We start from the raw sequence: 461,373 nt of genomic DNA, 5'->3' as shown, positions 1-461,373 counted from the left end.
CGTTCTGAAAAAAATACTTACGGGCATGCCGTGGCGCATCGCTTCTTGGGGGATTGATGGATCTTTGGACTGCCTTTTCGGCATTGATTCTTGGGGTTGTAGAAGGGCTGACGGAGTTTTTGCCGATTTCCAGTACCGGCCACCAGATCATCGTGGCTGACCTGCTCGACTTCGGTGGCGAGCGGGCCATGGCCTTCAACATCATTATCCAGTTGGGCGCGATTCTGGCGGTGGTGTGGGAGTTTCGTCGCAAGATATTTGATGTGGTCATCGGTTTGCCGACGCAGCCGAGCGCTCGACGCTTTACCGCGAACCTGCTGATCGCCTTCCTGCCGGCCGTGGTATTGGGGGTGATTTTCGCTGATCTGATCCACGAGTATCTGTTCAACCCGATCACCGTGGCCACGGCGTTGGTCGTGGGCGGTATCGTCATGCTGTGGGCTGAGCAGCGTCAGCATGAAGTGCATGCCCACACCGTCGACGAAATCACCTGGAAAGACGCGCTGAAAGTTGGCTTTGCCCAGTGCCTGGCAATGATTCCCGGGACCTCGCGTTCCGGCTCGACGATCATTGGCGGTTTGCTGTTCGGCTTGTCGCGCAAGACCGCCACCGAGTTTTCTTTCTTCCTGGCGATGCCGACCATGGTCGGCGCGGCGGTGTACTCGGGCTACAAGTATCGCGACCTGTTCGTTCCGTCTGATTTTCCGGTGTTCGCGATCGGTTTCGTCACGGCGTTCATCTTCGCGATGATTGCCGTCAGAGCCTTGCTGGTGTTCATCGGCAGCCACAGCTATGCGGCGTTTGCCTGGTATCGCATCGCATTCGGCCTGGTCATCCTGGCCACCTGGCAGTTTGGCTGGGTTGACTGGGCCGCGGTCAAGCCATGAATGATGGCAGCTCGCGCAACAACCCCGGACGCAAACCCGCAGGAGAGATTCGCAATCTTCAGCTGAAATTGTTGGTGTTTGCGGTCCTGTGCGCGCTGCCGCTGTACGGCTCGATGTCGTTGTGGCTGCGCGGGGGTTCCGTGATTCCCTTGGCAGCGTACGGGGGCATCAGCCTGCTGGCGTTCTTGCTGTACTGGAGCGACAAGCGCAAGGCGCGCGCCGACCATTGGCGCACCCCGGAGAACGTGTTGCATGCGGTGGAACTCGCCGGGGGCTGGCCGGGCGCCTTACTGGCGCAGCAGCTGTTTCGGCACAAGACGCGCAAGCTCTCGTTTCAGTTGGTGTTCTGGATCATTGTGCTGCTGCACCAAGTGTTCTGGATCGACCAGCTGTTTCTCGGCGCCCATCTGTTCGCGTTGCTTTAAAGCAGCAGTCCGACCTGAGTGCGCTTGGGCAACTTGCTCACCACCAATTGATGGGAACGCTGCAACAAGCCTTGCAGCTCTTCAGGGCCCAACGGGTAGGGCGTTTCCATGATGATCCACTGAGCCCGCGCCAGATAAGGCGCCGGGCGGATTCCCGGGCGGTCGCAATGGCCAAGAAACAAGTCCTTGTCGACCTTGAAGGCCAGGGATTCGCCCCTCAGATTCTGCAAGGCAAACATCTTGTTCCCTGCAATCGAAAACACCCGTACGCCACCCCACTTGTAGTCTTCCCGCGCACCCGGCAGCGCGAGACAGAATTGCGCGACATCCTCTTCGCTCATACGTCCAGCCTTCATATCAGTCGGTCCCCACAGGCATTGAATGATTCGATCAAATGGTCGAGCCAGGCGCGCACGGCCGGCATCACCCCGCGCCGATGAGGGTAGACCGCTTGCAGCCAGCCGCCAGGCAACGACCAGTCGGGCAGCAACTGTATCAGCGAGCCGTTTTCCAGTTCCTGCTCGCAATACATCATCGGCAGCATCGTAAAACCCTGGCCAGCGAGGGTGCAGGCCTTGCGCACGATAAAGTCATCAATGCCCAATCGCGCTTCGAGGGTGAGATCGCAGCTTTTACCCTGCTGGTCGAGCATGCGGATATGCACCAGGCGGTCGGCTTCCAGGGCGCCGAGCACGGGCAGGTGTTTCAAGTCTTCGGGGTGGTTGATTTCAAGTCCGTGCAAAAAACCGGGGCTGGCGACCATCGCCATCTGCGCCTGGCGCAAACGTCGGGTGACCAACAGTGGGTCTTCGTCGCCCAACTCACGCACCCGCAGCGCGACATCGATGCCCTCAGTCACCAGGTCAACGCGGCGGTTGAGCAACATGACTTCCAGTTGTACCTGAGGAAACTTTTCAAGAAAGTCGCTAATCACTGTCGGCAGAATTTCGTGGGCCAGCCCGACGGGGCAGGACACCCGCAAACGTCCGCGAGGTTCGCTGGACATGCTGGCGACGGCTTCATCCGCCATCTCGGCTTCCAGCAGCATCGCCTGACAGTGCCGCAGATAACGTTCACCCACGGCAGTCAGCTTCAGTTGTCGGGTAGTGCGTTGCAGCAAGCGCGCGCCGAGGCGCTCTTCCAGCTCGGCGATGCGCCGCGACAACCGCGACTTGGGAATCCCGAGCAAACGCCCGGCCGCCGCGAAGCCACCGGCTTCAACCACCTTGGCGAAGTAGTAAAGATCATTGAGGTCTTGCATGGTTGGGCTCGATTGTTCTATCAGTGGGACGAACTATCGCATTGTTGCAGTCTAATCAGCTATTGGTTTCGCCTGTAGGATTCTCCCCATCAGATCGCCTCGTAGCGATCCTCACCTGGAGATCCCACATGAAACTGCTGCATATCGATTCGAGCATTCTTGGTGACAACTCGGCTTCCCGTCAGCTGAGCAGCGAAGTCGTTAAAGCCTGGCAAACCGCCGAGCCGACTGCGGTGGTGACCTACCGCGACCTGGCCGCCGATGCCATCAGCCATTTCTCTGCCACGACTCTGGTTGCCGCCGGCACCACCGCTGAACTGCGTAACGCCGCGCAGCAACACGAAGCCGATCTGAGTACCACCACCCTGGCCGAATTCCTCGCCGCCGATGCCGTGGTGATTGCAGCTCCGATGTACAACTTCACCATTCCGACCCAACTCAAGGCCTGGATCGATCGCATCGCCGTTGCCGGTCAGACCTTCCGTTACACCGAAGCCGGCCCTGAAGGCCTCTGCGGTGGCAAGAAAGTCGTGATCGTATCGACTTCCGGCGGTCTGCATGCCGGTCAGGCCACAGGTGTGGCTCACGAAGAGTACTTGAAGGTGCTGTTCGGCTTCATCGGTATCACCGACCTTGAGTTCGTCCGTGCCCATGGCCTTGCCTACGGTGACGACGTCCGTACCAAAGCCATGAGCGACGCTCACACGCAAATCAGCGAGCAGTTGTTCGCCGCCGCGTAAGGCGTGTGTAAAGAAAATCAAACAGCTCGAGCAACATCCCCAAAACTCTGTATTCTGATCACGCAAGTGCCAGATACGGAGTTTTTTGTTTCTGGATGTTTCGGAATTTCATTAAATAGTGGCCCGAGTTATGCCGTCGAGGGTTAACGTCCCCGGTCAATAGCCAAGTGGAGCCTCCCATGGTGCGTCTTTGTGCAACTTTACTGATTTGCCTGCTCAGCAGCCTGAACTCAGTGCACGCCGCGCCTGCGCCGCCTCCTCACTGGAGCGTCGGCTTCCATGAGATGAGCTTTCTTGACCCTCTGGACTTGCAGCCGATGCGCGCCATCGCCTTCTATCCCTCCAGCGACAAGGAACACTCCAGCATCCTCGAGGGCTACACGGTCGAAGCGGGCGAAGACACCCGAGTCGCCATCGGTAGTTTCCCGATGCTGATGCTGTCCCACGGCAACACCGGAACCCCCCTGGCCTTGCACGACCTCGCCACGTCGCTGGCACGCAAAGGGTTTGTGGTGGTGGCGGTGATCCACCCCGGTGACAACTCCAAAGACCACAGCCGCCTCGGTACGTTGAGTAACCTTTACGGTCGGCCCATCCAGATTTCCGAAGCCATTACCGCGACGCTTGGCGATCGAATGCTCGCGCCTTTCGTCAATGCCGATCAGGTGGGTGTGATCGGTTATTCGGCGGGCGGAGAGACGGCGCTGATTCTGTCCGGCGCGACACCAGACCTGGACCGTCTGCGCCGCTATTGTCAGGAACGCCCGGACGACCGCGATGCCTGCAACACCCAAGGCGAATTGATTGCTGACCGTGATGACTTGCAACCGGTGGCTGACCCTCGGGTTCGCGCCTTGTTGCTCATGGCGCCGCTGAGCCTGAAGTTTGGCCGCCATACCCTGGCCGACGTGCATGTGCCGGTGCTGCTCTACAGTGGCGACGGCGACAAACTGGTGGCATTCGACAAGAATGCCGCCGCCCTGGCGCGCAAACTGCCGATCGCACCGGACTTCAAGTTGCTGGCCGGGGCAGGGCACTTCGTGTTCATGGCGCCTTGCAACGAAGAGCAGATCATCGCCATGCCGGCGCTGTGCACCGATGCCGATGGCGTCGATCGCAAAGACATCCACCGCACCCTGGTGTCCGAAGCCGGGCATTTCTTCTCTCATGCGCTTGGCAAATCGACCCGGGCCGGGATGCAGACCGCCGATCAGTAATCAGGCGTTCATCGCACGACGTTTCAACAACAGCGTCAGGCCCAATCCTGTTATCGACAACAACGCCGCGCTGAAGAAAATCCACGTGTACCCCAGGTTCAACGCCACCGCGCCCATCAATGGCCCGGCAATCGCCAGCGCCAGATCGAAAAACACCGCGTAAGCACTCAATCCCGCCCCGCGGCTGGCGTTGGGCACTTGCTTGATCGCTTCGACCCCCAGCGCCGGATACACCAGCGACAAACCGAACCCGGTCAGGCCTGCGCCGATCAGCGCATAACCGGTCGAAGGTGCAAGCCATAGCAATGCAAGGCCCACCGTTTCAATGCTCATACAGGCAATGGCCGAGGTGAACCCACCGAAACGGCTGATGCTGGAGATGAACAACAGTCGCGCCAGAATGAAACACACCCCGAACACCGTCAGGCAGTAAGCCGCGCCGGCCCAGCCACGGCTGACGTAATACAGGGTAATAAAAGTGGTCAGGGTGCCGTAACCGATGGAGGCGAGGCTCAGGCTCACACCGAACGGCGCAATGCGCCCAAACACCGCCCAGAACGGCAGGCGCTCGCCGCGAATCACCGGCACCGAGGGTTTGCTTCGGATCAGCAACAACGCTGCCAGCGCAAGCACCGACAGCGCGATCCCAAGACTGGCGAACCCCAGCTCGCCGACCATCACCACGCCCAGCGGCGCACCAATGGCGATGGCGCCGTAGGAGGCGATGCCGTTCCAGGAGATCGATCGCGCGGTATGTTCAGCGCCCACCTGACCCATGCACCAACTGATCGTCCCAACCCCGATCAAGCCTTGGGCGATCCCCAGCAACAAGCGGCCGGCGATCAGGATCAACAGGCTCAGCAACGGAAAACTTTGCAGCAGCGTTGAAATCCACGTCAGCGCACCGCTCAACACAATCCCCGATAACCCGTAAACAATCGCCCGTTTGGTGCCGATGCTGTCCGACAGGCGTCCGGCCATCGGGCGGCTGAGCAGGGTGGCCAGGTACTGCGAGCCGATGGTCAGCCCCGCGATGATCGCGCTGAAACCCAGCTGTTCGTGGACGTAGCCCGGCAATACCGCAATCGGCAGGCCAATGCAGAGGAAGGCAATAAAGGTATAAAAGACGATGGAGACGATCTGCAGAGTGATCGCCATGGAGCTTTGCGGTGGCAGTTGCTGCACAGACATGAGGGCTCGTTCGCGGGCGGCGGTAGGAGAACTGCATCATGGCGCGGGCATGAAATAAAAGAAAGCAGGCTAACTATATTCGTAGAGTTTGAGGGCCTCTTCGCGAGCAGGCTCGCTCCCACAGTAGACCGCAATCTAATGTGGGAGCGAGCCTGCTCGCGAAGGTTTCAGCACCAACGCATTCCTTGGCCATGAAATGCAAAAAGCCCCGTCGCAAGGACAGGGCTTCTCAGTTTCAGCAGCTATTTAGAACACAACGCCCTGGCTACGCAGGTAGTCATCATAAGTACCGCTGAAGTCGATCACGCCGCTAGGGCTGAGTTCGATAATGCGGGTGGCCAACGACGATACGAACTCACGGTCGTGGCTGACGAAGATCAGCGTGCCCGGGTAGTTCTCCAGCGCCAGGTTCAGCGCCTCGATGGATTCCATGTCCAAGTGGTTGGTCGGTTCGTCCATGATCAGCACGTTCGGCTTTTGCAGGATCAGCTTGCCGAACAGCATGCGACCTTGCTCACCACCGGAGATGACCTTGACCGACTTGAGGATCTCGTCGTTGGAGAACAGCATACGGCCGAGGGTGCCGCGAACGATTTGCTCGCCGCCCTGGGTCCATTGGCCCATCCAGTCGAACAGGTTGCAGTCGTCTTCGAAGTCGTGCGCGTGGTCCTGGGCGTAGTAGCCCAGTTCTGCGGCGTCGGTCCACTTCACGGTGCCGGCATCTGGGGTCAGTTCATTGACCAGGGTGCGCAGCAGGGTGGTTTTGCCGATGCCGTTCGGGCCGATGATCGCCACGCGCTCGCCAGCTTCAACCTGGAAGCTGAAGTCCTTGAACAGTGTCTTGCCGTCGAAGCCTTTGGCCATGCGCTCGACGATGACCGCCTGACGGTGCAGCTTCTTGGTTTGTTCGAAACGGATGAACGGGCTCACACGGCTCGAAGGCTTGACCTCGGCCAGCTGGATCTTGTCGATCGCCTTGGCGCGGGAGGTCGCTTGCTTGGCTTTCGAGGCGTTGGCCGAGAAGCGGCTGACGAACGATTGCAGTTCTGAGATCTGCGCCTTCTTCTTGGCGTTGTCCGACAGCAGTTGCTCGCGGGACTGGGTCGCCACGGTCATGTACTCGTCGTAGTTGCCCGGGAACAGGCGCAACTCGCCGTAGTCCAGGTCAGCCATGTGGGTGCACACGCTGTTCAGGAAGTGACGGTCGTGGGAGATGATGATCATCAGGCTGGAGCGCTGGGTCAGAATGTTTTCCAGCCAGCGGATGGTGTTGATGTCCAGGTGGTTGGTCGGTTCGTCGAGCAACAACACTTCAGGATCGGAGAACAGCGCCTGAGCCAGCAATACGCGCAGTTTCCAGCCTGGGGAAACCTCGCTCATCGGGCCAAAGTGTTGCTCGATGCCGATACCCAGGCCCAGCAGCAGTTCGCCGGCGCGGGATTCGGCGGTGTAGCCGTCCATTTCGGCGAACTCGGTTTCCAGTTCCGCAACGGCCATGCCGTCTTCTTCGGTCATTTCCGGCAGCGAGTAGATGCGGTCGCGCTCGGCCTTGACCTTCCACAGTTCTTCGTGACCCATGATCACGGTATCGATCACGGTGAATTCTTCGTAAGCGAACTGGTCCTGGCGCAGTTTACCCAGACGCACGTTCGGCTCGAGCATGACCTGGCCGCCGGATGGCTCGAGGTCGTCGCCGAGGATTTTCATGAACGTCGACTTGCCGCAACCGTTGGCGCCGATCAGGCCGTAGCGGTTGCCCGCGGCGAATTTGACCGAAACGTTTTCGAATAGCGGCTTGGCGCCGAACTGCATCGTGATGTTAGCTGTAGAGATCAAAGGTTTTTCCTGCGAAGCATTCAGAGTAGCTAGGGTTGCGGCAGTACCGATTCAGTACCTGTTTCCGGTATTCGAACCACAGGAAATGCATCCCGGTCAGAAGCGGAAGGTCCATCTGGCAATAAGTGGACAGCAGCATATGGAGCGCTTGGCCCGAGTCGAAGTGCGCTGAGACGGGGTTCATTCCCGTCATCAACCAAGGGGGGCGCGTAATGTTTGGCGGCGATTGTACTGGTCTGGCTCTTTAAACGATAGGGCGTTAAGGCCGCACGGCCACTTTGGCAGCATCAGTGGACAGATTTTCACAGTTGAAGGTTAACTATTGGTTACAAACTGTGGCTAAAATGCCATCTGTCACCTGATGCCGACAGGCGGCATAGGCTCAAGGACGCGCTGTTTCGTCTTCAGACGCTGCACAAGACCCTCGGGCCGATCGATCGGCAAGGGACGCAGTTTGTTCACTTCTGACGTGTGACGATTTTTTGTGAAATTGATCATTGCCGCTATTTACGTTGTATCCATTGCGTACGTCCACTTGCGCGGACGCGTGCGCCACAAGCTGGGCCGCCAACTGAGCGACCACTCGACGTTTCTGGCGCCGATCAATTGCTTCCTTTATCTGTTCTCGAAAATCCCCAACAAGCCTTATCTCAACCCGGCCGACTTTCCTGATCTGAGTCCGTTGCAGGACCATTGGGAAGAAATTCGCGCCGAGGGCCAGAACCTGCTCAGGGCCGGGGAGATCAAACGCTCGAATCAATACGACGACGTCGGCTTCAACTCGTTCTTCAAGACGGGCTGGAAACGTTTCTACCTGAAGTGGTATGGCGACAGCCATCCTTCGGCCATGAAACTCTGCCCGCGCACCACCGAACTGGTGCAAAGCATCGGCTCGATCAAGGCAGCGATGTTCGCGGAGCTGCCACCGGGTTCGAAACTGGTCCGTCACCGCGATCCGTATGCCGGTTCCTACCGCTATCACCTGGGCCTGGAAACACCGAACGATGCCGGTTGCTACATCAACGTCGATGGCGAGAACTACCACTGGCGTGACGGTGAAGCGGTCATGTTCGACGAGACCTTCATTCATTACGCCGAAAACACCACCGAGCAGAACCGCATCATTTTGTTCTGCGACGTAGAGCGGCCGATGAAGTATCGCTGGGCGGCGGCGTTCAATGGCTGGTTCAGCCGTAATGTGATGTCGGCGGCGGGCGCACCGAACGATGCGGGTGACAAGACCGGCGGCATCAACCGCTTGTTCGCCAAAATCTACACGATTCGCCTTCGCGGCAAAGCGCTCAAGAAGCGCAACCGCAAGCTCTATTACCTGGAGAAGTGGGCGATTTTTGGTGGCTTGCTGGCGATTTTCGTTCTGATTTAAATGCAGTGTTTCGGCGTATAAAGCCTTCGCGAGCAGGCTCGCTCCCACAGTTAACCGCGATCCCCTGTGGGAGCGAGCCTGCTCGCGATGGGGCCAAAACATTCACCGCACAGCCCTCAATCAGCCACGAGACGTCTTCGTGGCTTTTTTGTTTGCGGCCGGTTTAGCCGCCGGTTTGGTTTTACCGGCACTCTTGCCCCCGAGGCTACGTTTAAGCAGCTCGGTCAGATCGATAACATCTGCGGTTTTACGCTCCTCTTCACCCGTCGCCGTTTCCACATCCTCGATCTTGCCTTCATTAGCCTTCTTCTCAACCAACGCCATGATCTTGTCTTCAAAACTGTCGCGATAATCCTCGGGTTTCCAGTCTGCGCTCATGTCCTGAACCAGTCGTTTGGCCATATCGAGTTCACCTTTGGCCAGTTCGGGCTTGGTGACTTCACTACCCAACTCGAGGGTATCCAGACTTCGCACTTCGGCGGGCCAGCGCAGCATCACCAATACCATCGCCGATTCCAGCGGCATCAGCGCAGCGAGGTGCTGGCGCGTGTGCAGCACAACAAGAGCCAGGGCGACTTTATTGGTCTTGCTTAACGTTTCGCGCAATAGCGCATACACCTTGCCGCCACGTTTATCCGGTGCGAGGTAGTAGGGCGTATCGATGTTTTGCAGGGGAATCTGCTCGCTGTCGACAAAGGAAAAGATGTCGATGGTCTGAGTGGACAGCGGGTGCGCCGACTTGATTTCCTCTTCGCTGAGGACCACATACCGACCCTTTTCATACTGCACACCTTTAACGATGTGTTCCTTGGTCACTTCCTTGCCGGTGACCTTGTTGACGCGCTTGTAGCCCACCGGGTCCATGCTGCGGCTGTCGAGCCAGTCGAAATCCACCCCTTGCGAGGACGTCGCCGAGACCAGCGCCACAGGGATATGCACCAGACCGAAACTGATCGCGCCTTTCCAGATTGCCCGTGCCATGGTCGTCTTCTCGCGAGTGATGTTCAGGTGACCTGTGACGCTGTGCAAAAGTTTCAGCGGGCGGCGACCCGGTCCTGCGGGCGTATCGGCGGTCGGGTCAACTCGTGTTACATCTTGTGAAGGAGGTTTTAGTTAACAAATCCGAACCCCGGGCGTAGCGTGATATCGAAGTTCCTATCCACGCTGATGTCGAGAGGCTCCCCATGAACAGATTTGTGCTCGGCTGCACCGCGTTGGCGTTGAGTGGCGTGCTGAGCAATCTGGCCCAGGCTGACACCGCATCGCCAACTTCTTCATTGCTGTTGGCCCAGAGCCCGACGGGCCACACCAGCAATCCTTACAACAGCCCGATTCGCCGGGCCAATCCCAACAGCATGCAAGGCACGCAACCCAGCGCGCCGGCCATTCGTGGGCCGAACACAGTGCCCGTGCCGCGCCCTCCGACGCTTGACAATGGTGGTGTCGGCAACCGCTATCCCCAGGATCGCTCGCCTCCCGCTACCCCACCGAAATTCATTCCCAATCCACCTCATCGAGACGCAGACACCAGCAACCGTTGAACGGCACGACAGCGTTCTTGCCAGCCATTCGAACGACAAAAGGAATCGTGCATGTTGCGTAAAACCCTTCTGGCCACACTGTGTGCCAGCGCACTGATCACCGTCACGGCGCCCGTTTTCGCAGCGCCAACCCAGAATTTTAAAAGCGAACAGGGCACCCTTGAGGTGACGACAATGACCAAGGGGCTCGAACATCCCTGGGCCTTGGCGTTTCTTCCCGATCGTCAAGGGATGCTGGTGACCGAACGGCCCGGCAACCTGCGAGTGGTCAGCGCCGACGGTAAACTTTCCGCTCCGCTCAGTGGCGTGCCAAAGGTCTGGTCCAAGGGACAGGGCGGCTTGCTGGATGTGGTGTTATCGCCCGACTTCAAGCAAGACCGCACGGTCTATCTGTCGTATGCCGAAGGCGGTGGTGAGGGCGGCAAGGCCGGGACCGCGGTCGGTCGTGGACGTCTGTCTGACGACCTGACGGCCCTCAAGGATTTCAAAGTGATCTTTCGCCAGGAGCCCAAGCTTTCGGTCGGTAACCACTTTGGTTCGCGCTTGGTGTTCGACCGCGACGGCTATCTGTTCATCACCCTTGGCGAGAACAACGACCGGCCGACCGCCCAAGACCTCGACAAACTGCAAGGCAAGGTCGTGCGGATTTACCCGGACGGCAAGGTGCCGGATGACAACCCTTTTGTCGGTCAGGCCGGCGTACGCCCGGAAATCTGGTCCTACGGCCAGCGCAATCCGCAAGGCGCGGCGCTCAACCCCTGGACCGGCACTCTCTGGGAAAACGAGCACGGTCCTCTGGGTGGCGATGAAATCAACATCATCGAGCGTGGCAAGAACTATGGCTGGCCGATGGCAACTCATGGCATCAACTATTCCGGCCAGCCGATTCCGGAAGCCAAGGGCAAGACCACCGAAGGCACCATCGCCCCGCGCCACGTCTGGGAAAAGTCCCCCGGCCTCAGCGGCATGGCGTTCTACGACGCTGACCGCTTCAAGGCCTGGCAGCACAACGTGTTTATCGGCGCGTTAGTGAGCCAGGAGTTGATCCGCTTGCAGTTCGAGGGCGACAAGGTCGTTCACGAAGAGCGATTGCTGGGCGAACTCAACAAGCGCATTCGCGATGTGCGGCAAGGCCCGGACGGGTACTTGTATGTGCTGACCGATGAGGACGATGGTGCCCTGTACAAGATTGGACTGAAGTAACCGGTACCTGTAGCAGCTGCCGAAGCCTGCGTTCGGCTGCGCAGCAGTCGTAAAATCATCCGCCGCGGCAGCTCAGTTAGACCGAGGGGCCTGGATTTACGACTGCTGCGCAGCCGAACGCAGCCTTCGGCAGCTGCTACAGGGATTGTGAAACTCACGTTCGGGCGTACAGGATCACTGCCGCCCGAAGCTTGCCTCGACCGAAACTGCACATCTTTTCAAATTCCCCATGACTGACCGGCAAATGCTGGCAGTCCATGGGTTGGCGATGCTGGCTGTGATCGACATCCGGGTCATGCAGGTAGACGAACTCTTCATCGCAATCGGTGACGATCACCCAATGCGGCGATTTGGAACGGGTCAGTCGATAGCAACTGATGAGCACCAGCGGTTGTCCGCCATCATCCAGTAACCGTGGAAGGTTCAGTGGTCCGCCGATCACTCGCTCCACATCAGTCTCTTGTAGCTGCGTGGTGAACTCTTCGTGTACTAACCGCATTACCTCTTTTTTATGCGCATCGCGTACGCCATCGAGAAACAGTGGCCCAGCCATGCTCAGTTGCAGTCGCACCCGAAACCCTCGTCGCCATGCCGCCAGCGCCAGGCCTTGAGGGCTGCAGCCACCATGGCCCGAGGTCATGAACACGGTGGTCGCCTCCCGCCAGATCTGCAGTTCTTCGCGACGCTCCAGCACGCGACCCGCTTGCAGCGCGCCCATGGCCATCAGCAGACAGGCCGGGCCGCAGGTGAAATCGGTGGTCTGCGGATACCAGGGCACCTTGATGTTGCGCGAGTCGCGGTGCTGGAGGATGCGCTTCTCTAGCCGCAGCGCATCGGCATGGTCCTGGTAATAGTCGTGAATCAGGGCAAAGCGTCGGTAACCGTTGCGCTCATACAGGGCAATCGCCGTCGGGTTGTCGATGCGAACTTCCAGCCGCAGGTAGGCGCAGTCGTGCTCAAGGGCGCAGGCCTCAATCCGTTCGAGCAACTGCCTGCCCAGTCCGCTGCCGCGTGCTTCGCTGGCGATCGCAATCGAGTAAAGGCGCGCCAGCGAAGTACCCCGGTGAAACAGCACCACGGCGTAACCAACGAGGTGCTCGCCACGCTGGGCCACCAGCAGTTGCCCGTGGGCCCGAGTGATCATCCATTGAAAGCTGCGACGGTTAAGCCGATCCGTGGTGAAACAGTGTTGTTCGAGTTCCAGCAGTGCCGGCAAGTCTTCAACCACCGCCAGGCGAAAAACCAGATTCATATGACCACCGTAAAAGTTGCGTAACGAAACGGGACTTTCTAAAAAGTTCGTGCTTAATAGGAAAGGTCTTGTTCTCCAACGGATCAATCACTATGTCAGCGGTACAGGGTCATTGGCGCGAAGTATCCGAGCAAACTTTGCCGGCAGCAACTTATTTAAATGACGGTGTTAAAACTTCTAGCCAGTTGATTATCATCGTCGAACGCAAGGAAGACTGGGCCTCCTACTTTCCCAGTGAAGACATCGTCAGCGCCCAGGAATACCTCGAGAAACCCCGGGCCAACGAGCAGGGCAAGCGGGTGCAGGTGATCAACCTGTGCCGCAGCTACAAGTATCTGGGGCACGGTTACTACTGCTCGCTGCTGGCCGAGGCCCGCGGGCACAAGGTGATTCCGTCGGTGCGGACCATCAGCGAACTGACTCGAAAATCCTTGTACGGCCTGGCCCTGGATGATCTGGATAAAACCCTGGAAAAAGCCCTCAGTCATCATCTTTACAGCGATACCGAAGGCTTTACCCTGACACTGTACTTTGGCAAGACTCATATCGAACCGTTGCAGGATCTGGCGCGACAGTTGTTTGAAGTTTTTCCGTGCCCGATATTGTTAGTTGAGTTTCGTCGAACTAACGGCTGGCACATTGAAGGGATAAAGTCCGGCGCCTTACATAAGTTGCGCGAAGACCAGGAAGACCAGTTCGCCCACTCACTCGACAGTTTCAGTCGCAAGATCTGGCGCGTACCACGTTCCCGGCGTTTGGCCCGGTATGACCTGGCCATCCTGCACGATCCCCAGGAAGCGTTGCCGCCGTCTAATGCCAAGGCGCTGGACAACTTCGTCAGGGTTGGCAAGACGTTGGGCATCGACGTCGAGCTGATCGAGCGCAAGGACTACGCACGTATTGCCGAATACGACGGGCTGCTGATCCGCGAGACGACCAGTGTCGATAACCACACCTACCGTTTTGCCAAGAAAGCCGAGAGCGAAGGGCTGGTGGTGATGGACGACCCGGCGTCGATTCTGCGTTGCACCAACAAGGTGTACCTGACCGATCTGCTCAAGAGCCATCAACTGGGCATGCCCGCCACCGAGATTCTCTACAAAGAGCGACCGGAAGACTTTGAACGGGTCGGCGAGCGCCTCGGTTTTCCGTTGGTGCTGAAGATCCCCGACGGCTGTTTCTCTCGGGGCGTGATCAAGGTCGAAAGCCAGCAAGCCTTGCTCGAAGCCACGGCCGAACTGTTCGAGCATTCGGTGCTGTTGCTGGCGCAGGAATTCTTCTACACCGAATACGACTGGCGTATCGGCGTGCTCAACCGCAAACCCATCTTTGCCTGCCAGTACTTCATGTCCAAGGGTCATTGGCAGATCTACAACCACAAGGCCAAGGGCCAGGACATCAACGGCGAATGCCGCACCCTGGCGGTTCACGAAGCACCGCGGGCGGTGGTGGAGTTGGCGGTGAAGACCGCGAACCTGATCGGCGATGGCCTCTACGGTGTCGACCTCAAGCAATCCGGCGACAAAGTGGTGGTGATCGAGGTCAACGACAACCCGAACATGGACGCCGGCATCGAAGACGCTTACTTGCAGGACGATCTGTATTCACTGGTGCTGGAAGAGTTCGTCCGTCGCCTGGAACTCAAGCGCCGCGGCCAGGCCTGGTGAACGGCGGATGATCAAGAGCTTTCAACTGAGCCAAGGTGCCCTGCAAGCGGTCGAACGGCTGGACGCCGACGTGATGTTGTTCAGCAACCCCGATGCGGCCGAACGGGATCTGCTGCACAGCCATTTCAAAGTTGATGAACACGCGCTGGCCTCGGCCCTGGATCCGGACGAGGTGTCACGCATCGAGTTTCACCCCGACAACCTGTTCCTGATCTGGAAACGCCCGGAAAACTATTCCGGTGCCGGCAGCCTGGCTTTTGAAGTGTCGTCGTGCGGTTTGCTGTTTTCCGAGCATCGTTTGCTGGTGATCGCCACCGATGACTCGCCACTCAGTGGCCTCGGCATGCGCCAACCTCTGAACACGCCGCTGGATGTGTTGCTCGACCTGTTGTTCAACAACATCCATCACTATTTGGGCCACCTGAAGGTGATCAAGCTGGTAGCCCGGGAGTTGCAGCAGAAATTCAACGCGTCGATGCAGAACCAGCACCTGATTCAGATGTTCAACCTCAGCGAAAGCCTGATCTATTACATCAATGCGATTCACAGCAACGGCGCAGTCCTGACCCGGTTGCGCAATCACGCCGCAAAGGAACATTTCAGCGCCGAAGCCATTGGCCTGATCGACGACCTGATCATCGAAAACAACCAGTGCTACAAACAGGCGGAAATCTACTCCACGGTGTTCTCCGGGCTGATCGACGCCCGGGGCAACCTGATGAACAACAGCATGAACAACCTGTTGCGCAAACTGACGTTGATCAATGTGGTGTTTCTGCCGCTGAACCTGATTGCAAGTATCGGCGGCATGTCCGAGTTCAGCATGATGACGGCGGGCGTGCCGTGGTGGGTTTCGTATCCGCTGTTTCTGACCGCGATGATAATGGGGGCTGGAGTGATGGTGCTCGGGCTCAGGCGGTTGGCGAAGTGACGGACTTTCTCCGATCTTGCAGGCCACGAACCACGAGGTACAACAGCGGCCCGATGGAGACGAAAATAGCGGTGATCAAAAGGTAGGGAACCACCGACCATCCCGACTGCCCACGCTTGCGCGCATCCGTGTACATCCAGATGCCCGCGAGCGTCGCCAGCAGGTACAAATCAATCACCACCTGCGCGGTGTCGGGGCGCGACATCAGGCTGATGCCGAAGTCGATCAATGACTGTTCGGCCTGAAGCATCACCGAAACGGTGTAGCCGGCGAACGTGATCAGGGCAATGAGGGGCAGGACGACAGACTTCATGGTTTCCTTCCTTGGGACGATGAGCAGAGTCGCCAGCCTACAGAGGCCGAGTAAAATTGGCCATTGACTTGCCATCAGCGCCCGGCTAATTTCCGGGCATGACTTCCACTGTATTGCGCTGCCAGCCAAGCATTATTACCGCCATTCCTTATTTGGCGGGCTAGCTCACGACTGCAGCACCCAACCCGCCCTAGAGGCGGGTTTTTACTTTCTGCCTCCTGGGTTCCGATCAACGTCAGGAGACGACCATGAGCAGCACCACCGCCCAGCAGACCTTGCTTGAGCACTACGTGAAAAAGATCCTCGCCGCGCCCGTGTATGAGCTCGCGGTGCGTACGCCGCTGCAACCGGCGCCAGCGTTGTCCGAGACGCTCGAGAATCAGATCCTGCTCAAGCGCGAAGACTTGCAACCGACCTTTTCCTTCAAGATCCGCGGCGCCTACAACAAATTGGTGCAGTTGAGCGATGAGCAAAAGGTTCGAGGCGTGATCACCGCTTCGGCGGGCAATCATGCCCAGGGCGTGGCGCTGGCGGCGCGTGAACTGGGGATCGCCGCGACCATTGTGATGCCGTGCACGACGCCGGAACTGAAGGTGCTGGGTGTGCGCAGTCGGGGCGCCGATGCCGTGCTGCATGGCGAGAGTTTTCCGTTTGCGCTGGAATATGCATTGAACCTGGCGCGGCAAACCGGTCGCACCTTTGTCTCGCCCTTTGACGATCCGGACGTGATCGCGGGGCAGGGCACCGTCGCCATGGAAATCCTGCGTCAGCATCAAGGTCCGCTAGACGCGATCTTCGTCCCGGTGGGTGGTGGCGGCCTGATCGCCGGCATCGCGGCGTACGTCAAGTACCTGCGACCTGAAGTCCGCATCATCGGCGTCGAGTCGGAGCATTCTGCCTGTTTATATGCTGCATTGCAGGCCGGCGAGCGAGTTGTCCTGCCGAACGTAGGCACTTTCGCCGACGGTGTCGCCGTCGCCCAGATCGGTGCTTATGGTTTCGAGGTCTGCCGGTTTTGCGTCGATGAGGTGTTGACGGTCAGCAACGACGAGCTCTGCGCCGCCATCAAGAATATCTACGACGATACCCGCTCGATCACCGAACCTTCCGGAGCCTTGGCCGTAGCCGGAATCAAGAAATACGTGGCGCAAACCGGTGCCCGGGGTCAGACACTGGTAGCGATCGACTCGGGCGCCAACATCAATTTCGACAGTTTGCGCCATGTGGCCGAGCGCGCCGCGTTGAGCGACGCCCCGGCGTGAGCGGTATCAGGCCAGCAGCGGGCGCAGGAAGGCCCGCTCGTAACTGACAATAAACTTCTTCTCGACCAGCGAAGCTACGAGCGCGGTGCTTTCGGCATCAGTCATCGCGATATGGCGGTAGCTTTCGTAGTCCGCCAGCGAAGGAAAGCTGAACAGGCAGTAGGCGATATTGCTCGCGCCCTCGGAAGGCAGGAAGTACCCGTGGTGCGTACCACCCAAACGCTCGACGATGCCGAGCCAGGCTTTGGCGTAGGCTTCGAATTCGCTCAGTTGATACGGATCGATCACATATTTGACGTGGCAGGTAATCAAAATGGCGCTCCTGTAGAGGGACAGAACGGTTATTCCTGGATGGCTTTCTCGACCTTGCTCGACGCCGACCAGATCCGGTAGCGGACTTCGACGTCTTTGGGCACGTAGAGCACGATCGGCAGTTTGCTGTTGTAGCGCAGCATGAAACCGTCACCGACCACCGGCACAAAGTCCTTTTTACTCTTGCCGTCCGGGCAGGCCATCAGCGTACTCATCGGCCCGATGACTTTTTCCAGTCGGTAGAACGGGTAGCCCCAGCCTTCGAGGTTCTTCTCCTCGAGAATGCCGCCCAGGCGTTGGCGATTGCAGTCGACGGTCAGGGTTTTGCCGGCGAGGATTTCGACCTGGAAACTGTCTTCCTGAGTCTGTGGGGCAAGGTGAATGACCTGGCGGGTGAAACCGCTCTCGGGCTTCGGGAACGGCGCAACGTCTTCGAGTTTCGCGGCGTGAGCGATGGTCGACAGCCCGGCAAGAATCAGCCCGACGGTAGTGATACAGGTCAAAGAACCCATGATGCCTCCTTGCGTGCGAGTGGGGTCAGCGGATACTGAATTGATTGGCCGCATTCTTACTGGCGTCGTCGGCCAATGCAAACCTGTCGCTGGATGTATGCAAATTGCAGGGGCGCCACAACGCCTTTCTTGCATATTGCATGGGCTATTTACGCGCGGTTTCGCTAAATCGTTGATTTACCGATGAGCTGCAGTGCGAAATCCAAGGCATGTTTTATGCTGTAGCTGGTCTTAAGCTGACCGGGGATTTCATTGCGTCAGTATCGATCGTTGATTGGCAGTCTCACATTAAGGAGAGGGTCGCCATGTTTCTTTCTGCCTTGGAACTTCGCAATATCATTGAAAGCAGTTTTTTGCCAAAACGTTGTCAATGCACGCTGTCGCCGGACCTGTCGATGACCGTCAAGGTGTATTCCGACCGTGAAACCGATCATCTCGATCTAATGAAGACAGGAATAAATGCCAAACAGCTAAATGGTTGTCGAGAAATCAATGACCTGATTGCCGGGCTGCGCTCTGACATGCATCAGCAAACCATTGCCCAGACTCTGCATCCAGACAGAAAAGCGCTTTAACCCACGGTTTCGAGTTCCATCGACACGCGCTTGGTCTGGAGAAACGCCAGGCCCAGCGCCAGTTCGACCACCACCGCAAGCAAAATGCCCGGACCGGCATGGCCATTGAGCCATTCGCCGAATCCCAGTGCTGCCAGCCCCCAGCAGCCGACCATGAAACCATTGCTCAGCGCATGGCGGGTGATCGAAGGCGACTCGTTTCGAACCAGATAAAACATCACGCCCAATGCCGCGAACAGCATTGCACTGCGCCGCGCGACAACGCCCACCGCCAACGAGTACTCGATACTCCAGATTGACAGCAACCTGTCCGGCATCAAACCCCAGACCAGGGCCAACAGAAAACACAGCGCTGCGGTAAAAGTCGACAAGGCACGAAACGATAACTGCATGGCGAATCCTTGCGGCAGTGGGGGGAGGCGCAGAGCATAGCGCCAGAACCCCTCACAGGAATACCGTAAAGTGTTGAATCAGACCTTTCAGTCAGTTCTGATAACTGCAGGCGTCGGAAAGTTTACGGTAGGAGATTTCCGCAGGCTTGCCCGAGGTGCTATCGATGTACTTCATGTTGGCTGTGACCACTTTGCAGTCCAGCGTCGACGGTTCGGTCAAGGCAATGACCTTGCCCACGTGCAGCGGCATACCATAGTGGTACGGCACCGCCTGAGAGCTCGAAGTGTCATTGGCCTGGGCCAGACCGGCAAACGCGGTGCAGGCGAGGGCGGTGGTGATCAGCAAGGTGCGCATGTTCATGAACGATCTCCGATGCAGGCTTAAAGTCAGCTCGACGTTTAGGCGTCGAACCTGCCGCACTGGGCGTCAGAGAGCTCTGAGGGCGTGCGGTCCAGTAAAGATTTGGACCGCGGGGTTAAGCAATGGTTAACCCGACTGAATGCCGCCTGTCGTGAGGAGGTTTCTGTCAGAGGTTTCATGCAGGTAAAAAAACAGAGGGAGGTTCGGCCCGTTCCTACACGGTCGGACTCTTTGTCGTCTTTCGCCGGCAGGCTACCAGCGTTTACTGTTTGACCTCGCTGCAAAATCAGCGAACAGGTTTGGTCACCTGATGCCATCACACTTATGTGTGCCATCATTCGCGCTGCGGACATCTATGTCCTCGTAGTGCGTTGCAATGGCGGCTGTGTGCTGGACGCCTCCGGGCGAGCCGATTTGATGGTATCGGTTGACCAAGCCTGTACACAGTCCGCCTCCCATCGTTTGGTCACGGTACTGGCGGTTATTTACTAATCATCGAGTAATTACTATGCCAACGCTAAATCCATTCCCCGATCGCTATCGCTCAATCAAAAGCAGCGTTACCGACACAAACCCAATGGTCATCGATACCGAGGCCAATCCCCAAGACATTCTCGAAGCCGCTTTACAGCGTGTCCGAGCCGCCAGCCAGTTACTTGAAACGCTCCATTGCCAATGCTTCAAGAACGGTGATGTTCAAGATATTCCGCACATTACCCACGCGCTTTATCTGCTGACGCAGGATGGGTCCGATTTGCTGCTGGTTGCGCAGCAGCAGATGATGGGGTGGAAGGCGCCGGTCTGACGAAGTTTTTATCGTAAGAAAGGGAGCAGCAAAATACGGGAACTCACTCTTCCGCTTGTGCTGCTCTCTGCTATGTGGGCGCGGTGATTTTAGCGGCCCCACTTCTCAGCAAAAAACGAGAGGGACGGATAAATAGCTTTTAACCTTTGTGCCACTTTCTTCGAGTGTTCGATCCGTTCAACCTTCATTTTTCGGCATTTCCGATCATGAAGAAGGCGACGAAAACAATACGCTCTCATAGTGTTAATAGTTCATAGCTTGTCAGGGAAGAAGGATAGTGGTGGGCGGGTTGCTTTCCATTCTCTAGAGAATACCATTGCTTTTTCTATTTGCTCCGGAGTCATCTTGGCGGCAATCTCAGGTAGCGCAAAATTCACATAGTCTGGCATTCCGCCTCCACCATCTAACTCAAGTAACAAGTGAAGTAAGGCATAGGATTTGACGGGGTCGTAAGTGAACCCAAACTCTGATGACTCTTCTCCGAGGTAAGATCCATATCCAAATACTGCAGTCGCGTATCCAGTTTCCGCCGCTTTCTCGTTCCAGAGTCTAAATCCTTGCAAGTCTTTTTTTTCCGCCAGGATAGCTCCATACGCCAACATGCCTTGAGGGTAGCCGCCTTCTGCGGAAGATTTCAGTAAACGCTCAACAACTTCCGCCCGATTCGATGGTAGTAGGAAAAAACCTCTCCCTTCACGATAGCTTACCCCTAAAAAGTATTGTGCATATGCGTACCCGTTTTCTGCGGACTTTTTCAGCCATTCATCATCGCCGGTAACGATAAACATAAGATACATCGCTTCTGCGTTTCCTTTCGCAGCTTCTACGCTAGCGGTATCTAACGCCAACTTCCCCCAAACGCCAGGTTCCTTTCGGCCTTTTGGGCAGTTACCCATAGCTACGCAGAGATCATTTTTCTCTCCTGCAAGCCTTATCATCGAGTATATATCGCCTTGGAGGGCCGATGCTTCATAGGCACTCATAGCTTCAGGAGTCATATATTTTTTGTTTTTACGAATTGCCTCGCCGAGATAATATTGGGCTTCATGATCGCCACTTTCAGCTGCTGCTTTCAGATAGGGTACTGCAGTAATGGCTTTGAATTGATTGTAAAGCGCCAAGCCTTGATTTTTTGCAAGCTGCGAATCTGCGGAAACATGCGCATGTGCCACCGCTGAGAATATCCAGATAATAGCGATTACTAATTTTTGTTTCATGGGTTGTTTAGCGGCTCAGCTTGAAAGGGAAAAACGAAAGAGCTGGATGGGTTTTTTTCCAGTTGAATGCAAACCTATCGGCCTCATCTAATTGAGCTTGGTTCATTTTCTCTTTGATTTTGGATATGACGTACTCTGCATCTTCCTTAGCACCGCCGCCGCCATCAAGTTCAAGGAGGAGCGAAAGCAGTGCGTACGATTTAACAAAATCTACTGGAAATTCAAAGTCGGTGTTTTTTCCAGATAAATAGTAGCCGTAGTTAAAAATTGCCTCCACATATCCTGTAGCAGCAGCCCGTTCGGTCCAGTTTCTAGCGCCTTCAGGGTCATTTTTTTCTAGCAAGGCTGCTGCCAGTCCACTCATTGCCCTAGGATAACCACCTTCCGCGGAGACTTTAAACCAGCGTTCAACTGCATCTGCTCGATTTGAAGGCAATAGAAAAAAACCTCCTCCTTCGCGATAATCAGTTGCTAATAAGTATTGTGATAGTGCGAAGCCGTTTTCCGCTGATTGCTCAAGCCATTTTTTATCGCCAGTAATCTCGTACATTAAATACATTGATTCGGCGTTGCCTTGCGCGGCTTCCTTAGCGGCCAATGATTTTGCGCTTGCCAGCCATTCCTTAGGGGTTTTTTGACTTTTTAGGCAGTTATTCATGGTTGCACAGAGATCACCCTCCATCTGGCCAAGTCGAATCATTGAATAAATATTGCCTTGCTTAGCAGAATCCTCGTAAGCATCTTTGGCCGCTGTGTCGATATATCGTTTGTTTTTTTGTATTGCTTCGCCTAGATAGTATTGAGCTTCGCTGTCACCGGCAGCGGCAGCGATTTGTAGGTAGGGGAGTGCAGAGATAGCCTTGAACTGGGTGTAAAGCTCAATACCTCGACTCTTGGCAGACTGCTGCTCGCTCGTAAGCTTTGCGCAAACTGGTGAGGATATTCCTGCCAAGAAAAAGGCTATAAAGCACAATGCTCGTGCTGATCGCTGCTTCATAATTTATCTGGGAAATATGATAGCGGCGGGTGTGTTGCTTTCCATTCTTTCGACATCTGCTTTGCTTGTTCGATTTGTTCAGGCGTTAGTTTTGCTGCAATTTCAGGGAGCATGTCGTTAGCGTAATCTTGCAAGCCGCCACCACCGTCAAGCTCAAGTAGCGTGTAAATTAAAGCGTATGATTTTACTGGGTCATAAGGGAATCCGAGTTCTGATGGGTTCTTAGATAAAAAAGAACCATATCCGAATACAGCACTTGCATATCCAGCTTTCGCAGCCTTTTCATTCCAGAATCTGAGCGTTTCAAAATCTTTTTTGTACGCAAGAACTTCTACATACCCCATCATACCTAAAGGGTAGCCACCTTCAGCAGATGCTTTCATTAAGCGTTCAACTACTTCTGCTCTCTTTGATGGAAGCAGGAAAAACCCTTTTCCATCACGGTACCCGGTTGCCAGGTAATACTGTGCGAAGGCATATCCACTCTCCGCTGATTGCTCAAGCCACTTGTCGTCTCCAGTTAGGCGAAACAACAGATACATGGCTTCTGCATCTCCTTTGGCCGCTTCTTTTTTAGCAGCATCTAATGCCATTTTTCGCCATTCAGCTGGTTCTTTTCGACCTTTTGGACAGTTCTTCATAACAATACACAGATCGTTCTTGTTTCCAGAGAGTCTAATCATTGAATATATATCGCCTTGAAGTGCAGATGCTTCATAAGCGCTCTGTGCCTCAGGTGTAATATACCGTTTGACTTTGCGCAGCGCTTCGCCCAGATAATACTGGGCTTCGTGATCTCCTGCTTCTGCGGCGATTTCTAGATGAGAGATCGCAGACAAAGTCTTAAACTGATTGTAAAGAATAATGCCTTTTTCTTTTTCTTCAAGTTGCTGTTGTGGAGGGGCAGCTAACGAATTAAAGCTAATAATGAAAGAAAATATTATAGTGCATAAGAATGACTTTGAATAAATCATGTTAATTTCTCGAGGTTTATTAGCCTGTGTATTTCATGGTGGTTCTTGGGATATAGCTGTTTTCATGAAAGTCTAGTTTGCATGAGCCATCTAGACGTTGACCCAGTTTTTTGCTCTCTCTCACATAAGCTGCTCGAATTTGGTCGCTATCTTGTCGAGAAAATCTCAATACGGGATTTTGCATGAAGTTGTCTAGTTTGTATTTGTTTTCACAGTATGCTTGCCCTGAGGTTTCGGCGATTTCGCCAAATTTATTCATGCTTTTGCATGCGTCTTCAAACTGCTGTTGAGCCTCGGTCAATGTCCCAGAAGCACTGGAGTTTTTACCTATCCAGTTTACTATCTTACTTATTGCTTGTTGTTGTAACAGATATGCCTCATCTCTGAGGTACTCGTGCTTCTCATCATTTGGATCACCTTCACCTTCCTTCGTCGAGGTTACGGCAAAGGCTTGTGGTACAGATGTCAGTGTCATAAATATAGGACCTAAAGCTGCTGGCGTCGCCTGAACGAACCATTTCTCCATTTCCTCTTGGTTGTGATATTCAACAATTGTATGAGCAATGGGCCCTCCTTTTCCACTACTGGTCATCGCGTCATATAGATTCATAATGACGTTGATGCCCATCATGTAGACCATTGCAACATCCAACCCAACCGCGCCGAGCATGTTCAGTGCAGAAGCTTGTTCAGCAGCCTCCGGCGTCATCCAACTAATAGAAGCGCCTTTAGCTTTATACAGCTCACGTCGATAAATATTGATGAGTTCTACAACAGCCTCGTAACCCACCTCAAACTTGAAACTACCAGTCGCACCCGGTCCAAGTACAACCGTTGCTTTAAGATTGAGGATGAATTTTCCCTTATCCAGAGAAATTCCAGCATTGCCCTGCAAGCCCGCGCCATAGGCAGCGCCTAAAGATCCGCTAAGGTTGGCAAGCGTTAGCCATTGGCCAGCGCTTGTAGCCTCCTTGCTGTTGTTGATTCCCGTGGCGGGACCTGCCCGCAATACAGCCAATGCTTTAGGCGGAGCCCAATTCAAAGCCCCTGTCAGTTGGATACCTGCTTGCACGCCGGCGAACAGATCGAATTTGGCCTTCATGCCATCTGCAATTTGTACTTTGGCGGCCCTGCCGGACAGGACTTGGCCACTGGATTTGGTATCGACAGCAGTCAGAGCCTTGGATTGGTATACAAGGTCTGGAGTAGGGCTGGTGTCACCGTTGGCGGCTTTGGTTTGGATCATTTCATCGTGGGTCTTACGTTCCGCTTTTGCTTCGGCATCTTCGCGCTGTGCCGGTTTGACAGGGCTTAGTGTGGCGCCATATTTGGCGTTGCCGTTTATAGGGGACAGTTCAATGCTACCGGCGAGCATCAGAGACGCACCGGCGTATCCCCAGGCACGGGCTCCGAAGTGGAAGGACATCCGGCCAAGGTTCAAGGTTTGAAGCTGAGGATTACCTTCAAGGTAGTAATCGACAGTCACATCCTTGGCCTTCTCACGCGTCGGCATATCGATTTTTAGCAGTTCCACTTCACCTCGTGCCAAGTCAAAGCTCAGCGACGCGCTTGCCGACGTCTTAAAGCCTTCAGCGGCGGAGTAGGAGGGGCCTTCCAGCTTCACTTCGCCATGCAGTTTTTTTTGCGGCGGTGCCAGGCAGCGGACGAATTGCGCTTGTGGACTCTTATCGAAGAGCCTCACCTCACCACGAACACTTTTTTTGAAGACTACTTGCTTGAGATGCTCGCCCCATTCTTTGCGCGCGCCGGCATCCTCGAGCTCGGTCACTTTATAGCCACTGCTTTGGAGGAAGCTGTAAAACTTGTCGATATTGAACCAGCCAGTGGTGTCAAACCAATCGCCGACCTGGTCTCCAATTCTTAGTGCACCCTGGCTTTCAAGCCACTGCCCGAATACCTTCTGCGCACTGTTTTTACTCGCGCCACCGCCGCCATTTGCGGGAATACCTTCAACCACTTTGCTGATGCTCTTACCTGCTTTTTTCAAGTCTTCCTCAAGCAGTTTTGGCGCACCCTTGAGGGTCAGTAAACTGAACCATTTCAATGGTGTCCCGCTTGCACCCAGCGTGCTGACTTCCCTCAGCGGGAAGCCATCCTTGACGAGCCGATCAATAGGCTGCGGCTCAAACTGCTCTGGTTCCCATAGCAAGTGACGTCGAATAGGGTCCGCGGTGACTTTTTGCTTGGCTTTTTCGTGCAAACCTTGTTTCACAACTTGCAACCGGTCCCATTCAGTACGTTCGACCTCGACAAGCCCGGCCGGTGCCTGCAATGCTGTTCACTTAAGGATTGTTGACTAATCCTCAGGCAGCCGGAAAATCCGGAATCTGATAAGGATTCCGGATTTTTTATGTCTGTTGCTCAGGATTTAAGCGCGGTTTTGGATTTTGCTAAGCAACCGCTCTCTCGCCTTGAGGTGTTCACCGATCATATTCCTCATGATTGGATCACCGCAGCGGCCGCTCTGGCGGATAAAGCCACGATCCGACGTCGGCGCTTGCCTTCGGACATAGTCCTTTGGCTGGTAGTCGGGATGGCACTTTTCAGAGGTGAGCCAATAGTCGAGGTCGCTCGCCGACTGAATATTTGTGCCGACGGTCTTGCTAATGAGGTGCTGTTAGCCAAAAGCGGGTTGTCGCAGGCGCGCCAGCGTCTGGGGAATCAGCCTGTCGCTTGGTTATTTCAACAGTGCGCCAATGTCTGGGGATACGAGCGCTACCCGCAAGATGACTGGCACGGTCTTCAAGTCTTTGCCGTCGACGGTGCCTTGTTTCGAACCCCGGAAACGTCGTCATTGCGGGACCATTTTGGCTCCGGCAATACCTCCTCCGATCGTCAAACCCCTTATCCGGTGCTGCGCCTTGTTGCGTTGATGAACGCCCGTTCTCATATCATCGCCAACGCGGCCATCAGCCCTTACCGCAAAGGGGAGATCCCGCTGGCCAAGGACTTCATCGAGAGCATACCCAACCACTCAGTGACCCTGCTGGACAAAGGGTTTTTCAGTGCGGACCTATTGTTGAGTATCCAAAGTACTGAAAAAAACCGGCATTGGATGATCCCGGAGCGTAAGGGTACTGTTCGCACGGAAATTGAACACTACGGCGATGGTGATTACCTAGTCCAGATGAAGGTCTCGCAGCAAGCGCGTAAAAAGAACCCACTGTTGCCTGAGTACTGGCAAGTACGGGCGGTCACCTACGAGGTCGCCGGGAAAGAAAAAACCGTCTTCACCTCCCTGCCAGCCTCGCACTTTAGCGCTGAGCAGGTCGCCACCCTTTATCACGAGCGATGGGAAATCGAACTGGGTTTCAGGGATATCAAAAGCTCAATGCAAGACAATGCCTTGACCCTTCGCAGCAAGACTGTAGACCTGGTGTATCAAGAATTATGGGGGCTGTTACTGGCTTATAACGTAGTGCGTCGAGAAGCCAGTCAGGCGGCTGTAGCTCATAAGCGGGCTCCCAGCGAGGTGAGTTTCAAGTTTGCCTGTCAGCACATCGCCAGCCATCTGGTGGTCATGGCCGGAGCGGTCTCGCCCTCACACACGCCAAGACGCCTGGACGAGCTTCGCGGCAGCATTGGTGTGCTCTTCATAGCAAAACGCCCCAGGCCTGCGAGGCCTAGGGCGGTGAAGATGTCAAAAACCCGGTATCCGGTTAACCGCAAGGCTGCTCCGCTTAAGTGAACAGCATTGCGGCCGGTGCCTGGGCATTTTGACCGGTCGCTTCGATCCAGTTTTTGTACTTTTTACGCAGACGGTCATTGATTTCCGACTGCTGTTTTTCTGTATCGAGGTACAACTTGAACTGCTCGATACCTGAAGTGATGTCATTGCCACTGATCAACGCATATTCAGGCAGGGCAATCCCATACTCCGCTACTTTGATAATCGCGTCGGTGTATTCGTGATAGGCAAACGACTTGGCTTCGCCGTGCTTCCACGCCAGATAGGCGTACGTATCACCTTCGCAGGTGTATAGGCACTTCTGCAGCTCATCTCGTTTTTTCTTGTCTGTTTCAAGGAGCTTGGCGATATCTTCCTGCGCCTTTGGCTGGATGCCGCCCTTGCTGATCAACGCTTTGCGTTGTTCCAGATAATTCTGGACGCGGGTGCGGGCTTCAATTGCCGCAGGAGCGAACAACGTGCCGTTCTCATAGGAATGCCCCGTCTTTACAGCAGCGGCGATAGCTATTTTTTTAAGCGCCAACCATTCGCTGCGTAACTTATGTAGTTCGCTGTAATCATTGCGAATGCGGTTCTGAGTATCGTTATCCGCCTGAAGTTGATCTATCCGCGAGCGTTGAGTATCGGTTTTTGGCGCTTCTGCCTTTGGTGCATCTTTTTCTTTGGCGCGTTTTACTTCTTGTCGACTGCGAAGGACCATTCCTGGGTCCATTTCGATATTCGGTTCCTGAGCTTCAATGGCCTCCATTCTCTGGCGCTGTTCGCCTTCGAGGAAATTACTCAGTTTTGGCTCAAGGAAGTAACTCAGCAATCCGCTATCGTCTAATCCTTTGAGGCGCTCCTCGCGGGATTTGCTAGGGGCAATCTGTTTATCCAGTGCATGCATCGCCTCTTTCATCGAGGAAGAGGCGCGTTCTGGCAGTAACCAGAATTCCTCCTCTTCCGTCGCGTAGATGGCGGTGCCAAATGTACTGGAACAAGGCTTTGGCTGATCCTTGAAGCTGGGCGCACACGTTTCTGTAAAGTCCTTTTTGGGTCCCAAGTCAATGGGTTCAGGGCCTGGCGCACCTGCGCTTTGGGCCTGTGGAGCTTGTTCGGAGGACGCTGGTGGAGCGGCCGCGGGCGTTGCAACCACTTCAGCCTGAGCACTCTTGGGAACACTAAGATTCCAGCCCGGCATAATCACATCCGGGTAGGCAATAAAGGGATTCAACTGGCGCAACTGCGCAACAGTAGTTTTGTAGCGAACAGCAATCTCGCTGAGGGTTTCACCAAGACTGACTGAATGATTGGTAATTTCCATGGTGCTTCCGTTCTGTTGTTGCGTCGGGTTCATTGGGGATTGCCGGATGCTGTTTGCATCAGCTGTTCAACCTTGATGAACGACTCTTCCCTGGATTGCAGGATGGCCATTGCTTCTGGCCGGGTTTCAAGCAGCGGTCCGTCGACGACAGAGGCGAGCTTGAGCAAATGGTCACCTTCGTAGATGTTGTTTTTGAGCAAAAGGTCCAGGTTCTCGGCAATTTCATTGATCCGATCATCAGCGGGCTCACCGAACGCGGCATATTGCTCATCGACCCAGTACAACCACCCCAGTTGCGCTTGAATCTTTGCTGCGTTGTCGGGGAGGTTGAACGCCGGGCCATCGCCACGCCACTTCAGTTCCGATTTCGCCGTCCACGACAGCCACGCGCCACGCTCTTTGCCGAAGTGGCTCGGGGCAGGGCTGTACACCGCTTGCCAAGGACCGAACAATTGAATGGACGCGTCACCTGCGGTGTAGGCCAACGCAGCCCAGAGGCTCGGTTTGTGATAGCTCAGTAGGCTTTGGCCGCCGGAACCGTCGTTGGCTCGTAGCAACCAGCGCGCGTGTGCGAGGGCCTGAGTGGCGTCTTCTGCGACCAGGGCAATGCCCGAGTGGTTTTCTTCGCACAATCGCGTGGCTTCGACTGCCAACCGGCTGCCCCAAGGTGCTGTGAGCCAGAGCGGACCTTCATTGGCGATTTCCGCAAAGTCAGTGCTGCTGAACAAGGCTTGAGCATTCATCGGTTCGCCGATGCGATACAGACGCGACATCGCCTCGGGTTGGCGTACGCGATCGATGATGAAACACAGGACCTGACTGGACTGCTCCCTGGGCAGCGACTCGAATCCATATCGAGGTGCGGCCAGCAGGGTGTTCATGGCGGTTACATGCATGTGCAATCCTTACGGCTGCAGGCGCCGTTGCTCTGTTTGCCGCACAACGGCGTAATGCCCGATTCGTTGAGGCGGCTGGGGAGAGGGGCCTTGCCCGCTACATCCGCATCCGCCACCTTCATCGGCCCCGGCAACAACGGCGCAGCAGGCGTCCCCGAACCCGGTCCACCCCCCGAGTTAACCTTCACCTGCGCGCCACTGATCGTCACGCCCCCGGCATCTATCTTCACAAAGCTCCCGCCAGCCTTGGCCGTCAGCTCCATGCCGCCCTCAACCACAACCTTTTCCCCAGCGTTGTAGTGAATCTCCTGACCCGCCTCAACAAACTGCGCGGTCCCCACCTTTACATGCTGAGTCACGGCAACCGTCAGGTGATCATTCGCCCGGGTCTCAGTCTTGCGATCCAGATGGGTAATCCGATGCTCTTCAACCTTGAACTCGCTGAAAACATTCGCTTCAACGGTGTCATGTCGCTCGTTGCCGATGCGAATCTTCTGGTCATGCTCAATGTTTTCATCCCAATCCCGCTGGGCATGCAGGTAGATCTGTTCCGCACCTTTCTTGTCTTCAATCCGAAACTCGTTGTAACCCTTGCCGCCCGGTGAACTCAGGGTCTTGAAGGTGCTGCGGGTTTTGTTCGCCGGCAGGTCGTACGGGACGACGTTTTCCTTGTGGTACAGGCAGCCGGTGATCAGTGGTTGGTCGGGGTCGCCTTCCATAAACGACACCAGCACTTCCATGCCGATGCGCGGGATGGCGATGCCGCCGTAGGCGTTGCCGGCCCAGCCGGTGGCGACGCGCAGCCAGCAACTGGTCTTGTCGTCGGCCTGGCCTTCGCGGTCCCAGTAGAACTGGACTTTGACGCGGCCGTACTCGTCGCAGTGGATTTCTTCACCTGCTGGGCCGGTGACGATGGCGGTCTGGCTGCCCAGGACTTTGGGTTTCGGGTGTTCGAGGGCAGGGCGGAAGTGCGCGTCCCACGGGGTGGCGAGGAAGCGGTTGCGGTAGCCCTGGTGGAAATCGTCTTTGTTCTGGGTGACGTCGCTGGTGACGTTTGCGCCGAGCACTTGCGGCTGTTTGCCTTCGTGCACCACTTCCAGCAGCAGCCAGAGGTCGTTCCACTCGGCGCGCGGGTGTTCGCTCAGGGCCATGAAGTGGCCGCTGACCAGGGTCGGCTCGTCGCCTTTGCCTTCGGCAAGTTTGTAGTCGCTGCGATGGCGTTCCAGGGCGCGGGTCGCCAGTTGCTTTCCGCGTTCGCGGTCGGTGAAGCGGCCGGGGTAGTCGTAGTCTTCCAGGTCCGGGGCGAATTCGCTTTTGGCGGCGCCTTCGGGAAGGATGCGCGGTTTCTCGAAGTCGTAATCGCGACGGCTGACGCGGGTGGTGCGGGTTTCCAGGCGCAGGTTGAAGCGCTTGATCACCGGTTTCTCGGCAGCCATGCCGGAGTCTTGCTGGTAGGCCACGGGCGCGAGTTTGCGGAACACCGTCTGGTCATCGCCAAACACCAGTTTGTGGCCGCTGGCACTGTGCTGGAAGTGGAAGTGGATGCCTTCTTCTTCGCACAGGCGCTGGATGAAATGCAGGTCGGATTCGTCGTACTGCACGCAGTAATCGCGCTCCGGGTAGATGGCGCCGAGCTGGAAGCTGTAGGCGTCGGCCAGAATGCCGCGCGCTTCGAGGACCTGAACGATGATCTTCGGCACACTTAAATGCTGGAAAACCTGCTGGTCATGGTTGTGGCGCAGGTAGGCGAGTTGCGGCACCAGGCTGATGCTGTAACGGGTCAGGCTTTTGCCGGAGTCGCCTTGCTCGATGCGGTACACCAGACCGTGGATGATGCCTTTGCCGGTGGCGCCGAAGGTCAGGCAGCCAGGCTTGTGCAGCAACTCTTCGAGTTTCAGGTCGGGGCGCGCGCTGACCAGTTCGATGTCGAAACAGAACGGCTGATTGAGGGTTTCGCGACCGACGAAGCTGAGTACCTGAAGGTCAACGGAAACGCCTTCCAGCGTCAGGGAAATATGGGTTGCGTTCGCGTCCAGCATGCCTTTAATTCCGTCCTTTGAATAAGCTGGGGCGGATGGTGCAGGATTAAAGCGCCTCGTTCAAGGAAACGAGCAGTCATTTACCGACTAAAGTCGTCTGTAGCCCGTAACAGCCTTCTACTCTTATTGCCGCTCACCCCCGTGTTCTAATCCCCGTTCTCCAGTCACACGACTCCAGCGTCGGAAGATTAGCGGTGTAAGTGACACCGCCTTCGCGAGCAGGCTCGCTCCCACATTGGATCGTTGCCGAACACAAAACCTGTGTCCACTGAAGATCTACTGTGGGAGCGAGCCTGCTCGCGAAGAGGCCTTCAGCCTCAGCGAAGATCCAACTGCTGGCGATACGGCAAGTCCGGCCCGGTCTTGCTGCACGTCAGCGCCGCAGCTTGCACCGCAAACTTCAACATCCCGTCGATCTGCTCGCGGTCGAGCGATTGCACGCCCTCAACCGAATCCAGCTGCTGCTCGGTCAGCGAGGTAATCAGCGCTGCCTGGAACGTATCGCCAGCGCCCACGGTGTCGGCGATTTTCACTGAGCTCGCCGGCACCGACCATGAACCATGGGCACGGCTGAACACAGTCGCCCCCTCGCCACCACGGGTCAGAAACACTAACTGACAGCGATGCTGCAGCCAGCCTTCGATCACCCGTTGCGGATCCTGCTCGGGGTACAGCAGGCTCAAATCCTCATCGCTGACTTTGATCAGGTCGGCCAGCTCAACCAAGGTGGCAATCCGCGAGCGCCACAGGTCGATATTCGGCTCAGGATTGAGCCGCACGTTGGGATCAAGGCTGATCAAGCGTTTGCCGCTTTCCCGCTGCACCAATGCCAACAGCGTGTCGGCAATCGGTTGCACCACCAGCGAAAACGAACCGATGTGCAAGCCGCGCACTTCAGGTCTCAGTTCCGGCAGATGCTCGGTTTTCAGCTGACGATCCGCGCAGCCTTCGCCCCGGAAGCTGTAATGCGGTGAACCATTGGCACCGACGGCCACCATCGCCAGGGTCGTAGGCGCAGCGAAATCCACCAGGTAATCCGAGCGCACGCCTTCATCCTGCAGCACCTGCTGCAAGCGCCGGCCGAGGTAGTCGGTCGACAACCCGGCAAACAGCGCCGCGTCCACGCCCAAACGGCGCAAACCCACCGCGACGTTGAACGGCGAGCCGCCGGCAATCGCCTTGAAATTCACTTTTGAAGCCAGGCCGCTGGCATCGTCTTCACTGAAGAAATCGAACAGCGCTTCGCCACACACCAGGTACATAGTTATTCACTCTTTAAAGGGTTGCGACATGCTGTTGATAGCGTTCGTAGGCCTGCTGACAGGCCGCCACATTGTCTGCGATCGGCAAGGTTTCGCTGGCCGAGTCTAGCTTCACGCAACGCTCGCAAAGGTCCGCGAGGCTGTCTTCATGCCCGTTTTCCCAGGACTTGCACCACGCCGCCTGAATAGCGGCGCCAAGGGCCGCGGCTTCGCTTTGTTCGGTGCAGATTACCGGCGTGTTCATGATGTCAGCGACGATCTGCCGCCACACCGGGCTTTTCGAGCCGCCGCCGATCAGGCAAATGCTGCGGCTTTGTAAGCCATTCTGGCGCAGCAGGTCCAGTCCATAACGCAAACCGAAGGTCGTGCCTTCGACCACCGCGCGGCACAGGTTGGCCTGGGTCAGGTTGCTCATCGTCAACCCCAGCAGACTGCCGGTGGCATGGGGCAGGGCGGGGACGCGCTCGCCGTTGAGGAACGGCAGCATGCACACACCTTCGGCACCGATGGGTGCTTGCGCGATGAGTTCGTTGAACTGTTCGATATCCAGCTCGAACAGCTCGCGAATCACCCCGGTCGCGTTGGTCAGGTTCATGGTGCAGATCAGCGGCAGCCAGCCACCACTGGAGGAGCAGAACGTTGCGACTGAAGAGTCCGGACTGACTTTCGGCTGGTCGGCATAGGCGCACACCGTCCCCGATGAACCGAGACTCATGGTGATAGCGCCGGGCTTAATATTGCCGGTGCCGATGGCGCCCATCATGTTGTCGCCACCGCCGCTGGAGACCAGCGCCTGCGGGCTGATGCCCAAGTGTTCGGCAATGCTCGGCAGGATTGTGCCGATCGCTTGATGAGCGTCGATCAGCTCCGGCAGCGCGGCTTGCAGTCGTCCGGTGGCATCGATGTCACGCAGCAGCTGCAAGTCCCATTGGCGGGTGCGCACGTTGAAATACCCGGTGCCCGAGGCGTCGCCGTACTCGCTGCAACTGCGGCCGGTGAGCCAATAATTGAGGTAGTCATGGGGCAGCAGGATGCGCGCGATGCGAGCGAAAATCTGCGGATAATGTTCTTTGGTCCAGAGCAGTTTGGAGACGGTGTAGCCCGGCGCGATCACGACACCGAGACGTTCCAGGGAGCCTTTTTCGCCGCCCAGATGGGCAAGCAGACTACCGTTTTCCGGGGTGGATTCGGTGTCACACCAGAGTTTGGCCGGACGCAGCACCTGGCCCTGATCGTCGAGCAGCACTAACCCATGTTGCTGGCCGGAAACGCCGATGCCGAGAATGTCCTGGCCGTCGACCTTCGCCGCGAGCAATGCGCGGCGGGTGGCCAGCGCGAAGGCGTCCAGCCATTGGGAGGTGTCTTGCTCGCGGCGGCCATTGGCCCCACTGATCAAGGTGTGGGCGGCGGCACCCTGGCCCAGCACCTGACCGCTGACGGCGTCGAGGATGATGGCTTTGGTGCCTTGGGTGCCGCAGTCGATGCCGAGGAATAGTTGTTGGTTTGCCATGGAAGATCCTTGGTGTGTCAGGTCGATCTCGGTGAAGCCATTCGCGAGCAGGCTCGCTCCCACAGGAGATTTTCAGAGGACACGGATTTTGTGTCCGACACCGATCCCATGTGGGAGCGACGGTGCGACGATTCGACCTGCTCGCGAAGACGGAGGCAGATTCACCGCCGTGCTTAAGCCAACACCCGCTCCAACGTCCGCGACACGCCGACGTCACGCAAACTGTTACAGCACCACTCAAACGCCGCCACGAACTCCGGCGAATGCGGAATCGCCGTACCAAAAATCTCCTCAACCTCCAGCAACCGCTGGGTGATCAACGCATCATCCGCCACCAGTGCCTGACAGAACGCCGCCCGCGGATCAGGAATGCTGTAGGTATCGCCATTCTCGTCCACGCCCTTCAAATACAACGCCCAAGCGGCCACCACCAATGCCGCACGCGTCATCTCTCGTCCATCAGCAATCAATCGATTGATCGTCGGCACAGTGAACTTCGGAAACTTCGACGAACCGTCCGAACACACACGCTCCAGCTGATCGGCAATCGCCTGGTTGGAGAAGCGCGCCTCCAGCGTGTTCTTGTACTCGGTCAGGTCAATCCCCGGCACGGGTGACAGTTGCGGGGTCACGTCCAGGTCCATGTAGGCACGCATGTAGCATACGAACAGCGGGTCGTTCATGGTTTCGTGAACGAAGCGGTAACCCTTCAAAAAACCCAGATATGTGAGTGCCAGGTGGCTGCCGTTGAGCAGTTTGATCTTCATCTCTTCATAAGGCGTGACGTCGTCGGTGAACTGCACGCCGACCTTTTCCCAGGCTGGACGACCGTTGACGAACTTGTCCTCCAGCACCCATTGCACAAAAGGTTCGCAGACCACCGGCCAGGCATCGTCGATAGCGTGTTTATCGTGCAGTTGCAGCTTGTGTTCGGTGCTGGTCATCGGCGTGATGCGGTCGACCATGGCATTGGGGAAACTCACGTGGGTGGCGATCCAGTCCCGCAGATCGGCATCGCGCAGGGCGGCGAAAGCCAGTAACGCTTTGCGAGTGACCGCGCCGTTGTGCGGCAGGTTATCGCAGGACATCAAGGTGAACGCGGGCGTGCCGGCTGCACGACGTTTGGCCAACGCGGCGCAGAGAAAACCGAACACGGTTTTCGGTGCGCTCGGGTGTGCCAGGTCGTGCTGGATTTGCGGCAGCTGGGCCATGAACTCGCCGTTGCTGTCATCGATGCAGTAACCACCCTCGGTAATGGTCAGCGAAACGATACGGATCTCGGGGCTGGCGAGTTTGTCGATCAGCGCTTGTGCGCCATCTTCGGCCAGCAGCATCTCGCGAATCGCGCCGATCACCCGAACTTCGGTGTCGTCGGTATCGCCCAACTCGAACAGGGTGAAGAGGTAATCCTGCTCTTTGAGATCGTCACGGGCGCGGCGGTCATCGGCGCGCAGGCCGACGCCGCAAATGGCCCAGTCCAGTGCTTCACCGGTATTCATCAACGCGTCGGTGTAATAGGCCTGGTGAGCGCGGTGGAAACCGCCGACGCCGATGTGCGCGATGCCTTGACGGGTGTCGCTCAGGGCGTAGGCGGGCAGGACCACCTCGGAGGCGAGGCGATTGAGGTTCTGTTTATTGAGTTTCATCACGTGCTCTCTAAAATCAGGCCGCAGCGCGCAACGGGCGGGTCAGCGCCACACCGTCGGCATCGAATAAATGGCAGTGCTCGGCGTCCAGATGCAGGCTCAGCGACTCGCCATAACGGCTGGCCAGGTCGCCGCGAACGCGCATGGTCAAGGCTTCGCCGGACGAGGTCACCACGTGGCAGAAGGTGTCGCTGCCCAGGCGTTCGCTGACGTCGGCCGTGACCTGCAAAGTGCAGTCACCGGTTTGCGCGAGATTCAGATGCTCCGGGCGAATGCCCAGGGTCACCGCACCACCGACGCTCAGGTTGGCGCCGCTCAGCGGCAACGTGATGCGGGTGCCGGCGTCCAGCAGCACTTCGCAGCTCTGGCTCTCGACGCGGGTAACTTTGCCCTTGAGGAAGCCCATTTTCGGCGTGCCCAGGAACCCGGCGACAAACAGATTGGCCGGCTGGTGATACAGATCCAGGGGCGAGCCGACTTGTTCGACTTTGCCGCCATTGAGTACGACCACCTTGTCGGCCATGGTCATGGCTTCGACCTGATCGTGGGTCACGTAGATCATCGTGGCTTTGAGTTCTTTGTGCAGGCGCAACAGTTCCAGGCGCATCTGCACCCGCAGGGCGGCGTCGAGGTTGGACAGCGGCTCGTCGAACAGAAAGATTTTCGGATTGCGCACGATAGCCCGGCCGATGGCCACGCGCTGACGCTGACCGCCGGACAACTGTTTCGGTTTACGTTCGAGCATCGGCCCGAGTTCAAGGATGCGCGCCGCTTCGCCGACTTTCTTCTCGACTTCGGCTTTCGGTACGCTAGCCAGATCGAGGGCAAACGACATGTTTTTGCGCACGCTCATGTGCGGGTACAAGGCGTAGGTCTGGAACACCATCGCCAGGTCGCGCTTGGCCGGGCTGACTTCGGTGATGTCGCGGCCATCCAGTTCGATGGTGCCGCCACTGACTTCTTCCAGGCCGGCAATCAGGCGCAGCAACGTGGATTTGCCGCAGCCCGACGGGCCGACGAACACCACGAACTCACGGTCGTTCACTTCCAGGTCGATGCCTTTGATGATGGAAAAGCCTTCGAAGCCTTTTTGCAGATTCTTGATTGTCAGGTTGGCCATAATGATGGGCCTCCACTTGTTGTTATTCAGTTGAGCCGTGCGGGCTTTTTTTTGGGAGTGAGCCTGCTCGCGATAAGGCCGTGTCAGTCAACATCACTGTTGAATGACACTCCGCCATCGCGAGCAGGCTCGCTCCCACAGTGGATCGCGTTGAGTCGGCGATCTTCATTTCACGGCGCCGAACGACAGGCCGCGGACCAATTGTTTCTGGCTGATCCAGCCGAAGATCAGGATCGGCGCGCAGGCCAGCGTCGACACCGCCGACAACTTGGCCCAGAACAGACCTTCGGGGCTGGAGTACGAGGCGATCAATGCGGTCAGCGGCGCGGCTTTCGACGAAGTCAGGTTCAAGGACCAGAACGCCTCGTTCCAGCACAGGATCAGCGACAACAGCACCGTGGACGCCAGGCCGCCCTTGGCGATTGGCAGCAGCACCCGGACCATTTCCTGCCACAGCGTGGCACCGTCGAGGCGCGCGGCTTCGAGGATGTCCTTGGGGATGTCTTTGAAGTAGGTGTAAATCATCCAGACCACGATCGGCAGGTTGATCAGCGTGTAGATCACGATCAGCGCGATGCGCGTATCGAGCAGGCCGAAACTTTTGGCCAGCAGGTAGATCGGCATCAGCACGCCCACCGGCGGCAGCATCTTGGTGGAGAGCATCCACAGCAGTGTGCCTTTGGTGCGTTGGGTTTCGTAGAACGCCATCGAGTACGCCGCCGGCACCGCGATCAGCAGGCTAAGGGCCGTGGCGCTGAAGGAAATCACCACCGAGTTCCAGGCGAAGCTGAAGTAATCGCTGCGCTCGTTGATGTGCAGGTAATTCTCCAGCGTCGGGGTGAAGATGAACTGCGGCGGCGTGGCGAAGGCATCGATTTCGGTTTTGAAACTGGTCATCACCATCCAGAAGATCGGGAAGAAGATCAGGATCGCGATGGCCCAGGCCAGGGTGCCGAGCAGCAGGCTTTGCAGACGGCGGGATTGTTGAAGGGTCATGGCGCAGGCCTCAGGCTTTGTCTGTCAGGTTTTTGCCGATCATGCGCACCAGCACGATGGCCGCGATGTTGGCGATCACCACCGCGATCAAACCACCGGCGGACGCCATGCCGACGTCGAACTGCACCAGCGCCTGGTTGTAGATCAGGTAGGCGAGGTTGGTCGAGGCGTAGCCGGGGCCGCCGTTGGTGGTGGTGAAGATTTCGGCGAACACCGAGAGCAGGAAGATGGTTTCGATCATCACCACGACGGCAATCGGCCGTGCCAGGTGCGGCAAGGTCAGGTTCCAGAAAATCGCGATCGGCCCGGCACCGTCGAGGCGCGCGGCTTCTTTCTGCTCCTGGTCGAGGGACTGCATGGCGGTCATCAGGATCAGGATCGCGAACGGCAGCCATTGCCAGGACACAATGATGATGATCGACAGCAGCGGGTAATGCGCCAGCCAGTCCACCGGCTGCGCGCCGAACAGCTTCCAGACGTAGGCGAGAATCCCCGACACCGGATGGAAAATCAGGTTCTTCCAGATCAGCGCACCGACGGTGGGCATGATGAAAAACGGCGAGATCAGCATCACCCGCACGATGCCGCGACCGAGAAACTCACTGGCCTCCAGCAGCGCACTGATCAGCACCCCGAACACCACGCTGATCAGCAGCACGCTGCCGACCAGCAACAAGGTGTTGGTGGCGCCGGGCAGGAAACCCGAGTCGCTGAGGAAGTAGCTGAAGTTCTCCAGCCCGACGAACTGGTTCTCGCCGGGGTAGAGCAGGTTGTAGCGGATCAGCGAGAAGTAAACGGTCATGCCCAACGGCACGATCATCCACAGTAGCAACAACGCCACTGAGGGGCTGACCAGGAACCAGCCGGGGTTGGCCAACCGACTTTTACGCACCAGCTGGGGAATGTCCATGTGAGCTTTGGCAGTTGAAATATTCATGGCGATAGAACCGATAAGGAACAGACATATGAAGATCAACTGTGGGAGCGAGCCTGCTCGCGAAAGCGGTGTTCCAGTCGCCAGAGATGCATCGGATGTACCGACCTCTTCGCGAGCAGGCTCGCTCCCACATTGAAATGGCGGGTTACTTGGGGTAACCGGCGCGCTTCATTTCACGTTCGGTGGTTGACTGGGCAGCGGTCAGGGCCTGGTCGACCGTTGTCTGGCCGATCAGTGCGGCTGAGAACAATTTGCCGACCTGGGTGCCCACGGCCTGGAATTCAGGAATGGTCACCAACTGGATGCCGATATACGGCACGGGCTTGAGGGTCGGATTGCTCGGGTCCGCGGCTTTCAGCGATTCAAGGGTCACCTTGGCGAACGGCGCAGCCTTCATGTACTCGTCGCTATACGTCGAAGCGCGGGTACCTGGTGGTACGTTGGCAATGCCGTCTTTCTCGGCAACCAAAGCGCCATACTCCTTGGAAGTGGCCCAGGCGCTGAAGGTTTTCGCGGCGTCCTTGGCCTTGGAACTGGTCGGAATCGCCAGCGCCCAGGAATACAACCAGGCCGAGCCCTTGTTGGTGGTTTCGTGCGGTGCGTAGGTGAAGCCGACGTGGTCGCTGACCTTGCTTTGGGTCTTGTCGGTGACGAAGGAGCCGGCGACGCTGGCATCGACCCAGATCGCGCATTTGCCGCTGTTGAACAGCGCCAGGTTTTCATTGAAACCATTGCTCGACGCTCCCGGCGGGCCGGATTTCTTCATGGTGTCGACGTAAAAGTTCAGCGCATTTTTCCACTCGGGGCCGGTGAATTCCGGTTGCCACTTCTCATCGAACCAGCGCGCACCATAGGCATTGGCAACGGTGGTGATCAGCGCCATGTTCTCGCCCCAGCCGGCCTTGCCGCGCAGGCAGATGCCGTACTGTTCTTTATCCTTATGGGTGAGTTTGCTGGCGAATTCGCTGATCTGGGTCCAGGTCGGGTGTTCGGGCATGGTCAGCCCGGCATCCTTGAACAGATCGGTGCGGTAATAGGTGATGGAGCTTTCGGCGTAGAACGGCAACGCATACAGCGAACCCTTGACCGACAGGCCTTCACGCACCGACGGGAACACGTCGTCGAGGGCGTAGCTGGCTGGCAAGTCCTTCATCGGCTCCAGCCAACCCTTGGCACCCCAGAGTGCGGCTTCGTACATGCCGATGGTCAGCACATCGAACTGTCCGCCCTGAGTGGCGATGTCAGTGGTCAGGCGTTGGCGCAAGACATTTTCTTCCAGCACCACCCAATTGAGCTTGATGTCCGGATGCTCGGTCTCGAAGATTTTCGAGAGTTTTTGCATGCGGATCATGTCGCTGTTGTTGACGGTGGCGATGGTCAGGGTCTGGGCGCCGAGGCTGACGCTGCTAAGGGTCATGCAGGTGAGGGCAAGCAGAGCTTTTACAGAAGGTTGCATCGTGCACTCCTTTTCTGCACCCGGCGGGTTACAGAAGGACAGTTATTGTTTTTGTGTCTTCCTGCGGAGGGAAGAATGTGCACTGATTACAGCCTTCTATTGATGACGTGACAAATCATCCATCGCACTTGAATCGATACTATTTTGCACTGGTGTTTGGAGGGAGATGTGCAGGGGACGGCTTTTCAGCGGTTAGGCTCTGTGGAATCCGTATAGGTTTTCAGGCGTTTAACCCAGGTTCTGCTCAGTCAGCCGCTGCACGGCCAATCGCCGGTAATGCGACGGCGTCATGCCCTTGAGCTGCTGAAAACGCCGATTGAAGTTGGAAATATTGTTGAAGCCCGACTCGAAACACACATCGGTTACCGGTTTGTTGCCATCGGCCAGCAGCTCGCAGGATTTGCTGATGCGCAGTCGATTGACGAATTCGATGAAACAGCGGCCAGTGGCTTGCTTGAACACTCGACTGAAATAAGTCGGCTTCATGCCAAGGTGCTCGGCGACTTCCTCCAGCGGCAGGTCCCGGGCGTAATGCGCGAAGATGTAATCCACCGCCCGATTGGTGCGATCGATGTTGTGCTCGTCGGCCAATTGCGGCGTCGTGGCCCCGGATAGCAGCTGATAGTCATCAGAGGCCGCCAGCAACTCCAGCAGAATGAAAAAGTGCCCGAGGCGTGTCACGCCTTTGCTGTCGGCGATGCGCTGCATCAAAGTCATGGCCTGGCGAATGGTGCGCTTGCAGCGAAACTCGATGCCGTACTGGGCGCGCTCCAACAGCGGCGCCAGCGTTTTGAGCTCGGCAAACACCAAGTGACCGCTGTCGAATAACTCATCCGTGAAGTTGACCAGCATGTCGCGCTTGGGCACCACTTCGTCTTCGGCCACCTGGCTGATCCAGTTGTGGGGCAGGTTGGGGCCGGTGAGGAATAGCGATTCTGGATAGAAGTTACCGATGTAGTCACCGATGAACACTTTGCCGGAGCTGGCGACGATCAGGTGCAGTTCGTATTCCTTGTGAAAATGCCAACGCACCAACGGGCAAGGAAAACCGTGCTGGCGGTAGATGATGGACAACCCGTTGTGGTCGTCCATCAGTTCGTAGGAGGGGTCTGTCACGCGGGCGGTTCGGGTCATGTCAGGGCGCTTTTCTTGTTATCGCTATCCGATCATGCCTCTTTTGGCGCCCGCTGTGCCAGCGTGCCACGACTTTCGCTTAGGCCGACTTGTGCAACCTGTCTCCGTAAACCGCTTTCATGCTGGTGGCGCTCCAGCAGTAGCGGACAATATCCGCCTCGTCAAAGAAATCGGTGCTGATGATGCTGCACCGGGTGACCCAGTCGCGGGTGGTGTGGAACCAGTCGTTGATTTGGTTTTTGATGTGCTGCGGGCCCCCCAGCAGCGAATAGCACGTCGCCGGCAAAGACCAGAGAAATCTATCGTAAGGCGCCCCCACAAGGGTGGTCTGGATATGCGATTGCAGATCGCTGGTGTCGGTGAATACCTTGCCGTTCCACTTGTGAGGTATCTGCGGCCAGAAATACTCACGGTCCAGCCCGGGCTTCGCCTGCGCTGCCATGACAATGCGGCGCTGTGAGCTGGCGCGCTTGAGTTGTTCCACGGTACTGAATGCATCCAAGGAGCGGATAAGGCGCGAACCCAGGCGGCGCATCAGAAAATCATTGAGTTGTTGGTAGTCGAAAGGCTTCGCTGCATCCCCTAACTGGTGGAAGTCGAGGACGATGAATTCGTCCGGGTTTCGGTCGAGGAATGACGTCACCGCATCGATCAGTTCATCAAGAATGCGGTGGGACTGATAGCCGCTGTGATGGAAGTAGAACACCGGTACTACCGGGCCGGCGGTACAGCCAAGCCGGATGTCGAACGCCCGTGCGCCGTTGGCCAGTTGCCAGGCAAATGAGTCGTTTTGGCACGTTGTCCAGTTGCCGACCACCACCTCATAGTTCGGCGCTTTTTTGTCCATGCCGGCGTTGTGCGTGCCGGGCCAGACAATATCGGTCAGCTTCAACTGGCCGATATCCAGTACGTTGCTCATCCATTTCTGTTTGTCGAGTGTGGTTGCTGTATTGCGGGTCATGACAGTTCCTTGTCGTTGATTCGCCCCATCCATGGGGAGAAGAAGTTCATGTGTCGGATGTGGCTGGGTGCCACATCCGTATCACTCGCCTGAAACAAAAGGCTTTCATGACCCAGCATAGAAGTGCGTGGCAGTATTGCCAGCGTCGGAAACACTTACACAAGAATAGCTATTTGATGGCGCGAAAATTGTTAATTTCGCTTGCTCGCTTTCGTCAGGTTTACAGTTCGGCAATAAGAGACAATGTTGGACTCTTCAATAAAATCGACATTGATGATGTTGCACTTTGACGCCCAGTCGCTGGCCTTCGGGTGGAACCAGAAATTAAGCTCATCATGAATATCCACGGGGCCGCCAAGAGCGCTGTAACTGGTGGCGGAAAGCGACCACGGTGCCTCTGTGCCTGGCGGGTTTCTCATCACATTCATAATGTGCACCGCCAAATCAGTGGCACTGGCGATACCGCTGCCAGACCATTTGTGCTCGATCTGCTCGTGAAATACGTTTCGATCAAGAGCACTGTGCCAAGGGGCGGCGACTAAAATTCTTTGTATAGAGCTGATTTGTTTGAGCTGATGCAGGCTCAGAGACAGGTTTTTGGTGGGGATTATGCGATTGCCAAGATACTGTTTCACCATGCTATTGAAGTTAGTGAAATCAAACCTATCACCCTGCAGTTGATGGAAGTCTAGAATAATGAATTCATTCGGGCTCTCCTTAAGAAATTGTTCCACGTCGGTCACAAGATTCTTCAAGGTGCGAGAGTTGCGGTGGCCGTTGTGATGAATGCCGAACTTGTCGAGTCCTTTTGCGCTATCGTCCTGCAATAAACGGATGTCGAGAGCCCGAGAGCCGTGACACAGCTGGCTGTAGAACGATTCATGCTGACATGCCACCCAATGGGCGGGAGGGCCGAAAAACGGCCAGGACGCTTTCCAGTCGCTGCCTGCGTTGTGTGTTCCCGGCAGTGTCAATTCACAGAGTGACAATGTATCAATTGCCGGCGTGGCTAGCATCCAGTTTTTATGCGTACTTTTGTTCTGAACAAAGTTATCCATTTAATGCATCCTTGCATTGTTTTTAAAAAGAGAAGTTGGTTGTGTCTAACTTAACTAGCGAAGCTTAAGCTCGGCAGATGTTTATAGGGTGTGGAGTTGGTGTGGTCAACAAGGGTGGTGATGCAAAATATTTATTATTAGTGTGAGCTCTATAGCGGATTTCGATTCTTCGCTTCAATCCATTGCGCCATGTATTGCGTACTTTTATGGTGGTGATGACGCAACATGCTTCCCGTAAAGTTATCGCTTCTAAGTTGTGCCAAGTGTTGTTGGCAATACAACAACTTTTCGATCAGCGCCGGGCCATGTTCGGACTGTCGATAACGACCGGCCAGCAAGGTCGTCCCTTGGGATTGGGCGTTCGTCCACAGAGCCTCGTCCTTGTACAGTTGAACCGCGCAATCGGCGAACGCCTGTGCTGTTCGGGTCACGGCACCCGGCCAAGGATGTTCGCCATGCATCGCTTCTGCGCCGATTGGCGTTGTGATCGTGGGCGTGCCACACAACATGGCGTCGACAATTTTGCCTTTGATTCCGGCACCGAAGCGTAAGGGGGCCAGGCAAATCCGTGCGCCAGACATGACTTTTAATGCATCTTCCGCCCAGTTCATTACATGAAAACCCTGGCCGGGGTTGTGCAACGCAGTCGCTTTGGGCGGTGTGTAAGCACCGTAAATGTGCAATTGAGCCGTTGGCAGTTGTTGGCGGATCAGCGGCCAGATAGTGGTTTTCATCCAGAGCACCGCATCCCAGTTAGGGGCATGACGGAAGTTGCCGATGCTGAGAAAGTGCGCGCGGTCTTCAAAAGAAGCCGGTGGCACGCTCGGTAGATCGACCATCAGCGGGCACCAGTGCAGCAGTTGGCGCGGCAGCTTGAATTGCTCGACCAGCAACTCGATCTCTACTTCTGAAATCATCAGATTCAAGTCGCAACGATAAATCGCTGCGATCTCCCGTTTGGCCAGATCGGTCTCGGCCATGAGCTCAAACTCTTCACGTAACGCCGGCGCGAACAGTTCATTGAAGTCATTGGCGTCGTCACTGGCCTTCAAACGCTCCTTGAGGCGTTGATGGCGGGCATCTCGCAGGCTTTGCAGGTCGGAGGTCTCAAGCACGCGCAAGGCATCGGGGCAGTGTTTTTCAACTCGCCAGCCGAACTGTTCTTCCATCATGAACCGATCGAACAGGACAATGTCCGGGGCCAGTTCGCTGATGAACGTGTCGAAACTGCTGTTGTTCAATTCGATCGGGACTTCGCGAATGCCCAAGACCGTCAGGTCTGCCCGGTGTTCACCGGTGCCGGCCGGGCTACTGAAAGTAATGTCCCAGCCTTGCTGCAAGAAGGTCTCGAGAATTTGCATCATGTGCCCGCCGGCCGCCGAAGAGCGGGGCTCGGGCCAGACGTAACCAATGACCAGGACTTTGGTTGCGCGGGGCTGGGTCATCGGTATTCCTTGAGACGGGTCATCGGGTAGGGCGCAATTAAACCACAGCAAGCGTGGCATTGAACTGAACGCTCCGGCGTCAGGCAAGAAAATGAATGACCGAGAACAGTCAAGGAAACACGACAACCCCACAGAGCAAAAGGGTTGAGATTGTCGTGTCGTGATTTACTGACCCGGGGTGGCGGGTAGCGTTCTGCAAAATGCCTGATCGGCGGGTGGCGGCTGATTCGGATATGTTTGCGGAAGCACCTTGACCATCGTCGTTTCGACAACGCCGTCCGCATACTCAGTTTCGATGAACTGGGCGCTCCAACCCTCCTCGGGAGCACGGAGAGTCGCCTGGACGTCCATTGCGACCGGCAATGGTTTTGCGGTGTAGCGCACGCCGCAGTTGTACCGAAAGTCCCGGGCCTTCGGGTTGAGCGCTGTCCACTGAGTCGTCCTGATCGGCATTTCGGACAAGGTCAGGTGCAACTTGGTCAATGTGGCGTCCAGGCGCTGTTCCTGTGCCTTTAACCTCGGTGCGGTATTGCCAGTCTGCCGCCGCTTGATATAAGGAATCAGGTTCGCTTCAACAAACGCCCGAACATCGTGGGCGGCATTGGGAATGACCCGAAGTGTATTGTCACCCGGCAGGTCCGGAAAATACTCGCGTGAAGCATCCGGGATGAAGAAGTCATCGCCACTGGCGTTGACGACATATTTCGGGATCTTCAAGCGGTCGGTGTAACCGGACAGATTCCTATAGGTCATCGGATCTTCGACCTGCATCAGCTTCTTGAACGGCTCGGTCTTGCGTTGGGCAATCACGCCTTGCAAGTAGTAGTCGATGTACGCCAGTGGCCAGTTACCGCCGTAGGCCAGAAACGTCTGGTCGAACACTTTGTCCGTGTTCAAGACGTCGATGACAAACGGCACGATGCTATCGACGCGTGAGTCCGCAAGGGCGGACAGCCATACCGCCCAACCGCGTTTCGACGCACCGGTGGCAAGAAAACTCACCACCTGGCCTCGCTGCGTTTCCTTTTGCGCCAGGTCCATGGCTTTGACCAGCGCTTCCATCATCGGCACATGCAGCGACATAAAGGGCTGTTGTTCCGGGGCCTGCATGAAGAGTTTCCAGCTGTGGGCAACGCTGCCATCTTCTGTGCGCGGCACGCCGTCATCGCTGTAGGTCAAATACTGGTTAGGGACATTGCTGACAGCCACTACGATCAAACCGGTTTGCCGGGCAATGTTGAGCAGCGTTTGCTGCGAAAAGTTGTTGGGTGCTCCCGGAGACTCACCGGGCAAAGGCTTGTTGACGCCGTCGTTGGCGACCAGCACGGCACGCGTACCCTTGACGTTATCGGGAATGTACAGGTCGACTCCATGGGTCCAGTCTGCCGGTGCGACTTGACCGCCCTGGCCCCAGGTCTGTGACGTCAGTTCGAAGCGCCGGATGTTGACGCCGGGCTGTTGCTCTTGTCCCTTACTGATGTAGCGCAGCGGTTGCGTCGCTTCGGCTTTGCGATAGCAGCTCAATACTTCGCTGAACGCCTGTCCGCTCTGTTCAAAGCAGTGCTGGGGATTGTCGGAAGAGGCTGACTGGCAACCATATCCGGCGATGAGCATCAGCAATGATCCGCTGATTTTCAAATGACGTGCGTAGCGTTCGGTTCGACTCGGCATGGACTCGGTTCCTTATGAGTGGGATCACCGGTCCAATCAAACGCCAGGCGGGCGGCCTTTTCTACTGTCAAGCTTGACAGGTCAGAGCCCAAAAACGCCGAAAAATGCAGCCTTACGTCGGTTTATGCAGAAAAGTGGTGGGGCCAAGATGCCCAGTCAACTGTCTCAGGTCAGCATGCCTTTGACCTTGTCGCGCAACTGATCAATGGAAAACGGTTTACCAATCACGTGCATACCTTCGGGCACATCAATACTTTCGGCATAACCGCTAGCAAACAGGATGGGCAGCTCGGGGCGCAGCATCCGGGCCTGGGTGGCCAGTTCACGGCCGTCCATCACCGGCAAACCAACGTCTGTCATCATCAAATCGATGTACTGATCTTCGTCGTTGAGAAACTCCAGCGCCTGTTCGCTGCCATCGGCCTCGAGCACCTTGAACTCGAGTTCCTCCAGCACATCGACAATCAGCATGCGCACGATGGCGTCGTCTTCGACTACAAGGATGATGGACGCGGTGGCGGACATAGTGGGTTCTCAGAGGTTGAATTCGCGGTTGTCGGTCGATCGAAATCGCCGGGTTCTTGCTTGAGTAAGTGAGGCAACCCGACAAGTTCCCGCGCGGTAGAAAAAAGAATAGCCGCACAAGTGCTGGCAAGGATAACCGCTCCTTTGCGCTAGAGCAGTGGAATGTAGGATTTTGCGCGAAAAGGTGTCAGAAAATTGGATCAAACCGGGGCTTTTGGGGCAAACTCCTTGGTTTTCAACAGTTCGACAAGGTTTCCCCCCCATGACATCCGCGTCTTCGGTTGATGAGCAACGATTCCGTAAACTCCTGAGCCGCAACGTCAGCCTGCCGTTGGGTGTCGGCGTGCTCAGTGCAGTGTTCTTTGTTTCGCTGATCACTTACCTGCTGTCGGTGACCCAGTGGGTCGAGCACACCGACCGGGTGATCAATAACGCCAATGAATCGGTCAAGCTGACCGTCGATCTGGAAACCGGTATGCGCGGCTTCCTGCTCACTGGCGACGAACACTTCCTTGAACCCTACGAAACGGCCAAGCCACGAATCGCTGTCGCCCTCAATACCTTGCTCGAACTGACCGCGGACAACCCGGTGCAGACCGACCGTCTGAACCGGCTCCAGGCCTTGCAGAATGAGTGGGCCACTTACGCGCAGGCACTCATTGAATTGCAGCGATCCAGCGGCGATTACCGCAGCGTGGTCAAGGCCGGGCGCGGCAAGCGGCTGACCGATGAGATCCGCAAGCAATTCGAAGACGTGATCGACATGGAGCAGCAGTTACGCACCACGCGCAACGAGGAAGTGCGCCGCACCACGATCTGGAGCATCAGCCTTTACCTGTTGTTCATCGCCGGGATCAGCGCATTGCTGGCCTACATTGGCCGTCGGGACTTGCTCAACCTTTCACAAAGTTACAGCGCCAACCTCGCCGCGCAACAGGCCAGCGCCCAGCGTCTGGAACAGCAGGCCTGGCTGCGCAATGGCCAGACCGAACTGGCCGAACAAGTGTTGGGGCAACTGTCGCTTAATCTGCTGGGCCGCAACATTCTGCAGTTCTGCGCGCAGTACCTGGGCACGGCCGTGGCGGCTATTTATGTTCGTGAAGAGCACGGTGGACTCAAGCGCATTGCCTCTTACGGTTTCTCCCGCGAGCAGGAAGCGCGCGAACAGCAGATTTACAGCGATGAAGGCATTGTCGGCCAGGTAGCGAACCAGGCTCGCTTGATTCGTCTCGATGACGTACCGAGCGATTACTTCAAGGTCAGCTCCGGCCTGGGCGAAGGTCTGCCGCACAGCGTGCTGGTCGTGCCGACCAATGACGACGATCGGGTCAACGGTGTGATCGAACTGGGCTTCCTGCGCCCGCTGACGGACCGTGACGTCGAATTGCTTGAACTGATTGCTGGCAACATCGGCACGTCCATCGAGGCCGCTCGCTATCGCCAGCGCTTGCAGGAAGTGCTGGCCGAAACCCAGCAGCTCAATGAAGAACTGCAAGTCCAGCAGGAAGAACTCAAGACCGCCAACGAAGAGCTGGAAGAGCAGTCGCGGATTCTCAAGGAGTCCCAGGCGCATCTGGAGACCCAGCAAGTCGAGCTTGAACAAACGAATGAGCAGCTCGCCGAGCAGGCGGGGATACTGGCGTCTCAGCGCGACGCCATGGACCTGAAGAACAGCGAGCTCAATCAGGCCCAGACCCAGCTCGAAGAACGCGCCGAAGAGTTGCAGCGCTCGAGCAAGTACAAGTCTGAATTCCTCGCCAACATGTCCCATGAGTTGCGCACACCGCTGAACAGCTCGTTGATCCTGGCCAAGTTGCTGGCGGAAAACCCCCAGGAAAACCTCAGCGCCGAGCAGGTCAAGTTCGCCGAGTCGATCTACTCCGCCGGCAATGATTTGCTCAACTTGATCAACGACATTCTCGACATTTCCAAGGTCGAGGCCGGCAAGCTTGAGATGCGACCGGAGAACACCAGTGTCGCGCGGCTGGTGGATGGCTTGCGCGGGATGTTCCAGCCCTTGGCGACCGACAAGAAACTGGATTTCCAGGTCGAGGTGCAGGCCGGTGCGCCGATGATGATCTTTACCGACCGCCAACGTCTGGAGCAGGTCATCAAGAACCTGCTGTCCAACGCGGTGAAATTCACCGAAAGAGGCACGGTCAGCCTGACGGTTGCCAGCCAGCCAGGCGACGGTATCGCCTTTATCATTCGCGATTCGGGGATTGGCATTGCCGCGGATCAGCAGGACAGCATTTTCGAAGCTTTCCGCCAGGCCGATGGCACCACCAATCGACGTTACGGCGGCACCGGCCTGGGCTTGTCGATTTCCCGTGACCTGGCCGCCTTGCTCGGTGGTTCCATCAGTGTCACCAGCGAGCCGGGGCAGGGCAGTGTGTTTACACTGGTTTTGCCGCAGCAATACGTTGAACCGGGCGAGGATCCTGTCGAGCCGATGAGAGCCACGCCGGTTGCCTTTACACCGAGAGTGACGCCCGCCGCGCTGGTGCCGTTGATTGCCGAAGTCGATATCCCGCGTTTCGACGACGATCGCACCAAGGCGCCATTCGCCACTCGTTGCATTCTGGTGGTGGAAGACGAGCCGAACTTCGCCAATATCCTTTACGACCTGGCGCATGAGCTGGGTTATCAGTGCCTGGTGGCGCACGGCGCGGACGAGGGTTACGACCTGGCGAGGGAATTCATCCCGGACGCCATTCTGCTGGACATGCGCTTGCCGGATCATTCCGGGTTGACCGTGCTGCAACGCCTGAAGGAACACGCTGAAACCCGGCACATTCCGGTGCATGTGATTTCCGTGGAAGACCGGGTCGAAGCCGCGATGCACATGGGCGCCATTGGTTACGCGGTCAAGCCGACCACCCGCGAGGAGCTCAAGGACGTGTTTGCCCGCCTTGAGGCCAAGCTGACCCAGAAAGTCAAACGCGTCCTGCTGGTCGAAGACGATGATCTGCAGCGCGATAGCATTGCCCGGCTGATCGGCGACGAAGACATCGAGATCACTGCTGTTGGCCTGGCACAGGATGCCCTGGACCATCTGCGCACGACGATTTTCGACTGCATGATCATCGACCTGAAGCTACCGGACATGCTCGGCAACGACTTGCTCAAGCGCATGTCCACGGAAGATATCTGCTCGTTCCCGCCGGTGATCGTCTACACCGGGCGCAACCTGACGCGGGACGAAGAGGCCGACCTGCGCAAGTATTCGCGCTCGATCATCATCAAGGGCGCGCGCTCGCCAGAGCGTTTGCTGGATGAGGTCACACTCTTTCTGCACAAAGTCGAATCCAGGTTGTCCCATGAACGCCAGAGGATGCTCAAGACCGCGCGCAGTCGCGACAAGGTTTTCGAGGGTCGCAAGGTGCTGCTGGTGGACGACGATGTACGCAATATCTTCGCCCTCACCAGTGCTCTGGAGCAAAAGGGTGCAGTCGTGGTCATTGGCCGTAACGGTCGTGAAGCGATTGAAAGACTGAATGAAGTCGAGGACATCGATCTGGTGCTGATGGACGTGATGATGCCAGAGATGGATGGCTACGAAGCCACCATCGAGATCCGCAAGGACCCGCGCTGGCGCAAGCTGCCGATCATTGCGGTGACGGCCAAGGCCATGAAGGACGATCAGGAGCGCTGCTTGCAAGCGGGCTCCAATGATTACCTGGCTAAGCCCATCGACCTGGATCGCCTGTTCTCGCTGATTCGCGTGTGGTTACCGAAGATGGAACGCATTTAGTGGAAAGCTTTTAGTGGAAAAGAATACCGAAATCGAATTGCGCTTGTTGATCGAGGCGATCTATCTCAAATACAGCTATGACTTTCGCGACTACTCCGGCGCTTCGATCAAGCGTCGGGTCAATCACGCGTTGAGCCAGTTCGAGTGCACGACCATTTCAGCGTTGCAGGAAAAGGTCCTGCACGACCCGACGGCGTTCATGCAGTTGTTGCAACTGCTGACGATCCCGGTCAGTGAAATGTTCCGTGACCCTTCGCATTTCCTGGCGATCCGCAAGGAAGTGGTGCCGTTGCTCAAGACTTACCCCTCGATCAAGATCTGGATCGCCGGTTGCAGCACGGGTGAAGAGGTCTATTCGATGGCCATTCTGCTGCGCGAAGAAGGCTTGCTCGATCGCACCATCATCTACGCCACCGACATCAATCCGCGCTCGCTGGATAAAGCCAAGCAAGGGATTTTCTCCATGGAGAATGTCCGCGCCTACACTCATAACTACCAGCAGGCAGGTGGCCAGCGTTCGTTCGCCGACTACTACACGGCGGCCTACGGTTACGCCATTTTCGACAAGACGCTGTGTGAGAACGTGACCTTCGCCGATCACAGCCTGGCGACTGACAGTGTCTTTTCAGAAACTCAATTAATTTCGTGTCGTAATGTTTTGATTTACTTCAATAAAAAGCTTCAGGATCGTGCGTTCGGTTTGTTCCATGAATCCCTTTGCCATCGAGGATTTTTGGTGCTGGGTAGTAAGGAAACCCTGGATTTTTCAGCCTACGGCAACCAGTTCGAACCGTTGGTCAAACAAGAACGGATTTACCGCAAATCATGAACAGTGCAGCGAATCTGCCTTCTATAGAGGCTGTCGTGATCGGCGCCTCGGCCGGCGGTGTAGAGGCACTGCTGAATATCCTCAGCCCCCTGCGAAAAGGCTTCACGCTGCCGATCATTGTGGTTCTTCACCTCCCTGACGAACGTCGCAGCCAGCTGGCCGAGGTGTTCGCCCGGCGAGTCTCCATGCCTGTACTGGAAGCCTGCGACAAGACGCTGGTGAAAGCTGGAACGCTCTATTTCGCGTCTCCGGGTTATCACTTGTCGGTGGAGCAGGACCGCAGTTTTTCCTTGAGTCTGGAAGCCCGTGTGCATTATTCGCGACCGGCCATCGATTACCTGTTCGAGTCGGCCGCCGATGCTTACGGCTCAGCCCTGGCCGCGGTGTTGTTGACTGGTGCCAACCGCGATGGCGCCAGCGGACTGGCCCAGGTCAAATACCGTGGCGGCATGACCATCGTCCAGGACCCGGACGAAGCTCAGGTTGCAACCATGCCCCAAGCTGCACTGGATATGCACCAGCCAGACCACATCCTCCCTATACGCGGCATCGGCCGTCTGCTTGTCGAGCTGGAACGAATCGCATGCTAAGTACTATCCAAGCCAAACTGCTGATCGTCGACGATCTGCCGGAGAACCTGTTGGCGCTCGAAGCGCTGATCAGACGCGAAGACCGTATCGTCTACAAAGCCTTGTCCGCCGATGAAGCCTTGTCGCTGTTGCTGCAACACGAATTCGCCATGGCCATTCTCGACGTGCAGATGCCCGGCATGAACGGCTTCGAGCTGGCCGAGCTGATGCGCGGCACGGAAAAGACCAAGAACATCCCGATCGTGTTCGTCAGTGCGGCCGGTCGTGAGCTGAACTACGCGTTCAAGGGCTACGAAAGCGGCGCCGTGGATTTCCTCTACAAGCCGCTGGATATCCACGCGGTCAAGAGCAAGGTCAACGTGTTCGTCGAACTGTTTCGCCAAAGCAAGGCGATGAAACAGCAGGTCGAGGAGCTGGAGCAAAGCCGCCGTGAGCAGGAAGCGCTGCTCAAGCAGTTACAGAGTACTCAGCTGGAACTGGAGCAAGCGGTGCGCATGCGCGATGACTTCATGTCCATCGTCGCCCATGAAGTCCGCACGCCGCTCAATGGCCTGATCCTCGAAACCCAGTTGCGCAAGATGCACCTTGCCCGGGATAACGCTGCGGCGTTTACCCTGGACAAGATGCACGCGATGGTCGATCGCGACGAGCGGCAGATCAAAAGCCTGATCCGCTTGATCGAAGACATGCTCGATGTGTCGCGCATTCGCACCGGCAAGTTGTCGATCCGACCGACGCGCTTCGATCTGTCGGCGCTGGTTCGCGGCTTGCTGCAGAACTTCGCACCGCAGATCGATGCTGCCGAGTCCTCGGTCACCCTGGAGGCCGAGCAACCGGTGGTGGGCAGCTGGGACGAATTTCGCATTGAACAGGTGATTTCCAACCTGCTGACCAATGCTTTGCGCTACGGCGCCAAGAGTCCGATCACCGTTAAGGTGTACAGTGAGGGCGGTCAGGCTCGGGTGGAAGTGCGCGATCTCGGGATCGGCATCGGCGAAGAGAATCAGAAGCGTATTTTCCAGCAATTCGAACGCGTCACGGCCAAACACGCTGTCGCGGGGTTGGGCCTGGGCTTATTTATTTCCGAGCAGATTGTGGCCGCCCATGGCGGTTCCATTACCGTCGAAAGCCGGATTGGCGAAGGCGCCTTGTTTCGCGTTTGTCTGCCGCAGTAGGAAAACAGCCAGATAAACGCAACCTCTGATCGACCCCACGGTCGTATCAGCAGCTATTGACCGAACAAAGGCTTCCCATGAGTGAAGATGCACAAGACGTCGTATTGATCGTCGAAGATGACCCCTCGATTTTGATGGTGCTGTCGGCCTATCTGTCGGGTGAGGGCTACCGGGTATTGCAGGCCGAAAACGGCGAGCAGGCCTTCGAGATTCTGTCGAGCAAACCACACCTGGACATGATGATCACCGACTTCCGCCTGCCGGGCGGAATCTCTGGCGTGCAGATTGCTGAACCTGCCGTGAAGCTGCGACCGGAACTCAAGGTGATTTTTATCAGCGGTTATCCGCAGGAGATCCGCGAGACGGACAGCCCGATCACCCGTAAAGCACCGATCCTGGCCAAGCCGTTCGATCTGGATGTACTGCAGGAGCTTATGCAGGAAATGCTCTCGTAAGCACCTTCAGACGCGGATCATCTCCCGCACCTTCGCCGTCAATAGGTCGAAGGTGAACGGCTTGGTGATCATCTGCATGCCAGGATCAAGGAAACCACCACGCACTGCCGCATGCTCGGCGTAGCCTGTGATGAACAAAACCTTCAGATCCGGCCGGTATTGCCGACCGATTTCCGCCAGTTGCCGTCCATTCATGCCGGGCAACCCAACGTCGCTGATCAACAAATCGATACGCTGCCTGGAGTCGAGAATCGGCACCGCGCTGTCGGCATTACCAGCCTCGACGAAGGCATAGCCCAGGTCACTCAACACCGTACTGATCAACACCCGTACCGCCGGATCGTCCTCGACGATCAGCACCGTTTCGCCATTCTGTGCGAACGGAGCGTGCTGGACGTCCACCGGGCTGTCCTGAGGCACGTCACCGCCGAATCGCGGGAGAAACAGGCTCACCGTGGTGCCTTCGCCCACTTCACTGTGAATGGCGACGTGGCCACGCGATTGTTTGCTGAAACCATAAATCATCGACAGCCCGAGGCCTGTGCCCTGACCGATGGGCTTGGTGGTAAAGAACGGATCAAAGGCTCGGTTGATGGTGCTTTGCGGCATGCCACACCCAGTGTCTGTGACGCTCAGCACCACGTAATCACCCGGTGGAAGGTTGCTTTGGGCTTCGGTGGAGCCAATGTCCAAATGCTGGTTACTGGTTTTCACCACCAGCTTGCCGCCGTCGGGCATTGCATCCCGAGCATTGAGCACCAGATTGAGCAGGGCGCTTTCCAACTGGTTGGGATCGGCTTCGGCCACCCAGAGTTGCTCGTTCAGCTGCATGTCCAGCTGAATGGTTTCGTTGATGCTGCGCTGAAGCAGCTCGCCCATGGACACCACCAGGGTGTTCATCTCCACGGGTTTGGAGTCCAGCGACTGACGCCGGGAGAATGCCAGCAGACGGTGGGTCAGGCCTGTCGCGCGGTTGGCTGACGTCACACCCAGGTCGATAAGACTGTCCAGATCGTCGGTGCGCCCACGGGCCACACGTCGGCGCAGCAGCTCCAGGCTGCCGATGATGCCGGTCAGCATGTTGTTAAAGTCGTGGGCAATGCCGCCGGTGAGCTGGCCGACCGCTTCCATCTTCTGCGATTGGCGCAGGGCTTCCTCATTGTGTCGCAGCTGGGCGGTGCGTTCCTCGACCTGCTGTTCGAGGGTTTCGAGGGTGTTTTGCAACCGCAGTTCGCTTTGACTCAGATCGATCAGCCGGTCCCTGGCGTCGTACTGTCGTCGACGGCCGCGCAACGCGGTGGTCACCAGACTGATTAACGTCACGGGATGAAAAGGACGCTCAAGAAAGGTCACGTTCCCCAGCTGTGGGCCGTAGCGCGACGCCGGGTTTTGCTCCGGGCCGCCATGGTGGGTCATCAATACAATCGGAAGGTCGGACCAGGCAGGCTGTTGTTCGATCAGACCGAACAGCGGTTCAAGATTACCGCCCAACAAGGCCTCGGAAGAGATCAACAGCAATCCTGCCCCTTGCACCAGCTCGCTGCATAACGCCACAAGGTCCCGAGTAATCACCCCGTCGTAACCCGCTTCATTGAGCATCATCAGCGCAATCTGGCTGTCGCGACCCAGCGGCGCGAGAATGATCGCGCGCTCGGACATCGCTTCCCGGGCAATCACGGGCTTTGTTCCTCAAGCAAAGGATTGCTGGCACCCAGATAGGTCGGGACACCCCGCAATACCCCCTGAAATGCATCCAGCGGTTCACCAATGGTCATGCCCTGAGCGCTGATTCGGTATTCCCGAATGGTTGACTCATGACTGCCCGTGCGTTTCTTGATGATCGAGATCGCCCGGCGAACCTTGCCTAATGCCTCGAAGTAGCGCAGCAGGATGACCGTGTCGGCCAGATAGGTGATGTCCACGGGGGCCTGCATGTCACCGACCAGTCCATGCTGGGCGACGGTCATGTAGGTCGCGGCACCCTGGCGATTGAGGTACAGCAGCAACTCGTGCATGTGCAGTACCAGCGCGTTTTCCTCGGGCATCGCCGCCTGATAGCCATTGATGCTGTCGATCACCACGGTCTTGATACTGCCCTCATCGACGCAGCGACGAACCCGGTAGGAAAACTCTCCTGGGGACAACTCAGCCGCGTCCACTTGCTCGATCAGCAGGTTGCCAGTGTCTTGTAGCGCCTTGAGGTCGATGCCGATGTTCTTCATGCGTTCGAACAGCAACCCGAGCTCTTCATCGAAAATAAACAGTGCGGCTTTTTCGCCTCGGGCCACGGCGGCGGCGGCGAAGATCATCGAGATCAGCGATTTGCCAGTACCGGCCGGACCAAGGATCAGCGTGCTGGAACCGGTCTCGATCCCGCCGCCGAGCAGGGCGTCCATGGCCTTGATGCCGCTGGACAATTGCTGGCGGACATAGCGACCGCGGTGCTCGGCGGCCACCAGGCGCGGAAAAACATGCACGCCATCGCCCATGATGGTGAAGTCGTGAAACCCGCCTCGGTACTTCTGGCCACGGTATTTCACCACACGGATCCGCCGACGCTCGGCGCCATAGTTGGGGGTCAGTTCCTCAAGGCGAATGACGCCGTGGGCCACACTGTGCACGGTTTTGTCGAGGGATTCGGTGGTCAGGTCGTCCAGCAACACCACCGTGGCGTCATAGCGCACGAAGTAATGTTTGATCGCGAGGATCTGGCGACGGTAGCGCAATGAGCTTTGGGCCAGCAGGCGGATCTCGGAAAGACTGTCGAGCACCACACGAGTCGGTTTGACCCGTTCGACCACTTCGAAAATCTGCTTGGTGGCTTCGCCCAGTTCAAGGTCCGAGGAATACAACAAGCTCTGCTGATGCTCGGCATTGAGCAGGCTTTCCGGGGGCGTCAGCTCGAAGATGTGTATGTTCTCATCCAATTCCCAGCCGTGGGACAACGCACCCTGTCGCAGCTCCCGCTCGGTTTCCGACAGCGTGATGTACAACGAGCGTTCGCCGGCACGAGCACCGGCCAACAGGAAATGCAAAGCGACGGTGGTTTTGCCGGTACCGGGTTCACCCTCCAGTAAAAACACATGCCCGCGGGACAAACCGCCGGCCAGGATGTCATCCAGACCTTCGATGCCGGTGGCGGCTTTTGCACTGATCAACTCGTTTGATGTAGACAAAAAATACCCTCTCATGACTAGGGGAAGCGAGGCAGCAGGCCGTAAGTGCCTGAATGGACTGCCTGTTCTCTTGACCCTTGGCCGAGACGACGAGTTCAACGAAATTTTTGCTGTTGTTAAAGCCCTTGCTGCAAGGCAGGGTCGTCGGGATTGAGTTGTTCAAGTTGCGCCAGCAGAATCTGCACGTTCTGTAGCTGGCCGCTTTCTTTCCAGTAGTTGATCAACAATACCCGGGCTCTCCGGTCGGCCGGGTGCCGCTGGACGATCTCCTGCAACTGTTTCTGCGCCGCTTCCAGCTCCTGTTCATCGTGAAGTGTGGTGGCCAGGTCGTAGCGGTAATCCTTGTTGTCCGGCTCCAGCTCCACGGCTTTGGAAAGGCCGAGCAGGGCGAATTCACTTTGCCCGTGATGCAACAGCCAGAGCCCCAGGGCATGTTGCAGGTAGGCTGAATCGGGCTGAGCCTTCAGCTGCTTGGCCAACAGTTGCCGGGCAGCATCGTTTTGGCCCAGGCGATCCAGCACGTCGATTTGCATCACCAGCGCGGGCAGGTTGCCGGGCGCAAGATGCAAGGTGTTCTCCAGCGCCCGCTGCGCCTCTTTCAATTCGGCATTGTGCAGATGCAGCCGAGCCAGTTGATATTGGTTGTCGGCGCTTTCCGGTTGACTCTTCAGGTCCTGTTCCCAGGCATCGATGGCTTGCTCCAACGGCCCGAAGTACAAACCGAGATCGTCCGGCGATAGCCCCAGCAAGGCGTTTACGGCGGCATAGCGGACGCGCTGTTCGCCGTCATCGAGTAACGGGGCCAGCAGCAGGCTGCGCTGACCGCTGGGCACCAGACCGCTGATGCTTTTGATCGCTGCAATGCGCACGTCTGGTGATTCATGCTGCAAGTCCGAATCCGCCAGTTTCAGGGCCACGGAGCTGGGGTAGTTGGGCAGTTCGGCATGCAACCAGACGCGGCGTTTGACCGATATATCAGGGCGGCCCAATTGCTGGTAGAGGACCCGCGCTGCGCCCGGTTGGCCTGCGCGCGCCTGATTCAGCGCCTCGCTGTAGCCACGCTTGATCGCCTCCGGCACAGCGGGGGTCGTGCTGCGCAGGGAAAACCAGGCAACGCCGATGGCAAACAGGACGCAGAGGCTGATGAGCAGGTAGCGGCGGGACTGGGGCATGCAGGAATCCGGGAGCTGGCAAGCTGTTGCAAAGGTGCCAGCTTCGGTCAGGCAAGGCTGTGAGTCAAACACAGACTCAGTTGAATACGTGGGTCAGTCGATTCAAGGCAGTCTGGCTTTTCAATGATTTTGCCTACAGGTTGCGTCGACATTGAAACCCTTCGAGGCGCCTTGGCAGTGACTACGCTTGCTGGAGATGACTCGATGAGCGCTCCCATGCAACCGCTGCTTCAGTACTTCAACGCGATATTCAACCCCGGACCCGGAGTGGCGTTGTTCGCCCTGCAACATAGAATCTCCCACAGGGATATGCGTTGAATTCGGGATCGGCAAAAAAAAGCCCCGCGACCGAATGAGGCGCAGGGCAAAGGAATTGGTTGGTTGCGGCCAACCAAAGGAGCTCGTTAAAACATTACTTGCTGGCGACCGTCTCTGGTTGCCAGCCACCGCCCAGGGCTTTGTAAATCGCGACAATGCCGCGATACAGATCGACTTCGGCCTGAGCCTGGGTGTCTTCAGCCGCCAGCCGCTCACGTTGAGCGTCGAGCAGGACGAGGAAGTCCGCCGTGCCTTCGCGGTAGCGAATTTCGGCCAGGTCAGCCGCGGCGCGGCTGGATTCGCTCTGACGGATCAGCGAGATCAAGCGTTGTTGACGTTTGCCGTAGTCGCTAAAGGCGTTTTCCGATTCTTCCAACGCCAACAGGACTTGCTGCTCGTAGGTCGCCAGGGCGCCTTCGGCATCAGCATCGGCACCACGTAAACGGGCGCGCACGCTGCCAAGGTCAAACGCAGCCCAGGTAATGCTTGGGCCCAGTGCCCAGGCGTTGGCCGCCGAGGAACCAATCTGCGAACCGCGCCCGGCGGTGAAACCGAGGAAACCGCTGAGGCTGACCCGTGGGAACAAATCAGCCTTGGCCACGCCGATACGGGCGGTGGCAGAGGCCAGTTTGCGCTCGGCGCTGAGAATGTCCGGGCGACGTTGCAGCAGTTCACCCGGATCACCGATCGGGAGGGCCTTGGCAATCGCCGGCAAGTCTTTTGGACTCAAGTCGACGGTCAGCTTGTCCGGCCGTTCACCCAACAGGGTAGCGATGCGGTTTTTCTGCCGAACCTGTTCAGCCTGCAATTGCGGCACGCTGGCTTCGACGGACGCCAGGCGTGCATCGGCGCGGACCACATCGAGCTGATCGCCGACGCCGGCATCACGCAGGCTGACGGTGATCTTGCTCGATTCCTGCTGGTTGTTCAGGTTGGCCAGGGCGATCTTTTCCCGCAGCTGCGCACCGCGCAGTTGACCGTAGGCGTCCACTAGTTCGGCAATCATCGAGACTTGCAGTTGGTACAGATCGGCTTCGAGCGCCTGCTGTTCGGCGTCGGCAGATTCCAGGTTGCGCTGGATACGGCCAAACAGGTCGATCTCCCACGCCATGTCCAGGCCCAGGTCGTAGCGTTCGCTATTGACCCGCTTAGTGGTCTGGCCCGGAATCTGACCCTTGCCCAGATCACTGCTGGCACGGCTGGTGATGGTCGGCATGGCGTCATTGCTGACGTCATCGCGAATCGCTCGCGCCGCTTTCCAGCGGGCAAAGGCCACGCGCAAATCACGGTTGCCTTGCAGCGATTGAGTCACCAACTGGTTGAGGGTCGGGTCTTCGAACTGCTGCCACCAGATGCCTTCGAAACGCGAGCGGTCGAAGTTCCTCTGACCGGCGCTGCCATCGGTGGCACTAGTGATGTTGGCCGGTTCAGTGGCTGGGGTCTTGTAGTCCGGGCCGACGGAACAGGCACTCAGGGCAAGTACCAGAAGGCTCGGCAGGAAGGCTTTCAGGCTCATTGTTGCGCCTCCAGTTTCAGGGCCTTGGCGGCTTTGCGCTTTTCACCGCGCTCCACAAAGTTACGAATCAATACGTAGAACACTGGTGTCAGCAACAGACCGAAGAAGGTCACCCCGAGCATCCCGGAGAACACCGCCACACCCATGGCGTGACGCATTTCGGCACCGGCACCGCTGGAGAAGACCAGAGGCACAACACCCATGATGAACGCGAAGGAAGTCATCAGGATCGGCCGCAGACGCAGACGGCAGGCTTCCAGTACCGCGGCGAGCGGGCTGAGGCCTTCGTCCTCCTGTTTGTCCTTGGCAAACTCGACGATCAGAATCGCGTTCTTACAGGCAAGTCCCACCAGTACGATCAAGCCGATCTGGGTGAAGATGTTGTTGTCGCCTCCCGAAGCAATCACACCGGTGATGGCCGACAGCAGGGTCATCGGTACGATCAGGATCACCGCCAGTGGCAGGCTCCAGCTTTCGTATTGAGCCGCGAGTACCAGGAACGCCAGCAGTACGCAGAGCGGGAACACGAACAGCGCGGTGTTACCGGACAGAATCTGCTGGTAGGTCAGGTCGGTCCATTCGTAGGTCATGCCGTTCGGAAGTTCTTCCTTGAGCAGTTTCTCGATGGCTTTTTCGGCCTGGCCGGAGCTGTAGCCGGGGGCTGCCGCACCGTTGATTTCAGCGGTGATGAAGCCGTTGTAGTGCATCACGCGGTCCGGGCCCGAGGTGTCGCTGACCTTGATGAAGGTCGCCAGCGGGATCATCTCGCCTTTGTTGTTACGCACTTTCAGCTGACCGATCTGGTCTGGTTCGAGACGGAACTGCTGTTCAGCCTGAACGTTGACCTGATAAGTACGACCAAAGCGGTTGAAGTCGTTGGCATACAGCGAACCCAGATAGATCTGCAGGGTGTCGAAGATGTCGCTGACGGCCACGCCGTGGGTCTTGGCTTTTTCGCGGTCGATAGCCGCATCGACCTGTGGCACGTTCACGGTGTAGCTGGTGAACAGGGCGGCCAGTTCCGGCACGTTGTGGCTTTTGTTGATGATGTTCATCGTTTCTTTGTACAGCTCGTCATAACCCAGGTTGCCCCGGTCTTCGATCTGCAGGCGGAAACCACCGATGGTGCCCAGGCCTTGTACGGGCGGCGGCGGGAAGATCGCCATGTAGGCTTCTTGAATCCCGGCGAACTGGCCGTTCAGCGCACCGGCAATCGCACCGGCGGACATGCTCGGATCTTTACGCTCATCGAACGGTTTCAGGGTCACGAACACGATGCCGGCGTTAGGGCTGTTGGTGAAACCGTTGATCGACAGGCCCGGGAAGGCCACGGCACTTTCCACGCCAGGCTGTTTCAGGGCGAGGTCGGACATGCGTTTGATCACGTCTTCGGTGCGGTCCAGGCTCGAGGCGTCCGGCAGTTGCGCGAAGGCCACCAGGTATTGCTTGTCCTGGCCGGGTACGAAACCGGTCGGAGTGCTGGAGAAACCGAAGAAGGTCAGCACCATCAGGCCTGCGTACAACAGCAAGGCGATGCCGCTACTACGGATAACCCGGCCCACGGTGCCGACATAACCGTGGCTGGCCTTGTCGAAGAAGCGGTTGAACGGACGGAACAGCCAGCCACCGAAGATCTTGTCGAGGACCTTGGAGAAACCGTCCTTCGGCGCGTCGTGGCTCTTGAGCAAAACTGCAGCCAGTGCAGGCGACAGGGTCAGCGAGTTGAACGCCGAGATCACAGTCGAGATCGCAATGGTCAGGGCGAACTGTTTATAGAACTGCCCGGTCAACCCGGAGATGAAGGCCGCCGGGATAAACACCGCACACAGCACCAGTGCCGTCGCGATGATCGGACCGGTCACTTCACGCATGGCCCGTTTGGTTGCTTCGACCGGCGTTAGTCCCAGTCCGATGTTTCGCTCGACGTTCTCCACCACCACGATGGCGTCGTCCACCACGATACCGATGGCCAGTACCAATCCGAAGAGTGACAGGGCGTTCAGCGAGAAACCGAACAGGTGCATCACTGCAAACGTACCGATCAGCGAAACCGGCACCGCCACCAACGGAATGATCGAGGCGCGCCAGGTTTGCAGGAACAGGATCACCACTAGAACAACGAGGATCAGCGCTTCGAAGAGGGTGTGAACCACCGCCTCGATGGAGCCGCGCACGAAGATCGTCGGGTCATAGACGATGCTGAAGTCCATGCCTTCCGGGAAGCTCTTTTTCAGCTCCGCCATCTTGTCGCGCACTTCGTTGGAGATTTCGATCGCGTTGGAACCAGGGCGCTGGAAGATAGGGATCGCCACTGCCGGTTGGTTGTTCAGCAGCGAACGCAAAGCGTATTGGCTGGAACCCAACTCAATGCGAGCGATGTCTTTCAGGCGAGTGATTTCACCGTTTTCGCCGGAGCGAATGATGATGTTCTCGAACTCTTCTTCAGAAACCAGACGACCTTGCGTGTTGACCGACAGCTGGAACGCAGTGGCATTCGGTGCAGGAGGTGCACCCAACGCACCGGCAGCCACTTGACGGTTCTGTTCACGGATTGCGGTCACGACGTCGGTGGCGGTCAGGTTACGCGAAGCGGTCTTGTTCGGATCGAGCCAGACCCGCAGCGAGTAATCGCCCATACCGAACAGCTGCACATCACCTACACCACCCAGACGCGCCAGCTCATCCTTGATGTTGAGCAAGGCGTAGTTGGACAGGTAGAGCATGTCGTAGCGTTTGTCCGGCGAGGTCAAGTGCACAACCATGGTCAGGTCAGGCGATGCCTTGTCCACGGTGATACCGATGCGGGTCACTTCCTCGGGAAGTTTTGGCTCGGTCCGGGTCACGCGGTTCTGCACTTGTACCTGTGCGTTATCTAGGTCAGTGCCCAGCGCAAAGGTGATGGTCAGGGTGATCTTGCCGTCAGCGGTGGACTGCGAGGACATGTACAGCATGTTCTCGACGCCGGTGATGGCTTGCTCCAACGGAGCTGCCACGGTTTCACCGATAACTTTAGGGTTGGCACCCGGGAAGTTCGCACGAACCACAACGGTCGGCGGAACCACTTCCGGGTATTCGCTGATCGGCAACTGGAATAGCGAGATGGCGCCGGCGATCAGGATCAGCAGCGAAAGTACCGCTGCAAAGATCGGCCGTGAAATGAAGAATTGGGAAAAATTCATCGTAGTGATCCCTTAACCGCGTGGTGTCGCGGCAGCCAGTTTCACAACCGAACCCGGCGCGACCTTGGCAGGTGCGACTTGGGGCAGGTTGCTGGCTTCCAGCGCTTGTCGTTGTTGTGCGAGTGCCGCGAGGGTTTGTTCACTGGCCATCGGGATCACTTCTGGCGTGACCGGCGAACCAGGGCGAACCCGTTGCAGGCCCTTGACGATGACGGTGTCGTCCTTGTTCAGGCCGCTGCGCACGATGCGCAAACCTTCGATCTTCGGACCGAGCTCGACCGAGCGGTAAACCGTTTTGTTGTCGGCATCCATCACCAGCACGAACTTTTTACCCAGATCGGTACCGACCGCTTCGTCGTTGATCAGCACGGCGGAATAGGTGCCGCTGCCGACCAGTTTCAAACGTGCGTACAGGCCTGGGGTGTAGGCGCCGTCGCTGTTGTCGAACACGGCGCGACCGCGGATGGTGCCGGTTTTCGGGTTGACCTGGTTGTCGACGAAGTTCATCACTCCCTGATGTGGGTTGCCGTCTTCGTTGGAGAGGCCGAGGTACACCGGCGTGGTAGCACCGCGTTTGCCCTGGCGAGCGAGCTGGGTGTATTTGAGGAACACACGCTCGTCAGCGTCGAAGTAGGCGTAGACCTTGTCCGTGGACACCACACTGGTCAGCGCGGTGGTATCGGCGGTCACCAGGTTGCCGGCGGTGATTTCCGCGCGGCTGACGCGACCACTGATCGGCGCGGTGACACGGGTGAAGCTCAGGTTCAGTTTGGCCAGATCCAGTTGTGCCTGGAGGGCTCCGACGGCGGCGCGGGCTTCTTGAGCCGCACTGGTGCGCGAGTCAGCCAGCTCGGCGGAGATCGCGTTGCTGGTGCGCAGACGCTCACCGCGTTGGGATTCGTTTTCGCTGCGGGTGGCGTTGGCGCGGGACTGGGCAACCAGGGCTTCGAGGCGGCGAACCTCGGCCTGGAATGGACGCGGGTCGATCTGAAACAACAGGTCGCCTTTCTTGACCAAAGCGCCTTCAGTGAAGGCCACTTCATCGATCTGGCCAGAGACCCGTGGACGAATTTCTACGGTTTCCGGCGCTTCGAGGCGGCCGGTGAATTCGTCCCACTCGTTAACCGGTTGTTCCAGCACCTTGGCCACGCTGACCTTGGCTGCGGGCATAGTGGCGGCCGTGTCCGGAGTCTTGCCGCAGGCGCTCATCACCAGTACGGCCAACAAGGCCAACGGGAAGCGCAAATGTTTGAGTGATTGTTCCATGGATGCATCCGCCAATGTATTGAGAATGGACGGATGATGCTCGGCGAGGTTGTATCGCACGAATCGAATGAGACAAAGGTAACTATCATTCGGAATGATATAAGCGCCAGCCAAGCTCTCTAGCGTGCACCTTTCGTTAGGCGGCTATCAATTGGATTGATGACAATTCAGTGTTGCGGGGAATGCAAAGGTTCAGCTTGAGACCGGGTTGCGGCCTTCGCGAGCAGGCTCGCTCCCACAGGGATTTGTGAACACCGCAAACCAATGTGGGAGCGAGCCTGCTCGCGAAGAGGCCATCAGTACCGATACAACAATCAGGGTCAAGCGAGGCTATCAGGATCCCCGAAAAACATCTGAATCCTTGAGCGCAACCAACGCTCGCCCGGATCATTATCCTGCGACCCACGCCAGGCCATGTGCAATTCAAAACTGCGCACCGGCAACGGTGGATCTTCAGCCCGCACACCGCCGGCCGCCGTCAACGCTTCAGCCGTGTAATCCGGCACTGTTGCGACAATATCGGTCCCGCTGATGAGTGTGCTGAGTCCGTTGAACTGTGGCACTGCGAGCACCACATGTCGTTTGCGTCCGAGCTTTTCCAGCTCTTCATCTATAAAGCCGCTCAGGTCACCGGCGAACGACACCAGTGCATGAGGCCGTGCGCAGAAATCATCCAGGCTCAACGGCCCCGGCACCGTGTCGGCCCGCAACAGCTTAGGCATGCTGCGACGCAGTATTTTGCGCTTGGCGTTGGCCGGCAGGTCGGCGGTGTAGCTGACGCCGATAGAAATTTCGCCCGAGGCCAGCAGGCTCGGCATCAGGATGTAGTTGGCCCGGCGCACCACCAGCACGATCCCCGGTGATTCGGCGCGCAGGCGCTTGAGCAGCATCGGCAGCAGGGCGAACTCGACATCGTCCGACAGACCGATGCGAAACACCGCGGTGCTGGTCGCCGGGTCGAATTCCGCCGCACGACTTACCGCGGTGGAAATCGAATCCAGTGCAGGCGAGAGCAGGGCGAAGATTTCCACCGCCCGGGCGGACGGTTCCATGCTGCGGCCGGTACGCACGAACAACGGATCATCGAACAGCCCGCGCAGGCGCGAGAGCGCCGCACTGATGGCCGGCTGCCCGAGGAACAATTTCTCCGCAGCGCGGGTCACACTGCGTTCGTGCATCAATGTTTCGAAAACGATCAACAGGTTCAGGTCGACACGACGCAGGTCATTACGATTCATCTGGAGTCCTGGCAGAGTCATCAAGCTTGACGAGAGCGGCCATATGAGAACAATGGCCGGCGTGAATATTAAGGGGAAAGGCTGCTACTCTGCACCGAGTAATTCAGTTTTCCTGAAAAGGCTGCTTCGGTTTTCACGGCATTTGACGATGTCGCCGGCGCTGCGGAATCAATGACAGGCATGTCGACTATTAATAGCCACTGATAGTCTTGGGTAGAAAGCCCAGATAGAGTTCAGGGCATTAGAGGTTTCTTTGACGAGGTTTGCGATGTCCCGCACGATCCGTTTTCACAAGTTTGGTCCAGCCGAGGTGCTCAAATGCGAAGAGCATGCGGCCGCTCTCCCTGCACCGGGCGAAGTGCAGGTGCGCGTCGAGGCGATTGGCATCAGCTGGTACGACATTCTTTGGCGCCAGAACCTGGCCTCGTCCCACGCTCGTCTGCCTTCAGGCCTCGGCCATGAAATGTCCGGCGTCGTGACGGCGGTTGGCGAGGGCGTCGATGACCTGGCTGTAGGTGACAAGGTCGCCAGCTTCCCGGCTGAAAGCCCCAACGATTATCCGGTCTACGGCGAGCAGATCGTTCTGCCGCGCTCGGCACTCACCCGTTATCCGGACGTGCTCAGCCCGATCGAAGCCAGCGTGCATTACACGCCGCTGCTGATCGCTTACTTCGCTTATGTCGATCTGGCACGGGTCAAACCCGGGCAATTCGCCCTGGTGACCGACGCCAGTCACTGTGCCGGTCCGTCCTTTGTACAACTGGGCAAGGCTCTGGGTATCCGGGTCATTGCCGCGACCAAGACAGCGGAAGAGCGTGAGAATCTGCTGTCCCTGGGTGCCGAGAAAGTCATCGTCACCGAAGAGCAGGATCTGCTGATGCAGATCAACAAGATCACCGACAACCGTGGCGTGGACGTTGTGTTCGACGGTCTCGGCGGTCCACAGATGTCGTTGCTTGGCGATGTGCTTGCACCTCGCGGCAGCCTGGTGCTGTATGGCCTGCAAGGCGGCAACCAGACGCCGTTCCCGGCCTGCGCAGCGTTCCAGAAGAACATCCAGTTCTTTGTGCACTGCATCGGCAACTTCACCGGCAAGCCTGAACTGGGCATCATCCAGGACCAGGTCGCACTGCAACGCGCCTTGCGCGACATCAACCAGATGACCGCCGACCGCGTGCTGCTGCCGCTCAAGACTCGGGTCTTCCCGTTTGCCGAGTTTGTCGAAGCACACCGCTACATGGACGAATGCCCATGCCGCGAACGGGTCGCCCTTCAGGTCGAACCTGCATAAGCCCTTCATGTAAGCCCCTCTGCATGAGTCCGTGCCCCCACGGACTCTCCTGTTTTCAGCTCCTGCCAAAATGAGACGTCCCATTGCCCCGTCAATGGGTCAGTTCAGCAACTGAACTGGTTTTTGCTCTCAATCTGTATCTTCTAATCATCATATAAGCCTTGATAATTGAATGATTACTTTCATCTCAAGGAATGAGTCATGGCTGGGTATCAGGTTGATACTTTTAAATACACACTGTTAATACATATCCGACCAATAGTTCGTCGTTGCGCAGTTGCCAAAAAAACATGGGTGACTTCTTTCTCTATTTCTTGTGCTAATTGTCTGTGGGACGCTGTCGGACATTTCCTAGGATGTCGGTCGCAGTCTCAAGAGGCCGGCTCTACAGGGGTTGGCGGCCACCTGTCTTTGGCGCGAGCAGGGGAGACTTCTAGTTATTTCAAATAATTACTAAAAGCTTAAGTGCTAGCATTTGGCAATAACGTCCAGTACTTCAATCGTGGCAAGCAACCCATTGCGCAATGCGTGTCGTTGTTGGCGCGATATCGAACTTACAAGCATCAGGTAAATAAAGATGACCAATATCCATGACCAAGCGATGAACTATGTCTATCAGCAAGTATTGCAGCGATTGCTGAGTTTCTTCTCGCGCGCCGAACGCACGGCATTGCAGCTGATGATTCAGCGACTGGTGGTGGCCGCCGGGGGTATGGAGCGTATTGGCGATTACAAGGTACTGGCGATTCAGTCCGGCTCCCGCGACAGTTGTTACACCCTGGCGCTGCTGCGCGCTGCACAGCTGAGTATCGCAGGCCGGGCGCCAGCGACATTCCAGTTGCGAGTGGCATCCTTGCGCTTGAACGGCGCAAGCCCGACGGCCCTGGAAAACATCCATCGCAGCTACAGCGCCTTGTTCCTCTACGACGATCCTCGGGTCGAAGTGTTGATGGTCGATAACCGGGAAGTCCTGCCGTTCAACCACCTGACGCCGATTTCCGAAGGCGGCCGTGAGTCGAATCGGCTCAATCTTTTGATGGTGGGCCATTGCCGCGCCTGGAACGGGCCGCTTGATCTGTGGGACGACGGGTATCTGGCCACCGGCGAGTTCTATGGGCAAATAGCTCGTTGGGACAGCGGTGTCGATGCGTTGATCAGCAGCGACTCACCTCGTCAGCAGAAGCAGTTTCTCGACGGGTTGAAACGTGCTGCCGCCAAGGCCGGGCTCAAGACCTCGAATCACCACGAAACCGGCTACGAGGTGCTTTTCGCGCTGCTCGATGAACTGGGCTGCGACTGCTACCGCGCTTTTTATGCTGAGCATGACCAGGTTGCGTGGCGTCCGGCCGAACGATTTGAGGCCTGTCGTCGCACCACGTACATCGACATTCACGACATGCTGGTCAGCAACCTGGAAGAGCGTTGGCCGCTGCTCACAGAGTTTCTCGGTTTTCAACCTGACGAACTGGGGGCTCAGCTCAGCGACAACGAGTACGTCAGCCTTTCTATCTCTGCACACATGCGGGGTTTGCAGTCGTGCTTCGTGCACGACCGCGGCTACGAGACGGGTGTCGCCGAATACCTGCAACGAGCCTTGGTGATGATGCGGCGCAAACAACTGGCGGAACGGTTGTGCGAGCAAGCGGTAGAGGTGTTCGGTAATCCGGCAACGTTGGCCGAGCAGCGCATGCTGGCAGCGGCCGAGGCTCAAAAAAACCTTGGCCTGAGCGAGGCTCAACTGGTGTGCCTGCTCTTTTCACCTTTCGTCGAGAATGGCGCGGCGCTTGAGCGTTTTCTGCGTCAGTGCCACCCCGGCATGCTCGTGGCGATGCCTGATTTGCACCGGGCAATGCAGGGCAATCCGGTGCCGGAGCAGGTTCTGCAATGGATGACCGACGTCAGCGGGTTGCCGGTCAGCTTGATCGGCAAGCTTTACCGCATGGGCCCGGTGTCTGCGGATGAGGGTAGGGCAGGCGCCCCGGAACTCGGCGACGCGGGTTTGCAAGCCGAAGCATCCGACTTTGACGACGACACGGCGGTGGCGGATGAATGGTCAGCGGGGCGCTGAAAGTGCGCGGCTTGACAGATTTCCTGACGATGCATGAAGACGTTCACACGGCATTCGGCCCTCGCCCATGAAAGGGCCACGAGAAACTGACTTCGCGTATCAGGCGGTGTACCGATATCTGACTAACCTGATCAACGAACCGGTCAGTGACACGCGAGTCCGTCTGCCTTCGTTGCGACAGTTGGCGGAGCGTCTGAGCGTATCGATCTCGACCATTCAGTACGCTTATTCGCTTCTGGAGAAGGAAGGGCGCGTTTATTCGGTCGCCAAGTCCGGATATTACGCGTTACCGGTGTCCTCCATCAGCACGCTCAGCAGTGGCAACGACCTGCTCGAAACCGTTTATGTCAACGCCAGGCGTCCCGGTATGCTGGTCTTGAGCGCCGATGAACCGGCGTTGTTGCAACCCCTCGACAGTCCGTTGTTACTGCTGGAACGAGAACTGCTGCGCCAGTATCCGCGTCAGCCGCAACCGACATCGCAACCTTGCGGCGAGCTGGAGTTGCGCATTGCCCTGGCAGCGCGCTACACCTCCTCGCCGCTGCGCTGCTGGCACGCCGACGATGTCTATATTGGCGCCGACCTGCGTGGCGTGCTGGAAATACTGATCGCTGTGTTGAATCTCAAGGACGCCACGGTGTTGGTCGAGTCGCCGTGCGACTGGGCGATTCTGCGGTTGCTCCAGGCTGCGCAGGTGCGAGTGATCGAGCTGGCGGTGCAATCCAGCGGTGGCCTGGACGTCGAATGGCTCAAGGAGCTGCTGGAGACCGAGCCGGTGCGGCTGGTGATGGTTTCATCGGGGCTGAACATGCCGCGGGGCAGCCTGGCACCCGACGACAACCGACAAGTCGTCGCGCAGTTGCTGGAACGACATGGCAGTTGGGTGTTGGAAAACGACTGCTACGGCGAACTCGGATTCGAACCGGACGGCCAGCGGTTTCGCGACTTGCTGGACCCCGATCGGCTGATCGTGTTTTCCACGTTCGAGAAAATCATCGGACCGGAGGCGCCATACGGCTATCTGCTGTCGCGGCATTTCAGTGCTGAACTGCAACGGTACTTTCTGCTGCGTTCGTTCCGCTTGTCACCGATTCGCCAGAAAGCCATCGCTCGCTTGTATGGCAATGGACGTGTCGATCAGCATCTTCAGGTATTACGGCGGATGCTCAAGGACCGCAAGGTGCAGATGACTCAGCTGTTGCAGGAGCGTCTGGGAGATGCCTTGCACTTTGTCGAACCCCAGGGCGGCGCAACCATCTGGGTTCGTTCGCTGCGCCAGGTCGATGTACGTCGGGTGTTCCAGCGCCTGCTCAAGCACCAGGTGGTGATCGCACCGGGAGAGCTGTTCAGTCTCCAGGGCTTGCATGCGCAACACTTGCGCCTGAGTCACACCTTCGGCGGTGATCACGACCTTGCCGCGGCAATGGGCTTGTTAGGGGACGCCTTGCGTCTGGAGTCGATCGACTGAACGGGGCCACACACCCTCCGTGACACTCATGGATCGATCCCATCGCGTTGCGGTCGAACTGCCAGTAAACTGCGTTCCTATTCCTGAACCACTCGACTTCAGAGGTTTTGCATGACACTCAGTCCTTTTGCGGGCAAACCGGCACCGGTAGAACTGTTGGTCGACATCCCGCGACTGGTTACGGCCTATTACACCGGCCAGCCCGATGCCGCCATTTCGACCCAGCGCGTAGCTTTTGGCACGTCCGGGCACCGAGGCAGCTCGTTCGACTTGAGTTTCAACGAATGGCACGTTCTGGCGATCAGCCAGGCGATCTGCCTGTACCGCGAAGCCCAGGGCATCGACGGCCCGCTGTTCGTTGGCATCGACACCCACGCACTGTCCACCCCGGCCGGCGCCAGTGCCCTTGAAGTGCTGGCCGCCAACGGCGTGACGGTAATGATCGCCGAAGGTGACGAATACACCCCGACACCGGCCATTTCCCACGCCATTCTCTGCTACAACCGCGGGCGTACGTCGGGCCTGGCGGACGGCATCGTCATCACGCCGTCCCACAACCCGCCGCAAAGCGGTGGCTACAAATACAACCCTACCAATGGTGGCCCGGCCGATACCCACATCACCAAGTGGATCGAAGCCAAGGCCAACGAACTGCTGAGCAACAAGCTCGCCGGCGTCAAACGCATCAGCTACGAGCAGGCGCTGAAGGCCAGCACGACCCATCGTCACGATTACCTCAATACCTACGTCGCCGACCTGATCAACGTGATCGACTTCGACGCCATCCGTGATGCCAAGCTGCGTCTGGGTGTCGATCCGCTGGGCGGAGCAGGGGTGCGCTACTGGTCGGCGATTGCCGAGCATTACCGTCTGGACCTGGAGGTGGTCAACAAACAGGTCGATCCGACCTTCCGCTTCATGACGGTCGACTGGGATGGTCAGATCCGCATGGACCCATCGTCCACTCACGCCATGCAGGGCCTTATCGGTCTGAAAGAGCGTTTCGATGTAGCATTCGCGTGCGACCCGGACCACGATCGTCATGGCATCGTGACCCCGTCCGGTGGTTTGCTCGCGCCGAACAACTACCTCGCCGTATCGATCGACTACCTGTTCCAGAACCGTCCGCAATGGCGCGCCGATGCGGCCGTGGGTAAAACCGTGGTCAGCAGCGGCTTGATCGATCGCGTGGCAAAACGTCTGGGTCGTCGCCTGTACGAAGTGCCGGTCGGTTTCAAGTGGTTTGCTGACGGCCTGTTCGACGGCTCTCTGGGCTTCGGCGGTGAAGAAAGTGCCGGTGCGTCGTTCCTGCGCAAGGATGGCAGCGTCTGGTGCACCGACAAGGACGGTTTGATCCCGGCACTGCTGGCCGCAGAAATGACCGCCCGCACCGGTCGCGACCCAAGTCAGGCCTATCGCGCCTTGACCGATGAGCTGGGCGAACCGTTCTCGGTGCGCGTCGATGCCAAAGCCAATCCTGAGCAGAAGGCACTGCTGAGCAAATTGTCGCCGGACCAGGTCACCTCGACCCAACTGGCGGGCGAAGCGATCCAGAGCATCCTCAGTCATGCACCGGGTAACGACCAGGCGATCGGTGGTCTGAAAGTCATGACCGAGAACGGCTGGTTCGCGGCGCGTCCGTCGGGCACTGAAGACATTTACAAGATCTACGCTGAAAGCTTCGTCAGTGACGAACACCTCAAGCAATTGGTAGCAGAAGCGCAAACACTGGTGGACGGCGCGATCTCTGCGAAGTAATCCAGAATGTAAAAAGGGGCGGCCATCACGGTCGCCCCTTTTTTTTGACCCGCATTTACAAGATCAAGCCAGGTCCACCAAGACGATTTCACTGTCTTCGATGGCGGTCACCCGCAACACTTGCTCATCGGCAACCGCAATACCGTCTCGAGCTTGTGCACGCAAGCCATTGACTTCAATGACGCCGGTGGCCGGTACCAGATAGGCACGGCGGCCATTGTCCAGGCGATACTCGGCGGATTCACCGGCCTTCACGTTTGCGGCCACGAATCGGGCGTCTGCTCGAATCCGCAGGCTTTGATCGTCGCCGGCCTTACCACTTGCCAGTGTCACGAAACCTTCGCGCTGACCTTTTGGAAAAGGCTTGGCGCCCCAGGACGGTGCCAAACCGGATTCGTTCGGGATGATCCAGATCTGGAATATCTTGGTCTCGGTCGCTTCCAGGTTGTATTCACTGTGGGCGATCCCGGTGCCGGCGCTCATGACCTGAACGTCGCCCGCTTCGGTACGACCCTTGTTGCCCAGGTTGTCTTCGTGCGTGATTGCGCCTTCACGGACATAAGTGATGATTTCCATGTCCCGGTGCGGGTGTTTCGGGAACCCGGTGCCAGAGGCAATCACGTCGTCGTTCCACACCCGCAGGTTGCCCCAGTTCATGCGTTTTGGGTCATGGTACTCGGCGAACGAAAAGTGGTGATGAGCATCCAACCAGCCATGGTGGGCGCCGCCCAGGGAGTTGAAGGGTCTGAGTTCAAGCATGATCGTCTCCTGAAAAGGTTCGTCATGGGGCAGGAGCGCCTGAGCCACGAAACGCGAACCGGTGGTTGATGGCGAGCATCATCTATCAGGCACTGATCGATAAAAAGCGTAAAAATTGCCTCAATACAATCGAATAATTTGATATCAAATCACCTCGAAAGATTCTCACCCAACCTTCACTTCATCGCATAAGCCAATGACCTGTAAGCATTTCACTAGAACTGAACGGCAAATGCAGACACCATAGCCCTCAACAGCCTCACACCCTGGAGTCAGCCCGCGTGCCGCAACACACCCCCGATCTTCCTCCTGAACTTCGTCCCCTGGCCGAGATGCCGCTGCTCAAGCGTCTGGCCGCCCGGTTCTTTGGTCACGGCCTGACGCGTCTGCGCGCACAACACCGAGCATCCTGGCTGCACGGCCAGGCCGACGGCTTTCGCAGTGGGCACAGTGCCGGGGTGGATTACGGCTATAAGGAAGGCAAACTTGAAGGGTTGGAGGAAGGCCGGCAGGTATTGTTGATTCGTGACTCGCGTTCGACCGAACACCGGCCGCCCAACGTTGACGAGAATCTGTTCGACGATTGGCGTCTGCCGTTGAGCGCTGAGTTGAAGAAGCGCATGAAGACGGATGTCGCTCGACTGCTGCCACCGCACGCCCAGCCCAGCGCTGCGCAGTGGAAAATGATCTTCAGCGACACACCCTCGACCTCGGTGATTGCCGGCGCGGGTGCGGGCAAGTCGACCACGTTGGTGTTGCGTATTTTGCTGCTGACCCATTATCTGGGGTTCGAGCTTAGTTCGATGACGGTGGTGACCTTTACCCGTGAATCGCGCAAAGACTTCATCAATAAACTGATCGAGCTGTTTGCACTCTGGGGCCGGTCGCTCAGTTTCAAAGAGGCGCGTGATCTGGTGCGCACCTTCCATTCGCGAATCCTGCCAATGGTTCGCAGCCTGCCAGGCTTCGAGCGGCTGCAAGCCTTCGAAAACCTCAGTCACCGTGCGCAAAACGGCGATGAGGAGGTCGACAGCAATCCTTTCGTCCTGCGCATCAACGACGCTCAGCGCCAACAACTCAATGCTTGCTACCACAGTCTGCACACTCGTGATGAGCGCTTCCGCGAATTGATCAAACCATTGTCCCGTCATGCGCTACAGCTCAAGGAGCTGGAGCGCGATCACCCGGACGTGCAAAAGCGCATGGCCGTGACCGAACTGGCCGCCAAGCGTGATGAAGAGCTCTGCGACGCTATCGAAGACTTGTGGTTTCGCGCGGGTGCCTGGCCAATCAAAGGCATCGAGCCGAAGCGCCAGACATTCGATATCAACGGTTCAACATTTCATTGTCATGGCTATATTCCGAGCCTGGACGCTTGGGTGGTGCTGGGATTCGATCCCCGGGAGAACCCGCAGGTCAGCCGCCCTAATGCCAAATTGAGCGTGCGCGCGGAATGGGCGGTCAAGCGAACCCTGTTTCAAGCTTTCTGTCGTAAACCATTGATATGGCTTGATAGTTACGAGTCATCAAAGCGTGTATTGGCGTCCCTTGGAGGCGATGCCAGTGCCGGGCCGGGCTTCGACTACAAGGTCAAGGGCGAGCTCAGCTCTGCGCCGTTACTGGACTGTTTTGTCGCTGCGGCGGGGTTTATCGAGAACCTCGGCCTGGATGTACCCACTGCCGTGGGCCAGATGAGTTTTGCCAAGGACGACCCGGACCGGTTTTTCTTCGAGGCCTTGAGCCTGTACTGGCGAGCGCTGGAAGATCATCTGCTTGATCAGAAACCACCGGTGATGACCTACAACCGGATGTTCGCCTTGTTCAGCGAACATTCGCCGGAAAACCTGAAACTGCTGAGCGACGAGCTGCTCAGGCCGATGTCGCACTTGATGGTCGACGAATTTCAGGACGTATCGCCGCAGATCGTTTCCTGGATCCGCGCCAGCCTGACGGAAATCCGCAGTCGCGGGCCCGCCATGCACGTGGGGCGCGGAGCACAACGTTCGTCCTTGCTCTGTGTCGGCGATGATTGGCAGTCCATCTATGGCTGGCGGGGCAGTTCGCCGACGTATTTCATGGAATTCAACAAGGAATTTCCGTCGCCGAGCACGACCAAAGTCATGCTGAGCGACAACTACCGTAGTCACCAGCACATCATCGATGCCGCCGAACATATCGTTCGTGCGGCGCCGGCGATCGCTGGCAAGAAGGCCAAGGCCAGTGGCGAGCCGAAGGCATTGCTGCCGGTTAACGTTCTCGATCGTGACGATCAAGGCATGGCCAAACGCCTGATGGAGCACTACAGAAAGGGCGATTCGATCTTGATGCTTTATCGAAAAAGTAGCGATAAATCATTGATAGAAGAGCATATTCAGTCTGTAGTTAATGTGGATTCTAGCTTGCCGTACGAAACGCGGCGGCTGAAGCAGCTGACTTATCACAGCGCCAAGGGACTTCAGGCTGACGCCGTGTTCCTGCTGGGTGATTGTCAGCACCTGACCAGTTCACCGTACAAGAACCAGGTCTACCGCATGGCGGGTCTTGGCAAGACAGGCGACAGCGAAGCATATGACAGCGCACAAAAAGACGAGATCCTGCGCCTGGCTTACGTCGGCATCACTCGGGCGGTGAGTCATTGCTATTGGTATGTCGATGGGCAAGACACCCAGGCAGCCAATCTGCCTAAAGCTTCCGATCGGATCGACAAGGGCAAGGCGTTCTTTGCCGATCACCGACAGGGCAAGACATCGGCGTGAACCGTAAAAAATCTTCGCGCGCACAAAAAAGCCCACTTAACGTGGGCTTGTTGTTGAGTGTTCAGCCTTCAGGCATAGCTCCTGAGGGCGGCTGGCGGAATGAAAGCCTCAAGCTCGTCTTCCACCGCTTCGATTATCCGTTCTACATCCGCAGCATTCATTACCGTCGCGCAAGGAATGCCGGCGATGGCGATCATGGTCTCGCCACTGGCACGGTCAAATAGACGGGCAATCATGCTGCCCGGCGCATCCATGCTCGCCTCGAAACCCATGGGATGAAAATGCCAGCGCATCAGCTGGCAGGCGTTTGGAAAGGTGACTTTACTGAACCCTTTATTCATGTGTAGCCCGCCTTATTCATCGAGCGCTTCCTTTAGCTCATGTTAGGAGGGAAGAGCCTTCAATGGCTCAACCGGTGACTGCCTTTAAAAGTAGCATCCGGATGTGAAACTAATGTGGATTTTTCAGGCCGTTTAGCGATTGGTTCAGTTTTTTTTGATGCAGGTCACGTGGATGGCGGTTCTTAGGCAGTTGGCCACCATTGGTTGGCCATTGAAGCTGAGACGGAATTTCGGCAAGCTCGGCTTTTTCTCGCCGAGTCCTTTATGCACGCCGATGATGATGGTCCGCTGCAAACCCAGGCCACGGGCGACACGGTGATGCGTTATCACTTGCGCTGGAAACACCGGGACCTGGACGGGGTGATGGCGCTCTATCACCCAGAGATTCAGTACAGCGATTTTTTCCAGAACCGTGTGATGGGGCTGTCCGAACTACGTGAATACGTGCGCAGCAGCATGCCCCGCGATCCTGATGAGGCCCTGGAGCATTCGGACCGTATCCGTCTGGACGGCAACACGGCGTTCATTCAGTACCGTATAACCCTTCGCGGCGGTGAAGGCCTGGTGTCATTCCGGGCCAGCGAGGCGATTACCGTACGTGACGGACTGATCTGGCGGGTCAACGAATATGCCTCGCTGGTGCATGAACAGCCCGTCAGCAAAGCCGCCAGCAGCCAACGCCCTGCGGTCAGTCGACTCGGGCTATCTGCACGCCAGCTGAGCTTCATGGCTGAAGATTTGCAGCAGTACTTTCAGCGCCAACAACCTTACCTCGATCCCGAACTCGACCTGCAACGGGTGGCGAAGGAATGCGGGTACAGCCGCAATCAGATTTCCTATCTGCTGAATCAGGTGCTTGGCCAGAGCTTCTACCGATACGTCAACCAGGCGCGCCTGCAGCATTTGCTCGCGGCACTGGATAACGCCACGCCGCCACTGCGTATCGACGAACTGGCGTTTGCCGCCGGGTTCAATTCGCTGTCGGCGTTTTATAGCTGCTTCCGCCAGCACACCGGCCAGTCGCCCAAGGCCTACGTAAAACAAATTTCTTTGCGTGCACGCGCGCAAGACAGCCTCTAAGTCCACGCACTAGGATCGACGCCATCGAAGTTTGAGTGGCGGAGTCTTGCATGTCGGCGTGGCGCACAATCAGTTTGTGGATGGATCAACTCGACGAGCCATTATTGGCGCGTCCGGCGCTGGAACAGGATCTGGACGTCGACGTCGCCATCATTGGCGCGGGGTACACCGGGCTCTGGACCGCGTACTACCTCAAGCGCCTGGCGCCTGACCTGAATATTGCCATTGTTGAAGCGCAAACCGCCGGTTTTGGCGCCTCGGGGCGTAACGGCGGTTGGCTGATGGGCAATGTGTTGGGCGAAGACCGCTTGCTCGCCGACTTGCCGCTCGAACAGCGCCGGGCTTCTTTCGATTTGCTGCACGGCATTCCGGATGAAGTCGGTAGGGTCCTCGAGCGTGAAGACATCGACTGCGATTACCGCAAAGGTGGGGCACTGTATTGCGCTGCCCGCTATCCGGAACAGGAAGCCAGCCTTCGGCACTATCTCGACACGCTCTATAGCCAGGGATTGACCGAAAGCGATTACCGCTGGCTTAGCCCCGAGCAGTTGGCGCAACAGATCAGAGTCGCCAAACCTTATGGCGGTATCTATGCACCGCACGTCGCGACCATTCACCCGGCAAAGTTGGTACGAGGTCTGGCTCGGACGGTGGAGAAAATGGGCGTCAGGATCTACGAGAACAGCCCGGTCACCCAATGGCAATCGGGTGGCCTGCGTACGGCGAAAGCCTCGGTTCGCAGCCGTTGGATCGTGCCGGCGGTCGAAGGTTACTCGGTCACTTTGCCCCCGTTGGGGCGCTATCAGCTGCCGGTGCAAAGCTTGATAGTGGCCACCGAGCCGCTATCCGCTGCCACGTGGGATGAAATCGGCCTGAGTCGCGGCCAGGCCTTCAGCGAAAACAGTCGCCAGGTCACTTACGGCCAGCGCACGGCTGACAACCGGTTGGTGTTCGGCGCGCGGGGCGGTTATCAGTTCGCTGCCAAGTTGCGCCATGACTTCGACTTGACCACCAGCGAAGTGGAGCTGCGGCGTTATCTGTTTGGCGAACTCTTCCCGCAGCTCAAGAACTCGCGGATTACCCATGCCTGGGGCGGCAATCTGGGAATGTCCCGGCGTTTCAAACCGCACATGCTGTGCGATCAGGCCAGCGGCATCGCCTTGTCGGGTGGCTATGGCGGGGAGGGCGTCGGTGCCAGCAACCTGGGCGGCCGGACCCTGGCCGACCTGATTCTGCAGCGCGACACCGAGCTGGTCCGCCAGCCGTGGGTCATCCAGGGAGGGCTCGACACGCTCCGGGCCTGGGAACCGGAGCCCTGCCGCTGGCTTGGTTACAACGCGATCATCCGCAGCTTCGCCCACGAAGACCAGACCCTGGCCAACCCGGCCACCGCACCCTGGCGTCGCAAACTGGCCACCGGTATTGCCGGCTTTATGGAAGGCTTCATGCAGTAAACGGCACGCTCTTCATCCATAGGCTCAATCGACAGGTACTCCCATGAGCATCACGCAATTCAAGAACACCGCAACCCTGGAGCTGGAAGAGTCGAATCCGGTCGCCGTCCCACTGGGCATGCCTGTGGCGGTGGCCTCGACCACCAGCGTTGAACGCGACGATGGCGTCGAAACCGGCGTCTGGGAATGCACGCCCGGCCGCTGGCGGCGGCAGATCGTCGCCCAGGAGTTCTGTCACTTCATCCAGGGGCGCTGCACGTTTACCCCGGATGACGGTGAAACCCTGCACATAGAAGCCGGCGATGCACTGATGTTGCCAGCCAACAGCCTCGGCATCTGGGATATCCAGGAAACCGTGCGCAAGACCTACGTTTTGATTTTTTGATCCTCTGATTGCCTGCCAGCCCTCCAATAAAAAGAAGACAAACCAAACAGGAATCGACTCATGATCCGAAAGACACTGACTCTGGCTCCACTTGCGCTCTTCGCGACCCTCGGCCACGCAGCCGAGACCGTCAAGATCTACAACTGGTCGGAATACATCGCCCCGGACACGACCAAAAACTTCCAGAAAGAAACCGGCATCGCGTTCAGTTACGACGTCTTCGACAGCAATGAAACCCTCGACGGCAAATTGATGACCGGCAAATCCGGCTACGATGTGGTCTTCCCGTCCAACCACTTCATGGCGCGGCAGATTCAAGGTGTGGCGCTGAAGAAGCTCGACAAGAGCCAACTGCCGAACTGGAAAAACCTTAACCCGGTGTTGCTCAAGGCCTTGCAAACCAACGATCCGGGCAACGAACACGGCTTCCCGTACCTCTGGGGCAGCACCGGCATCGGTTACAACATCGCCAAGGTCAAGGCCGTGTTGGGTGATGACGCGCCAGTGGACTCCTGGGACCTGATTTTCAAGCCCGAGAACATGCAAAAGCTGCAGAAGTGCGGCGTGGCCATCCTCGACAACGGCCCCGAACTGTTGCCGGCGGCACTGAACTACCTGGGCCTGCCGCATCACAGCAAGATCCCGGAAGACTACAAGAAGGCTGAAGCGCTGCTGATGAAAGTCCGCCCGTATATCAGCTATTTCCACTCGTCCAAGTACACCAGCGATCTGGCCAATGGCGACATCTGCGTGGCCGTCGGCTTCTCCGGTGACATTCTGCAAGCCGAAAACCGCGCGAAAGAAGCCAAGAACGGCGTCGACATTGGCTATTCGATTCCCAAGGAAGGCGCCGCGATCTGGTTCGACATGGTCGCCATGCCGGTAGACGCCCCGGACGAAAAGGCCGGCTACGCCTTCATGAACTACCTGCTGCGCCCGGACGTCATGGCCAGCATCAGCAACTACGTGCACTACGCCAACGGTAACGAGCAGGCCGACAGCCTGATCGACCCGGCGATCAAGAATGACACCAAGGTCTACCCGAGCACGGACATGATGGGGAAATTGTTTGCGCTGGAGGCGATGCCGCTGAACATCGACCGAGTGCGCACGCGGGTCTGGAACAAGATTCGTACCGGGAGTTGAGGGACGTCAGTATCGGGTAGACGCCATCCGGATTGATGGCGTCTGGTTTTTTGTGCCCGCGAACTAAGTATTCGGAATAAAAATTCGATTCTTATACCTGTCATTTATGACAGGTTACAGCCATATAGTTTTCTTGCTAAATAGCTGGGCAAACGCAGGCGAATAATCGCCCGTGCTGAAGCCAGGGAGATTCACCATGTCCAGCAAACCATTGAGCCCATCCGAAACCTCGGAAACCGCAAAGGGCGAGGCCAAAGGCACCATCAAGGGAAACATCACTAATCTGTACACTGAAAAAAAATACCCTTTTAACGCCACGTGGATCTGGCGGGACGAACAGCAAGGGACGCTACGCTTTCATGGCACGATGCAGGACCCCGAAAGAGAAGGCAGGACAGTGGTGGTAGGGGTACGACTCAGTCAGAAAGACGCGAGTGGTAATTATGAGACGGGGGATGAGCGGATACTTTACCTGAGCTATTCATCACGCAATTTGTCGGACGGCGGGACGATCGAATTCGACGCGACGACAGGCACGGTCGGCATCCAGAACAGCTATCCCCAGCAGCCTGTCAACGGCAAGCTGGATTTTCAAACGTCTAAGGTGGGAAGGGATCACTACCACGTAGAGGTCGTCTTTGAGATTTCGCAATTTTAAACGCGTCCGTCCGCCAGGGATTTCCGGTGGACGGTATTTTACTGGCCGTATGTGAGTCGGTATGCACCAAACATTTAATTTAGTTGATGGCACTGCGCTGGCACTCATCTCAATAACTCACTAAAAGTGAGATCCCATCGACAAAAAGCAACTTACCTCTATTTAATAATTAAATAACCAATCGTCAGACAATTTGCGCAAATCGCCATCTAACAAACAATATTTCGACAGCGCAGCCATTGTTTCCGGGTACTTGCAGGAACAACTCAATTTGACGTCAAAAAAAATGTAGACGGTTGATTTCAAATTGTGTCAGTTTTCTTTCGCCTTCATTGGGCGAGTGATAGGACGATCTCGCCAGAGATTGTCGCTGTCTGACAAAAAACTGTTCCATAGCTAAACAAGGAAGTGTGTTTATGTCGAAAGTAAAAGACAACGCTATTGATACCGCCGAACAGGCGTTCCAGCCACTGCAAGCATTGGCTGCATCCAGTTCTGCGTTCAACCAGATCAATAGCTTCAGCCATCAGTATGATCGGGGCGGTAACCTCATGGTCAATGGCAAACCCTCCTTCTCCGTCGACCAGGCAGCGACCCAATTGCTGCGCGATGGCGCTGCCTACCAGGACAAGGACGGCAGCGGCAAAATCGAACTCACCTACACGTTCCTGACCTCGGCGTCGTCGAGCACCATGAACAAACACGGGATCACCGGGTTCAGCCAGTTCAGCGCTCAGCAGAAAGCCCAGGCCGTGCTGGCCATGCAATCCTGGGCTGATGTGGCCAAAATCACGTTCACCGACAAGGCCACGGGCGGCGACGCTCACATGACCTTCGGCAACTACAGCGGTGGCCAGGATGGCGCAGCGGCATTCGCTTATCTGCCGGGCACCGGCGCGGGTTATGACGGTACTTCGTGGTATCTGACGGGCAGTGGCTATAACGTAAACAAGACACCGGACCTGAACAACTACGGCCGTCAGACCCTGACCCACGAAATCGGTCACTCCCTGGGCCTTGCCCATCCTGGCGACTACAACGCCGGCGAGGGCGCGCCGACCTACAACGACGCGTCCTACGGGCAAGACACCCGCGGTTACAGCGTCATGAGCTACTGGAGTGAAAGCAATACCAGCCAGGACTTCAGCAAGGGCGGCGTCGAAGCCTATTCGTCCGGTCCGCTGATGGACGATATCGCGGCCATCCAAAAGCTCTACGGCGCCAACACCACCACCCGTACCGGTGACACCACTTATGGTTTCAACTCCAACGCCGGGCGCGACTTCCTGAGCGCGACTTCGTCGTCGGACAAGGTTGTATTTTCGGTTTGGGATGCGGGCGGCAAGGACACCCTGGACTTCTCCGGTTTCACCCAAAACCAGAAGATCAACCTCAATGAGGCCTCGTTCTCCGACGTTGGCGGCCTGGTGGGTAACGTGTCCATCGCCAAGGGCGTCACCGTCGAGAACGCTATCGGCGGTTCGGGTAGCGACCTGCTGATCGGCAACAGCGTGTCCAACGAACTGAAGGGCGGTGCCGGCAACGACATCCTCTTCGGCGCGGGCGGTGCGGACAAATTGTGGGGCGGTTCAGGTTCGGACACTTTCGTGTTCGCCGCCAGCAGCGACTCCAAACCCGGTGCTATAGACCAGATCCTCGATTTTGTCAGCGGCCTGGACAAGATCGACCTGACCGGCATCACCAAGGGCGCGGGCCTGCATTTCGTGAACTCGTTCACCGGTGCGGCAGGCGATGCGGTGTTGACCTCTTCGGGCGGCAACAGCCTGTTGTCGGTGGACTTCTCCGGGCATGGCGTGGCTGATTTCCTGGTCAGCACCGTGGGCCAGGCGGCTTACTCCGACATCGCTGCGTGATGTGAGGTGAAAAGGAGGGCGGCGCAGACGCGCTGCTCTCTGCCCCTTGAAATGAGTAAAGCGCCTTATGATCCATAACGGCTTCACCTACAGAACAACCGCGTGGCTATTGGCGACGTTCATGATGTTTTTTGGAGATTTAGCCATGGCGAGCAGCCTGAAATTAGCAGACCCCTCGGAACTGGCAGGCAAATGGCAGGCGACCCTGATCGCCAAAGATGACTCGCCAGAGTCCCAGGCGTTGCAGGACAAACCGTCCAACGTCTGCGTCATCGACTTTCAACCGAAACAGACGCTGGGTGAGGGCGCCGATTGTCTCAGCGCCTGGCTGGACGGCGAATCTGCGATTGGCTGGTTCCCGGAGCCGGATGGCCTGGCGATCACCGGCAAAGAAGGTTCGAAGATTCTATTTCTCAGCCGCCAACGCGATGGTTCGTATAAAGCCACATTGAAATCCGATCTGGTCATAACACTTGTGCGCCAGGTGCAATAACACGATTCGACTATAGCGTTCGTCATTGCCGACATAAGCACAACACAACTAATCGAAGCGCCCTGTCGCCCACGAAAAGTTGTTATTAGTTTGTAAACGTTCCCGCAAAGCCTATATCCGCCCCTGCGCGGACAGTTAATGGAAACTTCGCCAGCTAGGGCGAGGAATAACACCTCAGGAATAACCCATGAAGATGGTAAAGAGCCCGGCCACCGCACCCTTGTTCAAAGCGCTGGGCGACTACAAGAGCATCCTGATCAGCGTCGGTTGTTTTACCGCGTTAATTAACGTGCTGATGCTGGTCCCGTCGATTTACATGCTCCAGGTCTACGACCGCGTGCTGTCTTCGCAAAATGAAACCACCCTAGCGATGCTGTCGTTGATGGTGGTCGGGTTCTTTGCCTTCATCGGTTTGCTTGAGATCGTGCGTAGCTTCATCGTTATCCGCATCGGCAGCCAACTGGAGCGCCGCTTTAACCTGCGGGTTTATCAGGCCGCATTCGAGCGCAACCTGTTTCGGGGCGAGGGCAACGCCGGGCAAGCCTTGGGGGACCTGACGCAAATTCGCCAATTCGTCACCGGTCCTGCGCTGTTTGCCTTCTTCGATGCGCCGTGGTTTCCGGTCTATCTGTTCGTGATCTACCTGTTCAATGTCTGGCTCGGCGTGTTTGCGACGGCGGGCACGGTGCTGTTGATCGGCCTTGCTTGCCTCAACGAGACAATGACCAAAAAGCCCTTGGGCGAAGCCGCAGGGTTTTCCCAGAAATCCAGCCAACTGGCCACCAGTCACCTGCACAACGCCGAAACCATTCAGGCCATGGGCATGCTCGGGGCGTTGCGTAAACGCTGGTTCCAGGTGCACTCGCGTTTTCTCGGCTTGCAGAACCAGGCCAGCGACACCGGTGCCGTCATCAGCTCTCTGAGCAAAGCCCTGCGCCTGTGCCTGCAATCGTTGGTGCTGGGTCTGGGTGCATTGCTGGTGATCAAGGGTGATATGACGGCCGGCATGATGATCGCCGGTTCCATTCTGATGGGGCGGGTCCTGAGCCCCATCGATCAGTTGATCGCTGTGTGGAAGCAGTGGAGCGGCGCCAAGCTCGCTTACCGTCGTCTTGATTCGTTGCTGCAAGCCTTTCCACCGAGTGAAGAGGCCATGGCGCTGCCGTCGCCGAAGGGTCAGATCACGTTCGAGCAGGTCAGCGCCGCGCCGCCGGGGCAACTGGCCGCCACGCTGCATCTGGTCAATTTCAGCCTCGGCGCAGGGGAAGTGCTGGGCGTGCTCGGCGCCTCCGGTTCTGGCAAATCGACGTTGGCCCGGGTGCTCGTTGGCGTCTGGCCGACGCTGGGCGGTACGGTGCGGCTCGACGGCGCGGACATTCATCGCTGGAACCGCGACGATCTCGGTCCCTACATCGGTTACCTGCCTCAGGACATCGAATTGTTCAGCGGCAGCATCGCCGAAAACATCGCCCGGTTCAGCGAGGCGGACCCGCAAAAAGTCGTTGAAGCCGCGCAGCAGGCCGGTGTTCACGAACTGATTCTGCGCATGCCGCAAGGCTACGACACCGTGCTCGGCGAGGACGGTAGCGGCTTATCCGGGGGCCAGAAGCAGCGCGTGGCCCTGGCGCGCGCGTTGTACGGCAACCCGCGCCTGGTGGTGCTGGATGAACCCAATTCCAACCTCGATACCGTGGGCGAAGCAGCATTGGCCAGCGCCATTGCGCAAATGAAAGCCCAAGGCACCAGCGTGATTCTGGTGACCCATCGCTCCTCGGCACTGGCCCAGGCCGACAAGCTACTGGTGCTCAACGAAGGACGCCTGCAAGCATTCGGTGCAAGCCAGGACGTGCTTAAGGCACTCGCAGCCAATCAGGAGCAGCCGCGGGAGAAAACCGCGCAAGCACCGGGCGGGCTCAGCATGAGCCGGCAGTATCAGCCCTCGACAAGGAATTCGGGCGTATGAGCAACATCAGCGAAGCCACCATGGAACACGACTACATCGCAGAACGCCCTGAGCGCGACGCACGTTTCTTCGTCCGCATGGGCTGGATTCTGGCGATCGTCGGCGCCGGCAGTTTCTTCACCTGGGCCAGTCTCGCGCCGCTTGACCAAGGCATTCCCGTGCAAGGCACGGTCGTGGTGTCGGGCAAACGCAAAGCCGTGCAATCGATGAGCAGTGGCGTGGTCAGCCAGATTTTGGTGCGCGAGGGCCAAGTGGTGAAGCAGGGCCAGCCATTGTTCCAACTCGACCAGACGCAAGTCGCCGCTGACGTGCAATCGCTGCAAGCGCAATACCGCATGGCCTGGGCCAGTCTGGCGCGGTGGCAGAGTGAACGGGACAACCTCAAACAGGTGAGTTTCCCCGCTGAACTGAGCAACAATCCTGACCCGCGTCTGGCCTTGGTGCTGGAAGGTCAACGGCAGTTGTTCAGCAGCCGCCGTGAAGCGTTTTCCCGCGAGCAGGCTGCCTTGCGCGCCAGCATCGAAGGCGCCAGCGCGCAACTGGCCGGCATGCGCCGCGCCCGCACCGACTTGACTGCCCAGGCCAGCTCTCTGCAACAACAGCTGAGCAACCTTCAGCCCCTGGCGGATAACGGCTACATCCCGCGCAATCGGTTAATGGAGTACCAGCGTCAGCTGTCGCAGGTTCAGCAACAATTGGCAGAAAACACCGGAGACAGCGGTCGTGTGGAGCAGGGCATCCTCGAATCGCGGCTGAAACTGCAACAGCACATCGAGGAATATCAGAAAGAGGTCCGCACCCAACTGGCCGATGCGCAATTGAAAAGCGTGACGCTGGAAGAGCAGCTGACTTCCGCCGGGTTCGATCTGCAACACAGCGAGATCATCGCCACGGCCAATGGCATTGCAGTCAACCTCGGGGTTCACACCGTGGGCGCGGTGGTGCGTCAGGGCGAAACCCTGCTGGAGATCGTGCCTCAGGGGACGAGTCTGGAGGTGGAAGGGCACCTGCCTGTCAACCTGGTCGACAAGGTCGGCACGCACTTGCCGGTGGACATTCTGTTCACGGCGTTCAACCAGAGCCGCACGCCCCGCGTGCCCGGCGAAGTCAGCCTGATCTCTGCCGACCAGATGATCGACGAGAAAACCGGTGCGCCCTATTACGTACTGCGCAGCAGCGTCAGCGATCAGGCCATGGAAAAACTCAACGGTCTGGTGATCAAGCCTGGCATGCCGGCGGAAATGTTCGTGCGCACGGGTGAACGTTCACTCCTCAACTATTTGTTCAAACCGCTGCTCGACCGGGCAGGTTCCGCGTTGACTGAGGAATAAGGATGTTCCGCTGTATGAATAAGCTTTCCATGCTCGCAGCGACCCTGGCGTTGCTGACCTGCAACAGTGTGCTGGCGATGGGGCCGTTCGACATCTACGAACAAGCATTGCGCAATGATCCGGTGTTTCTCGGCGCCATCAAGGAACGCGATGCCGGCCTTGAAAACCGCGTCATTGGCCGCGCCGGGCTGTTGCCCAGGATCGGTTACAACTACAACAAGGGGCGCAACTCCTCCAAGGCCACCGCCCTCAATGAGCGCGGGCAGAACCGGACTGATGACCGCAACTACAGCAGTTACGGCTCGACCCTGACCCTGCAACAACCGCTGCTCGACTACGAGGCTTACGCGTCGTACCGCAAAGGCGTGGCGCAATCGCTGTTTGCCGACGAAGCCTTTCGCGGCAAGAGCCAGGAATTACTGGTTCGGGTGCTGGAGAGTTACACCCAGGCGCTGTTCGCTCAGGATCAGATCGACATCGCGCAAGCCAAGAAAAAGGCTTTCGAGCAACAGTTCCAGCAGAACGAACACATGTTCCGACAGGGCGAGGGCACGCGCACCGACATCCTTGAGGCCGAGTCCCGCTATGAACTGGCCACGGCCGAGGAAATCGAAGCCCGTGATGAGCAGGACGCGTCGTTACGAGAGCTGGGCGCGCTGGTTGGCGTGCCGGCGATCGACATCGGGGATTTGGCGCCGCTGGATCAGAGTTTCCAGACGTTCACCCTGCAGCCGGCCAATTACGATACCTGGCACGAGATGGCCGTGGCCAACAACCCGAATCTGGCTTCGCAGCGCCATGCCGTGGAAGTCGCGCGTTATGAAGTCGAACGCAACCGCGCCGGACACCTGCCCAAAGTCAGTGCCTACGCCTCGGTGCGCCAGAACGAGTCGGAAAGCGGCAACACCTACAACCAGCGTTACGACACCAACACCATCGGCATCGAAGTCAGCGTGCCGCTGTACGCCGGCGGCGGGGTTTCGGCCTCGACGCGTCAGGCCAGCCGCACCATGGAGCAGGCCGAGTACGAACTGGACGGCAAGACCCGGGAAACGTTGATTGAACTGCGTCGCCAGTTCAGCGCCTGCCTGTCCGGTGTGAACAAGCTGCGGGCTTATCAGAAAGCCCTGAAGTCTGCCGAAGCGCTGGTGGTCTCGACCAAGCAAAGCATTTTGGGCGGTGAGCGCGTCAACCTCGATGCGCTGAACGCCGAACAACAACTATTTACCACCCGCCGCGATCTGGCACAGGCACGCTACGACTACTTGATGGCCTGGACCAAGTTGCATTACTACGCCGGGACGTTGAATGAGCAGGATTTGGCCAGGGTTGACGAGGCGTTCGGCCAAGGCCCGAGGAGTTAATGAGTTAAAACTGTAGCAGCTGGCGAAGCCTGCGTTCGGCTGCGAAGCAGTCGTAAAACCTGACAATACGGTTTGTCAGATAGACCGGATGGCGACTGCTACGCAGCCGAACGCAGGCTGCGCCAGCTGCTGCAGGGAGATGCGTTGCTGCCCGTTTTGGGCAACCAGAATTCTAAAAACGCCAAAAAAGCGAGTAGTCATGAACATGGACGTACAGATCAAGCCGATGTCGGTCGGCACGCTATTACTCCTGGTGTCAGCAATGCCCGTCTCGGTGCAAGCCGCTTACCTGGAAACCGGCGTGCCTGGAGATGCCGCCAGTTGGCGCTCGGCGGAGTTCCAGCGCGACTGGGGACTCGCCCGCATGCAAGCCGATCAAGCCTACGCCGCCGGCATCACTGGCAAAGGCGTGAAAATCGGCGAGCTCGATTCAGGCTTCGATGCTGCCCATCCCGAATTCGCCACCGACCGTTACCACGCGGTGACCGCCAGCGGCCGTTACGTTGACGGCTCCCAGTTCAATGTCGATGGCACACTCAACGTCAACAACGACTCCCATGGCACGCACGTCGCCGGCACCATCGGCGCTTCCCGCGATGGCTCGGGCATGCACGGCGTGGCCTACAACGCGCAGGTCTACGTTGGCAACACCAACAAGAACGACAGCTTCCTGTTCGGCCCCAACCCTGATCCACGCTACTTCAAAGCGGTCTATAACGCGTTGGCGGATGCCGGTGTGCGAGCGATCAACAACAGCTGGGGCAGCCAACCACCGGGTGTCAGCTATCGGACCCTCGACGATCTGCATGCGGCCTACGCCCAGCACTGGAACAAAGGCACCTGGCTCGATGAGGCTGCAGACGTTTCCCGACGCGGCGTGATCAACGTGTTCAGCGCCGGTAACAGCGGTTACCCCAACGCCAGCGTGCGTTCTGCCTTGCCGTATTTTGAGCCGGACCTGGAAGGCCACTGGCTGGCGGTGTCGGGGCTGGATCAAGGCAACCAGCAGAAATACAACCAGTGCGGGATCGCCAAGTATTGGTGCATCACCACGCCCGGCGCGAAGATCGACAGCACCATTCCCGGCGCTGGCTATGCGATCAAGTCCGGCACCTCCATGTCCGCGCCGCATGCCACCGGTGCCTTGGCGCTGGTGATGGAACGCTATCCGTACATGAACAACCAGCAGGCGCTGGAAACCCTGCTGACCACTGCCACCCAACTCGACGGTTCGATCACCGAGGCGCCGAATACCCGTGATGGCTGGGGCGTCGCCAACCTAGAACGGGCGATGCACGGGCCGGGGCAATTACTCGGACGTTTCGACGCAAACCTGGGGGCAGGGCAGAGCGATGTCTGGAGCAACAACATCACCGACAAGGCGCTGATTCAGCGTCAGAGCGAAGACGCGGCGGAACACAGTGCCTGGCAACAGACACTGAAGAGCAAAGGTTGGGAGAACGGTGTACCGGTTGGTGCCAGTCAGCAGGATCAGACCGACTATGCGATCGGCACGGCCCGCGATCTCGCAGCCTCCAGTCGGGTCTACGAAGGCAACCTGATCAAGTCCGGTGTCGGACGCCTGATGCTGACCGGCAACAGCACTTATCGCGGGCCGACCACGGTGAATGGCGGTCTGTTGTCGGTCAACGGTTCGCTGGCATCAAATGTGACCGTCAATGACAGCGGCACGCTGGGTGGGTCGGGACGCGTCGGTGCACTGACCGCCAACCGCGGCGCTACGGTGGCACCCGGCAATTCCATTGGCACCTTGCAGGTCAGCGGCGACGTCACGTTTGCGCCGGGTTCGACCTACGAGGTGGAGCTGTCGCCGACCGAGAGTGACCGGATCGTCGCGGGCGGCACGGCCACGGTCAGCGGCGCGACCGTCAGCCTGTCACTGGAAAACAGCCCGACCTTGCTCAGCACTCAACAAGTGCAAAGCCTGCTCGGTCATCAGTACAACATCCTGCAAGCGGCCGGCGGTATTCAAGGTCAGTTCGGCGCGGTGCTGCCCAACTATCTGTTCATTGGTGGCAGCCTCGATTACGCCGCCACCGGCATTCAATTGAGTATCGAGCGCAACGACACGACCTTCGCCAGCCTCGGCCAAACGCCGAACCAGCGCGCCGTAGCCTCCGCCGTTGAAGGGCTTGGGGCGGGCAATCCGGTTTACGAAAGCCTGCTGCTGTCGCCCACCGCGACGTCCGCCCAACAGGCGTTTCAGCAGTTGTCGGGGGAAATCTATCCGGCGCTGGGTTCGGTACTGATCAACGACAGCCGCTACCTGCGTGATGCTGTCGGCGAGCGACTGGTTGACGCCCAAGGCACTCAAAGCAATGGCTGGATCAAGGCGCTGGGCGCCTGGGGCAAGACCGATGAGCGCCATGACACCGCCGGTTACACCACCTCGATTGGCGGCTTGCTCGCCGGTGTCGACGGGGCGCTCGATGAGCAAACCCGGATCGGCCTGGTCACCGGCTATAGCGACAGCTCGGTGAGCATGGGCTCGGGCACTCACTCATCGGCCAAGGTCGACAGCTATCACCTGGGTGCTTATGCCGGCCGCGAGTCAGGTGCCTGGCGTCTGAGTGCCGGCGGTGCCTACAGCTGGCATCGGGCCGACGTCAAACGTGACCTGCAATACGGCGACGTCAGCGCCAAACAGAAAGCCAAGGTCGATGCCGGGACCACCCAAGTGTTCGGTGAAGCGGCGTATCGCCTGAACCTGCAACCTCTGGCGCTCGAACCCTTCGCGAATCTGGCTTACGTGCACCTCGACACCGAAGGTTTCACCGAGAAAGGTGACGCCGCCGCACTGAAAAGCAGTGGCGACACGCGTGACGCGGTGCTCAGCACGTTGGGCGTGCGCGCATTGAAAACCGTGAACCTGTCCGGCCAGCAGAAACTGGACCTGAGCGGCAGCCTCGGCTGGCAGCACAACCTGAGCCATACCGATTCTGAAGGGCACCTGGCGTTCGCCAGCGGCAGCACGCCGTTCTCGGTGGAAAGTTCGCCAATGGTGCGCGATGCAGCACTGGTGGGCGCCCATGCCAGCCTGGCCCTGAGCCGGGACATCCGCTTGAACCTCGATTACACCGGCCAACTGGCCAGTCGCGAGAAAAGCCATGGCGTAGGGCTCAGCCTCAACTGGCAGTTTTAACGCAGAACCCTTGTAGCAGTTGGCGAAGCCTGCGTTCGGCTGCGAAGCAGTCGCAAAATCAGACGCTGCGGTCCATCAGTTACACCGTGCATTCAGGGTTTACGACTGCTTCGCAGCCGGACGCAGGCTTCGCCAGCTACAGGGGGGCGTGTTTCACAAATAAAAATGGGTGCTTTCTAGGCACAGGGATTTTGGCAACACAACTAAGGACGGTAGCTGGATGAATAACAAGTACAACAACCTTGCCATGCTCTGCGCATTGGCCAGCCTCGGTACCGCGCAAGCGGCGCCTTACGTGGAAAACGGTAGAGCGGGCGATCCCAACAGTTGGCGCAGCACTGAATTCAATGCCGATTGGGGGCTGGGAGCGGTCAACGCACAAGAGGCCTACGCCGCCGGTTACACCGGCAAAGGCGTGAAGCTGGGGATCTTCGACCAACCGGTCTACGCCGCGCATCCGGAATTCTCCGGCCCGAACAAAGTAATCACTCTGGTCACCAGCGGCATTCGCGAATACACCGACCCGTACATCCCGGTCAAAGCCGGCGATGCGTTTCGCTACGACGGTTCGCCCTCGATCGGTTCCGACGGCAAGCTGGGTGCCCACGGCACCCACGTTGGCGGGATCGCTGCCGGCAGTCGCGATGGCGGCCCGATGCATGGCGTGGCGTTTGGCTCTCAGATCATCAGTGCGGACAACGGAGATCCGGGCCCGGAGGACGGCATCATTCGCGGCAACGACGGCGCAGTCTACAAGGCCGGTTGGGATGCCTTGATCGCCAGCGGCGCGCGGATCATCAACAACAGTTGGGGCATCGGCATCACCGATCGCTTCGACCTCGGCGGACGCAACCCCGCATACCCGCATTTCACCGTGCAAGACGCGCAATTGCAGTTCAACGAGATCCGTCCGTTGCTCGGGACCAAACCGGGCGGAGCCTACGATGGCGCCATCGCGGCGGCCCGCAGCGGTATCGTGACGATCTTCGCGGCCGGCAACGACTACAACCTCAACAACCCGGACGCTATCGCAGGTCTGGGCTATTTCGTCCCGGACATCGCGCCGAACTGGGTGACCGTGGCGGCGTTGCAGAAAAACCCGGACCTCAACAGCCCGGACCTCTACAACATCAGCACCTTCTCTTCACGCTGCGGCTACACCGCCAGCTTTTGCGTGTCCGCACCGGGCAGCAAGATCTACAGCTCGATCATCAGCGGTACCAACGCCGACAACCTGACCACCGGCTACAAGAATTACAACGGCACCTCGATGGCGGCGCCGCATGTCGCCGGTTCCATGGCCGTGTTGATGGAACGCTTCCCGTACTTGACCGGCGCCCAGGTCGCCAGCGTGTTGCGCACCACGGCCACCGACCTCGGTGCGCCAGGTGTCGATTCGCTGTATGGCTGGGGCATGATCAACCTGCGCAAAGGCATCGATGGCCCGGCGATGTTGGTCACCGAGCAAGACATTCCCGAGGAGTTCCGCATTCAGGGTGCCTATGGTTCCAGCCAGTTTGTGGCGGATTTGCCAGGCATCGGCGCGATTATCGACGCGGGCAAACCGACCCAACGCGTGTGCAATGACGTGCACTGCGGCCTCGACACGTGGCGCAACGACATTTCCGGCCATGGTGGCCTGACCAAGCAGGGCATCGGCACGTTGGTGCTGACCGGCGCCAACACCTACGCCGGTCCGACGCTGGTCAATCAGGGCCGATTGGCAATCAACGGCTCGCTGCTCTCGGCGGTCACCGTCAACGACAGCGGGATCCTCGGCGGTAATGGCCGCATCGGCGTATTGACCGCTAAAAGCGGTGGCACCGTAGCGCCAGGCAATTCCATCGGCACCTTGCAAGTGGCGGGCGACGTCACCTTCGAGCCTGGCTCGACCTACGCCGTGGAGTTATCGCCGACCAGCAGCGATCGGATCGTGGCGGGCGGCAAAGCCGTGATCGACGGCGCTACCGTCAGCCTGTCCCTGGAAAATAGCCCGACCTTGCTGACCACCAGCGAAGTGAAATCCTTGCTCGGTAACCAGTACAACATTCTGCAAGCGGCCGGCGGGATCGAAGGGCGTTTCGGCGCCGTGCTCCCGGATTATCTGTTCATCGGAGGCACACTCGGCTACTCGGCCAATGGCATCCAACTGGCGGTAGAGCGCACCGCAGCGTCCTTCGCCAGCGTCGGCCAAACCCCGAATCAACGCGCCGTTGCCGCTGCTGCCGAGCAATTGGGTGCGGGCAATCCGCTCTATGAAACCTTGCTGTTGTCGCCGACTGCGGCCGTCGCGCAACAAGCCTTCCAGCAACTGTCCGGTGAAATTCATCCGGCGATCGGCACGCTGCTGATTAACGACAGCCGTTACCTGCGCGATGCCGTCGGCGAACGCCTGCGTGAACGTGATCTGTTCAACGCTGCGGCACCCACCGATGACCGCAGCAACGCCTGGGTCAAAGTCCTCGGCGCTTGGGGCAAGAGCGATGGCGGGCATGACAACGCCAGTTCCAACAGCTCCATCGGCGGCTTGCTGGCCGGTGTCGACGGTCTGATCACTGAATATACACGGCTGGGTTTCGTGACCGGTTACAGCGACAGTTCGTTGAGCATGGGCGATGGGACGCATTCGTCAGCCTCCGTCGATAGCTACCACTTGGGCGCCTATCTGGGCCATGAAATGGATGCACTGCTTCTGAGCGTCGGCGGCGCTTACAGCTGGCATCGCATCGACGTGAAGCGTGACCTGCAATTCGGCGACGTCAGCGGTAAACAGAAATCCAAACGCGATGCGACAACCGCACAACTGTTTACCGAAGCGGCGTATCGCCTGGACCTGCAACCGCTGGCGCTGGAACCGTTCGCCAAACTGGCTTACGTGCACCTGAACAGCGACAGCTTCACCGAGAAAGGTGATGCCGCGGCGCTTAAGGGTGGCGAAGACAACCGCGACGCCGTGCTCTCGACCCTCGGTCTGCGGGCGAGCAAAGCGATTGCCCTGTCGGACCAACAGCAGCTGGAACTGTCCGGCACGCTGGGCTGGCAGCACAACCTGAGCAACACCCGTTCCGAAGATCATCTGGCCTTCGCCAACGGCAACACCGCGTTCAGCGTGCAGAGCGTTTCCCTGGACCGCAACGCCGCCGTTGTGGGTGCGCGGGCCGGTTTGGCGGTGGCGCAGGATGTGCGTGTGAGCCTGGATTACAACGGACTGCTCGGCTCCCGCGAGAAAGACCACGGTGTGGGTCTGACGCTCGACTGGCAGTTCTGATTTGACGCAAAGGAAGCAAACCTATGGGACTGTTTGATTACAAAAATGCTGACGGCAAGGCGTTGTACTCCGATGCCATCGCGCTGACGCTGTATGCGTACACGCCAACCGGTCAGCCACTGCCGGCGACCGGTTGGGTGCCGATTGGCGCCACGCAGCTGGGTTATCAAGGCAAGGTCGGTGCACAAGGCACCTTCTATGGCGAGAAGGACGGCTTCACCAGCGCCGAAGCCGAAGTGCTCGGCAAGTACGATGCGGCGGGCAAGCTGATCGGTATCGGCATTGCCTTCCGAGGCACCGGCGGCCTGGGTTACAGCGACACCTTCGGCGACATGAAAAACAACCTGCTGGCTGCTGTCGGCCCGGTGGATTACGCGACGAACTACGCGAAAAACGCCTTCGACAGTTTGCTCAAGGACGTCGCCGCGTTTGCGCTCGCCCATGGCCTGAACGCCAGGGACGTGCTGGTCAGCGGTCACAGTCTTGGCGGCTTAGGGGTCAATAGCCTCGCCGAACTGAGTGGCAACAACTGGGGCGGTTTCTTCAAGGAGGCCAACTACATCGCGTTCGCCTCGCCGACCCAAAGCGCCACCGGCAACAACGTGCTGAACATCGGCTACGAAAACGATCCGGTGTTTCGGGCACTCGACGGCACCACGTTTAGCAGCGGCTCCCTGGGTAAGCACGACGGACACCAGGACTCGGCGACCAACAACATCGTCAACTTCAATGACCAGTACGCGTCCACCTCGCAGAACCTGGTGCCGTTCAGCATCCTCAACCCGCTGAACTGGTCGGCTCACGGCTCGCTGGGTTATGCCGACGGGTTGAACCGGGTGATCGACTCGCGTTTCTACGACCTCACCGACAAGGACTCGACGCTGATCGTGTCCAACCTGGCGGAAGCGTCCCGGGGCAAAACCTGGGTCGAGGACCTCGGTCGCAGCGGCGAACCTCACACCGGCAGCACATTCATAATCGGCACCGACAGCAACGACCTGCTCAAGGGCGGTGCCGGCAATGACTTCATCGAAGGCCGCGATGGCAATGACCGGTTCCGCGATGACGGTGGCTACAACCTCCTGCTGGGCGGCAAGGGCAGCAACACCTTCGAATTGCAGAAGCCGTTGCAGAACTTCAGCGTTGCCAACGACGGCGACGGCACGCTGTACGTGCGTGATGCCTATGGCGGCATCAGCATGACCCGCGACATCGGCGCGCTGGTTAGTCAGGAGTCGGGCTCATGGTGGGGGAGCAAGGAGGTGACTTACAGCGTGACCGCCAACGGTTTGCTTAACGGCAGCGAACTGACCCAGTACAACCACTCGCTTCACGGTGATGCCTACGGCAACACACTGGCAGCCAGCGTCGACGGCGACTGGTTGTTCGGCAATGCCGGCGACGACCTGCTGCGCAGCGACAAAAGCCAGGTGACGTTTGTCGGTGGAGCGGGCAATGACGTGATGCAAGCCTCGGGTGGCAACAACACGTTCCTGTTCAGCGGCGCCTTCGGTTTCGACGTGGTCAATGGCTACCAGAGCAACGACAAATTGCTGTTCATGGGCGTGCAGGGCGCGGGGCAGGGGTATGACTACACGCAACACGCTTCGCAGTCGGGCCACGACACGGTGCTGAAGATTGGCGACTTTGCCGTGACCCTGGTGGGGGTGGGACTGGATAACCTGTCGGCTTCAGGCATTACGTTTGCCTGAGGCTGCATGCACTAAATGCTCCGGGGCGCCTCGTGATCGGGCGTCCTGGTTGTGAGCTATCTCTGACAATTCCAACAACGAGAGAGGCAATACCAATGGGTGTGTACGACTACAAAAACTTCGGTACAGCAGATTCCAAAGCGTTATTTACCGACGCAATGGCGATCACGCTGTATTCCTATCACAACCTGGATAACGGCTTTGCCACCGGCTATCAGCACAACGGCTTCGGCCTTGGCTTGCCGGCCACACTGGTGACAGCACTGATAGGTGGTACCGACTCCCAGGGCGTCATTCCCGGAATCCCATGGAACCCCGATTCGGAAAAAGCCGCACTGGACGCGGTGCAGAAAGCCGGCTGGACGCCGATCACCGCCACGCAACTGGGCTATGACGGCAAGGTCGATGCACGGGGAACGTTCTTCGGCGAGAAGGCCGGGTACACCAGCGCTCAGGTGGAAATCCTTGGCAAGTACGACGCGCAAGGTCATCTCAGCGAAATCGGTATCGCTTTTCGCGGCACCAGTGGCCCACGAGAAAGCCAGATCAGCGACTCCATCGGCGATGTGATCAATGATCTGCTGGCGGCGTTGGGGCCAAAGGATTATGCGAAAAACTACGTCGGCGAAGCCTTCGGTAATCTGCTCAGCGACGTGGCGGCCTTTGCCCGGGCCAATGGCCTGTCGGGCAAGGACGTGCTGGTCAGCGGTCACAGCCTCGGCGGGCTGGCGGTCAATAGCCTGGCAGACTTGAGCAACGACAAGTGGGCCGGATTCTACAAGGATTCCAACTACATCGCCTACGCCTCGCCGACCCAAAGCAGCACCGACAAAGTGCTGAACGTCGGTTACGAGAACGACCCGGTGTACCGCGCCCTCGACGGTTCATCCTTTAACCTGTCGTCGGTGGGCGTGCACGATGCCGCCAAGGTCTCGGCGACCGATAACATCGTCAGCTTTAACGACCACTACGCTTCGACAGCGTGGAATGTGCTGCCGTTTTCCATCCTCAACATCCCGACCTGGATCTCGCACTTGCCGACCGCCTATGGCGACGGCATGAACCGGGTAATCGAGTCGAAGTTCTACGACCTCACCAGTAAAGACTCGACGATCATCGTTGCCAACCTGTCGGATCCGGCGCGCGCCAACACTTGGGTTCAGGATCTGAATCGCAACGCTGAAACCCACAAGGGCAGCACCTTCATCATCGGCAGTGACGGCAACGATCTGATCCAGGGTGGCCGGGGCAACGACTATCTGGAAGGTCGCGATGGCAACGATACCTTCCGCGACGGTGGCGGTTACAACATCCTGTTGGGCGGCAAGGGCAACAACGTGCTGGATGTGCAGCAGTCGGTGAAAAACTTCGACTTCGCCAATGACGGAGCCGGCAACCTGTACATCCGCGACGCCAATGGCGGCATCAGCATGACCCGCGACATCGGCAGCATTGTGACCAAGGAGCCGGGGTTTCTGTGGGGGCTGTTCAAGGATGACGTGACCCACAGCGTCACTGCCGATGGCCTGAAAGTAGGCAATAACCTGACTCAGTACGCATCAACGGTAAAGGGCGGCGCCGGCGCCGATACGCTCAAGGCTCACGCTGGCGGCGATTGGTTGTTTGGACTGGACGCCAACGATCATTTGATCGGCAGCAAGGGTAACGACGTGTTTGTCGGGGGGGCGGGCAATGACTTGATGGAGTCGGGGGGCGGGATCGATACGTTCCTGTTTAGCGGCGCGTTTGGTCAGGACCGGGTGATTGGCTACCAGGCCAGCGACAAACTGGTGTTTCTCGGGGTTCAGGGGGTAACGCCGAACGACGACTATCGGGCGCATGCCACGGCGGTGGGGCACGACACGGTGCTGACGTTTGGGGGGGATTCGGTGACATTGGTTGGGGTTGGGCTGGATAGTTTGTCCAGTGGAGGGGTTGTTATCGCCTGAGGGTGATGCGCCGTCTGTGAGGGACTCTTCGCGAGCAGGCTCGCTCCCACAGGGGATTTGTGAACGCCACAGATCCAATGTGGGAGCGAGCCTGCTCGCGATGACTCGGTATTCAGTCTTCCTGTCGAATCGTGGTCACTTCATCGGCCTTGACCTTCACTTTCGCCCCGGAAATATCTTCGAATTCAAAGAAGCCGTCCTGGGTCTTGGTTTTCGGCATGTCCTTGGTCAAATACTGGGTGCCGTTCTGCAGCGTCACAACCGTTGGCGTCGAGCAACCGGCCAGGGCCAGAAAGGCCGCTACCGCCAGGGGCAAGCCCAGAGTCTTGATATTCATAACCACCTCTCATCCTTCAAAAAAACAGCGCGACTGCCATGAACGAAATCAATCGTCACTGTACCTCTAACGCGGTTGGTGCGATGGATTGGCAGAAAGTTCATAGGCACCCGAAAAATTACCGAATTAGGCCGCCGCTTATCCTTTTTCGTTTGCGCCGGGCAGCGTGCAGCTGGTATCTGTACGCATAACCAGTACTCGCTCGCCATGGCCCTTTTTCCTGTGACTGCAAACCCGCTCGACGATCCGTTCTACTACTTGAACAACTTCATGCAAGTGCTTGATTGGCTTGAGCTTCGCTATGCCGATGTGCTGAGTGTCGAAGAGCAACACTTCATCCGCGAGTTCAAGCGGTTGCCCCGTGAGTCCAGGGCGCTGCTGGTCAGGATGGTGATGCGCAAGGGGAATCACTTCCGGGCGAGCAAGCTGCATTACGTCGAAATCGGCGACATCGCCATCGCCGCCGGCCCACTGCTGGCGCTGGGCTGGATCGATGAGCAATCGCCGCTGTCGATCGAAGCGCTGTTCGAGGTGTTGCTCAAGGCGGAAATTTTCCAGTGTTTTGGCGCCACCATCGATCAACCCAAGGGAAAAAAGACCGATTGGCTGCCCGCACTGAGCGAACAGTTTCCCCAGGCCCAAAGTTTCGGCCAGTGGTGCACGTCGCTGGATGATCGATTGTTCAGCCTGACCACCATGCGTCTGTGCGACCGGCTGCGCTTGATGTTTTTCGGCAATCTTTACCAGGACTGGTCCGAGTTCGTGCTGGCTGACCTGGGCATCTTTACCTATGAAAAAGTCGAGTTCTGTGCCGACTCCCGAGGCCTGCGCAGCCGTGACGACGTGGACGCCTGTCTCTTCCTTCATGAGTGTCAGCAGCATTTCGAGGCCGGCGAAGCAGTAGACGGCATTGTCGAGCAGATCAAAGGGCTGGCGCTGAGCAATCCCTGGCTGCAACGACGTCGCGGCAAACTGTTGTTCCAGATCGGTCAGCACTGCGAGCGCGTGGCGGATTTCTCTACTGCACTGACGATCTACCGCGAGTGTGTCTATCCCGGCGCGCGCCTGCGGTTGATTCGGGTGTTGGAGCGCTGTGGTGAATACCAACTGGCCATGGACCTGGCCGCCGCGGTGGAGCAATCGCCGGAAAGTGCCGCCGAGCATCAACAATTGCTGCGTGTGCTGCCCAGGCTTCGGCGCAAATTGGGCGGTCCGGTGATAAAGCGCTCGTCCCCACGAGAGATGCTGCGCCTGGACCTGCAACTGCCCAGAACCGACCCGGCGTTGTCGGTGGAGTCTTACGTTCAGGCGCATTTGGCGCAAGAGTCGGCGCCGGTGCATTACGTCGAAAACAGCCTGATCAACTCGCTGTTCGGTCTGCTGTGCTGGCCGGCGATTTTCGCGCCATTGCCAGGGGCGTTTTTCCACCCGTTCCAGCGTGGGCCGGTGGATTTGCTCAATGAGGACTTTCACGCACGCCGCGTGGAGCTGTTCCAGGGTTGCCTGTCTGAACTCGATGACGGGCGTTACCTGCAGACGATTCGTGAACGCTATGCCAGCAAGTGGGGCGTGCAGTCGCCCTTCGTGTTCTGGGGTGTGCTGAGCGATGAATTGCTCGATCAGGCACTCGATTGCCTGCCGGCCGAACACCTCAAGCGCTGGTTCAATCGACTGCTGTTGGACATCAAGGCCAATCGCGCCGGTATGCCAGACCTGATCCAGTTTTGGCCGCAGGACAAAACCTACCGGATGATCGAAGTCAAAGGCCCCGGTGATCGCCTGCAAGACAATCAATTGCGCTGGCTTGAGTTCTGTCATGAGCACCAGATGCCGATTGCCGTCTGCTACGTGCAATGGGCGGAGCAAAGCGCTTGAGTTACAGCATCGCGGTGCGGGCGCTGTGTGAATTCACCGCCAAGGTTGGTGACCTCGACCTGCGCTTTACACCTTCGCCGACGGCGCTGGAAGGGATTGTCGGGCACCGGACGGTGGCGTCCCGGCGTAGCGAGGGCTACCAGAGTGAAGTCGCGCTTGAAGGGCTGTATCAAACGTTGACGGTAAAGGGTCGGGCCGACGGCTACGACCCCGCGCAAAATTGCCTGGAGGAGGTCAAAACCTATCGCGGAGATTTGAGCAAGCAACCGGCCAACCACCGTCAGCTGCACTGGGCGCAGGCGAAGATTTACGGCTGGTTGATGTGCCAGAAACTGGAGCTGGCGCAGATCAATCTGGCCCTGGTGTACTTCGACATCGTCAGCGAAAAGGAAACCTGCCTGGTCGAGGCTTTCAGCGCCGCGCAACTGCGGCTGTTCTTCGAACAACATTGCGCCTTGTTCCTGCACTGGGCCGAGCAGGAAATGGCTCATCGCGAAGGGCGTAATCGGGCGGCGCAACAACTGGCGTTTCCCCATGCCGACTTTCGACCCGGGCAGCGTCATCTGGCGGAATCGGTGTTCAAGGCTGTCAGCACCGGTCGTTGCTTGATGGCGCAGGCGCCCACGGGGATCGGCAAGACCGTCGGCACGCTGTTCCCGATGCTCAAGGCCCTGGCGCCGCAGCAACTGGACAAGGTGTTCTTCCTCACAGCGAAAACCCCGGGGCGCAAACTGGCGCTGGACGCCGCGCAAGTGATCCTCGACAGCGCCGACGCGCCACCCTTGCGGGTGCTCGAAATGATCGCCCGGGACAAGGCCTGCGAGCATCCGGACAAAGCCTGTCACGGCGAATCCTGCCCATTGGCCCAGGGGTTTTATGATCGTTTGCCCGCCGCTCGCCAGGCGGCCAGCAAATTGTCCCTGCTGAACCAGAACGCTTTGCGCGAGGTCGCCCTGAAACACGACGTCTGTCCCTACTACCTGAGCCAGGAAATGGCCCGCTGGGCAGACGTGGTGGTCGCCGATTACAACTACTATTTCGATTTCAGCGCGCTGCTGTTCGGGCTGGCCCAGGCCAATAACTGGAAAGTCGCGGTGCTGGTGGACGAAGCGCACAACATGGTGGAGCGCGGCCGGCAGATGTACAGCGCCAGCCTCGACCAATCGACCCTCAACGGCGTACGAAAAACCGCACCCGAGGCGTTGAAAAAATCCTTGCAACGGGTCAACCGTGAGTGGAATGCCCTGCATAATCTGCAACTCGGCGCCTATCAGGCCTATGACAAGGCGCCGGAAAAACTGCTCCAGGCGTTGTCGTCGTGCAGCGCGAGCATCGGCGACTACCTGAATGATCATCCGCAGGGCCTGGACGGGGCGTTACAGAACTTCTATTTCGACATGCTGCAATTTTGCCGGGTGGCTGAGCTCTTCGATGAACAGTTCCTGTTCGACATCAGCAAGCGCGACCTCGACCGCCAACGCAACCTGTCGCAGCTGTGCCTGCGCAACGTGGTGCCCGCCGGCTTCATCCGCCCGCGCCTGACGGCCGCACGCAGCACCGTGCTGTTTTCCGCGACCCTGAGCCCTAGCCACTACTATGCCGACCTGCTGGGCACGCCGGCGAACACGGTGTGGATAGACGTCGAATCGCCATTTCACGCCGATCAGCTGCAAGTGCACATCGTCAACCAGATCTCCACGCGGTTCGTCCATCGCCAGTCATCCCTTGCGCCAATCGTCGAGCTGATTGCCCGGCAGTTCAGCCAACGTCCCGGCAACTACCTGGCGTTTTTCAGCAGCTTCGATTATTTGCAGCAAGTAGCGCAGTTGCTGGCCGAGAAACATCCACACATCAATCTGTGGTCGCAGTCCCGGGGCATGGGGGAAGGGCAGCGACAGGACTTTCTCGATCAGTTCACCGCCGAAAGTCAGGGCGTCGGTTTCGCGGTGTTGGGCGGTGCGTTTGGCGAAGGCATCGACTTGCCGGGCGCGCGACTGATCGGAGCGTTTATCGCCACCCTCGGACTGGCGCAACTCAACCCGGTCAACGAGCAGTTGAAACAGCGCATGGCAGCGATTTTCGGTGCCGGTTATGACTACACTTACCTGTTTCCCGGTGTGCAGAAAGTGGTGCAGGCGGCGGGGAGGGTGATCCGCACCCAGCAGGATCAGGGGGTGGTGATGTTGATCGATGACCGGTTTGGCGATAGCAAGGTCAAGCAGTTACTGCCGCGTTGGTGGTCGATTGCGCCAGCCTCTTTTGCAACTCCGCGAACGTATGACCACCAGGTAATCTGAGGCATACGGTCCAGACCCGCCACCCAGCGTTGTTTTCGAGCTTTCCAAATTTTCGGTTTGTCGCATACTCCAAAAAAAAGACAGTGACGTGAGGGATCAATGAGCGAGGATCGGACCAAAGCCAACGCCATCGACAACAGTCGTTTTCGCCTGTTGATCGATGCTGTGATTGACTACGCGATCTACATGATTGATCCCGAAGGCATCATCACCAGCTGGAACACCGGCGCCAGGCGTTTCAAGGGGTATGAAGAGGCCGAGATTCTCGGTCAGCACTTTTCGCGGTTCTATACCGAAGAGGATCGCCGTGCCGGTTTGCCCCAGCGAGCGCTCGACACGGCGATCAGGGAAGGGCGTTTCGAGGGGGAAGGCTGGCGGGTTCGCAAGGACGGCACGCATTTCTGGTGCCACGTCGTCATTGATCCGATTCTTGACCCGTCGGGTAAGTTGCTAGGGTTTGCCAAGATTACCCGCGACCTGACCGACCGCAAGATGGCTGAAGAAACCCTCAAGCAAAGCGAGCAGCAATTCCGCCTATTGGTTCAAAGTGTCACTGACTACGCCATCTACATGCTCACCCCGGATGGCCGCATGACCAACTGGAACCTTGGGGCTCAGCGCATCAAGGGCTACTTGCCCGAAGAAGTCATCGGCCAGCATTTTTCGATGTTTTACACCCCGGAAGACCGCGAGGCCGGCGAACCACAACGGACCCTGGACATTGCAATCCGTGAAGGGCGATTCGAAAACAAAGGCTGGCGCGTGCGCAAGGACGGTACGCGGTTCCTGGCCAATGTCGTGGTCGATCCGATTTGGGGCGAAACCGGCACGCTGCTCGGTTTCGCCAAGATCACCCGTGATATCACCGAAGCCACACAAGCCCAGCAGGCGCTGGAGCAAACCCGCGAAGCGCTGTTTCAGGCGCAGAAAATGCAGGCCATCGGCCAACTCAGCGGCGGCGTTGCCCACGACTTCAACAATTTGCTGACCGTCATCCTCGGCAATCTGGAAATCGTCCGCAAACGCGTGGGGGGCGATCCGAATATTACCCGATTGGTGGACAACGCCACTCAGGGAGCCTTGCGGGGCGTAACCCTGACCCAGCGCATGCTGGCGTTTGCCAGACGTCAGGAGCTCAAAGCCGAACCCGTCGAGATCCCGGCGCTGGTGCAAGGGATCAGCGGGCTGTTGCGCAGTTCGCTCGGGCCTTCCGTGGTACTCGAAACCCGCTTTTCGCAAGAACTCGAGCCGGTCCTGGCCGACGTCAATCAGCTTGAACTGGCGGTACTGAACCTGGTGACCAACGCCCGCGATGCAATGCCGCATGGCGGAAAAATCGTTATCAGTGCCAAGACTGAAGAAACCTGGGATCAACCGCAGTTGTCCCTGCTGTCAGGCCGGTATGTCTGCCTGAGTGTCAGCGACACGGGGGAGGGTATGGATGACGCCACGCTCGGTTTGGCAATGGACCCGTTCTTCACCACAAAAGGCGTTGGCAAAGGCACGGGGCTGGGACTGTCGATGGTGCATGGTTACATCGAGCAACTGGGCGGACGATTCGTCCTCAAAAGCCAGAAGGACATAGGCACGATCGCCGAACTGTGGATACCCATCGCCACGACCGGTTCGGTTGCCAAGCCCGTTACCGAGGCGGCCGCACCGCCGGTGCACCGTCTATGCGTGTTGGTCGTGGATGATGACAGCCTGGTGTTGACCAGTACCTGCCTGTTACTCGAAGACCTGGGGCATCGGGTGATCAGTGCGACGTCCGGGGCGCAAGCGCTGAAAGTATTCGACACTGAATCAGCGATTGACCTGGTCATCACCGACATGGCCATGCCACAGATGAATGGCGCGGAACTGGCGCAGGCTATCCGGACCATGAAGCCGGACCTGCCGATCATCCTTGCCACCGGTTATGCCGAGCGCCTGGAAGGGTTCGCAACCAGACTTCCGCGCCTGTCCAAACCGTTTACTCAACTCAATCTGGTGGAAATCATCGCCTCGACCATGAAATGACCAGCGAGCTCAACGTTCGGCCGCGGCTCCCGCGTTCTTCTTGAAACCACGCACGTTCATGGCGCACAGGCAAAACTGCAACACGATCAGTGCATAGGCCTGGGTGTGGTAACCCCACGTCACCCATAAAACATTGCTGACGATAAAACAGACAAAGCCCGAGACCCTGCGCCTGGGGCTTTGCGAACCGATCAACCACGCCGCCAGCACCGTGACCAGCATCGCTGGCCATTGCACCCAATCGAGATAGTCCATCCCCATTCCTTAACGTCAGACCCTTATCTGAGGGACCACAGTGGCGAGGCACCGTTCGGTGCTTTGCCTCACGACGCCTTTGAATTTTTGGCCATTGAGCGGCTCAGAGTCTTTATAGCGCCTTCGAGCACTCCCGCCATGAGCCATTCGATTGAGCACCCGCCGAACCACCTGTTTTTCGACGATGACGGGCAGACACCCAACAGTCGCCTGCCGGTGCTGCTTTATCGAAATGTCGCGCTGAAATCGGCGGACAAGGCCCGCGCGTCGAAGCGTTGTTCAACGCCAATCACTGGCCGGCTCAATGGCGGGCGCTGGTGTTCGATTATCACCATTACCACTCGACCGCGCATGAGGTGTTGGGTGTATCCAAAAGGCCAGGAAAAGTATGACATTCAGCGTCCGGAACCAACGACTCACGACCAGTCCGTTGCTCGAATCGCCAAGGTCCCACTTCCCTTGGCCGATCCGGTGTACGGCGGCGGGGGTGCATTGATGGGCGCCTGGAGGGCGCGTTGAAATCCAGCTGAACTTGTCAGTAAACGTTTCTTCTAAACGTTTCCCATCCCGTGCGTGACACTTGTGCCAAGAATACTGACCGAAGCCCCCGCCAAAGAAGCCCTGACCGAACACAACGCGAAGATGTTCGGTTCACCCAAGGAACGCCTGGATTTCTACCGCCGGGAAATCCAGTACGAAACCAGCATTCTGGCCAATCGAACGGATGCCTACCTGGCGGCGCAATCGTTTCTGGTGATTGCCTTTGCTTCTTGCATGTCCAACCTCAACCCCGAGTGGGGGAAACTCTTCACGCTGGTGGTGCCACCCTTTTTGGCTTTGTTGGGGCTGCTCAGTTCACTCAACGCCTGGCCGGGCATTCGCGCGGCCTACGACATCATTGATCACTGGCATTTCAAGCAAAGTGAATTGTTGCGCAGCGAACCCTTGATGGGCCTCGCCTACGATGAATCGCCGCTGTTCAGTGAGATGGAGTCGTCCCATAAGGGTTATCGCAAGTCGTTGCTGTTTTCGGTGCGTACGCCGTGGATTTTCGCCACGTTCTGGGTGCTACTGGGCAGCTATGCGTTTTACATTCAGGTGACCAACCCCGGCGCGTGAACCAGACAACAAAAGGCCCGGTGCAAGCCAGGTCTTTTGTTGCCTCGCCACGTGCATCAAGCCGCCAGATTGGCTGCGCTCATTTCTTTCTTGTACTGAGCTTTCAAACTTTCCATTTGCGCGCCCAGCTCTTCAAGTGTGGCTTTGCCCAACAGTTTTTTCGCCTGAGGGAACATTTCCGTTTCCTCTTCTTCAATGTGATGTTCCAGCAGTTCCTTGACCACTTTCACGCGACCGGCGAATTCCGGGGTGGACGGGTCGGTGACTTTCAAGTCCGGCAGCACCAGGGAATCAACGGTGCGATGTTCTTCCTTGGCTTCGTAATACATGACGTCTTGCTCCTTACCCCCGGCTTTCTTGTACGCCGGGTACAAGACTTCCTCTTCGAGACGGGTGTGGATGGCGATCTCCATTTCCAGTTTGGCCAGCAACTCGCCGCGCTTTTTAACACCACGTTCGGTGGATTCGCTTAGCTGGGTCAGGATGCCTTTTACGCGTTCATGGTCGGCTTTCAACAAGTCTATGGCGTTCATGGTCGAGTCTCTCCAACGAGTCAGGGGTGAGCGCGAACGGTCTCAAGGCCGAAAGTCGCTCATTGTCCTTGAGCATTTGTCGTGCCGGTTTGCCGGTGCGATAACTGCCTTATAAAACAATAAGTTGAAGTGACTGATGGCGAACTGCGGTCATGCAGCCTGCATGAGTCCGGAAATCGGCTCATGCAGTTCGCAGTGGAGCATTGATGTTCCAGACAATAAAAAGCCCGGCGACTGTGCCGGGCTTTTCAAGTTCAGGCTCTGGATTCGGGCTGCTGGAGCAAACGATTAGCGTTTTGCGTGGACATCGAGACAGGCGGGAAATCTTCGTTGAGCAGCCGCAAGTGCTCGATCGCTTCCTCGAATTTCAAGTCGGCCTTTCTGCGCATCGCCTGATAACGATCAAACAGTTCCATATCCATGTCGCTGACCTCGAGTAACGCCCAGGCGCTGCGGCTCAGTGCCTGGGCGTCTTCAAACATTTGATGATTACGTTCCAGGGCGAAGGCCCGGCAGGCTTTGATTTCTTCGGAGGTGGAATAGTGAATCATGACCAGCACCTGATTTTCTCGAGGTCTCTTTTGATAGGCATCGACGCCACAGGGGAACCGAGCCTGGCAAGTCCCGCCGTGCAAAAGCCGGGCAGGATTAAGGTTGTGACCTGCTGGATCGCAAAAGAATTTCAAATTTATGAACGTGAAAATTCGATAATTCGGACCCTGAACGCACAGACATCAAATCAAATATCCCGTTTATTATGCTGTTCATATCGAGCCAGCATCGGTTGGGTGCTGATCCCGTGGATGAGGATGCTTAGCGCGACCACGCACAAGGTCAGATCCATGCAGAGCGTTGCAATCGATGGGTCCAGCCCGTGGTTCAGGGCATAAAACAGGTAATACAGACTGCCGATACCGCGTATGCCGAACCAGCCAATCAACATTCGCTGGTGGCCGTTGAGCAAACGGCCCCAAGGCATGGCGACGACGCTCAGGGGTCGTATCAGGCAAAACAACACGCCAGCGATCGGCAACGCACGCCAGTCCCAGTGCGCCATCAGCACCACGCCGAGCAGCGTTACCAGAAAAACTTCCATGGCCCGTTCCACCAGGCTGCCGAAGGCGAGCATGTCGCCCATCATGATGCCCGCGGCGACTTGAGTGTCTTCAAGTCTTGCGGTATCACCGTGAACCGCATGTTGCGGTTCGACGTTCTGATGTCCCACGACAGGCTGAACCAGATGCTCGGCGGGAAGTTCGTCGTCGCCCGTGGATTTGACTTCTTCGTGGCGTAAACCCAGGCCGGCAGCGAACACCGACAGAAAGCCGTAGCCGTGAATCGACTCGGCCCCGACATACGCCAGGGCAATCAAGGCGAGGGCGAGGTAATCATTCGGAGAAAGGGTGCTGTCGTCATTTTTGATGCGCATTAACAAGGTCAGGCGACCAATGCCGCGTCCCATCCAGTAGCCGGTGAGCAAACCGGCCGGGACTGCCCACAATAAGCTGCGCAGCACCCAGTCGCTCAGCCAGCCGGGGTTGCCGTCGTGTTGCACCAGGAGCAGGCCGAGAATGACAAACGGGAAGGCGATCCCGTCATTGAGCCCGGCTTCACCCGACAGCCCGAAGCGCACGCTGTCATCATCCCGGGCGTCGTTGACTTGCACCAGGGCGGCGAGCACCGGGTCGGTGGGCGCCAGAATCGAGCCGATCAACACGGACGCGCCCCAGGACAATTCGAAACCGTAATGCAGCAACAGACTGACGCCGGCAATGGTCAACACCATGACCGGGCCGGCCAGGCCGTAGGCAATGCGCCAGGTTTTGTCCCTGAGCGGCAAGCGCAATTTCAAACCACAGACAAACAACGAAAACAGCACTGCGACTTCCGTCAGATGCTCCATCCAGGTGGACGCATCTTCGGTGTCCAGTTTCAACAACCCGAACCCCGCGGGCCCGATGGTTACACCCAGCACCAGGCACACCGCCGACGTGGTCACCGGCATCCAGCGCAGGTACGACGAGGTCAGTGCCAGCGTCAGCAGCACCGCACCCAACACCGCCACCCACAAAATGAAACTCATGCTCGGTACTCGTCGGGTGCGTGCCGCGATGTAGAGCCTTTGGCGATCAACCGACGGTCGCGCGCAGGTATTCAGGTGTAATACGTTGAACCATAGCAGGATCATTGAGACCAGGAGGGTGACCAGCACCAGCAATCCGACGCCTCAGACGCAACGACACTCTGGAAAACACACAACCCGCCTGTGGGAGCGAGCAAGCTCGCTCCCACAGGCGGGTTGTTCAGGCCTTGCGATTGAGCAAACTACGCTCCATCCGCGCGATGCCTTCTTCCAGCAATGCCCGTGGGCAGCCGAAATTCAGGCGTACGAACTGTTTGCTGTCATCGCCGAAATCCAGACCAGGGCTCAGCCCGACCTTGGCTTGCTCAAGGAAAAACTGCTGAGGGTTATCCAGTCCCAGCGCCGAGCAATCGAGCCACGCCAAATACGTGCCTTGCGGGATATTCATGGTCACACCCGGCAGTCGCGTGTTGATTGCTTCCACCAGATAATCCCGATTGCTTTGCAGATAAGCCTTCAACCCGGCCAGCCAAGGGCCGCCTTCGCTGTAGGCGACGCGCGTCGCTTCCATGCCCAACGGGTTGACGCTGTCGACCATGCCGCAGCGGGCGTGGTTGACCCGCGCACGCAACGCCGAGTCCTGAATAATCATGAACGATGTTTTCAGCCCGGCAATGTTGTAGGCCTTGCTCGCCGACATCAGCGTGATGGTGCGCTTGGCGATTTCCGGGCTCAGGGAAGCCGTCGGAATGTGCAGGCGCCCGTCGAAACACAGCTCGGCATGAATCTCGTCAGAGATGATCCAGGCGTCCTGCTTCACGCAGATGTCGGCGACCGCTTGCAGTTCTTCTCGCGGGAAGACTTTGCCCACCGGGTTGTGCGGGTTGCTCAGCAGAAGCGCACCGCCACCGGTCAGCGCCCGATTCAAGGCATCGAGTGGCGTGGCGTAAGTGCCGTCCGCCAACGCGTCGAATTCGAGTTCAACCTTGTTCAAACCCCAGTGACCCGGCGCATGGCGCAGCGGCGGGTAGTTCGGAACCTGAACCACAACGTTCTGCTGCGGCTGGACCAGCGCATTCAGCGCCATGTTGAACCCCGACTCCACGCCCGGCAGGAAAATCAGTTCCTCAGGCAATACGCGCCAGGCGTACTTGTTCCACAGATCGGCGACGATGGCATTACGCAAGTCATCCTGGGCCACGCTGTAGCCGAGCATCGGGTGTTCCAGACGTTTTTGCAGGGCCTGGATGATCACCGGCGGTGCGGAGAAGTCCATGTCGGCCACCCACATCGGCAACACGTCGGCCGGATAACGGCTCCATTTGGTACTGCCGGTGTTGTGGCGGTCGAACACCTGATCAAAATCGAAAGTCATGCTCAGTCTCATAAAAAGCGGGGTTGAACGTGGGGCAATGATAAACGCCAAGCCCCTGTGGGAGCGAGCTCCCACAGGTAGTGTGATGGCTGACGCCCCCGGTATTGCCCGATGGTCGGTTTTCACACAGTCAGTTCTCGCATTGTCTACAGTTTTAAATGTCGGCAGCCAGGCTGCCGCAACCGTGTTTGTCCAGAAAAACCCGGCAAAACTACCGGGTCTCCACCTGACAGGAGTGCACGATGGACCTCAACCGTCGTCAGTTCTTCAAGGTCGCTGGTATCGGCCTTGCAGGCTCGAGCCTCGGCGCGCTGGGCATGGCCCCCGCGACTGCCTTCGCCGAGCAGGTGCGCCACTTCAAGCTTGCCCACACCCATGAAACGCGCAACACCTGCCCGTACTGCTCGGTCGGTTGCGGCGTGATCATGTACAGCCAGGGTGATGCTGCCAAGAACGTCGCGCAAAACATCATCCACATCGAAGGCGATGCCGACCACCCGGTCAACCGCGGCACCCTGTGCCCCAAAGGCGCCGGCCTGCTGGACTTCATTCACAGCCCCGGCCGTCTGCAATACCCAGAGGTGCGCAAACCCGGCACCACCGAGTGGACGCGTATCTCCTGGGATGAAGCGCTCGATCGCGTCGCCGACCTGATGAAGGCCGACCGCGACGCCAACTTCATCGAGAAGAATGCCCAGGGCCAAACGGTAAACCGCTGGCTGACCACCGGTTTTCTCGCGGCCTCGGCAGCGTCCAACGAAGCGGGTTATATCACCCACAAGGTCATTCGCAGCCTCGGCATGCTGGGGTTCGATAACCAGGCGCGTGTCTGACACGGCCCGACGGTGGCAAGTCTTGCCCCGACATATGGCCGTGGTGCCATGACCAATACCTGGACCGATATCGGTAACGCGAATCTGATCCTGGTAATGGGCGGCAACGCAGCAGAAGCGCACCCGTGCGGCTTCAAATGGGTGACCGAAGCCAAGGCACACAACAAGGCCCGCTTGATCGTGGTCGATCCGCGTTTTACCCGGACCGCCTCGGTGGCCGACTATTACGCGCCGATTCGCACCGGCACCGACATCGCCTTCATGGGCGGGCTGATCAACTACCTGCTGACCAAAAACAAAATCCAGCACGAGTACGTGCGCGCCTATACCGACGTGTCCTTCATCGTCAAAGCCGGATTTGGCTTCGAGGACGGGATCTTCAGCGGCTACGACGCAGCCAAACGCAGCTACACGGACAAGTCCGGCTGGGGTTATGAAATCGGTGAGGACGGCTTTGTCGAAGTCGACCCGACCCTGCACGACCCGCGCTGCGTCTATCAATTGATGAAGACGCATTACAGCCGCTACACCATCGAACTGGCTAGCCAGATTTGTGGCATGCCAGTCGATGCCATGCAGAAGATCTGGGAAGAAATCGCCACCTGCTCGCAACCGGGCAAGACCATGACGATTCTCTACGCGCTGGGCTGGACGCAGCACTCGATCGGTTCGCAGATCATTCGAAGCGCGGCCATGGTGCAATTGCTGCTGGGCAACGTCGGCATGCCGGGCGGGGGCGTCAATGCCTTGCGCGGGCACTCCAACATTCAGGGGCTGACCGACCTTGGCTTGCTGTCCAATTCGCTGCCGGGGTACCTGACCCTGCCTGGCGATGCGGAGCAGGATTACACCGCCTATATCACCAAACGCACGCAACCACCGTTGCGTCCGGGGCAGTTGTCCTACTGGCAGAACTACAGCAAGTTCCACGTCAGCCTGATGAAAGCCTGGTACGGCGCGAATGCCACGCCCGAAAACCGTTGGGCTTTTGACTATCTGCCGAAACTGGACATTCCCAACTACGACATCCTCAAAGTGTTCGACCTGATGGGCCAGGGCAAGGTCAACGGCTACATGTGCCAGGGCTTCAACCCCATCGCCGCGTTGCCTGACAAAAACCGGGTGATGGCGGCACTGGCCAAGCTGAAGTGGCTGGTGGTGATGGACCCGCTGTCCACCGAAACCTCGGAGTTCTGGCGCAATGTCGGGCCATACAACGACGTCGAAACTGCCGGCATTCAGACCGAAGTGATTCGCCTGCCCACCACCTGTTTCGCCGAAGAAGATGGCTCGCTGGTCAACAGCAGCCGCTGGCTGCAATGGCACTGGAAAGGCGCCGACGGCCCTGGCGAAGCGCGCACCGATGTGCGGATCATGAGCGAGTTGTTCATCCGTCTGCGCCAGCGTTACCAGGCCAACGGCGGCGCTTATGCCGAGCCGCTCCTTAAACTGTCCTGGCCGTACAAAATCGCCGAAGAGCCTTCGCCGGAAGAACTGGCCAAGGAAATCAACGGCTATGCCACCACGGATTTCACCGACGCTACCGGCGCGGCGATCAAGGGCAATGCGCAACTGGCCGGTTTCGGCCAGCTCAAGGACGATGGCAGTACTGCATCGGGTTGCTGGATTTTCTGCGGCAGCTGGACTGAGGCGGGCAACCAGATGGCCCGGCGCGACAACAGCGACCCGTACGGGATGAAGCAACACCAGGGCTGGGCCTGGGCCTGGCCGGCGAACCGACGGATTCTTTACAACCGCGCTTCGTGCGACCCGCAAGGCAAGCCGTGGGACGAGAAGAAACGCCTGGTGTGGTGGAACGGCAAAGTCTGGGGCGGCACCGATGTGCCGGACTTCAAGGCCGACTCGCCACCGGAAGCCGGGATGAATCCGTTCATCATGAACCCCGAAGGCGTGGCGCGGTTCTTTGCCGTCGACAAGATGAACGAAGGACCATTCCCTGAGCACTACGAGCCGTTCGAAACGCCGATCGGCATCAACCCGCTGCACCCGGAAAACAAGAAAGCCACCAGCAACCCGGCGGCACGGATCTTCGATTCGGTGTGGGATTCCTTAGGCGTGGCCAAGGACTATCCGTATGCCGCGACCAGCTACCGGCTGACCGAGCATTTCCACTTCTGGAGCAAGCATTGCAAGCTCAACGCGATTTCCCAACCCGAGCAGTTCGTCGAAATCGGTGAAGTGTTGGCCAAGGAGAAAGGCATCGTGGCCGGCGACCGGGTCCGTGTCAGTTGCAAGCGCGGACATATAGAAGCGGTGGCGGTGGTGACCAAGCGGATTCGTCCGCTGCAGGTCAACAATCAGGTGGTGCACCAGATCGGTATCCCGTTGCACTGGGGCTTTACCGGGCTCACGCGCCACGGTTACCTGACCAACACCCTGGTGCCGTTTCTCGGCGATGGCAACACTCAGACCCCGGAATCCAAGTCATTCCTGGTCAACGTGGAGAAAGTCTAAATGGCCAGCCAAGACATCATCGCCCGTTCGGCCACCACGACCGTCCCGTCCTCGGTACGCAATCAAGAGGAAGTGGCCAAGCTGATCGACACCACCAAGTGCATTGGCTGCAAGGCTTGTCAGGTCGCCTGTTCGGAATGGAACGAGCTGCGCGACGATGTCGGCCACAACCTCGGCACCTACGACAACCCTCAGGACCTGAGCGCAGATACCTGGACCTTGATGCGCTTCACCGAGCACGAAACCGACGCCGGCAATCTGGAATGGCTGATTCGCAAGGACGGCTGCATGCACTGCGCCGAGCCCGGTTGCCTGGCGGCGTGCCCGAGTCCGGGGGCGATCATCCAGCATGCCAATGGCATCGTCGATTTCGACCAGGACCATTGCATCGGTTGCGGGTATTGCATCACCGGTTGCCCGTTCAATATCCCGCGAATCTCGCAAAAGGATCACAAGGCCTACAAATGCACGTTGTGCTCGGACCGGGTGGCGGTGGGGCTGGAGCCGGCCTGCGTCAAAACCTGCCCGACGGGCGCCATTGTGTTCGGCACCAAGGACGATATGAAAGACCATGCGGCCGAAAGGATCGTAGACCTCAAGAGCCGTGGCTTCGAACACGCGGGTCTGTACGATCCGAGTGGCGTCGGCGGTACTCACGTGATGTATGTGCTGCACCATGCCGATGAGCCCCGGTTGTATGCCGGCCTGCCAGACCAACCGACCATCAGTCCGCTGGTGGACCTGTGGAAAGGCGTGAGCAAACCCTTGGGGTTGCTGGCCATGGGCTTGGCGGTGCTGGCCGGGTTCTTCCACTACGTGCGCATCGGGCCGCAGTTGGTCGAGGAGGACGAACACCCGACCATCCCCGATCCCTCCGTGCATGAAATCGATCCATCGGTGCACACCTATGATCCGAAGGGGGAGGACAGGCCATGAACGACAAACCGATCCTTCGCTACACATCAAACCAGCGCACCAATCACTGGCTGGTGGCGATCCTGTTTTTCATGGCAGCACTGTCGGGGCTGGCGTTGTTCCACCCGGCGCTGTTCTGGCTCAGCAACCTGTTTGGCGGTGGGCCGTGGACGCGCATCCTGCATCCGTTCATGGGCGTGGTGATGTTCGTTCTGTTCCTGGGATTGGTGATGCAATTCTTTCGGGCGAACTTCTTTATCACCAACGATCGGCTGTGGCTGAGGCGAGTCGGGCGGGTGATCAAGAACGAGGAGGAGGGCGTGCCGCCCATCGGCAAGTACAACCCTGGGCAGAAGCTGCTGTTCTGGACCTTACTGGCTTGCATGCTGGTACTGCTGTTCAGCGGGCTGGTGATCTGGCGCGCGTATTTCAGCGAGTACTTCGGCATCACCAGCATTCGTTGGGCGATGCTGCTGCATGCGTTGGCGGGTTTCATCCTGGTGCTGAGCATCATTGTTCACATCTACGCCGGCATCTGGATCAAGGGTTCGGTCAGCGCCATGGTGCATGGCGGAGTGAGCCGCGCCTGGGCGAAAAAACACCATGAACTCTGGTACCGCGAAGTGACCCGCGACGAGCATCCCGACCGGCCGATCAGCAAAAAAGGATAACCCCTTGGCGACGATTCTTGAGCCTGGCGAGATCGAAGCGGCGGCGAGCTCGCCACCGTTTCTGCACCTGCCTCCGAAAAACCTGTTCACCTTGCGCGCCTTGCGCCTGGAGCGTCTGGTCGACGGCCATCCACTGGCCGATTACCTGCGGCTGGTGACCGGCCTGTGCCACGTGCAGCAGGGGCTGATGGACGATTTACCCGTCACCGCTATGCCCGATGCCGAACGCCTGCGCGTGTGCCAGCAACATGATTTGCCGCCGTTCGCCGCCGACAGTCTGGTGCGCGAGGACCATTGGCTGCCGTACCTCGAAGCACTGTTGCAGTGTTACCAGCCACCACCGCAACCTGCCGTGGAAAAAGCCGTGGCGACCTTGCGCAGCGCCCACGTCGGGCAACTCAAAGCCTGGGCGATTGCGCTGGTCAGCGGCCAGTTCGCCTTGCTGCCCGCCGCTGTGGTGCCGTTTCTCGGCGCAGCGTTGCAAGTGGCCTGGAGTCATTGGTTGCTGAGTACGCCGGACCTTGCGCTGAAACCCGGCGACAGTCTCAGCCAATGCCCGGCCTGCGGTTCGCCGGCCATGGCCGGCGTGATTCGCCACCGCGGCAAGTACAACGGCTTGCGGTATCTGGTGTGTTCGCTGTGTGCCTGCGAATGGCATGTGGTGCGGGTCAAATGCGTGTATTGCGAACAAAGCAAAGGCCTTGAATACGTCAGCCTCGATGACGACCGCCGCGCCGCCAATCAGGCACCGGTACGCGCGGAGGTCTGCCCCGGCTGCCGCAGCTACCTGAAACTGCTTTATCTGGAAAACGACGCCGAGGCCGAAGCGCTCTCGACGGACCTGACTAGCCTGCTGCTGGACATGCGCCTGGAGCAGGAAGGCTACCAGCGTCCGGCGCCTAACCTTCTGCTGGCACCCGGAGGTGGCTGAGCTACCCCTTTGAGCTATCCCTTTAAACTCAACGGCTACACTCAGGCGCTACGGTCATTCGTAATCAGGAGCGCCTGATGTCCAACAGACCCGCCAGCCAAACGCAGCGGCTGCCTTCCATCGACAGTCTGTTGCGCCATCCCGCCTGCCAACCGCTGGCCGAGCGTTATGGGCGTGACGCGTTGCTGGCCAATTTGCGGCAATTGCTCGATGACTTGCGTGAACCGGTTCTTTCAGGGCAACTCGACGCTATTGAAATCGCGCCCGAAGCGTTAGCCGGCAGAGCGGGTGAACGCTTGGCCACTCAGCATTGCAGTCACGTGCGCCGGGTGTTCAACCTCACCGGCACCGTGCTGCACACCAATCTGGGGCGAGCGTTGTTACCGGAGGAAGCCATCGAAGCGGTGCAGAGGGCGGCCCGTTATCCGCTCAACCTGGAATTCGACCTGCACAGCGGCAAGCGCGGCGACCGTGATGACCTGATCGAAGGCCTGATCCGCGAGCTGACCGGCGCCGAGGCGGTGACGGTGGTCAACAACAACGCCGCTGCGGTGTTGCTGATGCTCAACAGCCTGGGCGCGCGCAAGGAAGGCATCATTTCCCGGGGCGAACTGATCGAAATCGGTGGCGCCTTCCGCATTCCCGACATCATGGCGAGAGCCGGAGTCAGGCTCCACGAAGTCGGCACCACCAATCGCACGCATGCCCGCGATTACGAGGCGGCCATCGGCCCCCGTAGCGGTTTGGTGATGCGCGTCCATGCGAGCAACTACAACATCGAAGGCTTCACCGCTCGGGTGCCGACCGCCGAGTTGGCGAAACTCGCGCATAAACACGGCTTGCCGTTGCTTGAAGACCTCGGCAGCGGCAGCCTGCTGGACCTGACGCGCTGGGGCTTGCCCGCCGAACCGACGGTGCGCCAGGCGCTGATCGATGGGGCAGATATCGTCACCTTCAGTGGCGACAAACTACTGGGTGGCCCCCAGGCCGGGTTGATTGTCGGCCGCAAAGACCTGATCGCGAAGATCAAGAAGAATCCACTCAAACGCGCCTTGCGGGTCGATAAACTGACCCTGGCCGCCCTCGAAGCGGTGTTGGGTCTGTACCGCGATCCTGATCGACTGGCCGAGCGGCTGCCGAGTTTGCGCCTGCTGACCCGGCCCCAAGCAGACATCCTCGCCCAGGCCGAGCGCCTGCAACCCTCGCTGGCCAAAGTCTTGGGCGACGGCTGGAGCGTCAGCGCAGCCCCTGCACTGGGCATGATCGGCAGCGGCAGCCAACCGCTGGCGCGCTTGCCGAGTGCGGCGTTATGCCTGCGACCGCACGCGTCCAAGCGTCTTCGCGGACGGCGGCTGCACGGTCTGGAAGCGGCCCTGCGTGCGTTGCCGATTCCGGTGCTCGGGCGCATTGATGACGATGCGTTGTGGCTGGATCTGCGGCAACTGGACGATGAGCCGGCGTGGCTGGCGCAACTCGATCAAATTGCAGGAGCCATAGAGTGATCGTCGGCACCGCAGGGCACATCGACCACGGCAAGACTGCCTTGCTCCAGGCCCTGACCGGCCAGGTCGGCGACCGTCGCCGGGAAGAACGTGAACGCGGCATGACCATCGACCTCGGCTACCTTTACGCGGCGCTGGAGCCGCAAGCGCCCCTGACCGGTTTTATCGACGTGCCCGGTCATGAGCGCTTCACCCACAACATGCTGGCGGGGGCTCAGGGCATTGATCTGGTGTTGCTGGTGGTCGCGGCGGACGACGGCGTCATGCCCCAGACCCGCGAGCACCTGGCCATCGTTGAATTGTTGGGAATCCCTCGGGCGCTGGTGGCAATCAGCAAATGCGACCGCGTCGAACCGTCCAGAGTGCAAGCCGTTCGCGAACAGATCCAGACATTGCTGGCCCCGGGACCCTATGCCAACGCGCCGCAGATTGCGCTGTCGAGTGTGACCGGGGAAGGCATCGTGACCCTGCGACAGGCTTTGCTCGCGGCGCAACGTGAAGTCCTTCAACGCAGCACCACCGGCGGTTTTCGCCTGGCGATTGATCGTGCCTTCAACGTGGCGGGCGTAGGCATCGTGGTGACCGGAACTGCGTTGTCCGGCCTGGTGGTGGTGGGCGATACGCTGGTGCTCGGCCCGCAGGGCAAACCCGTGCGTGTGCGCGGCCTGCATGCGCAGAATCAGGCTGCCGAGATCGCAATGGCCGGACAGCGAGTCGCGTTGAACCTGAGTGCCGAACGCTTGGCCCTGGAGCAGATTCATCGCGGCCACTGGTTGCTGGCCGAGTGGTTATACGCGCCGACCCAGCGAGTGGATGTCGACCTGCAATTGTTAGCCAGCGAACCCAAAGCCTTCGAGCACTTTCAACCCGTGCACGTTCACGTGGGGACTCAGGACGTGACCGGGCGGGTGGCGTTGCTGGAAGGCACCCGCCTGGCGCCGGGTGAACGGATGTTCGCGCAACTGCTGCTGAATACGCCGGTGCAGGCCGTGAAGGGCGATCCGTTGATCCTGCGTGACCAGAGCGCCCAACGCACCCTCGGTGGCGCGCGGGTGCTCGACCCGTTTGCACCGACCCGACAACGCCGAAGCCCCGAACGGTTGGCGCAGTTACAAGCCCTCGCCACAGGCAATCAGTTGGAAGACAGCCTGCCGGCGTTATTGGCCAACAGCGACATCGGGCTTGACCCGCAGCGTCTAGAGCGTCAGTTCAACCGCCCCCGCAACACGTGGGTTTTGCCCGATGACGTGCGCCTGATCAACACCCGCCAAGGTCCGTTGCTGTTCAGTGCGGTCCGCTGGGAAGCACTGAAAGCACCGTTGCTGGAACACCTCGCACGTTTTCACCAACTGGAACCGGATCAAATGGGCCCGGACCGGGATCGCCTGCGCCGGTTCACCGGCACAGCGCTGGACCGTCCGACATTCATCAGTCTGCTCGACGAATTACTCGCCAGCGGTGCGATTGCCGCCAGCGGGCCATGGCTGCATTTGCCCGATCATCAGGTGCGTTTGAGCGAAGACGACGAAACCCTGTGGCAACACTTGCAACCGTTGTTCGAACAGGCTGGATTTGATCCGCCCTGGGTGCGCAACCTTGACCATGACGAGGCGGTCGTGCGCTTGCTGCTGTGCAAAATGGCGAGGTTGGGATTGGTGCATCAAGTCGTCCGTGACCTGTTCTACACCGACACGATGATCCGCCGATTGGCGGCTATGCTTGTGCAACTGGCCGCGCAAAACCCGGTGATTCAGGTCACGGCGTTTCGTGATGCAGTGGGCCTGGGTCGCAAGCGCAGCATCCAGATTCTCGAATACTTCGACCGGATCGGCCTGACGCGACGGTTTGGCGACAAGCGCCATATCCGCCTCGACAATGCCTTGGCTCAACGCACCGACCACTGACTTCAAGGAAGGCAATCGCGCCCGGTGGCGCGGCCGGGCTTCAAACCCGGTTGGGGACGGCATCCGTTCCCGGGCAGGTTCGACTCCGGCTGCCTTCCGCCATTTTTAATCATGCTGGCTGAACCAAGCACTGGTTCGACTCGCCCCGCAGAGTAGTCACAGATCCTCTGTGGCGAAGGGACTTGCGCCCCGTCCAGTTCTGTAGCAGCTGTCGAGCCTGCGAGGCTGCGTCCGGCTGCGTAGCAGCCATAAGGTCAGACAATGCGGTGCGTCAGACGCACCGCATACACAGGGTTTACGACTGCTTCGCAGTCGGACGCAGCCTCGCAAGCTCGACAGCTGCTACAAGACAGGCGTTGTTGCTGAAATGGCATTACCACAGCGCTTGAGTTTTTCGCGCGGGGTTGTCGATCACTGCATCACATAACGCCCCGGTGCCGACTCGATCGCCGGGTATTGCGCGTTACCGGTGTGCAGCACCGAGGGCTGGCGTTCGCCGGACTGTTCAGCCAGCCAGACGAACCAGTCATTCCACCAGCTACCGGAATGTTGCTGGGCGTTCTTGAACCAGGTTTCCGGGTTTTTGGTGACCCGGTTGTTGGTCCAGTAGTGACGTTTTTCCTTGGCCGGCGGGTTGATCACCCCGGCGATATGCCCTGATGCGCCCAGGACAAAACGCTTGGTCCCGGAGAGCAACTCGGTGCTGGCGTAAGCGCTTCTCCACGGCACGATGTGATCGTCATGGGTGGCGAGGATGTATGCCGGAGCATCGATGGCGCGCAGGTCCAGCTTGACCCCGCAACAGTCCAGCTCACCGGATTTCAGGTCGTTCTGCAGGTAGGTGTGGCGCAAATACCAGCAGTACATCGGACCCGGGAGGTTGGTGCTGTCGTTGTTCCAGAACAGCAGGTCGAGGGGGATCGGTTTCTGGCCCTTGAGGTATTTGTCGACGTTGTAGTTCCACCACAAGTCGTTGGGACGCAGCAGCGAGAAGGTATTGCCCATGTCCTCGCCCTTGAACAGGCCGATGGGGCCATCCTGGCCGCCGATGGTGCGCTCGCGGTAGGCTACCAATTGTTCGTCGACGAAGATGTCGATGGGGCCGGTATCAAGGTAATCGAGGAAGGTGGTCAACAGGCTCATGCTGCCAATTTCGCGGTCACCGCGCGCCGCCAGGACGGCCAGCGCCGAACTCAGCAAGGTGCCGCCGATGCAGAAACCGACGCAATTGGGCCGCTGCTCGCCGCTGATCTCGCGGGTCACTTGCAGGCCTTTGATGATGCCGGTTTCGATCAAGTCATCCCAAGTGGTGCCGGCGTGTTCCTGGTCGAAGTTACGCCACGACATCAGAAACACCGGGTGCCCTTGTTTCAACAGATGGGCAACCATCGAGTTGTCCGGGCGCAGGTCGAGAATGTAGTACTTGTTGATCGACGGTGGCACGACAAACACCGGGCGCCGGTACTGGGTTTCGCTTTGCGGGTAATACTGAATCAGCTGGAAGAGTTCGTTCTCGAACACCACTTCGCCCGGGGTGTTGGCGAGGTCAACACCGACTTTGAATGCACCGGCGTCGCACTGGCGCATCTTGCCTTCTTGCAGGTCGCTGGCCAGGTGCAACAGGCCGGTGAGGAGGCTGCTGCCCTGGGTATCGACGACACGTTGCAGTGCATCGGGGTTACTGGCCAGAAAGTTGCTGGGCGCCCCGGCAGCGATGGCTTGTTCCACCAGATAGAGCAGGCGTTGGCGCGGCTTTTTGTCCGGGATCGCTAACGTGTCCAGCAGCTTCAGCAGAAACCCTGCGTTGAGCAGGTAAAACGCTGCGAGCGAGCCGAACAGAGGCTGGCTCCAGTTGCCGCTGGAAAAACGTCGATCGTCGAAGCTGAATGGCTGACCGGTCAGCAGACGCTGGCCGAGGTCGCCCCATTGCTGTTGGTAATCCGATTGAAGGCTGTCCAGGGTACCGCGCGGCAGGTCAAACCACTCGTTGTAGGCCTGGCCGGTAAACCACGGATTGCTACTGACCCAGAGACGTAATTGTTGCACTGCAAAGGAGGCAATGAACGGAACCTGGCCTGACCAGAAGGTGTTGAAGGTATGCGCGTTATTGTCCATGGAACTCCTTGCCCACATCCGTAAACCGGGCCGAAAAAAACCGCGGCGCCGGACTTCGGTGCCGCGTCAGCAACTTAAGCAAACACTCCTGTGTTTCTAGCGCTCGATGACCAGGCTGACGCCTTGGCCGCCACCGATGCACAACGTGGCCAGGCCTTTTTTGCCGTCGCGACGAATCAGCTCGTGCAACAGCGACACCAGAATCCGCGCACCCGATGCACCGATCGGATGACCCAGGGCAATTGCGCCACCGTTGACGTTGACTTTGCTGGTGTCCCAACCCAGTTCCTTGCCGACGGCCAGTGATTGCGCGGCGAACGCTTCATTGGCTTCGATCAGGTCGAGGTCGTCCAGACTCCAGCCGGCTTTGGTCAAGGCCAGACGGGTGGCCGGCACCGGGCCGATGCCCATGATCGACGGGTCCACGCCAGCGCTGGCGTAAGCCTTGATGCGTGCCAACACCGGCAAGCCGAGGGCCTGGGCCTTGGCGGCGCTGGCCAGCAACAGCACGGCGGCGCCGTCGTTGAGGGTCGACGAGTTGCCGGCGGTCACGCTGCCGTTTTTCTGGAACGCGGGTTTGAGGTTACCCAGCGCCTGCAGTGTGCTGTCTGGACGCGGCTGTTCATCAGTGTCGAAGACCAGCGGCTCACCCTTGCGCTGAGGGATCAGGATCGGGGTGATTTCACGCTTGAAGTAACCCGCTTCGATGGCTGCAGCGGCTTTCTGTTGCGAGGCCGCGGCGAAAGCGTCCTGGTCTTCGCGACTGAGGCTGTACTTCTCTGCCAGATTCTCGGCGGTGATGCCCATGTGGTAGTCGTTGAAAGCGTCCCACAAACCGTCCTGAATCACGCTGTCTTGCAGTTGCGCATGACCCAGGCGCAAACCGGTGCGGGCCTTGGGCAACACATACGGCGCCAGGCTCATGTTTTCCTGGCCGCCGGCAATGATGAGTTCGGCGTCGCCGCAACGGATGGCCTGGACCGCCAGCTGGACAGCCTTGAGGCCCGAGCCGCAGACCTTGTTCAGGGTCAGGGCAGGGGTGGTATGGGGCAGGCCGGCCTTGATTGCCGTCTGGCGTGCCGGGTTTTGCCCCGAGCCCGCGGTGAGTACCTGGCCGAGGATCACTTCATCGATCTGCGAGCCGTCCAGACCGGTCTCTTCCAGCAGACGGCGAATGACCGCCGCGCCCAGCTCGGTGGCTGGAATCGCGGACAAGGCACCTTGAAAACTGCCAATGGCGGTACGAGTAGCGGCAACGATTACGACTTCGTTCATGCGTGACCTCATTAAGATTTTGTCGAGCGAAAGCAGGGCATCCATGCCCTGACAGGTCTACTGCATGTTCATGCCGCCGTTGACCGAGAAATCAGCCCCGGTGCTATAGGCCGATTCATCGGAAGCCAGCCAGGCCACGATGGAGGCGATTTCTTCAGGTTGGCCGAGACGCCCGACCGGTGTGGCCGCGATCATGGTGTCGAGGATGTCCGGGCGGATGGCCGCGGTCATGCTGGTCTGGATGTAACCTGGGGAGACGGTGTTGACGGTCACGCCCTTGCCGGACACTTCCCGGGCCAGTGCCATGGTGAAGCCATGGATGCCGGCTTTGGCCGCGCTGTAGTTGGTCTGGCCGAACTGGCCGCGCTGACCGTTGATCGAGGAGATGTTGATGACCCGTCCCCAACCCTTGGCCAACATCCCTTCAATCACCTGTTTGGTGGTGTTGAACAGGCCGCTCAGGTTGGTGCCGATGACCGCGTTCCAGTCTTCGGGCGTCAGCTTGCGAAAGGACGCATCACGCGTGATGCCGGCGTTGTTGACCAAGACATCAATCGGGCCGAATTGCTCACGTGCCATCTCGAATGCTTTGCGCGTTGATTCCCAATCGGTGATGTCGCCATAGATGAATTCGAATTGATAACCCGCCTCCAGTTGGCTCGCCATCCATTCGTTCTTGCGGGCGGAGTCAGAGCTGCAGCCCACGATGACCTTGAATCCTTCCTTGTACAGGCGTTGGCTTATCGCAGTGCCAATCCCACCCATGCCACCCGTGACCAACGCAATACGACTAAGCGACTTCATACACTCTCTTCCTTTTTGTGTTTTGCGCTGCAAGATGGGTGGATTGTTCGGTATTGGCGGGGTGTGCGGAAGTGTTGAGAGGTGACTGTCTGGTGTCCAACGGTGCCATGCACGGAATGAAATTGAACTGTTCACTGCCTTTGTCATCGCCAAGCCGCGTGTAGCAGCTGCCGAGCCCGCGAGGCTGCGTTCGGCGGCGTAGCCGTCGTAAAACCAGACACAGCGCTCTTTCAGGAAAACCGCGTACCCAGGATTTGCGAGGACTTCGTCCTCGAACGCAGCCTCGCGGTGCTCGGCAGCTGCTACAGGGTGACGAATGGTCTGAAAAACTGGCTAAAAGTGAGGATTACCTATACTGGGATCAATATTGGCAACGGAACACCCCGTTAGGATTTTGATTCAACGCAGATCAGTCATGGCTCCGGACAGGATGTTCGGTTCCACAGGTCATTGAGGACGTCATGTATAGAATCAGTTCAGGTTATGCCAGCGTGCTGGTGAATACGCTCTCGGCACAAGGGCTGGATGTTGCCAGTCTGTGTCGGGAGGCTGGGATGGACATGGAGTCCGTTAACAACCCGGGAGCGTACTGCGAACGAAGGGCTATTTATCGGCTATGGGAACTGGGAGCCCAGGCCGCTGGCGATCCAGACATCGGTTTGAAGGCCTATGGAAACTTCCATCCCGGTAACCTTCAGATCGTCGGCTACACCATGATGTCCAGTTTGAATCTGAAAAAAGCACTTGAACGCCTGGTACGTTTCAGCCCTTTGATCAGTACCGGATTCAGCCTCTTCTTTTTGCCGGAGCAACAGCATTATCGGCTGGCGGCGCTTGATCATCAGCAAAAGGGGTCGGTCAAACCCCGGCAGTACTCGGATGCAGGCATGGCGTCATTGCTGGGTTTTTGCCGTTGGCTGGCGGGAGGCAACTTACCGCAACCGCTGAGTGTGGAGTTCGCCTATCCCGAACCTGAAGACACGTCCGAGCATCAAAGGCTGTTTGGCTGCGACCTGCATTTTGGGGCTGCCTATGACAGCATCCTGTTTGACGGGCAGGAGCTTCTGCGTCCGCTGAGCATGGCTAACGAAGAACTGGCGGTACTGCATGACAGTTTTGCCGAAGCTCGATTGGTTTCGCTGCATGGCTTCACCATCGTCGGCAGAATTCGGGCACTCATTACCAAGCGCTTGAGTCAGGGCCAGGGGTCGTGTGATATGGAGTCGATCGCGGCCGCATTGAACATCAGCAAGCGAACGCTACAACGCACCCTGGAAAAAGACGGGACGCAATTCAAGGACGTGCAGAATGCCGTGCGCCGGCAATTGGCCGAATTCTACTTGCGCAATTCTCGCTTCAACATGAAACATGTCGCGTATCTCCTTGGTTTTCATGACCACAGCAGTTTCAACAAAGCCTGTAGCCGCTGGTTTGGCATGACACCCGGTCAGTATCGGGCCGATGAATCGTTTGAAATCGAGGAAGCCGCGCCCGTGTGACGCGGTTCTCCTCACCGTTAAACGTTATTTCACCGGAGGTTTTTTACGCCTTTCTTGCCCTTGGCAGGTTTGCCCGCTGGACTCGCAATCTTGGCGATAGGGTCAGGGATCGCTGCGGGGTTTTTCTGCTTGATTGGCTCGGGGATTACCGCAGGGGTTTTCTGTTTGATTGGCTCTGGGGTTATCGCCGGGACTTTCTCTTCGATGGCCTCGGCTTCACCGGGTGGTTGGGTCAGGCTGAAACCCGGCAGCGGCACGTCGAGCAGCGTGTGCAGTTCACACCAGAATGGGTTGTCTGCGCCGCTGGTCAGCAGTTCCGGCAGTAAATTGGCGACGGCCGCGAGCACTTGCTGGCGTTCTTCGACCTCGGCAAGCATCAAGGGCAGGCTGTGCAGGCTTTCTTGCGGATGGGTGGCGACCAGCAGTTTTTGCAGGCGCAGGGTTTCGCGCAAATCAAGCGGCTCGGCACTGTAGCCCTGGAGCAGCACCTGCATTTGCAGGATCAATTTTTCGACACTTTCCTTGCCCGGCTCGTCGCTGTCGCGGCCCAGCAGGAACAGGATCCGTATCAAGGCTTCCATCAGGCCGCCAAGGGGCAGGGCATCCTGCAAGCGCTCGATCAAAACCTTGTCGTGCTGCTCGGCATGTTCCTGAAGATTTCGCCCGGGTGCATTGCCGGTGAGGCTGTTGAGTACGCCATACACGCCGTAGAAACACATTTCCTGAGCCGCATCGCGCAGATCCCGATAGCCGTTCAAGGCGTCCTGCACCTGGTTGGAAAACAGTTCCTGCCAGACCAGCAACGGGTTGTTCTGGCTGGCGGGGTGACGATCCTTGCTCACTTGGGCGGCACTGCCTGCCAGCCACCACAGCGCCGGGTTCAAACTGCTCCAGGCCACTTGCTGCTGATGGAAAGGGTGCGCCCGGCGCAGCAGTTCGGCGCCGGGTTCGTTGATCAGCTGGCGCAACCACGGGCGTATGAATTCGTCGTACACACTGTTGTTGATATCGGACGCGCGCTGGACCTGCGCAAATTCGCGATCGTCATCACGGGGCGGCTGCACCTGGCCATGGATGTCGGCGATACGCCGGCGTTCGAAACGCACGGCATACGGCGTCGCCGAATTCTCCGGCAGATCTTCGATCAGCATTTCATACAGCCCGGCTGACAGCGCATTGATCGCATCGACCGCACCGAGCAGTTCACGGTGTTCACGCCGCGCCACTTCACCGGACACGAAGATGCCCAGGTGACCGATGCTCGCGTGTCGCAGGTAAACGATGGTGCGTCCGGCATTTTGCAACGCGAGATCGCTGGGATAGACGTCGGTGATCCAGTCCAGTGCCTGCTGCGGGGAGGTGATGTTGTCGCCATACGAGCAGAACACCATCACCGGCACTTCGATCAGCTTGAGGTCAAGCCCGCTGCTCTTGCGACCGAGGCCACCGGACAGCCGATTGCCGATGAACAGGTCGTCGACAATCATCTCGATCTCTTCGCCATTGAGCAGGGTCGGGCTGCCCCACCAGCGTTCGAAATCCAGAAAGCGTGCGGCCTCGCTGTCGACTTCGCTGAACAGGTGGTAGTACTTGCCCCAATAGGTGTTGGCCGGGTCCAGGTTTTCGAAATTGCTCACCAGCCAGGTGCCGTCGAAACGGTCATTACCGAGGTCGCTACCGAGGCGTGCCATCCAGCCACCACCCAGCAAACCGCCGGTGTAGCGCATCGGATTGCGGCCATTGACGCCGGCCCAGTACGACAACGGCGCACCATTGACGATGATCAGCCCCGGCAGCTCCGGACGGGTGGCCGCGAGGCCCATTAACGCCCAGCCCGCCTGACAGTTGCCGATTACCACGGGTTTGGTGCTGTCGGGGTGTCGGGCGCTGACGACTTCGATGAACCGCGCCTGGGCTTCTGTGATATCGGCGAGGGTTTGCCCAGGACGTGGCGAGTGACTGAAGGAGACGAAGTAGGTGGGATGGCCGGCTCTAAGGCTCTCGCCAATGACCGAATCCTGTTTGAAACCGCCGATCCCTGAGCCGTGGCCGCCGCGTGGGTCAATGATGATCACCGGCTGTTTTTTGCTGTCGATCTGTTGTCCGGGACCGCCGAGGATTTGCAACAGCGAGTAATTGACGGGGCGGGGGAGGTCTTCACCGGCGACCAGCGTTTCATGATTGAACTTGAGCAGCAGCGGATACCCGGCGCGTTCGTGGGCCAGGGTGTTGTCGCCGCGCTGACGCAAGGTGTCCCAGAACAACACGCTGCGTTGGCCGAGGTCCGTGAAGTATTCCTGCCAGTCAGCAGGCGTTGGCTGTCGAAGTTGCCCAAGGCTTAAAGGCGCGAAGGTTTTTGCCTGGCGCTTCTGCACGGCGTCGAGGACGTTACGGGTATTGAGGCGTTGCAGATGATTCAGGTGCTCGAACAAGCCGACGGGGTCGGAGAGCTTTTCATCTTGCAGCGCAATATTAACTTCCTGACCCATCGTGATCTCCTGACGCTATGCATGGGAACCTGCGCATCTGAACCCTTTAGTTAAAGAGGGCTAGGCTGGCCGTTCGACAGACTGGAGTTTATAGCGAATAGGGTAGGCATGAGCAAAGTTTATTTTGCACCGCAAAAAAATAGACGTTGCCAAATGGTTTTGTGCACTGCAATATCAAGGCTAACGCGATGACTGGCCAGATCGCTATCGCGTCTTCAGGTCCATCAGGGCCTTCCAGCACCAGGAGATTCAAGCATGTCTTTTTTCAATTCGGAAAAACTGCAAACCGCTCAGAAAGCCAACCTCGATCTTTTGCAGCAAATCAGCGGCAAAGTCTTCGCCAGCGTTGAACAGCTCAGCCAGTTACAGTTCAAGGCACTGCGCGACTCCACCGAAGAGCACTTCGAAGGTGTTCGCAAGCTGCTGGCCGTCCGTGATCCACAAGGTTTCGCCGAGCTGCAGGCTTCTTTCACCCAGCCGAGCGCGCAGACCGAACGTCTGGCCGAGTTCAATCGTCAGGTTCAAGCGCTGATCGTGGGTACTCAGTCGGACATCGCCAAATTGACCTCGAGTCAGGTCGAAGCGGGCACCCAACAGGTGCAAGAGTTCGTTGAAGCCATCAGCAAGAATGCACCGGCCGGCTCCGAGCCTGTTGTGGCAGCGTTCAAGTCGAGCCTGGCGAATGCCGGTACCGTGTTCGAAAGCGCACAGAAAGCTGTAAAACAGGCTGCCGATGTGGCTCAGAGCAGTTTCGATGCAGCGACTGCCACGGCCACCAAAGCGGCTCCAGAAGCAAGCGCCAAGGCTACCAGCGGTAACAAGTAAGTCGCATTAGATCAGCGGCACCAATGGCGATGGGTTTACTCCCCATCGCCATTTTTTTTGTGCGGCGAAAGACCTTGGCGAGGGCGGTGCCGGCTGACTGGGTTCACGCTGATACCAGTCGCCTGATCCAGTCCAGCAGGACACCGGGCAACAGTTCGGGTCTGTGCAGCAAGGCGTATTGCCGCGAGCCGAATACCGCTGGCAGGTAATTCGCTGCTTGGCGGTCGATGGTCAAACAGAAGGGATAGATGCCTTGGAGCTTGGCTTCAATCACGGCCTGACGCATGTCTTCCACACCATAGCGGCCTTCGTACTGATCAACATCGTTCGGCTTGCCGTCGGAGAGCAGTAACAAGAGACGGTGCGTGGCGGCTTCGCGCATCAGCAATGTGCTGGCGTGGCGCAGGGCGGCGCCGGCCCGGGTATAGCGTTCCGGTTCGAGGGCGGCAATGCGCCGACCGACTTGATCGCTGTAGCGCTCATCGAATGCTTTCAGGGTGCGGATCGTTACCCGCTGCGGCCCTTCGCCGGAAAACGCCAGCACGCAATAAGGCTCGCCCAGACTCTCCAGCGCCAGACAGACCAGCAGCAACGCCTCGCGCTCGACATCAATGACCCGGCGATGGCAGGACAGCCAGCTGTCAGTGGAGCCGCTGACGTCGATCAGCAACATGATCGCCATGTCGCGCCGGCCACGGCGCTGTGTCTGATACAGCGCCTGCGGCATGCTCAGGCCGGCGCGGGCCTCGGCGCAACCGTCGATATACGCCTCCAGATCGATATCGTCGCCCTCCCATTGTTTGCGCAACCTGACGCGTTGGGCCCGCAGACTTTCGAATTGCCGGCGGATGGCATCGAGCACCGGACGGTGAGTGTCAAGGGTTCGCTCGACCCACTGCTGCGGGCCTTCCAGGGCGGGGCACAGTTGCAGGGTCGACCCCGGATCACGGTAGGCCTGGCGGCGGTAATCCCACTCGGGATAGCTGATTGCGTTGCTGGCGAGATCCTGTGCACCGTGCTGAGCGCGGGTCTGTGGCGGGTTGTCAGACAGCAGCACTTCTTTCGACCGACCTGCCGTGATCACCAGTCGGGCTTCGTTGAGTTCGGCCAATGACTCGGCGAAATCAGCCGCCGGGGTGTCAGTATCCCGGTCGACAGGGCGCTGCATCCCCATGGGGTCTTCGGCCTTTTCCAGCGGTTCGGCGGGCTGCACCATCCACAGGCCTTGTTCCTGATCGTCGTCCTCGTCGGCACAGGCTTCGCGCTCAGTGGGTTGACGTGCGAGGCGGGCGCTGCGGGGCAGGGTATCGGTGGTGTCGATTTCGCCGGGCAAGGGCTGCACCTGCAGACCCGACGACGGTTCGCGCAGATCGCCGGTCCACGCATCGAGCAGCAACAGATGAGCGCCCAGCTTGTGCGGTTCGTCGATGGACAGGAAACGTTGCGCAAGGGTTTCTGACTGTTGTACCGAGTCGGCCGTTTTGGCGGGTATCTCCAGTCCTTCCAGAGGCGTGCCGCATTCGCTGTGCAGCAGTAAACGAAGGAAGTTTTCCAGGGGTTGTCGCGGATTGGGAAAGGCGTGAAGTGACGGGCGAGTCGCCAGGGCATGTTGGCGCAAGCCATGGATCGATGGCGCCAGCCCCGGCAACAGTCGCACCAAATCCGTATCGGCGGCCCAGGCTTCCAGAAGTAGATAGACGCTGCGCTGCATCGGGTTGTCGAGGGCTGACAGGGTGCTGGCACTGCCTCGTCGGGCACGCATCGCCTGTTGCAAGGCCAGGGTTTTATAGCGTTGCAGCGTGAGCGGACCCTCGTGGCTGCCCAAGTTCTCCGGTAGCCATATCGTCACGCCATCGGTCGCCGGGACGGCGTTTTGCCGACACGGCTTTTCATAACGCAGCAAAAGCTTTTTCAGGAACGTGGGGGGCGAGGGTGGTTGCGCGACACGCAGCGGATAGTGGGTGTTGAACACCGCCTTGATCAGTAAATCGAGGTGTTGTGCGACATCCCCGAGGGTGACGACTTTTGCGGTGTCCGAGGGTGCCCGGTGACGACGCCACAACGCCTGCGCATACACCGTAGCGTGGCGAGCGACGTCGGTGATGAGGTCCTCGGCTTCGGCCATCTAGATAAAAGTCAGGTCGACGAGGTCGCGCATGGCCGCGACCAGCACCGCATCATCGGACAGCGGCGAGATCAACGCGACCCGGCACGCGATGGGCGCAGCAATGCCGCGGGCAATCAGTCGCGCCGTGGCAATCAGCAGACGAGTGCTGGGGACTTCCGCCAGGCCCCGGTCCTGCAAGGCGCGTAGCCGTTGGGCGAGGGTGACCAGGGCGTGCGCGGTGGCGTAGTCGGCTCCACCCTCATGGATGACGATGGCGATTTCGCGCTCGGCCGGTGGGAAGTCAAAATCCAGTGCCACAAAGCGTTGGCGGGTACTTGGTTTCAAATCCTTGAGTATTCGTTGGTAGCCGGGGTTGTAGGACACCACCAGCTGAAAGTGTGGTGAGGCTTCGAGGATCTCGCCGATTTTGTCCAGCGGCAGAATCCGTCGGTGGTCGGTCAGCGGGTGCAGGACGACAATCGTGTCTTGCCGCGCTTCGACCACTTCGTCCAGGTAACAGATAGCGCCTTCGCGTACGGCTCGGGTCAGTGGGCCTTCCGTCCAATGGGTGCCCTGGTGACCGATCAGGAAACGCCCGACCAGGTCGCTGGCACTCAGATCGTCATGGCAGGAAACAGTGATCAGCGGGCGTTTTAGACGCCAGGCCATGTGTTCGACAAAACGGGTCTTGCCACAACCGGTGGGTCCTTTGAGCATAACGGCCAGTTGCTGCGCATGGCATTGCTCGAATATCGCCACCTCGTCGCCGCTGGGCTGGTAATAGGGTTCAGCTTGCGGCGCTGCGGGTTCGGCGTGCATCAGCGAACGTTCCATCACAGCGCCGCGCCTGAGGCTTGAGGTGTGGCCAGGACCGGATCGGCTTCATCGACATTGAAGTCCGGCGCATGGCGGAAAAATTCGAAGATGAACAATCCGGCACCCAGGCTGAACATCGACGCCGTCGCTACCAGCATCAGGAAGTGCACCTGAATTTTCAGCTGCACGTCCAGGTAGCCCAGGCCGAGAATACGCTCCAGGTACACCTGACCAATGCCCGCCGTGGCAAATGACAGGGTCATGCCGAACATTCCCCCCAACTGCAGCCAGAACGCCCAGTAACCGATACTGCTTTCCTCCACCGGACGACGGGTCATGCCGGGCAGCGCATAGGTGATCATCGCCAGGACAATCATGGCATAGGCGCCATAGAAGGCCGCATGGCCATGCATGGCGGTAATCAGGGTGCCATGGGTCCACTTGTTGACGTCGGGGAAGGTGTGAGCCAACCCCAGCAGACCGGCGCCGAACATGGTGAACACCGCGCTGCCCAAGGTCCAGTGCAAGGCCAGTTTGTTGGGGTGAGAGAGGCCGGAGCGGCGCATCGCGTTGTAGGCATAGATCGCCATGCCGATCAGCGCCATCGGCTCAAGTGCACTGAAAAAACCGCCCAGTGGCAGCCAGTAATGAGGAACGCCGATCCAGTAATAATGGTGTGCCGTGCCCAGAATGCCGGCAATGAACACCAGTCCGACGATGACGTACAGCCACTTCTCCATCACCTCGCGATCAGCACCGGACAGCCGGATCAGCAGATAGGCAAGAAAGCCGCCCTGGATCATCTCCCAAACACCTTCGACCCACAGGTGGATGGTCCACCAGCGGTAATAGATCGATACCACGTAATTTTCATAGTGCAGCAGCGCTGGCAGAAAGAGCACGGCGGCGCTGGCCAGGCCTAGCAGCAGGACGCCCTCGGTGGCGGTGAAACGCCCGGCCTTCTTGATCGTCATGCCGATGTTATAGAGGAACATCAGCATGCAAATCACGATCACGATCTTGTGGGGCAGCGGCTGTTCGAGCAGCTTGTTCCCGGTGCCATATCCGAACAGGTAGCCAAGAACGGCGGTGACACCCATGGCCGTCCACAACCCGAGCTGAATGTAGGCCAGTTTGGTGCTGTGCAGCTCGCCACGGGACTCGTCCGGTACCATCCAGTAGGTCGCGCCCATGAACCCGGTGAGCACCCAGACGATCAACAGATTGGTGTGAATGGACTTGGTGATATCGAATGGCAAGAGGTTCAGCAGCGGATCCGGCCCGAGGTATTTGGCCGCTGAGAGCAGGCCGAAGACCAGTTGCAGGCCAAACAACACCATGGCAACGGCGAAATACCAGTAGGCGACGGATTGAGATCTGTAGCGCATGGTCATCCCCTGCGGTTACTGGAACGACGCCAGATAGGCGACCAGTTGATCGATCTGTTCGGGCGTTAGCGATTTGACGAAGGTGTCCGGCATGAAGGACATACCGTTGGCGGAAAACATGTCGCCCGGATGCAGGTAGACACTCGGCGTGACGATGGATTCGCGGATGAAGCCTTCGGCGTCCTTGGCCTTGCCCTTGTAGTCAGGCGAGGCGATGACCTGCTTGGCCCGACTGGCCAACCCGGCCAGTGATGGCCCGGCGAGGTTGACGCCCGGCGCAATCGAGTGGCAAGCGCTGCACACCGGGGTGGCGGTTGTTCGAAACAGCGCCTCGCCCAGGGCGATCGGGTCTTCCTTGCCGGACACCGGGCGGGCGGCGGGGGGTGGTTGGTCGCCGCCGGTGGCATTCTGCTGCGCCACGGTGAGGTCCATGCCGGGGATCGACGCACCGGTTACCAGAATAGGGCGCGGCGGCCAGCCTTGATTGTCGACCTTGCTCACCCAGTCGAGGAAGGCGATCAAATCGGCGATTTCCTCGTCGCCGAGTTTCAGGTTCGGCATCAGTCGGCGATGGCGTTTCTCGTCATAAAACTTTGAAGGGTCTTTGAGGAACGCAGTGAGATACGGGGCGCCGCGCAGCTGGGTGATTTTGGTCAGGTCCGGGGCGTAATAAGCACCCTCGCCGAACAGGGTGTGGCAATTGATGCAATTGTATTGATGCCAGACATCCTTGCCGCGAGTCACCTGCGGCGTGATTTGCTGGGCATTGGTCAGTGTGGGGAACTGCCGGTGACTATCAACCGTCATGCCCAGAAACACCACAGCGGCGATCGCCGTCGATATCAGCGCGAATGAGCGAGTCTGGCGTTTGTTCATTGCGAACTCCCTATACGCCGATACCGGTCCAATAGGTGATGCCGATCACGCCGGCATAGACGACCGCGCTGGCCATCAGCACGAGCACTGCATAGCTGACGAGCTTCAAGACTTTGTGCACGACTGCCTCCCAATCTGAAAGTGCAGGTGGAAAGTGCCTGGTCATTCGCGTTACGCATTCAGTGTTGATGCGCGCGAAAGAGCGTTAGCCCGTTGCACTGACGATTGCTTGAGGACTGCATTCGAACAGCTGCGAACAGGCGCTAAAGATTGACGACTTCACCAAGCCTTGCGTTCAGGTGCCGTGGTTCAGTGGGGGAGGCAGGATGACTGTGAGCCTAGTAGACGTCGCGCGACTGTCAATGACTCGGGTGGACTTCATTCACCGTCTTTTTTCTTTCCACCATCAGCGTCTGGCTTGCCGCCGAACATGCCAAACAGGTTCTGGGTATTGAGATACAACGCCTTCGACTGGTCGACATACTGGCGCATCAGGTCCTGCATCACCGGGGCCTGTTGATGCATGAAGTCGCTCCAGGCCTCGGACGACTGCGCGCCAGTCTGGGACTGGACGTCGATCACAGTCTGGATGCTCTTGTCCAGGTAACTGCCGAGTACGCCCTGATATGGGCCGTAGAACTGGATAATCCCCATCAGCATTTCGGTGGTGAAGATGGGCTCACCGCCGCTTTCGGCTTCCAGAATCACTTGCAGCAGGATGCTGCGCGTCAGATCCTCGCCACTCTTGGCATCGACCACCTGAAAGGCAATTTTGTCGACCACCAACTGGCGTATGTCCGCCAGCGTCAAATGACTGCTGGTGTGGGTGTCATACAGTCGGCGATTGGGGTACTTCTTGATCAGGCGGGGAGTGGTATCTGTCATGCGGGCGTCTCGCGGCGGGCCTGGTTTGCAGGCATCTTATCCTACTATGGCCACTGTCGCGGATGATCGTTCCCACGCTTAACGTACCGATCGTTCTCACGCAGAGCATGGGAACGATCATTGCGGTGCTTACCAGATCGGCAGGGTGTAGCTGACGATCAGGCGGTTTTCATCCAGATCGCTGCCGAAGTTGGTCGAGCGCACCGTCGCATTGCGCCACTTCACCCCGACATTCTTCAACGGCCCGCTCTGCACGACATAGCCGATGTCGGTATCACGTTCCCATTCCTTGCCTTCCGGGCGGTTGCCGCCCAGATCGATGTTGTCGCCGGTGAGGTAGCGGGTCATGAAGGTCAGGCCCGGAATGCCGATGGCCGCAAAGTTGTAGTCGTAGCGCGCCTGCCAGGACTTTTCGTCCTTGCTGGCGAAGTCGCCGATCTGCACGAAGTTCACCAGGAAGGCATCGGTGCCGTTGACGTAGGCGTAGCCGGTGTCGCCGCTCATGCCTTGATAACCCAGGCCCAACGCATGCCCGCCGAGGTTGTAGGTGAACATCGCGCCAATGGCATTGTTATCGACATTACTGCCGCCGTCGTCTGTGGAGCGGGCGAAGCGCAGATCCGTCTTCAGCGACTGGCCCGTCGTGACGGGCAGCACGTAGGTCAGGTTCACCAAGTGCTGGCTGTAGAAGTTGTCGAGGTGACCATAGCTATAGCCGGTGGCGAGGTTGCTGGTCCATTTGTAGTTCAGGCTGGCGAAATCGAAGCTGTCGGTGTCGACATGACGCGTGATGATGCCCTTGGCACCGGTTCGGGTGATGCCCATGTCCTCGTAGTCCGAGGAGTCGCGCTGATTGACCTGCGTCAGTCGCCCGGCATCCACGGTCAGGCCTTCGAGCTCCAGCGACGTCAACTGACCGCCCTTGAAGGTTTGTGGCAACAGCCGTGAATCGTTGGCCAGTAACGTGGGCAGTTTCGGCAACAGCGTGCCGAGTTTCAGCGTGCTTTTTGAGGCACGTACTTTGGCGGTCAGGCCCAGTTCGCCGTACTCGTCCTGCGCACCTTTGCTCGTGTCGCGGTGGCGTTTGAGCAGGCCGGAGCCTGCGCGATCCGGGCTGGAATCGAGCTTGACGCCGACCAGTCCGATGGCATCGAAACCGACACCGATCCAACCGTCGGTGAATCCCGATTCATAGCGCAGCAGGAAACCCTGGGCCCATTCCTCTTGTTTGGATTGGGCGGCGTTGTCCTGGCGATAGTCACGGTTGAAATAGAAGTTGCGCAGCTCAAGGCTGGCCTTGCTGTCTTTGACGAAGTCAGCGGCGGCGGGGGCCGAGAGGCTGATGACGCCGCCGGCCAGCAACAGTCGGGTAGCGAGGGTGCGGGTGTTGCGGTCCATGGTGAAGCCCCTTTGTTTTTATTATGGAAAGACAGGTCCCGCGGCCCTCGCCAGATGGGCGAGGGCTTATCGATAAAAAACGCGAACGCCAAAAGATAGGAGCGTGGCGCCGCGTGCGGTTCAATCGTTAGAACTGTTCGGCGCTCAGGCCAAACAAGGAGGCACTGCCCGCGCGGATGGATTGCTCCAGACTCAAAATGCGCGGCAGCAGGCGGTGGATATAGAAGTCGGCGGTGGCGATTTTCGCGCCATAAAACCCTTCGTCTTCGTGCAGCTTTTGCTTGGCAACCTGTGCCATGCGCGCCCAAAGCCAGGCGTAGGCGACGTAACCGAACAAGTGCAAATACTCCACCGACGCGGCGCCGACTTCGTTGCGATTGGTCGCGGCTTGATCCTGCAGCCAGTCGCTCAGGTCTTCCAGACGCTGCACGGCATCGAACAGTTGAGCGGAGTAGGGCGCGTCAGGCTGATGGGCGAAATGACGGATCTCAGCGGTGAACTGGCGCAGCGCGAAGCCCTTGTCGGCGAGCACTTTGCGTCCGAGCAGGTCCAGAGCCTGAATGCCGTTGGTGCCTTCGTAGATCTGCGCGATGCGCACGTCACGGACCAATTGTTCCTGGCCCCACTCGCGGATGTAGCCATGGCCACCAAACACTTGCTGGCCGTTGATGCAGCTTTCGAGGCCGGTGTCGGTGAAAAACGCCTTGGCTACCGGCGTGAGCAGCGCGACCAGGGTTTGCGCGCTGTCGCGTTCCTTGGCGTCATCGGAAAACTTCGCCAGGTCCAGTTGCTGCCCGACGTAACTGGCAAACGCGCGGCCACCTTCAGTCATGGCTTTCATGCTCAGCAGCATGCGGCGCACATCGGGGTGGACGATGATCGGGTCGGCCACTTTGTCCGGGGCGATGGCACCGCTCGGCGCGCGGCTCTGCACACGTTCGCGGGCATAAGCGACGGCGCTCTGATAGGACGCTTCGGCGCAGCCAATGCCCTGAATGCCGATGGACAAGCGCTCGTAGTTCATCATGGTGAACATCGCTGCCAAGCCTTTGTTGGCTTCGCCGACCAACCAACCGCTGGCGCCGTCGAAGTTCATCACGCAGGTGGCCGAGGCTTTGATGCCCATCTTGTGTTCGATGGAACCGCAACTCACGGCGTTGGCATCGCCGATGGAACCGTCGGCATTGACCAGTACTTTGGGCACGACGAACAGCGAGATGCCTTTCGGCCCCGCCGGTGCGTCCGGCAGTTTGGCCAGCACCAGATGGACAATGTTTTCGGTCAGGTCCTGATCGCCACCGGTGATGAAAATCTTGCTGCCGGTGATGCTGAAGCTGCCGTCGACCTGTGGTTCGGCGCGGGTGCGGATGATCCCTAGATCGGTGCCGGCGTGGGCTTCGGTCAGGCACATGGAACCGGCCCAGCGGCCTTCGTACATCGGCGGCAGGTAGAGGTTTTTCAGGGTGTCGCTGGCGTGGGCATCCAGTGCCAGGCAGGCACCGGAACTCAACGCTGAATAGAGTGCAAAGCTTGAGTTGGCGCCGTAGAGCATTTCTTCGAACTGCACGGCGAGCATCTTCGGCATGCCCATGCCGCCGAAATCGGCGTTACCGGAAAGACCCACCCAGCCGCCTTCGATGTAGGTGGCATAAGCCTGTTTGAAACCGATTGGCGTGCTGACCTGGCCATCGACCCACTGGGCGCCTTCCTCGTCGCCGCTGCGATTCAATGGCGCAATCAGGTGAGAGGTGACTTTGGCCGCCTCCTCAAGAATGGCGTCAGCGGTGGCGGCATCGACACTGTCGGCCAGAGCTGGCAGGCGCGCCCACAGGGCCGGGGCGTCGAACACTTCATGCAGCACAAAGCGCATGTCGCGCAGCGGGGCGTTGAATTCGGGCATAACGTGAACCTCAAAAGGTTGTGCGATGGGCACGGCGCCGCTGGAGCAGGCCGTGCCCTTTCAATCAATGAGCAGAAGCGCTGGCGGCACCGAGGCCGGTCTGGGCGCGAACGAACTGGTCGGCGTAAGCGTCACGCTCCTTGTCGGCCCGCACGCTGCGGTCGAGTTTTGACACCACGACGATCACAAAGAACGCCAGCGGCATGGAGAACAGCGCCGGGTGGTCGTACGGGAAGATCGCGTGAGCATGGCCGAGCACGGTGACCCAGACGGCAGGCGAGAGGATCACCAGCACCAGCGCACAGATCAGGCCGGCAAAACCCCCGATGATCGCGCCTTTGGTGGTCAAGCCTTTCCAGTACATGGCCATGATCAGCACCGGGAAGTTGGTCGATGCAGCGATGCCGAAGGTCAGGCCCACCAGGAACGCGACGTTCATCTTCTCGAACAGAATGCCCAGCAGAATCGCGATGATGCCAAGGCCCACGGTGGCCATGCGGGTCACGCGCATTTCCTGTTTCTGACTGGCTTTGCCCTTCTTGAACACCGTGGCGTAGAGATCGTGGGATATCGCCGAGGCACCGGCCAGGGCCAGCCCGGAGACCACCGCCAGAATGGTGGCGAAGGCCACGGCCGAGAGGAAACCAAAAAACAGGTTGCCACCGACCGCTTTGGCCAGGTGCATGGCGACCATGTTGCCGCCGCCAATCAAGGCGCCGCCGACTTCACCATTAACGTAGTACTGCGGGTCGGTGCCGATGATCACCATCGCAGCAAAGCCCAGGGTGCAGACAACAAGGAAGAAGAAACCGATGAAGCCCGTCGCGTAGAACACCGACTTACGCGCTTCCTTGGCGTTAGGCACGGTGAAGAAACGCATCAGAATGTGCGGCAGGCCGGCAATCCCGAACACCAGGCCCAGCGACATCGAAGCGGTGTTGATCGGGTCGGCGAGCATTGAGCCGGGGCCCATGATGTTCCAGCCGCTGGCATGGGCTTCGACGGCTTTGGTGGCCAGGGTTTCGTAGCTGAACCCGAATTGCGACATCGCCATCAACGCCAGGGTCGTGCCGCCGGCAAGCAACAACACAGCCTTGATGATTTGCACCCAGGTGGTGGCGATCATGCCGCCGAAAATCACATACACCAGCATCAGTGCACCGACGATCACCACGGCTACCGGGTAGTCGAGACCGAATAGCAGTTTGATCAACTGACCGGCACCGACCATCTGCACGATCAGGTAGCAGCACACCACCGTCAGCGAACCGAAGGCGGCGAAGATCCGCACTTTGTTCTGGTCCAGTCGATAGGACACGATGTCGGCAAAGGTATAGCGCCCCAGGTTGCGCAGACGCTCGGCCATCAGGAAAGTGATGATCGGCCAGCCGACGAAGAACCCGATGGTATAGATGAAGCCATCGTAGCCCTTGGCGAACACCAGACTGGACAGCCCCAGCAGCGTGGCGGCGGACATGTAGTCGCCGGCAATCGCCAGACCGTTCTGGAACCCTGTGATGCCACCGCCCGCGGTGTAGAAGTCAGACGTGGATTTGGTTTGCCGCGCGGCCCACCAGGTGATGGCCAGCGTGCCCAGCACGAAGACGAAGAACATGCCGATCGCATGCAGGTTGAGCGGTTGTTTTTCCACCGCACCCAGCGCGGGCGCAGCCAGCACAACGGAGGCCGGCAACAGCCCGGCAGCGGCGAGGAGAAGTTTACGGAGCAGGTTCATTACTTGCTCTCCTCGAGAATGGCGGCGCCCAGTGCATCGAAACGCGTGTTGGCGCTGTAGACGTACCAACCGGTCAGTAGCCAGGAAAAAATGATGATCGCCGCGCCAACCGGCATGCCCAGGGTCAACATCCGATGCTCGGCGAGCGGCGCATGCAGCCACTGCGGGGCAAACGCCACCACCAGCATGAACGCGTAGTAAGTGCCCAGCACCGCAGCACTCAGCGACCAGGCCAGACGCGAACGGCTGCTCACCAATTGAAGGAATTTCGGATTGGACCGAATGCGTTCACAGCGTTGGGTATCGGTTGAATGGATGTCGATCATGGTGGCTCCACCTTGTTGTTGTTATCGGTGCTTGTGGTATTCAAGGGCAGGGCAGTGCCGAATCCGACCTGCACGAGCCCGAAGCGGCCGGTAAAAACACCGGCCGCTTGACGGGTACAACGTCGATTCGGTTAGAGCGCTTTGGCCCTGTCGCGCAGAACGTACTTCTGGATCTTGCCGGTTGAAGTCTTCGGCAGCAGGGTGAAAACCACCGTGCGCGGGACTTTGAAGCCGGCCAGGTGTTCGCGGCAGAAACTGATGATGTCGGCCTCGCGAACGTCCTGGTGGTCTGCCTTCAACGTGATAAAGGCGCAGGGCGTTTCGCCCCACTTCTCATCGGGACGGGCGACGACGGCCGCTTCCATGACGGCTGGATGGCGATAGAGCACACCTTCCAGTTCGATGGTGGAAATGTTCTCGCCACCGGAAATGATGATGTCCTTGAGTCGGTCCTTGATCTCTACGTAACCGTTGGGATGACACACCGCCAGGTCACCGGTGTGGAACCAGCCGCCTTCGAACGCTTCGGCCGTAGCGGTCGGGTTCTTCAGGTAGCCCTTCATCACGGTGTTGCCGCGCATGAAGATCTCACCGATGGTCTGACCATCCCGCGGGGTCGGCTCCAGTGTCTTCGAGTCGCCGACCATCACGCCTTCGAGCGTCGGGTAGCGCACGCCCTGACGGGATTTGATTTGCGCCCGTTCGTCCAGCGGCAACTCATCCCATTCGGCATGCCAAGCGCAGAGCGTCACCGGACCATAGGTTTCGGTCAGGCCATACACGTGGGTGACCTTGATGCCCATTTCTTCCACGGCACCGATCACTTTGGCCGGTGGTGCGGCACCGGCGACCATCGCGTTGACCGGGTGATCGATCGCCGCTTTAGCCGATTCCGGCATGTTGACCAAGGCATTGAGCACGATCGGCGCGGCGCACAGATGGGTGACCTGATGCTCGCGGATCAGCGTGAGGATTTTTTGTGGATCGACACGGCGCAGGAACACATGCACACCGGCCATGGCAGTGATGATCCACGGGTAGCACCAACCGTTGCAATGGAACATCGGCAGGGTCCAGAGGTACACCGGGTGGTTGCCCATGGCCCAGGTCATCTGGTTGCCCAACGAGTTCAGATAAGCACCGCGATGGTGGTACACCACGCCTTTGGGGTTGCCGGTGGTGCCTGAGGTGTAATTCAGCGAGATGGCTTGCCATTCGTTCGCCGGCCACTGCCAGGCGAAGGCCGGATCGCCTTCGGCCAACAGCGCTTCATAGTCCAGATCGCTGACAGCCTGACCTTCGCCGTATTCCGGATCATTGACGTCGATGACCAGCGGCGGGTGATCGAGCATGCCGATCGCCGCGTGGATCACATCATGGAACTCGCGGTCGGTAATCAGCACCTTGGCTTCACCATGCTGCAGCATGAAGGCGATGGCTTCGGCATCCAGACGCACGTTGAGCGGGTTGAGCACCGCGCCAATCATCGGCACGCCGAAGTGCACTTCAAGCATCTCGGGAATGTTGGGCAGCATCACGGCCACCGTGTCGTTCTTGCCGATGCCGCGACCGGCCAGCGCCGAAGCCAGACGGCGGCAGCGGGTGTAGGTCTGCGCCCAGGTGCGGCGAATAGAACCATGGATGACGGCGGGGTAGTTAGGGTAAACGCTGGCGGTGCGCTCGATGAAGCTGAGCGGAGACAAGGCAATATGATTGACAGCCGCAGGGCCTAGCCCTTGTTCATAGATCGACATGTACGGGTACTCGGTGGCTGATTGTTAGCTCTATAGGTGACCCTTGCAGCGTTGCCGCTGAGGGCACCTTTTATGTCCGGCTTGCTTTATATAACATTCAGCCACATATATGGAAGTACAACCTACGTCATATAGGATATGTACTATATTTGCTTCTGGCAGATCCAAAATGAATGCAGTCACACCGCCAAGGCCGGTATATCCTTGGCTTCCCCAACGAAGCGGACCTTTGATGACCCTGACTCCCGTTCGATTGCACAGCTGGTTGCGCCTGCAGCGCGAGGGTGTGTCTCTGGCCGCCCGGGCCGATGCGTTGTGCCGTGCGCTGCAGGATTGCCCCGAGGTGCGCCGGGCGGTTTACCTGAGTTGGCAATCCAATGCGAGGATTTACAGCCACGAGGGCGCCGCCCAGCATTTTCCACCGGGGCTGGGCGACCCTTCGCTGGCCAGCGATCAGCGGCTGTTTGATCGGCTGGTCGAGGCGGGGCGACTGGACCTGGCTCAAGTACGTCAACTCGATTGCTGGTTGGCCGGGCGACTGCGTCGGGCGGCTATCAGCCATGGCCAGGTGTTTGATCTGGCTTTGCAACCGGGGCAGCCGGGGTTGTTGCTGGTGGAAGTGTGCGAGGGCGTGAGTCTTGATTGGCTGGGTTGGGTGCAGGACTTGCTGACGACCTTGCTGAGCAGCGTCAACGGTATGCTGCGCGGCTCGCCGCTGTTGGGTCACGATCCACAGCCGAGTCTTTTGCTCGATGCGCAGGGCCGGCCGCTGGAATTCAATGCCGCGCTGTTGGCACTGCTCGCCGAAAAGCCGCTGACTGATGTGCTGGGTTTTCTGCCGGTCAATCACCGGGTGCTGGTCCGTGCCTGCCTCGACCAGCAACGCGCCATCGACGGGGTCGAAGCCCAGTTCGAAGCGCAGATCCTGATCTGGACGTTTATCCCCGATCCCCAGGACAACCGTGTGCTCGCCCGTTGCCGCGATGCCACTGCACAAGTGCTGGCCGAGCGTGAAGCCGCCACGGCACGGCGGCTGTACCGGCTGATCATCGAGAACACCACCGACCTGATTTCCCGACACACACCGGACGGACGCTTTCTGGATGCCTCGCCTGCGTCCTGGACATTGCTCGGCTACTGGCCGGAAGAATTGCGCGGGCAAATGGCCCAGGGTTTGTTCCATGGTCAGGACCTGGCCAGCCTGGTGCAGCGCGCGCGGGATGCCCTGGAGCAGGACGGTTATCACACAATGACGTATCGCATTCGTCATCGAGACGGGCATTACCTGTGGTTCGAAACCGCCAGCCGGGCGATTCGTGAGACCTACACCGGGACGGTGGTTGAAGTGGTCAGCGTGTCCCGGGACATCACCGCCCGGGTGCAAGCCGAGGAGAACAAGCGGCGTCTGGCGGAGGTCGTCGAGGCCAACACCGATCCGGTGTTGTTCATCGACCCCGAGGGGCAAGTCACTTACCTCAACCCGGCGGCGCGGCGCATTCTCGGGATCGACGAGCAACAACCGATGCCGGCGTTGGCAGAATTATTCGCCAGCGCCGACCTGGCACGTCTGCAGCGTGATGGCTGGAGCAGCGCCGAACGCGACGGTGTCTGGAGCACCGATGCGCGATTGCAGCCACCGGGTGGCGGCACTTCCGTGCCGGTATCGCTGGTGCTGTTGGCGCACCGTTCGGCCGGCGGCGAGCGCTATTACTCCTTGGTTGCGCGGGACATGACCGAGCGTGAACTGCGTGAGGTGCAACAGCGCCGCCATCAGGACGAACTGGCCCACACCGCGCGGTTGGTTACCCTGGGTGAATTGGCCTCGGGCATCGCTCACGAAATCAACCAGCCGTTGGCGGCGGTGGTCAATTACGCAAATGCCAGCCAGCGCTATTTACAGACGCTGGATTCAAATCCCCAGGCCGCCGCCCGAGTGGCGCAAGGTCTGGAACGCATTACCCATCACGCCACGCATGCCTCGGAAGTGATCAGACGTTTGCGCGCGTTTCTGCGCAAGGGACAGCGCCGGATGCAGGCCCTGAATTTTGCCGACGTCGCCCGCGAGGCCGTGCGTTTGTGTGCCTGGGAAGCGAGCAATTGCCAAGTGACAATCGAGGATTGCCTGCCGGATAATCTGCCGCCGATTTATGCCGACCGGGTGCTGCTGGAGCAGGTGCTGCTCAATCTGTTGCGCAATGCCATCGACGCCAACCGCGAACAACATCCGGGGCAACCTTCGCTGATCGTGATGGCTGCGGGGCAGGGCGGTGGTGCAACCGTGGAAATCAGTGTGCAAGACCAGGGGCCAGGCGTCAGCGAGCCCGAACTGGAGCAGATATTTACCCCGTTCTATACCAGCAAGGCCGATGGCCTGGGACTTGGCTTGTCCATGAGCCGCAGCATCATCGAAGGTTTTGGTGGCGAATTGCAGGCCCGACGCCAACCTGTCGGGCTGCTGATGTGCTGCCGCCTGCCGCTGGCCGGCCCAACAAAACAACAACAGGAATAACGCAATGGCAGGTGTGACGGAGCACGTGGTGTATGTGGTCGACGACGATCAAGGCATGCTCGACTCAACGGTCTGGTTATTGGAATCGGTAGGGCTCAAGGCCTTGCCGTTTACCAGTGGCGTGGAGTTTCTCAATGCTTGTGATGCCACGCTCGATGCCTGCGTGCTGCTCGATGTTCGCATGCCCGGCATGGGCGGTTTGAACGTGCAGGAAGAAATGCGCACACGTGAGCTGAACCTGCCGATCATTTTCGTCAGCGGGCACGCGGATGTGCCGATCGTGGTTCGCGCCTTCAAGGCGGGCGCCCATGACTTCATCGAGAAGCCCTATAACGAGCAATTGCTGCTGGACAGCGTGCAACAGGCGCTCAGTAACTGCGCAGTAAACCGCTCAGGCAATCAGGGCCACGAAGCCTTGCAGGCGCGCTTGCTGACACTGACCCCACGGGAGCGCGATGTCTTGCTGCCGCTGGTCCAGGGTTACACCACCCGTGAGATCGCTGAGCAACTGGGCGTGAGCGCAAAAACCGTCGACCTGTATCGCTCGCGGGTGATGAAACGCATGCAGGCCAATACCTTGCCGGATCTGGTGGGCATGGCCATCGCCGCTGAACTGGTCGATCCGCTGAAACTGCGGTGATGCGCGCAGGGGTAACAGGGGTGTCAGATGAATCCACCCCTCACCCTAACCCTCCCGAAACGTCGGACCGCCCCAGAGGGTAGAGGGGACTGACCGAGTTGTTCTTAGAGTTACATCGACCTGAAAGCCCGAGTCGAACTCAGGTATAGAAGCACATGGAGATCTGCCCCCTTTCCCCCTCTCCCCTGTGGGGAGAGGGCTGGGGTGAGGGGTGGATCCTGAGCCAGGCACAAAATCCAGAATCACCCAATCAACGCTTCGCTTTCAACCCATCCAGTCAATTATCCAACTGAACGTCTATGCTGGGCTAACCGATCTCATCCCCCTGCAGCGATCTGCAAGGAGGCAGCAATGGTGCCCACATCCAGTTCCGAGAAGGCGTTCACACGCAGTCTGCTCGATGTTTTGATCCGTGCCGGACTGATTGCCGTACTGGTGCTGTTCTGCTTTGAGATCTTCAGCCCGTTCCGCGACCTCATGCTGTGGTCGCTGATCCTGGCGATCACCCTTTATCCGCTGCAAGAACGGCTCAAGGGGCCGCTGGCTCAGAAAGACGGCCACATTGCGACGCTGATTGTGCTGATTGCTATCGTAGTGCTCATGGTGCCGATCTATCTGTTGGTCACCTCGATTGCCGATTCGGTCGCGCATGCCATGACCACCGTCAAGGACGGCAACTTCCATATTCCGCCACCCGCTGACTCAGTCGCTGACTGGCCGTTAGTGGGCAAGTCAGTCTCGGCTGTATGGCTGCAGGCCTCAACCGATCTTCCCGACCTGGCAGCGAAGTACCTGCCGCAGATAAAACATTTCAGCGTGAGTTTCCTGGGCAAACTGGCCGGCGTCGGCATGGGGTTCCTCACCTTTATCTTTGCATTGATCATCGCCGGCATCTTCATGGCCTATGGCGAGAGCGGCAGGCGCAGCGCGGTACAGATCGCGACCCGCGTCAGCGATCCGGGCAAGGGACCGAAAATCGCCGAACTGTGTACCGCAACGATCCGTGCGGTCGCGCTGGGGGTGGTCGGCATCGCCTTCATCCAGATGCTGCTGGTGGGGATCGGATTCGTGCTCATGGGCGTCCCCGGTGCCGGGCTGCTTGCCTTGGCGGTGCTGCTGCTCGGCATCATGCAATTGCCGGCGACGCTGATTACGCTGCCCGTGATTGCCTTTGTGTTCGCCACCGAGGGGGCCAGCACGGCGACCATCATCTTCGCCATCTATGTGTTCGTTGCCGGCCTGGTGGATAACGTACTCAAGCCTTTGCTGCTGGGGCGCGGTGTCGATGTGCCGATGCCGGTGGTGTTGATCGGTGCCCTCGGCGGCATGGTCACCAGTGGCATCCTCGGGCTGTTCATCGGCCCGGTGGTGCTTGCGGTCGGCTATCAGTTGTTTTGGCAATGGGTGGAAGATCAGCCGCAGAACAGACCGGACGTCCCGCCGATGTTATGACTGGCCGGGCTTGCGCTAGCATGAAAGGTGTTCAGGCCACTCGTCCTGACGAGCAGGGCTGCCGCCATGACTGCACAGAATCATCCACTGCTGGACCAGGTGCTGATCGCCCATGGTGGTCTGGAACGCTGGAACCACTTCAGTAAAGTTCGCGCCACGCTCGTGACCGGCGGCTCGCTGTGGGGCATGAAAGGGCTGACGCAGGACAGTGCGCCCCGCCAGATGACCGTTTGGCTGCATCATCAGCGCGCTTCGGTGATGCCATTCGGTGGGCCTGATCAACGGACGGCCTTTCCCGAGAACATCGCCACTCACTGCGCGGTGCAGGATTTCTACTTCGGCGAGGACTTCCTGCTTCGTCGACACGACTACGACGTGGACGTGAGTGGCGGCCTGCCTGCCGCGCAGTATGTCCATGACTCCGTTGAAGCAGACGGGCAGCCAGACAAGGATGTCTTGAGGGTGGCTATCGACCTCAGCGACATCCGCTACGCCTAGAGAGGGTTGAATCATGACCATCCATTCCTGGGAAAAACTCTACCTCGATGACCTGAGCCTGGGTCAGCAGTTCGAAAGCGACAGCTTGCGTGTCCATCGAGCGTCGATGCTGGCCTTTGCTCAGGAGTTCGACCCGCAACCGTTTCACCTCGATCCTGAAGCCGCCGAACTGAGCCTGTTCCGTGGTCTGGCAGCCAGTGGCTGGAACACCGCCGCCCTGACCATGAAGCTGCTGGTGGAAAGCGTGCCATTGGCAGACGGGATCATCGGCCTGGGCATCGAATTGAGCTGGCCGACGCCGACCTACCCGGACGATCTGTTGCGTTTGCAATGCACCGTGCAGGCCATCGATCCATCCAGCACCAAACCAGACCGGGGTGTGGTGACCCTGTTCATGGAAACACTCAATCAAAACGACAAGGTCGTGCAGCGAGCCACCGGCAAACTGCTGGTCTTCAGAAGACCGGCGCCTGATTGAGAACGTAGTCATGGGTGTGTGGAGCGTGCGTGATCGGCAAGGCGTCTTGCCGTTACATTGAGCGCGTTCTTTGTCGATTGCAGGGGCCGGAGGCGGCGTTGTGAAAACATTCCTGCTCAGACCTAGCGCCTCAACGCTGAACATGTTGCGTCAAGCGTGCCTGCAACGCCGAGATGCGGTGCCGCCAACGTTAACGGAAAAAGCGCTCATCCCTGGCATTCCAGATGCTCGCTACTGGCTGGACCAGGATCTGACGCCGTTCATTCGGGATGTGAGTCAGGCCAACCTTCGAGAGGCTGAGGCGCTCGCCAGCGCAGGGATGCCCAATGACACCCTGCCGCTGGCAAGCATGTTGGCCGTTTCGGGGGGCGGCGATGCAGGCACATTCGCGGGGGGCATCATTGCGGGATGGACCCTGCATGGGACTCGACCTGTGTTCAAAGTCGTCACCGGCATTAGCGCTGGCGCCCTGGTCGCCCCGTTTGCCTACCTGGGGCCCCAGTACGACGGTGTCATTCGGGGTATCTGCAACGCAGTCGGTCCAAAAGACATTTTCCATGCGCGCAATGTGCTGACCCGTCTTGCCAGCGACGGTATCGCGCACAGCAAGCCTCTGTCGCGGCTCATTGCACAGCACATCACTGCCGAGGTGCTTGCGGCGATCGCGTCGGAATACGCCAAAGGACGTCTTCTGATGATCGGCACCACCGACCTTGATTCTGGACGCCCGGTCACCTGGAACATGGGCGCTATTGCCTCCAGCCAGGCACCGGGCGCGCTCGACCTGTTTCGCAACATCATGATCGCGTCGATGAGTATTCCCGGCGCCGTTTCACCCGTCATGATCGATGTGGAGGTTGACGGCCAACAGTTTCAGGAAATGCACGTGGACGGAGGCGTCCTGACTCAGGTGTTCCTTTACCCACCCGGCACCGTGATGGCGCTGAACCGTGTGACCGGTGCGCGTTTGCGTGATGAACGGCATTTCTATGTCATTCGCAACGGCAAACTGGAGTTGCAGTGGTCCGGAACCAAGCGCCGCACCTTGAGCATCGGCGGTCGCGCCATCAGCGCATTGATCCAGAGTCAGGGGATCAGCGATCTGGATCGAATTTACCGAATTGCACAGCAGGATGGGGCGGACTTCAATCTGGCGTACATCGGCTCCGACTTTGATATTTCTCGCAATCACAGATTTGATGGCGAGTACATGAAGCGCTTGTTCGATTACGCCTTTGAACTCAGTGCGAAAGGGTATCCGTGGCATAAATCGCCGAGTACGTGAGAGAGGGCCCCAGAGAAATCAGCTGACCGGCTCAGCCGTACAACTCATCGCCCCTGAACCTGGCTTCTGGAAAATGACCCCGTTGCCGTCTTGCCAGAAGCGATAGTTCCCCTGGGAATCCTTGCCAGTGTATTGGGTTCCCGAATCACTCGGCACCTGGCTCAGGGTGATCGAGGTGTTCGCCCATTTCAGGTACACGACACCTGGCTGCGTGTTAAAGAAGGTGGCGGCAATCAGTGCGTTAAACCCTGTACAACGAAAAGCCAGGGGGCCTTCGGTGAGCCTGTCTGGATCCTTGGTTCTCACAATGGCCGAGCCTTGGCGTAGCTGGTGCGCGCGCTCGGCATAACTTCGGATCGTGCACGCCTTGGGTTCAGACGTGGACGCACACTGATTACGGGAGTCGATCCAGAACTGCTGGTCGATCAAGACTTTGTCTGGCCGCGGTACTGAACGTTCATCCGTGAGCGCCAGGCGATAAAGACGCGTCAATTCGATATCCATCTGCGCCAGTTGCGAATCGCGACAGATAAGGTTTTCGACGGATGGCCTTGCCGTGGCGCAGTCGAAGCTGGTCTTGAACGACGCAGCATTTGCGCAGGTGCTCGTCGCCGCGCGAACGCTGGCAGCGAGCAGACAGGTGAAAAGGGTCGTGACCGTTTTCATGTTGGCTTCACCCAGATCATGACGTGATCCCCGGATTGCCATGGAACCTATCGATCTGTTGAACATTCATTCGTTCGCATTGGGTGTATCGCAGTGTAAGTCAGTGCTCAAAACTTGCCACTCCGCCGGGCGCAGAAACGCATGCCTTGTAGCAGCTGTCGAGCTTGCGAGGCTGCGTTCGGCTGCGCAGCAGTCGTAAACCCTGAGCGCGCGGTTTTCCTGATACACCGCATTGCCTGATTTCACGACTGCTACGTCCGATCGCGGCCCGAGCCGAACGCAGGCTTCGCCAGCTGCAGGTCACATGGGATTACCGAGGTATCAACGATGCCGGTTACTGGATCTTCACCAAGCTGTCCGGACTGAGCGTGGTTGACGGCGTGCGCACACGCTCAGCACCTTATGCTTGCGCAACTGTCGCGGCATAATTCACGGCGCTGTTCAGGAATCATCGGTGCGCCTCTTTCGGCGGCGATGTCCTTTTGATTAGGCATTCGGGCTCCAGATTAAGGAAAGCTGACGGTAAAGTTAGCGGTCAAACATAGTAGCGAAATCCGTGGCGGGATCAGTAGCGCGGCGATCTGACGGGGCCTGGGACTAAAATTGAGCCACGTTTCGCGTGGAGAGAGCTTCCTGCTCTTTCGATATGTAGCGAGTGAAGGCACAATGCGCATCCTTTTTTGGCTGGCCTTGCCGGAGGCGCCTCGAAATGATCAAAACGCCGTACTACCTCATCGACAAACAAAAGCTGCTGGCGAACATGCAGAAGATCGCCTATGTGCGCGAACAGTCCGGGGCCAAGGCGCTCCTGGCACTCAAGTGCTTCGCCACCTGGTCGGTGTTCGACCTGATGCAGCAATACATGGACGGCACCACGTCGTCGTCGCTCTACGAGCTCAAGCTCGGTCGACAGAAGTTCGCTGGCGAGACCCATGCCTACAGCGTGGCCTGGGCCGACGACGAGATCGAGGAGATGCTCGACAACTGCGACAAGATCATCTTCAACTCCATCAGCCAGTTGCAGCGCTACGCCGAGGCTTCAGCAGGCAAGGTGCGCGGCCTGCGGGTCAATCCGCAGGTGAGCAGCTCGGATTATCTGCTGGCCGACCCTGCGCGGCCGTTCAGCCGTCTGGGCGAGTGGGACCCGGTGAAGATCGAACAGGTTATCGAGCAGATCTCTGGCTTTATGTTCCACAACAACTGCGAGAACGGTGATTTCGGCCTGTTCGACCAGATGCTGTGCACCATCGAAGAACGCTTCGGCGACTTGCTGCACAAGGTCGAGTGGGTCAGCCTCGGTGGCGGTATCCATTTCACGGGTGAAGGCTACGCGCTGGACGAGTTCTGCGCGCGCCTTAAAACCTTCTCGCAAAAATACGGCGTGCAGGTCTACCTGGAGCCGGGCGAAGCCGCCATCACTCAGAGCGCGTCGCTGGAAGTCACCGTGCTCGACACCCTCTACAACGGCAAGCACCTGGCGGTTGTGGACAGCTCCATCGAAGCGCATATGCTCGATCTGCTGATCTATCGCCTGAATGCCAAGCTGGCGCCCAGCGAGGGCGAGCACACGTACATGGTGTGCGGCAAATCCTGCCTGGCCGGAGACATATTCGGTGAGTATCAATTTGATCGTCCGCTGGCGATCGGGGATCGGCTGTCGTTCATCGACGCAGCGGGCTACACCATGGTCAAGAAGAACTGGTTCAACGGCCTGAAAATGCCGTCCATCGTAGTGAAACAACTCGACGGTACTGTCGAGGTGGTTCGTGAGTTTGGTTACAACGACTACATGTCCAGCCTTTCGTAAGCTGGCAAAGAAGGAGAGAGAGAAAAATTGAAGAAGAACGTGCTTATCATTGGTGCAGGAGGTGTCGCCAAGGTGGTGGCCCACAAGTGCGCGCAGCACAACGATGAACTCGGTCGTATTGCTATCGCGTCGCGCAACATCTCCAAGTGCCAGGCCATCATCGACAGCGTCAAGGCCAAGGGCAGCCTCAAAGTGCCCGCCGAGATCCAGGCCTTCGCGCTGAACGCCTTGGATGTCGAAGCGACCAAGGCGCTGATCCGCGAAACCGGGTCGCAGATCGTCATCAACGTCGGTTCCGCCTTCCTCAACATGTCGGTGCTGCGCGCCTGCATCGATACCGGCGTGGCCTATCTGGACACCGCCATTCACGAAGAACCGGGCAAAATTTGCGAGACGCCGCCCTGGTATGGCAACTACGAGTGGAACCACCTCGAAGAGTGTAAAGAGAAGAACATTACCGCCATTCTCGGCGTGGGCTTCGACCCGGGTGTGGTCAACGCCTATGCAGCACTGGCGCAACAACAGTATTTCGACCGCATTGATTCGATCGACATTCTCGACGTCAACGCCGGTTCCCATGGCAAGTATTTCGCCACCAATTTCGACCCGGAAATCAACTTCCGCGAATTCACCGGACAAGTGTGGAGCTGGCAGAACAGCCAGTGGACCAGCAACACAATGTTCGAAGTCAAACGCACCGACGACCTGCCGGTCGTAGGCGCGCAAAACCTGTACCTGACCGGCCACGATGAAGTGCACTCGCTGTCGAAGAACCTCGACGTGCCCAACGTGCGTTTCTGGATGAGCTTCGGCGAGCACTACATCAATGTGTTCACCGTGCTCAGGAACCTTGGCTTGCTCTCCGAGCAGCCGGTCAAGACCGCTGAAGGCCTGGAGGTTGTGCCGCTGAAAGTGGTCAAGGCCGTGCTCCCTGATCCGAGCTCGCTGGCGCCCGGCTACACCGGCAAGACCTGCATCGGTGATCTGGTCAAGGGCACCAAGGATGGCCAGCCGCGCGAGGTGTTCATCTACAACGTGGCTGATCATGAAGACGCTTACGCGGAAACTGATAGCCAGGGCATTTCCTATACCGCAGGTGTGCCGCCCGTGGCAGCAGCCTTGCTGGTCGCCCGCGGCGAGTGGGACGTGCAGCGCATGGCCAACGTCGAGGAGTTGCCAGCTGAGCCCTTCCTCAAGGCGCTGGATGTGATGGGCCTGCCGACCCGCATCAAGGATGAGAATGGAGATCGTCCCTGGAGCTGAAACGCTTGAGGCTCGCAACATACAGGTGAACCTCGTTTCCCGCTCCATACGCAAAAACGCCGCTCTTTGAGCGGCGTTTTGGTTTGTGCGTAATGGGGAATGCAACATTCCCGCCCGTCACCCACATGGAAACCCAGCCCGTCGAACCGGCACTAACCCGTGGTTGCGTGGTCAGTAATTGGCGCCAGTAGCGCAACGAGGATCGTCTCTGATAGCGGCACATCAGGTTACGTTTAGTGTTTTCTCCAATGCCTTGGGGCAAAAAAACTCGCGATGGATTGCGTCTTGGACCGACTTTTCCTTTTGCGGGCGACACTCTATGGGTTTGCTTCTCGATCCGCGTCATGACATTGATGCCGCTTTATTAAGCTATCGCCGGGTGTTCTGGTCGCTGGCGCTGTTCAGTGGGGTGATCAACCTGCTGGTGCTGGTGCCGTCGCTCTACATGATGCAGGTGTACGACCGGGTCCTCACCAGCCGCAACGAAACCACCTTGTTCATGCTCACCTTGATCGCTCTGGGACTGTTCATGTTCAGCGCACTGATCGAGTGGGCACGCGGCGAGGTGATGATTCGCATGAGCGCGGGGCTGGACGATGCCTTGGGCGAGCGGATTTTCGACGCCGCCTTCGCCCGCAGCCTGCGTGAGCACAACGCCAACCCGGCGCAGGTGCTCACCGATCTGGCGACACTGCGGCAGTTGATCACCGGCCAGGGCCTGATCGCCTTGCTGGATGCTCCGTGGTTGCCCATCTTCGTGCTGGTGGCGTTCATCTTTCATCCCTGGTTTGGCGTGCTGACGCTGGTTCTGGCGCTGGTACTGATCGGCCTGGCGCTGTGGGGCGAGTTAGCGACTCGCACACGCTTGGGCGAAGCCAATCGCCTGGGTGTGCAGTCGTCGATCTATGTAAACAGCACGTTACACAATGCCGAAGTCATCCAGGCCCTGGGCATGCTCGGGCCATTGCGCCAGCGTTGGAGCCTGCTGCAGCAACGCATCATTGCCGCCCAGGCTCATGCCAGTGACCGCGGCGCGCGTATCACTTCGATGACCCGTTTCGTGCGCATCTCCGGACAATCTCTGGCCCTGGGCCTGGGGGCGTTGCTGGTGCTTGAAGGCCAATTGTCAGCGGGCATGATGATTGCGATGTCGCTGCTGCTGGGGCGTGCTCTGGCGCCCGTGGAAATCGCCATTGGCTCGTGGAAGCAATTCAACTCCGGCCGCCAGAGCTACCAGCGCCTGAGCCAACTGCTTGCCCAGCATCCGCGCGAGCGCCTGCGCATGCCATTGCCACCGCCCACCGGCGCAGTGCGCCTGGAGCAGTTGTATGTCGGCCCGCCCGGCGCCTCGCAACCGATCCTGCGGGGCATCAATTTCAGCCTGGCCAAAGGTGATGTGCTCGCGGTCGTCGGCCCCAGCGCCAGTGGTAAATCAACGCTGGCCAGGGCGCTGGTCGGGGTATGGCCGGCCATGGGCGGGTCGGTGCGCCTGGACGACGCCGAGATCAGTCAATGGTCCCACGACGCTCTGGGCCCGCACCTCGGATACCTGCCGCAGGATATCGAGCTGTTCGACGGCAGTGTGGCCGACAACATTGCCCGCTTCGGTGAACAGGACGCCGACAAGATCATCGCGGCCGGGCGTCACGCTGGCATTCACGAGATGATCCTGAGGTTCCCCAAGGGGTACGACACGCCGTTGGGCCCCGGCGGGCTTGGCTTGTCCGGTGGTCAAAAGCAACGTCTCGGCCTGGCTCGCGCGCTCTATGGGCGCCCGTCGCTGATTGTGCTCGATGAGCCCAACTCCAACCTCGATGAAGCCGGAGAGCTGGCACTGGTGCAGGCCATCAGTGCGCTCAAGGCTACTGGCAGCACCGTGGTGCTGATTACCCACCGGCCTAATGTGCTCGCGGTGGTCGATCACATTCTGGTGCTCAAGGACGGCACTCAACAAGCATTCGGTCCACGGGATCGGGTGCTCAAGGCATTGATGCCGGGGCCAAGACCGGCTGCGGTCAGGGAGGCTGGCGGAGATGCGTGATCTGACCCCAGAGGCACAAACGTACAGCGAGCAGGGGCTGAGCGTGCGCGGCGCCACAACGCTGCCCTGCGCCAGTACCGACGCCGGGGGGGCGGCACGCTATGGTGTCGGTTTCCTGGTCCTGACGCTGGGCGCCTTCCTGCTCTGGGCCTGCCTGGCGCCGCTCGACCAGGGTGTCGTGGGCAGCGGCACCGTGGTGGTGGCGGGTGAACGCAAGGCTGTGCAGTCGTTGGTCGGCGGGGTGGTGGAAAAACTGCTGGTCAGCGATGGTGATCGCGTCACTCAGGGACAGTTGCTGGTGCAGTTCAATACGGTGCAGGCGCAGTCACAACGGGACGTGACCCTGGGCAAATTGCTCAACGATCGCAGCGTCGAGGCGCGGTTGATTGCCGAGCGCCTGGGTTCTGCCGAGATCCAATGGCCCGCTGAACTGCTGGAACATGCCGACGAGCCGCGGGTCAAGGCCGCCATGGCCTTGCAGAGCCAGTTGTTTCTGACCCGCCGCGCAGAACTGGGCAGCCGCTTGCAGATCATCGAACACGAAGCCGCGGCATTGCAGCAGCAATTGCTCGGCTACGAAGGCGTCAAGCGCAACTACGACACGCAGATGCGCTTTCAGCAGCAAGAGCTGGAAGGCCTGCGTGAGTTGGCCCGTGAAGGCTACATTCCGCGCAACAAACTCTTCGAGGCCGAGCGCAACGCAGCCCAATTGGCAGGGCAGATTTCCTCCGGGGTGGGCGATGTCGGCAGGACCCGCCAGGCGATCAACGAAAGCCGGTTCAAGGCCTTGCAGGCGCAGCAGGAATTTCGCCGCGATGCCGAAACCCGGCTCAGCGAGGTCTCTGCCGAGGCGGCAGGTTTTGCCGATCAGATTCGTGCCTTGCAGTTTGAAGTCGACAACGGTGCGATCCGTGCGCCGGTGTCCGGGCAGGTCATGGACGTGAACATTCATACGGTCGGGGGCGTTGCGCAGGCCGGCCAAACCCTGATGCAGGTGGTGCCGCTCGATGCGCCGATGGCGATCACTGCGCGTTTCGAGCCGCTGATGGCCAATAAGTTACGCCCGGGTCTGCCGGTGCATGTGCATTTCACCGCGCTGCAACGGGTGGATACGCCGACGGTCACCGGCACGGTGACTACGGTGTCGGCGGACCAGTTGATCAATGAACAGACGCACCAGCCGTACTTTTCCGCCAAGGTCGAAATTCCCGCCGACACCGTCGCCTCGCTGCAGGCCGCCGGCCTGCTGGTGCGCCCCGGCATGCTCGCCGATGTCACGGTGGTGACAGGGGAACGCACCTTGATGAATTACCTGATGAAACCTTTGCGTGAACGCTTGCTTGCGGCCTTCAAAGAGGAATGAGCATGACCGACCGCTGCCGCTATCGCCACATTTGTCCTGTGTTGGTCGTTGATTTTCCCGGCACTGAAAATCCCCTGTGCGAGCGAGCTTGCTCGCGATAGCGGTCGGTCAATCAGCTTCCTTGCTGAATGTACCGCCGTCATCGCGAGCAGGCCCGTTTCACATTAGGTCAGGCTGTGAAATCGCTGGCCTGCAGCTCCTTGACACCCACCATTTCGAATTCGAACTCGGGGGTGGCGTCGGCGTTGACACTGCCGTAGAGAATGCCATCGGCAAAGCGCAGTTGGCCGGTGGCGTTGGTGGGGTCGAAGGCGTTGCTGCCGATGAACGTGAAGGCGTCGACGTTGGCGGTCAGCGGGTTGGCGTCCAGGCCGGTAAGATCCAGATGATCACCCTCGGTGGTCTTGAAGCCGCTGATCACATCGCGCAAAACCCCGACGCCCATGTCCGACAGGGCACCAAACGCGTAGGTATCCGCGCCAGTGCCACCGGTGAGGTTGTCGGTGCCTGCACCGCCGATCAGCCGGTCATCGCCCGAACCGCCCACCAGCGTGTCGTTGCCCGCACCACCGTTCAGAACGTTCGCGGCGCTGTTGCCCGACAGACTGTCGGCGTAGGCACTTCCCGTCAGGTTTTCTAAGAGTTTCAGGGTGTCGAGCCCGGAACCCACGGTGTTTTGTTGCGCTGACGTCGACAGGTTTACGGTAACGCCGGACAGGGCGCGCTCAAAGGACACCGTGTCAATGCCATCGCGCCCGTCCAGCACGTTGTTGCCGGCTCCGGCGAACAGCGTGTTGTCCAGCGCGTTGCCCGTACCATTGGCGGCGCCAGTGCTATCGACATACAGATTCTCGACGTTATTGCCGAGGGAATAGGCCGCCAGGCTGCTGTGCACGCTGTCGATCCCTCCAGCCACCACATTGCTGTTGGTTTCGATCACGGTGTCGTCGGCGTTGTCGACATAGTAAGTGTCGTCGCCATCGCCGCCGCTCATGCTGTCGGCCCCTGCGGCACCATCGAGCACGTTGTCGGCGGCATTGCCGGTGATGAAGTTGCGCCGCTCATTGCCGGTGCCGTCGATCTCCGACACCCCGGTGAGCACCAGGTTCTCGAGATTGGCGCCCAGTGTCCAGCTGACCGAGGCTTGCACGGTATCGATCTGCGAGGTCGAGTTGTTGGTTTCCACCACGCTGTCGAACGCGTTATCGACCACGTAGATGTCGTTGCCATCGCCACCGGTCATGGTGTCGGCGCCCAAGTCGCCATCCAGTGTGTCGTTGCCCGAGCTGCCCACCAGGGTATCCGCTTGATCAGTACCGGAAATCATCCCGCCTTGGTTCTGAGCGTTGTCGAAAATAGCCTGAACGCTGTTGTTGTCGTTGGGGTTGCCCTGGAAGCCAAGGTCATTGGCAATGTAATCGGCCAAACGCTGGCCGACGATTTCCGCCGATTCCTCATGCAAGTGCCAGACGTCGTCGGGATACACCAGCGGATCGACCTCGTAGCGCAAGGGCAGGTCGGTGTAGTCCACCGCCAGCTTGACGTCGGCGCGCTCGGCGGCGATGGCTTCCTGGGCGGCGCGGACATAGCCAACCCCCTCGACGATGGAGGCAATCTTGTCTTCCGAGTAGCCACGGGCACGCGCCGCGTCCTGCTCGTAGTGACCGGTTTCCATCATGTACACGCTGAAGCTGCCGAACTGGGCATGCAGGTAATCAAACACGTTCAGGGTCGCGGCCTTGTAGGCCGCTGCTGCCGCCGGTTTGTCCGTGGCGCGGGCGATCTCCTGGGCGGCTTCCTCGCCCTGGCCCCAGATGATGCCCATGGTGACATTATCGATGGATTTGAGTTCGGTGAGCTGGTCCTGCAGCAATGCCACGGCACGCAACAGCGCAGGCCCGGGTTGGTTGGTGTCGGTCAGCCACCAGCACAACTTGAGTTGCTCGGCGCCCAGGGTCGACAGGCCGTTGACCGTGCTGCCACCCACCGCGATGTCAATGCCATTGCCATCGGCGTCGGTGAACTGGCTGCGCACGTCATAGGTGGTGTAACGGTCCAGGTCTTTGACCAGCATCGAGGTGCCGGACTGATCGTCGTCCTCCGTCATGCGCAACAGGCGCGCATTGGATTGGCCGAGTGTGGGCAGGTAGAGGATGTCTTGCTGGGCGCGCTCGCCGAACACGAAGTCGCTGGCGGTCAGGGTGTTGAGGTAGTTGCCGTTGAGGGCGATTTCGAAGCGATTGCCATCGGCGTCGGCCTCGGCGGATTTGATGTAGGTCTTGTCGCCGGCCGCGTTGAGGGTCATGTACAACGTGCCATTGCTGCCATCGCCGAGGCCGAGAAAGCCAAGGCCCGCAACATTGATCTTGTCGACGCCCACGGTGAAGTCATAAATCGTGTCGGTGGCCGTGACACCGCCGGTGTCGTAGTCGCGGTAGCTGTCGAGTACGTTGGTGTAGCGGAAGGCGTCGGCACCGTCGCCGCCGTACAGCGAATCGCGTCCGGCGCCGCCGTCGACGATGTCCGCGCCGGTGCCGGCCTTGATTGTGTCGTTGCCACCGAGGCCGAGGATCAAGTCTGCGCCCGCCGTGCCGTTGAGGCTTTCGGCGTTGTTGGTGCCGGTGATGGTGTTGGCAGGCGCATCGGCCACTACCAAGGCGAAGCTATCGCTGACCGATGCACCGGCCGGGTCCGTGGCTTTGACCAGCACGTTGTAATTGCCGGACGCCGTGCTGATCGGCGTGCCGGAGAACGTCAAGCTGGTGGCATTGAAACTCAGCCAAACGGGCAGGGCGCTGCCGTCGGCGAGGGTCGCGGTGTAGGTCAGCGCATCCTGGTTGGCATCGGTGAAACTGTCGTGGGTTACGGTGTAGTTGAACGGCGTGCTTTCGGTGGCGTTCTGGTCGAGGAGGGGGATGGCCACCACCGGCGCTACATTGCTGGGGGTGTTTTGGTCGGCGAAGACGAAATGACTCGCCGTCAGGCTGTTCACCAGGTTGCCCGCCAGTGACACTTCGAAGCGGTTGCCGTTGGCGTCGACGGTGAGATCCTTGAGGTAGGTTCGGTTGCTCGAAGCGCTGTAGGTCATTTGCAGCGTGCCGTTCAGGCCATTACCCAGGCCCGTGTAGCCGATTGCCGAGACATCGATCTTGTCGGCAGCCACATCGAAATCGAGGATCTGGTCACTGGCACTGGTGGACCCGGTGCGGTAGCTGTCGAGTTTTGAGGTGTAGCGGAATACGTCGGCACCCGCGCCGCCGGTGAGTTTGTCAGCGCCGGTGCCGCCGACCAGAATGTCGTCGCCGGCGCCGCCATTAAGGGTGTCGTTACCGGCGCCACCGAACAGTTGTTCGTTGGCAGCGGTGCCCGTCAGCGTGTCGTTGTTCGGCGTGCCATTGATCACAGTGGGTGCGGCGGGTACGTCCTGTACGGCCAGGGTAAAGCTGTCGTTGACGGTTGCATTGCTGCCATCGGACGCGGTGACCTGTATTGAGTAAGTGCCCGATGCCGTGTCGCTTGGTGTGCCGCTGAAGGTGCGGGTGGCGGCGTCGAAGGTCAGCCAACCGGGCAGGGCGCTGCCATTGGCCAGTTTGGCGGTGTAACTGAGGCTCTCGTTATCCGGATCGGTAAAACTGGTGGCCGGCACCACGTAGCTGAACGGGGTATTTTCAGTGGCGTTCTGATCCAGCAATGCCGTTGCCACCACCGGCGCATGGTTGACCGTTGGCGAAGTGGCAAAGACGAAATTGGCGCTGGTCAGTTTGTCGAGGTAATTGCCGTCCAGCGCTACCTCGAAGCGGTTGCCATTGGCGTCGGCAGTCAGGGTCTTGATGTAAGTCTTGGTGCCGGCAGTGTTGAGCACCAGGTACACGGTGTTGTTTTTGCCGTCCCCCAGGCCGGTGAAACCCATGGCCGAGAGGTCGATTTTGTCGGCGGTGATATCAAAATCGGTGATCAGGTCGCCAAGGTTGGCACCGCCGGTGTTGTAGTTGCGGTAACTGTCCAGCCGATTGGAGAACACAAAGATGTCCGCTCCGGCGCCACCGGTGAGGGTGTCCATACCGGCACCGCCGTCGAGCTTGTCGTCGCCCGCGCCGCCACTGAGGCTGTCGTTACCCGCCAGGCCGAGCAGGGTGTCGGCCGAATCGCTACCCAGCAGCGAGTCGCTGCCGCTGGTGCCGGTGACCATCCGATTGAAGATGAAATTGCTGGCAGTCAGGGTGCTGGCGAGGTTGCCCGAGAGAATCAACTCGAAGCGATTGCCGCTGGCGTCGGCATCGTAGTCCTTGATGTAGGTGCGGTCGTTGCTGGCGCTGTAGCTGACCTGCAAGGTGCCGCCACGGCCATTGCCCAGACCGGTGAAACCGAGGCCGGCGAGGTCGATCTTGTCCTGGGTGACGTCGAAGTCGGTGATGGTGTCATCGAAGCTTGCGGTTGCGTTGCGGTAACTGTCGGACTGAGCGACGAAACGGAACGTATCGGCACCCGTGCCGCCGGTGAGTTTGTCGATGCCTGCACCGCCCACCAGAATGTCGCCACCGGCCCCGCCATTGATAGTGTCGTTGCCGGCCGCGCCATAGAAAATCTCGCTGGCGGCGCTGCCCAGCAGGGTGTCGTTGCCAGCCGTGCCTTGCACGGTGGTCATCGGCACCGTGGCGCTGACGTAGCTGCCGTCACCATAGACCAGCGTGGCACCCTTGCTGGTGTGGCTGATGGTGTTGCCGATGATGGCATTGCGATCGGTGCCGTCTTCATTGCGCTCTGCAACGCCGTAGGTCGACAGGTTGCTGCCGCTGATGATGTTGCCCTGGATGGTGTTGTCGCTGCCGTTGAAGTACTTGCCGGACACGCCCAAGGTGTCGTCGTAGGACTGGATGATGATCTCCGGTACGGGGCTGCCCAGAGAATTATTGTTAAGCGTGTTGTCGATGATCTCGACGTGGTTACTGCCGTAGATGCGGATCCCGGCGCTGGTGTTGTCGTGAATGTCGACGCCGCTGACAGTCACCTCGCTGGACAGTTTGATCAGCACGCCTTCGGCGCCGTTGCCGTACACCTCGCCACCGGTGATGGTGATGTTGCTGGGGGAGGGGATGTCCTCGCTGCCGCGCTGCACCACGATGCCATTGCCGCCATTGTTGTAGGCAACGTTGTTGGTGAGCGTGAAGTCGTGGGTGCTGGTAACGACGTTGAAACCGTGGCGGTCATTGTCGTAGGCGACGTTGTTTTCGAAGGTGCTGTCGCTGAGGAAGTCAGCAACGAAGCCGTCCAGGCCATTGCCGTGGGACACGCTGTTCTTGATGACCATGTTGACGGTCTGCTCGTGGGGGTCGAAACCGTACCCGGAGCAATCCTTGATCTCGACGCTGTCGAGGGTGACGTTTGAGTCGTAGCCTGCTTCGCCGGGAATGTAGCCGTTGAACCAACCGTCGATCTTGCCCGTGGTGTTGTCACGGTTGCCGTCGATGGTGAGGTTGCTGACGCCGAAGTCGTGGGTTTCCTCGCCATAGGCGGAGCGGATGACACCCGTGATCTTGGTGTCGGAACCATCAGCCACCTTGACGGTGGTTTCGCCCATGCCGTCGCCGTACAGGTAGACGTTGCTCTTGAGCATCAGGCAACCGTCGGAGGGTTCCTCACCTCCCGAAACGATGTAAGTTCCGGTCGGCATATACACCTGCCCCCCGCCTGCTGCGGCCGCTGCATCAATCGCACTTTGTATCGCCGCCGTGTCGTCTGTGATGCCATCTCCTTTGGCGCCAAAATTCTGTACGTTGAAAATCATGAGTTTATCTCCGTATCAGGCTAGAACCTCGAAAGATGCCAATATTCCATCGACAGCCACCGTGTTATGACCCAGCGGAGCGCAAAAGTTGTGACCACATATCGGGGAAGTGTCAAAAAACCGCACTAACTGATCAGCGGTTGTGAGGCGTTTCGAGACAATAACGTTCTGTTGACGCTCGCTCCGTTCAGCCGAATCCAAAACAGAGTCAGAAAAATTGAGCAGGATTGGCTTGTCTCGCAAGACTCGACCGTTGAGCGGTTGAAGGCGATAGCGGGTCAAGGTATCGACAGTCGGGCCGATAAGATCAATAAGTACATTACGGACTGATCCTGCCAACAGTCCGGGGCTGAAGGCGAGGAATCACTTCGACAAGGGAGCATTTTCAACGCATGTTTTTTTAAAGCCTGCGTCGTCTCCTGTGCTGGCCCGTAGCCGTTGTACCGCCTGGAAGCCCTATGAAAAGCAAGCCTCTCGCCCCTCTGCCGCAGATGCAAACCTCCAATCTTTCCCTGACCCGCATGTCTTTGATGGGCTTCTCTTGTCTGTTGTTGTCGATCTTCCTGTTGGCCAGCACCTTGATTGTTTACATCGCCTTCGAGCAAAACCAGGACGCCGAGCGCCGCAGTCGTTTCTATTCGGAAAAGGCCGTGCAGTCCCTGGAGAAGTCGGTTCTTTTGACGATCAGGGATTACGCATTCTGGGGCGATGCCTATGAGCACTTGCACAGGAAGGTGGATACCGACTGGGCATTTGTCCGCCAGAATGCCGGCTCGTCGCTGTTTGAGGATTTCGGGTTTGAGGGCGTGTTTGTGATCGACCCAACCGACCGTACGGTGTACTCGGTCATCAATGGGCAGCTGGAATCGATCCCCGCTGAAGACTGGTTGAAACAACCCATCACCGCGCTCATCGAACGTGCACGCATCGATGTCGAAAGCGAAACACCCATCAAGGCGTTTCTCGATGTCGACGGCACCCCGGTGTTGGTCGCTGCCGCGCCCCTGACGCCTGGCACCAACGCCCAGGTCGAAACGGATGACAGGCCTGCCTCAATACTGTTGTTCGTCTCCAGGCTCAATGCTGCCCGATTGAGCGCCATGGCCAGTGATTTCGGGATTGCTCAATTGCGCGTGGCCTCAGGTGATAGTGCAGCGCTCGGCACATCGTTTTTGCGTCTGGGGGAAACCGGTACGGCGGGTACCCTGCAGTGGACACCGGCGCAGCCGGGGCATCGGTTGATGACCGTGGTGTTGCCGCTGATCGGTATAGCGGGGCTGATTATCGGACTAATGACCTGGCTTTTTCAGCGGCGTACCACAGCGGCTGCGCAAGTGATGGATGCCAGTTACACCTCCCTGCAGGTCAGTCGCACGGCATTGGCGGCCAGTGAGGCGCGGTTTCGTGATGTCGCCGAAGCGTCCTCCGACTGGATTTGGGAAATCGATACCGGGTTGCACTTCACCTACCTGTCAGAGCGCTTCGAAACCGTGACGGGACTGCGCAGGGTCGAGTGTCTTGGTCGTCCTATCGATGACTTGCTGGTGTCTGATCAGGGTCCACTTTCCCAGTGGTTGAAAAACCACTCGCGACGGGCCAACGCCATCTTGCAATGCAGTTATCTGTCAGGGGACGGGCAAGCCAGGATTTTCCGTCTTTCCGTGCGAGAAATGGAGGGGCTGGGCTATCGCGGCACGGCCAGCGATATCACCGAAGAAGTGGCGGCCCGCCGACGGATCGAATACCTGTCGCAACACGATGCGCTGACGGGCCTGGCGAATCGCGCCCGTATGCAAGAATTCCTCGACGGCAAACTCAAGGCTGCGCCGACCCTGAGTGATCCGTTGGTCATGCTCAGCGTCGACCTGGATCGCTTCAAACCGGTGAATGATTTGCTCGGGCATGCAGCAGGCGATCAAGTGCTCAACGAGGTCTCCAAAAGGCTAGGGCAGTGCTTGCGCTCCGATGACCTGGTCGCCCGAATCGGTGGTGATGAGTTTGTGCTGGTGGTGGCGAATATGGTTTCTCAGGAAGAGGTCGAGCACCTGTGCCAGCGCCTGATCGACTGCATCGAACAGCCGTTCCAGATTGATGAGCATGAGGTGTTTATCAGTGCCAGCATTGGCATTGCCATGGCACCGGCTGACGCCACCCTGGCCGACGAGTTGCTGCGCTATGCCGACATCGCGCTGTATGAAGCCAAGGATGCAGGACGCAATACCTGGCGTTTTTACGCGGGCGACATGAATGCTCGAATTCTCGATCGTCGTCAGTTGGAAAGCGATCTGCGTCACGCGATCAAACATGATGAGTTGCGTCTGCACTTTCAGCCGCGCTATCAGATTGCAGGCCGGGTCATGGCAGGTGCCGAAGCGCTGGTACGCTGGGAGCACCCGGTGAGAGGGCTGTTGTCGCCCGACGTTTTCATTCCCATTGCGGAAGAAACCGGGTTGATTCTGCCGCTGAGCAACTGGGTGCTGCACACCGCTTGCACGGCCGCGTCGACCTGGCCCGAAGAGCTCTTTGTCTCGGTGAACCTGTCGCCGACAGAGTTCCAACGCGGGCAGCTGGTGTCCAGGGTTCAGGCGGTGTTAAAGCAGACCGGTTTGAATCCGGCCCGGCTGGAATTGGAACTGACCGAGAATGTCATGCTGGACGACGCCAAGGGCGCACTGCAGATCATGCACGATTTGAAAGCCTTGGGTGTTCGCCTGGCAATGGACGATTTCGGCACTGGGTACTCGTCATTGAGCTACCTGCGTTCATTTCCTTTCGATGGGTTGAAGATCGATCGCAGCTTTATTTCCGGGCTGGCCGCCAGCGGTGACGATCAGTCGATCATCGAGGCCATCGTTGGGCTGGGCAGGGCACTGTCGCTGACAGTCACGGCGGAGGGGGTGGAAACGGTCGAGCAACTTCAGGCGTTGCAGGATGCGCGGTGCGATGAGGTTCAAGGGTATTTCTTGAGCCGGCCTATGGATGCGCAGGCGATTGGGCGCTTGATTGGCGTCCACGCGAAGCATTCAGGGCTGCGAGCGCTGGCCGAAAGCGCTCACGCTGAAAGTTAACACGTCAGCTGCGCACGCTTTACTGCACCAGTTGCTCGACCAACTCTGGCGTCACGTAGTGCGGCCCGTCGAACAGGTAGAGCGGATATCCGTCATAGGCCGCCAGTTGCGGTCTGAGCTCGGCAGCGGTCGCCGAGCGGAAGCCGCCACCAAAGTTGGGGCGGAAGGCTTCGACGATGATCCGCACACGATCTTTGCCCAGACGCTTGCTCAGGGCGTCGGCGTAGGTTCGCGCGACCGGTGCAGTGCGGGCGTACACGCCGACACCGTCCTGGAAGAACACGCCGATGTCATCTGGTAGCCATTGCTTGAGCCATTCGGCGGTGGCGACGGGGCCGATATTGCCACCGTCATAAACGCTGATCCACAACGGTCGCGGCAGCTTGGCCAGCAGCGCGGGCAGTTCTTTGGCGCGGGTCCAGGTGGGGTCGACTTCAGCCGGGAAATACCAGCCGGTCACGTGTAACGGCGTAGGCAACCTGGCGATCCGTTCCGAGACTGCGGCCAGCTGTTCGATGTTGTCCCGTGAGCGGTTCTCGCTGAAATAACCCGCCAGCCCCAGGATCACATCCTGCGCCCAGGGTGCCTTGGCGATGCGCGCCCAATCGGGCAGCACCGGTACGGTGGGCAGGCCGGTACCAGGAACGAAGGCCTGATCGTCGACGACTGTCCATTGCACCAGCAGCTCACGCGCTCCCAGTTTTTCCCAGTGTCCGCTGATACCGACGGTCTTGTTGTCCGGCTGCCAGACGATGCCGACAATCTCCGGGGGCAAGGCCTTTTTGTTTGTGACGTAGAGCATGCCGGTTCCTGCGCTGAGGGTGACGGCAAACAACAGCGCGGCGAGGGTGGCGCGACTCGCGGTGTAACCAAGAATCTTCACGGCAGTACCTTGTTGATGCGCTGATGCCATTGGCTCAGCGAGGTGACGCCTTTGGCATTCCAGTTGGCTGCCCCATCAGGGCCAAGGTGGAACTGGCCCTCGTTGAATTGCCAGACGATCACTTGCGGCTTGTGTTCGGCAAAATCCGCCGACTCCAGGTATTGCAGCAGCGTAGCCCACGGACCGACGTCGCCGGGGTTCCAGGTCAGTGCGACGGGACGGTCCAGGGCATTGGAGAGCTTCTGGGTAAAACCCAAATAGGGCTGGACAAAGCTGTTGCCGATCACTTGGACGGGAGCCGGTGCGTCATCAATCAACAGGTCCTTCTCTGCCTGATGGCGCACGGTGTAGATGTCGCGACCGATTGCCTTGCGCTTGGTCGCCGGCAGGAAGTTGCTCGCCAGGTCGCCGAACGCGCGGCGGTCGAACCACTGGCCCAGCGCTGCGCCGCCGCCGGGTTCGCCTTGCAGGCGGTAACGCTCGGTGATCAATTGCGCCGTGGCATCGGCGGTGTTTTCCGCGCTCCAGGCTGTCCAGTGATAATCGGCGCGGTAGAACGCGGTCTGTTTGCCTTGTTCGGTGCGTTGCAGGATGGGCTTGATGTTCAGCGTGGTCAGGCCTGCCTGGGTCAGCTCGTTTTGCAGGTTGTCGTAGCGCTGCATGACCGCAGGACTCAAGGTCTGACCGGCGGGCAGGCGCGCGGCATAAAACGGCGCTTTCATCGGCACCACCAGCACGACGAGTCCGATGTGCTCCCGAGCAAGGTGCTGTTGGAGTTCCTTGACCAGCGCAATGTTGCGGGCCGCTCCGGTGTTGTCGACCTTGTTCAGGCTTTCCCAGGCCGGGAACAACCAGCCATTTTCGCCGGTGACTACCGCGGAGGCCGCTTGAATGCAGGTGACCGACAGGCTCAACAACAAACCGCCGATCATGGCGGGAAACGGCAGGCGAGATTTCAAGTGAAGGGTCATGGCGCGGTCTGGTCGACAAGGCCAATCAGGCGTGGCGCCTGGCGAGAGCCGACCAGGAACAGGCTATAACGATCGCCGGCCCTGAAGGGCGCGAGCTTCATCGGCAGGCTCGCGTTCTCATTGCAGCTGGCAACCAGCGTCGCCTGCACCGGGTTGATCGTGCGCTGGGCTTGTCCGTTGAACGGCAGCTGGTTGAACACAGGAGCACCGTTGGCGAGTTTGACCTCGGCTTTTTCGCAACCGTTGACCAGGTTGTAGACATTGAGTTCGGCGCGCAGGTCTTTACCGCGCAGCGGCGGGTCGATGACCAGGCGCGGCGCCCGTGCCGGGTCGCTGTCGAGAATCAGCGTGACCCACGCACTTTTTGGTGCGCTGAGGCCTTTTATCTCGCGACCATTGACGGTCACGTGCAACGGCTGTCGCGAGTCCACGACCTGAAAGGGGCTGGCCACTGCGGTCTGTGCGGCAAGGGCAAAACTCGGGCCTTGGCCCACCTGGACTTGCATGGCGGTATCGCTGGGATTGACCACCCGCACCCAGGCGGAACCCTCGGGCAGTTTTGGCGCATACAGCTGGGCGATTTCAGGGGCGGCCTGTGCCCACATCGGGACCAGGCCAAGACCCAGCCACAAACACATTCGAACGTTCATGTAAGCCCTCAATAGGAATAAGTCAGGCGAGCGAACACGCCTTCGGCGCGGTCATCGCCCAGCACCTTCACGCGGTACTGCAGAGAAAAGTCCACATAGGAACGGGGGGCGTTGTACGCATCTTCGCGGAACCAGTATCGGACGTTGTTACCGATACCAACGCCGCCGGCCTTGCCCGATGATGAGTCCGTACTGCCGTCGGTGTCCGTCTTGCTGTTCATCTTGGAGTCGTAGTCGAACGCGGCCACGACATGGGGGAAACTCACCCAGCGCGAGCCTGTGCCGCCGATGGCGTAGCTGCGACCCACCTGCCATTCGCTGTTGAAGTAGTCGCGCGAGTCGTTGACGTAATGACCGGCTTCAGCGAACAACTGCGAGGTCCACCAACTGGAGGCATCCACCCGCAGATCGGTCCCGATGCTTGAGCCGTAGCCCAGACGCACCAGCCAGTCACCGTCGACGTCCGACGATCCCAAGGGGAATGTACGCTCGACGGCGGCCATCACGTTCAGCGATGTGAAGGGTTTGACCCGGACACCCACGGCGCCTTGCAGCGCATCGAGACCGGTATCCGAATCGCCGTTCTTGCTCCACAGCGTGTCGGTGATGCGTCCGTAGAGTTCGACAAAACGTGCGTTGCGATAGCCCAAGGGACGCCAGGAAAGCTCGGTGCTGTTTTGCAGGCTGTCATTGCTGTTGCTGCCGCTACTCGGGGCTGCACTCAGACCACTGCTCGAACTGTTACCGCGATAACTGGTGGTGCTGGTCAAACCCCAGGTGCGCGACACATCGGCCACCGCGCGACGGGTGTCGAACAGTTGCTGTGGGGACATGTCGAGTTCACCGGCATTTTTTGCGTCGATGACTCGCTTGAAATAGGTGACGGCTTGCTCGTCGTCATTGACCCGCATGGCGTTGTAGGCCGCGTCCTGGGTCGCCGTCGGCGTAAGTCGGGTGTCGGCATCAGCCTTGCGGAACGAAGTGTGGGCACCGTCATCGTCTCCGGCCTGGACCGACAAATAAGCGATCTGCAGGTCGCTCATCGATTCCAGTTCGCCCGTGTCCCGCGCTTGTTGCAGCCGTTCGCGCGCGGTTCGGCGCTGGCCGATGGCGGCATACAGACTGGCTTCTTCGTAAGCGGGAAGGCTGGCCAGTGCCAGTGCCTGGGTGAAGTCCTTGCGCGCCCCGGCATCGTCACCCGATTGCTGACGCAGACGGCCGCGCTGGGCGAGCAGACGAGCATCATCGCCCGTGAGCTTGAGACCTTCGCTGGCTGCTGCGATGGCTTCGGGCACACGTTTCTGATCACTCAGGGCGCTGACCAGCAGTCGGCGGTACGCCGGATTCTGTGGCGCGCGGGCAATGGCTTCGTTCGCCAGGGCAACCGCCGTCGCAGGGTCTTTGCGGGCCAGGGCCGCGTAGGCTTGGCCGGCCATGTCGGTTCCGCCATCACGCTGGTTGCCCGGCCAGATATCACAGACCAGGCCGAAGGCCGTTTCCTGACAGTTCAAGGCCGGAGCAGGGAAGTGGGCAATAACGTTCGCGCCGTTGTTTTTCTGCCGCAACGCCATTCGGGCGGCGGTGCGTCTGCGGGCCACTTCACCGCCTTCATCGTCGGCCAGTGATTGCAGATGATCGAGCGCTTGTTGAGGCTCGTCATGCGCCAGTGCAGCGTCCGCGGCGAAAAAGCGAATGTCACGGGTTTCCGCTTCCAGCAGGCCATCGATGGCCAGCGCGTGATTCAGGTCAGCCTGGGCTGCCTGAGTTTTGCCCTGACGATCACGGGCGTAGCTGCGCAGAATCCACGGTGCGATTTCACCGTCGTCCTGAGCCAGTGCGCCTGACGCGGCCCGTTCTGCAGCAGGGTAATCCTTGGCAGTGAGCAGGGCACTGATCAGCAGTTGCTGATTGGCGCCGATTTCCGGAGCCCAGGCGACGGCTTTTCTGGCCTGGTCCACGGCCAGGGACACTTGGCCTTGCTCCAGGGCACGATAACCCTCAACCGCCAGCGGGGCGGCCAATTGACGACGAATCGCTTCGCGACGCATCAGCAAGGTATCGTCGTCCGGGAACACGGCAAGCGCCTGGGTGGTGGCTTGATCCGCTTCCTGCAAGTGCTGTTGGCGCTGCAAGGACTCGATCAGCAGCAATCGATAATCCATGCGTTTGGGCGCCTGGGCGATGGCTTTGCGTGCCGATTGGGCAGCCGTGCCGAAGTCATCGCGATCGTAGGCCTTGAACGCCTGGGCCGCGGCGCCGAAGCCTGGGGCCTGACGCGACTGGGGGTAGCGTTTGGGATGATCACGCAGTTCCTTGTCGCGCTGAGCCAGCACAATCAAGGTGTTCAAGCGGGTGATGTCAGCCCGCTGACGCAAGGCTTCGCGGGCCTTGGCGATGGCCAGGTCGTAATCTTTGCGCTCGTAGGCGCTGTAGGCCTCGTTGGCGGTGACATAGGCCGGGCCGGTCAACGGCAGCGGCAACGTCTCGGCAAGAGCAAGCCCAGGTAACAGGCTTAGCCCCGTGGCCATGAGGGTCAGGAAGGGGCGGTTCATGCCGGAAGCTCCGCAGGGTAGTGGCTGTGCTGACGCGCCACAGCCTTTTCGATGGTGGCGCGGGGCAGCACGCCGCTGTCGACCAGATAGTCGCCGATGCGTCCGTGACGCTGCGGGCGGTACTGCAACATGGTGCGATTGAATACGTCGCGATCCAGCAGGCCCATTTCGATCAACAAGTCACCCAGCAGTGGCGCGCGGGCATCCGGTACGGACTGGTCTTCGCGCACGTTCAGTTGACGCAACTGCGCGACGATTTCGCTTTCCCGGGCAATCAGCTGCACCGGTTCGCTGCCCAGTACATCGCTGACTTGTTGCAGACCTTCGGCCGGCAACGGGCTGGCCACGGCAAGTTGTGCTCGGCCGTCGGCATTCAAGCCAACCGGCACCACCCGCCAGCGCAGAGCGAATTCATCGTCCAGCGTCAGGACCGAGCCTCGTGCCTTGGCGGCCACATCGAACACCCGCGGCAGATCGTTCTGGAAGGCGATGGCTTCCGCCAGTGTCTCGTCGTCCAGCCAGCCATTGCTGAGCAAGATCCGCCCCAATGGCATGTGCCGGGTTTTCTGTTCGTCGAGGGCGCTTTGCAGGTCGGTTTCGTTGATCGCCTGCCAGGACAGCAACACGCTGCCCAACTTACGCGGTGCGAAGGCAACCAGGTCGGTGGACGGGAAGTCGTGCATGGTCTTGTCCCACACCAGTTTGCGGTTCATTACCTTGCCGACGATGAACATGCGCCAGGCGCGGGAGGCGGCCATGAAGTTGACGAAGTTGCCCACTACCATGCGTGGGATGGACAACAATCCATGCTGCCAGCCGTACAGCACGGTGGTGAAATAGCAGCGGTGCGCGATACGCCAGGCCAGCGCGGTACCGTTGGCCAGTAGCAGGTATTTGATGAAGCCGTTGGTTTCAAACGGCGTCGGGAAGCTCACATCCCACAGGCCACTCTGGCGCAGGATGACCAGGCCCAGCAGCTGCACCAGAATCACGTAGGCGATGATGCTGACGAACGCCGTCACCACGCCCTTGCGGTCACGAAACAGCAGATAACGGTTGGCCAGCGAACCGTTCCAGCCCATTTGCTCCCAGCCTTGCAGGCCAATGCCCAGTGTCCAGCGGGCTTTCTGGCGGAACGCGGTACGGAAGGTATCGGGAAAGAATTCCCGCACGCACAACGGCATCTTCAGAGTCGATTCGTAAGGCTTGCGAAACCATGATTTACGCAGCACGCGAAACTGCACCGGGAAGCGCACGAAGATTGCGTTCATGCCGACCTTGGCCAGGCGAGCGCCAACGTCGTAGTCCTCGGTGAGGCTGTCGGTGTTGAACGGCTGGTTCTGGGTTTCCCCGGCCAGCACGCGCAGGGCGCGGTGGGAGAAACAGGTGCCGACCCCGGCAGACGGCACCGTGTCGGTCATGCTTTCACGCACCACCAAATCCTTGCCATGCCATTCGGCGAATTCGTCCATGTAGGTACCAGCCACCCATTCGTACCAGTTGCGCTCCAGCGAAACCACGGGCAACTGGATCATGTCCTTGCGCGGCAGCAAGTAGTTGAACAGCCGCAACTCCAGCGGGTGCAGAACGTCTTCGCTGTCGTGCAATACAACGCCGGCGAAGGTCATGCCGTGGGTTTTCTCGTGCAGGAAGATCGCCTGGATCACCCAGTTCAGGCAGTCGGCCTTGCAGGTCGGCCCGGCATGCGGGACTTCCACGCGATGCAGCTGCTTGTAGCGCCGACGCATGCGTTCCACTTCATCGATGGTGCGCTGGTCATTGATGTAGGTGCCGACGAAGACGACATAGTTCTGGTAATCCAGGGTCGACACCATGTTCTCGATCATCGGTGCGATGACGTCATATTCCAGCCAGGCCGGGACCATGATCGCCAACGGCTGTTCATCCCGGGCCATCAGTTGCTCGGCGGTCAGCGGCCGGTATTTGCGATCCACGGTGAACTTGCGAAACAGGCGGCGAGACCAGTACCACAGGTCAATGAACAGATCGTCCAGGCTGGAGATCAGGATCAGCACCGCGATCACGATGGTCGAGATTTCCAGGAAGCTGTAGTAGTGGGCCAGCCAATAGGGCCAATAAAGCGACGTCATCGAAAGTTTCCGTTACTGGCGATTGCGACGGGCGTTACGGCCGGCCAGCAACAGGATGAGGACCAACAAGATGCCACCCGGAATCAGCCACAACAGCGACGGCTTGCGCCAGGCGTCCAGGCCCTTGGGTTCTTCGTTGTCGATCAATTGGCTGCCGCTTGGGTCTTGGGTGTCGAAGGTGGTTAGTGCACCGTTGTCACCGAGGATGGCCACGTCGCCGCGGGTGAGCAGAATCTGCCTGGCAAAGCGTGGCGCGTCATTGCCCAGGGCGCGATAGACCAGACCGTGCTGGCCGCCGGCATCCACCACTTGCAACGAGGCCAGGTGGTTGAGGGGATGCACGTCCAGCAACACCTGATCCTTGTGATTGATGCGCAGGCGACCCTGCTCATCAACCTGCACCGACTCTTTGCTGTCCTTGATCGGCAGCTCGAAGGCGAGGAAGGCTTTGTCCGGTGTGACCGAGGCTTTCGGGTCGGCACTGACCTTCAGTTGCGCCCGCAGCGGCGAAACACCGACGGCGTCGGCCACCGAAATCACCTGTGGCAAACTGCTCGCCGGATGCTCGAGGTAGGCCTGTGGCACGAGGATTTGCGTGTCCATGGCAAAGCGCGCTGCCATGCCGGAGAAGTCATCACCCAGGGCTGTTTTATCCAGCACGATGTGGCTGGTCGGGAGCACCGAGACCGGGAACGCCTGTGGCGTTTCCAGGCAACGATCGCTGACTGGCTGACGCTGGAACGAAACGCGCAGCACGTTCTTCGAACCGAGGGCGTAACGCGGGATACGTGCTTCGATGCGTTGCTGTTCACCGTTGGCCACGAGCTGTTGCGCGCCAATCAGGTAATCGTTGAGAAACAGCGAGGCCACCGGCGCGGTGTCCGAGGCACCGGGTGCGGCAGACACATCGACTACCGCCTTCACCGGCAGACGACCGTCGTAGGCCACGCTGCCCAGAGGGAACGAAGTGCTCCAGTCGGATTTGGCCAGCACATCAATGGCGCCGGGATTTCCGCCCAGGCGCGACAAGGCCACACGACCGTCGGCGCTCAATGGCATTTGTGCTTCGCTGACCGTCAATTGGCGGCTGCGTGCCAGTGCGTTCCAGGCCGTGCTGAACAGGGCCAGCGCCTTACCGGTTGCTTGCGGCGCGATCATCAGCACCGGGCGGGTGCCCAGCAATGCCAGGCGCACGTTGTCAGTGCCGGTGGCGGCCAGACCTGCATTGATATGCCGATCACGCCATTGCGCGAAGGCGTTGGCGGCTGTGGCGTCGAGGCCTTGAATCTGGCTCTGCAGCGCGTCCAGCGATTCGTTGACGGCTTTGAGCAGTTGCGGGTCGTTGATTGCCAGATCCGCCTGGAGGTTCGGCGTTTGCCCCAACATCAACAGCGCACCGATTTGCGCCGGGTCGGCCAGAACGTGCGGGCCTTTGCCATTGAGGCTGGCAAACGCTGGAATAGCCAGCAGTTCGGCCGGGATGCGCAGGCTGGTCAGGTCGACAGTGTCTTGTACGGCGGGGAAGGGCAGAACGCGGCTGTGCTTGCCAATCCGCTCCAGTGCGACACCGAGACGCCAGGCCGCATCGTAGCTGTCGGCGGACAAGGTGCCCGGCGCGACCATGATTCCCGGTTTACCGGGCAGTGCCGTCCAGGCGGCGCCGACGTCCTGTAACTGGCTGGCGTCGTAGCTGTAATTGAGGCGGGTGTCCGGTTCGATACGCAATACATTGCCGATCGCGCGTTCGTCTTCGCACAACACACGGGACACGACTGACGACCAGGCAATGCCCAGACGCAGCGAACCGCTATCACGCGCTTGCTTGCCCACGCCCAGTGTGGTGCTGGCATCACCTTGGACTTCGCTGAGCCCTTCGGCGCGTACCGGATAGCCGTCTAGCGACAGCAGCAGCGTGTTGCGTCCACCTTCGCCATTGAGGTAACTGGCGTCGAAATTCAGTGTGGCGTCTGTCAGCGGCACGCCCGCTGGCACGGGAAGATACAGCTCGCGTCGGGCGTCGGTGGAGCCGAGGATGATCGGTGCATCGATCCCCAGATCGCTCAAGCGGATCTCACGCTCTTGTCGCGTGTCGGCGTTGAGTCGGTTGATCGCCTGGGTGAGCGGGCTGTCCGCGGCCAGAGCGAAAGTCGGCATGAGCGCGAGCAGGCTCACGCCACAGGCAAGGGCGCTGAGCGTGCCCGTATGGATGGCAACGGAAGACTTCATTCAGGTAGATCTCGAGCTGATAAGGGGAGGAGCGGTTTGGTTTATAGAGAGGTGAAAGCCGGGAGACTTTTCTCGGGTTCAGGTAGCCCTGACGGGTAGTGCAGGAACTTGGGCAATCGCACCCCAGTCACGACGAAATCATCGACCGGACGGCCCATCAGGGCATCGACGATGCGCGCACTGGCCTTGCCATCACCGTAAGGATTGGCCGCCTGGGAACATCGGCGCCACAGCAGGTCGTCATCGAACAGTGCGTTGACGCCAGCGATGATCGAGTCCGGCGAGGTGCCGACCAGGCGAACGGTGCCCGCGGCGACAGCTTCGGGGCGTTCAGTCACATCGCGCATCACCAGCACCGGTTTGCCCAGCGACGGCGCTTCTTCCTGCACGCCACCGGAGTCGGTGAGGATCACATGCGCACGTTGCATCAGGCGCACGAAGGCCAGGTAGTCCAGCGGCTTGATCAGGTGCACGTTGGGCAGATCGCCCAGTTGCTCGGTGACCGGGCCCATGACATTGGGGTTCAAGTGCACCGGATAGACGATCTGGATATCAGTGCGCCGCGCCAGATGGCTCAAGGCCTTGCAGATATCCAGGAAGCCTTCGCCAAAGTTTTCCCGGCGATGCCCGGTCACCAGCAGAACCTTGCGGCCGGCTTGCAGGAACGAGAACTGTTGGTCCAGGCTTGCCCGCAGGTCAGCGTCTTGCTCAATGCGCCGCGCCGTCATCTGCAAAGCGTCAATCACCGTATTGCCGGTCACGAAGGCGCGACCTTGAAGGCGTTCGTCGAGCAGGTTCTGGCGCGATTCGTGGGTCGGCGCAAACAGCATGTCCGCACCGAGGTCGATGCAGCGGCGGTTCATTTCTTCTGGCCATGGGCTGTAGATATCGCCGGTTCGCAGTCCTGCTTCGACGTGACCGACCGGGATGCGTCGATGGAACGCAGCCATTGAGGCAACCATGGCTGACGTGGTGTCGCCGTGTACCAGCACCCGGTCCGGGCGGGTCATTTCCAGCACAGGGTCAATCGCCCCGTATAGCGCCGCGGTCAACGAGTTGAGCGACTGGTGCGGCGTCATCACATCGAGGGTGTGATCGGCCTTGAGGTCGAACAGATCCAGCACCTGTTTAAGCATGCTTTGATGTTGGCCGGTGATGCATATCTGCGAATGAATGCCAGGTTCCGCAGCGAGGGCTTTGACTAAAGGCGCCATCTTGATGGCTTCTGGACGGGTACCGAAGATCGAAAGGATTTTAATCCTTGAATGATGGCGAGCGATGATGTCTTCCTTGCGCGGTTTTAGTGCGCAGCACAACAACGGCCCAAGTTTTATTGAGACTTGAGCACGCCATCGTTATTTGGATTTAGTGAAGACCGGGGTAATCAGCGTGTTTGATGTTCACTTCATACGAGGTGGTACATCGCCTAAGAACCCGGAGCCGGCCGGATTATTAGCATTGATGGCGAATGTTTTAAAGCGTTATACGTGCATTTTGTTTTAATAATTAAAGTTTGAAACTTTTGTGGTTGAGGTCGGTCTTGTTTAGTTTTTTATGATTTTAAGAAGGGTTCTCCCGAGTATTTACACACCACCAACTCATTGTTTATTAACGATTTTATTTATTTTGTATCCATTCGTCAGCTTGAATGAATTATTCATTCATTATAACGGTCGTGATCTATGCGTTTACGGCCTGGCTTTCTAGCGTGAGGGTTATAATAGTCACTGAACTGACGCCTGTATATTGTCATGATGCAATAAGTGCTTTTTTCGGAGTAATAAATGAACTTTCCCTCTGCCTTCAATTATTGATAGGCCCTCCGCCTATATTGGTTAGGCAGGTGACTCGAAGAAGGGGATCTTTGAGTCACCCATAACAGTGAAGCAACATTCCATCGTCCACCGTTAGAAATGGCGCCGCCGCGGTCCGACGAAGAAACCGCGGCGACCGATCAATCAGGCGGCGGGGAGCAAGCCTTTTTGTTTGGCAACATGAGTCGCCATTGCGTCCATCAAGTCCGGGGACAGGCAGTCGTAGGGTTCCAGGCCAATCTTGCGCAGGCGCTCACGGATGGCCTTCATTTGCGCTGGCGGTGTGCCGGTTTCGATGATGGAGGACACGAACGCCGCGAAGCCCGGCGCAGCCCATCCGCTCTGGGGAGAGAGCTCGGTGTGGACGAAGTCCAGGCCATAAAAGGCATGGTCCTTGTTCTCGATGCGCCCGAAGAGATGGGCGTGGCACTGTTTGCAGGCGTGCCGCTGGATGGTGGCGGTTTCGTCGACAATTTCCAGTTTTTCGCCGTGGGCAATGACGCTGACCTTATCCCGAGGTACTACGGCAATGACGGCGAATGTCGCGTTTTGCGGTTTCCAGCATTTGCTGCAGCCGCACGCGTGGTTATGCAGGGTTTGTGCGTCGATCTTGACCTCGACCTTGTCGGTCGCACACAGGCATTGCAGGGTGCCGCCTGTGAAATTCGCGGCGGAGGGTTGGATACCGTTGTCCAGTGCGGGGTGAAGTTTCAAGGTGCTCACGTTGGCTTCTCCGTTTAAGGGTGTTAGACGAACGTGCCTGGGGCCGAGCGGTTGCCTTCGGGCAGGCCTGAGAAAATCATAGTTCAAAGGCACACTAAAAACTGAGATGACCGATGTTCATAAGCGCCTGTAACCCTGGATTTTGAGACTCGTTAGCCAGAAATCAGGTTAGAGTGTTCATCAATGTCTGTTCATAAGGACCCTCCACTCGATTCGCGTAGTCGCGCCAAGCGGTTCCAGCGAACGAACCGGGCAAAAAAACCGTATATCAATCGTTATGTGAAGAATGAATCGTCCGCTGTTTGTTTCTCTAGATGGGCCCAAAGGAGCCGGCAAAACCACACTGTTGGAGGCCGTTACGAAAGTACTGAGGGCAGACAACAAAAAGGTGATCCGACTTTGTGAGAGAAAAAGCGATCCCTTTAGGGGTGAAACAATGACCCTCGTTAACAAACTCGTCAGAAATCCCACCCGGGATTTGGAGTTGGAGGTTTGTGAGCGCTTTGCTGATAGCCGTACCTGGATTTCCCACCACGTGCTGGCTAAACAGCCACCAGGCAGCATCATCTTGATCGATCGCTGGTACCCGTCTGATGCCGCATTTCGCCGGATAGTCCCGTTTGCAGAGATTCTACAGTTGAACATTGATCGAAATGTGCGAGTGCCAGACCTGCATGTCGGGGTTGTCACCGCCCCTGATGTTTCATGGGCGAGGGCAGCGGCACGACGGCGTGGGCTGAGCAGTACCGTGATCCATAAGCTGGAAGAACATGTCGCTTGTACCAAGGCGTTCGAGCGAGCGATAGCAGATCACGGCTGGGTTTTATGCCGTAATGAAGGAACGATCGAAGACGCAACGATGCAGGTGATTTGGGAGATCTATAGAGTCCTTCGATGCCCGTAGGCGCAGTTCGCTGCGCCGGTCTTGATGCGGTTCAGATAGCCGTAGATGTAGATCTTCAGCAGGATTGCGGGGTGGTAAGCAGGCCGGCCTGTGTCAGTTGGAATAGCGCCGTCAAAACCCAAGACGATCAGGTCGAGTTCATCGACGAAGACATCGACTACGCGCACCGGGTTGGTATCGCTGACGTAGTCGTCGAGGCTCTCGGGAAGTAAGGTGCTTTGGCCTCGATGTTCACCTTGGATAAAGCGCTTCATGGGCGATCCCTGCGATGAAACCCTCTGAAATCATAGCAAGGGTTCGCGGAGGCGTTTTTACACACTCTGGGCCGGTAGCTGCCTGTCGCAGACCTAGGGCTACATTGAGGTTTAGCCGTATGAGTCCGGTCAGCCCACCGCCCGGCTACCGGCCCGAGGCTAAGTTGTAGGGTCTACTCCCACGCATTAGTGCGGGCATTGTCCATGGAGTCGGTAAGCTCAATGCTACTGTCCGTGTAAGGCGGTGTTCCTTCTGATTCGAGCGTTATAGATGCCATTCCAGATTCAGAAACGGCGTGTTGGCTTCGGTGCCAGGCGTGTTGGCAGAGTTGTTACCGAACTTGTTCTTCCAGTATTCGTAACCCACCCCGGCAAAGAAGGTGTCTTTCTTGCCGAAAGTGAGCTCGCCCACGTCCACCAGTAAGGCGAGGTGCACGAGCGTCTCGCTCACGGTGTCGTTGCCGAAGCCGTCCTTGCCCTTGGGCGGGATGAAGTTGGCAAAGCCCTTCCATTTGAGCGGTACCGAACCGAGCTGAAATGGAATGTCCCAGGCGGTTTCCAGGTAGTACGTGTCGTTGAAGCGGATATCGTGCTCTTGGGCAAACGGCAAGCCATTGTGGTTGCGCTCGGCGCGGTACATCACACTGAAGTCCCAGAAACCTGGCACGTTGAAATTGATCGTCGGCCCGATGACGAGCATGCGTTTGGCCGGCGCGAAGGCAGTGTTTTTGGTGTTCCAGTCGACGCCACCCGAAAGCGACCAGTCCCGAACGGGTCCCCACTTGAAATCCTGGCCGGATATTTTATTCAGTGAAAGTTGATGGCGATATATCGCATACACCTCGGTAGCACCGTTGTCGCCGCCGGCGGCTGGATCGTCTTTATCGGAAAACAACACCTGCACGTCGAGGAAGTTGCTGCCGTATTTATATCCGTCAACGTGAGTGAACTCAACGATGTGCTTGGCGATCGGGCCATCGATGCCCGGCTCAGCGAAGTGGGTGCCATACCAGTAACTGATTGAGTTATCGCTCCAGTCGGCAGCTTGCAATGAAGTGGCCGTCGTCAATAACAGAGTACTGATGGCAAAGGTCTGCCGAACGAGAAACGTGCGGTTCTGCATTTTTCATTTCCTTGAGTAGTCGTCCACTTCGGCTTGAGGGACTTTTTTATAGGTGCCGAGAAACTGTCGTTGTTTGAAACCAGCTCAATCGACCGCTGCCACTGCCTCCAACTTTTCACACACCAGCAAATCCACGTAATGAATCGGTTTACTACGATGCTTGAGCATCCCGCCGTTACGCAGATTCAACGCCGCCGTCATCTCCGCCAGAATCGAGAGCGCGACGCTTTCGGGCGCATCGCCGCCAAGGTCCAGGCCCATTGGGTAGTGCAGCTGTAGCAATGCATTCGGGGCAGGATTATGTTGGCGAATGTCGGTCAACAAGCGCTCGGTCCGCTCGCGGGGGCCAAGTTGGCCGATGTAGGCTGGTGCGCCTTGCAGCAATTGGCCGAGCCAGTGTCGGTCCTGGCGGTAGCTGTGCGTCATGACGGCCACTGCGGCCCCCTCAATCAACGGTCCGAGGACGATGGAGGCGTCGAGGTTCGCGACGATGACCGCATCGGCCTGCGGAAAGCGTTCAGGGCGGGCAAAGTGGCTGCGACTGTCGATCACGCTGACGTGCCAGCCCAGCAGTTTGCTCATGCGCACCAGTGGCTGGGCGTCGTGGCCGGCGCCGAAGATCACCAGGCGCGGGGGCGGAGCCACGTATTCGAAGAACACTTCGACTTCTCCACGGGCATCGGTGTAGAGCCGCAGAGAGGATTTTTTCTCGGTGAGTGTTTTGCGCAGGTCTTTGCGGATGCTGCTGTCGAGTGCGCGATTGCGCAGCGCGGGGCTTGCGTGCGACACCACCCGATCACCGACCCGCACCGACGTGTGGCGAGACGTGGCAATGATGGTCGCCATGGCCGCGGGTTGGAGACTGTCACGCACCTGTCGCAACAGTTCGATGGCCAATGACGGGGTCTTCGCGCGCAGGCGTTCGAGCATGACGAAAACCGTGCCGTTGCAGCCGAGGCCGAAGGTCAGGGCGCTTTGGTCATCGTCTTCATCTTCGGTGGCGCCGGTGCTGTAGCGGCGCACCACCGGCTCGCCGGAATCGGTCAGCCACCAGGCCTTTTTGGCCAGGTCCTGTTCCAGGCATCCGCCGCTGACGGTGCCGATGGTTCGGCCGTGGAGGGGAATGAGCATGCGTGCGCCGGGGCGGCGGTAGGCCGAGCCTTCGACCTTGACCACGGTGGCGAGGACGGTTTCTTCGCCTTGCCGGGCGCAGGTTTCAATGGCTTGGAGGAGGTCGTTGAGGCCGGACATGGTGTGTTATCCCAAAAGTCGGTGCGCAACCTGTTGGAACCGGCAAACCAGCTCCAACAAGCGGTTGTGTTGGCGGTTGGATCAGTCGACGACATGCATCAACTGCTCCACCCCCTCCCACGCGTCAGCACGCATGCGCTCCAGGTCCAGCCCTGGAATCACGCCGTCGTCGACCACCAGTCGCCCCCCGACCATGCTGTACCGCACGGCAATCGGCTCACCCGCGACCACCGGCGCCAGCGCGATATCGTGGAAGCCGAAGAACCGTGGATGATCGAGGCCATAAATCACCAGATCCGCAGCCTGGCCAATTTCCAGCGTTCCGACCGCACCCAGCCCCAACACTTGCGCGCCGCCGGCCGAGCCCCAATGAATCACATCTTCGGCGGTGGTCGCTGAAGCCCCTTGTTCGGCCCGATGAATCAACCACGCCGTGTGCGCCTCACCGACCATACTTCCGGATTCGTTCGATGCCACGCCATCCACCCCAAGCGATATTGGCACCCCAGCCTCATACATTTGTGGTACCGGCGCGACGCCGCTGCCCAGCCGTGCGTTGCTCACCGGGCAATGAGAAATGCCAGTGCCGGTTTGCGCGAGCATGCGGATTTCCCCCGGCTGCAAATGCACCGCGTGAGCGAACCAGACGTCGGGGCCGAGCCATTCGTGTTCGGCGACGAATTCCACCGGCAGGCAGTTGTATTTCTCGCGACAAAAGTTGACGTAGTTCTGCGTCTCCGAGAGGTGCGTGTGCAAGCGCAATCCAAGGCCGCGAGCGGTGTGCGCAAGCTCGCGCAGCAAGGTGGGCGGCAGCGAGAACGTCGGCGTGGTCGGCGCCACCACCACTCGACGCATCGCATCTGGAGTGTCCTGGTGGTACCGCGATTTGAGCCGTTCGATGTCACCGACCATCTGCTCCAGCGTCTCCGGTTGCAGCGCCGTTTTCGAGAATCCCGGATGGGCGCTGGCGGACTCCAGGGCGCCGCCCCGGCACAGCACAAAACGCATCCCGAACGTGTCAGCCGTGTCGAACAGCAGGTCACCGGTCTCGGTTGTGCCGTTGGCGTGATAGAGGTAATGGTGATCGGCGCAGGTCGTTACCCCCGACAACAGCAACTCGGCCATGCCTAATCGCGCGGCGATCTGCGCCAGTTGTGGTGTAAAACGGTTGAGGCGCGGGTAGGGCACGCTGGCCAGCCAGCCTTGCAAGTCTTGATTCAAACCTTCGGGCACGGCTTTGAGCAGGTTCTGAAACAGGTGGTGGTGGGTGTTGATCCAGCCTGGGTAGACCACCGAGTGACGGGCATCGATCACTCGTTCGCCGGGTTGCGCAACCAGGCCCGCAGCCATTTCGGCAATGCGCCCGTTCACCACTCGAATGTCTACAGCACCGGCCCGGGCTCGCGGGCCACGCAGGCCGGTCATCACCGCCACCGGGTTTTTGATCAGGATGTTTTGAAGTTGAGTCATGGGCTTCTCCAGTCAGAGGCTGTGGGACGCGGGCTTGGTTGCCGCGCTGTCGGGAACGCTGACGCCGTTGAGCGCGGCGTTGAGCAGCACCGACACCAGGCAGGCGATCACCACGCTGCTGTGCAGGAACGGCTGGGACCACTCGGGCATTTGCTTGAACAGGGCCGGCGCCAGCACCGGCACCAGGGCGGCGGCGATGGTGAAACCGACGATCAGCACGTTGTAGCGATTGCGCTCGTAATCGACCTTGGCCAGGGTCTGAATCCCCGCGGCCGCGACCACGCCGAACATGGCAATCCCGGCACCACCGAGTGCGGCGGTCGGCATCGAGGCGATGATCGCACCGGCCTTCGGTATCAATGCCACGGAACACATGAGCAACCCGCTGACAGCCACCACCCAGCGACTGCGCACGCCAGTCAGAATCACCAGCCCGACATTTTCCATGAAGGCGATGAACGGAAACGCCGCGAACATCCCGGCGATGGTGCTCGCCAGTCCGTTGGCGCGCAGGCCGTTGATCACCTGTTTGTCTTCCACCGGTTTTTCGACGATGTCGCCGATGGCCACGAACAGCCCCATGGACTCGACCATCTGCACAATCATCACCACTACCATGGTGGCGATCGGGATCAGACTGAAGGTCGGCAAACCGAAGTAGAACGGGTAGGGCACGGTGAGCCAGGGTGACTCCTGAACGCTTTGGAAACTGCCCATGCCCAGACCGTAGGCCAGCCCCGCGCCCACCAGCATGCCCACCAGCACCGCCATGTTGCGCAGCATCGGGCTGCCATAACGGTTGACCAACAGGATGGTCGCCAGCACGACGGCGGCGACTGCAAGGTACGCCGGCGCACCGAAATCGCTGGCGTGTCGGCCGCCACCGACCCACTCATAGGCAATCGGAAACAGCTGCAAACCGATCACCGTGACGATGCAACCGGTGACCACCGGCGGAAAGAACCGCCGCAATCGACCCACGAACGGTGCGACCAGCATCGTGAAGATCCCTGCGCCGATCACCGCCCCACAGACCCCGGCGAACCCCACCTCCGGGTTGGTGCCGATGGCGATGACCGGGCCGACACTGCTGAACGCCACGCCCTGCAAGATCGGCAAACGCACGCCGAATTTCCAGAAGCCAACGGTTTGTAAAAGCGTGGCGATGCCGGAGCAGAACAGCGTGGTGCTGATCAGCACCACGGTGTCGGCCTGGGACATTTTCAGGGCGCTGGCGACAATCAACGGCACGGCGATGGCGCCGATGTATGAGACGGCCATGTGTTGCAGGCCAAGGGTGAGCATTTGGCGGACCGGCAGAATCTGGTCGACCGGGTGGACGGTGGAAGGGGTTTTTGATGGGGATGTGGCTGACGACATGGGGAATCACCTCTTGCTGTTTTTATGCTGTAGAGAGGGGTATTCGTTCTGTGTGCCCGGAGCCGCCATCCACCGGCTCCGATGCCGTTTTTTCAGCCTGCCAGGCAGGCGGCAAAGCCTTGGTTCAACGCCGCGCGATCCAGGTCGCGGCCGATGAACACAATCTTGCTGGAGCGTGGTTCCGTGCCCCATGAGGTGGAGGCACGGAACTCGACCAGGCTGTGAACGCCCTGCAGCACGTAACGCTGATCCTGATCCGCGACGGCCAGCACGCCTTTCATTCGGTAGAGGTTGTCGGCCTGCTCATCGCGCAACTTGCTGATCCACTGGTGGAAGGCGAGCAGATTCACGGCGCCGTCCACGGCGATGCCGACTGACGACACGCTCGAATCGTGGTCATGATCCAAATCATGGTGCTGTTCGTCGGCGTGGTGATCGTGCTCGGAGCCGATTTCCATCAGCTTTTGCGTTGACTCGAACGCACCGATGCCGAGAATCTTCGACAGATCGATCTCGGCGTAGCTGGAGGTCACCAGGTCCGCCGTGGCGTTTAATCCACGAATCTTGCCGCGCAGCGCTGCCACGTCGTCCTCGCTCACCAGATCGACCTTATTGATCACAATGCGGTCCGCGCAGACGATCTGATCGACCGCCTGGTTGTCCACGCCATCCAGCTGCAAATCCTCCAGATGCTGAACGATGTGCTTGGCGTCGACCATGGTCACGATGGCGTCCAGTTCGACTTCATCGGCAATCGGGTCGTTGATAAAGAAGCTCTGCGCCACCGGGTACGGATCGGCCAGACCACTGGTCTCGATCAAGATGTGATCCAGCCGCACCGGGCGCGCCACCAGTTCGCGGACAATGCGCACCAGGTCCTCTCGAACCTCGGCGGTGCAGCACACGCAGCCGTTGACCATCTCGTAGATTTCTTCGGTCTCAGAGCTGAGCACCAGGTCGCCGTCGATGCCGACTTCGCCGAATTCGTTTTCGATCACGGCAATCTTGCGGCCGTGGTTTTCCCTGAGGATGTAGTTCAGCAGGGTTGTTTTGCCGGCGCCGAGGAAACCGGTAAGGATGGTCACCGGAATTTTGCGGTTCGGGGTAGGGGCGTTGAATGGGCTGTTCATGCGAGCTCCTTGGTTGTTGCGAAATGACCGGTGGCCGATGGGCCGGGTTCACCCCAGCGCAGCGCGGTCCCGGCGTCGAGGCCGAACAGGTCGAGGACACGGCCGAGGCTGTGATCGACCATTTGCGAAAGGTTTTGCGGGCGGGCGTAGAAGGCCGGCACCGGTGGGGCGATGATCCCGCCCATTTCGGTGACGGCGGTCATGTTGCGCAGGTGGGCGAGGGTCAGCGGCGTTTCCCGGGCCATCAACACCAAGGTCCGGCGTTCTTTCAATGTGACGTCGGCAGCGCGGCCGATCAGCCCCGAGGAGGAGCCGGTGGCAATCTCCGCCAACGTGCGCATGGAGCACGGCGCGACCACCATGCCCAGGCAGCGAAACGAACCGCTGGCGATCCCGGCAGCCACGTCGTCGGCCCGGTGGTAGTGGCTGGCCAGCGCGGTGACGTCCGCCAGTTTGTAGTCGGTTTCATGGGCCATGGTCAGCAGCGCGGCCCGGCTGATGATCAGGTGGCTTTCGATGTTCAGTTCAGCCAGCAACTCCAGCAAGCGCACGCCGTAAATGAAGCCGGACGCGCCGCTGATGCCGACCACCATGCGCTGGCGGTTCATGACTGATAGCTCTTCAGCAGGTTGCGTGCGCGCTCGACCACATCCTGATCCAGTTGCGCCTTGATCCCGTCGAACCCCGAACCGCGTGTGGCATCGAGACCCATGCGCGACGTGGTGCCGTTGACCGAGGACGATGGGTCCAGCGGACTGCCGGGCAAACCGTCGATGACGAAAATATCCTGATGCGGCTGAAAGTGTGTGGCCAATGCCCACAGCACCTGGCTGTCGTCGCTGATGTCAATGTCGCTGTCCACTGCGATCACGGTTTTCAGGTACGGGTCCCAGCCGAGCAGGGCGAGCATGATCTGCCGTGCCTCGCCGTCGCGGCTTTGATCCAGCGCCACGTAGCAATGAAAGTGCGTGCCGGAGTTGGGGTAGTGCACGGCGGTGACGGCGGGGAAGCGTGCCTTGAGTTTCTCGCTCATTTCCGCTTCCCGTGGCAGACGCGCCAGGGTCAGGTGTTCGGCGTACCGTCCGCCGACCACGTCCACCAGCCAAGCGTCCTTGCGCCGCATGAGGGTGTCGACCCGCAGCACGTTGTTGGTTGAACGGTCTGAGGAATAGCCGCTGAACTCGCCGAACGGACCTTCCTCGGCATAGGCCGCCGGATCGATGGCGCCTTCCAGCACAAACTCGGCATAGGCCGGTACGCCGATGCCATAAAGCGGGGTCTTGACCAGTTCCAATGGGGCACCAAACAGGCCACCTGCCACTGCGCGTTCATCGCTGCCGAACGGCAAACGTGCTGCTGCGGCAAGCATAAACAGCGGATGGGCACCGACCACCATGGCCACGCGCAATTCTTCACCGCGCTCGCGAGCGGTTTGCAGCATGCGCCACAAGTGACCGCGCGAATGCAGGCTGGTGGCGAGGGTCTGTCGGGCATGGCGCATCGAGCGGTGATAACTCATGTTGGCGATGCCGGTGACCGGGTCTTCGGCGATGATGATCGCGTTGGTAATGTACGGGCCACGGTCGCTGTCGAAGTGCTTGAGCATCGGCAACAGCGCCAGGTCCACGGCTTCGCCTTCGAAGATCTCGTCCAGTACCGGACCGGTTTCGACGTAGCGGGGCGCGATCGGATGATTGGCGCGGGCCTGGAAGGTTTCGTGCAGTTGCGCCGCAGTGACACCGAAGATCCGTGCGATGCGGGTTCGGGAGGCGAACAGGTTGGTCGCCACCGGCACACCGAGGTTGCCGACTTTTTCGCAGATCAGCAGCGGGTCACGGCCTTGAGTCGCCAGGGCATCGACCAGGGCGGTGACGTCCTGATCGGCCGAAAGAGATTCGTGGACGGTGAGCACATCGTCCGGGTACTGCCGGCGATAGGCGTCGATGAAATCGTGAAAGTCCTGGGTATCGCCGAGCGTAGAGAGGGTCATGGTTTCACCTCGTAAAAGCAGGCGTGCAGGGCTGAGGGCGACGTTCGATCGACAAGCCGTTGGCCTGCCGGTCGATCGAACGCCGGGCTCATCTGTACGCCTGTAAAGTCGCTTTGCTCTGGTTTTAAAACGCTTAGAGGTAGGTCGTGGTCAGACGAATGTCCGCCTCGATCAGATCCTTGGGTGGCGGTGTCGGTTCGATGCCGCACAACCGGGCAATGTTGTTGCCCAGGTAATCCTCAAGGTGATCCTCATCAATCCCCAGGCCTTGCGGCGCTGGCGAACACAGGACTTCGAGTTCGCGCAACCACATGCCCGGTTCGTTCGGCGGCGAGTCGGTGCCGAAGACGATCTTGTTGCGCGGCAGCTCCTTGGCGAACTCGACGATCCGCGACTGGAAGCACCAACCGGATTCGCAGTACACGTTCGGCGTGTCCATGGCCATCCAGAACGCTTCGAACGAGTAGTTGCCGCCGGTCTGGATGCCGAAGTGACCGATGATGAAGTTGACCATCGGGAATTCGCGGATGATCGGGTAGAACATCGTCGGGATGGTGTACGGACCGTCACCCGTGTGGATCAGCACCACGATGTTGTACTTGGCGCAGACTTTCATCGCCGGCCGCAGCCAGTCCAGTGCCCGGTCGGGACGATAGCCGTGCATGTTGGCGTGCAGCTTGAGCATCTTGAAACCGTATTCCTTGATATGAAACTCCAGCTCTGCCGCACCGTTTTCCGGTCCCCAGCGCGGGTTGAAGTTGAAGTTACCAATGAACCGATCCGGGTACTTCATGCACAGCTCGGCGATGTACGACATGTAGTCGCGCACGCCTTCGCGGCCCCGCCGGTTGCCGTCGCGATAACCGGTGTTGCCCGGTGGCGGCTGGATGAAGCCCATGTCGATGCGGCGCGGTTTGCCGTTGATCATGTACGGGCCGTCCATCAGCTTGAGCATGCGCTCGCCGGTAAACGGTTCACCGGTGTGGCGCCAGGCCTCGTCGACCAGGTTGGTGGGGTGCAGATGGGTGTCGATAATCATTGGTTTAGCTCCTGGCCAATTGTGTGGTGACAGGGCGCTTGAGCTGCGCCTCGGCTTCGGACACGGAACGCGGCGGCGGGGTTGGCTCGAGGCCGATCATCCGCGCGGTGTTGTTGCCCAAGTATTCCTCCAGAGTGTCCTCGTCGAGGTTCAGTCCTTGGGGCGGCTCATGGCAGAGCACTTCAAGCAACCGCAGCCACATGCCCGGCTCGTTCGGCGGGGTGTCGGTGCCGAAAAGGATCTTGTGGGTCGGCAGGACTTTGGCGAATTCGACGATTCGCGATTGCAGGCACCAGCCCGATTCGCAGTAAACGTTGGGCAGCTCCATCGCCCACTGCATCGGTTCGAACACGTAGACGCCGCCGGTCTGCACCCCGAAGTGCGCCATGATGAAATCGACGTTGGGGAACTCCTTGATCATCGGCACCCATTCCGACGGAATGCTGTACGGCCCGTCGCCGGTGTGCAGTTTGACCGGGATGCCCAGCTCGGCGCATTTCTCGAAGGCCGGACGGACCCAGTCCAGCGCACGGTCCGGGCGATAGGCGTGCATGTTGGCCTGCATCTGGACCATCTTGAAGCCGTGTTCCTTGACGTAACGCTCAATCGCCTCGACACCGTTTTCCACGCCGCAGCGCGGGTTGTAGACGAAGCAGCCAATGAAGCGATCCGGGTAGGTCTGGACCATCTTCAGCGTGTAAGCCATGTAGGCATCGATGGATTCGCGTCCGCTGAGGTCGCCGTCGGTCCAGGTGTAAATGGTGTTGCCTTGTGGCGGCTGGATGAAGGCTTTGTCGATACGGCGAGGTTTGCCGTTGACCATGTACGGGCCATCCATCATCTCCAGCAGACGCTCGCCGGTGAACGGGTCACCGTCATGCCTCCAGGCGAGGTCCACCAGGTCGGTGGGATAGCAACTGATATCGATGATCATTGAAGTCGATCTCCTGATAGCGGGGAAGGGAACCTTGCGGTTCGCAGCAGCCACGTCCCGGGCAATCGGCCATTTCTATGCGCACTGCTGCGCATTCCCTCGCCTGGTCGCATCCGGCTCGGGACGCTGGCTGCTTGGGGGGAAGTATTGGAAGGGGGGGTGGGGTTCGTACAATATTAATTGGGCGGGGTGTTGATATGTGTTCGATATGGGGCAGGGGTTTGTGGTGGATGGGCGGACCTCTTCGCGAGCAAGCCCGCTCCCACAGGGGATCTTCAGTGAGTGCAGGATTTGTGTCTGGCACCGATCAACATGTGGGAGCGGGCTTGCTCGCGAAGGCGTCAGATCAGCGTTTGCTGAGCCAACGTCTTGATCACTTCAACCACCGGAGCCACCCGCTCGGCCTGCCCAGGTGGCCACACCGCATACAGGTTGTAATGCGCCGGAATTTGCGCCGCGTTCAGCTCTACCAAACGCCCCGCGCGCAACGCATCCGCCGCTAGCAACCCGCGCACCAGCCCCGCGCCAACCCCGGCTTCGGCCGCTGCAATCAGGTTGGCCGCATTATCGAAAACCACCCGAGCATTCGGCTCGGTTGGCGCCATTGCTGCTGCATCCAGCCAGGGAATCCACGAGCGCCGCGTATACCCCAGCAGCGGCAATTCCAGCACCTGCGCCGGCGTAATTGGCACCTGCAACCCATGGCGCTCAAGCAGCGCCGGGGATGCCACCGCAGTCACTCGATCACCGCAGATCTGGGTCATCTCGCAGTCTTCCCAATCGCCATACCCGTACCGCAACGCCAGGTCCACCCGCTCGAACGAACTGCGATCCGAGCGCGGCATCGATAGCAATACCACTTCATGGTCAGGCAACAAATCGAGCAGTTCCGGTAGCCGTGGATTGAGCCAGCTTTGGGCCAATTCACTGTCGACATCAAGGGTCAGCCGCTGCGCGACGCTGCGGTTTTTCACCGAGGAAAGCGCCCGGTCGATCTGCGCCAGGCCGTCGGACAGCACGCTGGCAAACAATTGCCCGGCATCGGTCAGGTTACTGCCGCCACCTTCGCGTACGAACAGCGGCTGGCCGATGAAGTCTTCCAGGCTGCGGATCTGCTGGCTGATCGCGCTGTGGGTCAGGTCAAGCTTGCGCGCAGCGCTGGAGAAGCTTCCGCTGCGAGCCGCCTGAATAAAGGCACTCATGGACTGCACCGACGGGTATCGCTTGTACATGCTGTTAGTCCTACTTACACAGGATGGCAGAAATCGTCGCTGGCCCGATTTTCCACAGACTCTCAATAATCGGCGACCAGGCCTGCACAAAGACGGGCCGCTCTCTTGGAGCCTGACAATGATCGAATTCACGGTAAACGGCGAACGACACGAGCTGGTAGAGCCATCGCCCTCCATGCCCTTGTTATGGGTGTTGCGTGATCACTTGAAACTCACCGGCACCAAGTTCGGTTGCGGCATGGGCCTGTGCGGTGCCTGTACCGTGCACCTGGACGGTGTCGCAGTACGTTCCTGCCAACTGCCGGTCGCCGCCGTGGCGGGGCACAGCATCACCACCATCGAGGGCTTGTCGCCCACCGAACAGCATCCGCTGCAACTGGCCTGGGTAGCCGAAGATGTCCCGCAATGTGGTTACTGTCAATCCGGGCAGATCATGTCCGCAGCCGCGTTGCTCAACACCGGTGCGACAGTCACCGATGACTCGATCCGCAACGCCATGTCCGGCAACGTGTGCCGCTGCGGCACTTACGGGCGAATCAATAAAGCCATCAAGCGCGCCGCTGCTGCGCCGAAGGAGGCGTGATGACATTTATCGACGACACACAGATCGAACTGCCGCGCCGTCTCTTTCTCAAGCAGGCTGGCACTGTTGCCTGCGGCCTGGCAATTGCGTTCTATCTACCCTCAGGCATAGCCGCTACGGACCTGAAAGGACCTGCGCCTGCAGGGGAATTCGAGCCCAACGCCTGGGTTCGGGTATTGCCCGACGGCACGGTGAAACTGGTGGTGCACAAACACGATTCCGGCACAGGCACCCACACCGCATTGGCCGCTTGCGTGGCCGAGGAACTGGACGTCAACCCGATGACCGTGCAGGTGATATCGCCGGAAAATCCGTTCTTTGAAACCTACATTCACCCGATATGGAAAGTCTTCTCGACGGGTGGTAGCACCAGTGTTTCGCTGGAATACGATCGCCTGCGGATGGCCGGTGCCACGGCGCGTGCACTGCTGATCACTGCGGCGGCCAAACAATGGAAAGTCAGTCCCGACAGTTGCACAACCGAAGAGGGCCGAGTGGTGCATTCCGCCAGCAAACGCAGCCTGGGTTACGGTGAGCTGGTGAGTGTTGCCGCGAAATTGCCAGCACCGGCCAAGGTCACTTTGAAGGACCCCGCGCAATTCAAGTACATTGGCAAACTGCGGCACAAGCGCGATGCGGCGGCCAAGGTTTGCGGGCGCTTCAAGTACAGCATCGACGTGGAATTGCCAGAGATGCTGGTGGCGGTGATTCAGCGCACGCCAGTGGTCGGCGCCAAGGTTGTCTCGGTGGATTCCAGTACGGCGTTGCAAGTACCGGGCGTGCGTAAGGTGATCGCGATTCCCGGCCGGCCTGATGTGCTGGGCGGCAATCAGGAAGGCGTCGCAGTGCTCGCGGACAATTACTGGGCCGCCCAACAGGGTCGTGCGTTGCTCAAGGTGCAATGGAGCGATTCACCCCTGGCCGGTTTCGACAGCGATCAACTGGCGACGGCGCAAGCGGCGGCCATCGACGACAAGACCGCACAGCGGGTGTCCGCCATGGCGGCGGGGGATGTCAGCGCTCAGTGGCCGAAAGCCGCGAAGCTGCTCGAAGCCGATTACCTCATGCCGTACAAGGTGCAGAACCCGCTGGAACCGATCTGCATCACCGCCGAGGTGAAGAATAACGCCATCACCTACTGGGGCGGCGTTCAGGTGCCATCTTCGGCGCTGGAGGCTGCGCAAAAGGTGTGCAAGATCGCCAAGGATAAGGTCACCATCAATGAGTTGGTGTCCGGCGGCAGCTTCGGGGCGCGGGAGGCCAAGTACTGGTTGTTCGAAGTGGCATACCTGGCGCAGGAGGCCAAGGTGCCAGTCAAGTTGATGAACAGCCGTGAAGACGAAATGCGTTCGCTGTTCATGCACCCGGCGACTCTTCATCGAGTCAAAGGTGCGCTGGATGCTCAGGGCAACCTCACGGCGTTGAAACTTGACGCTGTCTCACCGGCTTCGCCGGAACAGTGGGAACCAGGCTATTTCGAACGCCCCGACCACATGGACTACAGCACGACCGAGGCTATCACTGCGTGGGACTTTGCTTATCGTCCTGCGAATCTGGACCTGGCCTGGGTCAAGCACGAAAGCAACGTGCCCAGCGGTTGGTATCGCTCCGTGAGTTTCATTCCCAATGTGTTTGCCGTCGAAAGTTTCATGGACGAATTGGCACACAGCTCGGGACAGGATCCGTTGGCCTTTCGCCTGGCTAACATGCAAGGCCGGCCCCGGCACGTCGCGGTGCTGAAGAACGCCGCCGAACGTGCCGGTTGGGGCCAGCCATTGCCGGAAGGGACAGCCTTGGGGATCGCCACCAATCAGGGTTACACCAGCTTCATCGCGGTGGTCGCCAGACTTTCGAAAAAAGACGGTGTGATCAAGGTCGATAAACTCACCTGCGTGGTCGATTGCGGCCTGGCGGTGTCGCCGGGCGGTGTCGAAGAGCAGATCTATGGCGGCTTGATGTGGGGCCTCGGTCACGCGCTGTTCGACCGCATGGACATCAAACAGGGCAGGGTGGTGCAAAGCAACTTCCATGATTACCGGGTGCCCCGCATGTCGGACATGCCGACGATAGATATTCTGGTACTGGACGGCGAGCCGAGCAAACCTGGAGGTGTCGGTGAACTGGGCAGCACGTCGGTGGTCCCGGCCATCGCCAATGCACTGTTCATCTTGACCGGAGTGCGCCAGCGCTCGACGCCACTGACCCTGGGATAAGCTGTCATGGACCTGCGATTGCTGCGGTATTTCATGGCCCTTGCTGAAGAGCTACACTTTGGCCGGGCTGCTACGCGTTTGCACATCTGTCAGCCGCCGCTGAGCCAGCAGATTCGTCTACTGGAAGAGGAACTGGGTACGCCGCTGTTCGAGCGCAGCCATCACCGGGTCGAGCTGACGGCGGCCGGACAGATGCTCAAGGAACAGGCGCCGCTGGTGTTCGAACAACTGAACCGCGCCCTAGACCTGACTCGTCAGACCGGTCGTGGCCAGTTGGGCGAGCTGGAAATCGGCATGATCAGTTCGGTGATGGTGGGCGTGCTACCGCGGGCCTTACACCTCTTCCGCGAGCGCTATCCTCAGGTGTCCTGGCGGCTGCATGAAATGACGCCGGCGGCACAGGTCATGGCTTTGAAGGAGAAACGCATCGATGCCTGTGTGTTTCGGGTCGGCTATGACGATCCGCAGTTGCGCAATGAACTGCTGATCTACGAGCCGATTCGCGTGGTCATGCCGGTCGATCATCCCTTGGCACGGCGCGAAAGCCTGGCACCGGTGGACCTGGCACAGGAGCCTTTTGTGGCGCTGGAACTCAAGCAGTCGCGGTTTGCCGATTTTCTCTTTCAGTGCTGCATCAAGGCGGGGTTTACCCCACAAATCCGCCAGCAGGTGATAGAGGTTCAAACGCTGCTCAGCTTGGTGCGGGCGGGTTTCGGCGTGGCGTTACTGCCAGCGTCCATCGAGCAGATGGCGCCAGTCGGGCTGGTGTTTCGTCGCCTGACACCGGCATTGCCGGAAGTGCCGCTGTACGCCACTTACCGCGCGGACGATGACTCGCCGGTGCTCAAGCTGTTTCTTGATACGTTGCGCGAGTTAGTCGTCGAGGAAAGGGGTGGTCGAGCTTAAAAGATCGCACCAAGGAGCTGCCGAAGGCTGTTTGATCTTTTCGCTGTCGTGGCATAACCCCGATTTATAACCAGTGAAAATTTGCCGACTACAACGCACTCCTCAACATCCTGGATGCTCACACAAAGGGGATGCATTGGCACAAGAGTGAAGCCATAGGTGTAATGGCAACCCATGACACCGAAACAAGCAGTTGGGATCAAGTAAAATTATTCGACCCAGTCGATTGCCGTTGGTGCTTTGGAAGCACTGCCGGCTCTTATCAAATCCACGTCAATTAAGGAGCTTCATATGAGTGGTAAACCTGCAGCGCGGGTGTCTGACCCGACAGCTTGCCCACTACCGGGTCATGGCACGAACCCTATTACCGGCGGTTCGCCAGATGTATTTTTTGATGGCTTGAGCGCAGCCAGACAAACCGACCCCACAGCCTGTGGCAGTCAAATCGCGGACAACGTCATTACCAACGGCTTGCCGGCGGTCGTTGTTGGAAGCCTTGGTAATCATGGCAACGCAGTAATGGGCGGATCCGGAACCGTCATCATTGGCAACAGTGGCGGTGGTGCGACATTTACGCCGATTATCCCGATTTCATTTGGCTTCGATGAGCAATTTATCTTGCTCGATACTGAAGGTGAACCCGTGGCCGATTTTGCCTACAAGGTAACCACCGCTTCGGGAAAAGTTTTCAGAGGCGTGACGAACGAATTAGGAAATACCCAGCGCATACCAACCTCGATCATTGAAGAACTGCATCTGGAACCGGATGACCTCGCTTGACGCCAAACTTCTAAATCGACACTGAAGAATGCCAGTACTCACGAACAATCGAACAAGCTCAAATAATCAGCAAGGAAGCAGCCACCAAGTCACTGTCGTCGGCTCAACAAAACTCAGCAGTACTCGAGCGTATAGATTCTCTTTGCTTTGAAAGTAGTAATAGAGATTTACCTTAGGAATCCCGGCACGAGCCGCGATGTCACCAGTCTGGGTGGCGTCGAAACCAGTCACTGAAAACTCTTCGCTGGCCGCCTTCAGGATGAGGTGCTGATTCCGCTGGCGGATGCTGGTCACTACGGGCTTGAGAGAGTGATCCAGCGTGCTGCATTGATCACCGGTCTCGGTGCTAGAGATTGTCATAAGGTTGGGTTGAAGCCTGGGTCATGGCTTTATCTTTGATGTTGAGTATCACAATATATAAAACTATATAGCGCTTGGCCTGCGCTTTCTCACCAAGGGAATGAATGATGAGTACGGTCTTGAGCAGCAAAGAAGCGGTAGGTGAACGTTATGCGCTGGAATCGATGCGTCACGCACAGCAGATGACCTGGAAGGCCATCGATCAGATCGCCCGAGTCATCACGCCCGGCATGCGCGAATCCGAGGCTCAGTTGCGAGGCAAAGAGATCCTGGCGGCACTGGGTATGGATCGGACCTGGCACCCGCTGCTGATCCGCTTCGGCGGCAACACGCTCAAGACCTTCAAGCAGCGCTCAGATGGCAATCCAGAGCTGGGGGCCGACGACATTTTCTTCATCGACATGGGGGTGGTGTGGCAGGGGCATGAAGGTGATGCCGGCGCGACGTTCACCACGGGTTCCGATCCGGAAATGATCGCCTGTGCCGCGGCGGCCAAGGAGCTGTTCAATCGGGTCGAAAGCTTCTGGCGCAGTGAGCGGGTTTCGGGGGTGGCGCTTTACGACTTTGCAGCCGCTCAGGCGCTGGCCATGGGCTGGACGCTCAACCTCGACATCAAGGGGCACAGGGTCAGCGATTTTCCCCATGCGATTTACCGGGGCGGCGAACTCGGGGATCTTGATCAATATCCGAACACCGGCCTGTGGATTCTGGAAATCCAGCTTGCCCATCCCGAGCGTCCATTTGGCGCGTTTTATGAAGACTTGCTGATCTGAACAACTTAGGAGCTCCAATGACCCATGTAGCCGAGCAACCGGTGCTGTTGTTCTCCTATGGCACCCTGCAAGATCAAGCAGTCCAGCTGGCCACCTTCGGGCGTGAGTTGAAAGGGCGAGCTGATAGCCTGCCGGGGTACAAACAGAACTGGGTCGAAATCACCGATCCGGCAGTGCTGGCCGCGAGTGGGAAAACCCACCACCCCATAGTGCAAGAGAGCAGGGATCTGTCGGATGAAATCGCCGGCACTGTTTTTGAGATCACGGAGCAGGAGCTGTTCGCGGCCGATGAGTATGAAGTGGCCGACTATCGGCGGGTAGGGGTTGTGCTGAAGTCTGGAGCCAGTGCCTGGGTTTACGTGCAAGCCTGAATTCAACGACGCGTAAAGTGAAGAGGCGTTAGCGCTATGTTTGTTAGTACACAGCGCTAAGCTTAATGATGCTCTGATAGTCCCAACCAGAAAGTCAACAAAGGAAGTTGGCGAACCACACCGCAAAACGTCTGCAAGCTGAAACGGGTGGCGTGGTCGACATCTGTGATCCCTTCAAGCGCGACTGGGTGCTGCGCAACACGGATGTGTCTGAGGTATGGGGTGTGGGTCGACGCATGAAAATGCATTTTGATGCTTTGGGTATCAAAACCGCGATGGATCTGGCCAAGGCTGATTCGTGGATGCTGCGCAAGAAATTCAGTGTGCTGATTGAGAAGACGGCGAGGGAATTGGCGGGTACACCTTAATTCGTCAAGGAACCGGGCCGGATGATTAGCGTCCAGGCAATCATGCGGCCGTTTGTTCGGGTGAAACCGGAGCTGTCAGGGGATGCCGGTGGAGTAATTGGCGCTAACGTCGATCACTTTGACGATGGCCGCCTGGACGGTGAGCAAAAAATCGTAGGTGGTTCGGTCAAGAGCCGCGCCAAAAGCGACACGGCTCACTGAGTAGCAATCAGTGTTTGAACATCACATGCCGCACCACGGTGTAATCCTCCAGTCCGTACATGGACATGTCCTTGCCATAACCGGACAGTTTCTGACCGCCATGAGGCATTTCGCTGACCAGCATGAAGTGCGTATTCACCCAGGTGCAGCCGTACTGCAAGCGTGCGGACAAGCGATGTGCGCGACCGACGTCCGAGGTCCAGACCGATGACGCCAGGCCATAGTCGGAATCGTTGGCCCAGCTCAGTACCTGCGCTTCATCGATGAATTTGGTCACCGACACCACCGGCCCGAACACTTCGCGACGAACAATCTCGTCGTCCTGCTGAGCGTCGGCCAACACAGTTGGTTCGAAGAAGAAGCCATTGCCCTCAACAGCCTTGCCGCCCGTGATCAAACGGATGTGCGCTTGCGCCACGGCACGCTCGACAAACCCGGCCACGCGGTCGCGATGTTGCGCGGTGATCAACGGACCGAGCTCGGTCGACGGATCATCTTGCAAACCGTACTTGATGCTGCTGACCGCTTCGCCGAGTTTCTCGACGAACGTGTCGTAGATGCCTTCCTGCGCATAGATGCGGCAGGCGGCGGTACAGTCCTGGCCGGCATTGTAGAAGCCGAAGGTGCGAATGCCTTCCACGGCGGCGTCGATGTCGGCGTCGTCGAAGATGATCACCGGAGCCTTGCCGCCCAGTTCCATGTGCATGCGTTTGACGCTGTCGGCGGTGCTGGAAATGATGTTCGAACCGGTGGCAATCGAACCGGTCAACGAGACCATGCGCACTTTCGGGTGTGTGACCAATGGGCTACCAACCGTAGGACCACGACCGAACACCAGGTTAAGCACGCCGGCCGGGAAAATCTCCGACGCCAGTTCCACCAGACGCAGCGCGGTCAGCGGGGTTTGTTCCGACGGCTTGAGCACCACGGTATTACCCGCTGCGAGGGCCGGGGCGATTTTCCAGGCGACCATCATCAGCGGGTAGTTCCACGGTGCGATGGACGCGATCACGCCAACCGGGTCGCGACGGATCATCGAGGTGTGGCCGTGCAGGTATTCACCGCCCGCCGAACCACTCATGCAACGGCTGGCGCCGGCGAAGAAACGGAACACGTCGGCAATTGCCGGGATCTCGTCGTTCAGTGCAGCGCTGTAAGGCTTGCCGCAGTTGTCCGATTCCAGTTTGGCCAGCTCTTCGCCGTGTGCTTCGATGGCGTCGGCGAGTTTGAGCAGCAGCAGCGAGCGTTCTTTCGGTGTGGTTTGCGACCAGCCTTCAAAGGCGCTGTCGGCGGCCCGCACGGCGGCATCGACCTGGGCTTCACTGGCTTCGTTGATTTCCACCAACACACGACCGAGGGCCGGGTTGAACACCGGTTGTGCGGGGCCTTCGCCATCGATCAGTTGGCCATTGATCAGCAGTTTGGTTTGCATGACTGTTCCTCTTTTTTTATAGGCCAGGGAAGTGAAACTTCCCTGGCACTTTGTCAGCGCTGTTGTACCGGCAAGCCCGAATTATCAACGGGTTTGGCAAGCGGCTTGGAGAGCTTCCAGGCATCGCCCGCAGGGGCCGTACCTTTGTCATAAGGCTTGCCGAGCAGCATGTAAACCAGGCCGGCTCCCATCACCACCAGAGTCGTCAGGATCATCGAATAGTTGATGTACCAAGGCGCATCCGGTGATCGCGGCCAGACCATGTTGACGATGGCGCAAACGCCATAGACCAGTGCGGCCAGGTTCACCCAAAGCCCCCAGGCGCCGAGCGTGAATTGGCCATTCGGGCGCCAACCCTTGGCGCGAGCGATTAATGCCGCGACGACGATCAACTGGAACGCGACGTAGATACCAATCGCCGCGAAACCGACGATGGTCGCCACGGCATCGGCCATGAACATTCCCAGGCAGACAATCGCTGCGGGCACCAGTCCACTGATGAGCAACGCGAACGACGGTACGTGGTTGCCCGACAGTCGCTTGAGCAGCGAGCTACCGACGATCATTTCGTCTCGGGCATAAGCGAACAACAGACGGCTGGCCGCTGCCTGCAGGCTCAAGACGCAAGAGATAAAGGACACCATCACCACCGCCATGACCAGTCGCGAACCAACCGGGCCAAAGGCGTTAGCCAGGATGGTAGCTACCGGGTCGGTATCTTCACCGGCCAGCACCTTGGCCATGTCCGGAACCGAAAGAATTAGCGCGAGGCAGGCGAACATCGCTGCTGCGCCGCCGATATAGATGGTCATGCGCATGGCTTTTGGAATGCGCTTGCCCGGGTTCGGGGTTTCTTCGGCGACATCGCCGCAGGCCTCGAAGCCGTAGTACTGGAACAGACCCGCTAGGGATGCCGCGAGGAACGCCGGCAAGTACGAGCCGTTGACTTCAAGGTTGAAGGTGTCGAACAGCACGCTAAATGGCTGATGACGCTCGAAGATCAGCAGGTAACCACCAACGAGAACTGCCCCGACCAGCTCGCAGAGGAAGCCGAACATTGCGACTCGTGCCAGCAGTTTGGTGCCCACCAGATTAAGGCAGGTCGAGAGCAGGATGATCGTCAGGGCAATATAGATATTGGCCTCGGGACCGGGATTGAAGCCCAGCATAATCGCCAGATAGGGCCCCGCACCGACCGCTACTCCGGCGATGGTTGCGCACAAGGCCCACGCATAGACCCAGCCGACCATCCATGCCCAGCGCTTGCCTACCAAACGACGGGCCCAAGGATAGACACCGCCCGAGATTGGGAACTGGGAAACAATTTCACCAAAAATCAGGCACACCAACAGTTGGCCGGCACCGATCAGCAGGTAGGACCAGAACATCGGCGGGCCGCCCGCGGCCAGACACAAACCGAACAAGGTGTAGACACCGACGACCGGCGACAGGTAGGTGAAGCCTAGGGAAAAGTTCTCCCACAGACTCATGCTTCTATTGAAATCCGAACTGTAGCCGAGGGCGCGGAGTTGTTCCGCATCCTGATCGGCGACGCTTGCACGCGCGTTGGATAAGCCACTCATTTTATTTCCTCATTATCAATGGCAGTTGATTGCAGTACTGGCGGGTTGTCCCGCTTATTTGAGTTTCTTGTTGTAGTGAATGTCAGACTCAAGCCTGTTTTTTGGTCTCGCTGTCGCGGCCGTCGTCGTACTTGGAGAGCCATTCGACGGCGGCATCGCGGTAGCGGCTGAAACCTTTGTAATCGACCAGTTGCTGGTTCAAATCTCGCAGGACCCGGTGCATGCGTCGGGCCCACGCCGGATTGGTGGCGATGTCTTCGAGGCTGAGCAGGTAAGTGCGAATCGGAAAGACGATGGCGTTACTGCGCGGCAGGCGATGTAGCGGCTGCAACTCGATACGCAGGTAGACCAGCTTGCCGGCGTTTTCCGCAGTTACGATGGTGCGGTCCGGTGCCCATTCCGGCAGACTTTCGGCCGAGACTTCGAGGCGCGGATTGACGGTCAGCGACCAGTTCAAACGACGCACCGGGTGGCCGGTGCGCAGACGCAGCAAAAACTTCAGCGCGCGGTCGAGCATGCCGATTTCCTTCACCAACGGCACCGGCCCATGGAACTCTTCCCAGCTCATGCCGAGGTTGAAACGCAGGGAATAATCGGCGCGCTGGGTAGCGATCCCGGCACCCCAGTACAGCGTGCCGTCGCGTTCTTCTTGCAGCACCCAATCGCCCTGGGCCTGACGGGTCACGTATTCCATTGGCTCGTAGGGCAGGGTAGTCGGATCGCCGAAAGTAAAGTGGTCGTCGATGTCCAGCAGACGGTTGGTCCAATGCCACTGCCGACCTTCACGCGCCAGGCTGAAGTACTGCGGATAGTCCCGGGCATAGGACTCCATGATCAACTCAAGCAGGTCCCATTGTGCCTCCATCATGTGCGGCGCCGAGATGTAGTGCATACCCGGATCTTTCTCCAGGGTGATCGCGCGGTCCCGGCACTCGCTGATGTAGTGTTCATCGATATCGAAGGCGGCGCGAAACGCACCGTCGCCGACCGAGACATGCGGCTCGAGGTTCATCGAGTACATGTAGTCGTCATCAGGGAACGGGAAGGGTGCGCGGGCGATAGTCTCCGGGCTGTTAGCGAAGGTGTAGTCGTCGCGGTAGGTTTCGTCGGGATTGAATTTGATATTCATTGTTATGTCTCCGTCGATCAGAGGTCGATGACCAGGCGATTGCACTTGGCGCGGGATACGCAGGGCATGATTTTCTTGCGGCTGGTTTTGTCTTCGTCGGACAGCCAGTCATCGGTGTGCAGCAGCTCGCCGTCGAGTTCCAATACCTCGGTTTCACAGTGACCACAGGCGCCGCCACGACACAGGTAGGGCATGGAGTAGCCAGCGGCTTCCACCGCTTCGAGCATGGTCTGGTCCGGCGAAACTTCGATCGTCGCGCCGCTGCGGCCGAGGGTGAAACTGAAGGCTTCGCCGCCGCTGCTTTGTTCAAGGAAGCGTTCGAAGTGCACATGGCTGTCGGTCCATCCAAGGTCGCGGGCACAGGTCAGGGTGGCGTCGATCATGCTGTCTGGACCGCACGCGTAAACGTGGCTGCCCAGCGGGCGGCCGGTGAGGATTCGGCGAATCTCCATGCGCGACTCAATGCCTTTGCGGTACAGGTGAACCTGCTCGCCGTAGATGGCCTGCAACTCTTTGCCGAGCTGGGCGTGCTCTTCGCCGCGCACCGCGTAATGCAGCTCGAAGGGCACCTTGCTCAGGCGCAACTCTTCCAGTTGGGAAATGACCGGCGTGATGCCGACCCCACCGGCGATGAACAGGTGCAGGCGCGCCTGTTTGATCAGCGGGAAGAGGTTGGCCGGTGGCGTGACCTCGATCAGATCGCCCTCACTGACGTTGTCGTGCAGCAAGACCGAACCGCCGCGACCGCTTTCTACGCGGCGCACGGCAATCTGATAGCTGCTGGTGTCGTAGGGCGAACTCAATAGCGAATAGGGATTGCGCAAGGTGTTGTTCTGATTGGCGATCAGCACCACAACGTGACTGCCGCCGGAGAACGCCGGCAGATGCGCGCCGGTCGGCGAGACCAGGGTGAAGCGTTTGATTTCCGGGGTTACCGATTCGATTCGGTCCACGCGCAGATTCAACGTCCCATTGTTCTGGCTCATGTGTCGAGCTCCTCGGCTTCAGGCAATTCACCCGGGACTTCGGCATCGGCTTTGACCGCCTGGAAGGCTGCCAGCCCCTGGGAATAGTGATCGCGAACCACCAGCGTTATGCCGCAACCGGGGCAGTCGTAGACGCGTTGGGTGACGTTTTCGGTGTAGCTGTCGCAGTGCACGCACCAGACGCGACGGACCAGCGTTCCAGAGTGCTCGCGAAGCACCTCGTCGCGATTCAGGTCGAAATGCGTGGCCACTTGCATGGCACTACCGAGGAAACTTTCAGAACCTGCGAGGTAAAGACGAGTGCCCATGCGCGCTTCGCCGAGTAGGGTCTTCAGCTCGTCGATCAGCGCCTGGTTAGAGGTATGCACGTGCAATGGGTGTTCGGTGTGCTGATGCAGTTGGTCCAGGAAGTCCTGGCCGGAAAACGACTCCTGGGAGTACAGCAAGGTGATCGGTCGATTCAGGCCAGCCATATCACCCAGCAAGCGCAACATTGCGCGCCCGCCGCTGCCTTGCCCAGCAATGATGTGCCGGATACCTCCCGGCAGCGGTTGCAACCGGTCGTAGATCGGTCGACTTTTGATCCCGGTGATCAACATTTTTATTGTTCCTCCTGACTACCGGCTCGGCTGATGGAAGCCGGCTCTGATGCAAAGCCCAACGATGATGGGGTGCAGATAGCAGGAGCACAGGTCGTGCCAAATATTCAACTAGTTGAATTTAAAGGTTTTTATACAATTGTTGGCGTAAGGTGCAGGCAAAAATAGCCACGGTTGTAGGCGTTTTTGCAGCGCTTTATGCGAAAAGAAGGGGGGGGTGGACACATCCCTGTGCCGGGGTAATTTAGTCGCGTTGAAGCTTGCGGATCAGCGTACCGATGTCGATGCCCAGGTGCTGCGCGGCTTTGCGCTTGCTGCCACATAGATGTACGGCCCTGAGGATGACCTGGCGTTCGAAATGCTGGACTTGAAGCTTGAGATTCCGTTCCGGATTGTCCTCCGGTTCATCGTCCGTAACCGAGGGTTTCAAACGTTCCTGAGGGCGCACCGGCTCGAGCAATTCAGCCGGCAAATGATGCTCCTGCGCTTCATCGTCGGCGAGGACGGCCAACCGTTCAAAGATGTTTACCAGCTCGCGGATATTGCCCGGAAAATCATAGTCCATCAGCCGCTTCCGGCAGCCCGCAGACAGACTCAGTGAGGGCTCGCGATCGCCATTGATGCGGCTCAACAGGATGTCGATGAGAAATGGCAAGTCATCCCGGTGCTGGCGCAACGGTGGGATTTCTACCGGCAGGACGGCGAGGCGATAGTAGAGATCGGCGCGAAACTCACCAATGCTCACCAGGTGACGCAGGTCCTTGTTGGTGGCCGCAATGACTTGCACCTGTACCGTTTTGCTCAGGGGCGATCCGACAGACTGGATAGTACTGTCCTCAAGGAATTTCAGCAGCTTGGCCTGGACATGTAGAGGGATTTCTCCGATTTCATCGAGGAACAACGTCCCGCCCGAAGCCGCCTCGATATAGCCTTGCTTGCCGCCCTGCAGTGCGCCGGTAAAGGCGCCACGCTCATAGCCGAACATCTCCGACTCGAACAGGCTCTCCGGAATGCTCCCGCAGTTAACGTGAATAAATGGGCGATCACCCCAGCCGGCCGCACGGTGGATATGCTGGGCAATGGCGGTCTTGCCGACGCCAGGCTCGCCAAGCAGTAACAACCGAGCGCGACGTCGGAAGGCGCGCACGCCGGTGTCGGCGATGCTCGATAGCTGAGGTGATAGGTGTAGGGCACTGTCTTGGGGATCGCGCAGACCTTGCGGCTCCACGGGCCGGTTGCCGAGCGACGCTCGACGCTGCGGCTGACTGCCGTCGAAGTCTTTCTGAGTCAACATCCTGAACGGTTTTTCGTAGGCGCCAGTGGGGATGGCGTGGGTGCTGCTGAGCAGAGCCCGGCCTTCCCGTGAGCGGGTCAAGGCGCTGTTACCGCCGCGACTCAGTGCTGCCTGCAAGTCGTCGTAATTCAATGCCGAGCGTTGGTAAAACTCACTGTCGGACAGCCCGACGGCTTGGTGTTTGGAAAGTCGATTAATGCGCTCGGCGGCCAGATTGAGAAAACGCACCCGGCCTTCACCATCCGTCACGATCAGCGCTTCACTGAAGCTGTCGAGTAAGGCGTGCAGCGCGGGTGTTTCGAGCAATGCGCCGAGAACTTCGCTGCTGACATTTACTGACGAACGCATGCCCATCTGTAGCGTGGGTGGCAGGTTCTTGTCTTTCATGGGTGCAACTCTTGCGCACGGCGCACGCCCTGACTTTCGCGAAACACCGCGACCCGCCAGGCCACGCCTTCACGAATCAGGATGCGCGAACAATGCACATTGAAGTTCAAGTCTCGCCCGCTCAAATCAGGCAGCGGCAGGCTGTGCCAGGTGCGCTCGGGCAGGGCGTTATCCAGCAGCAGTCGAGCGATACCGGCGCCATGGGTAATGCCAAAGGTCTCTTCGAAGGCTGCGTTGCGCCATTGTGGTTGCAGATGTTCGTCGATCACTAGCACCGCATCCGGCACCGCATCGAAGACCCGGCGCAAGGCATCGATGCGCTGCTCGGCGTCGTGCTGCATGCGCAATTCCTGGCTGACGTCGCGAATGCTGCCCCACATGCGCAGTAGATGCCCGTTTACGATGGTTGCGCGTACATCGTTCTCGACGTAGGCCGGTGAACCATCGTGACGCCGATCCACCGAGAGTGCGCAGTCGACGCTGAAACCGGCTTCGATCAAGCGCCGCACGAATTCCTCGTTGGCCGGGCTGCGAGGCCAGTAAAGGCGAACCGGTTGTTGGTTGAAATCGACATTCGATGGCATCTCATACACGTCGGCCATGGCCCGGTTGCACAGGCGCCAGTGGGAGTCGTTTTCGAATACCTGGCGGACGATTTCATCCGGCGAAGTATTGATGTCCACCGCCTCGGCGAACTCGATGCACCAGTAGGCGACCTTTGCGCTCTGCAGCATCTGGCTCATTACTTCATTGGCGTTTTGCATTTCCCGCAGCCGATGGCCCAGCGACCCAAGCGGAATCTTCAGTAGGTGCAGGCGCGCCGGTTGAACTGAACGCCACTCCATAAGGCCGCAGGCGACCACTTGCAGCAGACCGCCGTTGTGGCGAATCAGGGTCAGCTCCAGGCTGTGGACTTGTTCGTCGGCAGGAGGATTGGCGAACAGCAACTGCAAGGCACGCACTGACTCGACGCTGTAGATACGTTCGATCGGCTGATTCTGCAGCTCATCTGGCGCATAACCCAATTGATCGCTCAGGCTGGCGGACAGACTGACGAGTTGCCCGTCAGCACTTACCGTGCTTGAAAGGGGCTGGACTTTGTTGGTCAGTAAATTCAGGGTATCCATCGATGTTTAGGCTCGATTTGGCTTATGGGTACCTGGTTGAACACTCAGGCAAGTAAAGCTGGGCATATCGCATGCCAACTAAAAGGCTTGTAAACATTGAAGTTTAGGGCTTGTGCGTGAATGATCGCTGTGATGTTGCAGCGTAATGTGCATTTTTGCAGCGCTTGGAGAGTCAGCTTAGTTCTATTTATGGCCGTACTCTACGTCCGCTGCCCACCGGTACCCGATGGCGCAAATCTGCGCCATCGGTATGACGAGGTGACGAAAACGCCACACTGTGTTGTTTTCGATCACTCACTGTAGGCGGTGTGGCGTGCGAAACAGGCAGGAACTGTCTGGGCTCACCGTCCATAGTCAACGTAGGGGCCCAGGTAGAAACCTTGCATATCCCCGCTGATTCGATAATGGCGGGTCGGGGACGGTGATAATCGGCGATACCCATACACCCTGCGAGTTTGTTCCTCCCACGCCGTTAGTGGGTTACGCGCGCTGGATCGGCTTCAGAATCCCTGCTGAAGAAGGCTATGAGGGCTTAGCGTCCGTGAAGGTTGGTATCAATACCCTGAGCCTTGATCTTCGCAAACTAGACGCTTTTGGCCGATAGCTGCAAATCGCGAAATGGTGCAATCGACCGACGCCCTTAAGGTTAGTTAACTCAATCCAGCACCGGGCGCAGGAATCTTCTCTGGGTAGCCTCCGCCACCAATCTGATGCATTCCTCGTCCCGCTCGCCTTCTTTGCGATAGTGAACGTGATCGCACCATGTAAGGATGCATGCCGCCACCTTCGACACCCGCCTGAGATAGCAGCGTATCTCACTGTATGCGCGCGCAATGGTTTTGAAAGTCGAGGGCATCTGCCGTCCGCGCGGTTGAGTTCACTGACAGCTAGCCACTTGGTAGCCGATCGACGAGGAAATCCACTAAAGCCTTCACCCTTCGGATCGGCGTGCCAACGGTAGTGACCTAAAGAAGCGACTAAATGTTGTGTTGGATCTCCAGCATCCTGAACGTCACTTTTCCGCCCTCGGTGGGATAGCCGGTGTTGTCCTGCACATACGCACCCGCTTTGAAATACAGTGGTTTGGTCTTCCAGCTCGGGTCGATGGTGGTTCTCCAGTTGTATCCTGCTGCGCTGATGCCCAGCGCGCCCTTCGGGCTGAGGTGGATCTGGTAGGAAAAGTTGCGGTCGAGCGGCACACCCGTCGCAATGGTAATGACCTGGCCCTCTACATCGTCGGGGCGCATGCGCACCTTGGCGACAATGTTTCCCGTCGAAGCCGACGTTTTGTATTGGTACTCCAGCTTCACCATGGGGCTGTTGCTGTCCTTGTTGTGAATCTGACCAATCACGATCTTACCGGTGCTGGGCACCTGATTGACGGCCAGACTCGCCCGCAGAATGTTATCCGCCGCTGAATATTGCCAGTTGCGCAGCGTTCCATCGCTATAGGTTTCCCGCAACTCGCTGCGCGGGTAAATAGCGTTGGCCGTCCTGGAACCGGTCACAGGTGCCCAGAAGGAAAGGGTAGCGGCTTCAGAACTGAAATACTGGTGCTTGAAGCCTTGCGCCAATCGAGGCGTTTCTATGGTGGCCGGTGGGCTGCCTTCAGGGATGCTCAAATTCCAGGTGGCGAGGTCGATCATGTCAATAATCCTGTATGCGGTGAATGTTGCGGCCACAGTTGCGCTCGAACCGACGCTATTGAGCTGTGTCAATTGGTTCTGCTGATTAGGAAATCCGTATGGCGGTAGATTGACGTCAAATGTTCGTCGAGGTGGTTATTGCAGGCTTTGTGCCTGCGAGGGTCACCGTTAGTCGGCTATTTTTGGAGTTGATGGAACTAATCCGGGTTGCTTAGCAGCTGCAGCGAAGGGACCTAAGCCTTCAGCGGTGGACGGGTCGGCTAGGACGAGTGCATGCTCTGGACGAAGAGCACGCGCAGAATTCGGTTCTGAGTAACCGGCGCGCAGCGCCATAAAGACAGGGAGACCGCTCATGAGCCACCGAAGCAATTTTGCGCTATTGAGCTTTGATCCGGCGTTTGCGTCGTTGCGCGATGGCCTTTCGGTCGTTCAGCAGATTGACGACACACTCTGGGTGGCGAACGACGAAACCACGAGCCTGGAACGCCTGAAAATCCAGGATGCTGCGCCCGGCGGCGTCGTAAGGTGCGACGAGCACCAATCGTTTCCGCTCCTGGAATATCTGGATCTGCCCCTACCGAAACAAGACGCCGAGATCGATATCGAGGGCTTGGCCTATGTCCATGACAGTGGTTACCTCTGGGTGGTGGGCTCCCATAGCCTGAAGCGCAAGAAGTCCGAGGCCGGCACTTCTGCACAGAAGAATATCAAGCGCCTGTCGACGGTAGAGGCGGACGGCAATCGTTTTCTGCTGGCCCGCATCCCTGTGGTGCAGCAGAACGACAGCTATGTACTCACCAGGAAAGTGGATGCCGATGGACGTACAGCGGCGCAGCTGCAGGGCAACGAAGTCGGTAACGACCTGACCGCGGCCATTGCTGAAGATCCTCAGCTACGCGACTTCCTGCGTATCCCGGGTAAGGACAACGGCTTCGATATCGAAGGGTTGGTGATGATCGGATCGCGCCTTCTGCTGGGGCTGCGTGGACCGGTTCTACGCGGCTGGGCCGTGTTGTTGGAGATCGAACCCGAGCTGAACGACTCCTCGTCTGACACGCTGGTGCTGAAGACGATCGGTCGGGATGGGCGCCGCTACCGCAAGCACTTCTTCGCGCTCAATGGCCTGGGCTTGCGTGACCTGTGCACCCGCGGTGACGATCTGCTGATCCTGGCGGGCCCCACCATGGAGCAGGACGGTCCGGTAACGGTCTTCCGCTGGCGCGGCGGTTTCGCGTCCGACGAGGAAAGCGTGGTCTTCACCGATCAATTGGAGAAGGTGCTGGAGGTGCCTTTCGGGCAAGGCAACGATCACGCTGAGGGCATGTGTCTGTTCCAATCGGGCGAGCAGCCTGGGGAGGTTCTGATGATCGTCTACGACGCTGCGGCGGAGAGTCGTAAACACGGCGATACGGATGTGGAAGGGGACCTGTTCATCCTGGATTAGCGACGCACATCGACGTCAACGCGGCCTGTAGATCAGGTTTGCCTGGACTGCTGGTCGCCACCCTCGGACTTGCATCACTCGCCCTGCAGTTCGAGTCGGTCTTCATCGCGGTGAAATGGCTCAGCGTTGCCTTTATCCTGTTCATCGCCTGGTACTTATGGTCAAAGAACACCGAACAAATGCAGGCGCCTCCAAAGCGCTCAGCAGGCCGGGCCTTTATTGGTACCCGGAGAGTGTTTGCACGTTGATAGTTTGAAAACGATTGCTGCGCATGTCCTTGGGTCGGTCGCCTTAGATGCTCCCGGGGAGTCCTGTAGCGGATACCCATCGAGCGGGTCTGCTGTTGGTATCACGATCGTCCTAGGCGCCGGGAACGTCCGTTCATTGATTAAAATCGTGGAGACCTGCGGATTCTGTGGCCTGCACGGCATCTTTGTTCCAGCAGAGGTCTAGGGAATGTCCGCTCATTTCGTCAAAACGGCACGCCGGGAATGTCCGCTCAAATGGTTAAATTGCGCCAACCTTATGATTTATAAAACTTTTAATAACGTCATTTCAAATACGATCGTGAGCCAACATTATCGGTCGGGAAAGTGCGCTGATTTCGTTAAACGCAAAGGGGCGCTGGGAAGTCCGCTGATTAAAGCAAAAAAGCCTAGGCGCCCGATTTTATTGGCCTGCAGGGTACTTTGTTCAAAATCCTGCTCGGGAATGTCCGCTGATTAAAGCAAATCTCGGCGCGTTCCGACGTAGCTTCAAGGTGGGGCCCATTCTGACGCGATCGCTGGCTGGTAGCATTTGCCATCGTTCTAGGTTAGGTCAAACGCTTGATCTGCGGGGCTTCCAGGAGATTCGGTACCAGCTTGCCATCGCTAAGTAACCGGCCATTACCAGGACGCAAGCTTCAGGAATGCCCGCTCATTTCGTCATAGAAAAGCAGCACTGGGAAGGTCCGCTCAATGCGTTAAAAAATCCCATTAGCCATTGATTTCATTGAGTTTTAACCTACGGGAACGCTAGACATAATGTTGAATGAGTCCGCTCATTTACGAAAACTCGGAGAAGCTGTTCCCGAAAGCCAAAAAGATAAAAATCTATGAATATCAGTAGGTTATAAAACGTGGCAAGGATCAAGGTGTCCGCTGATATCGTTAAAAAAGTGATGGACCGACAGGGTCGTAGCGAATGAATACTCAGACGAATCAATGGGTTAAGAGACTAAGGAGGCCGTTTACGCTGATTTCGCGATTGGAGCAGGGATTGCTGTTTCCTCAAACCTACGAAGCCCTGCTAACAGTTTGAATTACATAGCTTCGAAAACTGAACTTTACAAAACACCGATTTCCCATGCATTAAATTTCGTAGTTTTATGAAACCATTAAAAAATAAATCTATAAAAAACAATCATCTACAATCCTGCGAAATTTACCTCGCAGTTTCTTAATATAGTGCTAAACCTGTAGTGTCCATCCTCCCTCTGAGACGGCACTCATGATCTACCTAGGTGCTTTGGTCATCCACGCTAATGATCCGGAACTGCGCTTGTGTAGTGGTCTAATGAAACCGGACACCCATTTAGGCGAGAATGCTCGCCAGATCGAGGTGTCAGATGACCAAACAACGCCGTTCCTTTTCTGCTGAATTCAAACGCGAGGCTGCCGACCTCGTGCTCAAGCAAAACTACAGCTACATCGAAGCCAGCCGTTCACTCGGCGTCGGCGAGTCGGCAGTACGCCGTTGGGTCGACCAGGTTCAGCAGGAGTGCAAAGGCGTTACCCCGCAGAGCAAAGCGCTGACACCGGAACAGCAGAAAATCCAGGAGCTGGAAGCCCGGATCGCCCGGCTTGAACGGGAAAAATCGATATTAAAAAAGGCTACCGAGCTCTTGATGTCGGAAGATCACGAGCGTACGCGCTGATCAATCAGCTGAGCGTCCATGAGCCGGTTGATTGGCTATGCGACGTATTTAAAATCAACCCCTCAAGTTACTACGCCCACCGCCTAAAGCGCCGAACGCCGGATGTCGAACGACTTCGGTTGCGCAGCCGGGTGAGCGAGTTGTTTTCACAAAGTCGCAGTGCTGCCGGCAGCCGTAGCATCCTCTCGTTGATGCGTGATGATGGTGAGCAACTCGGTCGGTTCAAAGTGCGCAGCTTGATGCGTGAGCTTGACCTCGTCAGCAAACAGCCAGGTTCTCATGCCTGTAAACGAGCGACGGTTGAACGGTTGGATATCCCGAACATCTTGAATCGGGAGTTCGATGTCTAGGCACCCAACCAGGTGTGGTGCGGCGACATCACCTACATTTGGGCCCAAGGGAAATGGCACTATCTGGCTGTCGTACTGGATCTTTGCGTGTGCCGAGTGGTGGGCTGGGCATTGTCGGAAAAGCCGGACGCTGAGCTGGTTATCAAGGCGCTGGATATGGCCTACGAACAACGTGGAAGGACTCAGGGCCTGCTGTTTCACTCGGATCAAGGGTCGCAGTATGCGAGTCGTTTATTTCGCCAGCGGCTGTGGCGTTATCGCATGTGTCAGAGCATGAGTCGTCGGGGGAATTGCTGGGACAACGCGCCGATGGAGCGCGTGTTCCGCAGCTTGAAAACTGAATGGATACCGACCAAAGGCTACAGAACTGCTCAAGAAGCCCAACGCGATATCAGCCATTTCTTGATGCATCGGTACAACTGGATTCGGCCCCATCAATTCAACGATGGGCTGGCGCCAGCTCGGGCCGAAGAAAAACTTAACGTCGTGTCCGGAATTAGTTGACCACTACAAGTCTATTGATCTACATGAAAATCATGTTCAGCCTGGCTCGCCCCGAAGGGTTGCTTGTGCTTGGGCACCTATTTTCCATGCCCAGCATGTTGGTGGGCACAGGAGTGTCAGCTTGGCTATTGAGGTACCGCGTGAAAGCAAGCTTGTCATGGCTTGTTGCAAGCATTGCATTTCTGGGAGCAACCATTGGCTTCATGATCGCCCAGATGATCCTGTGCTCCACTTTGATGTATTGCGGTGCCCTGTCTTTTGGAGTGAGAGGTTGACGGAATGGCGCGTCTGCTTTTGGCCGATTTCTGCCTGTCGCCATCGTCAGCTTTGGGTCGATCCAAGTCATACAGCCGCCAATCATCCGCCCCGTGAAAGGTTTCGTTGGAAACCTTTTCTGATAACGCTGAAGGGCGCACGTGTCAGTAAGACGCGTGCACGTGCTTTCCCTTATGGTTCTAACATGACGTCCGGGCGACCAGCGTCATATTCGTCGGAGATCAGCGCCATGGGCCGGCAGTGCCCAGGGCAGGATGCCTTCCTAGAATTCACAAGTTCGGTATGTGCTGCGGGCAAGATGAGGGCTTAGTTAACCATCACCTCGTCCAGTGCCTGCTCGAGGGTGCTGACCGTGCGCTCGATATTGTGCAGCTTTTCGAGTCCGAACAGACCGATGCGGAAGGTCTGGAAGTCGGCCGGCTCGTCGCATTGCAACGGCACTCCGGCGGCGATCTGTAGGCCGTGGTTGGCAAATTTCTTACCGCTCTTGATGTCGGCATCATCGGTGTAGCTCACCACTACGCCAGGGGCCTGAAAGCCGGCTGCGGCCACGCTTTTGATGCCTTTGCCAGTCAACATTGCGCGCACCCGATCGCCCAGAGCCTGTTGTTCGCCGCGGACCTTGTCGAAACCGTAGGCTTGCGTCTCTTTCATCACTTCGTTAAATCGCGCGAGGGAATCGCTGGGCATGGTCGCATGGTAGGCATGTCCGCCCTGTTCGTAGGCCTGCATGATCTGAAGCCACTTTTTCAGGTCGCAGGCGAAGCTGCTGCTATGCGTCTGTTCGATGCGATCGAGGGCCAAAGAACTGAGCATCACCAGGGCGCAGCAAGGGGAGGCGCTCCAGCCTTTCTGCGGTGCGCTGATCAGCAGGTCGACTGCGCATTTCTGCATATCAACCCAAAGCGTGCCTGAGGCGATGCAGTCCAGCACGAACAGGCCACCCACCGCATGCACGGCGTCGCCGACGGCCCGCAGGTACTCGTCGGGCAGGATAATCCCTGATGAGGTTTCAACGTGGGGGGCGAACACAATCTGCGGCTTCTGCGCCTGAATGGCTGCCAGCACCTCGTCCAGAGGGGGTGGGGCGTAGGCAGCCTGGCGACCAGTGTCGACCGGTCGGGCTTTCAGCACCGTGGTGGCCGCCGGGATGTTGCCCATCTCAAGGATCTGGCTCCAGCGATAACTGAACCAGCCGTTGCGTATCACCAGGCATTGCTGGTCGGTGGCAAACTGTCGCGCCACCGCTTCCATGCCGAATGTGCCGCTGCCCGGGACCACCGCAACAGCCTGGGCGTTGTAGACCTGTTTCAGGGTCCTGGAAATGTTCTTCATCACGCCTTGAAATGACTGCGACATGTGGTTGAGCGAGCGGTCGGTGTAGACCACTGAGTACTCAACCAGCCCCTCGGGATCGATACTGGGATATAGCTTTGACATGGGGTGACTCCTTGGCAGAGATCTCAGTGGTATCGACCCTGCCCTAAGCCTTGGCAAATGACAAGATTGCTCGGGATTGAATTACGACTTCTGTCGAGCGGCTGGCATCATCAGGTCGATTACTGGACGTAGCAATGCTCGCAGGTGGCTGCTGAGTTGTGGGAGGGTGGGCCTTAAAGGTTCCTACCTCCTTACGTTCGGTCGATAACGACCAGTTACGAAGGGCAGCAGCCGACCCAAAGCGGACATTCTTCAGGTACAACACGCTCATCAACAGCCAAAGAGCTGTCGATACTGATGCGCTTACTGGGAACAGGGTTCGCTGTTTACTCCCGTTTAGGGATTGCCTTAATAATCGCCGGACGACCGATACACGACGCATCCCATACCGTCATGATTTGCGTCACCGCGTCGTTTATCTGTTTGAGGGGCACACCGTCTCGGGCCAGTACCGAAATCCCCAGGAGAAAGCTGTCAAACACCGTGGCCAATGCCTCGGGCACAACCGTGGTTGGCAGCTCCCCGGATGCGATAGCGCGCTCGACACACGCCACCATCCCTGCACGGTTCAAGGATCTTGCGTCAGCCAGCGGCTGGGAGATGGCTTTGCTTTCATCCGTGCAGGCACTCAGCAGACCCAGCGCCACCAGGCATCCTGCTGGGTGGTCGGGCTCACACTGCATTTTCGCGGAGCGCCGCAGCGTAAGTTCGACCGACTCTCTCGGGGGGAGCGTGGTGTCAAACAGGCTATCGGTCACCCGGCCGTGGGTGTTCAGGTAACGTTCCATCACTTCATTGAACAGCGCCTGCTTTGAGCCGAATGCAGCGTAGAAGCTGGGTGCGGTGATGCCGCCGCCGATATTTGCCTTGAGCTGGCTGAGTGATGTTGCGTCATAGCCGTGCTCCCAGAACAAATGCATCGCCTGAGTAATTGCCACGCCACGGTCAAAGGTGCGTGGACGTCCCATCTGTGCCATGTGAACCTCCTTTCGATCACTTAAATACTAATCGATATATAAGTCGTTGACTAGATCGCGGCACACCCCCATATTATACCGATCGGTATATATATGAGGTGGCAAATGACTATAGATGAACGACAGAGCGGAAAGCTTCCGCTTGGAGCCCTGCTTGCACTGGCGATGACGGGTTTCATTTGCATTGTCACTGAGACCTTGCCAGCAGGTTTGCTACCTGAAATCGGCAGTGGCCTGGGTGTCTCTGCGTCTCTGGCCGGACAGATGGTGACTGTCTATGCGTTGGGGTCATTGCTGGCGGCAATCCCGCTGACCATTGCCACGCAAAGCTGGCGCCGCAGGACGGTACTGCTGGTGACGATTGTCGGCTTCCTGGTGTTCAACTCCCTCACGGCGCTGTCTTCCGATTACTGGCTGACGCTGATTGCACGGTTTTTCGCCGGGGTTTCAGCGGGATTGGCCTGGAGCCTTATCGCGGGCTATGCACGGCGCATGGTCGCCCCTCATTTGCAGGGGCGCGCATTGGCGGTGGCGATGGTGGGTACGCCCATCGCGCTGTCGTTGGGTGTGCCGATGGGAACCTGGCTGGGTGGATTCATGGGCTGGCGCATGGCCTTTGGATTGATGTCCGGCATGACCCTGATATTGATCGTTTGGGTGCTGATCAAAGTGCCGGATTACCCAGGCCAATCATCCTCACAGCGCATGCCGTTACGTCAGGTATTTTTCACCCCAGGCGTCCGTTCGGTATTGGCGGTCGTCTTCACCTGGATGCTGGCCCACAACATTCTTTACACCTATGTCGCGCCTTTCGTTTCCAAGGCTGGGCTGAACAGTGACGTCGATTTGGTATTGCTCACATTTGGTGTCGCTGCGCTGGCCAGCATCTGGCTCACGGGCCGACTGGTCGACCGGCACCTGCGAACAACCGTGCTGGCCAGCCTTGCAACATTCGCAGCGGTTTCGATTTTCCTCGGAGTGTTCTCAGGCTCCGCCACAGCCATTTACGTAGGTGTCTTCATTTGGGGGCTGACCTTTGGTGGCGCGGCCACCCTGCTGCAAACAGCACTCGCCGACGCCGCAGGCAAGGGCTCTGACGTTGCGCTCTCCATGAACGTAGTGGTCTGGAACAGCGCTATTGCTGGCGGTGGACTGCTGGGTGGCGTGTTACTCGGCCAATGGGGAACGAATGCATTTCCTAGCGTGTTGCTGGCGTTGCTATTGATCAGCTTGGCCATTGCATTTCGGGCACGGGCGCATGGTTTTCCACAAGGTCAACGGCACACTACCCAAGCGATCCACAGTCATTGATCGGGGGATAGCACGCCTTCGCATGGTCGTAATTTTCAGTCATAACTCGATGGGAGAAATAAAATGAAACAGCGCATTAGATCGACCCTCGCCGCAATCGCAATCACCCTGGCTTTGCCATGCTTGGCACAAGCGGCAGAGTTTCCTGTTCCAGCGGGATTCAAGAGTGAATTCAAAACCATAGACGGCGTGAAGCTCCACTATGTGAAGGGCGGTTCCGGGCCTTTGGTTTACCTGGTCCACGGATTTGGTCAAGCCTGGTATGAGTGGCACAGCTTGATGCCCGAACTCGCGAAGACTCACACCGTAGTTGCGGTGGATTTACCGGGCCTGGGCGAGTCGGAACCGCCCAAGACCAGTTACACCGGCACTGACGTCTCGAAATATCTGTTCGCCCTCGCGACACAGCTAAGCGGGAACCAGCCGTTTGACTTGGTTGCGCACGACATCGGTATCTGGAACACCTATCCCATGGCAGTAACCCACCAAAGCCAGATAAGGAAACTGGTGTACATGGAGGCACCGATTCCCGACAAGCGCATTTACGATTTCCCGGCATTCTCACCACAGGGTGAGTCGCTGGTCTGGCATTTCAGCTTCTTCGCCGCTGGCAACCAATTGGCCGAAAAGTTGATCACAGGGCATGAGAAATTGTTCCTCTCGCACTTCATCAAAGAACACGCGACCAACAAGGATGTCTTTACGCCTGAGCTGCTCGATCTTTACGCCAAGTCATACGCCAAGCCCCATACGCTGAACGCGTCGTTCGAATACTACCGAGCGCTTAACCAATCGGTCACTGAAAACGTCGAGCTGGCAAAGACTCCCCTGAACATGCCCGTGCTGGCAATCGGCGGTGGAGGGCACGGCGGGATGGGGCAATTTCAAGTGGATCAAATGAAAGAATACGCGACCAATGTAGAAGGCCAGGTCTTGCCCAATTGTGGGCACTGGTTGCCGGAGGAGTGCTCCGCTGAAATGAATCCTCTGGTGGTCAAATTCTTGAATAACTGACGGATGTTCTTGATGCGTAAGGTGGCTGCTATTTGAAACGCGGGGGCCACCGGTGTGAACCGCGGTCGGGGCTTGGCGCATGTCCGCTTTTGGCCGATTTCTGCCTATCACGACTGACCGAAATCGACCAAAAGCGGCGGTCGACGGACACAATCGGCCTGCTTTAGCAGCGCAGGTTGAGTTGCCTTCTAGAAAGCAGCCGCATCGTTGATAGCTGCCTCATAGGCATGCTTCTCAAATGTGAAGGGGCCGACTCCTTCAATGATTTGAGGTTCTTCATAGCCGTTCTCGTAAGCAAAGGAATCCCACGTGAAACAGTCATCGTTTTGGCGAACAGATACTGCGTAGGCGCCACACCCGATGTCACCGCACTCGGGGCAGATGTAAAGGAGTATCCGACCGCTTTCTATTTCAGCGGGCTCGCGTAATAGCAGACGAAAATTAGATTGTTTGTTTTGCTCTAGGAAGCCCTTAACGAAACAACCCATAAAGTCGGAATGTCCACCAGCAGCAATAACGATAGCATTGAGCAACGAACGTTCGTTTATCAGAAAATCGGAGGAGCATCGTTCGGCCACGGTGTAGCCATTTGAGGCGCTTCCCGGACGAAACAACTCTTGAAATGTGAGGGTACTGGCTTCCATACCTGCGAACCACTTTATGCACTGAATTGGCGTGGAATTACATACAACATCGTGGGTTGGTACAAGCCACATTTCATCCGCCGACTGACCGCTTTTGGCCGTTCTCTGCCGATCATGGTTACAAAGCGTGCTGGCCAAATCCGATGCAATCTGGTCAGAACGAATGCAAATGACTGGTCAGGTGGAATGCAAACGGATGGGCAAGTGGAGTGCAATTTCGCATTGGTGGGTTAGCGCAGACATGGTGTTTAGCAGGACGTTGATGTGAGGTCGCCCCCCCTCATCGACAGCATGGCGCAACTTGTCGATGCCATCCGGCAGCTCGATCAACCCGGCCATACCCAACCCTTGAAAGTCGCTCATCACGGTTTTGATGGTGCCCAGGTCAATCTCTTCACACTTGCCAAAGAAGCTGGTGCCATCCAGATACACGTTGGCGTTGGAGATCCGGTGTGCGCTAAAGCCTGCCATTTATGCGTTCCCCAGGTTAACCAGGTATTCCCCGGTGATTTCGGTTTCAAAGGTGCCGCGTTCAAACGGCAGCGGCACGGTGAGTTTGTAGTTGAACAGTGCGTGGTCCTGTCCTAGTTCGGTTTGTGGGTTGCGGGCCGGGTCGTACCAGCATTCACCGCCGAGTAAGGCGCCGTCGCCGATGAGTTTGCGCAGGAACAGGTTGACGCTTTCGGTGATGCTGGTGATGAGTGAAGTGGTGATGGGCTGGTTGACAAATTGCAGCACGCTGTAGCGGATGGATTCGTCGACGACGTCTTTGGTGCGCCGCACGTTTTCGAAGTTGCGTATGTGGGTGACGCTGGGCCAGGCGCGCGGTGCGGTTGCCCCATAGGCGCAGGCCGGCACAGTATTCTACGAAGCTATTGGGCGTTTCAAAGATGCACTTCCACCGCCAACGGCAAATGATCCGACAAGTGCGTCCAGGGCTTGTGCCCCAGTATTCGCGGCTCATGACTGCTGGCATTGCGCAGATAAATCCGGTCCAGACGCAGCAGCGGAAAGCGTGCCGGATAGGTTTTCGCCGGGCGACCGTGGTGACGCTCGAAGGCTTCATGCAGATAGTCGCGTCGGGCGAGGGCGGTGTTGCCTTGCAACTGCCAGTCGTTGAAGTCGCCGGCGATAATCACCGGCGCATCGTCGGGCAAGGATTCGAGCAGTTGGCAGAGTAGCTGGAGCTGCAACTGGCGATGGCTTTCCAGCAGACTCAAGTGAACGCAGATCGCATGGACTTCGGTGTGGCCCGGTACATCCAGCACGCAATGCAGCAACCCGCGCCGTTCGGGGCCGGTGATCGAGACGTCGAGGTTGCGGTGTTCGCGGATCGGGTATTTCGATAACAGGGCATTGCCGTGGTGACCGTTGGGGTAGACCGCGTTGCGACCGTAGGCGAAGTCGCTCCACATGCTGTCGGCCAGGAACTCGTACTGTGAGGTCTGCGGCCAATCGTTGTAGCGAGTGGAATGGCGGTCGTGTTCACCGACGACTTCCTGCAGGAACACCAGGTCCGCCGATGTACTGCGTACCGCTTCACGCAGTTCCGGGAGAATGAAACGTCGGTTGAGTGCGGTAAAACCCTTGTGGGTGTTGACCGTCAGTACTCTCAGTCGATGAATCGCCGGGGGCGTGTTCAATGGAGATGATTCGGCGGCCTGCCACTTGGAATCACTGGTCACGTTCACTCCTCTGAATCAGGACTGGTTATGTATGCGACTGATGCAGCGACGGGCAGTTCAGAGTGATTCGTCGTAACAACCGTTCACCGAAAACTGTAGCAGCAGCCTCGCAAGCTCGGCAGCTGCTACCAGCGCTACGTCAGACAAACACAATTTCATAAGGCAACCGTATCCGCTCCAGAAGCACCGGGGGCAGCAGCGGGGCGAGGCCGATGGCTGGCTCGCCGTCGAGCTGGCTGGCATAGGCGTGGGTGGCGTGGCTTTTGCGTGCGACGGTCCAGGTGTCCAAGCGAACCTTGCGCGCGCGATGCCACGGTATTAGCCCTCGATCACGCGTTGGCCAGTGCCAGGCCCAGACCGGTACTTCGTTGAACGCCGCCCCGACCATGGCCGCGGCCTTGACGCTGGCCCGGCCGACGGCGTCGTGGTCGACAATGCCATCCTCGCGCCAGGTGCTGAACACCACATCCCCGGGGCGTAAATAACGGGCAATGAACTGAGTCATCTGACATTCCCGTTCGGCCAGGGCGTTGTCGGTGAAGCCGCCACGAATCCATTTGAGGCTGTGCATCGGCAGCCCGAGCCGACGCAAGGCTTCGAGGCTTTCCTGGGGGCGGAACACGCTCAAGCGTTTCTCCGACCACTGTTGCGAGCCCGGATGGCTGGCGCTGCCGTCGGTAATCGAGATTAACTGGAGCGGATGTCCCTGGGCGCTGAGCAGCTGCAGCAAGCCGCCGCAGGTCACGACTTCATCGCCAGGGTGTGGGGCAATCACTACAGCGCGTGCGCCGGCGGGGACCAGGGTCTGAGTGCTGATGACAGGAATGTTGTCCAGTTGCGGGGCGCTGTTCCAGATTTGTACTGGCAGGCTGCTTTCACTGATGGAAACCGATTTCATGGCTACGTCCTTGTTCTCGTTGATAGCAGTGTGCAGCGCTCCAAACCCTGGATTGCCGCGAGCAGAGTATTGCTTATGTCACGCTATTCGTCGCCTCGATGTTCCATCCGGTACGTTTTTTTATCCGACCTGCACCATGTCCCGCAAAAAATCACCAAATCCTCCCCGTGCGCGGCTGTCCAGTCGAGCACTGGTGAGCACCTGGGGACGCTGGCTCCAGGCAATATTCGCCCCGCAGCGCTCGAGTTGCCGCACCAGTTGTACATCTTCGTCACTGGCCAGCGGTTCGAAACCACCGGCACGCCGGTAAGCCTCGGCACTGATGCCCAGGTTGGCACCATGGATATGCCGGTGGCCGTCGCGGGCCTGATAACGCTTGTGATAGCGAATCTGTGTCGCCTCATCGAAGGCCGCGTTCCACTGATCGACCGTCACCGTGCCGCACACCGCGTCGGCACCGAGGTCCAGTTGCGCCACCAGCCAGTCCTTGGCGACCCGGCTGTCGGCGTCGGAGCAGGAAATCCAGCGCACCCCCCGATCCAGTAAAAACCGTGCACCTGCGGCGCGCGCCTGGCCGACGTTACGCGCCTCGATCGCCAGGCTGTGCACTGGGTAACTGTCCACAATCTCTGAGGATCGGTCAGTGCAACTGTCGAGCACCACCAGCACCAGGACCGTTTCACCCTCCAGCCGTTCATGGCACGCGGCGCGCAGGGCGGCCCGTATGCACTGCTCGATCAACGCTTCTTCGTTATGCGCCGGGATCAAAATGCCAATCATCGCAAGCCCTCCAGCGCGGCCACGGAGCGCGGTTCACGGCTCCAGAGTTCCAACAGGAAATCGGCCTCCTGATGCAAGACCAGGCGCGGCAAGTGCAACTGTTCGTGAAGCAGGTCATGGACCTGTCGTGCGTTCAGCGGGCAGCCATCGATCGGTGGGCGCCAGTGGCAGGCCAGGAGCTGGCCGTCGGCAGTCAGTGACCGGGCGGCGTGTTCGATCAGGCACTTGAGATCTTCGGCATCCAGGTAATAGCCGACTTCGCTGAGCACGATCAGGTCAAACTGCTCGTTGGGCCAATCGCTCGGCAGGCGACTTTGGCGGACTTCGGCATGGTCGAACAGACTCAGGCGAGTGCGAGCCAGCGCCACGGCGGCGGCTGCCGTATCGCAACACAACAGGCGATCGCAGCGAGTGGCCAGATCAGCGCTCAGTTCCCCGTTGGCGCAACCGGGTTCGAAGATCGCGCGGTAGTGCTGTCGGGGCAGCGCTGCCAGCGTTATGGCGCGTTTGCGCTGTTCGTACCAGCGCTGACGGAACACCCAGGGATCGTCGTTGCCGGCGAACAAACCGTCGAAATAGCAATCCTCGACGCTCATACAAACACCACTTCAAACGGTTGCAGTAACCGGTCCAGCACATACGGTGCCAGCACCGGTGGCAAGCCGATTTTCGGGTCGCCCTCCAGTTGGCTGGCGAAGGCATGAATGGCGTGACGTTTGCGCGCCACCAGCGCCGGGGCCAACAGTATCTTTCGCGCCCGGTGCCAAGGCACGAAACTGTCTTCCGGGGTTGCCCAGTGCCAGGTCCAGACGGGCAGCTCATGCAGCGCAGCACCGACCCGTTTCGCCGCTTCGGCACTGGCACGCCCCACAGCCTCGTGATCGCAATGGCCGTCTTCTCGCCATGTGGTAAAGACCACATCGTTGGGCCGCAGATGACGTTCGATGAACTCGCACAACTCGGCTTCCCGTGCCGCGACCTGACTGTCGGCGAAACCACCGCGCAACCATTTCAGACTGTGCAATGGCAGGCCGAGACGGCGCAAGGCCTGGGCCGATTCCTGCGGGCGGACCACGCTCAGGCGTTCCACCGGCCAGCGCTCGGAACCGGGATGGCTGGCACTGCCATCAGTGACTGAAATCAGTTGCAGCGGCCGGCCGGCCCCAGCGAGCAATTGCAGGAAGCCGCCGCACCCCAGCACTTCGTCATCCGGATGGGGGGCGATGATCACGGCGCGCGAGCCTTCCGGCACCAGCGTCAGGATGTCGGTCACTGGCAACTGCGCCAGATGGCTTGAGGTTTGCCATAAATGCAGAGGCGTTCCCTGGCCAACTATTGGATTGGTTTTCATAGCGCCCATTTCCCCGAAAGTACTCTCTGCCCAAGCGCTGCAAGATCCCGTTCGGCGTGGCTTTGACGCAGGAACACCGGCAGGTCGGCGATCAGTCGGGCGAACTGTCGGTCCTTGCAATAGGGACCCGCGCCGAGGGCATGGCCGACGTGCAGCATGACCTGTTCGGCGGCGTGTTCCACCACCGCTCGGGCGCGCCGGGCCAGCAATTCGGCGTCGTCCAGCGGGGAGGCGTCGATCATCAATGCGCTGACCCGCAATACCTCGGCGGCAGCATGCAGCGCACTGTCGACCGCGCCCAGGTGGGCGAGGGCGTGGGGTTCTTCACGTTGAGCGCAATGGCTGCGCAGGCGTTCGGCGATGCTCTGTGCCGCGCCGTACCAGCAAGCGGCAATGCCGATTCCGCCTTGCCAGAAGCCGGGACGTTGCAGGTAATCGCCGGGGTTGCCAATGGCTTGTGCTTCGGCGCCTTCGAACAGCACCTCGACGCTGCCAGTGGCACCCATTCCGACGGCTTGCCAGCCCTGATCCGTAACGGTCACGCCGGGTTGATCCAGCGCCACCGCAACCAATTGCTGCCGGTCGTGATGATCCCATGCCGTGAGCAACGCATGACTCAACACCGAAGCACCTGAACACCAGGCCTTGCGCCCATTCAGCACAACCATCTGACCTTGCGGCCTGACTTGCACGCGCGCTTGCGGTGGTTCGGCAGCCCACATGCCCCACGTGCTGCCCGGCGTAGGCGAGCCACCCAGTTGCTGGATGATCGCCAGTGCATCGGTATGGCCTTCGTACAACTTGCACAACCCCAGATCATGAGCACCGACTTCGGCCAGTCGCTGGAATCGCTCCAGCGACTGGCCGCTACCCGGCAGCGGAAGCTGATCAAGTTCAGCCTCCACCAGCGCCCGCAGGCACCGGCCTAGCGCCTGAGTATCAGCGTAGTCCGGTGACTGTCGATCGAGAAACGCTTGAAGGTCCATTTCACTCTTCTTCCTCATGCTGCAATTCAAACAGCAGCAGCGAACGGCCAGTGACGGAATATTCGTGCCCGAACTCGAAGCGTTCCTGCCCGCGAATCGACGGTTGATTGGTGTCGATCATGCACGTCCAGTGATAGCCGTCAGGCACTTCCGGCAAGGTGAAGTTAACGATGTCGTGGTGCGCGTTGACCACCAGCAACAACGTCGCGTCACCACCTTTGCGGCGGATCCCCGTTTCCTGGGCGCGGCCATCCATCAGCATGCCGAGGCAGCGGCCATGGCCTTCCTCCCATTGTTCGATGGACATTTCGCTGCCATCCGGCGCGAGCCAGGTGACGTCCTTGACGCCGATGTCCTCGTTGTAGTTGCCCACCAGGAACCGACCGCGACGCAGGATCGGGTAGGCCAGGCGCAACTTGATCAGCCGTTTAACAAACTTGAGCAGGGCCTTGCCGTCTTCGCTCAGGTCCCAATTGACCCAACCGATATCGCTGTCCTGGCAATAGGCGTTGTTGTTGCCCTCCTGGGTGCGGGCGAATTCGTCGCCGGCCACCAGCATGGGCGTGCCTTGGGACAGCAGCAGGGTGGCGAAGAAGTTGCGCATCTGCCGCTGACGCAGCTCATTGATCTCGGGGTCGTCGGTCGGGCCTTCGACGCCGTGGTTCCAGGACAGGTTGTTGTTGCTGCCGTCCTGATTGTTCTCGTCGTTGGCTTCGTTGTGTTTGTCGTTGTACGACACCAGGTCGTTCAGGGTGAAACCGTCGTGGGCGGTGACGAAGTTCACCGAGGCGTACGGCCGCCGGCCACGCTGATTGAACATCTCGCCGGAGGCTGTCATGCGACTGGCGAAGTCCGCCAGTTGGCCGTCGTCGCCTTTCCAGAACGCACGCACGGTGTCGCGGAATTTGTCATTCCACTCGACCCAGCCTGGCGGAAAGTTACCGACCTGATAGCCGCCGGGGCCGCAATCCCAGGCTTCTGCAATCATCTTCACCTGGCGCAGCACCGGGTCCTGACGGCAGGCGACGAGGAAGCTGTGACGTTCGTCGAAGCCATCGTGGTAACGGCCGAGAATGGTCGCTAAATCGAAGCGGAAACCGTCGACGTGCATTTCCGAGGCCCAGTAGCGCAGGGAGTCGGTGACCATTTGCAGCACGCACGGGTGACTCAGGTCCAGGGTGTTGCCGGTGCCGGAATCGTTGATGTAGAAGCGCTTGTCGTCGGGCATCAAGCGGTAGTAAGAGGCGTTGTCGATGCCGCGCATGGACAGGGTCGGGCCTTGTTCGTTGCCCTCGGCGGTGTGGTTGTAGACCACGTCGAGGATTACTTCAAGATTGGCTTCGTGCAGGTGCGCAACCATCTCCTTGAACTCAGCGATCTTGCCACTGGCCAGGTAACGCGGGTCGGGGGCGAAGAACGCGATGCTGTTGTAGCCCCAGTAATTGGTCATGCCTTTGTGCAACAGATGCTGGTCGTTGACGAAGGCATGAATCGGTAGCAATTCGACTGTCGACACGCCGAGCTTGCGGATGTGTTCCAGCACGTCATCGACCATCAACCCGGCGAAGGTGCCGCGCACATTCTCGGGGACGGAGGGGTGACGCATGCTGATACCGCGCACGTGAGTCTCATAAATGATGGTCTTGTCCCACGGCACGCTGACCCGATGGTCGTGACCCCAGGTGTGGGCCGGGTCGATCACCTTGCACTTGGGCACGAAGGGCGCGCTGTCCCGTTCATCGAAACTGAGGTCGGCGTCGGGATGGCCGATGGTGTAGCCGAACAGGGCTTCGGACCATTTCAACTGGCCGACCAGTTGTTTGGCGTAGGGGTCGATCAGCAGTTTGTTGTGGTTGAAGCGATGACCGTTCGCCGGGTCGTACGGGCCGTAGACACGGTAGCCGTAGATCATCCCCGGATGCGCGTCGGGCAGGTAGCCGTGGTAGATCTCGTCGGTGTATTCCGGCAGTTCGATGCGTTCCAGTTCGACCTCGCCGGCATCATCGAAGATGCACAGCTCGACCTTGGTGGCATTGGCGGAAAACAAGGCGAAGTTGACCCCCAGGCCATCCCAGGTCGCGCCCAGCGGGAAGGGCAAGCCTTCACGGATTCGCGAGGCCTCGACCTGAGGTTCTGGCGCGGCTTTCTTCGGACTGGTCATAGGTGCTCCTGCAAAGGGGTGACAGTTCTTGGCTCTGGTTTTTTTTGAGGGCGAGCGAGCCCTCGGTGGCGAGAAGGCTCGCCACGAGGTCAATCAGGACACAGGTGAGAGGCGTCAGACAGCGGGCGGTTTACGCGCTGCTCGAGGCTTTTTCTCGTTGGCTTTTTCGCCCGGCGGGATGACCTTGGAGGCAGCGGCGGGCTTGGCTTTGGTGTTTGGCTCCGCTGCCTTGCCATTGGCTTTGCTGGCAGGGGCCTTGGTGCCGGCGGTTTTGCTGCCCGCCGCTTTTGGCGATTTGCTCGGTGCCAGGGCTTCGGCTTCAGCCAGTTTGCGGGCCATCTCCCAGTGGCGAGCGTCCTGGCCCTCGGGTTTTCCTTCCGATTCCCAGATCTGATAGGCGAATTCGCGGATACGTTTATCGTTAGTGCTCATCGCAATGCTCCTGAACTGAACTCAAGTGTGGGTAGTTTGGATAAAAAGATTGATCGGGAAATCCACTAGCGCGTCGCTGATGTTCAGCTCCCTTTGGTGTGTGACTGTTGTGCCTGAAAAAAGTCCCTTCAAATTTTCATCAGGGACGGTGAACGGTAATTTGACCCGTGTATCGCCCCACAGCGGCGCGTCAATCCGGGGTTCGGCACTGTTTTTCAGCAGCTCGGCGCAACGTATCGGTACGATCACGATGGCGCGTTTTCCTTCCAGCGAGCGAGCAAATGCCAGCACCCGGTGAGCCTGGCTGCCGACGACTTCAAGGGCTTGATACGTCCCTCGCCGAAACAGCTCGGTGTGCTCGAGCCGCAGGTTCAACACATGAGCGATCAGCGCTTGTTTAATGCGCCCGTCGCGCCAGTCAGCCAACAGTTCGGGCAGTTCCAATGGCGTCTGCATCGACTGCTGACGGCTGGCGTAATCCACCGGCCGGCGGTTGTCAGGATCGACTAGCGAGAAGTCCCAATACTCGTTGCCCTGATAGAGGTCCGGTACCCCCGGCACGGTCATGCGCAGCAAGGTTTGCGCCAATCCATTGAGGGCTCCGGGGACGGCGATGCTCTTGGCGGCTTTGCCGAGGGCCGCACGTAACAGTTCACCTTCGGGGCTCAGAAGCAGACGTTGCAGGAATTGCTGAACCGCTTGTTCGTAAGCCTCGTTCGGCGCGCTCCAGCTGCTTTGCAACTTGGCTTCGCGCAAGGCTTTCTGTTGCCACTGCCACAGACGTTGAGTGTAGTTCTCCAAGGCTGTTTGATCGTCACTGCGCAAATCGAGCGGCCAGCTGCCGAGGATCGCTTGATAGAGGATCAACTCATCGCCCGCAGTCGGTATCTGGTCGTCGTCGCGCAGGGGGCGGGCGAGGGTCCGCCAGAGCGTGACTTGCTCGGCGTACCAGGCACTGCGCTCGCTCAGCACCGCCAGGCGCGCGCGGGTGTCTTCGCCGCGTTTGTGGTCGTGGGTCGCGGTGGCCAGCAAATTATCGGGGAACTCGTCGAGACGGTTGATGCAAGCCGCATGGAAATCGGCCACCGGCGCGCTGAACTGTTCGGTGCTGAAGCCCACGTCATTGCGCGACAACAATGTCGCCGAGCGATAGAACGCGGTGTCCTCCACAGCCTTCGCCGCCGCCGGCGACGTCAGTTGCTGAAAACGCACACAGGCATGCTTGAGCATCTTGCGCGGCCGGCCCAACGGGTGTTTGCGCCACGGCTCACCCCCCAGCCAGCTGGCCAGGCAATCGAGCACCGGCCAGTCGGCCTCGCCGAGGGTTTGCCTGGCACCGTCCATGGCTTGCTGGAAAAACACATCGTCTTCAGTCGAACGCCCAAGGGGGCTGATATAGGTGCGGTACACCGGGAAATGCACGATCAGTTCCTGCAACGCCCGACGGATTGCACCGAGGGTCAGGTCGCGGGTCATCAGGTCATCCCGGGCCACTTGCAACAGGGCCTGGGCGACGCTTTCGAAGTCGCCGGCGAGGGAACCGTTGAGGATCTGCTGGCGGGCCAGTTGCGCTTCCTGACGGAAATCGGCAGGCCGTTCGCTGTAGCGATTCCACAGTTCGGCCAAAGTGTGCGCGCCTTCCGGAGCGTGTTGCAGCAGCGACAGCTGATTCATGAACTCGTAACCGGTGGTGCCATCCACCGACCAGTCACGGTGCAGGGTTTCACCTTCGCCGAGGATCTTCTCGACGTAGATCGGCAGGTGCCGATCTCGCGACAGGCTGTCGACCCGTCGCCGCAATTTGCGGCAGTAACCCCGAGGGTCGGCGAGGCCGTCGATGTGGTCGATGCGCAGACCGTCAAACAGGCCTTCGGCCACCAGTTCGAAGATTTTCGCGTGGGTGGCTTCGAACACGGCCGGGCGTTCGACCCGCAGGCCGCCCAGTTCGTTGATATCGAAAAAACGCCGCCAGTTGATGTCATCTGCTGCTGTGCGCCAACTGGCCAGGCGATAGCTTTGGCGTTCAAGCAACAGGTGCAGGCGCTGGAAACCTTCGGCGGTGAGCGAGTCGTAAGCGCTGAGGTTGTGCTGGATGGCCTGCAGAATCGCCGGATCGCTGGCCAGTTCACGCAACTCTGTTTTAAGCGGCATCGCCAGACTGTGGGCGTCGGTCTGGTAGCTCAAGGTGCTGAAACGGTCTGCCAGCGCCTTGAGCGATTCGGCACTCAGCGGGTCATCGGTTCTGAGCAGTTCGCCGTAATTCGTCGGACAGATCGGGAAGTGATGCTCATAGTGCTCGACATAAAACGCACCCTTTTGCGCATCGAAGCGCAAGGGCAGGGTGCCGTCCTGCAAGGCGATGCCGTAGTCGCTGCCGAGGAAGGGCAGCAGCAACTGGCCTTCCATCAACGGGTCGGGCGAATGCCATTGGATATCGAAGAATTCGCCGTAAGGGCTCAGGCGTCCCCATTCCAGCAAATCCTGCCACCAGGGATTATCGCCACCGCCGACGGCCATGTGGTTGGAGACGATGTCGAGGATCAGCCCCATGTTCTGCTCGCGCAATGCGCTGACCAAACGCCGCAGCGCCGCTTCGCCGCCCAGCTCCGGGTTGACCGTGGTCGGGTCCACGACGTCGTAGCCATGCATGGACCCGGCGCGAGCACTCAGCAGGGGTGACGCATACACATGGCTGATGCCGAGGCTGGCGAAGTACGGCACCAGCGGCACCGCATCGTCCAGCGTGAAGTCTTTATGGAACTGCAGCCGCAGGGTGGCCCGCAGCGGTTGGATAAGCGTTTGCTTCATTGGTCACGCTCGGCCGCCTGAAGCCGCGCACAGGCGAGCAGTTCCAGACGCCGAGCGGCGTCCGGGTCATCGAGCAAGGCTTCACTGTCGCCGGGCAAGCGTCGGGACCAATTGGGGTGCGTGTCGGTGGTGCCGGGCAAGTTGGCTTGCTGCTCGATGCCCAGGGCATCTTCCAGCGGCAGCAACACCAGCGGCGCACGGGTATGACCGAGGAAACGTATCGCGGCATCGAGCACCTGATCGGTTTCATGGGACTCTTCGCGAAAGTTTTGCGGGTCCTCGCTCAACACCCGACGCAGGCCTTCACGCTCGCGTTCGCGGTGGTGGCGCCATTCGATTTCACCCGGGGCGTCGACCAGGCCCAGTCGGGCGTTCCAGTCGATATCGTGGCCATGCCACCAGCCATTGAGTGTCGGCAAGTCATGAGTACTTGTGGTCGCCAGTGCGTTGTCCGGCCAGTCGAGAATCGGTTTGAAGTGCGCGTTGTCCTGTTCGAACAACAGCACGCGCATGCCGAGAATCGAACGGGCGATGAGCTTTTCTCGCAGACCATCGGCCACGGTGCCAAGGTCTTCACCGAGGACGATGGCTTGATGGCGATGGGACTCGAGGGTCAGCAAACGCAGCAGGTCATCCACCGGGTAATAGAGGTAGGCGCCGTCGGCGGGTGACGCGCCATTGGGGATCACCCACAGCCGTTGCAGTCCCATGACGTGATCAATGCGCAGGCCACCGGCGTGGGCAAAATTGGCGCGGAGCATTTCGATGAATGCACGAAAGCCATTGCGCACCAGACCTTCGGGCGAGAACGCGGAAATCCCCCAGCCCTGACCGGTACGGTTGAGAATGTCCGGTGGTGCACCCACGGTCAGCGAGGCGAGCAATTCGTCCTGGCGACTCCAGGCCTGGCTGCCACCGCCATCGGCACCGACGGCCAGATCGGCGATCAGGCCAATGCTCATGCCGGCGCTGCGGGCGGCGGTTTGTGCGCGCTCCAGGCAGCGCGTGATCAGCCATTGGCAGAAGGCAAAGAAGCCGATGCGCCCGGCGTTTTCTTCGGCGAATTCGGCCAGGGCCGCGCTGCGCGGGTTTTGCCATTGCACGGGCCACTGCCGCCAGTCGAGACTTTCACCCTGGGCGGCGCGGGCTTCTTGAATGGCTTCAAAGCGGCAGTGGTTTTCCAGGGCTTCGCCAGCAGCGTGGCGGAAGCTGCTGAAGTCGGCATGCAACGGGTGTTCGCCCTGCACAAAACCTTCGTACAACGCCTGCAACAGACGATGTTTGGCTTCGGCCGCCACCGGCCAATCAATCAACGGCAAGGCTTCGAGGTGCTTGAGTTCTGCCGCCAGGCCGGTTGCATCAATCGCGGTCCGCAATGCTCGATCACCCAGGATCGCGCCCGGTGCGGCGTACAGGCTGTTGAGAAACAAACGGCTGGAAGGCGAATACGGGCTGTAGCGCTGGGTGTCGCTGCCGAACATCGCATGCAGCGGACTGATCGCCAGCGCTTCGGCGCCACGCTCGCCGGCCACCCGAGCCAGGTCTTCCAGCGCCTGGGTATCGCCGAAACCGCCATCGCCCGGACGACGCAGCGCGTACAGCTGCACGCTCAGGCCCCAGGCGCGGGGGATCGGACTGTCGACGGCATCGCCGACGCTGTAGCAGCGCGTCGGTGCAACGGCCAAGGTAAATTCCTGTCCGTCGATGCTGACGTGCTGATAACCGACCGGGACCAGGCCCGGCAATATCGCCTCGGCATCCAGTTTTAAATGAAGTCGCGAGCCATCTTCAAGGTGGATCTCGCACGGTGTTTGCGGCTCAAAGTAATGCGCCAGGCTGAGGCCGACACCGAAGTCTGCGGTCAGCAGCGGCGGCAGGTGTCGGGTCTGTTGCACCTGCTGCAGTTCCTGCAGGCTGGCGTCGATTTCCTGAGCGCTGCCGGCCGGGTGGCCGAGTCCGGTGAGGACGTTGCGTAACACTGATGGGGCGACTTTCTGTGGGCGGCCATTGGCGTCGATCCAGTCGACAGCCAGGCCAGCTCGGCTGGCCAGTATTTCCAGTTGCGCATCGCTCATTGGCGCTCTCCATCCGGGGGTAGCAAAGGGGCTGCGGCCGTGAGGCTGACTAGCGCGCAATACGGGGCAAGTGTGCCCTGATCCAACAGACCGGCTGACTGTGGCGGGTATTCGAACAACAACGAAGCGTCGGCCTGTGGGGAGTGGACCACCGGCGTGTCGCTGAGGTTCAGGTCAATGCACAGCAGGCTGCCATCGCCCAGTCGCCAGCGCGCCGTTACTGCGCCTGCGCCCAGCACGTCCGCGCCCAATGCTTGAGCACCGGGCAGGCGGGGAATGATCTGCTGATGGCGGATCTGCAACAGTTGGCGATACAGGTCGTGTATGGCGGATTGTCGGGTTGATGTCAGCTCGGGGCGTGAAGCCTCAAAGGTCTGGCGCGCGTTGGGGTCGGGAATCTGCTCGCGTTTGTGCGGATCAGCAAACGCGCTGAAGGCGGCAAACTCGTTACGTCGTCCCTCGCGGACCAGCTCCGCGAGTTCACCGTGATGGCTGGTGAAGAACAGGAACGGTTGTTGGGCGGCGAACTCGTCGCCCATGAACATCAGCGGGATCATCGGTGACAACAGTAGTAATGCGGTGGCTGCCTTGAGCGCATCGGGGTTGGCCAGTTGATGCAGCCGTTCGCCCAAGGCGCGGTTGCCGATCTGGTCGTGGTTTTGCAGAAACAGCACAAAAGCACTGGGCGGCAAATGACCGCTGGGCTCGCCACGGGGTGTACCGTGACGGGTCAAGTGGCCTTGAAACACAAAACCCTGGCTCAGGCAGCGCGCCAGTTGTTCAGTGGGGTTTTGTGCATAGTCGGCGTAATAGGCGTCGGTTTCGCCAGTCAGCAGCACGTGCAAGGCGTTGTGACCGTCGTCGTTCCACTGCGCGTCGTAGCCTTCTCCGAGCAGGCTGGCCTGGTTGTGTTCGTTTTCAACGGTCAGCCACACATGCCTGGCCGGATCGGTTTGCTGGCGAACCTTTTGCGCCAGTTCCTGAAGAAAGTCAGGGTCTTCGATGGCGTGTACCGCGTCCAGGCGCAAGCCATCGAAGCGGTACTCCAGCAACCACATCAGCGCATTGTCGATGAAGAAGTCCCGTACCTCGCGCCGCCGGAAGTCGATGGCCGCACCCCACGGGGTGTGCTTGTCTTCGCGGAAAAAGCCCTTGGCGTAGCGATGCAGGTAGTTGCCGTCCGGGCCGAAGTGGTTGTAGACCACGTCGAGAATCACCGCCATGCCATGACCGTGGGCGGTGTCGATCAAGTGTTTGAGTTGTTCGGGAGTGCCATAGGAGGCTTGGGGCGCGTAGGGCAGAACCCCGTCATAACCCCAATTGCGGTCACCGGGGAACTGCGCCAGGGGCATCAGTTCGATCGCGCTGATGCCCAGCTCCACGAGGCGCGCCAGGTGCTGCTCGACTTCGCTGAAGCCGCCGAGCGCACCGACGTGCAATTCGTAGATCACCGCCTCATTCCACGGCCGCCCAAGCCAGGCGCTGTGTTGCCATTGATAGGCAAGTGGATCGACCACCACGCTGTGGCGGTCGATATCACCGGCCTGCGCGCGGGAGGCCGGGTCGGGCACCGCAAGCTCCCCGTCGATGTTGTAGCGGTAACGCGTGCCGGCGGGGCAGCGGGTGTTGATCACGAACCAGCCATCTGCCTGGGGCAGGAGTGGCAAGGACTGTCCATCTTCCAGTTCGACACTGACGTAAAACGCATCTGGCGCCCACAAGGCAAAACGCGTGTGCTCTGCGTCCAGCATGATTGCGCCGTGGGGCCAGGTCTCAAGGGTCCGTAACGGCATCTTTGAAAACCTCTTAATGTTTGCCCGATTTACCCAGCGCCTTGGTCACCAGTTTTTCGTAGAGTTCGGCGTACGGTTCGACCGCCTTGCACCAGTTGAAAGGCGCGGCCATGGCCCGGCAGCGCATGGCATTGAGCAGGTCGGGGAAGGCAAAAACCTTGAAGGCCCGGCTCAGGGCTTCCTCGTAACTTTCGGCCGTGGATTCGTCGAACAGGAAACCGGTCACCCCGTTTTCAATGGTGTCGGCCAAACCACCGGTGTTGCGTGCCACCGGCAACGAACCGAAGCGCTGGGCGTACATCTGGCTCAGCCCGCAAGGCTCGTAACGCGAAGGCATCAGCAGGAAATCACTGCCGGCGAACATGCGACGGGCGTCGGTCTCGTTGAAACCGATGCGCACGCCGATCTGGCCTGGAAAACGCAGGGCCAGTTCACGCATGGCTTGTTCTTCTTCCGGCTCGCCACGACCGATGATCGCGATCTGCCCGCCAGATTTGACGATGTACTCGGAGACGGCTTCGGTCAGGTCCAGGCCTTTCTGATAGACCAGTCGCGAAACCACGGCGAACAGCGGACCTTCGCTATCATCCAGGCCAAACAGCTTACGCACGTGGGCGGCGTTGACCGCTTTGCCTTCCCAATCGCCAATTTTGAAGGGGCGGAACAGGTGCGGGTCGGTAGCGGCATCCCAGCTTTCATCGATGCCATTGGGAATACCACTGAGCAGACCTTGCTGGGTCTTGGCGGCAAGAAAACCGTCGAGACCGCAGCCGAAGGCCGGGGTGGTGATTTCCTGGGCATAGGTGGCGCTGACGGTGGTGATGTGGCTCGAATAAGCCATGCCGGCCTTGAGGAACGACATCTTGCCGTAGAACTCCATGCCTTCCTGTTGCAAGGCATGCATGGGAATACCCAGTTCCGGGCACGAGCCAAGACTGGTCACGCCCTGATAGGCGAGGTTATGAATGGTGAACAGCGTCGGGGTACGCTGTCCACGCCAGTGCATATAAGCGGGTGCCAGACCGGCAGGCCAGTCATGGGCGTGCACCAGGTCCGGGCACCAGTGAATTTGTGCAAGATTGGCGGCGATATCGGCAGCGGCCAGGCCCAGACGGGCGAAACGAATGTGGTTGTCCGGCCAGTCGCGGCCGTTGTTGGCACCGTAAGGCGAACCCTCGCGCTCGTAAAGCTCGGGGCAGATCAACACGTAAATGACCAGACCGTCGGGCATGTCCATGCGCCCGATCTTGCAGGGGGGCAACGCGGCGTGACCACCGAGTTCACCAATGATATGAATCGGGTTTTCGCTGTTCAGCACTTGCGGGTAACCGGGAATCAGCACACGCACATCATGCAGATGCGCCATGGCTCGCGGCAGCGCTGCGGAAACATCGCCCAGACCACCGGTTTTCACCAGATCGGCGATCTCCGAGGTGACGAACAACACTTTCTTCTTGTTGGGGTTCTGACTGGTCACCGGTGTCAGCGTCTTTGTGCCTGGGACGCTGACCGATTGGTGACTTGGCGCGCTTACAGTGCTCGTTTCGCCGACCTGCTGATGAGCACGTTCTCCCTGAATATCTAAAGCCGCACTGATCATATAAGTCTCCCGTGTTGTTGATCTAATTCTTAGGTCTGGCACAAACGGTGTTTCGTGGCCAATTCCTGTGGCCGGGCGCAAACGCGCTACGCATCGGAGAGCAAGCGCCGCCAATACGATGAAGCAGAATGGCTGTAGAGATCGTTGCAAGGATTGCACCAGTCGCAACGCACCTCCCTTTAACCTGACCCGTCACGAGCGGCAAAAGTTTCGACTTTCTTCCCGCTTTGTGACCGGCCGGTTTCGCCCCGCGAAACTGAGTCTAGGCCAGAACTTAGAGCGGGGGAGGCCAGATGGCAAAATTGTTCGACAATCGGTTTAAAGAGGTACGGACGTACCGCTTGGAGGGGGAAACGCACCGACGAAGGGCATGATTTTTTACCTTTTTGCCTCAAAAAAAAGTCGAGATGTCACATGAATGTGCGAAGCGCGGCAATGCTCGCGCACCGTTGTGGTGCGCAGGCTAAGTCCCGTCTTTGGCCGAACCGCTGCCTTACGGTCGGCCTTGATGCCTTGTTATAGTCCGGAACTCATTTTCTGCCCGGTAAAAGGATCACTGCCATGTCTCAGTACACTGCGTTCACCGTCGAACTGAACGATAAAGTCGCCCATGTGCAGATCAACCGGCCGGAAAAAATCAATTCGATGAATGCCGCGTTCTGGAGCGAGATCATCGAGATTTTCCAGTGGGTCGACGACACTGACGAAGTCCGGGTGGTGGTCCTCAGTGGTGCGGGCAAGCATTTTTCTTCCGGCATCGACCTGATGATGTTGGCCGGCGTGGCCAATGAACTGGGCAAGGACGTGGGTCGCAACGCGCGCTTGCTGCGCCGCAAAATCCTCGCCCTTCAAGGGTCTTTCAATGCGGTCGACCATTGCCGCAAACCTGTGCTGGCGGCGATTCAGGGTTATTGCCTGGGTGGCGCCATCGACCTTATTGCTGCTTGCGACATGCGTTACGCCGCCGAAGACGCGCAGTTTTCGATCAAGGAAATCGACATCGGCATGGCGGCCGACGTTGGCACTCTGCAACGCTTGCCGCGGATCATCGGTGACGGCATGCTGCGTGAACTGGCTTACACTGGTCGCACTTTCGGTGCCGAAGAAGCGCGTGGCATGGGCCTGGTCAATCGCGTTTACAGCGACACGGCCAGCCTGCTCGACGGTGTCATGGGCATTGCCCGCGAGATCGCCAGCAAGTCGCCGATTGCGATCACCGGCACCAAAGAGATGATCAGCTACATGCGCGACCATCGCATCGACGACGGCCTCGAATACGTCGCCACCTGGAACGCCGCCATGCTGCAATCCACTGATCTGCGCGTGGCCATGGCCGCCCATATGAGCAAACAGAAACCCGAATTTCTGGATTGATTAAAAATGATTTCACGCTGGACCACTGCAGTACTGGACACCGACCAGCCCGGCGGCTGGGCGGTAGCGCGTAGCCCCGAAGGCTTTTTGTTCGATGACAATGGCGCGCTGTTTGCGCGCGAATGGCTCAAGCGCCAGGACCTGTCGATCCTCGCCGAACATGGCATCGGTCACCTGGACGGCGAACCGGTCTATTTGTTGGAGCTGCGCAGTCACAGCGATGTGCCGGGCTGCAACTGGAAAGGCCTGCGGGCGTTCATGCTCGAAGGCGACCATACGCTCTACAAAGTGCTCGGTTATGCCGCGCAAATCGGCACCTGGGCCCGCGAACACCGCTTTTGCGGCAACTGCGGGCAGGCGATGATCCAAGTGACCCGGGAACGGGCGATGTATTGCGAACCGTGTGATTTACGTAGTTACCCACGCATTTCGCCGAGCATGATCGTACTGGTGACCCGTGGCGATGAAGTCCTGCTGGCCCGTTCGCCGCGCTTTGTCCCCGGGGTCTACAGTACGTTGGCGGGGTTTGCCGAACCGGGCGAGTCGGCCGAAGACTGCCTGATTCGTGAAGTCCGCGAAGAAGTGCAGATCGAGGTCAAGAACATCCAATACATGGGCAGCCAGTGCTGGCCGTTCCCGCATTCGATGATGCTGGGTTTCCATGCCGAATACGCCGGCGGCGAGATCGTGTGTCAGGAAGACGAGATCGAAGACGCCCAGTGGTTCAACGTACGCGAGCTGCCGCCGTTGCCGGCGTCACGCTCGATTGCCCGTTACCTGATCGACGTCTATGTGGCGCGGCGCTTAGGCCACGCTGAACCAGTGTTGCCAGGCTAACCGCACGGTCAAGCCCAACACCACGGTGATGAACACCGGGCGAATGAACTTCGCACCGCCGCTGATGGCGGTGCGAGCCCCGAAGAACGCCCCGACCATCACCGACAGGCCCATGCTCAGGCCGATGATCCAGTCCACCTGCCCGGAAAACACGAACACCGACAGTGCCGCAATGTTGCTGACGAAGTTCATGCTGCGCGCCACGCCGCTGGCCTTCACCAAGTCGATGGGGTACATCAGCATCGTGCTGACGGTCCAGAACGCACCCGTGCCGGGACCGGCCACGCCGTCGTAGAAACCAAGGCTGAAGCCTTGGGTCGATTGCCACTTTTTCTTGATCGGTGCGTCGCTGTCCAGCGGTGCTTTCGGCGTTCCGCCAAACAACAGATAGACGCCGCAGCCGAAAACGATCACCGGGAGCATCTTGTTCAGCCATTCCGCCGGCAGGTAGTGAGCAACCACGGCACCGGTCAACGCGCCCACCAGCGTGCCGACAATGGCGTGCATCCACTGCCTTGGATGGAACAGCTTGCGTCGGTAGAAGGTGAAACTGGCCGTGGCCGAGCCGAACGTCGAACTGAGTTTGTTGGTGCCCAGCACCAGATGCGGCGGCAGGCCTGCGGTCAGCAGCGCCGGGGTGGTCAACAGGCCACCACCGCCGGCAATGGCGTCGATGAAACCGGCAATAAAAGCGACGAGGGCCAGAATGGCCAGGGTGGTGAGGTCAACACTGAGTTCGAAAGGCATGGAATCGGCTTATTCGGCGGAGTGCAGGACAGGGCTGCGGGGAAGGGCCGATATCTTACCTATATCCAACTACTGCGGCGACCCGTCTGACCCTATCGTCGGATCACTTGGTCTGTGGCCCGTTCCCGATTTGCCACACAAACGGCGGCTCGGTCCCGTTGATCGCCCAATCCCCGACAATCCGCGCCTTGTAGATCACCGGATTGTGTGACGACACCGTCCGCGCATTGCGCCAGTGCCGGTCCAGTGATTTACCCACGCGAGTATCCGAAGCCCCCAGTGCGTTGAATAGTTGTGCGGTTGCTCGCTGGATTAGCTCAGAAACCACCACCTGCGCCTTGGCCGATTCGATTTCCGCCGCGACATTCGCCTCTTGTTCCAAGGCATCATCACCCGAGAATCGCGCCAGATAAGCCCGTTGCGCCGGTTGCGCAGCCCTCAAGGCGCTGGCCTCGGCCGCATACACCAGTGCCGCAATCTCACCGACCACTTGCTGCACCTGCGAATCCTGGCTGACGTGCTGCGCATTGCCATGGCTGTAGATACGTTTGCGTTCACGTACTTGGTGAGCCACATCGCGCAACGCCGCACGACCGATCCCGGCCAGTGTGGCCAGCAGCACCAGCTGATAAAACGCGGTCTGGTATTTGAAACGGGTGGCGAAGTCGATGATGTTCTCGGCCTCCACCTCGGCATCGATAAACCGTGAGGTGCCACTGCCGGTGGTGCGCTGGCCGAAGCCGTCCCAGTCGTCGCTCTGCACGATGCCGGGTTGGCGGGTTCGGACGGCAGCAATCACGTCGCCGCCGGTGTCGCTGCGGTGCGCGTACACGTCGATCCAGTCGGAAAACAGGCTGCCAGTGCTGTAGAACTTCTCGCCGTTGAGCCTCCACTGATCGCCGTGAGGTGAGACTTTGGTGATGGCATCGCCAATGGCGACGCTGCCAATCTCGGTCCAGGCATTGCCGGCGATGTCACCGTCGACAAAGCGCTTGAACCACAGATCCCGGCCTGGCCCAGGTGTCGAGTTCAAGCGATCCTCGGCAAAGGCGAAGTGCCCGCGCAAGGCCTGAGGCACGTTGGAATCGGCTTCGGCCAATTCGATCAGCAGCTCAAACAGTTGTGGCAGGGAGGCGCCGCCACCGCCGTATTCAATCGGAATCCGTACGGCGCCGAAACCGGCGTCCTTGAGCCACTGAATCGGTTCGTACGGAAGGCTGCGGGACTGTTCGCGCTCAACGGCACCGGCGGCGATGCGTTGGAAAATCGGCCGGAACCTTGCGGCCAGCGCTTCATAGTCAGTGCCAGTGGACAGCGGATTGATTACCTGATGTTCGGTCATGGGACGGCTCCTGGGCTTGGCTAAAAAAGTTGCACGTCAAGGTGATTGCACGGTCCATGCCGGGAGCGCGCGGCCAGGATTTACGCCGTGAAGTCGCTGCTCAATCGCGCCCAGCTGTTGCTCCGCCAACAGTCCGTCAGCAAATCGCCCTGATCGCTCACAGCAAACCATCGTGAATGTCCCGTTAATCCGCGGTTTGCGCGCTGGCACGGTTGCTGCTCTTACCCCAGGACTTCCCTAAAGTCCCGAGGACATGCCAATGAGTCAGCAAGCCGTCAAATTTGCCTACTGGGTGCCTAACGTCAGCGGCGGGCTGGTGGTCAGCAAGATCGAGCAACGCACCCACTGGGGCATCGACTACAACCGCAAACTGGCGCAACTGGCCGAAGAGGCGGGGTTTGAATATGCCCTGACGCAGATCCGCTTCACCGCCGGTTACGGCGCCGAGTACCAACACGAATCCGTCGCCTTCAGCCATGCGTTGCTGGCCGCCACCACCAAACTGAAAGTGATCGCTGCCATCTTGCCCGGCCCTTGGCAGCCGGCGTTGGCGGCCAAGCAATTGGCAACCATCGACCAGCTGACTAACGGCCGGGTGGCGGTGAACATTGTCAGTGGCTGGTTCAAGGGTGAGTTCCAGGCGATTGGCGAACACTGGCTCGAACACGACGAGCGCTATCGCCGCTCCGAAGAATTCATCCGCTCGCTGAAGGGCATCTGGAACCAGGACAACTTCACCTTTCGCGGTGACTTCTACCGCTTCGACAACTACAGCCTCAAACCCAAACCGCTGGGTCAGCCGGAAATCTTCCAGGGTGGCAGTTCTCGCGCGGCTCGGGACATGGCAGCGCGGGTGTCGGACTGGTACTTCACCAACGGCAACACCCCGGAAGGCATCAAGGCCCAGGTCGACGACATTCGCGCCAAGGCGGCGGCAAACAATCATTCGGTGAAAGTCGGCGTAAACGCGTTTGTCATTGCCCGCGACACCGAAGAAGAAGCGCGAGCCGTGCTGGCGCAAATCATCGATCAGGCGGACCCGGAGGCGGTGAATGCGTTTGGCGATGCCGCGAAGCAGGCGGGCAGGGCATCACCTGAGGGTGAGGGCAATTGGGCCAAGTCGACGTTCGAGGATCTGGTGCAGTACAACGACGGTTTCAAGACCAACCTGATCGGTACGCCGCAGCAGATTGCCGAACGGATCGTTGTGCTGAAAGCGGTGGGAGTGGATCTGGTGTTGGCGGGGTTTCTGCACTTTCAGGAAGAGGTGGAGTATTTCGGCAAGCGGGTGTTGCCGTTGGTGAGGGAGCTAGAAGCTAAAGCAGCGGCAAAGCAGCAGGCCGCGGTAGCCTGAACACCACAAACCCCTGTGGGAGCGAGCAAGCTCGCTCCCACATGGATCAGGGTTTACAGGCCCAGGTCGGACAGACTTGGATGGTCGTCAGGCCGACGACCCAGTGGCCAATGGAACTTGCGGTCGCTTTCCTTGATCGGCATGTCGTTGATGCAGGCAAACCGATTGGCCATCAAACCGTTCTCGTCGAACTCCCAGTTTTCGTTGCCATACGAGCGGAACCAATTGCCCGAGTCGTCGTGCCATTCGTAGGCATAACGCACGGCGATGCGGTCGCCGGTAAAGGCCCAAAGTTCTTTGATCAGGCGGTAATCCAGTTCCTTGACCCATTTGCGCGTCAGGAAACCTTTGGCTTCTTCGCGGTTGTAGGCAAACTCGGCGCGGTTTCGCCATCTGGTGTCCAGGGTGTAGGCCAGCGACACGCGTTCCGGGTCGCGGGAGTTCCAGCCGTCTTCGGCCAGACGTACTTTTTCGATGGCCGATTCACGGGTGAATGGCGGCAATGGCGCACGAACTTCGGCATCAGACATTAATAGTCTCCCTATCAAAGTAACGTTCTAGCAAGTTGTCGGGATTGGTTAAAGTGTTACAGGTCCAATAACTTTCGCGCCATGCATTGCGCATTATCGGCGGCACTGTGATCACCCATGACAAGCGCCACGGTAATGGCACCGTCGATCAGGATCAGCAGCTGTTTGGCCAGCGTCTCCGGGTCTGTGGCGCCCTGTTCGGTGCAGAGCTCGCGCACGTAGTCGAGCAGCTTCTGTTTATGGTCTTTGGCAACCAGGCGAACCGGGTCTTGCGGGTCGCCGGTTTCGCCGCTGGTATTGATGAATGCACAGCCACGGAAGCCTTCGGAGGCGAACCAGGCCTTGAGCACGGTAAACAGGTTGAGCAGCCGGTCGGCCGGTGTTTCAGCCTGGTCGACTTCGCTTCTGTACCAACGCATCCAGCGCACATCACGGCGTTGCAGGGCCGCGACGGTGAGCTCCTCCTTGTTGGCGAAGTAGCGGTAAATACTCTTTCTGGAGACGCCGGCGGTTTTCACCAGAAGATCCATCCCAGTGGCAGCGATGCCACTTTTGTAGATCAACTTTTCGGTGACATCCAGAATGATGTCGCGTGTGTCGTTGCTGGTTATCTCGTTCATGGCGCTACAGTAGAACGATCGTTCTCCTTGGTCAATCGGGTATTTTTTGTCGCCTGAAAAATCGCTTTCGCGAGCAGGCTCGCTCCCACAGGGGAATGCATTTTAATGTGGCAGCGAGCCTGCTCGCGAAGGGGCCTTTACAGACACTAACAAGACCCAAGCGGATCCATGGTGTAAGCTCTAGGGTTCTTCGGATTCGACCTTTTTGCGAGCCCTATGCCGTCGCTTTTCAAACGCTCTCTGCTGCCCAAACTGCGCAGTTTTCCGCTGACCGCCGATGCCGTCACCATCCTTTCTGGCGCTGCCGAGTTTCGTCGGTGCCTGCTGGAAAAGATCGCCAGCGCCACCCAGCGTATCTATATCGTCGCGCTCTATCTGCAACAAGATGAAGCCGGCCAGGAAATTCTTGATGCCTTGCACGCGGCCAAACTGGCGCGTCCGGAACTGGACGTGGTGGTGGTCGTTGACTGGCTGCGCGCTCAGCGCGGCTTGATCGGCGCCGGCAAACAGCCGGGCAACTCGGCCTGGTACCAGGAAACAACCCGCACTCATGCCAGTGAAGTGCCGGTGTATGGCGTTCCCGTGCAGACCCGTGAGCTGTTCGGCGTGCTGCATTTGAAAGGCTTCGTGATCGACGATTGCGTGATCTACAGCGGCGCGAGCCTGAACAACGTTTACCTGCACAAATTCGACAAGTACCGCTACGACCGTTATCACGTGCTGCAGAACAGCGCCCTGGCCGATTCAATGCAGCACCTGGTCCAGCACGGTCTGATCGCCTCCAAAGCGGTGCATCGTCTCGATTTGCCGAACCTGCCGACCACCCGCAGCCTGCGCAACGACATCGGCGACTTGCGCAGCCGCCTCAAGCACGCGGCGTACGACACCACGACAGGCACCCCGGAAAAGGGTGGTTTGTCGGTCAGCCCATTGCTCGGTGTCGGCAAGAACAACCCGCTGAGTCGAGTGATTTGCGAGTTGATCGCCAGCGCTCAGCATCAACTGACCATCTGCACGCCATACTTCAACCTGCCGCTGCCCGTGACCCGGGAAATCAACCGGGCTCTGGCGCGGGGCGTGAAGATCGACATCATCGTCGGCGACAAGACGGCCAACGACTTCTACATCCCGCCGAGCGAGCCGTTCAAGGTGATTTCGGCGTTGCCGTACCTTTACGAGATCAGCCTGCGGCGTTTCGCCAAGCGTCACCATCGCAGCGTCGACAGCGGCCAACTGAACCTGCATCTGTGGCGTGATGGCGACAACACCTATCACCTCAAGGGTATGTGGGTCGATCAGCGCTACACCTTGCTGACCGGCAACAACCTCAATCCGCGGGCATTCCGACTCGACCTGGAAAACGCCTTGCTGATTGATGATCCGAAAGGCGAGCTGCTGGGGCCGCGTCGTACAGAGCTGGCGGAGATTTTCGAGAACACCCGCCGGATCGAGCGTTACCAGGAGCTGGAAACGCTGCTGGAATACCCGGCGGGGGTGGCCAAGTTTCTCAAGCGCGTGAGTCGTGTGCGGATCGAGCGGTTGCTGTACCGGATTCTTTAAGGCTTAAGGCAAAAGATCGCAGTCTATGGCAGCTCCAGTGGGATGACGTGCACCGTGGCAGGAGCTGCCGAAGGTTCGGGCCGCGTTCGGACGATCTTTTGATTTTGACGGGCTAATATTCCCACTACTCAAAGAACAGGGCTTGCCTCGGTCAATGTCGGAAAAAGACACCATCTCCATTCAACTGGTGCGTGAAGCGCTGTTGCAAAGCTGCGCCCCAGGAGCCGCTACCGAAGAGGTGTTGAACAAAGTCGGCATCGCCCCGGCGCTGCTGGAAACCACCACTGCCCGCGTGCCGGCCACCGCTTACGCAAGGCTGTGGCGCTTGTTGGCCCGGCGCCGGGACGATGAGTTTTTTGGCATGGACCCGCGCAAACTCAAATCCGGCAGCCTGGAGTTTCTCTGTCGCTGCTCCATGGTCCAGCCGAGCCTGGCCGCCGGCCTGACCTCGGGTTTGAGCTTTCTGTCGTTGATGCTCGAACACTTGCCTGCACAGCTGGTTCGTCAGCAAAGCCTGGCGGAAATTGTCCTGCTCGAAGACGACCAGGACCCACGCCGCGCCTTTACCTATTTCACCTATTGGATGATCGTTCACGGTGTCGCCTGCTGGTTGGCGGGGCGACGGATTCCGATCCTGGCCATCGAATTGCGCTGCCAGGCACCGGACTTCTGCGATGACTACCAGGTGATGTTCTCCGAGAACCTGCGTTTCGACCGGCCGCGCACGCGGATGATTTTCTCGGCCGAGTGCCTGGACTTGCCGATCAAGCGCAGTCCGGAAGAACTCAAGCGTTTCCTGGCCCATGCGCCGGCCAATATTCTGGTCAAGTACCGTGATCCAGAGAGCCTGGCCAGCCGGATCAAACACGATTTGCGGCAACTGCCCGCCGAACACTGGCCGGAAACCGAATCCCTGGCGCAACAGCTGTGCATGTCGGCTTCAACCCTGCGTCGGCGCCTGGCTGAAGAGGGCCAGACTTACCAGGGGCTCAAGGACAGCGTGCGCAAGGAGTTGGCGATTGTCTGGCTGGCCGAGCCTGCCATCAGCTTTGCCGAGATCGCCACGCGGCTGGGGTTTGCCGACACCAGCTCGTTCTACAAGGCGTTTCGCAAGTGGTCGGGGTCAAATCCGGGGCATTACCGCAGCCTGATCCTGAACGAAGCCGATTGATCCGGATTGGGTGGTGATGCAGCCGGCCTCTTCGCGAGCAGGCTCGCTCCCACATGTGGAATGCGTTCCCCTGTGGGAGCGAGCCTGCTCGCGAAGGGGCCCTGACTGGCGCCACACCTCTTGAATCTTGGCCAAACCAGTCACGCAACTTGATAGCTTTGACCATTGTCCCGCGCCCCGCACAGAGCGAGTATTTCCCTGTTAATAAAGGTTCCCCCAGCCTAATAAAAATACAAAGGGATTCTGGCAATGCGTGATTATTTGTCTGCTACATCACAGTTCAATTATCAGCACACCGTCGACGCCGCACTCGCGGGCGATTTGACTGCCCTCAACGCCTGTGTCGAGTGTTGCGACCGGCATGCCTTGCCGGGGCGCATCGCGCTGTTCTGGGAAGGTCGCGATGGCGCCAGCGCGACCTACACCTTCAGCGACTTGCAGGACAAAGCTGCGCGTTTAGCCAATTTTCTGCTGGCCCAAGGCGTAAAAAAGGGCGACAAGGTTGCCGGTCTCCTGCCACGTAACATCGAACTTTTGATCACCGTATTCGCCACCTGGCGCATCGGCGCGGTCTACCAGCCGCTGTTCACGGCATTCGGCCCGAAAGCCATCGAACACCGCCTCAGCTCCTCTGGCGCCAAAGTGGTGGTCACCGACGCGGGCAATCGTTCCAAACTCACTGAAGTCGCCGACTGCCCGACCATCGTCACCGTCGCCGGCCCCAAAGGCCAAGGCATCGTCCGCGGCGATTACAGCTTCTGGGCCGAACTGGCGAATTATTCTGCTGAGTGCGAACCGGTCCTGCTGACGGGCGAAGACCCGTTCCTGCTGATGTTCACGTCGGGCACCACCGGTCCGTCGAAAGCGCTGTCCGTTCCGCTCAAGGCCATCGTCGCCTTCCAGAGCTACACCCGTGACGCCGTGGACTTGCGCCCTGAAGACGCCTTCTGGAACGTCGCCGATCCGGGCTGGGCCTACGGCATCTATTTCGGCGTCACCGGGCCGATGGCGATGGGGCATCCGATCACCTTTTACGATGGCCCGTTCTCCCTCGAAAGCACCTGCCGGGTGATCAACAAATACGGGATCACCAACCTCACCGGCTCGCCGACGGCCTATCGCCTGTTGATCGCGGGTGGCGACGAATTCGCCCGCTCGATCAAGGGCAAGCTGCGCATCGTCAGCAGCGCCGGCGAGCCGCTGAACCCGGAAGTGATTCGCTGGTTCGCCGACAACCTCGGCGTGGCCATCCACGACCATTATGGCCAGACCGAACTCGGCATGGTCCTGTGCAATCACCATGGCCTGGAGCATCCGATCCACATGGGCGCCGCCGGTTTCGCCTCGCCGGGCCACCGCATCGTGGTGCTGGATGACGAGTACAAAGAACTCGGCGTCGGTCAGCCTGGCATTCTGGCCATCGATCGCACCCAGTCGCCGATGTGCTGGTTCGCCGGTTACGAAGGCGCACCGACCAAGGCCTTCGTCGGCAACTATTACCTGAGCGGCGACACCGTCGAATGGAACCCGGACGGCAGCATCAGCTTCGTCGGTCGCAGCGACGACGTGATCACCACCTCGGGCTATCGCGTCGGTCCGTTCGACGTGGAAAGCGCGTTGATCGAGCACCCGGCAGTGGTCGAAGCGGCCGTGGTCGGCAAACCCGATCCGGAGCGGACCGAACTGGTCAAAGCCTTTGTCGTGCTCAGCGCGCAATACCGCGCTGCACCGGAACTGGCCGAAGAGTTGCGCCAACACGTGCGCAAACGACTGGCCGCGCACTCGTACCCCCGTGAAATCGAATTTGTCAGCGAATTGCCGAAAACCCCTAGCGGCAAATTGCAGCGCTTTATCTTGCGCAACCAGGAAATCGCCAAGGCTCAAGAGGCCGCCGCGAAGAATGTTTCAGCTTGAATCCAAGGAAACAATGATGCAGATCGAAAACAAGGTTTTTCTCGTCACCGGCGGTGCGTCCGGCCTCGGTGCGGCCACAGCTGAAATGCTGGTCGCGGCCGGCGCCAAAGTGATGCTGGTGGACATGAATGCCGAGGCCGTTGCGGCCCAGGCTGAACGTCTCGGCGCGCAAAGTGTGGTGGCGGATATCAGCAACGAAACCGCGGCGGAAGCCGCTGTGCAGGCGACGGTCAAAGCCTTCGGTGGCCTGAATGGTCTGGTCAACTGCGCCGGTATCGTGCGCGGTGAGAAGATCCTCGGCAAGAACGGCCCACACGTGTTGGCCAATTTCAGCCAGGTGATCAACGTCAACCTGATCGGCAGTTTCAACATGTTGCGCCTGGCCGCTGCGGCGATTGCCGAAACCGAAGCAGATGCTGACGGCGAGCGCGGCGTGATCATCAACACCGCCTCGGCTGCAGCCTATGACGGCCAGATCGGCCAGGCCGCGTATGCCGCCTCCAAAGGCGCGATCGTCAGCCTGACCTTGCCCGCCGCCCGTGAACTGGCGCGCTTCGGCATTCGGGTGATGACCATCGCCCCGGGCATTTTCGAAACGCCGATGATGGCCAGCATGACCCCGGAAGTCCGCGCGTCCCTGGCGGCTGGCGTGCCGTTTCCGCCGCGTCTTGGCAAACCAGGCGAGTATGCCGGGCTGGTCAGGCATATCATTGAAAACAGCATGCTCAATGGCGAGGTGATCCGTCTCGACGGCGCCTTGCGCATGGCCGCCAAGTAAGGAGGATTTGTCATGACTATTTCCAACGATCCCATTGTTATTGTCAGCGCCGTCCGCACCCCGATGGGTGGTTTCCAGGGCGAACTGAAAAGCCTGACTGCACCGCAACTCGGTGCTGCCGCAATTCGCGCCGCCGTTGAACGCGCCGGTGTGGCACCAGACTCGGTTGAAGAAGTGCTGTTCGGTTGCGTCCTGTCCGCCGGCCTCGGCCAAGCCCCTGCACGTCAAGCCGCATTGGGCGCCGGGCTGGATAAATCGACTCGCTGCACCACCCTGAACAAGATGTGCGGTTCGGGTATGGAAGCGGCCATTCTGGCCCACGACATGCTGGTGGCCGGCAGCGCCGACGTGGTTGTCGCCGGCGGTATGGAAAGCATGTCCAACGCGCCGTATCTGCTGGACCGCGCCCGCAGCGGTTACCGCATGGGCCACGGTCGCGTGCTTGACCACATGTTCCTTGACGGTCTGGAAGATGCCTACGACAAGGGCCGCCTGATGGGCACTTACGCCGAGGATTGCGCTGAAACCAACGGTTTCACCCGTGAAGCTCAGGACGCGTTTGCCATTGCCTCGACCACCCGCGCGCAGCAGGCGATCAAGGACGGCAGCTTCAAACACGAGATCGTGCCGCTCACCGTGACCGTCGGTAAAGAGCAGGTGCTGATCAGCAACGACGAACAGCCACCGAAAGCCAAACTGGACAAGATCGCTTCCTTGAAACCGGCGTTCCGTGACGGCGGCACGGTGACGGCGGCGAACTCCAGCTCGATCTCCGATGGCGCTGCGGCATTGGTGTTGATGCGCCGTTCCGAAGCTGAAAAGCGCGGCCTGAAACCGCTGGCAGTGATTCACGGCCACGCTGCGTTTGCCGACACCCCGGGCCTGTTCCCGGTGGCACCGGTGGGCGCTATCGAGAAGCTGATGAAGAAAACCGGCTGGTCGCTGGACGAAGTCGATCTGGTCGAAGTCAACGAAGCCTTCGCCGTTGTCAGTCTGGTGACCATGACCAAACTGGAAATCCCCCACGAGAAGATCAACGTTCACGGCGGCGCTTGCGCTCTCGGCCACCCGATCGGTGCGTCTGGCGCGCGGATCCTCGTGACCTTGCTCTCGGCCCTGCGCCAGAAAGGCCTGAAACGCGGCGTTGCAGCGATCTGCATCGGCGGCGGCGAAGCCACGGCCATGGCCGTTGAATGCCTGTACTAAGGAATCACTATGCTCCCGACTGACGAACAACTTCAGATCAGCGACGCGGCCCGGCAGTTTGCCCAGGAACGGCTGAAACCGTTCGCCGCCGAGTGGGACCGCGAGCATCGCTTCCCCAAGGAAGCCATCGGCGAGATGGCGGAACTGGGCTTCTTCGGCATGTTGGTGCCGGAAGAGTGGGGCGGTTGCGACACCGGTTACCTGGCCTACGCCATGGCCCTGGAAGAAATCGCGGCCGGCGACGGCGCCTGTTCGACCATCATGAGCGTGCACAACTCGGTGGGTTGCGTTCCGATTCTCAAGTACGGCAACGACGACCAGAAAGAGCGCTTCCTCAAACCTTTGGCCAGCGGTTCGATGCTCGGGGCTTTTGCCCTGACCGAACCGCAGGCCGGCTCCGACGCCAGCGGCTTGAAAACCCGTGCTCGTCTGGAAGGCGATCATTACGTGTTGAACGGCTGCAAGCAGTTCATCACCTCCGGGCAGAACGCCGGAGTGGTGATCGTGTTCGCCGTGACTGATCCGAGTGCCGGCAAGCGTGGCATCACGGCGCTGATCGTGCCCACCGATTCGCCGGGCTACAAAGTCGCACGGGTCGAAGACAAACTCGGCCAGCACGCGTCCGACACCTGCCAGATCCTGTTCGAAGACGTGAAGGTGCCAGTCGCCAACCGCTTGGGCGAGGAGGGCGAAGGTTATCGAATCGCCCTGGCCAACCTCGAAGGCGGCCGTGTCGGCATCGCTTCGCAATCGGTGGGCATGGCCCGCGCTGCGTTCGAAGCGGCCCGCGACTATGCCCGCGAGCGTGAAAGCTTCGGCAAACCGATCATCGAGCATCAAGCGGTCGCGTTCCGCCTGGCGGACATGGCAACCCAAATCGCTGTGGCTCGGCAGATGGTGCATTACGCGGCGGCGCTGCGTGACAGCGGCAAACCGGCCTTGGTCGAAGCGTCCATGGCCAAGCTGTTCGCCTCGGAAATGGCCGAGAAGGTGTGCTCCGCGGCCTTGCAAACCCTCGGCGGTTACGGTTACTTGAACGATTTCCCGCTGGAGCGGATCTACCGCGACGTGCGGGTCTGCCAGATCTACGAAGGCACCAGCGATATTCAGCGCATGGTCATTTCGCGCAATCTTTGAGAAGGAAGCTACGTGTGAACTACGAAACGATTTTGTTGGAAACCCATGGTCGCGTCGGCCTGATTACCCTGAACCGTCCGCAAGCGCTGAATGCGTTGAACGCGCAGATCGTCAGCGAGCTGAACCACGCCCTCGATGGCCTGGAAGCCGATTCGAACATCGGCTGCATCGTGCTCACCGGCTCGAAAAAAGCCTTCGCCGCCGGCGCCGACATCAAGGAAATGGCGGAGCTGACCTACCCGCAAATCTACCTCGACGACCTGTTCAGCGACAGCGATCGCGTGGCTAACCGCCGCAAGCCGATCATTGCCGCCGTCAACGGTTTCGCCTTGGGCGGTGGTTGTGAACTGGCGCTGATGTGCGACTTCATCCTGGCCGGCGACAACGCCAAGTTTGGTCAACCGGAAATCAACCTCGGCGTCCTGCCAGGCATGGGCGGCACTCAGCGCCTGACCCGCGCGGTGGGCAAGGCCAAGGCCATGGAGATGTGCCTCAGCGGTCGCTTGATCGATGCGGTGGAAGCGGAGCGTTGCGGGATTGTGGCGCGGATTGTTCCGGCAGATGAGTTGCTGGAAGAAGCGTTGAAAGTCGCGGCGCTGATTGCCAAGAAGTCGTTGCCGATTGCAATGATGATCAAGGAAAGCGTCAACCGCGCGTTTGAAGTGAGCCTGTCGGAAGGTGTGCGCTTTGAGCGCCGGGTGTTCCATGCGGCGTTTGCGACGCAGGATCAGAAGGAAGGGATGGCGGCGTTTATTGCCAAGCGTGAAGCCGAGTTCCAGGGTAAGTAATGTAGCGTCCTCACCGACGCCTTCGCGGGCAAGCCTCGCTCCTACAGGGTAATACGTATCCTTGTAGGAGCGAGGCTTGCCCGCGAAGCTTTTTGGGCTTCACACCAAGTAGTGCTTCAGTTCCCGAGCAATCACCATCCGCTGAATCTCGCTAGACCCTTCATAAATCTGCGTAATCCGCGCATCCCGGTAATAACGCTCCACTGGGTAATCTTCCAGATACCCATACCCGCCATGGATCTGCATCGCCGACGAACACACTTTCTCGGCCATCTCGGATGCAAACAGCTTGGCCTGTGAAGCCTCCGACAGACACGGCTTGCCGGCACTGCGCAAGCGCGCAGCATGCAAGATCAGCAGTCGTGCCGCGTTCAACCGGGTGTGCATGTCGGCCAGCATGTTGGCGATGCTCTGGTGCTCGATGATCGGTTTGTTGAACTGCACCCGATCCCGCGAGTAGGCCAGCGCCGCTTCAAATGCGGCGCGGGCAATGCCCAACGCCTGCGCCGCGATGCCGATGCGGCCGCCTTCGAGGTTCGACAGGGCAATCGCCAGCCCTTTGCCGCGCTCACCCAGCAGGTTGGCTTCGGGAATCGTGCAGTGGCTCAGGGTCACCGCGCAGGTATCGGAAGCACGGATGCCCATCTTGTGTTCGGTGCGATCAACGATGAAACCCGCGGTATCGGTCGGCACCAGGAACGCCGAGATGCCGCGCTTGCCCAAGTCTGGATCGGTCACCGCGAACACGATGGCCAGTTTCGCCCGTTTGCCATTGCTGACGAATTGCTTGGCGCCGTTGATCACCCACTGGCCGTCGCGCAGTTCGGCGCGGGTGCGCAGGTTGTGGGCTTCGGAACCGGCCTGGGGTTCGGTCAGGCAGAAGCAGCCGATGGCCTGACCGCTGGCCAGATCCGGCAGCCAGGTCTGTTTCTGTTCTTCAGTGCCGTAGTTGAGGACCGGACCGCAGCCCACGGAGTTGTGAATGCTCATCAGCGCGCCAGTGGCGCCGTCGCCGGCCGAAATCTCTTCCACGGCCAAGGCGTAGGCGACGTAGTCGACATAGGTGCCGCCCCATTCCTCGGGCACCACCATGCCCAGCAGACCCAGCTCACCCATCTTCGCCACCAGACCGTCGTCGATCCAGCCGGCCTTTTCCCAGGCTTGTGCGTGGGGCGCGATTTCGCCGCGGGCAAAGTCCCGGGCCATGTCGCGGATCATGACTTGCTCTTCGCTCAATTCGATATCGTGCATGGCTCAGCTCCCGCTTTGGTCAAAACCCGTGAAGAAACTCGCGACGTGCTCGGCGTCCAGCGCCTGCAAGGTCGGCGGGTTCCAGCGCGGTTTCTTGTCCTTGTCGATCAGCAAGGCGCGCACGCCTTCGATCAGGTCGCCGCGCTCGAACCACTGACGGTCCAGGTGCAGCTCAAGGGCGAAGCAGTCTTCCAGACTCAAGTGCCGGCCGCGACGGAGCATTTCCAGGGTCACACCCATGGCCAGCGGTGAACGGCTTTCCAGCAGGTCGGCGGTGGTCGTGGCCCACTCGTGGCTGTCGGCGACCGTTACTTCACGCAGTTGCTCAACAATACTCGGCACATCGGGCTGGGCGAAGAAGTGATCGATGGCCGGGCGCAACGCGCTCAGTGGCGCGTCGGGTAGTTGTTGCACGGCGAGTTTCGCCAGCAGACCTTGCAGGTCCTTCAACGGTGTTTCGTGCCATTCGAGCTGATCGAGTTGCTCGTCCAGAGTGCCCAACTTGTCGCTTTCCAGGTACCAGTCGGCCAGGCCGCAATAGAGCGCATCGGCCGCACGGATCTGCACGCCGCTGACGCCGAGGTAAATCCCCAGTTCACCGGGAACGCGTGGCAGGAAATGGCTGCCACCGACATCCGGGAAATAACCGATCGCCACTTCCGGCATCGCCAGACGACTTTTCTCGGTGACCACCCGCAAGTCGGCGCCTTGTACCAGGCCCATGCCGCCGCCCAGGACAAAACCGTCCATCAAAGCGAGTACAGGTTTGCGGTAATGGTGAATCGCGAGGTCGAGGGCGTATTCCTCGACGAAGAAATCTTCGTGCAGCGTGTCGCCGTTCTTGAAGCTGTCGTACAGCGAGCGAATGTCGCCGCCGGCACAGAAAGCCTTCTCGCCAGCACCGCGCAATACAACTGCGTGTACGTGCGGATCTAGTGCCCAGGCGTCGAGCTGACGCTGCAGGTTGCGCACCATGTCCAGGGTGATGGCGTTGAGTCCGGCGGGGCGATTGAGGGTCAGGTGGCCGATGTGGTTGCGAACCTCGGCCAGCACTTCGTTTTGCATGGCATCCATGGACGAAGTCCCCGGAGAAGAAACCTGAGCAGTCATCACTAACTCCCTGCTTTTATTGTTCTTTATAGAGAAGCTCGCGCGCGAGCGATGCTGGATCGTACCAGTGCAAATTTGTGATGTACAACCGGCATATGTGCAGGGTTAGTTTGCGTTTTTGCCTTAAAGCAAGATCAAAAGATCGCAGCCTGCGGCAGCTCCAGGGGGATCGCATTTCAATGGAGCTGTCGAGTGAAACGAGGCTGCGATCTTTTGATCTTCAACCCTTACTGGAAAACACATCACCAATACTGCGCCGTTTGGCATGCAACTCACTGGCATGGATCAACTGTTCAAGGTCTTCGGGGGTGACGTCGAAGAACGCTTCCATGTCCGCCAGGGCCAGTTTCAGGTCCTGCGCGGTGATCGCCTGGCTGTCGATGGGCGGATGGTCGGCCGGCACTATGGCCACCGGTTCGCTGGCGCGTTTTGGGTAACGAATGCGCGTCAGGTTGTTGTAGGCCAGGGCGCTGAGCAGCATGGCCGATGCGCTAAGCATCACCGGGCCGAGCGCTTTCCAGTCGAGGGCAATGGTCGCCGGGTCTGCCAACACCAACAGGAGCGCCAAGGCCCCGGCCGGTGGGTGCAGGCAACGCAGCCAGCACATCAGAATCAGCGCCATGCCGGCCGCCAGGCAAGCGCTGCCGAGGGTTCGTCCGAGCACGTGAGCGACCAGCAGCGAAACCACCCCGGCGCTGAGGTAGCCGCCAAGAATCGACCAGGGCTGGGCGAGGGCGCCGGAGGACACTGCGAACAGCAACACGGCCGATGCACCCAGCGGACCGATCAGGTGCTGCGCTACTTGCATGCCGAATACCTGGCTGCAGAGCCAGACGCTGAACATCGTGCCCAGAGACATGCCGATGGCGGCCCGGCTCCATTCGGAGGGGCGGGTGTTGATGGCGGCGGGAAACCAGCGAGCAAACATGAGGCAGACGATCCGTTGAAAAAATCGAGGCAAAAAAAAGGCTTAGCTGGGATACCCAGAAAGCCCTTGAAGTTGTTCCAACTATTGGGGGAGGAACGGGCACAGTGTGCCGTTCATTCCTGATGCTGACAAATTCATATTAATGCAGTTTTAGTGCATTAATTTTGCTGTAAGGCCACCCGACGGCCGCTCGTGAAACACAGGAAACCACCTATGGCGGTCAGCGCGCTCAGGGCACCGGCGCCAGGGTGTCGACGAAGAGGAATTCGGCGGGTAATTAATTATTTCACCGAGGGTGAAGATGAACATTGCCACGCACCACGCACCACGCACCACGACACCAGGCTGCCGGCCAGGCTGAAACCAAGCAACTAAGCAACGCCGACAGCCCTGGCCCCAGGGACTGTCGGCTGATCTCGGCTAACGTCGCAATCAAGCGACGACCGAAGCGGCCGGCCACTGCTGGTGCGGAATCGGCAGATTGCGCGATTCACCGCGGCCCATCGGGAAGTACATGAAACCGGCGCGGGCCAGTCGATCGGCGTCGTACAGGTTGCGTCCGTCGAAGATCACCGGCGCGTTGAGCCGCTGCTGGATCAGGCTGAAATCCGGGGCCTTGAACTGCTGCCATTCCGTGCAGATGATCAACGCGTCAGCACCGGACAATACCGATTCCGGTGTGCCCATCAGCATCAACCTCGATTCATCGGGATACAGCTGCTGGGTTTCCTGCATGGCTTCCGGGTCGAACGCGCGGACGTTGGCCCCGGCGGCCCACAGCGATTCCAGCAACACCCGGCTCGGTGCGTCGCGCATGTCGTCGGTGTTCGGCTTGAATGCCAGCCCCCACACGGCAAAAGTCCTGCCGCGCAAATCGCCCTTGTAGAACGCGTTGATGCGCTCGAACAACTTGTGCTTCTGACGCTGGTTGATCGCTTCCACCGCTTGCAGCAAATCGCTGGAGCAATGCGCCTCTTCGGCGCTGTGGATCAGCGCGCGCATGTCCTTGGGAAAGCACGAGCCGCCATAACCGCAGCCGGGGTAGATGAAGTGGTAGCCAATGCGCGAATCGGCGCCGATGCCCAGGCGCACCGATTCGATGTCGGCGCCCAGGTGTTCGGCCAGTTCGGCGATCTGGTTGATGAAGCTGATCTTGGTCGCCAGCATGCAGTTGGCGGCGTACTTGGTCAGCTCGGCGCTGCGCAGGTCCATGAACATGATCCGGTCATGATTGCGGTTGAAGGGCGCGTAGAGGTCGCGCATCACGTCACGCACCTCATCGCGTTCGCAGCCGATGACGATCCGGTCCGGGCGCCGGCAATCGGCCACGGCCGAGCCTTCTTTCAAAAACTCCGGGTTGGAGACGATATCAAATTTCAGCAAGCGGCCGACCTTGATCAGGCACTTGTCGATATGCGCGCGCAAGGTGTCACCCGTGCCCACCGGCACCGTGGACTTCTCCACCAGAATCACCGGGTGTTCACGGTGACGCGCCACGGCTTCGCCCACTGACAGCACATAACGCAGGTCCGCCGACCCATCGTCCCGGGACGGTGTACCGACCGCGATAAACAACACCTGGCCATGCTGTACCGCAAACTTCTCGTCAGTGGTGAACTGGAGACGATTGGCCTCCAGGCTTTCGCGCACCAGGCTGGCCAGCCCCGGTTCGAAAATACTTACGTGGCCTTGCTGCAGCAGTTCGACTTTCCTCTCGTCAATGTCCATGCAGACCACGTCGTGGCCGACTTCAGCCAGGACGGCCGCTTGTACCAGGCCAACGTAACCGCTACCAAATACACTGATTTTCATGGGGCACTCCTGAGTGCGGATCGACTTGCTGCCGTGCGCCATCAGAATAGGCAAGGCCATATTTCAATTCGCCTATCGTGTTGTATAACGCCACGTCCGGGCGCTTCATACGCCAGGCCCAACACCTCTGTTTATTCTGAAAGTCATACAGCCACTGTTCTGACTTCTGCCGCTCATCGAGTTTTTTAGTAGAAAGTCCTACAGAAGTGTTCCGCTTTATAGGAAGGATGTTTCAATCCTTAGTTGTTTAATGAACTGTTTCCACATTAAGGCCGTTTCGTTTGATTGACTTACCCGCTACCGACTCAACCCCTTCAAAGACCAACCCGCTGACCCTGTACCTGGCACGTCTGGCGCCCTCCAGCCAACTGACCATGCGTTATGTGTTGCAGGACGCCGCTGACCGGTTGGGCTTTGAAGACATGAACGTCGAGGAGATTCCCTGGCACAACCTGCAACCGGAAGATGTCATCGCGCTGGTGGCCACCTTGCGCACCGACGGCTACGCGCCGAACACCTCTTCGCTGTACGTCAATGCGGTGCGCGGGGTGATGAACGAGGCGTGGCGCATGAGCCTGATCAGTCAGGAACACTTGCTGAAAATGCGCTCGGTCAAGGGGATTGCCGGCACGCGATTGTCCCAGGGGCGCAACCTCAGGCGCACGCTGATCCAGGAATTGATGGCGGTCTGCGCCGCCGATCCACGGCCACAAGGGTTGAGGGATGCGGCGATCATCGGGATTTTGTACGGCTCGGGAATGCGCAAATCGGAATCGGTGAACCTGGACCTGAACCAGGTCGATTTCGCCGAGCGCAGCCTTCGTGTGACCGCCAAGGGCAACAAGCAATTGATCAAGTACGCACCGGCCTGGGCGTTCGCCAAACTCAATGACTGGTTGGAACTGCGGCGCTCGCTACTGAAAGAGGGCGAAACGGACGATCCGTTCCTGTTCAACCGCATCCGCCGCGGCAATCACATCACCCGCGAGCGCATCACCAAACATGCGATCTATTACATCGCCCGACAGCGGGGCGCGCAGGTCGGGGTGAAAATCATGCCGCATGATTTTCGACGTTCGTTCATTACCCGAGTGATTGAGGAATATGACTTGTCGATCGCCCAGAAACTCGCCCATCACAGCAACATCCAGACCACGGCCAACTACGACGTGCGCGATGACAACGAACGGCGTCGGGCCGTGGACCGGTTCGATCTTTGATGGACGGGGTTCAAGTTTCGCTCAGTACGTGGGCATGGCCGATGGTCGAGACGTGAACCGCACTGCCGGCGGGTGGCGCATACAGGCCCGAACTGCGCACCACTAATGATCGACCCGGCTGTTGCCCGGAAACCAACGACTCCAATTCCACTGTCAACGTGCAGGTATTGCCGCTGAAATCCCGCTCGGTCACGACGGCGCGGCACCCGGCAGCCTTGGTCGGACTGGGCTGGATGCTGACGAGTTGCAGTTGTTCGGGACGCAGCATGATCTGCGCCGATTTGTTGTTCCGGTGGTTGTTCACCGGTATCCGACCGAGTTCGCAATGGGCCCAGCCGGCTTCGATTCTGGCGGGCAAGACCACGGCATCCCCCAGAAACAGCGCGGTTTGTTCATCCTCGGGGTAGCGGTAAAGATCCAGCGGATGGCCTGACTGCACCAGCCGACCATCGCGCATCACCGCTAGCTGATCGGCGAACGACAACGCTTCACTCTGGTCATGAGTGACCAGAATGGTGGTCACGCCGGCGTCGGTCAGTAGCCGAGCGACCATTTTGCGCATGGCGCTTCGAAGTCCGGTGTCGAGGGCCGAAAACGGCTCGTCCAGCAACATCAAGCGCGGTTGTTGCGCCAACGCCCGCGCCAGCGCCACGCGTTGCTGCTGGCCGCCGGAGAGCTCATGGGGCCAACGGTTGGCCATGTTCGCATCCAGCGCCACGCTGTCCATCAACTCTGCGATTCGCTCCTGTTTCGCGCCGCCCTTGGTTGAAAGCCCGAAACCGATGTTGGCGGCCACGGTCATGTGCGGGAATAGCGCGCCGTCCTGGGGAACATAGCCAATCAAACGCTGATGCGCCGGGACTTCGTGTGTGTCGTCGACGAGCGTTTGGCCATTGAGTGATAGTCGGCCCGTGTCCGGGAATTCGAAGCCGGCGATCATCCGCAACAGCGTGGTTTTTCCTGAGCCGGACGGGCCGACGATGACCGTTCGGCTGCCCGTTGGCACCGACAGGTTGACGCTCTCCAGCGCTTGATAGGAGCCGTAGGACTTGGAAATGGAATGGAGTTCTAGAGCGTTCATCGGCCAGCCGTTCGTTTGGATTGGTGATAAAGAAGTCCGGTCAACGGAAGCGACAACAGGATCATCAACAGGGCGTAGGGCGCAGCGGCGGCGTAGTCGATCTCGCTGGTCATGGCCCAGAATCCGGTGGCCAGGGTGCGCGTGCCGTTGGGGGCGAGCAACAGGGTAGCGGTCAACTCATTGGTGATCGCCAAAAATACCAGCGCGGCACCTGCGGCAGCGCCGGGCGCGGCCAGGCGCAGGGTGATCAGCCACAGTGCCCGGGCAGGCGAGCGGCCCAGGCTGCGGGCCATGTTTTCCAGCTCTACCGGCGCCTGTGCGATGCCGGCGCGCAAACTCACCAGGGCGCGCGGAAGAAACATCAGCAGGTACGCCAGCAACACCGTGATAGTCGTCTGGTAAATCGGCCGGGCGAAATGAATGGTGATGGTCACCAATGCCAAGGCCACGACGATCCCGGGCAACGAACTGGTGATGTAGTTGCAGCTTTCCAGTACGCGTTGCAACCGGCCCGGAGAGCGAATCGACAGCCAGGCAATCGGGATGGCGGCGCAGGTGGTGACGGCGGCACCCGCAACGCCGAGGAGCAGCGTCTGTTCCAGCGCCGGCAGCAGCTCGTCCATCTGCCAGACCTGCGTACCGCCGGCTATCAGCCAGTTACCTAAAGTCACCAGTGGCACGCCCAGCGCCAGCGCGCAGGTCGCGATCTGTACGGTCAGGGCGAGGAGTGTAGTTGCGGATTTCAGGCGCACCACCCGCTGCTCGCGAGCGCTTCCCGACCCGACGCGGGCGTAACGCGCCGTGCCGCGAGCGGCCGATTCTGCGGTCAGCATCACCAGGCAACACAGGGCGAGCACGCTGGCCAGCATGTGGGCGGCGGGGCCGTTGAAGGTGGATTTGAACTGATCGAAGATGGCCGTGGTGAAGGTGTCGAAACGGATCATCGCGTACAGGCCATACTCGGCCAGCAGGTGCAGGCCCACCAGCAACGCACCGCCGCAGATGGCCAGGCGCAATTGCGGCAGCACCACGCGGAAAAATATCGCCCAAGGCTTGAGCCCCAGCGATTCGGCAACGTCTTCGATGGCCGGATCGAGCCGGCGCAGCGTCGCAGCAATCGGCAGGTACAGGAACGGGAAGTAGGCGATGACCGACACCAGAACCCCGGCAAACAGCCCGTGAATCGGTGGGACCAGACTGACCCACGCATAGCTGTGAACGAACGCCGGCACCGCCAGCGGCGCGGTCGCCAACAACGACCACCAGCGCCGCCCCGGCAGGTTGGTGCGCTCTGTCAGCCAGGCCAGAGACAGGCCTAACATGACGCACAACGGAATCGTGATCACCACCAGTAAAACGGTGTTGATCAATAGTTCAGCGACCCGCGGCCGGAACACCAGCGGCACAAGGGTCGCCCAGCCTGTCTGAAACGATACGCCGATGACGAAGGCAATCGGCAGCAGCGACAGCAGCGAAACCAGCACCGACAAACCGATCACCCACGCGCCACCACGTCCCGCGAAGAGGCCGCGGGATCGTCGTCGCAAATTCGCGGGTATCGTCTCGACGACACCCGCTGGCAAGGTTTCAGGCATCAATTAGAGCAGTCCCGCCTGAGTCATCAACTCCACGGCTTTTTTACTGTCGAGTTTTGAAGCATCGACTGTCGGCGCGTCGAGTTGCTGCAGAGGCACCAGTTTTGGATTGGATTCAGCGTTCTTGCCCACCGCGTATTCGAACGATTTGCCAGTTTTGAGGATGGCCTGGCCATCTTTGCCGGTAATCCATTTGATGAACGCCTGGGCTTGTTCCTTGTGTTTGCTGGACGCCAGAACGCCGCCACCGGAGACGCTGACAAACGCGCCCGGATCCTTGTGCTTGAAGTAGTGCTGGGCGGTGTTCTTGCTGTTTTCGCCGGTTTTGGCCTGGTCGCCGAAGCTGTAATAGTGGTAGATCACGCCGCTGTCGATCTGCCCCGCGTTGACCGCTTTGAGCACGGCGCTGTTGCCCCGGTACGCCGTATAGTTGGTTTTCATCCCTTTCAACCACTCCAGGGTGGCGGCTTCACCCTTGAGCTCCAGCACGGCGGCGGCGATGGCCTGGAAGTCGGCACCGGCCGGCGACGCGCCCCAGCGACCTTTCCAGCTCGGGCCGGCGAGGTCCATCAGCGACTTGGGCAGCTCGGCTTCGGGCAGTTTGCTCGGGTTATAGACAAACACCGTGGACCGCGCGGCGATCCCCACCCATTTGCCATGGGCCGGGTGGTAAGCATTGCCGACCTGTTCCAGGGTGGCCGGAGCAACCGGCGCAAACAGCCCCGCGTTGTCGACCAGCACCATGGCCGGGGAGTTTTCGGTCAGGAACACGTCCGCCGGGGAGGCGGTGCCTTCCTGCACGATCTGATTGCCCATCTCGGTATCGTCGCCATTGCGCACGGTGACCTTGATGCCGGTTTCCTTGGTGAAGCCCTCGATCCAGGATTTGGTCAGGCTTTCGTGTTGGGCGTTGTAGACCACGATGCCATCGGCATCCGCCGCATACACGTGACCAGCGCTCAGCAGTGCGGTGGCCAGCAGTGCTGTTTTCAAGAAAGAAGGGATGTTGGGACTCATGCGTTGGCAGCTCCTGTTTTTTTTAATAATCGTGCGCGCAGATTCAACCGGGACGGTCGCCAATTAGTGTAGGCCAATACGAATCATTTGCAGGATTAAGGCGACCGCAAATGTACTGCGCAGAATGAGAAAAAAACGTCAACTCACTGATTCGCCGGGCAACCTCTTTGTGTTCCACCCGCTGCCTGGTTAATCAACGCGGCCAGGCGTTTGACGTTGTTTTGCTGAGCCGCAACCAATTCATCTATGGAAGGCCCTGAAGGTGTCTGCAACGTGCTGCGGCAAGTGATCAGCGCGTTCTCGCTTTCCCCGAGATTGCGCAGGCGCCATTTGACGTCAATCAGCGCGTATTGGCCAGGGATCGAATCAAAACGTTGCACGTCCAGCCGCACCGAAACCTTGCGCTGGGGATTGCTGTTGACCAGTTGGTCCACTAGGGCGCTGCGCAATTCATCCGACAGGCTCGCGCCCCACCACTCGGTTTCGAGGATCGCCAGGCCGCTGTTGCCCTGGCGAATAACGATTTGCGGGCGGTCGACCTGAGGGGGGACGCTGATCCCCTCGATCTGAATATCCGCAGCGCTGGTCCTTGAGTTGCTGCTCGGTTGGACCGGGGTCAGGGTGTGGAACTGAATCGGATCACCGCGGCAGGCCGTGAGCAGTAACAGCGCGGTGACCAAGGCGATCTTCAACGGAAAAGCCATGGGTGATGCTCCTGTGGTCATTTGCGCGGCGGCCCTTGCAGGTCGATCGGCGCAGCATTGTCGGGACGACCGCGAATCAGCGATTCCGGATGGCGTCCGAGGTAATCCGAGAGTTCACGCAAGGAGCGCGACATGCGCCCGAGCTCGTCCAGGGTCTGACCTAATTGTTCGCGTTGCGGCGAGTCTTCGGCCAAGGTCGAACTGGCCGATTGCAGGGTCTTGCTGACGTCCGCCAGGGTGGTCTGCACGCCGGGGAGGGTCTTGGCGTTGAATTGTGCGAGGCCTTTGCGCAGTTCGACGAGGTTGCTGTCCAGGTTGCCGGCGATGCGCTCAATCGGCAGTTGGTTGATCTTGTTGACCATGCCCTCCAGTTTTTCCTGCAATTGTTCGAGGCTGCCAGGAACGGTTGGGATAGAGACTGGACGGGCGGTCGGATCGAACACGACTTTCTCCGCTTTGGGGTAGAAGTCGAGCGAAATGTAGAGCTGGCCGGTCAACAGGTTGCCGCTACGGGCCTGGGCCCGCAGACCGTTGTCGACAAAACTGCCCATCAGCCGTACGCCTGCGGCTTCGTCGTTGGGGTCATGCTTCAAGACCTCGAGCATTTTGATGTGGGCCTGGCCGAGGCGTTGCGGGTAGATCACGATGCCGACATTGACCGGGAAACTGCGTTTTTTTGCGTCGAAATCCAGATTGACCGACACCACTCTGCCGAACTCGATGCCAAGGAATTCCACCGGTGCGCCAACCCTGAGCCCGCGCAAGGCTTGATCGAAACGCAAACTCAAGAATTGCCCCTTGCCGCTGGGCGGGGCGAGGGCGGTTAGCTGGTCTTCGAACAGGTCGAAGGATTTGTCCTCGGCGGCCGGTTGATCGTTAGGGCTGTATTCCGGAGCGCGGAAGGCGATGCCGCCCACCAGGATGGAGGACAGCGACTCGGTTTTCACCGAAAAGCCGTTGGCACCGACGTTCACGTCGATCCCGCTGGCGTTCCAGAACCGGGTGTTTTCAGTGACGTAGGCATCGTTGGGCGCGTGGATGAACACTTCGATGTTCACCCCTTTGCCGTCGGCGTCCAGGGCATAGGCCACCACTTGACCCACCGGAATCTTGCGGTAGTAAACCGGAGAGCCAATGTCCAGCGAACCGAGATCGTGGGTGCGCAGGGTGAAGCGCTTGCCCGGCTCGCCATAGGTAATCGGCGGCGGGTTTTCCAGGCCGGTAAAGTTTTTTGCGCGAGCGTTGGCCTGGCCGATGTCGGCGCCAATGTAATCCCCGGACAGCAGGGTATCGATACCCGACACCCCGCCAGCGCCAATGCGCGGACGCACGACCCAGAATTGCGAGTCTTCGCGGGTGAAACTTTCCGCCTGTTTGGACAGTTTTATGGTGGCGTTGACGCTCTTCTGATCGTTGCTCAGTTCCACGTCCGAGACATGGCCGATCACCACGTTGCGGTATTTGACCTCGGTCTTGTTGGCGGTCAGGCCGCTGCCGGTTTTGAACGTGACGGTAATGGTCGGACCTTCCTGCATCATGGTGTGCACGACCAGGGAAATCCCCACCAGCACCGCGACGATCGGTACGATCCATACCAGCGAAACGCTGAAACGGCGGGTCTTGACAAGGGCCTGCCCGGGGGCTTGCGGCCCGTCAGTGGCTTGCGACTTCATCCATGACCTCCTCGTTTTGCGGATTTTGCTGCTCTTTATCCCAGATCATGCGTGGGTCGAAACTCATCGCCGACAGCATGGTGAACACCACCACCAAGCCAAAAAACAGAATGCCCGGGCGCGGTTCGATATCGGCCAGGGCTTGAAACTTCACCAGTGAGGCCACCAGGGCGACCACGATCACATCGAGCATCGACCAGTAACCGATGAGCTCGACGAAACGGTATAGCGTTGACCGCTGCTTACTCGCCCATTGGCTGTCGCGCTGAACGGTCACCAGTAACAGCGTCAGGGCGACGAACTTGATGCCCGGCACCGCGATGCTGGCGATGAAAATAATCAGGGCAATGTCCCAGGCGCCGTGCTGCCAGAACTCCAGTACACCGCTCATGATCGTGCTATCGGCGCCGTTGCCGACCATCTTGGTGTTCATCACTGGCAGCAGATTAGCCGGGACGTAAAACGCCAGGGCAGTGAACATGTAGGCCCAGGTCCGGGCCAGTGAATTGGTTTTGCGCCGATGCAGCGGCGCGCCGCACCGTGTGCATTCGTGAGGTTCATCGGTCATGTCACAGGCCAGGCCGCAGCTATGACACAGGCACAGGTTGAGTTCACTCGCCACCGGGGGCCTGTTCATAAGATGTCCCATAGGTCACGGATGTCGCGCCCAGCGATGCGGATCATCATCAGACTGAGAATGGCCAGGGCAAACAGGCCGATGCCGGGCAGCACATCCAGCAATCCGGCGAGTTTGATGACCGCGACCATCGCCCCCAGCAGACAGACCTCCAGCATGCTCCAGGGCCTGAGGGTTTCCAGCCAGCGCATGCAGAACCTGAAACCGGGCGAGCGACGGGAGGCGAGGGCGAAGCTCAGCACCCACAGAAGCAGCACCAGCTGGAAAATCGGCGCGATGATCATCGAGATCGCCGCCACCATGGCGATGAAAGTGATCGGCCCCAGGCTCAGGGCAAGCACCGAATCCCAGAGTGTTGCGCTGTTTTTAAGGCCTTTGAGGCTGATGCTCATGACGGGATAGAAGTTGGCGAAAATCCACAGCATCAACGCAGTGACGGTTAACGCCAGACGTTGTTCCACCGACAGGCCGTTATAGCGCTGAAGCACGCCGCCGCAGCGCGTACACAGGGTTTTTTGATGTTTGGCGAGCGTGACTTTTTCATACACGCAGTCGCAGTGCTCGCAGATAATCAGTGGGTCAGTCGTAGCCATAGGCTGCACTCGCCAGGACGCAGGGAAGTCAGAGCACTCCCTCAATATAGAAGCGCCGGGCGATTGAGCAAATCTAAAGGCCGAACGAGGTGTTGGGACGTCAGCCGAGCAGTTCGCGCAGGCGATACCAGAACATGCCGAGGGCCAGCAGTGGAGAGCGCAGCATAGGCCCGCCCGGAAAGGTCATGTGCGGCACCGCGCTGAACACGTCAAAGCCCTGGCTGTGTCCGACGTGGATCGCTTCGCCCAACAGTTTTGCGCACCAGTGGGTCACGTTCAGGCCATGACCGGAGTAACCCTGGGCGTAGAACACGTTCGGATGCTGACTCAAGCGCCCGACCTGTGGGAAGCGATTGGCCGAAATACCAATCTTGCCGCCCCATTGATAGTCGATGCGCACGTTGGCCAGTTGCGGGAAGACCTTGAGCATGTGCGGACGCATATAAGCTTCGATGTCCGCCGGATCGCGCCCGGAATAATGACAGGCGCCGCCGAACAGCAAACGTCGATCTGCCGAGAGCCGATAGTAATCCAGACCGACTTTCTGGTCGCAGAGCGCCAGGTTATGCGGGATCAATTGCGCTGCAACGTCGGGCGTCAACGGCTCGGTGGCGATGATGTAGCTGCCCGCCGGAAGGACTTTGCCGCTCAGTTTCGGTTCGAGTTCTTCCAGGTGGGCGTTGCACGCCAGCACCAGACTGCCGGCGCGCACCGTGCCGCCGGCACAGCGAACCTGCACCGTGCTGCCATGGATCAACTCCAGCACCGGGCTCTGCTCGAAGATCTTCACGCCGAGGGATTGCGCCAATAGTGCTTCGCCAAGGACCAGATTGAGCGGGTGCAAGTGACCCGAGCCCATATCGACGAGACCACCGGCATACACGCCTGAGTTCACCACCTGCTGCCGGATCTGCTCCGGCCCGACGAGTCGGGTTTCGTGGGCGTAACCCGATTCGGCAAGGCCTTGCTGCTCAGTTTTGAACGCCGCGAACTGCGCTTTAGTATTGGCCAGTTCACAGAACCCCCAGCGCAGGTCGCAATCGATCCCGTGTTCACGAATGCGGTTGCCCACAAGCGCTACCGATTCGACGCCCGCACGCTCAAGGTAACGCACGCCTTCTTCACCGACGTGACGGGCGAAACCGCTGACGTCATGGCCGATGCCACGGATCAGCTGCCCGCCGTTACGTCCGCTGGCGCCCCAGCCAATTCGCCGGCCCTCCAGCAGAATCACCGAGAGTCCGCGCTGAGCCAGTTCGATCGCCGTGTTAACGCCGGTAAAGCCGCCGCCGATCACACAGACATCGGCTTCAAGGTTCGCGGCCAGTGTAGGGTAGGGCGCCATTCCATTGGCCGACGCCGCGTAATAGGAACAAGCATGTTCGTTGCTGTACTGGTTCATTGGTTGGACTTCACTTTGCTCCAGGAACGAGTCATCAAACGCATGATTGCCTGGGGCGGGGTGGTCGAAATGTAGAGCTTGTCGAGGACTGCCTGGGGTGGGTAAACCTCAGGGTTGTTGACCAGCTCAGGGTCCATGTCTTGTTTGGACGCCGGGTTAGGGTTGGCGTAACCGACCGATGCACTGACCTTGGCAATCACTTGTGGCTCGAGCAGGTAATTGATGAAAGCATGCGCCTCTTTCTGGTTGCTGGCGTCTGCGGGAACCGCCAACAGGTCGAACCACAAGTTACTGCCTTCCTTGGGAATCGCGTAGGCGATGTTCACGCCGTTCTTGGCTTCCTTGGCCCGGTTCGCGGCCTGGAACACGTCACCCGAGTAACCGAAAGCCACGCAGATGTCGCCGTTGGCCAGGTCCGAAACGTACTTGGAGGAGTGGAAGTAGGTGATGTAAGGGCGGATGGTCAACAGCTTGGCTTCAGCTTTTTTGAAGTCTTCAGGGTTTTCGCTGCGCGGGTCCATGCCCATGTAATTGAGAACGGCCGGGAACACTTCATCGGCCGAATCCATCATCGACACGCCGCACTGACTGAGTTTTTTCAGGTTCTCCGGTTCGAAAAACACGGCCCAGGAATCGATGCGGTCAATGCCCAGCACTTGCTTGACCTTGTCGACGTTGTAGCCAATGCCGTTGGTGCCCCACAGGTACGGGACCGAGTGTTCGTTGCCCGGGTCGTTTTTCTCCAGCAGCGCCAGCAGCTTCGGGTCGAGGTTCTTGAAGTTGGGCAGCTGCGAACGATCGAGCTTCAGGAACGCGCCGGCTTTCACCTGGCGAGCGAGGAAGTGGTTGGACGGCACGACCACGTCATACCCGGTGCGGCCAGCGAGCAATTTGCCCTCCAGGGTTTCGTTGGAATCGAACACGTCGTAGATCACCTTGATCCCGCTTTTCGCCTGGAAGTCGACGAGGGTGGTCTCGCCGATGTAATCGGTCCAGTTGTAGACGCTGACCGTTGGCTGAGCCTGCGCAACGGCGCTGAACAACAACGCCAGTGCGACCGGAACCACGGATTTCAATAGACGCATACGACACCTCTTCTAATTGTTGGATTTTTCAGGCGTTTTTTGGTGTTCTGACGGCCGCCTTCGTCGGAACGCCGCCCGGAGCCGGCTCGCTCCCACATTTGGAATGCATTCCCCTGTGGGAGCGAGCCTGCTCGCGATGAGGCCCTCACGGGCAGCGCAGATCTCAAACGCTGAGCAGCAGGAACTCTCGCTCCCACGAGCTGATCACGCGTTTGAAGTTCTCATGTTCGGCGCGCTTGACCGCCACATAACCGCGGACGAATTTGCTACCCAGATAACGCCCGATGGTTTCGCACTCTTCCATCTGCGTCAGAGCGTCTTCGATGGTGATCGGCAGGCGCAGATTGCGGCGCTCATAGGCACGACCCTGGACAGCAGCACTTGGTTCGATGCGCTCGACCATGCCCAGATACCCGCACAACAGGCTTGCTGCGATCGCCAGATAAGGGTTGGCGTCGGCGCCCGGCAAACGGTTTTCCACGCGCATTGCATCCGGCGTGGAGGTCGGCACACGCAGGCCAACGGTGCGGTTTTCTTCGCCCCATTCGACGTTCACCGGCGCCGAAGTGTCCGGCAGGAAGCGGCGGAACGAGTTGACGTTCGGCGCGAACATCGGCAGCACTTTGGGGATGTACTTTTGCAGGCCGCCGATGTGGTGCAGGAACAGTTCGCTCATCTGCCCATCGGCATCGGCAAAGATCGGCTGGCCGGTGGCGATGTCCACGACGCTCTGGTGGATATGCATGGCGCTGCCGGGTTCATCGCCAATCGGTTTGGCCATGAAGGTCGCGGTGACGTTGTGCTTGAGCGCCGCTTCGCGCAGGGTGCGCTTGAACACGGTGATCTGGTCGGCCAGATCCAGTGCGTCGCCATGACGGAAGTTGATTTCCATCTGCGCCGGGCCGTCTTCGTGGATCAAGGTATCGAGGTCCAGACCTTGAAGTTCACACCAGTCGTACACGTCTTCAAACAGCGGATCGAATTCGTTGGCGGCGTCGATGGAAAACGACTGACGACCACTTTCCGCACGGCCCGAACGACCCAACGGTGCCTTGAGCGGCAAGTCCGGATCTTCGCAGCGCTGGGTCAGGTAGAACTCCATTTCCGGCGCGACAATCGGCCTCCAGCCTTTGTCGGTGTACAACTGCAGGACTTTTTTCAGCACGTTGCGCGGTGACAGCTCGATCGGGTTGCCGAACTTGTCGAAGGTGTCGTGAATCACGATTGCGGTGGGCTCGATGGCCCATGGAATCACGTACACCGCGTCGGAGACGGGCTTGCACACCATGTCGATATCGGCCGGGTCGAGCAGGTCGTAGTAGATGTCGTCGTCGACAAAGTCCCCGGTTACCGTTTGCAAAAGCACACTTTCCGGCAGGCGCATGCCTCGCTCATGCAGGAACTTGTTGGTGGGTGCAATTTTGCCGCGTGCGATGCCGGTCAAGTCGCTGACCACACACTCGACTTCGGTAATCTTGTGATCTTTCAGCCACGTGAGCAGCTGATCGAAAGGGACATTCATAAAGACCTCGTTATTGGTGTTATTAACGCCGGGGAGGCTGGTTTCATTCACCACACACTTCCCCTGTGGCGCGTTGACGACTATCTTGGGCGAGCCTTGACGTTCCATCTATCCACTTTCAGCAGCACCAAAACGCACCAAACGAGTGCGTAAGGTCACCCATGACAACGTGCAACCCCCTGCAAGTCCAAGCGTTCAACACCGCCGATGTCGCCGAGCAAATCCGCGCCACACCGGGTTGGGTGCAGCATTACCAGCAAATGTCACCGGGGCATTTCGCCGGGCGCGTGCGCTACCTGGACCTGCAAGGTGTGGAGATTTACGAGGAACAGATGAACACGCGGGTCGAGCAGAATTTCAGCGCGCCCGAAGGAGCGCTGGCGTTCTGTTTCGATCGAAGCGACAACGCGCTGTACGTGTTGAATGGCGAAAGCCGCAACATCTGGATCACCCCGGAGTACTACCAGGAAATCGCCGTGGTGTTCGGTCCGGAGTTCGTGCAGCGTCACGGTTTGAACGTGGCCAGGCTCGAAGGCCTGTTCATGGCGCCGCTGAATTCGGGACAGAACGCGCTGTTCAGTCGCTGGCTCAGCGGGACGTTGACCCGGCTGGCGCAGACGCTCGATCCGCCGAGCAAGGAGGCGTTGACCCAACAGTTGCTCGAAGACTGCCTGTACATCCTCGACAACGCGTGTGTTTGCCTAGATCGCGGAGGTTTACAGCGCCGCGCCGAAGAGCGATCGGTGATGAAGCGCATCGGTGAGTGGGCGGCTGATGCCCCGGAGGAGACCCTGAATCTGCTGGAGCTTTCGCAGGTCGCCGGGGTTTCGCTGCGGCAGTTGCAGCATGCGTTCAAAGCCTATACCGGGATGACCCCGACCCATTGGCTGCGCTTGCGCCGACTCAACAGCGCACGCCGCGAATTGCTCAGCCGCACAGCGATGGACACCACCGTTGCCGAAGTGGCGATGCATTGGTCGTTCTGGCATTTGGGGCGATTTTCCAGCAGTTATCGCGCGCTGTTCAACGAACTTCCCAGTCAGACGCTCGCCCGCAAATCGTGTGGCGCAACAGGTCGCGGGTAAGCCTGGGACACGTCAGATGGGCATTACGCGGGAGGGACCGGCTTGGCCAATTCGATGCCGGCCGCACTCAATCGCTTCAGGATCTCAAAGAGCAGATCGCTCTTGGTCGTACTGACAATCCTTGGGCTGCTGACATAGCCAGTGATGGTCAATGTGATGCCTTCAGGGCTCAGATTGCTGAAGCGGACAACGGGGGCGGGTTTATCGAGGATGGTTTCATGCTCATGATAGGCGGTGTACAGCAGGGTTTTGACTTGTTCGGGGTCGATATCCAGAGGGAACACCAGCTCGAGTGTGGCCACCCCTTGGGCGCTGCCGCCCATGGTCACATTGCGCAGGTTCTGGGAAATAAGCTGAGAGTTGGGCACGATCACGATCGAACGGTCACTGAGCTGTATCTCGGTGGCCCTGACATTGATCCGCCGGATATCGCCTTCGACCCCGCTGATGCTGATCAGGTCGCCGACCTTGACCGGACGCTCGGTGAGCAGGATTAACCCGGATACGAAGTTCTTGACGATCTCCTGCAGGCCGAAGCCGATCCCCACCGACAACGCACTGACGATCCAGGCCAGATTCGTCCACTTGACGCCCAATGAAGACAACGCCAGCAGAATGACCAGTGCGTACCCGATATTACTGAACAGTGTGCTCAGCGACGCCCCCATGCCGGGGTCCATATCGGTTTTCGGCAGGAACTCGTTATCCAGCCATCTGCGCAGCGATCGAATCAGGTAAATACCGATCAACAGCGCGAGGATCGCATTCAACAGATTGCCCGGAATGATGTTCAGCTTGCGCAAGCCATCGCCGCCGAGGATCGCTGAAACCCTGTCAGTCAGTTGGCCAAAGGTCGCTCCAATCCCCCCCACAATCGTTGTAATCGCGGCAATTAGCAGTAAGGCCGCTCGGCCAATACCCGACACAACAACCTCGATTTGTTCAAGCCGTACGTCGCCGATACCCAGCAGCTGTTTGATCGTTTTGCCGCTTGGGTGCTTTGGCGAAAACAGGTAATCACACAAGTCCCTGAACAGCTGCGTCAGCAAATAGAAGCTGGCAAAAACTATATAGAGCCAGACAATTTCGTAAGTGATGAACCGGGCCAGGGAGATGTAACCGACCAGCAGGCCAAAAATCGAGATCAACATGGCGATACTGACGCCGGTATAAATCAGCCCCGCCAGCGTAGTACCTGACTCAGGGTGTTCACCGGCAATGACCATCGCTCGGCGGGTTTTACTGACGCGTAGCAATAGCGCACCCATGATCATGATGACGACTAATGACACGACGCCCCGGCTGAAGAGAACCACCTGCGAACTCATCCCCGTCGCATTGGTGACTTGTACCAGTGAGATGAGTATCAACATTGAACCGGCCAGCAGCGCCGGAAAAGGGCTTATTGCAAGTGCTACTTCATCGGCGATGCCAGGTAACCGCCATGAGGGATTGCGTTTAGACAGCAGGGCCCGACTCAGACCGATAATCAGGGCGCAGGCGTAAGCGACTTTCTCGACATCGTCGAAGTAACCTTGCAGTGGCTGCGGCAATGGTTGAAGGCGGGTAGCCGCCGCGGTGATGAGCTGTATTGCACAACCTGCGCTCAACATCGTGGCAACTACCGTCGCTATCGCCAATGAGCTTCTGCGCAGGCGACCTTCCGGTACTCGATGGATGCAGATCCATGTCAAACCACGTTCAGCCAGTCTTCGCCCCGGCGTCCAGAAGGCCAGGGCCAGCAATAACAACGTGACGGTCGCGGCACGCCGGCCGGGTTGCCAGACGGACTGAATGACACTGTTGGACTGATCGATCAAAAAACTCAGACGGTTTTTATCCTCCTCCAGTGGAGAAAACAGCGGTAACCAAAACCGGGGGTTGAGGAAGCTGGCGGTGCGCTGGGCCAGTTCGGTTTCCAGTTGGGTGCGCCGCATGCTGGCAATCTGAGTGATGAGGTTAGTAGCGCCTTCTTTTATGGCCTGCAGTATCTTGAGATCGCTATCCACCTGGTCTTTTTGTGCAGCGAGATAAGACCTCTGTTTCACGAGATCGGACTTTTCCATGGCAAGGCTGGTGGCGGATGCCGTCCCGAGCACACTGAGTTGCGCTTGCAATTGCGCCTGCTCGGGAAGTAACACCGCCGCCAACTTGTCCACATCACTGAAGAGCAACTGAACGGTGTCCTGAAAGCCTATCAACTGGGTGTAGTTACTGGTCAGTGACACCTGCTGTTTAAGGTTGTCCAGCCTTAATTGCAGTGTTTCCAGATCGCTTTTTGACACAGTAGCAGTAGCGCTGGCCTCATCGTTGCTTGACGTGTTGGGTAGTTCATCCGCCGACAGCTCGCCGATGTTCGCCCCCACCAGCGCGAACACAACGAATATGAGTAATTTCAATGCGGGACGCATAGGCATGCCTCCAGCGGCTTTAGCCATTCAGGTTAGGTCATGGCGTGTGCTGGCGCGAAAAATAGTTCCGCACGCTGACCACGAATGGGGAAGGCGGGCGGGTGAGAAGGGGTGATCTACAATCTTTTATGCTGAACCACGCTCAGGATCACGAGGTGTGACGTATTGAGCGGTCTGTCTACCGACCCAGTGTGCTTGCAGAGTGTCGGGCCCTGTCGGAGGTCATCATGAAAAGGTTGTCATCCATTAGCCTGTGCATCGCACTGTCGGTTTCCTGGACCCAGGGGTGGGCGGAAACGGTCGTGCCGATGAAAGGGCAGAGTTCGCAACAAACCCAGGCGGACATGACCGGTTGCCACAACATCGCGGCCAGTCAGAGCGCCTCGGCTGCACCGCCTGCTAGCGGTGGAAGGCTGAAGGGGGCCGCGGCGGGCGCTGCCGCCGGTGCGGCGGGGGCCCAGGTGCGTGGACGTCAGCATGACGAGTTTTATGATCGCGTCGACGATGACGTGAAGCAGGACTATCGCCAGAATCGCGCGAAGGAAACCGCCGTCGCAGGCGCTGTCGTCGGAGGCTCGCGTCAACGTCAGGAGCGCCGGGCGCAAGAGGAAACCAGTGCTGCGACCAGTACAACGGCCTATACCAGTTGCCTGCAAGGGAAGGGATATCAGGTTAACCCTTGAACGTCATTTTGCCGCCGTTGATCGAGCAGATGAACCATCAGGCAGGCATACAGCGTTACGAGGATGAACAAGCCCATGCGGATGGCGAACGCGGTGTAAACGTCCTTGCCTGCCGCGCTGTCCTGTACCGACTGACCCAACAGGATGATCAGCGTGATCAACGTATTGAGCCAGAACCCCGGGGTAAACCGGGTCGGGCTCAGGGCATACAGCTTGCGCGCCATCACCAGGCCGAACAGCAGCATCCACAGAAAGAACATCCACAGATGCACAAACAGGCTGAGGGCGCTCCAGAACAGGATCGCCAACAGGCCTGCGAGCAAGGTTGAGCCGAGCAGCTCGCGACCGGCGATGCGGGCGTTTGTCGTGGAGCTTTGCTGACCCAGGCCGACGGCCTTCAGGATGATGGGCAGATAACCGGCCGGGTCGATCAGCGCCAGCAGGAATGCCGGCAGCACGATCAGGGTGGCGCGCAGCGCAATCCGACTGACTTCTTCTGCCGGCAAGGGTGGGGCAGCCGGGGGGGAAGGGGCATTGGGTGGGTCCGGGAATAACCCATGACTGAACGCCACGACGACAACGGCGAGCAGCAAACCCTTGACCAGTGCGCCGATGACCATCGCCGCCAGATCGAATTCGGCGATACCGGCCGAGGAAATCATGGTCAGGCCAATCACCAGGAAGGTCATGATCAAGGTGTTGCCGCCGCGCAGGCCAAAGCGGAAGGCCAGGAACAAACCGACGCTGATCAATAGCACGCCGCTGATGGGGTAATAACGCAGCACCGGGATCAATAGCAGGCCGATGCCGGTGGTCAACATGGCGGCCAGTGCGAGCACCAGCCCGGCCTTGAACGGCAGCGGGCGATTGACGGAGGCCAGCAACAACAGGCAAAGCACCGGCGCCATAAAAGGAATCGGCAAGCCCAGGCCGAAACTGGCGGTGAGGCTCAACGCCGTGCCGGTGGCCAGGCGCAGTGCGCGTTGATCCCGCGGCGTGCGCCGAGTAGACATACCTTTAATAGGCATAGCTCAGCCAGCTCATGAACCCCACAAACAGGCGGCCGAGTGGGTTCAGCGGATTGCCCTCGGTGGGGAAGGCCATGACTTCGGCCTGCCCACCGGCACGGATCCCCCGACTGTCACGCAACGTGTTCAATGAGTCTGGCGAAAACTCGATAATGACTGGGAAACGCTGGGCCGGACGCAACCAGTCGCGGCTGTTCTGCACGCGGGGCAAGGTGCCAGGCGCGGGTGTCTGCCCCACGCTGACGCCGTAACCGACGCTGCGCACGCGCCCCTCGAAGACCTCGCCCGGCAGAGCATCCAGAACAATCGAAACCGGCGTGTCGAGCTTCACCAGACCTAGGTTGTTCTCGGTCATGTCCGCGCTGATCCACACATCATGAATGGCGATCAGGGTCATGACCGGGCTACCCGCAGCAGCGAATTGCCCAGCGTCAGTACGCAGATCCGTAATCAGTCCGGCCGAGCGAGCGCGAATCTGCGTGTTGGACAGATCCAGTTCGGCTTTGGACAACGCCGTGGCGGCACTGCGCAGCAAGGCGTTGTCTTCCTCGCTGCCACCTTCCTGCTCACGCGCACGCTGAACCTCGGCGCGGGCAGCGGCGACCTGACTCACAGCCTGTTCGCGGTTGGCGCGAGACACTTCGAGCAGGCGCACGGAAATGGTGCCCGGGTCTTCGCGATACAAACCTTCGAGGCGCTGATTGTCCTGGCGCGCCTTGAGCTCATTGGCCTGGGCGGCCCGCAAGTTGGCTTGCGCCGAGGCAATGCCGGCGGTGCTCGCACCGATCTGTCGGCGGGTCGATTCAAGGTCGGCACGTGCACGGTCGACGGCAATCTGGTAGGGCTGCGGGTCCACCTCGAAAAGAATTTCGCCAGCCTTGACGTCCTGGTTGTTGCGCACGTTTACCCGGTTCACGCGGCCTGCCACTTCCGAGGCGACCGGAATCACAAAGGCACCCACCCGGGCCTGCTGTGTATAGGGTGTGAAACGATCCGCCAGCAGGTACCAGGTCAGGCTGAGGAGGATCAGTAACAGCACCCACTTGATGCCTTTTTTCGCCGGGTCGGCAGCCGGCGCTGGTGCCTGGGCGACTAGGGGCTCGGACGAGGAAGGGGCGGTTTCACTCATTGGTCTTTAACCTTGTAAGACATTGGAATGGCAGGCTGTGCAGTGGTGGGTTCTTCCAGCAGATTGCCCCAGTCGGTACGTTTTTCCATCTGTTGGCGGGTGGTTGGATCAACTTTCGGTTGGGCGCTGGACCAGCCACCGCCCACGGCTTTGTACAAGGCAATGACATTACTCACGGCATTGCTGCGGGCGACCAGATAATTGTCCTGTTGTTCGAGCAAGGCTCGCTGCGCATCCAGCACCCGCTGGAAGTCCGAATAACCTTCGCGATACTGCGCGCTGGCCAGCACTAGCGAGCGTTTGGCTGCCACTTGGGCCTCGCGCAGGATGCCTTCGCGCTCCAGGGATTTGATCAGGCCATAGGCCGCATCGTCTGCCTCGCGTGCCGCCTGGCGAACCTTGTCGCGGTAGGCCTCGATCAGCTGCTGCAACCGCGCATCCTGCACGCGCACGTTGTTGCTGATCTGGCCGTGATCGAACAGATTCCAGCGCAGACTGGGGCCGCCGATCAAATCCAGATTTCGGGGCGTGCCACTGAGGGTGTCGGTGGACCAGACAATGCTGCCCAGCAAGGTCAACGACGGATAGAAATCGCTCTCGGCCACGCCGATCAGCGCTGACTGGGCGGCGACATTAAGCTCGGCGGCGCGCACGTCGGGCCGACGCAGCAGCAAGTTGGCCGGCACATCTTGCAAAACGGCACGGTCGACCAGCGGGATCAGTCCTTCATTCTCGACCAGCTGGGGCAGTGCACCGGGCGGCTGGCCGATCAGCACGGCCAACGCATTTCGGGTGCGCTGAAGCTGATCTTCGAAGTTGGGGATGGTGCTCAACGTGCCCAGGTACTGGGTTCTGGCTTGTTGCAGGTCGAGCTCGGCAGTTTGGCCACTGTTGAACAGCTTCTCGGTGATCTCGAAGTTGCGCTTTTGCTGTTTGGCGTTTTCCCGGGCGACGCGTAAACGGGCTTCGGTGGTGCGCAGCGAGAAATAGGTATCGGCCACTTGTGCCCGCAGCAGTACGAGCACGTCTTCATAGTTGGCTTGGGCGGCGAAGTAGCTGGCATCGGATGACTCGATGGCGCGACTGAAGCGGCCCCAGAAGTCCAGTTCCCACCCCACGTCGAACCCCGCGCTGTGTTGCCAGAAATGGCTGTCTTGCGGGTTGGTTCCGCCGGATTGCCTGCGGTTAAAGTAAAGACTGTCGACACTGGCTTGCTGCAGTTGCGGGTAAAGACCACTTTGAGCAATGCCGAGTTGGGCGCGGGCTTCCATGACGCGCAGGCCGGCGATTTTAAGGCTGGAGTTGCGTGCATCCGACTCGGCAATCAAATGATTGAGGACCGAATCGGCAAAGACTTGCCACCACTGACGAATGTCCGGGTTAAGGCTGCGTTGGCTGGATTGCTCGAGGGCAGGGGTGCTCCAGTGTTTGACCCATTCTTCGCTGGGCGGCTGGAAATCCGGCCCAAGCCGTACGCAACCACTGAGGCCGAATACGCCAAGCAGCACGAACCAGCCAGGCCAATTCAGCAGGGTTGTACCTGGATGCATTACGCATTTCCCGACCAACAAAGATCACTGGAGCATAGCCGTCCAAATGGGCACACGGCTGCTACGCTTTTTAAGCGCCATCAAATCTACTGTGATCCGTTAGAAAGGTACGACGATTATGAATAACACCCAGGGTGTCGTTGAAGCCCATTCAGCTGGCTGGCGCTTTAAGTTGGGCATAGTCATTATCTGCTTGATGCTGGGCTCCTGGCTGTTGGTGCCACTTGCTGCGGCAGCCGATGTGGCGGGTTCAAAGATCGCTGCACTGACTGGTGTGCTGTTCATCAGCAACAAAATCCTGCTGATTCTCGCCATTGCCATCATGGGCAAATCCGGATTCCAACAGTTAAAGCGCAGCCTGTTCGGTTATGTGTCCTCACTTGCACCCAGCACGGAAGTCGAAGTGGGCCCATGGCGTCACAGAATTGGCATCGTTATGTTCTTTGTGCCGCTGATATCCTCCTTTCTTGAACCCTACGTCGACAGCATTTGGCCGGGGCTCAGACCCAACCTTTGGCAAGTTCAAGCGCTGGGTGACCTCATGCTGATCGGCAGCTTTTTCGTATTGGGGGGGAATTTCTGGGAGAAAGTGCGCGCCTTGTTTATTCGCACCGCCCGTGTCGCAAACACAAGTGCGGCGTGAATAACAATAGTGGGCGAGGGTAGTGAGTACTCGGGGTTTTCCAGAGTTGTGATCGCCTGATTCAAGCGAATTTGCTGTAACAGCTCACGCCGATTTTCCACCATCGGACTACAGCGATGGTTTTCGTCCTGGCAGAAAAGCTCACCTAGCCATCGAAGCGCTGCCTGCGTCCTGAGGGCGGCGGAACACTTCTGGTGCGTGACAGGCTAATGGCAAATCGAAAGCAAGCGGGAGTGTGCTATCACCTAACTAATTCTTATAGTGATGCCCTGACCACCAATGGACAATCAACTGGCTGGGCTTCCGATACCTCGAGGCCTTCGATCAAGTGCCGGGCAGCCTTGCGACCGATCTCGTAGTACGGCAGTTGCACTGTGGTCAGCGGCGGGATGAACAGCTCAGCAATACCGATCATGTTGTCGTAGCCGAGCACGGCGACATCGTCGGGAATTTTCAGGCCACGGCCCAACAACAGCTGATAGGCGCAAAAGGCAATACGGTCGTTGCCACAGATCAGAATGTCGAATTGGGGACGACCATCAATGATGTGCCGGTTGAGTATGGCTGCAGTTTCACCATAGGCGTCATGATCGGAAAGGTCGTATTGCCGGAGCGCGTCAGGCGCCAGCCCGAATGCCTGACAGGCACGCTGCAGGCCTTTTTGTCGCAGACCCCAGGCCAGACTCTGTTTCGGCAGATTGATACACAGAGGGCGTCGATAGCCTTGGCTCAATGCGTGATGTACGGCTCGATACTGCCCCGTTTCGTCGTCGGGTACATAACTCACCAGGCGACTGTCATCCGCCAGGCAATTGGCGAGTACCAGGGGTTTGCTCTTCAAGCGCTCGGGAATGCACACATGGCGAAATCCCATGGCGCTGAAGATCAACCCGTCGGGACGGTGCGACAACATCAAGTCGATGTTCTGGTCGGTGGGCGGGCTGCTCAACAGGTTGAGGATAAATACATTCCAGCCTGCTTGCTGCGCGGTCTGTTCGATGGACAGCAGCAACTCAACCGCGAACGGTGTGGTCGCGGTATCCAGCGCGAACACACCGATGGTGCGCGACTGGAGGTTGTCGCCGCGCATCTTGCGCGCCGACAGGCTCGGTACGAATTGCAGTTCATCAATGGCGCGACGCACCCGTTGAAGGGTTTCGGGGCTCAGTTTTTCCGGATTGTTGAGCGCTCGAGAAACCGTCATCAGGGACACGCCGGCCAGATGTGCAACGTCTTTCACTGAAGTCATGCGAGGCAAGGCCGGTCAGGTTGACGCAGAATCATGACACAGGGCCCGGGCTTCTCGCGACTCGAATGACGCTGCTCATAGCCATCCCGAGGCGAGAGGCCATGCCTTGGGAATGGAGACACGCCCGCCACTCCCGCTGGCAAGGAGCTTCACGCCCAGACTGTCGGGCCGGGGATAGAGGCGACTGCTAAGGCTGAAGCGCCCGTTTTCGTCGAACACCTCGATGGACGAGCGATCGAGAAACACGCGCAGTTCCAGTCGCTCTTGTCTCGAGTCTATCGACACGCTGCGCTGACCTGAGACTTCCGCACCCGAGCGACTGCGGTCAAGCACCAGGCGCTGCAGCGACGCATCGTAGTAGAGCAGGGTTTCTTCCTGGCCATCGTCGCTGCAGCGCAAGGCGATTCCCAGATGGCCGTCGCTGCAACCGAGCAAATCCAGATGCACATGGATTTCGAGCATGTCGCCATTCACTTCCGGCACCCACCGGATTCCCGATTCATCCCACCAGGGCGTGCCCGGCAATGGCGCCTTGCGCAGTGCGGTGAGCTCCCGTGCCGGATACACGCAAAGGCGATCTGCATGCAGTTCAAGCTCGCGCGGCAACCCGAGCATGCCGCACCAGTGATGGGCCTGGCTCGGCATCGGGCTTTCCCACATGTCGAGCCACGCCCACACGAGGCGCCGACCATCGGCAGCCAATAGCGTTTGCGCGGCATAGAAATCGTGGCCGTTATCCAGCTCGATAAAAGGCCCGCCAGTGAAGTGCCAGTCGCTGTCGAGTCGGCCCACTCGGTAACCCGTCTGGTACTTGTTGAGCCGTTCGTAACCTTGGGATGACATGCCTTGGGGGGAGTACAGCAGCACATCGCGTCCGTTCAGTCGGAACAGATCCGGACACTCCCACATATAGCCATCACCCTCGCTGCCGCCGGACACGTAGTCAATGAACTCCCAGACGTGCAGATCCGTGGAACGGTACAGCGGGAGCAGCGGTATATCGCCCAGACGTGCGCCGGCAATGAGGTACCAATAGTCATCCTCCTTCCATACCTTGGGGTCACGAAAGTGCATGATGGTGTCTTGCGGCGCGGTCTCGATGACTGCGCCATGCTTGACGAACCGGATGCCGTCGATGCTGGTGGCCAGGCACTGGACTTGACGGATCGAGCGTTCGTCACCCACGTCCCCCAGCCAGGTGTGTCCGGTGTAGATCAGTGCCAGGGTATCTCCACACACCACTGCGCTACCGGAGAAACATCCGTCACGGTCGAAGTCATCGCCGGGTGCCAACGCAATGGGCAGGTGCTGCCAATGAACCAGATCGACACTCTTGGCGTGGCCCCAATACATCGGGCCCCATTTCGCTTCGAAGGGGTAATGTTGATAGAACACGTGATATTCGCCACGAAAATACACCACCCCGTTAGGGTCGTTCATCCAGCCTGCCGGGGGAGCAATATGATAACCGGGTCGATAATCTTGGATGACGCGAGTCAGGCCGTCACTCAGTGCACGCTGCGCAAGGTCAAGGGAAGAAGACTTGGGATCGCTCATAGTATTCAAAGACAAGGTCATAGGGCGCGTACTCGGACAGAGCGCAGAGAGACGTCATTCGGCAGATTTTCAATGGCTTGTGGGTGGCGCTCCAGGGCCGTGCCGTCGGCGTCGAAAAGGTGCATGTTGTCGATGTCCAGCTGCAGTTCGACCCGATCACCCGCCTGCCATCCAGCGTTGACCTCGCAACGACAGATCATTGGCTCGTCCTGTCCTGTTTCGAGGTGCACATACGTTTCGCTGCCCAGGTACTCGACCCCGGTCACGACGATGCCGACGGCTCCATCAGCCTTTTTGAGCAAAATGTGTTCCGGGCGAATCCCCAGGCTCAGCAACGTGCCCGCCGCCAGGTTCGAGCTGTAGAAGGGCAGGGAGGTCATACCCAAAACGGGGGTATCGACCAGGCTGGTTTCGCCCGGGGCATGCAGGCGCGCCGCCAGAAAGTTCATTCTGGGCGAACCAAGAAAACCGGCGACAAAGCGGCTCGCTGGGCGCTCATAAAGTTGGCGCGGTGAGCCGATCTGCTCGACGCGACCGCCATTGAGCACGACAATTTTGTCGGCCAGGGTCATCGCTTCAATCTGATCGTGGGTGACGTAGATCATGGTCGAGCCCAGTCGATCATGCAGCCGGGCGATTTCGTTGCGCATCTGCACCCGCAACGATGCATCCAGATTGGAGAGCGGCTCATCGAACAACAAAATGTCCGGCTCCCGTGCCATGGCTCTGCCCATTGCTACACGCTGACGCTGTCCTCCAGACAGTTCCTTTGGCTTGCGTTGCAGCAATTTATCCAATTGAAGGATTTGCGCTGTTTTCAGCACGCGATCGCGCAAGCTGGTCTTTTCAGTCTTGGCCAGTTTGAGACCAAAACTGATGTTGTCGTAGACGCTCATGTGCGGGTACAGCGCATAAGACTGAAACACCATGCCGACGCCACGCTCGCGCGGTTCCAGATCGTTGACCCGTCGCCCATCGATAAGCATGTCGCCGCCGCAGATCGAATCCAGTCCGGCGATCAGCCGCAGCAGGGTCGACTTTCCGCAGCCCGAAGGGCCAACGAACACCACGAATTCACCCGCAGCGATCTCCAGGCTGACGTCGCGCAGAATCCGCATGCCGCCCAATTGTTTGTTCACGTTGTCTAGCTTCAACTTGATCACGATGCTGTTCCTTGTAGTTGTCGGGCATCAACCCTTTAACGCGCCGGCAGTGAGACCGGAAACGATTCGGCGCTGGAAGATCAGCACCAGAATCACCAGTGGGACGGTGACCACCACCGATGCGGCCATCAACAGCCCCCAAGGCAGCTCATGAGGACTCCCGCCGGAAATCAAGGCGATGGCGACCGGCACCGTGCGTTGCGTGTCGGTGAGGGTGAAGGTCAGGGCAAACAGGAACTCGTTCCACGCGGCGATGAAGGCCAACAAGCCAGTGGTGACCAGTGCGGGCCAGAGCAGCGGCAACAGCACGCGGGTCAGCGTGACCCAAGGCGACGCGCCATCCATGATTGCCGCTTCTTCCAGTTCATGCGGCAGTTGCCCCATGAACGTGGTCAGCACCCAGACGGTGAAAGGCAGGGTGAAAATCGTGTAGCTCAGGATCAACGCCAAAGACGTGTTGTACAGACCCAGGGCACGGATCACTTCGAACAGCCCCGACAGCACAGCGACCTGGGGAAACATCGACACGCCGAGAACCATCATCAACACCGTGCCACGCCCACGGAATTTCACCCGTCCCAAGGCGTAGGCGGCGGTCACGCTGAGGAACAACGCCAGCGTCACCACGCAAAGCGCAACCACCAGCGAATTACCGATAGCCCGCAGGAATGAGGCTTGGTGGAGTACAGCTGCGTAATTGGAGAAGTCGGGGCTTTCGATCCAGTAGCTCACCTCGAACAAGGCACTGGACGGCTTTAACGAAGTCACGATGGCGTAGTAGAAAGGGAAGACCGCATACAGCAACAAAACCCCGATCAGACACCAGAACCCGAGGCGCAACAGCGCTTTTTTCAGTAGGCGCGGGCTCATGATCGAACCTCCATTTGACGGCGTCCGAGGTAGAGATAAAGCATGGCGATTACCGCAACGACCAGAAACAGCAGAGTCGAGGCCGCGCTGCCATAGCCAACATCCTGGAACTCCACCAGGTGTTGGCGGGCATAGACGGACATGCTCATGGTGCTCGAAGAATTCGAGGTCAGCACATAGATGACGTCGAATACCCGCAGGGAATCGAGGATGCGGAAGATCGCCGCCACCAACAATGCAGGCATCAACAGTGGAAGGGTGACGCGCCAAAACACTTTCAGCGGATGAATGCCATCGACCCTGGCGGCTTCGTAACAATCGCTCGGCAACATCTGCAAGGCAGCCAGCATCAGTAGCGTGACAAAAGGTACGGTCTTCCAGACGTCGACGATGATGACCGCCCACATCGACAAATCCGCATCTGCCGTCCAGGCCAGGGGCGCATCAATCAGGCCGAGGCTCAGCATCATGTGATTGATGATGCCGAACTGGTCGTTGAGCATCCATGACCAGATCTTCGCCGAGACAATGGTAGGAATCGCCCAGGGAATCAGAATCAACGCACGCACCAACGAACGGCCGGTGAACTTGATGTTCAACAGCAACGCCACCAACAGCCCCAGGACGACTTCCAGTCCTACCGATACCACGGTGAAATGCAACGTGTTGCGCACAGCGTTCCACCACTGTGGGTCAACCAGAATGCCCGACCAGCTGGAGCCGTTGTGGAACAGATAATTGCTCAAGCCTACGAAGGATCCACCACGGGTGTCCGCCAGGGTGGCGTCAGTGAGGCTGAACCAGAATGTACGCAGTAGCGGCCAGGCGGCCACCAGGGCCAGACACAGCAACATCGGTGTTAGAAACAGCCAGGCGGCGCGTACTCGACGACGCTGTACTGGCGTTTCCCTGGTGAGCAGGAGCTCGTCACAGGGGGGATGGGTAGCAGAGACAGACATGGTGATTTCCTTCCTTGTGGCTTACCAGTTCCGGCGTTTGATGCGCGTGAGTTCGCTTTCCAGTTCGGCCAGCGCCTGATCGACAGGCAACTCGCCCGCCAGCACGCCATGCACGCGATCGAAGAACGCATTGGAGACCCGTGGATAGCGATCGGCAGTTATTGAGGCGGGGCGCATGACCCCTTCGTTGAGAATGCTGAGGAGCTGACTGTAATAAGGCATGGCCGCGAGCAGCTCGGGATCTTGATAAAGCGACTCGATAACCGGGTTATAACCGCCTACCAGAGCTCGATGTTTTTGCTGCTGGGCACTGGTCAGGTAGGTCACCAGTTCTGCGGCAAGTTTTGGATGGGCGCTGTAACGCGATACCGCCAGGCCCCAGCCGCCGAGGGTGGAGGCATGGGTGCCGGTCATGCCGCCTCGGGGCAGGGGAGCGACGCCGACCTTATCTTTTACGGCACTGTCCTGGCTTTGTACCAAGGCCCAGACATAAGGCCAGTTACGCATGAACAACGCATTTCCCGACTGGAATACGCCACGTCCTTCTTCCTCGGTGTAGTTGAGTACGCCACGCGGGGAGATGTCTCCTACCCAGCTTTTCGCCAGAGCCAAAGCAGTTCTTGAGGCCTGACTGTTGACCACGATATCTCCTCGTGGATTGACCAGTCCGCCTTCCGGTTGGCTGCTGATCCACTCCAGCGCATTACACGTCAGCCCCTCGTAAGCGCGTCCCTGAAAGATGTAACCCCATGCATTGGGGTTCCCAGCAGTGCGTTCGGCCTGTTGAACATCCCTGGCGGTAGCAGTCATTTCCTCCCAGGTCTGGGGAACCTGCTTGTTGTACTTATCGAGCAAGTCCTTGCGGTAATACAGCAGGCCCGAGTCGGTGAACCACGGCATCGTCACCAGCCGTCCGTTCACCGTGGCGTTATCCACCTGTGCCTGGAAATAGCCTTGGGTCGCGTTGGCGGGCAGCACCTCGCGCAAATCCATCAGATGTTTGGCCAGCATCCCCGGCCACACCATATCGATTTGAATGATGTCGATGTCAGTGGACTGCGCACTGAGGATCTGTTGGTAAAACGACAACCTCTCGGTCGCCGAGTTAGGCGTAGAAACCACTTCGACGTTGTTTCCGGTCTGTTTCGACCACGCCTCGACAGCTTCCTTGCAGAGTTGTAACTCCGCACCCACCGCCCCGCACGAGATCGTCAAATCGGCTGCGCTCGAGAGGGATGGAAGTCCGGCACAGAGGGTGAGCAGTGCTGCTGGAAGGAGAGATTTGAGTTGTTTCATAAAGCCTCTTTATTTTTGTTTTTAGAAAAGTTAACGTTAACATCGTCAAATGTAGCAGCGTATTTGCGATGAGGCATCCTTTTTTTCGTCGATTCGACAATTCGCAACTCACGAAAAATGGCCGGTCGCGGGAACAAAAAAATAAAAACAAAACAGGAAATCCACATGCAGAAAGCATCAAGTTGGCTACTCGCAGGCGTGCTCGGCACGTCGGCGGCGGCGACCTCTCAGGCCGCGACTCTGGAAGAACGCATGGCCGCGTTTGAAGCCCGTACCAGCGCAGCGGAAAAGCGCGCAGCCGCAGCTGAACAACAAACCCAGGCACTCGCCAGGGAATTGCAGCAGATCAAACTCGCCACTCCCGCCGCGCAGCCTGTTGCGTCCACTGCGACAGCCATTGCGACGCCTGGTTTGGACTCTCGGCTGGCTAAACTGGAAGCCCGTCAGCAAAGCATGGAGAAAGAGGGCAGTAACGGACACCTTACTGACGGGTTCAGCTTCAACGGCTACGCCCGCTCCGGATTGCTGATCAACGATGGGCTGGGTGGTGGTCGTGGCGGCCCTTATACAACTCCTGCCGGTTCAGTCGGTGGTGCAGTCGGGCGACTCGGTAACGAAGACGACACCTACATGCGTATAGACCTATCGAAAGAAACCTATGCGCAAAACGGCACCCGTTCCAAATTCACGGTCTCCATCGCCGACGGTGTGGAAAGTTCCAATGACTGGACGGCCGACGAAAGCAAACTGAACGTGCGCCAGGTATTCACAGCGCTTGACCATCTCGCTGCGTTCAAGGGCAATTCAGTGTTCGAGAACGCCACCCTGTGGGCAGGCAAGCGATTCGATAGAGATAATTTCGATATCCACTGGCTGGATTCGGACGTCGTCTATCTGGCTGGCACCGGGGGTGGTATCTACGATGTGCAGATGAACAAGAATTGGCGCTCGAATTACTCCTTGATCGGGCGAAACTACGGGGATTTCAGTGACGGCGGCATCAACGCCGATGTGGAAAGCTACATTCTGACCTCCAACCAGTTCTTCGATAATGGCCAGTGGCAGTGGATGTTCAATACCATTGGCTCAAAGAAAAACGATTTCGGTACCCGCACCAATGAAGCCGGTTTGACGCCTGCGGATTCCGGCTTGCACAGCATGCTGGCCAATCACCAGAAAGACTTTTTCGGCAGGGAAGGCTCCTTCAAAACCGCGCTGCTCTACGGGCAAGGTCTGGGGGCAGAGGTCAAGAATATCGGCTCGGATGGCGAATTGATCGACGATGCCCGCGCGCTGCGTCTGGCGCTTTACGGCGAGACACCCATTGCACCCGGCTGGCGCATCGGCCCCAGTTTGCTGGCCGAACAGAGCAAGGATAGATACGTCAAGGGTGACGATTACCGCTGGATGACCCTGAACGTGCGGTTGGCTAATGAAATCAACAGCAATTTCGAGATGGCTTACGAGATGAGCTGGCAATCCATGAACCTCGACCCGAAGGGCTATCTACAACGTAATGCGGTCGACGGTAACTTCTGGAAATTCACGGTCGCCCCGACATTCAAACCTGACGTTGGAGACCTGCTCACTCGTCCTGAACTGCGTGTGTTCGCAAGCTTCATGAATTGGTCTTCGGATCTGGACAGATACAGTACCTCAGACTCCTTCGGCAAGACGGACTTCAACGCCGGAGGTGTATGGCAATACGGTATACAAATGGAAACCTGGTTTTAATGTTTGAACGCGTCGGCCAACACGCCTTCAGTTCATCGATCCCTGCTTTTCACCAAGTGTTTTGAGTAATTGATTACCGGTCAAAGCTGATCAGCCAGCAGTTATCCCTACGACAAAAAAATTGAGGAAATGACGATGGTATTGCCTCGCGCAGTAGTATTTGGCGAAGCCCTGACCGACCTTGTCCAAGGCACTCCTGGGCAGTGGAAGGGCTATCCAGGTGGTGCTCCTTGGAACGTTGCACGAGCGCTAAGTCGCTTGGGTGTTAGCAGCGCTTTTGCTGGGGCGGTGAGCATAGATTCAATGGGCGACGAGATAGTCTCTCAGTCGAAAGCGGTAGGGCTAGATATGAACTTTATCCAACGGGTAGATCGAGATCCTTTGGTCGCCATCGGCGTTGATACCACAGTGACTAAGAGTGTTCCGTCTTTGGGGTAAAATTCCCGGCTTCAAGTGGTTATTTACCAGCAGCTCGACCGTCTCAAATAGCACGGAGCTTGTGCTTTTTCTCACGCCTGTCTTGGTCGAGAAGCGATGATCTTGGCCAGGTACTGGATCAAAACGTCCTCTTCGATATCTTCAAACTTTCCGACCAGCAAGTGTTTCAGCTGGTCATTGTTCAGCTGAATTACCTTGGCAGCTTGGGCTAGGTCGTTTTCCGATTTACCCATCAAGGCGTGTAGTTGCGACATAATTTGCGCCTTGCGTAGCATTGATACTGGGTTTTCAAAGCCTAGATCCGCGTACACATTGGTGGAGCGGGGTTCTGATTCCATGATAATTCCCCTTAAAACTGACGGTTCATTGGCCCAGTTTCGCGCCCGCGAAACTCAAGCAAATATAACTAAACTAAACAGCCATTTAGTTTAGTTATTCTTAAAGGCTATTAAAAGGAGGAGGGTAGCTCAACAGATGAACTAGGGGTAGCTCATCCTTGCTCGTTATCTTCCAAATTTGAACGCTATCTCTCAAGGAAAGGAAATTAGCACCCAGTGAAATCACGTGTAATCGGTAACAACCCCGTGCTTTATGGGCTGCAGCCATCAGGCGCGTAGATAGCTGAATTAGTCCTACGCACGAACTGGCGTCAGGATTATCGTGCCGTTAGGTTTAACTTCCAGGTCGAGTTTGTCGCCGCTGGCCAACTTGATGGCCGACAGGAGATCGTCAGTCAGCGGTATGATTAAATCGCCAGTGCCATCAGCTGCATCCTGGCATTTGACTTTCCAGCTCGTATTTTTAGCCTTGGGCTTCGGGTTCATTATTTTCTCCGGGTGATCAGATGACAGAGCCAATTTATGATTATGACCCAGCAGACTCGCTGGTTGATTCAGAGGCCGTAGCTGTATTTTTGGCTGATGCACACGACACCGGTGACGCGGCTTTCATTGTCGAAGCCATGGTCGTTGTTGCACGCGCCAAGATTCGTATCGAGGCAGATGGCCAAGCCTAGGAGTTGTGGCCCTCCTTTAAAAGTGGTTAAACGCTCAAGCCTTTAGGATCCGTGGCTTCTAGCGATTCCGACTTTTAAAAATGGCTGAAAGCTTAGATGCATTAGTGGATTTGATCATTTTAAAAGGGGTGCAGTCTTAGCCCGTAAATGCAGGGGGGGGCTGAAATAACCTCTGCGTCCAGGTTTTGGTAATGGAATCCAACCAATTGATTTGTAGCGGTTTTTTTTAAGGGTTTAAGCCCGTGAGGCCTTGAGAAATATGCCAGTTCTAAAAGTCCAAAAAGATCGCTTCCTGTTCCCCTTGTAAAGCTGTTGCTCAAGGCGCGTTTGCTAACACGGGGTATCAGGGAGGACTCCAATCGGCAGTGACTACTTTCAGCTACAGCCTTGTGCACGGAAACAAAGTTGTGATACATGCCACGTGAACGACAGTCAGCGCGCGGTAAAGCCTTCTGCAAGCCCCATAGGGTGTTGGAGGGCACATTACGTAGACGTTTAACCTCAGCTGGCTATGAAAGGGGGAAGGGGCTAGATAACCCCTTGCTATGCCATTGAATGAGGAGTGCGGCTCACAGGCTGAGATAACTGGCGCCCTGATACCCGACTTGGCTCGCTGTCAATATAAGTAAAAGCAGCTTTTTTAACTCAATAATTAGCCTTTTTGGCCGTCGGATGCGGCGTCTAAGACTCCAGTTTACAGAGCTGTGCCATTATCTTGGCGGTTATTTCGAGTCGCAAAATCCAATAAGCTCTTTCAAAGCTGTTAATTGACTCGGGGCTGGCTCAGGAAATACCCTCCCCAACGTGAATGCGGTTCATACATCAATAGCTAAAAATTGAATCTTATTCATTTTATTTGTATATATTTAATAAATTGACACTTCAGGCGGCAAGCGGAAAATAATATCAAATAATAATCCATGAGTCGTGAATTCGGGGTTCGCAGGTGCTTGGCTCGCTTATTGCTAAATGCAGGCGTGTCAATTGATTAAATTTGTTTAAGTTTGGTGTCAATTAACACAATATTAGTTAAAGTCATTCGTCAATAAATGCAATTTAAGTCAGTGCCTAACGAAAAACTAGTTGATGCCTAACGCCAATTTTATGACCGTTGACAAGCTCGGTAGTCATAGAGCTATGCTTGCGCACCTAGAATTTAAAACAGTCGGTGCCGAGTCCTTATGTTGCAACCCATCGTCGAAGGAAACTTAGTTAGCTTTGAGGAAAAGGTATATCGTGTAATAGCTTGCGGAGCTAACGGTGCCATTACCCTAAAAAGCCTTGAAAGTGAGCACTCCTTTGATGTGCTCTTTACTCAGGTAAATCTGGTTGAGGTCGATCAAGAAAAACATGAGCTATACAATGATCGCCGTTTGATTTGGTTGGAACAAACAGAAGTTAATCCGAAAGAGTTGGCTATTGCTTCGGATCGAGCAAAAAACATCAACGACTACTTCCAGGGGAAAGTTTCGCGGGCAGAGCTTATCGAAAAACTCGGCTCATCAGAAACAACGATTCGACGTCTATTGAAAAGATATGACCCACAGCTTGGTGCTGTTTCTCTTGTTAGAAGTATCAGGGGGCGTAAAAAAAATTCGCGATTGCTTTCTGATATTCAAGAGAAAATCATGGAGAAAGCAATTTCGAAACGCCTTAATGATAAGACTAAAAAATTAGAGGCATTTGCTTCTCTTTGGGAATATGTCGACTCTCTATGTCACACCATGGGTGTTAAAACCCCGAGTCTTAATGCTCTGAAGCGAAGGCTTGAATCGTTCGGGCAGAAAGCCGTTTACTCCCTTCTGCACGGCAGAGAGCCGATGCTTCAAAAGTTTGTTCTGAAACCAGGGATGATTCATGTAGATACCATACTTACTATGGTGCAAATCGACCACACACGGGTGGACGTAATTATCTGCGACGAGCATGGTCGACCACTCATGCGGCCTTGGCTGACGGTAGTTATCGAACTTAAGAGTCGCGTTATTCTTGGTTACTATCTTGCACTCCATCCGCCTAGCTCACTCAGCGTTGCCATGGCGATGCTTTCTGCCTGTTTTCCTAAGCAAGCCTTTCCAATCGCTCTCGGTGGTGGTCAGAATACTCGCCACAGGTACTGGGGAGTGCCTGGTGCAATTGGTATGGATAACGCCGCGGAATTTACTAGCCCAGAACTTGAAGCCACCCTGCAATATTACAAAATCGTCCCTATGCTGCGGCCTGTTGGGAAAAAGCATTACGGAGGGCACGTTGAGCGAATTATCGGTACGCTGATGGGGAAGGTGCATCTTCTGCCAGGTACTACCTACTCGAATGTGCTGAAGAAAGCAGACTACGACTCTGCCAAGCATTCAGCTATGACCTTTTCAGCATTTTGTGAGTGGTTCGCAAATGAAGTGGCGATCTATCATGGGCGTGCTCATGAAGGGTTGAACAGACTTGCGCCGTTCGAGGTTTGGGATGCAGAGATGGCCAAGAAGGGGCCGGATTATGTACCTCCTATGCCGGGGAACTTTCAAACATTTGCTCTTGACTTCTTTCCAAGTGTGCTACGAACGGTGCAACCAAAGGGTGTCGAGTTTAGTAGGTCATTTTACTCTTCGGCAATACTCAGTAGGTTCGTTGGTTCACGACTTTCGTTTAAGTACAATCCATTGAACCTTTCAAAAATATGGTTGCGCCAAGATGGCCGGTATCATGAAATTCCTTATTCTGATCTGACGAAAACACCTGTCTCATACAGCGAGTACTGGGCGTTTTCGAGACCTCGCGACCGTCGCCCGGGAACACTGGTGGACGAGGAGTTGCACCAAGTTCGCTTGGAGAATCATGAGTTAGTGGAAAATTCAAAGGCTACGACCAAGCGGCTCCGGCAAAACGTCGCCAAGAAAGTTACGGCCGCTGAAACTATGTCTTTTCTTTCCTACGGCGGGGAAGGGCATTTGCTTCAGGGGAATACCAAAGAGCCGAGCTCTGATCAAACTCGAAAAAAACTTAAGTGGGAAGACTGAGAATGGATGGGGAACATTTGCATGAGAGCCGGCGTTACGCTTTGACTCTGTCAGATGAGGAACGCTGTAAGATTATTCGGCAGGATATTAAGGTCGACACCGAACACTTGCTCACCGTGTCTAACATTGTCCACAACATGCTTAGCATCGTACGCGGCAGTATGGAGGCTCCGTGTCTAGTCGTATCTGCCGGATCTAACCATGGAAAGACCACAATTTGCAATGCGGTCAGGGGGATGGATGAATCATGGCGTCATAAAATCAGGTATGTGACCTTTGTCAAGGATACTGGGAAGACAAAGCCTATGGTGAAGCTCTTGACGGCTTTGGGCATGGAACCTGGGAAAGCTGGGATACCCATTAGCATGGTAGCCGAATACTGTATCGCTAACGATATTCGCGGTGTGTTTATGGATGAGTTTCATGACTCTATCAAGGGGCTTTCTAAGGGCGAGCAGGATACGTTTCTCTCCTTGCTGAGGGGTTTATGCGGGGCGCCTGCTTACCTAAGTTTTTTTGTTTTTGGTATCGATGAGGCCCTCAATGCTCTCGCAATTGACGCCCAGTACGTCCGCCGATTTGAGCTCTATGAGCTTACTCCTTGGTCGAGAAACGATGCAGAGTATCTTAACTTTTTGGATACTTGGGAGGAGATCGTTCCGCTTTCAAAGAGGTCACATCTTTCTTCTAAGGCAATGTCTGACTATATTTATAATAATACTTTGGGGGTTATTGGAAGTATTTGCACGTTACTCCGAGCGGCTGCTTGCCTAGCAGTGATATGGGGCGATGAGAAAATTACACTTGAAAGCTTGCAGGCTGCTACTCGTTCGAAGTGGAATACCCGCGTACGACCAAAGGGTACTGTCGAGTGAAGTATTTATTGTGTCCAAAACAGTATCGAGCTGAGCAGAACGTCTTGGCAGGTTTTTCCGCCAACGTACCAACTATTCTAGGTGGGGAGACTTGGACAGGAAAAACCACTGTTGCCAAGCGGTTGCTTAAAAATGCCGATCGGGCACAAGTGTATACTGCTTATGTGCCTGGAATGTTTACTAAGGCATATGGCAACGTCTACTCGGCATTCGCGGCAGCTCTGGGCCTTCCCTTGAACAGTCATTTTATGTCTTTTCGAAATGTCGAACATGCACTTGAGGATCTGATCGGTGGTCGAGAGTTTCGTCTGGTGTTTGACGATGCAAGTGTTCACTTTGGCGGCGGTGCGGAGCAAAGAAATAATTCTATTGATTTAGTCGGGGCCTTGCTACAGCGATTTCAGAACTTAAAGATATTGGCTGTGTCTGGGCCCGATATTTTAGATGGAGATCTGAAAAAGGTCGTTGCTAAGGAGGCTCGCTATGTCGACATCGGCTTGTGGCAGGATGACCAACAGTTCCGAACCTTCATTTCACGGGTTGGGGAGGCATGTGGCTTCAAACGCTCTCAATTGCTCAATGACGATTTCATCAAGGATCTTTTGGTTAGATCTCATGGTGCCAGTGGAGCTCTCATTCAAATCCTCCAGACGCTAGCGCGTAACTCCAGCTACAAGGCTTGTCCATCTTTACCAATCCAGTGTCTGCGTAACATGTGGAATTTCTAACTTGTTCGACGAGTTCTCATCAGGGGCAGCGCCTCGTTTCGTTCTGGGAGAAACGCTACTTTCCTGGGTGATGCGGGGGCTTGCCCACAACAAGCTTCGAAACCCTCATCTATTTCGCGAGGCAATCAATCGAGGCCTTTCTGTCCCCAAGCGCGTGCTTCCCGGGATAGTGGAATCGTGGCCTTTCCCCGCATTCGAGGACATTGAGTTTGATTGCGCCACTGAGCTTTTCAAAGTGATGCGTGCCACCTATGGTACCGATGGGGTTTTACTGCAGCAGCTATTTGCCGCCCGTCAGTCTCGTTTGATTCACATCCATTACCGACACGCCTACTGCTCTACATGTCTAAAAGAAAGTATGCGGAGAACAGGTTTTCCCATTTGGCGCCAATCATGGTGCTACACGACCACTGCATTTTGCGTTGATCACCGACGCGTGTTAATCAGGCCTCGAAATACGTTTACCCCCGAAAGGCGGATCTGGGATGCTTACCTCTATTCAAGAGGGGAGCGGTCAGTGAAGTACTCTTTATCTGATCGGCGGATTGCGGGAATCACAATACGCGTACAGCAATGGATTGAATCTCTAGTAGTGGGACAAGCACTCAATGAAGGGGTGGAAACTCTGTATGGACTGCTGCTTGCGAAGCGGACGGCGTTTGCACCCGGTGGGATAGCCTCAGCAGGGTTTTCTCGCACTCAGCAACTCCTGTGCAAAGTAAACTTGGATCTGCATGAGCGCATCGAATTCGGATTGAATGACAGCGATCCGTACCAGCGGATGGGGGCTTTGCTATTGATCGGATGGTTGAGCGGTATTGTTTCACCAGAAGAAATCGTCTACTTGGGGCGCCATAACCATTGCGTCCACAGAACGCTGCCGCCCTCACCGCAGCAATTGGGACGCTTGGTAGCTCTGGCCCTAAGTGCAGAGGAAGTGATGGTTGTTCGAGAGAAACTGGTCAACCTGAGGGAGATATCATCCACCATGATGTCGAGTTTTTTGGAGGGTTTCGGTGAAGCCGCATCCCGCTCCCTTCGTTCAAACCGGCCCAAGCGTTAAATCGTCCACGCGTTAATGGGCCAAATCGTTCCGCAGGATATGAGGTCTTCAAGACCAACATTGTCGAGCGCCGTAAAACTCAGTCAGCCTGGCAGCGGTGGAGTGAAGACTTCAGGCGTCGTTAGGTGACTGTTTTTGATTTCGATCAAAATCTAGTAGATCTAGACGCATTTGAGCCCACAACTGTTCAAGGCAGTTTTTTGAAGCTTCAATACGGCCACCTTACCGCGGTCTTAGAACCTCCCAAGCTAGCGAGTTACGACTAGAGCGACCCACTCGGTTCACATATACCGGTGACACCTTGAGGCAAGGCTAGCTGTAAGAACGAGGTCTCGATCTAAAGGGAATCGGTGATGGTTGCGAACAAGGCAGATAGCAAAGTGGGGAAATGTCGGCATGTTTAATCTGGATTAGGCCGATTCCAAATTCGTTGTATTACCGACGTTGAAATCCCAAGCTGATTAGCCGTCTCCTTCTGAGTCATGCCCTGAGCGCGACAAGCGAAAATCGCATCAATTTTCTCCGGTGGCGTCCGTCTGCCTGCCGGCCTCGCTAATAGCTTTCCGTCCTTAAACTGTCCCTGCCAATCAGTTGAGATGCCTAAAGCGTTGAGTTGCGTAGTTTTAACCTCCTTCTGATCGGAATCTGTCTAGCTCGACACGGGCTCGTTCTAAAGCCGCTTCGGGCGTCTCGTCATTGCTTAGGGGGATGCTAATGGCTAGAAGGGCCACAGGGTCAAGCTTCAAAGGCGTGGATAGCTCAACCAATTTATCAACGGTGATTTTGAATTTTCCAAGTTCGAGCGCACTGATGTTCGTGCGAGCGTTGATAGGCACCAAGTCTTCGTATGCCAGCCCGCGCACCGAGCGGACTAGCCGGATCGTTGCGGCAATCTGACGCACGCATATGCTTTTTGGCATACCCGTATTTTTAGCATCTTCCTTAATCCCAGAGACATCGCGTTTTTTGTCCGCTACTCGTTTCAACACAGCGGATCAAGCCAGCGATGACTTGAGCCCAGGCGAGTAGCTGGAAACAATCAAACCCAGAATCTCTGGACGGAAGACTTTGAAATACCTAGTGCTTCGGCGACTTCCTTTCTTGATTTACCTTCCTCTTTGAGACGCTTAACAGCGAGTCTCCTGCTGTCAGCGATTTCGCGAGCCTTAGCTTTTGATACTAGGCTGGAGCTTAGCTGCTCCTCGCGTATTTCCTCATCTAGGCCGATCGAGCGGAGATGACGAAGCTCCTCCTTCAGCTTGCCTATGACATCCAGAGAGTCCTGTTCACTCTCGATAGACTCGCACAACACCATAAGCGCCAGGGGAGTGATCTCAAGGCTCTTTGAAAGCTCCCGTAGCTTGCCTACCGATATATTTTTCGGCGTACCTGCCTCTAGGGCAAAAGCGTAGCTCCTACTAGAGGGGAGTCGTTCCTGAGTGAGCTCTCTAGTTTTTCGTAGCGCGCGAAGCACCACCGCGAGACTCTGAGTCAGCATGACGACTTGTCCTCAAAGCGGAGGATAAGGCCAGCAAATTATTGACCCAGCTACTCTGTACATCGAGCTACCGGGTCTGGTATCGTGATCGTCTTCTTGTCGTAATCATACTTTCAAGAAGGATGCAACAAAAAACATTAGGCATAAATTGACACCTGGCGAAGGGGCGCAAAGAACCGGCAAGGATTCATTCCTTTTTGTCCGAAAGCCACATTCACCAGGCTCGTTGAATGGTGAGAAGCGCCGCAGGGCGTGTTATGGCATCACTCACGCCTTCAGAGCTCTCAAACCAGTTATTGATGTTACGGATATAACCATCATGTTTATTTCAGATGAAACTTGTCTTGTCGGCCTACCGGGCTTTCCTGGGGTTGGCCGCACGGCTTGGCGGATGGTCGAGCGAGACTCGGAAGATTTTTGGTATCACGTGCGCTTTCGAATTTGTGAAGGAGCAAGGGCTCGGTTCAAAAAATTGATGCCATCAGACCCTTCGATGCTGACACACCTTCTCTCGCAGCGGAGCCCAGAGCACAAGATTGAGGTGGTTCAGGTTGTGACTCCCCCTTGCATGAATGGGAGTTCTTTAGAACGTATGGAAAAGTTGATCAGTGCGATCGTCGGCTACGACAGAAACGGTGAGTGCGTACTTCTTCATAAAGTCGATAGCGGAGCAATCTACAGCAGCTCGCCCGGCATGATCGACGCAGGCTTGCTCAGCAATATTCGAACGATCTACAACGCCATGACTGCCGCCGGGATGCATTTCCATTGCACCAATTATCAGACCCCGAATCGCTCTGCCACTACAACCGCAGCAGGTTAATCCATGAAGATCCAAATCTATTCAGACCTGCACAATGAGTTCGCTTTGTTCGAGCCCACCCCAACCGAAGCGGACGTAGTGATTCTCGCCGGCGACATTGATATCAAATCACGAGGCGTGAGTTGGGCGAACGAGGTTTTCCAGTGTCCGGTGATCTACGTGTGTGGCAATCACGAGTACTACGGTGGCCACATCGATCACACGCTGCGCAAGATGAAGGAGGCGGCAACGCCTCATGTCCATGTACTCGAAAACGAAGTCCTGATCCTGGATCAAACCCGGTTTTTGGTCACAACGGCGTGGACGGATTACTCGTCAACTGGGAATGCCGTTGCGGCAAAACGCGCTGCGTGGGAATGCATGAATGACTTCGCCGTGATCAGAGCGGATGAAAGTTTTCGACGGTTGAACCCGGATGACCTGATAGTTAAAGCAAGGGCCGCGCATTCTTGGCTGATTCAAGAGTTAGAAAAGCCTTTCAACGGCAAAACAGTCGTAGTCACGCACCACGCACCAGCCTTGGATCACGTGGGTGACGAGCTTCCTGAAGACCTGATTGCCGCCTATGCCAATGATTGGCCAGAACTGTTGGGTAAGGCCGATCTTTGGGTTTACGGGCATACGCACGTCGCAGCGAACTTCATCAAAAATGGGTGCCACGTGGTTTCCAATCCACGCGGCTATCCAAACCAAAAAACAGGTTTTGATCCGAATTTATTGATCGAGATTTGAGAGCATCGGTATTGCAATGGTCACGTTGGATGAAATCGCTCGGCTCCTCTACGGTACCGAAGGGGAGACTTCGGGCTGGAATGGCTCTCAAGAGGACTTGATTTCCTTCGCGGGAAAGCTTTTCCCCGGCAAAGCGTACTGCGTCGTGCGGCAGTGGATCTTGATCGACCTCACTGTGACATCGGTGGAAAAGGAAGAGCTGACGTTACTCGGCCTGATTCCCGCGACGCTGTACGCCCACGAAGTTGTCCTGGACAGCAGGGGCCGCTTTCAACCCAAGATGTGGGTGCGGAGCAATTTCGGAGTGTCTTTCATTTACGGCTGCATGTTTGAAACCAAAAATACCGTCTACCTTTTGTGGGGTTCAGGCCAGAGAAAAGAGGCGACTGTAGGTGCTGCTTTTTCGATGTCGGCTGGGTAAGCGACGTTTGCCGACAATTCATTTGAAGTCGTTTGGAGCATTGGTTGGATGCCTGAAATCATCGAAGTCGAATTTCATAGCAAAGAGTTGACCGACTTTCAGCTGTGCCGCCTCGGGCGAGCGAGCATCCGAAAGTATTCGGTACCGGTTACTGCGTTCATAAGTGATGCCTTCATCGCAAATGACACATGCCATGGCGTGTCCTTCGATCACGTTGAGCAAGGTGCCGCTTTTCGCCCGGCAGATGGCGGCCTTCTTCGGACAGGGAAAATTCAGAAGGTATGGAAAGAGGGGCGTTTTTGGCTTCTTGAAACTCAAAATGGCAACTACGTCCTAGGCAGTTTCCTGCGAGGTGTCGGACGGAAGAGTTTTGGTGAGTTTCTTCAGACAGGTGAGCGTTACTGAGGTGTAAATTCGGCAACGCACCAACGTGGCGATTGTCATGCGCACACTAAATCACCTGTGACTACCTGGCTTTTGAAGGCGCTGGCGCGCAGGGGCGATTTCATCGATGGTGCACGCCTATCCATAGCGCCCACTGACAACGCTTGAGTACTCTCCTACGAGCGGTTTTTGCCTTGGAGCACGAAATGGGACACCTCAGCCTGGAAGACATTTACCCCGATGACGTGAAGGAATACGGTCATATGCGCGTAGGTATGACCGACCGCTATGTGAAAGAAAATCATCTCATGCATGGTGCTGTAACGCTCGGCGAATGCCGCGATTTGACTCGCCGCTTGTTGCGCGACGAAACAGTGCAAATGATCATCAGCGCCAAGCTCGCCGCGTTGCCTGATGACTACGATCCGTGGATCTGGCAGATCAAACGAAATCGCGCCTTACATGCCAAGTACGGGGGGAAATTTGATCCTTGGGGAGACGACTGACAGTCCCACGTCCATTTACAAATGGAGCGCCTCATCTCGTAATTTTTTGTTTCTATACCAGTGTGGGCGGCAGGCAGTAGTTGTGGGTTCAATCTCAGAAGAATTTGATCAATTTCGATTCATTCCTCAGGCTGAGGTGCTCAATAAATTTTTTTGAACCTGTTAAATGTTTGTTGAATTGAGCCGAATTGGATTTAGGAAACCAATTTTTCGAGAGTGCTATGAGCGACAACAACCGTTTGAAATCCCGCCTCACCTTCAAGTCCTCTGAGGTTTTCAGTTTTCCGGAAACAGACGAGCATTTTCGTGCGACGGTCAAACTCACCCCGTCTCGAATTATTAATTTAGTCCTACACGACTTCAAAGCATGCTTCACCACACGGCAAGCTTATGAGATCGCGTCTGGTCTAATCAAAGCAGTAATTAACTCACTTGATCATGATCACCCAAAGTCGGATAAGTCTAATATCCAAACAAATCATGACTATTGGACTGTTTTAGTTGAGCGTCATGACTTGTTTGGATCAAAGGAAACATCTGATCTGCTTCAAGTTGTGATGACTGGTAGAAATTTCATAATTCAAGGAGCTCTGCTCGATCCCGAGCCGGCGGTCGAATTTAAGCGCGGTGAAGAGCCTATCTATGATTTTGCGATCAGACTAGATGGCCAATACGTTTCAATGTATTTTGGTTGGGTTCGCTGGAGGCTCAGCCGCAGTGAAGCACAGTGGGTAGCGGAACAGCTTTGGACTGCGGTATTTTTAGCAACAAAGCCTAAAGCGCAGATTAATCAGGAGTACGCAAAAGAAGTACACGCGACCTAATACTTGTTAAGGGCGTACCTTCCGCCATCCCAACACACCAGGCCTCGCTCCCCAAGCGCGGCCTTGGCATCTTGAGCCTTTACCCTTGCTGCCGAGTATTGCTCCGGATCGTTTGGGCTTTAGCCGCTTACGCGAAGAAGCGACTGCATTATTGCTGGCGGCACAACGAAAAAAACCTTATACCGCAGCCTTCGATACCTCCTGGACAGCCTTAAGATTTTTCTTCCAGGGAGTCCATCGGTCGCAATTTTTCTCGTCTGAGATTGACCGCTAGCAGGCTTCGACGTTAACTGTATGTATATACAGTTTAGATTAAGGCACCCTTCATGAGCGTCACCATCCTCGGCCCACTTGCAGCAGGGGGAGTCCAGCTCCCGTTTTACTCGTTCAAAGTCCCTGCGGGATTTCCATCGCCGGCTGCGGATCACCTTGAGCAACATATTTCCATCGACGAGCTTCTGGACATTCGAGCACCGCATATCTACCTGGTGCGCATCGAAGGCCACAGCATGGAAGGCACCGGGATCTTCGATGGCGACATGGCTGTGGTTGATCGCTCGATCACCGCTGAACACGGCCACATCGTGATTGCGGCTGTGAACTGCGAGCCGGTCTGCAAGCGCCTTTGCAAGCGAGGCTCAGACATCATCCTAATGTCCGAGAATGCAGGTTACCCGCCTCGATATATCCTCGAAGGTGATGAATTGATTATCTGGGGAGTGGTTACATTTAGCGTGCGTGCCCATGATCCGAAAGCCTGATCCTGTCTTCGCGCTGATCGACTGCAATAGCTTCTACGCGAGCTGTGAGCGGGTATTCCGTCCTGACCTGGCCAAGACCCCTATCGTGGTGTTATCGAACAACGACGGCTGCGTAATCGCTCGGAGCGCGGACAGCAAACCTTTCGTGAAAATGGGTGAGCCGTACTTCCAGATCAAGCACAAGCTTAAGCAGCACGGCATCGTTGCGTTCTCTTCGAACTATGCGCTGTACGGCGATATAAGCGAGCGCGTGATGAGTGTTGTAGAGTCGCTGGTTCCTGCTGTCGAGGTCTACAGCATTGATGAGGCCTTCGCAGACTTGGCCGGTGTGCCAGGGGATCTCGAAGCGCTGGGACGTCGGATCCGAGCACAGGTGTATCAAAGCACCGGCATTCCGGTCGGTGTTGGCATTGCCGGTACCAAAACCCTGAGCAAACTCGCCAACCACGCAGCAAAAAAATGGCAGGCGCAGAGTGGCGGTGTCGTTGATCTACGTGACCAGGTTAAGCGCGACTGGGTGCTTAAGAAATGCTCGGTCTCGGACGTCTGGGGTGTAGGTCGGAAGATGACTCTTCACTTGGAAGGTATGGGCATCAAGTCCGCTTGGGATCTCTCCAAAACCGATCCCTGGACTTTGCGCAAAAAATTCAGCGTAGTGATTGAGAAGACGGCGCGCGAGCTCGCGGGAACGCCATGTCTTGAGCTCGACGAACCTGATCCACCCAAGCAGGAAATTTGTTGTTCTCGCATGTTTGGCAAGCGCCTCACAGAGATCGCACCGATTAAGGAGGCGGTTGCTTCCTACATGATGCGAGCAACTGAAAAGCTCCGTGCGCAGCAATCGCTGTGCAAGAAAATCAGGGTCAGTGTTCGCACTGGAATGTTCAATCCCGAGGAAGCAAAGTACGCCAATGGTGTTCTGGTTGAGTTGCCGTATCCCACTGATGATGTTCGATTGATGACCAAGGCAGCAGTGGACGCTGTTGATCGTGTGTTCAGACCTGGGTTCAAGTACAGCAAGGCTGAGGTACTCCTGCTCAACCTTTGCCAAAAAGGTGAGTACACCGATGACCTGTTTTCAGTTTCCCAGCCGGTCGCCACTGAGAAAGTCATGAGCGTGCTGGATTCCATCAATGAGCGATGGGGTAGGGGAACGCTGCGCTTGGCGAGTGTGCCGACCAATCCTGATTGGGGGATGCGTCGGGAGATGATGAGTCAGAGCTTTACGACGCGGGTTGATCAGCTGTGGACGGTGTACTGTAAATAGGTGGACGAACACGGCTTCAATGACAGGCCACGCTAACAATCGTGTGCTGCAGGTGTTCGAGTTTCGCTATCGACAGAGATGGCGGGGGCAACGGCAAAACTGAATTATTGGAAATTATGGCTCAGCCATAATTATTGCTGAGCCATAATTTCTCACTTCAAAAAGCCCCGTAATCGGAGTAACACGTCGTCATTCAAATCGGCGGAAATTCCTGCTGTTGCTGCGACGTCGAACAGCAGATAAGGTTGGGGCATGAATGATCCTCGTGTCCACATCATCGCTTCTGAGAACCGCGTTTAGAGTAAGACCCCGGTGCTTACTGAACCGATGGCAGCTCATCTCTCCGTATCCCGAACTCTCAAACTATTGGCGGCTGACATGAATGCGTATCCGGCGCAAGTGCTGCCAGTGGATACACGTATGGTCTCCCGCCCACTTTCGCTAGTCGGTCAGGTAGGTGTTGACCTCAATTCACCGCTCTCAGCGGAAGACGAGTAAATCAGGGCCGCGAACGCTAACGGTTATTGCGCCAGATCGAAAAATTCAAAGCGGCGGCTACACACAGCCATGCAACGTAAGGAAAGATGATCAGGCCAGTGATGACGTCAACCTGCAACGCCACCAACATCATTGCCACAACCACCAACCAGAGCAGCGTCAGGATCACTAGAGCGGCGAAGACGCGGTGCGCACCGAAGAACACGGGTGTCCACAGTGTATTAAGTGCAATCTGCGCGGCCCATAAAGCCAGCGCTGTCTGGCTTCCAGGTATCAGTGTTAACCGGTACCCGGCCCAAGCGAGCAGCAGATAAATCGTCGACCAGGCGGCGGGAAACACCCAGTTAGGCGGTGTGAAGCCGGGTTTAACGAGAGATTCGTACCACTGGCCCGGTTTGAATAGGATGCCAGTGCTTGCGGCAGCAGCGCAGGCGAGAAGAAAAATGAGAAATGTCATCACCAATCCTTAGCTATGGTCAGCTACCCAGGGTTGCCAAGCCATGTCGGCAATCTTAAAGAAAAGACGCTCAATTAGACAAAAAGTTTGGAATGACGGGTGACATTTCACTGAGCGTCCTTTTTTGATGTTGATCTTGGCCTAGATGCCTGCCGCCACCAGCAATGAAAATTTGTGTCGATTCAGGTAGGGATGTTCTGCTAAAAATCGTGCGGTTGATGTTTAGATGCAATTGGAGTGGCGGCTCGGAGCGATTGCAATGGACGCAACAAGATTCGAATTTAAAGTTTTGTTCTTTCATCACATCTTTATGCAGATTGCTGATTTCGTGTAATGTTAACGCACTAATTACGTCGAGAATTTCCATGTCCAAACTCGCAGAATTCCGCCAACTCGAAAAACACCTAGCCGAACAACTTCAAGCGCTCGAAGCTCTGAAAGGCGATGCTGGCCTCAAGAAAGAAATCGAATTTGAAACCAAGCTACGTGCGCTTCTCGCAGAGTACGGTTACAGCCTACCGAACGTGATCAACTTGCTTGATCCTAAGGCTGGCCGTCGTGCCCCAGCTGCTGAGTCCAAAGCAGGCACTCGCAAGCCCCGCCAAGTGAAGGTCTACAAGAACCCTCACACCGGCGAAGTCGTGGAAACCAAAGGTGGCAACCACAAAACGTTGAAAGAGTGGAAAGCGGAACACGGTTCCGACACCGTAGAGTCTTGGCTGACCAAGTGAGTTTGGTTTGAGTACAAAAGGGCCTCTGATGGCCCTTTTTTTCAGCACTTGAGTTGAGGGATTCCTCTGCCCACATCAGTTAAGGCATCAGATCCTATTCACAGTGCAGGGGGTAATAACTATGAAAGCAGATTCAGCAAGGAATATTCGTTGACCCTTTACACCCCTCCAGCTTTTTGAGGCGTTTCTCCTCGTACATTTGTCTGTCAGCAAGGGTCAGCGCCGAAGATATGGCGTTCCTAGCACTAGCCATCGCCAACCCTGATGAGGCCCTAACGCCCGCCTGGCGTAGCGCTTGACTCACCCTTCCACGAAGCTCCTCTCCGCCAGCTATATCGCAATTGACACCTATGATGGCGAACTCATCCCCTCCTAGCCTCGCGACGATATCGTCTATTCGAGATGCATGAGTAAGGGCATTAGCTGCGCACCTGATTAGCTCATCACCTGCAGCATGCCCCTTGCTATCGTTCACAAGCTTTAAATCGTCCAGATCAATGACTAAGATTGCTGACGATTTTCCGTAGCGACGATTACGCCCATCTTGACAGGCCGCTAACTGCTCCCAGCCTGCTCGATTGTAAAGCCCCGTCAGGGCATCGCTAAGAGCCTGGGCCTCGAAACGCTCGGCCCTGCTTGACTCCTCATCAGCTTTCAACTCCATCTGCAAAATTTTGCTGAGCATCATGCCAATCATTTCCAGAAGCTCCTGGTCTTCCTCAATTTTTGCAGGTTTGGGTTCTGGATGAACGGCGCACAATGTGCCGAAAAGGGAACCATCAGACAGAAGGAGGGGCACGCCGATGTATGCCCGGATTTTTAGTTGCTTGCCTATTGGCGCCGAAACGTAAGCAGCCACCATTTCTGAGTTTGGAGCAATGCGAGGGCCGTTACCCTTCACCATCTCACTGCAAAACGAATCGCTCCATTTGAAGACCTGCCCAGCATGAACGTCATAGCCTTGGTCTTCAAAATGCAACACAGTCCAATCATCATTTTCTGTGCGAGTAATCATCCACAGATCAAATCCTAGCCGGCGCCGTAAAAACGCAAGAGCCTCCCGAGCGGCAATCTCAAAATCACTCATTTCCTGCTCCGACTTAAAAACTCGAGCGCACAGCTGGATCGTTAACCCATCAAGGGCGGATGTATTTAGGCTTTAGATTGCAATTGAGCCAGTTGGATTTGCAGCTGGGCGACTTCAGCTTCCAGTTCACGCACTCGCTCCCTAGCCTCAACTTCGACGCTGACGTCCTTCTGGATACCGATGAAGTAGGTGAGTTGATCGGTGTCATTGAACACCGGGGTAATCGACAGTTCATTCCAGAAGGCGCTGCCGTCCTTGCGATAGTTGCGAATGACTTGTCGGCAGGGGAGTAGGTTCCTTATCGCCTCGCGGATTACTGTCAAGCCGGCTTGGTCGCGGTCATCACCCTGCAGGAAGCGGCAGTCCTGGTACAGGATGTCGTCAACGCTGTACCCCGTCAGGCGCTGGAAGGCGGGGTTGGCGTAGATCAGGATGTTTTCGTCGCCTTCCTGCTCTGCTACCACGATGCCGTCATTGGATGCTTCAACCACCAGTTTCAGCAGTTCTGCGTCGATCATTTTCAGAGCCTCAGTGAGTGACATCTCATTTTTAGCGGTTACCCGCCATACACGGAGTAATCAGTATAACCCTCGGCATTACCGCCATACACTGTGGCTGAGTTCAGAGGGGTAAGCGGCCAATCGTTCGCGATTCTGGCTGGTAGATCCGGGTTGGCCATGAACGTACGGCCGAAAGCGACAAGGTCGGCCAGTCCTGAATCCAGCAAATGCGCGCCGCTTTGTGCGGTGTAACGACCGGCATAGATGATCGCCCCGCTACAGTACTACGAACTGCGCGACGGAATGATTCCGGCATCCGTGGTGCATTATGCCAGTCCAGAGGTAAGCAATGCCGGCATCCTCAAGTACTTTGATCGCTTCGATGTAGGTAGTATGAGGATCGTCTTCAACCATCCCTAGGTAAGTGCGCTCCTCATCGGTGCTGCTGAACAATGGCGCGAAACGGACGCCAACTTTCTCTTTGCCAATACACTCGGCTACCCCAGCAACCACCTCACGCAGAAACCGCAGGCGGTTGTGAAGGTTCACCGCCGTGTCAGCCGCACCGCCTAGATAAAGAACTACTCCCCATGGGCTAAGCGGCCTTCCCAGACCAATAATGCAGGGCAGGAGTTCTATCGGCAAAGCCCACAGCGGGGCTCGGAGGAGTGCCAGGGAGAACAATAGAAACTAACTTAATCTGCGGATACCTCTGGCACGCATTTGTTATAGGTTTATTATCGATGTGCTTGGTGCGCCCACTGCGCTTGGCTCTAATAAAATATGGCCTTCAGTCTCGACTTTCACAGTATTCGTCGGTATTAGGCGCTCCAACTCCATCAGCGGCATTGGTCGACCAAAAAGGTAACCCTGGAAACTTCGGCAGCCGAGCTCCAGCAGAGCAATGTATTGCTCATGAGTCTCCACCCCTTCGGCAATCACCTCTAGCTGCAGACTACTGGCCAATGCGCAGATGGCTCTTATGATTGCAAGACTGTTTGTATCGCCTGGCAGCTCGCGAACAAAGGACTGGTCGATCTTCAATTGATCTAGCGATAATTGCTGCAAGTAGGCGAGCGACGAGTAACCGGTGCCAAAGTCGTCAATTGAGAAGCGAATTCCGTGGGCTTTGAGTTCGCATATGCGAGCAACAGCACATGGCAAGTCGTCTAGGAGTAGCGTTTCGGTAAGCTCAAGTTTCAGCCTGTGCGCATCTGCACCACTTTGCTCCAAAATCTGAAGCACTCGCTCGACAAAGTTTGGCTGATAGAGGAGCCGTGCACTTAGATTGACGGACAAACTGAGCGATGCCGTGGCCGACTGGTGGCGCCACAACGCTAGTTGATGGCAAGCCTTCTGCAGCATTTGCAAATCCAGCGTCTCAATCAAGCCGGCAAGCTCAGCCACCTCAACAAAGGCCGCTGGACTCAGTAGACCACGCTGAGGGTGTTGCCAGCGTGCCAAAACTTCAGCGCCAACCAGGCAGCCTGTGTCATCCAGCTGTGGCTGCAGGTAGGGGATGAACTCTTCAGACAACAGCCCCCGGCGGATATCCTGTTCGAGGTTCAGGCGCTCGCTAATAGCCTCTTGCATGCGTGGATCGAAGAACCGTGCCGTATGCTTGCCCGCCGCTTTAGCCTCGTACATCGACAAGTCCGCACGTTGCATGAGCTCATCTATCGAACAAGACCTGTCGTTGAACAGGGTCACGCCGATACTCGCACTACTGCGCAGTTCCAGTCCGTCAATTTGGTAAGGTTCGGCCAGTGTCGCTAGCAGTAATGTGGTGACATGCTCGACCTGCATGGCGGCCTGTTCTGGTTGCTTGTTGAGATGCTCCAGCAGCACCACGAACTCATCGCCGCCAAGGCGTGCCACTGTGTCACTCACCCGCACTGCGCCGTTGAGCCGTGCAGCAGCCAGACACAAGACTTTGTCACCAATATGATGCCCATGCAGATCGTTGATGTTCTTAAATCCGTCGAGGTCGAGAAACATCAGCGCTGCGCATTCGCCGCTACGCACGCAACCATCCAGCACGTGCTGCAAGCGATCGAGGAGAAGGCTCCGATTGGGCAGGTCGGTTAGCCCATCAAAAAAGGCAAGGCGCTGGATACGCTCCTCGTCCGCCTTGCGCTCGGAGGTATCGTCAATCGATGCGACGTAATTGATAACCTGGCCCTGGGTGTTTCGTACCGCGCTGATCGACAGCCATTCGGGGAAAATTTCTCCATTTTTACGTCGATTCCAGATTTCACCTTGCCAGCGATCTACTGCCTTGAGCTGTTGCCACATGCTTTGATAAAACGCCAGACTCTGGCGTCCAGAGCTGAGCAGGCTGGTTCGCTGTCCAACAGCTTCCTCGCGGCTGTATCCGGTGATGGTGCTGAAGGCCTGATTGACTCGAAGGATGCGGTTGAACTCGTCGGTGATAATCATGCCTTGCTGCGTTTCAAACGCGGCGGCAGCGATGCGCAATTCATGTTCGTCATCGACCCGCTGGGTTACATCGCGGGCGAGTACCACCACCGCCTGCTTACCATTGAGTTGAATATCCAGACGCTGGGCATGACCCTCAAGTATCTTTGTCCCATCTGCGCTCTGCCTGGTGTATTCGATGAGTTGCGGTCTATCGCTGGCCAAGGTCTGTCGTATGAACTCCATAAAACGCTCGGCTTCGCTTTGAGGCAATACATCGTGCACGCTTTGGCCAATACGTGCGGTTAGGGCGTCGCTGTGCGCCTCTTTCTTGGAAGGGGTCACCTCAAGATAGAGTCCATCTTCATCCAGCACCAATAGGGTGTCAGGGATCGCCTCGGTGATTGCGCGTAGGCGCGACTCCCTGAGTTGCAGGGTGAGCTCTGTTCGTTTGCGTTGCTCGATCTCTTTGAGCATCAAACCTAGTACGACCGTCGCAACCGGCATGACCAGCAGCAAGGGAACAGCTGTCTGTTCCAGGCTGGATGCTGCTTGTGCTGCAGGCAACAACAGCATATCCAAAACCTGCATTAACAGGCCTAAAAACCAAAGCTGCCAAGGGCCGATAGCGAGCTTTCCGCTTAAGGAACAATGCCGGTAAAACAGGCCAAACAGTATGGATAGGCAGATCTCCGCCAGACCAAACTCCATACCACTGCCACCCATCCATATTCGGTAGATACCCGCGATCAGGCCGGCAACGCCGGCTACGAGTGGCCCGTTAAATAGTGCGGCCATACTCAGAACTACGCTGCGGCCATCAAAGAATATTCCGGGCTCTGGCGAGATGGGATTTAGCATGCCAATCACGCAAATAGCGCCGAATAGCAGTCCTAAAACCAATTGTATCGCTGTGCTGTGGTTGTCCCAGCGGCGCGTAATGAACGCGTGCAGCCAGCACAAAGCCAAAAGCAATGCCGCTCCATTAATTAGGCTGATAATCAAGACGCCCCTCCCTTAGGTCTAGCTACCTGTTGAAGCGTTCAACCAGGGCTCGTAAACCACGAGAAGTAGTCTCAAGCTCACTGCCACGAGCGACTGCTGCGTTAGCATTTTTAGCCGTTCTATCAACCGTCCCTGCGACGTTGTTGATCTGCCGAGCAATATCCTCGGCGACATGCGCCTGTTCTTCTGAGGCGGCAGCCATTTGCTGACTCATGCCACTGATGCGTTCAACCGCCTCGCGAATACCCTGAAGGGCACCCTGCGCCTCTATAACCTGTTGCACGCCGTGATCTGCCTCGCGGATACCGAGTCTGGCAATGCTCACTGCGTCATCAGCACCCTTTTTAAGGGTTTCAATGACATTCTGAATTTGTTGGGTAGATACGCGGGTTTTACTGGCCAAGGCGCGAACTTCATCAGCGACCACAGCAAAACCTCGACCCTGTTCACCAGCCCTGGCCGCTTCAATTGCTGCATTGAGCGCCAGCAAGTTGGTTTGATCCGCAATAGATTGGATCACACCAGCAGCAGTCATGATTTGCTGCGTTTCATTGGCGAGGTTATCCACCGCTGTGCTGATGTTTGTTACCGTGCTAGCCAGAAGCTGAATCGCCTCTCTGGTGGTGCCGGCGACTTTGTCGCCTTGTTCGGCCAGCTCATTCGCCGTTTGCGCTTCAGTTGCGGTTTGTTGAACATGCCCCGCCACCTCACTAATTGAAGCCGCCATTTCAGTCATGGCCGCTGCAGTCATGTCCGTTTCGGCCCGCTGCTCGAGCAAGGCATGTTCAGTCTGGTTAGAGAGCAAGGAGGAATGTTCAGCGGCTTCAGCCACCTGGTTAGCCAGATCGCTCAGTCGAGTCAACGCGGTTTTAAGACGCGCATCTTCGCTGATTAGTACCATTTCCAGCTGCGCTGAAGGGCCGTATGTATCGCTGTAGGTGAGGGCGCTGATCGGATCACTGAAAGCATCAGGAGCGCTTTTAATGATTCGATGGAGTTGGTTAACCTCGCGCGTATAAGTCCACAATCCAATGGCTAGAAAGAGCAAGGCGATTATTGTTTGCGCCAGCAGATTCGGCAGCGTGTTAACTACTCCGATAGCTGTCAGTGCCGCAATTACCGGGAAAATCAGCCTGCCCATAAATGCGGCATAGTGGCGCCTTTTCGGTACGGCCTTTTTGCCGGCACGAAGCCGCTGATACAGTGTTTGTGCGCGCTCAATCTGTTCGCGAGTCGGCTTGACCCTTACGGACTCGTAGCCTATTAGATGGCCATTTTCGAGGATGGGGGTGACGTACGCATTGACCCAGTAATAGTCGCCATTCTTACAACGATTTTTTACGACGCCCATCCAGCTTTTTCCGGCCTTCAGGTAGCTCCACATCATCCCAAAAACAGCAGGTGGCATGTCAGGGTGGCGAACCAAATTGTGTGGGCTGCCGACCAACTCCTCACGGGAGTAGCCGCTTATTTTCGTGAACTCATCATTGCAGTAGGTGATTTTACCGCTGGAATCAGTAGCTGAGATCAAGCGCTGCTGGGCAGGAAAAATTTGCTCAACAGACGTAATCGTTTGAGTTGCTCGCAATGTTAATTCTCTACAAAAAAGGCACACGTTATGGCCATTATGCCATCACTGCTGCTATTGTCGTAATTTTTGTGCGGTTATTGAACTGAATTGAAGATTTCCGTCAAGGACGGCGTTAATCTGGGAGGCACATCTCCCGCAGCTTGAATGGAGGCTAGGGCATTTGGCATGGCAGGGAAATCGAGAAAGGAGTGATGGATCGCAATAATTCATAGCTAGATCTAAAACGCGACCTCAAGGGTGCCGTCTCTGCCCTGAAATTGTCAGTCGTCGAGTTGGTACGAATAATCGAGCGTTTAAGTTTGGCAGGAATTAAAACAGATGCTCAGGTCGTTTTGAGGATGTGCTCCGTGTTCCATGCTGATGAGAATCGATTGACTGCTTGCACCGATAAGATCGGGGGTTGGGTAAATTATTCGAGCAAAGAGGTAACCGCCTTGCAAGAATTAGAGTCAGTAAATAAATCACGAGTTGAGGATATAAAGCACTCCATGGATGATCTGCTAAGTGCCATAACATTGTTTTGCGAAGCCGGCATGGTTAAGGAGGCAAATATCCTTCTGGGTGCCCTTCAGGAGCTGAAAAAATTGGTGAACTGTATCGAGGTCTGCGATGACGGGGATGTCTTGATGGTTCACTAGGGGGGTGAATAGTTATGAGGGGAAAGTTATGTGGGGAGCATAAACCGAAATGACCGCTACTGCTTAATTGGCCCGTTTAAGGTGATGGGGGATTTGTGGGGATCAACAAAGCAGAGCAAGATCTAAAGCGTAAAATTAAAGGCATTGCCTTCAGTCTTGAGGATATCTGCGCAGACCTTGGGCGTCTCGCGAGTCAGCTCAGTGATGCTGATGCGCTGGAGCTGAAGGTGCGGATTGGTAAACTCCACGCTGACGTGGATCGACTCAAGGCGTATGCCGATGAGGTGAGGACGGGATGGATTCTGCGGGTGAAGCTGTAGTCCTATCTATTGCTTAAAATAGGTAATTTTATGATGGCGCATCTATGTTGTACGCATCTATTCTGGACGGCGATATTTTGAATTTTGCCGTGAAAAACTAAGAATACTTCTCTAAATGCGAGATCCTGAGGGTAAAGCGGAACAAGAAGAAAGCTCTCGTCGGGGAAAATCTGAAGAAAGAATACCGAATTCTAGAGGTAATGGATCATCGCCGATCAGGAACTCAGCTCCGATTACCAATTGGCAGCTCTTTTAACTGATGTAGTAGTTCGGCCCAGTGTGGGGTTTTTCTTTCCGGCTTGCACCGCGGAGTGCGCCATCTACACTAACGTTAGGTGAAGGTTCGAAGCCTTGTGTCGAAAAAAAGCAGCGTCACTGGCTTGTCAAACGTTCGTCAAGACCGTGGTACGTTAAGTTGTTTTTGAGCATGAAACCACGCACGAGGAAAGGCCATGGATCAGCATTTTATTTGGATGGGAATGCTACTGATCGTTTGTTGGATCGTAGCGGTGTCGTTGATCGTTTACGTGGTCGCCAAGTAGAAAAATAAAGCCCCGGAGGTTCGCGGCTCCAGGGCTTCTATTTTTGCCTCCATCCCTTAATGTTTGGCGAGCGTGACCACGACACCAGCAGTTTTTGATATTTCACTACGGCCATAGATAATACTGTTCGGTCAAAGGAGTGTCAGGGGTGAAGTGTGGAACTCGCACGTACTTTCAGCCATCTTCCTTTTCAGCTGTCGATGGCATCGTGAAACACGTAATTTCATAAATCGAGGTAGTCGTCGAGCTCAAGGCTAGATTTAACTTTGTTCTTCAGGCCGTGTGTCGGTTTATGTTTTGCACCGGCTGCAGCATCCGCGCGCATTTGATCAAGCTCTTTTTCAAAGGCCTTGTCTTGAACTGTTGGCTTGCTGGTGTAGGGCTTTCGTTCCGGTTCGAGCTGTGCGGCATAGGTGGTTAACACTTCCGGATCGATACGTAGCTTTTCCTGTGCTTGGGACTCAAGAATCGCTCTTAGCGCGTCTTTGTCTGGACGAGTCAGCATTTGGTCACTCCTTTCGGGAGGCTAGGCATACAGGCATAGACTGGATCAGTGCCAGGTCGATGTAAATCAAATAGATCTGTTGGCGCTATTTGTAAACAGATCCAAGTTGTATTGCTGATTTTTGCATCAGCAATTGTGGATAAAATTAGCAGCAATATTCCGTTGATAGATGCACTAAGCCCCGTCATGTACACGCAAGCAGCAAGGTTTTATCGGTGCAGAACAAAACGGCTATTTCTACTCGGCACCATTATCGTCTTGGCGCTTTCGTTCATGTGATTTATTCTTTGTCTGGGCGACCAAGCTGCTATGTCGTAGATGGTAGAGCTTGGCAGTGGTGTGTCAGCCATCGAACAACGCAGTGGTCATCTTGGCGTCACCAAACATTATCGACTATTCGGAGAGGATTAGATTGGTGGTGACGACCACGCTGGTATGCTTGTATAGCTTAGATAGCAGGTGAAATAATAGGGCGCCTACGCTTTGGCTGAATGGCAAGTAAGCCCAACTCATCGAGTTTCATGATTTCTGTCTGAAGCAGATTTTAAGCAGTTCGCCTTATGTTTCTCTCGTATTTTTTCAAGATTGAAAACAAACATCAGATCCTCCGTGGAGTAAAAGTGCACCTGTTGCTTACCATATCACAAGCGTATGGTGGCGATGAGCTGGCTTTAGCCACGGAAGCTTAGTAGTTAGGGCATGCATCAATGTCTCTTGAAATACATCACCATGGGTGTTCAACGCCGACGATCCTCGCCGTGCAGTTTCAAGCCGAGCACGAAGGAGATGGGGGAACCCTAATAATGCTGTGAGCAAACATCTTCTCAGCAAAGACTCAGAATATTGATCACCTCGATTTAACAAAAATGAGTACACCTTATACCTAGCCGATGTTGGGTATCGGCCAGTTCACGTTAGGCAGTGTTTCATATTCTGGTTTTGCGAACAGATAGCCTTGATAGAAGTAAATGCCGAGGGCTAGTAACTGCTGTAATTCAGCATTGGTCTCTACGCCCTCTGCAATCACTTCAATATTGAGCGCTTTGCATACACCGAGAATGCCTTGGACGATTGCCTGTCGAACCGGGTCAGTGCTGATGCTACGTACCAAGGCCATGTCCAGTTTGATGATGTCGGGTTGAAACTCTGCCAGCAAGTTGAGCCCCGCGTACCCAGCGCCGAAATCATCTATCGCTGTCTTGAAGCCTTTAAGACGATATTCTCGAATGATGCTTTTTAGATGTTCCTTGTCCACCAGTTCTTCGTTTTCGGTGATCTCAAAAATCAGCCTTTCGGTGGGAAATCCAAATCTGCGTGCGGCTTCAAGCGTCGCACGAATGCACGTGGCTGCTTGATATACCGCATTGGGTAAGAAGTTGATGCTGACAAAGCAGGGTATTTGTAAGCGTGAAGCAAGCTCAACAGCCTTGACTCGACATGCTTGGTCAAAGGCATAACGGTTCTGTTCGTTCACCTTTCCAAGAATGGCAGCGGCACCACTGCCATCGCAATCACGTACCAAAGCCTCGTAGGCAAAAATACTGTTGTCGCGCAGATCTACGATTGGCTGGAACGCCATACTGAACTCAAAATCCAGTTCATTGCCCTCCCTGCAGGCGCTACAAGGAGGTACTGGTCGTGATTTTTCGTTCATTCAAACCCCGTTTTTTCAATCACTATGAAGGTGTCGATCAAACCAAGATTTTGCACATGCCGCAAGGCTGAATCATCTAGCTAATGTCGACGAGAAATTGCTGATCGCGTTTACGACTTGGCGAGCACTATCCTGAATATCCAGGATTACTTGACCAGCCTCACCGGCTAATTTGACTCCTTGTTCTGCCTTGTCTTTACTCGCCTCCATCCTGGCCACTGCCCCCCGGGCCAATTCACGATTGTGCTGCACCACCTCGACAATCTTGATGGTCGCCTGGCTTGTGCGCGAAGCAAGATTGCGCACTTCGTCAGCGACCACCGCAAAACCTCGACCCTGCTCTCCGGCACGAGCCGCTTCGATGGCTGCGTTTAGCGCAAGAAGATTCGTTTGTTCGGCGATACCACGGATGGTCTGCACGATGCTGCTGATTACTTCCGACTGCTGACTGACATCATTGATACCTTCGGCTGCGTGATTCAATTCGCCAGCCAGGCTTTGCATGACATCCACGGTCTCCTGCACCACTCGGGCGCCTTCGTGTGCTGTATTGTCGGTTTTCAGTGAAGTCTCATAGGCCATGCGTGCTGCTCGTGACTCAGTTTCCTGCTGAAGAACCTGAGCAGTGATATCGCTCGCAAACTTAACTACTTTGTAAAGGCTGCCGTTGGCGTCGAACACCGGATTGTAAGTCGCTCGTAACCAGACGGTTTGTCCCTGGTGGTTGAGGCGCTTGAAGTTACCGGAGAAAAATTCGCCGTGATTCAGGCGCTCCCAGAACTGGCGATACTCGTTGGATTCACTTTCGCCACGCTCACAGAACAGACGATGGTGCTTGCCAACAATCTCATCGAGGCGGTAACCCATCACTGCAAGGAAGTTTTCGTTGGCGCTGATGACTTCTCCCTGCCGGTTGAACTCAATGGTTGCCATGGAACGGTTAATCGCGTTGATTTGACTCTCCTGCTCTTGTTCCTTCTGCACCCGGGCAGTTACATCAGTAGCAATCTTGACGACCTTAATCACCCGTCCAGAGGCGTCGCGAATAGGGTTATAGCTGGCCTCCAGCCAGATCTCACGCCCCTGTTTGTCCAGGCGCAGGAAGCGGTCGTTTATGGACTCACCATTACTCAGGCGTGACCAAAAACCTTCATAAGCGACGCTGTTGGCGTAGTTCGGCGTACAGAATAAGCGGTGATGCCGGGAGTGAATTTCCTCAAGGCGATAGCCCATTACTCTCAGGAAATTGTTATTGGCGCCGAGGATCGTGCCATCAGGTTGGAACTCAATCAGAGCCATGGAGCCACCTAATGCTGCGAGGGTGGCTTCGCAGTCAGCCAAACGCTGCTTGCTGATGGTCAGTTCTTTTTTGATTTGCGAGTTGAACATACGAACCTCAGTGGCTATGGACTGCTTGGCACTTTCATCAATCCAACGAAAAACCTATACAGCGATATGGTGATTGTACAAGAAAATTCCAGATTGAACACGAGGGCAGCATGTTGGACGCGGGTAATGCGCTGATCGGGTAGGGGATTGCGCACCGGCAATAGACTATCGGTTACGTAGCTTTTGCACTCTCGGCAGAGCACTCGATATCCGACTGAAGGGGGGTGCGGATTGCACCTCAAGTGATATTAGCGGCCTAAATTCCTAACGTTTGCAGCACGAGATCGTCAAGGCGCGGGTTCAATCCGATCACAACGGACACCAATAAATAGCGGTTGGGACTCATTGGCGCCTCTGCGCAGGCCATTGATGTATAGAGCGCAGAGCGGGCATTCACCGTCAAAGTAAAGCGTCACCGCCTGCTGATCAGCCTTGTGCGAATGACAGTAGCTTGTATAGGTATGTATCAAGTAAGCACAGGAACACACTGAGGATGGACGCTATTCTTTGCGCCTTGAAATCCACCGTATGCCCTTGTCTCGGCATGACCAATCAAGTGGGGTGATCAGTGGCCTGCAATTCATGGGTAAGGATCAGAAAGGTGCTGTCACCGGCATCACCCCCTGTAACGTGAACCAAGCTTAAGGAGTGAGCGTGGTCATCGCTGAAGGTTTTGATGCCGAAAAGTTAAGCGACAGTGCCGCCCTTTTGAGTAGGAGCGGCTTGTCTTCACCTTCGGGCGGTATATATTTGGTATCGCTTAGCTATCAATTTCCTCGGTATGTCGAGAAGCCGTAAGGGCTGAGAAGCAACGGGATGTGATAGTGAGGAACGGTGCCGTCCACATCAAAAATGACGGGTACCTCCGGAAAGAAGCTGGACGTTTTGTGCGACTTGAACCACTCACCAGTCTTGAAGGTGACACGGTAGGTACCTTTCTCCAGATCCCGACCTTCCGGATACAGCCCGGTGATACGACCTTGCTCGTTGGTTGCCGCGCTGTTGAGCATGTCCCAGTTTTTCCCATCCTGTTTTTCCAACGTGACGTTGACGCCAGGGGAGGGGAGGCCATCCTGCAAATTGAGTACATGCACGCTCAAAGGATTTGTTGCCGCTGATGCAAGGGCTGAAATGGCACTCAATACAGCGCCAGCGAAGAAACTTTTCAATACAGTCATGGTGATGTCCTTAGTTTTTAACGGCAGGTAGAACTTTGTTGATAGCGATCTCTGCACAAACTTCATCGTTTGCAGCGCCACCCGCACCGGCCACACCGATGGCGCCGATGACCTGACCATCGAACTTCAATGGCACGCCTCCACCCAGCAGCAGCAACTCATCAAGGGTTTTTAGGTTTTCAGCCTCTGGATTAGCGCGAGCGCGTTCAGCTAGCAACCGCGTAGAAGTCTTGGTCGACAGGGCGGTATAGGCTTTGCGTTGCGCGGCTAACGTGTTGTGCGGGCCGACATTGTCATCGCGTTGCACGGCAACCAGATTGCCGCCACGGTCGACCACTGCGGCAACGGCTGTGCGGCCATCGGCGTGACAGGCCGTCAGCGCGGCATTTAGCAAATCGTTGGCCATTGCAAGTGACACGTCCTTGCGCTGCACAACTTGCTCCGGGGCTGCAACGGCGAATGCAGAGCTCATTGCGAGTGTGATCAGCAATGAAGTCGATAGGCTTGTACGCATGCTGTTTCCTTGGTTGAGTCTGTCTGAGTCATTGCCAGACATCATGACCAGCGCACCCCGTCAGAATGATTGCCTCCGGATTACCAAGATGTAATGTGAGAAATCAGCGAAGCGGGCTAGCCTGTGCTCCAGTCCTGGAGGAAAAAATGCGTATCCTGGTGGTTGAAGATGAAACGAAAATGGCGGATTACCTGCGCAAAGCCCTGACTGAATCGGGCTATGCGGTAGAGATCGCCCTTGACGGGCTGGACGGCCAGCATTTAGCGCAGGAGAGTGAGTTCGATCTGATCATTCTGGATGTCATGCTGCCGGGGTTGGATGGCTGGCAATTGCTGCAAATCATTCGGCGTAAGTGGCAGACCCCGGTACTGTTTCTCACCGCACGTGATTCGGTTGATGATCGGGTCAAAGGGCTGGAGTTGGGGGCCGATGATTATCTGGTGAAACCCTTTTCCTATGCCGAGTTGTTGGCACGCGTACGCACGTTGCTGCGCCGTGGCCCGCCTCGCGAGGTGGAGCATTTTGTGGCTGGCGACCTGAGCTTGGACTTGTTGCGACGCAAGGTAACGCGCAACGGCGAGCGCCTCACCCTGACCAACAAGGAGTTCGCCCTATTGCACTTGCTGCTTAGTCGTGAAGGGGAGGTGCTATCGCGTTCGTTGATTGCCTCACAGATCTGGCAAATGAACTTTGACAGTGACACCAATGTGGTGGATGTCGCTATTCGTCGCCTGCGGGCCAAGGTTGACGATCCATACTCACTTAAGTTGATACACACAGTGCGTGGAATCGGTTACATGCTTGAGGTGCAATCCTGAAACTGTTTCCGCGCACCCTGAGTCTGCGCCTGGCGATCATGTTCGCACTGGTCAGCACGCTGTTACTGGGCTCCATTGGTTTTTATCTTTATCAATCGTTGCAGCGAGAGATTGCCTGGCGCGATGATCAGGCCCTGCTGGGGCGCCTGGAGCGAATGCAAGCCTTGATCAGCGATAGCGACAGCATCGAGCAACTGCGAGGTCGGCCCAAGCTCTACGAAAACATGTTGGGCAATCGCGACAGTCTGCTATGGATCGTCGATGACACTGGCAAGGTGTTAATCGAAATCAATCCAGTGCGAATGACTTTGCCGAAGTTGCCCGCTGCACCCCACGCTCGCCTCGTTGACGATCACTCCTCCGAGCCAGTGCGACTTGCCTGGCAGAATGTCATACAGGGTGATCGCGGTTTGACCCTGATTGCTGGCAAGTTGCTGGGGGAGCGCGACCAGATGCTGGGGGCTTACCGGCTCAAGCTCTGGCTGGCCATGTCAGTCGGTGCGCTTCTGGCTTTTGCACTCGGCTGGTGGGTCAGTCAACGAGGCTTGCACCCTGTGCGTCTGCTGGCCAAGCGCGCAGCCGGAATCGATGTGCAGCATCTGCATCTGCGGCTGGATCAGTTCAATGAATTGAATGAGCTCAAGCTGCTCTGTAGCGCCCTCAATCAGATGCTTGCACGCCTTGAGGACGGATTCGCCCAGCTTTCACGCTTCTCGGAAGATCTCGCCCATGAGATGCGAACCCCGCTTGGCAACCTGATGGGACATACCCAGCAAGCCCTGAGGCGCAGTCGCTCTATCGAGGACTATCAGAACCTGCTGGTTTCCAATCAGGAAGAGTATGAAAGGCTGGCGCGAATGATCGACAGCATGCTGTTTCTCGCTCGCACCGAGCAGCAAAACGCTTGCGTAAAATTTGAGAGTATCAACCTGCACGATCTGATCGAGCAACTGTGTGAGTATTTCGAAGGGGTGGCGCAAGAAAGAGATGTGCAACTGATCAACCAAGCCAAGGATCAGTTGCTGGGTGATCCAGGCTTGATCCGTCGAGCATTGGCTAACTTGCTAGCCAATGCGCTGCGCTACGGAATTCCCGCGTCTGCAGTGACGGTCAGCAGCGAGGTTTCGGAGGACACGCTCGAAATCACGGTGCACAACCACGGCGAGCCGATTGCAGCAGAGCATCTGCCGCGATTGTTTGAGCGCTTTTACCGGTGTGACCCATCACGCAATCAACCCGACGATTCCGGTGGTCTGGGATTGGCCATTGTTCGCTCAATTATGCAACTGCATGGCGGTTGTGTAACCGTTGATAGCAGTGAAGCAGGTACGAGCTTTCACTTGGAGTTTCCCCTTAAAAGAGCTTGAACTGTTTTCTCTGACATTCGGCTTCGGCTTGCCAAATGAATTGGGCGGGGTAAGCGAAGGCGTTCACTCTACGTGGCAGCATCCAACCAAGCAGTCGTGGAAAAACTGGACTTGATGGAGCTAGCAAAGCGCATTAAAGCTGGCGGTGCCAAGCTGAGCTCACAAGGTTACAGGTCGTAAAATAGGTGCTTGACGCGCTCTCGCTCCTACCTCCCAGTGCCAAGCGAATTCCACGATAAGCCTGCTCTGATCTTTGTCGCCAATTCATCATTCGTAGGATTAGCAAATTTCGAACTGAAGACATTGCGCAAGACTCAGCGAATAGTGGCAAATTGCCTTGGAATGAGCTTTAGTGCAGTTGTGGCAGCGCAGGAAGGATGCGAATTGGTGCTCGGAAAGTTTTCTTTCGAGCACATGCGAAAGGGGGAGATGCAGTGCTGAGCATGAATCCGAACGCCTACTACGCCATTCTTGGGGGGATGTAACCTTGCCGAGCATCATTGTTGAATCGCAGGTATGCGCATCGGATCTGATCCCTTGGGAATTGTTTTCAGTACGTAGCGACCTTCAAATCGGCATCTCATCGGTCGTTCACCCCCAATCTCGTTTGGCTTCAAAGGTGCTTGCCAAGGCACGGCTCTCGCTCTGCGCGTTGGAAAGTTAAAGTGATGCTTACTAAACGGCGCAGCTCCCTAGTGGGGTTCATTATCCTCGCTGTCGGATTGGTTGGCTTTTCGGCCCAGTTACTGTTGAAGTCTGAGACCCAACGAAGAGAAAAGCGTTTCTCGGAATACGTGCAGAATATTTCCGGCATCGTGCGCAATCAGCTTGATACTAATGAGGCTGTGTTGGCGGGTTTCTCGGCATTTCTCCAGGCCGTCGATCAGAGCGATACGGATGCGGCGGCCCGGTATGCGGCAGTCGTTTTATCAGCTTACCCTCATATTTACATGCTTGAGGCGGCGAGGGCGGTACCCATCACCGAACAGGCTGCTTTTGAAGATCTGTTGCGCCGTACTTGGCGACCAGACTTTGAACTCAAAGATTTTTCGAGCCTCACTCAGCAACCTGCCCAACATCAGGTCTATCTCAGCGAGACCTGGCCTGTGTTGTTCATGTACCCGTTACTCCCTGAGTCCAGTTCGATCTATGGCGTCAGGCTAGAAACCGTCGCCTATCTCTCCTATGCGCTGGCTCGAACCCGCGATAATCAGAAGCCTGTCGTCTCGCCTGTTTTCTCGATGTATGAGGGTGGCAATGCTTATATTCTGATGCAGTCAGTCAGTCGTCCGGAACAAGCGCGAGAGAAAACCCGCCCCAACTTTTTTGGTAGCACGATGGTGTCTTTGCTATTGATCAAGACGGGCTCGCTACAGGATGCCGTGAATTATGCGAATGTAGATCCCTTGGTTCATATCAGTGCTGTCCTGAAAACTGATGCAGGGCCTGAAAGCAACGTATTTTCTACAGAGACCGAGCAGGCCGGTTTCCTGGATCGTTTCTTCTTACCGCGTCTGGCTGACCGAGTGGATATCAGCAGTGCGTCACAACCTATGACCTTGTTGTTTGAGCGTCAGTTACGTTTAGGAGATGTGCTGACTGCGGAAACATTGATAATCCTTGCGGTTCTCGCAGGGGCATTCGTACTAATGCCGGTGGTGTTGATTCGACATTTCAAAGCGATCGAAAGAGCAGAGGTCGAGCACGAACGCTCGGCCTATCTCGCCACCCATGATGTTTTAACCCAATTGCCTAATCGCTATTTCTTCGCCGATCGTTTTGATCAGGCCCTCTCAAACTGGAAAGTGAGCGGGGTTCCGTTTGCCGTTCTGTTGATCGATCTGGATTATTTCAAGGAAATTAACGATCAGCATGGCCATGAGGTCGGTGATCAAGTTCTCAAAGCAGTCGCAAATCGCATGCTTCAGGTCACTCGTTCGTGTGACACCGTCGCACGCTACGGTGGAGATGAATTCGTGATTCTGGTCACGGATCTTATCAATCCCGAGAGTGCTGAACTGAACGCTGAGAGGGTGCTGGAAGCCATCGCGCAGACAGTGGCGACAAGCGCAGGAGAGCTATCACTGTCGTGTAGTATCGGGGTCTCTCTGTGCCCTGATCATGGCCAAAGTCTGGGCTCTTTGCTGAAAGCGGCGGATCAGGCTATGTACGGCGTTAAACAACTGGGACGCAAAGGAGTCGCGCTGAATGAATCCCCAGAAGCTTGAGAAGCTTATAATTACGGGGTCATTTCTTAACACCGCTTGTTGCGTAGTCTAGGCCGTTCAACGCAAAGCGCGATTACGAGACTAGCTAAAGTGAAGATACCCAGTTGCCTCCTAATTAGCAGACCCATCGCGATAGTTACTTAAACAAACAGGCCAAAGCTCTTTGCTGTGACCAGACAGTTGTTCTATCTTGATTGACATGATCAAACTCTAGAAGTGGGCCAATCAGAAGTGAACTTCGGCCGATTTGATACCAATGCTCCGAAGCTCATGGATCACGTCATCCAAGTGTACAAATGACTCGATTTCTTCGTTGTCATTGACTAGGAAGTAACTTCTTCCCTCCTCTTTTTTGAACAGAATGATCCACTCGTTTGTGTTGGCCGGGTTGACGATCACGTGCGTGTCTAAGTGCATGCCTTCACCGTGTTTTGTTTTGACATCTTCGCGTTTCATGCGGCTCTCCGAGTGCGGACTCGTTTTTGTCTACGAGCATGATTAGGAATCCTTAAGCGCTGGTTTTTCAGCGTATCTGGCGCCGTGAATAAGGTGGTTCAATTGCATTAATATTATCACTGCATGTAAATAATGTGCACATGCCAAAGGGGAGAGGCTAGTCATGATTACGATACGAGAAGCATGGAAAGCTGGTCTGTTAGCGCCCGAGCACTGGCTTCGGAATCTCGTCTCAGGGGTATCGTCGGTGTCGTGGTGCTGCCCTTGGCCATGGTGTTTGCCATCGCATCAGGCGTCAAGCCCGAGCAAGGGATTTACACCGCCATTATGGGCGGTCTGTTGGTTTCTCTCTTCGGGGGGAGCCACCTTCAGATCGCCGGCCCGACAGGGGTATTCATTGTTATTCTGGCCGGTGTAACTGCTAAGTACGGCGTTGATGGCCTGCAGATAGCAACGATGATGGCAGACGCGATCCTGTTGTTGCTCGGCGTCACCCGGCTTGGTGCACTCATCAAGTTCATTCCCGACCCGGTGATCGCCGGATTCACTGCCGGTATTGGTGTGATCATCTGGGTGGGGCAGCGGAGCGATTTCTTCGGCTTGCCGAAAATTAGCGGTGAACACTTTCATGAGCGGCTATGGCACCTGCTCCAGGCGCTTCCTCGCTTTCATTTGCCCACAAAGTCGGCGCTGATTGAAAACTGACCCACCGACGTGCGATGGCATCGCTCGATCACGTCCCCCTACGATTAGCAGAACTCTAAGCGAATCCCCAACTCACTTTTCAATTACTTCCCCGCGCATCGGGGCCAGTTGCGCAATCAAACGATTCTGCACCGGCACCGCGATCTCCTGATCATCCATCGCTGCAATTAAGTCTTCGACCAGCGCATTGAAGTCACTGCGGCTGACATTTTGCCCCTTGTGACTCTCGGCCATGCTGTCACCGGTATAGGTACAAGGCCCGCCCGCCTCAACACAAAATTGCTCAATCAGTTTGTCCCGCAGCCGCTGGATATCAATCTTGCGAAACCGTTCAACTATTCGCTCGTCCCGAGCAATGTTTAGCAGCATGCCCTCAACAATTCGAGTGATGCCCAGGCGTGCGCCAAGGGCTTGATAAAGGCTGTCATCCTTGGGAGCTTTTTGCGCACAAGCACTCAATAGCAAAACGAGAAACAGTGGCAACAATCGCATCAGAAACTTTCCTGCACGGACAGATATGTGCCGTTTTGGTTATCTAGAGTTGCGATCTCCCCCAGGCGTGCATAGGCCAGCACCACCGACAAATGTTTATTGGGGAAATATCCTAAAAACAGATCCGCCCAATCGCTTTCCCCAGCGAACGACAGGTTGTTCGGTTTCTCCCGGTACTCGACGCCCAGCGCCCAGTGCGGGTTGAACAGCACGGCAATCGACCCCTCCTTCAGCACACTGCGAGTGTCACGACGGTCACCACCAAAACCCAGCAACCCGGTTTCATTGGCGCGGCTGTAGCGCAGGCTGCCATTGACCAGTAGGTTGTAGCCAAATGCGGCGCCTATGAACAAGCGACTGGCGGCTAGATATCCCTCTGTGTCGCTGTAACGCTGAGCACCAACCAGGCTAGGGATCAGAAAGTCGCGCTGATGCTTGTACTCCAACCCTATGGACACTTGCGGGAGATCGTCGTAGATCACGTCACCAAACAAACGCAGCTTCACCCCGAAAATGTCTTGGCCCAGGGTGTCTTCGGGTAGATCCAGTTTGCTAACCAAAGACCCCAGATCAAAACGCTGCCGGGCGAAAGACAGCTCGACACGGTTGTCATAGGCCAAAGCTAACCCAGCAACATCCAGCCGATAGTCCGGCAAATTGACTGTAGTGGCGAACGCGGTCGCGCCCCACTCGTTCTTTTCGCCGTAGCCAGTAAGGATTGCCCACGGTGTAATACCTCCGCCTGCTGCACCCTCCAAGCTACTGGCACCACCTGTGGCAATCAGGCGTCCATTATCAGCGGGGGAGGTTTGGAGGGTGAGGCCGATGAGACAGCCGATCAGCAAAGAGAAACGATAGGTCATGGCGATCAATGAGCCATGGACGCATGAAAACTGAGAGGCAAGGCCACCCAGGTTTCAAATGCTGCGGCAGTAAGTGGCCGACTGATTAGATAATCCTGCGCCGTATCGCAGTGCCAGCGTTCGAGTAAGCGCAGGCTATGTGCGTACTCGACGCCTTCGGCAACTACCTTAAGACCAAGGTTATGGCTCATTTCGATGGTCGAGCGGACGATCACTGCGTCCTCACTTGTTTCATCCAGGTCACGGACGAAGGACTGATCGATTTTCAACTCCTGTACAGGGAGTCGCTTGAGGTGAGCCAAGGACGAGTACCCAGTACCGAAGTCATCTACCGACAAGCTAATGCCGCAATCACGCAGTTGATTCAGGACTTTTAGTGCACGCTCCGGCTCCCGCATGACTGCGCTTTCAGTGATTTCGAATATCAATTGCTCTGCCGGCAGGCGGTAGTTTCGTAATAGTGCCAAGACCCGAGCGGCCAGTTCATCGCTAAGCAAGTCATCGGCGGAAATGTTTAGCGAAAGCTGCAAGCGCAGCCCCCGCTGATTCCACTCCGAGAGTTGGCGCATCCCCTCGTTGATTACCCAATTGGTAAGCAATTGGATGCTTCCAGTACGTTCTGCCAAAGGAATAAACTCAGCAGGCGAAACCATACCAAGTTGCGGGTGCTGCCAGCGCAGTAAGGCTTCGGCTTGGCGGACGTGACCTTTACGGATATCCAGCTTCGGCTGGTAATGCAGTAGAAGCTCGCCTTTGCTGGCAGCGTGGCGCAGGTCACGAATCAGAGTGATCTGTCGACGGTGGGCCAAGTCACGCCCGTGTTGATAAATTTGTAAATGGCCGGGCAACTGCGCGGCGTCTTTCATGGCAATGGAGGCGCGTTCCAGTAGCGTCTGTGCGCTTTGCCCATCAGCGGGGAATGCCGATATACCGAGTCTGCAATCCAGAGCCAAGTCGTGACCGTTGATATGCTGGGGCTTAAGCAGTAACTGCTGAATCTGGTCAGCTACTGCGACTGCCGCATCACTGTCGAAGCCATCAAGCAAGAGCAGAAACTCGTCGGCGATCAGATGCGCTAACGTATCACCGGGATGCAGCGATTCTTGCAGGCGCTGACCGGTTTGGCGGAGCAACTGATCAACCGTTTCGGGGTCGGCTGTTTCGTTGATAGACCTCAGGTTTTGAATGCCCAATACGATCAACGCCATCGGTCGTTTTGCGGCAATCGCGCTGCCTAATCGCTCTACTGCTAAAGCGCGGTTGGGCAAGCCAGTAAGGGGGTCATGCAGGGCGTTGTGAGCCAGTTGCTGTTCACGCTCTGCGATGCCGCGCTGCATAGAGTTGACTGCTTTGGCCAGCAATCCGAATTCGTCACTTCTCCGTAGTATTACGGGGGTTTGATAATCGCCTTGGCCGATTCGCTCCGCTGCTAATGCCAAAGATCTAACGGGTTGCGACACACCTCGGGCCAATAGCAAAGCCCCCGCTAATGAGGCGAGCAAGGCTACCAAGGCAATGCCAAGGATTTTTTCATCAAGGGGAGCAAACGCTCGCGTGGCAGCATCGAGTGGGCTTTGCAATAAGGCTATCACCTGACCGTCATATCCATCCCCGCCGCCAGCCAACACCAAAGACTGGCTCAGGAAGTTATGCTCCAAGTGCTCCGTCAGCTGGACTGCGTCGCGCTTAGACGTACTAAGCATCAGCCCTGTGATACTTGGGCCAAGAACGTCAGGTTGGGTACTGACGAGTGGCCCCGGCTGTTGCTTATCCACTGCCAGAAACGACACTTCAAGATTGGTAAGGGAGCGCAACTCCCGGGCAAATGCACCGTCCATGCTGAAGCCCATCACCACCCTGGCAATCGGTAGAGGCGCGAGCACTGTCGCTTCAACAAGCAAGTGGGGCTTACCCTGCAATGGCACGATCAACATAGTTTGTTGAATGCGCTGGGCTTCGCGCAGAGCTTGGTCGAAACGAAACTGCGAGCCATCCGCCACATCGTCCAGAGTGCTAGCGAGGACTTTGCCATCCATGCTGAGCAGAATCATGTCACTGGCGTTGATGCGCTTGCCATGATTGAACAGCACCGAACGTATGGTTGCAGAATCTCTGCTGGCCACCGCATCGCGAAAACCGAAGTCGGCTGCGAGTAATTGCACTCCGTCGGCCAAGCGTCGCCCTCGCACCTCAAGCAGGCGTTCGAAGACTCGCGTACCGACGTCCAATTGAGTGTTGGCCTGGCTACGCACCGCTGAGTTGGTCGCAACCTTTACGCTGAAATAAAGTGAGCCAATCACCACCAGCAAAAGCAGGATCAAAACTGCGGTGACTTGAGCCTGAAAACTATTGCGCAGTTTCACGGGCAGCTCGCTTGAACGCGTCGCCGAAGGTACTCGGTGCAGGTGCGGTCGGAGCGTTCGTAGACAAAGGCTCCAGCGTGAGGTTAAAGGTCTGCTTGAGACCGTTGAGAGGTACTTTTATAGAACCTGCACTGAGGGGTTGCATGTCTATCAGTTGCGGATGCCAGAGGGTGACCTGGTAAACCCCGACGGGAAGGTTATCAAGCGTCAATTTTCCTTGAGCGTCAGTAACGCCAAAGCGGGGGTCATCAGTGACGTAAACGTAGCCAAGCATCCAGTCATGGATGTTGCATCCAAGCACCACAACCCCGGGCTTGTCGAACAGGACTGGGTCGGACGGTGTGCCTTCGTAAAGACGTAGCTCGAAGCGTTTTGCCGGCGAGAACGAGTAGACCTGATGGCGGATATTGTCGCTGTTAGGGAACTTGATAGGCGTACCGGTGTGCACCGCCAGCACATGCGGGGCGAACTGTTGAGAACGCTGATCCATATCGGCGTTTCGAAGAACTGAGGGCTGGCCAACTGGCCCTTGAAGAGTGAGCACCGCGTCGGACAGCGGCTTGCCGTTTTGCTCGTTTATTTCGACCTCAAGCTTGGCTATACCAGCCCAACCATCAGCACACATCAAAGCTGTAACTAGCGAAAGAAGCGAGCGAATCCTGGCCATACCGATTCCAAGCAAAAGCGATTGTGGTGGGCAGTCCTTGCCGGTGAGATAAGTAGGTGCCGATAATTGGCCGACTGAAGCCAATTGCCATCATTAAATTCCATTCGACATGTTATCAATAGGTAGCACCAAAAATGCTTGCTCCGTACAGCGTATCGACCACACAGGAAAAACCTGAATAGCTGTGCATTTGAAACCACCCACCACTGGTCTTCTCTAGCCGCATACCGCGATAGGATCAGGGAAGTGTGCTGGTATGGGGATTTGATAGCGTTTAAGCCACCCTAAAAAATGCGACCTTCTGGGTAAGGCGATCAGCTAGCTTCGCTAGCTCTTGGCTGGCCGTTGCAACTTCACGAGAGCCAGTTGCCGATTGCACCGTTGAGCTATGGATGCGCGTGTGCACTGCTCACCCAAACGCGGATGTCACTTTCAAAGTGGGAGAATCGGCTCGCGGTGAATTCGATGGCGCCCGCATGGAGCAAGAATTTTCCAATCTGCTCGGCAATGCTGTGCAGCATGGCGATTTGCAGTTTCCGATCAGGGGTTCACTAGAGGTAAAAGACAGCAGCGTCATTTTCATCGTCCAGAATTACGGAGAACCTGTCCAGGAGGACATTTTGCCCTTCATCTTCAACCCCATGGGGCGTTTCTCTCAGCATGCATCTCTTGATCTAGGCCCTAGCACTGGCCTTGGCTTAGGTCTGTACATAGCTTCCGAAATCGTGGCAGCACACTCGGGGACGATAGAAGTGACCTCCAACAGAAAGCGCGGAACCACATTCCTCGTAAAAGTGCCTGTAGAGAAATAGTAATGTCAGCCTCCGACGCTCTTGCGCCGGACAGGGATGGTACAGATCGATTACGCTACAGTAGGTGTTAGCTGGGGGGGGGCACGAGGGGAAGTTCTAAAAAGGGAACTTAGGGTCGCCAAACTGCTTAGACTTTATAGCCTAGTATACATACCCATTCTAATACTCTGGTAGCGATTGCGCTGATATCAAGAACTAAAACAAGTCTGAAAAATACCAGCAACCTGGTGGTCGAGATTAAAATACTAGAGTTAAGCTTTTCTGGAGCAAGTGTTCAAGAAGTTATCCCTTTATGCTATGCATTAGGCGCACAAGGTCAAAGTGGTGCGATGATTCGGATGGTTGCGTAGATGAGTGATCTAATAAATGGGCGCGACGGGCCAAGAACCGATCGTTGCGGCCTTCGGTCAACTGATGAACCACACCTTTTTCCTTTTCTGTGAAGAGCATACGGCCATCATTGCAGCGAGTGACCAAGCAGGGTACTTATGACGAGCGCGAAGGCTTTCGGCCCTGGAATTACGTGACCTGCTGGGAGGACATTGAAGGCCAGGAAGTCTGGCGGATCAACGTCAAGGTGAAGCGTGTTGATGAGGTGGTGATTCCGCTTGCAGCGGCTGACCATGACCATGACCATGACCATGGGCTGGTGCAGGTTGCTGAGCGTGAGGTCGGGGCGCGGATGATGGCGGAGCGCTCAACGCAAAGATGAAATCAGGAATAAATACCCTTCGGCCGTCGTTAGTGAATGACCAACGCTGACGTGGGAGATATCCAGTTCAATTCGCGGATTGGGATGGGTGGAAAGCCGGCTTCACATGTTTGATGAGGATGAACCCACCGTGCCGAGAATTTTGACTTCCCAGATAAGTGACACCGCACTAAACGAGCACAATGTCAGGATGTTCGGGTCGCCAAAGGAACGCTTGGATTTTTACCGAAGAGAGATTCAGTACGAAACCAGCATCTTGGCTAATCGTACTGACGCCTTTCTGGCATCTCAGTCTTTTTTGGTCATCGCATTTGCCTCTTCTATGGGCAATCTCAACCCCGAATGGGGCAAGTTGTTCACGCTGGTAGTACCACCGTTTCTTACGTTGCTTGGAGTGCTAAGTTCGTTGAATGCTTGGCCCGGTATTCGTGCGGCATACGACATTATCGGCCATTGGCATTTCAAGCAGAGTGAGCTATTGCATAGCGAGCCTTTAATGGGGTTGGCGTATGACGAATCGCCTTTATTTTGTGAGAGAGAGTCCACGCAAAAGGGGTATCGAAAGGCGTTGCTGTTTTCGGTGCGCACACCTTGGATCTTTGCGACGTTCTGGGTATTGCTTGGCATTTGGTCGGTTTGTATTCAAATCACCAAACTAGGTGCTTGAGAGAGATATTCGGACATCATCAGCTCTGCGCCCAAATGAAAACTCGATCACAGGTTATAGGGTGTACCATCGATAGGTGCCCATCAAAAATTAGTGAGCCATGTCCAGGGAAAGCGAAGGGGGCCGCCAGATCGTAGCTTCTCTGGCGCGCCGGGTCGGTGACATTGCTGATCTTGCAAAGATCGCCCACGCAATTATTTCAACCTTGCAGGATATGGACGCAGCCCTCACGCCCATCATTGGCCAGCAAGGGGTTGCCGCGCTTTACCGCCGCAGCCTCCAGCTGTGCTCTTCCGTTCATCCGCGTCTGGCCGGCACCTATGACCGCGTGCAGGCCGAGCTGGATCTGACTGCCCTCAAGTCCGTACTCGTCGAACAAAGCGAAGCCGATGCGTTGTTTTTCGGTGAAGTGATGCTGACCAGCTTCGACGAGCTGCTGACCACGTTGATCGGGCCCTCGCTCACCGCACGGTTGCTTCGTGACGTGTGGGAACCTTCTTTGAGCGACACCCCTTCGCAGGAAAATTCGCCATGAGCACCAAAGTGACTATCAACCGCCTGGCCACCGGCGTGCCAGGACTGGACGAGGTGCTGGGCGGAGGATTGCCGGAGTTTTCGTTCAACCTGATCGCCGGCCCGCCGGGTTGCGGCAAAACTACCCTGGCGCACCAGATGATGTTTGCCCTGGCGACGCCCGAGCGCCCGGCGCTGTTCTTTACCGTACTGGGCGAGCCGCCGCTGAAGATGTTGCGTTATCAGCAGCAATTCGACTTTTTCGACAGCGAAGCGATCAACCAGTCGATCCGCTATATCAACCTGACCGACGACACCCTGGCCGGGAATCTGGACGAAGTGCTGCGGCGCATCGTCAGCGAGGTGGAGGCGTACTCCCCGGCGCTGGTGTTCGTCGACTCGTTCCGTTCGGTGGTGCTGGCCAGCCAGACCCAGGACAACCCCAACAACAACCTGCCGCAATTCGTTCAGCAACTGGGCATGTTGATGACCACCTGGCAGGCGACGACCTTCCTGATTGGCGAATACTTTACCGAAACCGACACCAACCCGATTTTCACCGTGGCCGATGGCTTGATCTGGCTGCGTCAGAGCGTGCAGCGCAATTCCATGGTACGCAAGCTTGAAATCATGAAGATGCGCGGCCAGCCCACGTTACCGGGCTTGCACACCTTCCGCATTGCGACGTCGGGGATCAAGGTGTTTGCACCCGCGCCACTCAACCCGGTTGAAGCGCCGCTGGAGATCCCCATCAAGCGCTTGAAAATGGGCGTGCCACAGCTCGACGAGATGCTGGGTGGCGGCCTGCCCCGTGGTTATTCATTGCTAGTGGCCGGGCCGTCGGGGTCGGGCAAAAGCATCCTGGCAGCGACGTTCCTCGCAGAAGGCGCACGCAACGGCGAAACCGGTGTGATCGCGGTGTTCGAACAACGGCCCAATCATTTTCAAAATGCCGCCCTCATTCAGTTGATCCAAAGCGGTCAGGTCGGCTTGGTGGACAGTCGTGCACCGGACTTGTCCATCGACGAAATCGTCCAATTGCTGTTGGCCGAGATCTCTCGCCTGAAAGCCACTCGTTTAGTGATCGACTCGCTGTCGGGCTTCGAACTGGCGCTGGCGCCGACTTTCCGCGAAGACTTCCGTGAATCGCTGTCGCGCATGGTCACCGCGCTGACCGGTGCCGGGGTCAGTGTGCTGATGACCTCCGAGCTGGAAGACCGCTACACCGACTTGCGTTTCAGCCCTTACGGCACGGCATTTCTCACCGACGCGATCATTGTCCAACGCTATATTGAAGTAGAAAGCCGCTTACTGCGCATCATGGCCGTGGTCAAGATGCGGGCCAGTGCCCACTCCGATGAGCTGCGCTTGTACCGCGTCGATGAAAACGGCTTGCAGATTGGCGAAATGCTTCATGAACAAGAAGGTCTGCTCGGAGGCCGACCCACAAAGCGGATTTCAGGTGTATCACATCCAGGAGATAAAAATGCTTGAGCCCGACTCATGAGTAATGTCGATGGCACGAATGAGCGTGAGATCGCTAATGCCGCTCACGAACTCTTCCTGCTTGGCCAGAAAACCGTTGAAGCACGCGCCGTGCTGGCAGCTCTTCAAAAAGAGTTGAGCGACACCAGCAGCCGGCTGGTCGATAGCCAGCAGGTCGAGCAACTGATCGAGGCCAATCAGCAGTTGGTGCTGGCGATTTTGCTGGCGCAGTCGGATGCAGAAAAACCAAAACGCACACAGGAAGAACAACGGCTGTTCCTGGAGATGCGTGAAGCCAACGCGCAATTGGTGATCGCGGCCCTCAGCGCGCAAGACCTTCAGGCTGTAGCCGAGCGCGCACTGAGTCAGCAAAAAAGCATACTGGCGACAGTGGCCCATGAACTTCGCAACCCGCTGACGCCCATCAGCATGATCGCCGGGCGTCTGGTGCGCGTGCCCAGTGAGGAGCTGCCGCGCATGCAGGCGCTGATCGAAGGCCAGGTGCAGCACATGTCGCGGCTGGTCGATGATCTGCTGGATGTCTCCCGTGCCAGCACTGGCAAGTTGCGAATTGATCGCCGCGATGTCGACATAATTCAAGTTCTGCGTGAAGCCATTGATGCGTGCCGCCCTTTGATGAGCGCACAAGAGCAGCATTTCAACGTCCATCTTCCCAATGGCATCTTGATGGTCAATGGTGACCCGGGGCGCCTCGCGCAGATTCTCCACAATCTTCTGGCGAATGCGGCCAAATACACCCCGACCCACGGTAGGATCAAACTGTCTGTAACGGTAGCGTCCGACGTTTTGAAGATAACCATTTCCGACAATGGCATTGGTATTTCCGCTAAAGCACTGCCGTTTATTTTCGACCCCTATGTTCAGGACGTGCACGCTGTCGGCTTCAATGGGTCAGGCTTGGGCATCGGACTGACAGTAGTCCGCGAACTGGTCGAGGCGCACGGCGGCGAGGTTGCCGGCACGAGCGAGGGTGATGGCAAGGGGAGCGAGTTCGTGGTCACGTTACCGATGGTGATCCATTCAAACGGGTAAAAAGGCGTGGACAGTGATTGATCTAAGTCCAGGGGCATAGGTCAGCTCCCACCAGACAAGATTATTGCCGTCCATCGCTCGGACTGATCCATTAAAAACCGCAATCAAGATTCTTGGCGGGTACTGCAACTCGTAACATCGAGTCAGACCCGCTGAGCACAGGATCTGACATGAACGCAGCGGACGACTTTAGATTTAAATCTCATGAGCTGCTTTTAGATCTAGATGCAGCTATTAACCAAATGATGATGTTGGTCGCAACTCGCGAGCTTTCCGGTGAAAGGTGGTGTGCGGCTGTAACCCAACATTCGGATGCGTGTGCAGCTTGGAGTTCTCATCTCAGTGAGTCTTCGCTACTGAACTCTCATTTCCTTTAAGTCGGAGAAATCACCTCTGGGTCACTGAGCGAAATGAGAGCGGTCGTGCGACCAGCCAGGCCAAGCCTTGAATGCTGTGGATGACGGCCCAAGTCACGATTCTCCTGAGGAACCACCCACTGGCTATGAATGAGAGACCTGACTAAATCTCAGAAAAAGCTTCTACGCTGAAAACATGCCCCAGAGCATACCGATCACGACAAAAGCCATTGCTATGGTGCAGCTCCAGCCCAATACCCTCAGCCCAGGGTGAATGACGAAAGCGCCCATTATTTCTTTGTGCGATGCCATCAACATCATGATGAACATGACAGGTACCGCAATCACGCCATTGACGACTGCACTCAAAAACAATGCTTTGATGGGGTCGATCGGAGCAAAGCAGATCAATACACCCAATAATGTTGCCGCCGTGATAATGCTATAAAACGCTTTGTTTGTTTCTGGCTTGGCCGCCAAGCTATTTCTCCATCTAAAGGTACCGGCTACTGCGTAAGCAGCAGAGCCTGCGAGCACGGGAACCGCTAACATACCGGTTCCGATGATGCCTGCGCTGAATAACCAAAATGCAAACTCCCCCGCAATCGGTCGTAAAGCATTGGCTGCCTGTGCGGACGATTGAATGTCTGTGGTGCCATGCATATTTAGCGTGCCAGCGGTGGTCAACATAATAAAAAACGCAATGACGTTCGAAATTCCCATCCCCACCATTGTGTCAATTTTGATGCGAGTAAAGTTGGCTCGCGCCTGGTTTGGTGCATCAAGAAGTGTCTTGACCTTGGGGTCGGCTTCCATGTCTTCGACTTCCTGTGAGGCTTGCCAGAAAAAGAGATAGGGGCTGATGGTTGTGCCAAAGATGGCAACCACCATGGTTATATACTCCGGCTTCCAGGATATGTGAGGCCACACAGTCTGACGAACGACCTGCCCCCATGGAATCTGCACGGCAAACATAATACCCACATAAGCCAGCAACACGAGTGTCAGCCACTTGAGTACCCGCACATAGCGCTTATACGGAATGAACACTTGCAGAAGCAGAGAAACCAGACCAAAGCCGACTGCGTAGAATTGAGACGATCCGCCAATCAACAGCTTCAACGCCGCCCCCATCGCTGCGATGTCCGCTGCAATATTGATGGTATTGGCAAACATCAATAGGGCGACGATGCCATATAAAAAAGGCCAAGGGTAATGTCTGCGGATGTTGGTAGCGAGCCCGTGCCCGCTGACTCGGCCTATTTTTGCGCTGATGATCTGAATACCGACCATCAGGGGAAAAGTGAAAAACTATGTCCATAGTGTATTAAAGCCAAATTGCGCGCCTGCTTGCGAGTAGGTTGCTATACCGCTTGGATCATCATCCGCTGCACCTGTGATAAGACCGGGCCCTAGTTTTTTTATCCACGAACGATGGGGAACAGCCGGAGGCTTGCCTATGAGCTCTTTCTTATTCATTTTTGATTTCTCGGGGGCATCGGATGCCACACCAAGTTTTGACTGAGGCTCTTCAACGGGAGTTCCGTGGCAGAATTCAGGAAGGCGTATTGCCCAAGGGGAATGGCCGCTCTGGGCAAAGGCTGCCGATCACCAGATCCGAACTAGATCATTGGAAGTCCTTCGGATGTGACCTTGAGGCAAGAACGATTCGTAGAAGTTTTGCGGGCTCTCGCGCGTACAATTCGATTGTTCGCCTTGGTGGCAGGGTGCCACAATGGCTTTTTGTCGCTACATCATGATCAGGCGGATCAAATGGATGACCTTGAACAAAGGTATGACCATGATGACCCGAAGCAGCCCTTGATGTCTGTTTGTTGTCGCCATATGTTATTGGCATTCATGGAGAATTCTGACTGATGGCACGCGTGGGTTTGATACTGACACCCGGTTTTGCGGACTGGGAATATGCTTTCATTGCTGGAACAGCGTCCCCGTTTTACGGGATCGACGTCAGGTTTTTCGCCTCTGCTACGGGGCAGTTCCGCTCGCAGGGTGGATTGGCTGTAACTGTCGATAGCAGTTTGCAACAATGTCTCGACTGGAAACCGGACGTTGTTGTCGTCATTGGAGGAATGGTCTGGGAATGTGCAGAAGCACCGGATATTCGAGACTTTCTTCATGCTAGTCGTTCAAGTGGAGCGACAATTGCCGGTATCTGTGGGGGAACGCTGGCACTTGCGAGGGCCGGGCTTCTCGACACGGTTCCTCATACCTCGAACAGCGCTGACTTCTTACAACACAATGCCATAGGTTATGAAGGCCGCGCGCTTTATCGAAGCAGTTCAGTAGCTGTGGTTGCAGACCGCATCATAACTGCTCCAGGCCCTGCACCCGTTAGCTTCACCTGCGCAGTGTTTGAAGCTGCCGGGCTATCTTCAGAGATCATTTCTCAGTTCAGGTCTATGTTGGCAGCGGAACATGGGTGACCGCTTCGTCCTACAAAACAGCCGATCAGGTGATGTGTTCGAGTGCCCGCTCATGGCCGATTTCCAGCTGTTACGCCTGGCAGGAACCGACCCAATAAAGTCATTCGTATAGCTGCCTGATGGTGGCTTCTTGATGTTTAGGGGTTAAATACTCATGACAGAGACTACCTTTTCACCTTCAACTGGGTATTGACAGATAGGCTACCGACATGACGGCCATGTTTCGAAATTTTCGTACGGAATTTAGAGACTAAGGGATTGATTTCGACCCAGCCCCTTAGCTTTGTATAGAGCTTTATCGGCCTGTGCCAAGAGCATGCCAAATGGATTCGGCGTGGCAAATGTATGAACTGCAAAGCCAATGCTTATGGTTAGATATCCTGTGCTGGAAGCGGAGTGCGGTATTCGTAAACTGCGCACTCGCTGGCATAATGTGTTTGTGTATAGTGCGGCCTGGTCTTGCGTCATGCCGTTGGACAGGACTACAAATTCTTCGCCGCCATACCTTGCTGCAAAGTCAGAGCCTCGCTGGAATGATCTGTTCAAACTGTCAGCAACTCGTCTTAATGCTTCATCGCCCGCTTGGTGCCCATAGATGTCATTAAATGCCTTGAAGTGATCAACGTCGATCATGGCAAGAGTCAAGGACTCCCCATTGCGGCATGCGATTTTCCACTGGATTTCCAATTGCGTATCAAAAAATCGACGATTGTAAATGCCTGTTAGCCCATCTTTGATTGATAGTTGCTCGAAGTGTATTTTCATTTCCTCAAGAGACTGGTTTTTTTCACGTAACTGCTGCTGTATTATCACTCTAGGTGTTACGTCTTTTTGAATTCCAATGAAATTAGTAACGATCCCATTCTTGTCATGAATTGGCGAAATGCTTAGCTCGTTCCAAAACATCGTTCCGTCTTTGCGATAGTTTCGCAAGGTCACAAGGCAATACTCTCCTTTTTCAATTGCACTATGGATTATGTCCAGTTCGGGTTGCTCTCGGTCGTTGTTCTGTAGATATCGACAGTTGATATTGGTGATTTCTTCGGATGAGTAGCCGGTCATGCGCTCAAAAGCAGGATTTACAAAAATCAATGGGTTGTCGTGCATGCTGTTATCGGAGATAGTAATTCCATCTCTTGAGTCCATGACGGCCTGTTTAAGTATTTCAAGATTCATATAGAGCTCGCTTGTTGGAGCAGAGAATAAGGTTTGTTGTCGAAGGTGTAGGCCGAGATTTCACAATCCTCATATTTTTAAAGTGTAGTAGCTGGAAATAATAAAGGTCGTTTTTTCTATGCTTTCGATAGCAGAGGCAATTGATTGCGGTCGAAGATGCCTCGTCGAAAGATGATCGTTGCGCGGCATCAAAAGACTCAGAAATGACGCAGCTTGGGGGGATGACGCGCCCGTACCGAATTCGTAAATGGGCATTAGCGTTTCGCGCGACCGTTTGATGGCAGGCGGTTTTGGCTGATTACTGCCTATCACTAAGAGCGGCAATCGATCGCGCAGTGGTCACTGATGTGCCTTGATTGAGGCTTGCTGTCTCCAATGAATATCAATGCATGACTAGGAGCGCCTGGTAATTTGGACGCGCGGTGAGTTATCAGATGGGCAGCGGCTGGAATAACGATGGATCGGGTACAGACTATAAAAAAAGCAATGGTGATCCCATGAGCTGTCTTATTTGTGCAGGTGTCGCTGAACGCATTCAGTGTCATGGCCCGTGGGAGGAGAGAGATTGTCCGGCCTGTGGTCGCTATCGAGTTTCAGATGCGCTCGTGTTGACGCTGATGGAGCAGGGGCAGATTTTCGATGTGAGTAAAACGAGGATTTGGATTGCCAGCAAACGCAAGGAAGTGGCCATTCCATCTATTGAGATCCACGAGGCGCTACTGGTGCCGTGAATTGGTTTGTCTGAGCGATATGGATGCCCCTAGCGCGTATTCGCTTTTAATGGTCGCAGCGAATCAAAGTGCGTATGGCCCGCGTCTACCAAGGCACAAATCCAGCTACTCAACAGGGTTCTTCTACGTATTGGAAGGATCACTCCGGTGCCATCAACACAGCGAGCGTCATGTTGATGAACTCTTCATTGGTTCTGATCGTGTCCAGCGCACCGCGCACGTTGCCTCCAACCTCACCCGAGCCGCGCTGCTCGACCCAGAGTGTCAGTTCCATGATGGCGGCCTCAAGGGCGAGTTGGTTTTGATTGATCTTGAATAGCAGGGAAGGGAGCAGGTCTGAGTTTGTCATCGCGATTCCTCCATGAAAGAGGTCAGCGTAGCAAAAGGTTTGGGATGCCGGGCGCGGCTCCGACACGATCGAGTCCTGGCTGACCAAGTGATTTTGGTTTGAGTACAAACAAAGGGCCCTTCGAGGGCCCTTTGTGCTACACGCTTACCGGGGATGAAGGCCTGCACAGCTTGATGAACAATGCCGATAGAGCACTGCATCGGGCCAAGGCGCGGGGACGTAATCAAGTCGCTGTTGCTGAATAGGTTTGTGGGTGCAGGTTGTTACGATGATGGGGCCAGCTTGTCAGCAATGCTTCAATTTCAGCGTCGTCTATCAGTCCAACAGGATATCGTTGCAGAAGCGCGATTTTGTATTCCGCCGTTTGCACCGCCAGCATTTGGCTTCTCCAGAGCGCGCCAATCATTCTCTTTCGTGCGTCTGCGTTTGCAGCTAAACGTCGAATTTTTACCCGGCACTCTGCATTCATAACGGTCACCTTCTAGCGTGTTGGCGAGCGAAAGCTACGGGGGTTGTATGACAGAAATAAGGCAGCTGGGCGATATCAGATTTATGGCAATTCTTTAAAGTGAAGCAGGCCTTCCGACAATGCTGGGACTCCGCCATTTCACCCTCCTTGATCCGCAACAACCTGGTGTTGAATCGCGTCGAGATATTGAGATTTCAATTGGTCGGCCAGCGGGCCGAGTATCGGATTGGCTTTAAAACTCACCAGAAGCGTATTTATGACTGCAGCAACCCTCTCAATGGCCGCGTCGACGCTTGAAGGGATAAATGGATCAAAGCTGATCGTCTCCAGCTCCACATCGAGCTGCTTCAAATACCCGCTCTGCCTCCTGCATTTGAGCACGAACTACGTCTAGCGTTGAATGCATAGCAACATCCCTGGGTGCGATTACGTCACGATACCTTTTGAAACAGGTGATCTTGAAATTGATGAAGTCATGGAGTGGAAGAGACCGATCACTCGCCGACTTAAAACTGAAACAATATTGTAGGCTACAGTGAGCAGTCATTGCAGTGGGGGAGCGTCCTTGCAGGCATCGCAGGGAGCAACGTGCAGATGCCTGGTCGCCGATGGCGCGTATCAACTCTCAAGCAAGGTCAATATTTGGCGATCTACGCTTCTGCTAAGCTCGTGTCCATAGAGTTTCAAAGAGATGACTGCATGTCCTTCGTCGACAAGTTCGTTGCTGAGATACTGGCTCTTCAGGTTGCCCTGTATCACTCCCGTGCTCGATTGGAAGCGAGGACTGATAGCGAGGCTTTGCATGACCTCAGAATCGCTGTGAGGCGCATCCGGAGCCTACTCCGACCAATGCGTTCTATGAACGAAGTCGTGGCGCTGAACAGTGCTGCGGCGGAGGTGGGGAGGCTCACCACGCCGGCTCGCGATCTGGAGGTGATGGTTCAGGAGTTGGAGGAAAGGGGCTTTCCTGTTCTGGCGCAGTTCCGAAAAGCGCGCTTGGCGTCTGACTACTCCAAGATTCTAAAAAGCCCGGCCCTCAAGAACCTGTTCATTCAGTTGGATGAGTGGCCCTCCACCTTTCGCTCAGTTGAAGTTATCGGCGGTTTAAAGCACGTCCAGCCTCAAATTGAAAAAGCACTGAAAAAGCAGATCGACCGATTGCATGCGGCGGTAGATGACGCTGGATCTGATCGGCATGAGTTGAGAATCCTGGTCAAGCGGACTCGCTACCTGACGGAGGCTTTTCCCAAACTGTCACCGCTTTCGGGTAAAGCGGCGAGTTCTCTCAAAGCCCTGCAATCGGCTTTGGGTGCCTCGCATGACCATTATCAGTGGTGCCAAAAGGCACTGATCGAATCTGACCTACTCCCGCTGGAAAACTTTTGGCAGCGCTGCGCAGCCACTGCACTCGAAAAAGCTGAGATCCAGTTGAAAGACTTGGCAACACGGCTGCCAAAATCTTCGGGCAAAAAAAAGCCGCCTAAAGTGGCAGCGAAAGAATGAGCGCGTTTTGAATGGCCTGAGTATTACGGGCAGAAAGTTACAAATCGATGTTGGTTTTTTTCCATCGATGCCTGCACCTTAAGACTGAATCGCCCCGGATTTTCTAGACACCTTGCAAGCTCATTGCGTAACGCTTTTCAAACTCTACTGATGACAGCTGTTTGTTGAAACCATGGCGGCGTTTTGCGTTGTAGAACATCTCGATGTAATCGAACACGTCGCTACGAGCATCTTGCCGCGCGGTATAGATTTTTCGCTTGATACGTTCCCGTTTTAGAAGCTGAAAAAAGCTCTCGGCTACGGCGTTGTCATGACAGTTGCCTCGGCGACTCATGCTGGCAACCAAATTGTTCGCTTTCAAAAAACTGCGCCAATCGGAGCTGCTGTGCTGGCTGCCTTGGTCGGAGTGAACCATCACCTCCTGTTTCGGCTTTCGCCTCCAAACCGCCATCAATAAGTAACCGTCCGCCCAACACACCTTCTCGACCCCAGCACGTAGGGCAATGATGCGAAATCAATCCAAAGCGGACACCTGAAATACCCATACCGGCACAGTCGCATTAGTTTTGGCTAAGGTCAGTTATCCCACCATGCGTCTCGAAGCGTGTCTGCCTGCGATAAAAGGCGTGAATAGCCCACACCACCCCTACGAAAAGCAACCCTGTCCCAAGCGCTTCCATAGGAGAGGGCCAGCGTTGGTTGATGAGCAGGCCCATCGCAGTCGCGTAAAGGGTTTCGCTGGCGATCAATTGCCCGCTCAGAGCCAGAGGTAGGCGTCGAGTTGCGATAGACCATGCCCAGGCACCTGCAAGGGTGGCCCCTAACCCCTGAATTAACCCACAGATTATTAGCGCCTGAGTACCTGCTAACCCGCTCGGATGGCTAGCGAAGTGGGACAGTTTCAAGTACAGCCCAACTGGGATGAAGGCCAGCATTTCGACGCTGCACATGAAGATCAGCATGGCTGACCACAACATGGGAGATATGCTTGGGCGTTGAGCCAAAGCACTTTCATTTAACAATCCAAAACCAGTCCAAAATCCAATTGCCATTAACGATGCGAGGAGCCCAAGCAGTATCGAATCGGTCGGGAGCATCGCCGTTGCGCTGCTAAAATCAAACACGCTCAGGTTGACCAAGCTTATGCCCAAAGCCGCTACCATCAGCGGCCCGGCAATGGCGCGCCAGGGCACGCTGGAGCTTCGCATGTTGCCGGCAATCGCGAGCACGACCGGGACTGACCCCATCATTACCGGAGGGATCACCGGCCCAGCTGCCAAGACCGCAGTGGTGATCAGGAAGAAGTAGCCGATGTATCCTAAGAAGCCCAGCAGTGCGGCACAGGCCCAGTCGCTCAGTCGCAATTGCCGCACTTCGCTACGGTACACAAACAGCACGAGCAGGCTACCTAAACCGGCAAAGGCATAGCTCACCACAGCCAGATCAAAAAGGCTGTAATCGCCGACTAAACCCGGAAAGATGTAGAGCAGCGACCATGAAAAAGTGGCGGCAATGGCCGCTATTAAACCTAGGGTCATACGCTCTGCTCCTGCTGGCCCTGCTTCCGGATCCAGCAATGAGCTACGTGGCGGGCGGTGTCGAATACCCGCACGTCCTGGCCCATGGCGCCGCTGACAAAACTGCCCTCCAGCAAGATAAACAGCCCCTCAGCAACTACGTCAGGGTCGCTTATACCGGCGCTCATGGCCAATGCAGTAAGATTTTCGCGTATCCCTTGCTTATGCCTGCTCACCGCCAAATGTACAGGGTGGCTAAACTGGGGGAATTCAGCCGCACTGTTGACGAACAGGCACCCGCGCCCGCTATCTTGCAAAAGAAAGCGTTGATACAAATCGAAAAACGCGAGCATGCCCATGACCGGGTCAGGATGCCCTACCAAGGTGCGCGCTACCTCTTCACGCCAGCGTCGGTCACGCTCCTCAAGGCAAGCCACTATCAGCGCATCCTTGGAGGGGAAATGGCTGTAGAGCGTCATCTTGGTAACGCCCGCCGTCGCGGCGATGGCCATCACACCAGTAATGTATATACCTTGTGACAGAAACAGCTTCAGCGCTGAGTCAATCAAGCGCTCACGGGTATTGTCCAATTTAAGGCACTCCGGCATCGGGACGGAGTTGACTATACTGACCGGTAAGATTGGGGTGCATCCAAATACGACCTGAATCATGGCCGCTACGACACAGGCCGCAGCATGCTAACGCGGCAGTAAATCGTAGGAGTTGGCCAATCAGGACGTTCGTTACGCTAGCTAACGCCCCCTGCACCCGCGTGGTTAAACGTACGCCCATTTATGCGGCAGCAGCTCGGTAATTTCACTCGCGCGCTGCGTCGGTAGGCGAGTGAGAACAATCTTCAGATCGGCATACAGATCATGTCCATTAAGTTGCGCCGACTGGATAAGGCTCATGAGCGCCGCTGCACATTTTCCGCTGCATAACGAGCCCGCGAACAGCCAGTTAGAACGCAGAAATGCTCATGGTCGAATTTGATTGTCGGGGAGTCAGACGCGGTTGCCCGCGCGCCCTAAGAACCGCGCATGCGAGTTTCCCTGCACACGGCTCAAGCTACAAAGGCACTATCAGGCACCATGCGAAACCTATTTAAGGTTGGCGAACTGCTGATCTCTGGGGCAACGCAGGTGATAGATATCAAGATTGACTGCCGCGACCGTTCCGCATTGAGCCAGCTTTATGATACGCCGACTATGCCACGGCGTATCTTTGGTAACCGGCAGACCGAGCACAAGCAATCTTGCTGCCGCCAGATCCGGTATAGCTTCGCGCCCCCCGTACCAATTTGAGCATTTTCTTGCCGCAACGGAACTCGAAATACTCATCCCAATTGGTGGCATGCGGGGTGTTGACGCCGACGCCGAATTGACCCAAGTGCTGACGCAAGACTAACCCAACTCCAAATCTGCACACATTCAGCAAAGGCAATGGTTCGCTTGGGACAGACTGGGTCAGTGACATCTCGGCAACTGGATCAATCTGCGTCGGCGCCAACACGCATCAGCCATTTCTCGCAGTTCATGCGCATCGTCGTCATGCATCAAGCTGGCGGCCGTCAACTGGAATGTCCCGAAGATGCTCGATCTTCCAATCAAGGTTCTGCATTGCCTCCGGCGCACTGGGCAGATCCGCTTAGCGCGACGTACGGACACTCACTATTTGGCGTCGACTGCCGACATCCTGATATATAAATGAATTGTCTCAATGACTAGCGCGAATTTATGCCCAACGACCTCCCCACTATCTCTTGTTCTCAAACCAATCGCTCAAGCGTAGCCCTGACACGCGCTTCGCTATTCAAGTTTGTTGGTCTTTTGGCGGGGGTGTTCTTACTCGCCTGCTATTCACTTGTTTATGTTGCGCAAAATTTAGATCGAGGGGAGGAGGTTGACAGCGCGTTCTATACGAAGAGAGCCGTGGAGTCGTTGGAGAAATCGCTGCGCTCGACCGTCAAGGATTACGCATTTTGGGGGGATGCTTACAAGCACTTGCATACCCAGGTAGACGTGGACTGGGCGTACGTACGACAAAATATCGGGACAACACTTTACACAGACCTTGGATTTCGGGGAGTGTTTGTCGTCAACGATGTCAACCGTACCGTTTATTCCTTGATCAAGGGTGAGATGGCGTCAGTTGAAGTCGAACAATGGCTCGAGCAGTCCATTGATGCGATTCTCGATAAGGCACGCGAGGGCGCGGAAACCGAAACGCCGACGACTACGTTCATCAATGTTGGAGGGATACCAGCCCTGGTCGCTGCTGCTTCGATTACGCCGGGAACCGATCCGACGGTCATCGCGGATGACAGGTCGGCGTCGGTGTTGATATTCGTTGACATGTTGGACAGCGCCAAGCTTGAAACAATAGGTCTGGATTTCGGGGTAGATGGCCTGCACATGGCCACGCCCGACGAAATTCCCTTGGTGTCCGTCTATCCCCTGGGCGAGAACGGTACAGCAGGCAGCCTGCACTGGACTCCGCGAAAACCAGGCCTGCAATTGTTGGCGCTGGGATTGCCCTTGGTGGGAATCGCTGCGCTGCTGGTGTGCCTGATGACTTGGGTCATCTTGCGTCGTACGACCGCTGCTGCGCAGGCGCTAGACGCCAGCTATTCATCGCTGCAAAGCAGTCAGGCCGACCTTGCCACCAGTGAGGCGCGCTTTCGCGATGTTGTTGAGGCCAGCTCGGATTGGGTATGGGAAATGGACGGTGGCTGCTGTTTCACTTATCTATCCGAGCGGTTTGAAAATGTCACGGGCCTTTCCAGGGATGCATGGATTGGTGCGGCGATGGATGATCTGCTGCGCACTGAACTAGGCACGTTATCTCAGTGGCTCAGTATTCCGAACCGCCGTCCAGAGATCAGTGTTCAGTGTCGCTACGTCGATACAAATGGCCAAGAGCGAATCACCCGTCTTTCGGCACGAGCAATGGAGGGAGGAGGATTCCGGGGGACAGCAACCGACGTGACGGAGGAAGTTGAAGCCCGTCGGCGGATCGAATTCCTTTCACAACATGATGCCCTGACCGGACTTCCCAACAGGACACGACTACAGGAGTTTCTTGATGGCAAGCTCAAAGCTTTGCCGACAGTAGAACAACCCTTGGTCATGCTCAGCCTAGACCTTGATCGATTCAAGCCGGTGAATGACCTGCTAGGGCATGCTGCAGGTGATCTGGTGCTCAACCAGGTGTCGAGCCGCTTGGCAGACTGTGTTCGCCATGGAGATCTTGTCGCTCGGATTGGAGGGGACGAGTTTGTACTGATACTCACCGATGTCAGTTCCCAGGAGGAAGTCGAGGCGCTTTGTCGCCGTCTGATCGAGTCCATCGAGCAGCCGATACAGATCAATGAACAAGAAGTGTTTGTCAGCGCCAGTATTGGTATCGCCATGGCGCCAAATGACGCTTGTGAGGCGACCGATTTGCTACGTTATGCAGATATCGCGTTGTACGAAGCAAAGGCTGGAGGTCGTAAAACTTGGCGTTTCTATGCCGGGGATATGAACGCCAAAATTATTGAGCGGCGTCGGCTGGAAAGTGATCTGCGCTTCGCGATCAAGCATGAAGAACTTCGACTCCATTTCCAACCGCGTTTTCGTATCTCAGACGGGCAGATCGTTGGCGCCGAAGCGTTGGTACGGTGGCAGCATCCTGAGCGCGGTTTAATACCTCCCGATACTTTCATCCCCATTGCTGAAGAATCCGGGCTTATTCTTTCCTTGAGTGACTGGGTGATCGACGCCGCTTGCCGTAGCGCTGCACGGTGGCCGAAAGATTTGTTTGTATCAGTCAATCTTTCACCTAGCGAATTCAAGCGAGGCAATTTGGTAGAGCGCGTGCAAAAAGCACTTCATGACTCAGGAATCGCTCCTGCACGGGTAGAGTTGGAGATTACTGAAAGCGTCATGCTCGAAGATGCCCCCTGCGCGCTAGAGCTAATGCGTACATTGAAGCGTCTTGGCGTTCGCATATCCATGGATGACTTCGGTACGGGGTATTCTTCACTAAGTTATTTGCGTACCTTTCCCTTTGATGGCCTAAAGATAGATCGGAGCTTTCTAAACAAACTGGTTGAAAGCGATGACAAATCCATCATTCAGGCGATTGTGGGCTTGGGCCGCGCGTTATCACTCACTGTTACGGCAGAAGGGATCGAAACCGCCGAACACTTGAACTTGCTGAAAGCGGTGAAGTGCGATGAAGGCCAAGGCTTTTTTCTAAGTCGGCCACTTGAAACTGACGCCTTTAACTTATTGGTTAAGGCCAGATTGGTTAAGGCCAGAAAAAAAACTGGGGATGGATTCGATCTGCTCCCCTTCGAAAAATACCTGAATTGAGACATTTCTCTATCAGCTGCGTGGTAGCACCTAACCGATTCTTGCGGTTTTTTGACTGACGCGAAGGGCTCCAAACGACCCAGGCTGTGTGAAAACGCCAGTGATTGTCTAACCTTCTGATCGTCGAGCTGCGAAATTTGACGCACCATGCATCCATCCACACAAGCCAGCCTTCGGGTGTGTTCGCTTCTTCGATTTTGATCAGCATCACGAGAGTCCTTTCATGAGGTAGTTCAGGCCAATGACGAGCCTGAACAAAAGAGCTCGTACCCTTTCGAGGTCTTAGTATCGACTCTCAAGCGATACAGGGAATTGGGTGCAAGGTTTCATCTGATGGTTTTTCTAAGTGCATCAATTCCCTTTCTGACGGACTCGGCATTCAAGTCGAGCGTGGCGACAGCGCCAAGGGCGGTACTGGAAACGCCAGTAGATCCCCTCTGATCAATCCACATTGCTATCTACTCAATGGCGTCGGCAAGTGCGAGCTGGTTTTCGTGAAGGGTTTCGAGTATGTCCGGCAGTAAGGGAGGGGGTGGCATGGCGACATTTCCTCAGAGCGAAGTTGAAGCCTAGTAGTGTCAACCGAGCTTGTTAGATCGCGGACTAAGTAGTAGCTAAATTTTTAAGGTCTACGGTGAGACCCAATTAATGCCACTGACGCTTTATTTCCTGCCACTGCTCGTCTGACAGCCACTTATCTGCCAACGGAAAGAAAATATTTTCCTCCGAGTCCATATGATCGAAATATTTTTTGATAAAGTCATCGATAGTGTCAGCAATTACTCTCGTTTCCTGAGTTGTGTCCTCCAACATCTTCAACTGTCCAGCAATTCGCCCAAATGCTTGATGATCTCGCTCGATATCCTTGACCCGTTGGTGGATCGGTGCCTCAGTCCCTAGCAAAGCCAGCCGAATAAGTTCTTCATTTTCATGGTGTTGTTGTTCTGCATCTCCATGCATGGCTTCCAGCATCTTGAACAACAGCTTGCAGTCAGCAGCACCATCGGATTCACGCCTCATCTTCCTCAGCAACTCTTTGATTTGAGTGATTTTTATAGCCGCCTCATGATGATAGGCCTGAAGTTCTTTCAACAAGACGTTCATATCAAAACCTCGTCACGACGCCGAACCATCACAGAGAAATATTTCTTAACCAGCAAACTCCAAGGCAACCGATATTCTTAAATATCCATATTTATCAATACTTTGTTTATCGAGCTCACCAGCATGATTTAACAATTTTAGTATAGGCGAGCACAGAGCTCTCATCCCCGAAAATTTGCCGCCCTTTGGAAAAATTAAATATCAAATGAATAATCATATGCACCATTTTGATCTTTCGGATGTCGGCCAGCGAATACGGAGGGAGAGAGCAGTGCCGCCCATAAGGTAGATCCCGAGCCTTTTTACGAAGCTTCCAATCAACGCATGTCCGCTCGTGCTCCTCATCGGAAATTGACAACGGTCGTTTGCGATGGTGGGTTATGGCCCTAATAGTGAAGGGGGCTTGGAGAGGGCGTGAAGATGATATCGAGAATTGTTGTTGTCCCTGCAATTCGAACGGAAATGGGATCCATGCGAAACGGAACGCGTTTCTACTGCGAGACCACGACCAGAGCTTTTAATTTCTATGACAATGTGGAGAAGCTGCGACTGAAGACCACCTACCAGACGAGTTGAAGCTGAATTTGAGTGCCGACGGTTGAACCTGTAGCGACTAAAGACGTGCTTTTGCAGTGGTAGGCTATGACTTCTCAATAGGCATTTACCAAGCGCACCTGAGCCCAACAGTGCGCCCATTTCTTGCGCCAGGCGAAGGGCAATCCGCAGACTGTACAGGTTTTGACCGGGAGTTCACTCTTCTTCAAAACGACTCCCCGGCATCCAGTTTGGCAAGCAGTTTCTGGCCACGATCCCAGAGCGCTTGCTGCTTGGATTCAGTCATACGATCGAGGTTTTTGTATACCATGCCCATGCGCTGATTGCTGCGCAAAAGGTCGCCGTGACGCATTAGAAAATGCCAGTAAAGCGAGTTGAAAGGGCAGGCGTCGTCCGTCGTGCTTTCACTGACTTTGTACGCGCAGTTACGGCAGTAATCCGACATGCGCTTTATATATTGGCCACTCGCGCAGTAAGGCTTGGAGCCCAGGTAGCCGCCATCGGCATGCATCACCATGCCCAGTGTGTTGGGCAGTTCGACCCAGTCGAACGCGTCCATGTAGATCGCCAGGTACCAGTCGCAAATCTGGCTCGGCGCGATGCCGGCCAGCAGCGCAAAGTTGCCGGTCACCATCAGCCGCTGGATGTGGTGGGCATAGGCATGTTTCAAACTTTGGCCGATTGCCTGGCCCATGCAGTTCATCTTGGTGTCGCCTGTCCAATAGAACTCTGGAAGCAGCCTGCTGTTACCAAACTTATTGCCGCCGGCGTAGTCGGGCATTTTCAGCCAGTAGACGCCCCGTACATATTCACGCCAGCCAATGAATTGACGGATAAAGCCTTCGGCAGCGTTTAATGGAATGCTGTGTGCCCAATACGCTGCCTCGACGTCGCTGCACAATTGACGCAGATCCAACAGGCCAATATTCAGCGCGGCGCTGATCCGCGCATGGAACAGGAAGGGTTCATCACTGGCCATCGCATCTTGGTAGTCGCCGAAGGCTGCCAGACCCCAGTCGAGGAAGTAGTCCCACAACGCTTGGGCATCGGCGTGGGTTACCGGGTAGTCAAAGGTGTCGAGTGCGCCGTAGTGGCTGGAGAAGTTTTTTTCGACCAGCGACAGCACGTCCTGGGTTATCGCATCTGCCGAAAAGCGCATGGGCGAGGGGGCTCTCAAGCCTTTGGGAAGTGCCTTGCGGTTTTCGGCATCAAAGTTCCAGGCGCCGCCGACCGGGCTGCCGTCGCCGTTGAGCAACAGGCCACTCTTGCGTCGCATCTCACGGTAGAAGAACTCCATGCGCAGCTGCTTTTTGCCTTCGGCCCAGGACGCAAACTCGAGTCGGGTGCAGAGAAAACGGGTATCGGTATGCCACTGGATCGCCAAGCCACAATCTTTCAGCGACTGCTCCAGGCGCCAGTCACCGCAATCTGTGACGAGCAGTTCATCGGGTTGCAGCAGCGACTGCCAGCGCCGTAATTCGCCCGGCACCGAGCCGCTATTGTGTGGATCATCGAGGGTGACGTATTGCACGCGGATACCGCGCTGCTGCAACGCCTCGGCAAAATGGCGCATCGCACTGAAGATCAGGGCGATTTTTTGCGGGTGATGGGGTACGTGGCTGGCTTCCTCCATCACCTCGACTAACAGAACCGTATCGCGCTCAGGATCCAGTCCCTGCAATGAGGCCAGGTCGAAGGACAATTGGTCGCCCAGGATCAGGCAGAGTCGGCGAATTTTGTTCATTTCACCGGATCCCGGCGGAATGTGACTCACTTGGGCGCCGCCAGCGAGAAAGGAATGCGCAACGACTCGATGGGCCCTTCACGTGAGCCGCACATCTCGTCATGGACACATTGCTGCACGAGCGCGCAGGGAAATGGCGGGACGAGCTGCAATAACTCACGCAGGTGATTGATCGAGCGAAGGTGCATAGGCTTCGCTGCATCGTCCAGCAAAGTGAACTGTCCGTGATCCAGCCTGACTCGCGCCAGATAAAAACCGCCCTCCAGCGACAGCAGCTCCAACTCGCGTACTTCGCCATTCGCGGCCCGTTCGGTCAACGCTTGCAGATTCATGGTTCACTCCTGCCTACCAAGGTAGGCGTTCTCCGTTATAAGCAAAAAAATGGCCGCTGTCGGCAGGCGTCAAACGGTCAATCAGTGATAACAACTCATGAGCAGCATTACTTGCCGGCCTGGCTGCAGAGGCGCCACGAAAGGGTTGTGACAGGCCCGAAATGACGGTGCCGGGATGAAGGCTCAATAAGCGGGTCTCAGGACGGGTTCTTGCCAGTTCGATCGCAGCCGTTTTAATCAGCATGTTCAACGCTGCCTTGGAGGCGCGATAGGCATACCAGCCGCCCAAACGGTTATCGCCGATGCTGCCCACCTTGGCGGAGAGCACTGCCATCGCACCACGAGGGTCAAGCAAGGGCAGGAAGTGACGCAAAACCAGTGCAGGCCCGAGTGTGTTGACTTGGAATATCGCCTGAAGCGCATCCGCTTCAATAGAGGTGTAACTTTTTTCAGGCTTGATGTCTTCGCGATGAAGCAAACCGGCAGCATGTAAAATCAACTGGTACGGGGCTTCTTCAGCTAATTCGGTGGCCGCCCTGGCGATACTGTCGGGCTTTTCGAGATCCAATCCTGGAGCACTGTTGCGCCCCAGCTCACGAACAACCGAACATCGTGGATCTTCGTTGAGCAACTCACAAAACGCCGCGCCGAGCGCTCCACTGGCGCCTATCACCAAGGCACGGTAGCCGTAGCCGAGTGAGTTCATCTCAAAGGAACTGTTCATTTCGCCTCTCCCACGCCTTGTGCGGATTTTGGGCCTTAACTGCGTCGCCCAATCAGTTGCAGGAACTCGAGACGCGTAGCGGATGACTCGCGAAAGGCCCCCAGCATCACTGAGGTCGTCATCACCGAGTTTTGCTTTTCCACGCCCCGCATCATCATGCACATGTGCTTTGCCTCAATGACCACGGCCACGCCGGCCGCATCGGTGATGTTATGGATGGCATCAGCAATTTGTTTTGTGAGGTTTTCCTGGATCTGTAAGCGGCGGGCGAACATATCGACGACTCGGGCGACCTTTGATAGACCCAGTACCCTTCCTGTGGGGATGTACGCGACATGAGCCTTGCCGATGAAGGGCAGCATGTGATGCTCACACAATGAATACAGTTCAATATCGCGCACGATGACCATTTCATCGTTTTGCGACTCGAACAGTGCGCCGTTGATTACTTCCTCCAGACTCATCGCGTAGCCATTGCACAGGTACTGCATCGCTTTGGCTGCGCGCTTGGGGGTGTCCAGCAGTCCTTCACGCTCAGGGTTCTCGCCTACGCCTACGAGAATTTCACGGTAATGCTTGGCTATTGATGGGTTCATTTAGACTCCTCGCAGCCATGCTGCGCTTCATGTGGCGGCAATCCTTGGCAGTAGGAGAGTGCCTGCTGCTCACCAGAAAAAACGTTGTTCACCAGATCAGCTATGACCCAGCTTCTTCGTCCGGCCATGACAAAGCGAAGCTTCTTAGGTCTGCTTTGTTTTCAAAGTGGGCCGCTCGTCAGGTGCGGATTTTGACTCCGGCACCCCGCAACGGTCATCGACATAGCGACGGCGACCATCAGGGTGTGGAAGCCAAGCCAAATGGGGGCGTAAGCGGCAGAAGAGGCGATAACCTAAAGCAAGCAGCGGTCGGATGGCACGCCATGTCAGTGGAGCTGCCCAAAATCCCAAGCCGGCGGCTCGCCAGCTCCACAAGGTGGCGTCCAGACCAGTTACCCAGCGGCCATCGGCGAAACGGGCGTGCAGCGAGGACTGCATTTGCTCGAACGTGAACCCCAGTGCCTTGGCGTCGAACTCACCGCTGCTGATGTCAATAAATAGCAGTCGACTCTCTGCGGCGTGTCGATTAATGATCTTGATTTCGCGCGCACACAGCGGACATTGACCGTCAAAGTACAGCGTTAGTGGCCAATCCTTTTTATTGTACATTTCTAGCGGCCTTGTATAGGTTTTGTACAAAGTATGCTGAAAGAAAAGGACTGACAATAGGTCTGCCCTAAGCCACGCTGAAAAATGAGACCTTATGGGTAAGACGATCAGCAAGCTGCGCTAACTCCTGGCTGGCCGTTGCAACTTCACGAGAGCCAGTTGCCGATTGCACCGTTGAGCTATGGATGCGCGTGATATTTTGCGCAACGTCTTCGGCCACGACGCTTTGCTGGATAGATGCGCTGGCGATTTGGGCATTCATGTGGTTTATGGCGCCGACTTGCTGGCTGATTTTAGCTAGCGCCGTCTGGGCGTTGCGGGTTTGCGCAACGGTGTGGCTTACCAGTTCGCAACTACTGCGCATCGTTTGTGCCGCCGTTTCAGTACCGCTCTGCAGTGTGCCTATCATTTCTCGAATTTCCCGCGTCGACTCCTGGGTGCGATTAGCTAGAGAGCGCACTTCATCGGCCACAACTGCAAATCCTCTGCCATGCTCACCTGCTCGGGCCGCTTCGATGGCTGCGTTCAGCGCCAACAGGTTAGTTTGCGTGGCAATTGAATTGATTACCTCGATCACTATTTCAATCTCTTCGCTACGCTTGGACACCTGCTCTACCGTATTGGTGGTTTCAACCAGTGTGTTCGCTAACTGTTCGATAGCGAGTGTGGTGTCCGCAACGACGCGATTACCGCTTACAACTTCAGCATCGGCTAGACGCGTTGCGTCCGCTGCTTGAGATGCATAGCCTGAAACTTCATTGACCGTTGCCGCCATTTGCGTAATTGCAGTTGCCACCTGTTCGGCTTCGCGGGTCTGCAGGCTGATTTGATTGTTATTGGTGGACGATGTGGTCAACAGCAGCCTAGATGAATTGTTGACCTCTTGGGCCGCAATGCGTACTTCACTAATGGTATCAGCCAAACGGCTTAGGGCGGTTTTCAGGACGCCCATCACGCTGTTTGGATAATCGGTAACAATGATTTGTTGCAGGTCACCTGCCGCCAACCGTTGGATAGCCTGTGCAACCTGAGTCGGCTCAGCACCCAGCGTTGACTTGACGAAGCGAATAATTGAGATCGCCAGGATGATGCTCAGCAGCAGCGCTATCCCGGTGGCCATGAGCATCAGGCCTCGAAACTCACTAGCGGTGGCTTGTACCGCACTGAGTTGGCTTTTGATCGAGGCTTCTTCGTAGTCAATTAGTGCATTCACGCGTTTCAACCACTCACTGTATTCACCGGAGGTTTGGCGCAGCAGCAAAGCCTGTGCACCTGAAATATCTCCGGCGCGACGCAAAGCAATTACCGACTTAGTGGAGGCTAGCGTTTGCTTTTCAATGTCTTTAATCGCCAGTAACAGCTGTTGCTCCTGCGATGTTACCCCAGCAGTTGCGAATAGCTGATCCATTGGTATGGCTGAATCGGAGTAGGCCTGTTCTAGATTGATAACTTCATTGAGGTGGACGGTTAAGTCTTGATCACTATCCACCAACACTGCGTCCCGAATAGCAATGGCTCGGTTGTGTACACTTCCGCGAAAGTTAATAGCGTAGCGTTGAATCTTGGCCGCATTTTCGCTTACGTGTTCCAGGGTGGAGTCGATAAAGCCCACACGTTGGATGCCCACGGCGGTGATTAGTATGAGCAGCGACACAATCGCGGCGAAACCAAGGCCTATGCGCGAGGCTAGTGAGATGGAGTTTTTCATCGGCTGAACTCTTAGATAGACCCTGTACGGGCAAGACGTGGCGGTTCTGTTTTGCTATCCATGTCAAGGGCTACTTGTGTGCCTCTACCACCCATTTGAAAGTGAAGACAGACTGGCGAGGCACGAGCGCGAGCAGCTGGTGATAGCTGACTGATGGCAGAATGGCACACATTGCAGAAAACCTATACACGAATTTAATTTTGTATAGGTTTTATCGCTTTTCGCAAAGTCGAGCCACTGCTGGCAGTCGCAGTCTGGTTTGGGTGATGCACCAAGATGGCGAGCGGATAGGTTCGTAAAAGCTAGGTGGCCCTATGAAGGAACTGGGATTAGTCAGCGAGAGCCGGGCTCGTATGCTTAAAAGCGATGGTAAAACGACCAGACATTTCCGAAAATTTGTAGTCGTGATTTTCGTGTTCTAGCGCCTGATCATCTCATGCAGCGTCGTCAGCCACATCGTGTCATGACTTACTGCAAGCAGTCTTGGACGACCAGGCAAAGCACAGCTGGCGCGGTTTTCCTATTAATTTTGGTTTCAAGAATCTGTTGATTGCATTGGAACGCTTTAAAAACCCGCTCACGAAGAACTGAAAACTGGAAGGGTTCTAGGGTGCGGTCGACTTGGTAAATGCAGGCACTGAGCATGATCTCAAGGATGCGAAACTCTTCATATGCCGTCGCCTGCTTGCCCGCAAAGCAATGGGGCAATGACCTAATTCTACAAAGCGACTCATTACGCTGACCCCAGCTTCGGATCGCCATCAATCTCGCCCAAGCGGGGCTTTTGGGCCTACAGTCTTGAGTGTCGCTCACTGCAAGGAATACAAATGAACGCGTTGCCTTCAACCTCTCTGCCAAAGCACGTCAGCCTGCTGGGTTATGGCGGTCTGTTGCCGTTTATTTTTCTGGCGCTGCTGATCCCGTTCTCTCTCGACTATCGGCCGTTGTTTGCGATTGCGCTTGTTAACTATGGCGCAGTCATCCTGAGCTTCGTCGGCGCCTTACACTGGGGCTTCGCCATGACCGTGCAAGACATGAGCGCCGAGCAGGGCCGCGACCGGTTCATCTGGAGTGTCATTCCTGCGCTTATTGCTTGGATTGCCACGTTACTGCCAATGCCATTGGGTTGCTTGCTGTTGGTCATCGGCTTAGTTGTCCACCTCCGGCAGGACAGGCAGCTGTTGCGGGTTACGAGCTTGCCCACCTGGTACCTGCCGATGCGATTACGGCTTACCCTCGTGGCGAGCGTCTGCTTGCTGCTTGCCGCGATCGTTGAGGCGCTTCATTCATGAAGCCTCGTGAGCCCGGCTCGTTGCCCGTGCCTGGCAGCCGCTTATCGCGGTTGATGCGTTTTGGCAGTTTGGCCTCGGGCGTCGCGGGCGGCATGCTAGCCGAAGGCGCTCGGCAGTGGGTTCAGGGCAAACGTCCGGCGCTCAGCGAACTGCTGTTGACGTCGGGCAATGTGCATCGGGTGGTCGAGCAACTGTCGCAACTGCGTGGCGCCGCCATGAAGGTTGGGCAGTTGTTATCGATGGATGCAGGTGATTTGTTGCCGCGCGAGTTCAGCGAAATCCTTTCTCGTCTGCGTTGCGACGCTCACCCTATGCCTATGAGCCAGTTGGTGGCAGTCCTCAACGAAAGCTGGGGCAAGGGGTGGGAAGGGCGCTTCGAACGGTTTTCCTTCACGCCATTGGCGGCAGCGTCCATCGGCCAGGTTCATGCTGCGAAAGATAAGGACGGCCAACGCCTGGCGATCAAGGTGCAATACCCTGGCGTGCGCGAGAGTATTTCCAGCGATGTGGATAACGTTGCTACCTTGCTGCGCATGTCCGGGATGCTGCCTAAGGGCATGGACATCGGCCCATTGCTCCAAGAGGCCAAGCGTCAGCTACAGGACGAAGCGGACTACATGAAAGAAACCGCGCACTTACAGCGCTTTGATCAACTGTTGGCGGACAGTCCTGACTTTCTGGTTCCTCGTGCGTATGCCCAGTTCAGCACGCCGAATATTTTGGTGATGTCCTTCGTTGACGGGGTAGCGGTGGAGTCACTAGAGCACGCGCCCCAGGCAGAGCGCGACCGGATCATCATGTTGCTATTCGGACTGTTTCTTCGCGAGGTGTTCGAGTTCCAGTGCGTGCAGACCGACCCTAACTTCGCCAATTACCTTTATCAGCAAGGCTCCGGCCGGATGGTGTTGTTGGACTTCGGCGCCACGCGACTTTATGACCGCAACACTACCGAGGCTTATCGCCGCTTGCTGATTGCAGGCCTGCATGAAGACCGTGCCGCCATCACCAATGCCGCGCTGGACGTCGGCTACTTTCAGCCTGAAACGCTGCCCAAACACCGAGCGGTGCTCACTGATCTCATTACACAGGCCTGCGAACCACTGAGGCATCAAGGTGCCTATGACTTTGCGACGTCTGACCTGGCCGTACGCCTGCGTGATACCGGTTGGGAACTAGGTGCCGACCGCGACTTCTGGCACACTCCACCTGTGGATTTACTGTTTCTGCATCGCAAGGTGGGAGGTTTGTACCTGTTGGCCGCGAAGCTGAAGGCGCGGGTGAATGTCCGGAGGCTCTTCGAGCCTTACGTGATTTGAGCGCTTTATTGACGATAAATGGTCGCCTTGGTCACCGCTACCTCTTAATCAGGCCTTTACATAACGCCCGCTTGATCGAGGCAGCTCTCGCGCCATGACTGACTGCTGGTGGCCTTCCGTGAGTGTGTCAAGGAAGCGCATAGCGCGCTGTCTCATTTCTCTTGGGCGTTACCAATCTGGTTGCTATCCCATGTTTCCGTGAGTTCCTTTAGGGTGCTAACTCTGCGAGTCGTGCGGTCATATTCGCGGTAGCCAATTACAGTGGCCTTGATGCAAAAATGCAAAGCCCCAAAGGTTCGCGTCTTCGGGGCTTCTATTTTCGCCTCCATCCCTTAATGATTGGCGAACGTGGTAGCGAGAATACCAGTGTTGAATTGGTGATTCACTACAGTGATGAGGGTTTCATGCTGCTGGAGTGCGGTCTGGGCCTATACGCGTTGGCGTTTGTACACCTTATAGCTCACTCGCATTATAAGGCTTATGCCTTCCTCAGCGCCGGTGAAACGGTCGCGCAGGTGAGGCGTATGGCACTGTATGAGCGGCGCTCTCGCAGATACTTCTGGCACTGTCCATTGGGGCATTATGGGTGGGTTTGCTGCATTTAGTATGGAGCCAACTGCTACCGACACATGAGATCCTCCTAATGGCACTTGCTGTCCTCGCTATCGGCCTGGCTCCGTGGTGTATGCGCCTGAGCGGCATTCTGCACAATTTGGGCACGCTCACACTGTTGCTCGGAATTTACCTGGTGTGGTATGTGTCCGCCGGATATGTACTTGGTGCGAGCCCTTCCCCAAGTGCCCTCCAACAGTATCTGGCATTGATAGCAATACTGATGTTCCTCATTCTCTACTTGATTCAAGCATTGATTTTGGCAAGGCCCCTAAGGCCGATCCCGAACCTTTTTACGATGCTTCCAATCGACTCATGTCCGCTCCTGCCTCTCATCGGAAACTGACTGCGGTCACTTGCGATGGTGGCTCATGGCCGCTAATAGTGAGGAGGTGCTTGGAGAGGATGTGAAGATGATGTCGAGATTTGTTGTTGTCCCTGCAATCCCAACGGAAACGGGATCAATGCGTAACGGATCGCGCTTCTACTGTCAGACTGCACCTATAGGCTTCAACCTCTATGACAATGAGGAGAAGCTTCGGCTGAAGATTACCTATCAGACCCGAGAAGAAGCTGAGGGAGAGTGTCAGCGGATTAACCTTGAGCGGCTTCAAAGCGTCCTTTCGGAAGGGGAATCCGTGACTGCGCTATAGGCATTCACTCCCCGCATAGTCATCAGGCGCCCGGTTTCCGAAACGAGTGGATGAGGAGCTCGCGGAAACACGACTTACACCACTCTGACGTGGGTGCTCGGCATTCAGGCGCGAACAAACAGCCTCTGCCTCTGCCCTGACTTTGAACACTCCATGCTTGCTGGCTGAACCTCCCTCTACGAGATCTACAACTCTGTATCGCTTGCTGCCATCGTCCAGTGTGGTGGTTTCAATCACTCTGAATCTTGCTTGCATGGTTGCTTTCCGTGCATGAGATTGGTGACCTACAAGTACCGCCAATACGAGACGATTTCAAGAACGGCGCAGGTTTCAGCTGAGACAATTTATGACAGTGCATTGTACTTCTCATCGCAGGAAGGACGGTTTAGCAGTAGGTGACGTGTTGAACCATTTTTCCTAAAGTCGCTTGTTTCGGGCCGACTGGGCCCGGCTAAGCTTTGGGTTTTTCTGACGGAGTTACAGATGCTGTCTTCGATCGAAGAGTACCTTCCTGGCCCACCAACTCCTGGAAGCATTTGGTCAACCTCAGAATTGCCCTCGCGCGGCACACCACTTCATGACCTCATGCACCTAGGTCTTCCTTTCGAGTATTTCAGTCTGATAGCGAACACTCTGCAGGTCGAGCGAAAGGTCATTTCTCAGGCCATCGGCGTATCCCCTGCATCCCTGGCACGTAGGGCAAAAACAGGACGCTTCAGCACCATTGAAAGCGACCGCTTGCTCGCATTGATTGCTGTCTTTGAGCAAGCTTTGTCCTTGTTCGAAGACGACGTGTCCGCTGCGACGAAATGGATGTGCTCGCCGGTTCGTGGACTTGGTTCGAGGCGCCCAATCGACATGTTGTGCACGAGGGTGGAAACGAACGCTGTCCTCGATCTTATCGGTCGACTGGAGAGGGGAGTGCTCGTTTAAATTTCGTCACGTGCCTCATTCAGCGGTAGCACCTGATGTGATTGTTGTAATCGCTCATTCGGGCAAAGCCCGGCTTAATGGTAGCGATTTAGCTACATCACGGAATGGCGCGACAAGCGTAATTGACACCTCGTGGGGCACCCCTCCAGCTAGCGTCAAATCAGCCCGAGCTGGTGATTCAAAACCAGTTCATGCAACTGAAACACTGATGAAACATTCCGGCCATATGATTCGCGTCATTGAAATCCAGGGAGTTGGAGATGAATCGGCCATCAAGAAGCATGCGCAAACTGCTGGACGCCATTGCCAGTAACAATGAGGTAGCGGCGCTCGATATGATGCGCGCAGTAGAGCAGCTCCAAGATGAAGTGCTACGCCAACGGTTGCTCAACATGATTTACCGACTCAACCAGGACGCTATTGACTTACGAATGGCGCGTGACGATATCCAGGGCGGAGCCATAAAGCTCGCATGATCGGTCTTGGTGACGTCTTTTAGTCTGTATGCCGCACTGGTCTCTTGGGCCAAGGGCGTGTTGACCCGTCCAGAGCTATCCCGGTGGGTCAGCCAGGTAGTTCGTTCATCTACTTCGGAGCAGCCATCCTGACCATGCGTCGACAGCATAAGAGGAGGGCGGCTAGGTACCGATTACCGCAGCACAGGCGCCAAAATATCACCACTGATTTGATGCAGAGCCTGCCTCCTTGAAGCCAGGGTAGTCATCGAGCGCAAGGCTAGGCTCACCATCGCCCATTGGCTCGCGCACTGATTTATGTATCACTCCGGCTTCAGCATCCGCACGCATCTGATCGAGCTCCCTGTGAAACGCCTTGTCCTGAACCGTGGGCTTACTGGTGTATGGCTTTCGTTCGGGTTCAGGCTGTGCTGCATAAGTCGTTACCGCATCAGGGTCGTGCTGTAGCTTTTCTTGAACTTGAGATTCCAGCATCGCACGTAGCGCATCTTTGTCGGGACGAGTCAGCAATTTGTCACTCCTATCAGGAAACCAGGCACCCAGTAATCGACTGGGCCGGTGGCCGGTTGGGGAACATCCAATCGATAGTGTCGAAAGTTTGGGCTGCGGATACAGCCACAGGATTTCAGGTCGAAGAGAAGAGGCGGATCATCAATTTCTTCCAACACGGCGATCGGGTCAAATTGGGTACATGCCTGGGATGATTCCGTAATCGACAGGAACGCAGGCAGTAAGAGAGGACAAAGCTACGATCCCTTTTCGATTTTCAGCGTGTTGATCATTGGTGTTGGCCTCTACCTGGGTATCCCTGGCTGGATCGGTTTAAATGCATATGAATGGCAATGTGATAAAGGTGAATCCTTCACCCAGAGTGTCCAGTTTTGGGCTGCAATCACACACAATGCAGTGATCTTGATTCAAAGAGGAAGTCATATTGAATGCACCTCAGGCGTAGCTCTATATTGACTGCTTGGCGGGGATAACTGGAGCAGTACTGGAACCTCGCGACGGCCTAGGGGCATTTACTGCAGAAAACAACCAAAGCCGCCGCAAAGTGGTTTTTATGCTCATGGATTTTGCGTGGAGGGCTGCCTGTAACCGGCTAGAAGGGTCTTAGTTTCCATGGCCTCGAGCGACAATTCGTTGGCTCGATACTGACCGGGTGTCATGCCGAACCAACGCAGGCAAGCCTTGTGGAAACCGCTGTGGTCATGGAAGCCGAGCAGGTAAGTCACGTGCTGCATATTGAAATGGGAATGACGCAGGTAGAAGTCGGCTAGCTGCTGGCGCACGTAGTTCAGGATATCTGTGAACTGCGTGCCCGCCTTCTCCAGTGCCCGTTGCAACGTTCGCTTGCTGACGTTCAACGCGGCCGCAATCGATTCCATATCATACTGGGCCTGGCTTTGCCCCAGACTTAGGCGTTCGGTGATCAGCGCACGAATCCTGCAGACAACGGTGAAGTCATCCATCAGGTCAAGCTGAAATTTGGCATAGCTGTCATGGAGCTTGGCCAACGCCTCATTGGCCATGCTCAACGGACGCAGCAGCTCCTCACCATCGAACAGGATGCTGTCATAGACCGCCCCGAAACGCAGTTCGCAGCCAAACAGCTGTTGATGCTCGTAGATGTCATCCGGCTGGGGATAGCTGAACTCCACACTCAGCGGTTGCGGCGATTTGCCACCGCTCAGCCAGCGATAGACACCCAGCAGGGTTGCGAGGCTGGCATCGGTGTACTGCCGGGGCTTGATCGAGCCGCGCTGATGGTGATTGAGCGTGACCAGGCGGTAATGCTGTTGTTCCTGGACAACAAACAGGGTGAAGCCAGTGCCGATCAACGGGCTGAAATGAACCAGTCGTTCGAATGCGTTTTTCAGGTTCAAACTGGACATCATGGTATAGCCGACGATCTGAAAAATGCCCGGGTGGAAGTTATCGTAGGCCTTCAAACCGATGTCCGGATCGCTGGAAGCCTGAGCCGACAGATACCATAGGCGGTAGATAGTGCTTCGTTTGCAGAATGATCCCGGTATATCTGCGAGCTTTATATCAAGCCCTGCCTCCTGGCACAGACTGTTGGCATCCAGTCCTTGCGCCGAAAGCGTATTCACCAGCACTCTGGCATAGCCTGAACTGATTCTATACATGACAACCCCATCTCCCTGTTGAATTCGACATCCTTGACCGCTCAAGTGGAATCGGCGGTCTTATATAATCGGGATTTTGGGTGCTCCGGGGGGGATGTGGTATTGCGTCATGAGCAATCGCAAGTGCTCGATGGCGTCGTTGTATTTAATATCGGCATGTTGTCGCTTTTCTTGGTAGTGGCTGAAGGCTTGCGTATCTAAGTAGGCCCGATCAAGAATATTCAGGGCGGCGCAGCGCAAGCTTTGTGCTTCGTTGAAGAGCTGGTTGTTACGTTCAAGAGCCAGGTTTAGACAGACTTTGGTTTGATGGGACACACGCGTGTCGTTCATTGCATTACCTTTTTTGACTGATCTTTTTTTATTTTTTTTTGGCTCAACCTACGCTGTTGCATTAGCAGGCCGGCTCGGGTCAGAAATGTCGCCGCACAGCTACAATTATTTCAAGACGATGCCAACCAGCAGACCTCCCCATAAGCAACGTCGCTGAGCTGATCGGCTAACGAGGAGCTGGTTGCTGAGGTTCGTGGATTCAGGCGCTGGGCAGCTTTGCTCTTTTTGGAAATCATAGGGTCATAGCGTCATTTTCTTCTATCAAGAATCGTAGTTGAAAATGCGCTGCTGGCATGCCTTCATGCAGGCATCGACTGACAAAAAAACACACTGTGTTGGTGATCGTTCCTGCCATGATGACCTATCAATGTGAATTATTTGTGTAACGAAGAAGCTGGCAGGTACTACAGCTTCAGAAAATTAACCCATGACGCCGGTTATGGATTACGTATTTTGGGGCAGGGTCACACACGCTGAGCAGTCCATCACCAAGCACTACGCCGAGCCGGCGAGGAAATCGACAACGCTTTAACTCTTCTAGCCACATTCGGAGTGAGGTGCAGGGCGCGGCAGATGCTTAACGCGCACTGATCAATGGGGCTCTAATTTTACGGATGGGATAGCTAGGCTATAAAGGGATGTCATGTGAAGTCGAGTTCCTAAGCCGGGTGTTACAAAAAATCACGGCCGTCAGCACTGCAACAACCGAGCTCATTCCCTGTGAGCGGATCGACTCGAACGAGGCCGACCTTCAGCTGAATGCATGGCCTCAAAAATTTAGCCATCAAACTGTTGGACACGTGTGCCGCCCAGGTCGACGCCCAGATGAAGCGAAGTCAGATGATTTTTAATGACGTGCCGATCTGTTCTGCTGCGCCTCTATCTCTGCACCTAGCATTTGAAGCCGGTTATGTTCGTGCTTCTGGACGAGGGAGAGATACTCGTTGACGTCTTCCTGCGTGCGATGCTCCTGCCCCAAGAGCGACTCACTCAAAAAATTGAATCGCATTGATTCCTCGAACGTCAGGCCAGCAAATACTTCGTTGCCCTGAAGGTCTTTACTCAGGGCTCGTATTTTCCTGAGGTACTCGCGCTGCGTGTCCGTGAGTACAAGCATCTAAATCTCCTGTTAACTGCCCTGCGAAGGTGTGCCGCAATGTGCAGAGTTGATCACTCTACTTTTTGAGGACTGCTTGTATGGGGTCAGCGGCGCTCAAAAGTTCCACCCAAATTTCATTGGAGAAGAGGTACCTATCCGAACGAGACTTGCTACGGTGAACGGATCGTTTTCGTCAGCCTTTGCCTGGCCTCCGCGCACAATGGTAGGCCTACAAATACGGGGGCTTTTCTGAGCGCAGGGATGTACTGCGAGACGACTTACCGACTCCTGGTTGACATTCGAGTGTGGAAAAGAAGTGCAGCGAACCGCCAAGTCGGAAGTCGCGCTCCGACGCCGCCGATTGCTGCATCGACCTAGTACAGACTGTATTCTACGAACCAATACCTCAATGTTTTACGATCAACAGAGCAGATACACGGACAGATATGGCGACGTCGGATACTAAAATGGGAGAGGGGCATGTCGGTGCAGCTCAGCTGGTCAGTTCGACAGCCTAGTGAAGCTCTGCGATGAATACCCTGGGTATGGATTACTAGCCTGTAGTATTGCGGAATGCTTTGACCCACGAGCGTCTGTAGATAGCGAACAGGCCAAACTGCGTCCTTTGGTGTCGCCCTCGCCAAAGCTGGTGACGATGTGGAAAGCCTTCTGACTCGTGCTGATGATGCGCTCTATCTAGCCAAGCGCAGCGGACGCAACCGAGTGAACTGAAACTGGCGTTCGGACTCTAGCTGCAATCACATAGCTCCGCAGGATATGGTGATTCGATTCGCGTTCTACCGCATGGCAGCGATAGCTAAGCTGTGGTGTGGAGTGACGTCAATGGAGAGGTCGCTCCTTCGGGCTTAAGCCCGGCTCGATCTCGCGCCTTCAGGTGATGTGTCCAGGTATGCGTTTCCGGCTTGGCGGAGGACTCTGAAGTTCAGCCTGATGTACTGGTTCAGCGAACCATTCTTTTGGCTTCCTCATTTGTCTTCGAGGCTGCCGCGCTGTTCGTTATTCCAGGCTTCAGTAAGCTCGTCTATCCGATCCGCAATTTGAGGTTTTTTTGATAGGACTAGGCAGCGTGTGTTGCCGACAAACTCCTCTAAGCGCCATGGCCTAGAGACCACACCGAGATCTATTTATGGAAAAAATATGAGCAGCAGGCAGACTGGGTTTCGAGAGATCTTCAACTTTGAACACCATCTCACCTCTGAGGGAGATTTTGCCATTGGCCCGTATCGAATCAGCGTTGGAAAAGAGCTGGTAGGAGGAGATTTTGCCCGGTCAGATCGGCTCGTATTTGGCGGCGCCTTTGATTCGTCTGGATTCAAAAATACCGTCTCCGAAGAGCCATCCAACACCGGGACTTGGAGCATAACGGCGGTGGTAGCTGAGCACGAAGGATTGAATGCACCCTCGGTACTTCTTCCTGGTAATCCGTGGGCGAATGGAGCCTACGATCTGTCTCTCATCCTTTCTTTCCTCTCCGGTCGGCACGTGAGGGTAGGGAACAATACTGAGCCCTATCTGCCTGTCTCTCCTGGGCAGTCGATCACCAGCAAAAACTTCTTCCGCACTCACCCAGCCATTGACTGGGCATTGCTTCCGGCTGTGCGAGAAGCTGGTGGCGGAGAGGCGATGGATGCAGTGATCCTCGCGATGACGAACAGCAATGTCGGCGTGAAGATTGCGATGGGATCGGCGGCGCTCGACGGATTGATTACACGCTGGCACAGCACCTTGGACACGAATCGCTACACCAAAGATGTCAAATCGAAGGTCAAGGCTGCGGCCCAGGCTTTCAAGTCTCATCTTGAAGAAGCGGGCGTGAGCGAGGAGCTAATCAATGACATGATGGCCCGCCTGTTAAACGTTGCGAATGAGTCAGCACTTTCCAAGCTGACCGCTTTCTTGACGGTCAGTGGAATGTATCCGGCTACTCCTGATGCAGAGGCTTCGAAACGGCTAAAATGGCTGAATGTCCTACGGAATTCGATTGCCCACTCGGGTTCGATCCGACTGGATATTGCGGACTCCCCCGACGCTTCGTTCCGGGTTGCGGGTGCTGTCGCGCTACTTCTCCAAGATATCAGCCGGGTATACGTGGCGAAGTACCTTCTCAATATCTCTGATACGGGTGTCGATGAGGCCCAGCAGGCAGTGATGACCTTCTTCTTGAAGGGCACCTTCAATGGTCAAAATATCCTCACAGAGGATTACGATACCTATCGACAGCGGCTGATTGACCATTTTGAGGAGCACGGGAACCTCGACCCCTGATGCAGTGCCGCCTCGGGGGAGGGGTTCGCATATGATTTCGCACGTGTTGCGGGGACGGTAGCGCTTTCTGCTTGCGAGCATAGCTTCAACGCGGGTACGCGCAGCGTTTGCGCATATAAATGACCTAGCGTTGTTGGCAGGAATGCTACCGGTACTGTTTTTCTTTGGTGCGCAGTAAATTTCATACGCAAGACGGGAAATCTAGAGGCATGGCCCTCAGCTGTTCCTAGCGTCGTGATCGAGCGATTCAGCAAGCTATATAAATAGTGCTAGAGACATTGCACACGTTCCAACTGAAATAGCTCCAATCTGGTATCGGTCTATCCGGCGTCTGCTTGCGATGCCGATGGTGGACGCAAGCGGAGCGCGGAAGCCGGCACGGCATAAGGCGTGAGGATGGAAGCCCGAAGGGCCGAGCCGCTGCTTGCAGGGCTCGATTCACGACAGCCGTTCTCGAAGGGGCACGCACCAACGACCTGTGTGGGCTATCGACACAATGAGTGGGGCATGCGGAGAGTCCCATGGAAATGACGGATGATGACGACACAGTGTATTGCGACGTGCAAATGCCCTTGGCGCAAGTCCGAGAGCTACAGCAACTGGTGAGCACGTTGCGAGAATCGAAAGCCTACCCCCGACAGGGCATGCCCCAGCAGTCCACACCTCTAATATCATCGGATGAAGAAGAAAGTGAAAGCTACCCTGGATAGTTGGTGATACTACTTGGGGGTAACGTACGCTCATAGCGGTCGCTTTTGAAGTTTGGCGACGAGCCGCCGATATTCCATATGGTGAGCCGACACTGCTACACGAACTGAAATGCGCAGAGTGGATAGGTGGAATGCGGAAAAGTATGAAAGAAATCATTTTCATTACAGCAGTGGATTACCTGATTGTCGAGGATGAGTTTTCCTTGAAGGTGGGGTTTGAAGGTAGGCTAGTTCTCACAAATGATATCGCACACATCAAGAGGATGGTTGGCCGCGTTCATTCAATTGACATGGGAGGGCTTGAGTACATACATTTAGTATCGGGTCGGCCAGTCCTGTATTCAATTCGGGAGTATTCAGCTCCCGTAATTATAGATGATGAGCTGGTTGATTTTCTTCGCGAAGTTCAAAGCTTTTTTGTGGAGCTTTGGATACAGGGTGATAATAGTGTTAACTGCCAACAGGCCTTTGCACTCGAGAAAAATCCTGATATTACTTCCGTCAATTGTCTACCGGTATTCAACTCGGCGGCCACAGGCGAAAACTTAAGTTTGAAGTTGTCTAGTGAGGATTTGAAGGGGGTTCTGGCGGATAGCCCTGTTGCCGTAGAGAGCATTCGTGAGCAGGCAATGCCCGATAGAACAGGTTTGCGAAAATCGAAGGGAAGAATAAATATCGCGATGATGCACCTGCAAGCTGCTAGAAATCACAGGGATTTGGGATTCAAAATTTCCAGCTACTGCAGCTTGTTCGAGTCTGTTTTTAGCACGGACAAGGTTGAGCTTGCTCATCAATTATCGCAGCGGCTCGCGTTCTTTATTGGTGGAACCCCGGCTGAGCGAATAGAGATATATCGCCTCACCAAAAAAGCTTATACAGTCAGATCACTGGCAGTACACGGGGATGTCCTCGATAAGAATGTTTCCGAACTTGGCGTGCTCGCATCCCATTGTGACGAGGTTGCGCGGAAGGTGCTGATAAAATTCTTCGTTAATCCGAATTTGTTCGATCTTTTTAATTCTAAGTCTAACGATGATATTTTCACTTATCTTCTGCATATGGTGCTTGGGGATGAAAGTTATAGCTCTAACTTTATCTGATTAACTCATCACCACATTCCTGCTTGTATTTCGACCCCGATCGCAATGTGATCTACCTACTACTCACCCGGAGCTGGTGACGCCGATGCCAAGTTTACCCGCGTGCCGACGGTCTCGCTAGCATGTGCATACTCGCACCTGAAACCGCTGCATGCCTGAGCAAACTGCAGGTGGCATCTGGCGCTCCTCGAAGGTCATCGCGGTAATTTCATTCGCGCGCTGCGTCAGTAGGCGAATGAGAACGACCTTCAGGTAGGTGCGCAAAAAAAACCAAGAGACAAATCACGAGATATTCAAAACATCGACCGCATCAACAGCCCAAAAACTATCGGCCCTTCGGGCTTCTAGCCCGGCTTGATTTCGCTTTCCTCTAAAGAGAAATTAGGAAAAATATCCTGCGCAAACCAGGTCGGTAGGCCTACCCGCAGAGTATGCCGATTAGATGCCGAGCTCACCACAAGGCCAACATTAATCACCTTGCTGAGCTGTTCGAATGCTTCGCTAGGCTGAAGTCCGGTAAAGGTTTCGAACTCTCTACGCGGTAGTGCGCCTTGGATCAGCAGCGCAAGGAAGACCGGCCCTATTTGCGGTCTGATCTCTGCTCCAGTTAAGCGCGAATGCGTTCTGAAGACATGCATAACAGCTTCCCGAAGCCGGCTGGTATTCAGCGCAGCAGTCATGTAATCCACTTCTCCAATGCAAACATCAAGCATGAGTTCAACGAAGCTGAGACTCGCTTTGCTAGACTGCTGGAGACCACCATCGATCCCACTCGCGCGCATGCGATCTGTCGTAGCCAAAGCAGCGTGATATTCGTCATGCCTACGGGCCAGGCCGCGAGCAAGCGACCACAGGTGGGGATGCAACCCGAGCTGAGCCAAATGCTGGTGAATGACCACCCTCGCGACAGCCCCTTTACCATCGGGAAAAGTTTGAGTTTGGAGAAGGTGAAAGTGGTGGACTAGCGCCGCAATGATACGTCGACGAAGCTCAGGTACCTTCATCAGCGTTGACTGCCGGTTCGCTGAGTTAAGTGCATTCTTCAGAACTTCTGGCTCTGTGTGGTACCCGTCGATGATCCTTGAATAATCGGCGTCGGAGTCCATCATCAGTCTGCTCAAGCACGCTGCGGTTTCAGGCGCGACCATGCCGGACAGGTAAGCTGTCTTAGTTACAAGCAAGTCTGCGCTCGCCAGTATTGACGGAGGAATCGAGTCGGGGAGGGCCAGGTTTGAGACATTCATGGCGCTGACACTATCCGTGCTTGAAGCGCTTGTCATGCAACAGGTGTAGATTTCGAAAAGAGCGAAGCGCTGCATAGAATTTCGTGGAGGTCACGAAAGCTCACAAGCTAGGATTACCTCACTACCACTCGATATCATGTCTTCCTGGGGCTGACAGATCCTACGCAGCGGACAATGGAGATGTCGCTGATTCGGGCCATCTGGCCCGGCTTGGTGTTAGGTTTTTCAGATGGAGGTGAAAGTGCTGTCATCTATAAGGGAATACGAACCAGGGGCCTACAACCCGCAGAGCATTTGGATGACCCTCGGGCTGCCATCACGCGGCACCATGCTTCATGACCTGGTTCGCGAAGGATTGCCATTCGAATACCTCGCGCGGATAACGTGCCTTCTTCAGGTGCCGCGAGGGATTATTTCCAAATCTATTTACATGTCTCCCACAACGTTGGCCCGTAGGGCGAAAGCTGGGCGGTTCGACACCGTAGAAAGCGACCGCCTAGTTGCATTGGTAACTCTCTTTGACGAAGCCCTTTCCCTCTTCGAAAACGATACGACTGCAGCAACGGAATGGATGAGCTCGCCGGTGCGAGGGCTCGGATCGAAGCGTCCAGTCGACATGCTGGGGACGAGGGTGGAAACGAAAGCCGTATTCGATCTTATCGGGCAGCTGGAGAAGGGAGTTCTTGTGTGAGACCCGTCGGGCTGACTTTTTGATGGTTCCACCACCCTGGCATCCTCTGACGATCCTCAGACTTACGAATACCCCCATCGGGTTTAACGCATCTCCCTATACGCTGCGAGGTGCTGCATCTCGGCTGTCCATAGTCGTAAAAACCGACGCCAATCTCTCGCATAGCAACCCTCCTGTAAACGGGTAGACCCAGTACTCGCAACTTCGAGACGAGTCTTCCACGGTTCCGGTATGTGCTCGTCAAGCACGACTACAAAGTGGGATCCGCTGACTCCCACGATCTCGCTTTCTGGGACAGATTCTCTTAGCTCATCAACCGATATGGCGACTGTATCGCCAATGGGGTCATCTCGATCTTGGCGCTCAATTTCATCAAGAATCGCAAGGCACTGAATCGCTCGGTCAGATCCAGGTTGCAGTTTTTCTAAATCCCACAGTGCATAGCGACGTGAGCGTTCGCGCTGCCAGAGACGAGTCGTGTCGGTCATCTTTATTGTCCGCTATTCCAGGCGCCGGAGAGGTCGCCTATTCGATCCTCAATATGAGGCTTTTTCGATAGGATAAGGCAGCGCGTGTTGCCGACAAATTCCTCTACCAGACTAGCTGACCATATGGCTGCGCCCGCCTGGAACTCAGGTAACATGCGAGTCGCGGCGCATTGCGCTTTGACTGATGGAGTAGTTGCGTGGGAAGGACGTTCGCATTCGTCGATGAGTCTGGCAATCATGACCTAGATACGTCGAAATCGGGAAGCTCAGGCTTTTTTGTGATCTGCTCGATCATCATCACCGAGAAAAACCTGCCGGAGGCTTACGAGCGTGCAGAGGCGCTGCGCTTACAGCACTTTCAAACGGGTGAGATCAAGTCCAGCAAGCTCAAAGCCAAGGATTCGGATCGCCGTCGGAAAATTCTGCTAGATCTATCCGAGCTGCCCCTGAAGCTTTATTTCACGGTCGTGGATAAAAGCCGCGTGCACAAGGATGGAGGGCTGCAATTCAAGCAATCCTTCATCAAGAGCGTGAATAACCTCTTGTACGAGCGCCTGTTCAATCACTGCACCGATTTGCACATGACCGTCGATGAGCACGGAGGGTCTGAGTTTCAGACTAGCCTGCGGGAGTACGTGGCGGCACGATACTCCGATGATCTTTTTGGGGACTCGGCTTTTCAGACCAAAAGCAGCGATAGCGATGTCCTGATCCAGGTAGCAGATTTCTTCGCCGGCACGGTGGCCCACATCTACGAAGGCAAGGCTTCAAACGATGTGGTCGAGGTATACAAGAACATCCTGCGTAACCAAACCTTGGGACTGCTGGAATGGCCACCGAAGTATCAGTCGCTCATCCCACCGCCGATGAGCGAGTCCGCGTATGCGGACTACCGTGTACATCAGCAGGCGTTGAAGCAGGCAGATCAGTTTCTCGCAAAGGTTGGCGACCATCCGAATGAGGATGAGCGCCTACAGCTTTGTATCCTAGATTTCTTGCGATTTAGAAGCGAATTCGTCAGTGATGAGTACGTATCTACTGAGGACATCGCCAAGCATCTAGCGAATAGAGGATTTCAGGGGCTCGGTGATCAAAAAATCAGATCTAGCGGAATCGCGAAGCTGCGTGACTCCGAGGTGATAATTGCTAGCGCTACGAAGGGGTACAAAATCCCCCAAACCCGCGCAGACATCAATGATTTCCTGGAACTCGCATCGAGCCAGATTCTGCCGCTTCTAGATCGAGTCAAGAAAGCACGGGATGTTTATCGCCTCAGCAGCGTAGGGGAGTACGACATCCTGGCAGAAGACCGATTCGCCCAGATAAGGAAGTTACTATTATCGCTTGAGGCCTTGTAGGTTCGGGATTTACGGCGCAGCTGATTATGTGACGGGCGTCTGGATGATCGCGCCGTGCTTGATCTCTATGCCAAACGCGGCCGTTCGCTACCGCCTGCCTTCATTCACTCCGCTATCCCACGCTTCAGTCAGCTCGTCTATTCGATCCGCAATTTGAAGTGTCTTCGATAGGACGAGGCAGCGCGTGTTGCCGACAAATTCTTCTATCAGGTACACAGCGTCGCCGACATCCAGTTCGAGCTCCTGCAACGCCTCATCAGGAATTCTAATCGCACCGTCACCATCCCATTCTTCGATGATGATTTTCATAGGTGGCTTTTTCACGAGTGGGTTTCCTTGCTTTTGAGTCGGTAATGGATACGTGCTTTTGCGTACAAGCTGTTGAGCTATCTCTGGCGCGACATGCCAAGCGCGACGTCCATCAGCACCTGGCAGATTTCGCGGGCGGTCAGAGGGGAGGTTGTGCTCAATTAATTTTGCTTTCGAGTCATCGCTTGCTCGTAGCTAAGCTGCGGTATGAAGTGGCGTGAATGAAAGGTCGCTCGTTCGGGCCAACGAGGCCCGGCTAGCGCCGCAACGATACGTTGACGAAGCTCTGGTAGCGGTCTGGTTGCTGGACTCTCTTTTGTTTTGATCTAGGTCTTTGGCGCCTTCACTGTCTTCTCCGGCATCTGTTTCGTGGTCTTGGCGTCCAACAGCAGGCACGCTCGGGTCACCACCGGCCAGTCTAGTAATTCGGTGGGTGCAAGCGACTTGGGACAGAGCAGGAGGAGGTCACCGAGAGTAAACAAAGGGAATGCCTCGACAACTGGATAACTCCTAAGCGTTTTGACTTCCCCCCACCGCGAATCGAAATCTTCGGCAGCATAGGTGTCCTTGATGATGAAAGACGAAACCTCAAGGCTCTTGATACCGATGATTTTCGCGGCTTGGTCGACCACCTTCGGTATGGTCGCAGGGGCAAAGTAAAGCGCGCTTGCCACCACCAGCATCATTCCAGCCAATGTGTAGCGTGTACGCTTCCACAGCCCATCTTTACAAATGTAAAAGGCTGCAGCCGGAAGGAGACTGAGTCCCGATACGGTGACGCATATACCAGCAAATTTGTACAGTTCGTAGCTGTCTGCGGGCCACGGGTAGGTTTTGATGAGGAGGAGCATTGGGAACATTGCAGACAGTGCCGTCCCCCACACCGTCCCGATCAGGCCAACGATTGTTGCCATCCATTTATTTTTCGCATTCTGAGCCGGTGAAGCTTGGCTAGCGGCGTCCCTTACTGTTGCCCAGAATTTTGGTATCAAAAGCATCACCAGAGTGGCAATTATGACAGTCACCGCTGAGAAGGTAACTACGAAAAACACACTTGTGCGTTGGCGAATAACTACCGACCACACCATCGCTGCGATGCCTGCTAATGAGGGAAGTATCAGCATCAAAGCCATAAACGAGGGGTTGTTTTTGAAGGGGGTCAACGCCGCTGCATAGAACGCGGAAGTGACCATTAGGCTCGCTAGATACAGCACGAGCATAAGTGTGGAAATGACAATCCACGGGAGCAGGGCGCTGGCGTTCCCCAATGCAGGGCTTAACAGGTTTGGATATCCAATCGCGTGTAGATAGGTGTACAAAACACAGAACGTAAGGATAAAACCGAGGCCTGTCAGGGCGGCGCCGGCCGTAACCAGTTGGCTGGCATTAGCTTTCACGGTCTGTTTGACTAAGTCTGTGAACGGTATTTCTGAATTAGCAGTCATTGGGGATCAGTCCCTTGCGGATGTAGTTCATGATGTGAGCGGAATCGGCTGTCACCCTCTAATCCAAGGTGCCGATACTTGCCCTAAGTAAAACATTGAAGGGCTAAGACAGCCGTCAGATACGATCAATAGCTGCTGCGTAATCAAAATCGGCGGTAGCTCCATCCGCCTGCACCACTTGAAGCCGGTGTATGAGTTCTCCAGGCACGACCCAGAACTGCACCGCAGGTGAAGCCGGTTGAGTCGTATCCCATATCAACCTGAGCTTTTCGACCGCTGTAGGATTAGCCACCAAACCGTAGGGTAACTGTGATAGGTAACTGCGCAACCTGGTCTTGAGCTCGAATCGAGAACGGTAGTGATGTGGGCCAAGTAAAAAAGAGCCATCTCCAATAATCATGTCCATCTGAATCTTGGGGGCTCGATGGAGTTCTTTGATTTCTCTATGCTCTCTCAGACGATTCCAGACGGTATATCCTCTCTCGACATAGTGCTTGATCCACTTTGTCTCGGCAGCTAATGCGGCTTCTTTGGACTCGCAGAATTCTATTGCTTTGAATGCCGGCATCTGATCCTTGGCAAGTATCTGCGCGATTTTAGCTGCGGCCCGTTTCGTTCTCGCGTTTGCCGTTCTCAGATGAGCTTGCTGACGGCGAGGAAAATGCCACGTCTCGCCAACATAGAAGGGTTCTTCCGTTTCTGGGTCAATGATGACGTAGACGATGATTCGCTTCGAGCGCTCACCGTTCAGCGTTGTTTGCAGTGCGACATCGCCTGGTGCCTTAGCGATCATTTCGGTATCAAAGTGGTAGATCGGCGAGTGAAGAGAGTGCGGATTACGAGTATTCAGCCGATACCATTCCTCGGCGAGCGCTAGTGACCTGAAGGCGCGGTGCTCAGCCCCCGGGAAGTGGTCAATCGCAATACGGGCTCCCCCATCCCATTTGTCGAAGATACCGGTCTGACGTCCATGTACAACTGCATAGAACCGAGGTTTTTTTGCCATCCCGAACAACCCTCTCCAATCTTTGTATACTCATCCAAGAAGCTATATCTTCAAGCCTCTCTCAAAACTCAGTTTTTAGCCACTCAGTAACGGACTCCTTAGTAGGTGAATTCGCCGCCTGACGAGCTGGAACGTCACCTACAGAGCAGCCGCCTAGTTGCATTGATAGACTCTCTCAGGAAGCTCTTTCTTCGTTCGATGGCCTTGTAGCCGTAGCGACCAAATGGATGAGCACGCCATGTCGTGGGCCTGCTTTGACGTCGTCTTGATATGCTGGAGGTGAGGGGGAAACGAAAGCTGTCTCTTTATTGGGATGGCATTATGCCTCTTGCTTGCTCTACCATCCTCAGTCCCAGCGAACATCTCGATCGCTTAAAAGGATTCATGGTATGGAAGCCTCAGAACAACTGGAAGTCTTGCGTACCAGTTCTAATTTTGCCGCTTTGAGTCGCTATACGAAGGCTTTCGACCTTTTCAAAGTGATGGGTGTGAGTTCCAAAGAGCTGGTTCATTCCAACATTTTGGCTGCGCTTATGAATGAGCATGAAGCTCATGGTTTGGGCGCGTGGTTCAGGGATGCTTTTGTTGCCTCTCTTTCGCAAATGCCATGCATGGGGCATCCATTGTCACTGCAGGTGCTGGAAGGCACGAAAGGGGCTAAAGCCAAGATTGCCAGAGAATTGGCACACATCGATGTCTTGCTCGATTTTCCGACCCTGCGTCTCGTCATTGCGATAGAAAACAAGATTTGGGCTGCTGATCAGCACAACCAGGTTGCGCGCTATCAAAAAGCGCTGTGCGAGCTCTACCCGAACTACGAGTCTCGGGCTCTGGTTTATCTCACCCCGACTGGTAGGGAATCCCCCACTCTCGACTCAAGTTCCAGTGTGCCGGTTTACTACCAATCCTATGGCGAACTAGCAGCGCTTCTGCGCCAGTCCCCGTCCAGCATTCCAGCTGCCGCCCACTTTATCGACCAGTTCATCACTCACGTGGAAAAAACAATGTCAGGTAATTCCGAGCTGAACCACCTGTGCTGGGAAGTATTTCAACAGAACGAAGATGCGTACGCACACCTCGTGAAGCATTACGAATATTGCAAGGCGCGCAAGATGACTGAGCTATTTCGCTGTCTGCAGGAGCGTTTGGTCAGTGACGGTTTATTTGTTGAATGTGCAAGCGAGATGGAGACCAGATTTTCAGCCAAATCAGACAAGCAACAGTATGACCTGGATGTACGATTGCGCAGTTGGCCTGATGGTGTGTGGGTCAAGATCTATAAGCACACCTGGTTTGGAGTGTTTCCTTTCTTCAGTGGCCGTGATTGTCAGGTGCTGACTCATCGACTTCCCTCATTCACCCAGCCTGCGCATGCCGTTCCGGATTGGGCAGATCTGTATTTTGCCTCGACCCGCTATGTGGTCAAGGAGGATCGCTGTGTGCTGGATCAAGGTGACAAGGCAACGGAAAGTCATCTCGATGAAGTGTTGACCCGTGTGCATGACTGCATCGTTGAAATCAGTAGGGCGCTAGAAACCACTAATTAAACGGTCGGGGAAGTTGACCGTTGTCGGCGTCTTTCTCTTCTGATCGCTTTTGACATCTATCACTGTTTTTCAAGAACTGACGCTTGTGTCTGTGAGTGCTTTATCGGAGTTGCCTTTTCTTGCCGTAGGATGATTTCGCTACCTATCGTTACCTCGTCTTCTCGGGTGATTTACCTACGCGACGGGCGACGGGCGACTGGTGATGTCGCTGTTTCGGGCCTTTGGGCCCGGCTTAGTGGTAGGTTTTTCAGATGGAGGTGAAAGTGCTGTCATCGATCAAGGAATACCAACCAGGGCCCCAGATTCCACAAGGCATTTGGATGACCCTCGGGCCGCCATCACGCGGCACCATGCTTCATGACCTGGCTCGCGAAGGACTGTCTTTCGAATTTCTAGACCGGATAGCGAGCCTTCTGCAGGCGCAGCGAGGGGATGTCTCCAAGGCGATTTGTGTGCCACCCACAACGTTGGCGCGTAGAGAGAAAGCAGGGCGATTCAACACCCTGGAAAGTGACCGTCTGGTTGCATTGGTAACTCTCTTTGACGAAGCCCTTTCCCTCTTCGAAAACGATACGACTGCAGCAACGGAATGGATGAGCTCGCCGGTGCGAGGGCTCGGATCGAAGCGTCCAGTCGACATGCTGGGGACGAGGGTGGAAACGCAAGCTGTCTTCGATCTCATCGGCCAGCTGGAGAAGGGAGTTTTTGTGTGAGATCGGTGCGGCCTATTTGATCGGCGCCAGTACTCTGGAACCCTATGACGATCCTGAAACTCACGAGCAGCTCCATCAGGCTCTTAACGCATCTCCCTATGTGCCGTGAGGTGCTGCATCTCAAATGTCCACAGTCTTAAAAAACGGCCCCAATCTCTCGCATAACAGCCCTGTCGTAAACGGGTAGACCCAGTACTCGCTTCTTCGAAGCGGGTTTTCCACGGTTCTGGTATGTGCTCGTCAAGCACGACTACAAAGTGGGATCCGCTGACACCCACGATTTCGGTTTCTGGAACAGATTCTCGTAGCTCATCAACCGACATGGCGGCTGCATCGCCAATGGGGTCATCTCGATCTTGGCGCTCAATTTCATCAAGAATCACAAGGTACTGAATCGCTCGGTCAGATCCAGGCTGCAGCCTTTCTAAATCCCACAAAGCGTAGCGTCGTTTGCGTTCGCGTTGCCAGAGACGATTCGCGTCAGTCATCATTTTTGTCCGCTATTCCAGGCCCCATGAGTTCGTCTATTCGATCCGAGATTTGAGGCTTTTTTGATAGGACTAGGCAGCGCGTGTTGCCGACAAATTCCTCAATCAGATACAGCGAGTCGCCGACATCCAGCTCCAGTTCCTGCAGCGCTTCATCCGGAATTCGAATCGCACCGTCACCATCCCATTCTTCGATGATGATTTTCATAGGTAGCTTTCTCACTTGTGGTCTCCGTTGCTTCTGAGTCGGCAAGCCGTTTGAACGCCCGTGGGTTCTCGGTGAAACTTTTTAAAGATTTGGATAATCATCAAGCCTAAGGCTAGGAGCATCTCCGTCTTCAGGCTCGCGCTTACGGGCCGTGGACGATGCGCGTTTTCAGTGTAGAAGCAGTCAGGGTGTTGGATTAGGGTTCCCACCTCGCCACAGGTCTGCGTGGCGCGAACCGCGCGGTCACGCAGCGTTGCCATTGGCGCGACTTGGCCGCCGACGATGAACGATTGCTGATCTGATAACCAATGGACATCGTCCGCCCCATCACAGGTGCCAGGCGCGATTGAGAACTTTGCTTCAACCGAGGGGACGGGGTGAGCTTTGGTCGCTGTATTTGTGGCTTTCCGATCGTTCGAATCCAAAAAACGGAATGGAGATGCCGGAAATTATTGAAGGAGGCAGGATGGGGAAGTAGGAATAAATGGGCAGAGTAGAGCAACTACCACCCCAATCCCTACTTATCGGCCGAAGCGGCAAGGCAGGGAGCGTCTGTGTTGACAGACGACTTCCCACTCACCAAATCTAAACCGGCGATACTGGCGAACCAGCACGACTTTATCATCACCAATTTTCATGGCTCTGACACTCCTATGACGACGCTAGAAAAGCTTCTAGCAAGCGCCTACTGACATCACGTGCAATAGACTCGCATATGAAACCAGCTAAGGGAGTGAGCAAAGGCCAAGATGATAGTTGCTCTACTTGGCAGAACATAGCATAGTGCCATGCCTGATTGCAAGCTCTTGAAAATACTCATTTCGTATCGAATGTCTGTTCAATTGAAAATCATGGAAAGAGAGTTGTGATGATGACAAATACAACGATGAGCGTGGAAGAGCGCTTGGATTATTTTGTAAATAATTATGATCTGATTGCTGCTGGGGTGTATTCCAAAGGCCCAGAAAAAATCATTAAGACTGACGCCATAAAAAAGTGCCGTTTTTGCAAAAAAAATGAAAGCGAAACCAACTTTACCAATACTGCTCACGCAATCCCAGAGTGCCTGGGCAACCACCAGCTAGTCCTCTCCGAAGAATGTGATTCCTGCAATAAATTCTTTTCTGAGAATCTTGAGGTTCACTTGGACAAGTACACGCGTCCATTTAGGGTGATGGGCCAGATTCACGGTAAGAGAGGAGTTCCAAACTACCAGTCAAACAACCAAAAAAGCAAAGTAAAGCATGGCGAGATCCCAGCATTCGTGTCGCCAGCAACAGAAAAGTTCTTCACAATTGATAAAGAAAACAAAACCGCCACGGTGAATTTTCATCGTGAGCCGTACATACCGCTTGGCGTCTACAAGGCATTGGTAAAGATTGCTCTTTCCACGATTGAAAACAAGGAGGAGCTATCGGCATTCTCTGAAACAATCGGCTGGCTGATGTGTGCCGACCAGACCAAATCCGTCATCAAGCCGGCTGTCGTGATTGAAACCTTTATCCCAGGGCCCCGGCCAACCTGCGGTGTCGCGGTTTCCCTGTTTCGGAGAAAGCCGTCCTGCGCTAGCAAGCCGTATGCAATCTTCATGATTGCCTTTGGCAACATTGCAATGCAGCTCATCGTGCCATCCATACTTGATAGGACAACGCTGACTACTAGATGTATAGCGTTCCCAACCCCTTTCGAGCTCTGCGGTTGGCCCTTCGGACAGCCAAGGACTTACAACAAAGATATGTCTGGTACGGAGAAGCGAAAGGAGGACTACCTCATCGAGTATAGCTTCGACGATATCGAGGCCATTCCCCCTGACAGCATCGATCCCGAACTCTACTCAAAGTAGGCTTTGCTGCACGAGAGGGCTGGGGCAGGTTCAAACGAGGCTAGGTAGGCGGCGAGGAGGCTACACACTCTGGGACAGCTGAGCCGGGCATGATGGGAGCTCGCCTAGCACGATGCCCTCGACGCATTCTGTCTGACCGCTTCACTATGCGCTGGTTTTGCCGGCGGAAGATGTTGCAGACCGCGCCCTTCTGGCTTGGTGCGTAAGCGGGGTCTATCTGAGTCATTCAGCCCAGTTGGAACTGGAAGTGATTCCACCTGGCTTGAGCCACATAGTTGAGCTCATCCAGGCTAGGGTTCAGCGAGCCGGCAGCGACCTCGCGAAACAGCGGCTTCCAGTTGCGGGTCAGGTTGGCGCCCACCAAGGTGATACGGGCTTTTCCCCGCCGGCCTAGCCGATTTCCCAGGCGAGTCGCGAATTCCAAGCCACCAGCGCCGCCTCCCACGATTACGATGTGTTGAGTCAAGATCCCTCCCACCCAGGTTTAACGAATGCCGTAAGCATGCACCAGTGCCTGACCTCTCTGGATAAGTGATCCGGCAAGGGGGACTTCGGTAATCACGAAGCCTGCCCAAAGCACCTACCCGTGGGTGATTAGGGTGAGCGATGCCATACTATTGCCATACCACACAGAGGGAGCTGCGAAGATCCTTCTGCATCATGGTGTCTAATTATTCGCGCGTGGTCAGTCAGGAGTGAGACATGAGGGATAAAGCCCATCCTTTCCCGTTTGATGCGCAAGCAGAACTCGTCATGAAGACGTTCATGCAAGCCACAGGGGAGAAACTCAGCCGGGCACAAAGACAGGTCAGTGGGGGCGATAACGTCCAGCGATTCAGTCACGGCGGATCGTGGCAGTCGCACCACAGTTACGACCCTGATCGCGTCGATCAGATGCAGACGATCGAGCACGAAACAAGATTGCGCTTCGAGGACATCATGGAAGGCCGGCTCGACGTTATTGAGCGCACGGTTGATGAAATATCCAACAGCATGGCCAACAGCTATGCCAAGGCGTTTTACAAGATGCTCTCCGATACCTGCGAAGAGCACGGCAATGTTATCGATGGTTCCTCGGGCAGCTTGGGCGAACAGATGCTCAAGGCAATCGAGACAGTCGAGTACTCGGTTGATCGGGATGGCCAGGTCTCGCTTCCAGAATTTCGCATGCATCCCAGCCTCGCGAAACGCCTCCACTCAGATCCCTCGCTGCAAGAGCCAGAATTGCTCGCCAGGGTCGAGGAGGTCAAGAAGCTCAAAATCACCCAGGCGTTGGCAGCGGAAGCCGCGCGAAAATCTAAATTTCGTAATAGGGAGCAGTGATGGCCGCCAAGGTTTTGCTGTGCATCGGTTGTGACGACTACCAATCCCCAACGCTCAGCCTTTTATCTGGAGCCGAGCATGACGCGCTCTCGATTCACTCTGCGCTGTCGACAGGGCCCTTGAGCCGTATCCAGTCAGAGGACGCGTATTTGCTTCGCTCTCCGGCCAGGAGTCAGCTGGATGCAATGCTGCTTGAGATACAGGACAGGTACGATGAAATTGAGAGCTTCACGCTATTTTTCGCCGGGCATGGCGGTGCGGCAAACGACAGCTACTTCCTCTGCCTCAGCGACACCCGCGCAGATCGTCTCTCCACCACGGGTTTTGCTCTCAGTCGACTTTTCGAATATTTCAACGAACTCAAAGCTGCCCACTGCAATGTCATCATTGATGCTTGCCACGCAGGAGGCATGGTGTCCAACCTGAGTATCTTGCTCAAGCCTGAAGTGATTGGTAAGGCCAAGACTTTTGGCGTCTCATTTTTTGTGTCGTCAGCGGCAGATCAGTACGCCGGCGAGACCAATCGAGGCGGGTATGGAACCCTTGCGCTGCTCAAAGTGCTGATTGGAGAGATCGATACGGGATCGCGAGCAGACATGCTCGATTTGCTGGACATAGGCCGACCTGCTGCGCAGTACGTGTCAGAGCAGACCCGGGGAGGGCAAATGCCATCCGTATGGGGCGTCAATCTATACGGTCATATGCCGCTGTTCGGCAATCCGCATGCTTCCGACAACCCGACGTCTTCTTTGCTGGGGATCACTGGCATCTCACCCGTTTCCCCGGCCGGACAGGCCATCAGCGCCCATTCCGCCGAACTGTACAAGCTGATGTTTGCACCGGAACATGAACTCAACGCTGAAAAGCTTTTCCCTGTCCTTTCCACGTTCGCTGATCGCTTGGCCGACATACCCAACGCAGTCGGCGCGTTTATTGGCGGCATCTGGCAATCATTGGAGAAGGGAGCAGGGCGTCACACCAATAGCTTTTCTCGAGTCGAGCTAAGCGCGACGTGCGCCGCTCTGCTCCTTCAGTCGTCCCAGAAGGACAACGCCTCCCGCGACTGCATCAGAGGACTTGCCCATGAGGTCGTGACTGAGATTGAGTACCTGCTGTGGGACATCGTCAATGGGCTTCGAGAAAACCCCTGTTCGCTTTCCCGGCATGGCATTCCCGACCTGTTCTACCTCCCTCAGCGCATTTCTCGGATTTTGGGCTGGGCAGGCGCAGCTGTGCATCTGGCTCGGGAGCTTGGCGTTAGTGACGCTAATCTCAGAGAGGCACTGGAGCAGATGAGTGGCCCACTGATGGAGCATTACGCCAGCGTCTGTGCAGGCATGAGCGAAGACGAGGCGCCGTACTGGGCAGCGTTCCTTACAGCCATCAAAACTGATGACCTCAATGGCCTTGGCGAATTGGTCGTCAGCACGCTGATCAATGCGCTCGTTGAGCACAACGGTCGACTTGCCCGGCCATTGCTGTTGGCAGAGGACGTGTACGGCTATCTCAAGGCGCGCGCCGACAAAGACCCCGCCGAGTTGAAACGCTTGAGCAGCTCACCCTCAGAAACCTTGGCGCTCGTCCTGCTCATCAGTCGTCGTCACTCCCTTGAAGAAGAACTGGATTACAACCTGGCAAGCCTTGATCACGCCCACCTCAACATCTTCCTTCCGCAAAGCTACCTGGAGTTCAGTCAGCCGTTCGTTCGCAACGGTATAAATCACGTGTTCCAGATCGGCCAAAAGGTTTGGACGGTGGCGGATGTCGCTCAGCGCTGGGAGGAAGTGTGCAAGCCACAGATGGTTCATGACACGTCGCTCCAAAATCCTGCAACGCGGATCGGTGCTATCTGCGCATCACTAATTTTCCCGGATCGAGTGCCATGGTTTCTGCTCAGCGACCAATGACTTCGAACATAGCAAGGGCTTCTGGGTCTCGGTTCAGTTGGGGCTGAACAGTAACTGTCTGTTCAGTCTCCCAAATCTGGCCGCACGATCCTCCGTATGGCGTAAAGCTGCAGGCTCACCTCGTGCAAGCGCGATCTGAAGCTGTCTAAGAAGACATCGGTCACTTCGAAGTATTTGCCTTGGCTGTCCTTACGGCGATGGAGAATCTGCTCACCCTCAGGGTTGGTGATGGGGTAGGCATGGACGATGTCCGAGCATTCGGCATTCATTATCTGAAACAAGTCAGCCGCCAATCGGCCAAGGGCGCCGACATCAGGGTTGGACAGAGACACTTTCTCCACAGCCTGACGAAAGGCGTTGAGCAACCCACCGCCCATCTGTTCTTCAAGCTTCGTACGATTCAAGCTGGGGTCAAGGTGGCAGGTGACCTAGGCCATGAAACTGGTAATCGAGGCGAAGCCGTACAATGCAATAGCGGATATGATCACGTTCGAGCTCGACAGCCATTACCATTCGCCACCCAATGAGGATTCGCTGTGCCGCAAGAGTTCTATCGTTACCCAGAAGCCACGCCACTCACCGTAGAGGCATTCCAGACCATTGATCTGTCCGCCATGCTTGAGGGAGTGGCACCGAGCTACGAGGACATATGGCGCGCCCTGGCTGATGCCGCAAGAGCGAAGCTGGGCAGCGAGGAATATGACCAAGCACGCGTACTTTGGCTGCTGTCCGACCTCTGCTCAATGATGCTCAATCCTGCCAATCTGAACGAGCCATTCAGCCCGTTCGCGATCCTCGAAGACAAACGCTCACTGGCCATTTCTGACGTGGTGGATGATGAATATGACTTCCTCGCAGCAGTCATGGACGAGATCAACACTGGTCTGGTGAAGGCTCGTGTCGCAGAAGTCCTCTGGATCAGCCGTGGGCGTCGGCACATCAACCAAGCCCAGGCAGCTATAGAAGGTTACCAGACCATCCCCCTGCATGAAGATACCTGGTGGCGCGGAGGGGAAGACTGCTGGAATCGTGCACTCATGCTCGCTCCACGTATGGGGAAGGCAGGAAAAAACATCGCAGAACAGCTGTCGAACCGCCTTTTCGACGCACTTGAAGCTGAATTCGAAGCGCCGTCGCCCATGATGGCGCCCATCGCAGCTCTTGTGATCGAGCATCGCCTGACTAACAGTAAGGCAGCAGACCTTCCCCTCAAATTGGAAGAGGCCGCACGGGCTTGTGAGCGAGCTGGGGATCTCTTCCGGGCTCGTCGATGCTACGAGCTGAGCGTGGAGGCGTATCGAATGGCGAGGGATCCTGAGTCTGCCGCACGCATGACCGCCGCGCTCGCCAGTACCTGGGTTGCGGAAGCAGAGCTCCGCGGAGATGGAGAGAGTGTGCAGCCACTGATCGCGTTGAACCATCTCGAGAAAGCGTTGCAGATCTACAGGAAGGTACCTCAGAAATTTCGGGCCCAGTTCGGAGTAACCGCCATCCTCCTTCACCTGCCACAACGGATTGCAGAGGCGGGCAACCGTACGGTAGGGATGATGCACACCATCTCGACACCACCCACCGACATTTCTGATCTGATAAACCATGCCTTGGACAAAGTGGCGGATAAGACTGCGGTAGATGCGCTTCATGCACTTACCACCTTGTACCCCTTTGCCCAGCAAGAAGGGGCAAGGCAGGCAGCACTGAAAACCATGCGTACAGGGCTTTTCAGGTCGCTCAGTGGAGCGACACACCTCGATAAGACTGGCCGTGTTATCGCTAAAACTGACCCCATGTCGTTCAGCGCGGAGCCCACTGTCGCTGACGAGGAACGAATTTTTGCGGAGATGGTGAAAAACCACGGCATCACGCGGAACCTGACTGTTCAAGGCGGGGTTCTGCCGGCGCTGAGCCTTATGCAACGAGAGCACTGTTACAAAGAACAGGATCTGGTTGAGCTCGCTAAAGCATCGGCTCTGGTGCCACCAGAGCGTGCACTCATGGTCGGTAAGGGGCTGTATTGGGGGATCGTGGGTGATTTCGGCATGGCATTACATTTCCTCATCCCGCAACTCGAGAACATTGTCCGGTTCCATATGAAGGGAGCGGGTCTTAAAACCTCCAACACTGACCAGGAGGGTATCGAGAACGAAAACGGGCTGAGCACACTTCTGGACGTCGAGGGCGTTGATGAGGTGTTCGGTGCCGATATCGTATTTGAGATAAAAGCTCAGTTCTGCAGCGCATTTGGGCCCAACCTGCGCAACGCCTTCGCTCACGGCCTGATGGATGACAATGATTTCTACTCGGTGGATGCCGTATACGCTTGGTGGTTCATTTTGAAGTGGGTTGCGATGGTTTACTGGGCTCAGTCGGCACAAAACCATAGAGCCGCGGCCGATGCACAGCGGGCCACTGCAAATGGTGAAGATGCGGCAGTTGACCAGCCGGAGCCAGACGTCTCCTAACAGGCCTGTATCTGGTCAAGGGCATTGCCAGCAATCTGGCCAAACCCTTGACCTATGTCCGTCGTTCTCCATGGAGCATAGTTCGACAAAGGTCTTAGATAATCGCTCTAGCTCAGGCCTTGGCGCCCCACACCTGGCGCGTTAGTCTCAAACTTTTGCGTTGAGGCTGTAGATGCGAACGAAGCGAAGGATCACCCGGGCGTATTGTGTAGAGCTGGGCGAGGAGTTGACCATTGGCGGCGCGCGTCAGGCCTACTTCAATCAAAACCAACCACGCAGCCGTTTTTTGTTCCAGTGCTCATCGCCGGAATGCAGGACGCTCAAGGTGATTCCGAAGATCACCGCCGTCAATTACGACATCCACCCGACCGACACGGCGCGCGTCAAATCTCCCCACTACAAGGACAACGAGCACTATGCCCATCATGCAGAGTGCGAGTGGGTGCTGCCCGATGAGGACGAGGGTAGCGATGCACCGTTGCCAGGAGAAACGGAGTTGCAGACCCGCACCCGCCTGGCTAAACGCCAACTCACCTCGATCATCGATATCTTTGTTCCCCCGACGCTGCCAGAACAACCGGTAGTGCGTCCACCAAGGGCCGTTCTAAGTAGCGAGGACGAGGCGGAGCCAAATCGTCGACGGGGAGGCGGTGGCGCAGAAGGCACCCGAACCGAACGAAAGCACCGGAGCGGCGATCTTCGAGAGCTGGTGGATTACTACCACGACACACGCGAGGCCCTCAAAGATCTGTTTCCTGAGGTAACCATCAACGTGACAGGGCGAGGTGAGATACCCCTGCGTTCGTACTTCAAGAAGGTGGCATGGGCCAGACCTAATACCGCAGGATACGTCTACAGCGGTGGCGGGCGGATCGAGCGAAGAGAGGGGGCTGGCTTCGTATTCAGGTTCTTCGACAAGGTTGCGGATAAGGAAGCCTTTCTCCACGTCTCCGATGAGGTCATGACTCAGCACCGATCGAGGCGCTATGTGAATGAACTTCTCGATCAGGCCCGGCTAGTAAGGTACTTCACGTTCTACTTCCTGGGCGTCTTCGCCCATCATGAGGCCAGCGACACCATGGTTGCACAGGTCACCGACCTTCGCTGCCTGGCGATTGACCTTGGGCCTTTGAGAAGCTGAGTCTCAATCGAGATGGATGCATCTAACAACTTGCATGGCGCGAGCCGCTCGGCAGAAGCTTAAGATAGCGAGTGGCCTTTGACCGCCTGAAGCAGGCCATATCCGTAGATGGCAAACCACATCCCCCAACCCGACGTGTTGACAACAAAGAACAGGCAGTGCGGCATGCTGATAGTGGGGAACCATCTCCTCAGTAGCCGGATCGCAGCGCAGTGAAATCCCCAACGTAGAACACTGATGCTGTATAGCAGGATTGCGGTCGAAGCAGTCACCAACACCCACGCCATATTCTTGAGGCGACCAGCGATTTTCAATGCTTCGGCAACCGACACTCCAGGCCCCACTGAATTTCCATACGCCCACTCCAGGCTGAAGCCGGCTATTGCCGCCCACACCCCAGCAACAACTAAAGGCAATCCCCAGAGCCCCTTCAGCCGCAAATGGATCGGCCTCCTGGCAGCGGTGAAATCTAACGGTTTTACAACGACAGGAGCAATCAGGAGTAGGGCGTACTTACTTACCTGATGGCCGCGAATTCTAGACCAAGCGAACCTTAAAACGGACAACGACATTATTACCTCGGGCGGAAACAGTGGTGGAGTTACATCCCTAAAATCACTGTGCAGGGGTAGGGCTCAGGTGGCGCATTATTTACAAGCTCAGGCATCCCCCCACTTGCCGCGGCTAAGCATTCTTTGAGCTTATCTATACTCAAGACTTCGGCGCCACGATGTACGACTGCATGGCAGTTCGGGCACAGCGGTATCAAATCGGTTATTGGATCGAGCTTGTATTCCGCGCCGATCGTGCTCAGGGGTACGATGTGATGAACATGGATAAGCCCTTTGGCGATCTCGCCGTAGACCGAGCCGAAGTCGAATTTACAAGCTGCACACACGGCCTTGTGATGCCGAATGCATTCTTCCCGGGCCTGAGCATTGCGCTCGTATGCGTTGACCTTCACCTCTCGCAGTGCCCCCTCTAGGTAGAGCTCAAGATGACTGACTTCTTCGGGGATTGCAGGGATAGGTACTTCTTCACACGCGTACCATTGACCTTCCTGCTGAAGCAGCCATTTGCGAGTGATAAATCGTTCAAAATCTTTGATCTTTGCAGGGCCTACGCCGTCCTCGTCCTGGAGTTCGTCCGAGTGCGTAATCTTGAATGTATAAAGCTCGTATCCCTGCTCGGCGACTAACCTGAGATGCTCGACGCTCTGCGCGTAGCCATTGTTGCGCCGCCCCTTCTTTATCTCCCACCCCTCGCAAAGTATGAGTGTACGGTCGCCGTTCATATGAATGTCCCAAGCACCGAATATGACCTTGCGCTCTTGGTGATTCACAAACGACCAACTCCAAGTCCAGTTTTTACACGTGGCTCCCAAGGATTCGATAAATGCTTTACGGCTTGGGTAGTAATGGGTGGTCATGCGAAATCCTATGCGCTAGGTTGTCTGGTGGAGCAGTGAAAGTAGGGGGCGTACAGCAGAGCACGACGGAGTCGACAACGTGCCGCTTCGCTTATAGCATCAGGCAACACGGCCATCAAAGCGCCATATAGCAGCAATTCGCCAAGGAACGTCGAACGTGATCACCAAGATCCGCATCCGTGGGTACCGCATCTACAAAGATTTCCTGCTAAAGCCCAACCCGGGCGTGAACATCCTGGTCGGAGACAACGACGCCGGTAAATCCACCTTAATGGAGGCCATCTCGCTGGCGCTCAACGGGCGGATCGGTGGCAGAGGAATCCTGGAGGAGCTGAATCCTCACTGGTTCAACACCGAGATGGTGGCTGAGTTTCTTGCACTAAGAAGGGCTGGAATGAAGCCGGCACTCCCACAGATTCTCATCGAGCTCTATCTGCAGGACACGGAAGATCTCCAGGGACTGCTGGGCGCAGTGAACGCCGACGTTCCAACGAACGCTTGTCCTGGTGTCTTTCTCTCCGTCTTCCCCAACGAGGAGTACAAGGATGAGCTGGATGAATGGCTTAAAAATCCTTCTCCGCTACTCCCCGTTGAGTACTACACCTACGAATGGCGGTCGTTCGCTGATAATGAACTCACACGACGGCCGCGAGCGCTCTCGGTGGCCACCATCGACTCCCGTACGGTCAAATCCGCCGCCGGCGTCGACTACCATCTTCGCCAAATCCTAAGCGATCACTTGGAGTCATCCGAGAAAGCAGAGATTTCGTTGGACTACCGCAATATCAAAGCGTCCATGACAGATGGCGCGCTGGCACCGGTGAACAAGCGACTTTCGGGTCTAGGCGCAGCGCTCCAGGAAGAGCCCATGGCGCTGGCCATGGATCAGACATCCCGCACATCTTGGGAAAGCGTGGTCACTCCACACGTCGACGGCTTACCGTTTGCGATGGCAGGCCAGGGTCAACAGGCTGCGATCAAGATCTCTCTCGCAATGAAGCGTCATTCCTCAAGGGCGAACATCGTGATGATCGAGGAGCCCGAAAACCATCTATCTCACACGAGCTTGACGACCCTACTCAATCGTATCGAAGATCTGGCCACGGAAGAGCAGCAGCTATTCATTTCGACTCACAGCACATACGTGTTGAACCGGCTCGGTCTCGACGCATTGCTGCTTCTTCACCGGAACAGCGCGTCCAAAATCACAGAACTTCATACTGATACAGTGAGCTATTTCCAAAGGCTGCCTGGCTATGACACCCTCCGTCTAGTGCTAGCGAAAAAGGTCGTCTTGGTCGAAGGCCCATCTGATGAAATCATCTTCGAACGCGTCTATGAAGATTGCTTCAGCGCACGCCCGATGGCCCACGGTATAGATGTCATCAGCATGCGTGGACTGGCTTTGGCGCGATGCTTGGAGCTTTGCGCAGCGATCAACAAACCTGTAGCTGTGATGCGCGACAACGACGGCGTTGATCCAGCCGAGCTACGTGAACCGGTTGAAAAGTGGCTGGACGCGAAGCGAAGAGAGCTGTTCATTGGCTTAGTCGCCGACGGCACCACGCTCGAACCACAACTCATTACGGCGAATGGCGAGCCTCACTTGCGCACGATGCTTGGCATCACTGCGGCAGCGACGTTATTGACCTGGATGGCACGAGAGAAAACGGAAGGAGCAATTCGACTAGCTGAGTCGGATGAGGTACTTAGCCCACCGGCCTACATGAAGGCCGCGGCGGAGTTCATCCACTATGCCTAGCATTCTGACCTTGGCTGTCGCTGGTGGTAGAAAAACTCAAGGGCTGGTCGATCACTGCAAAGCCATACCTACCGAACGGCGCGTGCTCGTTGTCACGTTCACCCAGACCAATCAGCAGGAACTGATCCATCGCCTCGGCTCCCAAGCTGGCGATCGCCACAACATCGAAGTCCTTGGCTGGTACACATTCTTGCTTCGCCACTTTGCAAAACCGTTCCTGCCATTCAAATTCCCAGGCGAGCGGGTAGGGGGCTTCAACTTCGAGGGCCGTCCCAGCATGTTTGCGAAGGACAGGCTAAGGTTTATGGATGGTAGCAACCAAATCTACGCATGCGAGCTCGGCCGCCTCGCGCGGGAGCTTATGGCGGCCACCCCAGCGTTGATACGCAGACTTGAGTGTCTCTACGACGAAATTCTGATCGACGAGGTACAAGATCTCAGTGGCTACGATTGGGAAATCGTCCATGAATTACTTGAGTCGCGGATCGACGTCCGCATGGTTGGTGACGTGCGCCAAGCGGTGCTCTCAACAAACCCACGGGGACAGAAAAATAAACAGTATGGGTATGCAGGTGCACTTGAATGGTTCCTTGTACGCGAAAAGGGAGGGCTGCTTAGCATTGACTATGCGACCACGACTTACCGCTGCCGAACCGAGATTGCGACGTTCTCTGACACCATTTTTGATGAGTCATGGGGTTTCCCAGGAACCACATCTGAGAACCACGTGGTGTCTGAACATGATGGCGTTTACCTGGTGCACTCAAAACATGTCGACCAATACGTCGAGCGATACCGACCTCAGTGCCTGCGCAGCACCATAGCTTCGGGTAAGGAGTTCGCTTTGGACTTCATGAATTTTAAGGTATCAAAAGGCGCCACGTTCGAGCGTGTGCTGATCATGCCAACGGCGCCGATCAAGGCTTTCATTCAGAAGCAGACCTTCCTGGAATCAACGCCGGCGGCCGCCTTTTATGTTGCAGCTACGCGGGCCAAGCAAAGCTTAGCGATCATCATCGACAAACCTGGAAACTCCAAACTACCGGTGTGGGTGCCGTAATTGAAAGGAGCAGGGCGCTCATGAGTGTAATGATCTCATGGCAGATCGAACGCTCATTTTCCAGTGGCCCCCTTGGGTATCGATGAATAAGCGGTGGCTACTGCGAAGCGGATTCAGCGCTGTGCGTAGCGTAAATTTCGCAAGAAATTTCAGCGCCTGAAGCCTCGAGCAAGGGGGCTTGTATCGAGCGCCGACTTCGTTGAGAGCTCCAAGCTATGACCACCACGCAGGGACAGGCAAGCGGAGCGCGCAGGCGTGAAGATGGAAATCCCCAGTGTTAAGACGGACGCTTTGCGGGCGGCTTAATTCACGACAGCCGAGCTCGGAGAGCCACGCCCACAGGATGAGCTTTCAGGATTTTGGTATGAGGGGGGCAGGAGCTTCTGGAAGCTTGCAATATTTCATAACAAGTCATCTAACGATTAGCTGCACGTAAGCCTAATAAGAGGAGTGTTGCCTAAACCAAGCATCCCAGCTGTCGTTGAGGAGAAGCAATGCCAAGGCACGATAGCGTTCAAAATGAAGTCGTTTGGCTGATGAAGAGATTCAGCCCACGGGCAAAATAGCATAGCTAGCTCAACTAAATGACTATTTAGTTGAGCTAAAAAGGCTTACTAAAAATAACCCCCTTAAAGAGTAGGGCAGGCCTGCTAGATCCTAACCACGCCGTGCAAAGAAACGTTGGTAGGCACTTTCGGCGTTTGATTTTCGCACAAGTCGAATTACGTCATCCATCCCCATCGTCCTTGCGCTGTGGTGCATACTTGTTTCTCGCAACCAGAGCAGGCTCGCTTTACAGAACACTGAGTCAGGCGAGACCACACATCCGCTCTCGGTAAGAGTATCAATGACGACCTGACAGACTTTCCGGAATAAGAGTCTCGCATGAGCTGAACTGATCGAATCTTTGCCACGAATCTTCCCGAGCAACAATGTGTGATCACGCTCCAATGGAATGCATTGTCGGCCAAATTTTTTACGAAAACGATTCACATAGTGATCTATAAACTCAGAATGTATTTTCCACGAGTGATTGCCGGGAAACTTCTCCTCCACTAAATCGTAAGTTCCATCCCGCATAAGTCGCAGAGCACTGATTGTTAGATCTCCCCCTAGGCTGTCGACCTCAGATGGCTGCAATCTAAGATAATAAACGGAAGCAATCATGAGCAGCGTACGTTCATATTTGATTTCCTTATCCGCCATGTCGCTAAGCGTCAACATCAACACCGCAAATTCTTCGTCAGTGAAGACATTCGCACCGGTGTGAACAGGAAGACTTATAGCGTAAAATCCGGCAGCGTGTAGCCTTCGCGCAGGGTTGGTTGCTATAAGGGCACAATAGTGTAGATGCAGAAAAAAAGCCGCAACTACAGACATCTGCATAGCGAGCGCGCCTCTACCTGCTATGTATGCTATGCGAGTACCATCCTCCCCAATAGACGGTTGGTCAAATCTAAATGGACGCCAAGCTGGGTTAAATCCTATTGCCTGTTTCAGTTTGCCGGGAGTGAATCGCCGGCAACACTTATCTGCCACCCATGAGTCCGGGGGGGATGTGCAGAAGCTCATAAATTCTTGAATGTCGCCTTCATTCAAATCAGTTATGGTTTTTTTTGCCTCCAAAATGCTCCAGAGCAAGAGTCGCTCTATACAGCTTCGGTAGTTTGAATAGCGCGTGGGTTCGGCATGCTTAATCAAAAACTGCTTCACTAGCAGGTAGCTTTTTGTCGGCAGACTGCTAGTTGGGCATCGGTTGAGAAAACGCTGAATTACTGAGAGCTCGCCATCAAGGGTTTCGGGGTCTAGCAGTGAAAATTCTTGTAGCGTTTCAAAGCATGGGCGGGGGATTGATTCCATGATTTTTCTACCTGTTGTCTCTGAAAATTAGTCGCGATTTTTCAAACCCAGATTTTTAAGCGAGTAAGAGCGCTTATCTTCATAACTGCTGTAGTAAATGTCCTGAGTTGTGGACAAATTGTTGTGACGTAAATCCATCTGCAAGTCCTTGGCATCTCGCCAAGGAGCATCAAGTGTCGCAGCCGTATGCCTTAACCAATGTGTGGAGGCAACCCGCAGAGCCTCGATCTCGCCAGGCTGGCGATCTTCGTTCACCATTTCATCAACAGCGCGGTCAAATAGCTTCTGGATGATCGAATGAACCATTCGAGTGGATAACCCTGGACGACCATTCAAGGTCGCAATCAGAGGGGTCTGCTCATTAGTTAATGGCAGTTCAGACAGCCCCATAAAGCGCCGGTAGCGCTTCAGGTAACGATCAATGTATTCCGGCCTTACAGCTACCTTGGCGGCTTTGTCACCCTTACCAATGAGGTGGAACCACCAGTTGCCTTCATGATCTGTCTTGAAGGAACCCATTGTGGGCTGCCAATTCACCCGACCACAGATATCTGAAACGCGTAGGTACATCGAAAATAACGTAGCGGCGATGAACAGAGTGCGTTCATGCTGTTCAGGAGCCGTTGCTGCCATTTTTTCAGCGGTGGTCAGTACGAAGTCCCATTGAAGTGGAGTGAGGGCGCGTCCGGTTTGCTCCATTGAGCGCGATGCTTTGAAGCGCGATTTCTGTTTGATCGCCCTGAAGGGATTCGTCGACGTCAGGCCCTCATCCAGACCGTATTCGTACAAGCTGCTGCAAACCGAAAAAACTTGGGAAATGCTCCCTCGGGATGGTTGGTACCGTACGCCAGTAACTGGGCCTTCAAGATCAGCTGCATTAGTTATGCGATTCGCTGTCTTCACCGAGAATGGGTGCCAGCGTGGATTTGGGCATAGCTCTAAATCTTTGTCGAATGCAACGCACAGGAACCTGCTGCGTGTCACTGGGCCAAGCCAACCTATGGGTGGAGCCATGCAGAACTCCAAGAAGGCTTCGGCGTCTGCGCGACGCAGCTCCATCAAGGGCTTCTTTCTGATTAACAATGCCCAAAGCAGAAGCCGCTCGGCATGGGTGCGATATGAAACAAATGTTGCCTCGACGTTTGAGTATGTACGCAGAAAACCACTGACCGCTTCGAACCCGTCCACGGGTTTCAGATGCGCATCAAAGTTCGCCAAATAGCGCATCACCAGCGGCAGACTCGGGTCGGGTTCATCGCAAGTGTGATTGACGAATTCTTTATAGGTGTTGAACAGCGGATGCGGGGCCGGCATATTGTTATCCTTCATGGAATACTGCATTGCAGATTTCCGATTCTGACAGTTATCGGAAGTAGGGGGCGTATCCTTCCGCTTGTTCGAGGCGAGTGTGTCCGTCTGCCTGGATGAATCGCTCATCGCATAGCCCTAAACATTTGATCGATGGCATGTAGGTTATACATCGCAAACATGTCTTTGCAAGTTTTCTCTTTCAAAGCTTGACTGATGACCAGGCAACTTAAGAATAATTAGTCATATATTGACAGTTTTGACCGAGCCCTGGCTGAGAAACGCCGACTACACGGCCGCAAGCCCCAAACTGTGCGGGTACCGCGCTCAAACTACCCAGCTATTGAGAGGCGCCAATAGCGCTTTAGATAGAGGGTGGCTGGTCTTCACTACAACCATAACCTAAGGGGCCACTTTTAAAAGATTCAGCCATTTTTAAAAGTGTTATAGCTACACCATCCTAATAATACGGACTGCACAGCAGCAACCGCCATAATTAGTGGGTCTGACCAGCTTTAAAGGTTTCGATCATTTTTAAAAGCTTTTTTTAATGAGGTGCGCATCTTGAGCAACCAGTTGTCAGTCCATAAGAAATACTCTTGAAATCCAGAACTGTTAGTGATTTTATAATGAAGCTTCTTCGAAGCTTCAGTCTGGAACACCTTTAGATACGCTCCTTTCGTCTATATAGCGCTATTCGATGTGCTCGAATCTCTCTGAGCTGACATATCGGTCGCTCGCTACAATGTTTATCCACGTAACGCACGCCGGTGTTGCATGCCCTCAATCAAGCTTAGCCTTAGTGGCGCAGGCGAAGTTTAGACTACCTAGGCGTAGCTTCCGGGTTGCTGCCCTGATATACGATCTTTCTGGGTCTTCGCGTACCGGTCGATGAGACTGGTACGTTCTGATGCGAACGATCGAACCTACGCGGCTAAGCACATATTTCGAGCGCTTTTTAGGTTTCAGAAAATCGCAAACCATCATTATCATTGGGCTACAGACGGGGTCATTTTTAAAGGTTTTAGCCAGTTTTAAAAGTGGTCGTGCATTCGGGCTCTTTATTGCACTGGGGCAACCTGCTCGAAATGGGCGCTTACCAGGACGCGCGGAAGCATTTCTACGCGGCATACGGCGTCCCGAACCAACAAAAAAGTAGTCATACCATGTGTTAGGGCCTATTCCGCCAGATTAAAAAGCACTGAAATGGCGTTCTCCGAGATTGAGGAATGTTCGCAGAGGCACGGCCTACAAGGCTTTCGAAACAAAAATGGGTGGCGCCACTTAAGGCGCCATCTTTAAGGGGGGGCCACAGGAGTCATCGTCCTGAACGTGTGTTGCTAGTAGCAACACCTGAGCGCTGATCACCAGGTGAAAAGTAGCCTAGAGCCCCCCAGTCCCGCACATGATAGTTCGCATAATGTATATTATGTTAAACCAGATGCCATGTTAGAAATGTTCATGTGTCCGTGGTACCTAAAAACTGGAGATTCAGACTTAAAAGCCGTTCTGCGCCAATCGCGGTTTGAGTGGAAAGCCCCTCGCTCTCCCCCCTCAAGCCCTTGATTTCCGGGGGCTTGAGCGCGTCCAACATGCCAATCCGACAGGTTGTTTTAACAAAACCAGTGGAAAAATTTGTTAGGTAAAAATTCGTATCTAATTGATTTAAAACAATATTTATAAATTAAGCTCAAATGGAATAGCTCTCTACTCCAAGGAGAAATTAGTGGACTGAAAACCGAGGGTGCGAATCCATGGTCGCCCTGAAACCCACGCAAGACAAGGGCTCCAGCGATTTTTGAGGAAATAAGTGGACATTCCAACCCTCCGTTTCCCGAGACGAAATAAGTGGACATTCCATGCTGATAGAACGCTGCCAAGGTCTTGCCGGAGACCTGCTGAAGCTCAGCGCCCACTTGCAGACCAGAGCCTAAACCGAAGCCTGTCAAAGCCGTTGCAACTTCCTCAAAGCCCGTAATACTGGGCCAGCGCCATATCCACCACCATTCGTCTTGCAATCACGCACTGATGCACGTTGGCTCGCCGCTGCTCCTGAACGACATGATCAATGACACGGAGCCGGATCGTAGCCTTCCTCGATTGCGCCGCTGTTTATTAAAACAATAAGTGGAAATGCCATGTGCTAATCGTACCTAAAAGCCGTGAATCCCACGAAAACAGGGCTTTCTCGGGCATTCAACGAAATAAGTGGATGTTTCAGAGGGCGTTTCCATTTAAAAATTTAAATGGAAAAACCATTCCTGCTTTTCCAATCATTTCCTGGGCTCTGCCTGGACTTCGTAGCGGCGCATATCATTCAGTCAATGTAGAGCTGAAGCTTGAATTACCCAACAATTGCCACTGACCGCGCGCCGAGAAAAGCCGCTCCAAAAAGTCTAACTCCGCATTTAGCCATTAAGCCATTAAGCCCAAAAAAACAAAAAACAGAACTCGCACAATCTGACAATATTGGGTTAAATAATTTCTGAGGTCGTTCAGAAAGTTCGCAACCCATAAAGGGGAGGGAATTTAAACTGAAACTGACAATACATAATTAAATTAACAAGAATCCAGAGCGCAATATAAGGAATAAAAAATTTACATTAAAAAATTAGTGGAAAAACCAACAAGGCAATCGCTTTAATTCATATTTAAAACCTTTGTCAAGCTGGAGCTTAAAATTATCTCCGCTGAGCAAGGGTAGTTGCAACGGTGTCTTTCAGGGGCTACCATCGAGCAATATCAACCAGTTCAAATTAGGGGAGATGGATAATGCAGCTGCCCTGCCCCAACTTCCAGTTACTTCCATTACTGGAAGTTTCCAATCACAGCCAAATCATACGGTAGTGCACCAAGATGTCTACGCAACCAATGCCTATTTTTGAGACCTATGAAATTTTCATTGATATGGACTTTAGTTTGCGTGAACCTAGTATGACTTGCATTCGCCAGTATATTGAAAATTTTCCCGCGTTAGTGGAGGCCAACAAGGGTTATCTGACGACTCGGGAATTTCTTCGTGCTTTTTCGGACAACAGCCTGACTTTCACTTCTTATAGAACTCATGTCGAGCGGTTGCTGTTATGGGCACTTATCATAAGGCAAAAAGCTTTCTCTCAGCTCAAACGACAAGATGCTGAAGATTATCTGGAGTTTTGCCGTAATCCTCCCGCTGAGTGGATAGGCCCAATTGTGCGCGGTCGGTTCGTGACTTGTGACCATACCGAATCAGCGTGGGGTGAGCCCGTCATTCCGAATCCAAAATGGAGACCATTCAGCCTAAAATGTACTAAGGATTCATCGGACGGACTGACACCGGCTCCAGACGATGCCTCCCAGGATGTAGAGATTGGCGCGGCTCCCGGTGTCGTCACGCGATACAAGGCTTCCCAAAGCACCATTAACCAGATTTACACGATTTGCAGCCGTTTCTTTGAGTACATGGTTGAAGACGGAACGGTTGCAGCCAACCCTTTCCGGATGATCAAGAAGAAAAGCCTCAGCCGTGGAACCCCTCAGGAGGAAGGGACAAACCGTGCTCTGACCCCTTTGCAGTGGGACTATGTGCTGGAAACCGCTGAGCATATGGCTGTTGAGGAACCCGTCCGGCATGAGCGCACCTTGTTCATTGTCGCGACCTTGTTCGCTATGTATCTGCGGGTGTCCGACATCGTCGGCAGACCGAACTGGCATCCGGTCATGGGTGATTTCCGACTCGATCCTGAGGGCAACTGGTGGTACCACGTGATCGGGAAAGGTAACAAGGCCGGGAAGGTCGCGGTCAGGGAAGAGTATATTTCCAAGTATCTGACGCGCTACCGGCGTTTTGTTGGGCTGTCTCCGCTGCCTGAGTGGAATGAACAGACGCCTCTGCTCATGACTCTGCGTGGTCGTCCAGGGCTCTCCGGTCGGCAGGTGCGCGCCCTCCTCCAATCGGTATTCGATAACGCGTTGGCGCGGATGCGCGAGGAGGAGCGCGGCGAGCACGAGACGAATAGTCTGCGGGTGGCTTCCGCGCACTGGCTCAGACATACCTCTGCGACGCTCGATGCGCCGCTGCGAAGTCCCAAGGATCTGCAGATGGACTTGCGTCATAGCAGTCTCAGCACAACTCAGGATGTCTACTACCACTCGCACGACCAGGAGCGCAGTCGTTCGGTGCGAGGCATAGGGATGCGCGACAGAGGTTAAAGAAAGTCCCGGATACTCGATCTGATCGATCCCTTTCCGGGCATCGTGATGAAGCTATTTCCCAAACGGCTCCTCATCCGCCTCTCAAAGATCCGTGGCTGCAACTAGGCTGGAGGCCTACATCAACTGGATAACAGTTACCGGGATCGCGAAAGGCCCGGTGTTCCAGCGGATTGATCGCTGGGGCAATCTGTCAGGCAAAGCCATGCAGCCGCATAGCCTGATCCCGGTGCTGCGCCGCATTTTCAAAGAGGCAGGATTGCCAGCGGAGCTGTATAGCAGCCACTCAATGCGGCGTGGCTTTGCAACCTGGGCCTCTGCGAACGGTTGGGACATCAAGGGCTTGATGGGTTATGTAGGCTGGAAGGACATGAAATCCGCATTGCGCTATGTGGATGCTAGTGTGTCGTTCGGCGGAATTGCTTTGCGAGCCGTCCCAAGGTAAGCGTCCGCCGAAGTCACCTTGCATGACTCAGGCAGATACCCACTGATGCGGCAGCAGTTGGTCGATCTCACTCGCCCGCTGCGTCGGCAGCCGCGTCAGCACATCTTTGAGATAGGCATACGGATCGTGCCCATTCATACGTGCCGACTGGATCAAACTCATAATCGCCGCTGCCCGTTTGCCGCTGCGAAGCGATCCAGCAAACAACCAGTTCGAGCGTCCAAGTGCCCACGGCCTGATCTGGTTTTCGACTGGATTGTTGTCTATGGGCACCGCCCCATCGACCAGGTAGCGCGTCAGCGCTACCCAGCGTTTAAGGCTGTAATCCAAGGCTTTGGCCGTTGCTGATCCATTGGGCACAAGATCGCGCTGGGCCAACATCCAGTCGTGCAGTGCTTTGGCCAGCGGCGCCGCTTTTTCTTGCCGTATTCGACAGCGATCTCCATCACTCATGTCTCGCACTTGCCGCTCAACTTCGTACAAACCGCCAATCGAGTGCAGCGCCTGTTCTGCCAACTGACTTTTATTCGCGACATGCAGATCGAAAAACTTGCGGCGGGCGTGAGCCATGCAGCCGATTTCGATCATGCCTTTCTCAAACCCAGCTTTGTAACCAGCAAAGTCGTCGCACACCAGCTTGCCATTCCACGCGCCGAGGAAGTTACGCGCATGCTCACCGGCGCGGCTCGGGCTGAAGTCATAAACCACTGCCTTAAGCGCCGAAAACGGCGTGGTGCAGTAAGCCCAGACATAAGCGCGGTGAGTTTTCTTCTCTCCGGGCGCAAGCATCTGCACCGGCGTCTCATCGGCGTGGACAACTTGCTGCGCCAGGACGGCTTCTCGCAAGGCATCAACTAATGGCTGAAGCTGTACACCTGTTTGTCCAACCCATTGAGCTAGTGTGGAGCGCGGGATCGCTAAACCAGCGCGCCCGAAGATTTTCTCCTGCCGATACAGCGGCAAGTGGTCAGCGAACTTCGCCACCAACACATGCGCGATCAGGCCCGCAGTTGGGATGCCCTTGTCGATCACTTGGGCCGGTACCGGTGCCTGGATCAGTGTTTCGCACTGACGGCAGGCCCACTTCCCACGCACATGCTGTTCAACAGTGAACACGCCCGGCGTGTAATCGAGCTTCTCGCTGATGTCCTCGCCGATGCGCTGGAGTTGGCAGCCGCAAGTGCACTGAGTGCTTTCTGGTTCGTGATGAATGACGGTGCGTGGAAACTGCGGCGGCAGTGGCGCGCGCTTTGGTTTTTGGCGCGCCTCTTCTGGAGCAGGAGCCGGAAGCAGTGCCGTCAGCTCGGCGTCGATAGCCTCAAGGTCGGTGTTGAGCAGATCGTCGAGCAAGCTGCCTTGTTCAGGACTGATCTGCTCGCTGCGTTTGGCAAACCGGTGCCGCTTGAGGATCGCGATCTCGTGGGTCAGCTGTTCGATGATGGTTTGATCGCGGTGGATCTTTCTGCCCATGGTGTCGACCTTCGACATCAACTGCGCAGCGAGGGCGCGCAGTTGGTCGGGGGTCATTTGGTCGAGGTTGGGCAAGGAAGTCATGCCGTGGATTTTACCAAAGCAGACCGCCTACGGCAGTAGGCCAAGAAGCAAAATTAAAACTTTTAAAGCAGTGTAATTACGCCGCCAACGCCAACACGTTGCCAAGGTAGACCGAGCACCAACGCCCGAAGTTGCTCGGCATCCAGCTCCATCTCGCAACCTTGGCGAATGCCTGGCCAGTGGAATTTGCCTTGGTTCAACCGCCGTGCCGCCAGCCAAACACCAATTCCGTCATGAACCAGGACTTTCATTCGGTTAGCCCTGCGATTGGCAAACAGATAAGCACAGTGCGGCTTCGCCGCACCGAATACTGCGATCACTCTGGCCAGCGCAGTCTCGGTACCCGCGCGCATATCCATGGGCTCGGTGGCGAGCCAGATGGCGTCTATGCGGATCACTTGGCAAGCTCTCGAATAAATCGAGCGCACCCATCAGGATCGGAAACTGGCCACTTCACTGCGATGGCTTGTTCGCCAACGGGTATCTCGATGATCGCCGATGCCTCCGACGGCCGCTTAGGCGGAGCCTTCAACGGGACAAACGCAGGCAACGCGGCAACTGAGGTATGCCGGTAAAGCGGCAGCCATTTACGAATGACGTTGGCGTTGATGCCGTGAGCGATGGCAACGCTTGAAACGGTGGCCCCGGGCTGAAGGCATTCCTGAACGACCTGGGCTTTGAACGGTTTGGGATAAGAGCTTCGTTGGCGCATGGAAATCCTGGCGATTAAGGGTGATCGCGTCCGCTTAAAAATACGCGGACACCATCGCCCTTAATGCTGGAGTTTTGAAGGTGACATGGCCGGACGCTTACATTCGATCTCCCATCGCTGGCTGTACAGGTCGACGATTTCGTCGGACGGGAAGCGTAGCGGATCGGCCATCGACGTCAGGATCTGACAAACCTTGCCCTTGACGGTTTTGCTCAGCAATCGCGCGGTCAGGCGCTCCGGCAGCCCCGGCCATTGCGTGCGGGCCTGCGGCGAAGTGCTCAACGAGACCACAGCGTCCTGGCGCCCCAAGCGCTGAATCACTTCGTACTGCGCACCTTTGCGCAGAGGCATCAGCCAATGTCGCTCGATGCCTGCTTGCTGCCACTGATGCAGCAAACCCAAGGAGTAAAAACCGCGATCGAACAGCGTCAGCGAGTGATCGGGCGTGGTTTCGATCAGTTGCTCCGCCAGTTTCATTTCGTTGCTGCGATAGCCATCCAACGCGCTGCCGATCAGCATGTGGCTGGTCAACTCCATTTGGCAGACCATGCGCACCTGGGGGAAACCGGTGTCGCCATGCTGGTTGCTGGCGGAATCGTAGCGCGCCCGATTTTCGGGTGTATCGGGCGTTCGCCATACGACACCGTCGACCCCCAGCAAACGCAAGCCTGCCCAAGTTGGGTGATCCACGGCCTCATGCCAACTTTTCTGAGTCAGATGGAAGACTTGTCGTACAGCCTCGCAGCCCAATCTCTGACGGGCTTGAACCACAGCGCTGGGTGCCACCAATGGACGTTGGCCCGGCAGCATGATGTTCATGCGGCTGACCACATCCCACGCCGACATGCGGCGAAAGAAGGCCATGGAGATCACGCACCAGAGCATCATTTCCAGTGGCAAACGCCGCTTGCGCAGGGTCGCCACGCCGGCCTGTTCAAGTGCCTGCTCGACCAAAGATGGATCGAGTAAAGAATCCAGTCCCTCGATTGAGTTAGGGGTGGAGGCGATATTGTGGGTCAGTTCCAGGGCCCGAGCGAGACGCATAAAAAAATCCGATGCCAGTACAGGCATCGGATTTTGATTTCTTGCGGCCAAAGGTCAAGCGAGAGGGCTTAACTGATCGGCATTAGCCCTCACGGGCCCTTTTTCAACTCAAGCCAGTATCACTTGGCCAGCCAGGACTCGACTTTATCGGCGCCGTATTTAGCTTTCCACTCTTTCACAGCTTCGCTGCCTAATCGCTGACGGGCCTGGACTACGGCGCTGGGCGCCACCAGCGGACGTTGTCCCGGCAGCATGATGTTCATGCGGCTGACCACATCCCAGGCCGACATGCGTCGAAAGAACGCCATGGAGATCACGCACCAAAGCATCATTTCCAGCGGCAAACGCCGCTTGCGCAGGGTCGCCACGCCGGCCTGTTCAAGTGCCTGCTCGACCAAAGATGGATCGAGTAAAGAATCCAGTCCCTCGATTGAGTTAGGGGTGGAGGCGATATTGTGGGTCAGTTCTAGGGCCCGAGCGAGACGCATAAAAAAATCCGATGCCAGTACAGGCATCGGATTTTGATTTCTTGCGGCCAAAGGTCAAGCAAGAGGGCTTAACTGATCGGCATTACCCTTCTTGGGCCTTTTTTGTACTCAAACCAAACTCACTTGGTCAGCCAGGAGGACTCGACAGAGTCAGAGCCGTATTTCGCTTTCCATTCCTTCAGCGTTTTGTGGTTGCCGCCTTTGGTTTCGACGACTTCGCCGTACTCTGGATTTTTGTAGACCTTCACCTAGCGTGGCGTGGCGTGCGCGTACCCAATTGCGACTGGACAGCTGGAGCACGACGACCAGCGCCTCGCCCACCACGTCGCCAGCAGTTCCGCGCCATTGACTAGGGCCAACAGGGGTTAGCGTCCACACTCGTTTTTGCTTAGTACCATCGCTGTAAGTAAATGATTCGTCGAGTATCAGTCTGCTACCTTCGGAGTGGCCATTGATCTCCACGTGAAAGCGCTTGGTGACCTCGCCTGAACGCTTTTGAAACATACCCCAAGCTTCGACCCGGCCCTCGAAGAATTCGCGCAACTCAAGCTTGGGCGTCTCCTGGCTGTAGGTATGCACATCTACCCGGCTCAACTCGCAAGGCCAATGCATAGCAGCATTATCCATATCTTCAACATGTGCATTTGCTCAACGACCTCAGGGTTTAGCTGCGCCCAGCAATTGGGCGCGCAGCTCCGGGTTACGTGTTCGGGGGTCAAGCCAGATCGCAAAAAAAGGCTTTGGCGAACGCATCATCCCTCACCACATGCTGTAGGTTCTCGCCGACGTAAAAACGTGCGCCCTCTCCAGGCATATAGACTCCGGTGATGCGGTCACCTGCGCCCACATCGACAAACGCTTGCTGCATTTCCCACTCCCAGCGAGCCATCAGCTCTGAATTCAGGGAGTTGGGTGACAGGCGACGGATTTCCTTGATGCTGGCCTCGACCAGATCATCGCGACTAATAGCGCGACTGTAGGTCAACTCCAGCGCAAAAGGCACATCTGCACCCAGCGGTTCACCGGCAATCAGGCGTGGGCTCCAGAAATGCGCGCTGTAGATGGAAAAACCAAATACTCGCATATCCCCGCTACCCAACAGACGAGCATCGGGTAAAGCCTCACGCCAATCAGCAAATAGTTCTGCACTCTGGAGCATCAGAACAAGACAGATAACGCGGCGGATTAAGCGATCCGTCTGCATAGTCATGCAAGACCTCAGTAAAACTCAATGGGCGCCTTTAAAAGTTATACCAAATTATTATTTTGTACAGCTAACGTCTCAAACTGGGCTTGCCCCCACAAAAACGGACGCCAACGCCTTGTTCAAATAATGCTATTGCCAAGCGCCTGAACTCCCTCGGCAAGCGACAATTGAAAGCGTTGTGCAGACGCTGCTCCTTGTAGTCTTCGAATCGCAGCGACACCTGTGTACGTGCGCTCTAGCCACGAACGTAAAAAGGTCGAAATGTTGTTTGCCCACCTCAAGCGCATCCTGAAATTGGATAGCCTGAGACTACGTGACATGAGTCGCGCGACCGATGAGTTCAAGCTGGCCGCCGCGGTGCAGAACCTGCGACGGCTGGCCAAATTTACATCTCAAGGGCCACCGGTCACAGGATAGGCGCGCCTGCACTAAGCAAAAAACCTCAAACCAACCCAATAACAGAGCAGCAAAGGTCAATGAAGAGCTGAGAAACCTTTCAATGTAGTGAGTAGGTTCTACGATGGTGGTCGTGCCTGAGTTCAGGCCAGCTAAAATCCCACCTTTTCAACTAAATAGGCCACAAGTAGACACTCGGAAACTCAACCCCGCACCAAATAGGCCCCTGACGGAACCCGATATCGCAACTTCTTGCATTTGCCGGGTGCGGGCTGATGCCCTGGCGGGCGACCAGGAAACCAGATTCGGCATTTCCCCGGAGGCGGCATATGACCGCGGGGAATCTCAACTTCATCGTATGCGGGCTCTGGCTCGACGGAAGCCATTTGCAATTTTCCTTCGGGCCCAGGTCTGCCAGCCGTCGGTGAATCCGATACCCAATCTGCCTTTGTGCGGGCGGAGTTGCCAGCGTCGCGCCCAGTGCCCGGAGTGGATTGTTCAGCAACGGCCGTTTCTGCTTCGCGGCGCCTTTGGGATTCCTCTTCCAGCCCCTTCGGTACTGCGACCAGATTCTCTTTGGCTATGGGTGGGGTACTCGAAGACTGGGCCTGCTGCGCCGCCTGGATCAATTGGAAGTTGCGGTTGCGTAGCTCGACGTTGCGCCCAACCCGCATGTTCGAGCGCGCCGCCAACGTTTTAGCCTGCTGGTACTGCCCCTGCTGAAGACGCAACACACCGAGGTAATGCAGCGTCGCGGGATTGTTCGGCTGGATATGCAGGGCACGCTCCAGCGTGGCAGCGGCCTGATCCAACTGTCCACTTTCATACTGCCGCGAGGCGGTTTCGATCAGGGTGGTTGATGCGCTGTTACTTTGCGTTGGCGCTCTTCGCTCGGCAGCAACCGAACAAATCGACACGACAGCGCAGAACACCAGGATGAGACCCGGCAGAAAACTCTTGGATGGCATCAGAGGGCGGACTCGACTGATCTCGGACGGAACTGCCGTAAAACAGACCACAGCGCTGCTCGGCATTTCCTATACAGGGCCCCAATTGACCTGACTGGCACCCTGAAGTTCCCGCTGCAACAGCCGTCGTAACCAGTATCATTTTTTTATGCAACAACATCCAAGCGTGATCCGTTGCTGCACTTCACGCTGGGGCAGAAAACGGCCAATAGCCGCCATTTCGGGAGGCGCTATCTAACACCGCTCAGTGCTGACCCAGCAAGGGCAAGGCATTAATGTTGTGCTTCACCGATAAACTCAATCGTCATTCAGTGCTTCCATTCGCTGAACTAAAGAAATGGTCATTACATTATGAAAATCAACATCGAAACGAGCGTTGCCGCTCCCATCGCTGACACTTGGCAAGCTTTCAACAATCCCGAGGACATCGTGCAATGGGACGCCTCTGACGATTGGCACACCACAAGGGCATCGAATGATCTGAAGGTTGGCGGGAAGCTTTTGTTGCGCATTGAAGCCAATGACGGCGGTCTGGGATTCGACTTCGCTGCCACCTACACGCAGATAGAGCTAAACCGACTGATTGAATTTCGAGACAACGACGGCCGCGTGGTTCGATTAGATTTTGTCGAATCTGACAAGGGCGTCACGATTCGTCAGACCTTCGACGCCGAATCAACGCAACCGGAAGATCAGCAGCGCGAGGAATGGCAAATCGTCCTTAACCGCTTCGCTCGATACGTCGAGCGGCAATTCACCACGGAGTAACAGCGAAGCCCATAGAGGCCGCACCCGATCACTTAAAGCTTCGCGTACTCGCTCATGCCTCGCAGTAGTCTGCCCGCTTCCGGCAGCGGGTTGGAATGGTCGCTAAAATCCTTAGCCACCCTGCAACTTAGCGAATGTCTGCATAGGGTCGAATAGCGACCACCACTCGTTGTGACTGATCCACCCTTGTCCTCCCTCAACGTGGAGGACGAGCCATGAACATTATTGCAAAATACAGCCATCAGCCTTGGAACAAGGGAAAGCTTGTCGGGCAGAAAGCCCCCCTCCGAGTCAGAGATATCTGGGCCATCCGGGTCAGACTCCAGCTCGCGGAGAAGACACGTGATTTAGCACTCTTCAACTTGGCCATCGACAGCAAGCTACGTGCCTGTGACTTAACCAAGCTGCGAGTCCGAGACATCGCCCATGGGGAGCATGTTTCCTCACGGGCCATCGTGATGCAGCAGAAAACTCAGCACCCCGTGCAATTTGAAATCACTGAGCAAACCCGAACGGTTTTGGAGGCGTGGATGCATCAGGCGCACCTCCGCAGCGAGGACTTCTTGTTTCCGACCCGATTGCACGCTTCAGACCATCTTTCCACCAGGCAGTACGCTCGAATAGTCAAAGCGTGGGTGACAGCCATTGGTCTTGACCCAACCATGTACGGTACTCACACACTACGGCGAACCAAGGCATCGCTGATCTATCGCAGGACGAAGAACCTGAGAGCGGTCCAGCTTCTGCTTGGTCATACGAAGCTTGAAAGCACCATCAGATACCTGGGAATCGAGGTAGATGATGCCCTGGAAATGGCGGAACAAACGGAAGTCTGACCATCCATAGTGACGGTCGATGCTTGACCGTCGCTATCCGGCCAAAAGCAGGCAGTCGAATGTACCGAGGGAATCTGGTTCGATTCAGAGCCGCGAAGGGGTTTCGGCATAAATGAATTGTTAGGCCGCGTCCTCGCGGTACGTGCCATCGGATTGAATAGCCCAATCAAATTTGTAAATTCCGGTGGTGCTTAAGCTACATAGATCAGCTCTCTGAGGAAATGATTGAGTCGTGACTGGATTCAGCAGCCAGCTTCAATCGGCCAGCTTTACTAATGTATTTAGACTTGCTTGGCGGCCCCCGGTGCCAATTTGGCACTAGCCTTTTTGGCGTGAGCCTTTAATAACTGATTTATTTTTTTACGACGATTCATGTTTTTCTACGAGGTTTGTAAGTTCTTGAATGATATCGGCTTAAATATTGGGCCAGATCCCGGTGAATGCTCACTTAGGGCGGTCAGCGGTCAGTTCCGTTGGACATGCACTCTAGTCCTTCATTCAGACGGAGGACGAACCATGACCGTAACCAAGATTCGAGCCGGGCGCCCTGGAACAAAGGAAAGCTCGTGGGGCAAAAAGCGCCACTCCGGCTCAGGGATACCTGGGCGACTCGAGTGAAGCTTGAGCTAGCATACAAAACCCGGGGCGTGGCTGTGTGTAATCTAGCAATCGACAGCAAACTCTTGACCGCTATGAGTCGTGGATTTCCATCAGTCATGACGGGCCGAAATCGGCCAAAAGCAGTCATTCACTAAACGCGTGACGAGGCAATGCAATCGAAATCAAAGCTGCGAACAGCACGAATGCACTCGATATCCATAAGCACGCCCCCAGCCCATACACTTGATAAACCCAGCCGGAAAGCACCGTGCCTATCAACCGTCCCATAGCGTTCGACATGTAATAAAACCCCACATCCAGCGATACGCCGTCTTCCTTGGCGTAGGACACAATCAGGTAGCTGTGCAGCGAGGAGTTCACCGCAAACAGCGCACCAAAGACCATCAATCCGCCTAAGAGCCCCCCCTGTTGCGACAACCCGGTGTTCAGTCCCAAAGCAATTGCTGCGGGCAGGCCTGCCAGAGCAAGCGCCCACAGAAGCGCAGCGCGGCCGTCAGGAACATGCCCCCGTTTCTTGCCGGTGATTCGCGGCGCGAACGATTGCACGATGCCGTAGCCGATCACCCAGGCTGCGAGGAATCCACCGACCTTCCAGAAATCCCAGCCGAACACGCTGCTCAGGTAGACCGGCAAGGCCACCACAAACCAGACATCGCGGGCACCGAACAGAAACATCCGCGCCGCTGAGAGGATATTGATCGCCCGGCTCTTGGATAGGATGTCGCGAAATTTGGGCTTGGCTTTCGCTTTGCCCAGGTCCTTCTTCAACAAGAGCAAGCTGCTGATCCAGATCAGCCCCAGGACACCCGCCATGGCCAGCAACGCGCCCTTGAAGCCGATGAAGGCCAGCAAGGCTCCACCAAGAAAGAAGCCGACGCCCTTGAGTGCGTTCTTCGAGCCGGTGAGGATCGCCACCCACTGGTAGAGCTTGCCCTGCTGCCCATCAGGAACCAGAAGCTTGATGGAGCTTTTGGCACTCATCTTGTTCAGGTCTTTGGCAATCCCCGACAGCGCCTGAGCGCCCATCACCCACGGGATGGTTAGCCAGGCTACCGGTACCGTCAGCATCAACAGCGCCGCGACCTGGATGCCCAACCCAATGTTCATGGTTCGGTTCAGGCCCAGCCGGGCGCCGAGGTAGCCACCCACCAGGTTGGTGATCACACCAAAGAGTTCGTAGAACAGAAACAACGCCGCGATTTGCAGTGGGCTGTAGCCCAACGCGTGAAAGTGCAGCACCACCAACATGCGCAGAGCGCCATCGGTGAGGGTGAAGGCCCAGTAATTGCCCGTCACGAGCAGGTACTGCCGCACTTCCGGAGCGAGGGCAGACAACGCTTTCATGACCGCTCCTCAGACTGCCAGACCAACCATTTTGGCCAGTTCGACGGTGCGGTTGGCATAGCCCCACTCGTTGTCGTACCAAGCGTAAAGTTTGACCTGGGTGCCATTGATAACCATGGTCGACAGCGCATCGATGATCGACGAACGCGGGTCGGTACGGTAGTCGATGGACACCAGCGGACGCTCCTCGAAACCGAGGATGTCTTTTAGCTCGTTCTCGGAAGCGTCCTTGAGAAGTTGATTCACCTCCTCGACAGTGGTGGCACGCTCGACCTCGAAGACACAATCGGTCAGCGAAGCGTTGGCCAGCGGTACGCGTACCGCGTGACCATTCAGACGCCCACGCAGCTCTGGGAAGATTTCGGCAATTGCAGTGGCCGAGCCGGTACTGGTCGGAATCAGGCTCATGCCCGAAGCACGCGCCCGCCGCAGATCCTTGTGCGGCTGATCGAGGATGCTTTGGGTATTGGTCAGGTCGTGGATGGTGGTGATCGAACCGTGACGAATACCCAGTTTTTCGTGGATGACTTTCACCACGGGCGCCAGGCAGTTGGTGGTGCACGACGCAGCGGTGACGATGCGATGTTCCGCCGGTTTGAACAGCTGATGGTTGACGCCCATGACGACGTTCAACGCGCCTTTTTCCTTCACCGGAGCGCAGACCACCACACGCTTAACGCCCTGATCCAGATAGGCCTGCAACACCTCCACGGTTTTCATCTTGCCGCTGGCTTCGATCACCAGATCGCAGCCCGACCAATCGGTGTCGGCAATCGCCTTGTTGGCGGTGACCTTGATGCGCTTGCCGCCAATCACCACATGATCGCCCTCTGCGCTGGCTTCGTTGTGCCAACGACCATGCACAGAGTCGAAGTTGATCAGGTGTGCATGGGTTACTGCATCGCCTGCCGGATCATTGATCTGCACGAACTCGAACTCTGGCCAGCTCCAGGCCGCTCGCAGAGCGAGGCGACCGATCCGACCAAAACCATTGATGCCAACTTTGATAGTCATGTTGTTGTGCTCCGTATCTGTTGTCAGTGGGAGTTCGACTGGGTGTCGAACTGGCCGATGTATTCGATATGGGCAGGATGTTGAATGGCACGCGGACGCAACGACTGAACATCGCGGATGGCAACGCTGAATGGCACACCGCTCTCGATCAACAGTTGAGCGGCGACCAAACCGGTACGGCCCGAACCGCCCTTGCAATGGACGGCAATGGTTTTTCCTTCGGCCAACAGTTGCTTGAGTCGCGGATGGTGCTGTTCCCACGCGGCTTTAAATGCTTCGCCAGGAGCCTGGTCGTCTTCTACTGGCAGGTGAAACCACTCGATGCCAAGCATTTGGCACTCTTCGGGCAGTACGTCGATCTCGTTCTGAAGCAACTCCTCAGTCGGCATCAGCGTCAGCAGCGCCGATGCCCCCGCGTCCTTAAGGGTTTGTAACGCCTCGAAAGGCTTGGTGCCCTTCGTGCCTGGGCACGGGGTGAAGATCAACTGGCCTTTGAACTGTGCCAGGGGCAGTACGGAATATGGGTGTTGTTGCACGTTGAAAAATCCTCAGATGGAGCGCTGATTGACACGTTTCATGAGTTCTTCCGCTGACTCTTTGCGCTCGGAATAACGATCAACCAGATAGCCCTGGCGGTCACGAAGCAGCAGAGTGAATTTCACCAACTCTTCCATCACATCAACGACACGGTCGTAGAACGGAGAAGGTTTCATCCGGCCGTTGTCGTCGAATTCCATATAGGCCTTCGGTACGGAGGATTGGTTGGGGATGGTGAACATGCGCATCCAACGTCCCAGCACACGCAGCTGATTGACCACGTTGAACGACTGCGAGCCGCCGCACACCTGCATGACGGCTAGGGTTTTGCCCTGGGTTGGGCGTACCGCGCCCATCGCCAGCGGGACCCAGTCGATCTGCGCTTTGAAGACCGCGCTCATGGAACCGTGACGTTCTGGAGAGCACCAGACCTGCCCCTCGGACCACAGCATCAGCTCGCGCAGTTCCTGAACCCGAGGATGATTATCGGGGGCGTCATCTGGCAGCGGCAAACCTGACGGATTGAAAACCCGCGCCTCGGCGCCGAAGTGCTCCAGCAGTCGAGCGGCTTCCTCTACCAACAGGCGGCTGAAGGAGCGCTCACGGGTCGACCCGTACAGCAGCAAAATGCGCGGCTTGTGGATGGAGGTCTTTTCGATACCGAGTTTGTCAGCCGATGGGAGATCAACCAGTTCGGTATCGAGTTGGGGGATATCGTCATCAAACATAGTCTTTGTCCTGCGCAATGGCGCTCTTGGATTCATCGAACCAACGGCGTTTCAACCAGAGAGCAACACCGACCAGAGAAATCAGTACCGGCACTTCCACCAGCGGACCAATCACCGTGGCGAAGGCGACCGGGGAAGCCAGGCCGAAGGTGGCAATGGCCACGGCAATCGCCAGTTCGAAGTTGTTGCTCGCGGCTGTGAAAGCCAGTGCAGTGGTGCGTGGATAATCAGCCTTGAGCAGCTTGCCCATCCAGAAGCTGATGAAGAACATCACCACGAAGTAGATCGTCAGGGGGATCGCAATGCGCAACACATCCAGCGGCAATTGCAGCACTACGTCACCCTTGAGGCTGAACATGGCCACGATGGTCAACAGCAGTGCCACCAGCGTCAGCGGGCTGATCTTCGGAATGAAGCGTTCCTGGAACCAAGCTTCGCCTTTACGGGCGATGAGGATCCTGCGGGTCAGGAAGCCTGCCAGGAACGGCACACCCAGGTAGATCAGGACCGACTCGGCAATGCTGACAAAGCTGGTCTCAATCACACTGCCTTCCAGCCCGAACAGCGGCGGCAACAACCCAAGGAAGACCCAGGCATACACACTGAAAAACAGGATCTGGAAGATGCTGTTGAACGCCACCAACCCGGCGACGTACTGATTGTTGCCACCCGCGATCTGGTTCCAGACCAGCACCATCGCGATGCAACGAGCCAGACCGATCAGGATCAGTCCGGTCATGTATTCCGGCTGGTCCCGCAGGAAGATGATCGCCAGCGCGAACATCAACACCGGTCCTATCACCCAGTTCTGGACCAAAGACAAAACGAGGATGCGCTTGTCCTTGAAGACCTCCGGCAGTTCCTCATAACGAACCTTGGCCAGAGGCGGATACATCATCACGATCAAGCCGATAGCGATGGGGATGTTGGTTGTGCCCACAGAAAGACTGTTGAGCCACTGCGGCCAGCCTTCGAACAGGCTCCCCAAACCGATGCCCAAGGCCATGGCAAGAAAAATCCACAGGGTCAGGTATCGGTCCAGGAAAGAAAGGCGGCTTTTACTCATGATCCTTGCTCCGGTAGTTACAGCGTGCCAATCAGGGCCAGCTCTGCCTTGAGCTGTTCGGCACTCAGCTGGGCAAGCGGTATAGCCAGGAAGGCTTCAATACGGGTTTTGATCTGCTCCAAAGTGGCTTCAAAAGCCGCCTCGATCTCTTCTTGAGTTCCGTGGTATTCCGAGGGGTCGGCCAGCCCCCAGTGGGCCTTGGTGGCCGGCCCGAAAAATACCGGACAGGCCTCACCGGCAGCCTTGTCGCACACCGTGATGACGAAATCAGGTGCCAAGTTCACGTGGACATCGCTGGACTTACTGAACAGCCCGAGCGTCGACACACCAGCGTTTTCCAGAGTCTTGAGACTCAGCGGATGCACTTCGCCTTTGGGCTGACTGCCCGCGCTGTAGGCTTTCATGCCTTCCGGTGCCAAGTGATTGAAGACCGCTTCACAGAGGATGCTGCGACAGCTATTGGCAGTGCAGAGGAACAGGATTTTCATCGAGTGATCTCGTGGTCGAAGGCGGAATCAGGCGATTTTGCTTTCACAGCACACGGCTGCCCGTTCAGGACGGTCACCCATTTCATCAAGGCGTTTGGCATCAGGGCTCAACCAGTGCTTGTTGCTTTCCAGCACGGTGGTCAGCACTTGATGAACCCAATCAGGGAGATTCGGGTGCAGTCGGTAATACACCCATTGGCCTTGCCGACGGTCCGACAATAGGCCGCAAGTACGCAGTTGCGCCAGGTGCCTGGAGATTTTTGGCTGACTCTCGTTCAACGCGCAGGTCAACTCGCAAACACAAAGCTCTCCTTCACGGGTGATGAGCATCATCGTGCGGACCCGAGTGTCGTCAGCCAGGCATTTGAAAACAGTGGTCGGTGTCAGATGGTCAGCCATATCGTTTTCTCAGTGTTTGTTTTTGACCAAGACGAACATCTTGATGCGCTCATGAATTTCGTGAAGGGTGTGACGGAAGGCATCGGGTTTGGTGCTGGTGACCGGGTCCTCAAAACTCCAGGCCAATGCTTCACCGGCTCCAGGTAAAGACAGGCATTCCGCTGCGGCTTTATCACACAAGGTGATGACGTAATCGAAACGCTCATCACGGAACTCGTCTATCGACTTGCTACGTAATCCTTCGGTGCTCACACCGATGTGTGATAGCGCCTCGAAGGTGCGCGGATCTACCTGAGTCGGAGTTGTGCCGGCGCTAAACGCCTCGAAATGCTCCGAATCGGTATGCCTCAGCAACGCTTGGGCCAACTGGGAGCGCGCAGCGTTGGCAGTACAGACGAACAGGACACGGGCTTTGCTGGTCATTGTGAAGCCTCAGCTCATATGCGGTTTAACGAATATATGTTTTTCCGCATGCAAGGTAAAGAGCAAACGACCCATTAATCCATCAAAACGATTGGACTCCTCCCAGCACCTTCAATGAAAACTGTGTATTAAGACGCTAGCCAGCCTTCCGTGTCTCTTCAAATATCTGCGGTGGTGTATATATGGTTTCTGTAATGAATCTGTCACTCACGCAGAAATAGGTCGCTCCTTGGTTCAAGGACTACCTGGACGTGCAAAAGAAAATAAGAAGGTCGCCCCTAACCCGCCCCGGTCATCGAGGGCGGGTTCGGTTGCTGCGCACTAGGCTTTGCAACAACCCGGCGAGGTACGAGGCGCGGCCTCAAGGATTGTCTCTCCGGTGCCACAACAAGACGTCTGACTTGCCGAAGCCTTTAAGCGATCATCGACTTCATCGAAATCCGAGTTGCAAATGCCCGTTTCCGGGAGGATCAGCTCAACCCTTTTGGCCGCATCCCAATCACCCGCCAGCGCCGCGACGACAGAGCGAACTTGCTCATACCCAGTCATCAACAAGAACGTAGGCGCCCGACCATAGCTCTTCATCCCAACAATGAACAAACCTTCCTCAGGATGCGCAAGTTCTATCGCGCCATGAGGTCTGACCGTACCGCAGCTGTGCTCGTTGGGATCGATCATTGGAGCGAGCAACACTGCGCTTTGAGTTGCGGGATCAAGTGCGATACGCAACTCGGCGAGCAGGCTCATATCAGGTCGGAATCCAGTCGCCACAATGATTTGGTCCACAGGTGGAAGTATCTGGTCTCCCGCCTTCACAACCAACCCTTGGCCATTGCCTACAACCTGATCGATAGCGACGTTTTTGAACAGCCCGATCACGCCGTCATTCAGCAATTGGCGAATCTTCAGGCCGAGCTTTCCGCGCTCTTCCAATTGATCATTCGCACCACCACCCAGAATGCGCTCAAGAGAATTACCCCGGATCGCCCATAGCACTTTGGTTTGCGGTGCCTCCTGAATCAGACGCACCAGATCCTGTAGGGCGTTAAACGCGGAGTGACCACCACCCACCACCAGCACTCTTTTGTTGGCATAGCGATTCCGCGCACGACCCAGCACCTCCGGAATGCCGTACGCAATGTGCGCTGCATGCTCGATCTCGCCCAATGCAGGGATGCCATGGGCGCCCATCCAGTTTGGTGTCAGGTAGGTGCCCGAGGCATCAATGACAGCACTGGCCCGCACATCCTGTTCACCCGTTGGCCCTGCGACACGCAGCAAAAAAGGAGCTGCCGATCTGCCCTGGGTCTTCATCACATCCTGACCGACGCGAGTGGCTGCCAGAACACGGGTATTGAGCTGCAAGTGACGCTTGATCTGTTCGAGGTCCGCGAGAGGTCGAACAAAACGTTCCAGCAGTTCACGGCCCGTTGGATACTCGTTCTCCGGTGGTGGAGTCCAACCATCAGCCAACAAAAGTTTGACCGCCTCCTTGTCCACGTTGAACTGCCATGGAGAGAACATCTTCACATGCGCCCATTCTTCAATGCTGGCCCCAGCTTTCGGCCCAGCTTCCAGAATCAGCGGAGTGATACCTCTGGCCAGCAGATGCGCTGCGGCGGCGAGGCCCACTGGACCTGCTCCAATGATGGCGACGGGAAGGTGAGTGTTATCCATGACCGACTCCTTCAGGTTGGCTGATTGTTCGGAAACAGGCGCTCGACAATTGCGCAGTCGAGCCAGCGTCCTTCCAGGCAGGCGTGTTTTTCATACACCCCCACCTGGCGGAAACCGCAGGCTTCGCACAAAGCGAGACTGGCGTGATTGAAGGTGAAAATGCGTGAAAGGACTTTCCAGAATCCGCGAACTTCGGCTTCTTCCAGCAGTGACTGTAGTAGCTGCTTGCCGAGCCCCTGGCCGCGAACACTGCGATCCAGGTAAATGGAAAAATCCGCGATACCGTCGTAACAGGCGCGGGCGCGATAACTACTAAGTCCAGCCCAGCCAACAACCTGTTCCGCCGCATCGACCATGACCAACACTGGATAACGATCCATTGAGTTGATGCGATCAAGCATTTCTGCCGGGCTTCGAGGGGCAGTTTCAAACGTAGAGCTACGTTCCTCGATCCCCTGGTTGTAGATTGCTGCTATTGAAACGGTGTCCTTGGGTTCAGCTAAACGAACTCGCATTGTTGGAGCCCCATTACGTTGGTAGTAACAACATTATTGGCAAAAAAAGGAAAATTTGCCCTTTCAATCCTTGCTCTTCACGGCTGGGCAGCACTCACTCACGAGCCCGCAGCGAATCTCCGTGGCCCGCGTAATCTGCCTCAGCAAACTCAGCGCTCCCTGCCTGGCTTCAACTGACAGGTTCTCAATCATCGCTCGCTCCTCAGCAATCAGATCAGCTCTGATTTTCTCGTATAGCTCACGTCCAGCATCCGTTGCCTGAATTCGCACAGCACGCCGATCTTCATCATCCTCAACGCGGGACACATACCCTTTGCGTTCCAAGGTATCGATCACTCGACTCGCCGTACTCTTGTCCAAGAACATTTCTTCCGCCAAGACCTGAAGGCGCAATGCGCCCCTTTTGACCAGCGTTTCGACGGCATAGCACTGGGTTACAGACACGTCGTAACAGCAGATCCGATCTCGATCACGGAACTGATGGACGCGAACCAGCTGGTTCAACGCTTTGTACAAGTCCTCAGAATCCTGAGTCAGCTGATCGTTTTTACGCTTCGTCATAACCGTCACAAATTAGTTGTTAGCTGCAACAGTAATCCTGGAATCTCAGAATCGTCAACACTGATCTTCGGTTGACGGTAGCCAAAGGAAGGCGCTAGCTTGTTGTTACTGACAACTAAAAATGAGCGCGCCGGTCTTGACACTTCCAGAGCAGATTCATCCTCCGATCAGTCGCTCCAGGCTCGTATGGGCGATGGGTTTCACCCAGATTCTTGCTTGGGGTACGACCTATTACCTGCCGGCAGTGCTTGCGGCTCCAATAGCCAAAGAAACCGGGTGGTCCATTACCAGCGTAGTGGGCGGCCTGTCCTGGGGATTGCTGGTCGCCGGAGCTTCCTCGCCGGCAGTTGGTCGTCAGATTGATCGTCATGGCGGACGCTCTGTCCTAGCCGCCAGTTCACTGTTGCTGGCTCTCGGCATGCTACTGATGGGACTGGCGGACAACACTGCCATTTACTATCTCGCCTGGACCCTGATCGGCGTTGCCATGGCAGCGGGTTTATACGACGCAGCCTTCTCAACCCTAGGACGTCTTTTCGGGGAGGAGGCTCGAACGTCAATCACTGGGCTGACCTTGTTGGGTGGCTTCGCCAGCACCATAGGTTGGCCGGTGATAGCGGGACTGGAGAGTTGGATCGGCTGGAGAAACGCCTGCTTTACCATCGCCGCAGCTCATCTGCTAATCGGATTGCCCATTCATGCGCTGTTGATTCCTGGGAGCGCAAAGCAACCGCCCCATCCCGCAAGAGTAGAATCACCCAATGCCTCCGAGCTTCGCCCAAGGGCCACCAACCAGCTGTTCTTGTTGATTGGCGCCATGCTGACGATTCTGGCGCTTGTGGTATCAGGCATCTCAGTCCACCTGCTCAATGTCCTTAATCAGCTGGGGATCACAACTGCTGTGGCCTTGGCCATCGGCATGGTGATTGGTCCTTCGCAAGTCCTGGCACGGGTGGCTGAGTTTTCCCTAGGCAGGAACCTCCATCCAACTTGGTCCGCACGAGCCGGTGTGTTGCTTTGTTTGATCGGGCTTGGACTGCTGATCTCAGGCCTGCCTTGGCTGGCCTTCGTGGCGATAGCACTTTACGGAGCCGGTAACGGCATCCTCACCATCGCTCGCGGTACTCTTCCATTGGCGCTGTTCGGGCCTCAAGGATATGGCGCACGAATGGGACTGCTCGCAAGGCCCGTCCTTGTCGCCCAAGCCTGCGGCCCTATCGCCGCCGCTTACGTTCTGGACAGCTTCGGAGCATCGGTACTGCTTAGCGTGATGTGCGGGTTTCTGTTGCTGTGCTTCATCGCCACTTGGCGTCTGCCAATTACGCAAAAAGGCAGGTAATTATGATGTTCCGGTAGACGCAGTGTTGAGCAGAAAAAAGTCGATACCCAGCATCAAGCGAACACTGGATACGATGCATTGTGAATGAAGCGCATCAAGCTAGGGATGATGTGAGAAGCATCTGGTCCAACGCCTCTAAGGGTTGCTGAAGCAAAGTTACGCTGCTTCGGTAATCCCACAAAATACAAACCCGGCACGTGCTCCGCCTTCCCGTTGCGTTGGGTCAGGCTTTCATTGCCCGCCACGTGCAGACCTGCCAAAAAACCAAGGTTCGGACGAAACCCGGTCGCGAAAACCAAACTGTCCACGTCAGTGTGCTGCCCATCAGCCCAGATCACGCCCGTTGACGTTACCTCCGTGAACATCGGCTTGCGCTCAAAAAGTCCCTGCTTCATGGCTCGACGATAGGTGCCATCATCCAGTACAGGGGTACTTTGATCATTCAGCCAACGAGTCTTCTCCATCCCTGTCCACTTGAGCCAAGCATGAAAATCCACACCGAGGATCTTTTGCGGAAAAAACCGAATCGATTCCCTTGTCGCCAATACGACGCTGCTGACTTGAGCCAACTCATGGGCAATTTGTACAGCTGAGTTGGCAGCACCTATGACCACTACTCGTTGATCACTGAATCCGTCGACATTTCGGTAATCAGCACCGTGTAAACGTTGCCCGCGAAAACTCCCCAGCCCCTGAATGTCAGGGATGAACGGCTGATTGAATCCGCCAATGCAAACGATCAATGCTTTTGAGCAGAAACGCTGACCATCAGATGCCTGAAGCAAAAAGAGTCCATCCTCCCTACTCACTCTCTGGACTCGTATGTTCTGCCGAATGGGTAGCTGGAAAGCGTCAGCGTACTGCTCCAAATAACGTACGACTTCATCGCGTAGTGGATAGTGCTTGGCTTCAGCTGGAAAGGGCATCCCAGGTAACGATGAGTAAGCAGCAGGGGAAAAAAGTCTCAGGTTGTCGTAGTAGTTGCGCCAGTTTCCACCTGACTGGCTCTCGGCTTCCAGGATGAGAAAACTGAGATTCTGCTGCCGCAGATGCCAACCGCACGCAAGCCCAGCTTGGCCCGCACCAATAACGATGACATCCTTGGGCTCATTAATTATGTTCATGTATGCGCACTCATGCATATATAGAGATAATAAAAAAACTACTCTGGCATACCAGGGCAGCAAAACGGGGCCAGACTCTTCATTTGTTGGAGAATGGCTTCGAGCCGTGTCACCACTGCCGGCCCATCCACCTCGTAGAACATCTGCCTGCTGACCTTGGTAGCGCGGACAATGCCGGCCTCTAATAGCACTTGCAGATGACGGGACACCACTGAACGCTCTTGAGGTAGCCCTTCGGCAATCTCACCGATATCTGCTCGCCCCAGTTGCATGACTCGCTTGAGCACAGCTACCCGCGACGGCTCGCATAGAGCTTTGAAGAAGGCTCCATCGAGAGAGTCGATTGCGGCATCAATTGCACGGGAACGTGTAGAGGTTCGGTTTGTCATGCGGATGACTATATGTGCATATCCATGCACGCGTCAATTGTCCGAATGAACGTCAACAGCAGATATCAATAGCGCCTGATCAATGCCTGCAAGCTCCAGAATGATGAATTCGACCGTCAGCTTTGGGTCGTTCTCTGCCGGTTATATCCACGAAGCGTGCTGGTCAAATCCGATGCAAATGACTGGTCGAGTCAGGGGTATTCCTGCCTGTCATGCAAAACGGTCACGATCTCGATTCAATCCGTCACCCGGTAGACCACCCAGTAATTGGGATGCACAACAATTTCCCGCGTACCGGGTGCACGACCAAATCGATAAAGGTAGGGATGTTGCGGAAGGGCTGAGGTAGCAGCCTCAATGGTTTGGTACAGCTCGCTCGCCGCTGCAAGGTGACGGTCGCCAATACAATCAATGATTTGCCACAGTTCAGCCCGCGCTTCGGCGCCGCCACTCAACCAGCATCGCGCTTAGTGCGCTTGGCTTTGAGAAGGGATCGTACATCAGCCATTACCTGATCGTGTGGGACATTCGGGCGTGGATCATCGAGCGACGCCTGCACTTTGGCACGGAACCAACGGTCGTAGCTGGCGGCCAGCTCTTCGGTTTCAAACTCTGAAACGATGGGGGAAAGTTCGGCGTTCATAGTGCCCCTCCGGGATCAATACCTAGCAATCTAATCGGTAGGTGGCTCACTGCCGTGGGTGTCAAGATGAAGTGCACCCTGCCAAGCTGCACGTGGTCCCATCTCTCTACCTGATGGGCGCAACCACACTAAACCTCTCGCTTGCGACAGCCAACCCCTAAAAAATGTCGGACGCCTCCTCAATTTTTTGAACGCTTTCACGCGTTTAACGTACGCGTTTAAGGACACCCGCTGTTACGTCCTAACGGCTACAACGCCTTGCGTCGTTGCCTACGCGTGCGCCAGAATCCGCTGGCTTGTGCGGCTGTGGGGCGGGCTATATCGTTTCCCTGTCACTGAAAAACAGTGATCGGGTTTGGTAGCCCGCTACGAAGTCGCATGGCAACACCTTATGCAGTCTCTCTTCGGGACTCTGCTTTTATGGTGGTCATGCGTGGGGCTCCATTGTGAGCGCCGGGTTTTTCCAACTTCGACCGGTCTACCAACCCACGTATGGCCGCCACCCTTCGTTTGGTAGCGAGGGTGATGGCTCCTCAATATTGCAAGTTGGAGCTTCATCTATGTTCAAAGTTACGCCCAACCCCCCGAATACCCGTCCGGTACCCTACGACGTCTTTCGTGATCTTGACCCCAAGAAAATGACAGAGGCGGCCGACCGCGCACTCAGCTTCTACCTCAACCCCGGGGCGTCGAAAACGCAGATACCGCCCCGCAAGCCCGGCACCATTTTCACCATCGACGCAGCGGTGGATGACGAAACGTTGCTCGTCGAGGCCTGCGAATCGTTGGCATCAGCCAGCGCCATGGTCAACGATCTCACCGATTTAACGGACGGCCCACGACGCCAAACGATGCTGGTGCTGCAACGGGTCATCATGTTGGGTGAGTTAGCGGTCAATCGATTACTGGACAACCACAAGCCTGGGTAGTCGCCAGGCGGGTAGCGAGGGCGCTTGCGCCCTCACTATTTAGAAGCATTCAAAGGTCGAAACCGCGACGCGCTTCCTTATTGTTTTTTTGCGGTAATGCCACCGACGTAAAACCGCAGATGTTGGCGCGCGGCGCTCCCTGCGCTCAGGCCACGCAGCGCTTTTGACCGCTGCTCTCCATTCGGTAAAAACACCGTCAACGTATCGCCCTGCACCCAGTAAGGGGCGGCGTACTGCGTACCTTCATGCTCGATTGTGACTTCGTCTTCCATCTACAACACCTTGTCCTTTCTATGGCGTGATGGCTGCCCGATGACGATCCTCGATCGAGCCGCGAAATCCTCCCTCAAAACCCTGCCCATCACGCGCCTCAAACGCAAAGAAATCAGCGCCGCGCAAGCCGCGACTAAAGACGAAGGCGCCATGGAAGACTTGCTCGTGGCCAAGATGCTGGGCATCACCCTCGAAGACCTCGGCGAGTTCGATAGTGCCGACTCGTCGTTACCCGAACCGACGACACCCTGACGGTGCAGGGCAATTACTCGGGTAACGGCGGCCAGTTGTTTTTGCAAAGTGCGGTCGGCGATGACAACTCCCCCAGCGACAAACTGGTGGTGAACGATGGGACATTAACCGGCAGCACATTAATCACGGTCACCAATCTGGGCGGAACCGGCGGGTTGACGCAGCAGTACGGTATTGAGTTGGTGCAGGCTCAAGGCACTGCTGTCAGCACCCCCGATGCGGGCCCCCGCGACCGTCACCCTCCCAAACCCGGATCCGGCCTTGCCACCGATTGTCGTCCCGGTCGTCACAACGCCGGTGGCCGCACTCGCTCCCGCCGGCAGTCCATCGCTACCGGTTTTACCGGCAGCCGTACCGGGCGCGTCACCGATTGCGCTGTACCGCCCCGAGGTCCCGACCTGGTCGGTACTGCCACCCGCTGCCGCGCAACTGACCCTGAATGCACTCGGTACTTTCCATGATCGCCAAGGCGATCAGCACCTGCTCAACGAAACCCGCGTTTGCAGGGCGATGTCGACGGTTTAACCAAGGCTTCGAAGACAAGCGCGCTGGCAAAGTGGAACTTGAAGGCGACAGTTATGGCTTGCACTGGACGTTGACTGATCCCAAGGGCTGGTACGTCGACACCGTCATCATGGGCACCCGGCTCGACGGTGACAGCCACTCCGAACGCGGCCTCAAACTGGATAACCGAGGCTACGCCTTGACTGTTTCGGCGGAAACCGGCTATCCGATTCAAGTGACGGGCAACTGGGTGGTTGAACCCCAGGCACAGGTCATCCATCAAAAAGTCTCGCTGGACAGCCAGGACGACGGCATTTCCCACGTCTCATTCGACTCCGACGGTGCCTGGACCGGTCGCCTCGGCGCTCGACTCAAAGGCCGCTACCAAGTCAGTGGACGACCACTGGAACCTTACATACGAGCCAATCTGTGGCACACCCTTTCCGGTACCGACTCGGTAACCTTCGACGGCGCGGACCGGATCGATACCGAGCAAAAATCATCGGCCGACCTCGGTGTCGGCGTTGTGCTTAGCCTCGCGAAAACCGTGGGCGTGTATGGCGGAGTCGACTACACCAGCAATATCGACAGTAATCAGCTTCGCGGAACGGCCGCAAATGTCGGTGTCAGGGTGAGTTGGTAGACCGGTAGCCCACTATCAAAAACGCTCTGGAACGCGGATTCTTTGACGATTTTTCGAACAAACAAGAACTTAGATGTGTGGCGTAAATCAGTCACTTGCGAGTCCTAAAATACACATACCATTTATCGGCCACTTTCTTGACGCGATGTCAACGGTCTTCTTAGCTACACGTTACTACCCCCGGAAATACACCAGGGGCAACCCCCAGACTCCCGCAAAATCGGGCGGCCAGAGGCTTGCCCCACTACATTCGGTCGCCCCTCATTCGGGGTAGGAGAGAGACGCCAGAGCGAGATACCGCATGCGATTGCAAGGTAGACCTCCATGAAAACTTCATTCACCCAACAAGAGATCAAAGTCACTTTTTGCACTGTCTCGAGTTCACTCCTTCTGTGCTCGTCCATGGAAGTACAGGCAGGGCCGGCAGAGGATGCAACCACGCCTTGGTACCGTCAGGATGTTCCGGTCATGACCTTACCCGCCGTCACTTTCACCGCCCCCTACTCCGGCCGCTTCAGCGCCGCCTCCGATACACGTAGTTCACGTCTGACCATCGAGGACGCTGCGCCTTCGGCCTGGGATCAGGTGTATGGACAGGCCTCGCGGCAGGCGCAAACCGATGTTCTGGCTCAGGGATTTGCTATCCCTGGCAGTAGCGAATTCAAAGGTCCGGCGATCCTGACTCTGCAAAGCGGTAGCGGTCATACCCAGCGGGTCGGACTGGTCGGCGGCATGACTCAGTTACAAGGCAACAGCAACGGGCTGCTGACCGGCCGCGCCCTTGCTGACCCCAGCCACGACACCCTCAACCTCGAAGGCCAAAGCCTCGGAGCTTACTGGAGTTTGACCGGGCCACAAGGCTGGCACGTGGACTTGACGGCCAGCGGCGGCCGGCTCAACGGCTATACCCGCAATGACCAGGGCGCCCGACTGGCGACCGAGGGCAGCGCGGTGACGCTGTCGGTGGAAGGTGGTTTCCCCATTGGTCTGAGCGATAACTGGGTAGTCGAACCCCAGGCGCAGTTAATCAATCAACGCATTACCCTGGACACCCCGTATGCCGGGTCAGGTAATGCCTCGTCCAGCGATCTGACGTCCTGGAGCGGCCGGGTCGGTGCACGGTTGAAAGGTAGTTACGACATCAACGGCCTGGGGGTCGAACCCTATGTGCGAACCAACGTGTGGCACACGGTGTACACCGGCAATACCGTGAACCTCGATCAGGTTGAGAAGATCAGCAGCAGCCGCTATTCATCGACTGTCGAAGTGGGTTTGGGCTTGGTGGCCAGAGTGACACCCGCCGTGAGTTTTTACGTCAGCGCCGATTACAGCAGTGATGTGGATGACAATGATTTGAATGGGTTGATCGGGAGTTTGGGTGTGCGGATGCGGTGGTGAAATCAGGCTTAAAGAAATGTTTTGTCAGGGCTGACCCCATCGCGAGCAGGCTCGCTCCCACAGTGGATTGATGTCGTACACAAAACCACTGTGGGAGCGAGCCTGCTCGCGAAAGGAGCGACTCGGTGTTAGATCAACCCTCCGGACGCAGCATCAACACCGCCAGCGGCGGCAGGTTCAATACCAACGAGAGTTCCTGCCCATGGCTCGGCTCATCCTCGGTAAACGCCCCGCCGCTGTTGCCATAGTTCGAACCGGCGTAAGTGGCCGCATCGCTGTTGATCACCTCGGTCCAACGCCCGGCAAACGGTACGCCGACGCGATAACCCTCACGCGGCACCGGCGTGAAGTTAGCCACCACCAACACCGGCCGCCCATCCCTGCTCCAGCGCATGAAGGCGTAGACGCTGTTGATTGCATCATCACCAATCAACCACTGGAAGCCTTGCGGCGCGTCGTCCTGATCATGCAGCGCCGGCTCTTCGCGATACAGCCGATTGAGATCGCCGACGAGTTTCTGCACACCTTTGTGCTCCGAGTACTGCAGCAAGTACCAGTCGAGTTGCTGGTCGTGGTTCCACTCACGCCACTGACCAAACTCGCAACCCATGAACAACAGCTTCTTGCCCGGATGCGCCCACATGAAACTGAGGTAGGCGCGCAGGTTGGCGAATTTCTGCCAGCGATCGCCGGGCATCTTGTCGATCAGCGAGTGCTTGCCGTGTACCACTTCGTCGTGGGAGATCGGCAAGATAAAGCGCTCGGACCAGGCATACACCAGACCGAAGCTCAGTTCGTTGTGATGATGAGCGCGGTACACCGGGTCCTGCTGGATGTAGTGCAGCGAATCGTGCATCCAGCCCATGTTCCACTTGTAGTCGAAGCCCAGTCCGCCCTGTTGCGTGCCCTGGCTGACACCCGGCCACGCGGTGGATTCTTCGGCAATCACCAGCGCGCCAGGGGCTTCGAGGTCGACCACGTCATTGAGATGGCGCAGGAAGTCGATGGCTTCGAGGTTTTCCCGACCGCCGTGACGGTTTGGCACCCATTCGCCGGCCTTACGTGAGTAATCGCGATACAGCATCGAAGCCACGGCATCGACGCGCAGACCGTCGACGTGGAAATGCTTCAGCCAGTGCAGCGCCGAGGCCAGCATGTAGCCGTGCACTTCGGTGCGACCCAGGTTGTAGATCAGCGTGTCCCAGTCCTGATGGAAGCCTTCCTGCGGGTTGCCGTATTCGTACAGCGCGGTGCCATCGAATTGCGCCAGGCCGTGGGTATCGGTCGGAAAATGTGCCGGCACCCAGTCGAGAATCACGCCGATGTCGGCCTGGTGGCAGGCATTGACGAACGCGGCGAAATCATCCGGCGTACCGTAGCGGGCGCTCGGGGCGAACTGCGACAGCAGCTGATAGCCCCAGGAACCGCCGAACGGATGTTCCATGATCGGCATCAGCTCGATGTGGGTAAAACCCAGATCCTTCACGTAAGGAATCAGCCGCTCGGCCAACTCATGCCAGGTGTACTGGCGGGCGACCTCGCCCAGATCATCCAGCTCACATTGCCACGAGCCAGCATGCAATTCGTAGATCGACAGCGGCGCACTCACCCGATGACGGTCACCCCGCGATTGCATCCACTCCTGATCCTGCCACTCGATGTTCAGCGGCGAAGCGACTTTTGACGCGGTGTCCGGCGGCAGCGAGGTGGCCAGCGCCATCGGATCGGCCTTGAGCGGCAGAATGCCGTGGGTACCGAGGATTTCGTACTTGTACGTTTCCCCCGCTTGCATGCGCGGGACGAAGATTTCCCAAACGCCGGTCGGATGACGCAGGCGCATCGGGTGCCGGCGACCGTCCCAGTTGTTGAAGTCACCCACCACCGACACCCTTTTGGCGTTCGGCGCCCACACGGCGAAACGCACGCCATCGACACCGTCGACCGTCTTCAGCTGCGCGCCCAGGCAAGCGCTGAGATCGCGGTGATTGCCTTCGGCGAACAGGTACAAGTCCATCTCGCCGAGCAACGGGCCAAAGCTGTAAGGGTCCTCGGAAACCTGTTCGCCGCCGGCCCACCGGGTTCGCAGCAAATACGGCTGCGCCCGATCGAAGTGCCCGACGAACAAGCCCGGCGTCTGGGTGGCCTCAAGGTTGCCGAGTTCCTCCCCGGAATCCTTGGCCAGTACCTGCACGCTCAAGGCGTCCGGCAAATAGGCCCGAATGAATTGCCCGCCGGCACCATCGCCGTGGGGACCGAGAATTGCAAAGGGGTCCTGATGTTCGGCGCGTACCAGCGCGTCGATGTCCCGCGATCTGGGCAGCAACGCTTCTTTAGCGTGCCCCTGTTCCTTGTTCGAGAAACTCATGACTACTCTCCACCAAGATCGGAAAAGGGTTTAAGCCCACTCAATAACCCATACAAACCGTGCAACGGCACGGGCAACCAGGTGGGGCGATTTTCTGCCTCATAGGCCACTTCATACGCTGCCTTCTCCAGGCCGAACAACGCCAGCGCGGCGTCCTCGCCTTCCGGATCTTGCCATGCATGAGCAAGACTAGCTGCCGCCAGCCGATAAGCGTCGACAAATGCTTGTCTTGCTTCATTTAAATAGCGATCGGCGACACGTTGACGAGCGGCTTGGGCATCGGCCGTGTTATCGACGTTGTGCACATTAATCGCCATCGCCGCAGCGTAGTCAAAAGAACGCAATACGCCACTGACATCTTTGTACGGGCTGTGTTTGCCCCGTCGCTCATGCAGCGGCCGCGCCGGTTCGCCTTCGAAGTCGATCAAGTAGGCGTCGCCCTTGATCACCAGCACCTGGCCCAAGTGCAAATCGCCGTGGACGCGAATCCGCAGACCACCAACGGCTTTTTTTCCCAGCTCCTGAACATGGCTGAGGATGGCTTTTTTGTTGTCCAGTAAACGAGTGACCAATGCGTTGTCTGCCGGGTTCAATTCGCTTTGATGCTGCTTGAGCAACTTCAGCGCGTACTCCAGTTGCGCCGCCACGTCCTTGGCCGAGGCCTGGGCATCTTTCTGGGTGGTGACCTGCGGGGCGAAGTCCGGGTTGTCGCTGGGCGCTGCCAGCAGCTGGTGCATTTCGCCCAGACGCTGGCCGAGCATGCCGGCGAAGTCTCTCAATTCACCCAAGGCGTTGTAGTGTTGCTCTTGCTCGGACATGGCGTCGGCCAGTTCGTCGCGCAGCGCCCGTTCGAGGTTGTTCTGGGTCCATTCCCAGGCGTCGCCCTGATTGCTCAAGTAGCCTTGGGCGATCATTAAAAGATTGTCCTCGCCCGACGGATCACGGCGAACCACCGAACCGAGCAGCGGCGAGATATTGCGGAAACCGGCGTGGGTCAGAAACGCGCTCATTTCCAGTTCCGGGTGCACGCCAGACGCGACCTTGCGGATCAGTTTCAGCACCAGGCTGTTGCCGATCACCACCGAACTGTTGGACTGCTCCGCGGACAGGTAACGCACTTCCGATTCCCCGCTCAGACCGAGTTTCGCCAGTTCCGCCATCGGCTCGAAGCAGATCTCGCCCGCACTGGATGGCAATACGGTATTACGTTGAATGTCCTGCAATACTGCATGCACAAAGGTGTCGAGGCTGAAGGCGTCGGTGATCAAACCGACCTGACGCACGCGCCGGACTCGAGACAAGGCCAGTTGCTGAGGCAACGCGGCACCGACCTGATCTTCGGAGATAAAGCCGAACGGCAACTGATAGCGACTGGTCTGGCCGCCGCTGGTGACGTCGATTTCACTCAACAACACGGGGTGCAGCGGATCGCCGAAGCGCACGCCGTAAGCGATGTTGACCTGTTCAATGGCCGCGTCCTTGCCGGCAAACCAGCGGCGATTCTGCAGCCAGCTCGGCAAGATGCCCTGCTCCAGCGTGCCGCGGGACGGCGCTTCGAGCAGTTCTTCCATGCGTTTCTTCAGCACCAGCGTGGTGAAGTCCGGCAGGCTTTGCGCCGGTTCCACGTGCCAGCTCGGCATCTGGTTTTCCGCCGCGAGCACAAACCAATAGAAGCCGTAAGGCGCCAGGGTCAGCAGGAAATTCAACTGGCCGATCGGCGGGAAGGCGTTACCGCCGAGCATCTCTACCGGCACCATGCCGACGTAAGCCGACAGGTCCAGCTCCGCCGCTTGCGCGCTACGGGACACGTTGGCCACGCACAAGATGATTTCGTGCTTGCCGTCCGGTCCGGTGAATTCCCGGGTGTAGGCCAGGATCCGCCGGTTGCTCGGCGAGAGCATTTTCAGTGTGCCGCGACCGAAGGCCTTGGACTGCTTGCGCACGGCGAGCATGCGCCGGGTCCAGTTCAGCAGTGAATGCGGGTCGCCGGCCTGGGTTTCAACGTTGACCGACAGGTAACCGTATTGCGGGTCCATGATCGGTGGCAGCACCAGGCTGGCCGGGTCGGCACGGGAGAAACCGCCGTTACGGTCAATCGACCACTGCATCGGCGTCCGCACGCCGTCACGGTCGCCGAGGTAGATGTTGTCACCCATGCCGATTTCATCGCCGTAATACAGAGTCGGCGTGCCGGGCATCGACAGCAGCAGACTGTTGAGCAGTTCGACGCGGCGACGATCGCGCTCCATCAACGGCGCCAAGCGGCGGCGAATGCCCAGGTTGATCCGCGCCCGACGGTCGGCCGCGTAGTAATTCCAGAGGTAATCGCGCTCCTTGTCGGTGACCATTTCCAGGGTCAGCTCATCGTGGTTGCGCAGGAAAATCGCCCACTGACAGTTGGCCGGGATCTCCGGGGTCTGGCGCAGGATGTCGGTGATCGGGAAACGATCCTCCTGGGCCAGCGCCATGTACATGCGCGGCATCAGCGGGAAGTGGAACGCCATGTGGCATTCGTCGCCGTTCAGGCCTTTGGCGTCGGTGTCGCCGAAGTACAGTTGCGTGTCTTCCGGCCATTGGTTGGCCTCGGCCAGCAGCATGCGGTCCGGGTAATTGGCGTCGATTTCGGCACGGATTTGCTTGAGGACGTCATGGGTCTCGGGCAGGTTTTCGTTGTTGGTGCCGTCGCGTTCGATCAGGTACGGAATCGCGTCCAGGCGCAGGCCATCGATGCCCATGTCCAACCAGTAGCGCATCACCGACAGCACGGCTTTCATGACTTGCGGGTTATCGAAATTCAAGTCTGGCTGGTGGGAATAGAAGCGGTGCCAGAAGTACTGACCGGCCACCGGGTCCCAGGTCCAGTTGGACTTTTCGGTGTCGAGAAAGATGATACGAGTGCCGTCGTACTTTTGATCGTCATCGGACCAGACGTAAAAGTCCCGCGCCGCCGAACCGGGTTTGGCTTTGCGCGCACGCTGAAACCAGGCGTGCTGGTCAGAGGTGTGGTTGATGACCAGTTCGGTAATCACCCGCAGGCCACGTTTGTGGGCTTCCGAGATGAACCGCTTGGCGTCGGCCATGGTGCCGTAATCAGAATGCACGCCACGGTATTCGGCAATGTCGTAGCCGTCATCGCGCCGTGGCGAGGGATAGAACGGCAACAACCAAATGGTGTTGACGCCCAGATCGGCAATGTAATCGAGTTTGGCGATAAGACCGGGAAAGTCGCCGATTCCGTCATTGTTGGAATCGAAAAAAGACTTAACGTGAACTTGGTAGATGACCGCATCCTTGTACCAGAGCGGGTCCTTGATAAAGGTGGCTGCCTTGGGTTTCTTCACCATTTGAAACTCCTGAAAAATTCTGGGAAAACAGTATCTGCCTGAAGAAATACGGTCAGTGTGGGAGCGGCGGTGCGACGATTCGACTTGCTCGCGAAGGGGCCATAACAGTCAGCATTGATGTCGCCTGACACACCGCTTTCGCGAGCAAGCCTGCTCCCACATTTGATCTTCGCCCGGCTCAGGAAATGCTGATCCGCCAGATCCCGAACGGTTGATTCGCCGGGTCTATCCGCATGAATTGGTACTTGCCGTGCCAGGTCCAGCGATGACCGCTCATCAAGTCTTCGCCCTGGGTGCTGGCGTCGTCGGGCAAGCCCATCTCCCACAGCGGCAACTCGAAATTCGCTTCCTGGACGTTAAGCGGATCAAGGCTGACCGCCACCAGAATGAAATTGCTGCCATCGGCGCTGCGTTTGCCGAAATACAAAATGTTGTCGTTCCAGGCGTTGTAGACCTTCAAGCCCAGATGCGTCTGCAGCGCCGGGTTCTGCCGGCGGATGCGGTTGAGCTGGGCGATCTCGGCAATGATGTTGCCCGACGCGTTGAAGTCCCGCGGGCGGATTTCGTACTTCTCGGAATTGAGGTACTCCTCCTTGCCCGGCACCGGTGCCGCTTCGCACAGTTCGAAGCCTGAATACATGCCCCACAGACCGGAGCCCATGGTCGCCAGCGCCGCGCGGATCAGAAATCCGGCACGCCCCGACTCATGCAAAAACGCCGGGTTGATGTCGGGTGTGTTGACGAAGAAGTTCGGCCGGAAGCATTCGCGCCACGGTGACTCATTGAGTTCGGTGAAATAGGTGGCCAGCTCGGACTTGTTGTTGCGCCAGGTGAAATAGGTGTAACTCTGGGAATAACCGACCTTGCCCAACCGCGCCATCATTGCCGGGGTGGTGAAGGCTTCGGCCAGGAAGATCACCTCGGGGTACAGCGCCCGCACATCAGCAATCAGCCACTGCCAGAACGGCAGCGGTTTGGTGTGAGGGTTGTCGACGCGAAACAGCTTTACGCCCTCCTCGACCCAACCCACCACGATGTCGCGCAACTCGACCCACAGACTGGGAATCGCATCGGCGGCATAAAAATCGACGTTGACGATGTCCTGGTATTTCTTCGGCGGGTTCTCGGCGTATTTGATCGTGCCGTCCGGCCGCCAGTTGAACCAACCCGGATGCTGCTGCAGCCACGGGTGATCCTGGGAACACTGAATTGCGAAGTCCAGGGCGATTTCCAGTCCATGGTCAGCGGCGGCTGCGACAAGGCGCCGGAAGTCTTCGCGAGTGCCCAGCTCCGAATGAATGGCTTCATGCCCGCCCTCTTCGCTGCCAATGGCATACGGACTGCCCGGATCGTCCGGCCCGGCGGTCAGGGAATTGTTCGGGCCTTTGCGGTAACTGCGGCCGATCGGGTGGATCGGCGGGAAGTACAGCACATCGAAGCCCATGTCCTGGATCATCGGCAGCCGCGCATGCACATCGTTGAAAGTGCCATGACGGGCCGGATCGTCAGTGATCGAACGCGGAAACAATTCATACCAACTGGCGAACTGCGCCAGGTCCCGCTCGACGTCGAGCGGGTACTCAGGGCTGATGCTCAAATAGGCACGATGATCGGCCTGCGTCATCAGCTCGGCGCTACGCTGGTGCAGAAACAACTCGACCTGCTCGATTTCGAGCAGACCCGACAATTCATGGTGCAGCGCCGCCAGTTGTTCACTCAGCTGCCCTTCGGTGCGTTCGGCGGCTTGCTGGACCAGCGTTCGCCCCTCCTGCAACTCCAGGCTGATCGGCACCCTGGCTGCGTGTTTTTTCTCCAGCTCATAACAGAAGCTGGCGAACTGATCGATCCAGGCTTCGATGCAAAACACATAACGGCCCTGGCGAGCGACCCGGAACTGGCCCTGCCAACCGTTATTGCCCAGGTCGGTCATGACTTCGCTTTGCCAGGTCTCCTCACCCTCGGCGTGCCAGCGTACGCGCACGGCCAATGTGTCGTGACCGTCGGCGAACACTTTGCTCGTCACCACCACGTCCTGACCCACCACGGCTTTGACGGCGAACTGCCCGCCATCGAGGGTCGGCATGGTGTTTTCGATGGCGATGCGCGGTAGCAATAAAGCCTGGGACAGCGGCATATGAGGGTTGTAGTTCAGCTCTGTCGGTTTTTCAGCAGTCATCGAGCATCTCTCCTTTACGCCCCATGGACGCTCTTGTGTCTGTGGCTTGTAACAGATAGCCATCCCGCAGGATCGTCCGCCCCGGAATGAACTCACTTAGGTTCCGAGCGACAGGCGCCGGTAAAAGTTCACGAGGATTTGCCTGGGGCTTCGGTGGAATCAATTCCTTTACACAGTGGTCAACACACTTAAGCACGACTTACGCGATGTGCCACTGGAGGTTGAATTCATGAGCATTCCGATCCCTGCCGAAACGCCTGATCCAAACATCGACAGCCCGACCATTCCGCCGACCGAGCCTGAACCTGTGCCTGAGCAAGACCCGCCCGGCACCACACCGCCTCCCCGGGAAGACCCGCCGAGCACCATGCCGCCGGTGGTTGGCACACCCGATCATCAGTTCACGGATTTTGATCCTTGTCCTTGTCGATCATTCGCACAACGACGGGCATCACACTGAGAATCGCCAACGCCAGCAACGTGCTGAGCACCGCCGTCGCCTCTCGCCCCAACCCGGCCGAGACGCCAATGGCGGCGGTCATCCACAACCCGGCGGCGGTGGTCAGGCCTTTGACGTGCCCTTCGTCGCCCTCGGTGTTTTTAAGAATAGTCCCCGCGCAAAGAAAGCCGATCCCGGCGATCACGCCCTGCACCACCCGGCTCATGGCATCGGCCTGTGAGCCGGACATTTGCGGCACCAGCACAAACAGCGCGGCACCGAGCGCCACTAGCATGTGGGTGCGGACCCCGGCGGCCTTGCCTTTGTGCTCGCGTTCGAAGCCAAGAATTCCGCCCAACAACGCCGCCATCACCAAGCGCACAGTAATGCGCGTCAGTTGTGAAGCGTCGCCGATGTCGGCGAACTCCGCTTGCAGGGTCACCCAAACCTCATGCCACCAAGCGTTCATGGTGTTGTCCTTGTGATAACTGAACAGAAAGTTGCTCTATTGAGGATGGACCGCGTCGACCATTAATCGGTTGCACAGAACGATGATCCTCGGCTGTGCCCTAACACTTTAGAACCCGCAGAAAAAAGGACACCTCCATGACTGTGCGCATCGAAAACCAGACCTGCTTCTTCATCACCGAGAACGGCGAAGAAATTCGTTTGTGTCCCGACGTCACCATCATTACCGACTCGGAAAAAGCCATGTCGGCGGTGGAGCTCGACGGCCAGCGCATCTACATTACCGAAGCAGAAGCCGACGCATTGACCGTAGCAGGCGCAGTCGACGGGCGTAAGCATTTGAAGGCCACCGACAGTGATTCGGTGATTTGACTGACCCGGATCAATAACACCCGCAGACGCTTGATACAGGTGTCTGCGTCCCGCTGTAGCGGGTGCATCAACTTGTCGCAGGCAGCGGATCAATGCCCATCTGATCCGCTTTTTATTGCAATAGGTGAGTCTGTTATGCAATCAGATCGCCGCTCATAGTGCTCAGGCCTGATGGAGGCTGATGAGCGAAAGACCATGAGCGATAGAATCCCCGTCCGAATTGTTGAAAGTGCACCGCTAGTGCAAAGCTACGAGCCTTCGCGTCCAAAGATGAAGGCCAAGTCCAGCGACAACCTGATCCACACCCGCAGCTTCACCGGTTTATTCCGCACCCTGCGCTTGAGCGGCGCGGGGTTTCTGTTTTTGCTGTTCTTCGGCACGGTGTGGTTGAACTGGGGCGGCCGCCAAGCCGTGCTCTGGGACCTTTCCGAAAGCAAATTCCACATCTTCGGCGCAACCTTCTGGCCGCAGGATTTCATCCTGCTGTCGGCGCTGCTGATCATTGCCGCGTTCGGCCTGTTTGCGATCACCGTGTTCGCCGGGCGAGTCTGGTGCGGTTACACCTGCCCACAGAGCTCCTGGACCTGGATCTTCATGTGGTGCGAGAAACTCACCGAAGGCGAACGCAACCAGAGGATCAAGCTGCAAGCCGCGCCCTGGGGCCTGAACAAACTGATCCGCCGCTCGGCCAAGCACACCTTGTGGCTGGCCATCAGCCTGTTGACCGGCCTGACCTTTGTCGGCTATTTCACCCCGATCCGGCCGCTGGCCGAAGAACTGCTGACCTTGCAGATGGGCGGCGTCAGCCTGTTCTGGGTGCTGTTCTTTACCGGCGCGACTTACATCAACGCCGGTTGGCTGCGTGAAGCGGTGTGCATGCACATGTGTCCGTATGCGCGGTTCCAGAGCGTAATGTTCGACAAAGACACCCTGACCATCTCCTACGACGTGGCCCGTGGCGAAAACCGTGGCCCGCGCAAACGTGACGTGGCACCGGCTGAGGTCGGCCTCGGTGATTGCATCGACTGCCAGGTGTGCGTGCAGGTCTGCCCGACCGGCATAGACATCCGCGACGGCTTGCAGATGGAATGCATCGGCTGCGCCGCGTGTATCGACGCCTGCGATTCGATCATGGACAAAATGGGCTACGCCCGCGGGCTGATCAGCTACACCTCGGAGCATCAGTTGCAGGGCGGCAAGACTCATTTGCTGCGGCCACGATTGATCGGCTACACCGTGGTCCTGCTGGTGATGATCGGTGCGCTTGCCCTGGCGCTGGTGGAGCGGCCAATGGTGTCGCTGGACGTGAGCAAGGACCGTGGCCTGTTCCGCGAGAACAGTCAGGGGCAGATCGAAAACATCTACAGCCTCAAAGTCATCAACAAGACCCAGCAACGTCAGGACTACCGTCTGACCCTGGTCGACGTGGACGGCTTCCATTTGCAAGGCAAGACCGAACTGAGCCTCGCGCCCGGTGAGATTGTGGATGTGCCGGTGTCGGTGGCGATGACCACGGAACGGCCGAGCAGCAGTTCGCAGACGATTACGTTCAAGATCGCCGACAGCGATGAGTCGGGCATTTATAGCGAGGCGAAGAGCCGGTTTGTTGCGCCGATGAACCGTTGATCCCTTAGACTGCGGTGCTGCCATTCGCGAGCAGGCTCGCTCCCACAAAAACTCTGCAGTACCTGTGGGAGCGAGCCTGCTCGCGAAGAAGTCACCGCCGATTTTCCAGAATGACACCAACCCGGGCCCCCGATGAAACGCTACGAAAAATTCGCCGACGACATCGCTGAACTGATCCGCTCCGGTGTTCTCGGCCCCGGCCAGCGCGTGCCATCGGTGCGCTACGCCAGCCAGACTTACGGGGTCAGCCCGTCCACGGTGTTCCAGGCCTACTACCTGCTCGAACGCCGCGGCCTGATCCGCGCTCGCCCGCGTTCCGGCTACTTCGTCAACGCGCACGCGCCGAGCCCGTTCTCGGAGCCGGTGATCAGCAGCCAGGTCAATGAGTCCACCGAAGTCGACGTCAGCGAACTGGTGTTCTCGGTCCTCGACTCGATCAAGGACCCGAACACCGTGCCCTTCGGCTCGGCTTTCCCCAGCCCGACCCTGTTCCCGCTGCAACGGTTGTCCCGCTCTCTGGCCAGCGCCGCCCGCGAGATGGACCCGCGCATGGTCGTCACCGACATGTCACCGGGCAACCCGCTACTGCGTCGACAAATCGCCCTGCGCTATATGGTCGGCGGGCTGATGCTGCCCATGGAAGAACTGCTGATCACCAACGGCGCGCTGGAAGCGCTGAACCTGTGCCTGCAAGCGGTCACCGAGCCCGGCGATCTGGTGGCCATCGAAGCCCCGGCGTTCTACGCGTGCCTGCAAATCCTGGAGCGGCTGAAGCTCAAAGCCGTGGAAATCCCTGTGCATCCGCGCGATGGCATCGACCTTGGCGTACTCGCGCAAACCCTGGCACGGCACCCGATCAAGGCTGTCTGGTGCATGACCAGTTTCCAGAACCCGATGGGCGCGACGATGCCCGAGGCGAAGAAACAGGAACTGGTTGAGCTTTTGCGCAGCCATCAAGTGCCGTTGATCGAGGACGATGTCTACGCAGAGCTGTATTACGGCCAACAGGCGCCGAAACCGGCCAAGGCTTTTGATACCGAAGGGCTGGTGATGCACTGCGGTTCGTTCGCCAAAAGCCTGGCCCCCGGCTACCGCATCGGTTGGGTCGCCGCCGGGCGTTACGCGCAGAAGATCGAACGACTGAAGCTCATGACGTCGCTGTGCGCGTCGATGCCGGCCCAGGCGGCCATCGCCGATTACCTGCAACACGGCGGCTACGACCGGCACCTGCGAAAACTGCGTTACGCCCTCGAAGAACAGCAAAGCGCCATGCTCGCCGCTATCGCGCGCTACTTCCCGGCGCAAACCCGTGTCAGTCAACCGGCCGGCGGCTACTTTTTGTGGCTGGAATTGCCACCGCAGATGGATTCGCTGAAGTTGTTTCAGATGGCGTTGGCGCAAGGGATCAGCATTGCCCCCGGGCCGATCTTTTCACCGACCCAACGCTTCAGGAATTGTATTCGACTGAATTACGGCAGCCCCTGGGATGAGACTGCCGAGAAGGCGATGGAGACGTTGGGCCGAATTGTGCGGTCGTTCTGAGAGTTTGATGGCGTCGGGTCTACCGCCTTCGCGAGCAGGCTCGCTCCCACAGGGGAATGCGATCAACTGTGGGAGCGAGCTTGCTCCGGGCGGCGTTCCGACGATGAGGGCAGACCAAACAGTGCAAATCTAAAGGCTTAGCGCCCGCCGCCGAGGTCAACGAATGTCCCGGTCGCATAGGAAGCCTTGTCCGACAGCAACCACACGATCGCCTCAGCCACTTCTTCCGGACGCCCGCCCCGAGCCATCGGAATCGCCGACTCTAGCTTGCTGACCCGATCCGGGTCACCGCTCAACGCATGGAAATCGGTGTAGATGTAACCAGGGCGCACCGCGTTGACGCGGATGCCTTCGCCGGCCACTTCTTTGGACAGGCCGATGGTGAAGGTATCCAGCGCGCCTTTGGAGGCGGCGTAATCGACGTATTCACTGGGCGCGCCCAGGCGTGAGGCCACCGAGGACACGTTAACGATGCTGCCGCCCTGCCCGCCATGCTTGGGCGACATGCGCAGGATCGCGTGTTTGGCGCAGAGGATCGGCGCCAGGACGTTGGTTCTGAGGATTTTGAGAATACGGAATTCGGACATTTCATCGATCCGCGACTTGTGCCCGACGGTGCCGGCGTTGTTCACCAGTGCCGTGACCCGGCCCAACTCAGTGTCCACGCGGTGGAACAACGCGATTACTTCGTCTTCGATGCTGACGTCAGCGCGCACCGCAATGGCTTGGGCGCCGAGGGCGCGGACTTGTTCCAGCACAGTTTGCGCAGCGGATTCGTCGGCCAGGTAGTTGATGCAGATCCGATAGCCTTGTTCTGCGGCCAACAGGGCTGTGGCGGCGCCGATACCACGGCTGCCGCCAGTGATGACGATGACTTTGTCCATGCGAAACTTCCCCCATTCCAAGCGTTAGCAGTCGGGGCCAAGAATAACCGTCATCGCTGGCTTTTGCATGGGCTCACATCAATCACATTGTTCTCAACTCACCGCCAATTGCTCTGCACGCAGAATATCCACCATGAAGCGTTCGGCCGGCAACGGGTGCCCGAGCAGATAACCCTGCAGCGAATCACAACCGAGTTGCGTCAGGAAGTCTTGCTGCGAGTCAGTCTCCACCCCTTCGGCGACGATCCGCAACCCTAGCGCCTGACCGAGGGCGACGATGGCGGAAACGATGGCGGCGTCATCGCTGTCACGCTCCAGGTCGCGGACAAAACCCCGGTCGATCTTCAGTTCGTTGGCCGGCAAGCGCTTGAGGTACATCAAGCTCGAATAGCCGGTGCCAAAGTCGTCGATCGACAGGTCGACACCCATTGTCGAAAGCTCCTGCAGCACTGTCATGCTCGCATCGGCATCGCTCATGGCGGTGGTTTCAGTGATCTCGAGGGTCAGGCTGTTGGCCGGCAAATGGTGAGTGGCCAAGGCTTTGGCGACGCTCTGGACCAGACCCGCGTGGCAGAACTGCAAGGCTGAAAGGTTCACCGCGATGCGCCAGTCGGTGTACCCGAGCACGTACCACTCGCGCATCTGACGGCAGGCTTCGTTGAGCACCCACTCGCCAATCGGAATGATCAGCCCGGTCTTTTCCGCCAGTTCGATGAACTTGTCCGGGAGCAACATGCCCTGGGTCGGATGCACCCAGCGCAGCAACGCCTCGGCGCCGACCGGTCGGCCATTGTTGGCATCGAACTTGGGTTGGTAATAGAGACTGAATTGCTGCTGATCAATGGCGATACGCAAGTCCTGCAATAACTGCAGCTGTTTACGCGCGTTGCTGTTCATCGAGGCATCGAAGAAGCTATAGCCGTTTTTCCCGGAGCCCTTGGCGTGATACATCGCCGCGTCGGCGTTCATCAGCAATTCCTCGGCGGTTTCACCGTTGCCCGGATAAATCGCAATGCCGACGCTGGCGGAAATCTGCAAGTCATGTTCGCCGACCCGGAACGAACGCCCGATCAGCCCGACCTGACGGGCTGCCAGGCTCAATGCGTCATTCTGTTCGCCGAGCTGCACCAGTAAAACGAACTCATCACCGCCGATCCGCGCCAGGGTGTCATGGCTGCGCAAATCCTCGCGCAAGCGCAGACCGACTTCACGCAACAACAGATCGCCCATATGGTGACCGAAGGCATCGTTGACTGGTTTGAAACCGTCCAGATCGATGAACATCAACGCGAAACAACCGCCCTGCTCCTGCACCATGGACATTGCCTGATCGATGCGGTCAGCCAGCAACACGCGATTCGGCAGGCCGGTCAGGGTGTCATGCAGGGCCAGTTGAGTCAGTTCGCGGTTGGCCTCGGTCAATGAGTGGGCAAGGCCTGCGGTGCGGGCCTCAAGGCGCGCATCGAGGATCGAGGTCAACAAGGCAAGGCTCAACACTGCCAGGGTGGTGATCAGCACCAGATTGTCCAGGCCCTTGCCGTTCAGGCCGCTGACGGCCGCGCCACAGAAGCTGCCATCCGGGAAGCGCGCCGCCGCCATGCCGGTGTAGTGCATGCCGACAATCGCGAGGCCCATGATCACCGCCGCACCGCCACGGATCAGGCCGACATAAGGTGTGTGCTGGCGCAGGCGGAAAGCGATCCATAACGCGGCGCCCGAGGCGACTACGGCGATCAGCAGCGAGGCGCCGAACAGCGTCGGATCGTAATCGATACCCGGCTGCATGCGCATGGCGGCCATGCCGGTGTAGTGCATGGCGCTAATCCCGGTGCCCATGACCAGCGCGCCGAATGCCAATTGCCAGGCTGGCAATTGTGGCTGGCTGACCAGCCACAGGGCAAAGCCGCAGGACAGGATGCCAATCAGCAGTGACACCAACGTGATGCCGACGTCGTAACCGAGGTCGATGGGCAATTCAAACGCGAGCATGCCGATGAAATGCATCGACCACACGCCAACCCCCATGGCAAAGGCGCCGCCCGCCGTCCATAGATGCACGGCCCGGCCCGTGGCCGTGGCGATACGTTCGGTCAGGTCGAGCGCGGTATAGGAGGCGAGAATCGCCACAAAAAGCGAGATGATAACCAGCGTGGGGGAATAGCTACCGATAAGCATAAGACTTCTCGCGACAGCCCTCCGTTCTCGGGGGGCAAATCGGGCGATTGTACTGATTGCGCAAAAGAACGCACCGACAAAATAAGCAAATGGCCATCAAGTCGATGAAACGTTGGTTTTAAGGTTTCACATCGGGGCAGATGCCTACTATTTTTCGCTCACTTGCAACGCCCCATCCCAGCCACCACCCAATGCCGCGATCAACTGCACACTGGCAATCAACCGGCTCTGCAACAGGCTCAGCACGCTGCGTTCATTGTTCAACGCTGTGGCCTGAACGACCACCACGCCCAGATAAGCGATCACACCGGCCTTGTACTGGTTCTGGGTCAGGCGCAAGGACTCTCGCGCCGCGTCCAGCGCTTCCTGGCGCACGCCCGCTTCGTCTTCCAGGACCTTGAGCTGCACCAGATAGTTTTCCACCTCACGGAAACCATCGAGCACGGTCTGGCGGTACTTGGCCACTGTTTCGTCGTAGGCCGCTTCGCTGCGGTCAACTTCCGCAGAGCGCTGACCGCCGTCGAACAAGGTCATGGCTAATTGCGGTCCGACCGACCAGAAGCGGTTTGGCACGCTGATCCAGTTGGAAGAGGTGCTGCTGCTGTAACCACCGTTCAGACTCAGGGTGAAGTCCGGGTAGTAGGCCGCCTTGGCCACGCCGATGTTGGCGTTGGCGGCCATCACCGAGCGCTCAGCGGAGGCGATGTCCGGGCGGCGCTCGAGCAATTGCGAAGGCAGGCTCAGCGGTATCTCGGGCAACGCAGGAATGTCTTTGCTTTCAGCCAGGCTGAACTCGGCCGGCGGTAGCCCGATCAGAACGGCAATGGCATTCTCGAACTGGGCGCGCTGCCAGATCAGATCAACCATGTCAGCCTGGGTGCTTTTGAGCTGAGTCTGAGCCTGCGCCACCGCGTCCTTGCCGGAGACACCGGCGCGGTACTGGTTTTCAGTCATTGTCAGCGAGCGCTGATAGGCCTCGACCGTCGCCTCCAGCAGGCGTTTCTGCTCGTCGATCACGCGCAGTTGCAGATAGTTCTGTACCATTTCCGACTGTTGGCTCAAGCGCATCGCCGCCAGATCGGCATAACTCGCCTCGGCGTTGGCAGTGTCGGCTTCCAGTCCTCGTCGCAGTTTGCCCCAAACATCGGCTTCCCAACTGACCCCGGCCTGTGCGGTGTAAGTGTCGCGAATCCCGCTGGAGGAACTGGTCAGGCTCGAACTGCTGCTGCCGGTGCCCTGGCTGGAGCGGTTTTTCCCGACAGTCAGGTCCACGGTCGGAAAAAACGCGCCACGAGCACTGCGCACCAAGGCCTGGGCCTGACGGTACTGGGCTTCGGACTGCGCGACGGTCTGGTTGGCACTGTTAAGCTTTTCGATCAGGCCATTAAGCTGCTGATCGCCATACAACTCCCACCAGGCGCCACGGGCCAGGGAATCGCTGGGCTTGGCCTGACGCCAGCCTGCCGCTTCCTTGTATTGCGCCGGCGCAGCCGCTTGCGGGCGCTGGTAATCCGGGCCGATAGCGCAGGCGCTGAGCATCGCCACGCACAGCGCCAGGCTCCACAAACGCGAGCCTCGGGCCGTTACCAGCGGTGCAGCCAGAGTGATAAGCGAACGGTCAGTCATAGCGGAGTTTCCAGAGCAGCATCGGTACGCACCCCACGCCAGTGGTTGAAGCGATGGCGCAGTTTGTCGAGATACAGGTAAACCACCGGGGTGGTGTAAAGGGTCAGCACCTGGCTGAAGATCAGCCCGCCGATAATGGTCAGGCCCAGCGGTTGACGCATTTCCGCCCCTTCGGCGCGGCTCAGCAGCAACGGCAATGCGCCGAGGATCGCCGCCAGGGTGGTCATCAGAATCGGCCGCAGACGTTGCAGGCAAGCGCTGCGAATCGATTCCAGCGGCGCCATGCCCTGATGCCGTTCCAACTGCAACGCCAGGTCGATCATCAGAATGGCGTTTTTCTTCACCACGCCGATCAGCAGGAACAACCCGAGCAACGAGATCAGGCTGAACTCACCGCCCAGCGCATAAATCGAAAGCAACGCGCCGACCCCGGCCGACGGCAAGGTCGAAAGAATGGTCAGCGGATGGATGTAGCTTTCATACAGCACACCGAGCACCAGATAAACCGCCACCAGCGCGCCGAGAATCATCCACGGTTGGCTCTTCTGGGTCGCGGCGAAGGCATCGGCGGTGCCGGCCATTTTCGCAATGACACCTTCCGGCAGACCCACCTTGGCGATCGCCCGCTCGATGGCGGCCGTGCCCTGCTCCACCGTCACCCCGTCGGCCATGTCGAAAGCAATGCTTTCCGAAGCGAACTGGCCTTCGTGGCTGACCCGATCGTCTTCCAGGCTGTTTTCGTAATGGGCGATGGTCGACAACGGAATCCGCGCGCCGTCGGCGGTGATCACCTGAACCTGATTGAGCGTGATCGGGTCCTGGGCATATTTCGGGTTGACCTCCATCACTACCTGATACTGGTTGAGGCTGTCGTAAATCGTCGAAATCTGTCGCTGACTGTAGGCGTTGTTCAGCACCGAGGTGACCATGTCCATGTCGACACCCAGGCGTTTGGCCTGATCACGATCGACAATCAACGTTACTTGCTGCGCGCCACGGCCTTCTCGGGCGTCAATCGCCGTCAGCTCCGGCAAAGCCTTGAGCGCAGTGACAACCTTCGGATACCACTCGCGCAACGCACCCAGATCACCGCTTTGCAGGATGTACGAATACTGCGACGTACTTTGCTCGCGACCGCCACCAAATTGCAGGTCCTGGTCGGCCATCAGCATCAACTGTGCACCGGCCACCTTGGGCATTTCCTTGCGCAGGCGTTCGATGACCTTTTGCGCAGACAGGTTGCGTTCCTTGATCGGCTTCAGCCGCACCAGCATGAAGGCGTTGTTGGTGCCGTTGGTGCCGCCGATGAAGCCGGCGACGCTTTGCACCGCGTCATCCTTGAGCACGGCGCGGCGGAAGGTTTCCATTTTTGGCTGCATCACGCTGAACGACAACCCATCGTCGCCGCGCACGAAGCCGATCAGCTGACCGGTGTCCTGTTGAGGCATAAATGTTTTAGGAACAACGACATACAGTGCAATGTTAACGCCGACTGTCACTAGCAGGCTAAGCAGGGTCAACCGGCGATGACGCAGCACCCAGTCGAGGCTCGTGGCGTATTTGCCGACCATCCACTCGTTGGCGCGCTGACTCCAGCGCTGCAAACGGTTTTCCTCACCCGGCGTATGCGGCTTGAGCCAGCGGGCGCAGAGCATCGGTGTCAGCGTCAGAGAGACCACCAGTGACACTACGATGGACGCCGCCAGCGTGATGGAAAACTCGCGAAACAGGCTTTCGACGATCCCGCCCATGAACAGGATCGACAGGAACACTGCCACCAGCGAGACGTTCATCGACAGCAAGGTGAAGCCGACTTCCTGCGCCCCCAGGTACGCGGCCTTCATCGGCGGTACGCCTTTGTCGATGTGCCGGGAAATGTTCTCCAGCACCACGATGGCATCGTCCACCACCAGCCCGGTGGCCAGAATCAGCGCCATCAGCGACAGATTGTTCAGGGAGAATCCGTAGAGGTACATCACCGCAAAGGTACCGACCAGGGAAACAGGCACCGCCAGGGTAGGAATCAACGAGGCGCGGAAGTTACCGAGGAACAGGAACACCACCAGAATCACCAGCGCCACGGCAATCAACAGGGTCATTTCCGCTTCGTGCAAGGTCGCCTTGATCACCGGCGACCGGTCCATCGCCACGTTCAGCTTCACGCTGGCCGGCAACACGGCCTGCAACGCCGGCAGTTGAGCCTTGATTTCGTTGACCGTCTCGATGATGTTGGCGCCGGCCTGGCGGTTGATCACCAGCAGTACCGCCGCGTCGTTGTTGAAGAAACCGCTGTTGTAGCGGTCTTCGACGCCGTCGCTGACCTTGGCCACGTCCTTCAGGCGCAGGGCCGCGCCGTCCGCGTAGTGAATGATCAGCGACTCGTAATCCTTGGCTTTTTCCAGTTGATCGTTGGCCTGAACCTGCCACAGCCGCTGGCCATCTTCGACCGACCCTTTTGGCCGGCGCACGTTGGCGTTGGCGATGGTGTTGCGCACATCGTCCAGCGCCACGCCGTATTGGTTGAGCGCCTGCGGTTCGAGTTCGATGCGCACCGCCGGCAAGGAGCTGCCGCCGATCTGCACTTCGCCGACACCCTGCACCTGAGACACGCTCTGGGACAGAATCGTCGAGGCCAAATCGTAGAGCTGGCCTTTTTCCAGTACGTCGGAGGTCAGCGACAGCACCATGACCGGCGCCTGGGACGGGTTGACCTTCTTGTAGGTCGGCATGCTGCGCATCCCGCTCGGCAGCAGGTTGCGCGAGGCGTTGATCGCCGCCTGCACTTCCCGCGCCGCGCCGTTGATGTCGCGGTCGAGGTCGAACTGCAAAATCACCCGGGTCGAGCCCTGGCTGGAGCGGCTGCTCATGGTGTTGACCCCGGCGATGGCGCCGAAGGAGCGCTCCAGCGGCGTGGCCACGGTCGAGGCCATGACCTCAGGGCTTGCACCGGGCAGACTCGCCTGGACCACGATCACCGGAAAGTCCATCTGCGGCAGCGGCGCCACCGGCAACAGGCCGAAGCTCACGCCGCCCAGCAGCAGGATCGCCAGGCTCAGCAACATCGTCGCGACCGGGCGCTTGATGAAAGGTCCGGACAGGTTCATGGCTGTTCTACCGCTTCCACGGCTTCAGACTTGCGACCCCAGCGCCGACCGAGGCGGTCGAAATACAGATAGATGACCGGAGTGGTAAACAGCGTCAGCACCTGACTCACCAACAAGCCCCCCACCATCACCAGGCCCAACGGTTGACGCAGTTCCGCGCCGGAGCCGGTCGCCAGCATCAGTGGCACCGCGCCGAACAACGCGGCCAGTGTGGTCATCAGAATCGGCCGGAAACGCAGCAGTGCCGCCTGATAGATTGCCGTTTCCGGGTCCATGCCCTGATTGCGTTCAGCGTCGAGGGCGAAGTCGATCATCATGATCGCGTTCTTTTTCACGATGCCGATCAACAAAATGATGCCGATGATCGCGATCATGCCAAGGTCATTCCCGCTCAACAGCAATGCCAGCAAGGCGCCGACCGCCGCCGAGGGCAAGGTCGAGAGAATGGTGATCGGGTGGATGTAGCTCTCGTAAAGCACACCGAGCACGATGTACATGGTCACCACCGCCGCCAGAATCAGCAGCAAGGTGCTCGACAGCGACGCCTGGAAAGCCTCGGCCGCGCCCTGGAACTGGGTCTGTACGCCAATCGGCATGCCGATGTCCTTCTGCACCTGGTCGATGATCTCCACCGCATGCCCCAGCGCCACGCCGGGCGCGAGGTTGAAGGACATCATCACTGCCGGAAACTGCCCGATATGAGTGATCGCCAGTTGCGCCTGACGCTCCTCGATGTGCGCCAGACTGGAGAGACGCACTTGCCCGCCGTCGGTGGTTTTCACGTGAATCTGATTCAGCGCATCCGGGCCGATCTTCTCGCCGGACTGCGATTGCAGCACCACGCGGTACTGGCTGGCCTGGGTGTAAATGGTGGAAATCTGCCGCTGACCGAAGGCGTCGTACAACGCATCGGTGATGTTCGACACCGACACACCGACCCGCGACGCCGCATCGCGGTCAATCACCAGATAAACCTGCAAGCCTTTGTCCTGCAAATCGCTGGCAACGTCGGTCAGCTCCGGCCGTTGGGCCAGTGCTTCCACCAGACGACCGCTCCACAGGCTGAGCAGCTCGGAATCCGGCGACGACATGCTGAATTGATACTGGGTGCGGCTGACGCGGTCTTCGATGGTCAGGTCCTGCACCGGCTGCATGAACAGGCGAATGCCGGTGAGTTTGTCCAGTTCCGGTTGCAGACGGGCAATGACTTCGGTGGCGCTCAAGTCGCGGTTACTGTGGGATTTGAGGTTGATCAGCAGACGACCGCTGTTCAGCGTCGAGTTGTCACCGTCGACGCCGATGTAGGACGACAAGCTTTCCACTGCCGGATCGGCAAGGATCACCTTGGCCAGCTCCTGTTGACGCTCGCTCATCGCCGCAAAGGAAATCGACTGCGGCGCCTCGGAAATGCCCTGGATCACCCCGGTGTCCTGCACCGGAAAGAAGCCCTTGGGCACCACCATGTAAAGGAATACGGTCAACGCCAGCGTGCCGATGGCCACCATCAGGGTCAGCGGTTGATGCTTGAGAACCCACTTTAACTTGCGCCCGTAAGCCGCGATCATCCAATCAATTGTGGCGCCGCTGGCTCGGTAGAAACGGCCTTGTTCTTCTTCCTTGGGTTCACGCTTGAGCAACCGAGCGCACATCATCGGCGTCAGTGTCAGGGACACCACCAGGGAGATCAGGATCGCCACCGCCAGGGTGATGGCAAATTCGCGGAACAACCGCCCCACCACGTCGGCCATGAACAGCAACGGAATCAGCACCGCGATCAGCGACAGGGTCAGGGAGATCAGCGTGAAGCCGATCTGTTTGGCGCCCTTGAGCGCCGCATTCAGGGGGCTCTCGCCCTCTTCGATAAATCGGGAAATGTTCTCCAGCATGACGATCGCATCGTCCACCACGAAACCGGTGGCGATGGTCAGTGCCATCAGGGTCAGGTTGTTGACCGAGAAACCCGCGAGGTACATCACGCCGAAGGTGCCGATCAGCGACAGTGGGACCGCGACCGACGGAATGATCGTGGCGCTGACCCGACGCAGGAACAGGAAGGTCACCATCACGACCAGCGCAATGGCGATCAACAATTCGTGCTGCACGTCGGTGACCGAGGCACGGATGGTCTGGGTGCGGTCGGTCAGCACAGTGACTTCGAGACCGGCCGGCAGGTTGTCGGTGATGCTCGGCAGCAGGGCTTTGATCCGGTCAACCACTTCGATGACGTTGGCGCCAGGCTGACGCTGGATGTTCAGCAGCACGGCCTGACTTTCGTTGGCCCACGCCGCCAGACGTTCGTTTTCCGCGCCATCGACGATCTCTGCCACGTCCTTGAGCCGCAACGGCGCGCCGTTGGCGTAGGTGAGAATCAGATTGGCGTAGTCTTTGGGCGAGGTCAGTTGATCGTTTGCATCGAGCATCGACACCCGGGTCGGGCCGTCGAAGTTGCCCTTGGGTTGGTTGACGTTGGATGCGCCGATCAGGGTTCGCACGTCGGAGAGGTTCAAGCCATTGGCGGCCAGCGCCTCGGGATTGACCTTGATTCGCACCGCCTGACGCTGGCCGCCGGCAATGCTGACCATGCCGACGCCGCTGATCTGGGCGATTTTCTGCGCCATGCGCGTGTCGACCAAGTCATTGAGCTTGGGCAGCAGCATGGTCTTGGACGTGATGGCCAGGGTCAGCACCGGGGTGTCCGCCGGGTTGACCTTGTTGTACACCGGCGGCGCCGGCAGGTCCTTGGGCAGCAAATTGGTCGCAGCGTTGATCGCCGCCTGCACCTGCTGCTCAGCGACGTCCATGTTGATGTCGAGGCTGAAACGCAGGGTCAGCACTGAAGCGCCGCCGGAACTGGTCGAAGCCATTTGGGTCAGGCCGGGCATCTGCCCGAATTGACGCTCAAGCGGCGCGGTCACGGCGCTGGTCATGACATCCGGGCTGGCGCCGGGGTACAGCGTCATGACGCGGATGGTCGGGTAATCGACCTGAGGCAATGCCGACACCGGCAACAGCCGATAGGCGATCACGCCGGCCAGGATAATGGCCAGCATGCTCAGGGTCGTGGCGACCGGGCGAAGGATGAACAGCCGCGAGATGTTCATGCGCCGCCCTTTTTCGCCTTGTCGGTGACTGTCGCGTCAGGCGCGGTGGTGGCCGACTTGCCTTGCAGGTGTTCAGTCGGGGTGGTCGGTACGTCCTTGCTATCGTAGACCACTTCGACTTCGCTGCCCTCTTTCAGGCGGTCGGTGCCTTCCAGCACGACGCGATCACCTGCGGCCAAGCCTTCGGTAATGACGGTGTTTTCGCCGTCACTGGCGCCGACTTTCAACTGACGGATCGTGACTTTCTTGTCGCCATCCAGCGCATAGACAAAAGTACCGTTGGTGCCGAACTGAATTGCCGCCGAGGGTGCGAGGACCACTCCTTTGAGGGTGTCGGCCAAAAGATGAACGTTGACAAACTGATTGGGGAACAGCGCCTGATCGCGGTTCTCGTAGCGAGCCTTGAATTTCAGGGTGCCGGTGGTCACGTCGATCTGGTTATCGAGGCTCTGCAAGACGCCGGTGGCCTGCAACTTGGTGTCGCCACGGTCCCAGGCTTCGGCGGGCAATTTGGCGCCGGTGCGATAGCGGGCCAGTACGACGTCGAGGCTGTTTTCCGGCAAGGTGAAGGCAACGCTGATCGGTTGGGTCTGGGTGATGATCACCAGCGCGGTGGTGTCGTTGGCTGCCACCAGATTGCCGACATCCAGCTGACGCAAGCCCACACGCCCGGCAATCGGGGCGCGGATCTTGGTGAATTCCAGATTGAGCTTGGCGTCGTTGACCGCCGCCTGATTGGTTTTGACCGTGCCCTGATACTGGCCCACCAGCGCTTCGGCGGTGTCCAGGGTCTGCTTGGCGATACTGTCTTCGCGATACAGGCCGCGATAGCGTTCCACATCGACCTGGGCGTTTTTCAGTTGTGCCTGGTTCTGCAGCAACGTGCCTTCGGCCTGAAGCAAGGCGTTCTGGTACGGACGCGGGTCGATTTCAGCCAGCAGATCGCCAGCCTTGACCATCTGCCCTTCCTCGAAGGAGATCTTCATCAGCTCACCTCCGACGCGGCTGCGCACATTGATGGTGTTCAGCGCCGTCACGGTGCCCAGCGCCTTGTAGTACAGCGGGAAGTCACCCTTGACCGCTGGCGCGACACGCACTGGAACCGGCCCGGTCGCCCCGCCGAAACCGGGACGCATTCCCCCCGACCTGCCGGTTTGCCCGGCAACGGCTTTTTGCCCTGCGCCCTCTTTTTGGGCAGTGCCGACGGGCCAGAATTTCCAGCACAGGCCAGCGATGACCAACAGGACAAGCAGGCCGAACAGCCAGCGACGGGGACTACGGGAAACGGAGGATTGCATGGAATGATCAACCATTGGGCGCGTGGGCTTCTTCTACAGGAGGCTGAACGATAAGCACTGGCGGGCATTAAGCAAAGCGGCTTTACCGGCAATTTACCTTCGGCTTACGTAACAGGATGTTTTGCCAAGACACTGAATCACAAATGAAAACGGCCTGGACAGAGGGGGCGTTCTCACTGAATTTCCCCGCCGCGCCGGGTCTGCTGTTGTGCAGGGCAAGGCGCGAGAAGCGTGGTTTGGTCATTCCAAATAAGCTTCGAGCAACGCAGCCCTGCACAACAGCAGGCCCGGCCCTTCGGGTTGTGCCTTAAAGCGGGCCAGCCTGCGTTGCAGGCCTTGGGAAGGGAACAACCATTACCAGCGGCCTGCGCCTTGCCTGGCCCGCTTTAAGGCGACAACGCGGCGGGGAAATTCAGTGAGAACGCCCCCTAGGCCGTTAACAATTGTAAAACGACGCTTACTTCAGAACGGCGAGTGCTGCTTCGTAGTTCGGTTCTTCAGCGATTTCCTTGACCAGTTCGCTGTGCAGAACGTTGTCGTTTTCGTCCAGAACCACGACGGCACGGGCGGTCAGGCCTTTGAGCGGGCCGTCAGCGATGGCAACGCCGTAGTTCTCGATGAACTCGGCACCGCGCAGGGTCGACAGGTTTTGTACGTTTTCCAGGCCTTCGGCGCCGCAAAAGCGCGCTTGAGCGAACGGCAGGTCAGCGGAGATGCACAGCACGACAGTGTTGGCGACATCACTGGCCTGGGCGTTGAACTTGCGAACCGAAGTGGCGCAGGTCGGGGTGTCAACGCTTGGGAAGATGTTCAGCACTTTGCGCTTGCCGGCGAAGCTCGCCAGGGTCACGTCGGACAGATTGCCGGCAACCAGGGAAAAGGCTGGCGCCTTGGAACCGGCTTGTGGCAGTTGGCCGTTGACTTGAACCGGGGAGCCTTTAAGAGTGACTTGAGCCATGAACGGAGTCCTTCTGAACGTTGTTGTAGAGAATTTTGAAGAGGCCGAAGTTAACCACGAAATGGCCCGACGACCTATGCCCAGATACAAATTGTGAAGTGTCGTCGCACACATTGGATACAAACCGCCCCCATCACCGCATAGCGAGTTTAGTGTCGAGAAACAAATCTGCTTTTCGGCGATCTTCCGTAAGAAGCATTGTCGATTCGGGCAACGGCCATTCGACTAGCCAGTGAGTCACTCACATCCAGCGGAGATAAGACCATGCGATTCATGATCATTGTGAAAGCCAGCCAGGATTCCGAGGCCGGTGTGCTGCCCAGCGAGGAACTGATGACCGCGATGGGCAACTACAACGAGGAACTGGTCAAAGCCGGCATCCTCATCGAGTGCGATGGCCTGCAACCCAGCAGCAAGGGCGCCCGGGTGCGATTCTCGGGTGAAAAGCGCACGGTGATCGATGGCCCGTTCGCCGAAACCAAGGAGCTGATCGCCGGCTACTGGCTGTGGCAGGTGAAGTCGAAACAGGAAGCGATCGAGTGGGTCAAGCGCTGCCCCAACCCGATGCCAGGCACCGACGCCGAGATCGAGATTCGCCAGGTGTACGAGGCCGAAGATTTCGGGGCCGAGTTCACACCTGAATTGCGGGAGCAGGAAGAACGGCTGCGTACGCAGGTGAAGAAACGCTGAGTAACGGATCTATCCCATGCACCTGCGTGGGATTGATCAACATGTCGGAGCCTCATAAGAGCGAGGCGTGACCGCGATTGCTTTTTTGCCTCACGCATCTCCACCCCCCGTTTCGCGTTAACCTTTTAGTACACACAATCCCCACAAGCGTGCACAAAAAACCAAAGATTCCCCCTTTCGACTGGCGAACCCCGGGTTAGCTGCTAGCGTCAACAGACGTGTCCTACAGGCTTGATAGGAAAGAGATTTCGCAGTAACGGCCTAGAAGTGCCGAGTCGTCCAATCAGCCACGCTGGTGCGCGCGGGCAAATCGGCCCCGGCCATGCCGGCCCTGCGCAAAGCCGCGCGTTGAAGTGATCCTTCGCCAGGTCTGTAGCAGCTGCCGAGCCTGCGAGGCTGCGTTCGGCGACAAAGTCGTCGTAAACCCTGCAAACGCGGTTTTCCTGTAAACCGTATCGCGTGACTTCACGACGGCTGCCTCCGAACGCGGCCCGCACCGAACGCAGCCTCGCGCTGCTCGACAGCTGCTACATCGACGGTGGAATCACCAGGACGAACCACTCTTCAACGCCAATTCCCGCCGACTATTCGCCCGCATCGCCTTGATCAACGACACCGTCCCCACCAGCAAAATCGCCGCGCCAAACAGGAAGTCAATGTTGTACAGCTGAAAGTCCTGCAACGACCCCACCAGCAATATCCGGACTGCACCGATACTCACCAGCGTGGCGAGAAAATCGATGCCCGGCTCGTCGCGATAAAACACGTGCATCAGCGGCAGGCAAATCACCAGCAGCAATAGCAAGACGATCACCTTGAACGAGCCTTTGCGCTCGACGCTGAACGCACATTCGTTGGCGGCGTAAGGCTTGTAATCCTCGTCGCGTACCAACGAGTTTTTCTCATTGATGTACTCGACCCGGTTGTACTTTTGAATGGGCGTAAAGGTGTTCGACATCTCCATCACCGTGGTGATGTGGCGAAAGCGCAAGTCGACGCGCTCATTGCCCTTGAGGTAATACAGCACCGGTTTGTAGCCGTAGCGGTAGGTGTCGAAGGGAAACTCGGTGGCGCGCCCCTGCACGCCAATCGGTCGCGGTTCGAGCTCCGCGTAGGCACTTTTGTTGTCAGAAGCGAGGTTACGGCTCAGGGGCTTGATCCTGACCTGTTCGAGGAAAATCGGCGTGGCGCCGTAGGACCATTGCAGCGGTTCCAGGCGCAGGCGCAGTTCGTTACGGCCCAGGTCATAGCGATTGAAGGTGCGTTCGGAAACAATCACCGCGCCGCTGAGCAGGAACTCGCCACGCAGGTTGTTAGTGACGCGCAGCGTCAACTGATCCTTACCCAGCGACAGCGCATCGGTGGCCGGTGGCGTGCCGCACCAGGCGTAACTGTCGGGCGCACCACCCAACTGACCGCCGCGGTTCTCCTGGAACACATAAAAGTAACCGCCCCACAGGGTCAACATCAGCAGAAACGCGGTTAACCCTAGAATCTTCTTGCCCACACTCAAACCAGACTCCTTTCGGTACGACTTCCTTATGAGCTGCGGACTCTACCAAAGTGCCATCATCGACCCAAGTACAAATGCCTTACGCCACCACACAACATTTCCCACGGTGTGCGACTAAATCGAATTAATTTGAGTTCTGGATGATGGCGCACTGCCATTAATGCTAGAGTCCGCGCCGGGCAGTCAGCCCCCAATAATCACAACGAGGCGACATGAAGCGTACCTCGGCCAATGACGGCAAATACCGGTCTCAAGGATCATCAATGAAAGCTCTCCGCACGCTGTTCACCGTTTCAGCCCTGACCGCCACACTGCTGACTTCGGGCTGTGCAAGCATTGTTGGCGACAGCAAATACCCAGTGAACGTGTCGAGCACTCCAAGCGGTGCCGACTTCACCATCAAGAACAAGGACGGAGTCGTCGTACATAACGGTTCCACGCCCAATACCGTTACCCTGCCTTCAGGTCGTGGCTACTTCAAAGGTGAGGCCTACACCATCACCTTTAAGAAAGAAGGTTATGCCGATAGCAGCGCTACGCTGGAAACCAGCATGAGTGGCTGGTACTGGGGCAACCTGTTGTTCGGTGGGTTGATTGGCATGCTCGTTGTCGATCCACTCACTGGCGCGATGTACAAACTTCCCACCGACGCTGCGGGCAATCTCGGCAGCCCACTGCCTGGTGAAGCGCCAAAAAGCCTCACACTGCTCGAAATTGATCAGCTTTCTCCAAGCGATCGCGCTGCTCTGGTCCGTATCAACTGACAGCGCTCGGCGCGTCCTGCTCTACAGGATGCGCCATCCTCACTGGCGTTCTACTGACGCCGTCGAAAAACGGCCGCGGCTCAATCACCGAACGCCCATACAGCACGCTCATCCCGGCCAGCCCCGTGAGCGCATCTTCGGCGGACTTGTCTTCACGCACCGCAAAGCTGTCGAACCCGCATTGACGCATGTGGCTGAGTTGATCGCGCGGTACATCGCCGACGGCGCGCAACTCGCCCGTCCAGCCCAATCGAGTGCGCAGCAAGTACGCCTGGCTGTAACCGCGACCATCACGGAAACTCGGAAAACCCAGGGCAATCAACGACAAGTGTGAAAACCACGGCTTTAGGCTTTCCACCTCATCGTCCGGCCCCAACCACACGCCCTTTTGCGGTGGACCTTCAAGCCAACGGGCCAACGGCAGAATCACTGCATCACCCGGCGGTGAGGCAATGCCCGGTTTGGTCGACAACACCACGCTGGCGTAGCCCGGCACTTTGTGCGGCTGAACGTTGCGCGACACCCAACGGGCGAAGGCCGGGTTTTCGGACAGGCGTGTGCCGAAATCGAGGTCGGTGTCCGCCAGAGCGCGGTTTCCCGGGCAAAGGCTTCGATGCCCACCGCCTTGACCGGAATCTTGATCCGCGCCTTGTACTTGTTGTCGCGCCGACCGTGGCGGTTGTAGACCCGCAGCACCGCTTCGACGTAGGACAGCAGGTGTTGCCACGGCAATCCCTCGCGAATCTGTAAACCAAGGATCGGCGTGCGCCCCAACCCGCCGCCAACGATGACCCGCAGCAGCATTTGCCCGTCGTCACCCGGGTAAAGATAGAGGCCGATGTCATGCATCATGATCGTCGCCCGGTCCTGCTCCGCCGAGCAGATGGCGATCTTGAACTTGCGCGGCAGAAACAGGAATTCCGGGTTGATGGTCGACCACTGCCGGAGGATTTCCGTCAGCGGCCGCGGGTCGATCATTTGTTCTGCCCCGTAGCAGCTGTCGAGCACCGCGAGGCTGCGTTCGGCTCGGGCCGCGTTCGGACGTAGCAGTCGTAAACCCTGTGTACCCGGTTTACCTGACCCACCGAGTCGCTTGATTTCGCGACTGCTGCGTCCGAACGCGGCCCGAGCCTCGCGGTGCTCGACAGCTGCTACGGGGTTGGCGGTGCTTGTGGTAGCGACTATGGACCTGCGGCGCAGTACGTTACAGATTCAGCTAAATACTAAAAAACCGTATCAGACTGCGGCTGATCACCACACGCATGCGCTTTATCTGATCCGCATAAACTCGGTTTTTCTGAGTCTGTTTTGTTTCTGGCAGGGTTTCTACAGTGGACGACATGCCAGTCCGGGTGGCCTGGCAAGACTTTGCAACCGTGGAAGCATTGACCATGAGCACAGCAACAATCGGACAGGCCTATAACTACAAGGTCGTCCGCCAATTCGTCGTGGCAACCGTGGTTTGGGGTGTCTTGGGGATGGCGATGGGGGTGTGGATCGCCTCGCAACTGGTGTGGCCGCAGATGAACCTCGACCTGCCGTGGACCACCTTCGGCCGCTTGCGCCCGCTGCACACCAGCCTGGTAATTTTCGGCTTTTCCGGCAGCGCGCAATTCGCCGCCAGTTACTACGCGGTGCAGCGCACCTGCCAGGTGCGGCTGTATTCGGACAAGCTTGCCGCGTTCACTTTTTGGGGTTGGCAATCGGTGATCGTGGTGATGCTGATCACCCTGCCGCTGGGCTACACCACCACCAAGGAATACGCCGAGATCGAATTCTCCGGCGCGGTGTGGATGACGGTGGTCTGGGTCGCTTACGCCATCGTGTTTTTCACCACCGTGGTGCAACGCAAGACCAAACACATCTACGTCGGCAACTGGTTCTTCGGCGCGTTTATCGTGGTCATCGCGATGCTGCACGTGGTCAATCACCTGGCGATTCCGGTGGACTGGTTCAAGTCCTACCCGGTGTACTCCGGGGCGACCGACGCCATGGTGCAGTGGTGGTACGGGCACAACGCAGTGGGTTTCTTCCTGACCACCGGGTTCCTCGGGATGATGTACTACTTCGTGCCGAAACAGGTCGGGCGGCCGGTGTATTCCTATCGGTTGTCGATCGTGCATTTCTGGGCGCTGATCACCCTGTACATCTGGGCCGGCCCGCACCATTTGCATTACACCGCGCTACCGGATTGGGCGCAGTCACTGGGCATGGCGATGTCGCTGATCCTGCTGGCACCGAGCTGGGGTGGGATGATCAACGGCATGATGACGCTGTCGGGGGCCTGGCATAAATTGCGCACCGACCCGATCCTGCGCTTTTTGGTGTTGTCCCTGGCCTTCTACGGGATGTCGACTTTCGAAGGGCCGATGATGGCGATCAAAACGGTCAACGCCCTCTCCCACTACACCGACTGGACCATCGGCCACGTCCACGCCGGCGCTCTGGGTTGGGTGGCAATGATCACCTTCGGTTCGCTGTACCACATGATCCCGAAAGTCTTCGGCCGCGAGCAGATGCACAGCACGCCGCTGATCAACCTGCACTTCTGGCTGGCGACCATCGGCACGGTGTTGTACATCGCCTCAATGTGGGTCAACGGCATCACCCAAGGCCTGATGTGGCGCGCGATCAACGACGACGGCACGCTGACTTATTCCTTCGTCGAAGCCTTGCAGGCCAGCCATCCAGGGTTCGTGGTGCGCTTCGCCGGCGGTGTGTTCTTCCTCAGCGGCATGTTGCTGATGGCTTACAACGTCTGGCGCACGGTGCGGGTTTCGGACGTCGAAATGGCCGAGTGCGACGCGCAGATTGCCTGAGGCAAGGAGCTTGAGATGATTGAGGTCGTGCTGAATGTGTTGGGCGTGACGGGGCTTTGCCTGGCGGTTGAATACTGTCTGAAACACCAGACGACAGAAAGTCTGGATGAAGCTAGTCTGATTCCGTTTGCCGATGACCCGGAGGTGGCGCGGCGGGTGGAGTTGGCGACGGGCAAGACCGTGAAGGCCGTTGCGCCGGAAGAAGCAAAACCTGGTTGGGGGGATTTGGAGATTTGAGGGGAGTCAGCTAAGGCCACCCCTCACCCTAACCCTCTCCCCAGGGGGTAGAGGGGACTGACCGAGGTGTTCTTTCAATTTACATCGACCTGAAATATCGAGCCGAACTCTGGTCTTGAAAGGCACGGAGATCGGCTCCCTTTCCCCTCTCCCCTCTGGGGAGAGGGTTGGGGTGAGGGGTGGCGCTTGACCTTAGCTGCGTTCGCGGGGAATCAGGCTCTGCAACTGCTGCGCCAAAAAGTTCGCATCGAACGCAAAGGTATCCGGGTCTTTCAAGCCGTTGGTCTTGCGCCATTGCCAGCTGCTGGACGGCGGCAGGCACACCAGCGAAATGCTGCCGTACCGCGCGGCCGTCAGGCCCATCACGGCCAGTGAAATCTGACCACCGGCACCCATCACATCCGGCACAAACTCCACCGGTTTACCGGCGATCACAATGGACAGCTTCTCGGTCTTGAAGGTCGACGTCTCGACCGGAACGCTTGGCCCCGAGGCGACATACGCCTCGCGGCTCACCTCTAGCAGATTCGGCGCCTGGACCGGTTCCAGCCATTGCTGGATCTGATCGAACAGTTCACCAATGCGCGTCGCCCACACGGCCGATTGCGACTCGAACAGTTGCTTCTTGTGCGCTTCGCTTTCTGCGTAATGGCGAAGCATCTCACCCAATTGCTGTACGTCGTCCATTGCGGTGTTCCTTTGTTGAAGCGGTGCTGCGGTTTTTGAGCATGGCAGATTGAGCACAGGACTGTTCAATTAAAACGAAGACTGATGAATGCACGGCACTGAAAATTACGACAAACGGTAGCGAAAAACACAATTTATACGACTTTACCTGTCAGATGTGACAGTAGCCAACTCGCTTGAGCCGGTGTTTGATAGACCCGCCACCTAAACTGCCGGGATGGTGAAAGTCACGCTCAAGGAGACAGGTGATGGATAACCAAACCAACAACAATGTTCTGACCCTATATCCGGTAATCATCCCGGGATGGAAAACTCCGGTCATTCATGATTCCAATCCACAGGGGGGCATTCCCCTTTCCCTCTTCAACGAACATCTTGAGGGTCTCTTATGCATTATGGATCCTTGGCTCAATGCGGCGCCCAACGACCGCGTTGATCTGTATGTGGACGGCAGAGCAACCCCCGTAACTGGCAAAAACATTGAGCCTGGCAAGGAAAACGATCGTGTTCAACTGCACATCCCTAAAGGCATCCTTCACGAAGGTGTCAACGAGATCTTCTACAAGGTGCGGAGGGTTGGTCAGACAACACCCGAAGAGTCCCGGAAATTAAAAGTTCTCTACCATACCCTTGCACCAGGTGAACCCGGCCATTCGGCGCGCAAGGTTCAGGTCTCCGCCGATGTGCAGACCAACGGAGTGGATAAAGCCCAGGCAGAGCGCGGTGTCGTGGTCGGGTTCGACTATCCCAATAAACGCGCCCATGACGATATTCGCCTGACCGTGGGCACAACCTATGTTGATCATAAAGTTTCTCCCGGCGAAGCCCTTCCAGGCAGTCCGGTTGTAACCGAGACGCTCTACACCGCTACGTTTGAAAAAACCGGCGACAACCCACGAACACCGTTCCAGTACGCGGTCACTGATCAACTAGGCAATCCATCTGGCCCATCCGCGGCCTTGGAGGTGGACGTACACCTCAAGGACAAGCCTGTCCCTATTAATCTGCTGCCACCCAAATTGCTGGAAGCTAAAGAATCGGGGGGGACACGATTGAACTTCGTAAAAGATTTTTACGAAGCCGCATTTGCAACAGTTCAAGTGGCTTATATCGGCTCCGCCCCACAACAAACCGTCAAAGTGTACTGGCTTGGTCGTAACAGCACCTATGGAAGCGACATTCAAACAGTCAGTCATTCAGGGCAAACGTTGACCTTCAAGATCCCTCGTCTGGAAGTTGTAGACACGATTAGCCGCGTCGCAGAAATCGCCTATACCGTCAGACTACCAAACACAACTGAAGACCTACCTTCCAAAAAACTGCATATTGCGATCACGGGACAAAAACACCATCTTCCGGAACCTACCTTATCTTCAGATAAACTCAATGCGAGAGCCTATTATCCGACCCTTGATGGCGCCTACAAGGTACGACTGGCATGGTTCGGAGTAGTGACCCGTTACAGTGATGAAATTCCGATTGTTCAATCTAACTATACCAACATAACTGTCCCTCAAAGCTGGATAACTGAAAACAAAGGACGCCCAGCACTTATCAACTACACCCTGAGAAAGACAGGAACTCTCGAACCTATCATTTTTTCGTGGTGCTTGAGAATCACTTTATAACCACCCACCTATAACGTTTGCTGCAACTTAAATGCATTGCAACGCCGATCACGTAATTGGCGTTACGCCCTACCGCTAACTATTTAACGAGTTTTTTGCAATGAACAAAACAGTCGCACTTCTTCTAACTGCACTCATGGTGGGTTGCAGCCAGGTCGGTACATACTCAACTAGTGAGAACGAGGCAGCGGTGCAGTCCAGCACGTTGCAGGGTCAGCACATAGCAACCCAACTTACGACGCTTTATGGGCGGAAATTTCCTAACTGTAACAAGGTAGATTCACAACCGGGGTTCCTGTGCTCCGGTGTAACACTCAGGGTCACGGTGAGGGATCCTGCAGGACAGTATAAAGTCTGGGACCCTAGCCCTACGTCGGTAAAAAGTGGCGGAGTATCATTCTCGTACTTGAGGGCCGATGCAAACTTCGGGCGACTCGCATGGGGTTATGGAAACGGCTACATCCTTTACCCCTTTCTCGAACAGCCCGCAGGCAAAGATCAGTTGCAGTACCTGTGCTCATACCCGATGGATGCATGGGGTTGGCATCGAAGCGCAACCGAAGTTTGCGGACCGTCCGCCACTTTTCCTGTGCAAAGCAAACGCTGCCAGGATGCCGGTGTGACCACCGCAGCCCAAGCGGTGGGCGTATGGAATACACCGGGGGGGGGCAACCCAAACTTGCGCCAATGTGGTTTCGACGTCACGGATGACCGCAATACATTAGCAGGACCCGCGTTTTACCAGTCCGTGCTGGCAAAACCCATGCTGGGCACTACTGGATTCAACGAACATAACGAAATAATTATACGGACCTGGCATGCGGGTCGAGCCAACACCCTTCCCATCATGGCGTTCTTTTTCATTGCAGGTGGTAATAACCAAGGGCTGCCAGACGCACAATACAATCAACGAGATTTTTACAACTCGACCAATCCAAAAATTGTTGTACCTATCATTCGACTGACTCCGCCCTCCAGCGCAGCCGGTACAGCGACATTCACCTACGTCGCCGCCGATCAAGTGGTAACTCAATGAACAGTCTACCGTGGCGCTCTCTTGGTATAGCCCTGAACTCTAACCGTCATTCCCTGATAGGCGTCGGGTTGATGTCGGGCTTAAGTGCATCCCTTTATGCGCAAAATGCAAAGGACACGCCTGACAGCTACATCATTATTGCGGAACGCTGTGTGAAATACGTGGAAGGTGCACAGTGGATTTGTCGGGACTATGAGTAGTCATTTTCTATTACACCCACACCTTGTGCGAGGCGGACACCGCCAGAAGGGACGCCCTACTTGTGGGACGAACTCACCCGCGACTATTCCAACAGCCGCTATTGGAAAAGCACCCATGGCATGCGCCATCAATTGAGTTGCCATCTGGCGATAGCAAGAGACAAACCGCAATGAAACCTGGAACCGTGGCGACCTGATGTGGGGTATGAGAAGACGTTGGCCGCCGGGTGCAACCATGTCATCCCCTTGCCTGAAAAGGCACCATGACACTTCTCCGAAAGATGAGCGTTACAGTTTATTTTTCACTGGCATCTGCCCTTGAACACATCGAAACTCCCAAGCCAAGCCTGTCAATGCAGGCCATAGCTTGAGGAAAACCAATGCGCACCATCGGCCTTATCGGCGGCATGAGCTGGGAGTCCAGCGCCGAGTATTACCGTCTCATCAATCAGCAGGTGCGCGACCGGCTCGGGCCGTTGCGTTCGGCGAAATTGCTAATGTACAGCGTCGACTTTGGCCCTGTCGAACAGGCCCAGCATGCCGGGCGCTGGGACGATGCGGCGGCGATTCTGGTGGATGCGGCGAAGCGGTTGCAGGCCGGTGGTGCCGATTGCGTGGTGTTGTGCACCAACACTATGCACAAAGTGGCCGGGCAGATTCAGGCAGCGATCAGTATTCCATTTCTGCACATCGCCGACCCGGCGGGTCAAGCTGCCATCGAGGCTGGTGCGCTGAAGATTGGATTGCTCGGCACAGCGTTCACCATGGAGCAGGATTTTCTCAAGGAGCGCCTGACTTCAATGGGCCTGACCGTACTGGTGCCGGAGGCCGATGAACGTCAGGCCGTTCACCGGATCATCTATGACGAGTTGTGCGTCGGGGTGGTCAGCGAGGCGTCACGCAAGGTGTATCAGCAGGTCATCGAATCACTGACCCGACGTGGCGCCCAGGCAATCATCCTCGGTTGCACGGAAATCGGCCTGCTGATCAAACCCGAGCATAGCGCCCTGCCCTTGCTCGACACCACCGAACTGCATGCGCAGGCGGCGGTGGCGTTCGCGTTGGGCGAGTGACTCAACCGGCCTTGGGTGTGCGACGCAGGCGCGCCATGCTCAAGGCATCGACCCATCCGCCATCACGCACGGCGTAGTCGCGAAACAGCCCTTCGGTGTCGAAGCCGAACTTGCGATACAGGCCGATGGCGGCTTCGTTGTCGGCGTAGACCGAAAGTTCGAGCCGTTGCAGGTTCATCCAGTTGTCGGCGATGTCCAGCGCCGCTGCCAACAACTTCGAGCCAACGCCCTTGCCCTGCCAGGCCACCGCGACGCCCATGCCGAGATTGCCGGCATGGCTGCGGCGGATCCGTGAAAACTGTTCCAGGCCAATATTGCCGATGACCGTCCCTTTATGCAGCGCCACCAGTTGCACCACACGCTCGTTGTCCGGCGCCAGGCGTTTGCGCCAGACTTCCGCGGACTGAAACGGCATTTGCAGCACCTGACGGGTAATGGCCGTGTCGTTGTAGAGCGCGGTAATGCCGTCGATGTGGGATTCGTTGAACCGTTCAAGGGAAATGACAGCGTCAGTGGCGGGCATGGGTGATTCATCCTTGATACAGACATGGCCGCCCACTCTATACCGCCGTAGGTTGTTCGAACCACTCCCGCCGCTCTTCGAAGGTGTTCTGGATCAGCTCGACGATCATCTGCACCTGCGATTGCCCCTCGGACTCGGCATTGACCGCCATCCATACCTGGCGCTGCATCGGTTGACTGAACAGCCCCGGCAATTCAATCAGGCCCCGGTCGAAGCGGCTGATGTATCCGGGCAGCAGGCCAATGCAGGCGCTGCAACGGATCATCTCCAGCATCAGCTCATAGGAATGCAACTGCACCACTCCGGCCAGGCGCTGGTCCACGAGGGTATTCCACGGCCGAAAACAGTCGACCTGACGGTCATGCTGCCATTGCACCAGCAGGAAATCCGTCAAGTCGTCGAGGCTGCCTGGCCGCGACGCGACCCGTGAATAACGTTTGGCGATGTGGGGCAAGTAGTCGAGCCGCGCCAGACGCCGGGGCTCGCTGACCGCAAAACTCGGGCCTGGCAGCGGTGAATCGGTGCCGGACAGCCACAGCACCACATCGGAACTGACCGCTTGCAGGGACAGTTCGCTGTCCAGGGTGATGATGTCCAGACGCACGCTGGCATTGCGCCGCAACAAGGCCACCAGATCGCGACCGAGAATGTCATGCAGGACCGATTCGGCGACGGCCAGGCGAATCAACGGCTGTTCGATCACCGGCAAGTCGCGCTCGTGGGCCAGGGCAATCAACTGCGATTGCAGCTGCAATCCTTCACGACTGAGGGCAACGCCATTCTCTGAGTGGCTGAATAGCGAACACTGCAGTTGCGCTTCGAGCTGCGCCAAGTGTTTGCGCAGCTGGGTGGCCTTGATGTTGAGACTGCGGGCCGCTTGCATGAAACAGCCGCAACGGGCACTGACCCGAAAAGACTGCGCCAGTACCGGATCGATCCCTGCCGCCAGTGCGCGCCAGGATGAGGTTTTTTCTACGGGCGAGCGGTACTCGGCAACTTGCTGACGATCCGTGGTTTCCATAAATGGCATCGCTGACTCCCTGTCGATCTGTCCTTGAAAGCCTCATCCTGCGCAGCGTTTATGAACCTGATGTGACATTCGGGGCGGAAAATCGATTCAGCCGCCAGGAGTTTGCCGAAAACTCACCGCCAGGCGATTCCAGCTGTTGATCGTGGTGACGGCGATGGTCAGGTCGACCATCTCGCCTTCGTTGAACTGCTCCCGGGCCTGCGCGTAGACCTCGTCCGGCACATGGTTTTCAGAGAGCAAGGTGACGGCTTCGGTCCAGGCCAGCGCCGCGCGTTCTCGCGCATTGAAGAAGCCGCTGTCGCGCCAGACCACGATCGAATACAAACGACGGTCAGTCTCGCCGAGTCGCCGGGCATCCACCGAGTGCATGTCGGTGCAAAAAGCGCAGCCATTGAGTTGCGACGCACGGATCTTGATCAAGTGCAGCAAGGCCGGCTCGATGCTGAGGTTGCTGGTCAACGCCTCCATGGCAATCATCGCTTTCATCGCTTTGGGCGATGCGCTGTAGTAATCCAGGCGGGCGTTCATGGAGTGACCTCGTGGATCAAATGTGTGCCTCCCAAGGTAGGCGTTGATACGCGGGCGTTACAGATCCAATTCTGCGAAATACCCGTGGACCACTCAGGCACCAGACCAATCGGAGGTTTTTCGCCCACGCAACTTTTTCGCAGGCGCTCATGCGGGTAATCTGGCCCGACGCACACGCGCCTCAATCGCCCCAGGAGCCTCGCCGGTATGGAACTTCACGTTGTCATAAACGGCCGCAAGGACCTGGCAGGCCAGTTGTATAACCAACTGCGCAGCGCCATCGAATCCGGTCGTCTGGCAGCCGGAACGCAGCTACCGCCCAGTCGTTTGCTGGCTGAACAACTGGGCATTTCCCGCAAGACCATTTCCGACACCTACACGCAGCTGACCTACGAAAACTTCCTCACCGGGGTCATCGGCAAAGGCACCTACGTCAACGCCCGACCGGCGAAAACCACCCGTAAACAGAGTCATTCGGAGTTGGCCAGTGCCGAGGTCATCGAGTCCTGGCGCAACCTGCCGGTGTTCCTGCGCCATCCAACGCTGGAAGGCTCGTTGCGCTACGACTTCATCGGCGGCGCCACCAGCAAGGGCCAGTTCCCCCAGGATGACTGGCGGCGCTGCACCGCTCACGCCTTGCGCCAAATCGCTGCGTCCAAGGGCTTCTACAGCATGCCCGAAGGCCTGCCGGCGCTGCGTAATGCGATCGCCCGGCACATCGCGTTTTCCCGCGGGGTCAATTGCCAGGACGAAGACGTTGTGGTGTGCAACGGCGCGCAACAGGCGCTGGACTTGATCTCCCGGGTGCTCACGCGTCCTGGCAGCATTGTCGCCATGGAAGACCCCGGCTATCCGCCCGCACGCCTGTTGTTCGGTACCCACGGCGCCACGGTGATCGGCGTCCCGGTGGATGCGGAAGGCATTCAGGTGGACAAAATCCCCCTTGGCACCCGGCTGATCTACGTCACGCCGTCCCACCAGTTCCCGCTCGGCATGCCAATGAGCCAAGCGCGCCGGGTGGCGCTGCTGGAGCGGGCTCATGAGTTGGGCGCGATCATCATCGAGGACGATTACGACAGCGAATTCCGCTACGAAGGCCGGCCCACCGACTCGCTGCAAAACATGGACGAACGCGGCATTGTCGCCTACGTCGGGACCTTTTCGAAAACTCTGCTACCGGAGCTGCGCCTGGGTTATGCAATCCTGCCGCCAGCGATTCTCGACGCGGTCATTCGCGCCAAGCAACTCACCGATCTGCACACCTCCACCCTGCCCCAATGGGCGCTGGCCAAGTTCATCGCCGAAGGCTGTCTGCTCAAGCACATTCGGCGCTGCCATGCGATCTATGCCGGGCGTCGTGAGCGGATCCTCGAGCGCATGGCTGGCGATCTGTCACCGTGGCTAGAGGCTGTCCCGACCACCGCCGGGTTCCACATGGTGGTTATGTGCAAAGTGTCTATCGATATTCCATTGGTGATCGAATTGGCAAAAAAAGTCGAAGTCGGGCTCTACCCCATCAGTAGTTTTTTCTACCAGCAAGCGCCGCAGGCCGGGCTTTTCCTGGGTTTTGGCGCCATTGAAACCCTGGACATCGACATCGCCCTGGACCGCCTGCGGGACATTTTGCAGCAGGTCGCCTGACAGATTGGTCTGCGTTTTTATCCCGTGATTGGCTATTGGTGGTCCGGGGATGCAGGCCTATCCTGCATAAGCGTTATCCCTCAATGAGCAGGATTCGTCCGGCCTGATTCAGGAGTGTGAGCAATGTCCAACGAAGTGATCAATACCGTTAAGGTGCAGGCCGCTGCCGGCCGCTCGGACGAACTGGGCAAGCAACTGCAAAAGATTGTCGACACCCTGCGCGAACTACCGGGCTGCGATTCCTATATGGTCGACCGCTGCCCCGAGGACGACAACCGCTGGACTGTCAGCGCCCGCTGGCAATCGGAAGCGGCCATGCAAATGCATTTCAACTGCCCTGAAGTACAAGGCTTTATCGGCCTGATCGACAGCCGCCTGGCCAACGCCGTCGATTTCAACAGCTTTCCTATCGTTTAAAAATTAGGTCGCCGCCTTCGGCCACTCCTACAGGGCTATGGGTACCCCTGCAGAAGTGGCTGGAGGCGGCGATCTTGTTTTTTCAACGCGCATGATTGGTCCCCTCGCCTTCACGAAAATTGGCTGTTTGATTGGCATTGACCGAGACTTACTGTGGTGCCTGACACTAACCACAGCAGGTGATAACCCATGAACGCCTTCCGCTACTGTGCTGCGCCCCTCGCCGCCCTGGCCCTGACCTTTTCCGCCACGGCATTCGCTCATGAAGCCGCCCCTTCGGAAAAGGTCACCGTGTTGCAGGACCAGATGTTGAAAAACGTGCCCAATAAAAAAGCGCTGATGATCGAGGTCGACTATCTGCCCGGCCAGTCGTCCATCGCCCACAAGCACGAGGGCACGGCCATGGCTTACGTCATTTCGGGAGAAATCATCTCCCAGGTCAAAGGTGAAAAGGCGATCACTTACAAGGCCGGTGAATACTGGTACGAACCGGCCGGTTCGGAGCATTTGGTCTCGAAAAATGCCAGTACCACTAAACCCGCCAAACTGTTGGTGTTTATGGTGTTAGCGCCCGACGAAAAAGTATTGATCCCTTTGGAAAACTGATAGCTGTTGCGCCAGCCATAAATAATCAGGCCCGAATTAAGCATTCGGGCCTTTTTATTTCCCGGCGCAATTAACCAGGGCCTTTTAAACCAAACAAAACTAGTAGCCACCTGACAAGTGCGGTGATTGGCCATTTCATTCAGTGACGACAGGTTTAGTCTGGAATCTCCGCCGACTGTGTCCGGCCTATTAACTTTCCGATTCAAGTTGTTTCACGGGAGAAACACCATGAAACTTGCACTTGTCAGCACCATGACGATGACGATTCTTTTAACGGGCTGTTCAATACCCACTGCACCAAAGGCTGTTTCTTCGCTCGACGGCATCTTCACCGAGCCGGTCGGCCGCAGCAGTGCCACGCGTGTCGCCAATGGCAGCAACGTGTCCCTGGGCATCGTCTACAGCCGCAACACTCAGACCAACCGCGCCTACCTTCAGGATTACCAGGCCAACGCCGGCACCGGTTTCGGCCAAAGCCTGCTGGTGCAGCCGATCCACGATGCCTACGTCGCCACCTCAAAACCCGACCTGGCGGTGGACTGGGTCAAGGCGTCCTTGCAACGTCAATTTGGATCGGTGACGGTGTACCCGGACATGCAAAGTCTCAGGGCCGCTAAACCGGACGTGGTTGCCGTCGTCGACACGCGCAGTCAACTGATGACGTCGCGCAGTTCGGATATCAGCGCGAATGTCAGCGCAGCGTTCTACGATACCAACTTGAACTACATCGGCACTGCACAAGGGCATGACGCTAAAGAACTGAGCCCGGTATGGGCGGACTATAAACGCAGCGAAGAGATAGTTGCCGACATTAACGAACAACAGAATGTGCAAGTTCGGGCCTTGCAGAAGTTTGACCAGTCGCTCAGTAATTTATTGACCAGGCCGACAGCTAAAGTGTCGATGATCGATAATAATATAGGCACAAAGTTGTATTGAGGTTGATGGCTCCTTCGCGAGCAGGCTCGCTCCCACATTAGTTCTATGTACGACGCAAAACCAATGTGGGAGCGAGCCTGCTCGCGATGGGGCCCGACCAGACGGTACAAAACCTTCAGGCAAAAAAAGCCCCGCCTCTTTCGAGACGGGGCTTTTTCATTCAGCGCCTGATCAGGCCGCCGGTTCCAACTCAGCGCTGGCAGTGCTAGTGGCAGTGACTGGCACTACCGCTTGACCGCTCAACGCCAGATCCAGCAACTCACGGTTGGCCACCGCATACATGGCGTAATCAGTGCCGCTGGCGGCACGGATTTCTACCAGCATGGCGCGCCAGCGTTCGATCATGCCTTCGTGCTCTTCCATCCACAGCTCCAGGCGTGTTTCCACGTCCTGGGTGCCGTCGCCCTGTTGCAGGACGGAGATGGTGATCGCACGTTGTTGCCAGTCGACGTCATCGCGGAACGCTTCACGGGCCAGGGCCTGCCAGTTGTTTTCAACCGGCAGAGCGCTGATCTGTTGCAGGTACCAGGTGATGTCCAGCGCGCTGCCCACGGCGAAGTAAGCCTTCGCCACGTCGGCTGCGTTCTGACCGGTCACGTCGGACGCTTCGATGATCGGCAGCAAGGTGTACAGGTGAGTGGTGCCTGCAACCATGCGCGCCAGCAACTCAGGAACGCCAGCCGCAACGTAAGCCTGATAACGGGTCTGCCAGCCTTCGCGAGTCGGGCCTTCCAGCAGTTCGTCGAGCTTGAGGCCCAGCGCGGCCAGATGTGGACCGAAGTGCGCGACGTCACGGGCAGCATTCTGCTCGTTGCGACGGCTGCGCAGGAACCAGCGCGTAGCGCGACGGCCCAGACGCATCAGCTCATCCATCAGTTCCAGTTGCACGTCAGCGGAAACCTGGTAGTCCAGGGCCTCTATCTGCCGGAACCAGTGCGGGAGGTGGAAGATGTCACGCACGATCACGTAAGCACCGGCCACGTTCGCCGGGCTCATGCCGGTCGACTCTTTCAGTCGTTGAACGAAGGTGATGCCCATGTGGTTGACCAGATCGTTCGCGATCTGGGTGCTGACGATCTCACGCTTCAGACGGTGACGGCGCATGGCGTCGGAGAACTTGCTCACCAGGGTCGGCGGGAAAGCGGTTTCCATGTCGCGTGTCAGGTAGTCGTCGTCCGGCACCTGGGAATTGAGCAGCGCTTCCTTGAGGTCGATCTTGCTGTAAGAGATCAGCACCGAAAGCTCGGCACGGGTCAGGCCATGGCCCGCCGCGATGCGCTCGTTGATCGCCTCTTCAGCCGGCAGGAACTCGATGGCGCGATCCAGCTTGCCGCGGCCTTCGAGATCGTTCATCAGACGCTTGTATTCGGCAATCCGCGGCAAGGCACGACGGGCCGCCAGGGACAGGGCCTGAGTCTGCTTGTAGTTGTTGCCAAGCACCAGGTTTCCGACTTCGTCGGTCATGCTCGCCAGCAACTGGTTACGTTGCTTGTCGGTCATGTCACCGGCATGAACCACTTCGTTCAGCAGAATCTTGATGTTTACTTCGTGGTCGGAGCAGTCCACACCACCGGCGTTGTCGATGAAGTCGGTGTTGGAACCGCCGCCATTGAGGCCGAATTCGACACGACCCAGCTGGGTCATACCGAGGTTACCGCCCTCGCCCACGACTTTGCAGCGCAGTTCGTTGCCGTTCACGCGCAGTGCATCGTTGGCCTTGTCGCCGACATCGGCGTGGCTTTCGCTGCTGGCTTTGACGTAAGTACCGATACCGCCGTTCCACAACAGATCCACCGGTGCCTTGAGCAAGGCGTTCAGCAGTTCAGTCGGGGTCAGCTTGTCAGCCTGAATGTCGAAGCGCTCTTTCATCTGCGGGGAAATCGCGATGCTTTTCGCGCTACGGGAGAAGATCCCGCCGCCTTCGGACATGATGCTGGTGTCGTAATCCGACCAGGCCGAACGCGGCAGGTCGAACAGGCGCTGACGCTCGGCGAAGCTGTTGGCCGGCTCCGGGTTCGGGTCGATGAAGATGTGCAGGTGGTTGAACGCTGCGACCAGTTGCAGCTTGTCGGACATCAACAAGCCGTTACCGAACACGTCACCGGCCATGTCGCCGACGCCGACCACCGTAATGTTGTCTTCCTGAACATTGATGCCGCGTTCGCGGAAGTGACGTTGAACGCCAACCCACGCGCCCTTGGCGGTGATGCCCATTTTCTTGTGGTCGTAACCGGCCGAGCCGCCCGATGCGAACGCATCGCCGAGCCAGAAGCCGTAGTCGATGGCGATACCGTTGGCGATGTCGGAGAAAGTTGCAGTGCCCTTGTCCGCTGCCACCACCAGGTACGGGTCATCGTCGTCATGACGCACGACGTTGGCCGGCGGTACCAGCGCGCCGTCTTTCAGGTTGTCGGTGATGTCCAACAGGCCCGAGATGAAGATGCGGTAGCAGGCGATGCCCTCGGCCGCGATCTCGTCACGGCTGCCGCCCAGTGGCAGGCGACGCGGCAGGAAGCCGCCCTTGGCGCCCACCGGCACGATGACTGAGTTCTTCACTTGCTGGGCTTTTACCAGGCCCAGGACTTCGGTACGGAAGTCTTCTTCACGGTCGGACCAGCGCAGACCACCGCGAGCAACGTTGCCGAAGCGCAGGTGCACGCCTTCGACGCGTGGCGAGTAAACGAAGATTTCGAACTTCGGTACTGGCTTCGGCAGCTCTGGAATCTGGTGCGGGTTGAACTTGAAGCTGAAGTAGGACTTGTTCTGACCGTGCGCGTCGGTCTGGTAGAAGTTGGTCCGCAGGGTGGCCTTGATCAGGTCCAGGTAGCGACGCAGGATACGGTCTTCGTTCAGCACTTGGACGTCGTCCAGAGCGGCCAGAATCGCGTGTTCCAGGCGTTGCTGCTTATCTTCCAGGTCGTCGCTGGTGAGCTTGCGCGCCAGGTAGAAGCGGGTCTTGAACAACCGGGTCAACTCACGAGCGATGTCAGTGTGGTTGTTCAGGGTGCTGGCGATGTAACCCAGATCGAAGCCCAGGCGAATCTGCTTCATGTAACGGGCGTAGGCACGCAGCAGCGCCACGTCGCGCCATGGCAGACCGGCGGTCAGTACCAAACGGTTGAACGCATCGTTCTCGGCATCCCCGCGCACGATGTGGACGAAAGCGTCCTGCAAGGTGTCGTTGAGCTGCTGGATGTCGAGCTCCAGGCCTTCAGCGGCGGTGAACGCGAAATCGTGAATCCAGAACTCGCGGCCGCTGTTGTGACGCAGGCGATACGGGAATTCACCCAGCACGCGCAAGCCGAGGTTTTCCAGGATTGGCAACACGTCGGACAGCGCCAGCGGCGTGTCGGCGTGATACAGCTTGCAGTGCAGCATGCGCTGGCCGGAGACCTGAGCCAGCGGCTGATAGAAGCTCATCACCAGTGGATTTTTTTCGTTCAGGCTCAGCAGGTGCTGCATGTCGACAACCGCCGAGTGGGCGGCGAAACGCTCACGGTAACCGGCCGGGAAGCCTTTCGGGAAGTCGGCCAGCACGTTGGTGCCGCTGGCCTCACCGAAACTTTCAACCGTCAGGCTGGCGTAGTCGTCCTGCCAGCTGCGGCAGGCTTGCACCACTTCTTTTTCCAGCAGTACAGGGTCGATGTCCAGACGGTTCTTCGGATCGACGCGCAGAATCAGCTGCACACGGGCCAGCACGGATTCGGAGAAGAAGGTCCAGAACTCGCAGTCCGAGGCTTTCAGGCGATCCATCAGCACTTGCTGGATCTTCTGACGCACTTCGGTGGAGTAGATGTCGCGCGGCACGTAGGCCAGGCAGTAGCAGAAGCGGCCGTACGGGTCTTTACGCAGGAACACGCGAATCTTGTTGCGTTCCTGGATCTGCACGATCGACATCACGGTGGCAAACAGTTCGTCGACCGGGGTCTGGAACAGGTCGTCGCGCGGCAGCACTTCAACCACCTGAGCCAGTTCCTTGCCCAAGTGAGCCTTGGCCTGGAAGCCGGAACGGCGTTCGATTTCTTCGACCTTGCGACGGATGTACGGAATGACCCGCACGCTCTCGCCATACACCGACGAGGTGTACAGGCCCATGAAACGGCATTCCTTGATGACGTTGCCGTCGGCGTCGATTTCACGGATCGACACGTAATCCGGGTAAGCCGGACGGTGTACACGGCTTGGGTGCGCAGCCTTGGCGAACGACAACAGGGTCGGTTCGCGCAGGTAGTTCACGGCGTAGTCTTCGATGCGCAGGTCATCGTAGGTCAGGCCGGTGCGCAGCAATTTGGTCAGGCCGAGGAAGGAATCCTGGTCGTAGACGATGTGGCCGCCGTCGGCTTCATCGCGAACCACGAATTCTTCATAGCCCAGGAAGGTGAAGTGGTTGCCCACCAGCCATTCCAGGAAGCTTTTGATTTCAGCTTTTTCTTCAGGATCGACAGCGAACTGGCTGTTGTCCAGGCCGGTGAGGATT

373 protein-coding genes, 1 tRNA gene and 34 pseudogenes (1 of these 408 running past the window's edge) are annotated in these 461,373 nt (G+C 57.3%); 168 read left to right on the top strand and 240 right to left on the bottom strand.

Annotated features, from left to right (window positions below):
- Positions 1-56: 56 nt before the first annotated feature.
- A complete protein-coding gene (locus QFX16_RS15835) occupies positions 57-887 on the top strand; it encodes an undecaprenyl-diphosphate phosphatase (protein ID WP_283180422.1) in 831 nt (276 codons plus the stop codon).
- Entirely contained in the window at positions 884-1,312 is a 429-nt protein-coding gene (locus tag QFX16_RS15830) for a DUF1294 domain-containing protein (RefSeq protein WP_283180421.1), read from the top strand. Before QFX16_RS15835 ends, QFX16_RS15830 begins: the two co-directional genes overlap by 4 nt.
- Here the strand turns inward: QFX16_RS15830 and QFX16_RS15825 are convergent.
- Both QFX16_RS15825 and QFX16_RS15820 read right to left on the bottom strand, forming a co-directional pair.
- Entirely contained in the window at positions 1,309-1,668 is a 360-nt protein-coding gene (locus tag QFX16_RS15825; protein ID WP_008149946.1) for an MmcQ/YjbR family DNA-binding protein, read from the bottom strand. The genes QFX16_RS15830 and QFX16_RS15825 overlap by 4 nt on opposite strands.
- The gene (locus tag QFX16_RS15820; protein WP_283180420.1) at positions 1,665-2,573 is read right to left on the bottom strand and encodes a LysR substrate-binding domain-containing protein; all 909 of its coding nucleotides are present in this window, start codon (positions 2,571-2,573) and stop codon (positions 1,665-1,667) included. Before QFX16_RS15820 ends, QFX16_RS15825 begins: the two co-directional genes overlap by 4 nt.
- A gap of 128 nt (positions 2,574-2,701) precedes the next feature.
- Between QFX16_RS15820 and QFX16_RS15815 the strand changes: the two genes are divergently transcribed.
- Positions 2,702-3,313 (top strand): FMN-dependent NADH-azoreductase, encoded by a 612-nt coding sequence (locus QFX16_RS15815; RefSeq protein WP_283180419.1) that lies wholly within the window; start codon positions 2,702-2,704, stop codon positions 3,311-3,313.
- Positions 3,314-3,492: 179 nt separating this feature from the next.
- The gene (locus tag QFX16_RS15810; RefSeq protein WP_283180418.1) at positions 3,493-4,530 is read left to right on the top strand and encodes an alpha/beta hydrolase family protein; all 1,038 of its coding nucleotides are present in this window, start codon (positions 3,493-3,495) and stop codon (positions 4,528-4,530) included.
- On the opposite strand, the gene QFX16_RS15805 is transcribed toward QFX16_RS15810, so the two are convergent.
- Both QFX16_RS15805 and QFX16_RS15800 read right to left on the bottom strand, forming a co-directional pair.
- The gene (locus QFX16_RS15805; RefSeq protein ID WP_283180417.1) at positions 4,531-5,721 is read right to left on the bottom strand and encodes an MFS transporter; all 1,191 of its coding nucleotides are present in this window, start codon (positions 5,719-5,721) and stop codon (positions 4,531-4,533) included.
- 246 nt (positions 5,722-5,967) lie between these two features.
- Positions 5,968-7,557, bottom strand: a complete 1,590-nt coding sequence (locus tag QFX16_RS15800) for an ABC-F family ATPase (RefSeq protein ID WP_008149954.1) — start codon at positions 7,555-7,557, stop codon at positions 5,968-5,970.
- 484 nt (positions 7,558-8,041) lie between these two features.
- Between QFX16_RS15800 and lpxO the strand changes: the two genes are divergently transcribed.
- Positions 8,042-8,941 carry a lipid A hydroxylase LpxO gene (gene lpxO, locus QFX16_RS15795; protein WP_283180416.1) on the top strand — a complete coding sequence of 300 codons (900 nt, stop codon included), beginning with the start codon at positions 8,042-8,044 and terminating at the stop codon, positions 8,939-8,941.
- Between the two features lie 120 nt (positions 8,942-9,061).
- On the opposite strand, the gene ku is transcribed toward lpxO, so the two are convergent.
- Complete coding sequence (ku, locus tag QFX16_RS15790; protein WP_283180415.1) at positions 9,062-9,922, bottom strand: non-homologous end joining protein Ku; 861 nt, start codon at positions 9,920-9,922, stop codon at positions 9,062-9,064.
- 203 nt (positions 9,923-10,125) lie between these two features.
- Here ku and QFX16_RS15785 point away from each other — a divergent pair, with 203 nt between their 5' ends.
- The gene (locus QFX16_RS15785) at positions 10,126-10,482 is read left to right on the top strand and encodes a hypothetical protein (RefSeq protein ID WP_283180414.1); all 357 of its coding nucleotides are present in this window, start codon (positions 10,126-10,128) and stop codon (positions 10,480-10,482) included.
- A gap of 51 nt (positions 10,483-10,533) precedes the next feature.
- Positions 10,534-11,685 (top strand): PQQ-dependent sugar dehydrogenase, encoded by a 1,152-nt coding sequence (locus QFX16_RS15780; protein WP_283180413.1) that lies wholly within the window; start codon positions 10,534-10,536, stop codon positions 11,683-11,685.
- A gap of 154 nt (positions 11,686-11,839) precedes the next feature.
- Here the strand turns inward: QFX16_RS15780 and rimI are convergent, their stop codons facing one another.
- Positions 11,840-12,937, bottom strand: a complete 1,098-nt coding sequence (rimI, locus tag QFX16_RS15775; protein ID WP_283180412.1) for a ribosomal protein S18-alanine N-acetyltransferase — start codon at positions 12,935-12,937, stop codon at positions 11,840-11,842.
- Between the two features lie 92 nt (positions 12,938-13,029).
- On the opposite strand from rimI, the gene QFX16_RS15770 reads away from it, so the two are divergent.
- Both QFX16_RS15770 and QFX16_RS15765 read left to right on the top strand, forming a co-directional pair.
- Positions 13,030-14,604, top strand: coding sequence for a RimK family ATP-grasp domain-containing protein (locus tag QFX16_RS15770; protein ID WP_283180411.1), 1,575 nt, complete (start codon positions 13,030-13,032; stop codon positions 14,602-14,604).
- Positions 14,605-14,611: 7 nt separating this feature from the next.
- A complete protein-coding gene (locus tag QFX16_RS15765) occupies positions 14,612-15,535 on the top strand; it encodes a magnesium transporter CorA family protein (RefSeq protein WP_283180410.1) in 924 nt (307 codons plus the stop codon).
- On the opposite strand, the gene QFX16_RS15760 is transcribed toward QFX16_RS15765, so the two are convergent.
- Complete coding sequence (locus QFX16_RS15760) at positions 15,516-15,848, bottom strand: DUF2834 domain-containing protein (protein ID WP_283180409.1); 333 nt, start codon at positions 15,846-15,848, stop codon at positions 15,516-15,518. The genes QFX16_RS15765 and QFX16_RS15760 overlap by 20 nt on opposite strands.
- Positions 15,849-16,096: 248 nt before the next feature.
- On the opposite strand from QFX16_RS15760, the pseudogene ilvA reads away from it, so the two are divergent.
- Positions 16,097-17,098, top strand: a pseudogene (gene ilvA / locus QFX16_RS15755) (threonine ammonia-lyase, biosynthetic); the annotation flags it as partial.
- Between the two features lie 18 nt (positions 17,099-17,116).
- On the opposite strand, the gene QFX16_RS15750 reads toward ilvA, so the two are convergent.
- Together QFX16_RS15750 and eco are read right to left on the bottom strand one after the other, a co-directional pair.
- The gene (locus tag QFX16_RS15750; protein ID WP_283180407.1) at positions 17,117-17,422 is read right to left on the bottom strand and encodes an NIPSNAP family protein; all 306 of its coding nucleotides are present in this window, start codon (positions 17,420-17,422) and stop codon (positions 17,117-17,119) included.
- Positions 17,423-17,451: 29 nt separating this feature from the next.
- Positions 17,452-17,934 carry a serine protease inhibitor ecotin gene (eco, locus tag QFX16_RS15745; protein ID WP_283180406.1) on the bottom strand — a complete coding sequence of 161 codons (483 nt, stop codon included), beginning with the start codon at positions 17,932-17,934 and terminating at the stop codon, positions 17,452-17,454.
- A gap of 305 nt (positions 17,935-18,239) precedes the next feature.
- On the opposite strand from eco, the gene QFX16_RS15740 reads away from it, so the two are divergent.
- Positions 18,240-18,509, top strand: coding sequence for a DUF1652 domain-containing protein (locus QFX16_RS15740; protein WP_283180405.1), 270 nt, complete (start codon positions 18,240-18,242; stop codon positions 18,507-18,509).
- Here the strand turns inward: QFX16_RS15740 and QFX16_RS15735 are convergent.
- Positions 18,506-18,901, bottom strand: a complete 396-nt coding sequence (locus QFX16_RS15735; RefSeq protein WP_283180404.1) for a hypothetical protein — start codon at positions 18,899-18,901, stop codon at positions 18,506-18,508. The two genes, QFX16_RS15740 and QFX16_RS15735, sit on opposite strands and share 4 nt — an antisense overlap.
- Positions 18,902-18,992: 91 nt before the next feature.
- Positions 18,993-19,262 carry a DUF2790 domain-containing protein gene (locus tag QFX16_RS15730; protein ID WP_283180403.1) on the bottom strand — a complete coding sequence of 90 codons (270 nt, stop codon included), beginning with the start codon at positions 19,260-19,262 and terminating at the stop codon, positions 18,993-18,995.
- A gap of 508 nt (positions 19,263-19,770) precedes the next feature.
- On the opposite strand from QFX16_RS15730, the gene QFX16_RS15725 reads away from it, so the two are divergent.
- Positions 19,771-20,067: a hypothetical protein gene (locus QFX16_RS15725; protein WP_283180402.1), complete on the top strand. Its 297-nt coding sequence runs from the start codon at positions 19,771-19,773 to the stop codon at positions 20,065-20,067.
- 251 nt (positions 20,068-20,318) lie between these two features.
- Here the strand turns inward: QFX16_RS15725 and QFX16_RS15720 are convergent, their stop codons facing one another.
- Genes QFX16_RS15720 through QFX16_RS15705 form a run of 4 tightly spaced genes read right to left on the bottom strand, consistent with a single transcriptional unit; the run spans position 20,319 to position 25,488 of the window.
- On the bottom strand, positions 20,319-21,284 hold the full coding sequence (locus QFX16_RS15720; protein ID WP_283180401.1) for a tetratricopeptide repeat protein: 966 nt from the start codon (positions 21,282-21,284) through the stop codon (positions 20,319-20,321).
- Positions 21,285-21,291: 7 nt separating this feature from the next.
- Entirely contained in the window at positions 21,292-22,281 is a 990-nt protein-coding gene (locus QFX16_RS15715; RefSeq protein WP_283180400.1) for a tetratricopeptide repeat protein, read from the bottom strand.
- Entirely contained in the window at positions 22,278-23,255 is a 978-nt protein-coding gene (locus QFX16_RS15710) for a tetratricopeptide repeat protein (protein WP_283180399.1), read from the bottom strand. Before QFX16_RS15710 ends, QFX16_RS15715 begins: the two co-directional genes overlap by 4 nt.
- Before the next feature lie 19 nt (positions 23,256-23,274).
- Entirely contained in the window at positions 23,275-25,488 is a 2,214-nt protein-coding gene (locus QFX16_RS15705) for a hypothetical protein (RefSeq protein ID WP_283180398.1), read from the bottom strand.
- Between the two features lie 138 nt (positions 25,489-25,626).
- On the opposite strand from QFX16_RS15705, the gene QFX16_RS15700 reads away from it, so the two are divergent.
- A complete protein-coding gene (locus QFX16_RS15700; RefSeq protein ID WP_283180397.1) occupies positions 25,627-26,964 on the top strand; it encodes an IS4 family transposase in 1,338 nt (445 codons plus the stop codon).
- On the opposite strand, the gene QFX16_RS15695 is transcribed toward QFX16_RS15700, so the two are convergent.
- From QFX16_RS15695 to QFX16_RS15620, 16 genes are all read right to left on the bottom strand, one after another.
- Positions 26,957-28,267 carry a LysM peptidoglycan-binding domain-containing protein gene (locus QFX16_RS15695; protein WP_283180396.1) on the bottom strand — a complete coding sequence of 437 codons (1,311 nt, stop codon included), beginning with the start codon at positions 28,265-28,267 and terminating at the stop codon, positions 26,957-26,959. The two genes, QFX16_RS15700 and QFX16_RS15695, sit on opposite strands and share 8 nt — an antisense overlap.
- A 29-nt stretch (positions 28,268-28,296) precedes the next feature.
- The gene (locus QFX16_RS15690; RefSeq protein ID WP_283180395.1) at positions 28,297-29,163 is read right to left on the bottom strand and encodes a DUF4123 domain-containing protein; all 867 of its coding nucleotides are present in this window, start codon (positions 29,161-29,163) and stop codon (positions 28,297-28,299) included.
- Positions 29,154-31,202, bottom strand: coding sequence for a type VI secretion system Vgr family protein (locus QFX16_RS15685; protein WP_283180394.1), 2,049 nt, complete (start codon positions 31,200-31,202; stop codon positions 29,154-29,156). The genes QFX16_RS15690 and QFX16_RS15685 overlap by 10 nt, the downstream gene beginning before the upstream one ends.
- Before the next feature lie 317 nt (positions 31,203-31,519).
- Positions 31,520-32,464 (bottom strand): carbohydrate kinase family protein, encoded by a 945-nt coding sequence (locus QFX16_RS15680; RefSeq protein WP_283180393.1) that lies wholly within the window; start codon positions 32,462-32,464, stop codon positions 31,520-31,522.
- A gap of 13 nt (positions 32,465-32,477) precedes the next feature.
- Positions 32,478-33,974, bottom strand: a complete 1,497-nt coding sequence (gene xylB / locus QFX16_RS15675; RefSeq protein WP_283180392.1) for a xylulokinase — start codon at positions 33,972-33,974, stop codon at positions 32,478-32,480.
- 173 nt (positions 33,975-34,147) lie between these two features.
- The gene (locus QFX16_RS15670; protein ID WP_283180391.1) at positions 34,148-35,620 is read right to left on the bottom strand and encodes a mannitol dehydrogenase family protein; all 1,473 of its coding nucleotides are present in this window, start codon (positions 35,618-35,620) and stop codon (positions 34,148-34,150) included.
- A gap of 16 nt (positions 35,621-35,636) precedes the next feature.
- Positions 35,637-36,740, bottom strand: coding sequence for an ABC transporter ATP-binding protein (locus QFX16_RS15665; RefSeq protein ID WP_283180390.1), 1,104 nt, complete (start codon positions 36,738-36,740; stop codon positions 35,637-35,639).
- 165 nt (positions 36,741-36,905) lie between these two features.
- Positions 36,906-37,736, bottom strand: coding sequence for a carbohydrate ABC transporter permease (locus QFX16_RS15660; protein ID WP_283180389.1), 831 nt, complete (start codon positions 37,734-37,736; stop codon positions 36,906-36,908).
- Positions 37,737-37,746: 10 nt separating this feature from the next.
- Positions 37,747-38,673 carry a carbohydrate ABC transporter permease gene (locus tag QFX16_RS15655; RefSeq protein ID WP_439900084.1) on the bottom strand — a complete coding sequence of 309 codons (927 nt, stop codon included), beginning with the start codon at positions 38,671-38,673 and terminating at the stop codon, positions 37,747-37,749.
- Positions 38,674-38,818: 145 nt separating this feature from the next.
- Positions 38,819-40,129 carry an ABC transporter substrate-binding protein gene (locus QFX16_RS15650; protein ID WP_283180388.1) on the bottom strand — a complete coding sequence of 437 codons (1,311 nt, stop codon included), beginning with the start codon at positions 40,127-40,129 and terminating at the stop codon, positions 38,819-38,821.
- A 228-nt stretch (positions 40,130-40,357) separates the two neighbouring features.
- Positions 40,358-41,263, bottom strand: coding sequence for an AraC family transcriptional regulator (locus tag QFX16_RS15645; protein ID WP_283180387.1), 906 nt, complete (start codon positions 41,261-41,263; stop codon positions 40,358-40,360).
- A gap of 79 nt (positions 41,264-41,342) precedes the next feature.
- Positions 41,343-42,224, bottom strand: a complete 882-nt coding sequence (locus QFX16_RS15640) for a phosphatidylinositol-specific phospholipase C domain-containing protein (protein WP_283180386.1) — start codon at positions 42,222-42,224, stop codon at positions 41,343-41,345.
- 191 nt (positions 42,225-42,415) lie between these two features.
- Positions 42,416-43,282 carry a phosphatidylinositol-specific phospholipase C domain-containing protein gene (locus tag QFX16_RS15635; RefSeq protein ID WP_283180385.1) on the bottom strand — a complete coding sequence of 289 codons (867 nt, stop codon included), beginning with the start codon at positions 43,280-43,282 and terminating at the stop codon, positions 42,416-42,418.
- Positions 43,283-43,431: 149 nt separating this feature from the next.
- Positions 43,432-44,727: a glycosyltransferase gene (locus QFX16_RS15630; protein WP_283180384.1), complete on the bottom strand. Its 1,296-nt coding sequence runs from the start codon at positions 44,725-44,727 to the stop codon at positions 43,432-43,434.
- 165 nt (positions 44,728-44,892) lie between these two features.
- On the bottom strand, positions 44,893-46,398 hold the full coding sequence (locus QFX16_RS15625; protein ID WP_283180383.1) for a PhoPQ-activated protein PqaA family protein: 1,506 nt from the start codon (positions 46,396-46,398) through the stop codon (positions 44,893-44,895).
- A gap of 165 nt (positions 46,399-46,563) precedes the next feature.
- The gene (locus QFX16_RS15620; RefSeq protein WP_201181448.1) at positions 46,564-46,923 is read right to left on the bottom strand and encodes a response regulator; all 360 of its coding nucleotides are present in this window, start codon (positions 46,921-46,923) and stop codon (positions 46,564-46,566) included.
- A gap of 262 nt (positions 46,924-47,185) precedes the next feature.
- Here QFX16_RS15620 and QFX16_RS15615 point away from each other — a divergent pair, with 262 nt between their 5' ends.
- The 5 genes from QFX16_RS15615 (at position 47,186) to QFX16_RS15595 (ending at position 53,726) form a co-directional block, all read left to right on the top strand.
- Complete coding sequence (locus QFX16_RS15615; protein ID WP_283180382.1) at positions 47,186-50,677, top strand: response regulator; 3,492 nt, start codon at positions 47,186-47,188, stop codon at positions 50,675-50,677.
- A 13-nt stretch (positions 50,678-50,690) separates the two neighbouring features.
- Positions 50,691-51,506 (top strand): CheR family methyltransferase, encoded by an 816-nt coding sequence (locus QFX16_RS15610; RefSeq protein ID WP_008146953.1) that lies wholly within the window; start codon positions 50,691-50,693, stop codon positions 51,504-51,506.
- A complete protein-coding gene (locus QFX16_RS15605; protein WP_283180381.1) occupies positions 51,503-52,096 on the top strand; it encodes a chemotaxis protein CheB in 594 nt (197 codons plus the stop codon). Before QFX16_RS15610 ends, QFX16_RS15605 begins: the two co-directional genes overlap by 4 nt.
- Positions 52,090-53,271, top strand: coding sequence for a hybrid sensor histidine kinase/response regulator (locus QFX16_RS15600; RefSeq protein WP_283180380.1), 1,182 nt, complete (start codon positions 52,090-52,092; stop codon positions 53,269-53,271). Before QFX16_RS15605 ends, QFX16_RS15600 begins: the two co-directional genes overlap by 7 nt.
- A 77-nt stretch (positions 53,272-53,348) precedes the next feature.
- Positions 53,349-53,726: a response regulator gene (locus QFX16_RS15595; RefSeq protein WP_008146959.1), complete on the top strand. Its 378-nt coding sequence runs from the start codon at positions 53,349-53,351 to the stop codon at positions 53,724-53,726.
- Positions 53,727-53,732: 6 nt separating this feature from the next.
- On the opposite strand, the gene QFX16_RS15590 is transcribed toward QFX16_RS15595, so the two are convergent.
- The 7 genes from QFX16_RS15590 to QFX16_RS15560 form a co-directional block, all read right to left on the bottom strand.
- Positions 53,733-55,385: an ATP-binding protein gene (locus QFX16_RS15590; protein ID WP_439900132.1), complete on the bottom strand. Its 1,653-nt coding sequence runs from the start codon at positions 55,383-55,385 to the stop codon at positions 53,733-53,735.
- Positions 55,386-55,399: 14 nt separating this feature from the next.
- Positions 55,400-56,902, bottom strand: coding sequence for an ATPase domain-containing protein (locus QFX16_RS15585; protein WP_283180378.1), 1,503 nt, complete (start codon positions 56,900-56,902; stop codon positions 55,400-55,402).
- A 116-nt stretch (positions 56,903-57,018) separates the two neighbouring features.
- Positions 57,019-58,074, bottom strand: coding sequence for a tetratricopeptide repeat protein (locus QFX16_RS15580; RefSeq protein ID WP_283180377.1), 1,056 nt, complete (start codon positions 58,072-58,074; stop codon positions 57,019-57,021).
- A gap of 412 nt (positions 58,075-58,486) precedes the next feature.
- The gene (locus QFX16_RS15575; RefSeq protein WP_283180376.1) at positions 58,487-59,908 is read right to left on the bottom strand and encodes an efflux transporter outer membrane subunit; all 1,422 of its coding nucleotides are present in this window, start codon (positions 59,906-59,908) and stop codon (positions 58,487-58,489) included.
- Entirely contained in the window at positions 59,905-63,087 is a 3,183-nt protein-coding gene (locus QFX16_RS15570) for an efflux RND transporter permease subunit (RefSeq protein WP_283180375.1), read from the bottom strand. Before QFX16_RS15570 ends, QFX16_RS15575 begins: the two co-directional genes overlap by 4 nt.
- Before the next feature lie 12 nt (positions 63,088-63,099).
- A complete protein-coding gene (mexE, locus tag QFX16_RS15565; RefSeq protein ID WP_008156373.1) occupies positions 63,100-64,353 on the bottom strand; it encodes a multidrug efflux RND transporter periplasmic adaptor subunit MexE in 1,254 nt (417 codons plus the stop codon).
- Positions 64,354-64,673: 320 nt separating this feature from the next.
- Positions 64,674-65,591 (bottom strand): LysR family transcriptional regulator, encoded by a 918-nt coding sequence (locus tag QFX16_RS15560; RefSeq protein ID WP_283180374.1) that lies wholly within the window; start codon positions 65,589-65,591, stop codon positions 64,674-64,676.
- A gap of 268 nt (positions 65,592-65,859) precedes the next feature.
- Between QFX16_RS15560 and QFX16_RS15555 the strand changes: the two genes are divergently transcribed.
- The 4 genes from QFX16_RS15555 (at position 65,860) to pgm (ending at position 72,176) form a co-directional block, all read left to right on the top strand.
- On the top strand, positions 65,860-66,882 hold the full coding sequence (locus QFX16_RS15555; RefSeq protein ID WP_056743735.1) for a zinc-dependent alcohol dehydrogenase family protein: 1,023 nt from the start codon (positions 65,860-65,862) through the stop codon (positions 66,880-66,882).
- A gap of 577 nt (positions 66,883-67,459) precedes the next feature.
- Entirely contained in the window at positions 67,460-68,950 is a 1,491-nt protein-coding gene (locus tag QFX16_RS15550; RefSeq protein ID WP_283180373.1) for a hypothetical protein, read from the top strand.
- A gap of 67 nt (positions 68,951-69,017) precedes the next feature.
- Positions 69,018-70,418: an aminotransferase-like domain-containing protein gene (locus QFX16_RS15545; protein WP_283180372.1), complete on the top strand. Its 1,401-nt coding sequence runs from the start codon at positions 69,018-69,020 to the stop codon at positions 70,416-70,418.
- 111 nt (positions 70,419-70,529) lie between these two features.
- Complete coding sequence (gene pgm, locus QFX16_RS15540; RefSeq protein ID WP_283180371.1) at positions 70,530-72,176, top strand: phosphoglucomutase (alpha-D-glucose-1,6-bisphosphate-dependent); 1,647 nt, start codon at positions 70,530-70,532, stop codon at positions 72,174-72,176.
- Between the two features lie 63 nt (positions 72,177-72,239).
- On the opposite strand, the gene QFX16_RS15535 is transcribed toward pgm, so the two are convergent.
- A complete protein-coding gene (locus QFX16_RS15535) occupies positions 72,240-72,935 on the bottom strand; it encodes a pirin family protein (RefSeq protein ID WP_283180370.1) in 696 nt (231 codons plus the stop codon).
- 281 nt (positions 72,936-73,216) lie between these two features.
- Between QFX16_RS15535 and QFX16_RS15530 the strand changes: the two genes are divergently transcribed.
- On the top strand, positions 73,217-75,691 hold the full coding sequence (locus QFX16_RS15530; RefSeq protein WP_283180369.1) for a UvrD-helicase domain-containing protein: 2,475 nt from the start codon (positions 73,217-73,219) through the stop codon (positions 75,689-75,691).
- Positions 75,692-75,759: 68 nt separating this feature from the next.
- Here the strand turns inward: QFX16_RS15530 and QFX16_RS15525 are convergent, their stop codons facing one another.
- Positions 75,760-76,032: a DUF1652 domain-containing protein gene (locus QFX16_RS15525; RefSeq protein ID WP_008156356.1), complete on the bottom strand. Its 273-nt coding sequence runs from the start codon at positions 76,030-76,032 to the stop codon at positions 75,760-75,762.
- Positions 76,033-76,296: 264 nt separating this feature from the next.
- Between QFX16_RS15525 and QFX16_RS15520 the strand changes: the two genes are divergently transcribed.
- From QFX16_RS15520 to QFX16_RS15455, 14 genes are all read left to right on the top strand, one after another.
- Positions 76,297-77,112: a helix-turn-helix transcriptional regulator gene (locus QFX16_RS15520; RefSeq protein ID WP_140682769.1), complete on the top strand. Its 816-nt coding sequence runs from the start codon at positions 76,297-76,299 to the stop codon at positions 77,110-77,112.
- A 50-nt stretch (positions 77,113-77,162) separates the two neighbouring features.
- A complete protein-coding gene (locus tag QFX16_RS15515) occupies positions 77,163-78,566 on the top strand; it encodes an NAD(P)/FAD-dependent oxidoreductase (protein ID WP_283180368.1) in 1,404 nt (467 codons plus the stop codon).
- 43 nt (positions 78,567-78,609) lie between these two features.
- A complete protein-coding gene (locus QFX16_RS15510) occupies positions 78,610-78,951 on the top strand; it encodes a cupin domain-containing protein (protein ID WP_283180367.1) in 342 nt (113 codons plus the stop codon).
- A 60-nt stretch (positions 78,952-79,011) separates the two neighbouring features.
- A complete protein-coding gene (locus QFX16_RS15505; RefSeq protein WP_283180366.1) occupies positions 79,012-80,097 on the top strand; it encodes a polyamine ABC transporter substrate-binding protein in 1,086 nt (361 codons plus the stop codon).
- A 196-nt stretch (positions 80,098-80,293) separates the two neighbouring features.
- Positions 80,294-80,755 (top strand): hypothetical protein, encoded by a 462-nt coding sequence (locus QFX16_RS15500; protein WP_283180365.1) that lies wholly within the window; start codon positions 80,294-80,296, stop codon positions 80,753-80,755.
- A gap of 416 nt (positions 80,756-81,171) precedes the next feature.
- Positions 81,172-82,629, top strand: a complete 1,458-nt coding sequence (locus QFX16_RS15495) for a serralysin family metalloprotease (protein ID WP_283180364.1) — start codon at positions 81,172-81,174, stop codon at positions 82,627-82,629.
- 67 nt (positions 82,630-82,696) lie between these two features.
- Positions 82,697-83,122 carry an AprI/Inh family metalloprotease inhibitor gene (locus QFX16_RS15490; RefSeq protein WP_283180363.1) on the top strand — a complete coding sequence of 142 codons (426 nt, stop codon included), beginning with the start codon at positions 82,697-82,699 and terminating at the stop codon, positions 83,120-83,122.
- A 187-nt stretch (positions 83,123-83,309) separates the two neighbouring features.
- Positions 83,310-85,085 (top strand): type I secretion system permease/ATPase, encoded by a 1,776-nt coding sequence (locus tag QFX16_RS15485; protein WP_283180362.1) that lies wholly within the window; start codon positions 83,310-83,312, stop codon positions 85,083-85,085.
- Positions 85,082-86,416 carry an HlyD family type I secretion periplasmic adaptor subunit gene (locus QFX16_RS15480; RefSeq protein WP_283180361.1) on the top strand — a complete coding sequence of 445 codons (1,335 nt, stop codon included), beginning with the start codon at positions 85,082-85,084 and terminating at the stop codon, positions 86,414-86,416. Before QFX16_RS15485 ends, QFX16_RS15480 begins: the two co-directional genes overlap by 4 nt.
- 2 nt (positions 86,417-86,418) lie before the next feature.
- Positions 86,419-87,780, top strand: coding sequence for a TolC family outer membrane protein (locus QFX16_RS15475; protein WP_283180360.1), 1,362 nt, complete (start codon positions 86,419-86,421; stop codon positions 87,778-87,780).
- Between the two features lie 205 nt (positions 87,781-87,985).
- Positions 87,986-90,943, top strand: a complete 2,958-nt coding sequence (eprS, locus tag QFX16_RS15470) for an autotransporter serine peptidase EprS (protein ID WP_283184576.1) — start codon at positions 87,986-87,988, stop codon at positions 90,941-90,943.
- Between the two features lie 220 nt (positions 90,944-91,163).
- Positions 91,164-94,211 (top strand): autotransporter serine protease, encoded by a 3,048-nt coding sequence (locus QFX16_RS15465; protein WP_283180359.1) that lies wholly within the window; start codon positions 91,164-91,166, stop codon positions 94,209-94,211.
- A 23-nt stretch (positions 94,212-94,234) separates the two neighbouring features.
- Positions 94,235-95,923: a polyurethane esterase gene (locus QFX16_RS15460; protein WP_283180358.1), complete on the top strand. Its 1,689-nt coding sequence runs from the start codon at positions 94,235-94,237 to the stop codon at positions 95,921-95,923.
- 95 nt (positions 95,924-96,018) lie between these two features.
- Positions 96,019-97,872, top strand: a complete 1,854-nt coding sequence (locus QFX16_RS15455; RefSeq protein ID WP_283180357.1) for a polyurethane esterase — start codon at positions 96,019-96,021, stop codon at positions 97,870-97,872.
- Between the two features lie 112 nt (positions 97,873-97,984).
- Here QFX16_RS15455 and QFX16_RS15450 read toward each other — a convergent pair whose 3' ends face one another.
- A complete protein-coding gene (locus QFX16_RS15450) occupies positions 97,985-98,209 on the bottom strand; it encodes a YgdI/YgdR family lipoprotein (protein WP_283180356.1) in 225 nt (74 codons plus the stop codon).
- A gap of 207 nt (positions 98,210-98,416) precedes the next feature.
- On the opposite strand from QFX16_RS15450, the gene QFX16_RS15445 reads away from it, so the two are divergent.
- The 3 genes from QFX16_RS15445 to QFX16_RS15435 all read left to right on the top strand — a co-directional run bounded on the left by QFX16_RS15445 (position 98,417) and on the right by QFX16_RS15435 (position 104,400).
- Positions 98,417-100,084, top strand: coding sequence for a VRR-NUC domain-containing protein (locus QFX16_RS15445; RefSeq protein WP_283180355.1), 1,668 nt, complete (start codon positions 98,417-98,419; stop codon positions 100,082-100,084).
- Positions 100,081-102,381: an ATP-dependent DNA helicase gene (locus tag QFX16_RS15440; RefSeq protein WP_283180354.1), complete on the top strand. Its 2,301-nt coding sequence runs from the start codon at positions 100,081-100,083 to the stop codon at positions 102,379-102,381. Before QFX16_RS15445 ends, QFX16_RS15440 begins: the two co-directional genes overlap by 4 nt.
- Before the next feature lie 99 nt (positions 102,382-102,480).
- Positions 102,481-104,400: a hybrid sensor histidine kinase/response regulator gene (locus QFX16_RS15435; protein ID WP_283180353.1), complete on the top strand. Its 1,920-nt coding sequence runs from the start codon at positions 102,481-102,483 to the stop codon at positions 104,398-104,400.
- Positions 104,401-104,409: 9 nt separating this feature from the next.
- Here QFX16_RS15435 and QFX16_RS15430 read toward each other — a convergent pair whose 3' ends face one another.
- Positions 104,410-104,655 (bottom strand): hypothetical protein, encoded by a 246-nt coding sequence (locus QFX16_RS15430; protein WP_283180352.1) that lies wholly within the window; start codon positions 104,653-104,655, stop codon positions 104,410-104,412.
- A 138-nt stretch (positions 104,656-104,793) separates the two neighbouring features.
- On the opposite strand from QFX16_RS15430, the pseudogene QFX16_RS15425 reads away from it, so the two are divergent.
- Positions 104,794-105,174, top strand: a pseudogene (locus QFX16_RS15425) (hypothetical protein).
- A 63-nt stretch (positions 105,175-105,237) separates the two neighbouring features.
- On the top strand, positions 105,238-105,774 hold the full coding sequence (locus QFX16_RS15420) for a hypothetical protein (RefSeq protein ID WP_283180351.1): 537 nt from the start codon (positions 105,238-105,240) through the stop codon (positions 105,772-105,774).
- 56 nt (positions 105,775-105,830) lie between these two features.
- On the opposite strand, the gene QFX16_RS15415 is transcribed toward QFX16_RS15420, so the two are convergent.
- From QFX16_RS15415 to QFX16_RS15400, 4 genes are all read right to left on the bottom strand, one after another.
- Complete coding sequence (locus QFX16_RS15415; RefSeq protein ID WP_046055244.1) at positions 105,831-106,307, bottom strand: PA2171 family ribosome-binding persister protein; 477 nt, start codon at positions 106,305-106,307, stop codon at positions 105,831-105,833.
- 254 nt (positions 106,308-106,561) lie between these two features.
- Entirely contained in the window at positions 106,562-106,858 is a 297-nt protein-coding gene (locus QFX16_RS15410; protein ID WP_283180350.1) for a hypothetical protein, read from the bottom strand.
- A 188-nt stretch (positions 106,859-107,046) separates the two neighbouring features.
- The gene (locus tag QFX16_RS15405; protein ID WP_283180349.1) at positions 107,047-108,390 is read right to left on the bottom strand and encodes a cation:proton antiporter; all 1,344 of its coding nucleotides are present in this window, start codon (positions 108,388-108,390) and stop codon (positions 107,047-107,049) included.
- Between the two features lie 220 nt (positions 108,391-108,610).
- On the bottom strand, positions 108,611-109,765 hold the full coding sequence (locus tag QFX16_RS15400; RefSeq protein ID WP_283180348.1) for a MalY/PatB family protein: 1,155 nt from the start codon (positions 109,763-109,765) through the stop codon (positions 108,611-108,613).
- Positions 109,766-110,007: 242 nt separating this feature from the next.
- Between QFX16_RS15400 and fdnG the strand changes: the two genes are divergently transcribed.
- The 7 genes from fdnG (at position 110,008) to QFX16_RS15365 (ending at position 119,098) form a co-directional block, all read left to right on the top strand.
- Positions 110,008-113,073, top strand: a complete 3,066-nt coding sequence (fdnG, locus tag QFX16_RS15395) for a formate dehydrogenase-N subunit alpha (RefSeq protein WP_283180347.1) — start codon at positions 110,008-110,010, stop codon at positions 113,071-113,073.
- On the top strand, positions 113,074-114,009 hold the full coding sequence (gene fdxH / locus QFX16_RS15390; RefSeq protein ID WP_283180346.1) for a formate dehydrogenase subunit beta: 936 nt from the start codon (positions 113,074-113,076) through the stop codon (positions 114,007-114,009).
- Positions 114,006-114,659, top strand: a complete 654-nt coding sequence (locus tag QFX16_RS15385; protein WP_283180345.1) for a formate dehydrogenase subunit gamma — start codon at positions 114,006-114,008, stop codon at positions 114,657-114,659. Before fdxH ends, QFX16_RS15385 begins: the two co-directional genes overlap by 4 nt.
- A 4-nt stretch (positions 114,660-114,663) precedes the next feature.
- Positions 114,664-115,590, top strand: a complete 927-nt coding sequence (gene fdhE / locus QFX16_RS15380) for a formate dehydrogenase accessory protein FdhE (RefSeq protein ID WP_283180344.1) — start codon at positions 114,664-114,666, stop codon at positions 115,588-115,590.
- A gap of 77 nt (positions 115,591-115,667) precedes the next feature.
- Positions 115,668-117,092 carry an L-seryl-tRNA(Sec) selenium transferase gene (gene selA, locus QFX16_RS15375; protein ID WP_283180343.1) on the top strand — a complete coding sequence of 475 codons (1,425 nt, stop codon included), beginning with the start codon at positions 115,668-115,670 and terminating at the stop codon, positions 117,090-117,092.
- On the top strand, positions 117,089-118,996 hold the full coding sequence (selB, locus tag QFX16_RS15370) for a selenocysteine-specific translation elongation factor (protein WP_283180342.1): 1,908 nt from the start codon (positions 117,089-117,091) through the stop codon (positions 118,994-118,996). The genes selA and selB overlap by 4 nt, the downstream gene beginning before the upstream one ends.
- A gap of 6 nt (positions 118,997-119,002) precedes the next feature.
- Positions 119,003-119,098, top strand: a tRNA-Sec gene (locus tag QFX16_RS15365).
- Between the two features lie 309 nt (positions 119,099-119,407).
- On the opposite strand, the gene phaC is transcribed toward QFX16_RS15365, so the two are convergent.
- The 3 genes from phaC to phbB all read right to left on the bottom strand — a co-directional run bounded on the left by phaC (position 119,408) and on the right by phbB (position 123,190).
- Positions 119,408-121,111, bottom strand: coding sequence for a class I poly(R)-hydroxyalkanoic acid synthase (gene phaC, locus QFX16_RS15360; protein ID WP_283180341.1), 1,704 nt, complete (start codon positions 121,109-121,111; stop codon positions 119,408-119,410).
- A 96-nt stretch (positions 121,112-121,207) separates the two neighbouring features.
- The gene (locus QFX16_RS15355; protein ID WP_283180340.1) at positions 121,208-122,386 is read right to left on the bottom strand and encodes an acetyl-CoA C-acetyltransferase; all 1,179 of its coding nucleotides are present in this window, start codon (positions 122,384-122,386) and stop codon (positions 121,208-121,210) included.
- A gap of 57 nt (positions 122,387-122,443) precedes the next feature.
- A complete protein-coding gene (gene phbB / locus QFX16_RS15350; RefSeq protein WP_283180339.1) occupies positions 122,444-123,190 on the bottom strand; it encodes an acetoacetyl-CoA reductase in 747 nt (248 codons plus the stop codon).
- Between the two features lie 461 nt (positions 123,191-123,651).
- Here phbB and QFX16_RS15345 point away from each other — a divergent pair, with 461 nt between their 5' ends.
- On the top strand, positions 123,652-124,689 hold the full coding sequence (locus QFX16_RS15345) for an AraC family transcriptional regulator (RefSeq protein ID WP_283180338.1): 1,038 nt from the start codon (positions 123,652-123,654) through the stop codon (positions 124,687-124,689).
- 29 nt (positions 124,690-124,718) lie between these two features.
- On the opposite strand, the gene QFX16_RS15340 is transcribed toward QFX16_RS15345, so the two are convergent.
- Positions 124,719-127,178, bottom strand: a complete 2,460-nt coding sequence (locus QFX16_RS15340) for a DUF3141 domain-containing protein (RefSeq protein WP_283180337.1) — start codon at positions 127,176-127,178, stop codon at positions 124,719-124,721.
- Positions 127,179-127,433: 255 nt separating this feature from the next.
- Between QFX16_RS15340 and phaP the strand changes: the two genes are divergently transcribed.
- Positions 127,434-128,003: a TIGR01841 family phasin gene (gene phaP, locus QFX16_RS15335; protein WP_283180336.1), complete on the top strand. Its 570-nt coding sequence runs from the start codon at positions 127,434-127,436 to the stop codon at positions 128,001-128,003.
- Positions 128,004-128,106: 103 nt separating this feature from the next.
- On the opposite strand, the gene QFX16_RS15330 is transcribed toward phaP, so the two are convergent.
- The 10 genes from QFX16_RS15330 to QFX16_RS15285 all read right to left on the bottom strand — a co-directional run bounded on the left by QFX16_RS15330 (position 128,107) and on the right by QFX16_RS15285 (position 141,188).
- On the bottom strand, positions 128,107-130,128 hold the full coding sequence (locus QFX16_RS15330) for a nitric oxide reductase activation protein NorD (protein WP_283180335.1): 2,022 nt from the start codon (positions 130,126-130,128) through the stop codon (positions 128,107-128,109).
- The gene (locus QFX16_RS15325; protein ID WP_283180334.1) at positions 130,129-130,944 is read right to left on the bottom strand and encodes a CbbQ/NirQ/NorQ/GpvN family protein; all 816 of its coding nucleotides are present in this window, start codon (positions 130,942-130,944) and stop codon (positions 130,129-130,131) included.
- The gene (locus QFX16_RS15320) at positions 130,944-132,314 is read right to left on the bottom strand and encodes a cbb3-type cytochrome c oxidase subunit I (protein ID WP_283180333.1); all 1,371 of its coding nucleotides are present in this window, start codon (positions 132,312-132,314) and stop codon (positions 130,944-130,946) included. The genes QFX16_RS15325 and QFX16_RS15320 overlap by 1 nt, the downstream gene beginning before the upstream one ends.
- A 15-nt stretch (positions 132,315-132,329) precedes the next feature.
- Positions 132,330-133,190 carry a c-type cytochrome gene (locus tag QFX16_RS15315; protein ID WP_283180332.1) on the bottom strand — a complete coding sequence of 287 codons (861 nt, stop codon included), beginning with the start codon at positions 133,188-133,190 and terminating at the stop codon, positions 132,330-132,332.
- 378 nt (positions 133,191-133,568) lie between these two features.
- Positions 133,569-134,075 (bottom strand): polyhydroxyalkanoate synthesis repressor PhaR, encoded by a 507-nt coding sequence (phaR, locus tag QFX16_RS15310; protein WP_283180331.1) that lies wholly within the window; start codon positions 134,073-134,075, stop codon positions 133,569-133,571.
- 129 nt (positions 134,076-134,204) lie between these two features.
- A complete protein-coding gene (locus QFX16_RS15305; protein ID WP_283180330.1) occupies positions 134,205-135,473 on the bottom strand; it encodes an OprD family porin in 1,269 nt (422 codons plus the stop codon).
- 127 nt (positions 135,474-135,600) lie between these two features.
- Complete coding sequence (locus QFX16_RS15300; RefSeq protein ID WP_283180329.1) at positions 135,601-137,373, bottom strand: acyl-CoA dehydrogenase C-terminal domain-containing protein; 1,773 nt, start codon at positions 137,371-137,373, stop codon at positions 135,601-135,603.
- A gap of 64 nt (positions 137,374-137,437) precedes the next feature.
- Complete coding sequence (locus QFX16_RS15295) at positions 137,438-139,108, bottom strand: cation acetate symporter (protein WP_283180328.1); 1,671 nt, start codon at positions 139,106-139,108, stop codon at positions 137,438-137,440.
- On the bottom strand, positions 139,108-139,434 hold the full coding sequence (locus tag QFX16_RS15290; RefSeq protein ID WP_008146418.1) for a DUF485 domain-containing protein: 327 nt from the start codon (positions 139,432-139,434) through the stop codon (positions 139,108-139,110). Before QFX16_RS15290 ends, QFX16_RS15295 begins: the two co-directional genes overlap by 1 nt.
- Positions 139,435-139,565: 131 nt before the next feature.
- On the bottom strand, positions 139,566-141,188 hold the full coding sequence (locus QFX16_RS15285) for an acyl-CoA synthetase (protein ID WP_283180327.1): 1,623 nt from the start codon (positions 141,186-141,188) through the stop codon (positions 139,566-139,568).
- 232 nt (positions 141,189-141,420) lie between these two features.
- On the opposite strand from QFX16_RS15285, the gene QFX16_RS15280 reads away from it, so the two are divergent.
- The 6 genes from QFX16_RS15280 (at position 141,421) to QFX16_RS15255 (ending at position 148,050) form a co-directional block, all read left to right on the top strand.
- Entirely contained in the window at positions 141,421-143,697 is a 2,277-nt protein-coding gene (locus tag QFX16_RS15280) for a PAS domain-containing sensor histidine kinase (RefSeq protein WP_283180326.1), read from the top strand.
- 4 nt (positions 143,698-143,701) lie between these two features.
- Positions 143,702-144,337, top strand: coding sequence for a response regulator transcription factor (locus QFX16_RS15275; protein WP_283180325.1), 636 nt, complete (start codon positions 143,702-143,704; stop codon positions 144,335-144,337).
- 351 nt (positions 144,338-144,688) lie between these two features.
- Positions 144,689-145,789, top strand: a complete 1,101-nt coding sequence (locus tag QFX16_RS15270) for an AI-2E family transporter (protein ID WP_283180324.1) — start codon at positions 144,689-144,691, stop codon at positions 145,787-145,789.
- A 66-nt stretch (positions 145,790-145,855) separates the two neighbouring features.
- A complete protein-coding gene (locus tag QFX16_RS15265) occupies positions 145,856-146,287 on the top strand; it encodes a hypothetical protein (RefSeq protein WP_283180323.1) in 432 nt (143 codons plus the stop codon).
- 13 nt (positions 146,288-146,300) lie between these two features.
- Complete coding sequence (locus tag QFX16_RS15260; protein ID WP_074876624.1) at positions 146,301-146,765, top strand: MaoC family dehydratase; 465 nt, start codon at positions 146,301-146,303, stop codon at positions 146,763-146,765.
- Positions 146,766-146,865: 100 nt separating this feature from the next.
- Positions 146,866-148,050, top strand: coding sequence for a patatin-like phospholipase family protein (locus QFX16_RS15255; protein WP_283180322.1), 1,185 nt, complete (start codon positions 146,866-146,868; stop codon positions 148,048-148,050).
- Positions 148,051-148,068: 18 nt separating this feature from the next.
- Here QFX16_RS15255 and QFX16_RS15250 read toward each other — a convergent pair whose 3' ends face one another.
- Both QFX16_RS15250 and QFX16_RS15245 read right to left on the bottom strand, forming a co-directional pair.
- Positions 148,069-148,716 (bottom strand): MliC family protein, encoded by a 648-nt coding sequence (locus QFX16_RS15250; protein WP_283184575.1) that lies wholly within the window; start codon positions 148,714-148,716, stop codon positions 148,069-148,071.
- A gap of 387 nt (positions 148,717-149,103) precedes the next feature.
- A pseudogene (locus QFX16_RS15245) lies at positions 149,104-149,210 on the bottom strand (DeoR/GlpR family DNA-binding transcription regulator); the annotation flags it as partial.
- A gap of 215 nt (positions 149,211-149,425) precedes the next feature.
- Here QFX16_RS15245 and nspC point away from each other — a divergent pair.
- From nspC to QFX16_RS15225, 4 genes are all read left to right on the top strand, one after another.
- Positions 149,426-150,523, top strand: a complete 1,098-nt coding sequence (gene nspC, locus QFX16_RS15240) for a carboxynorspermidine decarboxylase (protein ID WP_283180321.1) — start codon at positions 149,426-149,428, stop codon at positions 150,521-150,523.
- Between the two features lie 27 nt (positions 150,524-150,550).
- Complete coding sequence (locus tag QFX16_RS15235; protein WP_283180320.1) at positions 150,551-151,786, top strand: saccharopine dehydrogenase family protein; 1,236 nt, start codon at positions 150,551-150,553, stop codon at positions 151,784-151,786.
- Positions 151,787-152,105: 319 nt separating this feature from the next.
- The gene (locus QFX16_RS15230) at positions 152,106-153,827 is read left to right on the top strand and encodes a type I secretion system permease/ATPase (protein WP_283180319.1); all 1,722 of its coding nucleotides are present in this window, start codon (positions 152,106-152,108) and stop codon (positions 153,825-153,827) included.
- On the top strand, positions 153,820-155,190 hold the full coding sequence (locus QFX16_RS15225) for an HlyD family type I secretion periplasmic adaptor subunit (protein ID WP_283180318.1): 1,371 nt from the start codon (positions 153,820-153,822) through the stop codon (positions 155,188-155,190). Before QFX16_RS15230 ends, QFX16_RS15225 begins: the two co-directional genes overlap by 8 nt.
- A 169-nt stretch (positions 155,191-155,359) precedes the next feature.
- Here the strand turns inward: QFX16_RS15225 and QFX16_RS15220 are convergent, their stop codons facing one another.
- On the bottom strand, positions 155,360-160,975 hold the full coding sequence (locus QFX16_RS15220; protein ID WP_283180317.1) for a putative Ig domain-containing protein: 5,616 nt from the start codon (positions 160,973-160,975) through the stop codon (positions 155,360-155,362).
- Between the two features lie 458 nt (positions 160,976-161,433).
- Here QFX16_RS15220 and QFX16_RS15215 point away from each other — a divergent pair, with 458 nt between their 5' ends.
- Complete coding sequence (locus QFX16_RS15215; RefSeq protein ID WP_283180316.1) at positions 161,434-164,043, top strand: bifunctional diguanylate cyclase/phosphodiesterase; 2,610 nt, start codon at positions 161,434-161,436, stop codon at positions 164,041-164,043.
- A gap of 19 nt (positions 164,044-164,062) precedes the next feature.
- On the opposite strand, the gene QFX16_RS15210 is transcribed toward QFX16_RS15215, so the two are convergent.
- From QFX16_RS15210 to gfa, 8 genes are all read right to left on the bottom strand, one after another.
- Positions 164,063-164,845 carry an alpha-amylase family protein gene (locus QFX16_RS15210; RefSeq protein WP_439900131.1) on the bottom strand — a complete coding sequence of 261 codons (783 nt, stop codon included), beginning with the start codon at positions 164,843-164,845 and terminating at the stop codon, positions 164,063-164,065.
- Positions 164,846-164,922: 77 nt separating this feature from the next.
- On the bottom strand, positions 164,923-165,897 hold the full coding sequence (locus QFX16_RS15205) for an alginate O-acetyltransferase AlgX-related protein (RefSeq protein ID WP_283180314.1): 975 nt from the start codon (positions 165,895-165,897) through the stop codon (positions 164,923-164,925).
- Positions 165,894-166,547, bottom strand: coding sequence for an alginate O-acetyltransferase AlgF (locus QFX16_RS15200; RefSeq protein WP_283180313.1), 654 nt, complete (start codon positions 166,545-166,547; stop codon positions 165,894-165,896). Before QFX16_RS15200 ends, QFX16_RS15205 begins: the two co-directional genes overlap by 4 nt.
- A gap of 8 nt (positions 166,548-166,555) precedes the next feature.
- On the bottom strand, positions 166,556-169,099 hold the full coding sequence (locus tag QFX16_RS15195) for a bacteriophage N4 adsorption protein A (RefSeq protein WP_283180312.1): 2,544 nt from the start codon (positions 169,097-169,099) through the stop codon (positions 166,556-166,558).
- Positions 169,096-171,210 (bottom strand): glycosyl transferase family protein, encoded by a 2,115-nt coding sequence (locus tag QFX16_RS15190; protein WP_283180311.1) that lies wholly within the window; start codon positions 171,208-171,210, stop codon positions 169,096-169,098. The genes QFX16_RS15195 and QFX16_RS15190 overlap by 4 nt, the downstream gene beginning before the upstream one ends.
- A gap of 12 nt (positions 171,211-171,222) precedes the next feature.
- A complete protein-coding gene (locus QFX16_RS15185) occupies positions 171,223-173,436 on the bottom strand; it encodes a hypothetical protein (RefSeq protein WP_283180310.1) in 2,214 nt (737 codons plus the stop codon).
- A 41-nt stretch (positions 173,437-173,477) separates the two neighbouring features.
- Positions 173,478-174,716, bottom strand: a complete 1,239-nt coding sequence (wecB, locus tag QFX16_RS15180) for a non-hydrolyzing UDP-N-acetylglucosamine 2-epimerase (protein WP_283184574.1) — start codon at positions 174,714-174,716, stop codon at positions 173,478-173,480.
- Between the two features lie 678 nt (positions 174,717-175,394).
- Positions 175,395-175,973 (bottom strand): S-(hydroxymethyl)glutathione synthase, encoded by a 579-nt coding sequence (gfa, locus tag QFX16_RS15175; RefSeq protein ID WP_283180309.1) that lies wholly within the window; start codon positions 175,971-175,973, stop codon positions 175,395-175,397.
- 286 nt (positions 175,974-176,259) lie between these two features.
- On the opposite strand from gfa, the gene QFX16_RS15170 reads away from it, so the two are divergent.
- A complete protein-coding gene (locus QFX16_RS15170) occupies positions 176,260-176,877 on the top strand; it encodes a dTMP kinase (RefSeq protein ID WP_283180308.1) in 618 nt (205 codons plus the stop codon).
- A 17-nt stretch (positions 176,878-176,894) separates the two neighbouring features.
- On the opposite strand, the pseudogene QFX16_RS15165 reads toward QFX16_RS15170, so the two are convergent.
- From QFX16_RS15165 to QFX16_RS15115, 11 genes and pseudogenes are all read right to left on the bottom strand, one after another.
- A pseudogene (locus tag QFX16_RS15165) lies at positions 176,895-177,131 on the bottom strand (transposase); the annotation flags it as partial.
- Between the two features lie 265 nt (positions 177,132-177,396).
- A complete protein-coding gene (locus tag QFX16_RS15160; RefSeq protein ID WP_283180307.1) occupies positions 177,397-178,254 on the bottom strand; it encodes a hypothetical protein in 858 nt (285 codons plus the stop codon).
- A gap of 84 nt (positions 178,255-178,338) precedes the next feature.
- On the bottom strand, positions 178,339-179,505 hold the full coding sequence (locus QFX16_RS15155; protein ID WP_283180306.1) for an XdhC family protein: 1,167 nt from the start codon (positions 179,503-179,505) through the stop codon (positions 178,339-178,341).
- Between the two features lie 81 nt (positions 179,506-179,586).
- Positions 179,587-180,975: an amidohydrolase family protein gene (locus tag QFX16_RS15150; RefSeq protein ID WP_283180305.1), complete on the bottom strand. Its 1,389-nt coding sequence runs from the start codon at positions 180,973-180,975 to the stop codon at positions 179,587-179,589.
- A gap of 12 nt (positions 180,976-180,987) precedes the next feature.
- Complete coding sequence (locus tag QFX16_RS15145) at positions 180,988-182,355, bottom strand: nucleobase:cation symporter-2 family protein (protein WP_283180304.1); 1,368 nt, start codon at positions 182,353-182,355, stop codon at positions 180,988-180,990.
- Between the two features lie 92 nt (positions 182,356-182,447).
- Positions 182,448-183,485 carry a CobW family GTP-binding protein gene (locus QFX16_RS15140; RefSeq protein ID WP_283180303.1) on the bottom strand — a complete coding sequence of 346 codons (1,038 nt, stop codon included), beginning with the start codon at positions 183,483-183,485 and terminating at the stop codon, positions 182,448-182,450.
- Entirely contained in the window at positions 183,482-184,093 is a 612-nt protein-coding gene (locus QFX16_RS15135; RefSeq protein WP_283180302.1) for a UbiX family flavin prenyltransferase, read from the bottom strand. Before QFX16_RS15135 ends, QFX16_RS15140 begins: the two co-directional genes overlap by 4 nt.
- On the bottom strand, positions 184,090-185,475 hold the full coding sequence (locus tag QFX16_RS15130; protein ID WP_283180301.1) for a UbiD family decarboxylase: 1,386 nt from the start codon (positions 185,473-185,475) through the stop codon (positions 184,090-184,092). Before QFX16_RS15130 ends, QFX16_RS15135 begins: the two co-directional genes overlap by 4 nt.
- Positions 185,476-185,608: 133 nt before the next feature.
- Positions 185,609-186,514 (bottom strand): amidohydrolase family protein, encoded by a 906-nt coding sequence (locus QFX16_RS15125; RefSeq protein WP_134418495.1) that lies wholly within the window; start codon positions 186,512-186,514, stop codon positions 185,609-185,611.
- 4 nt (positions 186,515-186,518) lie between these two features.
- A complete protein-coding gene (locus QFX16_RS15120) occupies positions 186,519-187,448 on the bottom strand; it encodes an amidohydrolase family protein (protein ID WP_150732737.1) in 930 nt (309 codons plus the stop codon).
- 341 nt (positions 187,449-187,789) lie between these two features.
- Positions 187,790-188,680, bottom strand: coding sequence for a LysR substrate-binding domain-containing protein (locus QFX16_RS15115; protein WP_283180300.1), 891 nt, complete (start codon positions 188,678-188,680; stop codon positions 187,790-187,792).
- A gap of 118 nt (positions 188,681-188,798) precedes the next feature.
- Between QFX16_RS15115 and QFX16_RS15110 the strand changes: the two genes are divergently transcribed.
- From QFX16_RS15110 to QFX16_RS15095, 4 genes are all read left to right on the top strand, one after another.
- Positions 188,799-189,263 (top strand): (2Fe-2S)-binding protein, encoded by a 465-nt coding sequence (locus tag QFX16_RS15110; RefSeq protein WP_140894334.1) that lies wholly within the window; start codon positions 188,799-188,801, stop codon positions 189,261-189,263.
- Positions 189,263-191,476 (top strand): xanthine dehydrogenase family protein molybdopterin-binding subunit, encoded by a 2,214-nt coding sequence (locus QFX16_RS15105; protein ID WP_283180299.1) that lies wholly within the window; start codon positions 189,263-189,265, stop codon positions 191,474-191,476. The genes QFX16_RS15110 and QFX16_RS15105 overlap by 1 nt, the downstream gene beginning before the upstream one ends.
- Before the next feature lie 6 nt (positions 191,477-191,482).
- Entirely contained in the window at positions 191,483-192,382 is a 900-nt protein-coding gene (locus QFX16_RS15100; RefSeq protein WP_283180298.1) for a LysR substrate-binding domain-containing protein, read from the top strand.
- A 291-nt stretch (positions 192,383-192,673) separates the two neighbouring features.
- Positions 192,674-193,162 carry a PAAR domain-containing protein gene (locus QFX16_RS15095; RefSeq protein WP_283180297.1) on the top strand — a complete coding sequence of 163 codons (489 nt, stop codon included), beginning with the start codon at positions 192,674-192,676 and terminating at the stop codon, positions 193,160-193,162.
- A gap of 99 nt (positions 193,163-193,261) precedes the next feature.
- On the opposite strand, the pseudogene QFX16_RS15090 reads toward QFX16_RS15095, so the two are convergent.
- Positions 193,262-193,456: pseudogene (locus QFX16_RS15090) on the bottom strand (helix-turn-helix domain-containing protein); the annotation flags it as partial.
- A 173-nt stretch (positions 193,457-193,629) separates the two neighbouring features.
- Between QFX16_RS15090 and QFX16_RS15085 the strand changes: the two are divergent.
- The 4 genes and pseudogenes from QFX16_RS15085 (at position 193,630) to QFX16_RS15070 (ending at position 195,235) form a co-directional block, all read left to right on the top strand.
- The gene (locus QFX16_RS15085) at positions 193,630-194,295 is read left to right on the top strand and encodes a M24 family metallopeptidase (RefSeq protein WP_283180296.1); all 666 of its coding nucleotides are present in this window, start codon (positions 193,630-193,632) and stop codon (positions 194,293-194,295) included.
- A gap of 17 nt (positions 194,296-194,312) precedes the next feature.
- Positions 194,313-194,666, top strand: coding sequence for a gamma-glutamylcyclotransferase family protein (locus tag QFX16_RS15080; protein WP_283180295.1), 354 nt, complete (start codon positions 194,313-194,315; stop codon positions 194,664-194,666).
- A 104-nt stretch (positions 194,667-194,770) separates the two neighbouring features.
- Positions 194,771-195,031, top strand: a pseudogene (locus tag QFX16_RS15075) (DNA polymerase V subunit UmuC); the annotation flags it as partial.
- A gap of 24 nt (positions 195,032-195,055) precedes the next feature.
- Positions 195,056-195,235 (top strand): hypothetical protein, encoded by a 180-nt coding sequence (locus QFX16_RS15070; protein ID WP_283180294.1) that lies wholly within the window; start codon positions 195,056-195,058, stop codon positions 195,233-195,235.
- Positions 195,236-195,242: 7 nt separating this feature from the next.
- Here QFX16_RS15070 and QFX16_RS15065 read toward each other — a convergent pair whose 3' ends face one another.
- From QFX16_RS15065 to QFX16_RS15030, 8 genes are all read right to left on the bottom strand, one after another.
- The gene (locus QFX16_RS15065) at positions 195,243-196,667 is read right to left on the bottom strand and encodes a gamma-aminobutyraldehyde dehydrogenase (protein WP_283180293.1); all 1,425 of its coding nucleotides are present in this window, start codon (positions 196,665-196,667) and stop codon (positions 195,243-195,245) included.
- Between the two features lie 53 nt (positions 196,668-196,720).
- Entirely contained in the window at positions 196,721-198,250 is a 1,530-nt protein-coding gene (locus QFX16_RS15060; protein ID WP_283180292.1) for an APC family permease, read from the bottom strand.
- Positions 198,251-198,338: 88 nt separating this feature from the next.
- Positions 198,339-199,379, bottom strand: coding sequence for a heme-dependent oxidative N-demethylase family protein (locus QFX16_RS15055; RefSeq protein WP_283180291.1), 1,041 nt, complete (start codon positions 199,377-199,379; stop codon positions 198,339-198,341).
- Positions 199,380-199,396: 17 nt separating this feature from the next.
- Entirely contained in the window at positions 199,397-200,365 is a 969-nt protein-coding gene (locus tag QFX16_RS15050) for a PDR/VanB family oxidoreductase (protein ID WP_283180290.1), read from the bottom strand.
- Positions 200,362-200,964: a dimethylamine monooxygenase subunit DmmA family protein gene (locus tag QFX16_RS15045; protein ID WP_283180289.1), complete on the bottom strand. Its 603-nt coding sequence runs from the start codon at positions 200,962-200,964 to the stop codon at positions 200,362-200,364. Before QFX16_RS15045 ends, QFX16_RS15050 begins: the two co-directional genes overlap by 4 nt.
- Positions 200,965-201,208: 244 nt before the next feature.
- The gene (locus QFX16_RS15040) at positions 201,209-202,645 is read right to left on the bottom strand and encodes a sigma-54 interaction domain-containing protein (protein ID WP_283180288.1); all 1,437 of its coding nucleotides are present in this window, start codon (positions 202,643-202,645) and stop codon (positions 201,209-201,211) included.
- Complete coding sequence (locus QFX16_RS15035) at positions 202,642-203,772, bottom strand: PAS domain-containing protein (RefSeq protein ID WP_283180287.1); 1,131 nt, start codon at positions 203,770-203,772, stop codon at positions 202,642-202,644. Before QFX16_RS15035 ends, QFX16_RS15040 begins: the two co-directional genes overlap by 4 nt.
- Positions 203,773-204,749: 977 nt before the next feature.
- Positions 204,750-205,418, bottom strand: coding sequence for a polysaccharide lyase family 7 protein (locus QFX16_RS15030; protein WP_283180286.1), 669 nt, complete (start codon positions 205,416-205,418; stop codon positions 204,750-204,752).
- Between the two features lie 352 nt (positions 205,419-205,770).
- Here QFX16_RS15030 and QFX16_RS15025 point away from each other — a divergent pair, with 352 nt between their 5' ends.
- Together QFX16_RS15025 and QFX16_RS15020 are read left to right on the top strand one after the other, a co-directional pair.
- A complete protein-coding gene (locus QFX16_RS15025; RefSeq protein ID WP_283180285.1) occupies positions 205,771-206,862 on the top strand; it encodes a DUF3616 domain-containing protein in 1,092 nt (363 codons plus the stop codon).
- A 1,609-nt stretch (positions 206,863-208,471) separates the two neighbouring features.
- A pseudogene (locus QFX16_RS15020) lies at positions 208,472-209,634 on the top strand (IS3 family transposase).
- 582 nt (positions 209,635-210,216) lie between these two features.
- On the opposite strand, the gene QFX16_RS15015 reads toward QFX16_RS15020, so the two are convergent.
- The gene (locus QFX16_RS15015) at positions 210,217-211,350 is read right to left on the bottom strand and encodes an aminotransferase class V-fold PLP-dependent enzyme (protein ID WP_283180284.1); all 1,134 of its coding nucleotides are present in this window, start codon (positions 211,348-211,350) and stop codon (positions 210,217-210,219) included.
- Between the two features lie 326 nt (positions 211,351-211,676).
- Entirely contained in the window at positions 211,677-212,327 is a 651-nt protein-coding gene (locus tag QFX16_RS15010) for a TetR/AcrR family transcriptional regulator (RefSeq protein ID WP_283180283.1), read from the bottom strand.
- A 105-nt stretch (positions 212,328-212,432) separates the two neighbouring features.
- On the opposite strand from QFX16_RS15010, the gene QFX16_RS15005 reads away from it, so the two are divergent.
- The gene (locus QFX16_RS15005) at positions 212,433-213,638 is read left to right on the top strand and encodes an MFS transporter (RefSeq protein ID WP_283180282.1); all 1,206 of its coding nucleotides are present in this window, start codon (positions 212,433-212,435) and stop codon (positions 213,636-213,638) included.
- 63 nt (positions 213,639-213,701) lie between these two features.
- On the top strand, positions 213,702-214,652 hold the full coding sequence (locus QFX16_RS15000) for an alpha/beta fold hydrolase (protein ID WP_283180281.1): 951 nt from the start codon (positions 213,702-213,704) through the stop codon (positions 214,650-214,652).
- A gap of 188 nt (positions 214,653-214,840) precedes the next feature.
- Here QFX16_RS15000 and QFX16_RS14995 read toward each other — a convergent pair whose 3' ends face one another.
- The 15 genes from QFX16_RS14995 to glgA form a co-directional block, all read right to left on the bottom strand.
- Positions 214,841-215,296, bottom strand: coding sequence for a hypothetical protein (locus QFX16_RS14995; RefSeq protein WP_283180280.1), 456 nt, complete (start codon positions 215,294-215,296; stop codon positions 214,841-214,843).
- 177 nt (positions 215,297-215,473) lie between these two features.
- Entirely contained in the window at positions 215,474-215,767 is a 294-nt protein-coding gene (locus QFX16_RS14990; protein ID WP_283180279.1) for a phage major tail tube protein, read from the bottom strand.
- On the bottom strand, positions 215,768-216,154 hold the full coding sequence (locus QFX16_RS14985) for a phage tail sheath C-terminal domain-containing protein (protein WP_283180278.1): 387 nt from the start codon (positions 216,152-216,154) through the stop codon (positions 215,768-215,770).
- Positions 216,155-216,180: 26 nt separating this feature from the next.
- Positions 216,181-216,981 carry an endonuclease/exonuclease/phosphatase family protein gene (locus QFX16_RS14980; RefSeq protein WP_283180277.1) on the bottom strand — a complete coding sequence of 267 codons (801 nt, stop codon included), beginning with the start codon at positions 216,979-216,981 and terminating at the stop codon, positions 216,181-216,183.
- A gap of 139 nt (positions 216,982-217,120) precedes the next feature.
- Positions 217,121-217,879, bottom strand: coding sequence for a PIG-L deacetylase family protein (locus QFX16_RS14975; protein WP_283180276.1), 759 nt, complete (start codon positions 217,877-217,879; stop codon positions 217,121-217,123).
- 120 nt (positions 217,880-217,999) lie between these two features.
- A complete protein-coding gene (locus QFX16_RS14970; protein ID WP_283180275.1) occupies positions 218,000-218,659 on the bottom strand; it encodes a glycosyltransferase family 2 protein in 660 nt (219 codons plus the stop codon).
- Positions 218,656-219,255 (bottom strand): SAM-dependent methyltransferase, encoded by a 600-nt coding sequence (locus QFX16_RS14965; protein WP_283180274.1) that lies wholly within the window; start codon positions 219,253-219,255, stop codon positions 218,656-218,658. The genes QFX16_RS14970 and QFX16_RS14965 overlap by 4 nt, the downstream gene beginning before the upstream one ends.
- Entirely contained in the window at positions 219,252-220,010 is a 759-nt protein-coding gene (locus QFX16_RS14960; RefSeq protein WP_283180273.1) for a PIG-L deacetylase family protein, read from the bottom strand. Before QFX16_RS14960 ends, QFX16_RS14965 begins: the two co-directional genes overlap by 4 nt.
- Positions 220,007-220,996 (bottom strand): acyl-CoA dehydrogenase family protein, encoded by a 990-nt coding sequence (locus QFX16_RS14955; RefSeq protein WP_283180272.1) that lies wholly within the window; start codon positions 220,994-220,996, stop codon positions 220,007-220,009. The genes QFX16_RS14960 and QFX16_RS14955 overlap by 4 nt, the downstream gene beginning before the upstream one ends.
- A gap of 1 nt (position 220,997) precedes the next feature.
- Complete coding sequence (glgX, locus tag QFX16_RS14950; RefSeq protein ID WP_283180271.1) at positions 220,998-223,157, bottom strand: glycogen debranching protein GlgX; 2,160 nt, start codon at positions 223,155-223,157, stop codon at positions 220,998-221,000.
- Between the two features lie 114 nt (positions 223,158-223,271).
- Entirely contained in the window at positions 223,272-223,589 is a 318-nt protein-coding gene (locus QFX16_RS14945) for a DUF2934 domain-containing protein (protein ID WP_283180270.1), read from the bottom strand.
- Between the two features lie 21 nt (positions 223,590-223,610).
- Positions 223,611-226,397: a malto-oligosyltrehalose synthase gene (locus QFX16_RS14940; RefSeq protein WP_283180269.1), complete on the bottom strand. Its 2,787-nt coding sequence runs from the start codon at positions 226,395-226,397 to the stop codon at positions 223,611-223,613.
- Positions 226,394-228,472, bottom strand: a complete 2,079-nt coding sequence (malQ, locus tag QFX16_RS14935; protein ID WP_283180268.1) for a 4-alpha-glucanotransferase — start codon at positions 228,470-228,472, stop codon at positions 226,394-226,396. Before malQ ends, QFX16_RS14940 begins: the two co-directional genes overlap by 4 nt.
- Positions 228,469-230,265, bottom strand: coding sequence for a malto-oligosyltrehalose trehalohydrolase (gene treZ, locus QFX16_RS14930; RefSeq protein WP_283180267.1), 1,797 nt, complete (start codon positions 230,263-230,265; stop codon positions 228,469-228,471). The genes malQ and treZ overlap by 4 nt, the downstream gene beginning before the upstream one ends.
- Positions 230,266-230,278: 13 nt before the next feature.
- Positions 230,279-231,865, bottom strand: coding sequence for a glycogen synthase GlgA (gene glgA, locus QFX16_RS14925; RefSeq protein WP_283180266.1), 1,587 nt, complete (start codon positions 231,863-231,865; stop codon positions 230,279-230,281).
- A gap of 561 nt (positions 231,866-232,426) precedes the next feature.
- Here glgA and QFX16_RS14920 point away from each other — a divergent pair.
- Entirely contained in the window at positions 232,427-233,239 is an 813-nt protein-coding gene (locus tag QFX16_RS14920; protein ID WP_283180265.1) for a crotonase/enoyl-CoA hydratase family protein, read from the top strand.
- 6 nt (positions 233,240-233,245) lie between these two features.
- Positions 233,246-234,076, top strand: a complete 831-nt coding sequence (gene nudC, locus QFX16_RS14915) for an NAD(+) diphosphatase (protein ID WP_283180264.1) — start codon at positions 233,246-233,248, stop codon at positions 234,074-234,076.
- On the opposite strand, the gene QFX16_RS14910 is transcribed toward nudC, so the two are convergent.
- Positions 234,044-234,823, bottom strand: a complete 780-nt coding sequence (locus QFX16_RS14910) for a TSUP family transporter (RefSeq protein WP_283180263.1) — start codon at positions 234,821-234,823, stop codon at positions 234,044-234,046. The genes nudC and QFX16_RS14910 overlap by 33 nt on opposite strands.
- Positions 234,824-234,926: 103 nt before the next feature.
- Complete coding sequence (locus QFX16_RS14905; protein WP_283180262.1) at positions 234,927-236,165, bottom strand: acyl-CoA dehydrogenase family protein; 1,239 nt, start codon at positions 236,163-236,165, stop codon at positions 234,927-234,929.
- A 259-nt stretch (positions 236,166-236,424) separates the two neighbouring features.
- Between QFX16_RS14905 and sfnG the strand changes: the two genes are divergently transcribed.
- Positions 236,425-237,519, top strand: coding sequence for a dimethylsulfone monooxygenase SfnG (gene sfnG / locus QFX16_RS14900; RefSeq protein WP_439900083.1), 1,095 nt, complete (start codon positions 236,425-236,427; stop codon positions 237,517-237,519).
- A 53-nt stretch (positions 237,520-237,572) separates the two neighbouring features.
- Here the strand turns inward: sfnG and QFX16_RS14895 are convergent, their stop codons facing one another.
- Together QFX16_RS14895 and QFX16_RS14890 are read right to left on the bottom strand one after the other, a co-directional pair.
- The gene (locus QFX16_RS14895) at positions 237,573-238,049 is read right to left on the bottom strand and encodes a nuclear transport factor 2 family protein (protein ID WP_283180260.1); all 477 of its coding nucleotides are present in this window, start codon (positions 238,047-238,049) and stop codon (positions 237,573-237,575) included.
- 56 nt (positions 238,050-238,105) lie between these two features.
- A complete protein-coding gene (locus QFX16_RS14890) occupies positions 238,106-238,669 on the bottom strand; it encodes a TetR/AcrR family transcriptional regulator (RefSeq protein ID WP_283180259.1) in 564 nt (187 codons plus the stop codon).
- A 216-nt stretch (positions 238,670-238,885) separates the two neighbouring features.
- Here QFX16_RS14890 and pssA point away from each other — a divergent pair, with 216 nt between their 5' ends.
- The 7 genes from pssA (at position 238,886) to QFX16_RS14855 (ending at position 247,223) form a co-directional block, all read left to right on the top strand.
- Complete coding sequence (gene pssA / locus QFX16_RS14885; protein WP_283180258.1) at positions 238,886-240,229, top strand: CDP-diacylglycerol--serine O-phosphatidyltransferase; 1,344 nt, start codon at positions 238,886-238,888, stop codon at positions 240,227-240,229.
- Between the two features lie 154 nt (positions 240,230-240,383).
- Positions 240,384-241,400 (top strand): AraC family transcriptional regulator, encoded by a 1,017-nt coding sequence (locus QFX16_RS14880; RefSeq protein WP_283180257.1) that lies wholly within the window; start codon positions 240,384-240,386, stop codon positions 241,398-241,400.
- 249 nt (positions 241,401-241,649) lie between these two features.
- Positions 241,650-243,314 (top strand): AMP-binding protein, encoded by a 1,665-nt coding sequence (locus tag QFX16_RS14875; protein ID WP_283180256.1) that lies wholly within the window; start codon positions 241,650-241,652, stop codon positions 243,312-243,314.
- 16 nt (positions 243,315-243,330) lie between these two features.
- On the top strand, positions 243,331-244,092 hold the full coding sequence (locus tag QFX16_RS14870) for an SDR family NAD(P)-dependent oxidoreductase (RefSeq protein WP_283180255.1): 762 nt from the start codon (positions 243,331-243,333) through the stop codon (positions 244,090-244,092).
- A gap of 12 nt (positions 244,093-244,104) precedes the next feature.
- On the top strand, positions 244,105-245,298 hold the full coding sequence (locus tag QFX16_RS14865; protein WP_283180254.1) for an acetyl-CoA C-acyltransferase: 1,194 nt from the start codon (positions 244,105-244,107) through the stop codon (positions 245,296-245,298).
- A 9-nt stretch (positions 245,299-245,307) separates the two neighbouring features.
- Entirely contained in the window at positions 245,308-246,435 is a 1,128-nt protein-coding gene (locus QFX16_RS14860) for an acyl-CoA dehydrogenase (RefSeq protein ID WP_282482859.1), read from the top strand.
- A 14-nt stretch (positions 246,436-246,449) separates the two neighbouring features.
- The gene (locus QFX16_RS14855) at positions 246,450-247,223 is read left to right on the top strand and encodes an enoyl-CoA hydratase (protein WP_030131385.1); all 774 of its coding nucleotides are present in this window, start codon (positions 246,450-246,452) and stop codon (positions 247,221-247,223) included.
- A gap of 99 nt (positions 247,224-247,322) precedes the next feature.
- Here QFX16_RS14855 and QFX16_RS14850 read toward each other — a convergent pair whose 3' ends face one another.
- The 6 genes and pseudogenes from QFX16_RS14850 to QFX16_RS29895 form a co-directional block, all read right to left on the bottom strand.
- A complete protein-coding gene (locus QFX16_RS14850; RefSeq protein WP_283180253.1) occupies positions 247,323-248,474 on the bottom strand; it encodes an acyl-CoA dehydrogenase family protein in 1,152 nt (383 codons plus the stop codon).
- A 3-nt stretch (positions 248,475-248,477) separates the two neighbouring features.
- On the bottom strand, positions 248,478-249,584 hold the full coding sequence (locus tag QFX16_RS14845; RefSeq protein ID WP_283180252.1) for an enoyl-CoA hydratase/isomerase family protein: 1,107 nt from the start codon (positions 249,582-249,584) through the stop codon (positions 248,478-248,480).
- 220 nt (positions 249,585-249,804) lie between these two features.
- Complete coding sequence (locus tag QFX16_RS14840; protein ID WP_283180251.1) at positions 249,805-250,512, bottom strand: HPP family protein; 708 nt, start codon at positions 250,510-250,512, stop codon at positions 249,805-249,807.
- Positions 250,513-250,670: 158 nt separating this feature from the next.
- Positions 250,671-250,883: pseudogene (locus tag QFX16_RS14835) on the bottom strand (MFS transporter); the annotation flags it as partial.
- A gap of 61 nt (positions 250,884-250,944) precedes the next feature.
- Positions 250,945-252,324 (bottom strand): UDP-glucose dehydrogenase family protein, encoded by a 1,380-nt coding sequence (locus QFX16_RS14830; protein WP_283180250.1) that lies wholly within the window; start codon positions 252,322-252,324, stop codon positions 250,945-250,947.
- A 16-nt stretch (positions 252,325-252,340) separates the two neighbouring features.
- Positions 252,341-252,445: pseudogene (locus QFX16_RS29895) on the bottom strand (hypothetical protein); the annotation flags it as partial.
- A 163-nt stretch (positions 252,446-252,608) separates the two neighbouring features.
- Here QFX16_RS29895 and QFX16_RS14825 point away from each other — a divergent pair.
- A complete protein-coding gene (locus tag QFX16_RS14825) occupies positions 252,609-253,544 on the top strand; it encodes a site-specific integrase (RefSeq protein ID WP_501040118.1) in 936 nt (311 codons plus the stop codon).
- Between the two features lie 10 nt (positions 253,545-253,554).
- Here the strand turns inward: QFX16_RS14825 and QFX16_RS14820 are convergent, their stop codons facing one another.
- From QFX16_RS14820 to QFX16_RS14775, 10 genes are all read right to left on the bottom strand, one after another.
- Positions 253,555-254,625 (bottom strand): ABC transporter ATP-binding protein, encoded by a 1,071-nt coding sequence (locus QFX16_RS14820; RefSeq protein ID WP_283180249.1) that lies wholly within the window; start codon positions 254,623-254,625, stop codon positions 253,555-253,557.
- Complete coding sequence (locus tag QFX16_RS14815; protein WP_283180248.1) at positions 254,622-256,220, bottom strand: ABC transporter permease; 1,599 nt, start codon at positions 256,218-256,220, stop codon at positions 254,622-254,624. Before QFX16_RS14815 ends, QFX16_RS14820 begins: the two co-directional genes overlap by 4 nt.
- Before the next feature lie 3 nt (positions 256,221-256,223).
- Complete coding sequence (locus QFX16_RS14810) at positions 256,224-257,237, bottom strand: iron ABC transporter substrate-binding protein (protein ID WP_283180247.1); 1,014 nt, start codon at positions 257,235-257,237, stop codon at positions 256,224-256,226.
- 143 nt (positions 257,238-257,380) lie between these two features.
- Positions 257,381-257,941 (bottom strand): PqiC family protein, encoded by a 561-nt coding sequence (locus QFX16_RS14805; RefSeq protein WP_283180246.1) that lies wholly within the window; start codon positions 257,939-257,941, stop codon positions 257,381-257,383.
- Positions 257,942-257,958: 17 nt separating this feature from the next.
- Complete coding sequence (locus QFX16_RS14800; RefSeq protein WP_283180245.1) at positions 257,959-259,614, bottom strand: PqiB family protein; 1,656 nt, start codon at positions 259,612-259,614, stop codon at positions 257,959-257,961.
- Positions 259,595-260,251 (bottom strand): paraquat-inducible protein A, encoded by a 657-nt coding sequence (locus tag QFX16_RS14795; protein WP_283180244.1) that lies wholly within the window; start codon positions 260,249-260,251, stop codon positions 259,595-259,597. Before QFX16_RS14795 ends, QFX16_RS14800 begins: the two co-directional genes overlap by 20 nt.
- On the bottom strand, positions 260,248-260,844 hold the full coding sequence (locus QFX16_RS14790) for a paraquat-inducible protein A (protein ID WP_283180243.1): 597 nt from the start codon (positions 260,842-260,844) through the stop codon (positions 260,248-260,250). Before QFX16_RS14790 ends, QFX16_RS14795 begins: the two co-directional genes overlap by 4 nt.
- 100 nt (positions 260,845-260,944) lie before the next feature.
- Positions 260,945-262,246: an NAD(P)/FAD-dependent oxidoreductase gene (locus tag QFX16_RS14785; RefSeq protein WP_283180242.1), complete on the bottom strand. Its 1,302-nt coding sequence runs from the start codon at positions 262,244-262,246 to the stop codon at positions 260,945-260,947.
- Positions 262,243-263,331 (bottom strand): polyamine ABC transporter substrate-binding protein, encoded by a 1,089-nt coding sequence (locus QFX16_RS14780; protein ID WP_283180241.1) that lies wholly within the window; start codon positions 263,329-263,331, stop codon positions 262,243-262,245. Before QFX16_RS14780 ends, QFX16_RS14785 begins: the two co-directional genes overlap by 4 nt.
- Positions 263,332-263,494: 163 nt before the next feature.
- Positions 263,495-264,853: a glutamine synthetase family protein gene (locus QFX16_RS14775; protein WP_282378368.1), complete on the bottom strand. Its 1,359-nt coding sequence runs from the start codon at positions 264,851-264,853 to the stop codon at positions 263,495-263,497.
- A gap of 161 nt (positions 264,854-265,014) precedes the next feature.
- On the opposite strand from QFX16_RS14775, the gene QFX16_RS14770 reads away from it, so the two are divergent.
- Entirely contained in the window at positions 265,015-265,938 is a 924-nt protein-coding gene (locus tag QFX16_RS14770; RefSeq protein WP_283180240.1) for a helix-turn-helix domain-containing protein, read from the top strand.
- Between the two features lie 23 nt (positions 265,939-265,961).
- Here QFX16_RS14770 and QFX16_RS14765 read toward each other — a convergent pair whose 3' ends face one another.
- The gene (locus QFX16_RS14765) at positions 265,962-268,349 is read right to left on the bottom strand and encodes a DUF3772 domain-containing protein (RefSeq protein ID WP_283180239.1); all 2,388 of its coding nucleotides are present in this window, start codon (positions 268,347-268,349) and stop codon (positions 265,962-265,964) included.
- A 227-nt stretch (positions 268,350-268,576) separates the two neighbouring features.
- Between QFX16_RS14765 and QFX16_RS14760 the strand changes: the two genes are divergently transcribed.
- Entirely contained in the window at positions 268,577-269,032 is a 456-nt protein-coding gene (locus QFX16_RS14760; RefSeq protein WP_283180238.1) for a YMGG-like glycine zipper-containing protein, read from the top strand.
- Here the strand turns inward: QFX16_RS14760 and QFX16_RS14755 are convergent.
- Genes QFX16_RS14755 through QFX16_RS14745 form a run of 3 tightly spaced genes read right to left on the bottom strand, consistent with a single transcriptional unit; the run spans position 269,017 to position 272,739 of the window.
- The gene (locus tag QFX16_RS14755) at positions 269,017-270,045 is read right to left on the bottom strand and encodes a DUF2955 domain-containing protein (protein WP_439900130.1); all 1,029 of its coding nucleotides are present in this window, start codon (positions 270,043-270,045) and stop codon (positions 269,017-269,019) included. The genes QFX16_RS14760 and QFX16_RS14755 overlap by 16 nt on opposite strands.
- 4 nt (positions 270,046-270,049) lie before the next feature.
- Positions 270,050-271,189 (bottom strand): HlyD family secretion protein, encoded by a 1,140-nt coding sequence (locus QFX16_RS14750; RefSeq protein ID WP_283180236.1) that lies wholly within the window; start codon positions 271,187-271,189, stop codon positions 270,050-270,052.
- Positions 271,186-272,739 carry an efflux transporter outer membrane subunit gene (locus QFX16_RS14745; protein WP_283180235.1) on the bottom strand — a complete coding sequence of 518 codons (1,554 nt, stop codon included), beginning with the start codon at positions 272,737-272,739 and terminating at the stop codon, positions 271,186-271,188. Before QFX16_RS14745 ends, QFX16_RS14750 begins: the two co-directional genes overlap by 4 nt.
- A 118-nt stretch (positions 272,740-272,857) precedes the next feature.
- Here QFX16_RS14745 and QFX16_RS14740 point away from each other — a divergent pair, with 118 nt between their 5' ends.
- On the top strand, positions 272,858-273,382 hold the full coding sequence (locus tag QFX16_RS14740) for a transporter suffix domain-containing protein (protein ID WP_283180234.1): 525 nt from the start codon (positions 272,858-272,860) through the stop codon (positions 273,380-273,382).
- Between the two features lie 256 nt (positions 273,383-273,638).
- Here QFX16_RS14740 and QFX16_RS14735 read toward each other — a convergent pair whose 3' ends face one another.
- The 6 genes from QFX16_RS14735 to QFX16_RS14710 all read right to left on the bottom strand — a co-directional run bounded on the left by QFX16_RS14735 (position 273,639) and on the right by QFX16_RS14710 (position 280,476).
- Entirely contained in the window at positions 273,639-274,631 is a 993-nt protein-coding gene (locus QFX16_RS14735; protein WP_283180233.1) for a LacI family DNA-binding transcriptional regulator, read from the bottom strand.
- Between the two features lie 75 nt (positions 274,632-274,706).
- Entirely contained in the window at positions 274,707-276,209 is a 1,503-nt protein-coding gene (locus QFX16_RS14730) for a glycoside hydrolase family 32 protein (RefSeq protein WP_283184497.1), read from the bottom strand.
- The gene (locus tag QFX16_RS14725; RefSeq protein ID WP_283184496.1) at positions 276,206-277,351 is read right to left on the bottom strand and encodes an ABC transporter ATP-binding protein; all 1,146 of its coding nucleotides are present in this window, start codon (positions 277,349-277,351) and stop codon (positions 276,206-276,208) included. Before QFX16_RS14725 ends, QFX16_RS14730 begins: the two co-directional genes overlap by 4 nt.
- Before the next feature lie 27 nt (positions 277,352-277,378).
- The gene (locus tag QFX16_RS14720) at positions 277,379-278,221 is read right to left on the bottom strand and encodes a carbohydrate ABC transporter permease (protein WP_283184495.1); all 843 of its coding nucleotides are present in this window, start codon (positions 278,219-278,221) and stop codon (positions 277,379-277,381) included.
- Positions 278,218-279,180 carry a carbohydrate ABC transporter permease gene (locus QFX16_RS14715; protein ID WP_283184494.1) on the bottom strand — a complete coding sequence of 321 codons (963 nt, stop codon included), beginning with the start codon at positions 279,178-279,180 and terminating at the stop codon, positions 278,218-278,220. The genes QFX16_RS14720 and QFX16_RS14715 overlap by 4 nt, the downstream gene beginning before the upstream one ends.
- 21 nt (positions 279,181-279,201) lie before the next feature.
- Complete coding sequence (locus QFX16_RS14710) at positions 279,202-280,476, bottom strand: ABC transporter substrate-binding protein (RefSeq protein WP_283184493.1); 1,275 nt, start codon at positions 280,474-280,476, stop codon at positions 279,202-279,204.
- 165 nt (positions 280,477-280,641) lie between these two features.
- On the opposite strand from QFX16_RS14710, the gene QFX16_RS14705 reads away from it, so the two are divergent.
- Complete coding sequence (locus QFX16_RS14705) at positions 280,642-282,210, top strand: carbohydrate porin (RefSeq protein WP_283184492.1); 1,569 nt, start codon at positions 280,642-280,644, stop codon at positions 282,208-282,210.
- Positions 282,211-282,345: 135 nt separating this feature from the next.
- A pseudogene (locus QFX16_RS14700) lies at positions 282,346-282,603 on the top strand (PfkB family carbohydrate kinase); the annotation flags it as partial.
- Between the two features lie 116 nt (positions 282,604-282,719).
- Here QFX16_RS14700 and QFX16_RS14695 read toward each other — a convergent pair.
- Positions 282,720-282,986 carry an XRE family transcriptional regulator gene (locus tag QFX16_RS14695; protein WP_283184491.1) on the bottom strand — a complete coding sequence of 89 codons (267 nt, stop codon included), beginning with the start codon at positions 282,984-282,986 and terminating at the stop codon, positions 282,720-282,722.
- A gap of 294 nt (positions 282,987-283,280) precedes the next feature.
- Positions 283,281-283,472: an AbrB/MazE/SpoVT family DNA-binding domain-containing protein gene (locus QFX16_RS14690; RefSeq protein WP_198719729.1), complete on the bottom strand. Its 192-nt coding sequence runs from the start codon at positions 283,470-283,472 to the stop codon at positions 283,281-283,283.
- A gap of 20 nt (positions 283,473-283,492) precedes the next feature.
- On the opposite strand from QFX16_RS14690, the gene QFX16_RS14685 reads away from it, so the two are divergent.
- The 5 genes from QFX16_RS14685 (at position 283,493) to QFX16_RS14665 (ending at position 289,340) form a co-directional block, all read left to right on the top strand.
- The gene (locus QFX16_RS14685; protein WP_186608107.1) at positions 283,493-283,663 is read left to right on the top strand and encodes a helix-turn-helix domain-containing protein; all 171 of its coding nucleotides are present in this window, start codon (positions 283,493-283,495) and stop codon (positions 283,661-283,663) included.
- Between the two features lie 1,181 nt (positions 283,664-284,844).
- Positions 284,845-286,674 (top strand): TnsB C-terminal domain-containing protein, encoded by a 1,830-nt coding sequence (locus QFX16_RS14680; protein ID WP_283184490.1) that lies wholly within the window; start codon positions 284,845-284,847, stop codon positions 286,672-286,674.
- A 2-nt stretch (positions 286,675-286,676) separates the two neighbouring features.
- The gene (locus QFX16_RS14675) at positions 286,677-287,549 is read left to right on the top strand and encodes a TniB family NTP-binding protein (protein WP_283184489.1); all 873 of its coding nucleotides are present in this window, start codon (positions 286,677-286,679) and stop codon (positions 287,547-287,549) included.
- Entirely contained in the window at positions 287,546-288,277 is a 732-nt protein-coding gene (locus QFX16_RS14670) for a P-loop NTPase family protein (RefSeq protein ID WP_283184488.1), read from the top strand. Before QFX16_RS14675 ends, QFX16_RS14670 begins: the two co-directional genes overlap by 4 nt.
- Position 288,278: 1 nt before the next feature.
- Positions 288,279-289,340 carry a TniQ family protein gene (locus QFX16_RS14665; RefSeq protein ID WP_283184487.1) on the top strand — a complete coding sequence of 354 codons (1,062 nt, stop codon included), beginning with the start codon at positions 288,279-288,281 and terminating at the stop codon, positions 289,338-289,340.
- A gap of 1,039 nt (positions 289,341-290,379) precedes the next feature.
- Here the strand turns inward: QFX16_RS14665 and QFX16_RS14660 are convergent.
- The gene (locus QFX16_RS14660; protein ID WP_283184486.1) at positions 290,380-290,838 is read right to left on the bottom strand and encodes a helix-turn-helix domain-containing protein; all 459 of its coding nucleotides are present in this window, start codon (positions 290,836-290,838) and stop codon (positions 290,380-290,382) included.
- A 319-nt stretch (positions 290,839-291,157) separates the two neighbouring features.
- Here QFX16_RS14660 and QFX16_RS14655 point away from each other — a divergent pair, with 319 nt between their 5' ends.
- From QFX16_RS14655 to umuC, 8 genes are all read left to right on the top strand, one after another.
- On the top strand, positions 291,158-291,661 hold the full coding sequence (locus QFX16_RS14655; protein ID WP_283184485.1) for a hypothetical protein: 504 nt from the start codon (positions 291,158-291,160) through the stop codon (positions 291,659-291,661).
- A 3-nt stretch (positions 291,662-291,664) separates the two neighbouring features.
- Positions 291,665-292,393, top strand: coding sequence for a metallophosphoesterase family protein (locus QFX16_RS14650; protein WP_283184484.1), 729 nt, complete (start codon positions 291,665-291,667; stop codon positions 292,391-292,393).
- Between the two features lie 16 nt (positions 292,394-292,409).
- Positions 292,410-292,814 carry a DUF6957 family protein gene (locus QFX16_RS14645; protein ID WP_283184483.1) on the top strand — a complete coding sequence of 135 codons (405 nt, stop codon included), beginning with the start codon at positions 292,410-292,412 and terminating at the stop codon, positions 292,812-292,814.
- A gap of 48 nt (positions 292,815-292,862) precedes the next feature.
- The gene (locus QFX16_RS14640) at positions 292,863-293,219 is read left to right on the top strand and encodes a hypothetical protein (protein ID WP_283184482.1); all 357 of its coding nucleotides are present in this window, start codon (positions 292,863-292,865) and stop codon (positions 293,217-293,219) included.
- 185 nt (positions 293,220-293,404) lie between these two features.
- Positions 293,405-293,704, top strand: coding sequence for a hypothetical protein (locus tag QFX16_RS14635; protein WP_283184481.1), 300 nt, complete (start codon positions 293,405-293,407; stop codon positions 293,702-293,704).
- A gap of 221 nt (positions 293,705-293,925) precedes the next feature.
- Positions 293,926-294,528 (top strand): hypothetical protein, encoded by a 603-nt coding sequence (locus QFX16_RS14630; RefSeq protein ID WP_283184480.1) that lies wholly within the window; start codon positions 293,926-293,928, stop codon positions 294,526-294,528.
- 326 nt (positions 294,529-294,854) lie between these two features.
- Positions 294,855-295,289, top strand: a complete 435-nt coding sequence (locus tag QFX16_RS14625; protein ID WP_283184479.1) for a LexA family protein — start codon at positions 294,855-294,857, stop codon at positions 295,287-295,289.
- The gene (gene umuC, locus QFX16_RS14620) at positions 295,276-296,556 is read left to right on the top strand and encodes a translesion error-prone DNA polymerase V subunit UmuC (protein WP_283184572.1); all 1,281 of its coding nucleotides are present in this window, start codon (positions 295,276-295,278) and stop codon (positions 296,554-296,556) included. The genes QFX16_RS14625 and umuC overlap by 14 nt, the downstream gene beginning before the upstream one ends.
- A gap of 514 nt (positions 296,557-297,070) precedes the next feature.
- Here the strand turns inward: umuC and tspO are convergent.
- Entirely contained in the window at positions 297,071-297,511 is a 441-nt protein-coding gene (tspO, locus tag QFX16_RS14615) for a tryptophan-rich sensory protein TspO (protein ID WP_283184478.1), read from the bottom strand.
- A gap of 70 nt (positions 297,512-297,581) precedes the next feature.
- Complete coding sequence (locus tag QFX16_RS14610; protein WP_283184477.1) at positions 297,582-297,878, bottom strand: hypothetical protein; 297 nt, start codon at positions 297,876-297,878, stop codon at positions 297,582-297,584.
- Here QFX16_RS14610 and QFX16_RS14605 point away from each other — a divergent pair.
- Positions 297,877-298,242 carry a histone-like nucleoid-structuring protein, MvaT/MvaU family gene (locus QFX16_RS14605; protein ID WP_283184476.1) on the top strand — a complete coding sequence of 122 codons (366 nt, stop codon included), beginning with the start codon at positions 297,877-297,879 and terminating at the stop codon, positions 298,240-298,242. The genes QFX16_RS14610 and QFX16_RS14605 overlap by 2 nt on opposite strands.
- Before the next feature lie 133 nt (positions 298,243-298,375).
- Here the strand turns inward: QFX16_RS14605 and QFX16_RS14600 are convergent, their stop codons facing one another.
- The 6 genes and pseudogenes from QFX16_RS14600 to QFX16_RS29750 form a co-directional block, all read right to left on the bottom strand.
- Complete coding sequence (locus QFX16_RS14600; RefSeq protein ID WP_283184475.1) at positions 298,376-299,329, bottom strand: sensor domain-containing diguanylate cyclase; 954 nt, start codon at positions 299,327-299,329, stop codon at positions 298,376-298,378.
- Positions 299,330-299,394: 65 nt separating this feature from the next.
- Positions 299,395-299,847, bottom strand: a complete 453-nt coding sequence (locus QFX16_RS14595; protein WP_283184474.1) for a PAS domain-containing protein — start codon at positions 299,845-299,847, stop codon at positions 299,395-299,397.
- Positions 299,848-299,885: 38 nt separating this feature from the next.
- Positions 299,886-300,375 (bottom strand): annotated as a pseudogene (locus QFX16_RS14590) (oxidoreductase); the annotation flags it as partial.
- 180 nt (positions 300,376-300,555) lie between these two features.
- Positions 300,556-303,252: an EAL domain-containing protein gene (locus QFX16_RS14585; RefSeq protein WP_283184473.1), complete on the bottom strand. Its 2,697-nt coding sequence runs from the start codon at positions 303,250-303,252 to the stop codon at positions 300,556-300,558.
- Positions 303,253-303,274: 22 nt separating this feature from the next.
- The gene (locus tag QFX16_RS14580; protein WP_439900129.1) at positions 303,275-304,393 is read right to left on the bottom strand and encodes a methyl-accepting chemotaxis protein; all 1,119 of its coding nucleotides are present in this window, start codon (positions 304,391-304,393) and stop codon (positions 303,275-303,277) included.
- Between the two features lie 165 nt (positions 304,394-304,558).
- Positions 304,559-304,867: pseudogene (locus QFX16_RS29750) on the bottom strand (PAS domain-containing protein); the annotation flags it as partial.
- Positions 304,868-305,190: 323 nt separating this feature from the next.
- Between QFX16_RS29750 and QFX16_RS14575 the strand changes: the two are divergent.
- Positions 305,191-305,481, top strand: a complete 291-nt coding sequence (locus tag QFX16_RS14575) for a hypothetical protein (RefSeq protein ID WP_283184471.1) — start codon at positions 305,191-305,193, stop codon at positions 305,479-305,481.
- Positions 305,482-305,576: 95 nt separating this feature from the next.
- On the top strand, positions 305,577-305,801 hold the full coding sequence (locus QFX16_RS14570) for a hypothetical protein (RefSeq protein WP_283184470.1): 225 nt from the start codon (positions 305,577-305,579) through the stop codon (positions 305,799-305,801).
- Positions 305,802-306,566: 765 nt separating this feature from the next.
- Here the strand turns inward: QFX16_RS14570 and QFX16_RS14565 are convergent.
- From QFX16_RS14565 to QFX16_RS14540, 7 genes and pseudogenes are all read right to left on the bottom strand, one after another.
- Complete coding sequence (locus tag QFX16_RS14565) at positions 306,567-306,848, bottom strand: hypothetical protein (RefSeq protein WP_283184469.1); 282 nt, start codon at positions 306,846-306,848, stop codon at positions 306,567-306,569.
- A gap of 307 nt (positions 306,849-307,155) precedes the next feature.
- A pseudogene (locus QFX16_RS29745) lies at positions 307,156-307,368 on the bottom strand (ATP-binding protein); the annotation flags it as partial.
- Between the two features lie 363 nt (positions 307,369-307,731).
- Positions 307,732-308,502, bottom strand: coding sequence for an EAL domain-containing protein (locus QFX16_RS14555; protein WP_283184468.1), 771 nt, complete (start codon positions 308,500-308,502; stop codon positions 307,732-307,734).
- Between the two features lie 72 nt (positions 308,503-308,574).
- Positions 308,575-309,009: pseudogene (locus tag QFX16_RS29740) on the bottom strand (methyl-accepting chemotaxis protein); the annotation flags it as partial.
- A 108-nt stretch (positions 309,010-309,117) separates the two neighbouring features.
- Positions 309,118-309,801: pseudogene (locus QFX16_RS29735) on the bottom strand (PAS domain-containing protein); the annotation flags it as partial.
- 857 nt (positions 309,802-310,658) lie between these two features.
- Positions 310,659-311,069, bottom strand: a complete 411-nt coding sequence (gene uraH / locus QFX16_RS14545) for a hydroxyisourate hydrolase (RefSeq protein WP_283184466.1) — start codon at positions 311,067-311,069, stop codon at positions 310,659-310,661.
- Between the two features lie 10 nt (positions 311,070-311,079).
- Positions 311,080-311,583, bottom strand: coding sequence for a GlcG/HbpS family heme-binding protein (locus tag QFX16_RS14540; RefSeq protein ID WP_283184465.1), 504 nt, complete (start codon positions 311,581-311,583; stop codon positions 311,080-311,082).
- 146 nt (positions 311,584-311,729) lie between these two features.
- Between QFX16_RS14540 and QFX16_RS14535 the strand changes: the two genes are divergently transcribed.
- From QFX16_RS14535 to QFX16_RS14525, 3 genes are all read left to right on the top strand, one after another.
- A complete protein-coding gene (locus QFX16_RS14535; protein ID WP_283184464.1) occupies positions 311,730-312,401 on the top strand; it encodes a heavy metal response regulator transcription factor in 672 nt (223 codons plus the stop codon).
- Positions 312,398-313,768: a heavy metal sensor histidine kinase gene (locus QFX16_RS14530; protein ID WP_283184571.1), complete on the top strand. Its 1,371-nt coding sequence runs from the start codon at positions 312,398-312,400 to the stop codon at positions 313,766-313,768. Before QFX16_RS14535 ends, QFX16_RS14530 begins: the two co-directional genes overlap by 4 nt.
- A 668-nt stretch (positions 313,769-314,436) precedes the next feature.
- Positions 314,437-315,996, top strand: coding sequence for a sensor domain-containing diguanylate cyclase (locus QFX16_RS14525; protein ID WP_283184570.1), 1,560 nt, complete (start codon positions 314,437-314,439; stop codon positions 315,994-315,996).
- Positions 315,997-316,221: 225 nt separating this feature from the next.
- Here QFX16_RS14525 and QFX16_RS14520 read toward each other — a convergent pair whose 3' ends face one another.
- On the bottom strand, positions 316,222-316,452 hold the full coding sequence (locus tag QFX16_RS14520; protein WP_283184463.1) for a hypothetical protein: 231 nt from the start codon (positions 316,450-316,452) through the stop codon (positions 316,222-316,224).
- 163 nt (positions 316,453-316,615) lie between these two features.
- Between QFX16_RS14520 and QFX16_RS14515 the strand changes: the two are divergent.
- Positions 316,616-317,133: pseudogene (locus QFX16_RS14515) on the top strand (SulP family inorganic anion transporter); the annotation flags it as partial.
- A gap of 96 nt (positions 317,134-317,229) precedes the next feature.
- Here the strand turns inward: QFX16_RS14515 and QFX16_RS14510 are convergent.
- The 5 genes and pseudogenes from QFX16_RS14510 to QFX16_RS29730 all read right to left on the bottom strand — a co-directional run.
- Positions 317,230-317,649: a group I truncated hemoglobin gene (locus QFX16_RS14510; protein ID WP_439900121.1), complete on the bottom strand. Its 420-nt coding sequence runs from the start codon at positions 317,647-317,649 to the stop codon at positions 317,230-317,232.
- Positions 317,649-318,512: a DUF3034 family protein gene (locus QFX16_RS14505; RefSeq protein WP_283184462.1), complete on the bottom strand. Its 864-nt coding sequence runs from the start codon at positions 318,510-318,512 to the stop codon at positions 317,649-317,651. Before QFX16_RS14505 ends, QFX16_RS14510 begins: the two co-directional genes overlap by 1 nt.
- A gap of 5 nt (positions 318,513-318,517) precedes the next feature.
- Positions 318,518-320,875: a putative bifunctional diguanylate cyclase/phosphodiesterase gene (locus tag QFX16_RS14500; RefSeq protein WP_283184461.1), complete on the bottom strand. Its 2,358-nt coding sequence runs from the start codon at positions 320,873-320,875 to the stop codon at positions 318,518-318,520.
- Complete coding sequence (locus tag QFX16_RS14495) at positions 320,859-321,542, bottom strand: methylamine utilization protein (protein WP_439900120.1); 684 nt, start codon at positions 321,540-321,542, stop codon at positions 320,859-320,861. The genes QFX16_RS14500 and QFX16_RS14495 overlap by 17 nt, the downstream gene beginning before the upstream one ends.
- 274 nt (positions 321,543-321,816) lie before the next feature.
- Positions 321,817-321,936, bottom strand: a pseudogene (locus QFX16_RS29730) (methyl-accepting chemotaxis protein); the annotation flags it as partial.
- 82 nt (positions 321,937-322,018) lie between these two features.
- On the opposite strand from QFX16_RS29730, the gene QFX16_RS14490 reads away from it, so the two are divergent.
- From QFX16_RS14490 to QFX16_RS14465, 6 genes are all read left to right on the top strand, one after another.
- Positions 322,019-322,354, top strand: coding sequence for a sensor histidine kinase (locus QFX16_RS14490; RefSeq protein ID WP_283184460.1), 336 nt, complete (start codon positions 322,019-322,021; stop codon positions 322,352-322,354).
- Between the two features lie 469 nt (positions 322,355-322,823).
- Positions 322,824-323,066: a hypothetical protein gene (locus tag QFX16_RS14485; RefSeq protein ID WP_283184459.1), complete on the top strand. Its 243-nt coding sequence runs from the start codon at positions 322,824-322,826 to the stop codon at positions 323,064-323,066.
- A 130-nt stretch (positions 323,067-323,196) separates the two neighbouring features.
- Entirely contained in the window at positions 323,197-323,733 is a 537-nt protein-coding gene (locus QFX16_RS14480) for a hypothetical protein (RefSeq protein WP_283184567.1), read from the top strand.
- A 100-nt stretch (positions 323,734-323,833) separates the two neighbouring features.
- On the top strand, positions 323,834-324,268 hold the full coding sequence (locus QFX16_RS14475; RefSeq protein ID WP_283184458.1) for a hypothetical protein: 435 nt from the start codon (positions 323,834-323,836) through the stop codon (positions 324,266-324,268).
- Positions 324,265-325,740, top strand: a complete 1,476-nt coding sequence (locus tag QFX16_RS14470; protein ID WP_283184457.1) for an ATPase domain-containing protein — start codon at positions 324,265-324,267, stop codon at positions 325,738-325,740. Before QFX16_RS14475 ends, QFX16_RS14470 begins: the two co-directional genes overlap by 4 nt.
- A 9-nt stretch (positions 325,741-325,749) precedes the next feature.
- A complete protein-coding gene (locus QFX16_RS14465; protein WP_283184456.1) occupies positions 325,750-326,784 on the top strand; it encodes a sensor histidine kinase in 1,035 nt (344 codons plus the stop codon).
- Between the two features lie 539 nt (positions 326,785-327,323).
- Here the strand turns inward: QFX16_RS14465 and QFX16_RS14460 are convergent.
- Positions 327,324-328,619 (bottom strand): annotated as a pseudogene (locus QFX16_RS14460) (NRAMP family divalent metal transporter).
- A gap of 398 nt (positions 328,620-329,017) precedes the next feature.
- Here QFX16_RS14460 and QFX16_RS14455 point away from each other — a divergent pair.
- Positions 329,018-329,587: a DJ-1/PfpI family protein gene (locus QFX16_RS14455; RefSeq protein ID WP_283184454.1), complete on the top strand. Its 570-nt coding sequence runs from the start codon at positions 329,018-329,020 to the stop codon at positions 329,585-329,587.
- A gap of 243 nt (positions 329,588-329,830) precedes the next feature.
- On the opposite strand, the gene QFX16_RS14450 is transcribed toward QFX16_RS14455, so the two are convergent.
- Complete coding sequence (locus tag QFX16_RS14450; protein ID WP_283184453.1) at positions 329,831-330,763, bottom strand: diguanylate cyclase; 933 nt, start codon at positions 330,761-330,763, stop codon at positions 329,831-329,833.
- Between the two features lie 422 nt (positions 330,764-331,185).
- On the opposite strand from QFX16_RS14450, the gene QFX16_RS14445 reads away from it, so the two are divergent.
- Complete coding sequence (locus QFX16_RS14445) at positions 331,186-331,494, top strand: hypothetical protein (protein WP_283184452.1); 309 nt, start codon at positions 331,186-331,188, stop codon at positions 331,492-331,494.
- Between the two features lie 139 nt (positions 331,495-331,633).
- Here the strand turns inward: QFX16_RS14445 and QFX16_RS14440 are convergent, their stop codons facing one another.
- The 3 genes from QFX16_RS14440 to QFX16_RS14430 form a co-directional block, all read right to left on the bottom strand.
- Positions 331,634-331,843, bottom strand: coding sequence for a hypothetical protein (locus QFX16_RS14440; RefSeq protein ID WP_283184451.1), 210 nt, complete (start codon positions 331,841-331,843; stop codon positions 331,634-331,636).
- A 223-nt stretch (positions 331,844-332,066) separates the two neighbouring features.
- Positions 332,067-332,312, bottom strand: coding sequence for a hypothetical protein (locus QFX16_RS14435; protein ID WP_283184450.1), 246 nt, complete (start codon positions 332,310-332,312; stop codon positions 332,067-332,069).
- A gap of 138 nt (positions 332,313-332,450) precedes the next feature.
- On the bottom strand, positions 332,451-332,663 hold the full coding sequence (locus QFX16_RS14430; RefSeq protein WP_283184449.1) for a YuaX family protein: 213 nt from the start codon (positions 332,661-332,663) through the stop codon (positions 332,451-332,453).
- A 348-nt stretch (positions 332,664-333,011) separates the two neighbouring features.
- On the opposite strand from QFX16_RS14430, the gene QFX16_RS14425 reads away from it, so the two are divergent.
- Positions 333,012-333,815 (top strand): CHAD domain-containing protein, encoded by an 804-nt coding sequence (locus tag QFX16_RS14425; protein ID WP_283184448.1) that lies wholly within the window; start codon positions 333,012-333,014, stop codon positions 333,813-333,815.
- A gap of 103 nt (positions 333,816-333,918) precedes the next feature.
- Here the strand turns inward: QFX16_RS14425 and QFX16_RS14420 are convergent.
- The 4 genes and pseudogenes from QFX16_RS14420 to QFX16_RS14405 form a co-directional block, all read right to left on the bottom strand.
- A pseudogene (locus QFX16_RS14420) lies at positions 333,919-334,272 on the bottom strand (IS3 family transposase); the annotation flags it as partial.
- 103 nt (positions 334,273-334,375) lie between these two features.
- Positions 334,376-335,353: a DMT family transporter gene (locus tag QFX16_RS14415; RefSeq protein ID WP_283184447.1), complete on the bottom strand. Its 978-nt coding sequence runs from the start codon at positions 335,351-335,353 to the stop codon at positions 334,376-334,378.
- On the bottom strand, positions 335,350-335,922 hold the full coding sequence (locus QFX16_RS14410) for a TetR/AcrR family transcriptional regulator (RefSeq protein WP_283184446.1): 573 nt from the start codon (positions 335,920-335,922) through the stop codon (positions 335,350-335,352). The genes QFX16_RS14415 and QFX16_RS14410 overlap by 4 nt, the downstream gene beginning before the upstream one ends.
- Positions 335,923-336,108: 186 nt before the next feature.
- Positions 336,109-336,330: pseudogene (locus QFX16_RS14405) on the bottom strand (transposase domain-containing protein); the annotation flags it as partial.
- 738 nt (positions 336,331-337,068) lie between these two features.
- Here QFX16_RS14405 and QFX16_RS14400 point away from each other — a divergent pair.
- The gene (locus QFX16_RS14400) at positions 337,069-339,690 is read left to right on the top strand and encodes a bifunctional diguanylate cyclase/phosphodiesterase (protein WP_283184445.1); all 2,622 of its coding nucleotides are present in this window, start codon (positions 337,069-337,071) and stop codon (positions 339,688-339,690) included.
- Between the two features lie 645 nt (positions 339,691-340,335).
- On the opposite strand, the gene QFX16_RS14395 is transcribed toward QFX16_RS14400, so the two are convergent.
- The 8 genes and pseudogenes from QFX16_RS14395 to QFX16_RS29725 all read right to left on the bottom strand — a co-directional run.
- Positions 340,336-340,794 carry a hemerythrin domain-containing protein gene (locus QFX16_RS14395; protein WP_283184444.1) on the bottom strand — a complete coding sequence of 153 codons (459 nt, stop codon included), beginning with the start codon at positions 340,792-340,794 and terminating at the stop codon, positions 340,336-340,338.
- Positions 340,795-341,444: 650 nt separating this feature from the next.
- Positions 341,445-341,558 carry a DUF2256 domain-containing protein gene (locus QFX16_RS14390; RefSeq protein WP_283184443.1) on the bottom strand — a complete coding sequence of 38 codons (114 nt, stop codon included), beginning with the start codon at positions 341,556-341,558 and terminating at the stop codon, positions 341,445-341,447.
- The gene (locus QFX16_RS14385; protein ID WP_283184442.1) at positions 341,555-343,093 is read right to left on the bottom strand and encodes a cryptochrome/photolyase family protein; all 1,539 of its coding nucleotides are present in this window, start codon (positions 343,091-343,093) and stop codon (positions 341,555-341,557) included. The genes QFX16_RS14390 and QFX16_RS14385 overlap by 4 nt, the downstream gene beginning before the upstream one ends.
- Positions 343,094-343,119: 26 nt before the next feature.
- Positions 343,120-343,425, bottom strand: a complete 306-nt coding sequence (locus tag QFX16_RS14380; protein ID WP_283184441.1) for a DUF6482 family protein — start codon at positions 343,423-343,425, stop codon at positions 343,120-343,122.
- A gap of 13 nt (positions 343,426-343,438) precedes the next feature.
- Positions 343,439-344,149 carry an SDR family NAD(P)-dependent oxidoreductase gene (locus QFX16_RS14375; RefSeq protein ID WP_283184440.1) on the bottom strand — a complete coding sequence of 237 codons (711 nt, stop codon included), beginning with the start codon at positions 344,147-344,149 and terminating at the stop codon, positions 343,439-343,441.
- 35 nt (positions 344,150-344,184) lie between these two features.
- Positions 344,185-344,745 (bottom strand): GTP cyclohydrolase I FolE, encoded by a 561-nt coding sequence (gene folE / locus QFX16_RS14370; RefSeq protein WP_283184439.1) that lies wholly within the window; start codon positions 344,743-344,745, stop codon positions 344,185-344,187.
- A gap of 144 nt (positions 344,746-344,889) precedes the next feature.
- Positions 344,890-345,354 carry a thiol-disulfide oxidoreductase DCC family protein gene (locus tag QFX16_RS14365; RefSeq protein WP_283184438.1) on the bottom strand — a complete coding sequence of 155 codons (465 nt, stop codon included), beginning with the start codon at positions 345,352-345,354 and terminating at the stop codon, positions 344,890-344,892.
- A 67-nt stretch (positions 345,355-345,421) separates the two neighbouring features.
- Positions 345,422-345,949, bottom strand: a pseudogene (locus QFX16_RS29725) (methyl-accepting chemotaxis protein); the annotation flags it as partial.
- A 1,940-nt stretch (positions 345,950-347,889) separates the two neighbouring features.
- On the opposite strand from QFX16_RS29725, the gene QFX16_RS14355 reads away from it, so the two are divergent.
- The 5 genes and pseudogenes from QFX16_RS14355 to QFX16_RS14335 all read left to right on the top strand — a co-directional run.
- Positions 347,890-348,354, top strand: coding sequence for a DUF3429 domain-containing protein (locus tag QFX16_RS14355; RefSeq protein ID WP_283184436.1), 465 nt, complete (start codon positions 347,890-347,892; stop codon positions 348,352-348,354).
- On the top strand, positions 348,351-349,670 hold the full coding sequence (locus QFX16_RS14350; protein ID WP_283184435.1) for an ABC1 kinase family protein: 1,320 nt from the start codon (positions 348,351-348,353) through the stop codon (positions 349,668-349,670). The genes QFX16_RS14355 and QFX16_RS14350 overlap by 4 nt, the downstream gene beginning before the upstream one ends.
- 1,748 nt (positions 349,671-351,418) lie before the next feature.
- The gene (parS, locus tag QFX16_RS14345) at positions 351,419-351,868 is read left to right on the top strand and encodes a type II RES/Xre toxin-antitoxin system antitoxin (protein ID WP_283184434.1); all 450 of its coding nucleotides are present in this window, start codon (positions 351,419-351,421) and stop codon (positions 351,866-351,868) included.
- Positions 351,869-352,128: 260 nt separating this feature from the next.
- Complete coding sequence (locus tag QFX16_RS14340) at positions 352,129-352,344, top strand: hypothetical protein (protein ID WP_283184433.1); 216 nt, start codon at positions 352,129-352,131, stop codon at positions 352,342-352,344.
- Positions 352,345-352,353: 9 nt separating this feature from the next.
- Positions 352,354-352,490 (top strand): annotated as a pseudogene (locus tag QFX16_RS14335) (LysE family translocator); the annotation flags it as partial.
- A gap of 52 nt (positions 352,491-352,542) precedes the next feature.
- Here QFX16_RS14335 and QFX16_RS14330 read toward each other — a convergent pair.
- From QFX16_RS14330 to QFX16_RS14315, 4 genes are all read right to left on the bottom strand, one after another.
- Entirely contained in the window at positions 352,543-352,854 is a 312-nt protein-coding gene (locus QFX16_RS14330) for a hypothetical protein (RefSeq protein ID WP_283184432.1), read from the bottom strand.
- A gap of 557 nt (positions 352,855-353,411) precedes the next feature.
- The gene (locus QFX16_RS14325) at positions 353,412-354,494 is read right to left on the bottom strand and encodes an AraC family transcriptional regulator (protein WP_349294218.1); all 1,083 of its coding nucleotides are present in this window, start codon (positions 354,492-354,494) and stop codon (positions 353,412-353,414) included.
- A gap of 60 nt (positions 354,495-354,554) precedes the next feature.
- The gene (locus QFX16_RS14320) at positions 354,555-354,824 is read right to left on the bottom strand and encodes a hypothetical protein (protein ID WP_283184430.1); all 270 of its coding nucleotides are present in this window, start codon (positions 354,822-354,824) and stop codon (positions 354,555-354,557) included.
- A gap of 847 nt (positions 354,825-355,671) precedes the next feature.
- Positions 355,672-355,941 (bottom strand): hypothetical protein, encoded by a 270-nt coding sequence (locus QFX16_RS14315; RefSeq protein WP_283184669.1) that lies wholly within the window; start codon positions 355,939-355,941, stop codon positions 355,672-355,674.
- A gap of 597 nt (positions 355,942-356,538) precedes the next feature.
- On the opposite strand from QFX16_RS14315, the pseudogene QFX16_RS14310 reads away from it, so the two are divergent.
- The 3 genes and pseudogenes from QFX16_RS14310 to QFX16_RS14295 form a co-directional block, all read left to right on the top strand.
- Positions 356,539-356,655: pseudogene (locus QFX16_RS14310) on the top strand (diguanylate cyclase domain-containing protein); the annotation flags it as partial.
- Between the two features lie 426 nt (positions 356,656-357,081).
- Positions 357,082-358,209, top strand: coding sequence for a hypothetical protein (locus QFX16_RS14300; RefSeq protein ID WP_283184429.1), 1,128 nt, complete (start codon positions 357,082-357,084; stop codon positions 358,207-358,209).
- 853 nt (positions 358,210-359,062) lie between these two features.
- Positions 359,063-360,019 (top strand): HEPN domain-containing protein, encoded by a 957-nt coding sequence (locus QFX16_RS14295; RefSeq protein ID WP_283184428.1) that lies wholly within the window; start codon positions 359,063-359,065, stop codon positions 360,017-360,019.
- A gap of 344 nt (positions 360,020-360,363) precedes the next feature.
- On the opposite strand, the gene QFX16_RS14290 is transcribed toward QFX16_RS14295, so the two are convergent.
- Positions 360,364-361,338 carry a Fic family protein gene (locus QFX16_RS14290; protein WP_283184427.1) on the bottom strand — a complete coding sequence of 325 codons (975 nt, stop codon included), beginning with the start codon at positions 361,336-361,338 and terminating at the stop codon, positions 360,364-360,366.
- Positions 361,339-361,561: 223 nt separating this feature from the next.
- On the opposite strand from QFX16_RS14290, the gene QFX16_RS14285 reads away from it, so the two are divergent.
- Positions 361,562-361,954, top strand: coding sequence for an Xre family toxin-antitoxin system antitoxin (locus QFX16_RS14285; protein WP_283184426.1), 393 nt, complete (start codon positions 361,562-361,564; stop codon positions 361,952-361,954).
- A gap of 685 nt (positions 361,955-362,639) precedes the next feature.
- Positions 362,640-363,800 carry a DUF3800 domain-containing protein gene (locus QFX16_RS14275; protein WP_283184425.1) on the top strand — a complete coding sequence of 387 codons (1,161 nt, stop codon included), beginning with the start codon at positions 362,640-362,642 and terminating at the stop codon, positions 363,798-363,800.
- 87 nt (positions 363,801-363,887) lie between these two features.
- On the opposite strand, the gene QFX16_RS14270 is transcribed toward QFX16_RS14275, so the two are convergent.
- From QFX16_RS14270 to QFX16_RS14260, 3 genes are all read right to left on the bottom strand, one after another.
- Positions 363,888-364,109, bottom strand: coding sequence for an AbrB/MazE/SpoVT family DNA-binding domain-containing protein (locus QFX16_RS14270; RefSeq protein WP_283184424.1), 222 nt, complete (start codon positions 364,107-364,109; stop codon positions 363,888-363,890).
- Between the two features lie 326 nt (positions 364,110-364,435).
- Entirely contained in the window at positions 364,436-365,554 is a 1,119-nt protein-coding gene (locus QFX16_RS14265; RefSeq protein WP_283184423.1) for a hypothetical protein, read from the bottom strand.
- A 115-nt stretch (positions 365,555-365,669) separates the two neighbouring features.
- Complete coding sequence (locus QFX16_RS14260; protein WP_283184422.1) at positions 365,670-366,560, bottom strand: ribonuclease H1 domain-containing protein; 891 nt, start codon at positions 366,558-366,560, stop codon at positions 365,670-365,672.
- 389 nt (positions 366,561-366,949) lie between these two features.
- Here QFX16_RS14260 and QFX16_RS14255 point away from each other — a divergent pair, with 389 nt between their 5' ends.
- Both QFX16_RS14255 and QFX16_RS14250 read left to right on the top strand, forming a co-directional pair.
- Positions 366,950-368,107, top strand: a complete 1,158-nt coding sequence (locus QFX16_RS14255) for a PDDEXK-like family protein (protein ID WP_283184421.1) — start codon at positions 366,950-366,952, stop codon at positions 368,105-368,107.
- 251 nt (positions 368,108-368,358) lie between these two features.
- Positions 368,359-368,820, top strand: a complete 462-nt coding sequence (locus tag QFX16_RS14250) for an Xre family toxin-antitoxin system antitoxin (protein WP_283184420.1) — start codon at positions 368,359-368,361, stop codon at positions 368,818-368,820.
- An 83-nt stretch (positions 368,821-368,903) separates the two neighbouring features.
- Here the strand turns inward: QFX16_RS14250 and QFX16_RS14245 are convergent, their stop codons facing one another.
- Positions 368,904-369,308, bottom strand: a complete 405-nt coding sequence (locus tag QFX16_RS14245; RefSeq protein WP_283184419.1) for a hypothetical protein — start codon at positions 369,306-369,308, stop codon at positions 368,904-368,906.
- Positions 369,308-369,531 (bottom strand): annotated as a pseudogene (locus tag QFX16_RS14240) (AbrB/MazE/SpoVT family DNA-binding domain-containing protein). The gene QFX16_RS14245 and the pseudogene QFX16_RS14240 overlap by 1 nt, the downstream one beginning before the upstream one ends.
- Before the next feature lie 853 nt (positions 369,532-370,384).
- Here QFX16_RS14240 and QFX16_RS14235 point away from each other — a divergent pair.
- Positions 370,385-371,359, top strand: coding sequence for an HNH endonuclease (locus tag QFX16_RS14235; RefSeq protein ID WP_283184418.1), 975 nt, complete (start codon positions 370,385-370,387; stop codon positions 371,357-371,359).
- Between the two features lie 229 nt (positions 371,360-371,588).
- On the opposite strand, the pseudogene QFX16_RS14230 reads toward QFX16_RS14235, so the two are convergent.
- Positions 371,589-371,825: pseudogene (locus QFX16_RS14230) on the bottom strand (FAD-dependent oxidoreductase); the annotation flags it as partial.
- Between the two features lie 236 nt (positions 371,826-372,061).
- Between QFX16_RS14230 and QFX16_RS14225 the strand changes: the two are divergent.
- Together QFX16_RS14225 and QFX16_RS14220 are read left to right on the top strand one after the other, a co-directional pair.
- Entirely contained in the window at positions 372,062-372,682 is a 621-nt protein-coding gene (locus tag QFX16_RS14225) for a hypothetical protein (RefSeq protein ID WP_283184417.1), read from the top strand.
- Complete coding sequence (locus QFX16_RS14220) at positions 372,682-374,589, top strand: caspase family protein (RefSeq protein WP_283184416.1); 1,908 nt, start codon at positions 372,682-372,684, stop codon at positions 374,587-374,589. The genes QFX16_RS14225 and QFX16_RS14220 overlap by 1 nt, the downstream gene beginning before the upstream one ends.
- 62 nt (positions 374,590-374,651) lie before the next feature.
- On the opposite strand, the gene QFX16_RS14215 is transcribed toward QFX16_RS14220, so the two are convergent.
- The gene (locus tag QFX16_RS14215; protein ID WP_283184415.1) at positions 374,652-374,993 is read right to left on the bottom strand and encodes a hypothetical protein; all 342 of its coding nucleotides are present in this window, start codon (positions 374,991-374,993) and stop codon (positions 374,652-374,654) included.
- 132 nt (positions 374,994-375,125) lie between these two features.
- Here QFX16_RS14215 and QFX16_RS14210 point away from each other — a divergent pair, with 132 nt between their 5' ends.
- Together QFX16_RS14210 and QFX16_RS14205 are read left to right on the top strand one after the other, a co-directional pair.
- Complete coding sequence (locus QFX16_RS14210; protein WP_283184414.1) at positions 375,126-377,051, top strand: DUF7380 domain-containing protein; 1,926 nt, start codon at positions 375,126-375,128, stop codon at positions 377,049-377,051.
- A gap of 172 nt (positions 377,052-377,223) precedes the next feature.
- Positions 377,224-378,192 (top strand): ATPase, encoded by a 969-nt coding sequence (locus QFX16_RS14205; RefSeq protein ID WP_283184413.1) that lies wholly within the window; start codon positions 377,224-377,226, stop codon positions 378,190-378,192.
- A 59-nt stretch (positions 378,193-378,251) separates the two neighbouring features.
- Here QFX16_RS14205 and QFX16_RS14200 read toward each other — a convergent pair whose 3' ends face one another.
- Both QFX16_RS14200 and QFX16_RS14195 read right to left on the bottom strand, forming a co-directional pair.
- Positions 378,252-378,764, bottom strand: coding sequence for a hypothetical protein (locus QFX16_RS14200; RefSeq protein ID WP_283184412.1), 513 nt, complete (start codon positions 378,762-378,764; stop codon positions 378,252-378,254).
- A gap of 29 nt (positions 378,765-378,793) precedes the next feature.
- Positions 378,794-379,621 carry an HNH endonuclease gene (locus tag QFX16_RS14195; protein WP_283184411.1) on the bottom strand — a complete coding sequence of 276 codons (828 nt, stop codon included), beginning with the start codon at positions 379,619-379,621 and terminating at the stop codon, positions 378,794-378,796.
- Positions 379,622-379,778: 157 nt separating this feature from the next.
- On the opposite strand from QFX16_RS14195, the gene QFX16_RS14190 reads away from it, so the two are divergent.
- On the top strand, positions 379,779-381,383 hold the full coding sequence (locus tag QFX16_RS14190; RefSeq protein WP_283184410.1) for an ATP-dependent nuclease: 1,605 nt from the start codon (positions 379,779-379,781) through the stop codon (positions 381,381-381,383).
- Positions 381,376-382,443 carry a UvrD-helicase domain-containing protein gene (locus QFX16_RS14185; protein WP_283184409.1) on the top strand — a complete coding sequence of 356 codons (1,068 nt, stop codon included), beginning with the start codon at positions 381,376-381,378 and terminating at the stop codon, positions 382,441-382,443. The genes QFX16_RS14190 and QFX16_RS14185 overlap by 8 nt, the downstream gene beginning before the upstream one ends.
- 657 nt (positions 382,444-383,100) lie before the next feature.
- Here the strand turns inward: QFX16_RS14185 and QFX16_RS14180 are convergent.
- Positions 383,101-384,303 carry a hypothetical protein gene (locus tag QFX16_RS14180; RefSeq protein WP_283184408.1) on the bottom strand — a complete coding sequence of 401 codons (1,203 nt, stop codon included), beginning with the start codon at positions 384,301-384,303 and terminating at the stop codon, positions 383,101-383,103.
- A 27-nt stretch (positions 384,304-384,330) separates the two neighbouring features.
- Positions 384,331-385,644, bottom strand: coding sequence for a tyrosine-type recombinase/integrase (locus QFX16_RS14175; protein ID WP_283184407.1), 1,314 nt, complete (start codon positions 385,642-385,644; stop codon positions 384,331-384,333).
- A gap of 2,823 nt (positions 385,645-388,467) precedes the next feature.
- On the opposite strand from QFX16_RS14175, the gene QFX16_RS14170 reads away from it, so the two are divergent.
- The gene (locus tag QFX16_RS14170) at positions 388,468-389,802 is read left to right on the top strand and encodes a tyrosine-type recombinase/integrase (RefSeq protein WP_283184406.1); all 1,335 of its coding nucleotides are present in this window, start codon (positions 388,468-388,470) and stop codon (positions 389,800-389,802) included.
- A gap of 160 nt (positions 389,803-389,962) precedes the next feature.
- Positions 389,963-390,247 (top strand): tyrosine-type recombinase/integrase, encoded by a 285-nt coding sequence (locus QFX16_RS14165; RefSeq protein WP_283184405.1) that lies wholly within the window; start codon positions 389,963-389,965, stop codon positions 390,245-390,247.
- A 27-nt stretch (positions 390,248-390,274) separates the two neighbouring features.
- On the opposite strand, the gene tnpC is transcribed toward QFX16_RS14165, so the two are convergent.
- The 8 genes and pseudogenes from tnpC to QFX16_RS14125 all read right to left on the bottom strand — a co-directional run bounded on the left by tnpC (position 390,275) and on the right by QFX16_RS14125 (position 395,255).
- The gene (gene tnpC, locus QFX16_RS14160) at positions 390,275-391,801 is read right to left on the bottom strand and encodes an IS66 family transposase (RefSeq protein ID WP_010465918.1); all 1,527 of its coding nucleotides are present in this window, start codon (positions 391,799-391,801) and stop codon (positions 390,275-390,277) included.
- A 62-nt stretch (positions 391,802-391,863) separates the two neighbouring features.
- Positions 391,864-392,199 (bottom strand): IS66 family insertion sequence element accessory protein TnpB, encoded by a 336-nt coding sequence (gene tnpB, locus QFX16_RS14155; RefSeq protein WP_010465920.1) that lies wholly within the window; start codon positions 392,197-392,199, stop codon positions 391,864-391,866.
- A complete protein-coding gene (gene tnpA, locus QFX16_RS14150; protein WP_010465922.1) occupies positions 392,196-392,513 on the bottom strand; it encodes an IS66-like element accessory protein TnpA in 318 nt (105 codons plus the stop codon). The genes tnpB and tnpA overlap by 4 nt, the downstream gene beginning before the upstream one ends.
- Positions 392,514-392,573: 60 nt before the next feature.
- The gene (locus QFX16_RS14145) at positions 392,574-393,557 is read right to left on the bottom strand and encodes an IS4 family transposase (RefSeq protein WP_283184404.1); all 984 of its coding nucleotides are present in this window, start codon (positions 393,555-393,557) and stop codon (positions 392,574-392,576) included.
- 119 nt (positions 393,558-393,676) lie between these two features.
- A complete protein-coding gene (locus QFX16_RS14140; RefSeq protein WP_283184403.1) occupies positions 393,677-394,045 on the bottom strand; it encodes a transposase domain-containing protein in 369 nt (122 codons plus the stop codon).
- Positions 394,046-394,164: 119 nt separating this feature from the next.
- A pseudogene (locus tag QFX16_RS14135) lies at positions 394,165-394,293 on the bottom strand (transcriptional regulator); the annotation flags it as partial.
- A 61-nt stretch (positions 394,294-394,354) separates the two neighbouring features.
- Positions 394,355-394,683, bottom strand: a pseudogene (locus QFX16_RS14130) (DUF3833 family protein); the annotation flags it as partial.
- 19 nt (positions 394,684-394,702) lie between these two features.
- Positions 394,703-395,255: pseudogene (locus tag QFX16_RS14125) on the bottom strand (chalcone isomerase family protein).
- 204 nt (positions 395,256-395,459) lie between these two features.
- Between QFX16_RS14125 and QFX16_RS14120 the strand changes: the two are divergent.
- Positions 395,460-395,669 (top strand): annotated as a pseudogene (locus QFX16_RS14120) (transposase); the annotation flags it as partial.
- A gap of 182 nt (positions 395,670-395,851) precedes the next feature.
- Here QFX16_RS14120 and QFX16_RS14115 read toward each other — a convergent pair.
- Entirely contained in the window at positions 395,852-396,616 is a 765-nt protein-coding gene (locus QFX16_RS14115) for a tetratricopeptide repeat protein (protein WP_283184402.1), read from the bottom strand.
- A 351-nt stretch (positions 396,617-396,967) separates the two neighbouring features.
- On the opposite strand from QFX16_RS14115, the gene QFX16_RS14110 reads away from it, so the two are divergent.
- Both QFX16_RS14110 and QFX16_RS14105 read left to right on the top strand, forming a co-directional pair.
- Positions 396,968-397,384: an SRPBCC domain-containing protein gene (locus tag QFX16_RS14110; protein WP_283184401.1), complete on the top strand. Its 417-nt coding sequence runs from the start codon at positions 396,968-396,970 to the stop codon at positions 397,382-397,384.
- A 215-nt stretch (positions 397,385-397,599) separates the two neighbouring features.
- A complete protein-coding gene (locus QFX16_RS14105; RefSeq protein WP_283184400.1) occupies positions 397,600-398,220 on the top strand; it encodes a tyrosine-type recombinase/integrase in 621 nt (206 codons plus the stop codon).
- 205 nt (positions 398,221-398,425) lie between these two features.
- Here QFX16_RS14105 and QFX16_RS14100 read toward each other — a convergent pair.
- Positions 398,426-398,594, bottom strand: a pseudogene (locus QFX16_RS14100) (DUF2986 domain-containing protein).
- A 105-nt stretch (positions 398,595-398,699) separates the two neighbouring features.
- Here QFX16_RS14100 and QFX16_RS14095 point away from each other — a divergent pair.
- Positions 398,700-398,903 (top strand): annotated as a pseudogene (locus tag QFX16_RS14095) (hypothetical protein); the annotation flags it as partial.
- A 61-nt stretch (positions 398,904-398,964) separates the two neighbouring features.
- On the opposite strand, the gene arsJ reads toward QFX16_RS14095, so the two are convergent.
- From arsJ to QFX16_RS14040, 11 genes are all read right to left on the bottom strand, one after another.
- Positions 398,965-400,185, bottom strand: coding sequence for an organoarsenical effux MFS transporter ArsJ (gene arsJ / locus QFX16_RS14090; RefSeq protein WP_283184399.1), 1,221 nt, complete (start codon positions 400,183-400,185; stop codon positions 398,965-398,967).
- Between the two features lie 9 nt (positions 400,186-400,194).
- Positions 400,195-401,199 (bottom strand): ArsJ-associated glyceraldehyde-3-phosphate dehydrogenase, encoded by a 1,005-nt coding sequence (locus QFX16_RS14085; protein WP_283184398.1) that lies wholly within the window; start codon positions 401,197-401,199, stop codon positions 400,195-400,197.
- Between the two features lie 23 nt (positions 401,200-401,222).
- Positions 401,223-401,735 carry a phosphatase domain-containing putative toxin gene (locus QFX16_RS14080; protein ID WP_283184397.1) on the bottom strand — a complete coding sequence of 171 codons (513 nt, stop codon included), beginning with the start codon at positions 401,733-401,735 and terminating at the stop codon, positions 401,223-401,225.
- A 12-nt stretch (positions 401,736-401,747) separates the two neighbouring features.
- Positions 401,748-402,464, bottom strand: coding sequence for an arsenical resistance protein ArsH (gene arsH / locus QFX16_RS14075; protein WP_283184396.1), 717 nt, complete (start codon positions 402,462-402,464; stop codon positions 401,748-401,750).
- Complete coding sequence (arsB, locus tag QFX16_RS14070; RefSeq protein ID WP_283184395.1) at positions 402,457-403,530, bottom strand: ACR3 family arsenite efflux transporter; 1,074 nt, start codon at positions 403,528-403,530, stop codon at positions 402,457-402,459. The genes arsH and arsB overlap by 8 nt, the downstream gene beginning before the upstream one ends.
- 17 nt (positions 403,531-403,547) lie before the next feature.
- Entirely contained in the window at positions 403,548-404,018 is a 471-nt protein-coding gene (locus tag QFX16_RS14065; RefSeq protein WP_283184394.1) for an arsenate reductase ArsC, read from the bottom strand.
- Positions 404,019-404,045: 27 nt separating this feature from the next.
- A complete protein-coding gene (locus QFX16_RS14060) occupies positions 404,046-404,417 on the bottom strand; it encodes a metalloregulator ArsR/SmtB family transcription factor (RefSeq protein ID WP_010455862.1) in 372 nt (123 codons plus the stop codon).
- 9 nt (positions 404,418-404,426) lie between these two features.
- Positions 404,427-404,840 (bottom strand): arsenate reductase ArsC, encoded by a 414-nt coding sequence (locus QFX16_RS14055; protein ID WP_283184393.1) that lies wholly within the window; start codon positions 404,838-404,840, stop codon positions 404,427-404,429.
- Positions 404,841-405,161: 321 nt separating this feature from the next.
- Entirely contained in the window at positions 405,162-406,517 is a 1,356-nt protein-coding gene (locus QFX16_RS14050) for an NAD(P)-binding domain-containing protein (RefSeq protein WP_283184392.1), read from the bottom strand.
- 11 nt (positions 406,518-406,528) lie between these two features.
- Positions 406,529-407,032, bottom strand: a complete 504-nt coding sequence (locus tag QFX16_RS14045; protein ID WP_283184391.1) for an arsinothricin resistance N-acetyltransferase ArsN1 family A — start codon at positions 407,030-407,032, stop codon at positions 406,529-406,531.
- Positions 407,033-407,095: 63 nt separating this feature from the next.
- A complete protein-coding gene (locus tag QFX16_RS14040; RefSeq protein ID WP_283184390.1) occupies positions 407,096-407,593 on the bottom strand; it encodes a MarR family winged helix-turn-helix transcriptional regulator in 498 nt (165 codons plus the stop codon).
- 121 nt (positions 407,594-407,714) lie between these two features.
- Between QFX16_RS14040 and QFX16_RS14035 the strand changes: the two genes are divergently transcribed.
- Positions 407,715-408,932, top strand: a complete 1,218-nt coding sequence (locus QFX16_RS14035) for an MFS transporter (RefSeq protein ID WP_283184389.1) — start codon at positions 407,715-407,717, stop codon at positions 408,930-408,932.
- A 53-nt stretch (positions 408,933-408,985) separates the two neighbouring features.
- On the opposite strand, the gene QFX16_RS14030 is transcribed toward QFX16_RS14035, so the two are convergent.
- From QFX16_RS14030 to relB, 4 genes and pseudogenes are all read right to left on the bottom strand, one after another.
- Complete coding sequence (locus tag QFX16_RS14030) at positions 408,986-410,056, bottom strand: flavin-containing monooxygenase (RefSeq protein ID WP_283184388.1); 1,071 nt, start codon at positions 410,054-410,056, stop codon at positions 408,986-408,988.
- Positions 410,057-410,094: 38 nt separating this feature from the next.
- Complete coding sequence (locus QFX16_RS14025) at positions 410,095-410,445, bottom strand: ArsR/SmtB family transcription factor (protein WP_283184387.1); 351 nt, start codon at positions 410,443-410,445, stop codon at positions 410,095-410,097.
- A 236-nt stretch (positions 410,446-410,681) separates the two neighbouring features.
- Positions 410,682-410,907, bottom strand: a pseudogene (locus tag QFX16_RS14020) (type II toxin-antitoxin system RelE/ParE family toxin).
- A complete protein-coding gene (gene relB / locus QFX16_RS14015; RefSeq protein WP_283184386.1) occupies positions 410,897-411,088 on the bottom strand; it encodes a type II toxin-antitoxin system RelB family antitoxin in 192 nt (63 codons plus the stop codon). The pseudogene QFX16_RS14020 and the gene relB overlap by 11 nt, the downstream one beginning before the upstream one ends.
- A 560-nt stretch (positions 411,089-411,648) precedes the next feature.
- On the opposite strand from relB, the gene QFX16_RS14010 reads away from it, so the two are divergent.
- Complete coding sequence (locus tag QFX16_RS14010) at positions 411,649-412,017, top strand: DUF6124 family protein (protein WP_283184385.1); 369 nt, start codon at positions 411,649-411,651, stop codon at positions 412,015-412,017.
- Positions 412,018-412,094: 77 nt separating this feature from the next.
- Here QFX16_RS14010 and QFX16_RS14005 read toward each other — a convergent pair whose 3' ends face one another.
- Positions 412,095-412,289: a hypothetical protein gene (locus tag QFX16_RS14005; protein ID WP_283184384.1), complete on the bottom strand. Its 195-nt coding sequence runs from the start codon at positions 412,287-412,289 to the stop codon at positions 412,095-412,097.
- A gap of 40 nt (positions 412,290-412,329) precedes the next feature.
- Between QFX16_RS14005 and QFX16_RS14000 the strand changes: the two genes are divergently transcribed.
- From QFX16_RS14000 to QFX16_RS13980, 5 genes and pseudogenes are all read left to right on the top strand, one after another.
- Positions 412,330-412,542 carry a phage tail assembly protein gene (locus tag QFX16_RS14000; protein WP_283184383.1) on the top strand — a complete coding sequence of 71 codons (213 nt, stop codon included), beginning with the start codon at positions 412,330-412,332 and terminating at the stop codon, positions 412,540-412,542.
- Positions 412,543-412,544: 2 nt separating this feature from the next.
- Positions 412,545-412,685 (top strand): annotated as a pseudogene (locus QFX16_RS13995) (autotransporter outer membrane beta-barrel domain-containing protein); the annotation flags it as partial.
- 73 nt (positions 412,686-412,758) lie between these two features.
- Entirely contained in the window at positions 412,759-413,067 is a 309-nt protein-coding gene (locus tag QFX16_RS13990) for a hypothetical protein (protein WP_283184668.1), read from the top strand.
- Between the two features lie 31 nt (positions 413,068-413,098).
- Positions 413,099-413,689, top strand: a complete 591-nt coding sequence (locus QFX16_RS13985) for an autotransporter domain-containing protein (RefSeq protein WP_283184566.1) — start codon at positions 413,099-413,101, stop codon at positions 413,687-413,689.
- 324 nt (positions 413,690-414,013) lie between these two features.
- The gene (locus QFX16_RS13980; RefSeq protein WP_283184382.1) at positions 414,014-415,087 is read left to right on the top strand and encodes an autotransporter domain-containing protein; all 1,074 of its coding nucleotides are present in this window, start codon (positions 414,014-414,016) and stop codon (positions 415,085-415,087) included.
- Positions 415,088-415,220: 133 nt separating this feature from the next.
- Here the strand turns inward: QFX16_RS13980 and glgB are convergent, their stop codons facing one another.
- The 4 genes from glgB to QFX16_RS13960 all read right to left on the bottom strand — a co-directional run bounded on the left by glgB (position 415,221) and on the right by QFX16_RS13960 (position 423,880).
- The gene (gene glgB / locus QFX16_RS13975; RefSeq protein WP_283184381.1) at positions 415,221-417,452 is read right to left on the bottom strand and encodes a 1,4-alpha-glucan branching protein GlgB; all 2,232 of its coding nucleotides are present in this window, start codon (positions 417,450-417,452) and stop codon (positions 415,221-415,223) included.
- Positions 417,453-417,454: 2 nt separating this feature from the next.
- Complete coding sequence (treS, locus tag QFX16_RS13970; protein WP_283184380.1) at positions 417,455-420,796, bottom strand: maltose alpha-D-glucosyltransferase; 3,342 nt, start codon at positions 420,794-420,796, stop codon at positions 417,455-417,457.
- A 178-nt stretch (positions 420,797-420,974) separates the two neighbouring features.
- The gene (locus QFX16_RS13965) at positions 420,975-422,972 is read right to left on the bottom strand and encodes an alpha-1,4-glucan--maltose-1-phosphate maltosyltransferase (RefSeq protein WP_283184379.1); all 1,998 of its coding nucleotides are present in this window, start codon (positions 422,970-422,972) and stop codon (positions 420,975-420,977) included.
- Between the two features lie 401 nt (positions 422,973-423,373).
- On the bottom strand, positions 423,374-423,880 hold the full coding sequence (locus QFX16_RS13960) for an MgtC/SapB family protein (RefSeq protein WP_283184378.1): 507 nt from the start codon (positions 423,878-423,880) through the stop codon (positions 423,374-423,376).
- A gap of 137 nt (positions 423,881-424,017) precedes the next feature.
- Here QFX16_RS13960 and QFX16_RS13955 point away from each other — a divergent pair, with 137 nt between their 5' ends.
- From QFX16_RS13955 to mapR, 3 genes are all read left to right on the top strand, one after another.
- Positions 424,018-424,251 carry a DUF3203 family protein gene (locus tag QFX16_RS13955; RefSeq protein ID WP_283184377.1) on the top strand — a complete coding sequence of 78 codons (234 nt, stop codon included), beginning with the start codon at positions 424,018-424,020 and terminating at the stop codon, positions 424,249-424,251.
- A 195-nt stretch (positions 424,252-424,446) separates the two neighbouring features.
- Positions 424,447-425,877 carry a cytochrome c oxidase accessory protein CcoG gene (gene ccoG / locus QFX16_RS13950; RefSeq protein WP_283184376.1) on the top strand — a complete coding sequence of 477 codons (1,431 nt, stop codon included), beginning with the start codon at positions 424,447-424,449 and terminating at the stop codon, positions 425,875-425,877.
- 132 nt (positions 425,878-426,009) lie between these two features.
- The gene (mapR, locus tag QFX16_RS13945) at positions 426,010-427,419 is read left to right on the top strand and encodes a GntR family transcriptional regulator MpaR (RefSeq protein WP_283184375.1); all 1,410 of its coding nucleotides are present in this window, start codon (positions 426,010-426,012) and stop codon (positions 427,417-427,419) included.
- A gap of 137 nt (positions 427,420-427,556) precedes the next feature.
- Here the strand turns inward: mapR and QFX16_RS13940 are convergent, their stop codons facing one another.
- The 7 genes from QFX16_RS13940 to tpx form a co-directional block, all read right to left on the bottom strand.
- Positions 427,557-428,303, bottom strand: a complete 747-nt coding sequence (locus tag QFX16_RS13940) for an SDR family oxidoreductase (protein WP_283184374.1) — start codon at positions 428,301-428,303, stop codon at positions 427,557-427,559.
- Positions 428,304-428,396: 93 nt separating this feature from the next.
- Entirely contained in the window at positions 428,397-430,478 is a 2,082-nt protein-coding gene (locus tag QFX16_RS13935) for a putative bifunctional diguanylate cyclase/phosphodiesterase (RefSeq protein WP_283184373.1), read from the bottom strand.
- A gap of 147 nt (positions 430,479-430,625) precedes the next feature.
- The gene (locus QFX16_RS13930; protein WP_283184372.1) at positions 430,626-432,104 is read right to left on the bottom strand and encodes an efflux transporter outer membrane subunit; all 1,479 of its coding nucleotides are present in this window, start codon (positions 432,102-432,104) and stop codon (positions 430,626-430,628) included.
- The gene (locus QFX16_RS13925; protein WP_283184371.1) at positions 432,101-435,208 is read right to left on the bottom strand and encodes an efflux RND transporter permease subunit; all 3,108 of its coding nucleotides are present in this window, start codon (positions 435,206-435,208) and stop codon (positions 432,101-432,103) included. The genes QFX16_RS13930 and QFX16_RS13925 overlap by 4 nt, the downstream gene beginning before the upstream one ends.
- Positions 435,205-438,309: an MdtB/MuxB family multidrug efflux RND transporter permease subunit gene (locus QFX16_RS13920; RefSeq protein ID WP_283184370.1), complete on the bottom strand. Its 3,105-nt coding sequence runs from the start codon at positions 438,307-438,309 to the stop codon at positions 435,205-435,207. The genes QFX16_RS13925 and QFX16_RS13920 overlap by 4 nt, the downstream gene beginning before the upstream one ends.
- Positions 438,306-439,622, bottom strand: coding sequence for an MdtA/MuxA family multidrug efflux RND transporter periplasmic adaptor subunit (locus tag QFX16_RS13915; RefSeq protein ID WP_283184369.1), 1,317 nt, complete (start codon positions 439,620-439,622; stop codon positions 438,306-438,308). The genes QFX16_RS13920 and QFX16_RS13915 overlap by 4 nt, the downstream gene beginning before the upstream one ends.
- 442 nt (positions 439,623-440,064) lie before the next feature.
- Positions 440,065-440,565, bottom strand: a complete 501-nt coding sequence (gene tpx, locus QFX16_RS13910) for a thiol peroxidase (protein ID WP_008150862.1) — start codon at positions 440,563-440,565, stop codon at positions 440,065-440,067.
- A gap of 264 nt (positions 440,566-440,829) precedes the next feature.
- Here tpx and QFX16_RS13905 point away from each other — a divergent pair, with 264 nt between their 5' ends.
- Positions 440,830-441,255 carry a YciI family protein gene (locus QFX16_RS13905; protein WP_283184368.1) on the top strand — a complete coding sequence of 142 codons (426 nt, stop codon included), beginning with the start codon at positions 440,830-440,832 and terminating at the stop codon, positions 441,253-441,255.
- A gap of 544 nt (positions 441,256-441,799) precedes the next feature.
- Here the strand turns inward: QFX16_RS13905 and QFX16_RS13900 are convergent.
- Positions 441,800-442,768 (bottom strand): hypothetical protein, encoded by a 969-nt coding sequence (locus QFX16_RS13900; RefSeq protein ID WP_283184367.1) that lies wholly within the window; start codon positions 442,766-442,768, stop codon positions 441,800-441,802.
- 263 nt (positions 442,769-443,031) lie between these two features.
- Here QFX16_RS13900 and QFX16_RS13895 point away from each other — a divergent pair, with 263 nt between their 5' ends.
- On the top strand, positions 443,032-443,532 hold the full coding sequence (locus QFX16_RS13895) for a peptidase associated/transthyretin-like domain-containing protein (RefSeq protein ID WP_283184366.1): 501 nt from the start codon (positions 443,032-443,034) through the stop codon (positions 443,530-443,532).
- On the opposite strand, the gene QFX16_RS13890 is transcribed toward QFX16_RS13895, so the two are convergent.
- On the bottom strand, positions 443,525-444,028 hold the full coding sequence (locus QFX16_RS13890; protein WP_439900119.1) for a DUF934 domain-containing protein: 504 nt from the start codon (positions 444,026-444,028) through the stop codon (positions 443,525-443,527). The two genes, QFX16_RS13895 and QFX16_RS13890, sit on opposite strands and share 8 nt — an antisense overlap.
- Positions 443,959-444,510 (bottom strand): hypothetical protein, encoded by a 552-nt coding sequence (locus QFX16_RS13885; protein ID WP_439900118.1) that lies wholly within the window; start codon positions 444,508-444,510, stop codon positions 443,959-443,961. The genes QFX16_RS13890 and QFX16_RS13885 overlap by 70 nt, the downstream gene beginning before the upstream one ends.
- A 413-nt stretch (positions 444,511-444,923) precedes the next feature.
- On the opposite strand from QFX16_RS13885, the gene ccoN reads away from it, so the two are divergent.
- Both ccoN and QFX16_RS13875 read left to right on the top strand, forming a co-directional pair.
- Positions 444,924-446,351 (top strand): cytochrome-c oxidase, cbb3-type subunit I, encoded by a 1,428-nt coding sequence (ccoN, locus tag QFX16_RS13880; RefSeq protein WP_283184365.1) that lies wholly within the window; start codon positions 444,924-444,926, stop codon positions 446,349-446,351.
- A 15-nt stretch (positions 446,352-446,366) separates the two neighbouring features.
- A complete protein-coding gene (locus QFX16_RS13875) occupies positions 446,367-446,588 on the top strand; it encodes a cbb3-type cytochrome c oxidase subunit 3 (RefSeq protein WP_283184364.1) in 222 nt (73 codons plus the stop codon).
- Positions 446,589-446,780: 192 nt separating this feature from the next.
- Here QFX16_RS13875 and QFX16_RS13870 read toward each other — a convergent pair whose 3' ends face one another.
- Positions 446,781-447,275: a hypothetical protein gene (locus QFX16_RS13870; protein ID WP_046046933.1), complete on the bottom strand. Its 495-nt coding sequence runs from the start codon at positions 447,273-447,275 to the stop codon at positions 446,781-446,783.
- A gap of 248 nt (positions 447,276-447,523) precedes the next feature.
- On the opposite strand from QFX16_RS13870, the gene QFX16_RS13865 reads away from it, so the two are divergent.
- The 4 genes and pseudogenes from QFX16_RS13865 to QFX16_RS13855 all read left to right on the top strand — a co-directional run bounded on the left by QFX16_RS13865 (position 447,524) and on the right by QFX16_RS13855 (position 451,212).
- The gene (locus QFX16_RS13865) at positions 447,524-448,903 is read left to right on the top strand and encodes a hypothetical protein (RefSeq protein ID WP_283184363.1); all 1,380 of its coding nucleotides are present in this window, start codon (positions 447,524-447,526) and stop codon (positions 448,901-448,903) included.
- A gap of 619 nt (positions 448,904-449,522) precedes the next feature.
- The gene (locus QFX16_RS13860) at positions 449,523-449,939 is read left to right on the top strand and encodes a hypothetical protein (protein ID WP_283184362.1); all 417 of its coding nucleotides are present in this window, start codon (positions 449,523-449,525) and stop codon (positions 449,937-449,939) included.
- A 209-nt stretch (positions 449,940-450,148) separates the two neighbouring features.
- A pseudogene (locus tag QFX16_RS29590) lies at positions 450,149-450,406 on the top strand (DUF2599 domain-containing protein).
- Positions 450,407-450,519: 113 nt separating this feature from the next.
- Positions 450,520-451,212: an aspartate/glutamate racemase family protein gene (locus QFX16_RS13855; RefSeq protein ID WP_283184361.1), complete on the top strand. Its 693-nt coding sequence runs from the start codon at positions 450,520-450,522 to the stop codon at positions 451,210-451,212.
- Between the two features lies 1 nt (position 451,213).
- Here the strand turns inward: QFX16_RS13855 and QFX16_RS13850 are convergent, their stop codons facing one another.
- The 3 genes from QFX16_RS13850 to QFX16_RS13840 all read right to left on the bottom strand — a co-directional run bounded on the left by QFX16_RS13850 (position 451,214) and on the right by QFX16_RS13840 (position 453,293).
- Positions 451,214-451,735, bottom strand: coding sequence for a GNAT family N-acetyltransferase (locus tag QFX16_RS13850; RefSeq protein ID WP_283184360.1), 522 nt, complete (start codon positions 451,733-451,735; stop codon positions 451,214-451,216).
- A 37-nt stretch (positions 451,736-451,772) separates the two neighbouring features.
- Positions 451,773-452,765, bottom strand: a complete 993-nt coding sequence (locus tag QFX16_RS13845) for a LysR family transcriptional regulator (RefSeq protein WP_283184359.1) — start codon at positions 452,763-452,765, stop codon at positions 451,773-451,775.
- A gap of 87 nt (positions 452,766-452,852) precedes the next feature.
- Complete coding sequence (locus QFX16_RS13840; RefSeq protein ID WP_123364141.1) at positions 452,853-453,293, bottom strand: carboxymuconolactone decarboxylase family protein; 441 nt, start codon at positions 453,291-453,293, stop codon at positions 452,853-452,855.
- 207 nt (positions 453,294-453,500) lie between these two features.
- On the opposite strand from QFX16_RS13840, the gene pdxR reads away from it, so the two are divergent.
- From pdxR to QFX16_RS13820, 4 genes are all read left to right on the top strand, one after another.
- Complete coding sequence (pdxR, locus tag QFX16_RS13835; RefSeq protein WP_283184358.1) at positions 453,501-454,934, top strand: MocR-like pyridoxine biosynthesis transcription factor PdxR; 1,434 nt, start codon at positions 453,501-453,503, stop codon at positions 454,932-454,934.
- Between the two features lie 123 nt (positions 454,935-455,057).
- Positions 455,058-455,351 (top strand): putative quinol monooxygenase, encoded by a 294-nt coding sequence (locus QFX16_RS13830; RefSeq protein WP_095128281.1) that lies wholly within the window; start codon positions 455,058-455,060, stop codon positions 455,349-455,351.
- A gap of 189 nt (positions 455,352-455,540) precedes the next feature.
- The gene (locus QFX16_RS13825; protein WP_283184357.1) at positions 455,541-455,957 is read left to right on the top strand and encodes a cupin domain-containing protein; all 417 of its coding nucleotides are present in this window, start codon (positions 455,541-455,543) and stop codon (positions 455,955-455,957) included.
- 228 nt (positions 455,958-456,185) lie between these two features.
- Positions 456,186-456,896, top strand: a complete 711-nt coding sequence (locus QFX16_RS13820) for an ATPase (protein WP_283184356.1) — start codon at positions 456,186-456,188, stop codon at positions 456,894-456,896.
- A 171-nt stretch (positions 456,897-457,067) separates the two neighbouring features.
- Here the strand turns inward: QFX16_RS13820 and QFX16_RS13815 are convergent, their stop codons facing one another.
- Positions 457,068-461,373, bottom strand: partial view of an NAD-glutamate dehydrogenase gene (locus tag QFX16_RS13815; protein ID WP_283184355.1) — the 3' portion only. 602 nt of this gene lie beyond the right edge of the window; 4,306 of the gene's 4,908 nt are visible here — the last part of the coding sequence; the start codon falls outside the window, past its right edge — the gene reads right to left on this strand; the stop codon is at positions 457,068-457,070.

The organism is Pseudomonas svalbardensis, assembly GCF_030053115.1.
GTDB lineage: Bacteria > Pseudomonadota > Gammaproteobacteria > Pseudomonadales > Pseudomonadaceae > Aquipseudomonas > Aquipseudomonas svalbardensis.
Note: the sequence above shows the minus strand (reverse complement) of the source record. Positions and strands in the feature narration are given on the sequence as shown.

Bases quoted from the DNA above. Each gene is read 5' to 3' on its own strand.
- QFX16_RS13855 (WP_283184361.1), top strand. From the start codon at position 450,520: ATGCGCACCATCGGCCTTATCGGCGGCATGAGCTGGGAGTCCAGCGCC.
- malQ (WP_283180268.1), bottom strand. From the start codon at position 228,472: ATGAGCGATGCGCAACTGGAAATACTGGCCAGCCGAGCTGGCCTGGCT.
- QFX16_RS14955 (WP_283180272.1), bottom strand. From the start codon at position 220,996: ATGGACCTTCAAGCGTTTCTCGATCGACAGTCACCGGACTACGCTGAT.
- QFX16_RS15150 (WP_283180305.1), bottom strand. From the start codon at position 180,975: ATGACTCAACTTCAAAACATCCTGATCAAAAACCCGGTGGCGGTGATG.
- QFX16_RS15190 (WP_283180311.1), bottom strand. From the start codon at position 171,210: ATGACGTCGCTTTATTGGCCCTATTGGCTGGCCCACTACTACAGCTTC.
- QFX16_RS14010 (WP_283184385.1), top strand. From the start codon at position 411,649: ATGTTCAAAGTTACGCCCAACCCCCCGAATACCCGTCCGGTACCCTAC.
- QFX16_RS15615 (WP_283180382.1), top strand. From the start codon at position 47,186: ATGACATCCGCGTCTTCGGTTGATGAGCAACGATTCCGTAAACTCCTG.
- QFX16_RS15485 (WP_283180362.1), top strand. From the start codon at position 83,310: ATGAAGATGGTAAAGAGCCCGGCCACCGCACCCTTGTTCAAAGCGCTG.
- QFX16_RS14250 (WP_283184420.1), top strand. From the start codon at position 368,359: ATGGAGGTGAAAGTGCTGTCATCGATCAAGGAATACCAACCAGGGCCC.
- QFX16_RS14290 (WP_283184427.1), bottom strand. From the start codon at position 361,338: ATGCAGCGCTTCGCTCTTTTCGAAATCTACACCTGTTGCATGACAAGC.
- QFX16_RS15040 (WP_283180288.1), bottom strand. From the start codon at position 202,645: ATGAAAGACAAGAACCTGCCACCCACGCTACAGATGGGCATGCGTTCG.
- QFX16_RS14315 (WP_283184669.1), bottom strand. From the start codon at position 355,941: ATGCTTGTACTCACGGACACGCAGCGCGAGTACCTCAGGAAAATACGA.
- QFX16_RS15140 (WP_283180303.1), bottom strand. From the start codon at position 183,485: ATGAACAGCCCATTCAACGCCCCTACCCCGAACCGCAAAATTCCGGTG.
- QFX16_RS14035 (WP_283184389.1), top strand. From the start codon at position 407,715: ATGAGCGCGCCGGTCTTGACACTTCCAGAGCAGATTCATCCTCCGATC.
- QFX16_RS14200 (WP_283184412.1), bottom strand. From the start codon at position 378,764: ATGTCGTTGTCCGTTTTAAGGTTCGCTTGGTCTAGAATTCGCGGCCAT.
- QFX16_RS14520 (WP_283184463.1), bottom strand. From the start codon at position 316,452: ATGAAACGCGAAGATGTCAAAACAAAACACGGTGAAGGCATGCACTTA.
- QFX16_RS13840 (WP_123364141.1), bottom strand. From the start codon at position 453,293: ATGAACGCCCGCCTGGATTACTACAGCGCATCGCCCAAAGCGATGAAA.
- QFX16_RS15660 (WP_283180389.1), bottom strand. From the start codon at position 37,736: ATGACCCTTCAACAATCCCGCCGTCTGCAAAGCCTGCTGCTCGGCACC.
- QFX16_RS13940 (WP_283184374.1), bottom strand. From the start codon at position 428,303: ATGGACAAAGTCATCGTCATCACTGGCGGCAGCCGTGGTATCGGCGCC.
- QFX16_RS15030 (WP_283180286.1), bottom strand. From the start codon at position 205,418: ATGATCGACCTCGCCACCTGGAATTTGAGCATCCCTGAAGGCAGCCCA.
- QFX16_RS15780 (WP_283180413.1), top strand. From the start codon at position 10,534: ATGTTGCGTAAAACCCTTCTGGCCACACTGTGTGCCAGCGCACTGATC.
- QFX16_RS15225 (WP_283180318.1), top strand. From the start codon at position 153,820: ATGCGTGATCTGACCCCAGAGGCACAAACGTACAGCGAGCAGGGGCTG.
- parS (WP_283184434.1), top strand. From the start codon at position 351,419: ATGCTGTCTTCGATCGAAGAGTACCTTCCTGGCCCACCAACTCCTGGA.
- tpx (WP_008150862.1), bottom strand. From the start codon at position 440,565: ATGGCTCAAGTCACTCTTAAAGGCTCCCCGGTTCAAGTCAACGGCCAA.
- glgX (WP_283180271.1), bottom strand. From the start codon at position 223,157: ATGACCAGTCCGAAGAAAGCCGCGCCAGAACCTCAGGTCGAGGCCTCG.
- QFX16_RS14960 (WP_283180273.1), bottom strand. From the start codon at position 220,010: ATGAAAACCAATCCAATAGTTGGCCAGGGAACGCCTCTGCATTTATGG.
- QFX16_RS14780 (WP_283180241.1), bottom strand. From the start codon at position 263,331: ATGCGTCTATTGAAATCCGTGGTTCCGGTCGCACTGGCGTTGTTGTTC.
- QFX16_RS14000 (WP_283184383.1), top strand. From the start codon at position 412,330: ATGACGATCCTCGATCGAGCCGCGAAATCCTCCCTCAAAACCCTGCCC.
- QFX16_RS15320 (WP_283180333.1), bottom strand. From the start codon at position 132,314: ATGCGCTACAGATCTCAATCCGTCGCCTACTGGTATTTCGCCGTTGCC.
- QFX16_RS15785 (WP_283180414.1), top strand. From the start codon at position 10,126: ATGAACAGATTTGTGCTCGGCTGCACCGCGTTGGCGTTGAGTGGCGTG.
- QFX16_RS14060 (WP_010455862.1), bottom strand. From the start codon at position 404,417: ATGGCTGACCATCTGACACCGACCACTGTTTTCAAATGCCTGGCTGAC.
- QFX16_RS15010 (WP_283180283.1), bottom strand. From the start codon at position 212,327: ATGGCACAGATGGGACGTCCACGCACCTTTGACCGTGGCGTGGCAATT.
- QFX16_RS14945 (WP_283180270.1), bottom strand. From the start codon at position 223,589: ATGAGCACTAACGATAAACGTATCCGCGAATTCGCCTATCAGATCTGG.
- QFX16_RS14910 (WP_283180263.1), bottom strand. From the start codon at position 234,823: ATGCCTTTCGAACTCAGTGTTGACCTCACCACCCTGGCCATTCTGGCC.
- QFX16_RS15670 (WP_283180391.1), bottom strand. From the start codon at position 35,620: ATGAAACTCAATAAACAGAACCTCAATCGCCTCGCCTCCGAGGTGGTC.
- tnpC (WP_010465918.1), bottom strand. From the start codon at position 391,801: ATGACTTCCTTGCCCAACCTCGACCAAATGACCCCCGACCAACTGCGC.
- QFX16_RS14745 (WP_283180235.1), bottom strand. From the start codon at position 272,739: ATGCATCCAGGTACAACCCTGCTGAATTGGCCTGGCTGGTTCGTGCTG.
- QFX16_RS13850 (WP_283184360.1), bottom strand. From the start codon at position 451,735: ATGCCCGCCACTGACGCTGTCATTTCCCTTGAACGGTTCAACGAATCC.
- QFX16_RS15290 (WP_008146418.1), bottom strand. From the start codon at position 139,434: ATGATCGACATCCATTCAACCGATACCCAACGCTGTGAACGCATTCGG.
- QFX16_RS15835 (WP_283180422.1), top strand. From the start codon at position 57: ATGGATCTTTGGACTGCCTTTTCGGCATTGATTCTTGGGGTTGTAGAA.
- QFX16_RS14775 (WP_282378368.1), bottom strand. From the start codon at position 264,853: ATGAATGTCCCTTTCGATCAGCTGCTCACGTGGCTGAAAGATCACAAG.
- QFX16_RS14025 (WP_283184387.1), bottom strand. From the start codon at position 410,445: ATGACAAACCGAACCTCTACACGTTCCCGTGCAATTGATGCCGCAATC.
- QFX16_RS13920 (WP_283184370.1), bottom strand. From the start codon at position 438,309: ATGAACATCTCGCGGCTGTTCATCCTTCGCCCGGTCGCCACGACCCTG.
- QFX16_RS14065 (WP_283184394.1), bottom strand. From the start codon at position 404,018: ATGAAAATCCTGTTCCTCTGCACTGCCAATAGCTGTCGCAGCATCCTC.
- QFX16_RS15130 (WP_283180301.1), bottom strand. From the start codon at position 185,475: ATGACCCTCTCTACGCTCGGCGATACCCAGGACTTTCACGATTTCATC.
- QFX16_RS15415 (WP_046055244.1), bottom strand. From the start codon at position 106,307: ATGAACGCCATAGACTTGTTGAAAGCCGACCATGAACGCGTAAAAGGC.
- QFX16_RS14645 (WP_283184483.1), top strand. From the start codon at position 292,410: ATGGTCACGTTGGATGAAATCGCTCGGCTCCTCTACGGTACCGAAGGG.
- QFX16_RS15500 (WP_283180365.1), top strand. From the start codon at position 80,294: ATGTCCAGCAAACCATTGAGCCCATCCGAAACCTCGGAAACCGCAAAG.
- QFX16_RS14740 (WP_283180234.1), top strand. From the start codon at position 272,858: ATGAATAACACCCAGGGTGTCGTTGAAGCCCATTCAGCTGGCTGGCGC.
- tnpA (WP_010465922.1), bottom strand. From the start codon at position 392,513: ATGCGCCAACGAAGCTCTTATCCCAAACCGTTCAAAGCCCAGGTCGTT.
- QFX16_RS14720 (WP_283184495.1), bottom strand. From the start codon at position 278,221: ATGAGCCCGCGCCTACTGAAAAAAGCGCTGTTGCGCCTCGGGTTCTGG.
- QFX16_RS14580 (WP_439900129.1), bottom strand. From the start codon at position 304,393: ATGGGCAGGCTGATTTTCCCGGTAATTGCGGCACTGACAGCTATCGGA.
- QFX16_RS14640 (WP_283184482.1), top strand. From the start codon at position 292,863: ATGCCTGAAATCATCGAAGTCGAATTTCATAGCAAAGAGTTGACCGAC.
- QFX16_RS15770 (WP_283180411.1), top strand. From the start codon at position 13,030: ATGTCAGCGGTACAGGGTCATTGGCGCGAAGTATCCGAGCAAACTTTG.
- QFX16_RS15085 (WP_283180296.1), top strand. From the start codon at position 193,630: ATGAGTACGGTCTTGAGCAGCAAAGAAGCGGTAGGTGAACGTTATGCG.
- QFX16_RS15300 (WP_283180329.1), bottom strand. From the start codon at position 137,373: ATGCCCGAATTCAACGCCCCGCTGCGCGACATGCGCTTTGTGCTGCAT.
- QFX16_RS14055 (WP_283184393.1), bottom strand. From the start codon at position 404,840: ATGACCAGCAAAGCCCGTGTCCTGTTCGTCTGTACTGCCAACGCTGCG.
- QFX16_RS14685 (WP_186608107.1), top strand. From the start codon at position 283,493: ATGACAGAGCCAATTTATGATTATGACCCAGCAGACTCGCTGGTTGAT.
- QFX16_RS14905 (WP_283180262.1), bottom strand. From the start codon at position 236,165: ATGACCGAACATCAGGTAATCAATCCGCTGTCCACTGGCACTGACTAT.
- QFX16_RS14475 (WP_283184458.1), top strand. From the start codon at position 323,834: ATGTCCAGGGAAAGCGAAGGGGGCCGCCAGATCGTAGCTTCTCTGGCG.
- QFX16_RS15215 (WP_283180316.1), top strand. From the start codon at position 161,434: ATGAAAAGCAAGCCTCTCGCCCCTCTGCCGCAGATGCAAACCTCCAAT.
- QFX16_RS14820 (WP_283180249.1), bottom strand. From the start codon at position 254,625: ATGAACGCTCTAGAACTCCATTCCATTTCCAAGTCCTACGGCTCCTAT.
- QFX16_RS14145 (WP_283184404.1), bottom strand. From the start codon at position 393,557: ATGCGTCTCGCTCGGGCCCTGGAACTGACCCACAATATCGCCTCCACC.
- QFX16_RS14890 (WP_283180259.1), bottom strand. From the start codon at position 238,669: ATGAACGAGATAACCAGCAACGACACACGCGACATCATTCTGGATGTC.
- QFX16_RS14995 (WP_283180280.1), bottom strand. From the start codon at position 215,296: ATGGAAGCCAGTACCCTCACATTTCAAGAGTTGTTTCGTCCGGGAAGC.
- QFX16_RS15270 (WP_283180324.1), top strand. From the start codon at position 144,689: ATGGTGCCCACATCCAGTTCCGAGAAGGCGTTCACACGCAGTCTGCTC.
- QFX16_RS15200 (WP_283180313.1), bottom strand. From the start codon at position 166,547: ATGAACGTTCGAATGTGTTTGTGGCTGGGTCTTGGCCTGGTCCCGATG.
- QFX16_RS15475 (WP_283180360.1), top strand. From the start codon at position 86,419: ATGTTCCGCTGTATGAATAAGCTTTCCATGCTCGCAGCGACCCTGGCG.
- QFX16_RS14850 (WP_283180253.1), bottom strand. From the start codon at position 248,474: ATGCACGATATCGAATTGAGCGAAGAGCAAGTCATGATCCGCGACATG.
- QFX16_RS15515 (WP_283180368.1), top strand. From the start codon at position 77,163: ATGTCGGCGTGGCGCACAATCAGTTTGTGGATGGATCAACTCGACGAG.
- QFX16_RS14295 (WP_283184428.1), top strand. From the start codon at position 359,063: ATGAAAGAAATCATTTTCATTACAGCAGTGGATTACCTGATTGTCGAG.
- arsH (WP_283184396.1), bottom strand. From the start codon at position 402,464: ATGTTTGATGACGATATCCCCCAACTCGATACCGAACTGGTTGATCTC.
- QFX16_RS14490 (WP_283184460.1), top strand. From the start codon at position 322,019: ATGGAGCAAGAATTTTCCAATCTGCTCGGCAATGCTGTGCAGCATGGC.
- QFX16_RS13955 (WP_283184377.1), top strand. From the start codon at position 424,018: ATGACTGTGCGCATCGAAAACCAGACCTGCTTCTTCATCACCGAGAAC.
- QFX16_RS13885 (WP_439900118.1), bottom strand. From the start codon at position 444,510: ATGATCGACCCGCGGCCGCTGACGGAAATCCTCCGGCAGTGGTCGACC.
- QFX16_RS15555 (WP_056743735.1), top strand. From the start codon at position 65,860: ATGTCCCGCACGATCCGTTTTCACAAGTTTGGTCCAGCCGAGGTGCTC.
- rimI (WP_283180412.1), bottom strand. From the start codon at position 12,937: ATGAATCTGGTTTTTCGCCTGGCGGTGGTTGAAGACTTGCCGGCACTG.
- eco (WP_283180406.1), bottom strand. From the start codon at position 17,934: ATGGGTTCTTTGACCTGTATCACTACCGTCGGGCTGATTCTTGCCGGG.
- QFX16_RS15740 (WP_283180405.1), top strand. From the start codon at position 18,240: ATGTTTCTTTCTGCCTTGGAACTTCGCAATATCATTGAAAGCAGTTTT.
- QFX16_RS14505 (WP_283184462.1), bottom strand. From the start codon at position 318,512: ATGACCTATCGTTTCTCTTTGCTGATCGGCTGTCTCATCGGCCTCACC.
- QFX16_RS14510 (WP_439900121.1), bottom strand. From the start codon at position 317,649: ATGCGATTGTTGCCACTGTTTCTCGTTTTGCTATTGAGTGCTTGTGCG.
- QFX16_RS15650 (WP_283180388.1), bottom strand. From the start codon at position 40,129: ATGCAACCTTCTGTAAAAGCTCTGCTTGCCCTCACCTGCATGACCCTT.
- QFX16_RS14990 (WP_283180279.1), bottom strand. From the start codon at position 215,767: ATGGCAGGCTTTAGCGCACACCGGATCTCCAACGCCAACGTGTATCTG.
- selA (WP_283180343.1), top strand. From the start codon at position 115,668: ATGTCCAACAGACCCGCCAGCCAAACGCAGCGGCTGCCTTCCATCGAC.
- QFX16_RS15330 (WP_283180335.1), bottom strand. From the start codon at position 130,128: ATGGCCGAAGCCGAGGACCTCATCACCGACGTCGCTCGCCACGCTACG.
- QFX16_RS15185 (WP_283180310.1), bottom strand. From the start codon at position 173,436: ATGAAGTCTTCCGTTGCCATCCATACGGGCACGCTCAGCGCCCTTGCC.
- QFX16_RS14180 (WP_283184408.1), bottom strand. From the start codon at position 384,303: ATGGAATCAATCCCCCGCCCATGCTTTGAAACGCTACAAGAATTTTCA.
- QFX16_RS15695 (WP_283180396.1), bottom strand. From the start codon at position 28,267: ATGGAAATTACCAATCATTCAGTCAGTCTTGGTGAAACCCTCAGCGAG.
- pgm (WP_283180371.1), top strand. From the start codon at position 70,530: ATGACACTCAGTCCTTTTGCGGGCAAACCGGCACCGGTAGAACTGTTG.
- QFX16_RS15170 (WP_283180308.1), top strand. From the start codon at position 176,260: ATGAATCGTCCGCTGTTTGTTTCTCTAGATGGGCCCAAAGGAGCCGGC.
- QFX16_RS14675 (WP_283184489.1), top strand. From the start codon at position 286,677: ATGGATGGGGAACATTTGCATGAGAGCCGGCGTTACGCTTTGACTCTG.
- QFX16_RS14735 (WP_283180233.1), bottom strand. From the start codon at position 274,631: ATGACTTCAGTGAAAGACGTTGCACATCTGGCCGGCGTGTCCCTGATG.
- QFX16_RS14380 (WP_283184441.1), bottom strand. From the start codon at position 343,425: ATGAATCTGCAAGCGTTGACCGAACGGGCCGCGAATGGCGAAGTACGC.
- QFX16_RS14355 (WP_283184436.1), top strand. From the start codon at position 347,890: ATGAACGCGTTGCCTTCAACCTCTCTGCCAAAGCACGTCAGCCTGCTG.
- QFX16_RS15445 (WP_283180355.1), top strand. From the start codon at position 98,417: ATGGCCCTTTTTCCTGTGACTGCAAACCCGCTCGACGATCCGTTCTAC.
- QFX16_RS15810 (WP_283180418.1), top strand. From the start codon at position 3,493: ATGGTGCGTCTTTGTGCAACTTTACTGATTTGCCTGCTCAGCAGCCTG.
- QFX16_RS15505 (WP_283180366.1), top strand. From the start codon at position 79,012: ATGATCCGAAAGACACTGACTCTGGCTCCACTTGCGCTCTTCGCGACC.
- QFX16_RS14625 (WP_283184479.1), top strand. From the start codon at position 294,855: ATGAGCGTCACCATCCTCGGCCCACTTGCAGCAGGGGGAGTCCAGCTC.
- phaR (WP_283180331.1), bottom strand. From the start codon at position 134,075: ATGACAGATACCACTCCCCGCCTGATCAAGAAGTACCCCAATCGCCGA.
- QFX16_RS15630 (WP_283180384.1), bottom strand. From the start codon at position 44,727: ATGACCCAGCCCCGCGCAACCAAAGTCCTGGTCATTGGTTACGTCTGG.
- QFX16_RS15095 (WP_283180297.1), top strand. From the start codon at position 192,674: ATGAGTGGTAAACCTGCAGCGCGGGTGTCTGACCCGACAGCTTGCCCA.
- QFX16_RS14540 (WP_283184465.1), bottom strand. From the start codon at position 311,583: ATGCGTACAAGCCTATCGACTTCATTGCTGATCACACTCGCAATGAGC.
- QFX16_RS15665 (WP_283180390.1), bottom strand. From the start codon at position 36,740: ATGGCCAACCTGACAATCAAGAATCTGCAAAAAGGCTTCGAAGGCTTT.
- QFX16_RS15060 (WP_283180292.1), bottom strand. From the start codon at position 198,250: ATGAGTGGCTTATCCAACGCGCGTGCAAGCGTCGCCGATCAGGATGCG.
- QFX16_RS15825 (WP_008149946.1), bottom strand. From the start codon at position 1,668: ATGAAGGCTGGACGTATGAGCGAAGAGGATGTCGCGCAATTCTGTCTC.
- arsJ (WP_283184399.1), bottom strand. From the start codon at position 400,185: ATGAAAGCGTTGTCTGCCCTCGCTCCGGAAGTGCGGCAGTACCTGCTC.
- treZ (WP_283180267.1), bottom strand. From the start codon at position 230,265: ATGCCGTTACGGACCCTTGAGACCTGGCCCCACGGCGCAATCATGCTG.
- QFX16_RS15715 (WP_283180400.1), bottom strand. From the start codon at position 22,281: ATGAAGCAGCGATCAGCACGAGCATTGTGCTTTATAGCCTTTTTCTTG.
- QFX16_RS15275 (WP_283180325.1), top strand. From the start codon at position 143,702: ATGGCAGGTGTGACGGAGCACGTGGTGTATGTGGTCGACGACGATCAA.
- ccoG (WP_283184376.1), top strand. From the start codon at position 424,447: ATGAGCGATAGAATCCCCGTCCGAATTGTTGAAAGTGCACCGCTAGTG.
- QFX16_RS14870 (WP_283180255.1), top strand. From the start codon at position 243,331: ATGCAGATCGAAAACAAGGTTTTTCTCGTCACCGGCGGTGCGTCCGGC.
- phbB (WP_283180339.1), bottom strand. From the start codon at position 123,190: ATGAAGTCGCTTAGTCGTATTGCGTTGGTCACGGGTGGCATGGGTGGG.
- QFX16_RS15345 (WP_283180338.1), top strand. From the start codon at position 123,652: ATGTATAGAATCAGTTCAGGTTATGCCAGCGTGCTGGTGAATACGCTC.
- QFX16_RS13865 (WP_283184363.1), top strand. From the start codon at position 447,524: ATGGATAACCAAACCAACAACAATGTTCTGACCCTATATCCGGTAATC.
- QFX16_RS14300 (WP_283184429.1), top strand. From the start codon at position 357,082: ATGAGCAGCAGGCAGACTGGGTTTCGAGAGATCTTCAACTTTGAACAC.
- QFX16_RS14790 (WP_283180243.1), bottom strand. From the start codon at position 260,844: ATGGCTACGACTGACCCACTGATTATCTGCGAGCACTGCGACTGCGTG.
- QFX16_RS14690 (WP_198719729.1), bottom strand. From the start codon at position 283,472: ATGAACCCGAAGCCCAAGGCTAAAAATACGAGCTGGAAAGTCAAATGC.
- QFX16_RS14715 (WP_283184494.1), bottom strand. From the start codon at position 279,180: ATGTCTGTCTCTGCTACCCATCCCCCCTGTGACGAGCTCCTGCTCACC.
- QFX16_RS15455 (WP_283180357.1), top strand. From the start codon at position 96,019: ATGGGTGTGTACGACTACAAAAACTTCGGTACAGCAGATTCCAAAGCG.
- QFX16_RS15280 (WP_283180326.1), top strand. From the start codon at position 141,421: ATGACCCTGACTCCCGTTCGATTGCACAGCTGGTTGCGCCTGCAGCGC.
- pssA (WP_283180258.1), top strand. From the start codon at position 238,886: ATGCCGTCGCTTTTCAAACGCTCTCTGCTGCCCAAACTGCGCAGTTTT.
- QFX16_RS14975 (WP_283180276.1), bottom strand. From the start codon at position 217,879: ATGAAATCGGTTTCCATCAGTGAAAGCAGCCTGCCAGTACAAATCTGG.
- QFX16_RS15160 (WP_283180307.1), bottom strand. From the start codon at position 178,254: ATGCAGAACCGCACGTTTCTCGTTCGGCAGACCTTTGCCATCAGTACT.
- QFX16_RS14705 (WP_283184492.1), top strand. From the start codon at position 280,642: ATGCAGAAAGCATCAAGTTGGCTACTCGCAGGCGTGCTCGGCACGTCG.
- QFX16_RS13930 (WP_283184372.1), bottom strand. From the start codon at position 432,104: ATGACTGACCGTTCGCTTATCACTCTGGCTGCACCGCTGGTAACGGCC.
- QFX16_RS14105 (WP_283184400.1), top strand. From the start codon at position 397,600: ATGAACATTATTGCAAAATACAGCCATCAGCCTTGGAACAAGGGAAAG.
- QFX16_RS15045 (WP_283180289.1), bottom strand. From the start codon at position 200,964: ATGTTGATCACCGGGATCAAAAGTCGACCGATCTACGACCGGTTGCAA.
- QFX16_RS15520 (WP_140682769.1), top strand. From the start codon at position 76,297: ATGCACGCCGATGATGATGGTCCGCTGCAAACCCAGGCCACGGGCGAC.
- QFX16_RS14695 (WP_283184491.1), bottom strand. From the start codon at position 282,986: ATGGAATCAGAACCCCGCTCCACCAATGTGTACGCGGATCTAGGCTTT.
- QFX16_RS15575 (WP_283180376.1), bottom strand. From the start codon at position 59,908: ATGAGCCTGAAAGCCTTCCTGCCGAGCCTTCTGGTACTTGCCCTGAGT.
- QFX16_RS15035 (WP_283180287.1), bottom strand. From the start codon at position 203,772: ATGGATACCCTGAATTTACTGACCAACAAAGTCCAGCCCCTTTCAAGC.
- QFX16_RS14350 (WP_283184435.1), top strand. From the start codon at position 348,351: ATGAAGCCTCGTGAGCCCGGCTCGTTGCCCGTGCCTGGCAGCCGCTTA.
- QFX16_RS13845 (WP_283184359.1), bottom strand. From the start codon at position 452,765: ATGCCATTTATGGAAACCACGGATCGTCAGCAAGTTGCCGAGTACCGC.
- QFX16_RS15450 (WP_283180356.1), bottom strand. From the start codon at position 98,209: ATGAATATCAAGACTCTGGGCTTGCCCCTGGCGGTAGCGGCCTTTCTG.
- QFX16_RS13875 (WP_283184364.1), top strand. From the start codon at position 446,367: ATGATTGAGGTCGTGCTGAATGTGTTGGGCGTGACGGGGCTTTGCCTG.
- QFX16_RS13905 (WP_283184368.1), top strand. From the start codon at position 440,830: ATGCGATTCATGATCATTGTGAAAGCCAGCCAGGATTCCGAGGCCGGT.
- QFX16_RS15510 (WP_283180367.1), top strand. From the start codon at position 78,610: ATGAGCATCACGCAATTCAAGAACACCGCAACCCTGGAGCTGGAAGAG.
- QFX16_RS15405 (WP_283180349.1), bottom strand. From the start codon at position 108,390: ATGAGTTTCATTTTGTGGGTGGCGGTGTTGGGTGCGGTGCTGCTGACG.
- QFX16_RS14265 (WP_283184423.1), bottom strand. From the start codon at position 365,554: ATGACTGCTAATTCAGAAATACCGTTCACAGACTTAGTCAAACAGACC.
- QFX16_RS15195 (WP_283180312.1), bottom strand. From the start codon at position 169,099: ATGAACCGCCCCTTCCTGACCCTCATGGCCACGGGGCTAAGCCTGTTA.
- QFX16_RS15260 (WP_074876624.1), top strand. From the start codon at position 146,301: ATGACCATCCATTCCTGGGAAAAACTCTACCTCGATGACCTGAGCCTG.
- QFX16_RS14815 (WP_283180248.1), bottom strand. From the start codon at position 256,220: ATGCCTGAAACCTTGCCAGCGGGTGTCGTCGAGACGATACCCGCGAAT.
- ccoN (WP_283184365.1), top strand. From the start codon at position 444,924: ATGAGCACAGCAACAATCGGACAGGCCTATAACTACAAGGTCGTCCGC.
- QFX16_RS14005 (WP_283184384.1), bottom strand. From the start codon at position 412,289: ATGGAAGACGAAGTCACAATCGAGCATGAAGGTACGCAGTACGCCGCC.
- QFX16_RS15025 (WP_283180285.1), top strand. From the start codon at position 205,771: ATGAGCCACCGAAGCAATTTTGCGCTATTGAGCTTTGATCCGGCGTTT.
- QFX16_RS13820 (WP_283184356.1), top strand. From the start codon at position 456,186: ATGAAACTTGCACTTGTCAGCACCATGACGATGACGATTCTTTTAACG.
- QFX16_RS14865 (WP_283180254.1), top strand. From the start codon at position 244,105: ATGACTATTTCCAACGATCCCATTGTTATTGTCAGCGCCGTCCGCACC.
- eprS (WP_283184576.1), top strand. From the start codon at position 87,986: ATGGACGTACAGATCAAGCCGATGTCGGTCGGCACGCTATTACTCCTG.
- QFX16_RS13915 (WP_283184369.1), bottom strand. From the start codon at position 439,622: ATGGTTGATCATTCCATGCAATCCTCCGTTTCCCGTAGTCCCCGTCGC.
- QFX16_RS15735 (WP_283180404.1), bottom strand. From the start codon at position 18,901: ATGCAGTTATCGTTTCGTGCCTTGTCGACTTTTACCGCAGCGCTGTGT.
- QFX16_RS14880 (WP_283180257.1), top strand. From the start codon at position 240,384: ATGTCGGAAAAAGACACCATCTCCATTCAACTGGTGCGTGAAGCGCTG.
- QFX16_RS14110 (WP_283184401.1), top strand. From the start codon at position 396,968: ATGAAAATCAACATCGAAACGAGCGTTGCCGCTCCCATCGCTGACACT.
- arsB (WP_283184395.1), bottom strand. From the start codon at position 403,530: ATGAGTAAAAGCCGCCTTTCTTTCCTGGACCGATACCTGACCCTGTGG.
- xylB (WP_283180392.1), bottom strand. From the start codon at position 33,974: ATGGCAAACCAACAACTATTCCTCGGCATCGACTGCGGCACCCAAGGC.
- QFX16_RS15385 (WP_283180345.1), top strand. From the start codon at position 114,006: ATGAACGACAAACCGATCCTTCGCTACACATCAAACCAGCGCACCAAT.
- QFX16_RS14810 (WP_283180247.1), bottom strand. From the start codon at position 257,237: ATGAGTCCCAACATCCCTTCTTTCTTGAAAACAGCACTGCTGGCCACC.
- QFX16_RS15340 (WP_283180337.1), bottom strand. From the start codon at position 127,178: ATGGGTCAGGAAGTTAATATTGCGCTGCAAGATGAAAAGCTCTCCGAC.
- QFX16_RS14680 (WP_283184490.1), top strand. From the start codon at position 284,845: ATGTTGCAACCCATCGTCGAAGGAAACTTAGTTAGCTTTGAGGAAAAG.
- QFX16_RS15480 (WP_283180361.1), top strand. From the start codon at position 85,082: ATGAGCAACATCAGCGAAGCCACCATGGAACACGACTACATCGCAGAA.
- QFX16_RS14220 (WP_283184416.1), top strand. From the start codon at position 372,682: ATGGCCGCCAAGGTTTTGCTGTGCATCGGTTGTGACGACTACCAATCC.
- QFX16_RS15590 (WP_439900132.1), bottom strand. From the start codon at position 55,385: ATGTCCGAGCGCGCGATCATTCTCGCGCCGCTGGGTCGCGACAGCCAG.
- QFX16_RS14395 (WP_283184444.1), bottom strand. From the start codon at position 340,794: ATGAACGTCTTGTTGAAAGAACTTCAGGCCTATCATCATGAGGCGGCT.
- QFX16_RS15680 (WP_283180393.1), bottom strand. From the start codon at position 32,464: ATGTACCTGGTGTGTGGCGAAGCGCTGTTCGATTTCTTCAGTGAAGAC.
- QFX16_RS14630 (WP_283184480.1), top strand. From the start codon at position 293,926: ATGAGCGACAACAACCGTTTGAAATCCCGCCTCACCTTCAAGTCCTCT.
- QFX16_RS15700 (WP_283180397.1), top strand. From the start codon at position 25,627: ATGTCTGTTGCTCAGGATTTAAGCGCGGTTTTGGATTTTGCTAAGCAA.
- QFX16_RS14225 (WP_283184417.1), top strand. From the start codon at position 372,062: ATGAGGGATAAAGCCCATCCTTTCCCGTTTGATGCGCAAGCAGAACTC.
- QFX16_RS14940 (WP_283180269.1), bottom strand. From the start codon at position 226,397: ATGAAGCAAACGCTTATCCAACCGCTGCGGGCCACCCTGCGGCTGCAG.
- fdxH (WP_283180346.1), top strand. From the start codon at position 113,074: ATGGCCAGCCAAGACATCATCGCCCGTTCGGCCACCACGACCGTCCCG.
- QFX16_RS15495 (WP_283180364.1), top strand. From the start codon at position 81,172: ATGTCGAAAGTAAAAGACAACGCTATTGATACCGCCGAACAGGCGTTC.
- phaP (WP_283180336.1), top strand. From the start codon at position 127,434: ATGTCTTTTTTCAATTCGGAAAAACTGCAAACCGCTCAGAAAGCCAAC.
- QFX16_RS15105 (WP_283180299.1), top strand. From the start codon at position 189,263: ATGACATTTATCGACGACACACAGATCGAACTGCCGCGCCGTCTCTTT.
- tspO (WP_283184478.1), bottom strand. From the start codon at position 297,511: ATGACATTTCTCATTTTTCTTCTCGCCTGCGCTGCTGCCGCAAGCACT.
- QFX16_RS15120 (WP_150732737.1), bottom strand. From the start codon at position 187,448: ATGATCATCGATATCAGTTGCTATCCCACCGACCTGGTGGACCTCGCC.
- QFX16_RS15015 (WP_283180284.1), bottom strand. From the start codon at position 211,350: ATGTCAAAGCTATATCCCAGTATCGATCCCGAGGGGCTGGTTGAGTAC.
- QFX16_RS14610 (WP_283184477.1), bottom strand. From the start codon at position 297,878: ATGGAAATTCTCGACGTAATTAGTGCGTTAACATTACACGAAATCAGC.
- QFX16_RS15265 (WP_283180323.1), top strand. From the start codon at position 145,856: ATGACTGCACAGAATCATCCACTGCTGGACCAGGTGCTGATCGCCCAT.
- QFX16_RS14260 (WP_283184422.1), bottom strand. From the start codon at position 366,560: ATGGCAAAAAAACCTCGGTTCTATGCAGTTGTACATGGACGTCAGACC.
- QFX16_RS14920 (WP_283180265.1), top strand. From the start codon at position 232,427: ATGTCTCAGTACACTGCGTTCACCGTCGAACTGAACGATAAAGTCGCC.
- QFX16_RS14495 (WP_439900120.1), bottom strand. From the start codon at position 321,542: ATGGCCAGGATTCGCTCGCTTCTTTCGCTAGTTACAGCTTTGATGTGT.
- QFX16_RS14595 (WP_283184474.1), bottom strand. From the start codon at position 299,847: ATGATCGACGCAGAACTGCTGAAACTGGTGGTTGAAGCATCCAATGAC.
- QFX16_RS14525 (WP_283184570.1), top strand. From the start codon at position 314,437: ATGCTTACTAAACGGCGCAGCTCCCTAGTGGGGTTCATTATCCTCGCT.
- QFX16_RS15600 (WP_283180380.1), top strand. From the start codon at position 52,090: ATGCTAAGTACTATCCAAGCCAAACTGCTGATCGTCGACGATCTGCCG.
- QFX16_RS15100 (WP_283180298.1), top strand. From the start codon at position 191,483: ATGGACCTGCGATTGCTGCGGTATTTCATGGCCCTTGCTGAAGAGCTA.
- QFX16_RS15690 (WP_283180395.1), bottom strand. From the start codon at position 29,163: ATGCATGTAACCGCCATGAACACCCTGCTGGCCGCACCTCGATATGGA.
- QFX16_RS15410 (WP_283180350.1), bottom strand. From the start codon at position 106,858: ATGATTCACTATTCCACCTCCGAAGAAATCAAAGCCTGCCGGGCCTTC.
- QFX16_RS14255 (WP_283184421.1), top strand. From the start codon at position 366,950: ATGGAAGCCTCAGAACAACTGGAAGTCTTGCGTACCAGTTCTAATTTT.
- QFX16_RS14750 (WP_283180236.1), bottom strand. From the start codon at position 271,189: ATGAGTGAAACCGCCCCTTCCTCGTCCGAGCCCCTAGTCGCCCAGGCA.
- QFX16_RS14655 (WP_283184485.1), top strand. From the start codon at position 291,158: ATGTTTATTTCAGATGAAACTTGTCTTGTCGGCCTACCGGGCTTTCCT.
- QFX16_RS14140 (WP_283184403.1), bottom strand. From the start codon at position 394,045: ATGCGTCTCGCTCGGGCCCTAGAACTGACCCACAATATCGCCTCCACC.
- QFX16_RS13825 (WP_283184357.1), top strand. From the start codon at position 455,541: ATGAACGCCTTCCGCTACTGTGCTGCGCCCCTCGCCGCCCTGGCCCTG.
- QFX16_RS14085 (WP_283184398.1), bottom strand. From the start codon at position 401,199: ATGACTATCAAAGTTGGCATCAATGGTTTTGGTCGGATCGGTCGCCTC.
- QFX16_RS15720 (WP_283180401.1), bottom strand. From the start codon at position 21,284: ATGAAACAAAAATTAGTAATCGCTATTATCTGGATATTCTCAGCGGTG.
- phaC (WP_283180341.1), bottom strand. From the start codon at position 121,111: ATGGACAATAACGCGCATACCTTCAACACCTTCTGGTCAGGCCAGGTT.
- QFX16_RS15460 (WP_283180358.1), top strand. From the start codon at position 94,235: ATGGGACTGTTTGATTACAAAAATGCTGACGGCAAGGCGTTGTACTCC.
- QFX16_RS15055 (WP_283180291.1), bottom strand. From the start codon at position 199,379: ATGAATATCAAATTCAATCCCGACGAAACCTACCGCGACGACTACACC.
- QFX16_RS15710 (WP_283180399.1), bottom strand. From the start codon at position 23,255: ATGATTTATTCAAAGTCATTCTTATGCACTATAATATTTTCTTTCATT.
- QFX16_RS15065 (WP_283180293.1), bottom strand. From the start codon at position 196,667: ATGCAAACCAAACTGCTGATCAATGGCCAACTGATCGATGGCGAAGGC.
- QFX16_RS14245 (WP_283184419.1), bottom strand. From the start codon at position 369,308: ATGACTGACGCGAATCGTCTCTGGCAACGCGAACGCAAACGACGCTAC.
- QFX16_RS14450 (WP_283184453.1), bottom strand. From the start codon at position 330,763: ATGAATCTTGAAATACTTAAACAGGCCGTCATGGACTCAAGAGATGGA.
- QFX16_RS14270 (WP_283184424.1), bottom strand. From the start codon at position 364,109: ATGAAAATCATCATCGAAGAATGGGATGGTGACGGTGCGATTAGAATT.
- QFX16_RS14440 (WP_283184451.1), bottom strand. From the start codon at position 331,843: ATGACAAACTCAGACCTGCTCCCTTCCCTGCTATTCAAGATCAATCAA.
- QFX16_RS15805 (WP_283180417.1), bottom strand. From the start codon at position 5,721: ATGTCTGTGCAGCAACTGCCACCGCAAAGCTCCATGGCGATCACTCTG.
- pdxR (WP_283184358.1), top strand. From the start codon at position 453,501: ATGGAACTTCACGTTGTCATAAACGGCCGCAAGGACCTGGCAGGCCAG.
- QFX16_RS14765 (WP_283180239.1), bottom strand. From the start codon at position 268,349: ATGCGTCCCGCATTGAAATTACTCATATTCGTTGTGTTCGCGCTGGTG.
- QFX16_RS14795 (WP_283180244.1), bottom strand. From the start codon at position 260,251: ATGAACAGGCCCCCGGTGGCGAGTGAACTCAACCTGTGCCTGTGTCAT.
- QFX16_RS15595 (WP_008146959.1), top strand. From the start codon at position 53,349: ATGAGTGAAGATGCACAAGACGTCGTATTGATCGTCGAAGATGACCCC.
- glgA (WP_283180266.1), bottom strand. From the start codon at position 231,865: ATGATCAGTGCGGCTTTAGATATTCAGGGAGAACGTGCTCATCAGCAG.
- QFX16_RS14415 (WP_283184447.1), bottom strand. From the start codon at position 335,353: ATGACCCTAGGTTTAATAGCGGCCATTGCCGCCACTTTTTCATGGTCG.
- QFX16_RS14535 (WP_283184464.1), top strand. From the start codon at position 311,730: ATGCGTATCCTGGTGGTTGAAGATGAAACGAAAATGGCGGATTACCTG.
- QFX16_RS13830 (WP_095128281.1), top strand. From the start codon at position 455,058: ATGTCCAACGAAGTGATCAATACCGTTAAGGTGCAGGCCGCTGCCGGC.
- QFX16_RS15295 (WP_283180328.1), bottom strand. From the start codon at position 139,108: ATGAACCTGCTCCGTAAACTTCTCCTCGCCGCTGCCGGGCTGTTGCCG.
- QFX16_RS14470 (WP_283184457.1), top strand. From the start codon at position 324,265: ATGAGCACCAAAGTGACTATCAACCGCCTGGCCACCGGCGTGCCAGGA.
- QFX16_RS14555 (WP_283184468.1), bottom strand. From the start codon at position 308,502: ATGAACGAAAAATCACGACCAGTACCTCCTTGTAGCGCCTGCAGGGAG.
- mapR (WP_283184375.1), top strand. From the start codon at position 426,010: ATGAAACGCTACGAAAAATTCGCCGACGACATCGCTGAACTGATCCGC.
- QFX16_RS14325 (WP_349294218.1), bottom strand. From the start codon at position 354,494: ATGTATAGAATCAGTTCAGGCTATGCCAGAGTGCTGGTGAATACGCTT.
- QFX16_RS14760 (WP_283180238.1), top strand. From the start codon at position 268,577: ATGAAAAGGTTGTCATCCATTAGCCTGTGCATCGCACTGTCGGTTTCC.
- QFX16_RS14965 (WP_283180274.1), bottom strand. From the start codon at position 219,255: ATGAGCGTCGAGGATTGCTATTTCGACGGTTTGTTCGCCGGCAACGAC.
- sfnG (WP_439900083.1), top strand. From the start codon at position 236,425: ATGAGTCAGCAAGCCGTCAAATTTGCCTACTGGGTGCCTAACGTCAGC.
- QFX16_RS14375 (WP_283184440.1), bottom strand. From the start codon at position 344,149: ATGAACAGTTCCTTTGAGATGAACTCACTCGGCTACGGCTACCGTGCC.
- QFX16_RS13895 (WP_283184366.1), top strand. From the start codon at position 443,032: ATGAAAGCTCTCCGCACGCTGTTCACCGTTTCAGCCCTGACCGCCACA.
- QFX16_RS14970 (WP_283180275.1), bottom strand. From the start codon at position 218,659: ATGATTGGCATTTTGATCCCGGCGCATAACGAAGAAGCGTTGATCGAG.
- QFX16_RS14285 (WP_283184426.1), top strand. From the start codon at position 361,562: ATGACCCTCGGGCTGCCATCACGCGGCACCATGCTTCATGACCTGGTT.
- QFX16_RS14785 (WP_283180242.1), bottom strand. From the start codon at position 262,246: ATGAACCAGTACAGCAACGAACATGCTTGTTCCTATTACGCGGCGTCG.
- QFX16_RS14205 (WP_283184413.1), top strand. From the start codon at position 377,224: ATGCGAACGAAGCGAAGGATCACCCGGGCGTATTGTGTAGAGCTGGGC.
- QFX16_RS14385 (WP_283184442.1), bottom strand. From the start codon at position 343,093: ATGAACAAAATTCGCCGACTCTGCCTGATCCTGGGCGACCAATTGTCC.
- QFX16_RS15605 (WP_283180381.1), top strand. From the start codon at position 51,503: ATGAACAGTGCAGCGAATCTGCCTTCTATAGAGGCTGTCGTGATCGGC.
- QFX16_RS15355 (WP_283180340.1), bottom strand. From the start codon at position 122,386: ATGAACGAAGTCGTAATCGTTGCCGCTACTCGTACCGCCATTGGCAGT.
- folE (WP_283184439.1), bottom strand. From the start codon at position 344,745: ATGAACCCATCAATAGCCAAGCATTACCGTGAAATTCTCGTAGGCGTA.
- QFX16_RS15070 (WP_283180294.1), top strand. From the start codon at position 195,056: ATGATTAGCGTCCAGGCAATCATGCGGCCGTTTGTTCGGGTGAAACCG.
- QFX16_RS15125 (WP_134418495.1), bottom strand. From the start codon at position 186,514: ATGATTATCGACACCCATCTGCACCCCACCAACCTGGTCGACGAGGCC.
- QFX16_RS15430 (WP_283180352.1), bottom strand. From the start codon at position 104,655: ATGGACTATCTCGATTGGGTGCAATGGCCAGCGATGCTGGTCACGGTG.
- QFX16_RS15730 (WP_283180403.1), bottom strand. From the start codon at position 19,262: ATGAACATGCGCACCTTGCTGATCACCACCGCCCTCGCCTGCACCGCG.
- QFX16_RS14860 (WP_282482859.1), top strand. From the start codon at position 245,308: ATGCTCCCGACTGACGAACAACTTCAGATCAGCGACGCGGCCCGGCAG.
- QFX16_RS14235 (WP_283184418.1), top strand. From the start codon at position 370,385: ATGATGACAAATACAACGATGAGCGTGGAAGAGCGCTTGGATTATTTT.
- ku (WP_283180415.1), bottom strand. From the start codon at position 9,922: ATGGCACGGGCAATCTGGAAAGGCGCGATCAGTTTCGGTCTGGTGCAT.
- QFX16_RS13965 (WP_283184379.1), bottom strand. From the start codon at position 422,972: ATGACTGCTGAAAAACCGACAGAGCTGAACTACAACCCTCATATGCCG.
- QFX16_RS15635 (WP_283180385.1), bottom strand. From the start codon at position 43,282: ATGGATAACTTTGTTCAGAACAAAAGTACGCATAAAAACTGGATGCTA.
- QFX16_RS15285 (WP_283180327.1), bottom strand. From the start codon at position 141,188: ATGTCGATCTATGAACAAGGGCTAGGCCCTGCGGCTGTCAATCATATT.
- QFX16_RS15570 (WP_283180375.1), bottom strand. From the start codon at position 63,087: ATGAATTTTTCCCAATTCTTCATTTCACGGCCGATCTTTGCAGCGGTA.
- QFX16_RS15685 (WP_283180394.1), bottom strand. From the start codon at position 31,202: ATGCTGGACGCGAACGCAACCCATATTTCCCTGACGCTGGAAGGCGTT.
- QFX16_RS14400 (WP_283184445.1), top strand. From the start codon at position 337,069: ATGCCCAACGACCTCCCCACTATCTCTTGTTCTCAAACCAATCGCTCA.
- QFX16_RS15560 (WP_283180374.1), bottom strand. From the start codon at position 65,591: ATGAATCGTAATGACCTGCGTCGTGTCGACCTGAACCTGTTGATCGTT.
- QFX16_RS15535 (WP_283180370.1), bottom strand. From the start codon at position 72,935: ATGCTTGAACTCAGACCCTTCAACTCCCTGGGCGGCGCCCACCATGGC.
- QFX16_RS14455 (WP_283184454.1), top strand. From the start codon at position 329,018: ATGGCACGCGTGGGTTTGATACTGACACCCGGTTTTGCGGACTGGGAA.
- QFX16_RS15645 (WP_283180387.1), bottom strand. From the start codon at position 41,263: ATGACCCGAACCGCCCGCGTGACAGACCCCTCCTACGAACTGATGGAC.
- QFX16_RS15315 (WP_283180332.1), bottom strand. From the start codon at position 133,190: ATGAACAAACGCCAGACTCGCTCATTCGCGCTGATATCGACGGCGATC.
- QFX16_RS14710 (WP_283184493.1), bottom strand. From the start codon at position 280,476: ATGAAACAACTCAAATCTCTCCTTCCAGCAGCACTGCTCACCCTCTGT.
- QFX16_RS15550 (WP_283180373.1), top strand. From the start codon at position 67,460: ATGACCAATATCCATGACCAAGCGATGAACTATGTCTATCAGCAAGTA.
- QFX16_RS15210 (WP_439900131.1), bottom strand. From the start codon at position 164,845: ATGCTCTACGTCACAAACAAAAAGGCCTTGCCCCCGGAGATTGTCGGC.
- QFX16_RS14600 (WP_283184475.1), bottom strand. From the start codon at position 299,329: ATGAGTGATTTTGAGATTGCCGCTCGGGAGGCTCTTGCGTTTTTACGG.
- QFX16_RS14365 (WP_283184438.1), bottom strand. From the start codon at position 345,354: ATGTACAATAAAAAGGATTGGCCACTAACGCTGTACTTTGACGGTCAA.
- QFX16_RS14115 (WP_283184402.1), bottom strand. From the start codon at position 396,616: ATGCCATCCAAGAGTTTTCTGCCGGGTCTCATCCTGGTGTTCTGCGCT.
- QFX16_RS15155 (WP_283180306.1), bottom strand. From the start codon at position 179,505: ATGTCCGGCCTCAACGACCTCCTCCAAGCCATTGAAACCTGCGCCCGG.
- QFX16_RS14800 (WP_283180245.1), bottom strand. From the start codon at position 259,614: ATGAAGTCGCAAGCCACTGACGGGCCGCAAGCCCCCGGGCAGGCCCTT.
- QFX16_RS13980 (WP_283184382.1), top strand. From the start codon at position 414,014: ATGAAAACTTCATTCACCCAACAAGAGATCAAAGTCACTTTTTGCACT.
- QFX16_RS14565 (WP_283184469.1), bottom strand. From the start codon at position 306,848: ATGCTGACTCGTCCAGACAAAGACGCGCTAAGAGCGATTCTTGAGTCC.
- QFX16_RS15465 (WP_283180359.1), top strand. From the start codon at position 91,164: ATGAATAACAAGTACAACAACCTTGCCATGCTCTGCGCATTGGCCAGC.
- QFX16_RS15830 (WP_283180421.1), top strand. From the start codon at position 884: ATGAATGATGGCAGCTCGCGCAACAACCCCGGACGCAAACCCGCAGGA.
- QFX16_RS14650 (WP_283184484.1), top strand. From the start codon at position 291,665: ATGAAGATCCAAATCTATTCAGACCTGCACAATGAGTTCGCTTTGTTC.
- nudC (WP_283180264.1), top strand. From the start codon at position 233,246: ATGATTTCACGCTGGACCACTGCAGTACTGGACACCGACCAGCCCGGC.
- QFX16_RS15400 (WP_283180348.1), bottom strand. From the start codon at position 109,765: ATGACTTTCGATTTTGATCAGGTGTTCGACCGCCACAACACCGGCAGT.
- QFX16_RS15230 (WP_283180319.1), top strand. From the start codon at position 152,106: ATGGGTTTGCTTCTCGATCCGCGTCATGACATTGATGCCGCTTTATTA.
- QFX16_RS14660 (WP_283184486.1), bottom strand. From the start codon at position 290,838: ATGCTGACTCAGAGTCTCGCGGTGGTGCTTCGCGCGCTACGAAAAACT.
- QFX16_RS15305 (WP_283180330.1), bottom strand. From the start codon at position 135,473: ATGGACCGCAACACCCGCACCCTCGCTACCCGACTGTTGCTGGCCGGC.
- QFX16_RS14635 (WP_283184481.1), top strand. From the start codon at position 293,405: ATGGGACACCTCAGCCTGGAAGACATTTACCCCGATGACGTGAAGGAA.
- mexE (WP_008156373.1), bottom strand. From the start codon at position 64,353: ATGGAACAATCACTCAAACATTTGCGCTTCCCGTTGGCCTTGTTGGCC.
- QFX16_RS13960 (WP_283184378.1), bottom strand. From the start codon at position 423,880: ATGAACGCTTGGTGGCATGAGGTTTGGGTGACCCTGCAAGCGGAGTTC.
- QFX16_RS14845 (WP_283180252.1), bottom strand. From the start codon at position 249,584: ATGACTGCTCAGGTTTCTTCTCCGGGGACTTCGTCCATGGATGCCATG.
- QFX16_RS14050 (WP_283184392.1), bottom strand. From the start codon at position 406,517: ATGGATAACACTCACCTTCCCGTCGCCATCATTGGAGCAGGTCCAGTG.
- QFX16_RS15490 (WP_283180363.1), top strand. From the start codon at position 82,697: ATGATCCATAACGGCTTCACCTACAGAACAACCGCGTGGCTATTGGCG.
- QFX16_RS15815 (WP_283180419.1), top strand. From the start codon at position 2,702: ATGAAACTGCTGCATATCGATTCGAGCATTCTTGGTGACAACTCGGCT.
- QFX16_RS15220 (WP_283180317.1), bottom strand. From the start codon at position 160,975: ATGATTTTCAACGTACAGAATTTTGGCGCCAAAGGAGATGGCATCACA.
- QFX16_RS15760 (WP_283180409.1), bottom strand. From the start codon at position 15,848: ATGAAGTCTGTCGTCCTGCCCCTCATTGCCCTGATCACGTTCGCCGGC.
- QFX16_RS15620 (WP_201181448.1), bottom strand. From the start codon at position 46,923: ATGTCCGCCACCGCGTCCATCATCCTTGTAGTCGAAGACGACGCCATC.
- uraH (WP_283184466.1), bottom strand. From the start codon at position 311,069: ATGACTGTATTGAAAAGTTTCTTCGCTGGCGCTGTATTGAGTGCCATT.
- QFX16_RS14170 (WP_283184406.1), top strand. From the start codon at position 388,468: ATGTCTACGCAACCAATGCCTATTTTTGAGACCTATGAAATTTTCATT.
- QFX16_RS15115 (WP_283180300.1), bottom strand. From the start codon at position 188,680: ATGTACAAGCGATACCCGTCGGTGCAGTCCATGAGTGCCTTTATTCAG.
- QFX16_RS15580 (WP_283180377.1), bottom strand. From the start codon at position 58,074: ATGCCCCAGTCCCGCCGCTACCTGCTCATCAGCCTCTGCGTCCTGTTT.
- QFX16_RS15325 (WP_283180334.1), bottom strand. From the start codon at position 130,944: ATGGAACGTTCGCTGATGCACGCCGAACCCGCAGCGCCGCAAGCTGAA.
- QFX16_RS15725 (WP_283180402.1), top strand. From the start codon at position 19,771: ATGCCAACGCTAAATCCATTCCCCGATCGCTATCGCTCAATCAAAAGC.
- QFX16_RS14840 (WP_283180251.1), bottom strand. From the start codon at position 250,512: ATGTTTGCTCGCTGGTTTCCCGCCGCCATCAACACCCGCCCCTCCGAA.
- QFX16_RS15545 (WP_283180372.1), top strand. From the start codon at position 69,018: ATGAAAGGGCCACGAGAAACTGACTTCGCGTATCAGGCGGTGTACCGA.
- QFX16_RS14320 (WP_283184430.1), bottom strand. From the start codon at position 354,824: ATGAACGACACGCGTGTGTCCCATCAAACCAAAGTCTGTCTAAACCTG.
- QFX16_RS15525 (WP_008156356.1), bottom strand. From the start codon at position 76,032: ATGAATAAAGGGTTCAGTAAAGTCACCTTTCCAAACGCCTGCCAGCTG.
- QFX16_RS13925 (WP_283184371.1), bottom strand. From the start codon at position 435,208: ATGAACCTGTCCGGACCTTTCATCAAGCGCCCGGTCGCGACGATGTTG.
- glgB (WP_283184381.1), bottom strand. From the start codon at position 417,452: ATGAGTTTCTCGAACAAGGAACAGGGGCACGCTAAAGAAGCGTTGCTG.
- QFX16_RS14755 (WP_439900130.1), bottom strand. From the start codon at position 270,045: ATGTCTACTCGGCGCACGCCGCGGGATCAACGCGCACTGCGCCTGGCC.
- QFX16_RS13870 (WP_046046933.1), bottom strand. From the start codon at position 447,275: ATGGACGACGTACAGCAATTGGGTGAGATGCTTCGCCATTACGCAGAA.
- QFX16_RS14605 (WP_283184476.1), top strand. From the start codon at position 297,877: ATGTCCAAACTCGCAGAATTCCGCCAACTCGAAAAACACCTAGCCGAA.
- QFX16_RS14875 (WP_283180256.1), top strand. From the start codon at position 241,650: ATGCGTGATTATTTGTCTGCTACATCACAGTTCAATTATCAGCACACC.
- QFX16_RS14040 (WP_283184390.1), bottom strand. From the start codon at position 407,593: ATGACGAAGCGTAAAAACGATCAGCTGACTCAGGATTCTGAGGACTTG.
- QFX16_RS15110 (WP_140894334.1), top strand. From the start codon at position 188,799: ATGATCGAATTCACGGTAAACGGCGAACGACACGAGCTGGTAGAGCCA.
- QFX16_RS15655 (WP_439900084.1), bottom strand. From the start codon at position 38,673: ATGAATATTTCAACTGCCAAAGCTCACATGGACATTCCCCAGCTGGTG.
- QFX16_RS15005 (WP_283180282.1), top strand. From the start codon at position 212,433: ATGACTATAGATGAACGACAGAGCGGAAAGCTTCCGCTTGGAGCCCTG.
- QFX16_RS15205 (WP_283180314.1), bottom strand. From the start codon at position 165,897: ATGACCCTTCACTTGAAATCTCGCCTGCCGTTTCCCGCCATGATCGGC.
- QFX16_RS14805 (WP_283180246.1), bottom strand. From the start codon at position 257,941: ATGGCTTTTCCGTTGAAGATCGCCTTGGTCACCGCGCTGTTACTGCTC.
- QFX16_RS14730 (WP_283184497.1), bottom strand. From the start codon at position 276,209: ATGACCTTGTCTTTGAATACTATGAGCGATCCCAAGTCTTCTTCCCTT.
- QFX16_RS14830 (WP_283180250.1), bottom strand. From the start codon at position 252,324: ATGAAAATCAGTGTATTTGGTAGCGGTTACGTTGGCCTGGTACAAGCG.
- QFX16_RS14175 (WP_283184407.1), bottom strand. From the start codon at position 385,644: ATGCAGTATTCCATGAAGGATAACAATATGCCGGCCCCGCATCCGCTG.
- QFX16_RS15145 (WP_283180304.1), bottom strand. From the start codon at position 182,355: ATGTCGTCAGCCACATCCCCATCAAAAACCCCTTCCACCGTCCACCCG.
- QFX16_RS14895 (WP_283180260.1), bottom strand. From the start codon at position 238,049: ATGTCTGATGCCGAAGTTCGTGCGCCATTGCCGCCATTCACCCGTGAA.
- QFX16_RS14030 (WP_283184388.1), bottom strand. From the start codon at position 410,056: ATGAACATAATTAATGAGCCCAAGGATGTCATCGTTATTGGTGCGGGC.
- QFX16_RS15820 (WP_283180420.1), bottom strand. From the start codon at position 2,573: ATGCAAGACCTCAATGATCTTTACTACTTCGCCAAGGTGGTTGAAGCC.
- QFX16_RS15250 (WP_283184575.1), bottom strand. From the start codon at position 148,716: ATGAAAACGGTCACGACCCTTTTCACCTGTCTGCTCGCTGCCAGCGTT.
- QFX16_RS14045 (WP_283184391.1), bottom strand. From the start codon at position 407,032: ATGCGAGTTCGTTTAGCTGAACCCAAGGACACCGTTTCAATAGCAGCA.
- treS (WP_283184380.1), bottom strand. From the start codon at position 420,796: ATGGTGAAGAAACCCAAGGCAGCCACCTTTATCAAGGACCCGCTCTGG.
- QFX16_RS15050 (WP_283180290.1), bottom strand. From the start codon at position 200,365: ATGAGCCAGAACAATGGGACGTTGAATCTGCGCGTGGACCGAATCGAA.
- QFX16_RS13990 (WP_283184668.1), top strand. From the start codon at position 412,759: ATGCGGGCCCCCGCGACCGTCACCCTCCCAAACCCGGATCCGGCCTTG.
- QFX16_RS15640 (WP_283180386.1), bottom strand. From the start codon at position 42,224: ATGACCCGCAATACAGCAACCACACTCGACAAACAGAAATGGATGAGC.
- nspC (WP_283180321.1), top strand. From the start codon at position 149,426: ATGATCAAAACGCCGTACTACCTCATCGACAAACAAAAGCTGCTGGCG.
- relB (WP_283184386.1), bottom strand. From the start codon at position 411,088: ATGAACGCCGAACTTTCCCCCATCGTTTCAGAGTTTGAAACCGAAGAG.
- QFX16_RS14465 (WP_283184456.1), top strand. From the start codon at position 325,750: ATGAGTAATGTCGATGGCACGAATGAGCGTGAGATCGCTAATGCCGCT.
- QFX16_RS15765 (WP_283180410.1), top strand. From the start codon at position 14,612: ATGATCAAGAGCTTTCAACTGAGCCAAGGTGCCCTGCAAGCGGTCGAA.
- QFX16_RS15435 (WP_283180353.1), top strand. From the start codon at position 102,481: ATGAGCGAGGATCGGACCAAAGCCAACGCCATCGACAACAGTCGTTTT.
- QFX16_RS14185 (WP_283184409.1), top strand. From the start codon at position 381,376: ATGCCTAGCATTCTGACCTTGGCTGTCGCTGGTGGTAGAAAAACTCAA.
- QFX16_RS15080 (WP_283180295.1), top strand. From the start codon at position 194,313: ATGACCCATGTAGCCGAGCAACCGGTGCTGTTGTTCTCCTATGGCACC.
- QFX16_RS14340 (WP_283184433.1), top strand. From the start codon at position 352,129: ATGAATCGGCCATCAAGAAGCATGCGCAAACTGCTGGACGCCATTGCC.
- QFX16_RS15135 (WP_283180302.1), bottom strand. From the start codon at position 184,093: ATGAACCGCCAGCGCATGGTGGTCGGCATCAGCGGCGCGTCCGGCTTC.
- QFX16_RS14195 (WP_283184411.1), bottom strand. From the start codon at position 379,621: ATGACCACCCATTACTACCCAAGCCGTAAAGCATTTATCGAATCCTTG.
- QFX16_RS14435 (WP_283184450.1), bottom strand. From the start codon at position 332,312: ATGAATGCAGAGTGCCGGGTAAAAATTCGACGTTTAGCTGCAAACGCA.
- QFX16_RS14425 (WP_283184448.1), top strand. From the start codon at position 333,012: ATGTCCTTCGTCGACAAGTTCGTTGCTGAGATACTGGCTCTTCAGGTT.
- QFX16_RS15000 (WP_283180281.1), top strand. From the start codon at position 213,702: ATGAAACAGCGCATTAGATCGACCCTCGCCGCAATCGCAATCACCCTG.
- QFX16_RS14770 (WP_283180240.1), top strand. From the start codon at position 265,015: ATGACAACGTGCAACCCCCTGCAAGTCCAAGCGTTCAACACCGCCGAT.
- QFX16_RS15625 (WP_283180383.1), bottom strand. From the start codon at position 46,398: ATGCCGAGTCGAACCGAACGCTACGCACGTCATTTGAAAATCAGCGGA.
- QFX16_RS13935 (WP_283184373.1), bottom strand. From the start codon at position 430,478: ATGCTTATCGGTAGCTATTCCCCCACGCTGGTTATCATCTCGCTTTTT.